The organism is Xanthobacter aminoxidans (genome assembly GCF_043193615.1).
GTDB lineage: Bacteria > Pseudomonadota > Alphaproteobacteria > Rhizobiales > Xanthobacteraceae > Xanthobacter > Xanthobacter aminoxidans.
On the sequence record NZ_JBAFUS010000002.1, the window covers coordinates 951,405 to 1,307,603 of the forward strand.

Annotated in this window: 325 protein-coding genes, 8 tRNA genes, 1 pseudogene and 2 riboswitches (1 of these 336 cut by a window edge); of the genes and pseudogenes, 171 read left to right on the plus strand and 163 right to left on the minus strand. The window is 67.9% G+C overall.

Going from position 1 to position 356,199, the window contains the following annotated elements; translation table 11 throughout:
* Both V5F74_RS13465 and V5F74_RS13470 read right to left on the minus strand, forming a co-directional pair.
* A protein-coding gene (locus tag V5F74_RS13465; RefSeq protein WP_024278738.1) for an alpha-E domain-containing protein crosses the window boundary here: on the minus strand, positions 1-949 show its 5' portion. It extends 2 nt beyond the left edge of the window; the window shows 949 of its 951 coding nt (coding positions 1-949); it begins with the start codon at positions 947-949; only part of the stop codon is in view: it crosses the left edge, with 1 base visible at position 1.
* A gap of 293 nt (positions 950-1,242) precedes the next feature.
* Positions 1,243-2,658 (minus strand): circularly permuted type 2 ATP-grasp protein, encoded by a 1,416-nt coding sequence (locus tag V5F74_RS13470; protein WP_024278739.1) that lies wholly within the window; start codon positions 2,656-2,658, stop codon positions 1,243-1,245.
* Positions 2,659-2,828: 170 nt separating this feature from the next.
* Here V5F74_RS13470 and V5F74_RS13475 point away from each other — a divergent pair, with 170 nt between their 5' ends.
* Positions 2,829-3,581 (plus strand): competence/damage-inducible protein A, encoded by a 753-nt coding sequence (locus V5F74_RS13475; RefSeq protein ID WP_394008538.1) that lies wholly within the window; start codon positions 2,829-2,831, stop codon positions 3,579-3,581.
* A gap of 6 nt (positions 3,582-3,587) precedes the next feature.
* Here V5F74_RS13475 and V5F74_RS13480 read toward each other — a convergent pair whose 3' ends face one another.
* Positions 3,588-4,628 (minus strand): NAD-dependent epimerase, encoded by a 1,041-nt coding sequence (locus V5F74_RS13480; protein WP_394008540.1) that lies wholly within the window; start codon positions 4,626-4,628, stop codon positions 3,588-3,590.
* A gap of 733 nt (positions 4,629-5,361) precedes the next feature.
* Entirely contained in the window at positions 5,362-6,930 is a 1,569-nt protein-coding gene (locus V5F74_RS13485) for an undecaprenyl-phosphate glucose phosphotransferase (protein WP_394008542.1), read from the minus strand.
* Positions 6,931-7,741: 811 nt separating this feature from the next.
* Here V5F74_RS13485 and V5F74_RS13490 point away from each other — a divergent pair.
* The 6 genes from V5F74_RS13490 (at position 7,742) to V5F74_RS13515 (ending at position 14,970) form a co-directional block, all read left to right on the plus strand.
* Complete coding sequence (locus tag V5F74_RS13490) at positions 7,742-8,797, plus strand: DMT family transporter (protein ID WP_394008544.1); 1,056 nt, start codon at positions 7,742-7,744, stop codon at positions 8,795-8,797.
* 125 nt (positions 8,798-8,922) lie between these two features.
* Positions 8,923-9,213 (plus strand): hypothetical protein, encoded by a 291-nt coding sequence (locus V5F74_RS13495; protein WP_029558776.1) that lies wholly within the window; start codon positions 8,923-8,925, stop codon positions 9,211-9,213.
* 219 nt (positions 9,214-9,432) lie between these two features.
* Positions 9,433-11,685 (plus strand): polysaccharide biosynthesis tyrosine autokinase, encoded by a 2,253-nt coding sequence (locus V5F74_RS13500; RefSeq protein ID WP_250165694.1) that lies wholly within the window; start codon positions 9,433-9,435, stop codon positions 11,683-11,685.
* Positions 11,669-12,538 carry a hypothetical protein gene (locus tag V5F74_RS13505; protein WP_029558772.1) on the plus strand — a complete coding sequence of 290 codons (870 nt, stop codon included), beginning with the start codon at positions 11,669-11,671 and terminating at the stop codon, positions 12,536-12,538. The genes V5F74_RS13500 and V5F74_RS13505 overlap by 17 nt, the downstream gene beginning before the upstream one ends.
* Complete coding sequence (locus V5F74_RS13510) at positions 12,529-14,025, plus strand: O-antigen ligase family protein (protein ID WP_029558770.1); 1,497 nt, start codon at positions 12,529-12,531, stop codon at positions 14,023-14,025. Before V5F74_RS13505 ends, V5F74_RS13510 begins: the two co-directional genes overlap by 10 nt.
* A 174-nt stretch (positions 14,026-14,199) precedes the next feature.
* Positions 14,200-14,970 carry an SGNH/GDSL hydrolase family protein gene (locus tag V5F74_RS13515; RefSeq protein WP_029558769.1) on the plus strand — a complete coding sequence of 257 codons (771 nt, stop codon included), beginning with the start codon at positions 14,200-14,202 and terminating at the stop codon, positions 14,968-14,970.
* A gap of 12 nt (positions 14,971-14,982) precedes the next feature.
* On the opposite strand, the gene V5F74_RS13520 is transcribed toward V5F74_RS13515, so the two are convergent.
* The 5 genes from V5F74_RS13520 to rfbC form a co-directional block, all read right to left on the minus strand.
* The gene (locus V5F74_RS13520) at positions 14,983-15,756 is read right to left on the minus strand and encodes a ferredoxin--NADP reductase (RefSeq protein WP_029558767.1); all 774 of its coding nucleotides are present in this window, start codon (positions 15,754-15,756) and stop codon (positions 14,983-14,985) included.
* A gap of 168 nt (positions 15,757-15,924) precedes the next feature.
* Entirely contained in the window at positions 15,925-16,797 is an 873-nt protein-coding gene (gene rfbA, locus V5F74_RS13525; RefSeq protein WP_029558766.1) for a glucose-1-phosphate thymidylyltransferase RfbA, read from the minus strand.
* Positions 16,794-17,756 carry a dTDP-4-dehydrorhamnose reductase gene (gene rfbD / locus V5F74_RS13530; RefSeq protein WP_081837740.1) on the minus strand — a complete coding sequence of 321 codons (963 nt, stop codon included), beginning with the start codon at positions 17,754-17,756 and terminating at the stop codon, positions 16,794-16,796. Before rfbD ends, rfbA begins: the two co-directional genes overlap by 4 nt.
* Positions 17,753-18,838, minus strand: a complete 1,086-nt coding sequence (gene rfbB / locus V5F74_RS13535; RefSeq protein ID WP_029558764.1) for a dTDP-glucose 4,6-dehydratase — start codon at positions 18,836-18,838, stop codon at positions 17,753-17,755. Before rfbB ends, rfbD begins: the two co-directional genes overlap by 4 nt.
* A gap of 4 nt (positions 18,839-18,842) precedes the next feature.
* Complete coding sequence (rfbC, locus tag V5F74_RS13540) at positions 18,843-19,427, minus strand: dTDP-4-dehydrorhamnose 3,5-epimerase (protein WP_029558763.1); 585 nt, start codon at positions 19,425-19,427, stop codon at positions 18,843-18,845.
* Positions 19,428-19,661: 234 nt separating this feature from the next.
* Here rfbC and V5F74_RS13545 point away from each other — a divergent pair, with 234 nt between their 5' ends.
* Entirely contained in the window at positions 19,662-20,807 is a 1,146-nt protein-coding gene (locus tag V5F74_RS13545) for an AGE family epimerase/isomerase (protein ID WP_245279409.1), read from the plus strand.
* Between the two features lie 31 nt (positions 20,808-20,838).
* On the opposite strand, the gene V5F74_RS13550 is transcribed toward V5F74_RS13545, so the two are convergent.
* Positions 20,839-22,296 (minus strand): mannose-1-phosphate guanylyltransferase/mannose-6-phosphate isomerase, encoded by a 1,458-nt coding sequence (locus V5F74_RS13550; protein WP_051679281.1) that lies wholly within the window; start codon positions 22,294-22,296, stop codon positions 20,839-20,841.
* Positions 22,297-22,381: 85 nt separating this feature from the next.
* Positions 22,382-23,701 (minus strand): UDP-glucose dehydrogenase family protein, encoded by a 1,320-nt coding sequence (locus V5F74_RS13555; RefSeq protein ID WP_250165702.1) that lies wholly within the window; start codon positions 23,699-23,701, stop codon positions 22,382-22,384.
* A 926-nt stretch (positions 23,702-24,627) separates the two neighbouring features.
* Here V5F74_RS13555 and gmd point away from each other — a divergent pair.
* From gmd to V5F74_RS13600, 9 genes are all read left to right on the plus strand, one after another.
* The gene (gmd, locus tag V5F74_RS13560; protein WP_029558759.1) at positions 24,628-25,710 is read left to right on the plus strand and encodes a GDP-mannose 4,6-dehydratase; all 1,083 of its coding nucleotides are present in this window, start codon (positions 24,628-24,630) and stop codon (positions 25,708-25,710) included.
* Between the two features lies 1 nt (position 25,711).
* A complete protein-coding gene (gene fcl, locus V5F74_RS13565; protein ID WP_029558758.1) occupies positions 25,712-26,668 on the plus strand; it encodes a GDP-L-fucose synthase in 957 nt (318 codons plus the stop codon).
* 38 nt (positions 26,669-26,706) lie between these two features.
* Positions 26,707-27,975, plus strand: coding sequence for a WcaI family glycosyltransferase (locus tag V5F74_RS13570; RefSeq protein WP_394008550.1), 1,269 nt, complete (start codon positions 26,707-26,709; stop codon positions 27,973-27,975).
* 246 nt (positions 27,976-28,221) lie between these two features.
* Entirely contained in the window at positions 28,222-29,706 is a 1,485-nt protein-coding gene (locus V5F74_RS13575; protein WP_394008552.1) for a hypothetical protein, read from the plus strand.
* A 55-nt stretch (positions 29,707-29,761) separates the two neighbouring features.
* Complete coding sequence (locus V5F74_RS13580; protein WP_394008554.1) at positions 29,762-31,516, plus strand: hypothetical protein; 1,755 nt, start codon at positions 29,762-29,764, stop codon at positions 31,514-31,516.
* A 72-nt stretch (positions 31,517-31,588) separates the two neighbouring features.
* Positions 31,589-33,052: a D-glycero-beta-D-manno-heptose-7-phosphate kinase gene (gene rfaE1 / locus V5F74_RS13585; RefSeq protein ID WP_029558754.1), complete on the plus strand. Its 1,464-nt coding sequence runs from the start codon at positions 31,589-31,591 to the stop codon at positions 33,050-33,052.
* A gap of 133 nt (positions 33,053-33,185) precedes the next feature.
* Positions 33,186-34,178: a glycosyltransferase family 9 protein gene (locus V5F74_RS13590; protein ID WP_394008556.1), complete on the plus strand. Its 993-nt coding sequence runs from the start codon at positions 33,186-33,188 to the stop codon at positions 34,176-34,178.
* Positions 34,179-34,251: 73 nt separating this feature from the next.
* Positions 34,252-35,538 (plus strand): lipopolysaccharide biosynthesis protein, encoded by a 1,287-nt coding sequence (locus V5F74_RS13595; protein ID WP_051679279.1) that lies wholly within the window; start codon positions 34,252-34,254, stop codon positions 35,536-35,538.
* Between the two features lie 115 nt (positions 35,539-35,653).
* The gene (locus V5F74_RS13600; RefSeq protein WP_394008558.1) at positions 35,654-36,853 is read left to right on the plus strand and encodes a glycosyltransferase; all 1,200 of its coding nucleotides are present in this window, start codon (positions 35,654-35,656) and stop codon (positions 36,851-36,853) included.
* A gap of 84 nt (positions 36,854-36,937) precedes the next feature.
* On the opposite strand, the gene V5F74_RS13605 is transcribed toward V5F74_RS13600, so the two are convergent.
* On the minus strand, positions 36,938-37,426 hold the full coding sequence (locus V5F74_RS13605; RefSeq protein ID WP_394008560.1) for a disulfide bond formation protein B: 489 nt from the start codon (positions 37,424-37,426) through the stop codon (positions 36,938-36,940).
* 336 nt (positions 37,427-37,762) lie between these two features.
* Between V5F74_RS13605 and irrA the strand changes: the two genes are divergently transcribed.
* On the plus strand, positions 37,763-38,248 hold the full coding sequence (irrA, locus tag V5F74_RS13610; RefSeq protein WP_197023077.1) for an iron response transcriptional regulator IrrA: 486 nt from the start codon (positions 37,763-37,765) through the stop codon (positions 38,246-38,248).
* 66 nt (positions 38,249-38,314) lie between these two features.
* Here irrA and V5F74_RS13615 read toward each other — a convergent pair whose 3' ends face one another.
* From V5F74_RS13615 to acnA, 3 genes are all read right to left on the minus strand, one after another.
* A complete protein-coding gene (locus V5F74_RS13615) occupies positions 38,315-38,686 on the minus strand; it encodes a DUF2794 domain-containing protein (protein ID WP_024278775.1) in 372 nt (123 codons plus the stop codon).
* Between the two features lie 482 nt (positions 38,687-39,168).
* Positions 39,169-39,900: a DUF1223 domain-containing protein gene (locus V5F74_RS13620; RefSeq protein ID WP_394008562.1), complete on the minus strand. Its 732-nt coding sequence runs from the start codon at positions 39,898-39,900 to the stop codon at positions 39,169-39,171.
* Positions 39,901-40,094: 194 nt separating this feature from the next.
* Positions 40,095-42,791 (minus strand): aconitate hydratase AcnA, encoded by a 2,697-nt coding sequence (gene acnA, locus V5F74_RS13625; RefSeq protein WP_250165714.1) that lies wholly within the window; start codon positions 42,789-42,791, stop codon positions 40,095-40,097.
* 176 nt (positions 42,792-42,967) lie between these two features.
* Between acnA and ccmA the strand changes: the two genes are divergently transcribed.
* Positions 42,968-43,576: a heme ABC exporter ATP-binding protein CcmA gene (gene ccmA / locus V5F74_RS13630; protein ID WP_394008564.1), complete on the plus strand. Its 609-nt coding sequence runs from the start codon at positions 42,968-42,970 to the stop codon at positions 43,574-43,576.
* Positions 43,573-44,244 (plus strand): heme exporter protein CcmB, encoded by a 672-nt coding sequence (gene ccmB / locus V5F74_RS13635; protein ID WP_284145332.1) that lies wholly within the window; start codon positions 43,573-43,575, stop codon positions 44,242-44,244. Before ccmA ends, ccmB begins: the two co-directional genes overlap by 4 nt.
* Before the next feature lie 95 nt (positions 44,245-44,339).
* On the opposite strand, the gene V5F74_RS13640 is transcribed toward ccmB, so the two are convergent.
* On the minus strand, positions 44,340-44,696 hold the full coding sequence (locus V5F74_RS13640; protein ID WP_024278780.1) for a winged helix-turn-helix domain-containing protein: 357 nt from the start codon (positions 44,694-44,696) through the stop codon (positions 44,340-44,342).
* Positions 44,697-44,838: 142 nt separating this feature from the next.
* On the opposite strand from V5F74_RS13640, the gene V5F74_RS13645 reads away from it, so the two are divergent.
* The 3 genes from V5F74_RS13645 to V5F74_RS13655 all read left to right on the plus strand — a co-directional run bounded on the left by V5F74_RS13645 (position 44,839) and on the right by V5F74_RS13655 (position 47,786).
* The gene (locus V5F74_RS13645; RefSeq protein ID WP_394008567.1) at positions 44,839-45,759 is read left to right on the plus strand and encodes a LysR family transcriptional regulator; all 921 of its coding nucleotides are present in this window, start codon (positions 44,839-44,841) and stop codon (positions 45,757-45,759) included.
* Positions 45,760-45,994: 235 nt separating this feature from the next.
* A complete protein-coding gene (locus V5F74_RS13650; protein WP_394008569.1) occupies positions 45,995-47,200 on the plus strand; it encodes an NAD-dependent formate dehydrogenase in 1,206 nt (401 codons plus the stop codon).
* Between the two features lie 79 nt (positions 47,201-47,279).
* On the plus strand, positions 47,280-47,786 hold the full coding sequence (locus tag V5F74_RS13655; protein WP_081837737.1) for an HPP family protein: 507 nt from the start codon (positions 47,280-47,282) through the stop codon (positions 47,784-47,786).
* Between the two features lie 135 nt (positions 47,787-47,921).
* Here V5F74_RS13655 and V5F74_RS13660 read toward each other — a convergent pair whose 3' ends face one another.
* Both V5F74_RS13660 and V5F74_RS13665 read right to left on the minus strand, forming a co-directional pair.
* Positions 47,922-48,344 carry a hypothetical protein gene (locus V5F74_RS13660; protein ID WP_394008571.1) on the minus strand — a complete coding sequence of 141 codons (423 nt, stop codon included), beginning with the start codon at positions 48,342-48,344 and terminating at the stop codon, positions 47,922-47,924.
* Between the two features lie 65 nt (positions 48,345-48,409).
* A complete protein-coding gene (locus V5F74_RS13665; protein WP_394008573.1) occupies positions 48,410-49,027 on the minus strand; it encodes a TetR/AcrR family transcriptional regulator in 618 nt (205 codons plus the stop codon).
* Positions 49,028-49,110: 83 nt separating this feature from the next.
* Between V5F74_RS13665 and V5F74_RS13670 the strand changes: the two genes are divergently transcribed.
* From V5F74_RS13670 to V5F74_RS13680, 3 genes are all read left to right on the plus strand, one after another.
* Complete coding sequence (locus V5F74_RS13670) at positions 49,111-49,806, plus strand: DUF4336 domain-containing protein (protein WP_394008575.1); 696 nt, start codon at positions 49,111-49,113, stop codon at positions 49,804-49,806.
* A 120-nt stretch (positions 49,807-49,926) separates the two neighbouring features.
* Positions 49,927-50,823 carry a glutamate racemase gene (gene murI, locus V5F74_RS13675; RefSeq protein WP_250165722.1) on the plus strand — a complete coding sequence of 299 codons (897 nt, stop codon included), beginning with the start codon at positions 49,927-49,929 and terminating at the stop codon, positions 50,821-50,823.
* 15 nt (positions 50,824-50,838) lie between these two features.
* A complete protein-coding gene (locus tag V5F74_RS13680; protein WP_394008577.1) occupies positions 50,839-52,107 on the plus strand; it encodes a lytic murein transglycosylase in 1,269 nt (422 codons plus the stop codon).
* A 168-nt stretch (positions 52,108-52,275) separates the two neighbouring features.
* Here V5F74_RS13680 and rpmG read toward each other — a convergent pair whose 3' ends face one another.
* The 5 genes from rpmG to rnr all read right to left on the minus strand — a co-directional run bounded on the left by rpmG (position 52,276) and on the right by rnr (position 57,443).
* The gene (gene rpmG, locus V5F74_RS13685) at positions 52,276-52,443 is read right to left on the minus strand and encodes a 50S ribosomal protein L33 (protein ID WP_012115832.1); all 168 of its coding nucleotides are present in this window, start codon (positions 52,441-52,443) and stop codon (positions 52,276-52,278) included.
* 165 nt (positions 52,444-52,608) lie between these two features.
* The gene (locus V5F74_RS13690; protein WP_029558734.1) at positions 52,609-53,784 is read right to left on the minus strand and encodes an MFS transporter; all 1,176 of its coding nucleotides are present in this window, start codon (positions 53,782-53,784) and stop codon (positions 52,609-52,611) included.
* An 11-nt stretch (positions 53,785-53,795) separates the two neighbouring features.
* Positions 53,796-54,530, minus strand: coding sequence for an NUDIX hydrolase (locus V5F74_RS13695; protein WP_394008580.1), 735 nt, complete (start codon positions 54,528-54,530; stop codon positions 53,796-53,798).
* A gap of 5 nt (positions 54,531-54,535) precedes the next feature.
* A complete protein-coding gene (locus V5F74_RS13700; RefSeq protein ID WP_024278789.1) occupies positions 54,536-55,075 on the minus strand; it encodes a DUF983 domain-containing protein in 540 nt (179 codons plus the stop codon).
* Positions 55,076-55,139: 64 nt separating this feature from the next.
* Positions 55,140-57,443 carry a ribonuclease R gene (gene rnr, locus V5F74_RS13705; RefSeq protein ID WP_394008922.1) on the minus strand — a complete coding sequence of 768 codons (2,304 nt, stop codon included), beginning with the start codon at positions 57,441-57,443 and terminating at the stop codon, positions 55,140-55,142.
* A gap of 821 nt (positions 57,444-58,264) precedes the next feature.
* On the opposite strand from rnr, the gene V5F74_RS13710 reads away from it, so the two are divergent.
* Together V5F74_RS13710 and purB are read left to right on the plus strand one after the other, a co-directional pair.
* Positions 58,265-59,233: a Na+-dependent transporter gene (locus V5F74_RS13710; protein ID WP_394008582.1), complete on the plus strand. Its 969-nt coding sequence runs from the start codon at positions 58,265-58,267 to the stop codon at positions 59,231-59,233.
* A 74-nt stretch (positions 59,234-59,307) separates the two neighbouring features.
* Positions 59,308-60,615 (plus strand): adenylosuccinate lyase, encoded by a 1,308-nt coding sequence (purB, locus tag V5F74_RS13715; protein ID WP_394008584.1) that lies wholly within the window; start codon positions 59,308-59,310, stop codon positions 60,613-60,615.
* Between the two features lie 482 nt (positions 60,616-61,097).
* Here the strand turns inward: purB and V5F74_RS13720 are convergent, their stop codons facing one another.
* Entirely contained in the window at positions 61,098-62,366 is a 1,269-nt protein-coding gene (locus V5F74_RS13720) for a threonine ammonia-lyase (protein ID WP_394008586.1), read from the minus strand.
* A 22-nt stretch (positions 62,367-62,388) separates the two neighbouring features.
* Positions 62,389-63,435: a porphobilinogen synthase gene (gene hemB, locus V5F74_RS13725; protein WP_394008588.1), complete on the minus strand. Its 1,047-nt coding sequence runs from the start codon at positions 63,433-63,435 to the stop codon at positions 62,389-62,391.
* 241 nt (positions 63,436-63,676) lie between these two features.
* Between hemB and V5F74_RS13730 the strand changes: the two genes are divergently transcribed.
* From V5F74_RS13730 to V5F74_RS13740, 3 genes are all read left to right on the plus strand, one after another.
* Positions 63,677-64,747: an enoyl-CoA hydratase/isomerase family protein gene (locus tag V5F74_RS13730; protein WP_394008590.1), complete on the plus strand. Its 1,071-nt coding sequence runs from the start codon at positions 63,677-63,679 to the stop codon at positions 64,745-64,747.
* Complete coding sequence (locus V5F74_RS13735) at positions 64,744-65,175, plus strand: DUF6163 family protein (RefSeq protein ID WP_024278796.1); 432 nt, start codon at positions 64,744-64,746, stop codon at positions 65,173-65,175. The genes V5F74_RS13730 and V5F74_RS13735 overlap by 4 nt, the downstream gene beginning before the upstream one ends.
* A gap of 74 nt (positions 65,176-65,249) precedes the next feature.
* Positions 65,250-65,915: an O-methyltransferase gene (locus V5F74_RS13740; protein WP_394008592.1), complete on the plus strand. Its 666-nt coding sequence runs from the start codon at positions 65,250-65,252 to the stop codon at positions 65,913-65,915.
* 322 nt (positions 65,916-66,237) lie between these two features.
* Here the strand turns inward: V5F74_RS13740 and V5F74_RS13745 are convergent, their stop codons facing one another.
* From V5F74_RS13745 to V5F74_RS13755, 3 genes are all read right to left on the minus strand, one after another.
* Entirely contained in the window at positions 66,238-66,525 is a 288-nt protein-coding gene (locus tag V5F74_RS13745) for a helix-turn-helix domain-containing protein (protein WP_051679276.1), read from the minus strand.
* Between the two features lie 87 nt (positions 66,526-66,612).
* Positions 66,613-67,320 carry an SDR family NAD(P)-dependent oxidoreductase gene (locus V5F74_RS13750; protein ID WP_394008594.1) on the minus strand — a complete coding sequence of 236 codons (708 nt, stop codon included), beginning with the start codon at positions 67,318-67,320 and terminating at the stop codon, positions 66,613-66,615.
* An 84-nt stretch (positions 67,321-67,404) separates the two neighbouring features.
* Positions 67,405-67,737, minus strand: a complete 333-nt coding sequence (locus tag V5F74_RS13755; protein ID WP_024278800.1) for a Rieske 2Fe-2S domain-containing protein — start codon at positions 67,735-67,737, stop codon at positions 67,405-67,407.
* 231 nt (positions 67,738-67,968) lie between these two features.
* Here V5F74_RS13755 and V5F74_RS13760 point away from each other — a divergent pair, with 231 nt between their 5' ends.
* The 6 genes from V5F74_RS13760 (at position 67,969) to folD (ending at position 74,540) form a co-directional block, all read left to right on the plus strand.
* Positions 67,969-68,787, plus strand: coding sequence for an indole-3-glycerol phosphate synthase TrpC (locus V5F74_RS13760; RefSeq protein WP_029558723.1), 819 nt, complete (start codon positions 67,969-67,971; stop codon positions 68,785-68,787).
* Between the two features lie 142 nt (positions 68,788-68,929).
* A complete protein-coding gene (locus V5F74_RS13765) occupies positions 68,930-69,187 on the plus strand; it encodes an FmdB family zinc ribbon protein (RefSeq protein WP_394008596.1) in 258 nt (85 codons plus the stop codon).
* Positions 69,188-69,339: 152 nt separating this feature from the next.
* The gene (locus tag V5F74_RS13770) at positions 69,340-70,410 is read left to right on the plus strand and encodes a hypothetical protein (RefSeq protein WP_394008598.1); all 1,071 of its coding nucleotides are present in this window, start codon (positions 69,340-69,342) and stop codon (positions 70,408-70,410) included.
* Positions 70,411-70,552: 142 nt separating this feature from the next.
* Positions 70,553-70,900, plus strand: a complete 348-nt coding sequence (locus V5F74_RS13775) for an STAS domain-containing protein (RefSeq protein ID WP_024278804.1) — start codon at positions 70,553-70,555, stop codon at positions 70,898-70,900.
* Between the two features lie 357 nt (positions 70,901-71,257).
* Positions 71,258-73,465: a putative bifunctional diguanylate cyclase/phosphodiesterase gene (locus tag V5F74_RS13780; RefSeq protein ID WP_394008601.1), complete on the plus strand. Its 2,208-nt coding sequence runs from the start codon at positions 71,258-71,260 to the stop codon at positions 73,463-73,465.
* Between the two features lie 202 nt (positions 73,466-73,667).
* Positions 73,668-74,540 (plus strand): bifunctional methylenetetrahydrofolate dehydrogenase/methenyltetrahydrofolate cyclohydrolase FolD, encoded by an 873-nt coding sequence (folD, locus tag V5F74_RS13785; RefSeq protein ID WP_394008924.1) that lies wholly within the window; start codon positions 73,668-73,670, stop codon positions 74,538-74,540.
* Positions 74,541-74,598: 58 nt separating this feature from the next.
* On the opposite strand, the gene V5F74_RS13790 is transcribed toward folD, so the two are convergent.
* The 8 genes from V5F74_RS13790 to purC all read right to left on the minus strand — a co-directional run bounded on the left by V5F74_RS13790 (position 74,599) and on the right by purC (position 80,225).
* The gene (locus tag V5F74_RS13790; protein WP_394008603.1) at positions 74,599-74,946 is read right to left on the minus strand and encodes a hypothetical protein; all 348 of its coding nucleotides are present in this window, start codon (positions 74,944-74,946) and stop codon (positions 74,599-74,601) included.
* Positions 74,947-74,956: 10 nt separating this feature from the next.
* Positions 74,957-75,295, minus strand: coding sequence for a Grx4 family monothiol glutaredoxin (grxD, locus tag V5F74_RS13795; RefSeq protein ID WP_024278808.1), 339 nt, complete (start codon positions 75,293-75,295; stop codon positions 74,957-74,959).
* A gap of 168 nt (positions 75,296-75,463) precedes the next feature.
* Entirely contained in the window at positions 75,464-75,700 is a 237-nt protein-coding gene (locus V5F74_RS13800; protein ID WP_024278809.1) for a BolA family protein, read from the minus strand.
* A gap of 31 nt (positions 75,701-75,731) precedes the next feature.
* Positions 75,732-77,939, minus strand: coding sequence for a phosphoribosylformylglycinamidine synthase subunit PurL (purL, locus tag V5F74_RS13805; protein ID WP_029558716.1), 2,208 nt, complete (start codon positions 77,937-77,939; stop codon positions 75,732-75,734).
* A 37-nt stretch (positions 77,940-77,976) separates the two neighbouring features.
* Positions 77,977-78,675 (minus strand): phosphoribosylformylglycinamidine synthase subunit PurQ, encoded by a 699-nt coding sequence (gene purQ / locus V5F74_RS13810; protein WP_024278811.1) that lies wholly within the window; start codon positions 78,673-78,675, stop codon positions 77,977-77,979.
* 6 nt (positions 78,676-78,681) lie between these two features.
* Complete coding sequence (locus V5F74_RS13815) at positions 78,682-78,963, minus strand: hypothetical protein (protein WP_394008606.1); 282 nt, start codon at positions 78,961-78,963, stop codon at positions 78,682-78,684.
* A gap of 58 nt (positions 78,964-79,021) precedes the next feature.
* Positions 79,022-79,264 carry a phosphoribosylformylglycinamidine synthase subunit PurS gene (gene purS / locus V5F74_RS13820; protein ID WP_024278813.1) on the minus strand — a complete coding sequence of 81 codons (243 nt, stop codon included), beginning with the start codon at positions 79,262-79,264 and terminating at the stop codon, positions 79,022-79,024.
* Between the two features lie 166 nt (positions 79,265-79,430).
* A complete protein-coding gene (gene purC / locus V5F74_RS13825) occupies positions 79,431-80,225 on the minus strand; it encodes a phosphoribosylaminoimidazolesuccinocarboxamide synthase (RefSeq protein WP_024278814.1) in 795 nt (264 codons plus the stop codon).
* A gap of 384 nt (positions 80,226-80,609) precedes the next feature.
* On the opposite strand from purC, the gene V5F74_RS13830 reads away from it, so the two are divergent.
* Positions 80,610-80,933 (plus strand): DUF1476 domain-containing protein, encoded by a 324-nt coding sequence (locus V5F74_RS13830; RefSeq protein ID WP_394008608.1) that lies wholly within the window; start codon positions 80,610-80,612, stop codon positions 80,931-80,933.
* 97 nt (positions 80,934-81,030) lie between these two features.
* Here V5F74_RS13830 and rpsD read toward each other — a convergent pair whose 3' ends face one another.
* Together rpsD and V5F74_RS13840 are read right to left on the minus strand one after the other, a co-directional pair.
* Entirely contained in the window at positions 81,031-81,648 is a 618-nt protein-coding gene (gene rpsD, locus V5F74_RS13835) for a 30S ribosomal protein S4 (protein ID WP_024278816.1), read from the minus strand.
* A 228-nt stretch (positions 81,649-81,876) separates the two neighbouring features.
* A complete protein-coding gene (locus V5F74_RS13840) occupies positions 81,877-82,434 on the minus strand; it encodes a manganese efflux pump MntP (protein WP_029558713.1) in 558 nt (185 codons plus the stop codon).
* Between the two features lie 377 nt (positions 82,435-82,811).
* Here V5F74_RS13840 and V5F74_RS13845 point away from each other — a divergent pair, with 377 nt between their 5' ends.
* A complete protein-coding gene (locus V5F74_RS13845; RefSeq protein ID WP_394008611.1) occupies positions 82,812-83,519 on the plus strand; it encodes a type 1 glutamine amidotransferase in 708 nt (235 codons plus the stop codon).
* Positions 83,520-83,732: 213 nt separating this feature from the next.
* Here V5F74_RS13845 and rimO read toward each other — a convergent pair whose 3' ends face one another.
* Positions 83,733-85,055 carry a 30S ribosomal protein S12 methylthiotransferase RimO gene (rimO, locus tag V5F74_RS13850; RefSeq protein WP_394008613.1) on the minus strand — a complete coding sequence of 441 codons (1,323 nt, stop codon included), beginning with the start codon at positions 85,053-85,055 and terminating at the stop codon, positions 83,733-83,735.
* 192 nt (positions 85,056-85,247) lie between these two features.
* Positions 85,248-86,555 (minus strand): tyrosine--tRNA ligase, encoded by a 1,308-nt coding sequence (gene tyrS / locus V5F74_RS13855; RefSeq protein ID WP_394008615.1) that lies wholly within the window; start codon positions 86,553-86,555, stop codon positions 85,248-85,250.
* A gap of 102 nt (positions 86,556-86,657) precedes the next feature.
* Here tyrS and V5F74_RS13860 point away from each other — a divergent pair, with 102 nt between their 5' ends.
* Positions 86,658-87,767 (plus strand): anhydro-N-acetylmuramic acid kinase, encoded by a 1,110-nt coding sequence (locus V5F74_RS13860; RefSeq protein WP_394008617.1) that lies wholly within the window; start codon positions 86,658-86,660, stop codon positions 87,765-87,767.
* 211 nt (positions 87,768-87,978) lie between these two features.
* Here V5F74_RS13860 and V5F74_RS13865 read toward each other — a convergent pair whose 3' ends face one another.
* Positions 87,979-88,641 carry an alpha/beta hydrolase gene (locus V5F74_RS13865; RefSeq protein WP_024278822.1) on the minus strand — a complete coding sequence of 221 codons (663 nt, stop codon included), beginning with the start codon at positions 88,639-88,641 and terminating at the stop codon, positions 87,979-87,981.
* 336 nt (positions 88,642-88,977) lie between these two features.
* Between V5F74_RS13865 and V5F74_RS13870 the strand changes: the two genes are divergently transcribed.
* From V5F74_RS13870 to V5F74_RS13920, 11 genes are all read left to right on the plus strand, one after another.
* Positions 88,978-90,201, plus strand: coding sequence for a cysteine desulfurase family protein (locus V5F74_RS13870; RefSeq protein WP_051679483.1), 1,224 nt, complete (start codon positions 88,978-88,980; stop codon positions 90,199-90,201).
* Between the two features lie 107 nt (positions 90,202-90,308).
* Positions 90,309-91,781 carry a Fe-S cluster assembly protein SufB gene (sufB, locus tag V5F74_RS13875; RefSeq protein ID WP_029558703.1) on the plus strand — a complete coding sequence of 491 codons (1,473 nt, stop codon included), beginning with the start codon at positions 90,309-90,311 and terminating at the stop codon, positions 91,779-91,781.
* Positions 91,782-91,873: 92 nt separating this feature from the next.
* Complete coding sequence (gene sufC / locus V5F74_RS13880) at positions 91,874-92,623, plus strand: Fe-S cluster assembly ATPase SufC (protein WP_029558702.1); 750 nt, start codon at positions 91,874-91,876, stop codon at positions 92,621-92,623.
* Between the two features lie 11 nt (positions 92,624-92,634).
* On the plus strand, positions 92,635-93,963 hold the full coding sequence (gene sufD, locus V5F74_RS13885) for a Fe-S cluster assembly protein SufD (protein WP_394008620.1): 1,329 nt from the start codon (positions 92,635-92,637) through the stop codon (positions 93,961-93,963).
* A 204-nt stretch (positions 93,964-94,167) separates the two neighbouring features.
* Entirely contained in the window at positions 94,168-95,415 is a 1,248-nt protein-coding gene (locus V5F74_RS13890) for a cysteine desulfurase (protein ID WP_394008621.1), read from the plus strand.
* On the plus strand, positions 95,412-95,786 hold the full coding sequence (locus V5F74_RS13895) for an SUF system Fe-S cluster assembly protein (RefSeq protein ID WP_024278828.1): 375 nt from the start codon (positions 95,412-95,414) through the stop codon (positions 95,784-95,786). The genes V5F74_RS13890 and V5F74_RS13895 overlap by 4 nt, the downstream gene beginning before the upstream one ends.
* 9 nt (positions 95,787-95,795) lie before the next feature.
* The gene (locus V5F74_RS13900) at positions 95,796-96,239 is read left to right on the plus strand and encodes a VOC family protein (protein WP_394008623.1); all 444 of its coding nucleotides are present in this window, start codon (positions 95,796-95,798) and stop codon (positions 96,237-96,239) included.
* A 575-nt stretch (positions 96,240-96,814) separates the two neighbouring features.
* Positions 96,815-98,137: a proline--tRNA ligase gene (gene proS, locus V5F74_RS13905; RefSeq protein ID WP_029558697.1), complete on the plus strand. Its 1,323-nt coding sequence runs from the start codon at positions 96,815-96,817 to the stop codon at positions 98,135-98,137.
* Positions 98,134-99,435: a lipoprotein-releasing ABC transporter permease subunit gene (locus V5F74_RS13910; RefSeq protein ID WP_051679273.1), complete on the plus strand. Its 1,302-nt coding sequence runs from the start codon at positions 98,134-98,136 to the stop codon at positions 99,433-99,435. Before proS ends, V5F74_RS13910 begins: the two co-directional genes overlap by 4 nt.
* Before the next feature lie 5 nt (positions 99,436-99,440).
* Positions 99,441-100,172, plus strand: a complete 732-nt coding sequence (locus V5F74_RS13915; protein WP_431192961.1) for an ABC transporter ATP-binding protein — start codon at positions 99,441-99,443, stop codon at positions 100,170-100,172.
* 31 nt (positions 100,173-100,203) lie between these two features.
* On the plus strand, positions 100,204-101,004 hold the full coding sequence (locus V5F74_RS13920; protein ID WP_394008626.1) for a YdcF family protein: 801 nt from the start codon (positions 100,204-100,206) through the stop codon (positions 101,002-101,004).
* A gap of 1 nt (position 101,005) precedes the next feature.
* Here V5F74_RS13920 and V5F74_RS13925 read toward each other — a convergent pair whose 3' ends face one another.
* Positions 101,006-101,308: a DUF3253 domain-containing protein gene (locus V5F74_RS13925; RefSeq protein WP_374250403.1), complete on the minus strand. Its 303-nt coding sequence runs from the start codon at positions 101,306-101,308 to the stop codon at positions 101,006-101,008.
* Positions 101,309-101,528: 220 nt separating this feature from the next.
* Between V5F74_RS13925 and V5F74_RS13930 the strand changes: the two genes are divergently transcribed.
* From V5F74_RS13930 to V5F74_RS13945, 4 genes are all read left to right on the plus strand, one after another.
* Positions 101,529-101,666, plus strand: coding sequence for a hypothetical protein (locus V5F74_RS13930; protein ID WP_197023034.1), 138 nt, complete (start codon positions 101,529-101,531; stop codon positions 101,664-101,666).
* 218 nt (positions 101,667-101,884) lie between these two features.
* Positions 101,885-102,898 carry a hypothetical protein gene (locus tag V5F74_RS13935; RefSeq protein ID WP_394008629.1) on the plus strand — a complete coding sequence of 338 codons (1,014 nt, stop codon included), beginning with the start codon at positions 101,885-101,887 and terminating at the stop codon, positions 102,896-102,898.
* Positions 102,899-102,908: 10 nt separating this feature from the next.
* A complete protein-coding gene (locus V5F74_RS13940) occupies positions 102,909-103,343 on the plus strand; it encodes a DUF1489 family protein (RefSeq protein ID WP_394008631.1) in 435 nt (144 codons plus the stop codon).
* A 104-nt stretch (positions 103,344-103,447) separates the two neighbouring features.
* Complete coding sequence (locus V5F74_RS13945; protein ID WP_394008633.1) at positions 103,448-104,605, plus strand: hypothetical protein; 1,158 nt, start codon at positions 103,448-103,450, stop codon at positions 104,603-104,605.
* 34 nt (positions 104,606-104,639) lie between these two features.
* Here V5F74_RS13945 and V5F74_RS13950 read toward each other — a convergent pair whose 3' ends face one another.
* Complete coding sequence (locus V5F74_RS13950) at positions 104,640-105,254, minus strand: helix-turn-helix domain-containing protein (protein ID WP_250165749.1); 615 nt, start codon at positions 105,252-105,254, stop codon at positions 104,640-104,642.
* Between the two features lie 105 nt (positions 105,255-105,359).
* Positions 105,360-106,172, minus strand: coding sequence for a bifunctional hydroxymethylpyrimidine kinase/phosphomethylpyrimidine kinase (gene thiD / locus V5F74_RS13955; RefSeq protein WP_394008635.1), 813 nt, complete (start codon positions 106,170-106,172; stop codon positions 105,360-105,362).
* Between the two features lie 124 nt (positions 106,173-106,296).
* On the opposite strand from thiD, the gene V5F74_RS13960 reads away from it, so the two are divergent.
* The 6 genes from V5F74_RS13960 (at position 106,297) to V5F74_RS13985 (ending at position 110,955) form a co-directional block, all read left to right on the plus strand.
* Positions 106,297-106,533 (plus strand): Lrp/AsnC ligand binding domain-containing protein, encoded by a 237-nt coding sequence (locus V5F74_RS13960; protein ID WP_024278840.1) that lies wholly within the window; start codon positions 106,297-106,299, stop codon positions 106,531-106,533.
* Positions 106,534-106,770: 237 nt separating this feature from the next.
* Positions 106,771-106,995 (plus strand): hemin uptake protein HemP, encoded by a 225-nt coding sequence (gene hemP, locus V5F74_RS13965; RefSeq protein ID WP_394008637.1) that lies wholly within the window; start codon positions 106,771-106,773, stop codon positions 106,993-106,995.
* Between the two features lie 195 nt (positions 106,996-107,190).
* On the plus strand, positions 107,191-108,924 hold the full coding sequence (locus V5F74_RS13970) for an ArnT family glycosyltransferase (protein ID WP_394008639.1): 1,734 nt from the start codon (positions 107,191-107,193) through the stop codon (positions 108,922-108,924).
* Positions 108,921-109,883 carry a phosphatase PAP2 family protein gene (locus V5F74_RS13975; RefSeq protein ID WP_051679270.1) on the plus strand — a complete coding sequence of 321 codons (963 nt, stop codon included), beginning with the start codon at positions 108,921-108,923 and terminating at the stop codon, positions 109,881-109,883. Before V5F74_RS13970 ends, V5F74_RS13975 begins: the two co-directional genes overlap by 4 nt.
* Positions 109,880-110,626 (plus strand): glycosyltransferase, encoded by a 747-nt coding sequence (locus tag V5F74_RS13980; RefSeq protein WP_029558686.1) that lies wholly within the window; start codon positions 109,880-109,882, stop codon positions 110,624-110,626. The genes V5F74_RS13975 and V5F74_RS13980 overlap by 4 nt, the downstream gene beginning before the upstream one ends.
* Complete coding sequence (locus V5F74_RS13985) at positions 110,626-110,955, plus strand: lipid-A-disaccharide synthase N-terminal domain-containing protein (protein ID WP_029558685.1); 330 nt, start codon at positions 110,626-110,628, stop codon at positions 110,953-110,955. The genes V5F74_RS13980 and V5F74_RS13985 overlap by 1 nt, the downstream gene beginning before the upstream one ends.
* Before the next feature lie 106 nt (positions 110,956-111,061).
* Here the strand turns inward: V5F74_RS13985 and V5F74_RS13990 are convergent, their stop codons facing one another.
* The 4 genes from V5F74_RS13990 to V5F74_RS14005 all read right to left on the minus strand — a co-directional run bounded on the left by V5F74_RS13990 (position 111,062) and on the right by V5F74_RS14005 (position 115,698).
* Positions 111,062-111,778: an amino acid ABC transporter ATP-binding protein gene (locus V5F74_RS13990; protein ID WP_155982441.1), complete on the minus strand. Its 717-nt coding sequence runs from the start codon at positions 111,776-111,778 to the stop codon at positions 111,062-111,064.
* A gap of 74 nt (positions 111,779-111,852) precedes the next feature.
* On the minus strand, positions 111,853-113,262 hold the full coding sequence (locus V5F74_RS13995) for an amino acid ABC transporter permease (RefSeq protein WP_029558683.1): 1,410 nt from the start codon (positions 113,260-113,262) through the stop codon (positions 111,853-111,855).
* 1 nt (position 113,263) lies between these two features.
* Positions 113,264-114,559 (minus strand): amino acid ABC transporter permease, encoded by a 1,296-nt coding sequence (locus tag V5F74_RS14000; protein WP_029558682.1) that lies wholly within the window; start codon positions 114,557-114,559, stop codon positions 113,264-113,266.
* 128 nt (positions 114,560-114,687) lie between these two features.
* Positions 114,688-115,698 (minus strand): amino acid ABC transporter substrate-binding protein, encoded by a 1,011-nt coding sequence (locus V5F74_RS14005; protein WP_024278849.1) that lies wholly within the window; start codon positions 115,696-115,698, stop codon positions 114,688-114,690.
* A gap of 178 nt (positions 115,699-115,876) precedes the next feature.
* Between V5F74_RS14005 and metC the strand changes: the two genes are divergently transcribed.
* Positions 115,877-117,091, plus strand: a complete 1,215-nt coding sequence (gene metC / locus V5F74_RS14010) for a cystathionine beta-lyase (protein ID WP_394008643.1) — start codon at positions 115,877-115,879, stop codon at positions 117,089-117,091.
* A gap of 82 nt (positions 117,092-117,173) precedes the next feature.
* Complete coding sequence (locus V5F74_RS14015) at positions 117,174-117,368, plus strand: hypothetical protein (protein WP_029558680.1); 195 nt, start codon at positions 117,174-117,176, stop codon at positions 117,366-117,368.
* Positions 117,369-117,385: 17 nt separating this feature from the next.
* Here the strand turns inward: V5F74_RS14015 and panC are convergent, their stop codons facing one another.
* Positions 117,386-118,231 carry a pantoate--beta-alanine ligase gene (gene panC, locus V5F74_RS14020; protein ID WP_394008645.1) on the minus strand — a complete coding sequence of 282 codons (846 nt, stop codon included), beginning with the start codon at positions 118,229-118,231 and terminating at the stop codon, positions 117,386-117,388.
* Between the two features lie 153 nt (positions 118,232-118,384).
* Between panC and V5F74_RS14025 the strand changes: the two genes are divergently transcribed.
* Both V5F74_RS14025 and V5F74_RS14030 read left to right on the plus strand, forming a co-directional pair.
* Positions 118,385-119,119, plus strand: a complete 735-nt coding sequence (locus V5F74_RS14025) for a hypothetical protein (RefSeq protein WP_051679269.1) — start codon at positions 118,385-118,387, stop codon at positions 119,117-119,119.
* Positions 119,120-119,193: 74 nt separating this feature from the next.
* Positions 119,194-119,913, plus strand: a complete 720-nt coding sequence (locus tag V5F74_RS14030; RefSeq protein WP_245279406.1) for a DnaJ domain-containing protein — start codon at positions 119,194-119,196, stop codon at positions 119,911-119,913.
* Positions 119,914-119,928: 15 nt separating this feature from the next.
* Here the strand turns inward: V5F74_RS14030 and V5F74_RS14035 are convergent, their stop codons facing one another.
* Positions 119,929-121,965 (minus strand): serine hydrolase, encoded by a 2,037-nt coding sequence (locus V5F74_RS14035; protein WP_394008648.1) that lies wholly within the window; start codon positions 121,963-121,965, stop codon positions 119,929-119,931.
* A 294-nt stretch (positions 121,966-122,259) separates the two neighbouring features.
* Between V5F74_RS14035 and V5F74_RS14040 the strand changes: the two genes are divergently transcribed.
* The 3 genes from V5F74_RS14040 to clpA all read left to right on the plus strand — a co-directional run bounded on the left by V5F74_RS14040 (position 122,260) and on the right by clpA (position 126,113).
* Positions 122,260-122,592 carry a phasin family protein gene (locus V5F74_RS14040; protein WP_024278856.1) on the plus strand — a complete coding sequence of 111 codons (333 nt, stop codon included), beginning with the start codon at positions 122,260-122,262 and terminating at the stop codon, positions 122,590-122,592.
* 470 nt (positions 122,593-123,062) lie between these two features.
* Entirely contained in the window at positions 123,063-123,416 is a 354-nt protein-coding gene (gene clpS, locus V5F74_RS14045) for an ATP-dependent Clp protease adapter ClpS (protein WP_394008927.1), read from the plus strand.
* 246 nt (positions 123,417-123,662) lie between these two features.
* Positions 123,663-126,113, plus strand: coding sequence for an ATP-dependent Clp protease ATP-binding subunit ClpA (gene clpA / locus V5F74_RS14050; RefSeq protein WP_250165760.1), 2,451 nt, complete (start codon positions 123,663-123,665; stop codon positions 126,111-126,113).
* Between the two features lie 73 nt (positions 126,114-126,186).
* On the opposite strand, the gene V5F74_RS14055 is transcribed toward clpA, so the two are convergent.
* Positions 126,187-126,693, minus strand: a complete 507-nt coding sequence (locus V5F74_RS14055; RefSeq protein WP_024278859.1) for a sterol desaturase family protein — start codon at positions 126,691-126,693, stop codon at positions 126,187-126,189.
* Positions 126,694-126,842: 149 nt separating this feature from the next.
* On the opposite strand from V5F74_RS14055, the gene V5F74_RS14060 reads away from it, so the two are divergent.
* Both V5F74_RS14060 and V5F74_RS14065 read left to right on the plus strand, forming a co-directional pair.
* Positions 126,843-127,223 (plus strand): 4a-hydroxytetrahydrobiopterin dehydratase, encoded by a 381-nt coding sequence (locus tag V5F74_RS14060; RefSeq protein ID WP_250165761.1) that lies wholly within the window; start codon positions 126,843-126,845, stop codon positions 127,221-127,223.
* A gap of 42 nt (positions 127,224-127,265) precedes the next feature.
* The gene (locus tag V5F74_RS14065; RefSeq protein ID WP_394008651.1) at positions 127,266-128,324 is read left to right on the plus strand and encodes an aminotransferase class III-fold pyridoxal phosphate-dependent enzyme; all 1,059 of its coding nucleotides are present in this window, start codon (positions 127,266-127,268) and stop codon (positions 128,322-128,324) included.
* 6 nt (positions 128,325-128,330) lie between these two features.
* On the opposite strand, the gene V5F74_RS14070 is transcribed toward V5F74_RS14065, so the two are convergent.
* Genes V5F74_RS14070 through V5F74_RS14090 form a run of 5 tightly spaced genes read right to left on the minus strand, consistent with a single transcriptional unit; the run spans position 128,331 to position 132,158 of the window.
* Positions 128,331-129,050, minus strand: coding sequence for a (5-formylfuran-3-yl)methyl phosphate synthase (locus V5F74_RS14070; RefSeq protein WP_394008653.1), 720 nt, complete (start codon positions 129,048-129,050; stop codon positions 128,331-128,333).
* A complete protein-coding gene (locus V5F74_RS14075) occupies positions 129,047-129,616 on the minus strand; it encodes a DUF447 domain-containing protein (RefSeq protein WP_394008655.1) in 570 nt (189 codons plus the stop codon). Before V5F74_RS14075 ends, V5F74_RS14070 begins: the two co-directional genes overlap by 4 nt.
* Positions 129,613-131,031: a DUF6513 domain-containing protein gene (locus tag V5F74_RS14080; protein ID WP_394008657.1), complete on the minus strand. Its 1,419-nt coding sequence runs from the start codon at positions 131,029-131,031 to the stop codon at positions 129,613-129,615. Before V5F74_RS14080 ends, V5F74_RS14075 begins: the two co-directional genes overlap by 4 nt.
* Before the next feature lie 3 nt (positions 131,032-131,034).
* Entirely contained in the window at positions 131,035-131,613 is a 579-nt protein-coding gene (locus V5F74_RS14085; protein WP_024278865.1) for a flavoprotein, read from the minus strand.
* Positions 131,610-132,158, minus strand: a complete 549-nt coding sequence (locus tag V5F74_RS14090) for an aspartate kinase (RefSeq protein WP_394008659.1) — start codon at positions 132,156-132,158, stop codon at positions 131,610-131,612. Before V5F74_RS14090 ends, V5F74_RS14085 begins: the two co-directional genes overlap by 4 nt.
* Before the next feature lie 304 nt (positions 132,159-132,462).
* Between V5F74_RS14090 and V5F74_RS14095 the strand changes: the two genes are divergently transcribed.
* The 6 genes from V5F74_RS14095 (at position 132,463) to V5F74_RS14120 (ending at position 140,062) form a co-directional block, all read left to right on the plus strand.
* Positions 132,463-132,855, plus strand: coding sequence for a c-type cytochrome (locus V5F74_RS14095; protein ID WP_024278867.1), 393 nt, complete (start codon positions 132,463-132,465; stop codon positions 132,853-132,855).
* A 291-nt stretch (positions 132,856-133,146) separates the two neighbouring features.
* Complete coding sequence (locus V5F74_RS14100) at positions 133,147-133,872, plus strand: 16S rRNA (uracil(1498)-N(3))-methyltransferase (protein ID WP_394008661.1); 726 nt, start codon at positions 133,147-133,149, stop codon at positions 133,870-133,872.
* Positions 133,873-134,123: 251 nt separating this feature from the next.
* Positions 134,124-135,245 carry a carboxylate-amine ligase gene (locus V5F74_RS14105; protein ID WP_394008663.1) on the plus strand — a complete coding sequence of 374 codons (1,122 nt, stop codon included), beginning with the start codon at positions 134,124-134,126 and terminating at the stop codon, positions 135,243-135,245.
* 110 nt (positions 135,246-135,355) lie between these two features.
* Positions 135,356-137,971: a magnesium-translocating P-type ATPase gene (gene mgtA, locus V5F74_RS14110; protein ID WP_394008665.1), complete on the plus strand. Its 2,616-nt coding sequence runs from the start codon at positions 135,356-135,358 to the stop codon at positions 137,969-137,971.
* A 23-nt stretch (positions 137,972-137,994) separates the two neighbouring features.
* Entirely contained in the window at positions 137,995-138,408 is a 414-nt protein-coding gene (locus tag V5F74_RS14115) for a thiol-disulfide oxidoreductase DCC family protein (protein WP_394008667.1), read from the plus strand.
* Positions 138,401-140,062 (plus strand): DUF4166 domain-containing protein, encoded by a 1,662-nt coding sequence (locus V5F74_RS14120; protein WP_394008669.1) that lies wholly within the window; start codon positions 138,401-138,403, stop codon positions 140,060-140,062. Before V5F74_RS14115 ends, V5F74_RS14120 begins: the two co-directional genes overlap by 8 nt.
* A 34-nt stretch (positions 140,063-140,096) precedes the next feature.
* Here V5F74_RS14120 and V5F74_RS14125 read toward each other — a convergent pair whose 3' ends face one another.
* Positions 140,097-140,945 (minus strand): fumarylacetoacetate hydrolase family protein, encoded by an 849-nt coding sequence (locus V5F74_RS14125; protein WP_374251816.1) that lies wholly within the window; start codon positions 140,943-140,945, stop codon positions 140,097-140,099.
* A gap of 617 nt (positions 140,946-141,562) precedes the next feature.
* Between V5F74_RS14125 and V5F74_RS14130 the strand changes: the two genes are divergently transcribed.
* The 4 genes from V5F74_RS14130 to V5F74_RS14145 are packed head-to-tail and all read left to right on the plus strand — an operon-like array spanning position 141,563 to position 145,649.
* Positions 141,563-142,375: a UDP-2,3-diacylglucosamine diphosphatase gene (locus tag V5F74_RS14130; protein WP_024278874.1), complete on the plus strand. Its 813-nt coding sequence runs from the start codon at positions 141,563-141,565 to the stop codon at positions 142,373-142,375.
* Positions 142,375-143,442, plus strand: a complete 1,068-nt coding sequence (locus V5F74_RS14135) for a glycosyltransferase family 4 protein (protein ID WP_029558659.1) — start codon at positions 142,375-142,377, stop codon at positions 143,440-143,442. Before V5F74_RS14130 ends, V5F74_RS14135 begins: the two co-directional genes overlap by 1 nt.
* Positions 143,439-144,440, plus strand: coding sequence for a threonine ammonia-lyase (locus V5F74_RS14140; RefSeq protein ID WP_029558658.1), 1,002 nt, complete (start codon positions 143,439-143,441; stop codon positions 144,438-144,440). The genes V5F74_RS14135 and V5F74_RS14140 overlap by 4 nt, the downstream gene beginning before the upstream one ends.
* Before the next feature lie 6 nt (positions 144,441-144,446).
* Entirely contained in the window at positions 144,447-145,649 is a 1,203-nt protein-coding gene (locus V5F74_RS14145) for an MFS transporter (RefSeq protein WP_394008671.1), read from the plus strand.
* Here V5F74_RS14145 and dgcA read toward each other — a convergent pair.
* Positions 145,601-146,581, minus strand: coding sequence for an N-acetyl-D-Glu racemase DgcA (gene dgcA, locus V5F74_RS14150; protein ID WP_394008673.1), 981 nt, complete (start codon positions 146,579-146,581; stop codon positions 145,601-145,603). The genes V5F74_RS14145 and dgcA overlap by 49 nt on opposite strands.
* A 297-nt stretch (positions 146,582-146,878) precedes the next feature.
* Here dgcA and V5F74_RS14155 point away from each other — a divergent pair, with 297 nt between their 5' ends.
* The 4 genes from V5F74_RS14155 (at position 146,879) to V5F74_RS14170 (ending at position 150,481) form a co-directional block, all read left to right on the plus strand.
* A complete protein-coding gene (locus V5F74_RS14155) occupies positions 146,879-148,006 on the plus strand; it encodes an MlaE family lipid ABC transporter permease subunit (protein ID WP_024278879.1) in 1,128 nt (375 codons plus the stop codon).
* A gap of 6 nt (positions 148,007-148,012) precedes the next feature.
* Complete coding sequence (locus V5F74_RS14160; RefSeq protein ID WP_394008675.1) at positions 148,013-148,819, plus strand: ABC transporter ATP-binding protein; 807 nt, start codon at positions 148,013-148,015, stop codon at positions 148,817-148,819.
* A 92-nt stretch (positions 148,820-148,911) separates the two neighbouring features.
* Complete coding sequence (locus V5F74_RS14165) at positions 148,912-149,835, plus strand: MlaD family protein (RefSeq protein ID WP_394008677.1); 924 nt, start codon at positions 148,912-148,914, stop codon at positions 149,833-149,835.
* 7 nt (positions 149,836-149,842) lie between these two features.
* Positions 149,843-150,481, plus strand: coding sequence for an ABC-type transport auxiliary lipoprotein family protein (locus tag V5F74_RS14170; protein WP_024278882.1), 639 nt, complete (start codon positions 149,843-149,845; stop codon positions 150,479-150,481).
* 45 nt (positions 150,482-150,526) lie between these two features.
* Here the strand turns inward: V5F74_RS14170 and V5F74_RS14175 are convergent, their stop codons facing one another.
* Together V5F74_RS14175 and V5F74_RS14180 are read right to left on the minus strand one after the other, a co-directional pair.
* Positions 150,527-151,993 carry a YcjX family GTP-binding protein gene (locus V5F74_RS14175; protein WP_394008679.1) on the minus strand — a complete coding sequence of 489 codons (1,467 nt, stop codon included), beginning with the start codon at positions 151,991-151,993 and terminating at the stop codon, positions 150,527-150,529.
* A 2-nt stretch (positions 151,994-151,995) separates the two neighbouring features.
* The gene (locus tag V5F74_RS14180; protein WP_024278884.1) at positions 151,996-152,517 is read right to left on the minus strand and encodes a SixA phosphatase family protein; all 522 of its coding nucleotides are present in this window, start codon (positions 152,515-152,517) and stop codon (positions 151,996-151,998) included.
* Between the two features lie 189 nt (positions 152,518-152,706).
* On the opposite strand from V5F74_RS14180, the gene V5F74_RS14185 reads away from it, so the two are divergent.
* Entirely contained in the window at positions 152,707-154,227 is a 1,521-nt protein-coding gene (locus tag V5F74_RS14185; protein ID WP_394008681.1) for an FAD-dependent oxidoreductase, read from the plus strand.
* On the opposite strand, the gene V5F74_RS14190 is transcribed toward V5F74_RS14185, so the two are convergent.
* The 3 genes from V5F74_RS14190 to V5F74_RS14200 all read right to left on the minus strand — a co-directional run bounded on the left by V5F74_RS14190 (position 154,215) and on the right by V5F74_RS14200 (position 160,318).
* Entirely contained in the window at positions 154,215-154,739 is a 525-nt protein-coding gene (locus tag V5F74_RS14190; RefSeq protein ID WP_250165774.1) for a hypothetical protein, read from the minus strand. The genes V5F74_RS14185 and V5F74_RS14190 overlap by 13 nt on opposite strands.
* 84 nt (positions 154,740-154,823) lie before the next feature.
* Positions 154,824-155,816, minus strand: coding sequence for a P1 family peptidase (locus V5F74_RS14195; RefSeq protein WP_029558651.1), 993 nt, complete (start codon positions 155,814-155,816; stop codon positions 154,824-154,826).
* A 131-nt stretch (positions 155,817-155,947) separates the two neighbouring features.
* Positions 155,948-160,318, minus strand: a complete 4,371-nt coding sequence (locus tag V5F74_RS14200; RefSeq protein ID WP_029558650.1) for an apolipoprotein A-IV repeat region-like domain-containing protein — start codon at positions 160,316-160,318, stop codon at positions 155,948-155,950.
* Between the two features lie 383 nt (positions 160,319-160,701).
* Between V5F74_RS14200 and V5F74_RS14205 the strand changes: the two genes are divergently transcribed.
* Positions 160,702-161,022, plus strand: coding sequence for a 2Fe-2S iron-sulfur cluster-binding protein (locus V5F74_RS14205; RefSeq protein WP_024278889.1), 321 nt, complete (start codon positions 160,702-160,704; stop codon positions 161,020-161,022).
* Positions 161,023-161,054: 32 nt separating this feature from the next.
* On the opposite strand, the gene V5F74_RS14210 is transcribed toward V5F74_RS14205, so the two are convergent.
* Positions 161,055-161,603, minus strand: a complete 549-nt coding sequence (locus V5F74_RS14210) for an SH3 domain-containing protein (RefSeq protein WP_024278890.1) — start codon at positions 161,601-161,603, stop codon at positions 161,055-161,057.
* Between the two features lie 156 nt (positions 161,604-161,759).
* Here V5F74_RS14210 and V5F74_RS14215 point away from each other — a divergent pair, with 156 nt between their 5' ends.
* Positions 161,760-162,761, plus strand: a complete 1,002-nt coding sequence (locus tag V5F74_RS14215) for a 2-hydroxyacid dehydrogenase (protein WP_024278891.1) — start codon at positions 161,760-161,762, stop codon at positions 162,759-162,761.
* Between the two features lie 12 nt (positions 162,762-162,773).
* On the opposite strand, the gene V5F74_RS14220 is transcribed toward V5F74_RS14215, so the two are convergent.
* From V5F74_RS14220 to V5F74_RS14255, 8 genes are all read right to left on the minus strand, one after another.
* The gene (locus V5F74_RS14220) at positions 162,774-163,721 is read right to left on the minus strand and encodes a glycosyltransferase domain-containing protein (protein ID WP_394008685.1); all 948 of its coding nucleotides are present in this window, start codon (positions 163,719-163,721) and stop codon (positions 162,774-162,776) included.
* A gap of 3 nt (positions 163,722-163,724) precedes the next feature.
* Positions 163,725-164,543 carry a HesA/MoeB/ThiF family protein gene (locus V5F74_RS14225; RefSeq protein WP_394008687.1) on the minus strand — a complete coding sequence of 273 codons (819 nt, stop codon included), beginning with the start codon at positions 164,541-164,543 and terminating at the stop codon, positions 163,725-163,727.
* 35 nt (positions 164,544-164,578) lie between these two features.
* Complete coding sequence (locus V5F74_RS14230; RefSeq protein ID WP_029558647.1) at positions 164,579-165,175, minus strand: DsbE family thiol:disulfide interchange protein; 597 nt, start codon at positions 165,173-165,175, stop codon at positions 164,579-164,581.
* Complete coding sequence (gene ccmD / locus V5F74_RS14235) at positions 165,172-165,342, minus strand: heme exporter protein CcmD (RefSeq protein ID WP_024278895.1); 171 nt, start codon at positions 165,340-165,342, stop codon at positions 165,172-165,174. Before ccmD ends, V5F74_RS14230 begins: the two co-directional genes overlap by 4 nt.
* A 10-nt stretch (positions 165,343-165,352) precedes the next feature.
* Positions 165,353-166,084: a heme ABC transporter permease gene (locus V5F74_RS14240; RefSeq protein WP_394008690.1), complete on the minus strand. Its 732-nt coding sequence runs from the start codon at positions 166,082-166,084 to the stop codon at positions 165,353-165,355.
* A gap of 77 nt (positions 166,085-166,161) precedes the next feature.
* Entirely contained in the window at positions 166,162-167,352 is a 1,191-nt protein-coding gene (locus V5F74_RS14245; protein ID WP_394008692.1) for an ABC transporter permease, read from the minus strand.
* Positions 167,349-168,323, minus strand: coding sequence for an ABC transporter ATP-binding protein (locus V5F74_RS14250; RefSeq protein WP_394008694.1), 975 nt, complete (start codon positions 168,321-168,323; stop codon positions 167,349-167,351). The genes V5F74_RS14245 and V5F74_RS14250 overlap by 4 nt, the downstream gene beginning before the upstream one ends.
* Positions 168,320-169,369 carry a polyprenyl synthetase family protein gene (locus V5F74_RS14255; RefSeq protein WP_394008696.1) on the minus strand — a complete coding sequence of 350 codons (1,050 nt, stop codon included), beginning with the start codon at positions 169,367-169,369 and terminating at the stop codon, positions 168,320-168,322. The genes V5F74_RS14250 and V5F74_RS14255 overlap by 4 nt, the downstream gene beginning before the upstream one ends.
* Positions 169,370-169,594: 225 nt before the next feature.
* Between V5F74_RS14255 and fni the strand changes: the two genes are divergently transcribed.
* A complete protein-coding gene (gene fni, locus V5F74_RS14260) occupies positions 169,595-170,626 on the plus strand; it encodes a type 2 isopentenyl-diphosphate Delta-isomerase (protein WP_394008698.1) in 1,032 nt (343 codons plus the stop codon).
* Between the two features lie 155 nt (positions 170,627-170,781).
* Here the strand turns inward: fni and V5F74_RS14265 are convergent, their stop codons facing one another.
* Both V5F74_RS14265 and ribB read right to left on the minus strand, forming a co-directional pair.
* A complete protein-coding gene (locus V5F74_RS14265; protein ID WP_394008700.1) occupies positions 170,782-171,624 on the minus strand; it encodes a DUF1194 domain-containing protein in 843 nt (280 codons plus the stop codon).
* Positions 171,625-171,836: 212 nt separating this feature from the next.
* Positions 171,837-173,144 carry a 3,4-dihydroxy-2-butanone-4-phosphate synthase gene (gene ribB, locus V5F74_RS14270; RefSeq protein ID WP_394008702.1) on the minus strand — a complete coding sequence of 436 codons (1,308 nt, stop codon included), beginning with the start codon at positions 173,142-173,144 and terminating at the stop codon, positions 171,837-171,839.
* A 167-nt stretch (positions 173,145-173,311) separates the two neighbouring features.
* Between ribB and V5F74_RS14275 the strand changes: the two genes are divergently transcribed.
* On the plus strand, positions 173,312-173,875 hold the full coding sequence (locus V5F74_RS14275; RefSeq protein ID WP_394008704.1) for an HXXEE domain-containing protein: 564 nt from the start codon (positions 173,312-173,314) through the stop codon (positions 173,873-173,875).
* Positions 173,876-173,905: 30 nt separating this feature from the next.
* Here the strand turns inward: V5F74_RS14275 and V5F74_RS14280 are convergent.
* Positions 173,906-173,981: transfer RNA gene (locus V5F74_RS14280), tRNA-Lys, on the minus strand.
* A 152-nt stretch (positions 173,982-174,133) separates the two neighbouring features.
* Here V5F74_RS14280 and V5F74_RS14285 point away from each other — a divergent pair.
* Positions 174,134-175,300: a M20 aminoacylase family protein gene (locus tag V5F74_RS14285; RefSeq protein ID WP_394008706.1), complete on the plus strand. Its 1,167-nt coding sequence runs from the start codon at positions 174,134-174,136 to the stop codon at positions 175,298-175,300.
* Between the two features lie 173 nt (positions 175,301-175,473).
* Here the strand turns inward: V5F74_RS14285 and V5F74_RS14290 are convergent, their stop codons facing one another.
* Both V5F74_RS14290 and gltX read right to left on the minus strand, forming a co-directional pair.
* Positions 175,474-175,713 (minus strand): sulfurtransferase TusA family protein, encoded by a 240-nt coding sequence (locus tag V5F74_RS14290; protein WP_394008708.1) that lies wholly within the window; start codon positions 175,711-175,713, stop codon positions 175,474-175,476.
* Positions 175,710-177,125 carry a glutamate--tRNA ligase gene (gltX, locus tag V5F74_RS14295; protein WP_394008710.1) on the minus strand — a complete coding sequence of 472 codons (1,416 nt, stop codon included), beginning with the start codon at positions 177,123-177,125 and terminating at the stop codon, positions 175,710-175,712. The genes V5F74_RS14290 and gltX overlap by 4 nt, the downstream gene beginning before the upstream one ends.
* 236 nt (positions 177,126-177,361) lie before the next feature.
* Here gltX and V5F74_RS14300 point away from each other — a divergent pair, with 236 nt between their 5' ends.
* Positions 177,362-179,536 carry a ComEC/Rec2 family competence protein gene (locus tag V5F74_RS14300; protein WP_394008712.1) on the plus strand — a complete coding sequence of 725 codons (2,175 nt, stop codon included), beginning with the start codon at positions 177,362-177,364 and terminating at the stop codon, positions 179,534-179,536.
* Positions 179,537-179,656: 120 nt separating this feature from the next.
* Here V5F74_RS14300 and lexA read toward each other — a convergent pair whose 3' ends face one another.
* From lexA to V5F74_RS14345, 9 genes are all read right to left on the minus strand, one after another.
* Positions 179,657-180,367, minus strand: a complete 711-nt coding sequence (lexA, locus tag V5F74_RS14305; RefSeq protein ID WP_024278908.1) for a transcriptional repressor LexA — start codon at positions 180,365-180,367, stop codon at positions 179,657-179,659.
* Between the two features lie 158 nt (positions 180,368-180,525).
* A complete protein-coding gene (locus V5F74_RS14310) occupies positions 180,526-181,740 on the minus strand; it encodes a molybdopterin molybdotransferase MoeA (RefSeq protein ID WP_394008714.1) in 1,215 nt (404 codons plus the stop codon).
* 55 nt (positions 181,741-181,795) lie between these two features.
* Positions 181,796-182,281: a cyclic pyranopterin monophosphate synthase MoaC gene (moaC, locus tag V5F74_RS14315; protein ID WP_250165793.1), complete on the minus strand. Its 486-nt coding sequence runs from the start codon at positions 182,279-182,281 to the stop codon at positions 181,796-181,798.
* 117 nt (positions 182,282-182,398) lie between these two features.
* Complete coding sequence (locus tag V5F74_RS14320; RefSeq protein ID WP_394008717.1) at positions 182,399-182,812, minus strand: DUF2147 domain-containing protein; 414 nt, start codon at positions 182,810-182,812, stop codon at positions 182,399-182,401.
* A gap of 89 nt (positions 182,813-182,901) precedes the next feature.
* Positions 182,902-183,693, minus strand: a complete 792-nt coding sequence (trpC, locus tag V5F74_RS14325) for an indole-3-glycerol phosphate synthase TrpC (protein WP_394008719.1) — start codon at positions 183,691-183,693, stop codon at positions 182,902-182,904.
* Positions 183,690-184,724: an anthranilate phosphoribosyltransferase gene (gene trpD, locus V5F74_RS14330; protein WP_374251792.1), complete on the minus strand. Its 1,035-nt coding sequence runs from the start codon at positions 184,722-184,724 to the stop codon at positions 183,690-183,692. Before trpD ends, trpC begins: the two co-directional genes overlap by 4 nt.
* Positions 184,725-184,744: 20 nt before the next feature.
* Complete coding sequence (locus tag V5F74_RS14335; RefSeq protein ID WP_394008721.1) at positions 184,745-185,377, minus strand: anthranilate synthase component II; 633 nt, start codon at positions 185,375-185,377, stop codon at positions 184,745-184,747.
* A gap of 272 nt (positions 185,378-185,649) precedes the next feature.
* Entirely contained in the window at positions 185,650-187,161 is a 1,512-nt protein-coding gene (gene trpE / locus V5F74_RS14340; RefSeq protein WP_394008723.1) for an anthranilate synthase component I, read from the minus strand.
* Positions 187,162-187,173: 12 nt separating this feature from the next.
* Positions 187,174-189,066: a peptidylprolyl isomerase gene (locus V5F74_RS14345; protein WP_394008725.1), complete on the minus strand. Its 1,893-nt coding sequence runs from the start codon at positions 189,064-189,066 to the stop codon at positions 187,174-187,176.
* A gap of 175 nt (positions 189,067-189,241) precedes the next feature.
* Between V5F74_RS14345 and tpiA the strand changes: the two genes are divergently transcribed.
* The 6 genes from tpiA to V5F74_RS14375 all read left to right on the plus strand — a co-directional run bounded on the left by tpiA (position 189,242) and on the right by V5F74_RS14375 (position 197,895).
* Positions 189,242-189,991 (plus strand): triose-phosphate isomerase, encoded by a 750-nt coding sequence (gene tpiA, locus V5F74_RS14350; RefSeq protein ID WP_029558625.1) that lies wholly within the window; start codon positions 189,242-189,244, stop codon positions 189,989-189,991.
* A gap of 184 nt (positions 189,992-190,175) precedes the next feature.
* On the plus strand, positions 190,176-190,472 hold the full coding sequence (locus tag V5F74_RS14355; protein WP_024278918.1) for an FAD assembly factor SdhE: 297 nt from the start codon (positions 190,176-190,178) through the stop codon (positions 190,470-190,472).
* A gap of 63 nt (positions 190,473-190,535) precedes the next feature.
* On the plus strand, positions 190,536-194,045 hold the full coding sequence (mfd, locus tag V5F74_RS14360) for a transcription-repair coupling factor (RefSeq protein ID WP_394008728.1): 3,510 nt from the start codon (positions 190,536-190,538) through the stop codon (positions 194,043-194,045).
* A 136-nt stretch (positions 194,046-194,181) separates the two neighbouring features.
* Complete coding sequence (locus V5F74_RS14365; protein WP_394008730.1) at positions 194,182-195,687, plus strand: EAL domain-containing protein; 1,506 nt, start codon at positions 194,182-194,184, stop codon at positions 195,685-195,687.
* Positions 195,688-195,745: 58 nt separating this feature from the next.
* Positions 195,746-196,678: an AAA family ATPase gene (locus tag V5F74_RS14370; RefSeq protein WP_394008731.1), complete on the plus strand. Its 933-nt coding sequence runs from the start codon at positions 195,746-195,748 to the stop codon at positions 196,676-196,678.
* Positions 196,679-196,689: 11 nt separating this feature from the next.
* Entirely contained in the window at positions 196,690-197,895 is a 1,206-nt protein-coding gene (locus tag V5F74_RS14375) for a vWA domain-containing protein (protein ID WP_394008733.1), read from the plus strand.
* Here the strand turns inward: V5F74_RS14375 and V5F74_RS14380 are convergent.
* Together V5F74_RS14380 and V5F74_RS14385 are read right to left on the minus strand one after the other, a co-directional pair.
* The gene (locus tag V5F74_RS14380) at positions 197,858-198,724 is read right to left on the minus strand and encodes a PCC domain-containing protein (protein ID WP_394008735.1); all 867 of its coding nucleotides are present in this window, start codon (positions 198,722-198,724) and stop codon (positions 197,858-197,860) included. The two genes, V5F74_RS14375 and V5F74_RS14380, sit on opposite strands and share 38 nt — an antisense overlap.
* Positions 198,717-199,811 carry a lysine-2,3-aminomutase-like protein gene (locus V5F74_RS14385; RefSeq protein WP_394008737.1) on the minus strand — a complete coding sequence of 365 codons (1,095 nt, stop codon included), beginning with the start codon at positions 199,809-199,811 and terminating at the stop codon, positions 198,717-198,719. The genes V5F74_RS14380 and V5F74_RS14385 overlap by 8 nt, the downstream gene beginning before the upstream one ends.
* 62 nt (positions 199,812-199,873) lie before the next feature.
* Here V5F74_RS14385 and V5F74_RS14390 point away from each other — a divergent pair, with 62 nt between their 5' ends.
* The 3 genes from V5F74_RS14390 (at position 199,874) to V5F74_RS14400 (ending at position 202,627) form a co-directional block, all read left to right on the plus strand.
* A complete protein-coding gene (locus tag V5F74_RS14390; protein ID WP_029558617.1) occupies positions 199,874-200,197 on the plus strand; it encodes an XdhC family protein in 324 nt (107 codons plus the stop codon).
* Between the two features lie 82 nt (positions 200,198-200,279).
* Positions 200,280-200,978, plus strand: coding sequence for an XdhC family protein (locus tag V5F74_RS14395; RefSeq protein ID WP_394008740.1), 699 nt, complete (start codon positions 200,280-200,282; stop codon positions 200,976-200,978).
* Complete coding sequence (locus V5F74_RS14400) at positions 200,975-202,627, plus strand: NTP transferase domain-containing protein (protein ID WP_394008742.1); 1,653 nt, start codon at positions 200,975-200,977, stop codon at positions 202,625-202,627. The genes V5F74_RS14395 and V5F74_RS14400 overlap by 4 nt, the downstream gene beginning before the upstream one ends.
* Here V5F74_RS14400 and V5F74_RS14405 read toward each other — a convergent pair.
* Positions 202,599-203,066, minus strand: coding sequence for a DUF488 domain-containing protein (locus V5F74_RS14405; protein ID WP_394008744.1), 468 nt, complete (start codon positions 203,064-203,066; stop codon positions 202,599-202,601). The two genes, V5F74_RS14400 and V5F74_RS14405, sit on opposite strands and share 29 nt — an antisense overlap.
* A gap of 206 nt (positions 203,067-203,272) precedes the next feature.
* On the opposite strand from V5F74_RS14405, the gene V5F74_RS14410 reads away from it, so the two are divergent.
* Entirely contained in the window at positions 203,273-204,445 is a 1,173-nt protein-coding gene (locus tag V5F74_RS14410; protein ID WP_394008746.1) for a zinc-binding metallopeptidase family protein, read from the plus strand.
* Between the two features lie 140 nt (positions 204,446-204,585).
* Positions 204,586-206,085 carry an MDR family MFS transporter gene (locus V5F74_RS14415; RefSeq protein ID WP_394008748.1) on the plus strand — a complete coding sequence of 500 codons (1,500 nt, stop codon included), beginning with the start codon at positions 204,586-204,588 and terminating at the stop codon, positions 206,083-206,085.
* Positions 206,086-206,113: 28 nt separating this feature from the next.
* Here the strand turns inward: V5F74_RS14415 and topA are convergent, their stop codons facing one another.
* Positions 206,114-208,801: a type I DNA topoisomerase gene (gene topA, locus V5F74_RS14420; RefSeq protein WP_394008929.1), complete on the minus strand. Its 2,688-nt coding sequence runs from the start codon at positions 208,799-208,801 to the stop codon at positions 206,114-206,116.
* Positions 208,802-209,129: 328 nt separating this feature from the next.
* Between topA and V5F74_RS14425 the strand changes: the two genes are divergently transcribed.
* A complete protein-coding gene (locus V5F74_RS14425) occupies positions 209,130-209,342 on the plus strand; it encodes a hypothetical protein (protein WP_024278933.1) in 213 nt (70 codons plus the stop codon).
* Positions 209,343-209,354: 12 nt separating this feature from the next.
* Here the strand turns inward: V5F74_RS14425 and dprA are convergent, their stop codons facing one another.
* From dprA to V5F74_RS14445, 4 genes are read right to left on the minus strand one after another with little or no spacing between them, the layout of a single operon-like run.
* The gene (dprA, locus tag V5F74_RS14430) at positions 209,355-210,503 is read right to left on the minus strand and encodes a DNA-processing protein DprA (RefSeq protein WP_051679256.1); all 1,149 of its coding nucleotides are present in this window, start codon (positions 210,501-210,503) and stop codon (positions 209,355-209,357) included.
* Positions 210,504-210,509: 6 nt separating this feature from the next.
* A complete protein-coding gene (gene plsY / locus V5F74_RS14435) occupies positions 210,510-211,115 on the minus strand; it encodes a glycerol-3-phosphate 1-O-acyltransferase PlsY (RefSeq protein WP_029558608.1) in 606 nt (201 codons plus the stop codon).
* A gap of 58 nt (positions 211,116-211,173) precedes the next feature.
* The gene (locus V5F74_RS14440) at positions 211,174-212,490 is read right to left on the minus strand and encodes a dihydroorotase (RefSeq protein ID WP_250165812.1); all 1,317 of its coding nucleotides are present in this window, start codon (positions 212,488-212,490) and stop codon (positions 211,174-211,176) included.
* Positions 212,483-213,430 carry an aspartate carbamoyltransferase catalytic subunit gene (locus V5F74_RS14445; RefSeq protein ID WP_024278937.1) on the minus strand — a complete coding sequence of 316 codons (948 nt, stop codon included), beginning with the start codon at positions 213,428-213,430 and terminating at the stop codon, positions 212,483-212,485. The genes V5F74_RS14440 and V5F74_RS14445 overlap by 8 nt, the downstream gene beginning before the upstream one ends.
* A 245-nt stretch (positions 213,431-213,675) precedes the next feature.
* On the opposite strand from V5F74_RS14445, the gene V5F74_RS14450 reads away from it, so the two are divergent.
* The gene (locus tag V5F74_RS14450) at positions 213,676-214,101 is read left to right on the plus strand and encodes a hypothetical protein (RefSeq protein WP_250165813.1); all 426 of its coding nucleotides are present in this window, start codon (positions 213,676-213,678) and stop codon (positions 214,099-214,101) included.
* Between the two features lie 67 nt (positions 214,102-214,168).
* Here the strand turns inward: V5F74_RS14450 and V5F74_RS14455 are convergent, their stop codons facing one another.
* Positions 214,169-215,104 carry an AEC family transporter gene (locus V5F74_RS14455; protein WP_024278939.1) on the minus strand — a complete coding sequence of 312 codons (936 nt, stop codon included), beginning with the start codon at positions 215,102-215,104 and terminating at the stop codon, positions 214,169-214,171.
* A gap of 178 nt (positions 215,105-215,282) precedes the next feature.
* Complete coding sequence (ruvX, locus tag V5F74_RS14460; protein ID WP_024278940.1) at positions 215,283-215,801, minus strand: Holliday junction resolvase RuvX; 519 nt, start codon at positions 215,799-215,801, stop codon at positions 215,283-215,285.
* A 91-nt stretch (positions 215,802-215,892) separates the two neighbouring features.
* On the opposite strand from ruvX, the gene V5F74_RS14465 reads away from it, so the two are divergent.
* From V5F74_RS14465 to gatA, 4 genes are all read left to right on the plus strand, one after another.
* Positions 215,893-216,135, plus strand: a complete 243-nt coding sequence (locus tag V5F74_RS14465) for a type II toxin-antitoxin system ParD family antitoxin (protein ID WP_029558606.1) — start codon at positions 215,893-215,895, stop codon at positions 216,133-216,135.
* A gap of 6 nt (positions 216,136-216,141) precedes the next feature.
* On the plus strand, positions 216,142-216,441 hold the full coding sequence (locus V5F74_RS14470; protein ID WP_029558605.1) for a type II toxin-antitoxin system RelE/ParE family toxin: 300 nt from the start codon (positions 216,142-216,144) through the stop codon (positions 216,439-216,441).
* Between the two features lie 79 nt (positions 216,442-216,520).
* Complete coding sequence (gene gatC / locus V5F74_RS14475; RefSeq protein WP_029558604.1) at positions 216,521-216,808, plus strand: Asp-tRNA(Asn)/Glu-tRNA(Gln) amidotransferase subunit GatC; 288 nt, start codon at positions 216,521-216,523, stop codon at positions 216,806-216,808.
* The gene (gene gatA / locus V5F74_RS14480; RefSeq protein WP_374251772.1) at positions 216,805-218,289 is read left to right on the plus strand and encodes an Asp-tRNA(Asn)/Glu-tRNA(Gln) amidotransferase subunit GatA; all 1,485 of its coding nucleotides are present in this window, start codon (positions 216,805-216,807) and stop codon (positions 218,287-218,289) included. Before gatC ends, gatA begins: the two co-directional genes overlap by 4 nt.
* A 134-nt stretch (positions 218,290-218,423) precedes the next feature.
* Here gatA and V5F74_RS14485 read toward each other — a convergent pair whose 3' ends face one another.
* A complete protein-coding gene (locus tag V5F74_RS14485) occupies positions 218,424-219,485 on the minus strand; it encodes a glycosyltransferase family 2 protein (protein WP_374251771.1) in 1,062 nt (353 codons plus the stop codon).
* Positions 219,486-219,743: 258 nt separating this feature from the next.
* Here V5F74_RS14485 and gatB point away from each other — a divergent pair, with 258 nt between their 5' ends.
* Positions 219,744-221,234 (plus strand): Asp-tRNA(Asn)/Glu-tRNA(Gln) amidotransferase subunit GatB, encoded by a 1,491-nt coding sequence (gene gatB, locus V5F74_RS14490; RefSeq protein ID WP_029558601.1) that lies wholly within the window; start codon positions 219,744-219,746, stop codon positions 221,232-221,234.
* 189 nt (positions 221,235-221,423) lie between these two features.
* Here the strand turns inward: gatB and lipB are convergent, their stop codons facing one another.
* Positions 221,424-222,152 (minus strand): lipoyl(octanoyl) transferase LipB, encoded by a 729-nt coding sequence (lipB, locus tag V5F74_RS14495; RefSeq protein ID WP_394008755.1) that lies wholly within the window; start codon positions 222,150-222,152, stop codon positions 221,424-221,426.
* A 203-nt stretch (positions 222,153-222,355) separates the two neighbouring features.
* Between lipB and V5F74_RS14500 the strand changes: the two genes are divergently transcribed.
* A tRNA-Leu gene (locus V5F74_RS14500) sits at positions 222,356-222,440 on the plus strand.
* A 75-nt stretch (positions 222,441-222,515) separates the two neighbouring features.
* On the opposite strand, the gene V5F74_RS14505 is transcribed toward V5F74_RS14500, so the two are convergent.
* From V5F74_RS14505 to aroC, 3 genes are all read right to left on the minus strand, one after another.
* Positions 222,516-223,172, minus strand: coding sequence for a LysE family transporter (locus tag V5F74_RS14505; RefSeq protein WP_394008757.1), 657 nt, complete (start codon positions 223,170-223,172; stop codon positions 222,516-222,518).
* 105 nt (positions 223,173-223,277) lie between these two features.
* The gene (locus V5F74_RS14510) at positions 223,278-224,045 is read right to left on the minus strand and encodes a polysaccharide deacetylase family protein (protein ID WP_394008759.1); all 768 of its coding nucleotides are present in this window, start codon (positions 224,043-224,045) and stop codon (positions 223,278-223,280) included.
* 14 nt (positions 224,046-224,059) lie between these two features.
* Positions 224,060-225,175, minus strand: a complete 1,116-nt coding sequence (gene aroC, locus V5F74_RS14515; RefSeq protein WP_394008761.1) for a chorismate synthase — start codon at positions 225,173-225,175, stop codon at positions 224,060-224,062.
* Between the two features lie 163 nt (positions 225,176-225,338).
* Here aroC and V5F74_RS14520 point away from each other — a divergent pair, with 163 nt between their 5' ends.
* The gene (locus V5F74_RS14520) at positions 225,339-226,667 is read left to right on the plus strand and encodes a hemolysin family protein (protein WP_394008763.1); all 1,329 of its coding nucleotides are present in this window, start codon (positions 225,339-225,341) and stop codon (positions 226,665-226,667) included.
* 33 nt (positions 226,668-226,700) lie between these two features.
* Here V5F74_RS14520 and V5F74_RS14525 read toward each other — a convergent pair whose 3' ends face one another.
* From V5F74_RS14525 to fabI, 4 genes are all read right to left on the minus strand, one after another.
* The gene (locus V5F74_RS14525; protein ID WP_024278951.1) at positions 226,701-227,453 is read right to left on the minus strand and encodes a hypothetical protein; all 753 of its coding nucleotides are present in this window, start codon (positions 227,451-227,453) and stop codon (positions 226,701-226,703) included.
* Positions 227,454-227,595: 142 nt separating this feature from the next.
* Positions 227,596-228,183 (minus strand): histidine phosphatase family protein, encoded by a 588-nt coding sequence (locus V5F74_RS14530; RefSeq protein ID WP_394008765.1) that lies wholly within the window; start codon positions 228,181-228,183, stop codon positions 227,596-227,598.
* A 35-nt stretch (positions 228,184-228,218) separates the two neighbouring features.
* Positions 228,219-228,731 (minus strand): hypothetical protein, encoded by a 513-nt coding sequence (locus V5F74_RS14535; RefSeq protein ID WP_250165819.1) that lies wholly within the window; start codon positions 228,729-228,731, stop codon positions 228,219-228,221.
* 31 nt (positions 228,732-228,762) lie between these two features.
* Positions 228,763-229,590 carry an enoyl-ACP reductase FabI gene (fabI, locus tag V5F74_RS14540; RefSeq protein WP_024278954.1) on the minus strand — a complete coding sequence of 276 codons (828 nt, stop codon included), beginning with the start codon at positions 229,588-229,590 and terminating at the stop codon, positions 228,763-228,765.
* A 166-nt stretch (positions 229,591-229,756) separates the two neighbouring features.
* Between fabI and V5F74_RS14545 the strand changes: the two genes are divergently transcribed.
* Both V5F74_RS14545 and V5F74_RS14550 read left to right on the plus strand, forming a co-directional pair.
* Positions 229,757-229,833: transfer RNA gene (locus V5F74_RS14545), tRNA-Pro, on the plus strand.
* 210 nt (positions 229,834-230,043) lie between these two features.
* Positions 230,044-230,706, plus strand: a complete 663-nt coding sequence (locus tag V5F74_RS14550; RefSeq protein ID WP_197023032.1) for a DUF1796 family putative cysteine peptidase — start codon at positions 230,044-230,046, stop codon at positions 230,704-230,706.
* A 12-nt stretch (positions 230,707-230,718) separates the two neighbouring features.
* Here V5F74_RS14550 and V5F74_RS14555 read toward each other — a convergent pair whose 3' ends face one another.
* A complete protein-coding gene (locus V5F74_RS14555; protein WP_394008768.1) occupies positions 230,719-231,891 on the minus strand; it encodes an MFS transporter in 1,173 nt (390 codons plus the stop codon).
* Entirely contained in the window at positions 231,888-233,267 is a 1,380-nt protein-coding gene (locus tag V5F74_RS14560; protein WP_394008770.1) for an HdeD family acid-resistance protein, read from the minus strand. Before V5F74_RS14560 ends, V5F74_RS14555 begins: the two co-directional genes overlap by 4 nt.
* Before the next feature lie 155 nt (positions 233,268-233,422).
* On the opposite strand from V5F74_RS14560, the gene V5F74_RS14565 reads away from it, so the two are divergent.
* Positions 233,423-233,683: a hypothetical protein gene (locus tag V5F74_RS14565; protein ID WP_394008772.1), complete on the plus strand. Its 261-nt coding sequence runs from the start codon at positions 233,423-233,425 to the stop codon at positions 233,681-233,683.
* A gap of 4 nt (positions 233,684-233,687) precedes the next feature.
* Here V5F74_RS14565 and mgtE read toward each other — a convergent pair whose 3' ends face one another.
* Complete coding sequence (gene mgtE, locus V5F74_RS14570; protein ID WP_029558589.1) at positions 233,688-235,028, minus strand: magnesium transporter; 1,341 nt, start codon at positions 235,026-235,028, stop codon at positions 233,688-233,690.
* 202 nt (positions 235,029-235,230) lie between these two features.
* Positions 235,231-235,842, minus strand: coding sequence for a carbonic anhydrase (locus V5F74_RS14575; protein ID WP_374251762.1), 612 nt, complete (start codon positions 235,840-235,842; stop codon positions 235,231-235,233).
* Between the two features lie 645 nt (positions 235,843-236,487).
* Between V5F74_RS14575 and urtA the strand changes: the two genes are divergently transcribed.
* The 13 genes from urtA to ureG all read left to right on the plus strand — a co-directional run bounded on the left by urtA (position 236,488) and on the right by ureG (position 248,519).
* Positions 236,488-237,723: an urea ABC transporter substrate-binding protein gene (gene urtA / locus V5F74_RS14580; protein ID WP_374251838.1), complete on the plus strand. Its 1,236-nt coding sequence runs from the start codon at positions 236,488-236,490 to the stop codon at positions 237,721-237,723.
* Between the two features lie 187 nt (positions 237,724-237,910).
* Positions 237,911-239,569, plus strand: coding sequence for an urea ABC transporter permease subunit UrtB (gene urtB, locus V5F74_RS14585; RefSeq protein ID WP_250165824.1), 1,659 nt, complete (start codon positions 237,911-237,913; stop codon positions 239,567-239,569).
* On the plus strand, positions 239,566-240,699 hold the full coding sequence (gene urtC, locus V5F74_RS14590; protein ID WP_394008775.1) for an urea ABC transporter permease subunit UrtC: 1,134 nt from the start codon (positions 239,566-239,568) through the stop codon (positions 240,697-240,699). Before urtB ends, urtC begins: the two co-directional genes overlap by 4 nt.
* Positions 240,700-240,815: 116 nt before the next feature.
* Positions 240,816-241,562, plus strand: a complete 747-nt coding sequence (urtD, locus tag V5F74_RS14595) for an urea ABC transporter ATP-binding protein UrtD (protein WP_029558585.1) — start codon at positions 240,816-240,818, stop codon at positions 241,560-241,562.
* Positions 241,563-241,566: 4 nt separating this feature from the next.
* On the plus strand, positions 241,567-242,262 hold the full coding sequence (urtE, locus tag V5F74_RS14600) for an urea ABC transporter ATP-binding subunit UrtE (RefSeq protein WP_029558584.1): 696 nt from the start codon (positions 241,567-241,569) through the stop codon (positions 242,260-242,262).
* Positions 242,228-243,085, plus strand: coding sequence for an urease accessory protein UreD (locus V5F74_RS14605; protein ID WP_348550888.1), 858 nt, complete (start codon positions 242,228-242,230; stop codon positions 243,083-243,085). Before urtE ends, V5F74_RS14605 begins: the two co-directional genes overlap by 35 nt.
* 22 nt (positions 243,086-243,107) lie before the next feature.
* The gene (locus tag V5F74_RS14610) at positions 243,108-243,728 is read left to right on the plus strand and encodes an urease subunit gamma (RefSeq protein ID WP_081837726.1); all 621 of its coding nucleotides are present in this window, start codon (positions 243,108-243,110) and stop codon (positions 243,726-243,728) included.
* Position 243,729: 1 nt separating this feature from the next.
* On the plus strand, positions 243,730-244,086 hold the full coding sequence (locus tag V5F74_RS14615; RefSeq protein ID WP_024278968.1) for a GFA family protein: 357 nt from the start codon (positions 243,730-243,732) through the stop codon (positions 244,084-244,086).
* A 38-nt stretch (positions 244,087-244,124) separates the two neighbouring features.
* Entirely contained in the window at positions 244,125-245,837 is a 1,713-nt protein-coding gene (ureC, locus tag V5F74_RS14620) for an urease subunit alpha (RefSeq protein ID WP_250165828.1), read from the plus strand.
* Positions 245,838-245,926: 89 nt separating this feature from the next.
* Complete coding sequence (locus tag V5F74_RS14625) at positions 245,927-246,466, plus strand: Dps family protein (RefSeq protein ID WP_394008778.1); 540 nt, start codon at positions 245,927-245,929, stop codon at positions 246,464-246,466.
* 64 nt (positions 246,467-246,530) lie between these two features.
* Entirely contained in the window at positions 246,531-247,223 is a 693-nt protein-coding gene (locus V5F74_RS14630) for an urease accessory protein UreE (RefSeq protein ID WP_394008780.1), read from the plus strand.
* Positions 247,216-247,899, plus strand: coding sequence for an urease accessory protein UreF (locus V5F74_RS14635; protein ID WP_394008782.1), 684 nt, complete (start codon positions 247,216-247,218; stop codon positions 247,897-247,899). The genes V5F74_RS14630 and V5F74_RS14635 overlap by 8 nt, the downstream gene beginning before the upstream one ends.
* Positions 247,896-248,519: an urease accessory protein UreG gene (gene ureG / locus V5F74_RS14640; protein ID WP_250165831.1), complete on the plus strand. Its 624-nt coding sequence runs from the start codon at positions 247,896-247,898 to the stop codon at positions 248,517-248,519. The genes V5F74_RS14635 and ureG overlap by 4 nt, the downstream gene beginning before the upstream one ends.
* A gap of 37 nt (positions 248,520-248,556) precedes the next feature.
* Here ureG and V5F74_RS14645 read toward each other — a convergent pair whose 3' ends face one another.
* Together V5F74_RS14645 and V5F74_RS14650 are read right to left on the minus strand one after the other, a co-directional pair.
* The gene (locus tag V5F74_RS14645; RefSeq protein ID WP_394008784.1) at positions 248,557-249,045 is read right to left on the minus strand and encodes a hypothetical protein; all 489 of its coding nucleotides are present in this window, start codon (positions 249,043-249,045) and stop codon (positions 248,557-248,559) included.
* A 73-nt stretch (positions 249,046-249,118) separates the two neighbouring features.
* Positions 249,119-249,691 carry a hypothetical protein gene (locus V5F74_RS14650; RefSeq protein WP_156026401.1) on the minus strand — a complete coding sequence of 191 codons (573 nt, stop codon included), beginning with the start codon at positions 249,689-249,691 and terminating at the stop codon, positions 249,119-249,121.
* A 170-nt stretch (positions 249,692-249,861) separates the two neighbouring features.
* On the opposite strand from V5F74_RS14650, the gene V5F74_RS14655 reads away from it, so the two are divergent.
* From V5F74_RS14655 to V5F74_RS14665, 3 genes are all read left to right on the plus strand, one after another.
* Positions 249,862-250,638, plus strand: coding sequence for a TlyA family RNA methyltransferase (locus V5F74_RS14655; RefSeq protein WP_051679252.1), 777 nt, complete (start codon positions 249,862-249,864; stop codon positions 250,636-250,638).
* A 20-nt stretch (positions 250,639-250,658) separates the two neighbouring features.
* Positions 250,659-251,855 (plus strand): class I SAM-dependent RNA methyltransferase, encoded by a 1,197-nt coding sequence (locus V5F74_RS14660; protein ID WP_394008932.1) that lies wholly within the window; start codon positions 250,659-250,661, stop codon positions 251,853-251,855.
* An 86-nt stretch (positions 251,856-251,941) separates the two neighbouring features.
* Positions 251,942-252,715, plus strand: coding sequence for a queuosine precursor transporter (locus V5F74_RS14665; RefSeq protein WP_394008787.1), 774 nt, complete (start codon positions 251,942-251,944; stop codon positions 252,713-252,715).
* A 48-nt stretch (positions 252,716-252,763) separates the two neighbouring features.
* Here the strand turns inward: V5F74_RS14665 and V5F74_RS14670 are convergent, their stop codons facing one another.
* The 4 genes from V5F74_RS14670 to V5F74_RS14685 form a co-directional block, all read right to left on the minus strand.
* The gene (locus tag V5F74_RS14670) at positions 252,764-253,090 is read right to left on the minus strand and encodes a hypothetical protein (RefSeq protein ID WP_029558571.1); all 327 of its coding nucleotides are present in this window, start codon (positions 253,088-253,090) and stop codon (positions 252,764-252,766) included.
* Between the two features lie 23 nt (positions 253,091-253,113).
* A complete protein-coding gene (locus tag V5F74_RS14675) occupies positions 253,114-254,241 on the minus strand; it encodes a trypsin-like serine protease (RefSeq protein WP_394008790.1) in 1,128 nt (375 codons plus the stop codon).
* A 280-nt stretch (positions 254,242-254,521) separates the two neighbouring features.
* Positions 254,522-254,596 (minus strand) — tRNA-Glu (locus V5F74_RS14680).
* Between the two features lie 185 nt (positions 254,597-254,781).
* Positions 254,782-255,204, minus strand: coding sequence for a VOC family protein (locus V5F74_RS14685; protein WP_024278979.1), 423 nt, complete (start codon positions 255,202-255,204; stop codon positions 254,782-254,784).
* Positions 255,205-255,270: 66 nt separating this feature from the next.
* On the opposite strand from V5F74_RS14685, the gene V5F74_RS14690 reads away from it, so the two are divergent.
* The 3 genes from V5F74_RS14690 to V5F74_RS14700 all read left to right on the plus strand — a co-directional run bounded on the left by V5F74_RS14690 (position 255,271) and on the right by V5F74_RS14700 (position 257,237).
* Positions 255,271-256,041, plus strand: a complete 771-nt coding sequence (locus V5F74_RS14690) for an SIR2 family NAD-dependent protein deacylase (RefSeq protein WP_394008791.1) — start codon at positions 255,271-255,273, stop codon at positions 256,039-256,041.
* 99 nt (positions 256,042-256,140) lie between these two features.
* A complete protein-coding gene (locus V5F74_RS14695) occupies positions 256,141-256,716 on the plus strand; it encodes a cold-shock protein (protein WP_024278981.1) in 576 nt (191 codons plus the stop codon).
* Entirely contained in the window at positions 256,716-257,237 is a 522-nt protein-coding gene (locus V5F74_RS14700) for a DUF192 domain-containing protein (RefSeq protein ID WP_394008794.1), read from the plus strand. Before V5F74_RS14695 ends, V5F74_RS14700 begins: the two co-directional genes overlap by 1 nt.
* A gap of 43 nt (positions 257,238-257,280) precedes the next feature.
* Here V5F74_RS14700 and V5F74_RS14705 read toward each other — a convergent pair whose 3' ends face one another.
* The 3 genes from V5F74_RS14705 to V5F74_RS14715 are packed head-to-tail and all read right to left on the minus strand — an operon-like array spanning position 257,281 to position 259,334.
* Positions 257,281-257,829, minus strand: coding sequence for a chromate transporter (locus V5F74_RS14705; RefSeq protein WP_024278983.1), 549 nt, complete (start codon positions 257,827-257,829; stop codon positions 257,281-257,283).
* Positions 257,826-258,443: a chromate transporter gene (locus V5F74_RS14710; RefSeq protein ID WP_394008796.1), complete on the minus strand. Its 618-nt coding sequence runs from the start codon at positions 258,441-258,443 to the stop codon at positions 257,826-257,828. The genes V5F74_RS14705 and V5F74_RS14710 overlap by 4 nt, the downstream gene beginning before the upstream one ends.
* 54 nt (positions 258,444-258,497) lie before the next feature.
* The gene (locus V5F74_RS14715) at positions 258,498-259,334 is read right to left on the minus strand and encodes a hypothetical protein (protein WP_250167479.1); all 837 of its coding nucleotides are present in this window, start codon (positions 259,332-259,334) and stop codon (positions 258,498-258,500) included.
* A gap of 557 nt (positions 259,335-259,891) precedes the next feature.
* Between V5F74_RS14715 and V5F74_RS14720 the strand changes: the two genes are divergently transcribed.
* Positions 259,892-260,746 (plus strand): transporter, encoded by an 855-nt coding sequence (locus V5F74_RS14720; RefSeq protein ID WP_024278986.1) that lies wholly within the window; start codon positions 259,892-259,894, stop codon positions 260,744-260,746.
* Between the two features lie 190 nt (positions 260,747-260,936).
* On the opposite strand, the gene V5F74_RS14725 is transcribed toward V5F74_RS14720, so the two are convergent.
* A complete protein-coding gene (locus V5F74_RS14725) occupies positions 260,937-261,221 on the minus strand; it encodes a hypothetical protein (protein WP_394008799.1) in 285 nt (94 codons plus the stop codon).
* A gap of 211 nt (positions 261,222-261,432) precedes the next feature.
* Between V5F74_RS14725 and V5F74_RS14730 the strand changes: the two genes are divergently transcribed.
* Positions 261,433-261,579: a hypothetical protein gene (locus V5F74_RS14730; RefSeq protein ID WP_197023028.1), complete on the plus strand. Its 147-nt coding sequence runs from the start codon at positions 261,433-261,435 to the stop codon at positions 261,577-261,579.
* 28 nt (positions 261,580-261,607) lie between these two features.
* On the opposite strand, the gene V5F74_RS14735 is transcribed toward V5F74_RS14730, so the two are convergent.
* The 5 genes from V5F74_RS14735 to V5F74_RS14755 form a co-directional block, all read right to left on the minus strand.
* Positions 261,608-261,684, minus strand: a tRNA-Pro gene (locus V5F74_RS14735).
* Positions 261,685-261,925: 241 nt separating this feature from the next.
* Positions 261,926-262,001, minus strand: a tRNA-Asn gene (locus tag V5F74_RS14740).
* Positions 262,002-262,124: 123 nt separating this feature from the next.
* Complete coding sequence (locus V5F74_RS14745; RefSeq protein ID WP_394008801.1) at positions 262,125-263,975, minus strand: ABC transporter ATP-binding protein; 1,851 nt, start codon at positions 263,973-263,975, stop codon at positions 262,125-262,127.
* A gap of 169 nt (positions 263,976-264,144) precedes the next feature.
* A tRNA-Cys gene (locus V5F74_RS14750) sits at positions 264,145-264,218 on the minus strand.
* An 83-nt stretch (positions 264,219-264,301) separates the two neighbouring features.
* Positions 264,302-265,282: a glycosyltransferase family 2 protein gene (locus tag V5F74_RS14755; protein ID WP_081837723.1), complete on the minus strand. Its 981-nt coding sequence runs from the start codon at positions 265,280-265,282 to the stop codon at positions 264,302-264,304.
* 418 nt (positions 265,283-265,700) lie between these two features.
* Between V5F74_RS14755 and V5F74_RS14760 the strand changes: the two genes are divergently transcribed.
* On the plus strand, positions 265,701-267,386 hold the full coding sequence (locus V5F74_RS14760; protein ID WP_081837722.1) for a fibronectin type III domain-containing protein: 1,686 nt from the start codon (positions 265,701-265,703) through the stop codon (positions 267,384-267,386).
* Positions 267,387-267,437: 51 nt separating this feature from the next.
* Here the strand turns inward: V5F74_RS14760 and V5F74_RS14765 are convergent, their stop codons facing one another.
* Positions 267,438-267,893 (minus strand): group III truncated hemoglobin, encoded by a 456-nt coding sequence (locus V5F74_RS14765; protein WP_029558561.1) that lies wholly within the window; start codon positions 267,891-267,893, stop codon positions 267,438-267,440.
* Between the two features lie 243 nt (positions 267,894-268,136).
* On the opposite strand from V5F74_RS14765, the gene V5F74_RS14770 reads away from it, so the two are divergent.
* The 5 genes from V5F74_RS14770 (at position 268,137) to V5F74_RS14790 (ending at position 275,705) form a co-directional block, all read left to right on the plus strand.
* Positions 268,137-268,799 carry a protein-L-isoaspartate O-methyltransferase family protein gene (locus V5F74_RS14770; RefSeq protein WP_029558560.1) on the plus strand — a complete coding sequence of 221 codons (663 nt, stop codon included), beginning with the start codon at positions 268,137-268,139 and terminating at the stop codon, positions 268,797-268,799.
* Positions 268,800-268,956: 157 nt separating this feature from the next.
* Positions 268,957-270,345, plus strand: a complete 1,389-nt coding sequence (locus V5F74_RS14775; protein ID WP_029558559.1) for a TolC family outer membrane protein — start codon at positions 268,957-268,959, stop codon at positions 270,343-270,345.
* A gap of 149 nt (positions 270,346-270,494) precedes the next feature.
* Positions 270,495-271,349, plus strand: coding sequence for a DUF2497 domain-containing protein (locus V5F74_RS14780; protein ID WP_394008805.1), 855 nt, complete (start codon positions 270,495-270,497; stop codon positions 271,347-271,349).
* Between the two features lie 172 nt (positions 271,350-271,521).
* Complete coding sequence (locus V5F74_RS14785; protein WP_394008807.1) at positions 271,522-274,311, plus strand: valine--tRNA ligase; 2,790 nt, start codon at positions 271,522-271,524, stop codon at positions 274,309-274,311.
* 491 nt (positions 274,312-274,802) lie between these two features.
* Positions 274,803-275,705, plus strand: coding sequence for a tetratricopeptide repeat protein (locus V5F74_RS14790; RefSeq protein ID WP_394008809.1), 903 nt, complete (start codon positions 274,803-274,805; stop codon positions 275,703-275,705).
* 3 nt (positions 275,706-275,708) lie between these two features.
* Here the strand turns inward: V5F74_RS14790 and V5F74_RS14795 are convergent, their stop codons facing one another.
* Both V5F74_RS14795 and xth read right to left on the minus strand, forming a co-directional pair.
* Positions 275,709-276,125, minus strand: coding sequence for a GFA family protein (locus V5F74_RS14795; RefSeq protein WP_394008811.1), 417 nt, complete (start codon positions 276,123-276,125; stop codon positions 275,709-275,711).
* A gap of 7 nt (positions 276,126-276,132) precedes the next feature.
* The gene (gene xth / locus V5F74_RS14800) at positions 276,133-276,921 is read right to left on the minus strand and encodes an exodeoxyribonuclease III (protein ID WP_394008813.1); all 789 of its coding nucleotides are present in this window, start codon (positions 276,919-276,921) and stop codon (positions 276,133-276,135) included.
* Between the two features lie 122 nt (positions 276,922-277,043).
* Here xth and V5F74_RS14805 point away from each other — a divergent pair, with 122 nt between their 5' ends.
* Positions 277,044-278,492 (plus strand): MBOAT family O-acyltransferase, encoded by a 1,449-nt coding sequence (locus tag V5F74_RS14805; RefSeq protein ID WP_394008815.1) that lies wholly within the window; start codon positions 277,044-277,046, stop codon positions 278,490-278,492.
* Between the two features lie 10 nt (positions 278,493-278,502).
* Entirely contained in the window at positions 278,503-279,669 is a 1,167-nt protein-coding gene (locus V5F74_RS14810; protein WP_394008817.1) for an alginate O-acetyltransferase AlgX-related protein, read from the plus strand.
* A 43-nt stretch (positions 279,670-279,712) separates the two neighbouring features.
* Here the strand turns inward: V5F74_RS14810 and erpA are convergent, their stop codons facing one another.
* On the minus strand, positions 279,713-280,090 hold the full coding sequence (gene erpA / locus V5F74_RS14815; protein WP_081837719.1) for an iron-sulfur cluster insertion protein ErpA: 378 nt from the start codon (positions 280,088-280,090) through the stop codon (positions 279,713-279,715).
* A 145-nt stretch (positions 280,091-280,235) separates the two neighbouring features.
* Between erpA and V5F74_RS14820 the strand changes: the two genes are divergently transcribed.
* The 3 genes from V5F74_RS14820 (at position 280,236) to V5F74_RS14830 (ending at position 285,232) form a co-directional block, all read left to right on the plus strand.
* Complete coding sequence (locus V5F74_RS14820; RefSeq protein WP_029558550.1) at positions 280,236-281,441, plus strand: deoxyguanosinetriphosphate triphosphohydrolase; 1,206 nt, start codon at positions 280,236-280,238, stop codon at positions 281,439-281,441.
* Between the two features lie 36 nt (positions 281,442-281,477).
* Positions 281,478-283,238, plus strand: a complete 1,761-nt coding sequence (gene argS / locus V5F74_RS14825; protein ID WP_394008819.1) for an arginine--tRNA ligase — start codon at positions 281,478-281,480, stop codon at positions 283,236-283,238.
* Between the two features lie 122 nt (positions 283,239-283,360).
* Positions 283,361-285,232 (plus strand): SPOR domain-containing protein, encoded by a 1,872-nt coding sequence (locus V5F74_RS14830; protein WP_394008821.1) that lies wholly within the window; start codon positions 283,361-283,363, stop codon positions 285,230-285,232.
* A gap of 53 nt (positions 285,233-285,285) precedes the next feature.
* Here V5F74_RS14830 and V5F74_RS14835 read toward each other — a convergent pair whose 3' ends face one another.
* Positions 285,286-285,774 carry a CinA family protein gene (locus V5F74_RS14835; RefSeq protein WP_394008823.1) on the minus strand — a complete coding sequence of 163 codons (489 nt, stop codon included), beginning with the start codon at positions 285,772-285,774 and terminating at the stop codon, positions 285,286-285,288.
* 2 nt (positions 285,775-285,776) lie between these two features.
* Positions 285,777-286,973 (minus strand): bifunctional 2-C-methyl-D-erythritol 4-phosphate cytidylyltransferase/2-C-methyl-D-erythritol 2,4-cyclodiphosphate synthase, encoded by a 1,197-nt coding sequence (locus tag V5F74_RS14840; RefSeq protein ID WP_029558546.1) that lies wholly within the window; start codon positions 286,971-286,973, stop codon positions 285,777-285,779.
* Between the two features lie 169 nt (positions 286,974-287,142).
* Between V5F74_RS14840 and dusB the strand changes: the two genes are divergently transcribed.
* The 11 genes from dusB (at position 287,143) to hflX (ending at position 301,408) form a co-directional block, all read left to right on the plus strand.
* The gene (gene dusB, locus V5F74_RS14845; protein WP_394008826.1) at positions 287,143-288,162 is read left to right on the plus strand and encodes a tRNA dihydrouridine synthase DusB; all 1,020 of its coding nucleotides are present in this window, start codon (positions 287,143-287,145) and stop codon (positions 288,160-288,162) included.
* 182 nt (positions 288,163-288,344) lie between these two features.
* Entirely contained in the window at positions 288,345-289,430 is a 1,086-nt protein-coding gene (locus V5F74_RS14850) for a two-component system sensor histidine kinase NtrB (RefSeq protein WP_394008934.1), read from the plus strand.
* A gap of 7 nt (positions 289,431-289,437) precedes the next feature.
* Positions 289,438-290,880 (plus strand): nitrogen regulation protein NR(I), encoded by a 1,443-nt coding sequence (gene ntrC, locus V5F74_RS14855; RefSeq protein WP_024279009.1) that lies wholly within the window; start codon positions 289,438-289,440, stop codon positions 290,878-290,880.
* A 119-nt stretch (positions 290,881-290,999) separates the two neighbouring features.
* A complete protein-coding gene (locus V5F74_RS14860) occupies positions 291,000-291,815 on the plus strand; it encodes a substrate-binding domain-containing protein (RefSeq protein WP_394008828.1) in 816 nt (271 codons plus the stop codon).
* A 242-nt stretch (positions 291,816-292,057) separates the two neighbouring features.
* Positions 292,058-294,289: a sensor histidine kinase NtrY-like gene (locus V5F74_RS14865; protein ID WP_394008829.1), complete on the plus strand. Its 2,232-nt coding sequence runs from the start codon at positions 292,058-292,060 to the stop codon at positions 294,287-294,289.
* 3 nt (positions 294,290-294,292) lie between these two features.
* Positions 294,293-295,660 carry a nitrogen assimilation response regulator NtrX gene (gene ntrX / locus V5F74_RS14870; RefSeq protein WP_024279012.1) on the plus strand — a complete coding sequence of 456 codons (1,368 nt, stop codon included), beginning with the start codon at positions 294,293-294,295 and terminating at the stop codon, positions 295,658-295,660.
* Positions 295,661-295,768: 108 nt separating this feature from the next.
* Positions 295,769-297,145 (plus strand): Trk system potassium transporter TrkA, encoded by a 1,377-nt coding sequence (gene trkA / locus V5F74_RS14875; protein ID WP_250167541.1) that lies wholly within the window; start codon positions 295,769-295,771, stop codon positions 297,143-297,145.
* 24 nt (positions 297,146-297,169) lie between these two features.
* On the plus strand, positions 297,170-298,582 hold the full coding sequence (locus tag V5F74_RS14880) for a hypothetical protein (RefSeq protein ID WP_374251910.1): 1,413 nt from the start codon (positions 297,170-297,172) through the stop codon (positions 298,580-298,582).
* A 14-nt stretch (positions 298,583-298,596) separates the two neighbouring features.
* Entirely contained in the window at positions 298,597-299,454 is an 858-nt protein-coding gene (locus tag V5F74_RS14885; RefSeq protein ID WP_394008832.1) for a D-amino-acid transaminase, read from the plus strand.
* Between the two features lie 149 nt (positions 299,455-299,603).
* On the plus strand, positions 299,604-299,858 hold the full coding sequence (gene hfq, locus V5F74_RS14890) for an RNA chaperone Hfq (protein WP_024279016.1): 255 nt from the start codon (positions 299,604-299,606) through the stop codon (positions 299,856-299,858).
* Positions 299,859-300,028: 170 nt separating this feature from the next.
* The gene (gene hflX / locus V5F74_RS14895) at positions 300,029-301,408 is read left to right on the plus strand and encodes a GTPase HflX (RefSeq protein WP_029877129.1); all 1,380 of its coding nucleotides are present in this window, start codon (positions 300,029-300,031) and stop codon (positions 301,406-301,408) included.
* Positions 301,409-301,423: 15 nt separating this feature from the next.
* Here the strand turns inward: hflX and mazG are convergent, their stop codons facing one another.
* Positions 301,424-302,272: a nucleoside triphosphate pyrophosphohydrolase gene (gene mazG / locus V5F74_RS14900; protein ID WP_029558536.1), complete on the minus strand. Its 849-nt coding sequence runs from the start codon at positions 302,270-302,272 to the stop codon at positions 301,424-301,426.
* A gap of 126 nt (positions 302,273-302,398) precedes the next feature.
* Here mazG and V5F74_RS14905 point away from each other — a divergent pair, with 126 nt between their 5' ends.
* A complete protein-coding gene (locus tag V5F74_RS14905) occupies positions 302,399-302,863 on the plus strand; it encodes an SAM-dependent methyltransferase (RefSeq protein ID WP_394008835.1) in 465 nt (154 codons plus the stop codon).
* Between the two features lie 187 nt (positions 302,864-303,050).
* On the opposite strand, the gene V5F74_RS14910 is transcribed toward V5F74_RS14905, so the two are convergent.
* The gene (locus V5F74_RS14910; RefSeq protein ID WP_394008837.1) at positions 303,051-303,914 is read right to left on the minus strand and encodes an MBL fold metallo-hydrolase; all 864 of its coding nucleotides are present in this window, start codon (positions 303,912-303,914) and stop codon (positions 303,051-303,053) included.
* 431 nt (positions 303,915-304,345) lie between these two features.
* Positions 304,346-304,423 (minus strand) — tRNA-Pro (locus V5F74_RS14915).
* A 262-nt stretch (positions 304,424-304,685) separates the two neighbouring features.
* On the opposite strand from V5F74_RS14915, the gene V5F74_RS14920 reads away from it, so the two are divergent.
* Positions 304,686-305,045: a septal ring lytic transglycosylase RlpA family protein gene (locus V5F74_RS14920; protein ID WP_024279021.1), complete on the plus strand. Its 360-nt coding sequence runs from the start codon at positions 304,686-304,688 to the stop codon at positions 305,043-305,045.
* A gap of 2,315 nt (positions 305,046-307,360) precedes the next feature.
* On the opposite strand, the pseudogene V5F74_RS14925 reads toward V5F74_RS14920, so the two are convergent.
* The 6 genes and pseudogenes from V5F74_RS14925 to V5F74_RS14950 form a co-directional block, all read right to left on the minus strand.
* Positions 307,361-307,639: pseudogene (locus tag V5F74_RS14925) on the minus strand (MerR family transcriptional regulator); the annotation flags it as partial.
* A 159-nt stretch (positions 307,640-307,798) separates the two neighbouring features.
* Complete coding sequence (locus tag V5F74_RS14930) at positions 307,799-308,116, minus strand: integration host factor subunit alpha (protein WP_024279023.1); 318 nt, start codon at positions 308,114-308,116, stop codon at positions 307,799-307,801.
* 208 nt (positions 308,117-308,324) lie between these two features.
* Positions 308,325-309,299: a beta-ketoacyl-ACP synthase III gene (locus tag V5F74_RS14935; RefSeq protein WP_029558531.1), complete on the minus strand. Its 975-nt coding sequence runs from the start codon at positions 309,297-309,299 to the stop codon at positions 308,325-308,327.
* Positions 309,296-310,366, minus strand: coding sequence for a phosphate acyltransferase PlsX (plsX, locus tag V5F74_RS14940; protein WP_024279025.1), 1,071 nt, complete (start codon positions 310,364-310,366; stop codon positions 309,296-309,298). Before plsX ends, V5F74_RS14935 begins: the two co-directional genes overlap by 4 nt.
* Before the next feature lie 172 nt (positions 310,367-310,538).
* The gene (locus tag V5F74_RS14945) at positions 310,539-311,045 is read right to left on the minus strand and encodes a YceD family protein (protein ID WP_024279026.1); all 507 of its coding nucleotides are present in this window, start codon (positions 311,043-311,045) and stop codon (positions 310,539-310,541) included.
* Positions 311,042-311,605, minus strand: a complete 564-nt coding sequence (locus V5F74_RS14950; protein WP_374251906.1) for a ubiquinol-cytochrome C chaperone family protein — start codon at positions 311,603-311,605, stop codon at positions 311,042-311,044. Before V5F74_RS14950 ends, V5F74_RS14945 begins: the two co-directional genes overlap by 4 nt.
* Positions 311,606-311,841: 236 nt before the next feature.
* Between V5F74_RS14950 and V5F74_RS14955 the strand changes: the two genes are divergently transcribed.
* The 5 genes from V5F74_RS14955 to V5F74_RS14975 all read left to right on the plus strand — a co-directional run bounded on the left by V5F74_RS14955 (position 311,842) and on the right by V5F74_RS14975 (position 315,210).
* Positions 311,842-312,261, plus strand: coding sequence for an outer membrane protein assembly factor BamE (locus V5F74_RS14955; protein ID WP_081837858.1), 420 nt, complete (start codon positions 311,842-311,844; stop codon positions 312,259-312,261).
* 160 nt (positions 312,262-312,421) lie between these two features.
* The gene (cobS, locus tag V5F74_RS14960) at positions 312,422-313,210 is read left to right on the plus strand and encodes an adenosylcobinamide-GDP ribazoletransferase (protein WP_394008840.1); all 789 of its coding nucleotides are present in this window, start codon (positions 312,422-312,424) and stop codon (positions 313,208-313,210) included.
* A gap of 60 nt (positions 313,211-313,270) precedes the next feature.
* A complete protein-coding gene (locus V5F74_RS14965) occupies positions 313,271-313,507 on the plus strand; it encodes a DUF1289 domain-containing protein (RefSeq protein ID WP_284145531.1) in 237 nt (78 codons plus the stop codon).
* 6 nt (positions 313,508-313,513) lie between these two features.
* A complete protein-coding gene (locus tag V5F74_RS14970) occupies positions 313,514-314,230 on the plus strand; it encodes a retropepsin-like aspartic protease family protein (RefSeq protein WP_394008842.1) in 717 nt (238 codons plus the stop codon).
* A gap of 68 nt (positions 314,231-314,298) precedes the next feature.
* On the plus strand, positions 314,299-315,210 hold the full coding sequence (locus V5F74_RS14975; protein WP_394008844.1) for a cation transporter: 912 nt from the start codon (positions 314,299-314,301) through the stop codon (positions 315,208-315,210).
* Positions 315,211-315,259: 49 nt separating this feature from the next.
* Here V5F74_RS14975 and V5F74_RS14980 read toward each other — a convergent pair whose 3' ends face one another.
* Positions 315,260-316,096: an aldo/keto reductase gene (locus V5F74_RS14980; RefSeq protein ID WP_394008846.1), complete on the minus strand. Its 837-nt coding sequence runs from the start codon at positions 316,094-316,096 to the stop codon at positions 315,260-315,262.
* Between the two features lie 147 nt (positions 316,097-316,243).
* Between V5F74_RS14980 and V5F74_RS14985 the strand changes: the two genes are divergently transcribed.
* Positions 316,244-316,621, plus strand: a complete 378-nt coding sequence (locus V5F74_RS14985) for a hypothetical protein (RefSeq protein ID WP_374251903.1) — start codon at positions 316,244-316,246, stop codon at positions 316,619-316,621.
* 77 nt (positions 316,622-316,698) lie between these two features.
* Complete coding sequence (locus V5F74_RS14990; protein WP_394008848.1) at positions 316,699-317,268, plus strand: DUF983 domain-containing protein; 570 nt, start codon at positions 316,699-316,701, stop codon at positions 317,266-317,268.
* A 60-nt stretch (positions 317,269-317,328) separates the two neighbouring features.
* Here the strand turns inward: V5F74_RS14990 and V5F74_RS14995 are convergent, their stop codons facing one another.
* The 11 genes from V5F74_RS14995 to V5F74_RS15045 form a co-directional block, all read right to left on the minus strand.
* A complete protein-coding gene (locus V5F74_RS14995) occupies positions 317,329-318,012 on the minus strand; it encodes an energy-coupling factor ABC transporter permease (RefSeq protein WP_374251901.1) in 684 nt (227 codons plus the stop codon).
* Positions 318,013-318,049: 37 nt separating this feature from the next.
* Positions 318,050-318,291, minus strand: a riboswitch (cobalamin riboswitch).
* Positions 318,292-318,382: 91 nt separating this feature from the next.
* The gene (locus V5F74_RS15000) at positions 318,383-318,874 is read right to left on the minus strand and encodes a copper chaperone PCu(A)C (RefSeq protein WP_394008850.1); all 492 of its coding nucleotides are present in this window, start codon (positions 318,872-318,874) and stop codon (positions 318,383-318,385) included.
* Between the two features lie 150 nt (positions 318,875-319,024).
* Entirely contained in the window at positions 319,025-319,474 is a 450-nt protein-coding gene (locus V5F74_RS15005; RefSeq protein WP_374251899.1) for a hypothetical protein, read from the minus strand.
* A gap of 15 nt (positions 319,475-319,489) precedes the next feature.
* A complete protein-coding gene (locus V5F74_RS15010) occupies positions 319,490-328,537 on the minus strand; it encodes a hypothetical protein (RefSeq protein WP_394008852.1) in 9,048 nt (3,015 codons plus the stop codon).
* Positions 328,538-329,802: 1,265 nt separating this feature from the next.
* A complete protein-coding gene (locus V5F74_RS15015; RefSeq protein ID WP_029558519.1) occupies positions 329,803-330,597 on the minus strand; it encodes a TIGR03084 family metal-binding protein in 795 nt (264 codons plus the stop codon).
* Positions 330,594-331,790: a CaiB/BaiF CoA transferase family protein gene (locus V5F74_RS15020; RefSeq protein WP_029558518.1), complete on the minus strand. Its 1,197-nt coding sequence runs from the start codon at positions 331,788-331,790 to the stop codon at positions 330,594-330,596. Before V5F74_RS15020 ends, V5F74_RS15015 begins: the two co-directional genes overlap by 4 nt.
* 49 nt (positions 331,791-331,839) lie before the next feature.
* The gene (locus tag V5F74_RS15025; protein WP_197023025.1) at positions 331,840-332,820 is read right to left on the minus strand and encodes a Bug family tripartite tricarboxylate transporter substrate binding protein; all 981 of its coding nucleotides are present in this window, start codon (positions 332,818-332,820) and stop codon (positions 331,840-331,842) included.
* A gap of 480 nt (positions 332,821-333,300) precedes the next feature.
* Positions 333,301-334,167: an NADPH-dependent oxidoreductase gene (locus tag V5F74_RS15030; RefSeq protein ID WP_051679243.1), complete on the minus strand. Its 867-nt coding sequence runs from the start codon at positions 334,165-334,167 to the stop codon at positions 333,301-333,303.
* 45 nt (positions 334,168-334,212) lie between these two features.
* Positions 334,213-335,622, minus strand: coding sequence for an LLM class flavin-dependent oxidoreductase (locus V5F74_RS15035; protein ID WP_394008855.1), 1,410 nt, complete (start codon positions 335,620-335,622; stop codon positions 334,213-334,215).
* Positions 335,623-335,633: 11 nt separating this feature from the next.
* Entirely contained in the window at positions 335,634-336,845 is a 1,212-nt protein-coding gene (locus V5F74_RS15040; protein ID WP_394008857.1) for an acyl-CoA dehydrogenase family protein, read from the minus strand.
* Positions 336,846-336,880: 35 nt separating this feature from the next.
* A complete protein-coding gene (locus V5F74_RS15045; protein WP_394008859.1) occupies positions 336,881-337,714 on the minus strand; it encodes a MetQ/NlpA family ABC transporter substrate-binding protein in 834 nt (277 codons plus the stop codon).
* A gap of 226 nt (positions 337,715-337,940) precedes the next feature.
* On the opposite strand from V5F74_RS15045, the gene V5F74_RS15050 reads away from it, so the two are divergent.
* Complete coding sequence (locus V5F74_RS15050; protein WP_394008861.1) at positions 337,941-339,170, plus strand: acyl-CoA dehydrogenase; 1,230 nt, start codon at positions 337,941-337,943, stop codon at positions 339,168-339,170.
* A 64-nt stretch (positions 339,171-339,234) separates the two neighbouring features.
* On the opposite strand, the gene V5F74_RS15055 is transcribed toward V5F74_RS15050, so the two are convergent.
* The 9 genes from V5F74_RS15055 to V5F74_RS15095 all read right to left on the minus strand — a co-directional run bounded on the left by V5F74_RS15055 (position 339,235) and on the right by V5F74_RS15095 (position 349,338).
* Positions 339,235-339,837: a nitroreductase family protein gene (locus V5F74_RS15055; protein ID WP_029558511.1), complete on the minus strand. Its 603-nt coding sequence runs from the start codon at positions 339,835-339,837 to the stop codon at positions 339,235-339,237.
* A gap of 25 nt (positions 339,838-339,862) precedes the next feature.
* Positions 339,863-341,032 (minus strand): LLM class flavin-dependent oxidoreductase, encoded by a 1,170-nt coding sequence (locus tag V5F74_RS15060; protein ID WP_029558510.1) that lies wholly within the window; start codon positions 341,030-341,032, stop codon positions 339,863-339,865.
* 115 nt (positions 341,033-341,147) lie between these two features.
* A complete protein-coding gene (locus V5F74_RS15065) occupies positions 341,148-342,512 on the minus strand; it encodes an LLM class flavin-dependent oxidoreductase (RefSeq protein WP_394008864.1) in 1,365 nt (454 codons plus the stop codon).
* A 54-nt stretch (positions 342,513-342,566) separates the two neighbouring features.
* Positions 342,567-343,703: an aldo/keto reductase gene (locus tag V5F74_RS15070; RefSeq protein ID WP_394008866.1), complete on the minus strand. Its 1,137-nt coding sequence runs from the start codon at positions 343,701-343,703 to the stop codon at positions 342,567-342,569.
* Positions 343,704-343,714: 11 nt separating this feature from the next.
* Positions 343,715-344,665, minus strand: a complete 951-nt coding sequence (locus V5F74_RS15075) for an ABC transporter ATP-binding protein (RefSeq protein WP_394008868.1) — start codon at positions 344,663-344,665, stop codon at positions 343,715-343,717.
* A complete protein-coding gene (locus V5F74_RS15080) occupies positions 344,646-345,662 on the minus strand; it encodes an ABC transporter ATP-binding protein (protein ID WP_394008870.1) in 1,017 nt (338 codons plus the stop codon). Before V5F74_RS15080 ends, V5F74_RS15075 begins: the two co-directional genes overlap by 20 nt.
* Positions 345,663-346,703 carry an ABC transporter permease gene (locus V5F74_RS15085; protein ID WP_394008872.1) on the minus strand — a complete coding sequence of 347 codons (1,041 nt, stop codon included), beginning with the start codon at positions 346,701-346,703 and terminating at the stop codon, positions 345,663-345,665.
* Positions 346,703-347,689 carry an ABC transporter permease gene (locus tag V5F74_RS15090; RefSeq protein WP_394008937.1) on the minus strand — a complete coding sequence of 329 codons (987 nt, stop codon included), beginning with the start codon at positions 347,687-347,689 and terminating at the stop codon, positions 346,703-346,705. Before V5F74_RS15090 ends, V5F74_RS15085 begins: the two co-directional genes overlap by 1 nt.
* 2 nt (positions 347,690-347,691) lie before the next feature.
* Positions 347,692-349,338, minus strand: coding sequence for an ABC transporter substrate-binding protein (locus V5F74_RS15095; protein WP_394008874.1), 1,647 nt, complete (start codon positions 349,336-349,338; stop codon positions 347,692-347,694).
* 203 nt (positions 349,339-349,541) lie between these two features.
* Between V5F74_RS15095 and V5F74_RS15100 the strand changes: the two genes are divergently transcribed.
* From V5F74_RS15100 to V5F74_RS15115, 4 genes are all read left to right on the plus strand, one after another.
* The gene (locus V5F74_RS15100) at positions 349,542-350,516 is read left to right on the plus strand and encodes a TauD/TfdA dioxygenase family protein (RefSeq protein WP_394008876.1); all 975 of its coding nucleotides are present in this window, start codon (positions 349,542-349,544) and stop codon (positions 350,514-350,516) included.
* Between the two features lie 104 nt (positions 350,517-350,620).
* Entirely contained in the window at positions 350,621-350,965 is a 345-nt protein-coding gene (locus V5F74_RS15105) for a DUF3088 domain-containing protein (RefSeq protein WP_029558501.1), read from the plus strand.
* A gap of 60 nt (positions 350,966-351,025) precedes the next feature.
* Complete coding sequence (locus V5F74_RS15110) at positions 351,026-352,081, plus strand: aldo/keto reductase (protein WP_029558500.1); 1,056 nt, start codon at positions 351,026-351,028, stop codon at positions 352,079-352,081.
* Positions 352,082-352,214: 133 nt separating this feature from the next.
* Complete coding sequence (locus tag V5F74_RS15115) at positions 352,215-352,517, plus strand: cysteine-rich CWC family protein (RefSeq protein WP_156026399.1); 303 nt, start codon at positions 352,215-352,217, stop codon at positions 352,515-352,517.
* Positions 352,518-352,732: 215 nt separating this feature from the next.
* On the opposite strand, the gene metE is transcribed toward V5F74_RS15115, so the two are convergent.
* The 3 genes from metE to V5F74_RS15130 form a co-directional block, all read right to left on the minus strand.
* Complete coding sequence (gene metE, locus V5F74_RS15120) at positions 352,733-355,090, minus strand: 5-methyltetrahydropteroyltriglutamate--homocysteine S-methyltransferase (protein ID WP_394008939.1); 2,358 nt, start codon at positions 355,088-355,090, stop codon at positions 352,733-352,735.
* Positions 355,091-355,207: 117 nt separating this feature from the next.
* Positions 355,208-355,405: riboswitch (cobalamin riboswitch) on the minus strand.
* 18 nt (positions 355,406-355,423) lie between these two features.
* Positions 355,424-355,939 (minus strand): hypothetical protein, encoded by a 516-nt coding sequence (locus V5F74_RS15125; protein WP_156026398.1) that lies wholly within the window; start codon positions 355,937-355,939, stop codon positions 355,424-355,426.
* Between the two features lie 152 nt (positions 355,940-356,091).
* Positions 356,092-356,196 carry a short-chain fatty acyl-CoA regulator family protein gene (locus V5F74_RS15130; RefSeq protein WP_245279400.1) on the minus strand — a complete coding sequence of 35 codons (105 nt, stop codon included), beginning with the start codon at positions 356,194-356,196 and terminating at the stop codon, positions 356,092-356,094.
* Positions 356,197-356,199 lie beyond the last annotated feature (3 nt).

Here is a 356,199-nt window from a genome sequence, read left to right on the forward strand (position 1 = left end):
AGGTCAGATACTGCTCGGTGATCTCGGCGCCGAGCTTGTTGTTGTCCGAGATGAACTCGGAAATGAACTCGTGCAGGCCGGTCTGGAAGATGTCGTCGATGGACTTGTTGGTGAGCCGCGCCAGCATGGCACGGGCCTGCCGCTGGGACGGCCCCTGCCGACCATAGACCGAGGCGATGTCGTCCAGATTGCGGGCGAGGCTGTCGTAGCAGGCGGCCAGCGAGCGCGGCATCTGCCGGTTCAGAATGAGCAGGTCCGCCACCAGCCACGGCTTCACGCTGTCGCGATAGACCCAGTGGAAAGCGGTGAGCGCCGAAACCGAGCGCAGGATGGAGGCCCACTGGAAATAGTCGAGCGGGCCGCCGATGTGCTCCTTCTCCGGCAGCAGCACATGGTACTTCACGTCCAGGATGCGGGCGGTGTTGTCGGCGCGTTCCAGCTGGGCGCCGGAGCGGGCGAACCAGTAGCCGTCGTTGCGCAGCATGGTGCGGAAGGTCGCCCCGTCGAAACGCAGCGACGTTTCCTTCACAAAGGCGAGGAAGCGCGAGAGTTCGTCGCGGGTGAGCGCGCGGTTGGGGAAATTGCGCAGCTCGATCCAGGCCGAGTTGATGACATCCCACATCTCCGAGGTCAGCGCCGTGCGCACCGAACGGGCGTTGGTGCGGGCCACCTCGAAGCAGTTGCGGATGGAGGAGGGGTTCTCCGACTCGAAGGCGAGGAACGACACCACGTTCTCCTCCTTCGCCTCCTCCAGCGGGCCATAGCGCGCGACGAACTCGTCGGCGCAGCCTGCGGTGAGCACGGCCGAACTCCACTCGTTGGTGGAGCCGCCGTAGGTCACGGGCGTGTAGGCGAGGCGCTGGGAGACGTCGAGGATGCGGGCCAGGCAGTCGGCGCGTTCGACGTAGCGGGTCAGCCAGTAGAGGTTGTCGGCGGTGCGGGAAAGCATGGGGAGCCCGTTGCGGAAGGAGAGGGTGCGCGGCGCGGTTCATCCGCGCTCAGGCGTCCTGCACCCGGATGGCGTGGTGCCTCCGGGGGCGGTTCAGGCGGCGGAACCGGGCGGGGCCCCGGCTCCGGCAGTGGCACGGGCCGGGATGCCCGTGCGCGGGGAGAAACCTGCATCAACGATAGCGCTCACGCGCCGAAAAGCGAGAGCGCGCGTGCCCGCGCCCATGCGTCCAGCACCCAAAGCACGAGCGTGCCCGCTCATGCGTCCAGCACCCGAAGCATGAGCGCCGCCGCTCATGCGTCCAGCACCCAAGTGTCCTTGGTGCCGCCGCCCTGGCTGGAGTTCACCACGAGGGAGCCCTCCTTCATGGCGACGCGGGTGAGGCCGCCGGGGACGATGCGCACCTTGTCGGAGCCGGAGAGGATGAACGGGCGCAGGTCCACATGGCGCGGGGCGATGCCCTTTTCCACCAGCGTCGGGCAGGTAGAGAGCGCCAGCGTCGGCTGGGCGATGAAGTTCGCCGGGTCCGCCTTGAGCTTGTCGCGGAACTTTTCGATCTGCGCCTTGTCGGAGGCGGGGCCGACCAGCATGCCGTAGCCGCCGGAGCCGTGCACTTCCTTCACCACCAGCTCGGGCAGGTGCTCCAGCACATACTTCAGATGGTCCGCCTCACGGCAGCGCCAGGTCGGCACATTGGGGAGCAGGGGCTCCTCGCCGAGGTAGAACTTGATGATGTCCGGCATGTAGGAATAGACGGCCTTGTCGTCGGCCACGCCCGTTCCCACGGCATTGGTGAGGGTCACATTGCCGGCCTGGTAGGCGCTCATCAGCCCCGGCACGCCGAGCACGCTGTCGCGGCGGAAGGCGAGGGGGTCGAGGAAATCGTCGTCGAGGCGGCGGTAGATCACGTCCACCCGCTTCGGCCCCTCGGTGGTCCGCATGTAGACCACCGCATCTTTCACGAACAGGTCGCGGCCCTCGACGAGGTCGACGCCCAGCTTGTCCGCGAGGAAGGAGTGCTCGTAATAGGCCGAATTGTGGATGCCGGGGGTGAGGATGACCACGTTCGGCTCATGTCCGCCGTGGGGCGAGAGCGAGCGCAGGGTGGCGAGGAGGTCGTCAGCGTAGTTCTCCACCGGCGCGACGCGGTGCATGGAGAACAGCTCCGGGAACAGCCGCAGCATGATCTCCCGGTTCTCCAGCATGTAGGAGACGCCGGACGGGGTGCGCGCGTTGTCCTCGAGCACGTAGAACTTGTCGGGGTCGGTGCGGACGATGTCGATGCCGGCGATGTGGACGTAGAGATCGTGCGGCACGCGCTGCCCGTTCATCTCCGGGCGGAAGGCGGGGTTCTGGTAGACGAGGTTCTCCGGAACGATGCCGGCTTTCAGAATCTCCCGCTTGGAGTACACGTCCTTGATGTACATGTTCAGCGCCTTGACGCGCTGCTCGAGCCCGCGCGAGAGGCGGGTCCACTCGTCCTTGGTGAGGATGCGGGGCACGATGTCGAACGGGATCAGGCGTTCCTGCGCGTTCTGCTCGCCGTAGACCGCGAAGGTGATGCCGATTCTCCGGAAGATGAACTCGGCCTCCTTGCGCCGGTGGTCCAGCACATCCTGGGGCACCTCGGCGAGCCAGCGCTGGAGGGTCTCATAGGCCGGCCGTACCGCACCGTCGGTACTGGACATTTCATCGAACGCATGCGGCATTGGGATCGACACTCCACGCCCCGGGGAAGCTCCCCATGAACTTAACAAACATCGTGCCAAAGAAGTGCTAAACGGGAAAGCGGAGCGAAGGCGCCGCTCACGCTTTAAATATGCCTAGATTTTGGGCGGTTTTACCCCGGCTGACGCCGGCAAGGGCAGGGATCTGAGACATGGGTGAGGCAGGCGACGCGCGATCGGTCACGGCTGCGCTGATCGTGATTGGCGACGAGGTTCTCTCCGGCCGGACCAAGGACAAGAACATCGGCCACATCGCCGAGCGGCTGACCGACGTGGGCATCGACCTGCGGGAGGTCCGGGTGGTGGCGGACGTGGAGGAGGACATCGTGGCGGCGGTCAACGCGCTGCGCGCCCGCTTCGACTATGTCTTCACCACCGGCGGCATCGGCCCGACCCATGACGACATCACCGCCGACGCCATCGCCAAGGCCTTCGGGGTCTCCATCGACGTCGATCCGCGCGCCCGCGCCATGCTGCTCGAATACATCGCCGAGAAGGACCTGAACGAGGCCCGCCTGCGCATGGCGCGGATTCCCGCCGGGGCGAGCTTGGTGGTGAACGAGGTGTCCAAGGCGCCGGGCTTCCGAATCGAGAACGTCATCGTCATGGCCGGCGTGCCGCGCATCATGCAGTCGATGCTGGAGGCGGTGCTGCCGGAGCTGCGCAAGGGCCGGCCCATGCTCTCGCGCACCATCCTCGCCGAGGCGAAGGAGGGCGACATCGCCGCCCCGCTGCGCAAGGTCGCCGAGACCTATCCCGACGCCATCATTGGCTCCTACCCGTTCCGCGACGAGGTGGACGGGCGCTACAAGACCAACCTCGTGGTGCGGGCGCGCGAGCCGGAACTGCTCGCCGCCGCCGGAGACGCGGTCGCCCGGATGGTGGAAGACAACGCGGGCGGCTGACGCCGCCTAGTCGGTCTTCGCGATCTGGCCGAGCCAGACCTCGCGATACCACGTGGCAAAGCGGGCGACGCCCTCCTTCAGGGGAGTGCGCGGCGCGAAGTCCACCGCCTGGGCGAGGCTGGTGACGTCGGCGAAGGTGGCCTGCACGTCGCCGGCCTGCATGGGCTGGAAGTCCAGCTCCGCCTTGCGGCCCAGCGCCGCCTCGATATGGCCGATCAGCGCCATCAGCGGCTCAGGGCTGTGGTTGCCCACGTTGTAGATGCGATACGGCGCATTCGAGGTGGCGGGGTCCGGGTCCGCCCCGGTCCAGGCGGGATCGGGCGTCGCCGGCCTGGGGAGCAGCGCGACCACGGCGTCCACCACATCGTCGATGAAGGTGAAGTCGCGCTGCATGTCGCCGTTGTTGAACACCTTGATGGGCCGGCCGTGCCAGATAGCGTCCGTGAACAGGAACACCGCCATGTCCGGGCGTCCCCACGGGCCGTAGACGGTGAAAAAGCGCAGCCCGCTCACCGGCAACCTGTAGAGGTGGGAATAAGCGTGGGCCATCAGCTCGTTCGCCTTCTTGGTGGCGGCGTAGAGGCTGATGGGGTGGTCCACCGTCTGGTCCACCCGGAAGGGCAGGTCAGTGTTGGCGCCGTAGACCGAGCTCGACGAGGCATAGACGAGATGCGCGACGCCGCCATGGCGGCAGCCTTCCAGCACATTGCCGAAGCCGACGAGGTTGGAGTCGATATAGGTCTCGGGATGCTCGATGGAGTAGCGCACGCCAGCCTGCGCCGCGAGATGGACCACATGGCTGGGCCGGTGGCGGGCGAAGACCTCAGCGGTAGCAGCGCGATCGGCCAGGGTCAAGCGCTCGAAGCTGAAGCCGGGATGGCCGAGGAGCCGGGCGAGGCGGGCCTCCTTGAGGCGCACGTCATAATAGGCGTTGAGGTCGTCGATGCCGACGACGGCCTGTCCCATCGCAAGCAACCGCTCGACGACGGCGGCACCGATGAAGCCGGCCGCGCCGGTAACGAAGATGGGAGCATTGGTGAAGGTCAAGAACGGTCCCCGGACAGAACGCGCCGGACGGCGGAAGCTTCGCCGGGGTCGCCCGCATTCTTAGATCAGCGCTCCCGCGGCATCAACGCGCCCAAAGGGGAGGGGGGCAAGGCTGCCGGCCGTGACAGAGCGAGCTGCCCGTTCACAACGGCGCTGGAAGGGGAACACGACACGACCGGAGCCATCTCCCCCGCGGCCAGCTTTGGCCCGGAGCTGGCACAGGCTGGGAGGGGGCGGGGTGAACTGCGGGCGGGCACTTGGCGCCTCGCGTTCTCACCTCAGCTCACGCGGACCATAAAGATGATGTAGGCCGAGCAGCACAGCATGCCCCACAGGGCCAGGACGGATTCAGCTATCATTTTATCTGCCCCCCAGCAGTCGTTAGCGCGATTGTTGCGCTGCATTTACTCAAATGGTTGGGGAGGGGGCGATGGAAAACAGTCCGACGTCCGCTTTGATCAAACGGTAGGGTTAATCAAATATTGCCGGGGAACCGGGACTATATTGCGTGCTCGGACGGGCGAGCGGCAATGGCGGCCGCTGGATGAGCTTAGGACAAGGCTCGCGACCGCTGGCAGGAGCGCTCTGGCGGTCCTTCAACGATCCATCTGATAGGTGCGGGAAGCAGGAGGCACAGCCGCCGAGCGAACGACGCTCCCTTTCAGTCGCGCATCCGGACGTCTCATATCGAGGCAGGAGAACGGGCCATGCCGCCGGGCTCCCCCACAGGGCCTCAGTAGGCTTCCTTGCGCAGGACCTCGAGGAAGGTCTTCAGGATGATCTTGATATCGATCCAGACCGACCAGTTGTTGATGTACCAGAGGTCCATCTCGATCCGGCGCTCCATCTGCTCAAGCTCCGCCGTCTCGCCGCGGAAGCCCTGCACCTGGGCCCAGCCGGTGATTCCCGGCTTGACGTGGTGGCGGAACGCATAGCCGGAAATCAGCTTCGAATATTCGTCGTCATGGGCGATGGCATGGGGCCGCGGTCCCACGATGGACATCTGCCCGAACAGCACGTTCAGCACCTGCGGCAGCTCGTCGAGGCTCGACGCGCGCAGGAAACGGCCGACGCGCGTGACGCGCTTGTCGTTGCGCTGCGCCTGCACCACCTTCGAACCGTCCTCCATCACCGTCATGGAGCGGAACTTGTAGATGGTGAATTCGCGGCCGCCGAAGCCGTTGCGGCGCTGGCGGAAAATCACCGGGCCGCGGCTGTCGAGCTTGATCGCGGTGGCGATGATGGCGAACAGGGGCAGCAGCAGAAGAACCGCGCAGCTGGCGACCGCGATGTCCAGAAGGCGCTTCTGCGCCAGTTCGAAGCGCGACAGGGGCGCGCGCTGGACCTCGATGGCGATGGACGAGCCGAAATCGACGCGCGGCGCGTCGAGCAGCTCGCTCACAATCTCGTCCGGCAGGAGCTTGACCGGAAGCGGCACCGAGCGCAGCCGGGCGCGCACGGCATCAAGCCGATCCACGTCGCTCCAGGGCATGGCGAGGACGATTTCCTCGACGCGGTGCTGTCGGGCGAACTGCAGCGCCGCCTTCAGCGCATCCTTGTCGGACGCGGAGAGCAGCTCCTTCGTCGAACCGTCAGGCGTGGAAAGGCTGAAGCGCCGCACCTCGTTCAGGCCGAGGCGCACCAGCATGTGGGCAGGTACCACCTTGGCGAGCTCGCCCGCGTCGCCGACCAGAATGGTCGCGCGTCCCTTCACGGCACCGCTCGCGATGGCCCGGCGCAGCCAGACACCCATCGCCCAACGCGACACCGGAAGCGCGACAAAGCCGAGAACGGCAAAAGTCCCGGTCGAGATGCGCGACGTGCTTCCCGCCACCTTCAGGCAAAAGATCACCGTTGCGACGACGAGGATCGCGAAGGTCCAACTGACCATCGTCGCGCGCACCTCCTCGACCACACGCACCATGCGCCACGGCTTGTACAGGCCGCGCGAGATGGTGGTCAGAACGAAGGCAACCGCCGCGAGAATTCCGATGCCAATGGGTTGAGTGACCTCGAACCCGCCGCTTGCTTGCGCCGAGAACAGGAAATCCACGAGGACGCTCAGTCCCAGGATAAGGACGACGTCGGCCACAACGAAGAGCGGCGGCATCGACGCGTAGTCGAGCGTGGGGGTGACCCCCGACCGATGCGCTTCGCTCGCCCGTTCAACCCGCATGTTGTCCGTGGAAAGCGACATTCGTCCCTCAATCGGCAGATGGCTACCGTAAGGAAGATTGAAATTATAGGGGCAACATAGCACTCGGTGCTCGAATCGACAAGCGAGTAAAAAATGTGGCCGCAAGCGTATATTCCAGTGTCACAAGTCTGAAATATTTCAGTTTCACAAGTTAAAGTGGGATTATTTTGGAAACGTGCTCAATCTATGGTGGCGACGGGTGGGCGCGGCGAGTTGATTGCCCAAAAAGCCGAAGATGGCATGCGGTTTTTAGCCTGACGTCATATGGCTTGGATTGGGAAGTTGATTCAGATCAAGTTGGAGGCCTGAGTTTTAGGCATTGCTGCACTGCAAAATAAATTCTAAGTGCATGTGGGGGCGATGAAAGCCCTGCAATTTGGCAGTGTGCTGCTTCTGTTGCCACGCATCGAAGTCGCGTTCAGATCGTTTGTCGAATGCCCCATTTCGCGGGGGAAATCAACCATTTATCCAATCTCGCGCCAAGCCCGATCGGGAGGCCTGTCGCGAGCGTCCCTGAAATAAAATGGTCGCGACATTGCGTCGCGGTGAGCTTGATGGCGCTGTTTCGCCTCTGCTCCGGCGCAAGTCTCCAATTCGGGATAACGCTCTGAGCTGGCAGGCGGAAAGGGGGCAGATCGGACCGATTTGGAGTCGCATTCTGCGAAAATAGTCGCTGCAGTGCACACGTGCCAAGCTCGACACCGTATGGCCTACGCTTAATGTCCCGCGGAATCCGTTTCTCGGCGCCCCAAAAGGGCATCCCGCAGGACGCCATTTGTCAGCAAATCCGGGCGCCTGGCTCGTCCATGGGCGCGGCCCCTCTTCCAGACGCAGGGCTGACGCCCTTCACCTGCGCGCTTTGCATGCCCATCCAGCCGGCAAGGCGCTATAGGGAGCGCTCACCGGACTTTTGCTCATGAATGCCCCAGCAGGCATCGCCCTGCAAATCAGCGCCACGTTCTTCTTTGCCATCATGTCCGCGCTCGTGCGCTTCGTGGCGGACGACGTGCCGAGCGGGCAGGTCGTGTTCGCGCGCAGCGCCTTCGGTCTCGTCCCGCTCGTCATCTGGCTGCTTTGGAGGCGGCGGATGACAAGCGCGCTCGTGACGCGCCAGCCGTTCGGCCATGTTGTTCGCGGGCTGGTGGGCGTGAGCGCCATGTGGCTCAGCTTCGCAGCGCTTGCCTTCATCCCGCTCGCAGAGGCCGTTGCCTTTACCTATGTGACGCCGCTGGTCGCCGTGCTTCTCGCAGCCGTTCTTCTGGGAGAGCGTGTGCCCGCCTATCGCTGGGCGGTGCTCGGTGTCGGCTTTGCCGGTATCCTGCTCATGCTGTGGCCCTCCTTCACCCATGCCTCATTGGGGAGCGGACCGGGGCCGCTGATCGGGGCGGCCATGGCCCTGACCGGGGCCGTGATCGCCGGGCTCGCAGTGACACAGGTCCGGCACCTGACGCGGACGGAGACGAGCGAAGCGATCGTTTTCTACTTCTCCACCGTCGCGTCTCTCGCGGGTCTTGCGACCTTGCCGCTGGGGTGGGTGGTTCCCGACCTGCGCACCAGTCTCGTTCTCATTGCAACGGGCATCGCCGGCGGTCTCGGCCAGATCCTGATGACCTCGGCGACGCGCTACGCGCCTGCGTCCGTCGTGGCACCTCTGAACTATGCGACCTTGATCTGGGCCACCGTGTTCGGGGTGCTCGCTTTCGGCGAATGGCCCGATTCTCTGGTGCTGATCGGGGCGGGAGCGGTCGTTTCAGCAGGTCTTGTGCTGGTGTGGCGAGAGCGCCACGGCCTGACGGTGCCGGCGCCGGGCGTGCGTCAGGCGGTCGGGCCAGCCGGTGACACTGTCAAGTTTGCGGCCATTACATCTCAACGTACTAGGCTGGATGATCCGGTCGTTGCCCGCCCTGAATCTTACGTTGTGGAAGATGAAGGCGAGCAGGAACTTCCGGTTCGTTGCGCGAGTTCTAGGTAGCAAGGTAGGTCGCTCCCGGTGAAGCTCCAGTAGATTTCTCGTCTGGCGTGCATCGGTCTTTCGGCGATTGTTGCGGCGCCACAGAGCTTGTGGTAAACATGGCTCACCTAATCGGAGTGCGGGCGATGGCGAAAGTTTCCAAGATCAAGGCGGCGCTGACGGGCGCTGCTGTTGCGGGTCTGGTCCTCGGGGCGGTCATGCCGTCGCAGGCCGCTGGCCTGTGGGGTGAGCGTTTTGCTGCTCTGCGCAGCAATGCCAACTTCCAGCCGGCGAACCGTTTCGGCGCCCAGGCTGCTTCCAATAGCTTTGGTGGCTGGAAGTGGTCGCTCATCCAGTATCGCGCTTACAAGTACGACCAGCGCATCAGCAAGTTCCTCGGCCGTCCGGTTTCGCCGTTCTGCCGCTTCGGCTGCTGATCTGCCTTACAAGCCCAATCAGGTGGCCCACTTCCTGTGTTCCTTGACCGTCACGATAGCGTTGGTCAGGGGATGCGTGAGGCGGGCCACTTTCGTTTGAAGCGCCCGGTCGCGCGGGTGTACACGGCAGGAATCCTTTCGGGGCGTCAGATTGCCGGGCTTTTGCTTGGGTGGTGCGTGTGCTTCGACTGCATCTGATGTTAGCGGGGCTTTAGCGGCATGCTTCGTATCGACAAGTCTGGGCCGGGGAAGTCTCTGAATATCCAGACCGAGGGCGAACTCGATCTGGTCAATTTGCTTCAGGTGGTCCGTCGTCAGAAGTGGGTCATCGCAGCCGTCGCCGGCGCGGTAGCAAGTCTGGCGGCTCTCTATTGTTTTGTTGCAACGCCGCAATATACGGCAACCGCCGAGTTGCTGATCGACACGCAGCAGGCCCGTGGCTTGGAAGTCATGCCTCAGCTTACGGGCGTGATGGATTCCAGCGGCATCGACAGCCAGGTCCAGATTCTTCAGTCCGAGCGTATCGCCAAGGCGGTCATCAAGGAGCTGAAGCTCGTCGAGGCGAAGAAGAAGGAACTCGAAGAGAGCGCCAATTCGGTGTTTAACACCGTGGCTGGTTTCGTTGTTCCGTTTCTCGTCAGCAGCTCTCCTATGAGCGACTACGAGATCGAGCGCACTCAGATCATCGATTTCGGCAAGCGTCTGCGCGTCAAACGCGTTGGTCTGAGCTACGTTATCAGCATCGAATACAAGGCGATCGACGCCGTCCTCTCGGCAGATGTGGCGAACCAGCTCGCCGAGGCGTACATCGTCGATCAGCTTGAGGCCAAGTACCAGGCGACCCGTCGCGCCAGTGTCTGGCTGCAGGATCGCATCGCCGAGTTGCGCGACCAGGCGCTTGCGGCCGACCGCGCGGTGCAGGACTTCAAAGCCAAGAACAACATCATTGATACGCAGCGTGGCCTCATTTCCGACCAGCAGCTGTCGGAACTGAACACGCAGCTGATCACGGCCAGGACCGCGGTGGCCGAGGCGCAGGCGCGTTATGAGCGCGTCAACAACATCATCAAGCAGGGCGGCGTGACGGGCACGAGCGACGAAGTCGTGTCGGACGTGCTCAACAATCAGGTCATCAGCCTCCTGCGCACCCAGTATCTCGACGCCGTGAAGCGCGAGGCGGACTGGTCCAAGCGCTACGGCCCCGACCATATCGCGGTCGTCAATCTCAATAACGAGATCAAGGGCCTTCAGCGCTCGCTCTTCACCGAGCTGTCGCGCATCGCCGAGACCTACAAATCCGATCTGGAAATCGCCCGCGCCCGCGAGGCAAGCCTTTCATCCAGCCTTGAGCAGCTGATGGTCCAGGCCAAGCTGACGGGGCAGGCGCAGGTTGAATTGCGTGAGCTCGAGAGCAACGCCCAGTCCTATCGCGCCCTTTACGACAACTTCCTGCAGCGCTTCATGCAGGCCACCCAGCAGCAGTCCTTCCCGATCACCGAGGCGCGGCTCATCACTGATGCGTCCACCCCGCTTCGGGCCTCATCCCCGCGGACGACGCTTATCGTCGCCGGCGGCCTCTTTCTCGGACTGTTGATGGGGTTCGGCGTCGGCATGTGGCGCGAGCGCATGAACAGGACCTTCCGGCTGCCGGCGGATGTGGAGCGCTATCTGGGGCTCGACTGCCTCGGTGTGCTTCCGCTCCTGCCGTCTTCCGTCGCGACGCCGGTTCCGGCGGGGCAGAGCGCGTTCGACAGCTCGACCGGCATCATGCGCCAGGTTACCTCCGATCCGTTCTCCCGCTTCTCGGAGACGCTGCGCTCGGTGAAGGTTTCCGCGGACGTATCGATCCACAGCCGCGCGGTGAAGGTCATCGGCATCGTCTCGACCTTGCCGAAGGAGGGCAAGTCGACCGTTTCCGCCAACTTCGCCCAGCTGATCGCCCATAGCGGCCAGCGTTGCGTGCTCATCGATGGCGACCTGCGCAATCCGACGCTGACACGGCGCCTCGCGCCGGGCCGCAGTGCGGGCCTCCTTGAGCTGGTCTTCGGCAAGGCGACGCTTGAGGAAGTGAGCATCGTCGACCGGATGACGGGGCTCCGCTTCATTCCGGCGGTGGTGCCGGGCGATATCGTCCACACCAACGAGATTCTCGCGTCCGAGCAGATGGCGGCGGTGATCGATGCGCTGAAGCGGGATGTCGATTACATCGTCATCGATTTCCCGCCGCTTGCTCCGGTGGTCGACGTCATGGCATCGACGCATATCGTCGATGGCTATGTTTATGTGCTCGACTGGGGCTCATCCAACCGGGATCTCGTCGCCAATACGCTGCAGAACGCACCAACAGTCTACGAGAAGGTGCTTGGCTGCCTGCTGAACAAGGCTGACCTGAAGGCGCTCCGCAGCCTCGAGGATTACGGAAGCAAGTATTATTACCACAAATACTACGCGAGCTATGGCCGAGAGTCCTGATCCGGCCCGGGGCGTCGACGCGGCGTCCGGTGCGCCGGTCGGCTCCGGCAATGATGGTAATGGCGGGGATGGTGGTCGGTCTCCCGGTCCGAGCAAGGCTGCGAAGATCACGGCACGCCTCGCCGGGCTCGCCATCGCAATCGGTGCGGTGATCTGGCTGTCGACCTCTACGGGCATCCGGCGCTTCGATTCAGGGCTGTTCCTGCGCCCTGTCGCCACCCGCATGATGGCCGGAGAGCCTTACGATCCGGATCTGATCGCGGCGATGGATCGTGACATGTCCGTGGTGCTTTCCGATCGTGTCTGCGATTATCAGGCGCTTCAAGACCTTGCGATCGTTCGCTCCGCGCTCGCCGAGACCGCGTTCCAGGCAGATGATGCCGATCTCGCGGATACGCGGCTTACCGCAGCCGAGCAGGCGGCCAAGGCCAGCATTGTCTGCAGCCCGGGCTCGCCACGTGCCTGGACGATTTTGGCGTGGATCGAGCACATCCGGCACGAGGACACACCGCTGCTGCGGACGTATCTGCGACAGTCCTTTCGCTCCGGGCCCTATGAGGGGTGGCCCCTTCTCCGCCGCACGGAGATTCTTCTGGCGCTCTATCCAAAGCTCGATCAGAGCGAATTGGCGGATCTGAAGCAGTCGGTGAATTGGCTGGCCGTCAAGAACCTGTCCGAATACATTGGAGAACAATACGTTGCGGCCAAGCCGGAAGCGCGGCTGGCCCTGCGGGACATCCTCGCCGAGGCGCCGGAAAGGGTCCAGAAGCGGGCGGCGGAGATCATCCGCAACGGCGGCGAGGATATCGACCTCCCGGCGGTCGAACCTCTGGGGAGCCGGCCGTGGAAGTGACCGCAGAGAAGCCGGCCGAAGCCCCGGCGGATACACGGGTTCGTCGGCGCCGCGTGCGAAGCCTCCCGGACCGCATCGGCTTCTGGTTCTTCCTGGCCATGGTGATCCTTGCCCCGGTGCCGGACGGATCGGTCGCGCTCCTTTGGATCCAGGTGTGGACGGGCTTCGCCACCGTCGCGGTGCTCCTCATCAGCTATCGTGATGTATCCCGCGGCGCCGCACTCCTGCTGGGCGGCCTTCTCGTCGTCCTCGCGGCCTACGGTCTTGTGGCGTACCTCCAGTCCATCTCGCCGGGCCCGGCGCCGCTTGCCATGTGGTCGGAGGCTGGCAAGATTCTGGGCATCGAGATTGCACCCCTATCCGGGTCGGTCCGGCACTCGCCGCTCCTCTTCCTCGGCCGGCCCCTGCTCGCGGCGCTGGTCTTGACGGCGGCTATCGTGATCGGCCCCGATCGGCAGCGGGCAGGGCAGGTGCTGCGGGCCATCGTCGGGGCCGCGTGCCTATACGGGTTCATCGGGTTTGTCGGCTTCGTCTCCGATTCCGACAGTCTCAGGCCCTACGACCAGGAAGGCGCGCTGACCACCTTCTTTCTGAACAAGAATACCTCGGCGATCTACCTAGGCTCGGCAGTCCTGATCGTGCTGGCCATGCTGCTCCCAAGCGCTCTTGCCGCGGCGCGGGAGAACAAGCCATTGTCGAGCCTCTTCCGCGGGGAAGGGAGCCGCCGCCGCGTCATTGCAGCCGCCGCCGGTTTGTTCGTGCTCGTCCTTCTCCCGCTGACGCTCTCGCGCGCGGGGCTGATATTGACCGTCCTTGTGGGTCTGGGCGCTGTCGTATCCAAGCTTCGCCTGCGCAAGCGCGCATCCATCTGGAAGGTCGCATTCGCGATCTTCGTTCTGTTCTCCCTCATCTACGGCCTGTCGGGCGGCGCCTGGCGCGAGCGTCAGATACGCATCGGCTTCGATACCTTGGGGCGCCTGGATGCCTATGGGATGATGCTCGGCGCAGTCGCGGAGCGTCCGCTCATCGGATACGGGCTCGGCAGTTTCGCCGAAAGCTTCCCGAAGTTTCGGACTGAGGATCTCGGGACTTCCGCGGTGTTCGACATCGGCCATAGCACGCCCGTCGAGTTGATCTTCGAGGGTGGGTATCCGCTTGCCTTCGTCGTCTTCGCCTATGTGCTGGCCTGCGGCGCCCTGCTGGTGCGGGGCGCGCTGCGCCGGCCCAATGATCCCTTCATCCTCGCCGGACTCCTCGTCGGCATCGCGGGCCTCGTGCACACGAGCTTCGACTTTCCGTTGCAGATTCCGGGCTTTCTCATCATCTACCTTGCCGTTGTCGGCATGGCCCTGGGGCGCTCCTTCCTTCCGGCTGAGGAGCGCAAGGTGGTGAGGAAACGGATGTCGCGGCGTCCCGTCGGATCGGCAACCGCCGAGGCGCCGGTTGCCGGCCCAGCAAGCGGTCCCGAAGCAAGCCCTGCCAAGTGACCTGAATTGCTGGTGATGGGACTTGGGGGCCGCGCCGGCTCAGGGCGCTGGCCCGAATGGATGGGGTTCCGTGCCGGTCGTGCGGCGCTCGCCACGGCCTTAGGCCACGGTGCCAAAGCTCCCGCTGGCGGATGTCCAAACTCTCTCAGGTCCTAGAGCAGGCGGACGACACTGATGAACTGGCCCGCAGCAGGTTTCGGTGTGTTGGGCTTGCTTTGCCTGCTGCTCGCCGGGGCGCTCGCAACGGCCGTCATGGGCGCAAGGTCGTTTTTCCATGACAGATCCGAGCTTCGCCTCCGGCCCATCGATCCCGACCGGTTCGCCGATGAGAACGCAAGCCTGCCGGCGACCGGCCAGCCCCGTATCGTGATATTCGGCGATTCCCGCGCGCACCAGATTGCGGTGAACGGGAAGGCTGCTGCGGACTGGCAGGTCGTCAACCGAGGCGTATCGGGGGAAAGCTCGGTCCAATCGGCCTACCGCTTCAAGAGCGACGTCATCGATCTCAAGCCGGAGGCGGTGATCATCGTCACGGGGATCAACGATGTGGTGGCGGCCGCCAATCTTCCGGCCATGGAGCGGGCCGCAGTGACCAACCTCAAGGCCAACCTGTCTCGGTTCGCCCTGGAGGTTTCTGGGTCCGGCGCGGGCGCCATCATATCCACGATCATCCGTCCCACCACGCCGAGGCTGATCCGCCGGCCGTTCTGGTCGGATCGGGTCTACGGGATCACCGAAGAGGTGAACGCCCACATCCGCGGCCTCGCGTCGCGCGATGTGCTCGTCCTTGATGCAGACGCGATCCTGGTCGGGAACAAGGCAACCCTGCCGGCCCGGTTCGCGACCGACGAGATCCACCTGTCGAAAGAGGCGCACGACATTCTGGCGGTGCACCTCGACGAGATGCTGCGACACCGCCTGTCCGGCGCTGCCGCAGCGCGGTGACGGGACCGGACGTCAGCGCTCCACGAACGCCTTCTCGATGACGTAGTGGCCGGGTGCCGACTGGCTGCCCTCGGTGAAGCCGCGGGATTCCAGAAGCTCCACCACGTCCTTCAGCATTGCCGGGCTTCCGCAGAGCATCAGGCGGTCCTCTTCCGGCGACATGACCGGCATGCCGAGATCGGCGAAGAGCTTTCCGGAGGTGATGAGGTCCGTGATGCGGCCCTGATTGCGGAAAGGTTCGCGGGTCACGGTCGGGTAGTAGACGAGCTTCGCCTTGACTTCCTCGCCGAGGATCTCGTCGTCGGGCAGGGTCTTGGTCAGATACTCGTCATAGGCCAGCTCGGCCACCGTGCGGGTGCCGTGGATGAGGATGACCTTCTCGAACCGGTCATAGGCCTCCGGGTCCTTCACCACCGACAGGAAGGGCGCGAGGCCGGTGCCGGTGGAGAGGAGGTAGAGCCGCTTGCCGGGCAGCAGGCTGTCCTGCACCAGCGTCCCGGTGGGCTTGCGGCCGACGAGGATCTTGTCGCCGACCTTGAGGTGCTGGAGGCGGGAGGTGAGGGGGCCGTTCTGCACCTTGATGGAGAAGAACTGCAGCTCTTCCTCGTAGTTTGCGCTCGCCATGGAATAGGCGCGCAGCAGCGGCTTGCCGTCCACCCGAAGGCCGATCATCGTGAACTGGCCGTTGAGGAAGCGGAGGCCGGGATCGCGGGTGCAGGTGAAGGAGAAGAGGTTGTCGGTCCAGTGGTGGACGCTGGTGACGGTCTCTTCGTTGAAATTGCTCATCTCGAAAGTCCGGTCTCGACAAAGGGCGGCGCGCCGGAACGGCGAGAACCCCGCAAAGCTCAAGGGAAGACAGCCCCCACCCTACAGGATGCGGCCGCGCTTCAAAAGTGCGGCGGGTGTCCGCAGGCCGCGCGGGCCTTCCACCCGTCCCCTCAACCCGTCCCTTGGTCAGGCGGTGCCGGCGGCCACGCGCGCCAGATACTGGCCGTAGCTCGATTTGGCGAGGTCGTGCGCCCGCGCCTCCAGACCGGCCCGGTCGATGAAGCCGGCGCGGTAGGCCACTTCTTCGGGGGAGGAGATACGCAGGCCCTGCCGCTTTTCCAGGATCTGGACGAACTGGGCGGCCTCCACGAGGGAATCCGGCGTACCGGTGTCGAGCCAGGCAAAGCCTCGGCCCATCATGGCCACGCGCAGCTCGCCGAGTTCGAGATAGGCCTTGTTGACGTCGGTGATCTCGATCTCGCCACGCGGGGAGGGGGCGAGGTTCGCGGCGATGTCCACCACGCGGTTGTCGTAGAAATAAAGGCCCGTCACCGCGAGGTTGGATTTCGGAGCCTTCGGCTTCTCCTCCAGCGACAGAACCTTGCCGGAAGCGTCCATCTCGGCCACGCCATAGCGCTCGGGGTCCTGGACCGGATAGCCGAACACGGTGGCCCCCGTCTCCCGCCGCGCCGCGTCGGCCAGAAGCTCGGGCAGGCCATGGCCGAAGAAGAGGTTGTCGCCGAGCACCAGGGCCACGCGGTCGTTGCCCACGAACTCGCGGCCGACGATGAAGGCGTCGGCGAGGCCGCGCGGATGCTCCTGCACCGCATAGGTGAGGTTGATGCCGAACTGGCTGCCGTCCTTCAGCAGTGCCTGGAACAGCGCGGCATCGTGCGGCGTGGTGATGATCAGGATGTCCCGGATGCCCGCCATCATCAGCGTGCAGAGGGGATAATAGATCATCGGCTTGTCGTAGACCGGCAGCAACTGCTTCGAGACGACGAGCGTGATGGGATGAAGCCGGGTGCCGGAACCGCCGGCCAGAATAATACCCTTCACGATGCTTCCTCGGATTGCGGCGCGGGAATTGCGGATGAGGGGGCGGCCGCCTTCTCGGGCTCCGAAGCCTCCGGTTGGGGGGCTTTGGCGAGAAGCGCATCCACCACCTCGCGGGCGCGCTGCTCCCACGGGGCGGCACGCACGCCAAAGGTGCGCTCGAACAGGTCGCTGGCCAGTTCCGAATTCTTCGGGCGGCTGGCGGGCGTGGGATAATCGGCCGTGGTGATGGGGGTCACCTCCGGCCTGCGGCCGGTGTGGGGTTCGGCCGCCGCCACGATGGCGCTGGCGAAGCCGTGCCAGGTGGTCACGCCGCGTCCGGCGAAATGGTAGGTGCCCCAGCGGGCATCGCCCTGGGCGGCCGCAAGCGCCGCGGCGAGCACCGCCTCGGCGAGGTCGCGCGTGGCGGTGGGGCAGCCGCGCTGGTCGGCCACCACCCGTAACTGGTCGCGCTCGCCGGCGAGGCGCAGCATGGTTTTCAGGAAATTGTTGCCGTGAGCGCCGTAGACCCACGAGGTGCGCACGATCACATGGCGTTCGTGCGCGGCGCGCACCGCCGCCTCACCGGCCGCCTTGGTGCGGCCGTAGACACCGAGCGGCGCCACCGGGTCCGCCTCCACATAGGCGCCGCGCTTGGTACCGTCGAACACGTAGTCCGTGGAGATATGGATGAAGGGCGTGCGATAGCGGGCGCACCGCTCGGCGATGAGGCCGGGCGCGAAGGCGTTGATGCGGGCGGCGAGGTCCGGCTCGCTCTCGGCCTTGTCTACGGCGGTGTAGGCCGCCGCATTGACGAGCGCATCCGGCCGCGCGGCCTCGAGCGCACGCGCGACGGCGACCGGATCGGAAATGTCGAGGTCGGCATGGCCGAGGGCGATAAGATCGATCCCCCGCTCACCGGCCAGCGTAGCCGTTTCGCGTCCGAGCTGCCCCCCGGCACCGAACAGAAGAATGCGCGTCAAGATGCGAGCCCCAGTTTCGTGCCGGCCGCCGGTGCCTTGTCTAGCCCCAGCCGCTGGCCCTGATAGCGCTGGCGCAGCGGTTCCCACCACGGACGGTTGGCGAGATACCAGCGGATGGTCTTTTCGAGACCCGTCTCGAACGTCTCCCGCGGCGACCAGCCGAGTTCGGCCTTCAGCTTGGAGAAGTCGATGGCGTAGCGCGCATCATGGCCGGGCCGGTCGGTGACGAAGCGGATCAGCCCCTCACGCTTTCCGATGGCGGCATCCGGCACGATATCGTCGAGGATGGCGCAGATGGTGCGCACCACGTCGATGTTCCGCCGCTCGCAGGCGCCGCCCACATTGTAGCTCTCGCCCGGACGGCCCTTGGTGGCGATGAGGAACAGGGCCTCCGCGTGGTCCTCCACGAACAGCCAGTCCCGCACATTCTCGCCCGTGCCGTAGACGGGCAGCTCCGCGCCTTCCAGCGCGTTCAGCGTGACGAGGGGGATGAGCTTCTCGGGGAAGTGGTACGGCCCGTAATTGTTCGAGCAGTTCGACATCACCGCCGGCAGGCCATAGGTGTGGAACCACGCCCGGACCAGATGGTCGGAGGCCGCCTTGGAGGCGGAGTAGGGGGAGTTGGGCTGGTAGGGGGTGTCCTCCCGGAACAGCCCCTCTGCGCCGAGGCTGCCGAACACCTCGTCGGTGGAGATGTGGTGGAAGCGGAAGGCCTCCTTCTGCGGTCCCGGCAGCGTCCGCCAGTAGCGCAGGGCCTCCTGCAGCATGGTGTAGGTGCCCACCACGTTGGTGGAGATGAAGTCACCCGGCCCGTCGATGGAGCGGTCCACGTGGGACTCCGCGGCGAGGTGCATCACGAGGTCGGGCTTGAAACCTTCCAGCGCGGCACGCACGGCACCGGCATCGCAGATGTCGGCCTGCACGAAGGCGTAGCGCGGATTTTCGGCCACCGGCGCGAGGGAGGCGAGGTTGCCGGCATAGGTCAGCTTGTCGAAGTTCAGGACGTCGTGCCCGAGCCCCACAAGGTGTCGCACCACCGCCGAGCCGATGAAGCCCGCGCCACCCGTCACCAGCACCCGCATGAAGCTACCTTTCGTTCGCCGCCGTCCCCTGATAGGCGAACGGGCTGTCGAAATCCTTGAGGCGGGGCAAGACGCGATCCTTGTCCGAGAGGATCTTCTCGCCGTCACCCAGGGTCCAGTCGATGGCAAGGTCGGGATCGTCCCAGATGATCCCGCATTCGCTCGCCCGGTCGTAGACCGCGTCCACCTTATAGGCGACGCGTGTGTCCGGCGCGAGGGTGCAAAAGCCGTGGGCAAAACCCTGAGGTATGTAGAGCTGCTCGCCACCCTCGGCGGTAAGGCGCGCGCCGGCCCAGCGGCCGTAGGTAAGAGAGCCCTTCCGCACGTCGACCGCCACGTCGTAGATGGCACCGGAGAGCACCCGCACCAGCTTCGCCTGGGCGAAGGGGGGAGCCTGCATGTGCAGTCCACGGATGGTGCCGACCTGCGCCGAAAGGGACTCGTTATCCTGCACGAAATCCGCGCCGATCCCGTTCGCCGCATATAGGGGCTTCACATAGGTCTCGCAGAAATAGCCCCGCGCATCGCCGAAGCGGCGCGGCTGGACGAGGATGACGTCGGGCAGGCCAAGCGGGAGGAATGCCGTCACAAGCGTATCCACCTTTCCAACGACCGGATGGAATCGGGCTCGCCTCGCGACAAGGCCGCATCGGCGCGTGCTCTAGCACAAGGGCCGGGCCGTGAGAACACGAGGCCCCGGCCGGGTTCCGACGCCTGAGGGCAAGAGGAGATACAATTTGTCGCTGCAGTGCGATAAGGGCAGAAATGGCGACGTCCGGATCGGGGCGTCAAGATCAGCCACTGCGGACATTGGGGAATCGCAATGATGCTTGAGGCCGAAGCTCGCTGGGCGCGTGAATGGCTGTTCGATGCCGCACTGCCGCTCTGGTGGCAGGTGGGGGCGGACCCGGCAGGCGGCTTCTTCGAAAAGATCGCGCTTGATGGAAAGCCGGTCATCGCGCCGCGCCGCCTCAGGGTTCAGACCCGACAGACCTACGCCTTCATCGAAGGCGGACGGCTGGGCTGGCAGGGGCCGTGGCGTGAGGCGGCAGAGCATGGCCTCTCCTTCTTCATGAGCTATTACCGGCGCGCGGACGGACTCTTTCGCTGCCTCGTGGCGCCGGATGGTCGTCCTCTGGACGACACGGCCGACCTCTACGATCAGGCATTCGTGCTGTTCGCCCTTGCCCATGCCCGAGGGGCCGGATTGGGTGACGCCGATCTGCTCGCGGCGGCGCGCGCGCTGCAGGGGGAATTGACCGCACAGCGTGCGCATCCCCTGTTGGGTTTCGAGGAAGCAAGCCCCCGCGTCCTGCCGCTGCGCTCCAATCCGCACATGCACCTTCTGGAAGCCCAGCTCGCGTGGGTCGCGGAGGGGATCACCGAGCCCTTCGAAGGTGTCGCGCGTGCGATCGTCGAACTCGGCGCGACCCGCCTCCTGGACCCGCAGACCGGCGCGATCGGCGAATATTACGACGGGGACTGGAAGTTCGCGGAAGGCGCGCCGGGCGCCGTGCGCGAGCCGGGACACCAGTTCGAGTGGGCCTATCTGTTCCGCCACGCCGGCGATCTGCTCGGCGTCGATCACCGTGCCGCTTCGGACCGGCTCTATGCCTTCGGTAGCCGCTTCGGCATCGCCCCGGATCGCCGCGCGGCGATCTTCGCCGTGGATGCGGCGGGAACGCCGACCGATCCGCGCGCCCGCCTGTGGGCACAGACGGAGCGCCTGCGGACCGCGCTGGTGTTTGCGGCGGCGACCTCGGATGCGCAGGCGCGGGAGGCCTTCGTTGCCGATGCCCGCGAGGCGTTCGAGGTTCTGAAGGTCTATCTCGACGTGCCAGTGACCGGGCTGTGGCGCGATCAGTGGCTGGCTGATGGCGCCTTCCTGGAAGAGCCGGCGCCCGCCTCGTCCTTCTACCACATCCTCTCGGCCTTCGTGGTGCTGCTGAAGGCGGGCGGTCTGGCCTAAGCCGGGCCGCCACCGCTCTTGGGACCAGCGCTCAGGCGCGCTGGTAGATGTCCTCGAAGCGGGTGATGTCGTCCTCGCCGAGATAGGAGCCGGTCTGGACCTCGATGAGTTCCAGCGGGATCTTGCCCGGATTCCTGAGGCGATGGACGGTGCCGATGGGCAGGTAGGTGGATTCGTTCTCGTGCACCATGAAGGTGCGGTCCTCCAGCGTGACCTCGGCTGTGCCGTGCACCACGACCCAATGCTCGGACCGGTGGTAGTGCTTCTGCAGCGAGAGCACGCCGCCGGGCTCGACCACGATCTTCTTCACCTGGAAGCGTTCGCCTTCGCACACGCTCTCCAGTGTGCCCCAAGGCCGGTGCACCGTGAGGTGCTCGTCGACCTCCCGGGGATTGCGTGTCTTCAGCAGGTTGACGAGGTGCTTGACGTCCTGGCTGCGGCTGGAGGGCATGACCAGCACGGCGTCATAGGTCGCGATGACGGACAGGCCATCGATCCCGATGGCGGTCACCAACGGGCCGTCGGAACGGACATAGGAATTGGAACTGTCCAGCAACTGGACCGACCCCACGGTGACGTTGCCGCTCTGGTCCTGTGCGCCGATCTCGTACAGTGCGTCCCATGCCCCCACGTCCGACCAGCCGAAGCTGCCGCGCACCACCGCCGCAAGGCGCGTGCGCTCCATCACGGCGAAGTCGATGGACTTGGCGGGGGCCGACTTGAAGGCCACCGGATCAAGCCTCAGGAAGCCGACGAGGTCCATCTTGGCGTTCGCCACGGCCGAGTTGACGGCCGCCGCGATGGCCGGCTCGTAGCGCTCGGCCTCCTCCAGAAGGAGACCGGCGGGGAAGAGGAAATTTCCCGAGTTCCAGAGGTAGCCCGCCTGGACATAAAGCTCAGCGGTGGCGCGATCCGGCTTCTCGACGAACGAATCCACCTCATAGGCGCCGAGCGGGTCCAACTCAGTGCCCAGCCGGATGTAGCCGTAGCTGGTGCGCGGTTCGGAGGGGGAGATGCCGAACGTCACGATGCGGCCGAGGCGCGCGATCCGCGCCCCGAGTTGCACGGCTTCCCGGAAGGCGGCCGTGTCCTGCACCACGTGATCCGAGGCAAGGGCAAGGACCAGCGTCTCGGGCCCATGCGTCTCGGCCACATGACGCGCGGCCGCCAGAAGAGCCGGCGCGCTGTCGCGCCGGGCAGGCTCCAGCATGACGGTGGCATCGATGCCGATCTCGCGCGCCTGACGTTGCGCGAAGAAGCGAAACTCCTCGTTGGCCACCACCACCGGAGGGCCGAAGAGGTCGTCGGGCGCCGACCGCAGCAGGGTATCCTGGTAGAGCGTGTGGTTGGACGCCAGCGGCAGGAACTGCTTCGGCAGGCTGTTGCGCGACAGCGGCCAGAGGCGTGTTCCCGATCCTCCGGCCAGGACGACCGGAATGATCTTCCCGGCGGCTGCGTGGGGGGGCTCGGGTTGGGCTTGGCTTGTCATGGAAGGCGCCTGATGTTGAATCGAGGCAGTTTACCGCAAGGTGGCCGCCCGGTGCACAAAGAGTGCGACCGGGCGCCAATGCTGCTCAGGCGTCCGCGACGGTACGGCGTCCGATGCTGGAATAGCGGAAACCAAGGCTTTCCATCTCGTCCGGGCGATAGATGTTGCGCAGGTCGATCACCACCGGCTGCGCCATCATGCCGTGGATCCGCTTCAGGTCGAGGGCGCGGAAGGCGTCCCACTCGGTGACGATGACCAGGGCGTCGGCGCCCTCGGCAGCATGATAGGGGTTGTCCACGTAGGTGACGTTGTCGAGGACGAGCTTGGCCTGCTCGATGCCCTCGGGATCATGCGCCTTGATGACCGCGCCGCCGTCCTGGAGCGCGGTGATGATGGCGATGGAGGGGGCATCGCGCATGTCGTCGGTGTTGGGCTTGAAGGTGAGGCCCAGCACGCCGACGGTCTTGCCGCGCACCGAGCCGCCCAAAGCCTCGGTGACCTTGCGGGCCATGGCGCGCTTGCGCTGGTCGTTCACCGCAACGACGGTCTCGACGATCCGCACGGGCGCGCCATAGTCCTGCGCCGTCTTCATGAGGGCGAGGGTATCCTTCGGGAAGCAGGAGCCGCCATAGCCCGGGCCCGCATGGAGGAACTTCGAGCCGATGCGGTTGTCGAGGCCGATGCCGCGGGCCACGTCCTGCACATTGCCGCCCACCTGCTCACAGAGATCGGCGATCTCGTTGATGAAGGTGATCTTGGTGGCGAGGAAGGCATTGGCCGCATACTTGGTCAGCTCGGCGGTGCGGCGCGAGGTGAAGAGCAGCGGCGACTGGTTCAGGAAGAGCGGACGGTAGAGCTCGGTCATCACCTGGCGGGCGCGTTCGTCCTCGGTGCCCACCACGATGCGGTCGGGGCGCTTGAAATCGGTGATGGCGGCGCCTTCGCGCAGGAACTCCGGGTTGGAGACGACGGCGAATTCCGCCTCTGCGCGCGTTTCGCGGATGATGCGCTCCACCTCGTCACCGGTGCCCACCGGCACCGTGGATTTGGTCACAACGACCGTATAGCGGCTGATGGCGCCGGCTATGTCGCGCGCGGCCTGATAGACGTAGGAGAGGTCGGCATGACCGTCACCGCGGCGCGAGGGCGTACCGACCGCGATGAAGACGGCATCGGCGTCCGCGACGCCCTCCGCCAGGCTGGTTGTGAAATCGAGCCGCTCAGCCTTCACGTTGCTTGCGACAAGCTCGGCGAGGCCGGGTTCATAGATCGGAATCTCACCCTGTTTCAGGGCCTGGATCTTGCCAGCATGGGTGTCGACGCAGGTGACGGTATGGCCGAAATCCGCAAAACACGCACCCGAGACCAAGCCGACATACCCTGCCCCAATCATCGCAATACGCATGATGAGTCTTCCCGATCAGGATTTCGCTTGCCTAAACAGCGGCGCTTTATGCTGATTACGTTCATTGCAGTGAATTCTCAATGACGTTTTTGCAGCGCGGGATAAGCTCTGGGTTCGGGCGGTCGGTGGAGGCCGCTTCTCCTCGCGCTAGCCGGCGCCTTCAAGTGCTCGGCGATCACGGCATCGCGGCGATCCGCTCCGCGAAGAGCGGGGCGGCGCACATGCTGCGGATATTGTGACGGCAACCTTTTTCCGCATTTTGCGAGAAGAGGTCGACCATGGGTTGCCGGATGGCAGACTGGTATAATTTGCCGGCTACTGACGCATTGCGTGGCAGTTCGGCCGGCCGCGCGAATCGTGACCCGGATCAAATTTTGCGTTGCAATAAGGGGGGATGCTTTGTATTGCATTGCATAGCTAGGACTGTCACGACGCAGGGAGATTTTCCGCTGCCTTAAGTTGTGGGCATCGCCTTTTGTACTCCTGAGATGGGTGTTGCAAGCTTTGGGCGTGTGAAGCTCGCCTACCGCTGGTATTGCAAGGTCGAACTCGGCTGCCGAAGGCGATGGGGGCGATTTTGTCTTGAGTTTTCTTTGTCTCGGATACTCCTCGCGGGATGTCGTTCCCATAGGGCGCTTTTGGCTTCCTCGCAGCCTCCGCTCTCTGCGGCCTCGCCTGCATCGCGCTCGCGTGTTTTCGAGGTCCTGTCGGTATTGGTGGCTTGGTATCGGCCAGGCGAGTTCGGTCGTTGCTGCCGCAAACCGTTAAAGTGATTTGTTGAATGCGGCCCGCAGGCGCAATCGCGCTGCGAGGGGCCGGGACGGGGCTTCATCCTGCGGATTTGGGTGGGGTCTTGTGGTGTGGGGCGGATGGGGTTGAGCGGCTTCGTCCTGCTTCGGGGGTGACGCTAGTTTATGAGGCGATTCATGTCTGTGCAGGTTCCGTCGAACGGAAAAGTTGCTCTTATCACCGGCGTGACGGGTCAGGATGGGGCCTATCTATCGGAATTGCTGCTGTCCCAGGGCTATGTCGTTCACGGCATCAAGCGGCGCTCGTCGTCCTTCAACACCGGCCGCATCGAGCACATCTACCAGGACCCCCACGAGGGCGACGCCCGCTTCATCCTGCACTACGGGGACATGACCGACTCCACCAACCTGATCCGGGTGGTGCAGCAATGTCAGCCGGACGAGATCTACAATCTTGCCGCGCAGAGCCATGTGCAGGTGTCGTTCGAGACGCCGGAATACACCGCGAACGCCGACGCCATCGGCGCGCTGCGCCTGCTGGAGGCGATCCGCATCCTGGGGCTCGAAAAGAAGACTCGCTTCTATCAGGCCTCCACGTCCGAGCTGTATGGACTGGTGCAGGAAGTGCCGCAGTCCGAGACCACACCCTTCTATCCCCGCAGTCCTTATGCGGCGGCCAAGCTCTACGCCTACTGGATCGTGGTAAACTACCGCGAGGCCTATGGCATGCATGCCTCCAACGGCATCCTGTTCAACCATGAGAGCCCGCTGCGCGGCGAGACCTTCGTCACCCGCAAGATCACCCGCGCGGTCGCCGCGATCAGCCACGGGAAGCAGCAGAAGCTCTATCTCGGCAATCTCGACGCCAAGCGCGACTGGGGCCATGCGCGCGAGTATGTCCGCGGCATGTGGCTGATCCTCCAGCAGGAAACCGCGGACGACTATGTGCTTGCCACCGGCGAGACCACGGAGGTCCGCAAGTTCGTGGAATGGGCGTTCGAGGACGTGGGTCTCCATCTGGAATGGCGTGGCAGCGGCGTCGACGAGAAGGGCTACGACAAGGCGTCCGGCCGCTGCCTCGTGGAGGTGGACCCGCGCTACTTCCGCCCGACCGAGGTGGACCTGCTCATCGGCAACCCCAAGAAGGCCCACGAGAAGCTCGGTTGGACCCACGAAACCTCCGTGCGCGATCTGTGCCGCGAGATGGTCCAGGAGGACCTGAAGGTGATGCAGACGGCGACCGTCATGAAGGAAGCCTGACATGGCATCCTACGCGCTCCAGGGGAAAAACGTCTGGGTGGCCGGCCATCGGGGCATGGTGGGGTCGGCGATCGTTCGGCGGCTCGCTTCGGAGGGGTGCAACATCATCACCGCGTCGCGCGCCGACGTGGATCTGAAGGATCAGGCTGCCGTTCGCGCCTTCGTCGAGCGGGTCCGGCCGGACGCCGTATTCCTTGCCGCGGCGAAGGTGGGCGGCATCCTCGCCAACGACACCTATCCGGCCGATTTCCTCTACGACAACCTGATGATCGAGGCGAACATCATCGAGGCGTCCCATCGTTTCGGTGTCGAGAAGCTGCTGTTTCTCGGCTCGTCGTGCATCTACCCGAAGATGGCGCCGCAGCCCATCACCGAGGACTCGCTGCTGACTGGTCCGCTGGAGCCGACCAACGAATGGTATGCGGTCGCCAAGATCGCCGGCATCAAGCTGGCGCAGGCCTATCGTCGCCAGCACGGCAGCGACTTCATCTCGGCCATGCCCACCAATCTCTACGGGCCTGGCGACAATTTCGATCTCAATTCCAGCCATGTGATGCCGGCCCTCATCCGCAAGGCGCACGAGGCGAAGCTGCGCGGCGACAAGGAGATCGTCATGTGGGGCACGGGCACGCCCCGCCGCGAGTTCCTCCACGTGGACGATTGCGCGGACGCCTGCGTGCTGCTGATGAAGACGTATTCGGGCGACACCCACATCAACGTGGGCTCTGGAGAGGACGTGACCATTCTCGAGCTGACCCGCACGGTCTGCGACGTCGTCGGCTTCACCGGAGAGATCGTGCACGACCTGTCGAAGCCTGATGGCACGCCGCGCAAGCTGATGAGCGCGGATAGCCTCCGGGCATTGGGATGGACGCCGTCCATCCCTCTGCGAGAGGGCATCGCGGCGAGCTATCGCTGGTTCCTGGAGAATCAAGGCGAGCTCAGGGCCGCGAGCTGAAGCGGCGGCGAGCGGCGCAGGTCATGGACGGATTTTGAATGGGCAAGCTTCTCGTCTCGGCCATGAACCACGCACCGGAACTCACCGGCTGCGGTAAATACACCGGAGAGCTGGTGGCGCTCATGGTCCGCCGTGGCCATGAGGTTGAGGTGGTGACTGCACCGCCCCATTATCCCGGCTGGACGGTCAAGGCGCCTTATCGCAACCGCTACTCCACCGAAGTGTTGGACGGCGCGCGCCTCTATCGCTGCCCTGTCCTGGTGCGCGCCGCCATGGGCGGCGTGTGGCGGCTGATTGCGCCGATGTCGTTCGCGCTCACTTCGGCTCCCGTGACGCTGTGGCGGGCCCTGAGCCGTCGGCCGGATACCGTTCTGTCTATCGAGCCGACCCTGTTTGCGGCTCCGTTCGTGCTGCTTTCGGCTTGGCTCGCCGGCGCGCGCACCGTGCTCCATGTACAGGATCTCGAGGTGGACGCGGCCTTTGCCGTCGGGCACCTCGGCGGGGCAGGGGGGCTGAAGCGCCTCGCTGCCGCCTTCGAGCGGTTCTGCCTGTCGCGGTTCGACACCATCGTCACGATCTCCCAGCGCATGGCGGAGAAGATCGCCGAGAAGGGCATTCCCGAGGAGCGCATTGCATTGGTGCGCAACTGGGTGGATCTCGGTCACATCCGCCCGTCGCCGACAGATCGTGCCTATCGCGAGGAACTGGGCCTGCCGCGTGATGCCTTCGTGGCGCTCTACTCCGGCAACGTCGGCCCCAAGCAGGGGCTCGACGTGGTGGTCGAGGCGGCGCGGCTGCTGGCGGACAGGAACGACATCGTCTTCGCCATCGCCGGCGAGGGGCCTTCCCTGGAAGGCTTGCGGCGTCAGGCCGCGGACCTCCCAAATGTGCGTTTCCTGCCCTTCCAGCCCTATGCACGCCTGTCGCAATTCCTGAGCGTGTGCGACCTGCATCTTCTGCCTCAGCAGGCGAGCGCGGCGGATCTGGTGCTGCCGTCCAAGCTCGGCGGCATGCTGGCGAGCGGGCGGCCGATCCTGGTCACCGCGGAGCCCGGCACCGAACTGGCAGACTTCCTCGCTGGGGCCGCCACCCTCGTGAGCCCGGGAGACGCCAGGGCGATGGCCGATGCCGTGCGGCGCCATCAGTCGGGCAGCCTGCCCGACACGAGCGTGCGGTGTGGTCAGCTTGCCGCGACATTGTCCGAACAGAGCGCGATGGATAAACTCGAAGACCTGTTGATGCCGGCAGGAACCGGCGATCGTCAACGTGATGCCCGTAGCGAACGGGATAGCCCGCACAGCGCGTGAAGCAGCCGTGCTGCCGCACGTGCAGGCGCCAAGACAGGTTGCGTGATTTCGGCGGTGAACGGCCCTACGGTTGCATTAAGGCGTCGCGCGTTGCCATGCCTCGGTTTGGGACACTTTCGGGGTAGGTGTGTGATAATATTGAACGTTGTATCTCGTTTCGTAAGTGGTGCTTGTCTCGGCTCCATGCCGGGCGTTGCAATCATCTACTGAGTGTTCTGTGCCGACGGTAAGGATGGAAGGAAAATAATGAGCGCCTTTTTGCGGACGTCCTATTGGCTCGTGCTGATAGCCGGCGCGATCGCCCAGGCGTTCCTGGGAGCGGATCCGGTCGTCCTTGGCGTTATGGTGGTCATATGCTGCTTCGAGCCGGCCATCGTTCGCGGCCAGCCGATGCGCTCGTCCGACGTCATGATGCTCGGACTGATCATGTATTCCGGGTACTTTCCCATCCTCATCAAGACTGCGCTTGGACAGGCCGTTGACGAAAATCTCAGCGATCCGGTCAATTCAAGCATCGTGCATTTCCTGGGATTTGCCTCGGTTTTTGTCGGATATCTGCTTTCGTATCGGTTTACTGCGGTTTCCCCCTTCATATCCAACTTGGCGGCCGTGCTGACGGACGACAAGAAGTTGAAGGCGTGTGCGGTCGTCTGTTTCCCGATCGGTGCGGCCGTCACTGTCGCGCATATCATCTTGCGGCCGGCCGCCTCGCAGGTCTCGGTTGATGCGGGCGATTCCGTTGGCTTTCTCGGGAATTTCTCGTTTATCGCGAACTTCGCCCTTATCTGCCAGGCCGCCTACGCCTTCGGTCTGGGCGGAGGCCGGCGTCGAGGCATGGTATTCCTGAGCGTCATGTTGCTCACCTTCATGGTGTTGTCTGTGTTGGGTAACGTGAAATACATCTTTGTTTCTTGTATATTGTCGATTATTTTTATAATTATATTTTCGCGCCATACCGTAAATGTCGCGAAAGAGGCGGTCGTTGGAGCGATTATATTCTTCGTTCTCGCCTTCTATATTTCTCCTATCATCCATCTATCGAGAGATGCGTCTACCACGCAGACGATCAGTGAACGCGTTGAGCTCGCACTGGGCTGGCTGGATCGCGTGGATTACAATCCGTTCGAGCTGCAGGAGAGGGCGGAAGCGAAGCTGGCCGTGTATGGCTCCTTCCGCGATCCGTCACTGAACTATCTGTTTCCGAGCACGGCCAATCTGGATCGCTTCTGCATCATCCAGCCGGTGGATCAGGTCGTCTCCCGCTCCGAGTTTTTCGGCATTCAAGGCTTTGAATCCTTTCAGGGTCTAGCGTCGTCGATCCTGCCCTCCTTCCTCGTGGACAAGCTCGCCGCATCCAGCCCGGATTTCATCGCGTGGTATTACGGAATAAGAACTCCGGGCGTGGTCGGGCGCCCCGTCATCGGACTGACGGCGAGTTCTTTTGCCGTCGGGGGATATCCGGCTGCGATATTCCTGCCCGGGTTGATCATGTTCGGCGCCTTCTACCTGGTCAATCGCTTCTCCGGGCCGTTGAAGGGCAACGTCGTCGGCGTCTTCATGCTGGGTGTGTGCCTGGGCCTCATCGAGAAGGAGGCGGCTGAGATCATCGCCTTTTTTGCCCGTCAGTTTTTGATCGTGCTGGCATTTCTGTTCATCGTCCGGCAAGCGCTGGGCCTTGTGACGGCGCAGTCCGTGTCTGCAATGCCCACCCGAGTCTCCTTGAAACGCTGAGGGCGGTGCGGTGGCCTTTGGATCGGCAAAGCCGGGGATGGCGAGGAACGCTCAGATGTCGCTGATGAACCGGCGCACTGCCTTGGCTCTGTTGGGTGCCGGGGGGGTCCATCTCGGCCTCCGTCCGAGCCCAGCCGCTGCGTCGGATGAAATGGCGGAATGGGGCGGCATCGATCAATGGGGACCGCGCTTCCGCTGGGACGAGACCGCCGGGCTGCTGATCACCAAGGGCGGGGGACCAGGTTACGCCACCCGCACGACCAGCGCGATGATGGTCCATCCGACCCGCGAAAGCGCGACCTATGCCGTCGCGCTCGCGGACTACGGGCATCCGCGCGCGGCGGAGCGGATCAACCGGATCGTGATGCGGCTCGCCGACGAGCAGGATACCAATCCCTTCAGCCTGACGTTCGGCACGTGGCCCTGGTATGTCGAGGAACCGCTCTCGGAAATGCGGCCGCCGGACCTCAACTGGGCCAATTTCATCGGAGCGCGGCTGTGCGAGCTGCTGTGGGACCACGGCGGGCTGCTCACCCCCGAAGCTCGCTCCAAGGCGAATTTCGTCCTGCTCAACGCCTGTGCGTCCATCATGCGGCGGAACGTTGGCCTCGACTATACTAACGTCGCGGTGATGGCGATCCGGGTGACCGGTATGGCAGGGCACCTGCTGAACATGCCGGAACTGACCAGCTATGCCGTCACGCAGATGCAGCGCTTCAGTGCCTATACGCGGCAGCAGGGCGGCCTGACTGAATACAATAGTCCAGTCTACACGGTCCTTGCGCTGACGGAGCTCGAGGCGATCGTCTACTACCTTTCTGACGAGCGGATCCATCGCGACGCGTCGGCCCTTTGGCGCGAGACCTGGGAAACCGTCGCCTTCCATTTCCATCCACCGACCCAGCAGTGGGCCGGGCCGCACAGCCGGGCCTATATGGACCTTCTCGCCACCGAGGGCTGGCCCATGGTGGAGGAGCGGATCGGGCGCGATGTCCCCGCGCGGTTGCGCGCATTGCAGCGCCCCCCCAAATACTCGATCCCCTGCCCGGAGGATTTGAAGGTCTATTTCACCGATGCGGCGCCGCTCCCCCGCACCGTGCGAGAGCGCTACCGTCGCTTCGCCGACAATGGCGACGAGATCTGGGGCACCACATGGCTGGCTCCGGAAGCCTGCCTCGGCAGCGCATCCATCGCCATGTGCTGGGCGCAGGCCCACCCGGTGATCGGATATTGGAAGGGCGGCGCCAAGCCGGTCGTCTTCCGCGCCCGGGTCATGAAGGACAAGTTCGATTTCGCCTCCTTCGGCATGCGCGCGACCCAGAGCGAAGGCCGGGTGCTCGTGGCGGCCTATCCGCTCGTCGACGCTGGCGATCGATTTCCCAACATGTTCCGGTCGAAGGACGGATACGAGGGCTCCGAGCTGCGATTCCGCTTCACCGTGCAGGGGGCAGGGGCCCAGGCGCGGCGGATCGCCGACGACAAGATCGAGCTGAGCGCCGGCGGTTGGAAGGCCGTGGTCTCCACCGGACCTTGTCGCTATGACGGGCGCGATGTCACCGGCCAGTGGACCGCCCGAACCGAGGGAGATATCGCCCTCGCCGAAGTGCCGGTGCCGCTCGCGGGGCGGATCAAGCCCGAAGAGCTTAAGGATACGCTGTTTTCTGCGGGGGTGTCCGTCGTGCCGGTCGCCGAGGTCGCCAATCCGCCGGCCGTTACGGTCGGCGAGGCGCACGACGCGCGGGTGGCTTCCAAATCGCTGAGCTGGGGGGATTTGCGGCTGGTCTCGCCTGCCGTTCCGGTATCGAGATGATCCGTCCCGACCGCCGAATGCAGATCGGGATTGCATCTTCTGAAATGGTTCTAATCGCCGTGAGGAGGCGAGATGTCCGTTATTGATCAATTCGCGGGCGTGCGTGTGCTGTGTCTCGGTGACGTCATGCTTGATCGCTTCGTCATGGGGGCCGCGCGCCGCATTTCGCCGGAAAGCCCGGTGCCGGTGCTGTCGGTGACAGGCAGCACCACCATCGCCGGCGGCTCGGCAAACGTGGCGCGTAACATCGCCTCCCTGGGGGGCCGGTGCACGCTGGTCGGCGTCATCGGGGCCGATTCCTGCGGCGCGGAACTCAAGCGCATCCTCGATGAGACGCCGGGCGTCGCGTCGACCTTCGTGGAGGTGCCGCAACGTCCCACCACCGAGAAGATCCGCTTCGTCGCCCAGGGCCAGCACATGCTGCGCTCGGATAGCGAGGACAATTCGCCCGTTGCGCCGGACGTGGAGGAGGCGATCGTCGCCCGGATCGCTGCGGCGCTGCCGGAGCACGATGTGGTGGTGCTCTCGGACTACGCGAAGGGCGTTCTGACGACGGACGTGATCCGGCGGGTGGTCGAGCTGGCGACACGGCGCGGGGCCCCCGTCATTGTCGATCCCAAGAGTTCGGACCTGGCGCGCTATGACGGGGCGACCCTGGTCACGCCCAATCTGCACGAGACTTACCTTGCGACCGGCATCCAGGGGGACGACGATGCGTCGGCCGTGGCGGCGGCCCGCAAGGTGCTGGCCGGCACCACGATCGGGGCGGTCCTCGTGACCCGCTCGGAAAAGGGCATGACGCTGGTGCAGCGCACCGCCGAGCCAGTGCACATCCCCACGGCCGCCCGCGAGGTGGCCGACGTGGTGGGTGCCGGCGATACAGTCATCGCGGCCCTCTCGCTGGTGGTCGGTGCCGGTGGGGACCTGCAGGAAGCGGCCTATATCGCGAATGCTGCTGCCGGCGTGGTGGTGGGCAAGCGCGGCACTGCCACCGTCTCGCGCGATGAACTCCTCGCCGAGCTGGACCGGCAGAGCTACACGGACGGGAACCCGTCCTCAGCCAAGGTCGTCTCGCGCGCGGAGGCGGCGGCGCAGGTCGCGGCCTGGCAGCGCCACGGGCTTGCGGTTGGCTTCACCAATGGCTGCTTCGACATCGTCCATGTGGGGCATGTGGGCATCATCGAATTCTCCCGGGCCCATTGCGACCGCCTCGTGGTCGCGGTGAATTCGGACGCTTCGGTGAAGCGGCTCAAGGGGCCGAGCCGCCCGGTCAACGGCGAAATGGATCGGGCGCAGGTGATTGCGGCCCTCGGAGCCGTCGACCTGGTGGTGGTGTTCGACGAGGACACGCCCAAGGAGATCATCGAGGAACTCCAGCCGGATGTTCTCGTGAAGGGGGCAGACTATCAGGTCTCGGAGATTGTCGGCGCCGACAGCGTGCTCGCGCGAGGCGGCCGGGTGCTGCGCTTCGAGCTCGTTCCCGGGCGCAGCACCACCAAGGTTATCAGCCGCATGACCGAGGGCGTCAGCGCCTGAACGGCTCATTCCCGCTCGGCCCGCCGGTTCGCCGCGCGGGCCGGCGCCTTCCCCCTTCCGCCCGCGACATCGGCATCTCGCTAGCCGCCCGGCTCAAGTGGCCGCCTCAATTCTCGACAGGGTCACGTCTTCGATGAAGCGCCTGATCATCTACCGGCTCGGAAGTCTCGGCGACACCATCATCGCCTTACCCTTCTTCCGGCGTGTCGCCGAACTCTATCCCGACCACGAGCGCATCGTGCTGACCAATGTGCCGGTCTCGTCCAAGGCGGCCCCGCTGCTGTCGGTTCTGGGGACCGAAATCGTGCATGGCGCGCTGTCCTATCCGGTGGGCACGCGCAGCCCGGCCGCCTTGTGGGACTTGCGCCGTCGGCTGATGGCACTCGGCGCGGATACAATGATCTACATGATGCCTTCACGCGGGGTCGTGAACGTCTACCGAGACCTGCTGTTCTTCAAGCTGTGTGGCTTCCGCAGCATCATCGGGGTTCCCTACACTCGCGACCTCGACACCTGCCGCATCTCCCCGCAGACCGGTGAGGAGGAGCCGGAATGTGAGCGCGTCGGCCGCGCGCTCGCAGCGCTCGGCCCGGTGGATCTGCACGATCCCGCCAATTGGGATCTGGCACTGACGCCCGGCGAGCTCGCCGCGGGCCGCGGGATCGTGGCGCCCATCGCAGGCGTGCCATCCATCGCGATCAATATGGGCGGCAAGGCGGCGCAGAAGGACTGGGGCGTCGACAATTGGCGCAGCCTGCTCGGCGAGATCAGCCAGAAGCATCCAGGACATGGCTTGCTGGTGGTGGGGGCCGCCGAGGACTCGGCGCGCGTGGACGCGATACGCGACGTCTGGCGCGGGCCGCTGATCGACGCCTGCGGTGCTCTCGCTCCCCGTGAATCGGCGGCGGCGATGCAGACCGCGCAGCTTTTCATCGGGCACGATTCAGGGCCGTTGCACCTTGCCTCGGCGGCAGGCGTGCCCTGTATCGGGCTGTTCGGCGATTTCAACCGGCCGCGCAAGTGGCATCCCTATGTGGGCCGGAACCGCACGATCCATGACATGCGGGGGGTGAGGGCGATCACCGTCGATCAGGTGGTTGCGGCGGTGGCGGAGCAAATTGGCTGATGCACCAGACTTCGCACTTCCGGTCCCCAGCGTCTTTCCCGGTGCCGAGCGGCTGCGGGAGGCTCTTTCAGGCATGAGCCGCATTCTGTCGTTCCGGCGGGTCGGGTTGACCTTCTCCGCCCAGATCTACAACCAGATCGTGATACTCGGCGTGCAGCTGGTGCAGGTGCCTTTCCTGCTCGCTGCATGGGGTTCCGAGCGTTACGGCGGCTGGCTCGTGCTTTACGCGGTGCCAAGCTACCTGACACTAACCGACCTCGGTTTCACCTCGGTTGCCAAGAACCAGATGGTGATCCACGCGGCGAAAGCGGACCGAACCGGCGTGCTGCGCGTGTACCACAGCGTGTTCGCCCTTCTGCTGGTGGCGACGGCCGTCATTCTCGGCGCCTGCATTCTGGGCGTGGAATCGGTCTCGCTCACGACGACTTTCGCCCTCGGGCCGCTGAGCGAGAGTGAGGCCAAGCAAACCATCCTGTTCCTCGTCGGGAGTGTGGTCTGCTACCAGTTCCTGCTGCTGTTGGGCTCTGGCGTGCGCGCCAGCGGCAGGCCGGCCGCCGAAGTCATCGCGGCAGCGACGGCGCGCCTGCTCGAGGGCGTTGCGACCGTGGCGGTCGCGCTGGTTACGACGCGTGTGGAACTGGCGGCACTCGCCGTGCTGATCACGCGGATCGGAATGGTCATTGGCGTGTGGACATGGCTCAGGATCGTCGCGCCGGAAATCCGGCTTGGCCTGAAGAACGCACGCCTGGACGAGATCCGGCGCATGGCGAATCCCTCCTTCAGCTACATGCTGCTCGGGCTCGCGCAGGCCATTGCCATCCAGGGACCTATCGTTCTCCTCGGCGCACTGGCGACCACGCAGGAGACCGTGCTCTTTTCCACCTCGCGCACGCTGGCGCGCATGGGCACGTCTGCGGCGAACCTCGTCAACTTTTCCTTCGCGCCGGAGTATTCGCGCATGCACGGCGAGGGCAACCGATCCGCCTTCGCCCGCCTGCGCAAGATTCACGTGCTCATCGGTTTGGTGGGCATCCCCGCCTACGGCATCGGGCTGTGGGCGCTCGGCCCCTTCATCATGGCGCTGTGGACCCACGGCCATGTGGCCGTGGTCTATCCTTTCTTTGCGCTGATGAACGGGGCTGTGGCGGCAGAAATGCTGTGGGGCTGCCTGTTCACGCCCATCGCCGCCATCAACCGCCATGTGCGGCTGTCCTACATCTTTGTCGGCTTGACGATGGTTTGCGCGGTGCTGGCCTACAGCTGGGCCGTGTCGTGGGGCGCGACCGGGGTGGCCGCAGCCTTGTTGCTGCTGCATGTCGCCATGTCGGTGCTCGTGTTGCTGCTGCGGCCGCGGGGATGAATGCGTGCCTCATGACGCGGCCTTTGCACGGGTGCGGCGGCGATGGGGATATCGGGATTGCCGGCAGCCGCGTCGTGCGCGGCGCCGGCTCCAAACACGAGGGGTCGGGGGCTCCATGAAAAAGCGGCTGAGAATCATCGCGGGAGTCAATCCGAGCGAGGGCGGCCCCATCGAGGGCATCCGGCAGCAGGCTCCGTTCCACGCGGCGGCGGGCATCGAGGAGCATGTGGTGTCCCTCGACCCGCCGGATGCGCCATGGGTGCAGAACTTCCCCCTCACCGTGTTTGGCCTCGGCGAGCCCCTTGGTTCGGTGCCGGAATGGAAGCGGCGCCTGCCCTGGCGCCGGTACGGCTATCGCCCCGCACTGTTGCCGTGGCTGAAGGCCCATGTGCGGGACTATGACGTGGTGACGGTCCATGGGCTGTGGAACTACTCCACCATGGCGGCACGGTTGGCGCTCGTCGGCTCGGGCGTGCCCTATCTGGCCCAGACGCACGGCATGCTCGACCCGTGGTTCAAGCACAATTTCCCGGTCAAGGCCGCGGGCAAGCAGGCGTTCTGGCTGTTCAACGAGGGGCCGCTCCTGAACAATGCGGGCTTCGTGCTGTTCACCACCGAGGAGGAGAAGATCCTCGCCCGCGAGTCGTTCGGTCCCTATCGGGTGAACGAGCGCGTGATCGCCTATGGCACGTCCGACCCTGGCCCGTTCAAGCCCGAGCACGCGGAGGCCTTCCGCGCGGCGGCACCGAAGCTGAAGAAGCCCTATCTCCTGTTCCTCAGCCGGGTTCACCCCAAGAAGGGCTGCGACCTGCTCATCGATGCCTTCGCGGATGTCTGCCGCGACCGTGACGACCTGGATCTCGTCATGGCGGGGCCGGCCTCGGACGAGTATCTCGCCGAGTTGAAGGCCCAGGCCGCGCAGAAGGGCATTGGTGACCGGATCCACTGGCCCGGCCTGCTGCGGGGGGATGCCAAGTGGGGTGCGTTCCATCAGGCGGAGGCATTCGTGATGCCCTCCCATCAGGAGAATTTCGGCATCGTCGTCGCCGAGGCGATGGCTTGCTCGAGGCCGGTGCTCATCACCAACAAGGTGAACATCTGGCGCGAAGTCACCGCCAGTGGCGGCGGCCTCGCGGAAAACGACGATCTGGCCGGCACCGCCCGTTGCCTTGCCGCATTTCTTGAGATGCCGCCCGAGGCCCGCGCCCTCATGGGCGCCCGCGCGCGGGAGGCATTCCTGCGGCATTTCCAGGTCAGTCAGTCAGCAAAGGATGTCAACGCGGCGTGCCTCGACGCCATCGCCAGCCGCACCTGAGGTCCCGGAGCTGGCCTACTGCCGCAGAATGCCGACAGCATTCCCCGCCTTCGTGAAACGGGGACTGCTCTTTTCGAGGCCCGGTCAGGCCTTGCGACGGGTCGTCGCGCCGCCAAACCCGACCACCGCCAACCCCAGCGCGATCAGAGCATTCCAACCCGCCATGGACAGCCCGAACATCCGCCACGCCGCTTCGTCGCAGCGGGGCACGCGGGCGCCCTTGAGGGCGGAGAGGACATTGCTCGTCGCCACCGGGGCGCCGGTGCAGGCCGTGGGGCCGGTCCAGAACTGCCACTCGATGCCGGCGTGGTAGACGGCCAAGCCGGCGTTCGCCAGCATGGCCGCACCCAGCAGGGCGAGCAGGACGCGAGCCGGTCCGGACCGGTCGGTTCGGGCGAGGAAGAAGGCAATCAGTCCCAAGGGGATAGCAGCATAATAGGCGATGCGCTGGTCGAGGCAGAGGGGGCAGGGCGCCAGCCCCACGACCAGCTGGAAATACCAGGCAGCGCTGAGGGCCATGACAGAGCCCGCCACCAGCAGCAGGGACGCGGTTTCCTTCGTGGTCGGATACAAGGCAGGCTCCGTTCTCGGTCGGCGGCAAGGTCCCGCGATAGCTTGGGCGAGGCGTCATTGTCCATGCGCTGTGCGTTGATTGACGCTCATGTGACCGGGCCTGACGCAAGGTTCGATGGTGCGCCCCTACCTTGGAAATATTCTTACTCACCCCCTCCCGTATGGCGCTGCTGTGCAGCATGGGGTATAAATTTGCTAGTCGTCTTCGGAGGCATTCGCATTGCGTTTCCCTCGGCGGCGCATATTTTGGTTTTAGCTACGAAGATTGCAGCCGAAATGACCGAGATGCCCCGCGCCCGTACCACCTTCAGCACCTCCTTCTCCCAGGGCGGTGACATGCAGGTTGAACCGATCCTTCCCGTTGCACAGCTTCGGGATGTGAATACGGCGCGTCGCACCGGCTGCCCCTTCCACGACGTCCGCGAGATGCTGAAGGAAGTCGGCTTGCGGCCGACCCGCCAGCGCTTGGCCCTCGGCTGGCTGCTGTTCGCCAAGGGCGACCGGCATGTGACGGCGGAAATCCTGCACGAGGAAGCCATCAAGGCGCGCTTCCCGGTCTCGCTCGCCACCGTCTACAACACCCTGCACCAGTTCACGGAAGTGAGCCTGCTGCGCGAGGTGGCGGTGGACGGCTCGAAGACCTATTTCGACACCAACGCCTCCGACCACCACCATTTCTTCGTCGAGGGCCAGAACGACCTCGTGGATATCCCGGCCGCTGACGTGGCTGTGAACCTGCTGCCCGAGCCGCCGGAAGGTTATGAGGTGGCGCGCGTGGACGTGGTCGTCCGCCTGCGCCGCAAGGGCACGAATCGCGCCTGATTCGCTTCTTTATCGCTGAGGGTTAGGCCGGGCATGTCCCGGCCTTTTTTGCGTCCGGACGCCGGCTCAGATGGTGCGCAGCGGCTTTTCCAGCACCGCCAGCACGCGGGGCAGTTCGTGGCCGCGCTTCAGGATGAGGCCAGTCTGCGAGACCACGCTGTAGATGCCCTGCTTGCGGGCGAGTCGGGGGTCCTTCTCGATGCGGTAGAGAGGGACGTCCATGGCGCGGCGAAAGATGCTGAACACGGCCTTGTCGCGTTGAAAATCAATGGCGTAGTCGCGCCATTCCCCTTGGGCGACCATGCGGCCGTAGAGGTCGAGAATCCGGTCCAGCTCGCGGCGGTCGAAGGTGACGCGGAGGGGAGCGGGGGACGGCGTGGAGGGCTGGACCGGCGAGGCGCCGCGCCGCTGCAGGACTATGGGTTCGATGTCTCCCATCGGGCCTCCTTGTCCTTGTCTGGCATCACTTTCCGGCGGGGCTGCCGGGGTTCGGACGCTTGCATTCCTTCATGATCCCTCCACCGGCGACCCCTTTCAAGGGCAATCCGTAGCCGGCTGCTCCCGATCGCCGGACGGTATCCAGATACCTATCACGCCAACGTCAATGGAATCACAGTGTCGCCGGAATTCGGCCAATCGCGTGCCGCGGCCCGGCGCGATCTTTCTTCGCGTAGCAGGGCCGGTTCGTGAAGCGCTCCGGTCTATCCCAGCCCCCCAGCCCCCCGGGGTGCATCCGAACCGGCCACTGCTACGCACCGACTTCAGACCCCCGATGTAGGCCATCCCCCGCGGATGGCCTTTTTTTTGGCCGACGCGGCGACGCATCTCGCGAGTCGAATCGACACCCGAGTCAGGAGCAGTTCAGGGGGGTAAAAGGGGCCGTTCAGGCCGGTTCGACAGCAGTTCGGTCGAATGCCGGTTCAGTCGAGCGGGAAGAGGGTCGCGCCGACGATCTGTCCGGGGCTGGCCGGGGTGCCGGTCTGCACCATCACCGCCACCGCATCCATGCCATCGCGATGGATGTCCTTCAGCGGCACCCGGAAGGTGCGGGCGTCGCCCTGCCAGCGGGCCACCCGGGTCCAGCCGCGCACCACATTGGCATAGGTGACGTTGCGTCCACCGTTCTCGCCCCGGCCGATGGAGACCGACTGGGTGCGGGCGACGGGGCAGGCCCACAGCTCGGCGCCATCCTCGATGGCGAGGGGCTGGGGCAGGGTGATCTCCAGCGCGTCGCCGTCCCGCTTCACCTCCACCGGGAGGGAGAGGCCGCCGGAGGCGCGGGCGGTCATGACGGCGCGCTGCACGGCGGCGCGGTCGCTGCCCTTGGCGGCGATCTGGCCGTCGATGACCATCTGGGGGGTGTAGATCTTCTTGTCCGGCCGCTGCTCGGCATAGGCCTTCTGGCGCAGGGAATGGCCGTGGAGGGCGAGGGTGTCCTTCCAGCCCACATAGTCCCAGTAGTCCACCGAGAGGGTGAGCGCGAGCACCTGCGGATCCTTGGCGAGATCGTTCAGCAGCGCGTCGGCGGGGGGGCAGGAGGCGCAGCCCTGGCTCGTGAACAGCTCCACCACCACCTTCGGCTGGCTCTGCGCCAGCGCCGGCGAAGCGGCGAGGGCGAGGACAAGCGCGAGGGCGGAGCGGTTCAACATCATGGAGCGCAATGCGTTGTTGGAATGTGTCTCCGGGATAGCGGACGGACGCAGCGCACTCCAGTCACAAAGGGGTGTCGCGACGGTATATTTTAACCCCTCTGCCTACGAAAACGCCGGCCCGACAGGCATCGGGCCGGCGTTCATCACGGTTCCGTCAGCGCCCCGCGGGGCGCCGCAAGATCAGGCCTGAAAGATCAGGCCGCCAGCGAGCGCAGCACGTAGGGCAGGATGCCGCCGTTGCGGAAGTAATCGAGCTCGTCCAGCGTATCGATACGGCAGATCAGCTCGACGTTCTTCACGGTGCCGTCGGCGAACTTGATCTCGGCGGTGAGCGTCTGGCGGGGCTTGAGGTCGCCCTCGATGCCCTTGAGGGTGACCACTTCGTCGCCCTTGATGCCGAGGCTCTGCCAGCTCTCGCCGTCCTTGAACACCAGCGGCACGATGCCCATGCCGACCAGGTTCGAGCGGTGGATGCGCTCGAACGACTGGGCCACCACGGCGCGCACGCCGAGCAGCTTGGTGCCCTTCGCCGCCCAGTCGCGGGAGGAGCCGGTGCCGTATTCCTTGCCGGCGAACACCACCAGCGGCACGCCTTCGGCGCGGTACTTCATGGCCGCGTCGTAGATGGGAAGCTGCGCGCCGTCCGGATAGTGGATGGTCACGCCGCCTTCCACGCCCGGCACCATCTGGTTCTTGATGCGGATGTTGGCGAAGGTGCCGCGCATCATCACTTCATGGTTGCCGCGGCGGGTGCCGTACTGGTTGAAGTCCACCGGGCGCACCTGATGGTCAATCAGGTACTGGCCCGCCGGGGACGCCTGCTTGATGGAGCCGGCCGGCGAGATGTGGTCGGTGGTGATGCTGTCGAGGAACAGGCCCATGATCCGGGCATCGATGATGTCCTTGACCGGCTCCGGCTCCTTCTGCATCCCGACGAAATAGGGCGGGTTCTGCACGTAGGTGGAGGCATCCTGCCAGGCGTAGGTCTGGCCGGTGGGCACCGCGATCTTCTGCCAGTGCTCGTCGCCCTTGAAGACGTCGGAATACTTTTCCTTGAACATCTTCTTGGTGACGTTCTCGCGGATGTACTGGGCCACTTCCTTGTTGGAGGGCCAGATGTCCTTGAGATAGACCGGGTTGCCGTCCTTGTCCGTGCCGAGGGGCTCGGTGGTCAGGTCGATCTGCAGCGAGCCGGCGATCGCATAGGCGACGACCAGGGGCGGGGAGGCGAGGTAGTTCGCCTTCACGTCCGGGTTCACGCGGCCTTCGAAGTTGCGGTTGCCGGAGATGACGGCGCCGGCCACGAGGTCGTTGGTGTTGATGGCCTCGGAGATGGCTTCCGGAAGCGGGCCGGAATTGCCGATGCAGGTGGTGCAGCCGAAGCCGACCAGGTTGAAGCCGAGCTTGTCGAGGTCGTCCTGCAGGTCGGCGGCCTTGAGATAGCCTTCCACCACCTGCGAGCCGGGTGCCAGCGAGGTCTTCACCCACGGCTTGGAGCGCAGGCCCTTCTTCACGGCCGCCTTGGCGAGGAGGCCGGCGGCGATGAGCACCGAGGGGTTGGAGGTGTTGGTGCAGGAGGTGATGGCGGCGATCACCACGTCGCCATGGCCGAGCGTGTAGTCGGCGCCGGAGACGGGAACGCGCTTGGCGGCCTCACCGGGCTTCTTGAACTCGCCTTCCAGCGCGGCCTGGAAGCCGGCCTTGGATTCGGAGAGCAGCACGCGGTCCTGCGGGCGCTTGGGGCCGGCCATGGAGGGCAGGACGGTGTCGAGGTCCAGCTCCAGCGTATCGGTGAACACCGGGTCCGGGGTGTCCTTCTTGCGCCACATGCCCTGGGCCTTGGAGTACTTCTCCACCAGCTCCACGCGGCTGTCCTTGCGGCCGGTCTCGTCGAGATAGTCGATGGTCTCGCGGTCCACCGGGAAGAAGCCGCAGGTGGCGCCGTATTCCGGGGCCATGTTGGCGATGGTGGCGCGGTCGGCGAGGGAGAGGTGCTCGAGGCCGGGGCCGTAGAACTCGACGAACTTGCCCACCACGCCCTTCTTGCGGAGCATCTGGGTGACGGTGAGCACGAGGTCGGTGGCGGTGATGCCTTCCTTCAGCTTGCCGGAGAGCTTGAAGCCGATCACCTCGGGGATGAGCATGGAGATGGGCTGGCCGAGCATGGCCGCCTCGGCCTCGATGCCGCCCACGCCCCAGCCGAGCACGCCCAGGCCGTTGACCATGGTGGTGTGCGAGTCGGTGCCCACCAGCGTGTCGGGATAGGCCACCTCGACCTTCTTGCCGTTGATCTCTTCCTTGCGGGTCCAGACCGTCTGGGCGAGGTATTCGAGGTTCACCTGATGGCAGATGCCGGTGCCGGGCGGGACGACGCGGAAGTTGTCGAACGCGTTCTGGCCCCACTTCAGGAAGCGGTAGCGCTCCTGGTTCTGCTTGTATTCTTCCTCGACGTTCTTGCCGAACGCCTTGTTGTCACCGAAGAAGTTCACGATCACTGAGTGATCGATCACGAGATCCACGGGAACCAGCGGGTTGATGCGCTCGGGATCGCCGCCGAGGGCCACCATGGCGTCACGCATGGCGGCGAGGTCCACCACCGCGGGAACGCCGGTGAAGTCCTGCATCAGCACGCGGGCGGGGCGATAGGCGATTTCCTTTTCCGCCTTGCCGCGGTTGTTCACCCAGTCGGCGACGGAGATCACGTCTTCCTTCGTGACGGAGCGACCATCCTCGAAGCGCAGCAGGTTCTCGAGCAGCACCTTCATGGAGAAGGGGAGCGCGGAAATGCCCGGAAGGCCATTCTTCTCCGCCAGCTCGAGATCGTAATAGACGTACTCTTTGTCGTCTACCGTCAGGGTTGTGCGGCACTTGAAGCTGTCGAGGGAGGTCACGGCTGGAAAACTCCGGTTCGATGATCGACCGAAACAGCACCTCCTTTGACGGTGGAGGTCTTTTCTCCACCACCTTGGACGGCGCGGCTGCGGGCTTTATAGAGCCATTTCAAAGCGCGGTCATGCGATAACAGCGTTGAATGTGCAATGCACCAAAAGGCAGGGGTCGGCAACGCATGACTGTCAAGGCGCTGGTAGGGGATAACCTTTCCTGCCGAAGAGGATTCAAGCTCCTGTTCGAGGGCCTCGCCGTGTCGGCGGCGGCCGGGCGGGCGCTCGTGGTGGTCGGGCCGAACGGGGCCGGCAAGTCCTCGCTGCTGCGCATCCTCGCCGGTCTGCTGGCCCCCACCGCCGGGACGGTACGCCTGGATGGGGGCGGGGAGAGTGTCGGCGAGCATCTGCATTATCTCGGGCATGAGGATGCGGTGAAGGGCGCGCTCACGGTGGCCGCCAACCTCGCCTTCTGGCGCACCGTACTGGGCGGCGGCGGGCTGGAGGTGGAAGAGGCGCTGGAGGAGGTCGGCCTCGGCGGCCTCGGCCGGCTGCGCGCGCAGGTGCTCTCCGCCGGGCAGAAGCGCCGCCTCGCCATCGCCCGCCTTCTGGTGGCGAAGCGCCCGGTCTGGGTGCTGGACGAACCGACCACGGCGCTGGATGTGAAGGCGCAGGCCCGCTTCGCCGCCTTCGGCCGCGCCCACCTCGCCGCCGGCGGCCTCCTCATCGCCGCCACCCACGCACCGCTCGACCTCGGCGAGACGGACGAACTCCGGCTGGGAGGCCGCCCATGATCGCCGCCTTCCTTGCCATCGTGCGCCGGGATCTGGCGCTGTCGCTGGGCGCCGGCGGGGGCGCGGGGCTGGGCGTGGTGTTCTTCCTGTCCGTGGTGACGGTGGTGCCGTTCGCGGTGGGGCCTGACCTCGTGCTCCTGGCGCGCATCGGCCCGGCCATCCTGTGGATCGGCGCGCTGCTGGCGAGCCTGATCGGGCTGGAGCGCCTGTTCGCCTCCGATGCGGAGGACGGGTCCCTCGATGCGCTCACGCTTTCCGCGCTGCCGCTGGAATTGACCGCCGCCGCCAAGGGCCTCGCCCACTGGCTCGCCACCGGCCTGCCGCTGGTGCTCGCCGCCCCCGTGCTGGCGCTGATGCTGAATCTGGAGCCGGCCGCCATCGGCGCGGTGGTGCTGACGCTGCTGGTGGGCACGCCGGCCGTGACCTTCCTCGGCCTCATCGGCGCGGCCTTTGCCGGGGCGTTCCGGCGGGGCGGGCTGTTGATCGCGGTGCTGGTGATTCCCCTCACCATCCCGGTGCTGATCTTCGCCGTCTCGGCGACTCAGGCGGCGGTGGTGGGGCCGGTACCCTTCGGCACGCCGTTCCGCGTGCTGGCGGGGCTCGCCCTGTTCGCGCTGGTGCTGGGGCCGGTGGCGGCTGCGGCGGCGCTGCGGGCGGCTAGGGCCTAGGGCCGGCCGCGCGGAGGTCGCGCGAGTTCCGCTCAGGCGCCGCGCGGAGTTCACGCGGGTTTCGCTCAGGCGCCGCGCGGGCTTGGGGGGAAGGACTATTCTGCGGCGGTGGGCGTGGCGGCGAGTTCCGCCTCCAGCTCCGCCACGGCCGCGCGCGTCGCCGCATCGGCGGCCTTCTCGATGGCGCGATAATTGGCGACGACCGACTGCCCCAGCGCCGTGAGCGCCGTGCCGCCGCCGTGCTTGCCGCCGGAGCGGGCGGAGACGAGCGGGGCGGGGAAGAGCGTGTTCAGCTCCTCCACCAGCTCCCACGCCCGGCGATAGGACATGTCCATCTCGCGCCCCGCCGCGGAGATGGAGCCGAGCGCCTCGATTTTCTCCAGAAGCTCGATCTTGCCGGGGCCGAGCCGGCCTCCGGGAGCAAGGTCGATTCTCACGCTCAGCGACGCCATGGAACCTCACACACGCAATCGCGCATCGGAACGCCCGGCGCTGCGCTGTATCCGCCGCGCGCAGCTTATCAAACCGGACGGTGCCTTGTCGTTATTCCCTTCGATATATAAGATCGACTCGCAGAACAGGAAGGGCACACACATGTTCATGCGCCAGCTCGAATATCTGGTGGCGGTGGCGCGCGAAGGGCATTTCGGGCGGGCGGCGGAGGCCTGCCGTGTGTCGCAGCCGGGCCTGTCCGCCGGCATCCGCAAACTGGAGGAGGAGCTGGGCCTGCCGCTGGTCATCCGCTCCCACCGCTTCCTCGGGCTCACGCTGGAGGGCGAGCGGGTGCTCGCCTGGGCGCAGCGCATGGTGGCCGACTATAACGGCATGCGGCAGGACCTCTCGGATGCCGCCACCGGCCTGTCCGGCACCCTGCGCATCGGCGCCATTCCCGCCGCCATCCCCGCCTTGCCGGCGCTGGTGAACGGCTTCTGCGCCCGCTATCCCAATGTGCGGGTGCAACTGCTCTCGCTCGCCTCCACCGCCATCCAGCGCGGGCTCGACACGCTCGATATCGATGCCGGCGTCACCTATTCCGAGAACGAGCCGCTGACCCGCGTGCGCTCCCTCCCGCTCTATGACGAGACCTACGTCTTCGTCACCGCCGCCGGCGCCTTCGCCGGCCGCAATGCCATCGGCTGGTCGGAGGCCGCGGCGCATCCCCTGTGCCTGCTCACCAGCGACATGCAGAACCGGCGTATCGTCGACCGCATCCTCGCTGAGGCGGGGGTGGCCTCCAATCCCCGCATCGAGGCCAACAGCTTCCTCGGCGTGTGGTCGCTGGTGCGCTCCGGCGCGTGGTCCGGCATCGTGCCCCACACCTATCTCGAAACCTTCGATGCGCCGGACCATCTCGTCGCCGTGCCGCTGGTGGACCCGGTGCACAGCCAGAGCGTCGGCGTCGTGACCTCGGACCGCGATCCGCAATCGCCGCTGGCCGGCGCCTTCATGCGCCACGCGGCGCGCCGGATGGGCGAGAGCGTCGCCCGTCCACCGGCCCTCACCGCCTGCGCCTGAGGGGGCTTATCGCAGGCGGCTATCAATCGTTGCCGCCAAACGATTGGACCGGCCGCCGCCCCCGCTCTTAACTCGCAAAAGCCGGACGCGACCTGCGCCGGCCTCAAGATGGAAGCGCGGCGCGGTGGCCTCAGGCCGCCCCGCGGATCGTCCCACATGCGTCCCGTTCCCACCGGCGCCGGCCTCCCACCCGGCGATCGCGGACGCGCGCCTCCATCGCCTCAAGGAGGAAACCATGGCCAAGGTTCTCTGCGTTCTCTACGACGACCCCATCGGCGGCCTGCCGAAGACCTATGCCCGCGACGACCTGCCGAAGATCGATCATTATCCCGGCGGCCAGACCCTGCCGACGCCCAAGGCCATCGACTTCATCCCCGGCACCATGCTCGGCAGCGTCTCGGGCGAGCTGGGCCTGCGCAAATATCTGGAAGCCAACGGCCACACGCTGGTCGTCACCTCCGACAAGGACGGCCCGGATTCGGTGTTCGAGCGCGAGCTGGTGGATGCGGACATCGTCATCTCCCAGCCGTTCTGGCCGGCCTATCTGACGCCCGAGCGCTTCGCCAAGGCGAAGAACCTCAAGCTCGCGCTCACCGCCGGCATCGGCTCGGACCATGTGGATTTGCAGTCGGCCATCGACCGGGGCGTCACCGTCGCCGAAGTTACCTATTGCAACTCCATCAGCGTCGCCGAGCACGTGGTGATGATGATCCTCGGCCTCGTGCGCAACTATCTCCCCGCGCACGACTGGGCTCGGAAGGGCGGCTGGAACATCGCCGATTGCGTCCAGCACTCCTATGATCTCGAAGCCATGAGCGTCGGCACCGTGGCCGCCGGCCGCATCGGCCTCGCCGTGCTGCGCCGCCTCGCGCCGTTCGACGTGAAGCTGCACTACACCGACCGCCACCGCCTGCCGGAAGCCATCGAGAAGGAGCTGAACCTCACCTTCCACGCCACCCGCGAGGAGATGTACCCCCACTGCGATGTGGTGACGCTGAACTGCCCGCTGCATCCCGAGACCGAGCACATGGTGAACGAGGAGACGCTGAAGCTGTTCAAGCGCGGCGCCTACATCGTCAACACCGCGCGCGGCAAGCTGTGCGACCGCGACGCCATTGCCCGCGCGCTGGAGAGCGGCCGGCTCGCCGGCTATGCCGGCGACGTGTGGTTCCCGCAGCCGGCGCCGGCCGATCACCCCTGGCGCACCATGGCGTGGAACGGCATGACCCCGCACATGTCCGGCACCTCGCTCACCGCCCAGGCCCGCTATGCGGCCGGCACCCGTGAAATCCTCGAATGCTTCTTCGAGGGGCGCCCCATCCGCGACGAATATCTCATTGTTGAGGGCGGCAAACTCGCCGGCGTCGGCGCGCACTCCTATTCCAAGGGCAATGCCACCGGCGGCTCGGAGGAGGCGGCGAAGTTCAAAAAGGCGGGCTGATCCACCGGCGCGGCGGCGGCTCTCCGGGGGCGCCGCCGTGCCATCGCCGTCATCCTCCCGCTTCTCGGGTGCTTGTCCCATGACGTTCCTTTTTTCCGGATCAGGAGCCTCCGGCCAGGGGGCGCCGCTGGCCCGGCGCGCGCTTGACGCCGGCCTTGCCGGGTTCGGGGCCTTTCTGGCGATTCTCCTTCTCGGCCTCGCTCAGGATGGGTCCGGCGTGCTGCTGCTGATCGCGCCCTTCGGCGCAAGCTGCGTCCTCGTCTTCGCGCTCCCCCAAAGCCCGTTGGCGCGGCCGCGCAATGTCGTTGGCGGGCATGTGCTGTCCACGGCCGTTGGCGTTGTCGTGCTGTCCTTTTGCGGCGCGGCGCCGTGGGCGGTGGCCATGGGCGTTGGTGTCGCCATCGCCGTGATGCTGCTGACCGACACCCTGCATCCACCGGCCGGGGCCGATCCCATCGTCGCCATGCTCATGGGGGCGTCCTGGACGTTCGCCCTGATGCCGGTTGCGGTGGGTGCCATGGCCATCGTGCTGCTCGCGACCGGCTTCCACCGATACGTGACGCGGCGTCCCTATCCGATCCGCTGACGCACCAAAAAAATGGCACCGGGGGCCTTTCGGCTCCCGGTGCCTCCGTTGCGAGATGCCACACGAGAGATGGGAAAAAGAGATCGAAAAACAAACGGATCAGGTGGGGTCGGTCGCTCGGCAGGAAAGGGGGGATCAGTTGAAGACGGGGGCCGCCTCGCCCGTGCGGCGGATGCTGGCGTGGGCGGCGGCCAGCGTCTGGAGCTGGCGACCGCCGAGGGCAAACGACACCTCGAAGCCGTCGGGCGTGGCGAGGGTGAGGATCAGGGTGGAGGGCTCGGACGCCTGCTCCACCCGCACCATGTGCGCGGGATAGACGAGGCGCAGGCTGTCGTCCTTGTATTGGGCGCGCAGCACCTCGGCCATCATCTTGGGCAGGGTCATCACCAGCGCGCGCAGGCAGTCCGACGGCAGGTTGAGCGACGCGCTGGAGCCATCCGGCTGGCTGAAGCTCATGCGGAACCGGCTGCCGTCCACCGCGACGTCGAACGACAGGAGATCCTGCCCGATGATGTCGTCCCGCTGGAGGCTCTCGTCCGTCATGGCGTCGGTCTTCATGGCGTCGATCCAGCCCCGCTTGTGCAATAGAGCTATATTCGTTCAGATATAGCGCATGTCAAGCGTCAACGGCGCTGACGTTTCGGCGGGGCGGGGACATCCTGATCCGTTCTGGCGCGCCCGATGCCCTCCACCACGATCCGGATCAGGCGCACAACGTCTTTCGCGTCGAACGGTCCGCCGGCCAACGCCGTCAGCATCGCCTGACCGTAGACGCCCAGCAGCACCAGGCTCATGAAGTTGGCGTCCTCATCCGCGCGGATCATGGCCTGGCGCTGACCGAGCAGCAGCACATCCCGAACCAAGCCTTGAAAGGACGACCGGTCCGCGGGCGGCTCCAGGCGCGGCCGCTCCGCTGGCGCCAGCGCCAGTCGGGCGAGTGAAGGATTGGCGAGGCACCAGCCGGCGCTGTCCAGCAGGATCGTCTCCAGCAGGCCCAGCGCATCCTCGCCTGCCGCCATACGGGCGCGATAGCCCTGATCCTGCGCTTCGGCCCGCGCGATCAGGTGGTGCGCGATCTCCTCCTTGGAGCCGAACAGGTTGTAGACCGTCTTGCGGGTCAGCCCCGCGCGGGAGGCGATCTCCTCCACCGATGCCGCCGCGAAGCCCTTTTCGCGGAACACGCGGTCAGCGGCATCGAGGATAAGGCCGCGCGACCGGTCGGTTCGCTTGACGCTGGGCATAATTATACTCATGTGTAATTTTATACAGGCGTGTATGCCAATCTGCGCGCGCGTACGCGCCCTCGCAATCGAAAGGTCGCCGCATGACGGCTTTGCAGGCTTTCGGACCGAACCTCTGGATCGCCGACGGGCCGGTCGTCACGGCCGGCGGCGGCTTCCACTATCCCACCCGCATGGCGGTGGTCCGGCTGACGGAAGGGTCGCTGTTCATCTGGTCGCCCGTGGCGCTGTCCGATGCGCTGCGGCGGGAGGTCGACGCCCTCGGTCCCGTGCGGTACCTGATCGCTCCGAACACCTTGCATGACCGGTTTCTCGGCGAATGGCAGGCGACCTATCCCGCCGCCCGCATCCATGCCGCCCCAGGGCTTCGCCAACGTCGCCCTGACCTCGATATCGCGGTCGACCTCGGCGAAGAGCCCCCCTCGGACTGGGCTGCCGACATCGACCAGACGCCGATGCATGGCAATCTGATCACCACCGAGGTGCTCTTCTTCCATCGTCCCAGCGCCACGCTCCTCGTCACTGACCTCATCCAGCACTTTGCTCCGACCTGGTTCACCGGCTGGCGCGCCTGGGTCGCCAAGATGGACCTGATGACCGCCCCCGAGCCGCAGGTTCCGAGGAAATTCCGTGTCGCTTTCGTGGACCGCGCCGCCGCCAGAAGGGGGCTTGAACGCATCCTGGAATGGCCGGTCGAGCGCGTGGTGATGGCGCATGCTGATCCCGTCCATGCCGATGGCCGCGCCTTTATCCGGCGCGCTTTCGGTTGGCTTGCTTGAGCGCGGCTTCCCGTCTTCAGGTCGTGCGCGAGCAGCAGGCGTCATCCCAACCGCCTCGTCGCTCACCCTTCCTTTACGATGGCGCGGTCACAATCTCGCCTGCGCTATTGAGGATAAGCCATGGCACACGCTGCCATCGAGAGTTCCGCCGTGACCTCCCTCGCCGCCCCGCTGACCGCGACCGCGTCCCATCCCGGCGTCGCGCCGACCATTCTTGTGTTCGATTCGGGGGTGGGCGGGCTGTCCGTCTTCCGCGAGGTGGCCAAGGCCCGGCCGGATGCGCGGCTCGTCTATGCGGCGGATGATGCGGCCTTTCCCTATGGCGCGCTCACCGACGACGTGATGCTGGAGCGTGTCGGCCATGTGGTGGACCGGCTGATCGCGGACGTTTCGCCCGATCTGGTGGTCATCGCCTGCAACACCATTTCCACGCTGGCGCTGCCGAGCCTGCGCGCGCGCCATGCGCTGCCCTTCATCGGCACGGTCCCAGCCATCAAACCGGCCTGCATCGCCTCCCGCACGAAACGGGTGAGCGTGCTCGCCACCCCCGGCACCGTGCGGCGGGACTATACGGCCGGCCTCGTGCGCGAGTTCGCGCAGGGCTGCGACGTGGCCCTCGTGCCCAGCGACCGGCTCGCCGGCCTCGCCGAGGCAGCCATATCAGGCGATCCGGTGGACGATGAGGACATCGCCGCCGAGATCGCGCCCTGCTTCGTCTCCGCCGGCGGCCGGCGCACCGATACGGTGGTGCTGGCCTGCACCCATTATCCGCTGCTGGTGGACCGCTTCGAGCGCCTCGCGCCGTGGCCGGTCACCTGGATCGATCCCGCGCCCGCCATCGCCCGGCGGGTGACGCAGCTCATCGGCCCGGCCGTGGCGCCACCCGATACGGCGCCGGTGCGCCTCATCTCCACGCTGCGGCCGTTCGAGCCGGAGCGTGTCACCGCCATCGTCGGCCGCACCGTGGCCGATCCCGAGGTGCTGGCCTCCGCCCGGCCGTTCGCCTCCCCCAGCTGATCCCGCCGAGGAACCATGACCGACGACCGATCCCGCCTCCTCATCGGCCGCCGCGCCTTCACCCTCGGTCTCGCGGGGAGCGCATTTCTGGCAGGTGCCGGGCTTTTCGCCCCGCCCGTCTTCGCCCAGCAGGCGGCGCAGCCCTTTCCCAAATGGGTCGAGACCTTCCGCGCCCGGGCGCGTGCCCGCGGCGTGTCGGATGCCACCTACAACAAGGTGTTCGGCGGCCTGAAGCCGGACACCTCGGTCTATGCGCAGGATCGCAACCAGGAAGAGTTCACCGAGCAGTCCTGGCAGTATCTCAACCGCCGCGTCTCCGACTGGCGCATCGCCACCGGCAAGCAGAAGGCGAAGCAATATTCCGGTCTGTTTGATCGAATCGAGCAGGCGTTCGGCGTCGATCGCCGGGTGATGCTCGGCTATTGGGGCATGGAGAGCGCCTATGGCGAGGTGCTCGACAATCCCAAGCACATGAAGCCCATCTTCAATTCGCTGGCGGCCTTGGCGTGGGGGGATGCGCGGCGGCGCAAATACTGGGAGGCGGAGCTTCTCAACGCCCTCGTCATCGTCGAGCGGGGCTGGGGCACGCCGCAGGAGATGACCGGCTCGTGGGCCGGCGCCATGGGCCACACCCAGTGGATGCCCGAGGTGTGGCTCAACATGGGCGTGGATTTCGACGGCGACGGGCGCATCTCGCCCTTCGGCAAGCCGGACGACGCGCTGGCGGGCACCGCCAACTATCTGGTGAAGCGCGGCAAGTACCGGCGCGGCGAGCCGTGGGGCTTCGAGGCGAAGCTGCCCGGCAATTTCAATTCCGACCTCGCCGACAACAAGACGCGCCGCCCGCTCTCCCAGTGGGGGGAACTTGGCCTCACCACCATCGAGGGGCAGTCCCTGTCCGCCTATGACGAGCCGGCGCGGCTCTGGCTGCCCGGCGGTCCCGGCGGGCCGGCGCTGCTGCTGCTCCACAATTTCTTTGCGGTGCGCTCCTACAACCCCTCGTCCAACTACGCGCTGGCGGTGGTGCACCTCGGCGACCGGGTGATGGGGGAGGGGCCGTTCGTCGCCTCCTGGCCCGGCGGCGAGCGGGCGCTGACGCTGGCGGAGATCCAGGAGATCCAGCAGCGCCTCACGGCGGCGGGCTTCAACACCGGCGGCTCCGACGGCCGCGTGGGCGCCGACACCATGCGCGCGGTGCGCGCCTTCCAGCAGAAGGCGGGAATCACGCCGGCGGACGGCTACGCCTCGCTCACCGTCCTCAACGCGCTGCGGCAGGGGCGGTAGGGGAATCAGCCCCGAGCCGCCTGCCCAAAAGAAATGGGCGCCTTGCGGCGCCCCTCTCGCGCAAAAGAAAAGGGCACCCGGTGGGTGCCCTATCCAGTCACGATGAACCACAAATTGTAGGTGGCGCGGTTCCGGTTGTCCAGACCCGCTGCGATCACCCGATCCAGATCACTTGATCTTGGTCTCGCGGAACTCGACGTGCTTGCGCACCACCGGGTCGTACTTCTTGAGCACGATCTTGTCGGTCTTGGTGCGGGAATTCTTCTTGGTGACGTAGAACACGCCCGTGTCCGCCGAGGACAGGAGCTTGATCTTGATGGTTGCAGCCTTGGCCATGTCTTGATCCCTGGGTGCCGCGTGCGGCGTGCGACCGTCTGGTTTTTGCAAACCGTGAGGTGGCGAAAAGAAGAACGGACGCGCTGCCGGTCTCCGGCGGCTCGTGGGCGCGGAAACTCTCTCAATGCGCCCCTAATGTCAAGGGTGGGCGACCCTTCCGCTGGATCACGCCTCCCTCCGACCGCGCATCATCAGCCGCACGGCGACGATGGCCGCATAGACGGCGAGCATGGTGGAGATGACGAAGGCGAAGCCATACGGGTTGTAGAGGTCCATGCCGGCGCCGGCCAGCGGCGGGCCGGCGATGAGGCCCACGGAATAGAGCATCACGAACGCCGCATTGGCGGCTGCGAGGTCCGCGCCATGGAAACGCTCGCCGAGATGGGCGAGGCCGACCGTGTAGAGCGAGCCCACCACGCCCGTGGCGAGGAAGATCATGGCCAGGAACCACGGGCTCGACACCGGCACGAACGGCAGCGTGAAAGCCCCCGCCGCGCCCGCCAGTGAGCAGCAGAGCAGCAGCACCCGCCGGTCCACCTTGTCGCTGATGAGGCCGATGGGGATCTGGAAGGCGACGTTGCCCAATACCGCCGCCGTCAGCAGCAGGGCGGCGCTGGTCTCGGCGAGGCCGAGGCGCAGGCCGTAGAGCGGCAGGAAGGTCATCACTGCCGTCTCGATGGCGCCGAACACCAGCGCCGCCAGCACCGCCGAGGGCGATCGCCGCACGAAGGTGAGCACGCCGTGGTGGCTGTCGTCATGGATGCGGGGGGTGATTCCCCGTGCCAGCAGGATGGGAATGGCGCCGAGTAGCAGCACGACGGCGCCGGCGAGGTAGGGCGCCCAGCCGGAGGCGCCGAGCACGCTGAGCATGGTCGGCCCCAGCGCCGCGCCCAGCGACAGCGCGGTGGCGTAGATGCCCATGATGAGCCCGCGCCGGTTGGGCGGGGCGAGGGCATTGATCCAGAATTCCGAGACCGCGAACAGGATGCACAAGGCCGCGCCGAAGGCGAAGCGCAGCGGGAACCACATGAGGAAGGACGGCGCCGCCTTGAACCCCACGAGGCTCGCCGCGGCGAGCACGATGGCGCCCACCAGCAGCGCGCGCAGCCCGATCTTGCGCACCATGAGCGGCACGAAGGGCGCGGTGAAGATGGTGGCGATGCCGGCCACCGCCGTGTTGATGCCGATCCACTTGCCGGTGACGCCGCGCGATTCCAGCTCCAGCGCCAGCAGGGGAATGGACAGGCTGATGCCGACGCCCACCACCGTGATGGCGGAGATGGCGGCCGCGATGGAGGCCGTCCGGCTCATGTGGCCGAGGGACCCGTGGGGAGCATGCATCGCGTTCGGCTTCAATCCAGGAGGGTGCGGACGAAGCGTCCGCGGACCATGGCGTAGGAGGGCACCGGCAGGCGCGGGCCGAAGCCGGCATCGATGCGGGCGGCCAGTTCCTCAAGCACCACGCGGGTGATGGTGGGAAGCTCCTGCTTCTCCGTCTCCGCGAAGGTCAGCCATGCAAGGTCGATGAGTTCGGACTCCTCGCCCACCAGCCCCTTCACCTCGTCGCAGACGGCCGTGGCGTCGGCGATGAAGAAGCGGGTGTCGAAGCGCCGGGGGCGGCGGGGCGGGGTGATGGCGCGGGCGACGAAGGTGAGGGCGCTCAGATCGGGGAACACCCCGCGCTCCTCGAACGCGCGCCAGTCATCACCGGGGGATTCTGGGGCGCCGCACTCCTTGGTGCCGACGAGCAGGCCGGTCTCCTCGTACATCTCGCGGATGGCGGCGGCGGCGAGGCCGCGCGCGCGGCCGAGGCTCGGGCGCTGCACGTGGGCCATCAGCCGGCGTTCACTGTCCGGATCGAGGCAGCCATAGACCGGCATGGCCTTGTCGGACTTCTCCAGCCTGCCGCCGGGAAACACGTAGACGCCCGGTAGGAACTTGAGCTTGGGATGCCGCCGGCCCATCAGCACGCGGGGCTTCTTGCCCTTGCTGTCGAGCAGGATGAGGGTGGCGGCGTCGCGCGGGCGCACGTTGGGAGAAGCCTGAAGGCGCTCGGCTTCGGTCAGGCGGGTAGCAAAATCGTTCATGATGCTCAGAGTATCGGACGGACGGCACGGATGACGGGGCGGACGGCACCCTCGGGGGGCGCCTCCCGTTCCTCACTGCCGGAATCGAAGCCGTGCATGCGCAGCGCCCATTGCAGGTTCACCAGCATGCCCTTCAGCGGCGGTAGCAGGGCGAGGCAGAGCACCAGCGTCAGCGGCAGCCAGAGGGAGAGGTGCACCCACAGCTCCGGCCGGTACAATTCCTCCACCAGCACCATCAGCGGGACCACGATGTGGCCCACCACGAAGATCACCGCATAGGGCGGCGCGTCGTCGGCGCGGTGGTGGTACAGCTCCTCGCCGCAGGTGGCGCAGAAGGGCGAGACCTTCAGATAGCTGGAAAACATGCGGCCGGCGCCGCAGGCGGGGCACAGGCCGCGCGCACCGCGCATCAGGGCGCCGGGCACCTCGCGGCGGGGCGGGGGAAGCTCGAACGCGCCGCCGGGCGCACCCGCGGCCTCGCCTGCCGCCGCCTCTTCGGGCGTCGCCAGCTTCTGGGTCACGGTCATGCCGGTCGGCGTGGTCACGGTCCTGAACCTCTCGGTCGCCCCTGAGGAGCGCGCTTCTCCAACGTTTTATCGGCCGGACGCCTCAGCGCCGGCCGGGTCCCGGCTTGGCCTTGCCAGGGCCGGCCTTTCCGGAACCTGCCTTGCCCGCCTTCGCACGGCCCGGCGCGGATCTCCCCGGCCGGCCCGCGAACCCGGAGGGCGCGCCGCGGCGCTGGGGGCCACCCCCGCGCGGACCCTTTACATAGGAGCCTTCGCTCAGAAGCTCAAACCGCAGCGCTCCGGCCACCGGCGCGGCCTCCACCAGCTTGACCTCCACCCGGTCGCCGATGCGGTGCATCTCGCCGGTACGGTCTCCCACCAGCGCCTGCCGCACTTCGTCGTACCGGTAATAGTCCTGGCCCAGGGTTGAGGCGGGAATGAAGCCGTCCGCCCCGGTGATGTCGAGCGCGACGAAGAGTCCCGCCTTGGTCGCCCCGGTGATGCGGGCGTTGAAGGTGGCGCCGATCTGGTCCGCCAGATGATGGGCGATGAGCCGGTCCACCGTCTCCCGCTCCGCCGCCATGGCGCGACGTTCCGTAACGGAAATGGCAGCCGCCACCTCGCCGAGGCTCTCGACGGTCGCGTCTTCCGGCAGCCCGTCCTTGCCCACACCCAGCGCCCGCACGAGGCCGCGATGGACGATGAGGTCCGCATAGCGGCGGATGGGCGAGGTGAAATGCGCGTAGCGGCGGAGATTCAGGCCGAAATGGCCGTAATTCTCGGAGGCATATTCCGCCTGGCTCTGGCTGCGCAGGATCACCTGATTCACCAGCGGGGCGGCGTCCGTGTCCTTCACCTCGTCCAGGATGCGGTTGAAGTGGGAGGGGCGCACCTGGTCTGTCTTGGGCAGGCCGATGTCCAGCGTCTTCAGGAAGTCGCGCAGGGCCGAGAGCTTGGCCAGCGTCGGGCCGTCATGGACGCGGTAGATGAGGGGGGTCTTCTTCTCCTCCAGCGTCTCGGCGGCGGCGACGTTGGCGAGGATCATGAATTCCTCGATGAGCCGGTGAGCATCGAGGCGCTCCGGCACCACCACCCGGTCCACCGTGCCGTCGGGCTTGAGGATGATCTTGCGCTCGGGCAAATCGAGATCGAGCGGCTGGCGGGCGTCGCGGGCCTTCTTCACGCAGGCATAGGCCGCATAGAGCGGCTTGAGCACGCCCTCCACCAGCGGATCGGTGATGTCGTCGGTGCGGCCTTCGATGGCGTTCTGCGCCTGCGCATAGGCGAGCTTGCCGGCCGAGCGCATGAGGATACGGTGGAAGCTGTGGCTGCGCTTGCGCCCATCCGCGCCGATGACGAGGCGCACCGCCAGCGCCGGCCGGTCCTCGCTGGGGCGCAGGGAGCACAGGTCGTTGGAGATGCGCTCCGGCAGCATGGGCACGACGCGATCGGGGAAATAGACCGAATTGCCGCGAATGAGCGCCTCGCGGTCCAGCGCCGTGCCGGGACGCACATAGGCCGAGACGTCGGCAATGGCGACGGTGACGATATAGCCGCCATCCTCGTCCGCCGCCGCATGCACGGCGTCGTCATGGTCCTTGGCGTCGGGCGGGTCGATGGTGACGAGGGGCAGGTCGCGCCAGTCCTCGCGGCCGCGCACGGTGATCTGCTTCGCCGCCTCGGCTTCCTTCACCACCACGTCCGGGAAGGCGTTGGGGATGCCGTGGGCGTGGATGGCGATGAGGCTCACCGCCTTCTCGGAGTTCAGCGAGCCGAGCTTTTCCTTCACCCGCGCGGTGGGCAGGCCGAACACGCGCTGGCGCATCAATTCGACGGTGACGAGATCGCCGTCCTGCGCCTCATGCTCGGCGCCGGGGGGCACCTGCAATTCGCGGCCGAGCTGCTTCTTGTCGATGGGGATGATGCGCCCGCCGCCGCCCTGCGGGGCCGCGCGGAAGATGCCCATGGTCTGCTTGCGGGCCTTCTCCAGCACCTTGATGACGCGGCCCACATGGGGGACCGCATGCTCGATGGAGCCTTCCACGATGCGCAGCAGCACCCGGTCCGCCAGTCCCGGCGCGGGGCCGGAGGCGCGGCGCGGCACCTGGACGAGAATGGGCGGCGCCTCGCCCTGGGCCTCGGAGTCCCATTCCACCGGAATGGCCACCAGCTCGCCGTCGCCGTCGCGGGAGACGATGTCGGCCAGCACCACCGCCGGCAGCGCGCCGGGCACATGCAGGCGCCGCCGCTCGCGGCTCACCGTGCCTTCTTCCGAGAGGTCGCGCAGCAGCTGCTTCAGTTCCACCTTCTGCGCCGGCGAGAGGCCGAAGGCGCGGGCAATCTCGCGTTTGCCCACCTCGCCGTTCTGGGAGGCGATGAAGGCCAGCACCTGCGCCTTTGTCGGCATCTCGCCGGTGGCCAGCGGCGCAACGGCAAGCGCCGCCGCCTCATGGGCCGCGGCGGCCTGCTTGCGCGCGGCACGGGATTTCGTCGCGCGCAGCGGCTTTTCCGCGCGCGATGTCTTGTCTGCGCGCGCTATCCTGGCGGCGTGGCCGTCCTTGCTGGAATGGCGGGTGGGCGGCTTGGTGGGGCGCTTCGGCAATGGGTCTTTCCGGTTTCCTGCGGACGCTACCCGGAACACGCCCCGGCCGCCAGTGGTGGGTTTCCGTGGGGCTGCGGCCCCCGGGCCTCAAGCACTCCGTTGCCCGGACAAGCGACGGCGCAGCGGGAGCGCCGATCCGGAGTCCAGCGCAATCATATCCGCTTGTCATCGCCCGGCTGGTCCGGGCGATCCACCGAGCCGCTGGAGCAATGTCCGAAGGATTTTCCGGGCCGAACCGTGGATCGCCCGGACCAGCCGGGCGATGACGGCTACGCGGGAACTCTTGCGCTGGGCCTCGGATCAGCGCTTCGGCTGCGCTTCGTGCGTCCGGAGCGCGAGAGCGGGGCGGGCCGCTCGCCCCCCCTCTCCCCTTGCGGGAGAGGGGTTGGGGGTGAGGGGGCCGGTGCCGCCATCCCGGTGGCTGAGCGGGGGGAGACGCACCCCTCACCCCAGCCCTCTCCCGCAAGGGGAGAGGGGGCTTGGCCGGTTCGTGTGGGAGGCACATGCACTCCATTCGGTGCACCGCACCTTCGCTCAGCGGCCGGGAAGGGTTCCCTTGAGTACCGGCTGGGGCTAGAACGGCTTGTGTCCCGCGCGATGCCGTTTTCCCCCGCAAGAACTGCCCCATGAACCCCGGCCTCCTGCCCGCGGTCGCATGTGCGCGCCTTCTGGCGTGGCTCGGTCGGCGGAGCGCGCCGGCGGTGGCGGTGAGCGTGTTCATCGGGCTGGCCGTGCCGCCGTTCGCGGCGCTGGCGAAGCCGCTGGTGGTGCCCACCATCCTCGCGCTGCTGGTGCTGGCATTCGTGCGCACCTCCATGGCCGGGGCCTTCACCGCACGTCGTGCAGGCATCGCAGTGCTGGCCTGCGCCTGGGTCATGCTGGTGCTGCCGCTGGCGATGGGGCTGGCGACGCGGCTTCTGGGCGAGCCCAACGCCATCGTCCTCGCCCTCATCATGCAGGCCTCGGCCCCGCCCATCATGTCCGCCCCCGCCTTCGCGGCCCTGCTCGGCCTCGATGCCCGGCTGGTGCTCGTGACCATGCTCGGCGGCATGGCGCTGACGCCGCTCACCGCGCCGGGGCTGGTGTTCCACTTCTCCGGCGGCGCGCTGGCGCTCGATCCGCTGGCGCTGGCGCTGCGGATCGCCGCGGTGGTGGGCGGGACGATGGGGGCCGGCCTCCTCATTCGTCGGCTCTTGGGCCTGAAATGGGTGGAAGCCATTTCCGCCCATCTCGACGGGCTCAACGTGGTGCTGCTGGGCCTTCTTGCCGTGGGGCTGATGGACGGCGTGACCCACGCCTTCCTCGACCAGCCCGCCTTCATGGCGGGGCTGGTGGCGCTGGCTTTCTGCGTCTCGCTGCTGGGCTTCGGCGCGACCGCGCTCGTCTTCCGCGCCGTCGATCCGGGCGATGCGATGATGCTCGGCTTCTGCGGCGGCCATCGCAACATGGCGGTGGTGATCGCCGCCACCGGCGCTGTCCTGCCGCACGAGACTTGGCTTTACGTTGCGGCAGCGCAATTCCCCATCTACCTCCTGCCGGTGGTGATGCTGCCGCTGGCGCGGCGTGTGAGCGCCGCCGGCCGCCGCAAGGCGTGACCCGCGCGGCTACCCCCCGCCGCCGTCATCTGCTAGACGAGCCGCCTGCCTGACATTTTGACGAGCACCGCCCCATGATCCCGCGTTACAGCCGGCCGGAAATGGCCTCCATCTGGTCCCCCGAGGCCCGCTTCCGCATCTGGTTCGAGATCGAGGCCCATGCTGCCGACGCCATGGCCGAGCTTGGCATCGTCCCGAAGGAGGCCGCAGCCAAGATCTGGGAGCTGGGCGGCAAGGCCGAGTTCGACGTGGAGCGCATCGACGCCATCGAGCGCGAGGTGAAGCACGATGTCATCGCCTTCCTCACTCACCTCGCCGAGTTCGTGGGGCCGGAAGCGCGCTTCGTCCATCAGGGCATGACCTCGTCCGACGTGCTGGACACCTGCCTCGCCGTGCAGCTCGCCCGGGCCGCCGACCTGCTCATCGCCGACGTGGACAAGCTGCTGGCGGTGCTCGAACGCCGGGCGTTCGAGTTCAAGCTGACGCCCACGGTGGGTCGCTCTCACGGCATCCATGCCGAGCCGACCACCTTCGGCGTGAAGCTCGCCATCGCGGCGGCCGAGTTCCAGCGTTCGCGCGCCCGCCTCGTGGCGGCGCGGGAGGAGATCGCCACCTGCGCCATCTCCGGCGCGGTGGGCACCTTCGCCCATATCGATCCGGCCGTTGAGGCCCATGTGGCGGAAAAGATGGGGCTGAAGGTGGAGACGGTCTCCACCCAGGTCATCCCGCGCGACCGGCACGCCATGTTCTTCGCCGTGCTCGGCGTGGTTGCCTCCTCCGCGGAGCGCCTCGCCACCGAGGTGCGGCATCTCCAGCGCACCGAGGTGCTGGAGGCGGAGGAGTATTTCTCCCCCGAGCAGAAGGGCTCCTCGGCCATGCCGCACAAGCGCAACCCGGTGCTCACCGAGAACCTCACCGGCCTTGCCCGCATGGTGCGCGCCTATGTGACCCCGGCGCTGGAGAATGTGGCCCTGTGGCACGAGCGGGACATCTCCCACTCCTCCGTCGAGCGCATGATCGGCCCCGACTCCACCGTGACGCTGGACTTCGCTTTGTCGCGCCTCACCGGCGTGATGGACAAGCTGGTCGTCCATACCGACAACATGCAGAAGAACATGGACAAGCTGGGTGGTCTCATCCACTCCCAGCGCGTGCTGCTGGCCCTCACCCAGAAGGGCGCCAGCCGCGAAGACAGCTATCGCCTCGTGCAGCGCAACGCCATGCGCGTCTGGCGCGGCGAGGGCGACTTCCGCACCTTCCTTCTGGAAGACGCGGATGTGCGCAAGTACCTGTCCGAGGAGGACATCAACGAGAAGTTCGACCTCGGCTACCACTTCAAGAACGTGGACAACATCTTCAAGCGGGTGTTCGGCCGGGCTTGAGGGAGCGCGCAAAGAGGGCGTGCAGGGCACGCCCCTGAGCCCCGGACAAGCGACGGCGATAGCCGGAGCGCTGATCCGGGGCCCAGCGCAAGGGTCCGCCGAAGGCGCTTCGTGATCTGAGGCTCTCGGGAGTTGACCGCTTCGCGGGCGTGCTTGCGCTGGGTCCCGGCTCTCCTTCCGCTGCCGCTCCAGTCGGCCGGGATGCGAGATTGGCTCCCACGCGAGCACGCGGCGCCGGCACAAGAACCGCCGTCATGGCCGGGCTTGTCCCGGAAGTCGGCTGTTGCCGACTTCCGTCCCCAAGAACGAAACCCGCAAACATGCGGGTTTCGGCCATCCACGTGGTGCGGCCGGGAAAAAGTCTGCGGACGGGAGCGCCATCGGCCCGACGTGGATACCCGGGACAAGCCCGGGCATGACGTTAAGAGCTGAGCGAAAGCGCCGTTGCCCATAAGGGCGGCGGAACGCGCCCGACACGCCCCCTACCAGTCCGCGCCACCCGCCCCCAGCCGCTGCACCGGCAGCCCCTCACCCTCCAGCGCCTTCTGGATCAGCTCCGCGTGCGCCTGGTCGCGCGTTTCCACCGTGAGGTCGAGGCGGGTGCCCTTGGCGGGGACGTCGAGGAAGGTGCGGCGGTGGTGCACCTCAAGGATGTTGGCGCCGAGCTTGCCGAGCAGGGTGGCGATGCGGCCCAGCATGCCCGGCCGGTCGAGGATGGTGAGGCGGAAGGAGACGATGCGCTCTTCCCGCTCCAGCTCGCGCAGCAAGATGCCGGCGATCATGCGCGGGTCGATGTTGCCGCCGGAGACCACGAGGCCCACCGTCTTGCCCTTGAAGCGCTCCGGCTCGGCGATGAGGGCGGCGAGGCCCGCGGCGCCGGCGCCTTCGGCCAGTGTCTTCTGGTGCATGAGGAAGGCGTTCACCGCCCGCTCCAGCGCGGTTTCGTCCACCAGCACCACATGGGGCACGAGGCGCCGCACGATCTGCGCGGTGATCTCCCCCACATTGCGCACGGCGATGCCCTCGGCCAGCGTGGGGCCGCCGCAGGGGCGGGCCTCACCGGTCATGGCGGTCCACATGGCGGGATAGAGCTGGGTCTCGACGCCCACCACCTGCGTGGCGGGCGAGCGGCCGGCGAAGGCCACGGCCATGCCGGCGATGAGCCCGCCGCCGCCGATGGGCACCAGCACAGCGTCGAAGGCCGGCCCGTCCTCGATCATCTCCAGCGCCACCGAGCCCTGGCCGGCGATCACGTCCACATCGTCATAGGGGTGGACGAAGACGCGGCCCTGCGCCTTGGAGATGCGCTCAGCCTCCTCATAGGCGTCGGCCACCGTCTCGCCGAACAGCACCACCTCGGCGCCGAAGGCCTCGGTGGCGGCCACCTTCACCTGCGGCGTCGTCTCCGGCATCACGATGAGGGTGGAGATGCCGAGCCGCGTGCCGTGATAGGCCACCGCCTGCGCGTGGTTGCCGGCCGACATGGCCACGGCGCCGCGCCGCGCCTCCTCCGGCGTGAGGCGCGAGAGCTTCACCAGCGCGCCGCGTTCCTTGAAGGAGGCGGTGGCCTGAAGGTTCTCGTACTTCACATAGACCTCGGCGCCGGTGAAGGCGGAGAGGCGCGGGGCGCGCAAGGTCGGCGTGCGCAGCACCGAGGCGCGCACCAGCGGCCACGCGCCCTCCACGTCCGCCAGCGTGACGGGCAGGTCCTTTTCCCGGTCGATTTCCAGCGCCGTCGCGGGCACGGTCATAAGTCTTCTCCCGCGAGGGGCCTCAGCCCCGTTCGGCCAGAGCCTGCGCCACGCGCGGCGCGAAATAGGTGAGGATGCCGTCGGCGCCGGCGCGCTTGAAGGCGAGCAGGCTCTCCGGAATGATGCGGTCGCCGTCCACCCAGCCGTTGCGGATGGCGCCCTCGATCATCGCGTATTCGCCGGACACCTGATAGGCGAAGGTCGGCAGGCCGAAGGTCTCCTTCAGCCGCCACACGATGTCGAGATAGGGCAGGCCGGGCTTCACCATCAACATGTCTGCGCCTTCCTCCACATCGAGGGCGGCCTCGCGGATGGCTTCCAGCCCGTTGCCGGGGTCCATCTGGTAGGTGCGCTTGTCGCCCGAGAGGGTCTTGGCGGTGCCGATGGCGTCGCGGAACGGGCCGTAGAAGGCGGAGGCGTACTTCGCCGCATAGGACATGATCTGCACGTCCTCGAAGCCGTTGGCGTCGAGACCGGCGCGGATGGCGCCGACGCGGCCGTCCATCATGTCCGAGGGGGCGATGACGTCCGCCCCGGCCTCGGCCTGCACCAGCGCCTGACGCACGAGGAGTTCCACCGTCTCGTCATTGAGGATGCGGCCATCCTCCAGCAGGCCGTCATGGCCGTGGCTGGTGAAGGGGTCGAGCGCCACGTCGGTGATGAGGCCGAGGTTGGGGATCTCGGCCTTGATGGCGCGCAGGGTCTGGCAGACGAGGTTGTTGTCGTTCAGCGCCTCGCTGCCGGTGGGGTCGCGGCGGGAGGGATCGATATAGGGGAAAATGGCGAGGGCCGGGATCTTCAGCTTGGCCGCCATCTCGGCCGCGCGCACCGCTTCGTCCACCGTCAGGCGCTCGACGCCGGGCATGGAGGGAATGGGGGTGCGGGTGGCCTGGCCGTTCATCACGAAGATCGGCCAGATCAAATCGTCGACCGTCAGCGTCGCCTCGCGCACCAGCCGGCGCGCCCAGTCCGTCTTCCGGTTCCGCCGGGGGCGGTGGACGAGGCCGAGCCGGCTGGCGGTGGCCTCGGCTTCGGAAACGGCATGCAGGCGGGGCTGGGAGAGGGGCATGATGCGCTCGTTCTTCGTTCGCCCGCGAACGGGCACCGAGCGGACCTTATAGACCCCCGGCCTGCCGCCCGCGAGTGGCGCGCGGCAGAGGGTCACGGCAAGTTCAGCGTGTGCGCCGCCGCACGGCCCAAGGTGCGCCCGCGCACAACCACGGTGCGCCGGCCCGCGTTGACGCTCCCTCCGGCCGCGTCTAACCCTGCCGGCGGGCGTTCGCCGCTCAGCGGCGGCAAGGGAGGGATGAATGACCACGGAGCCTGAAGTCCTGCTGGAGGTGAAGGGCGAAGCCGGTGTCATCACCCTCAACCGTCCGAAGGCGCTCAATGCGCTGAACCTCTCCATGGTGCGCGAGATTCTGCCGCGCCTGCGGCAATGGGCGCAGGACCCGGCCGTCACCCGCGTGGTCATCAAGGCGGCGGGCGAGAAGGCCTTCTGCGCCGGCGGCGACGTGCGCACGCTCTATGACCTCGGCCGCGCCGGCAACACCGCCGAATCGCTCGCCTTCTGGCGCGAGGAATATGTCCTCAACGACTATATCGGCAGCTTCCCCAAGCCCTATGTGGCGCTCATCGACGGCATCTGCATGGGCGGCGGCTTCGGCCTCTCGGCCCATGGCGCGCATCGCGTGGCGGGCGACAAATATCTGTTCGCCATGCCGGAGGTGAATATCGGCCTGTTTCCGGATGTGGGCGGCACCCATGTGCTGCCGCGCCTGCCCGGCGCGTTCGGCGTGTTCCTGGCGCTGACCGGCACACGCATCCGCGCCGCCGAGGCCTTCGCCTGCGGCCTTGCGACCGACGTGGTGCCGAGCGCCGCCTTCCCGGCGCTGGAAGAGGCGCTGTGCGCGGGCGGCGACGTGGAGCGCATCATCGCCGATCACCGCATCGAGCCCGGCCCCGGCGCCTTCGCCGACCGGGCCGACTTCATCGCCGACGCCTTCGGGCGGGGCCATCTCGCCGGCATCCTCGGCGCGCTGCAGGCGGCGGCGGAGGGCGAGGGACCCCATGCGGCGTTCGCCACCACGCTCCTCACCGACATCGCCGGCAAGTCGCCCACCAGCCTCTCCATCACCATGGAGCAGATGCGGCGCGGGCCGGCCCTCGACCTTGGGGACTGTCTGAAGCTGGAATTCCGGGTGGTGAACCGCGTCGCGGCGGGGCATGATTTCTACGAAGGGGTGCGCGCGGTCCTCGTCGATCGCGACAACGCGCCCCAATGGCGGCCGGCGACCCTCGCGGAGGTGGACCCGGCCGTCATCGCGGCGCATTTCGATCCCATACCCGACGAACTGGAACTTCTGGCCCCCGGCACATGAGTCATTACGATCCCATCGACGCCAGCGCCCGCGCCCAATGGGAAAATCTCTCGCCCTGGCGGCGGCGGCTGTTCCTGTTCCTGCGCGGGGTCGCGGCCTTCCTGCTGCTGGAAGGCATCATCCACTGGGCCGTCATCCTCGGCATCGGCGACGGGCCGGCGAGCCGGTTCGAGGCCATGCCCATGGCCGCGCAGGCGGCGGTGATCTGGGCGGCGATCATCGATCCCATCGCCGGCGTCGGGCTGTGGCTGCGGGCCGGCTGGGCGATCGTGCTGTGGCTCCTGGCGACGCTGACGCAGGTGGTGCTCGGCATCTGGGCGCCGGCCGGCATGACGCGGCTGATGCTGTTCACGCTGGTGGAGCTGGCGCTGGTGGTGGCCTATGCCGTTCTCTCCATCCGCGCCGCGCGGGAGAGCGACCAGGACTGAGCGTCCGGACCTGACGCATTTCCTTCACGCAAACGGTATTCCTTGCGCCGGCAAATGCTGTGACGGAGGCGGGAATGGACGAAGCGCTCTGGAACGAGATGGACGGCTTCATCGTCGAGAAGCTGCTGCCGGCGGACCCGGTGCTCGACGCCGTGCTGGCCGCGTCGGAGGCCGCCGGCCTTCCGGCCATCAGCGTCTCGGCGGCGCAGGGGCAGATGCTCCACATCTTCGCCCGCATGATGGGTGCGCGGCGCATCCTCGAAATCGGCACGCTCGGCGGCTACAGCACGCTCTTCCTCGCCCGCGCGCTGCCTGAGGGCGGCACGGTGGTGACGCTGGAGGCGGACGCCCACCATGCCGAGGTCGCCCGCGCCAATTTCGCCCGCGCGGGACTGTCTGACCACATCGACCTGCGGGTCGGCCCGGCCATCGAGACGCTGCCGGTGCTGGAGGCGGAAGGGGCGGGGCCGTTCGACCTCATCTTCATCGACGCCGACAAGCCGAGCAATCCCGCCTATCTCGACTGGGCGCTGCGCCTGTCGCGGCCGGGCACGCTCATCGTCTGCGACAACGTGGTGCGCGCCGGGCGGGTGCTCGATGCGGCGAGCACGGACGCCTCGGTCATCGGCATCCGCCGCACCTACGAGATCGCGGGCGCAGAGCCCCGCCTCACCGCCACGGCGGTGCAGACCGTCGGCGCCAAGGGCTATGACGGGTTTGCGCTGCTGCTGGTGGAGTGAGGGCGGGAGCCGTTTCTCGTCGCCCTTACGCTCTCGCCTGACCTATCCGGCCGTCATGCCCGGGCTTGTCCCGGGCATCCACGTGGTGAGGCTGGGGATAGTCATCCGACCAATGCGCGGTCGGCCCGACGTGGATGGCCGGGACAAGCCCGGGCATGACGGCGCGACTGGGTGAAGGAGCACCGTGCCCGCCCTTTCGAGCGGATGTCCGGACGAGCGCTTTACGACCAGCTGCCGAGATACGCCAGCGTTGCGATGACGAGGATGATCGCCACGATGATCCAGTGGCGGGCGGCGAATTTGTGCAGGATCATGGGGCTCGTCAGTCGTCGTTGGAGGCGTTGAGGTCCTGGGCGCGGATGCCTTCGTCCCTGGGGACGATCTGCACGCCCATGCTGCCGCCGTTCAGGAAGGCGATGCCTTCGGCCTCCAGCGTGGCGCAGAGGCGGGTGCGTGTGGAGGAGAGGGCTTCCAGCGTGACGGCATCCTGCTCCACCACTTTCACGGTGTCGGCGGTCACGCCGGTGCGCTCGGCCAGATCCTTGCGCGACCAGCCGAGCAGGGCGCGGCCGGCCTTGATCTGGCGGCCGTTGACCATGGAATGCGGCACGAAATCCTCCCGTCGTTGGGACCGGAAGATGGCACGCTGTCCCGCCCGCCACAATGCACGGGCAGCGGCAGGCTTAACGCGGGCGCCTCAGAACTTTTCCACCCAGGGCCGCAGGTCCAGCTCGCAGGTCCAGGCCGAGCGGTGCTGGCGGTGGACGGCAAGATAGCTCTCGGCGATGGCGTCGGGATCGAGCCACTTGTCCGCCGGCCCCGGCTCCCCCGCCGTCGCCCAGGACGAGGCGATGCCGCCGTCGAGGATGAAGTGGGCCACATGGATGCCGCGCGGCCCGAGTTCCCGGGCAAGGCCCTGGGCCAGCGCGCGCAAAGCGAACTTGGCCATGGAGAAGGGCACCGAGTGGGGCATGGCCTTCACGCTGGCGGTGGCGCCGGTGAAGAAGAGCGAGCCCTTGCCCCGCGCCAGCATCCGCCGTGCCGCCGCCTGCGCGGTGAGGAAGCCGGCGAAGGCGCCGACGGAATAGGCGTCCATCACGTCGGCCGGGTCCAGCACTTCCACCGGGCCGCGATAGCGCATGGCGGCGTTGAACACGACGAGGTCGGGCGGGCCGAAGGCCTTTTCCACTTCGGCGAATATGCCCTCGATGGCGGCCGCATCCTGGGCATCGGCCGCCCAGGCGCGGGCGCCGGTCTCGGCGATGAGGGGCGCGAGCTTCTCCACGTCGCGCGCCACGAGGGCGATGCGGAAGCCCTCGCGGGCGAGCCGGCGGGCGAGGGAGGCGGACAGCCCCTTGCCTGCGCCGACGATGATGGCGGTCTGGGCGGCGGTCTCATCTGTCACGGGTCGAACTCCGGCTTCGGCCGCACCCCGGCAATGCACCCGGCGCGGCGCCTCGACTGATTATTGGGGCGGGCTGCGGCGCTCTCAGGGCGCGGCGAACAGGGGCTCTATGCCTTCCGTGTCGATATAGACGACGCCATCTTCCACCTTCACCGGATATTCCGCGAGCGCGCTTTCCTGCGGCTCGACGGGGGCGCCGGAATTCAGGTCCCAGGTCCAGTGATGGAGCGGGCAGGTGAGGACGGTGCCGTCGAACTCGGCCTCGTTGAGCGGCGTGTTCGAATGGGGACAGACGCCCTGGAAGGCACGGATCTCCCCATTGTCGGGCCAGGCGAGGACGATGAGGTGACTGTCGGCGATCACCAGCCGCATGCCGCCTTCGGCAACGGTTTCCGCTTTGCAGACGCGCGTGAACATCTTCAAAAACTCGATCGGCTAAGAATGGGCGGATCATCGCGCGTTGCGGTGCAAGAGGAAAGAGCCAACCGCGCCGCCGCCTCTGCCGCGGTGCGAAAGCGGCATGGCCAAAGCGCGCGAAATCTGTGAAGCTGTAGGTGCTTATTCATCGGGAGCGTTTTGCTCCGTTCGCGTGCCTGTCTCCTTTCGCCTGCCCCTTTGCCTTTCACCTTTGCCTCTGGACGTTCTTTCATGATCCTGCCCGAAAACAGCCGGCTGAAGCCGTTCCTCCTCCAGCGCCGCGACCAGCTCGCCAAGGCTAAGGCCCGCCGCTCGCTGGGCCAGATCCAGGGCAAGGTGGGCGAGATGCCCATGACGCGCGGCTTCCACGGCGCGCTGGCCGCCGCCTTCCGGGCCACCGGCAAGCCCGGCATCATCTGCGAGCTGAAGGGCGGATCACCGTTCGAGCCGGCGCTGAAGACCATGGTGCCGTACAAGGCGCTGGCCGAGGATTTCGAGGCGGTGGGCGCGGCGGCCCTTTCGGTGGCGGTGGAGCGGCAGTCCTTCCGCGGCTCCTATTCGGACCTCGCCACCGTGCGCGGCGCGGTGGACCTCACCATCCTCGCGCAGGACATCATCTACGACGTCTACCAGATCCTGGAGGCGCGCCTCGCCGGGGCGGATGCGGTGGTGCTGTCGGCTGCGCTGCTCGGGCCGGACCTTGCCGCCTATCGCGAGCGCGCATCCTCCATCGCCCTCGACGTGCTGGTTCAGGTGCATACCCCGGCGGACGTGGAAACGGCGCTGGCGGCGGGGGCGGATTTCATCTGCGTCACCAACCGCAACATCCACACCTTCGAGCTTGTGCCCGGCACCTGCGAGGCGCTGATCCCGCTCATCCCGCCAGAGAAGGCGTTCGTGGTGGCGGAAGGCGGCCTCGGCACCGCCGAGGATCGCGCGCGGCTCGGCGCGGCCGGCGCCAAGGCGCTGATGATGGGCACCGCCCTGATGGGGGATGAAGACCCCGCCGGAGTGCTGGAGAAAGTGCTCGGCATCGAGACGGTAGGCTGACGGACGCCTCCCCGCCATCTGGCCCGCTTCCTGCTTGGGAGAGACCGGCGCGTGCTCCGGGCGACGGCGGAAGCGCGGCGCCGCAGCACGTCGGCAGCGGCTTGCGCGTGGTCTTTCAAGGACTTGCGCCGGACGCGCGGACGTGCCCCCGGAACAGGACAGGAGGCTCGGCGTGCCGCTCTACAATTTCCATTGTCCCGATTGCGACAAGGAGTTCGAACTCCTCATCTCGTCGTCCGACACGCCCGTCTGCCCCTCGTGCGGCAGCACCCGCGCCGAGCAGATGGTGTCGCGCATCGCGCCCGACCAGAAGCTGAAGGCGGTGGCCAAGGCGTGGCGCGCCCAGGCGACGAAGGAAGGCCACACCAGCAATTTCGGCAGCGGCGGCCCCAAGCGCTGACGCCGGAGGTCAGAAGGACGGGCGGGCGATCCCGAAGAGGCGGCCGGGGCACGGTAAATGCTTCAGGCTTCTCCATCTGGATCGTTGGCCGAAACCCGCCGGGATCGAGGGCGGCCGGAAGGCGGTCCATGCTCTCGCCCCGGGTGCCCCCTATGACCCAGCAGCCTTCCGCCCAGAAGTTCGCCGCAGCGCCGTTCGCGCTCGCCCTCGATAGCGACGGCGATTACGTCTCGCCGGCCCATCTGCGGACGCCGTTCCGTTCCTTCCTCGTGAGCTGCGATCGCGGCGTCTACTGGCTCCGCATGCCGGGCGGCGCCGGGAAGACCCAGTTCGTGCGCGGCATCATCGCGCGCCGGACGGGCAAGGAAGGCAGCCTGGAGGGGATCGACAGCGCCATCTCCAGCGGTGCCCGCGCCATCGCGGCGGGCCTCACGGCGCAGGCGAGCCCCGCCGCGCTCGTGGAGGCCCTGAAGGCGGCCTTCGAGGCTGAGCACGGCCTGCCCGCGCCCGAGGCTTCGGGCGCATCGGAAAGCCCGGAGGCCTTTGCCGGCTGGCTCGCGGCCCTCGCCGTCGTGGCGGCAGGGCAGGGGGCGAAGCGTCTCGTCGTGTGCATCGACGGGATCGAGGCGGCGGACGACCTCACCCTCTCTCTCCTGCCGGCCGCGGCGGCACTGCCGGGGGGCGTCGTTCTTCTGCTCACGTCCCGCCCCACCGCGGACTGGCCGGCGGAGCCCTTAGCAGCCGCGGCGGAGCGGTTCGCTCCGGGGCCGGGGGTGGTCATCCATGAGATCGGCCTCGCCGATGCCGAATACGTGGGCTGGTTGCGCCGCCTGTTCGTGGAGCGGCTCCGGCCGCTGCTGCGGAGCCGGGCGAATGCGCTGCTGCTGTCGTTGATGGAAACCCGCGCCAGCTACGAGCGCGGCGGCCGCGATGCGCGCCTCACGGCCGATCCCGTGCTGCGCGACGGATTGAAGGACGACTGGAAGAGGCTGACCAACAAGTTCCCGCGCTATTCCGGCCAGCAGCTTCCCGTGGAGCCGCTGGCGCCGGTGCTCGATACGTTCGACAAGCTTTGGGTGGACACGCTCGCCAGGAGCGAAGGCCGCGCCGACCGCTTCTTCCTCATGGTGCGCCATCTCGCGGCGGGTGGCCTCGCCGTGGAAGCGGTGTCGGACCTGCCCGAAGGGGAGGCGCTGGACGCCCGCCTTGCCGCCCTCGGCTGACCGCGCGGCTGACGCCGCCGGGGCGGGAAGCTGGGCCGGGCCGCTGTCACAAAACTGTAAAGACAGGGTGGGAAGAGGAGCCGGATAACCCGGAACCGCATTGGTTCCGGGTGCACGGCCCAGCGAACCACGGCGGACCGCCATGAAACTCGAATCCACTCCGCTCGATTCCGGGCAGATCCTCGTTTCCCTCGCCGGCCGCATGGACATCGCCGGCGCCGCGGAAATCGAGAACACCTTCAGCGCCCTGGTGAGCCACGCCCATGTGGCCCTGGTGGACATGGCGGGCGTGACCTTCCTCGCCTCCATCGGCATCCGGCTGATCCTCGCCAACGCCAAGTCGCTGCACAAGCGCGGCGGCACGCTGGTGCTGTTCAACTGCGATCCGCAGGTGGAGCGTGTGCTGCTCACGACCGGTGTCAACGAACTCACCGAGATCGTCGCCACCCGCGCCGATGCCGACCGCTTCCTGGTGCCCGCGGCCGGCTGAGCGCCGCCGGGGCTTAACCTTGGGGAATACTTCGCCGCCCGGCTGAGACATCATCAGCCGGGCGGCCTTGCTTTGTGCCGCCCGTGCCCGGTGCGTGCAGTGCAAGGTGCTGCACTGCAAGGTGAATGCCTGAGGGGCAAGGCCGTCCCGCCGGCTGGGGGGCGGCAGTATTCGTGGCGCCGCAACGGAATGACGTCCCCCTGGTTGAGCCCTGATGGTTGCTCGCTCGCCGGTCGGCTGCGCAGATTGGAGAAGGTCGAAACGACCTTGCGCAAGGTGCAAATCTATCGGACATAGAGATAAATCCGGCAGACACCGCCGCATTTTCTGCCGAGCGGCGCCATCTGCGGCTCTGCGGTGGAGCAACGTTTCTGGACCGCGTTCCAGGGAGGCATCGCCATTTCTCGCCCGTCCGGCCGTCACGTCCACCGTTCGCTCCTGGCCGGGCTCGGCGCGCTCGCGCTCCTGGTGGCCGGGCTCGTAGGCGTCTTCGTCTATGCCGGCATGAAGCAGGACGAGAAGGCGGGGATGCGCGAGCGGCTGGCGCTGCTCGCCGCGCTCCACGCCCACGAGGAACTCATCCAGCAGGCCATGGCGACCTCGGAGGACGAGCGGCAGGTGCTCGGCCAGCTCGCCAGCGGCGACATCGCGCGCCTGCACGAGCGCTTCGGGCGGCGGCTGAACGACGGGTTCGGGCTGGAGTTCGTCTACATCATCGATGCCAAGGGGAACCTGCTCTATTCGTCCGAGAACGGGAAGACGGGGGAGCAGAAGGCCTTTGCGTGGATCCGCCCGGCCATCACGCGGGCGCTGGCGGAGGGCCGCGCCGGCCGTGCCGGCCTCGTCGCCAGCAAGGACGGCGCGGGCATTCTCGTGGTGCGCCCCTTCTCGGAGCGCGCGGACGACATCAAGGCCCCGCAGCCGCTGGCGGCGGTGACGGTGGACCTGCTGGACGATTCGCTGCTGCAAAGCCTCGCCGCGCCCGCCCACCTGCACGACGTGCAGCTGCGCACCGGCCGTACCGCCACAAACCATCCTGACCGCGTCGGCACTGCGGTCCCCAATCTCTTCGACGGCACCGAAGCGGAACTGGCCTGGCGCGGCGCACAGCCCGGCCGGAGCCTGCTGCGCAATGCCCTGCCGGCGCTCGCGGTGCTCACCACGCTGCTCTCCGTAACCTTCCTCGTCATGATGTTCCGCGCGCTGCGGGTCGCTGCGGCGCTGGCCGCGAGCGAGGCGCAGGCCCGCGAGATGGCCTCCCGCGACTACCTCACCGGCCTCTTCAACCGCGGCTATTTCATCGAGGCGCTGGAATCCGCCCTTGCCGGCCGCGCCCCCGACGCGCGGCTGGTGCTGCTGTTCATCGACCTCGACGACTTCAAGCTCATCAATGACACCGCCGGCCACGGCGCGGGCGACCTGCTGCTGAAGGCGGTGGCGACCCGCGTTGCCCTGACCATCGGCGATCGCGGCGTGGTGGGGCGGTTCGGCGGGGATGAGTTCGTCGCGTTCTTTCCGGCCGCGAACGCGGGCGAGATCGACGTGCTGCTCGATCGCCTTCAGGCGGCGCTGAGGCCTCCGGTGCCGGACGGAGCCGGCGAACTGCGCGTCTCCGCCTCCATCGGCGTCGCCGAGGCGCCGCAGGATGCCGCCACGGCCAGCGATCTCATGCGCCGGGCGGACATCGCCCTCTATCGGGCGAAGGACAGCGGCGGCGATACCCTCTGCCGCTTCGAGACCCAGCTCGAGAGCGAGCGCAACGCCCGCCGCGAGATCGAGACCGCCCTCGGCGGGGCACTGGAGCGGGGCGAGCTGGTCATCACCTACCAGCCGCAGGTGGACGTGGCGAGCGGGCGCGTGGTCGGCTTCGAGACCCTGCTGCGGTGGGACCACCCCAAGCTCGGCCGCCTGCTGCCGGCCCAGTTCATCGCCATGGCCGAGGAGATGCACATCATCGGCGGGCTCGACCTGTATGGCCTGCGCCGCGCCTGCATGGAGGCCGCGGCGCTGCCGGGCATGTCCATCTCGGTCAACATCGCGCCCTCCACTATGCGATCGGCGGATTTCGCCCAGCAGATCGGCGCCATCCTCAAGGAGACGGGCTTCGATCCCGCACGGCTGGAGATCGAGGTGCCGGAAACCATCGTGCTCAACAGCTCGGCGGAGCTGAGCCGCACGTTCGAGGCGCTGCGGGAGCAGGGGGTCGGCGTCGCGCTCGACGATTACGGCACCGGCTATGCCTCCCTGCACCATGTCAGCCGCTTTCCCGTCACCCGCATCAAGATCGACCGCTCCTTCATGCTGAAGGCCTGCAGCGATCCGGACGTCGCAGCGGTGATCGAGCACAAGCTCAAGCTCGCCCAGTCGCTGCGCATCAACGTGACGGCGGAAGGGGTGGAGACGCGGGAGCAGCTGCGCTTCCTGCGCGAGATCGGCATGCCGACCGCGCAAGGCTACCTGTTCGCCCCGCCGCTGCCCATCGCCGCCGCCATCGACATGCTGCGCCGGCAGGATGAGGCGCTGCCGGACGGGATGTTGCGGGCCAAGGCGGGCGGCGCGGGGTAGGTCCAGTCTTTCCGTGAGATAAGACAATTTTCTTTACAAGAAACATATGCGCGCTGTAAGCACCACAGCTGCGGCGTTCCGGCATGCTTTTGCTCTTGCCTCAGCCGCCCCGCCTGCCGACAAGGACGGGGAATTGCCGAACAGCGAGCGGAGCCGCGCCGCCCAGCGCCGGGCTCCCGATGATTTCTGGGGGTGCTTCGTGATCGAGACCAAACCCATCGACGGCAAGGCCTTCGCGGCCGGCCTGCGCGCCCGCATCGCCGAGGAGGTCGCCGGCCTCAAGGCCAGCGCCGGCCTCACCCCCGGCCTCGCCGTGGTTCTGGTGGGCGAGGACCCCGCCAGCCAGGTCTATGTGCGCAACAAGGCGGCCCAGACGGCCGAGGCCGGCATGGCCTCCTTCGAATACAAGCTCGCCGCCGACACCCCGGAGGCGGACGTTCTCGCCCTGGTGGCGAAGCTGAACGCCGATCCTGCCGTGCATGGCATCCTCGTCCAGCTGCCGCTGCCGGCGCAAATCGACGCCAACAAGGTCATCGCCGCCATCGATCCCGCCAAGGATGTGGACGGCTTTCATGTGGTGAATGCCGGTCGCCTCGCGGTGGGCCTCGACGCGCTGGTGCCCTGCACGCCGCTCGGCTGCATCATGCTGCTCAAGCACCACCTCGGCAGCCTGTCCGGGCTCAAGGCGGTGGTGGTCGGCCGCTCGAACATCGTCGGCAAGCCGGCGGCGCAGCTGCTGCTGAAGGAAGACTGCACCGTCACCATCGCCCATTCCCGCACCCGCGACCTGCCGGCCGAATGCCGCACGGCGGACATCCTGGTGGCGGCGGTGGGCCGGCCGGAAATGGTGCGGGGCGACTGGATCAAGCCCGGCGCCACGGTGATCGACGTGGGTATCAACCGGGTGCCGAAGGACGACGGCAAGACCCGCCTCGTGGGCGACGTGGCCTATGCGGAAGCGCAGGGCATCGCCGGCCTCATCACCCCGGTTCCGGGCGGTGTCGGACCCATGACCATCGCCTGCCTGCTGCAGAACACGCTGACGGCGGCCAAGCGGCAGAAGGGCCTCGCCTGAGACTCGCAAGCAAAAACCGGCGGCGTCGTGCCGCCGGTTTTTGGCCGGGCAAGGTGATTTAGAGCAGCCCGAAGGCCAAGGCGGCCAGTGCTGCGAGCGGCGGAAGCCATGCGAGCGCAACGCCCACATCGGGCCGGCCGCGCCGCCAGAACCAGAGACCGAGCGCAGGCGGAATGACGAAGGTCGCCACCGCACCGGCCCATCCCATCACGGCGTGAATCTCGCCGCGCGCACCTTCCGGCCCGCCGAAGACGAAGCCGGAAATGGCGATGAGCAGGATGACGACGCCGGCATCCGCCAGCAGTCCGAAGGCCATGGCGACCTTGAGCCCCCAGCCCGCCGCTGGCGGCGGCGGGAGTGGGGTGGGCGGCAGGGCCGCCTCAGGTGCCGATGGCGGTGCGCTCACGCGGCCAGAATCAGCCGATGGCGCGGTCGCGGATGGCGACGCCCTTCTCTTCCAGCAGGGGGATCAGCTCGCCCGACTGGAACATCTCGCGGACGATGTCGCAGCCGCCCACGAACTCGCCCTTGATGTAGAGCTGGGGAATGGTCGGCCAGTTGGCGTAGTCCTTGATGCCCTGGCGGATCATGTCGTTCTCGAGCACGTTCACGCCCTTGAAGGGGACGCCCACGTGGTCGAGAATCTGCACCACCTGGCCGGAGAAGCCGCACTGCGGGAACTGCGGCGTGCCCTTCATGAACAGCACCACATCGCCGGACTTCACGATGGCGTCGATATCGTCACGAATGCCCATGGTCTCAAATCCAATGTCTGCGGCCAGAACAGCGGCCTTCCGCCCATAAAGATCGGCCCAAGCGGCCCAAAGCGCAAGGGCACCGGGGGCGACACGCTTGCACAGGCGCGTGTTGGGACGCCCCAATGGTGCGGCGCACGCGAGGCGCGGGGAGGGGAGGAGGCCCGCCTATTCGGCGGGCGCGGAGGTCTGCAGGGCGAGCGCGTGCAGCACGCCGCCCATGTTCCCCTTGAGGGCGGCATAGACCATCTGGTGCTGCTGCACCCGGCTCTTGCCGCGGAACGAGGCCGAGACGATGCGGGCGGCGTAGTGGTCGCCATCCCCGGCCAGATCCTCGATCACCACGGTCGCGTCGGGCAGCGCATCCTTGATGAGCTGCTCGATGTCGCGGGCATTCATGGGCATGGTCGAAACGTCCTTGCTGTGCACGAAAGCGTCAGGACGAGGCGCCCATATAGATGGGCAGCCACGTCTCGTGCCGATCCTTCAGCGATTCCACGACTATCGAGCGGTCGTCCGGAACGATCAAGCGGTCGCCGCCGGTCTTGCCGATCTTCATGATCGGCACGCCGGCCATCTCCGCCTTGTGGATCACCTCGGCGCCCTGGCCCGACGCGACCGTGACCACGTAGCGCGCCTGATCCTCGCCGAACCACCACGCATAGGGGTCCATGCCGTCCGGCGCATCTTCCAGCGAGACGCCGATGCCGCTGGCCATGGCCATCTCGGCCAACGCCACCAGCAGGCCGCCGTCGGAGACGTCATGCACGGCGGTGGCGACGCCATCGCGGATGAGGTTGCGCACGAAGTCGCCGTTGCGCTTCTCGGCGATGAGATCGACCGGGGGCGGGGCCCCTTCCTCGCGCTCGCACACGGTGGCGAGGAAGGCGGAGGCGCCCAGCCAGCCCTTGGTCTTGCCGATGAGCAGCACCGGCTCGCCCGCCGCCTTGAAGTTCAAGGTCATGGTCTGGTCGAGATCCTCGATCAGGCCGACGCCGCCGATGGTCGGGGTGGGCAGGATCGCCTTGCCGTTGGTCTCGTTGTAGAGGCTGACGTTGCCGGAGACGACCGGGAAGTCCAGCGCCTCGCAGGCCGCGCCGATGCCTTTCACGCAGGCCACGAACTGGCCCATGATCTCCGGCTTCTCGGGATTGCCGAAGTTCAGGTTGTCCGTCACCGCGATGGGGGTGGCGCCCACGGCGGTGAGATTGCGCCACGCCTCGGCCACCGCCTGCTTGCCGCCCTCGAAAGGGCCGGCCTCGCAATAGCGGGGCGTCACGTCGGTGGTCATGGCGAGGGCCTTGGGGCCGTCATTCACGCGCACCACCGCTGCGTCGCCGCCGGGGCGCTGCACGGTGTTGCCGAGGATGAGGTGGTCGTACTGCTCCCACACCCAGCGCTTGGAGCACAGGTCCGGCGAGGCGATGAGCCGCTCCAGCGCGTCCGCCACCGAGGCGGTGGTGCGCACGTCCGAGGGCAGGATCTCCGGGCGCGGGGCCGGCTCCTCGTAGGGGCGGCGGTATTCCGGCGCCTCGTCGCCCAGCTCCTTGATGGGAAGGTCGGCTTCCACGAGGCCCTTGTGCTTCACCACGAAGCGCAGGGTGTCGGTGGTGTGGCCGACGATGGCGAAGTCGAGGCCCCACTTCTTGAAGATGGCCTCGGCCTCGGCCTCCTTGCCGTCGGCGATCACCATGAGCATGCGCTCCTGGCTCTCCGACAGCATCATCTCGTAGGCTGTCATGCCGGTTTCGCGGCAGGGCACGGCGTCGAGATTCAGCTCCACGCCCAGGTCGCCCTTGGCGCCCATTTCGACGGCGGAGCAGGTGAGGCCGGCGGCGCCCATGTCCTGGATCGCCACCACGCAGCCCGCCTGCATGATCTCGAGGCAGGCTTCCAGCAGCAGCTTCTCGGCGAAGGGGTCGCCGACCTGCACGGTCGGGCGCTTCTCCTCGGCGTCGGCGCCGAACTCGGCCGAGGCCATGGTGGCGCCGTGGATGCCGTCGCGGCCGGTCTTGGAGCCGAGATAGACGATGGCCCGGCCGACGCCGGTGGCCGCCGCGTAGAAGATCTCGTCCGTCTTCGCGAGGCCGACGGCCATGGCGTTGACGAGGATGTTGCCGTTGTAGCGCTTGTGGAAGCCCACCGAGCCGCCCACCGTGGGCACGCCGAAGGAATTGCCATAGCCACCGATGCCGGCCACCACGCCGGCCAGCAGGCGGCGGGTCTTCAGATTGTGGCAGTCGCCGAAGCGCAAGGCGTTGAGCGCCGCGATGGGCCGCGCGCCCATGGTGAACACGTCGCGCAGGATGCCGCCCACGCCCGTTCCCGCGCCCTGATAGGGCTCAATGAAGGAGGGGTGGTTGTGGCTCTCCATCTTGAACACGACGGCGAGGCCATCGCCGATGTCCACCACGCCGGCATTCTCGCCCGGCCCTTGGATGACGCGCTTGCCGGTGGTGGGCAGGGTGCGCAGCCAGACCTTGGAGGACTTGTACGAGCAGTGCTCGTTCCACATGGCGGAGACGATGCCGAGCTCCGTGATGGTCGGCTCACGGCCGATCAGCTTCACGAAGTGATCGTACTCCTCCGGCTTCAGACCGTGCTCGGCGACGAGTTCCGGTGTGATGCGGGGGGTGTTGGGAATGAGGTTCACGGGCGTCGATCCGAATTGAGGCCGCGGCTCACGCCGCCTTGAGGGCGCCGGCGAGGCTCTCGAAGAGGCCGCGTCCGTCGGTGGGGCCGATCTCCGGCTCGATGTAGTTTTCCGGGTGGGGCATCATGCCGAGCACGTTGAACTTCTCGGAATAGATGCCGGCGATCCCGTTGATGGCGCCGTTGGGGCCGTCCGTCTCGTCGATCCGGCTGTCGGGCCGGGCGTAGCGGAAGGCGACGCGGCCTTCGCCCTCGATGCGGGCGATGGTGGCCTCGTCGGCGGTATAATTGCCTTCGCCGTGGGCCACCGGGATGCGGATCAGCTCGCCCTTGCGATAGGCCTTGGTGAAGGGCGTGTCGGCCCGCTCCACGCGCAGCAGCACCTCGCGGCAGACGAAGCGCAGGCGGGCGTTGCGCACCAGCACGCCGGGCAGCAGCCCCGCCTCGCACAGGATCTGGAAGCCGTTGCAGATGCCGAGCACCAGACCGCCGCGAGCGGCATGGGCGCGCACGGCCTCCATGATGTTCGCCCGCGCGGCGATGGCGCCGCAGCGCAGGTAATCGCCATAGGAGAAGCCACCGGGCAGGACCACGAGGTCGGTGCCCTTGGGCAGCTCGTGCTCGGCGTGCCAGACCACCTGGGGCTTGGCGCCGGAGACGAGCCGCAGCGCGCGCACGGCGTCCTGCTCACGATTGGAGCCGGGGAAGAGGATGACGGCTGGTTTCATGATCTCTCAGTGGATGCCGACGAGGCCGAGCCTGCGTTCGATGCGAGCGAGCCGCGCGTCACGGCCCGCGTGCATGCCGTATATGGTGTTCATGTCCTGCCCGAAGGCCTGTCGGGGATCGCGCCGGGCGATCACCTCTTCGCGAGCCTCAAGCCCCTTGCGAGCCTCAGGCCCCTTGCGAGCCTCAGGCCCCTTGCGAGCGCCAAGGGCCCGCGCGCCGAGGGCCGCGCCCTGCGGGATCGACTTCGGAACCTCGATGAGAAGCTCGTTGGTGATCTCGGCCATCATGCCCTCTCGGCAGCCTTGCTCCCTGAAGCGGCCGCCAGACTATAACATTCTTCGCCCGTCACTCGGCGAATTCGACCTTGTAGGTCTCGATCACGGTGTTGGCGAGGAGCTTGTCGCAGGCTTCCTTGAGGGCGCCCTCGGCGGCGGCGCGGTCGTTGCCGGCCAGCTCCACGTCGAACACCTTCCCCTGCCGCACGCTCTGCACGCCGGCCACACCCAGCGACCGCAGCGCGCCTTCGATGGCCTTGCCCTGCGGGTCGAGCACCGCCGACTTGAGGGTGACGATCACTCGGGCCTTCATGGAAACCTCGCCTTCATGGCACGCGCTTGCGCCCGTGCTGTTGCTTGCCCGCCGCCGGGCACCGCCTGGCCCGCACAGGGCCCGGCAACGCAAAACGGGGGCCGATCCGGCCCCCGCCTAGCACTTTTCGGGTATGGGAAACAACGCCCCCGCCCGAATTGACGCGTCACTTCACGAGGACGGGGCCCTTGCCCTGCGTCGGATCGTTCTCCATCAGGATTCCGAGCCGGCGCGCAACCTCGGTGTAGGCCTCCACGAGGCCGCCCATGTCGCGGCGGAAGCGGTCCTTGTCCATCTTGTCGTTGGACTTGATGTCCCAGAGCCGGCACGAATCGGGGCTGATCTCGTCAGCGACCACGATCCGCATCATGTCGTTCTCCCACAGGCGGCCGCATTCCATCTTGAAGTCGATGAGACGGATGCCGGCGCCGAGGAAGAGGCCGGACAGGAAGTCGTTGACGCGGATCGCGAGCGCGATGATGTCGTCGATTTCCTGGGTGGTGGCCCAGCCGAACGCGGTGATGTGCTCTTCCGACACCATCGGGTCGTTGAGCGCGTCGTTCTTGTAATAGAACTCGATGATCGAGCGCGGCAGCTGCGTGCCCTCCTCGATCCCGAGGCGGGTCGAGATGGAGCCGGCGGCGACGTTGCGCACCACGATCTCGAGGGGGATGATCTCCACTTCCCGGATGAGCTGCTCGCGCATGTTCAAGCGGCGGATGAAGTGGGTCGGCACCCCGATGTCGTTCAGCCGGGAGAAGATGTACTCCGAAATCCGGTTGTTCAGCACACCTTTGCCGTCGATGACATCGTGCTTCTTCGCATTGAAGGCCGTGGCATCGTCCTTGAAGTGCTGAATGAGTGTGCCGGGCTCGGGTCCTTCATAGAGGACTTTCGCCTTGCCTTCGTAGATTCGGCGGCGGCGGCTCATGGGAATATACCGCTGATTGAGGAAATCCATGGGTTTGCCAAGGCTCCGTTCGGGTGACGCTCCTCGGCTGGACCGGGGATGTCTGTTTCAAGGACATCCCAAGCCCGATCGGACACTAGCCGATTGGACGGCTGGATACAACGCGCGTCCCGATGCGCCCACCCGTGCCATCTCCTTGAAGAGGCCGGGCGGCCATCAGGTCGCATGGCCGGGAGGGGGCACGGCGCCTCACTGCCGTTGATCTAATATGAGGCGGGGGATATTCAAGGCGCGCGTGCGGAGTGCGCGTGCGGAGCTGCGGCTGCCCTTGCGTGAGCGCAGCGGCAACCCAAATCAGCAGGGTCCGCGCAAACGCAGTCCGCGCAAACAGATCAGGCCGGCCGCCGGCCGCCCATTCGCAGGAAGAGGGGTGCCATGACCACGTTCGACAAGCGCGAGGAAGGTTTCGAAAAGGCTTTCGCGCTCGACGAGGAGACGCGGTTCCGGGCGCTCGCCCGCCGGAACAAGAAGCTCGGCCTGTGGGCCGCCGAGAAGCTCGGTCTCGCCGGCGAGGAGGCTGTTGCCTACGCCAAGTCCGTCGTCGAGGCCGACCTGCAGGAAGCCGGTGACGAGGACGTGTTCCGCAAGCTGCGCGCCGACTTCGACGCCAAGCAGGTGGACGTCTCCGACCACCAGATCCGCCGCAACATGGACGAGTTCCTCGCCGCCGCCGCGGCTGAGGTGAAGTCCGGCAGCTGAGCCCGCACAGGGTCTCCCGCCGCGTCACGGGACGCGGCGGCCCAAACAAAAAGGCCGCCCACCGGGCGGCCTTTTCTTTTTCGGGTCCTGCGCCGGATCAGCGCGAGTAGAACTCGACCACGAGGTTCGGTTCCATCTGAACCGGGTAGGGCACCTCGTTCAGCTCCGGGATGCGGGCGAAGCGCGCGGTGAGCTTGTGGGTGTCGAGCTCGATGTAGTCGGGCACGTCACGCTCGGCGAGCTGCTGCGCCTCGATCACGATGGCGAGCTGGCGGGAGGCTTCCTTCACCTCGATCACGTCATCCACCTTGACGAGGTAGGACGGGATGTTCACGCGCTTGCCGTTCACCTTCACGTGGCCGTGGGAGACGAACTGGCGGGCGGCGAAGATGGTGGGCACGAACTTGGCGCGGTAGACCACCGCGTCCAGGCGGCGCTCCAGCAGGCCGATGAGGTTGGCGCCGGTGTCGCCCTTGAGGCGCGAGGCCTCGACATACACCTTGTGGAACTGCTTCTCGCCGATGGAGCCGTAATAGCCCTTCAGCTTCTGCTTGGCGCGCAGCTGCACGCCGAAGTCGGACAGCTTGCCCTTGCGGCGCTGGCCGTGCTGGCCGGGACCGTACTCACGACGGTTGACCGGGCTCTTGGGGCGGCCCCAGATGTTCTCGCCCATACGGCGATCGATCTTGTGCTTGGCCGCAATGCGCTTGCTCATGTAACGCGAATCCCTGTTGGTTCGTTCGGGTTTGGATCGCGCCCCTCCTCTGCGAAATGGCTTGGGAACCAAGAGGTTCCGGACCGTTTCGCCGACAGGCTCGCCCGGCGCGCTGCCTTGCGAAGCCACGGGTGCGTGAAACGCCAAGCGGGCCACTTCCGGCCCGCGAGGTGGCGGGTTCTTAGTCGCGAAAGCGTGTCGAGTCAACGCCAGCCGCGCTTTTCGCCCTCAGGCGGAGAGGTGCTCGACGAGAATCGTCGCGCCGAGGGCGACCAGGGCGAGGCCTGCGACCACCTCCGCCACCCGCCCGAGACGCTCGCCCACGAGGCGCCCGATCAGCATGCCGCCCGACGACATGATGAAGGTGGTGAGGCCGATGGCGGCGGCGGTGATCCAGATGTTCACATCGAGGAAGGCGAGCGAGACGCCCACCGCCATGGCATCGATGCTGGTGCCGAAGGCCGTGGCCAGCAGCACCGGCAGAGAGCGCCCGCGTGGCGCCGCTTCGTCCCGCGTGGAGAAGGCGGAGGCCAGCATGTGCAGGCCGACGCCGCCGAGCAAAGCGAAGGCGATCCAGTGGTCCACCGCTTCCACATAGCTGCTGGCGGCAAGCCCGGCCGCCCAGCCGATCACCGGTGTGGCGGCCTCGACAAGGCCGAACACCATGCCGGTGCGCAGGGCCTCGGCGAATCGCGGGCGGCCCATGGCGGCGCCGCGGCCGACGCTGACGGCGAAGGCATCGACGGACATGCTCAGGGCGAGCACGAGGATCGTGGCGGGTGACATGGATATTTCCAGCGGAAGGGGAGGCTTGGGAACCCTGGCGCATCCGGCCCGTCCGCGCGCGAACCGGTGCGTCACGGTCTCGCCGGGCCGAAAACTTCGGCTGGTCGCGCCATGCGCGATCTCGCGCAAGCCTGTTGGCACGACCCCGCCCCGGTGCATCTCCCAGGCGGTGGCTACTCCCCGATCGCGCCTCTGATAGCGGCTTCGCAGGAGCGCGGTAAACCCGCGGGCCGAACTCTTTAGCGCAACTAACTCGCAATCGCGATTTGCCTGGGAGGAAAACCTGTTGCCGGGCCGTGGCGCGACTGGTCTTATCGGGGCACCAGCCACCGCACGCGCGATCATCACCACAGCCGCGTCGTCCATGGAGGATGTCCGTGAAAGTCCTGGTCTTCCAGCATGTCGCCTGCGAGCACCCCGGCCGCTTCCGCGACTTCATGCGTGCCGATGGCGTCCAATGGGATGCCGTGGAGCTGGATGAGGGCGAGACCATCCCGGCCTTCGACGACTATGCCGCCCTGATGGTGTTCGGCGGCCCCATGGACGTGTGGCAGGAGGAGGAACTGCCCTGGCTCGTTGCCGAGAAGGCGGCGATCCGCGATTGGATGGCCACCGGAAAGCCCTATCTCGGCGTCTGCCTCGGCCACCAGCTGCTCGCCGATGCGCTCGGCGGCAAGGTCGGCCTCATGCCCCGGCCGGAGGTGGGCGTCACGGACGTGTCGCTGACGGCGGCCGGGCGCGAATCCCCCCTGTTCAAGGGGCTCGCCCCCACCTTCCCGACCCTCCAGTGGCACGGCGCCGCCGTGCTGGCCCTGCCGCCGGGCGGGGTGGTGCTCGCCGAGAACGAGCATTGCGCCATTCAGGCGCTGCAGGTGGGGGAAAGGGCGTTCGGCATCCAGTATCATGTGGAGCTGACCGACGCGACGGTGCCCGAATGGGGCGTGATTCCCGAATACCGCTGCGCGCTGGAGGCCATCACCGGCGCGGACGGGCAGGCGCTGCTGGAGGCCGCAACCAAGGAGCGGATGCCGGTTTTCGCGGCGGCAGCGGAGCGGCTCTACCGGAATTTCAAGGCGACGTGGTGAGGGGCGGCCCTCTCCCTTCTTCCCTCTCCCCCTCGCGGGAGAGGGTGGATCGCGGCCTAATACCGTCATCGCCCGGCTCGTCCGGGCGATCCTCGGTTGGGCCGGGTCGGATCTTCGGGCAGCGCGCAGGCGGATTGGGGATCGCCCGGACGAGCCGGGCGATGACGTGCGGATGGGGGAGGGGCTTGGTCGCTATGCGCGCGCAGGCTGCGCTCAGAACCCCACGGCCGTGCCGGTGAGGTCGTAAGGCCCGGCGGCTTCGATCTTCACCGTGGCGATCTCGCCCACGCGCAGCGGGCGGCGGGAGAAGACCTTCACCGTGCCGTCGATCTCCGGCGCATCGCCCTTGGTGCGGCCGATGGCGCCTTCGGGCGACACGGAGTCGATGATGACCTGCTGGCGGGTGCCGACCTTCTTCTTCAGGCGCCGCGCCGAGACCTTCTGCTGGGTGCGCATGAAGCGGTCGTAGCGGTCCTGCTTCACCTCGTCAGCAACAGGGTCCGGCAGGGCATTGGCATCGGCGCCGCGCACCGGCTCGAACTTGAAGGCGCCGGCGCGGTCGATCTCGGCCTCTTCCATGAAGGCCAGAAGCTCCTCGAACTCCGCCTCCGTTTCGCCGGGGAAGCCGACGATGAAGGTGGAGCGGAGCGTCAGGTCCGGCACCGCCGCCCGCCACGCCTGGATGCGGGCGAGGGTCTTTTCCTGGGAGGCCGGGCGCTTCATGCGCTTCAGCACGCTGGGACTCGCGTGCTGGAAGGGAATGTCGAGATAGGGCAGCACCTTGCCGGCGGCCATCAGCTCCATCACCGCATCCACATGCGGGTAGGGATAGACATAGTGCAGGCGCACCCAGGCGCCAAGGTCACCCAGCGCGGCGGCGAGGTCGAGGAAGCGGGTCGCCACTTCCTTGTCGCCCCACTGGCTCGGCGCATAGCGCAGGTCCACGCCATAGGCGGAGGTATCCTGCGAGATGACGAGCAGTTCCTTCACCCCCGCCTTCACCAGCTTCTCGGCCTCGCGCAGCACGTCGGCGGCCGGGCGGGAGACGAGGTCGCCGCGCAGCTTGGGGATGATGCAGAAGGTGCAGCGGTTGGAGCAGCCTTCGGAGATCTTGAGATAGGCGTAGTGGCGGGGCGTCAGCTTCACGCCCTGCTCGGGCACGAGATCGAGGAAGGGATCGTGCTGCGGCGGTACCGCCTCGTGGACGGCGGCGAGCACGCTCTCGTACTGCTGCGGGCCGGTGATGGCGAGGACGCTGGGGTGCACCTCGCGGATCTGCTCCGGCTCGGCGCCCATGCAGCCGGTGACGACGACCTTGCCGTTTTCCGCCAGCGCCTCGCCGATGGCGGAAAGGCTCTCCGCCTTGGCGCTGTCGAGGAAGCCGCAGGTGTTGACGATGACGAGGTCCGCGCCCTGATGGGTCTTCGTCAGCTCGTAACCCTCGGCGCGCAGGCGCGTGACGATGCGCTCACTGTCCACCAGCGCCTTCGGGCAGCCGAGGGAGACGAAGGAGATGCGCGGCGCGGGCTCGGCCATGGGGAGGCGGGTTCTTTCTGAAGCATTTTCCAGCGAAGGGGGTACCGGTTCGCGTGACGAAAATGCGTTGAAACAGGTGGCTGTGCGAAGGGCGTGCGCTTACGGCAGCGCGACGGGGCCGTCAACGCCGGGTCTTTGGCGGGCCTTTGTGGCCGAAGGAGGGAGGAGGGGGCCGGACGCCGACCCCGCGCCTCACACCGGCTTCAGCAGCACGTGCTTCTTCTTGCCCATGGAGAGCTTCACCACGCCCTCCGGCGTGAGTGCGCCAAGGTCGATCGTTGCCTTCTCGTCGGTCACGGCGGCATCGTTCACCCTGAGCCCCCCGCCCTTGATCTGGCGGCGGGCCTCGCTGGTGGAGGCGACAAGGCCGGCCTCCACGAAGGCATTGGCGACGGGAAGGCCTGCCTCCAGCTTCGCGCGCGGCAGCTCGACGGTGGGCAGGTCCACGGCCAGAGCGCCCTGCTCGAAGGTGGTGCGGGCGGTTTCCTTCGCCTTCTCGGCGGCCTCGCGGCCGTGCAGGAGCGCGGTCGCCTCGGTGGCGAGCACTTCCTTGGCGAGGTTGATCTCCTGGCCTTCCAGCGCGGCGAGGCGGGCGATCTCATCCAGCGGCAGCTCGGTGAAGAGCTTCAGGAAGCGCTCCACGTCCGCATCGCCCGCATTGCGCCAATACTGCCAGTACTCGTAGGGGCTCAGAAGGTCGGCATCGAGCCACACGGCGCCGCCGGCGGTCTTGCCCATCTTGGCGCCGGAAGAGGTGGTGAGCAGTGGCGTCGTCAGCGCGAACAGGTCCGCGCCGTGCATGCGGCGGCCCAGCTCCATGCCGTTGACGATGTTGCCCCACTGGTCGGAGCCGCCCATCTGCAGCATGCAGTCGTGGCGCCGGTTCAGCTCCACGAAGTCATAGGCCTGCAGGATCATGTAGTTGAATTCGAGGAAGGTGAGCGGCTGCTCGCGCTCCAGACGCAGCTTCACCGAATCGAACGTCAGCATCCGGTTGATGGTGAAATGCGGCCCCACCTCGCGCAGGAGGGGGATGTATTTCAGCTCGTCGAGCCAGCCCGCATTGTTCTCCATGATGGCCGCCTGCGGCTCGCCTTTGTGCTGAAAGCGGGCGAAGCCGCTTTTCCGCTCACGAGGATCTGCGTCGAAATCGAGGAAGCGCGCGAAGACCTTGCGGATGGAGGCGATGTTGGCGTTGATCTGCTCATCGGTGAGCATCTGGCGCTGTGTGTCCTTGCCGGACGGGTCGCCGATCTTGGTGGTGCCGCCGCCCATGAGCGCGATGGGCCGGTGGCCGGTGCGCTGGAGGGTGCGCAGCATCATGATGGAGAGCAGGTGCCCCGCATGCAGGCTCGATGCGGTGGCGTCGAAGCCGATATAGGCGGTGATGGGCCCTTCCGCGGCCTTGGCATCGAGGCGCTCGAGGTCCGAGCACTGGTGGATGTAGCCGCGCTCGTGAAGCGTGCGCAGGAAGTCGGAGCGGAAGGAGGGAGAAGTCATCACACAGATCGAGGCTTGAGGCTGGCACTCACGCGCCGGAAAGGAGCGGTGGTGTATCAGGTCCGGCGCAAGAATGCATGTGCGTGAGGCGAGGGGGCGGATATGCGTGTCGTCGGGCTGATGAGCGGCACCTCCATGGACGGCATCGACGCCGCCTTGATCGAGACGGATGGCGAGAGCGTCGCCTGGCTCGGCCCCGCCATCACCCGCCCCATCGACGCCAGAACCCGCGCGCTCCTCGTCACCGCCATGGAAGATGCGCGCGGCGTCAACCATCGCGATGACCGGCCCGGCGCGCTGGCGGAAGCAGAGCGGCGCATCACGGACCTTCATGCCGAGGCGGTGCGGGCGCTGCTGGAGCCGCTGCGGCTCACCCCCGGCGACATCGACCTCGTGGGGTTCCACGGCCAGACGGTGATCCACCGGCCCGATGCGCGCCTCACCGTGCAGATCGGCGAGGGGCAGCGCCTCGCCTCGGCGCTGGGCATCCCGGTGGTGGCGGATTTCCGCGCCGCGGATGTGGCGGCGGGCGGGCAGGGGGCGCCGCTGGTGCCGGTGTTCCATCAGGCGCTGGTGCGGCGGCTGACCCTCCCGCAGCCGGTGGCGGTGCTGAATGTGGGTGGGGTCGCCAATGTCACGGTCATTGATGGGGATGCCCCGCCCATCGCCTGCGACACCGGGCCGGGCAATGCCCTGATCGACGATTTCCTGAAGGAGCGCACCGGCGTCCCCTTCGACGCAGACGGCCGCGCGGCAGCCGCCGGACGGGTGGATGAGGAGCGCGTCGCGGCTGTTCTTGCCGACCCCTTCTTCCAACTGTCGCCGCCCAAGTCGTTGGATCGCAACGCCTTTCGGCGGGCGGTCGGGGAGCGGATGGGGCTGGCGGGCCTGTCTCTGGAGGATGGCGCGGCGACGCTGACGGCGCTCACGGCGGCGACGGTCGCGGCCATCGTGCCGTTCCTGCCCCGACCTCCGGCGGTATGGATCGTCGCGGGGGGCGGCGCGCGCAATCCGACGCTGCTCGCCATGTTGGCGGAGCGCTTGGGGGCGGAGGTGCGCACGGCGGACAAGGTGGGGTGGTCCGGCGATGCACTGGAGGCCCACGCCTTCGGCTATCTCGCCGCGCGCTCGCTGCGGGGCCTGCCGCTGACGTTTCCGACCACCACCGGGGTGGCGGCGCCGATGACGGGTGGGGTGCTGTTCCGGCCGTGAGGGGCCTGTGCCTCCCTCTCCCCTTGCGGGAGAGGGGTTGGGGGTGAGGGGGGCTGGTCGGGGTTCGCCAACCAACAGGCCGGGCAAAAGGCGCGATACCCCTCACCCCAGCCCTCTCCCGCAAGGGGAGAGGGAGCACGGTTGGCTCCAGACCCACCCCCAAACGAAAACGGCGCGCCGAAGCGCGCCGTTCAAGCGGAATGAGCCGAAATCAGGCGGCGCTGTCCTTGCGGGTGCCGGGCAGGCGCTTGTCGAGATAGGTGCCGACCACGCCCATCAGATCCTCGGTCTTGCCGTCGAAGAAGTGGTTGGCGCCGGGCACCACCTGCTGCTCGATGACGATGCCCTTCTGGGTCTTCAGCTTCTCCACCAGCGTCTGCACCGCAGAGGTGGGCACCACCGCATCCTTGTCGCCGTGGACGAACAGGCCGGAGGAGGGGCAGGGGGCGAGGAAGGAGAAGTCGTAGAGGTTCGCCGGCGCGGCGATGGAGATGAAGCCCTCCACCTCCGGACGGCGCATCAGCAGCTGCATGCCGATCCACGCGCCGAAGGAGAAGCCGGCGATCCAGCAGGCGCGGGCGTCCGGATTCACCGACTGCGCCCAGTCGAGCGCGGCGGCGGCGTCCGAAAGCTCGCCCTGGCCGTGGTCGAACGAGCCCTGCGAGCGGCCGACGCCCCGGAAGTTGAAGCGCAGCACCGAGAAGCCGCGGTTCACGAACTGGTAGTACAGATTGTACACGACCGGATTGTTCATCGTCCCGCCGAACTGCGGGTGCGGATGAAGAATGATGGCGATGGGCGCGTTGCGGGTCTTGGCGGGCTGGTAGCGGCCTTCGAGGCGCCCCTTTTCGCCGGGGAAGATCACTTCTGGCATGGAAGTCTGCAACCTCTGGGTAGCAATGACGCGCGGCGCGCCCGTTCCGTCCTATAGGACGACGGGTCCGGCGCGGGAACCCGTCAGCATGACCCCTGTCGACTTGACGCCGGAACGGTAATGCTTGACTAACGGACGCGCGAGACCTATCTATTTAGAATAATTCTAATTTGTTCCCGGCGGCTGCGCGAACCGAGGGGCGCTGCGTTGTGAGAACGGGTGAAGTTTGACCTATGACGGAGATCGCCGGCAATTGCAAGCCTGGCACGGGTCGCGGGTGCGTTTGGCACATGCGGCCGGGAGGCGGAGATGAGCGCGGGCGACGCGTCGCGGCAGATGGGTACCATCGCGGGCACGGTTGAGGCGACCATCGCTTCCCGCCCGTCGGTGCCTCGCCGCGCCTATCTCGATCACAACGCCACGAGCCCCCTTCGGCCCGAGGCCCGCGCCGCGCTGGTCGCCGCGCTGGATGCCGGCGGCAATGCGTCTTCCGTCCACGCCGAAGGCCGCGCCGCGCGCGCCCGCATTGAGGCTGCCCGCGCGGCCGTCGCTGCGCTGGCGGGTGCGCCCGTCCGGGGCGTAGTCTTCACCTCCGGCGCCACCGAGGCGGCGGCGCTGGCGCTGCATCCCGCTGTCGAGATCGCCGGACGGGCCAAGCGCTGCGACGTGCTGCTGGCGAGCGCGGTGGAACATCCGGCCGTGCTCAAGGGCCATCGTTTCCCCTCCGACGCGCTGGAAATCCTGCCGGTGGACGGCGAGGGGCGGCTCGATCTCGCCGCGCTGGACGAGGCGCTCGCCCGCCATCGCGCCGCCGGCCGGCGCGCGATGCTGGCGGTGATGGCGGCGAACAACGAGACCGGCGTGATCCAGCCCGTGGCCGAGGCGGCGCGGCTGGTGCACGAGGCGGACGGCATCGTCTTCTGCGACGCGGTGCAGGCCGCCGGGCGCATCCCGCTGGATATGGCGGCGCTCGGCGCCGACTTCCTGGCCCTCTCCGCCCACAAGATCGGCGGTCCCCCCGGCGTTGGTGCGCTGGTGGCGGCGGGGCCGGACCATCGCACCGCGCCGCTGCTCTCCGGCGGCGGGCAGGAGCGCAACCGGCGCGCGGGCACCGAGAACGGGCCGGCCATCGTCGGCTTCGGTGCGGCTGCAAATGCCGTGAATGCAGTGCTTGCCGCCGAGGCGGAGCGGCTTGCCGTGCTGCGCGACCGTCTGGAACGGGTGGTGCTGGAAGGCGTTCCGGGTACAAGGGTTGTGGGCGCGGGCGCCGATCGCTTGCCTAACACCACTATGGTCACATTTGCCGGACTTCGGGCCGAGACACTGGTGATCGCGCTGGACCTCGCCCACGTAAGCATCAGTGCCGGCTCGGCCTGCTCGTCAGGCAAGGTCGGCGCCTCGCAGGTGCTCCTCGCCATGGGACTGCCCGAGGACGAGGCGGCGGGCGCCATTCGCCTGTCACTCGGCTGGTCGAGCACCATCGAGGATGTGGATGCCGCGGTCGAAGCCTTGAAAAAGGCCGTGCCGCAGCTGAGAAGCCGCGCTTCACGCGCGGCATAGCGGATTAAGCCGCGCTTTGCGCGGTTAGGGGAATTACGCCGCGCATCATGCGCGGCACACGGACTTGACCCGCGGGCCTTGACCCCGCGTGGGAGAGGAGAAGAGAGATGCCTGCGGTTCAGGAGACCGTCGAACGCGTCCGCGCGATCGACGTGGATCAGTACAAGTACGGTTTCGTCACCGACATCGAGAGCGAGAAGGCCCCCAAGGGCCTGTCGGAAGACACCGTTCGCTATATCTCCGCCCGGAAGAACGAACCCGAGTGGATGCTGGAATGGCGGCTCGACGCCTACCGGCGCTGGCTCACCATGGAAGAGCCCACCTGGGCGCGGGTGAGCTACCCGAAGATCGATTTCCAGGACTATTATTATTACTCGGCCCCCAAGGCGGCGCCGAAGTCCATCGACGAGATCGACCCGGAAATCCTCAAGACCTACGAGAAGCTCGGCATCCCCCTGCGCGAGCGCGACGCGCTGCTCGGCATCCAGCGCGAGGGCGGCTCCAAAGTGGCGGTGGACGCGGTGTTCGACAGTGTGTCGGTCGCCACCACCTTCAAGGAGGAGCTAGCCAAGGCGGGCGTGATCTTCATGCCCATCTCGGAGGCCATCCGCGAGCATCCCGAGCTGGTGAAGAAGTATCTCGGCTCGGTGGTCCCCGTGTCCGACAATTTCTACGCCACGCTCAATTCGGCGGTCTTCTCCGACGGCTCCTTCGTCTATGTGCCGAAGGGCGTGCGCTGCCCCATGGAGCTGTCCACCTATTTCCGCATCAACGAGCGCAACACCGGACAGTTCGAGCGCACCCTCATCATCGCCGATGAAGGTGCCTATGTGAGCTATCTGGAAGGCTGCACCGCCCCCCAGCGTGACGAGAACCAGCTGCATGCGGCGGTCGTCGAGCTGGTGGCGCTGAAGGATGCGGAGATCAAGTATTCCACCGTCCAGAACTGGTATCCCGGCGACAAGGACGGCAAGGGCGGCATCTACAATTTCGTCACCAAGCGCGGCGACTGCCGGGGTGACAATTCCAAGATCTCCTGGACGCAGGTGGAGACCGGCTCGGCCATCACCTGGAAGTACCCGAGCTGCATCCTGCGCGGCGACAACTCGCAGGGCGAGTTCTATTCCATCGCCATCTCCAACGGCCACCAGCAGGTGGATTCGGGGACGAAGATGATCCACCTCGGCAAGAACACGTCGAGCCGGATCATCTCCAAGGGCATCGCCGCCGGGCACTCGGACAACACCTATCGCGGACTGGTGTCCGCCCATCGCAAGGCCACCGGCGCGCGCAACTTCACCAACTGCGACTCGCTCCTCATCGGCGATCTCTGCGGGGCGCACACCGTGCCCTACATGGAGGCCAAGAACGCCTCGGCCCAGTTCGAGCACGAGGCGACCACCTCCAAGATCTCCGAGGACCAGCTGTTCTACTGCCTCCAGCGCGGGCTTTCGCAGGAGGAGGCGGTGGCGCTCATCGTCAACGGCTTCGTGCGCGACGTGCTCCAGCAGCTGCCCATGGAGTTCGCGGTCGAGGCGCAGAAGCTGATCGCCGTGAGCCTGGAAGGCTCGGTGGGCTGACGAACCGGCCGGCGCGCCGCCGGCTCCATCCCTTCTCGCGCAGCGCGTTCTTCGGGGCGCAGCCGCGCGGATCGACATTTCAAGGACCGACCATGCTCGAAATCCGCAATCTCCACGCCCGCATCGGCGAGAACGAGATTCTCAAGGGCCTCGACCTCACCATCCCGGATGGCGAGGTGCATGCCATCATGGGGCCAAACGGCTCCGGCAAGTCCACGCTCTCCTACGTCCTCTCCGGCAAGCCCGATTATGAGGTGACGGACGGCAGCGTGAGCTTCGACGGCGCGGACCTGCTCGCGCTCGACGCCAGCGCGCGGGCGGCGGCGGGTGTCTTCCTCGCCTTCCAGTATCCCATCGAAATCCCCGGCGTTGCCAACATGACCTTCCTGCGGGCGGCCATGAACGCCCAGCGCAAGGCGCGCGGCGAGGAGGAAATCTCCACCCCCGACTTCCTGAAGCTGGTGCGCGCCAAGGCGCCGGACCTCGGCATCTCGCAGGACATGCTCCGGCGCGGCGTCAATGTCGGCTTTTCGGGCGGCGAGAAGAAGCGCAACGAAATCCTCCAGATGACCCTGCTGGAGCCCAAGCTCTGCATTCTGGATGAGACCGATTCCGGCCTCGACATCGACGCGCTCAAGGTGGTGTCCCAGGGCGTGAATGCGCTGCGCAGCCCCAAGCGCTCCATGCTGGTCATCACCCATTATCAGCGCCTGCTCGACCATATCGTGCCGGATGTGGTGCACGTGATGCACAAGGGCCGCATCGTCCGCTCCGGCGGGCCGGAGCTGGCGCTGGAGCTGGAAGAGTCGGGCTATGCGGCCTACGCGCAGGACGCGGCGTGAAGGACGGCACCATGACCATCAACGTCCGACCCGCCCGAACGGCGGCGGAAGAGGCCATCGCCGCCGCGCTCGAGGCGTCGATTGCCACCGAGGCGGGGCAGGGGCGTATCGCCGAGCTGCGCCGCGCCGCCCGCGACGCCTTCCTCTCCCACGGCCTGCCCAGCCGCCGTGTGGAGGAGTGGAAGTACACCGATCTGCGTGCCGCCATCCGCGACGTCCCCAATCGCGCCCCCGCGCCGGGCACGGTGGAGGATCTGGAAGCTGCGCCATTCGTGCCGGCGGTGCCCAATGCCGGGCGCATCCTGTTCGTGAACGGCGTGCTCTCCCGCGCCGGGTCGGACTTCGCGGCGCTGTCGGAAGGCGTCACCGCCCTGCCGCTGGACACCGCCATCGCTGCCGGCGATCCGCTCGCCGATCGCATCAATGCCCTGTCGCCGAGCCGCTATGACGGGCCGCTGGCCCTCAACACCGGCTTCCTCGGCGAGGGCGTCGCGCTCCGCGTCGATGCCGGGGTGAAGGCCGCGCGGCCGGTTCACATCGCCCACGCTTTTCCGGGTAGCGAAGCCGTCTCCGGCTTCACCCGCACCGTCGTGGTGGTGGGCGAAGGCGCCGAGGTGACGCTGGTGGAGACCTTCGCCGGGCGCGATGGCGTCGCCTACCAGTCCAACCACGCGGTGGAGCTGGTGGTGGGCGACGGTGCAGTCGTGAACCTCGTGCGCATCCAGGAGGAGGGCGACGCCGCCTTCCATTTCGGCACCCTCATGCTGGAGCTGGGGCGCGAGGCGAAGCTGAACCTGTTCGCCCTCGCCCAGGGCGCGGCGCTGGCGCGCTACAACGTCTATGGCCGCTTCGAGGGCACCAGCGCCCATGCCGGTATCCGCGGCGCGACCCTCGCCCGTGGCCGCCAGCATTCGGACACGACCCTCGTCATCGATCATGCGGTGGCTGGGGGCGAGAGCCGCGAGCTGTTCAAGACCGTCCTCGCCGACGACGCCCATGGCGTGTTCCAGGGCAAGATCGTGGTGCGCCGGGCCGCCCAGAAGACCGACGGGCGGATGATGAGCCAGTCGCTCCTCCTCTCCGATCGCGCCGAGATGGACAACAAGCCGGAGCTGGAAATCTTCGCGGATGATGTCCAGTGCGGCCACGGTGCCACCGCCGGCGCGCTCGATCGCTCCATGCTGTTCTACCTGCGCTCGCGCGGCCTGCCGGAGAAGGAAGCCGAGATGCTCCTCATCCAGGCCTTCCTCGGCGAGGCGGTGGAATATGTGGAGAATGCGGACCTGCGCGACCTGCTGATCGAGCGGATCAGCGGGTGGCTGGAAAAGCGGGCGGCGTAGGCCGTCGCTGCTGAAACCGCCTCTGCGACCCGTCATCCCCCGCCTTGTGCGGGGGATCCACCCCGCCGCCGGGACCAGCGGATGAGTGGACCCTCCGGACAGCCGGAGGGTGACAGCGACAAAAGGTTCGTGCGCCCCAGGCTCCCGTTAGCCCATGAGGGCGACACGCCGTTTCATTGAGAATGTTGCCAGAAGGATTTGGCCATGACCCAGCCCCACCCCGCCGTCGCCAATGGCTCGTTCGACGTGGAGCGGGTGCGCGCAGATTTTCCGGCCCTGTCGCTGGAGGTGAACGGCCATCCGCTCACCTATCTCGACAATGCTGCCTCCGCCCAGAAGCCCCGTCAGGTGATCGACCGCATGGTGACCGCCTATGAGCGGGAATATTCCAACGTCCATCGCGGCCTGCACTATCTCGCGAATGCCGCCACGGAAGCGTTCGAGCATGCCCGCGAGACGGCGCGCGCCTTCCTGAACGCCGGCAGCATCGACGAGATCATCTTCACCCGTTCCGGCACCGGTGCCATCAACACGGTGGCCTCCTCCCTCGGCCAGTCCATCGAGGCGGGCGACGAGATCGTGCTCTCCATCATGGAGCACCATTCCAACATCGTGCCGTGGCACTTCCTGCGCGAGCGCAAGGGTGCCGTCATCAAGTGGGCGCCGGTGCGGGAGGATGGCTCCTTCGACCTCGACGCCTTCAAGGCGCTGCTCGGTCCGCGCACCAAGATCGTCGCCATCACCCACATGTCCAACGTGCTGGGCACGGTGACGCCCATCAAGGAGATCGCGGCGGCGGCCCATGCGGTGGGCGCCAAGGTGGTGGTGGATGGCTGCCAGGCCATCGTCCACATGCCGGTGGACGTGCGCGACCTCGACGTCGATTTCTACGCCGTCACCGGCCACAAGCTCTATGCCCCCACCGGCATCGGCCTGCTCTACGGCAGGAAGGAACTTCTGGAGGCCATGCCGCCTTATGAGGGCGGCGGCGAGATGATCCGCGAGGTGACGGAGGAGACCGTCACATACGGGGTGCCTCCGCACCGTTTTGAGGCTGGAACACCTCCAATCGTTCAGGCCATCGGCCTTGGCGCTGCAATGGAATATGTCCAGTCCATCGGCCGCGAGCGCATCGCCGCGCACGAGCACGATCTCTCGGCCTATGCCCATGAGCGCTTGAGGGCGTTGAATTCCCTGCGGATCATCGGGACAGCGGCGGACAAGGGCGCCATCATTTCCTTCGAGATGAAGGGCGCCCATCCCCACGACGTGGCCACCATCATCGACCGCTACGGTGTCGCGGTACGGGCCGGCACCCATTGCGCACAGCCGCTTTTGGCCCGATATGGTGCGACAGCGACATGCCGCGCATCGTTTGCTCTTTACAACACGCGCGCCGACGTGGACCGTCTCTTTGACGCCCTCGTCAAGGCGCAGGATTTGTTCGCATGACCGATACCAAGTCGATCGAGGCGCCGAACCAGCCGCAGATCCAGTCTCCGATCCCGGAGGCGGAGCTTGCGCGGCTCACCGACGACATCGTGATCGCCCTCAAGACGGTCTACGATCCCGAAATCCCGGTGGACATCTACGAGCTTGGCCTGATCTACAAGGTCGATATCTCGGATGCCCGCACCGTTGCTGTCGAGATGACGCTCACCACGCCGAACTGCCCCGCCGCCGCCGAGCTGCCCGGCATGGTGGAGAGCGCCGTCGCGGCCGTGCCCGGCATCTCGGACGTGAAGGTGGACATCACCTTCGATCCGCCCTGGGACCAGGGCCGCATGTCCGAGGAAGCCCGCGCCACGCTCAACTTGTGGTGAGCCCGCGTCATGCTTGAAGGGCAGGGGACCGCGCGCACCGCGCCGCCCCTCGGCCGGGTGCTGGAAACCGGCCTTTACGTGGACGACCTAACCCGGGCGCGCGGCTTCTACGAAGGCGTGCTCGGCCTCGTGCCCATGTTGGCCGATGCGCGTTTCGCCGCCTATCCGGTCGGCGGCACCGTGCTTCTGCTGTTCCTGCGCGGATCGGCCGACACGGCCATCGAGTTGCCCTTCGGCGGCGCGATTCCCCCGCACGATGGCGCCGGCCGCCTGCACTTCGCCTTTTCCGCCGAAGCCGCCGACATGGACCGCTGGCGCGCGCACCTCACGGGGCACGGCGTCGCCATCGAGGGCGAGGTGCATTGGCCGAAGGGCTCCACGAGCCTCTATTTCCGCGATCCGGACGGAAACCTCGCGGAGATCGCCAGCCCTGGGCTCTGGGAGAATTATTAGCGCACAGATTCGCCGTCATCGCCCGGCTCGTCCGGGCGATCCACCTTGCCGTTCGTCCGGTGCATCATGGAAAGAGTCGCCCCGGCCGAACCGTGGATCCCCCGCACAAGGCGGGGGATGACGATCAGTGATGCGGAGGGGGTCTCGTCGTGCGACCGCCAAGCGGCAAAAGAAAAAGGCGAGGCCCCGAGCGGGCCTCGCCTTTTTTAATCCACGGCTCCAGCGCTGCCTGCAGATCTAAGTCCGCTTTGGGGGCTGCGCGGCCAATCCGTGATGCCGATTCCGTATGCGCCATTAAAGGCGGCCGTCGGTCGGCTTTTTCTTACCTCTCCTCCCGAGACCTGAACCGCATTCACCGCCGTCTGGCCGGCCGGTGACGGTCCCCTTTCTTGTGCGGGGGAAAATAGAACAAGAATCTGTCGTTTGTCATCCTTGCGCCGCAATAAGTCGTTCGCTGCGTCGCAATATGGTTGCATGGCACCGCATTCGCGCCACTGCCCTTGTGTTTTGGCCGCCCTTCCGCTTTCACTCCCGCCAGCCTGATTTCCCTCCGCACGAAAAGTCCGAGCCACCCGATGCGACTGTCCCGCTATTTCCTTCCCATTCTGCGCGAGGTGCCCAAGGAGGCGGAGATCGTCTCGCACCGGCTGATGCTGCGCGCCGGCATGATCCGGCAGGAATCGGCCGGCATCTACGCCTGGCTGCCGTTCGGCCTGCGCGTGCTGAACAAGGTCTGCAACATCATCCGCGAGGAGCAGAATCGCGCCGGCGCCATCGAGATGCTGATGCCGACCATCCAGTCGGCGGACCTCTGGCGCGAGAGCGGCCGCTATGACGACTACGGCAAGGAGATGCTGCGCATCCGCGACCGGCACGACCGCGAGATGCTGTTCGGCCCCACCAACGAGGAGATGATCACCGAGATCGTCCGCGCCTATGTGAAGTCCTACAAGGCGCTGCCCCTCAACCTCTACCACATCCAGTGGAAGTTCCGGGACGAGGTGCGCCCGCGCTTCGGCGTCTACCGCTCGCGCGAGTTCCTGATGAAGGACGCCTATTCCTTCGATCTCGACGCGGCCGGCGCCCGCCATTCCTACAACAAGATGTTCGTCGCTTATCTGCGCACCTTCGCCCGCATGGGCCTGAAAGCGATTCCGATGGTGGCGGACACGGGACCGATCGGCGGCAACCTCTCCCACGAGTTCATCATCCTCGCCTCCACCGGCGAGAGCGAGGTGTTCTGCCATGGCGACTATCTCGACATGGCGCCGCCCCCCGCCGATGTGAACTTCGACGATCCCGCCGGCCTGCAAAGCGTGTTCGACCGCTGGACGCAGCTTTATGCCGCGACCTCCGAGAAGCACGACACGGCCGCCTTCGATGCCATCCCGGAAGACCGCCGCCTCGCCGCGCGCGGCATCGAGGTGGGCCACATCTTCTATTTCGGCACCAAATATTCCGAGCCCTTCGGCGCCAAGGTGCTCGGCCCGGACGGCAAGGAGCACACCATCCACATGGGCTCCTACGGCATCGGCCCCTCGCGCCTCGTGGCGGCCATGATCGAGGCGTCTCACGATGAGAACGGCATCATCTGGCCGGACGCGGTCGCGCCCTTCCAGGTGGGCATCCTGAACCTCAAGGTCGGGGACAGCGCGACCGAGGCGGCCTGCGGCGCCCTTTACGCGGAATTGACCGCTGCCGGCTACGACGTGCTGTACGACGACACCGAGGAGCGCGCCGGCGCCAAGTTTGCCACTGCCGATCTCATCGGCCTGCCGTGGCAGATCCTGGTCGGGCCCAAGAGCCTCGCCGAGGGCAAGGTGGAACTGAAGCGCCGGGTGGACGGCTCGCGCGAGCTGATCGCCCCGAGCGACATTGTGGAGAGGCTGAAGGCATGACGGCAACCCATGCGGCGGCGGCGAGGGCAGGCGGGGACACCACCGGTACGCGCCCCTTCGCGCCGTTCGAGTGGATGCTGTCGTTGCGTTATCTCAGGGCCCGCCGCAAGGAGGGCTTCATCTCCGTCATCGCCGGCTTCTCCTTCCTCGGCATCATGCTGGGGGTGGCGACGCTCATCATCGTCATGGCGGTGATGAACGGCTTCCGGCAGGAGCTGCTGGGCAAGATCCTCGGCCTCAACGGCCACGTGCTGGTGCAGCCGCTGGAATCACCGCTCACCGACTACAAGGCGGTGGCCCAGCGCATTGCCGCACTCAACGGCATCCGCATCGCCGTGCCTCTGGTGGAGGGGCAGGCGCTCGCCTCCTCGCCCTTCGGCGCCTCGGGCGTGCTGGTGCGCGGCATGGCGGAGAAGGACCTGCGCGGCCTGCCGTCCGTCGCCCACAACATCCGCCAGGGCACGCTGGAGAATTTCGACCAGGGGCAGGGCATCGCCATCGGCAAGCGCCTCGCCGACCAATTGTCCCTGCGTGCGGGCGACAACATCACCCTCGTCGCCCCACGCGGCGCGGTGACGCCCATGGGCACCTCTCCCCGCATCAAGGTCTACAAGATCGCCGCGGTGTTCGAGGTGGGCATGTCGGAATACGACAGCGCGTTCGTGTTCATGCCGCTGCCGGAGGCGCAGGCCTATTTCAACCGCAACGGCGACGTGAACGCCATCGAGGTCTATCTCGATAATCCCGACGACGTGGGCGAACTGCGCGCCGCCATCCAGAGCGCGGCGGAGCGGCCGGTCTATCTCGTCGACTGGCGGGTGCGGAACGCTACCTTCTTCGGCGCGCTGCAGGTGGAGCGGAACGTGATGTTCCTCATCCTTACGCTGATCGTGCTGGTAGCGGCGCTCAACATCGTCTCCGGCCTCATCATGCTGGTGAAGGACAAGGGGCACGACATCGCCATCCTGCGCACCATGGGCGCGACGCAGGGCTCCATCATGCGCATCTTCTTCATCACCGGCGCCTCCATCGGCGTGGTGGGGACGCTCTCGGGCCTGCTGCTCGGCGTGATCGTGTGCCTCAACATCGAGAGCATCCGCCAGTTCATCTCCTGGCTCACCGCCACGGAGCTGTTCTCGCCCGAGCTCTATTATTTGTCCCGCCTTCCGGCGCAGATGAATTTCGGCGAAACCTCTTCCGTGGTGCTGATGGCAATGGCGCTCTCGTTCCTGGCCACGCTCTATCCGTCCTGGCGGGCCGCCCGGCTCGATCCGGTGGAAGCCCTGAGGTACGAGTGATGGACATGCCCACCCCGCCCGAAGGTCGCGGCCGCGGCCCCGGCACCGGCTCCCGTCCCCAGTTCGCGCTGGCTTTGGCCGGCGTCGTGCGGCGCTATGCGCAGGGGCAGGGGGCGCTGGAAATCCTGCGCGGCGCCGACCTCGGCATTGCCCAGGGGCAGTCGGTGGCCCTCGTGGCGCCGTCCGGCTCCGGAAAATCCACCCTGCTGCACATCGCCGGGCTGCTGGAGCATTCGGACGCCGGAGAGGTGTTCATCGACGGCGCGCCCACCGCCCGCCTACCGGATGCCGAGCGCACGCGCATCCGCCGGCTCTCCATCGGCTTCGTCTACCAGTTCCATCATCTCCTGCCCGAGTTCACGGCGCTGGAGAACGTGGCCATGCCGCAGATGATCCGCGGCCTCGCCAAGAAGGAATCGGAGACGCGGGCCAAGGAGCTGCTCTCCTATCTCGGCCTCGGCGCCCGCCTCACCCATCGCCCGTCCGAGCTGTCGGGCGGCGAGCAGCAGCGCGTCGCCATCGCCCGCGCGCTCGCCAACGCGCCACGGCTGCTGCTGGCGGACGAGCCCACCGGCAACCTCGATCCCAAGACGTCCGACCACGTGTTCGGCGCCATGTCGGAGCTGGTGCGGGCCACTGGGGTGGCGGCCTTGATCGCCACCCACAATCTCGACCTCGCCGCCCGCATGGACCGGCGTGTCACCCTGCGCGAAGGCAAGGTGGTGGAGCTGGCCTGACCGGCGCCACGGGGCGCTCCCAGAGGGTGGAATGGATTCGTTTTTCGCCGCCTCCAAGATGTTCTGGTTCCTCGTCGCGCCGTCCAACCTGCTGATGCTGCTTGGCGGCTTTGGCCTCTTTCTGGCGCTCGCCAGCGGGCGGCGGTGGGGACTGGGGCTTCTCGCCGTCTCCATCGTGGGCTGGGGGGTGCTGGGCTTCTCGCCGGTGTCCAATTATCTCCTCAACCCGCTGGAGGAGCGCTTTCCCATCTACCGGGGCGATGAGCCGATCACCGGCGTGATCCTCTTGGGCGGGGCGGAGGTGCCGGAGGTGGGGCTGGCGCGCGGCGTCCCCGCCTTCGCCAATGCCGGGGAGCGGGCCATTGCTTTCGGCGCCCTGGCGCGGAAGCACCCGGAGGCGCGCCTGGCGTTTATCGGCGGCAGCGGACAGCTGTTCTCCGACGGCGTCGCCTCGGAGGCGCGGATGATGCAGATGACGCTGCCGGACCTCGGCATCGCCCCGGACCGTGTGGAATACGAGGTGAAATCCCGCAACACCGCGGAAAATGCGGAGTTTGCCAAGGAATTGCTGACGCCCAAGCCGGGCGAGCGCTGGCTGCTGGTGACGAGCGCGTTCCACATGCCGCGTGCGGTCGGCTGCTTCCGCAAGGTGGGCTTCGACGTGATCCCCTATCCCGTCGATTTCCGCACCGCCGGCCCAAACCAGCTCAACGAGACCTTCTCGCGCACGGCGGTCGGGCTCGACATGGCGGATGTGTCGATCAAGGAGTGGGTGGGCCTCGTCGCCTACTATCTCTCGGGCAAGACCAGCGCGCTGTTTCCGGCGCCGTAAGCTATTCGTCCCGCGGCAGGCCGATGCGGTAGACGCCGCGGAAATCGGCCGGGTCCACCGCCTTGCCCTTGCGATAGATCATCAGCCGGCCCTCCAGCGCGAGGCGGACGGCCACGCGGCGCACCACGGGCAGTGCCCGCTGCCATTCGTCCTTCGGCATCAGAGCCAGCGCCGCATCCATGGGGCCGATGCTCTTGCCCGGCCCGGCCTCGCCCGCGAGACGCAGGAGCAGCGCCGCGGCGGCCTCATCGTCGGGCAGAGGGGAAGGGCTGGCGGTCGAATCGGAGGGGCGGCTCTCGGTCATGGGGAAGTCCTACCCCATCCGCGCGGATTTTCGCATGGGCAAACCCGGCGCCGCCCGATCCGGCAGCCTGTGGATTGCGGCAGTCCCGGCTCTCGCATGCGAGCCGTTCGCAGGAAGCATGACGCAGGGCTTGCCGGAACGTTCATAAATTCTTAATGAATGTTGCGTTGCGGGACGCTCGTCGTGCCGCGGGGACTCGTCGAAAGAGCCGCTATCCATCATGGATCTCAGCCAAGGTTATGCCCATCGCCGCTCCTGCTGGGGCGTCGCGCGCACTGCGCTTGCTGTCTTTCTGGTCGCCGTCGCGGTGATCTATCTCTACGGAGGCTTCGACGCCTCCGCGCTTCGGCCCCACTGAACGCGGCCGCCGGGATCACCGGGCGGCTTCGCGGCCGGGGGAACGGGTTTTCCTTTACCATGGGAATTGCGCGCCGGTGCGCCGCGTTGCCTTTGTGCGGCGGACCGGACAATGATCCGCGCCCCGACCGGCAGCCGTAGGCGTATCGTGGGGGCGGGAACCGGAACAGGGACGCAGGCGTTCGCCCGCGTCCCAAGGGCTGCGTCGCGGAGGGCGCCATGCTGGAATGGATGAACCGGACGCTCAGCATTCTGAACAGCAATTTCGATGTGCCGGGCTGGGTCGTGCTCGCGGCCATGGTCATCGGGGCGGTGTTCGTCTTCGTGCTGTTCGTGCGGTCGGAGCCCAATGAAAACCCGCTGACCCTACTCGTGCTCATCGGCATCCTGCTGGGTGGCCTGTCGGTGGGCAGCGCCATGGTCAAGCAGATCATCCAGGCTGCCGCCATCTCGGAAGCGCGCTCGCTGGAATCCCGCGCCGCCGGCCTTGATTCCGCAGCCGCGCAGGCGCCGGCCCTCGGCTGCATCGGGGCGGATCCGTCCCTGACGGGGGTGTGCGAGGCGGTGTTGTTCGAGCGGCCGGACACGGTGGCCGCCGCCCGCGCCATGGTGCGCGCCCGCATGGCGCTGGTCGAGGACGCCTTCGAATTCGTGCGCCGCCGCAAGGCCGACTACCTGACCGAGCGGATCATCGCCTGGCGTCGGCCGCTGGAGCAGGACCCCTACGGCCTCGTCGCTTCCGCGCTGGTGGATTTCTCCGGCTGCACGGTGAGCTATTGTCCGCAGGCCGCGATCTTCGGCGATCCGACGCACATCATCGCCAACATGAACGAGGGGCGCTATGCCAGCCTCGTCAACAAATATACCCCGGTGTGGGAGCGCAACGCACGCAACCGCGGCATGACCGGGGGGCCGCCGCCGCGCACCGGCCCCTTCGGCATGCTGGTGACCCAGCCTGATCCGGCCCACCCGGCCCAGCCCGGTGCCCCGGGCGTTCCCGCTCCGGCCGCGGCGGCGCCAGCTCCGGCGGCGGAAGATCCTGACGTGATCGCGCCGCCTCCCAGCGCGCCGCTGCCGCCCGCCCGCCCGGCGCGCACCCCGGCCGCGCAGGCGACGCCCCCGGCCAATCCGGCCCCGCGTCCCGCCGCGCCCCGACCGCGTCCCCAGCCTGCGGCGCCGGCCGAAGCGGAACCCGCCGCCGAGGGCGCACCCGCCGCCCCGAACGGCCAATAGCGCGGGCGCGATGGCGCTCCACCTCATCAAGCTGTGCGTCGGCGCGACCTCCATCGCCGACCTCGAAGGCTGGATCGCCGACCGTGCCGATACCGCCCGGCGGGCCGGCGTCCCGTTCGAGCAGATCCACGTCACCCGCATGGTGCCGAGCCGCAAGGACGAGCTGATCGACGGCGGCTCGCTCTATTGGGTCATCAAGGGCGAGGTGGCGGCACGCCAGCGCCTGCTCGAGCTGCGGACCGTGGTCGATCCGGACGGGGTACGCCGCTGCGGCCTCGTGCTCGATCCCGCCGTCATCCGCGTGGAGCCGCGCCCCTCGCGTCCCTTCCAGGGCTGGCGCTACCTCACCGACCGGGAGGCGCCCCGCGATCTCGGCACCAGCGCCGGCGCCGCCGATCTGCCCGAAGCCCTCAGCCGCGAGCTGCGCGATCTGGGCCTTCTCTGAACGGAGTTGATGACGTTCGGTCATCTGCCGTTCAGGAAGCCTTCGCCATGGTCCGCCCCGAAACGCCAGGTGCCCCGCGCCCGGTGCCATCGAGGGAGATCCACATGACCATCCGCTTCGCGCCGGCCATATTCGCCTGTGCCGCCGGCCTGTGCGCGGCCAGCCTGACGGCGCCGGGCGCCGCGCTGGCGCAGCAGAGCCAGGCGCTGAAGGAGATTCCCGCCGACAAGGCGAAGCTCACCGGCGCCATGACGGTGGACTACAACTCCCGGTCCATGCGCTCCACCAGCGGCACCGATCTCTACGAGATCAGCGACCTCTCGGTCGCCGACCTGATGATTCTGAAGGGCTCGGTTCAGCGCACGCCGGGCAAGAGCCTCGTCTATTCCGTGAAGTTCGACGTCATCAATCCGTCCAACCCGTCTCAGGTGGCGCGGGAGGTGGCGATCCTGCGCGGCGACCTGCAGATCGACGCCAACGGCCGCTACATCCCCGATGCCGGCCGGCTGCGCATCGACGTGGTGAAGGGCAACCAGACCTCCTCGCCCTTCGGTGGCTCCATCCAGGGTCGCAATGTGACGCGCTGGTGGGAAGTGGCCGAGCAGTTCCGCCGGGCGCAGAAGGAGGCGGACAAGATCTATTCCCGCATGGTCGACGGTAAGGTGGTGTCGATCCAGGTGAAGAACCCCGATCCGCTGCGCTTCGAGCGCACCCAGCTTGCGGCCGGCCCCTTCTCCTTCCTCCCGGACGTACGCGTCTCCGGCAACCTCGACTACGACTACGAGCTGGGCAACTGGCTGACCGACGCCAATGGCGTGACCTTCGCCTACACCGTCGCCGACAAGTCGTTCACCGACCGCGTGTCCGGCTCGATCCGCTATGTGGAGGAGAACGGCAACTTCACCGACAAGGCCGGCAAGAAGAAGCCCTATACCGGTTATTACGAGTACAATCTGCGCTGGAACGAGCAGGCGGTGAACACCGACCAGTCCTTCTTCGACGCCAGCGCAGCGCAGGCGCAGTCCGACGCCTTTTTCTCGTCCGCCGACCAGTCGAAGCCCGGCCTCTACGGCCGCGTCTTTTACAACGACAGCGAGGACGCCTGCAAAAGGGTGAAGGGCGACAACGGCCGGGACAAGTGCGTCGGCCCCACCCGCTCGGAAGTCACCTGGGACCTCAAGGCCGAGAAGCTGACCTACGCGCAGCTCGCCAACTGGGTGAAGCTGGAGATGCTCATCCTCGGCCCGCTGACCGACGAGTGAGCTTGGGTGAAGGGGAGGGGGCGCCCCTCCCCATTCACTCCAGAACCGCGGCCTTGAGCAGGCAGACCATGAAGGCGCGGGCAGGCGCGCCGCTTCGGTTGCGGATGACGTGGCGGCGGTCGCAGCGGTAGCGCACCGTCTCGCCTTCCTTCACCGTCTCCACCTGGCCCGCGACGTCCACTTCCAGCGTGCCGGATATGACCGTGAGGCATTCCACGGACCCGCGCTGGTGCCCGTCCGAATCGAGCTCCCCGCCGGGCGCGGCCTCCATGTCGTAATACTGGAGCCACTCCACCGTCTTGATCCAGCCGATGATGGACAGGCGCACCAGCCCGTCCTCGGAGAGAAGGATCGGCGTGTCGGCGCGGGAGAGCTTCTCCACAAAGGGCGCATCGTCGGAGGAGGCGAGCACCCGCTCCACCGACATGTCGAGGGCCTGCGACAGGCGCCACACGGTGGCCAGCGTCGGATTGGTCTCGTTGCGCTCGATCTGGCTGATGATGGACTTCGCCACGCCGGACTGCTCGGCAAGGTCCGACAAGGAGAGGTTGTAGGCCTTGCGCAGGCGCTGGATGGTCTTGCCCAGCTGCCCGGTAATCACCTGCGCGCCGGTTTCGAGAGAGCTGCCCCCGCGTTCCCTGACGGCCATGCCCCAATATCCTTTCAACCGAACGAGCGTTCGCTTCAGCGGACGTTACCGTCCGGGCGCGCGGGAGGGAAGGGGACATAAGGCAAAGGGGCGTTTTTCCGCGTTCTAGTTGCGCCAGAGCTGGAAGAAGTGATGCACCGGGCCGTGGCCGGCGCCCACGTCGAGGCGGTCGGCGGCAGCGATGGCGCCGGTGATGTAGGTCTTGGCCTTCTCCACCGCATCAGGCAGGCCGAGCCCGGCGGCGAGCCCCGCGGCGATGGCGGACGACAGGGTGCAGCCGGTGCCGTGGGTGTTCCGGGTGGCATGGCGCGGGGCGGTGAAGCGCTGCGTACCGGCTGACGTGACGAGGAGGTCCACGCTCTCCGGCCCCTCGCCGTGTCCGCCCTTCATGAGAACGGCACGGGCGCCGAGCGCCAGCAGGGCCGCGCCCTGGCGCTGCATCTCCTCTTCCGTGTGCGCGGCCTCAAGGCCGAGCAGCGCGCCGGCCTCCGGCAGGTTCGGCGTGATGAGATCGGCGGCGGGAATGAGGATGGTGCGCAGGTCGTTCAGCGAATCGTCGCTCAGGAGCCGCGCCCCGGACGCCGCGACCATGACCGGATCGAGCACCACCGGCCGCGCCTTGTGGCGCTTGAGCCCCTCCGCCACCGTGCGGATGGCGCCCGGGCGCGACAGCATGCCGATCTTCACCGCCTTCACCGCGAGATCGGAAAACACCGCATCCATCTGCGCGGCGATGAAATCGTCCGGCACATCGTGGATGGCGCTGACGCCCGTCGTGTTCTGCGCCGTGAGCGCGGTGATGACGCTGGCGCCGTAGACCCCCAGCGCGGAGAAGGTCTTCAGGTCCGCCTGGATGCCGGCGCCGCCGCTCGAATCCGAGCCGGCGATGGTGAGGGCGATGGGAATGGGCCGGCTCATGGACGCGGTGAGGCTCCGGTGGGGCAGGGATGATCGAGCCGCCACCCTTGCCAGTCCCGGCGGATTTGTCCACCTTGGCGCGGCCCGCGAGGGCCTTCCGATCCCGCCGCCAGCGGAGCACGCCGTGGTTCCCTTCTTCGTCCAGATCAAATGCCAGCTCGGGAAGTCCTACGAGGTGGCTGATGCCCTCGCCAATGCGGAGATCGCCTCCGAGATCTATTCCACGGCCGGTGAGTTCGACCTGCTGGTGAAGTTCTATGTGGAGCCCGGCACCGACATCGGCCACTACGTGAACCAGAAGGTGCAGACCATTCCGGGTATCCAGGACACCCGCACCATCATCACCTTCAAGGCCTTCTGACGCGCCTTCGCGCACCGTTTCCAAGCCATCATTCGGGCCGGCCGGAACGAACGCAGCGGAAGCTGCGGGCGCGAAGCCGCGCGTCCAGTACATCACGCGCTTCGCGGGGATTGATCGCGGAGGCCGCATGCATTACTCAAGGATAAGTCGGTGGTATTCAAGTATTGAATGCTTCTAAAGTGAGCCGCGACCCTCAGCATTGGTTGTGGCCCGCGCCCGGATCTGGAGCGATTCAAAATGAACAGGTACGAACACGGGAGCGCTCATCTCGATAACGACAAGGTCGGTGGCGAGTGGACCTATCGTCCCGCGGATGAAACCTGCCGGACCATCCCCATGGTGGACGCGCAGCTCGACAGCCGGGACCTGTTCGCGGCCGGGCGGCTGGTGACGATCGCCCATGGTGAGCACACGTATCAATTGCGGCTCACGGCGCAGAACAAGCTGATCCTGACCAAATAGCGCAGCCGACGCTTCGATCCCATCCGACGCCGCGGTCCGCCTTGAGCTTGGCCGGTGCCATTCCTTCGCCGCGTTTGCTCTTCATGAGGAGGCGCCCCGGCGGAAGGCGGCTTTCGCGCACGACCGTCCGGTCCTTTTCGGCACGGGCGTTTCTGCTATTGTCCGCGCCCAATTCGAGCGGATCCAGACCGAAGCATGGCCATCTCACAGCCCGCATCCGACGACCGGCGGGCGTTCGATCTTGACCTGCCGCAGCGCCTCGTGGGGATCCTCGACACGGCGTCGGCGCGTCATGGCCGTGCCGTGCTGCTGCTGGTGGTGGTCGCCCTCATCACGTTTCTGCCGGGCTTCTTCAGCCTCCCGCCCGTCGATCGCGACGAGGCGCGCTTCGCCCAGGCGACGAAGCAGATGCTGGAGAGCGGCAATTACGTCGATATCCGCTTCCACACGCAGGTGCGGTACAAGAAGCCGATCGGCATCTACTGGTTGCAAGCCGCGGCGGTGAAAGCCGGCGAGGCGGTGATCGGGCCGTCCGCCCGGACCTCCATCTGGCTCTATCGCCTGCCGTCGTTGGTCGCCGCCATCGGCACCGTGCTGCTCACCTACTGGACGGCCCTCGTCTTCCTCTCCCGACGCGGCGCGCTGTTCGCATCCCTCATGATGGCGGGATGCGTGCTGCTGGGGGTGGAAGCGCGGCTTGCCAAGACCGACGCGGTTTTGCTCTTCACCATTCTCGCCTGCTTCGGGGCGCTGGCGCGGGCCTATGTCCGCCCGCCCGAGGCGCGTCAGGGCGACTGGACCCTCGCCTTGATCTTCTGGACCGCCCTTGCGGCGGGAATCCTCGTGAAGGGGCCGGTGGCTCCGCTGTTCATCGGCCCCGCCATCGCCGCGCTCGCCGTCGCGGACCGCTCCGGCGCCTTCCTGCGGCCGCTGAAGCCCCTTGCGGGCCTGCTGTGGTGCCTGTTGCTGGTGCTGCCGTGGTTTGTCGCCATCTACCTCCTCACCAACGGCGCCTTCTACCAGCTGGCCGTCGGCGTCGACATGATGGGCAAGGTGGCCGAGGGCGCGGAAGGCCACTGGGGCCCGCCGGGCACCTATTTCCTCGCTGCATGGGGCACGTTCTGGCCGTCCATCGTGGTTGCCGCAATGGCGGCGCCCTATGTCTGGCGCCACCGGCGCGGGCGGGCGGAGCGCTTTCTCCTGTGCTGGCTGGTGCCAAGCTGGGTGGTGTTCGAGATCGCCGTCACCAAGCTCCCGCACTATGTGCTGCCAGTCTATCCGGCGCTGGCGATCCTCTCGGCCCTCGTCGTCGAGCGGGGCGGGCTGGTTCAGGCGGGCTCGCGACTGGCCGGGCTGGTGTGGATCTGGCCGGGGCTCGCCATCGTGGTCACGCTTGGGCTGGGCGGAGCCTACCTCTATTTCGGCAGCGGCTTCGGCCTCGCTGCGTGGCCGCTGCTGCTGCTGGGCGCCATGCTTCTGTGGTGGGCGGCGAGGGCGTTCCCGCGGGTCGGCATCGAGGGGGCGTTCCTCACTGCCCTGGCCGGCGCCATGGTGCTCTATCTCGCCGTCTGGCAGACCATGCTGCCGCAGATGCGGGCGCTGTGGATTTCCGAGCGCCTCGCTGCCGTGGTGAAGCAGCAGGGCTGCCCGGCCGCCAAGGTCGCGTCCTTCCCCTATCAGGAGCCGAGCCTCGTCTTCCTGGTGGGGACGCAGATCAACTACGTCCTGCCCAACGAGGCGGCGGCGCTGCTGAAGAAGGGCGGCTGCGCCCTCGCCTTCATGGATGCGCGCTTTACCCCCGCCTTCGAGCGGCACGCGGGCCTGCTCGCCCTGAAGTATCACGCGGTCGCGACCATCTCCGGCTTCACCTACAACGGCGGGCGACCCACCTCCATCACGGTATTCCGCTCCGATGAGGCCGCCCCGTGAGCCCGGAGGCCGGCACCGGCGCGGCTCCGTCCGGTTCGTTCGCCGCAGGCTTGCGGTGGGTGGGAGAAGCCGTGCGCCTGCTCCTCATCTCCATCGGACGCGCGCTCGCCTATCTGCGCGGGCGCCGCATCGGCGTGCCGCGCCCGCACCTCGGCTTTCTCGGGCGCTGGGAGGCGCTGGCGCTCGCGGCGCTGACGGTCGGCGTGGTCGCCGCACTGATGCTGCTGGTTGACCCGCTCACCCTCGGCCTCAGGCTCAAGGCCCCGTCCTGGCTCGTCGTCATGAGCGATCGTGTCACCGACCTCGGCTTTAGCGGGGTGGTGCTGTGGCCGCTCGGCATCGGCCTCGCCTATGCGTTGATGCTCACCCACGCGGGTGACGAGATGACCCGGCGGATCGCCGCCAGCGTCGCCGCGCGCCTCGGCTTCCTGTTCCTCGCCATTGCGCCGGTGGGGCTGCTGGTGGCCATCGTCAAGCACAGCCTCGGCCGGGCCCGCCCGCACGCCGCCATGCACATCAAGGGGCCGAGCCCGGAGATGACGTTCGATGTCATGATCTGGAAATCGAGCTTCGCCTCATTCCCTTCGGGCCATGCCACCACCACCTTCGCGGCCGCGGTAGCGTTCGCCGCATTGTTCCCGCGGGCGCGGACGATCCTCCTCGTGGCGGCCTTTCCCATTGCCGCCACCCGCATCGTGCTCAGCTCCCATTATCCGAGCGACGTGGTGGCCGGCGCGGTGCTGGGGACCGCCGCCGCCTTGTGGACGGTCAAGCTGTTCGCTGCCCGCCGCGTCGTCTTCGCGGTTGACGCGGGCGGGACGATCGTGCCCATGGCGGGGCCGTCCGCGCGACGGCTCGCGCGGCTCCTCGCTCCCGTCAATCCCGCGCGGGCTGGAGCATCCCTCCCGCCGCCGCAAGACATGAGCACAGCCGTTCCAGCCCAAGAGGCGAGACCTTGACTTCCCTTTCTTCCGAAACCCCTTCGGCCCCGCGGCTGTCGGTGGTGATCGCCGTCAAGGACGAGGCGGACAACGTGCTGCCGCTGATCGAAGAGATCGATGCGGCGCTGTCGTTCGAACCGTTCGAGCTGATCTTCGTGGATGACGGCTCCACCGACGCAACCCTCGCCAATCTTCGGCTGGCGCAGCAGACGCGGCCCTATCTGCGAATCGTGGTGCATGCGAAGGCCTGCGGGAAGTCGGCCGGCGTCGAAACCGGCGCGTGGGCGGCCAGGGGCGACCTTCTCCTGCTGCTCGACGGCGACGGCCAGAACGACCCCGCCTATCTGCCCGAGATGGTCCGCGTCATGGACGCGGGCGGGCCAAGCATCGGCATGGTGCAGGGCGAGCGTCAGGGGCGCAAGGACACCGGCTTCAAGCGCTTCCAGTCGCGCCTCGCCAACCGGGTCCGCCGCTCTCTGCTCAACGACGGCTCGCGCGATACCGGCTGCGGCCTCAAGGTGGTGCGACGGGAGGTGCAGCTGCGCCTGCCCATGTTCGACGGCCAGCATCGCTTCATGGCGGCGCTGGTGCGGCGCGACGGCCATGAGATCCTCACCGTGAAGGTGGTGGATCGCGAGCGCTGGCACGGCGTATCGAAGTACGGGTTCTGGAACCGCCTGGGGGTCGGCATCATCGACATGTTCGGCGTGTTCTGGCTGGTCCGCCGTCGCCGCCCGCCGAAAGTGGTGGAGCGCGGCTGATGGTCTATTACCTGTCGCAGATCGGTCGCTACATGACCGAGGTGTTCATCGACCAGTTCGACTGGTGGGTGGCGCTGGGCCTGGTGGCGCAGTTCATGTTCACCATGCGCTTCGTGGTGCAGTGGATCGCCAGCGAGCGCGCGCAGCGCTCGGTTATCCCCTTTGCGTTCTGGACCTTTTCCCTTGGCGGCGGCTCGCTGCTGCTGGTCTATGCCATCTACCGTAAGGACCCGGTGTTCATCGCCGGGCAGGCGCTCTCCACCTTCATCTACATCCGCAATCTGCAGTTCGCCCTGCGCGAGCGGCGGGCGAACCGGGCGGTGACGTAGGCCGCGTCTTTCCAAGCCGCAGCAGGGCCGAAATCGCAACCGACCCAAGCTCCGGCCCTCCGGTGAGGCCGGAGGGCCGCGGCATATCGCGGGAAGTGCCTTCGCCTCAGTGCAGGATCTGGCTGAGGAAGAGCTTGGTGCGCTCGTGCTGCGGGTTGGAGAAGAAGGCGTTGGGCTCGTTCATCTCCACGATCTGCCCGGCATCCATGAAGATCACCCGGTTCGCCACCTGGCGGGCAAAGCCCATCTCATGGGTCACGCACAGCATGGTCATGCCGTCCTGGGCGAGGGAGACCATGGTGTCCAGCACCTCCTTCACCATTTCAGGGTCGAGGGCGGAGGTGGGCTCGTCGAACAGCATGATGCGGGGGCGCATGCAGAGCGCGCGGGCGATGGCCACGCGCTGCTGCTGGCCGCCGGAGAGCTGGCCGGGATATTTGTGGGCCTGGTGCGGGATCTTCACCTTCTCGAGGAAGTGCATCGCCAGATCCTCGGCCTCCTTCTTCGGCATCTTGCGCACCCACATGGGGGCAAGCGTGCAGTTCTCGAGGATGGTGAGGTGCGGGAACAGGTTGAAGTGCTGGAAGCACATGCCCACCTCGCGGCGCACCTCGTCGATGCGCTTGAGGTCGTCGGTCAGCTCGATGCCGTCCACCACGATACGGCCCTTCTGGTGCTCCTCCAGACGGTTGATGCAGCGGATGAGGGTGGACTTGCCCGAGCCGGACGGGCCGCAGATGACGAGGCGCTCGCCCCGCTCCACGGTCAGGTTCACGTCCCTGAGGACGTGGAAGTCGCCGTACCATTTGTTCACGCCGGTCATCTCGACGGCGATCTTGGGGGCGGTGGCCTCGTCGGCGGCGATGATGGGATCTGCGCTCACGTGTGTTGCCCCTCTCAGTGCCGGTGCGCCCGGTCGAGGCGCTTTTCCAGCGCCATCGAGTACCGGGACATGCCGAAGCAGAAGACGAAATAGATGATTCCGGCGAAGCCGAAGCCAGTGAACAGGGTGGTGGGCGAGGCCCAGTTGGGATCGGTGAAGGCCGCCCGCATGGAGCCGAGCAGGTCGAAGATCGAGACGATCAGCACCAGCGTCGTATCCTTGAACAAGCCGATGAAGTTGTTGACGATGCCGGGGATCACCAGCTTCAGCGCCTGCGGCAGCACGACGAGGCGCATCATCAGCCCCGACCTGAGGCCCACCGCCATGGCGCCCTCATACTGGCCCTTGGGAATGGCCTGCAGGCCGCCGCGCACCACCTCCGCCATGTAGGCCGAGGCGAACAAAGCGACACCCACCAGCGCCCGCAGCAGTCCGTCGATGGTGAAGCGGCCGGGCAGGAACAACGGCAGCATGTAGGTGGCGAAGAACAGCACGGTGATGAGCGGCACGCCGCGCCAGAACTCGATAAAGATGATGCACAGCCACTTCACCAGCGGCAGGCGCGAGCGCCGGCCGAGGGCGAGGAGGATGCCGAAGGGCAGGGACACGGTGATGCCGGTGACGGCGATCACCAGCGTCACCAGCAGGCCGCCCCACAAGCGGGTCTCGACCTGCGGCAGGCCGGTGTCGATGTCCACCGCCAGCAGCACCACGGCAAGGACGCCGAGCACGCTGAGCGTCGTTTGCGCCGCCGAGCGTCCGCCCTCCGGCCCCGCAAGGAAGCGGGAGATGCCGTAGGCGATGGCCGTCAGTAGGACGGTGGAGAGGACGTAATCGATCCAGAAGCCGATCCGCAGGCCCTGCGCGCCGCCGATGGTGGAGAAATCGACGCCGAGCCAGCCGAGGACGAAGCGCTGGAGATCGAGGTTGCCGCCGGTGAGCAGCACGAAGGCCACCACCGGATAGACGCCGAAGAAGAGAATCGCGTTGAGCCTCTTGTAGGGCAGGCTCTGGATCAGCAGCGGCAGCAGCAGGATGGCGCCGAGCCAGTAGACCACGTTCACCCGCCAGCGCTCGCTGGCCGGGTAGAAGCCGTAGATGAGCTGGTCGAGCTTGGCCCAGATGAAGGGCCAGCAAGCGCCCACCGGCCGCCCGAGCTTCTCGGCGAGGCAGGCATCTCGGTTCGTGCCGGTCCACACCGCATCGATGAGGAAGAATTTGATGAGCGGCGGCACCGTCACATAGAGCAGCCAGATGCCGAACAGGGTGAGCAGCACCTGCGGCACCGAACCGAACAGATGCTGGCGGGCCCACAGGATGGGGCCGCGGGTCGCGACCGGGGCCGGCTGCGGCTCGTGGAACGCCGTCGAGACGAAGGGCGTCGCGGGGGTGATGGACGGGCGGGGGGCGGAGATGTCCGTCATATCACCGCTCCACCAGCGCGACGCGCTTGTTGTACCAGCCCATGATCGTCGAGGTGACGATGGAGATGGTGAGATAGACCGCCATGATGATGGCGATGATCTCAATGGCCTGGCCGGTCTGGTTCAGCGTGGTGCCGGCGAACACGGCGAACAGGTCAGGATAGCCCACCGCGACGCCCAGCGACGAGTTCTTGGTGAGGTTGAGATACTGGCTGGTCAAAGGCGGCACGATCACCCGCATGGCCTGCGGGATGATGACGAGGCGCAGCGTCGGCCCGTTGCGCAGGCCGAGCGAATGGGCCGCCTCGGTCTGGCCCTTGGACACGGCAAGGATGCCCGAGCGCACGATCTCGGCGATGAAGCCGCCGGTGTAGATGGACAGCGCCAGCAGCAGCGACACGAATTCGGGGATGACGCGCAGCCCGCCGACGAAGTTGAAGCCGCGCAGCTCCGGCTTCTCGACGCCGACCGGGAAGCCCATCGCGGCGGAGGCGAGGAGCGGCAGCACGATGATGAGGCCGAGCGAGGTCCAGAAGACGGGGAAGAAATGCCCGGTCGCCTCCCGCCGCTTCTTTGCCCAGCGGCCGAGCAGGAAGCTCAAGATCAAGGCGGCGATGAGGGCGTAGAGGATGGCCATGGAGCCGTCCTCGAAGATCGGGCGCGGCACCACGAGGCCGCGGTTGTTCACGAACACGCCCGGTGCGGCGAGGGTGGCGGCATAGGTCGAGAGCGGGCCGCCGAGGAAGCCGAGGCCGATGGAGGACAGGCCCGAGCCGATGGCGCCGAGCAGCGGTTGCAGCCCGAAGCCCCAGCTTTGGCGCGGGCCGGGCAGGGTGGCCAGCACGGCGAGGTACCAGAACATGATCTGGAACAGCGGCGGCAGGTTGCGGGTGATCTCCACATAAGCGGAGGCCAGCGCCTTGATGACCACGTTCTTCGACAGCCGGGCCACACCCATCAGGAAGCCGATGAGGGTCGCGAGGATGATGCCGAGGAAGGCCACCAGCAACGTGTTGAGCAGCCCCACCAGGAAGGCGCGGCCGTAGGACATGGATTCGTTGTAGGGGACCAGCGACTGGCTGATGGCGAAGCCGGCGCGATTGTCGAGGAAGCCGAAGCCTGAGGCGATGCCGAGCCTGGAGAGGTTGGACTGGGCGTTGGAATAGAACGACCACAGCAACCAGAGGAGAATGACCGCGACGGTGATCTGGATCACCTGGGACCGCAGCTTGGGATCCGTCCAGGACCAGCGACGGCCCCGTGGCCGCGGCGGCGCGGCAGGGCTGACTTCAGACATGAAACCCCCGAAAGCTCAGGCCTTTGGCCTGTGTTCTTGGTGGCGGAGGGCACGATGCCCGCGTCCTCCGCCCCGTCTTCAAGCCAAGTTCTCAAGCAAGGCGTGGGCCATCAGGCCCCGGGGTGCGCTCAGCGCACCGGCGGGCCGTACTGGATGCCACCCTTGGTCCAGAGGTTGTTGAGGCCGCGCTCGATACCGAGCGGGGTGGCGGGGCCGACATTGCGGTCGTAGATCTCGCCGTAATTGCCGGTCGCCTTGATGATGCGCACCACCCAGTCGGGGGTGAGGCCGATGCCCTCGCCATACTTGCCGTCGGTGCCGAGCAGGCGCTTGATGTCCGGATTCTCGGACTTCACCATCTCGTCGACGTTCTTCTGGGTGATGCCCAGCTCTTCCGAGTTCAGCAGCGCGAAGTAGGTCCACTTCACGAGGTCGAACCACTGGTCGTCGCCGTGGCGCACCAGCGGGCCGAGGGGCTCCTTGGAGATGGTCTCGGGCAGCAGCACGTGGTCGGCCGGGTTGGTGAGCTTAAGGCGCACGGCGGCGAGCTGGGACTTGTCCGAGGTGAACACGTCGCAGCGGCCGGATTCATAGGCCTTCACCGTCTCGTCGAGGGTCGCGAAGGCGATGACCTCGCGGTACTTCATGTTGTTGGCGCGGAAGTAGTCGCCCACATTCAGCTCGTTCGACGTGCCGGTCTGCACGCAGATGGAGGCTTCCTGCAGCTCCTTCGCGGACTTCAGGCCCACCGACTTGCGGATGAGGAAGCCCTGGCCGTCGTAATACATCACGCCGGCGAAGTTGAAGCCGAGGGTGGTGTCGCGCGACATGGTCCAGGTGGTGTTGCGCGACAGCACGTCGATGGCGCCCGAGGTCAACGCCGTGAAGCGGTCCTTGGCGGAGAGGGGGGTGAACTTCACCTTGGTGGGATCGTTGAAGATGCCGGCGGCGATGGCGCGGCAGAAGTCCACGTCGAGCCCGCTCCATTCATTCTTGTCGTTGGGGCTGGAGAAGCCGGGCAGGCCCTGCGTCACGCCGCAGTTGAGGGCGCCTCTCGCCTTCACGTCGTCGAGGGTCGCGGCCTGCACGGCACCGGCCAGCGACAGAAGTCCTGCTGCTGCGAGGAGGATGCGTTTCACGGAAGGTTCCTTTTTTCGCGACGACGAGCCCTGCCGCGGCCGCCTCCCGCCGCGATCCGGCACGAGATGGCTCGACGGACGGATCAAGGCCGTCTATCCCGCCCATCACAACCCCTCACAGCGGAGCGGTCAATAGCGGCCGGCCGGTCGCAAGCTGCCGTGACCACAGGAGATGCGCATGTCGGACGCAAGCAGGGATGACCACGGGCCAGACGGAGCGTCAGGCGAGGGGCGGGGCACGGCCACCAAGATTGTCCATGCCGGCCGCGATCCCCGCCGCTTCGATGGATTCGTGAACACCCCGGTGGTGCGCGGCTCCACCGTGCTCTACCCAAATTACGACGACCTCATTCACCATCGCGCGCGCTACACCTACGGCCGCCACGGCAATCCCACCAGCGAGAGCCTTCAGGTGGCGCTCACCGCGCTGGAGGGCGGCGACGGCGTGGTGCTCACCCCGTCCGGCCTGTCGGCGGTGACGACGGCACTGCTTGCGGTCGCCGGCAGCGGCGATCACGTGCTCGTGGTGGACAGCGTCTACCGGCCCACCCGCAATTTCTGCGACGGGCTCTTCGCCCGCCTCGGCGTCGAGACCACCTATTACGATCCCCTGATCGGTGCGGGCATCGCGGCGCTGATCCGGCCGAACACCAAGGCCATCTTCCTGGAGGCGCCCGGGTCCCAGAGCTTCGAGATGCAGGATGTGCCGGCCATCGTCGCGGTGGCGAAGGCGCGCGGAATCACCACTCTTATCGACAACACCTGGGCGACGCCGGTCTTCTTCAAGCCCCATGCCTTCGGCGTGGATATCTCCATCCAGTCCGGCACCAAATATATCTGCGGCCACGCGGATGTGAGCATCGGCACCATCTCCGCCATCGGCTCCGCCCTCGGCAAGGTGCGCTCCACCTACAGCGCGCTGGGCATGACGGTCGGTCCCGACGACATCGCGCTCGCCGCCCGCGGCCTGCGCACGCTGGCGGTGCGGCTCGCCCACCACCAGAAGGCGGGGCTGGAGATGGCCGAGTGGCTGGCCGCGCGGCCGGAAGTCTCGCGCGTGCTGCATCCCGCCCTGCCGTCCGATCCCGGCCATGCCATCTGGAAGCGCGACTTCTGCGGCGCCAGTGGCCTGTTCAGCCTCATCCTGAAGCCGGTGCCCGAGAAGGCGGTCGCGGCCTTCTTCGATGCGCTGACGCTGTTCGGGATGGGCTATTCCTGGGGCGGCTACGAGAGCCTCGCCATCCCCTTCGACTGCAAGGACTACCGCACCGCGACGCGGTGGGAGGTGGAAGGCCCGGCGGTGCGCGTGCACATCGGGCTCGAGGACACCGCCGACCTCAAGGCCGACCTGGACCAGGCCTTCGCCCGTATGCGCGAGGTGGCCGCAGGCTAGAAGCCTTCGCCGGCGCCACGGGGAAACCCATGGCGCCGGGAAGCGTTCTCCCAACGGAACACAACACCGTCAGGAGAACGCCATGCAAGATCCGAAGGAAGCCCGCGAGGACGTGGAATTCCACCGCACCGATGGCCGCACGGTGGACGGGGCGCCGGTGAAGACGGCTGCCAAGGCTAGGCAGGGCGTCACATCCGGACGCATGCTCATGGTCCTGTCCGTCGGCCTCGCATTGGTCGTGATCGGCTTTGCGGCAAGCTACATGGGCGCGGTCTAGACCGCCGCCCATGGGCGTCACACCGGGATGTTGTCGATCAGCCGGGTCTGGCCGAGCCATGCGGCGGCGAGCAGGCGGATGGGCTCCTTGGCATCCTTGAGCGGCGCCAGGGTCTCGGCGTTGCGGGCCGCCACATAGTCGACCTTGAGGCCGAGCGCGGAGATCATGCCGGAGGCGGTATCCACCGCCGCCTGCGGCTCCGTACCCGCGCGAATCTGCTCGGCGGCGCGTGTGAGCGCGGCGTAGATCACGGGAGCGATCTTGCGTTGCTCCTCGTCGAGATAGGCGTTGCGGGAGGAGAGGGCGAGTCCATCCTCCTCGCGGATGGTCGGCACCGGCACCACCTCGACGCCGAGATCGAGATCCTTCGACAGCCGCGTCACCACCTTGAGCTGCTGGTAGTCCTTCTCGCCGAACATGGCGTAGTCGGGCGCGCACTGGATGAAGAGCTTGCCCACCACGGTCGCCACGCCGCCGAAGAAGTGCGGGCGGAAATCCGTCTCCAGCCCTTCGGAGGGGCCGCCCACGCTGATGCGGGTGGCAAAGCCCGCCGGATACATCTCGGTCGACGTGGGCGCATAGACGAGATCGACGCCGACTTCGGCGAGCTTGGTGAGGTCCGCCTCCAGCGCACGGGGATATTTGTCGAAATCCTCGTTCGGGGCGAACTGGGCCGGATTGACGAAGATTGACACGACGGTGCGGCCGGCGCGTTCCCGCGCCTTCTCGGCGAGCGCCATGTGGCCCACATGGAGCGCGCCCATGGTCGGCACCAGCGCCACCTTGGAGCCCTCGGCCCGGAAGCCGGCCACCGCCGACCTCAGTTCGCGCACCCGGCCCACAACCCTCGGCAAAGTCGCCATCGTCCCATCCCCTCGATACGGCGCCCGGCCGCTGGGGGGTGCAGATAGGCCCTGGGCCGGTCCGCTTCAAGCCATTGCCGCCGTCCGGCCGGTCGGGCGAGGGCCTTGGTGCGCCGTTCGATGCGGCTTATGTGTGGGAACAGAGAGGAACGCATGGCCACGCGCGACGACAGCAAGGGGAAACTGGCGGAAACCAAAGCCGCCGGATCGGTTCCGGTTTCCGGTTCGGCCGAGGTGGAGGCGTTCCTGGCCGCGGCCCGCAGCATGCCGCCGGCCCGACCCGCGGATGGCCGCGGTCGGCTGTCCTTCGCGCTCGATGCCACCGGTTCGCGCCAGCCCACTTGGACGCTCGCGTGCGACATCCAGGCGGACATGTTCGCCTCTGCCGCCGCCCATGGCGGGCTCGACATGCAGATCGTCTATTATCGCGGACAGGATGAGTGCCGCGCCTCCCCCTTCGTGCGCGATGCCGCGACGCTGGGCGGGCTGATGCGGCGCATCTCCTGCATGGGCGGCCTCACCCAGATCAACCGCATCCTGGGCCATCTCGGCAAGGAAGCCGAGCGTTCGGGGCTGCGCGCCGCGGTCTTCGTCGGCGACGCGGTGGAGGAAGACCCGGCGGTGCTGAAGGAGGCCGCGGGGCAGCTCGCCCTGCGCGGCGTGAAGCTGTTCATGTTCCAGGAAGGCCACGATGCGCGCGTGGAAGACGTCTTCCGCGGCCTTGCGCAGGTCACAGGTGGCGCGTGGTGCCGGTTCGACCCCTCGGCCCCCGGCGAGCTTCGCCAATTGCTCGCGGCGGTCGCCGCCTATGCGGCCGGCGGCCAGATGGCGCTAACGTCCCGCCGCGACGACGGCGCCCGGCGCCTCATCGCCGCCATGGGCCGCTGACCGGTGGCGTTTCGCCCGTCTTTCGAAACCATCCCGCCGGCGCAGGGGCGCGGCGACCCGATCCGGAGTTCCGCGTGATTAGCCTTGTCGCCGGTGCGTTGCTGTTGCTGATCGGCCTCTATGGCCTTTCGGTCTGGACCAAAGCCGATCCGAAGGCCCTCATCGCCGCCATGATGCGGACGCTGGCCTATGCCGCCCTTCTCGGCGCCGCAGGCGCTCTGGTGACAGGGCGGATCGGCATCGCGATTCCGCTCGGGGCGGTGGGCATCGCCCTCCTGGGGCGGCTCGATCCGCAGGGGATCGGCGGTTATCTCGGCGGGCTATTCAAACGGCGGGGCGCACCGAAAACCTCGGGCGTGCGCACCGCGATGATCGAGATGGAACTGGACCATTCCACCGGAGACATGCGGGGAACGGTGCTTGCCGGGGTCCATGCCGGGCGGCGTCTGGAGGAGCTGGACATCCCCTCCCTGGTCGCGCTGCGCCCGCAGTGCGATGCGCAGTCGCTCGCCTTACTCGAAGCTTATCTCGACCGCCGGGCGCCCGCCTGGCGTGAGAACGCACAGGGAAACGCGGGTGCGGGGGATATGGGCGGAGGCGGTGGCCTGGACGCTGCGATGCCCGAGGAGGAGGCCTATCAGATCCTTGGCCTTCAGCCGGGCGCGAGCGCGGAAGCTGTCCGCGCGGCGCACCGCTCCCTCATGAAGAAGCTCCACCCCGATCATGGGGGCTCCGATTATCTCGCGGCGAGGATCAACCGAGCGAAGGACGTGATCTTGCGCAAGCATCGCTGATTCTCTGTCAGAACTTCAATTCCTGATAGGCATGCAGTCGAAATCGTTACGCTTGAGTAAACGACAAGCTTCCTTGGCCGACTTCTCATCGAACCCGGCAAAGCGGGCGCGGTAAAGTTCGGTCGAACCCTTGGTCACCTTCTCGGTGTAGGGGTCGGCACCGGCCAGCGCCGACTTCACCCGCGTGCGGGCGGCATCGAGCTTGGTGCGGGCCGCACGCTCGGCATCGAACGCGCCGATCTGGATGCTCCAGCCGGTCTTGGCGGAAGCCGGCACGTGGCTGCGCTGGGAGGGGGCAGCGGCAGGCGCGGGCTGGGGCTCAGCCACCGGGGCGAGGGAGGCCGTGCGCACCGGCTTTGCGGCCTGCTGGACCGCCTGCGGGTTGGCGCGGTTGTCCACCACGCCTTCACGGGCGGCGCGCAGGGCGCGGGCATAGGGATCATCCGGCTCCATGGCGGCGATGCGCGCGGCGCGCATCGCCTGCTCGGCGGCTGCGTCATGCGCGCCGAGCCGTGAATTGTCCTTGCCCGACGGCGGGCTGGCCGGAGAGGGCACATCGGTGCGCGCGGCGACCTGCTGCGGCTTGGCGTGGGCCCGGCCCTCGGCCGCGGCGGTCGCGGCGGCGGCTGCCGGCGACTGGGCAAGGCGGGAGGGGCCGAGATAGCCGAGGACGCCCGAGGGAGCGGAGGTGAACTGGGTGTTGGAGGCCACCTGGACCGGGGCGGGGGCGGCGGCAGGCGCCGCAGCCACGTTAGCGGCGATGGGCTTCTGGATGGCGACGGTCTTCACGGCCACCGGCTTGATGGGCTCGGCCGAGCCGGGCTTCACCTGGGGCAGGGGAGCCGAAGGCGCTGCGGCGGCGACGGTCTGATTGGCCGTGCGCGCGGCGGGCTTGGCGGAGATGGAGGCGGTGGTGGTCGGCTCGGCGTTGGCCTCGACCACGGCCGGCTTCGGCAGCGGCGCCACCGCATGGGGCTGGACGTCGTCGCGGGCGGCGACGATGGGCATGGGCGCGTTGAAGGTGCCGGGCTTGCTGATGGAGAAGGCGTTGTCGGCCACTTCGGTGATCTTCGGCGCGATGCGGCCGCCGGCATAGGCGGTGGGCAGGTTCTGGCTGATGAGGCTGGTCATCCGCGCGTCGCGCGAACCGCCGCTGGAGCCGCCGAGCACGACGCCGACGAGATAGCGTCCATCCCGCTTCACCGAGGTGACGAGATTGTAGCCCGAGGCATTGGTGTAGCCGGTCTTGATGCCGTCCACGCCGTCGATCCGGCCCAGCAGGCGGTTGTGATTGCCGATGGCCTGCCCGCGATAATAGAAGGTGCGGGTGGCGAAGTACTTGTATTGCTTGGGGAAGCGCTCCTGGATGGCGCGGCCGAGGATGGACAGGTCGCGGGCCGTCGTCACCTGGTTCACGTTCGGCAGGCCGGAGGCATTGCGATAGACTGTGCGGCTCATGCCGAGGGCGTGGGCCTTCTCGGTCATCGCCTCGGCGAAGGCGGACTCGGAGCCGGCGAGATTTTCCGCGATCACCACCGCCACGTCGTTGGCCGAGCGGGTGACGATCGCCTTGATGGCGTCTTCCACTTCAATGCTCTGGCCGGGCTTCATGCCGAGCTTGGAGGGCTGCTGCGACGCTGCCTTCGCGGATACCTCCAACTTGCTGTCAAGGCGAAGGTTTCCGGCCTCCAGCTGCTCGAACAGGAGGTAAAGCGTCATGATCTTGGTGACTGAGGCAGGATGTCGCAGGGCGTCCGAATTTTCCTCGTACAGCACCTTGCCGGTATTCCCGTCCACGATGATGGCGGCGGAGCCGTAGCGCCAGCGACCACCGTCCGGGTCCGCAGCGGCAGCGGTCTTGGTATTGGAGGACGGCTTCGACTTGGATGCGGACTTCGACGCGGACTTGGAGGACGACTTCGCGCTGCGCTCCACCTGCGTCTTCTTGCGCGGCTTCGCGTCGGCCACCGTTGCCGTCAGGGAGAAGGCCGCAAGCACCGCAAGGGCAAGGGCTTTCGAGCAATGTGGCAGACCGCCGCGAGCGTAACGCATGTACTTTTGTCCCGTGTCGCTGGTCGCAGACGCCGCCCCTTTTCCGGAAGACCGATGTGACAGGGAAGCCTTGTGAGAGGCTTGTGCGTCGCACCGGAGGTCCAGGGAAGCGACCAGTGCCTGACCCTAAAAACGCGGAGTTACCAAGGCGTAAACCGGGCGCCTCTGCCATATTGTGCGGTGCACCATATCGCTTGACTTTCGTTGTGCAGTGCATAATATCCACAACTGAGCGGAGGCATAATCCACTCGACGCTAGGCCGGCGCGTTTGCTGGCGCGAAAGGGGACATCCAATGGTTCAGGGCGCTGAAGAGCTCCAGAAGCTCAGCAAGGACAATGTCGAAGCCGCGATGAAGAGCTTCGGCACGCTTTCCAAGAGCGCGCAGGCGATCGCGGTGGAAATCGCCGATTACACCAAGGCTTCCTTCGAGCAGGGCACCGCTGCCCTCGAGAAGCTGCTCGGTGCCAAGACCCTCGAGCAGGCCATCGAGATCCAGCAGTCCTACCTCAAGACCGCCTACGAGGGCGCCGTCGCCCAGGCGACCAAGCTCGGCGAGCTCTACACGGAGCTGGCGAAGGAGAGCTACAAGCCCTTCGAGACCTCCTTCGGCAAGTTCGGCCGCTGAGGCAAATTCCTCAGGCTTGCGGCCTGAGGCTCGCCCCGTCCGGCGCGCAGCACTGCGTGCCGGGGGCTGGATGATCCCGCGAGGCCGGCCCGTCAGGGATGGCCTCCCGGTTCCGCGCCGGGGGCTCGTATCGCGTCGCGCCCCGGCGCCCCCATCTGTGACGACCCGGTCGCGCCCGATCCCTGACCGCGCATCAATGCGCCGCATGCGGGATATGCGCACCTGACCTTGCGCTCGTCAGCATTGCTCCCGACATAGAAGCCGACCGAACGTCCATACGGTCGCATGCGCTTGGTGTCCTCCTTGCGCACTGCGGTACTGGCGCGGACGCATCGATTTTTCTATGATTGCCAGCCGTCAGGGGCTGCGCCGAGGCTCCGGCTTGCCGCCGGAGATCGCGACAGGGCGCGAGGATCATGAAGCACGTTTTCCATCCGTCTCATCCGGCTGGCGCCCATTCTGCCCGCGTGATGCCCACGCGCGTGCTGCCGCGCGCCATGGCGGGCGAGCCGCCGCGCAAGGGCGACGGACCGGGTACGGCCGTCATCACCCGCACCAAGCCCCAGACCAAGCGGCCGAGCCTTTATCGCGTGCTGCTGCTCAACGACGACTACACGCCCATGGAGTTCGTGGTGCACGTGCTCGAGCGGTTCTTCAGCAAGAACCGGGACGAGGCGAACCGCATCATGCTCCACGTCCACCACCACGGCGTCGGCGAATGCGGCGTTTTCACCTACGAGGTCGCCGAGACCAAGGTGACTCAGGTGATGGATTTCGCCCGCAAGCATCAGCATCCGCTTCAGTGCGTGATGGAAAAGAAGTGAGCCGCAGCAGGCGGCGTTCAGACTTCCCGCAGAAAAAGTGATCGTGCCCCGACCCGGGCGGAAGTTCGGGCCGGCGGGGCGTTGTGCCGTCGTCAAGCGGAATTCGGCGGCGGGCCCGCGCGCTTTCCTTTCGCCGAGGGACTTGCGCACTGCGGCATCCAGTACGAAGTTTGTGTGAATGGTGCACGTGCTCCGGATCTGGGGGAAGATTCCGAAAGTCCGGTGCGACGCGCGAAAGAGGTGTCGATGCCTACATTCTCACGCAGCCTCGAACAGTCGCTCCATCGCGCTCTGGCCCTCGCGAACGAACGCCACCACGAATACGCGACTCTCGAGCACCTGCTTCTCTCGCTCGTCGATGATCAGGATGCGGCCGCCGTCATGCGCGCCTGCAACGTCGACATGGAGAAGCTTCGTCGCAACCTCATCGAATATGTCGACACCGAGCTGGAAAATCTCGTCCAGTCCGGCTCCGACGATTCAAAGCCCACGGCCGGTTTCCAGCGCGTTATCCAGCGCGCAGTGATCCATGTCCAGTCCTCGGGCCGCGAGGAGGTGACGGGCGCCAACGTGCTCGTCGCCATCTTCGCCGAGCGCGAGAGCCATGCCGCCTATTTCCTGCAGGAGCAGGACATGACGCGGTACGACGCGGTCAACTACATCTCCCACGGCATCGCCAAGCGCTCCGGCATGTCCGAGAGCCGCCCCGTGCGCGGCGCCGAGGAGGAGACCGAGACCAAGTCCGGCGACGACAAGCAGAAGAAGGCCGACGCGCTCGACGCCTACTGCATCAACCTCAACAAGAAGGCGCATGAGGGCAAGATCGATCCCCTCATCGGCCGCGACAGCGAGATCACCCGCACCATCCAGGTGCTCTGCCGCCGGCAGAAGAACAACCCGCTGTTCGTGGGCGATCCGGGCGTCGGCAAGACCGCCATCGCCGAGGGTCTTGCCAAGCGCATCAACGACGGCGAGGTGCCGGAGGTGCTGGCCACCGCCACCGTCTTCGCCCTCGACATGGGCGCGCTGCTCGCCGGCACCCGCTATCGCGGCGACTTCGAGGAGCGCCTCAAGCAGGTGGTGAAGGAGATCGAGGCCTATCCCAACGCGATCATGTTCATCGACGAGATCCACACGGTCATCGGTGCCGGTGCGACCTCGGGCGGCGCCATGGATGCGTCCAACCTGCTGAAGCCGGCGCTCGCCTCGGGCTCGCTCCGCTGCATGGGCTCGACCACCTACAAGGAATACCGCCAGTATTTCGAGAAGGACCGCGCCCTGGTCCGCCGCTTCCAGAAGATCGATGTGGCCGAGCCCACCGTGCCGGACGCCATCGAGATCCTGAAGGGGCTGAAGCCTTACTTCGAGGACTATCACAAGCTGCGCTACACCAACGACGCCATCAAGGCGGCGGTGGAGCTGTCGGCCCGCTACATCCATGACCGCAAGCTGCCGGACAAGGCGATCGACGTGATCGACGAGTCGGGTGCGGCCCAGATGCTGCTGCCCGAGGCCAAGCGCAAGAAGACCATCGGCCTCAAGGAGATCGAGGCGACCATCGCCACCATGGCGCGGATTCCGCCCAAGACCGTCTCCAAGGACGATGCGGAGGTGCTGGCCAACCTGCAGACGACCCTCAAGCGGGTGGTCTATGGGCAGAACAAGGCCATCGAGGCGCTCTCCGCCTCCATCAAGCTGGCCCGTGCCGGCCTGCGCGAGCCGGAGAAGCCCATCGGCTGCTACCTGTTCTCCGGTCCCACCGGCGTCGGCAAGACGGAAGTGGCCAAGCAGCTCGCTTCCATCCTGGGCGTGCAGCTCCTGCGCTTCGACATGTCGGAGTACATGGAGCGCCACACCGTGAGCCGCCTCATCGGCGCGCCTCCCGGCTATGTGGGCTTCGACCAGGGCGGCCTGCTGACGGATGGTGTGGACCAGAACCCGCACTGCGTGCTGCTGCTGGACGAGATCGAGAAGGCCCATCCGGACCTCTTCAACATCCTCCTGCAGGTGATGGACCACGGGAAGCTGACCGACCACAACGGCAAGCAGATCGACTTCCGCAACGTGATCCTGATCATGACCACGAATGCGGGTGCGGCGGATCTGGCCAAGGCCGCCTACGGCTTCACCCGCAGCAAGCGCGAGGGCGACGATTCGGAGGCCATCAACCGGACCTTCGCGCCGGAGTTCCGCAACCGCCTCGACGCGGTGATCCCGTTCGGCCACCTGCCGCCCGAGGTCATCACCCAGGTGGTGGAGAAGTTCGTGCTCCAGCTGGAGGCCCAGCTCGCCGACCGCAACGTCACCATCGAGCTTTCCGACGAGGCGGGCGCGTGGCTGGTGGAGCGCGGCTACGACGAGCAGATGGGGGCGCGGCCCATGGCCCGCGTCATCCAGGAGTTCATCAAGACTCCGCTGGCGGACCTCGTGCTGTTCGGCGCGCTCAAGAATGGCGGCCACGTGCGCGTGGTGGTGGAGGGCGAAGGCAGGGAGTCGAAGCTCGGCTTCGAATTCCCCGAAGGCCCCGTCACCCCCAAGCCGGAAAAGATCGTCCCGGCCCCCGCCAAGCGCCGCAAGCCGGCGGCCAAGTCGAAGGCCAAGCCCACCCCCAAGGGCAAGGGCCCGAAGGGCGGGCCGGCCGGTGGTCCGGGCCGCTCCGGCAGCCCGGTGCCCAAGCTGCCGCTGGTCAAGGCCTGACGGCTTCCCGATCAAAAAGAAAGAGGCGGCTCTCGGGCCGCCTCTTTTCGTTTCAGGATCAGGAATTGCGCGGCTATTCCGCCGCCTCGCCGTTCTTGAGGCTGCCGCCGTGCAGCTTCTTCAGCTTGGCCTTCAGCGCGGCCGGCGGCGGCGCGTAGATGAAGCCGAAGGAGACGCAGCCCTCCTTGCCCTCCACCGCATGATGCAGCCGGTGCGCCTGAACGAGCCGCTTGAGATAGCCGTTGCGCGGCACGTAGCGGAACGGCCAGCGCTGGTGCGTGATGCCGTCGTGGACGAAGAAATACAGGAAGCCGTAGACGGTCATCCCCACGCCCACCCACAGCAGCGGCCCGCCATTGCGATAGAAATAGATGAGCAGGATGGCGATGCCGGCGAACACGACGGCGTAGAGGTCGTTGCGCTCGAACACGCCTTCGCGCGGCTCGTGGTGCGACTTGTGCCAGCCCCAGCCCCAGCCGTGCATCACATATTTATGCGCCGCCCACGCCACGCCTTCCATGGCGGCGACGGTGAGGAGCACGATCGACGTGTTGACGAGGAAGGCGAGCGCGTTCGACATGGTTCTCCATCCGCTGCGGCAGAACGGGATATCCCCCAGGGCTGTCGCGGGCCTCGTCCTTATACAGCATCACCCGGTCCGTGGCGCACTGTGCAAGATCAACTGGCAAGATCAACTGCGCGCGCCCGGGCCCTGCCGCGGAGCCGACCATGACCGTCGATCGCAAGAAGACCTTCACGCCGGAAGAGGTGGCGGCCCACCTGGCCGCCGAGCTGCCCCATTGGCGCTACGAGGACGGCTGGATCAAACGCACCTACAAGACCAACAGCTGGAAGGGCACGCTGATGGTCATCAACACCGTCGGCCATCTGGCGGAGGCGGCGTGGCACCATCCCGACCTCACCGCCTCCTACGCATGGGTGGAAGTGCGGCTCCAGTCCCACGACGCCAAGGGCATCACCGTGCGCGATCTCGCCCTCGCCAAGAAGATCGAGGAGGTGGTGCAGTGGCAGCCCGGTGCCGGCGAGGATGCGCCGCTGGAGGGCACGCCCCAGCACGATCTGCGCTTTTCTTACATCAAGTACGACTGATCCCGGCGCGCTCCTTGCTTCATCCCGGGGATGGAGGAGAGCGTGTCGGTAACCGCCCCAGACGCCGACGGCATTGAAGCGCCGCCCGACGACGCAGCCGCTGTTGCGGCGCCGGTGCTCGATTTCTCGGGCGGCGTCCGCTTCGATCCCGCGCGGATCATGGAAGGGGAGGTGGGCGAAGGGGAGGGCGCTTCCGCCTCCGCCAGATGCGCTGCCCTCCTGACGGACCATTCCTTCGGCGACGTGGCCCGCTTCTTTGCCGATCGCGCGACGGCGTGGCGTGGGGCGGTCGAGACCATCCGTCTCCACCACCGCACGGCGGGGCGGCCCAAGCGGCGGGAGATCGTCGTGGTCTCCGACGACCCGCGGCTTCCCCCGGCGCTCGCGCAGGATGCGGGCGTGCGGCGCATCCCGGAGGACGAAGCGGCCATCGAGGCCGCCATGGGGCCGAACGTGGCGGCGCTGCTGCTCGCGCCCGCCGCCATAGATGCCGGCCTGCGCTTCCTGCCGGGCTTCCTCCTCGCGGCGGCACGGCAGGCGGCGGATGAGTATGGCGTCGTGCTGATGTTCGACGAGACCGACGCCGGCCTCGGGCGCACGGGCATGGCCTTCGCCCACGAATGGCGCGGCGTGGTGCCGGATGTGATGGTCATCGATGGGCTGCCGGGCAAGGCCGAGGAGGGGGAGGGGGCTTCGGCACTGGTGCTCAACGCCCGTCTGGCCCGCAGCCTGCCCTCCGGCCTGCCGCTGCTGGACGAGGATGCAGCTTCCGGTCTGCTGCCGGTCCTCGCGGCCGCTTTTGCGCCCGGCTTCGAGACGCGGGTGCAGGAGATAGGCTGGAAGCTGGAGGACCGTCTCGCCACCCTGCGCTGGCGCCGGCCGGATCTGTTCACCGACACCACGGGCACCGGCCTCGTTCAGGGGCTGGTCTGCGCCGGGCCGGCCGTGCCTCTGGCGGAGGCGTTAGCCGCCCAGGGGCTTCTCGCCCGGCCGCTCGGCAATGTGCTCGCCATGCTGCCGCCGCTGACCGTGACCGAGGCGGAGATTGCAGCGGCGGGCGATATTCTGGATGCGGTGGTGGCAGCAACTTCGACCGCCTGACCTGCCTCAGGCGCGGATGCGCCCCGCCAGCGTATTGCGCACGGCGGACAGACGCGCCGGATCGAGGGCACTGGTCCGCCCCTCGGCGCACAGGGCTCCACGGAAGCCGAGATAATGCGGCCGCAGCGCCGCCAGCGGAGCGATATCCGCCATCTTCAGTGAACCCGCGAGGCCGGTCAGCAGCCCTTCAGCTCGGGCGGCCGCGACGAAGCGGGCGAGGGTTTCCACCGGTAGATGGGCGAGCAGGCCGCCCGCCGCCTTGTCCGCCGTGTCCAGCATCACGCCATGGAAGCCGGCGGCGGCGAACAGCGGCACGGCAGCAAGGTCCGGCGCCTGATCGGCGAAGAGCACGGCGATCAGCCGGGTCTCGCGGGCGAGGGGGCGAAGGGCTTCGAGTACGGGCGGTAGGGCGGCGCCATCGCCGCGGGCAAATCCGATCTTCACGAGGGGCACGCCGGTGGCGGAGGTGCGCTCGGCGGCGGCGCGCAGCGCGTCCGGGTCCAGCGGGTGGTCGCCAACCGTTGCGCTGAGGCTGCCCGGTGCGCCGGCGGCGCGCCACAGGGCCACGGCGTCCAGCAGCGCTTCCGGCGCCCAGGCGCCCAGCGCGCCCTCGGACGGGTTCTTGAGATCCAGGATATCGACGCCCGCCGCCAGCGCCGTGCGCATCTCGTCGAGGGTCGCCACCGATGCAAGGAGGCCCGGCCGGGCCGGAACGTGCGCCGTCATGATGCCGCTCGCGCCCGGTGGTCGGCGATGGTCTCGCACAGCCAGTCCCACGCCTCACGCTCGGCCGGGCCGGCGGTCTTGTCGATGGCGATGGAGAGATAGTTCATCTCCCGGTCCACCCGGTCCGTGTCCATCATGTGCAGGCGCGAGACGAGGATGGCGCCTTCCAGCACAGCTGCGACGGCGCGGTTCAGGCCGAGGAAGGGCGCATGTGTCTCGCGGTGGATGGTGCGGCAGAAGAAGCGGGGGCGGGTGGGGTCGTCCTCCATCCGCACCACTTCCACCTCGTCATGGGCGAGGCAGTCGGCGAGGCGTGCCGCGCCCTTGAGAAGGGTGGCGGGGACGGTGGGCCAGGAGCGATGCCGGCCGGTGATGCAGCCGGCGAAGATGCGGGCATCGTCCGAGAAGTTCACCACGCAGCTCTTTGCCGCCGCCAGATTGTCCAGCGTGCGCGAGGGGCGGAAGGGCTGGAGCAGATAGCCGCCCTCCACCACGCTCGCGCCCATGGGGGCGATATGCGCCTCCCCGGCGGCCGAGACGGTGGTGACGATGGTCTCCCGGATCACGCGCTTTCGCCTTTCTTCTTCGATGAAAGCGTCGAGCCCGCTTCCTTGAATGTCAACCGATGGGCCTCCTCGGCGCTCCCGCCGGTCTCGCCCGCAACGCCCCACTTCAGCGGCTCGTCCTGCGCGTAGCGCTTGCCGAGGTGGTGGGCGATCTCCGCCCGCGCCGTCTCCACGCCGAGATAGAAGGCGTGGGCGCCGTCGTCCTCCACCTTGAGGTGGGGGAAGAGGGCGAAGGGGTCCGCCGCAACATGGTGGCCGTCGCGGTTGTAGACGTGAATGCCCTGCTCCGTCACCTCGATGCGGAAATTGCGGTCGGCCACCGTGGATGCCAGCCGCTCCACCTCTTCGGGGCTGGTGGACCAGGGGCGCCGGTCGCGCAGAGCCATCAGCCCGCCGCCAAAGCCCTGCGGCAGGGCGCCCGCCTCCCGCGCGGCGTAATATTCGCGCCGCGCCCGGTCGAACTCGCGCACCGCCGTACGGCAATGGGGGCTCACCTGCACCGCCAGGACGGCATTGAGGCGCAGTTCGGAGATGATACCCATCAGCAGCGCGTTCATGCCAGTGGTGTCGGCGTCCGTCAGCTCGGTGACATTGCCGATGCCCATCAGGATGGGGATGTCCGGCTTCAGCCGCCGCAGCTCCGCATAGCGCACGAGCGAGGCGGTGAAGCCGAGATGGATGGGATCGAGGATGGGATCGGCAAGGAAGGGCCGCCCCGCCGCCTCGCACGCCTCGACGGCCCGGATAAGGGACGCAAGGTCGCCCGCCTGCGCCGGCACCAGCACCGGCACGGCCGCGCCTTCATCGGCGATAGCGAGGTTGGTCTCGTTGAGGCTGAGCAGATAGTCCGCCCCGGCGCGGGTGCCGCGGCGCAGTTCCTCCGGATCGAAGCTGTCCACACTCACCTTGAAGCCCTCGCCCTTGAGGGCGGCGATGGCTTCTTCCAGATGCGGAAACGGATTGTCGGGCAAGGCGCCGAGGTCGATCACGTCCGCGCCCTCGCCCCTCAGGAAGCGGGCACGGTCCAGCAATTGCGGGATGGTGAGGCGGGTCGCGTCCACGATCTCGGCGAACAGCGTCACATCGTGGCGGTCGAGGGGCACATTGCGGCCCTTGCCGCGGCCGAAATAGCTGGGCAGGTCCGCCGCCTCCTCCGGCCCGCGCTCGAACGGCAGGCCGAAGCGGGCGGCGAGGCGCTCCAAGTCGCCCCGGAAGCGGCCGGGCATCAGCACCTTGTCCGTGCCTTCGGGCAGCTTGAGGCGGCGCTCCACGATCTCCGCCGTCATCAGCGCCGCGACCTTCACGCCGATGTTCACCACCACCGGATCGAGCGTGCCGTCCGCGAGCTCCTCCGCGATGCGGCGGATGCGCGGCTCGGCCAGCGAGCCGGTGACGAGGGCGACGCGCTCGGCCATGGCTCAGGCCGGGACGGGATAGAGGGTGGCAAGCTCGGCCCGGCGACGGGCGACGGCGAGGCGCAGTTCCTCCAGCGTCTCGGCCACCACGGTCGCCTCGAAGGTCTTGAGCTTCGCGGTGTTCTCGAGATCGATGCGGCGCGGATAGACCGGCACCGGGCCTTCCGGCGCCATGGTGATCATCTCCGGCTGGCTGTCGCAGGCGAACACGATGCAGGCCACCCGGCACTTGCCGGCCTGGGCGAAGCAATTGGTGACGAGCGTGTCCGAAATGCCGTGCACCGCCTTCGCCACCGTGTTGGAGGAGGCGGGGGAGACGACAAGGGTGTGATACTCGCCGTGATAGAATCGCCCGACGGAGGCGGAGGACGCCGAATTGTCGCGGAACACCTGGGTCTGGGCCGGCAGGGGTTCCTTGTCCTGCTTGTACATGCGCAGCACTTCGTCCGCCGCGTCGGAGATGAACAGGTCCACGTCCTGAAGCTCGCGGATGATCTCGATGCTCTCGGTGAAATAGTGCCCCGAGCCGGTGAGGGCCCAGGCCCAGCGGGGCGGCTTCTTGCTGGAACGGGTCTCGCTCATGATCGGCGCGGGCCTTCTCTCGTTTCCTCGATGCTCTGCGGTGCAAGCGGTTTGAGCGCCTGCTCCATCAGCGCCCCGTCGTCGGCGGGGACGAGGACAATATCGCCAGAATATCCCCGTGCCATGGTCGCAAAAGCCGCATCCACCAGACCGGCCGCAGTCCAGGCCGCAATATCGCTCGCGCGGTCGCCGGTCTGGGGGATCGTCACGCCCGGCGCCTTCACCAGTACCAGCCGTGGGGCCGGAAGCTGTGCGGCGAGCCACAAGGCGAGGCTGTCGGATGTCACGTCCCAGCCCTGGGGAATGTCCGGCGCGTCGAGGGTCATGGTTGCGGGAAGCCACAGGGCGGCGCCGGTCGCGGCGGCGGACGTCAGCTCGGCCAGCGTCCGCGCGCGGCGCAGGCCCGGGGCCAGGTCGAGGAAGGCGAAGGCCATCTGCTCCATGGCGAGGATCGCCATGCGGTGGGCTGCCCCATCGGAAAGCCCCATCTGCGGCTGAATCACGCGAACCTGATCGGCCAGGGCTCCGCCCCCCGGCACGAGCACCAGTCCCTTCCGGCCCGAGAGGCGTTCGAGCAGAAGCCGGGGCGGGGCACCCCGCGTCAGGCTTCCACCAATTTTGACAACAAGGGTCACGCTCAAGCCGTCGTTCCGGGTGGTCTCAAGGTCGCATCGAAGGCCGGGTTGGAAACATGCTAAGGAACCCGACCCCTCCGCCGGGGGTATATGTCGTGTCCTAGGTGGAGGCGTCTGCCCGGTAAAGCATCCAAGCTGGCTTCCGCGAAACTGCAGGTGCGAACACCACCGCCATGCACAGCCGGGGCCCGGCCGACAGAGAGGATATAGCTCAATGCGTCTTGTTCTGGCTTCTGCCCTTGTCCTCGCCGCCGCCACCGGTTCGGCCTATGCCGACCCCGACGTCGCCAAGGGCGAGACCGTATTCAAGAAGTGCATGGCCTGCCATGCCATCGGCCCCGACGCCAAGGTGAAGGTCGGCCCGCCGCTGAACGGCATCGTCGGCGCCAAGTGGGCGCACTTCGAGGGCTATGCCTATTCCCAGGACATCAAAGACGGCGCCGCCGCCGGCAAGGTGTGGGACGAGGCGACCCTCAACGACTACATCGAGAATCCCAAGCACCTCGTGCCCAAGGGCAAGATGGCCTTCGCCGGCGTCAAGAACGAGGACGAGCGCAAGGACCTCATCGCCTTCCTCGCCCAGTTCAAGCCCGACGGCTCCAAGTAAGCTCTGACAGGGAGGCGTCGATACCGAGCCTTGAGGGGCTCCGGGCGACGCCTTGCCGCGTCTGACACGGTATCTGCGTCCCTCGCATCCTCCATTCGGGGGATGCAACCAAAGGCTGCTCTTGTGGATAATACCTGAGCGCCGGTCAGGGCGTTGTCTCCCGAGGGGCGTTCGGGGGGTGAGACAGGCGGGGCCCTTCGGGTCTCCGCCTGTTTTCGTTTCCGGGGGTCGGAAACCGCAAGCTTGCAACGCGCGCCGATGCGTGGTGTCCCTCCGGCGAGAGGAGCCGCCATGCCCGAGCACGATTTCCACGCCCAACGCCTGCACGTCGCCGCCGATCTGGCGGAGGGCGCCGAGATCGTGCTGGAGCGCGAGGCGGCGCATTACGTGGCCAATGTCATCCGCCTCGGGGTGGGCGAGGACATTCTCCTGTTCAACGGCCGGGACGGCGAATGGCGGGCGACCAGGATCGCCGGCGGCAAGCGCGAGGTGCGCCTCGAAGTTCTGCGCGAGACCCGCGCCCAGCCGCCCGCGCCGACGCTGGAATATGCGTTCGCACCGCTGAAGCATGCGCGGCTCGATTATATGGTTCAGAAGGCGGTGGAGATGGGCGCGGGCATCCTGAGCCCGGTCATAACCCGCTACACCCAGGTCTCCCGCGTCAATGTCGAGCGCATGTCGGCCAATGCCGTCGAGGCTGCCGAACAGTGCGGCATCCTCAGTCTGCCCCATGTGGAGGAGCCGCGCCCGCTCGACAGCTGGCTCGCGTCCCTCGCCGAGGACCGCCTTCTGGTGTTCTGCGATGAGGCCTCGGCCGACGAAGACCCTATTGCCGCACTGAAGCAGGCCCGGCCCGGACCGGTGAGCGTCCTGATCGGCCCGGAAGGGGGATTCAGCCCCGAGGAGCGCACGCGCATCGCCCCGAGAGGCCTCACCCTCAGCCTCGGTTCGCGCATCCTGCGCGCCGATACGGCAGCCGTCGCCGCCCTTGCGCTGGTGAATGCGGCGCGCCGGTGAGGCGGTTTAAACGCCCATTGGGATCTTTTGTTCCGTCGTGGGGCGCAAAATAGTTCTTGCGATTCGTTCGCGAACTACTTTGGATTTTGTCCATCTCGCGTGCATCGCGGGAAGACATTGAACCTTAACGTGCATTCTGGCGCGTGAATCAGTGCCCAAATTTGGACTGATTTCGCGTCAGTCTCCCCGGAACTTCGCAATAGGGCGGGCGTTACTGGCTCGCCGTGACGCCAGGTTCTGTGGAGGGCTCCGTGTCGAACGATTACAGCTTCGGAATAGAAGAGGAGTTCTTCGTCGTCGATGCCCAGACGAAGGCGGTGCAAAGGCGCATGCCGGCAGGCTTTTTCGATGAGCTGAAGGAGCGGCTGGGCGATGCCGTCTCGGTGGAGATGCTCCAGTCGCAGCTGGAGATCGCGACCCGCCCGTCCACCGGCATCGGCAGCGCGCTGGATGAAATCCGCAAACTGCGCCACGCCGTCTCACAGGTCGCGGGCGAGCACGGCCTCGCCGTCATCGCCTCCGGCACCCACCCCACCGCCACCTGGGACGGCGTGCGCGCCACGCGGGCGAACCGCTACGACGGCGTGATGAACGACCTCAAGATGCTGGGCGAGCGCAACATGGTGTGCGGCCTGCACGTGCATGTGGAACTGCCCGACCCGGACGAGCGGGTGGACGTGATGCGCCGCATCGTCCCCTACATCCCGCACTTCATCGCCCTCTCCACCTCCTCGCCCTTCTGGGGCGCCAAGCAGACTGGCCTGATGGGCTACCGGCTTGCCGCCTATGACGAGCTGCCGCGCACCGGCCTGCCGGAGATGTTCGAGAACAGCGCCGCCTATGAGCGCTATGTGGAAGCCATGGTGGCGGCGCGGGCCATCACCGATTCGAGCTATGTGTGGTGGGCCATCCGCCCCTCGCGCCAGCTGCCGACCCTGGAACTGCGCGCGCCGGACAGTTGCACCCGCTCGACCGACACGGTGGCCATCGCCGCCCTCTACCGCTCGCTGGTGCGCTTCCTCGTCCGCAATCCCCACCACAACCGCGATGTGGGGCCGGTGGACCGGGCCATTGCCGACGAGAACAAGTGGCGCGCCCAGCGCTACGGCGTGCACGGCTCGTTCGTGGACCTTGCCCAGCGCCGCGCCGTGGCTGTGCGGGATGCGGTGGATGGGCTCGTCAACCTCGTGGCCTCGGACGCGGAAGCGCTGGGCTGTCTCGACGCCCTCATGCGCGTGCGCACCATTGCCGAGGAAGGCACCAGCGCCGACGTGCAACTCGCCGTCTTCCAGGAGGCCCAGCACCGCACCGGCAACCGCACCGAGGCCCTTGGCGCGGTGAAGAGCTGGCTGGCCACGACCACAATGCAATGAGGTCGCTGCGGAAGGTCGCTTTCCCCGTCGTTTCTTGATCGAAGCCAGTACTGGCGGGCGGTAAATGTGCTCTAGGCTCCCGGCGGCTCGAACAGCGCCGGAGGCCGCCCGTGGAGATCGCCGGACAGGGTTCGCAGGACGAGGCTTCTCCCGTCGGGAGCGCACCTGTCGATGCGGGGACGGCGGCCTTCTGGACAGAGGCGCCGGACGCCCTCTGCCGGCGCCTCACCTGCGGCACCACCGGACTGTCGTCCGCCGAGGCGGCCGAGCGGCTTGATCGCTTCGGCCCCAACCTCGACAAGCCGCCGAGCCGGAGCGGACCGATCCGCGCCCTGCTGCGCCGCCTGCTGGAACCGCTGATCCTCATGCTGCTCGTAGCCGCCGGCGTCTCCGCCGCGACGGGAGATGCGGCGAGCGCGGCCATTATCATCCTCGTCATCGTCGCATCCATCGGTCTCGACACGGTGCAGGAGGCGCGAGCCTCCAAGGCTGCGGCGGCCCTGCGCGAGCAGGTCGCGCTGACGGCCGAGGTGTGCCGCGATGGCGTTTTCTGCACGCTCCCCACGGACCGGATCGTGCCCGGCGACGTGTTCCGCGTGCGCACCGGCGACATCATCCCGGCAGATGCGGTGATCCTCTCCTCCGATGGCTTCGCCGCGAACGAGGCGGCGCTCACGGGCGAGCCCTATGCGGTGGAGAAGCGACCCGGCGCCGTCTCGTCCACGGTGGCGACGAACGCGCTGTTCCGTGGCGCAGTGGCGCAGAGCGGCGAGGCGGTGGCGCTCGCGGTCGCCACCGGCCGCTCGACCCTGTTCGGCGCCGCTGCTGCCCTGCTCGCGGAAGATTCCGCATTGTCGCCTTTCCAGCGCGACCTGCGGGCCCTCGGCTTCGTCATCGCCCGCGCCGCTGGCGTCTTGTCGGTAGCGGTGCTGGCGGTGAACCTCGTGCTGGGGCGGCCGCTGCTGGAATCGCTCATGTTCGCGGTGGCGCTTGCGGTAGGCCTCACGCCCGAGCTGCTGCCCATGATCACCACCGTCACCCTCTCGCGCGGGGCGGTGCGCATGGCGCAGCGCAAGGTGATCGTGAAACGCCTCACCGCCATCCACGACCTCGGCGCCATGACGGTGCTCTGCACGGACAAGACCGGTACGCTCACCTCCGCCGAGATCGTCCTCGCCGGCAGCGAGGACGCAAGCGGGCAGGCGACGCATCGGCCAGCCGAACTCGCAGCACTGTGCGCGGAGCTGGCGGGCGATCGCAGCTGGATGGATACGGCCCTTGCCGCCGCCGCGCCAGATGCGGCGGACGGCTGGTCGGCCCCCTCCCGCCTCGGCTTCGGCTACGAGCGCCGACGTGGTTCGGTGCTGGCGGAGCGGGCAGGGGACGGCGCCGGCGAGCGCCTCCTCGTCTGCAAGGGCGCGCCGGAAGCGGTGATGGACGTGTGCACCAGCCGCCGGATTGGGGACGCAATCGTCGAACTGGACGCTGAGGCCCGTGCCGCCATCGCGACCCAGCTCAAGCGGCACGCGGAGCAGGGTCTGCGCGCGATCGCCATCGCCACGCGCGCCGGCACGCCGGACGGCATGGCCCGCACCGGTAGCCTGGAGCCGGAGGACGAATCCGGTCTCGTGCTGGAAGGCTTCTGCCTGTTCGAGGACCCGCCCAAGCCCACCGCCGCCCATGCGCTGGCCCGGTTGAGGGGGGCAGGGGTCAGGGTGAAGGTGCTGTCGGGGGATGACCCAACGGTGGTCGCCCGCGTCGCCGGGGAACTCGGCATCGATGCAGCGGACATGCTCTCCGGCGCCGAAGTGGCGCACCTGTCCGACGACGCCCTGAGGGTGCGCGTGCGCAGCGTGAACGTCTTTGGCCGCATGACGCCGAACCAGAAGGTGCGGGTGGTGCGGGCCCTGATGGCCGATGGCGAGACCGTCGGCTTCCTCGGCGATGGGGTGAACGATGCTCCGGGCCTGAAGCTCGCAGATGTCGGCCTGTCGGTGGATGGGGCAACGGGCGTGGCCCGTGCCGCCGCCGACATGATCCTCCTCGCGCCCGATCTTGACGTGGTGGCGGACGGGGTGGAGGAGGGGCGGCGGACCTTCGCCAACATCCTGAAATATGTGCGGATGGGCGCCAGCTCCAACTTCGGCAACATGCTGTCCATGGCGGCGGCCAGCCTGTTCCTGCCGTTCCTGCCGCTGCTCGCCACGCAGATCCTGCTCAACAATTTGCTCTACGACCTCTCCGAGGTCGGCATTCCCTTCGATGCCGTGGATGAGGCGGACCTCGCCACGCCGCAGCAGTGGGACATGAAGGGGCTGGTACGGTTCGCGGCGGTGATGGGGCCGCTCTCCTCGCTGTTCGATTTTCTCACCTTCGCCGTGCTGCTGCTGGTGCTCGGCGCCGGTGTGGAGGCATTCCGCACGGCGTGGTTCCTGGAATCCATCGCCACTCAGGTGCTGGTGGTCTTCCTCATCCGCACCCGCCTGCCGCTCGGCGAAACGCCGCCGGACCGGACGCTGATCATCTCCGCGCTGGGCGCGCTCACCGTCGCGTTCGTTGTGCCTCTGAGCGGGATCGGCGGCTGGTTCGGCTTCGTGCCGCTTCCGGCAACCACCCTCGCCGCCGTCGCCGGCATCACCCTCGTCTATCTCGCCTGCGCGCAGAGGGTGAAGCGCTATGCGGTCGGCGTGGCGCCGACCCATGGACGGGCCGGCGGCGTCGGATAGGATGGACGACCCGGAGACAGGCGATGTCCATGGATTCCATTCCGCCCACCCAGAACCTCATCGTCTTCGACGGTGCCTGCGTCTTCTGCTCGGGTTTCGCGCGCTTTATCGCCCGCCATGATCGCAAGCGCCGCTTCCTGTTCGTCACAGCCCAGTCGGCACCCGGGCGGGCACTCTATGCTCAGTACGGCCTCGATGCGGACCTGATGGAGACCAACATCGTCATCGTCTCCGGCCGCCCGTATGTGCGTTTGCAAGCATTCGCGGCAGCGATGGGCGCGCTCGGCTGGCCATGGGCCGTCTTGGCTCCGCTCGGGTGGATTCCCAAAGTGATCGCCGACCCCTTGTATGATTTCGTCGCCCGCAACCGCTATCGCTTCGGCCGGCAGGCCTGCCCGGCCCCTTCGGCGGAGCTGAAGGCGCGTCTCATTGCGTGAGACTGTCCTCGTCCTCGGCGGCTACGGCGTCTTCGGCTCTCGTATCTGCATGGCGCTTGCGCGGGACGAGCGGGTTGACCTCGTCGTTGCCGGACGGGACCGGAACGCCGCATCCGCCTTCTGTGCCATCCATGGCGGCCGGCCCGAGGTCATCGATCGGGAGGATCCGGCGCTGGCGGATCGCGTTGCTCTCCTGTCGCCCTTTCTCGTCATCGATGCCGCAGGTCCGTTCCAGTCCTACGGTGCGCGGCCCTACCGGGTTGCCGAGGCGGCGATCGCGGTTGGGGCGCACTATCTCGATCTGTCCGACGACCCGGCCTTCACGATCGGCATCGCCATGCTGGACGCCGCCGCGCGTCAGGCCGACCTCGCCATTCTGTCCGGCGTTTCGAGCGTCCCGGCTCTGTCCTCTGCCGCCGTGGCTGAGCTCGCGTCGGACATGGCCGATATCCATCTGATCGACACGGTCATCGTGCCGGGCAACCGCGCTCCGCGCGGCCTCTCCGTGGTACGCGCCATCGTCGGACAGGCCGGCCGGCCGACGCGCATGTGGCGGGGCGGCCGCCCCGAGCAGGTGCCGGGATGGAGCGGCCTATCGCGCGTGTCGTTGCGTGTGCCGGGCAAAAGCCCGGTTGCCGGACGCTGGGCGAGCTTCAACGCGGCACCCGATCCCGCGCTTCTGCCAAGCCATTTCAAGGCGCGGTCGGTTCTGTTCCGCGCGGGCCTTGAGCTAAAAATCATGCACGGGGGCCTGCTGCTCCTGTCCCTGCCCGTGCGCTGGGGATTGGTGCGGACCCTCGCGCCCCTCGCGCCTGCACTGAAATGGGTGGCGGAGCGGCTGGAGCCGTTCGGCTCGGACACGGGCGGCATGCGCGTGCGCGTGGCCGGCCTCACGAGCGAGGGGGCCATGGAGGTGCGTGACTGGGTTCTTGTCGCCGGCGCCGGCGATGGCCCCCACGTGCCCGCCATCCCAGCCCGGGTCATGCTCGGCAGACTGCGGGCAGGCGCGGTCTCCGCCGGTGCGCGGCGTTGCGTGGCGGAGTTCAAGCTGGGCGAGGCGGAGCAGGCCATGACGGATTTCAATATCGCTACGGACCGCACGGCCGGCGCCTTTCCGCTCGCATTCGCCGAAGTGCTTGGGCCGGCGTTCGGACTGCTCCCACCCGCCCTGCGCGATCTGCACACGGTCATGGATGTGCGGCGGTGGCGGGGGGAGGCGGATATCGAGACCGGCCACGGCCACATGGCGCGGCTGATCCGGGTGCTGATGGGATTTCCAACAGGAGGAAAGCGTGTCCCCGTAACGGTCCGGATGGAGCGGCACGAGGGGAGCGAGGTCTGGGAGCGCCGCTTCGGCGGCCGTACGCTCCGCTCGCGGCTCTCTCCGGGCGGTGGCGGAGTGATAAGGGAAAGGTTCGGGCCGCTCAGCTTCGACATCGCGCTCAGGGTAGAGGCTGGTCGGCTCACATATCCCGTCGTCGCCGGCCGCTGCTGCGGCCTTCCACTGCCGCGCATGCTTCTGCCGATGAGCCGGACGGCCGAGAGCGTCGATGCCGAGGGCCGCGCGGTGTTCGATGTGGAGGTGTCTCTTCCGGGGCTCGGCCGGGTCGTCCACTACCGGGGATGGCTTGTGCCCGACGATGCGATGGCGTGAAGCGGCGGGACCAATGCCCCGCCGCCATCTCCGTTCAGAGCTTGAACGGAACCACGGTCTGCAACTGCTCGCCGAGGCCCTCGATGCCGACGCGCATCACGTCGCCGGCCTTCAGGAAGCGCGGCGGCTTGAAGCCGAGGCCGACGCCGGGCGGGGTGCCGGTGGTGATGACGTCGCCGGCGTCCAGCACCATGAACTGGCTGATGTAGTGCACCAGGAACGGGATACGGAAGATCATGGTCTTCATGGAGCCGTTCTGGACGCGCTCGCCGTTCACTTCCAGCCACATGGCGAGGGTGGAGGTGTCGGGGATCTCGTCGGTGGTGACGAGCCAGGGGCCGAGCGGGCCGAAGGTCTCGCAGCCCTTGCCCTTCATCCACTGGCCGGAGCGCTCGATCTGGAAATGGCGCTCGGAGACGTCATTGCAGATGCAGTAGCCGGCCACGTAGTCGAGGGCGTCCTTCTCCTCGACATAGCGGGCGCGCTTGCCCATGACGAAGGCGAACTCCACCTCCCAGTCGAGCTTCAGCGAGCCCTTGGGGATCATCACGTCGTCGTTGGGGCCGACGATGCAGTTCGGCGCCTTGTTGAAAAGCACCGGCTCCTCGGGAATGGGATTGTTGGTCTCGGCGGCGTGGTCCGCGAAATTCAGGCCCACCGCGACGAAATTGCCCGGACGGGCGACGCAGGCGCCGAGGCGGGCGCCTTCCGGCGCGAGCGGCAGGGACGCGGGGTCGAGGGCGGCGATCTTCTTCAGGCTCTCGGGCGCGAGCGTCTCGCCGTTGAGATCCGCGATGACGCCGGACAGGTCACGGACCTTGCCGTCTGAATCGATTAGACCCGGCTTCTCTCGTCCAAAATCGCCGAAGCGGACCAGCTTCATCGGGGGAACTCCTGATGGAATTGTATGGCGTTGTTCTGGTGTGGGCGGTGCAGGATCAGCTCCGTCCAAGGCGGGGGCACGCTGGCGCGGTCTTCGGCCAAGGTCAATGGTGGAACGGATAATTTTCGCCGGCAGGCGCCGAGGCGGCGCGCCCTGAGGCGATGCACGCCGCATGCGACGAAAGGAGCGGGGCGAATATGCCGCGCCCCGGGATGCGCCCCTCGACGGTGAGCGCTGGTCGCGCGCGCTCGTCGGCAGAGATGAGATGTTGCGATTTGACAGGTCGCCCGACCGGGCACGGGAGGGAATGACTTGGACGATTCGACCCTCGACTATTAGCCGCCTTCCCGAGGCAGCAATGATCTGCATCTAGTCTGTGCAAGTCGCAGGATTGGGCAGGTGGCCTTCCTTTTCGCGGGCGGACGTCATAAAAGGGATACACGACTCCGGCTAAGTCCGAAGCGTCGAAAGCAAGCGCGCCGGCCCCTCGGGAAGGTCAATGGGCCAGCCTGCCGGCGAACTTGAGCGGGGCGCCTTACCGGTGCCACGATGGCGCCTTAGCCGGGGCTGGCTGTTACGGTCGCACCGGCGGGCCGCGGAAGGTGGAGGTATCGGGCGTGAGCGACAGTCCTGAAACGCGCCGCTATCGCGCCCTCTTCATCTCGGATGTGCATCTGGGCACCAAGGGCTGCCAGGCGGAACTCCTCCTCGATTTCCTCAAGTACAATGAAGCCGATACCGTCTATCTCGTCGGCGACATCGTCGACGGCTGGCGGCTGAAGGCCAACTGGTACTGGCCACAAAAGCACAACGACGTGGTGCAGAAGCTGCTGCGCAAGGGCCGCAAGGGCGCGCGCATGCTCTACCTGCCGGGCAACCACGATGAGTTCCTGCGCGATTATTACGGCACCCACTTCGGCGGGATCGAGGTGGTGGAGACCGCCATCCACGAGGCGGCCGACGGCAAGCGCTATCTGGTGATCCACGGTGACGTGTTCGATCTGGTCGTGCGCCACGCCAAGTGGCTCGCCTTCCTGGGCGACTGGGCCTACACGGCGGCCCTCGGCATCAATACCTACCTCAACAAGATCCGCCGTCGCCTCGGGCTCACCTACTGGTCGCTGAGCCAGTGGGCCAAGCTCAAGGTGAAGAACGCGGTCAACTATATCGGCAAGTTCGAGGAGGCGGTGGCCGAGGAGGCCAAGCGCCATCAGGTCGATGGTGTGATCTGCGGCCACATCCATCACGCCACCATCCACGACCAGTTCGGCGTCCGCTACGTCAATTGCGGCGACTGGGTGGAGAGCTGCACCGCCGTTGCCGAGCATGAGGACGGCCGCCTCGAGATCATTTCCTGGACGCGCAAGCTGGAGAAGAATGCGCCGGCCCAGGAAGGCGAGGTCGTCGAGGGGGCGCGCGCGGCGGCCTGATGCGGGTTCTCGTGGCCACCGATGCGTGGCATCCCCAGATCAATGGCGTGGTGCGATCCCTGGAGCATACCGCCCGCGAGGCCGAGAACCTCGGGGCGGACATGCAGTTCCTGACCCCGCAGGGCTTCCGCACCGTCCCGCTGCCCACCTACAACGAGATCAGGCTCGCCCTCGCCACGCCCCGCATGATCATGCGGCGCATCGAGGCGCTGCAGCCGGACTTCGTGCATATCGCGACCGAAGGGCCTATCGGCATCCTGGTGCGCCGGGCGTGCATCGCCTCGCGCCGCACCTTCACCACCTCCTACCACACGAAATTCCCGGAATACCTCGCCGCCCGCGCGCCGGTGCCGGAGCGGCTGACCTATGCGTGGCTGCGCTCCTTCCATAATGCCGGCGGCGGCGTCATGGTCTCCACCGCCACGCTGGAGCGGGATCTCGAGGCGCGCGGCTTCAAGCGCCTGATGCGCTGGTCGCGCGGCGTGGATGCAGACCTGTTCCGTCCGCGCCCCGAGGCGACGCTGAACCTGCCGCGCCCGGTCTATCTGTTCGTCGGCCGCGTGGCTGTTGAGAAGAACATCGAGGCGTTCCTCAATCTCGATCTGCCCGGCTCCAAGGTGGTGGTGGGCAACGGCCCGGCCCTCGCCAGCCTGAAGGAGCGCTTCCCCGCCGTGCATTTCCTCGGCTCGAAGGAAGGCGAGGACCTGGCGCAGGTCTATTCTGCCTGCGACGTCTTCTGCTTCCCGAGCCGCACTGACACCTTCGGCATCGTGCTCCTGGAAGCGCTGGCGAGCGGCCTTCCCGTCGCGGCCTATCCCGTCACCGGCCCGACCGACGTGCTGGCGGATGCGACGGAGCAGGTGGGCATCCTGGACGAGGATCTGCGCACCGCCTGCCTCAAGGCGCTGGAGCTGTCGCCCGCCGCCGCCCGCCGCTTCGCACTGCGCTATACGTGGCGGGAGAGTGCCCGGCAGTTCCTCGACAACGTGCTGATCGCGCATGACATTGGACCGATCGCGCGGCGCTATCGCCTTCGGCGGCGGCGTCGGGTAGCTTCCGGCGCATGAGCGCCTCCCAGATTCAGCCCGCCCCTCTTCCCACCGCCGAAGATGTCGATGCTGCCGCCGCGCGGCTGCTCGGCTTCGCGGTCCGCACGCCGCTGGTGTTCTCGCCGGTGCTGAGTGAGCGCATGGGCGCCGACGTATTCCTGAAGCCGGAGACGCTGCAGCGCACCGGTTCCTTCAAGTTTCGCGGTGCCTTCAACCGCATGGTGCAGATCCCCGAGGAGGCGCGCGCTGCCGGCGTCGTCGCCTGCTCGTCGGGCAACCATGCCCAGGGCGTTGCCGCGGCGGCGAAGATTCTCGGCATGCCGGCCGTCATCGTCATGCCCCACGACGCGCCGGCCCTGAAGCGCGACCGCACCCGCGCACTGGGCGCGGAAGTGGTGGGCTACGACCGCCGCACCGAAGACCGCGACGCCATCGCCCGCGCCATTGCAGCGGAGCGCGGCGCCATCATGGTGCCGCCCTATGACGATCCCCACATCATCGCCGGGCAGGGCACGGTGGGCCTTGAGATCGTGCAGGACCTCGCCGCCCTCGGCCGCGTGCCCGACCTCGTGGCGGCCAATGCCTCCGGCGGTGGCCTCGTGGCCGGCATCGCGCTCGCCGTGAAGCGGGTTGCGCCGCAGGCGCGGGTGGTCGTGTGCGAGCCGGCGGGCTTCGACGACCACGCCCGTTCCTTCCGCTCCGGCGTGCGCGAGCGCAATGCCCAGCCCGACGGCTCCTTCTGCGACGCGCTGCTGGCGCCCACTCCCGGGGCCATCACCTTCGAAATCACCCGCCGCATCGTCGGCGAGGCGGCGTCCGTGACCGACGCCGAGGTGGCACGGGCGGTTGAATACGCCTTCCGCGAACTCAAGCTCGTGGTGGAGCCGGGCGGCGCCGTGGCGCTGGCGAGCCTGCTGGAGGGGCGGCTCAACGTTTCCGGCGGCACCGCGGTGATCGTGCTCTCAGGCGGCAATGTGGACGCGGAAACCTTCACCCGCTGCCTCGCCGCCGCCTGACGCATCGTGGACGAAGGCGGGGAGAACGGGCAGGGGCATCTGCCGCCGCGCGCGCTCGCGCTGCGGCTCGGGGCGGCTTACGGCACCTTCTTCATCGCGCTCGGCATCTTCCAGCCCTATCTGCCGCTCTGGTTGCAGGCGCGGGGACTGGGGCCGGAGGCCATGGGTCTCGTTCTGGCCGTGCCCATGCTCAGCCGGCTTGCCGCGACACCCCTGCTCGGCCTGCTCTCGGACGGGCTGGGACGGCCGAGGGCGCTGCTCACCCTCTTGGGAATGGCCACGGTCACGGCCATGGTGCTTCTGGCCTTCACCTCCAGCCTCCCGGCGATCCTCCTGATCCTCGGCGCCATGTCGGCGGCGTGGTTCCCCGGCTTCTCGCTGCTGGATTCCTACACCTCGCGCCTCGCCCGGGCGGGACGGGCGGAATATGGCCGCGCGCGGCAATGGGGCTCGGCGAGCTTCCTCGCGGCCAATCTCGCCGGCGGCGTGATCGTCGGCGCGCTAGGCGCGGATTCGGTCGTCCTGCTCATGGTCGCCGGCCACGCGTCCTATGTGCTCGCGACCTTCGCCTTGCCGGAACTGCTGCGGGCCGAACCCATGCCGTCGCCCCTCACGGGCCGGCGGGCGCGGCTCGGCTTTCTCGCCGGCATCGTCGCGGCCGGGCTGGTGCAGGCGAGCCATGCGGTGCTTTACCTCTTCGCCACCGTCCACTGGCGGTCGGAGGGCATCTCGCTCACGGTCATCGGTGTGCTTTGGGCGGTGGGTGTCGCGGCCGAAATGGTGCTGTTCCGCTTCGGTCGGCCACTGCTGGGCCGCTTCGGCGCCTATGGAATGATCGCCATCGGCGGCGCGGCGGCTGTGGTGCGCTTCGCGGTGATGGCGAGCGATCCGCCCCTCGCCGTGCTGCTGCCGCTGCAGTTGCTGCATGCCCTGACCTTCGCGGCGACCTATCTCGCCATGGTCGATCTTGTGACGCGGGGCGTGAGCGAGCATCGCTCCGGCACGGGGCAGACCACCGCCGCCTGGACATCGAGCCTCATGTCGTCTGCTGCGAACGTGGCCGCCGGGCCGCTCTGGGCCGTGTTCGGACCCATGGCCTTTCTGGCGGGCTGCGCGCTGGGTCTGGCGGGGGCGGGCGTGGCCCTCGCCGCCGCGCGGCTTCAGCCCCAGAGCAGGGGCTCGGGCGGGGAGACGACAGCGCCCTCGTAGTGAAGCCCGGGGCTGCGGTCGCGGGCGAGCAGCAGCGGCCCGTCGAGGTCCACCCACTTCGCCCCCTGGGCGACCAGAAGGGCAGGGGCCATGGCCAGCGAAGACGCCAGCATGCACCCCACCATGACTGAGAAGCCGAGCCCGTGCGCCGCCTCCGCCAATGCCAGCGCCTCGGTGAGGCCGCCCGCCTTGTCGAGCTTCACGTTGATGGCGTCGTAGCGCGTGCGCAGATCCGCCAGCCCGGCCCGGTCGTGGACGCTCTCGTCGGCGCAGACCGGCACCGGCCGGTCGATCCGGGCGAGGCGGCGGTCGTCGTCGGCCGGCAGCGGCTGCTCGATGAGTTCGACGCCGACAGCCGCGCAGGCATCGAACAAGGTGGGCAAATCGGCGGCCTTCCAGCCCTCGTTGGCATCGACAATGAGCCGCTTGTCCGGCGCCGCCTCGCGCACGGCGGCAAGGCGCTCGCGGTCGCCGGGGGCGCCGAGCTTCAGCTTGAGCAACGGGCGATCCGTGGCGGCTGCCGCCGCGCGGGCCATGGCCTCGGGCGTATCGAGGCTCAGGGTATAGGCCGTGACCACCGGCCGCAGGGGCGGCAGACCGGCCAGTTCAGCGCAGCCCAGGCCGGAGGATTTCGCCTCCAGATCCCACAGGGCGCAGTCGACGGCATTGCGGGCGGCGCCGGCGGGCAGGTGGTGCTGCAGCATTTCCCGGCTGAGGCCGGTGGCAAGGTCCGCCCTGAGCTGCTCGATGGCCGCGACCACGCCTTCCACGGTCTCGCCGTAGCGGGCATAGGGCACGCACTCACCGCGACCGGTGATGCCGCCTGCGGTGAGGCGCGCCTCCACCACCACGGCCTCCGTCTTGGAGCCACGGGCGATGGTGAAGGTGCCGGCGATGGGAAAGCGCTCGACGCTGAGAGACAGTTCGGCCATGGGTTAAGCTTAATAGCCGATTCCGCGCCGCCCATCGCGGGGCAGGTGACGATGGTGGCGAGGTGTGTCCTGGCTGATCTCGACGCCGCCTCCGCTCATCTGTATGGCTAGATTGCGTTCTTGCCTTGCGGGGCGGGAGCGTGTTCGGCAGGAGCCTGGGCTGCTGCCGGATTCAAGCGGGGCGACGGTTTGACCGCGGCAGGTGTCGTGGTAGGGCTGCGGACGGTAAGGTCCGAAGTCTGTTCTGGGGTTGAGACCATCCGGCGTGTCGCGCCGGTCGCCTTTGGAGACGCCGCGTTGCCGCACGCCTCGTTGATTTCCGTGCACAGCCAGGACGACCGCCTGACCGTGGCCGGCCGCGGTGCGTGGACGTCTGAATATGCTGACGAGCTGGAACAGGCGGTCAACGATACCGCCCATTCCTATGCCAAGCCCAAGGATGTCGAGATCGATCTCGCCTCCGTCGAGCGCATGGATACCTTCGGTGCCCTGCTGCTGGAGCGGCTGCGCCGCTCGTGGGTGGGCGCAGGCATCGAGCCCAAGGTCGTCGGGCTGGCACCGCGCTACAGGGTGCTCCTGGACGAACTCGCCCGCATGGGGCACGAGCCGGTGCCGCCCAAGCGCCGGCACGAAGGCATTCTGGAGCGCTTCGGCCACGAGGTCGTCAATGCCGCCAAGGACGCGCTGTCGCTTCTGAACTTCGTCGGCGCCACCGTGGCCGCCTTGCTGCGGGTGGTAGCGCGCCCGCGCAGCTTCCGCTTCACCTCCATGGTGAACCAGGTCGACCGGGTGGGCTTCCGCGCCGTGCCCATCATCCTGCTCATCACCTTCCTCATCGGCTGCATCCTGGCGCAGCAGGGCATCTTCAATTTCCGCCGGTTCGGCGCCGACATCTATGTCGTGGACATGGTCGGCGTGCTGGTGCTGCGCGAACTGGGCGTGCTCATCGTCTCCATCATGATCGCCGGCCGCTCGGGCAGCGCCTACACGGCGGAACTCGGCTCCATGCGCATGCGCGAGGAGATCGACGCGCTGCGCGTGATGGGATTCGATCCCATCGAGGTGCTGGTGGTGCCGCGCATCCTGGCGCTCGTCATCGCTTTGCCGCTGCTCACTTTCATCGGCTCCATGTCCGCCATTTTCGGCGCCGGACTGGTGTCCTGGGGCTATGGCGGCATCACGCCCGACGTGTTCCTCGATCGGCTGAAGCTTGCCATCGACCTCGATCAGTTCAAGGTCGGCATGTACAAGGCGCCCTTCATGGCCGCGACCATCGGCCTTGTCGCCTGCATGGAAGGCCTGAGGGTGGGCGGCAGCGCCGAATCCCTCGGCGAGCACACCACCGCCTCGGTGGTGAAGGCCATCTTCCTTGTGATCGTCATGGACGGTGTGTTCGCCATGTTCTTCGCCGCGATCGACATGTGAGCGGCCATGGACGCGCAGACCTCCCCCTCCACAGTCCAGACCAGCGGCCGGGAAGCCATCATCCGGGTCCACGATATCGTCGTGGGATTCGGCGACCGAGTGGTGCTGAACCACCTCAATCTCGACGTCTACCGCGGCGAGATCCTCGGTTTCGTCGGCACGTCGGGCGGCGGCAAGTCGGTGCTGACGCGCACCATCCTCGGCCTCGTGCCGAAGACCTCGGGCACGGTGGAGGTATTCGGGCAGAATCTCGACGACCTCTCCGAGCGCGAGCGCTCGGCGCTGGAGCGGCGCTGGGGCGTCTTGTTCCAGCAGGGCGCTCTGTTCTCCTCGCTCACGGTGAAGCAGAATATCCAGTTCCCGCTTCGGGAAAATCTCAAGCTGTCCCAGCGGCTTCTGGACGAGATTGCCTTCACCAAGATCGAGATGGTCGGCCTGAAATGCGATGTGGCCGAAAAGTTACCCTCCGAGCTTTCCGGCGGCATGATAAAACGCGCGGCACTTGCCCGTTCGCTGGCGCTCGACCCTGAAATCCTCTTTCTCGACGAGCCCACATCGGGCCTTGATCCGATCGGCGCGGGCGACTTCGACGAGCTGATCCGGACGCTGCAACAGACTTTGGGGCTTACGGTTTTCATGGTAACGCACGATCTCGACAGCCTGCACACGGTGTGCGACCGGATCGCGGCGCTCGCTGACGGCAAGGTGATCGCGGCGGGGACGATCGAGGACATGATGGCGGAACAGCACCCTTGGCTGCGGGCCTATTTCCACGGCACGCGGGCACGGGCTGTTCAGAGCGCGCGGCGTTAGGCGCGATCGAGGCAATTGCGCGCCTTTGGGTGCGCCAGGACAAGGAGCGGGCCGGTAAAGCGGGGCAGGCTGCAACGGAACCGGGATGAGGCATGGAAACACGGGCCAACTACACCATCATCGGAGCCTTCACGCTCGCCGTCATCGCGGCCGCGTTCGGCTTCGTGTACTGGTTCGCCGGACCGCACGATTCCACGGCCCGCAAGGTCTATGAGATCGTCTTCGACGGCTCGGTCGCCGGCCTGCGCCAGGGCAACTCGGTGCTGTTCAACGGCATTCCGGTCGGCCAGGTGACGAGCCTCGGCCTCGTGCCGGGGCAGCCGGGGCAGGTTCTGGTCCAGATCGGCATCGACAACAAGGTGCCGGTTCTCTCCGATGCGCGAGCGGGCCTGGAATCCCAGGGCCTCACCGGCATCATCGCGGTGTCGATCCGCGGCGGAAAACCGGGCGCCCCCCCGCTGCCGCCGGGCCCGAACGGTTATCCCCGCATCGCGTCCGATGGCGGGGCCGGCATGTCGGGCCTGATCAATACCGCACAGGGCGCCGCGAAGAAGATCGAGGTTCTTCTCGACGCGATCAATCCTGACGAGATCAAGAACATCATCCACAACATCGACACCTTCGCCCAAGCGGTCGCCTCCAAGTCGGACGATGTGACGAGCGTGATCGAGCAGTCGAACGTGCTGGTGAAGCAGCTTAACGGTGTGGCGGAGCGGGTGGACAAGGTGGTTTCCAGTCTCCAGGCTGCCACTGAGGACAAGAACGGCCTGCTCAACCAGGCCACCGAGGCTGCCACGTCCGTGCGCAAGCTGGCGGACAATCTCGATCAGCGGACGGCGCTCCTCACCACCGAGATCAGCCGCTTCACCGGGCCCGGCCTGAAGCAGTTCGAGGCGCTGGCCACCGACGGACGCCGCACCCTCGGCGAGATCGACCGCGTGCTCAAGGGCATCGAGCGCAACCCTCAGCAATTCATCCTGGGCGGCGGCAACTCCATTCCGAAATACGGGCGATGAGCCGATCATGAGCGACGTTCCCGTCTCCCGTACCGCGGTGCTGACCCAGGCCGCTTCTCTGGCGCGCCGCCTGCTTGCCGCGTCCCTGTTCGTCGGTGCCGCGCTCTCTCTCGCCGCCTGTGGTTCGACCCCGACTCCCACCTACAACCTCTCGGCTCCCGGCGGCTTCACGGCCGGCGGCAGCGGCAACGGGCAGCTGGTGGTGGTGGCGCCGACGGCGCTTGCCGTGCTCAACACCGACAAGATCATGGTGGAGCCCGGAGCGGGGCAGGTCGCCTATCTCGCCGATGCCCAGTGGAGCGACAATCTCCCGGCGTTGCTGCACGCCCGCACCATCCAGGCATTCGAGAATGCCAGCAAGCTGCGCCGCGTCGCCCGTCCCGGCGACGGCGTGAATGCCGACTACACGCTGGTGACGGACATCCGCACCTTCGCGCTGCGCATCACCGATCAGGGGCCGGTGGCCGTGGTGGAGATTTCCGCCAAGCTCATCGGAACGCAGAGCGGGCGCATTCTGGCGGCGCAGGTGTTCCGCGCCGCCGTGCCGGCCGCCTCATCGGCCGGTCCCGCCGCCACCGCCGCCCTCGATCAGGCGCAGGAGCAGGTGCTGGTGCAGATGGTGCGCTGGGCTTCGACCAAGTTCTGAACGGAAGGCGTGTCCGAACCGAAGGCGTCTGAACCGGCCGCCGGTTCAGACGAGCCGGTCGGCCAGCAGGAACTGAAGCGCCCGATCGAGCCGGATGTGCGGGATCGGGGCGTCGCCGATGCCCGCAGGCGGGCGGAAGCGCAGGAAGCGGAAATCCACGTCGTCCTGCCCGTCGCCTGCCATGGATGAGGCGAGGCCCCGGAAACCTGCACCGGACGGATCGAAAAGGGCATCCGGGTCCGCCGGCAGCTCGCCCGGAAACACCGCCACCTCCTCCTCGCCATCGAACACGTGGCCGCCCGCCTCCTGACCGGCCTCGGGCGTGCCGACGATGGCATCCAGCTCGTGACCACCCCGCCGCACGCGGGCCTCGCGGGTGGCTCGGATGGCGGCGAGCGCCACCACATCAAGAGTCGCGCCACGGTCCTGCGCCCGCTCGCGCGCCCGCTCCACGAGGCGGCCCAGAACCGCTTCCAGCCGGTCATGGCTCGCCCGATGCAGGTGGTCCGCCTTGGTGGCGGCGAACAGCACCTTTTCGATGCGGGGGCGGAAAAGGGTGCTCACCAGACTGTTCCGCCCGGTGCGGAAGGCGGCGAGGATGCCATCCAGCGCCCGCTCCAGGTCGGCGAGGGCGGCGGGCCCGGCATTCAGCGCCGAGAGCGTATCCACCAGCACGATCTGCCGGTCGAGCCGGGCGAAGTGGTTGCGGAAGAACGGCCGCACCACGGCGTGCTTGTAGGCCTCGAAACGCCGCTCCATCATCCCGCCCAGCGTATCGGCGCGCGAGGGCGCGTCCTCCACCTCCAGCGGGGCGAAGGTGAGGGCCGGCGATCCCTCGAGGTCGCCGGGCATGAGGAAGCGGCCGGGCGGCAGCAGGCTCATAGCCAGCCGCTCGCTGCGACAGGCGGCGAGATATGTGGTGAACCGCGCCGCCACCTCCCGCGCCCGCGCCTCGTCGGCTGGCCCGCTTGTGGGGGCATCGGCCACCGCCGCGAGGAAGGGCGCGGCCACCTCCGCCCGGGCCTGCGCCCGCGCGAGGGCGAGGCTCTGCCGGGCAAAGTCGGCGTAGGACATGTTCATCAGCGGCAGATCCAGCAGCCACTCGCCGGGATAGTCCACGATGTCGAGGGTCAGCGTCTTGAGGCTGCCGCGCCGGGTGGCATAGCGGATGGCGAGGCGAAGCTCGCTGACGCGGGTGGTGGAGGACGGCCAGCGCCGCTCCGCCCCCAGCATCTCCAGATGGCCCTCATAGGCAAAGCGCGGCACCGCGTCGTCCGGCTGGGGCTGAAGCTCCGCCCGGGCGATGCGGCCGGACTGGTACGGCTCGAAGACGGGCATCCGCGCGCCCTTGGTGAGGGCGTGGATGAGGGCCGTGGTGAAGATGGTCTTTCCCGCCCGCGACAGGCCGGTCACACCGAGGCGCAGGGTGGGATGGGCGATGCCCTCCACCCGATCCGCCAGGGCCTGAAGCGCGATGCGCGCATCGTCCACGGCGTCCGTGAAGAACGCCATCGTCAGTCGTTTCCGCCGAGATCGCGGGGGGTGACGAAACGGTCGAGGCGGCCGATGCCGGGCGCTGTCGCGCTCCACTCGTCCACGGGAAGGTCGATGACGGCGAGGCCGCCGGTCGGGAATTTCTCTGCCATGCTGGCAAGATGGGGCGCCGGACCCGAAGCCACAAGCAGCTCGGCCAGGTCTTCGAGGCCGGGATTGTGGCCCACCAGCATCACGCTGTGGGCGTCCTTGGGCTGTTCGCGCAGCACAGTCATGAGGCGGGCGGCGGAAGCGTCGTAGACGCGGGGCTCGCTCGCCACCACTTTCGGCGGCGGCAGGCGGGCGGCCACAAGATCCCACGTCTCACGCGTCCGACGGGCGGGCGACACCAGGATGCGATCAGCCAGCAGGTGTTCCTGCGCGATATAGGCACCGATGCGGGGCGCCGCGTTCCGGCCACGGGCTGCAAGGGGCCGTTCCGGGTCGGCGATGCCGTCCGGCCAGTCCGACTTCGCGTGGCGCAGCAAAATGAGACGGCGCATGGTTACTAACCGATCAACGAATTGCGGCTCCTTATGGCGCACGCGGCCTGTGCAGCGCAATGACCGCTGCCGCGCCGCAGCGTCACGCCCCCCGGCGCAATAGCCGGTCAAATGCCATTAGAGCGCCGCAAATAAACGCTTTCTCAAGCTGGCGGCGTCAGCATTGCCCATCTCTTATTGGACCAATTCATGAGCCAGACGTCTGCGCCCCGGCCCCCCGCGCACGATGCGACGGTGCCCGAGCGCTCCGCCGCGGGCCCCAAGCGGATCATCGACTGCGACGTCTGCGTGGTCGGCGGAGATGTCGCCGGCCTCGTTCTGGCGGCGGATCTCGCCCGGCGCGGGCGCGACGTGGTGTTGCTGGCCATGGCCGGCCCTTCGGCGGCCGTGCCCTCCTGGCCGCTCGACAGCGTCGTGGCTCCCGGCTTTCCGCTCTCGACCCTCGAGCTTTCCAGCCGGGTCGGCCGCGACGATGCGCAGGAACTGCTCATTCTCTCCGCCCAGTCGGCGGAGGCGGGGCTGGCCCTCGCCGAGCGTCTCGGCGTCGAGATCGGCCCGCGCGGGCGGCTCACCGTGGCGCGTGCCCACGCGGCCGAAGACCTTTATCGCGAGCACGAGCTGCGCCAGGAGCTGGCGCCCGACACCACAGTCTTCGTCGGCGCGGACGATCTGGCGGCGCTGCTTGGCACGGAAACCTTTGCCGCCGGCCTCGGCGTCGTGCCGGCCGAACGCGTGCGCACCGCTTCCCTCGTCGCGGCGCTGGAAGACACGGCCCGGGCGGCCGGCGTGCGTTTCGTCAATGTGGAGGGCGCGCTTTCGGTCGATCTGAAGGGCGTCCGCAAGTATCTCGATATGGCGAACCAGCGGGTCCGCGCCTTTCAGGTCGCCGTGTGCGGACCGGCGGCGTTTGCCCGCCTCGGCTCGGGCGTCGCCCGGTTGCCACGGGCGCCGTGGGTTTCGGGCGGCTTCCGGCTGCCGGGCAGCAACGTGCCTTATGCCGGCGTCGTCGAGGAGTTTGGCCTCACCGGGCTCGCATATCATCTGGACGGCGACCGGCTGGCGCTTGCCGCCCAATCGGCCCTGCCGGTGATGACGCGCGTCGGTGCGGCGCGTGTGTTGCGGCGCCACGCGGCCGAGGTCTATCCGGTCGGCAGCGGGCTGGTGGAAGGCGCGCGGGCGCGGAGCCTGCCCGATCCGGGCGGCATGCCGATGCTGTATGAGGGCGAGCGCGGCGTCTGGTACGCGCTTGCACCCGGTGCCGGGTCGCTTGGGCTCGATTTCCTTGCTGCGCGCATGATCGTGGGTGCGATCGCCGAGCGGGACGACAGGATCGCCCTGCTCCAGCCTTTCGCCACGGGTGGCCTTTCGGGATGGACCGGACGGGTGGCGCGTTTTGCGGCCTTCTGGCACGTGCGCCTCGCCGCGCGCCTGCATATGGAGAAGGGCGCGCCAGCCCTCGCACCGGCGCAGGAGCCGGACCTTCCCGCCCCCCTTCCGGCACCGTCGACGGCCGGTGCGCTGGCCCGGCGGAGCGTCGCTTCGGCGGCGTCGGCCTCCCGCCATGCGGCGCGGGCCGCGCTCCATGCCGCCTCGGGCTGGGCATCTGGCCTTGCCACCCGCGCTGCGTCCGAAAACGGCCGCCGGCGCAGGCGGCTGCCGGTGGAGCCGCACGGCGAGCTGGAAGACGAGGCGCCGCCTCAGCGGCGGTAGAAGCTCTGCGGTCGCGTGCCTTCCCTGAAATAGCCGAAGAAGGCTGCGACGCCCGCCGCCTGCGCGAGGAGCCCTGGCATCAGCGCCGCGAACGCGCCGAGATCGGCGCCGTCCGGAGCAATGGCGTCGCGAATGGCGAACTGGCTGTAGCCTGTCGTCGCCAGCCAGAGCACCAGCACCCACGGCAGCACGAGAAGCGCGATGCGCGCGCGGGCCACGGTGAGCACCACCATGGCCACTGCCCAGCAGAACAAGACCACCTGCGGCATCAGCCCCAGCCGCAGCACCTGCTGCGCCACGCCCGCACCCGCGAAGGAATCGAACAAGGCGGAGCGCGCGCCGGTGAGGCCCAGTGCAGAGATCAGCGTGAACAGCCCGGCCAGCGGCAATGCGGCGATGCCGCAGGCGCACCAGAACAGGAAGGCCAGTGCCCCGCCGAGGCGCGGCGCGCCTTCGGGCTTGCCGGGGGTGGGGCTGCGGAGGGGGACTTGGGGCGTGGAGGGTGCGGTCATGGGGATCCTCGGATCCCCGGGCTTATAGCCGATCCCGCGCGCCGTGCATCCGGCTAACGCCGGCCCGACGTCGGACGAACGGCGTCAGCGTCCGAAATGATCGTGCCAGCTCTTCTGGCAGTCCGGGAAGGGCAGGCGGCGCGCCTCATAGACCGCGCGTGCCACCGCGCGCGCCAGCACGATGGAGGCGAGGGCGCCGAGCCGGGCGAGGTCCGGCAGCGGCGCCGCCAGATGCTTGCGGCCGGTCGCCATGGCGAACACCACGTCGCCGTCGAGCGGCGTGTGGACGGGAAAGAGCGAGAGTGCGAGGCCGTTCTGCGCCATGATGGCAAGCCGGCGCGCCTGCACCGTGGTCAAGATTGCATCGGTCGCAACGACGGCGATGGTGGTGGCGAAACGCGAGACGCCGCCCTTGAGCCGGGGATCGCTCGCCTCATCCGGAACATGCGTCGGCGCGCCGAGCCCGCCGAACTCGCCGCCCCGCTCATAGTGGCCAGCCCGGAAATGCGGGCCGTCGCCGAACAGCGGGCTTCCGGCGGCGTTGACCGCGACGATGGCGCCGACCACATGGCCGGTCGCGGTCATGGCCGAGGCCGAACCGAGCCCGCCCTTCACGGTCGCCGTCGTGCAGCCCGTGCCGGCCCCCACCGAGCCGAGGTGGAAATCCACGTCTGCCGCGTCCAGCGCATCGCGGCCGAGCTGCAGGTAGGGCGGATGGCCCTCCCAGCCCTTGTCCCCGCCATTGAGCAGGTCGAACAGGATGGCGCCGGGCACGATGGGCACGCGCGCGGTGCCCACCGCAAAGCCCCGCCCCCGCGCGGCGAGCCCCGCCATGACACCGGAGGCCGCATCAAGGCCGAAGGCCGAGCCGCCGGAAAGGGTGATGGCATCGACGCGCTCCACCGTCGCCGCCGGGTCGAGCAGATCGGTCTCCCGCGTGCCCGGCCCCCCGCCGCGCACGTCCACCGCCGCCACCGCCGGTTCCTCCGCGAGGATGACGGTGGCGCCCGTGCCGATGTGCGGTTCGGTGGCGTTCCCGACCAGGAGGCCGGGCACGTCGGTGATGAGGTTGCGCATCTCGCTCTTCCCTACCGGTTTCCCCGGCCCTGCAAGCAAGCCCCGAAAATGGAAAGACCGCGCCGGGGGCTTTGGCCCGGCGCGGTCCTTGTTGCGTCCGGCCTCGTCGACGAGACCCGATCCGTCCTGCCTCAGTCGAGGCGCCCGGAGGCGTGGGCGAGCATGGTGTAGACCTTGCCCGTGTCGGAGGTGAGGTAGGTGCGCGCCAGCGTGCTGCCGCGATCGTCGCCGGACACCTGATCGATGAGCCGCTCGAATTCGGCGACGTAGCGATCGACGGTCTCGCGGAAGCCTGCATCGGCGCGGTAGCGGCGCTTCAGGGCGTCGAAGGTCTGCTGGCCCTGCAGGGTGTAGAGCCGGCGGGAGAAGACATGGCTCTCGCCGTTATTGTGGCGGTCCCACATCTCCACGGCTGCCTGATGATCCACCATGCGGGCGATGTCGGCGGAGAGGTCGTCGAGGCTCTCCGGGGCCGCCACGGGGGCGGGGGCCGCCGGGCGGGAGCGCGGCGTGTCTTCATTGAGCTCGCCGGAGGCGCGGGCGAGAAGCTCGGTCAGCCAGCTGTCGCGTTCCTCGCCGTTGGTCTCGGTGCGGGCGGCGGGCCGGGAAGCGGGACGCTCGGCCGGTTCAGCGCGGCGGTTGGCGGGGGCACGGCGCAGCTCCGACTGGAGCAGGCTTGCGCCTTCGCTGCGGGCCGGCTCGGAACGGCCGGTCTCGCTGCGGCTGATGTCGGCGCGGGTCAGCTCCTGCCGGCCGATATCTTGCCGGCCGGTATCCTGGCGGCTCGCCTCGGCGCGGGCCGGCTCGGAGCGCTGGAGTTCCGAGCGGGGACTCTCGGCGCGGGGCTCGCGCTCGGGGCGGCTGCGCAGGGCGGAGGGGGCCTCACGCGATGCCTCGCGGGAGGCGCGGGCCGTCTCCTGCTGCGCGGCGCGGGCGGACGCTTCCACCACATCAAGGGCCTGACCCTGCCGGGCGACGATCTCGTTGAGCTCGGCCAGGGCCTTGATCTGCTCGGCGACCGCGCGGCGCATGGTGGCGGCGCTCGCCTCGGTCTCCGCGGGCAGTTCGAGGATGCCGCGCTTCATCTCCTCGCGGGCGAGGGTGATGGCCTGCTGCACATCCTCGGCCACCCGCTTGAGATCGGTGGCGACGGCGGTGAAGCGGTTGCCCGTCTCGCCGAAGAGGGTGTGCACGTCGTTGAGCGCCACCTCGTAGGTTTCGCGCAGGGCTGCGGCGGAACGCTCGCGCTCGGCGTCGGCAGCCGTGCGGACCAGCGCGAGCTGCTGCGCGACCGCCTCCGTGGAGCCGGATGTGGCCGCCGCGATGACGCTGGCGATCTCGCTGGCCTGCTTCTGGGAGGCCGAATAGGTCTCGTCGAGCATGGTGTGGAAGGCGGCAAGGCGGCTCTCCACGTCTCCGACCCGCTGGGCGAGGGAGCGGGCGAGCTGCTCCATCGCTTCGCGACGCGCAGCGAGGGTGCTGTCCACCTGGTCGTGGGTGGAGGCGAGCGTCTGGGTCGCCTCGTCCATGAGACGGCGGTTTTGTTCGAGCCGCTCGGACAGGGAGGACATCTGGGCCAGCGCGGTGGTCGAGACTTCCTTGAGCGAGCCGATCTGGGACTGGAAGCGCTCGGCAGTGGCGTCGGCGCTCAGGGCGATACCGGAGACGGCGCCGCCGAAGCTCTCCACCTGGCGGGCGAAGGTGCCCGCGAATGCGTCGAGGTGGGACACAGCCTGGGTGAGGGCGCCCTGGAAGGTGGAGTTGGCATCATCGAGGCGCTCGATGATGACGCCCACGTCCGTGCGCAGGGCGCTGTTGGTGGCGGTGATCTCCGACACGGCGCGCTGGCTGGTGCGCTCCAGCGCGGACAGGAAGGTGCCGTTCTTGTCGTCGATGAGATGGGCGATCTCGGTCAGGCGGGTGCCGAGGCTATCCGCCACCTTCTCCGAATGCTCGGTGAGGGTACGGCTGACGTTGCTCGATAGCGTGGTGAGCGAGCGCTCCACTTCGCTCGCCTCGGCACGCAGCGAGCCGGAGACGGTTTCGATGCGGCCGACAAGGGCGTCGGCGATGGCGGTGCCCCGCACTTCCAGCGACGTGGCGACGCCATCGAGGCGGCCGAGCACCAGCTCCTCGATGCGATGGACGCGGCCGTCGAGCACGGAGGCGATCTCCTGCGCCCGGACGCCGATATTGCGGTTCACCGCATCGGCACGGTCGGTGAGCACCTCGCCCAGCGCCTTGGAGCGGGTGGCGAAGAAGTTCTCCAGCGTCTCCACCGACTTGTCGAGGGACTCGGTGGCGTTCTTCGTGCCCTCGGCGATGGTGCGCGCGAAGTTGACCGTGCGGGTCGCGAGCGTCTCGGTCAGGCTCTGGGCGCGCTGGTCCAGCGTCTGCTCGATGCGCGAGAAGCGCTGGTCCATGATGGTCGCCACCGTGTCCGTGGTGGCGGACAGGCGCTCGTCCAGCGTCGAGGTGGCGAGACGCAGGTTCTCGTTCACCAGCGCCACCCGGTGGGTGATCTGGTCCACCAGCTCGGGAGCGTGCACCTTCACCGTGGTGTCGAAGTTCTTCACGCCGTCCTGCATGGCGCGGGCAAGGTGGGCGGCATCATGCTGCATGCGGTCGGCGAGCTCGGCGCCGCGCACGGTGATGGTCTCCTCCATCGCCTTGAGGCGGGCGGTGAGCATCTCCTTGATGGCGTCGCTCTTGGTGCCGATGGTCGCCACCAGAATGTCGGCGGTCTCGCGGAACTGTTCGGTCACCTTAGAGCCGCGGGCGCCGATGGCCTGCGTGACCTCGGTGGCGACACGCGACAGGCGCTCGGTCATGTCCTCGCCGGCACCGTTGAGGGACGCGGTGACCTCGTTGCCCTTGTCCACGAGCGCCGTGACCACCTGGTTGCTGGAGCGGTCGAGCGAGGAGGTGATGCGCTCGCCGGTCTCGGACAGGCGCTGCTGCAGATCCTCGCCGCGCACCGCGACGGCCTCGTAGATGCGGTTGCCGGTGGCTTCGATGCGGTCGGCGAGATCGGTGCCGCGCACGGCCAGCGTCTCGGCGACGCGCTCGCCGGTCTCCTCGAGCTTGCGGACGAGTTCGCCGCCGCGGGTGGAGAACTCGACCACCGCGCTCTCGCTGGTGGCGCGGAAGGCGGAGTTCACCTCGGCCACGCGCACGTCGATGTCGTCGGCGAAGCGGCCGACGTTTTCGGCCAGCGTGTCCGTGATGCCCTGCTTGAGGCGGTCGATGTTGTTGTTCACCTCGTCACCCCAGCGCTCGACCAGCTGCGACACGTCGGTGGTGGTGGCGAGCAGGTTGGAGGCGAGGTCGTCGGTGCGCGAGCGCAGGGTTTCCACCAGCAGGTCGCCGGATTCGGACAGATCCTGCCGGATGTCGGAGCCGGTGAGCTGGAGGCGGTCGATCAGCTCGCCGCCCTTGGCGGTGAGGCTGTCGATCATGCTGTCGCCGACGCGGGCGAGGGCGGCGGTGATGTGCTCGCCCTTCTGGCCGAGGATCTCGGTGACCTGCTCGCTCGCTTCCATCATGGTGGTGTGGATGCGCGAGGCGACGTCCTTCACCTCGCTGGAGAGCACCGTCTCGGCGGCGATGATCCCCTCGCGCAGGCGCTCGGTCTCGATCTGGATGTTGTGGCGTTCGGCCTGCAGGTCGTCGATCAGCGTGCGGATGCGCGTCTCGTTCTCCTCATAGGCGCGCTCCAGGGTGGCGACCTCGGCGCGCACCATGGATTCCAGCTCACCGGCGCGGGCGACGGCGCGGTCCATGCCGTCGCCCATGGCGGCGACCTCGCGGCGCACGGCCTGACCGACGGTGACAACGCTCTCCGTGGCAATGGATTCCGGCTGGGCGAGGCGCAGGGCGACCTCGGTCATGGAGCGGGCGATGCCCTGCAATTCCAGGGACCGGCGCACGATGCTGGCCATGCCGAAGAAGGCGAGCGGGGGAATGAGGATGCCGGCGAAGATGCCGAGCAGGGCCGGGGAGTCGCCGAGCGACTGGAGCCCGTTCGAGCTTGCCATCAGGCTATGATGGACGGTGTAGGCGAAGATGATGCCGATGACGATCCACACGAGCGAGGCGCCCGTCGCCCAGTAGAAGGGCACGACCGGCGCCTTCTTCTGCAACTGGCCGAGAAGCTGGCCGATGGGCTGGCGGTCGTCGTTGGCGGCGCGGCGCTCGGCTTCGCTGCGGGGGCGGGGCGCGCCCTCGCGGCGGCCGCCGTCGACGCGAACTTCGCCACCCTCGGGGGGACGCGGCCGGCGGTTGATGGGGCGGCCTTCACGCTGCGGTCCGGGACCGGAGAGAACACGTTCGGGCGCGGGCGGTCGATCCAGCGGGGTCCCGCGATCAGGCGGCAGGGGCGCCTCGCCCCCCTTGGCCGCAGCCGCATTGGCCTCGGCATTGTCGAGCTCGAGAGTCAGAGCCTCCTGGATGGCCGACAGAGCCGCCTCGGTCGGGTCCTGGATCTTCTTCGGGTTCTTCATCTCGCTGTCGCCTCTGCCCGCTTTCGGTGCCCTGGCGTGATGCCGCTCAAGGCTCCGATACCCGTACACGCCCCCGTCATCCGGCCATGCCGGACGAAGATGGTTTACCGTTTCTTATCCTAGACAGGCCGCGGCTCCGTTTGAACCGCCCCGGCCGCATTAATGAAGATATCGTTAATATCGAGCGGCTTGGCTTGGGCTTGGCCATTCGGTTCGCACGGGCGGGACCCGCGACAATCGGCGCCCACGCTGGTGCGGCGCGAGGCAAGCCGCTATAGCCAGTGGCCGGAAAGCGGCCCCGCCGCGGCCATCAGGCCGGGGTGCGCGAGCCGTCCGATCAAGCCACCGCCGCCTGCGCGGCGGAAGCCGGGAAGCGACAATCTATGGTTGCCATTACCTTTATCGAACACACAGGCGCGGTCCACAAGGTGGATGGACCGGAAGGTGCTACCGCCATGGAGACGGCGGTGCGCAATGGCGTTCCCGGCATCGTCGCGGAATGCGGCGGCGCCTGTGCCTGCGCCACCTGCCACGTCTATGTGGATGAAGCCTGGATGGACAAGGTCGGCCAGCCCTCCGAGATGGAGGAGGGGATGCTCGATTTTGCAACCGACCTTCGCCCCACCTCCCGCCTCTCCTGCCAGATCAAGCTGACGGCGGCACTGGACGGGCTGGTGCTGCACACGCCCGAGACCCAGGGCTGAAATCGGGGAGGCGAGGGGAGCGGCGCTCCCCTTTAGTCCACCTTCTCGCCGGGATAGACGCCGAACAGCTGGTTCTGCTGCACATAGCCGTCGAAGCCGTCGCCGGTGATGCGGCAGAACTTGCCGTCGCAGGTCTTCACCACGCCGAGCACGCTCGGCTCGAGCTTGGCCACGACCTTGGCGTCGGCATCGGCCGAGCCGCGCAGGGGCACGGTCTCGCCCTTCAGCCAGGGGGCGACGAGGGCGGTCCGCCGCAGCGACAGCATGGAGTGGTACACCCATCCCTCCGCGCCGTCGGCATCGCGGATGCGGCGCCACGTCTCATATTCGGCGGTCACCTCCACCGGCAGGCCGGCGCGGTTGAACACCCAGGCCACATCCTGATCCCGGTTCGGTCCGTTGCGGACGTTCACCTTGTCGGCCTTGAGCGAGACGAAGCGGGGAACCGGCAGGCCGGAGGTGCCAGGCTCGGCGGCGACTGCACCCGCAGCCGTTCCCACCATCATCGCCGCCGCAAGGGCCAGGGCTTTCACCGACCGGCTGTCGAGGCTTCGCTTCAGATGAGTTCGCTTTGCGGGCATGATGGGATCGTCCTTTCGCATCGCACCTAACCGACCGGAGGGGTGCGCCGACGTGGCGGGCACGTCAAGGCCCTGCGTCCCGGCGCGCCTTGTGTTTCCCCGGCTGTCTGATAGACGGGACCAGAACCGTTAAGAAATGGGGAATGGGGAGTAACGATGGTGCGTCGCAAGCCCCTCGTCGTTGTCACGCGCAAGCTGCCCGACTCGGTCGAGACGCGGATGCGCGAGCTTTTCGATGCCAGACTGAACATCGACGACGTGCCCATGGATCAGGCCGCGCTGGTGGAGGCGGTCAAGACCGCGGACGTGCTCGTGCCGACTCTGACCGACCGCATCGATACGTCGGTGCTCTCGCAGGCTGGGGAAAACCTGCGGCTGATCGCCTCCTTCTCCAACGGCGTCGACCACATCGACGTCGCCAGTGCGCTGAACCGGGGCATCACCGTCACCAACACGCCCGGCGTCCTCACCGAGGACACCGCGGACATGACCATGGCGCTGATCCTCTCCGTGCCGCGGCGCCTCGCCGAAGGCGCTCAGGCGATGATTGCGGACAAGGAAGAGTGGACCGGCTGGTCGCCCACCTGGATGCTCGGCCGGCGGATCTGGGGCAAGCGCCTCGGCATCATCGGCATGGGCCGCATCGGCCAGGCGGTGGCGCGGCGCGCCAAGGCATTTGGCCTGCAGATTCACTACCATAACCGCCGCCGCCTCAATTCCGGCATCGAGGAAATGCTCGACGCCACCTATTGGGACAGCCTCGACCAGATGCTGGCGCGCATGGACATCGTGTCCGTGAACTGCCCGCACACCCCCGCGACCTACCACCTGCTCTCCGCCCGTCGTCTTAAGCTCTTGAAGCCAGACGCTTATGTGGTGAACACGGCGCGCGGCGAGGTGATCGACGAGAACGCCTTGACCCGCCTCTTGGAAGCCGGCGAGATCGCCGGTGCCGGCCTCGACGTGTTCGAGCACGAGCCGGCGGTGAACCCCAAGCTGGTGCGCCTCGCCCGGCAGGGAAAAGTCGTGCTTCTCCCGCACCTTGGCTCGGCGACCCTCGAGGGCCGCGTGGACATGGGCGAGAAGGTCATCGTCAACATCAAGACCTTCATGGACGGCCACCGTCCGCCGGATCGCGTGCTGCCGGCGATGCTCTGAGGCGGAAACGCCTCAGCTCCGGCTGCGGCCGGAAAGACGGCTCAGGAGACGCGCGAGCCGGCTGACAGGCCCCGATGTCGGTGACGTTCGGGGCCCATTCGGTACGGGTATCGGCGGGTTCGGGGCGCATTCAGTCCCGACCTTGGCCGAGGCCTCGGACTGCGCCTGCTCCAGAGCGGCGATCCGCGCCTCCAGCGCCGCACGGTCGCGCCGCCAATCGTCGGCCAGTAGAGCTGCTGGTATCTGACTATGGGTCGGCGAGAAGGGGAAGGCGCCGCGGTCACGCGCCTCTGTCACCGGCCAGCGGTGGAACCATGACCCCAGGTTGTCCACCTCGAATCGCGCCACCTCTAGCCCTGACCGCCCCAGCGCGTAGGTGCCGGAGAGCTGATCCCTGCGGGAGTAGCGCAGCACCTGCGCGAGCCATAGGCGCATGGCGGCGATGACCTCGGGGTCGTGGTGGCGACGCAGGAGGATGGCGGACCAGAAGGGCACGGCTTCCAGCCCTGCCGGGTCTGTCATCACGTAATGGTTGAGCTGCTCCAGCACCCGCCCGCCGTCGTCGAGGCCCATGCGCAGGACCTCCATGAACTCGTCGCGGACGCTGGCGCGGAAGCTGTGCCCCGGCATGGCCGCAGCCACCCCGTCGCTCAGGTAGCGCGCGATCACCTCTTCCGGCGGCGCCGTCAGGATGACGCTGTTGTCCATGTAGAGCGAGACGTCGTAGCCCGGCAGCAGATCGTGCGGGGAGAGCTTGACGATGCGCTGGCTGCGCACCGGGTCGAGCGGGAAGGCCGGGACGTAGCGCACCAGCTTCCACGAGGCGCTGGTGAGGGTCGGATCATCGGTGAAGCAGAGGAAGTCGAGGCCGGAGGCCGCCGCCATGGGCTGCTCGTTCAGCGCCTCGTAGCCGCCGATCAGGCAGGTATAGACGCACGCGCGACCGGAGCCCTCCGCCATGCCTCAGGCCGCCGCGCTGCGCTTGTGCGCGGAGAGGTCGGTGATGCGCGCGCCTTCGCCCGTCAGCGGATTTTCCGGGTCCCAGCCATAGCTCAGCGTCTCGAAGCGCATGGAGCGCGCGTCGATCATCAGCAGGCGCCCCACCAGCGGCTCACCGAAACCGACGATGGCGCGGAGCGCCTCCAGGGCCGCGAGCGATCCGGCGACCCCGGCCAGCGCGCCCAGCACCCCGGCCTCGGTGCAGGCGGGCACGGTGCCGGCCGGCGGCGGCTCGGGGAAGAGGCAGCGATAGGTGGGGTTGGGGGTCCCGTCCGGCCCGCTCTCATGGGCGCGGATGGTGGTGATGGTGGCATCGAACGCGCCCAGTGCCGCCGTCACGAGCGGCTTCTTCGCCAGCACGCAGGCATCGGAGACGAGGTAGCGGGTGGAGAAATTGTCCGAGCCGTCCACCACCAGATCGGCCTGGGAGATGAGGTCCAATGCGTTGCCGGCGTCGATCCGCACCGGATGCGTCACCAGCTCCACATGGGGGTTCAGGGCGGCCACCGCGTCGCGGGCGCTGTCGGTCTTCAGCCGGTCGATGTCCTGCGTGCGGTGGATCACCTGCCGCTGGAGATTGGACAGGGAGACGACATCGTCCTCCACCAGGATCAGCCGACCGACCCCGGCCGCCGCCAGATAGAGCAGCACCGGCGCGCCGAGGCCCCCGGCGCCGATCACCAGCACGGTCGCGGCCTTCAGCTTCTGCTGGCCCGGTCCGCCCACGTCGTGCAGCACGATGTGGCGGGCGTAGCGCTCGATCTCTTCGGGGGAGAAGGCCATCTCTAATCCTCGGGCGACGCCTCGGGGGCTGGGCTTCAGCCGCCGGAGAGGCGCGCCATCATCGGCAGGAGCGTGTTGCTCACCGCCTCGGGGGTCAGCGGCCCCACGAACTTGTGGACGATGGTGCCGTCCTTCGACACCACGAAGGTCTCCGGCACGCCGTAGACGCCCCATTCTATGGCCGCGCGCCCCTTGGGGTCGACCCCCACCGCCTTGTAGGGCAGGCCGAACTGGCCGAGGAAGCGGCGGGCATTGTCCGGCGCGTCCTTGTAGTTGATGCCCACGAGGCTGAAGCGCGGGTCCTTGCCGAGCTGCATCAGGATGGGATGCTCCTCGCGGCAGGGGCCGCACCAGGAGGCCCACACGTTCACCAGCGCCGGCTTGCCGCCCAGCGCGGCAAGGTCGATGCCGGGCAGCGGCGCGCCGTCCGGCCCTTTCAGGCCTTCCAGCGGCGGCAGGGAGACGACGGGCGCCTTCTTGCCCACCAGCGCGGAGGGAATGCGCGAGGGATCGCCGCCGGTCTCCAGCCGCGAAAAGAACAGCCCGGCCAGCGCCAGGAACACCACCAGCGGCAGCGCCACCAACCACAGGCGGCGGCGCGGGCGGGCGGGGGTGATGACGGGATCGCTCATTCCGCCTCTCCCGATCGATTGGCCCTGCGGCGGCCGACGCCCCGCGCTTCCAGCTCCGACAGGGTGCGCCGCTGGCTGCGATAGTCCAGCACCAGCCAGAGGGCGAGCAGCCCGAGGCCGAGGAGGGAGACGCCGTAGGATGCGGCGATGAAGACGGTATGGGTCATGCGCGGGGGCTCAGGCCATGGCTTCCGCGGCCGCGCGGGCCTCCAGCGCCTGCACGCGGCGGCGGAGGATTTCCGTGCGCATGCCGAGCATGTGCAAAGCGATGAACACCAGGGTGAAGCCGATGGCGCAGATGAGCAGCGGCCACAGCAGGCTGGAATCGATGGTCGAGCCGCCCATGCGGAACACCGAGGCCGGCTGGTGGAGCGTGTTCCACCAGTCCACGGAGAACTTCACGATGGGCACGTTGATGAAGCCCACCAGCGTGAGCACGGCTGCCGCACGGCCGGCGCGGTTGGGGTCGTCGATGGCCGCGCGCAGCGCCATCAGGCCGAGATAGAGCAGCAGCAGCACCAGCATGGAGGTGAGGCGGGCATCCCACACCCAATAGGTGCCCCACATGGGCCGGCCCCACAGGGCGCCGGTGATGAGGCACAGAGCGGTGAAGGTGGCCCCCACTGGCCCGGCGGCCTTGTGCGCCACATCGGCCAAAGGGTGGCGCCAGACGAGGATGCCGATGGAGGAGGCGGCCATCATGGAATAGCCGAACAGGCCCAGCCACGCGAAGGGCACGTGGATGTACATGATCCGCACCGTCTCGCCCTGCTGGTAGTCGGGCGGCGCCTGGAAGGCGAGAGTGAAGCCGATTGCAAGCGTCACCACCGCCGCGGCGGCGATCCAGGGCAGGATGCGCGCGGACAGGCTGAGGAAGCGGACCGGATTGGCAAGGTCGAGGATCGCCATGAAGGCGTTCTAGTGTGCGCGGGCGCCGGATGGAAGCGCAGACGGTGTTCAGGATTTCGTGTCGCAGGGGCGAGACTTCAGGCCAGCCGGACCTGACGGCGGATGAACCAGAGGGTAACGGCGGCGCCGGCAGCGGCCCAGCCGAGCAGGATCAGGAGGGAGGGCGCCAGCGTCGCCATGCCCTCGCCGCGCCAGAGCGCCCCCTGAAACGCCTCGATGCCCCAGGCCGTGGGGGTGAGAATCCCCGCATGCTGGAGCCATTCGGGCATGAGGAAGCGCGGCACCATGCTGCCGCCCACGGCCGAGAGCAGCAGGACCGCGAAGGTGGAGAGCGTCTGCGCCTGCTGGCGCGTGCGGGAGACCGCCGCGAGCGGCAAGGCGACGCCGGCGGCCGCGGCCGAGGCGGCGACGGCCACGGCCGCGAAGGTCCAGAAATTCACGAACACGTTCACGCCATAGACGATCTGCGCCACCGTGAAGAGCACCGCCGAAAGCGCAAGCCCCTGGAGAATCAGGAAGGCGAGCTTGCCCCCCACCAGCGCCAGCACACCGCCGCGGCTCATGACGATGCGGTCGAACACGCCGGAGCGGCGTTCATCCACCAGGCTGCCCGCGCCCTGCACCGCCGAGAACAGCAGGAACAGCATGGCGATGGCCCCGGCGTAATAGCTCACGCCCGGCTCGGAGCGGCGGCGGGTGAGCGGTTGGCGCTCCATCAGCTCGGCGCCGCCGCCTGCCACCAGCTCCGGTGCGCGGGCGATGGATTGCTCCAGCCGGGATGTCTGGTCCTCGGAGAAGGCACCCACCAGCACCTGGATCTGCGCCGCCACGCGGCGGATGGCGAGGCCGGGGAGAGCGTCCGTGAACACCCGCTGGATGCGCGCCGAGAGCAGCGCCGCGGCCACATTGCGGGCGGGATCGGTGATGACGAGCAGCGGCGGCTTGTCGGTGGCGGCGGCCACGTCGCCCCGCACCACCAGCCCCACGTCGGCGCGCCCGTCCGCCACCCGGGCGCGGACCTCCTCGGGCGTGACGAGCACGAGATCGTTGTCGCCGGCGTGGCCGAGCGCGGTCAGGAAGGCCGTGGCCGATGGCGCGTCGGTGGCGCGCGCCGCTGCGATCTTGATGACCGAGGTTTCGCCTCCCGTGCCGGCGAACACCGCCGCGAACAGGATGAACAGCACCGGCGGCAGCACGAACGTCATCATCAGCGCGCCGCGGTCGCGCATCAGGGTCAGCGCCATGGCCCGGACGATGGCGCCGATCATGGATGGCCACTCCCGGTCACGTCGGCATAGAGGGCATCGAGCCCTGCCGCCTCGAAGGCGATGGTGCGCGGCACGAGGCCGGCCACCTTGAGCGCGGCGATCAGCCCGCCCGCACCTTCCGGCGTATCGGAGACGACGCCGCTGAAGGAGGTACCGCCTTCATCGCCGATGAGCCCGCGCAGGGCGAGCACCTGCCGCCCGTTCGGCGAGGGCGGCGTGGCGAAGGTGACGGCGGCGCGCCGCTGGTTGGGGAATCGCGCGGCGATCAGGGCGGCGAGCCGCCCTTCCAGCGCGATCCGCCCCTCGGAGAGGATGGCGACACGCTCGGCCACCTCTTCGGCGAAGGCGAAATCGTGGGTGATGACGAGAACGCCGAGCCCGTCCGCCGCCAGCCGCTGCACCAGCGCGGCAAGGTCGGCGCGGGCGGGGGCGTCGACGCCCACGGTCGGCTCGTCCAGCACCAGCAGGCGCGGATTGCCGACGAGGGCGGCCGCCACATTGGCGCGGCGCTGCCAGCCGCCGGAGAGCCGATCGATGCGCTCGTTGGCGCGCTCCTCGATGCCGGTGCGCGCCATCACACCAGCGACACAGGCGGCAACGTCCGTGCGGCGGACGCCGGCGAGGCGGGCGAAGACGGCGAGATTTTCGGCGATGGTCAGCGCGCGGTAGAGGGCGATGTCCTGCGGGGCGAGGCCGATGCGGGCGCGGGCCTCACCCTCGGCGGCGGGGATCCCGCAGATGCGGATCACGCCCGTGCGCGGCGGGATGCGCCCGCAAATGGCCCGCACCAGCGTACTCTTGCCGGCGCCGTTGGGGCCGACGAGGGCCGTGACCGTTCCTGCGCGCAGCACGAGGTCCACGCCAGCCAGCACCGTGCGCGCGCCATAGCCTGCGGTGAGGCCGAGAATGGCGAGGGGAGGTGCCGGGCTTTCGTCTTTCGGGTCGTCGTAATGGTGGGCGGCGGCGCTCACGGCGCCAGCGGCCCCATCAGTTCACCGAAGGCAGCGGTCATGAAGTCTCGCAGGGGCTGCTGGCCCTCCTTGTTGGGCCCCAGTTCTTTAGAGGCTGCGAGCGCCCCCGCCAAGTGCTCCGACAACAGCTTGCGCGCGCGTGGCGCGCCGAGGGAGGCGATGACCGTCGCCTTGTTGGCGTCCTTGCCCACATCCTTGCCCAGCGTCGCGGCCGAGCCCGCGTTGTCGAGGATGTCGTCGAGGATCTGGTAGGCGCTGCCCACATGGCCGGCGAGCGCCCGGAGGTGGCCGGCCTGTGCCTCGTCCGCCGCTGCGGCGCGGCCGGCGATTTCCACCGCGGCGGAGAACAGGACGCCGGTCTTGCGGCGGTTCACGTCCTCGGTGGCGGCGAGGGAGCGGCCGGGGCTGGGGCGCAGATCGTCATACTGGCCGCCGCACAGGCCAAGGGAGCCCACCGCCTTGGAGAGGATGCACACGGCGTCGAGCCGCACGTGATCGCTCGTCCCCGCCGCCGCGCCGGCCACGCCGAGGGCGCGGGACAGGAGCGCCACCGCCGCCAGCACGGCGACGTCCTCGCCATACTGGACATGGGTGGTCGGCTGGGCCCGGCGCACCATGGCGTCGTCCATGCACGGCAGGTCGTCGATGATGAGGGACGACGCGTGGATCATCTCCAGCGCGCAGCCGAAATCCAGCACCGCGTGCTCGGAGGCGTCGAGCTGCATGGCCGCCGCCATGGTGAGCAGCGGACGCAGCCGCTTGCCCGGCGCCAGCAGGATGTGCCGCATGGCGGCGTGCAGCACGGCCGGATGGGACGCGGCCGGCGGCACCAGAAGCCCGAGCCGGCGGTCCACCACGGCGCGCAGATAGGAGAGGTCGCGGGAGCGGGGCGGGAAGTCTGGCAGAGCGGTATCGAGGGCGTGCGCGGCCTCCATGTCCGGCGCCGCCGCGGCGAGCACGACACTGCCGGCAGCCGCCGACAGCGCTTCCCGCGAGGCCGTCGCCGAAGCATCGGTCCGCCGGTCTCGTCCGCCCTTCTGCCCCATACGCCCCCTCACTCTGTTCTTGGCCGCGCTCTTGGCCACCTTGGGCGACCATCCCCCTGCAACAGGCACATACGTTGCCTTGAATGACTTTAGATCACCGCTTACACAATGATGCCAGTGCGTGCGTTCCGCCGCGTCGCACATTTTGCCGGCGTGTGGCGCCAGCGCCGCGGCGCGGAATGCGCGACGCCAGAAGGCACGGATCCAGGGAACGCCGGGAGAGGCATGGACGAGAACGCAGCCGGTCGCCGCAAGGAAGACCATATCGACATCGTTCTCTCCGGCGATCGCGTGGCCTCCCGCGTGGATGCGGGATTCGACCGCTGGCGCTTCGTCCACTGCGCGCTGCCGGAGCTGAGCCTCGATGCGGTGGACCTCTCCACCAGCCTGCTCGGCCTCCGGCTGAAAGCGCCGCTCCTCATCTCCGCCATGACCGGCGGGCCGGCGCGCTCCGAGGCCATCAACGCGCATCTGGCCGAGGCGGCGCAGGCGCTGGGCATCGCCCTCGGCGTCGGGTCGCAGCGCATCGCGGTGGAGACCGGCGCGGCCGCAGGACTCGGCGGCGAACTGCGCAAGCGGGCGCCGGATGTGCTGCTGCTCGCCAATCTCGGCGCCGCGCAACTCCTCGCCGCCGATGGCCGCGACCATGCCCGCCGCGCGGTGGACATGATCGGCGCGGATGCGCTCGTCATCCATCTCAATCCCTTGCAGGAAGCCATTCAGGAAGGTGGCGACCGCGACTGGCGCGGCGTGCTCCATGCCATCGCCGGCCTCTGCACCTATCTCCATGTGCCGGTCGTGGTGAAGGAGGTGGGCTTCGGCCTGTCCGCCGCCGTCGCGCGCCGGCTGGTGAAGTGCGGGGTGGCCGCGCTGGATGTCGCGGGGGCCGGCGGCACCAATTGGGCGCTGGTGGAAGGCGCCCGTGGCACGGGCCGCACGCAGGCTCTGGCGTCCGCCTTCGCCGGCTGGGGCATTCCCACCGCCGATGCGGTGGTCGAGGTGCGCGCGGCGCTGCCGGATGTGCCGATCATCGCGTCCGGCGGCATCCGCGACGGCGTGGACGCCGCCAAGGCCATCCGCCTCGGCGCCGATCTCGTCGGACAGGCGGCGGCGACGCTGAAGGCGGCCGTCACGTCCACCGAGGCGGTCATCGCCCATTTCGAGCTGCTCGCGGAGCAGCTGCGCATCGCCGCTTTCGCGGCTGGCGCTGGCAGCCTCGCGGACCTGCGGGCGGTGCCGCTGGTCGAGGCGCGCTGAAGCGACCGTTCTGCGTCGTCCTCCGGCTCGACCGGAGGACCCATGGCGCCGTTTGCCCGGCCGCCGAAGGCTTGCCCCTGCGGAGGAATGGGCCCTCCGGTCGAGCCGGAGGGCGACGGCGGTGCCTAGACGGGCGCCTATCCCGCGCCCATGCCTCAATTGGCCCAGTGATCCATCCAGATCTTCTCGCCGATGGTGCAGGAGATGCGGGGCTGTTGGGCTGAGGCGTGCTGGATCAGGCCCGGTCCAGGCTTTGGCACCACGCCGGCCACCTCCAGCACCAATTTGGTGCGGATGGCGCGGGCGAACTCGGCCATCGTCTCGACCGGGATGACGAAGGCGCCGGGGCCGCCGATGACGCAATCCTCGTAATAGACATCGAGTTCGGGGATATCGAGCGCGGACGAAGCGGAGCGCTTCATCAGCAGCGGCAGGCCGTTTACCGTGATGCCCCGGCGGACCACCGAATCCCGCGCCAGCGCCACGGGCGGTCCCTGATTGTTCACGCCGTCGCCCGACACGTCGATGACCTTGCGCAGGCCCCGGAAGCCGTTGAGGTCAAACTGGTCGGCCGCGAACAGCAGGGCGCCGGAGATGGAGGTGCGGTAGATGCGCCGGATGGGCGCGGACCGCACCGCATCGGAAAACGCCTTCGCGCTGTCCGGCCCGTCGATGATGCGCCACTCCACCACGATCTTCTGCTCGTTCTCGCCGGCCCACTCCACATATTCCACCGCGATCCGGCCATTGGGGCCGAGTCTCAGCGCATCGAGGAATTCGGGGGAGGTGATGGCGGAGGCATAGCCCTCGCGTTGCAGGGCCAACTCGTCGGCATCCATGGAGTAGGAGACATCGACCGCGAGCACCAGTTCCACATCCACGGCGAGCTTGCCGGAGCCGCCGGCTTCGGCAAGCGCGGGGGGGAAAAGGCCGAGGGCGAGGAGAGACGCGGCCAGCAGGCCGGAAGCACGAGACCAGAGGCGGCGGCGCGAGGACATGGACGGCTTCCTCCCGGGGAAGGAACGGTGCGGCATCACGTCCGTGAAATGCTGACACCGTTCCCCGGCCGGGAGAAGAGATTTGCCGCCTCAGGGCCTGTCACGTTTTGCGGCGGAACCGTTGCAATGGCGTGCGTTGCGGGCGTCACGCCATTGTCTTTGAACCCTCACAAGGGGTTAGAGGCGGCGGCAATGCCGCGGCCGTGCCGAACTCAATCGAGCGTTTCGGTACCGAGGATCTCGATGCCGAAGCCCGCGAGGCCCACATAGGTTCGGGTCTTGGAGGACAGAAGGCGGATCGACTGGATGCCGAGATCGCGCAGGATCTGCGCGCCCAGCCCCACCTCGCGCCAGTGCCGATCGCGCTCCAGCTCGCTGGTGCTCTTCTCGGAATTCTGGCCCATGGCCACCGCCGGCACGCCGCTGGTGCCGTCGCGCAGATAGACCAGCACGCCACGGCCCTCGGCCTCGATGCGTTCCAGGCTCTTCTGCAGCACCTTGCCGCCGCTGAAGGCGTCGGCGATGGCATCCGCCCGGTGCAGGCGCACCAGCACCTTTTCGCCGTCACCGATGCGGCCCTTCACGAGGGCGAGGTGGTTCACCGGATCGAAGGGCGTCACGTAGGAATAGCCCTGCAATTCGCCGACGATGGTCGGCACCGGGAATTCCGCCGCCCGCGTCACCAGCTTCTCGCGCGCCTGGCGATAGGCGATGAGGTCCGCCACCGAGATGCGGGTGAGGTTGTGTTTCTCGGAGAAGGCCGTCACCTGCGGTCCGCGCTGCACCGTGCCGTCGTCGTTCACCAGCTCGGCGATGACGCCGATGGGCGGCAGGCCGGCGAGGCGGCAGAGATCCACCGCCGCTTCCGTGTGACCGGAGCGGATGAGCACGCCGCCCTCGCGGGCGATCAGCGGGAAGACATGGCCCGGCCGCACGAAATCACCGGCGCCCATGTTGGGGTTGGCAAGGGCGCGCACGGTGTTGGTGCGCTCCTCGGCCGAGATGCCGGTGGTGGTGCCGTGGCGCACGTCGATGGAGACGGTGAAGGCCGTGCCCATGGGCGCGTCGTTGTTCGACACCATGGGATCGAGCCGCAGCCGCTTCGCCTCGGACGGGGGCAAAGGCGTGCAGACGATGCCGGAGGTGTTGCGGATGACGAAGGCCATCTTCTCCGGCGTCGCCAGCGAGGCGGCGAGGATGAGGTCGCCTTCGTTCTCGCGGTCGTCGTCGTCGGTGACGACGATGATCTCTCCCCGTGCGATGGCTTCGATGGCGGACTGGACGCGGGCCTGGGTGGTATCGGTCACGGGCAAACCTCGGATGTGCGGGACGAGGCCGAGGAAATCGTTGGGCGTCACCTGCTGCCCGGTCGCCTCGGCGATCTTTTCGGCCGTCTCGCGGGAGATCCAGGCGCGCTCGTCATTGCACAGGGCCGTCACGCTGGCCGGGGACATGCCCACCTGCCGCGCGAACGCGCTGCGCTTCGTACCGGTCGTCGAGAGCCATTCCGCGAGCTTCATGGGGCGAGCATAGCAAAGCGAATTTCAGTGACAATGAAAAAGTGCGGAAGGGTCTTCGCTGGCCGTGTTCGCTCCTGCTGAATTGACCAGACCTGCTACCCGGAGGCTTGGCGCAAGACACGCGGTGCAGGATGATCGCGGCGGCTGCGGACTGCGGGAATCAATCGATGAAGGCTTGGCTCTCGCGCAATTGGGTGGCCGGGGCGGGCTTCATGGCCTTCGCGCTGCTGCTGGCCGCGCCGCTGGTGTCCGGCGCCGGGCGGAGCGTGCTCCTGATCTTCCTCGCCTCGCCGATCTACATGCTGCACCAGATCGAGGAGCACACGGGCGACCGGTTCCGCACCTACGTCAACCGCGTGGTCTTCGGCGGGGTGGAGGCGCTGACCGTCTCGGACGTGCTGTTGATCAATCTCCCCGGCGTGTGGGGGATCAATCTCGTCGCCGTCTATGTGGCCTGGCTCGCCGGCGCGGGATGGGGGCTGGCCGCGGCCTATCTGATCCTGGTCAACGGCATCGCCCATCTCGGCATGGCCGCGCGCTTCCGCAGCTACAATCCGGGCCTTGGCACGGGCGCGCTGCTGTTCATCCCCTTCGGCGCCATCGCCGCCGCGCTGGTGCCCGCCACCGCCGCCCAGCACGCACTGGCTTTCGCCATCGCCGTGGCGGTCCACGCCGCCATCATCGTGCGGGTGAGGTTCCACCTCGCACAGGCGCGGGCGCACGCCCGTTGAGCGTCGGTTGTCGGGCTTGAGGAGGTGAGGTGGTGAGCCCGTCGGGATTCGAACCCGAGACCCCATGATTAAAAGTCACGTGCTCTACCGGCTGAGCTACGGGCTCACTTGACGCGTTGGTTAGGGTGCGAAGGCGGCGGGGTCAAGGCCGGGCGGGCGGGATGTCCCGGCATTTCGGCAGGGGGCAGCGCGGGCGCGGGCATTGACCGGGCAGGATGGGTTCCGCACCATGGCCGCTCAATTGCTTCTGGAATTGCCATGCCGGTCAACAACCACATCGCTGCCCGCGCCGACGAGATCGCGGCCTGGCGGCAGGATTTCCACCGTAACCCCGAGCTCATGTACGACCTCGAGCGCACCAGCGCCGCGGTGGCGGAGAAGCTGCGCGCCTTCGGCTGCGACGAGGTCATCACCGGCATCGGTCGCACCGGCGTGGTGGGAATCGTGCGTGGGAAGGGCGACGGCCCGCTCATCGGCCTGCGCGCCGACATGGACGCGCTGCCCATTCTGGAAAAGACCGGCGCGGCCTATGCCTCGCAGACGCCCGGCAAGATGCACGCCTGCGGCCATGACGGCCACACCGCCATGCTGCTGGGCGCCGCGCGCCACCTCGCCGAGACCCGCGCCTTCTCCGGCACCGCCGTGCTCATCTTCCAGCCGGCGGAAGAGGGCGGGGCCGGCGCCAAGGCGATGATCGACGACGGGCTGTTCGCCCGCTTCCCCGTCCGCGAGGTCTACGGCATGCACAATCTGCCGGGGCTGGAGGTGGGCCGCTTCGCCATGCGGCCGGGCGGCATCATGGCCTCGGCCGACCATATCGAGATCGTGGTGGACGGGCGCGGCGCCCATGCGGCGCGGCCCAACCAGGGCGTGGACGTGGTGCTCACCGGCGCCGCCATCGTCATGGCCCTGCAGCAGATCGTCTCGCGCAACGTGGATCCGCTGGAGGCGGCGGTGGTCTCCATCGCCATGTTCCATGCGGGCGAGGCGGACAATGTGCTGCCGCCCTCGGCCACCCTCGTCGGCACCGCCCGCACGCTGGACCAGGGGGTGCGCGTCCAATTGCGCGAGCGCATCCGGCAGGTGGCGGAAGGCGTCGCGGCGGCTTACGGCGCCACCGCCACGGTGAGCTTCAAGGAAGGCTATCCGGTCACCAGCAACCACGCCGATCAGGTGGCCTTCGCTGCCGAGGTGGCGAGCGAGGTGGCCGGCGCCTCGGAGGTGGACGCCGCCGCGCCGCCGCTGATGGCGGCCGAGGATTTCGCCTACATGCTGGAAGAGAAGCCCGGCGCCTACATCTTCATCGGCAACGGCCCGTCCGCCGGACTGCATCATCCGCAGTACGACTTCGCCGATGCCGCCATTCCCTACGGCGCGTCCTATTGGGTGCGGCTGGTGGAGCGGGCGCTGCCGCTGACGGCGTGAGTTCAAGCCCGCGCGGCGCTTGAGCGTGACGCGCTAAAAGCCCGCGCGGCGCTTGAGCGAGACGCACCAAAAGCCCGCGCGGCGCTTGAGCGAGACGCACCAAAAGCCCGCGCGGCGCTTGAGCGTAACGCACGAAAATCCCGCGACGCGCTTCCGCGCGGCGCAAAGCTCTCTTACGCCGGCTTCAGCAGCACGAAGGTCAGGAGGCCGGTCTCGACCTCCTGCTTTTCCAGCACCGCGCCCGTCTCGTGCGCGAGGTGGGGAATGTCGATCACCGCCATGGGGTCCGTGCAGGTGACGACAAGCCGGGTGCCCGCCGCCGCCTGCGTCAGCGCCTTGCGGGTGCGCAGGGCGGGCAGGGGGCATTTCAGCCCCTTCAGGTCCAGTGCGACGGTGACGGCGGCCGGCTTCAAATCGCCTGATCCCGGAGCCGGCCGAGGCTCTCCTCGCGGCCGAGCACTGCGAGCACGTCGAACACCGGCGGGGAGGTGGACTTGCCGGTGAGCGCGGCGCGCAGCGGCTGGGCCACGGCACCGAGCTTCACGCTTTGCGCCTCGGCATAGCGGCGCACCACCTCCTCGGTGGCGGCGGCGCTCCAGTCCACGGCTTCCAGCAGCGGCACGAGGCGGCCGAGATGGGCGCGGGCCTCGGGCGAGAGCAGCGTGGTCGCCTTCTCATCCAGCGGGATGGGCCGCTCGACGAAGATGAACTCGGCATTGTCCAGCAGCTCTACCAGCGTCTTCGCCCGCTCCTTGAGCCCCGGCATGGCGGCGGCGAGCTGGGCGCGGCGGGTGTCCGTCATGCGCGGCAGGCGGTGCTCCGCGTCCGGCAGATAGGGCACCAGCGCGTCGATGGCGGCCAAAAGCTCGGCATCGCTGGAGGCGCGCATATAGTGGCCGTTGAGGCTTTCCAGCTTGGCAAAGTCGAAGCGCGCGGCCGAGCGGCCCACCTTGTCGAGGTCGAAGAATTCGACCATCTCGTCGGTGGAGAACACCTCCTGGTCGCCGTGGCTCCAGCCGAGGCGCACGAGATAGTTGCGCAGTGCCGCCGGCAGATAGCCCATGTCGCGATAGGCATCGACGCCCAGCGCCCCGTGGCGCTTGGAGAGCTTGGCGCCATCCGGCCCGTGGATGAGCGGGATGTGGGCCATGCGCGGCACGTCCCAGCCGAGCGCGCGGTAGATCTGCGTCTGGCGGGCGGCGTTGGTGAGGTGGTCGTCGCCGCGGATGATGTGGGTGACGCCCATGTCGTGGTCGTCCACCACCACCGCTAGCATGTAGGTGGGCGTGCCGTCGGACCGCAGCAGCACGAGGTCGTCGAGGTCCTTGTTGGGGAAGGTCACGGTGCCCTGCACCATGTCGTCGATCACCGTTTCGCCCTCCTGCGGGGCGCGCAGGCGAATGACGGGCGCGCGATCGGCCGGCGCCTCGGAGGGGTCGCGGTCGCGCCAGCGGCCGTCATAGCGCGGCGGGCGGCCCTCCTTGCGGGCCAGCTCGCGCATCTCGTCCAGCTCCTGGGGCGTGGCGTAGCAGCGATAGGCGTTGCCCTTCGCCAGCATCTCCGCCACCGCGGCCTGATGCCGCTCGGCGCGGGCGAACTGGTAGATGGGCTCGCCCTCCCAATCGATGCCGAGCCAGGAGAGCCCCTCGATGATGGCGTCGATGGCCTCCTTGGTGGAGCGCTGGCGGTCCGTGTCCTCGATGCGCAGCAGCATCTTGCCGCCGGTGTGGCGGGCATAGAGCCAGTTGAACAGCGCCGTGCGCGCCCCGCCGATATGCAGGAAGCCGGTGGGCGAGGGGGCGAAGCGGGTGACGATCTGCGACATCGGGCGGGGCTCGGCGGGATTGGGTCCGCTTGGACGGGAGACGCGCGGGCGGCCCTGCGGAACGCAAACCGAACCACATGGCGCGCGGGAGGCGCCCGTGTAGCATAGAGGCGGGGCACAAGGAACATGGGGCGGGGATGGGCGCGACCCGGCCCGGCCCCCGGCGGGCGGGGATGGACGAGCGGGCTTCAGGCGGCGCGCGGGCAGGGGGACGGGGAGCTGCGGGCGCGCTCCCGGTGCTTTCCACGCGTGGGCTTTCACGCCTCGCCGACGCGCTGAAGGCCCGCATCGCCCATGACGTGGCGGCCGAGGCGGCGTCCGGCCGGCTGATCCTGTGGCTGCCGGCCGCCTTCACCGCCGGCATCCTGCTCTATTTCGGCGCCTCCACCGAACCTTCGCTCACCGCGAGCCTCGTCCTTGTGGCCCTGTTCGCGGCGGCGGCCTGGGGGGCGCGGGCGCGGCCGGTGATGTTCGGGGCCGCCGCGGTGCTCCTCGCCACCATGGCCGGCTTCGCGGCCGGCGGGGTGCGCACCGCGTTCATCGCCCACGAGATGGTGGTGCCGCCCAAGACCCCGGTGCGCCTCTCCGGCTTCATCGAGCGGGTGGAGCGGCGGACCACCGGCGACCGCATCCTGCTGCGGCTCAATGGCGACGCCGTGCGCGGGCTGAAAAACGCGCCGGCGCTGGTGCGCCTTTCGCTCCGCAAGGGATGGGCGCCGCCGGTGGGGAGCCATGTAACCCAGCTGGCGCAATTGCTGCCGCCCTCCGGCCCGGCCATGCCGGGCGCCCATGATTTCGGCCGCACGCCGTGGTTTCAGGGCATCGGCGCCATCGGCTACGGGCTCGGCCGACCCAAGGCGGCGGCGCCGCGCGATCCGCCTTTGTCCGTGCGGCTCGCCATGGCGCTGGACGGTGTGCGCCAGAGCCTGTCGGACCGCATCCGCGCCTCGCTTTCCGGCGTGCCGGCAGAGGTCGCGGTGGCGCTGGTGGCCGGCGACCGCTCCGGCATTCCGCGCGCGGTGGAGGAGAGCATGCGGGTGTCCGGCCTCTCGCACATCCTCTCCATCTCCGGCCTGCACATGGCGCTGGTGGCCGGCACCCTGTTCGCGCTGGCGCGGGGCCTGCTGGCGCTGGTGCCGGGGCTGGCTTTGTCGTGGCCCATCAAGTCATTCGCGGCGCTGATCGCGCTGTCGGGCAGCGCCTTCTATCTCGTGCTGTCGGGCAACGACGTGCCGGCACAGCGTTCCTTCGTGATGACGGGGCTGGTGCTGGCCGGCGTGCTGGTGGGGCGACCGTCCCTGTCGCTGCGCTCGGTGGGTGTCGCGGCGGTGGTGGTGCTGGCGCTGACGCCGGAGGCGGCGCTGGACCCGGGCACGCAGATGTCCTTCGCCGCCACCCTCGCCCTCGTTGCCGCCTATGAAAGGCTTCAGCCTTTGCGGGCGATACCCCGGCCGGACGGCATCGCCGGAGCCGTAGTCTCCTGGGTGGCGGTGCTGGTGGCCGGCACGGCGCTGACTTCGCTGGTGGCGGGGTTGGCGACGGCGCCGTATGGCATCTTCCACTTCCAGCGGGTGGCGCCCTATGGGCTTCTCGCCAATCTCGCGGCGATGCCGGCCGTGTCCTTCCTTGTCATGCCGGCGGGCCTCGCGGGCGTGCTGCTGATGCCGTTCGGCTGGGACCATCTGGCCTGGCCGGTGATGGGCCGGGGCATCGAGATCATGACGGCGGTGTCCGACTGGGTGGGGACCCTGCCGGGGGCCGATATCCGCGCCGCCTTCGTCGGTGCCGGAACGCTGCTCTGGCTCTCCCTCGCGCTGCTGGCCCTCTGCCTGCTGCGGGGCGTTCTGACCCTCGCGGCGCTGGTGCCCCTCGGCCTCGCCGCGCTGGTGGCGGGAACGCCGCTGAAGCCGGACCTCCTCATCGCGCCCGATGCGCAGACGGTGGCGGTGCGGATGCCGGATGGACGGCTTTCCGTGCTCGGCGCCTCGGGCCAGAAGCTGGTGGTGGAGCAATGGCTGACGCGGGAGGGCGACCGCCGGACGGCCGGCACCAAGGACCTCGCCTCCGCCTTCCTGTGCGACCCGCTCGGCTGCACCGCGCCGCTGCCCGGCGGCGGCACCATCGCCGTCTCCCGGCGCGCGGAGAGCCTGGAGGCGGACTGCCTGAATGCCCGCATGGTCGTCACCCGCGATGCCCCGCCTCGCGCCTGCCCGGCCGAGGTGCTGACACCGGAAAAACTCGCGCGGACCGGAACGCTCGCCTTCACCCTGCGCGATGGTGCCCTCGTGGCCGAGCGAAGCCGCAGCCCCTCGGTGTCCCGGCCGTGGATGGCACCGCTGCCGCCGGACCTCGCATCCGAGCGGGGGGCGGTCGATGCGGGCGATCCGCAGGCCGACGCCACCGCTCCCTGACACGACAATTGCCAGGCGTCGGGGTGAGGGGCAACGCCTTCAAAAAAGCGCAGGCGCCCGTTGAGCGTGGACCACCGCGCCCCTCACCCCGTTCCGGATCTCCCGCGGGAGAAATAAGGATCAGTAGCGGCGCATGAGGCCGATCAGACGGCCCTGGATGCGCACGCGGTCGGGACCGAAAATGCGGGTCTCGTAGGCCGGATTGGCGGCCTCCAGCGCGATGGAGGCGCCCTTCTTGCGCAGGCGCTTGAGGGTGGCTTCCTCGTCGTCCACCAGCGCGACGATAATGTCGCCGGTGTCGGCGGAATCGCACTTGCGGATCAGCACCGTGTCGCCATCGAGGATGCCGGCCTCGATCATGCTGTCGCCGCGCACCTCAAGGGCGAAATGCTCGCCGGAGCCGAGCATCTCGGGCGGGATGTTCAGCGTATGGCTGCGGCTCTGAATGGCGGAGATGGGCGAGCCGGCGGCGATGCGGCCCATGACCGGCACCGAGACCACCTGTCCCGCCTCGTCATCCTCCGCCACGGGGCGGACCTTGCCGAGGCTGCCCTCGATGACCGAGGGCGAGAAACCCCGCCCTGCGGACCGGGCGGAGGCGAGGCCCGGCGCCACGCTGTCGGGCAGGCGGACCACCTCCAGCGCGCGGGCGCGATTGGGCAGGCGGCGGATGAAGCCGCGCTCTTCCAGAGCGGTGATGAGGCGGTGGATACCGGACTTGGAGCGCAAGTCCAGCGCTTCCTTCATCTCGTCGAAGGAGGGGGGAACACCGGTCTCCTTCAGCCGCTCATGGATGAAGCGCAGAAGGTCATATTGCTTCCGAGTGAGCATTCCCTGGCCCCGTTCCTTGCACGCACCGCCGCGGAACAGGCGCTCTCGGCCGGTCCCGATTCAAGGCGCATCCCGCCCGGTGCGCCGCGAAACAAATCATGAACAGTCTTTATCTGTTCCTTTTGTGTTCCGCAAGTGGTGAAGGCTCCGTTAAGGGCTCAATCCGCGAAGGGAATAATCTCGCAGGGGTCTCCGACGCGGCCCGCCGGGGCGAAAGGCGGGCGCACCAGAAGGCAGTCGGCGGCGGAAAGAATGCTCAGCATGGCGCTGTCCTGCGAGGTGCAGGGGATGGCGTGGATCGAGCCATCCGCCCGGCGCTCGAGGGTCGCGCGCATGAAATCGCGCCGCACGTCATTGGGCGGCAGGTCCGCCGCGAGGCGCGCCGGCACCGTCTCGGGGCCGGGGCGGGAATCGCCCTGCAGGGCGCGGATGAGGGGGACGAGGTAGACCATCCCGCAGACGTGGGACGACACCGGGTTGCCTGGCAGCCCCAGCACCCGCACGGTGCCGCGATGGCCGAACATCAGCGGCTTGCCGGGCCTGAGCGCGATCTTGTGGACCGAGAGATCGACCCCTTCCGCCTTCAGCGCCGGGGCCATGAGGTCATGATCGCCCACCGAAGCGCCACCGGAGGAGACGACGAGATCGAACTCGCCGGAGAGCGCCCGCGCCACCACGGCGCGGATGGCGGCGAGGTCGTCCTTGATGAGGCCGAGGTCGGTCACATCGGCGCCGGCGCGGCGGGCCAGTTCCGCGAGGCCGAAGGCGTTGGAGACGACGATTTCGCTGTCGTTGCCGGTGCCCTGGCCCGGCAGCACCAGCTCGTCGCCGGTCTGAAGCAGCGCGACGCGCGGGCGGCGGGCGACCGGCACCGTCGCATGGTCCATGGCGGCGGCCAGCATGATGTCGCGGCCGGTCAGCCGCCGGCCCGCGAAGAGGCCGGGCGCGTCGGCGGAAAAATCACAACCGCGCTTGCGCACGTTGCGGAGCGCGGCGGTCGGGGCCGTGGTGGTGATGGTGTCGCCCTCGCGGGAGACGTTCTCCTGAATCACCACCGTGTCGGCACCTTCCGGCACCACCGCGCCGGTGAAGATGCGCACGGCCTGCCCGGCGCCCACCGTGCCCGCGAAGGGGCGTCCGGCGGCGGATTCGCCGATGACCGCGAGGCGGGCGGGCGTCTGCGCGATATCGGCACCGCGCACGGCGTAGCCGTCCATGGCCGACATGTCGGCGGGGGGCTGGGTGCGGCGGGCCGCCAGATCGCGCGCCAGCACACGGCCGGCCGCGGCCTGCACCGGCACATCCTCCACACCGAGCGCAGACACGCCGGACGTGATGAGCGCAGTGGCCTCCTCGACGGTCATGAGCGCCATGGCGCGGCTCCCTCACTCTGCCTGAACGCAGGTCTTGTCATGGTGGCGGACCGGCTCAGGCCGCGTCGGTGGCGCGGAAGTGGCCGCTGCGGCCGCCGGATTTCTCCAGCAGGCGAATGCCTTCAATGCGCATGCCACGGTCGGCGGCCTTGGCCATGTCGTAGATGGTGAGACAGGCCACGGAGACGGCGGTGAGCGCCTCCATCTCCACGCCGGTCTGGCCCGTCACCTTGGCGCGGGCCGTGACGTGGAGGCCGGGCAATGCGGGATCGGGGGAAACCTCCACCTCCACCTTGGTCAGCATCAGCGGATGGCAGAGGGGAATCAGCTCATGGGTGCGCTTGGCCGCCATGATGCCGGCGATGCGCGCCACGCCCAGCACGTCGCCCTTCTTGGCGTTGCCGGAGAGGATGAGATCCAGCGTCTCGCGCGCCATCACCACCTGCCCCTCGGCCAGCGCCTCGCGGGTGGTCGCGTCCTTGTCGGACACGTCCACCATGCGGGCGGCGCCCTGTTCGTCGAGATGGGTGAGGCTGGCCATGGCCGTCGCGGTCTTCCCGGATTCGATGTCGGGGGGAAGATGGCGTCCGCGGCGGCGCCTGTCCACCGCCGCAGGAGCAATGCGGCGGAAAGGCAGTGTTGCCGGGTTGGGTTCAGGTCAGCGCAGGCGGGTCCACACCTGCGTCTTGCACAGCGGGACGACCACGCAGCCGCGCAGCTTCAGGGTGTTGTCGCCATCCATGGTGATGGTGCCGGAATAGGTCTTGCCGTCCTCGGCATTGTAGATGCTGCCGCCGCTCCATTCCTGCGGGCCGCCGGAGAAGCCGGTGAGGATGGTGAGGCCCTTCAGCGCCCGTCCGCGCAGCGAGGCGTTGGAATTGTTCACGTCTTTCAGCGCCGGATCGGCCTTCAGACCCTCGGAGGAAACGAGGCGGCCGCACAGGCCCGCGCCGCACTTGGAGATTTCCACCTGCCCGCTGCGGGTGGGAGTCAGCCACAGGCCGGTCGGGTCCGCGGCGAAAACAGGTGTGGCGAGAAGGGCGGCGAGGCCGGCAATCGCAAACGTCTTCATGAAGCTCCTCCCTTGCGTGCGGCCTCTTGCGGGCCGCCTCACGTATTAAAGAGTAACTTCACGTATACGGCAAGACGAGGTGGCGAGGCCTATGTGGCCAACAGCTGGCAGGTCGCGGACGCGACATCCTCCTGCCGCATCAGGCTCTCGCCCACGAGGATGGTGCCGATGGCCACCTGCGCCAGCCGGGCCACATCCTGCGGGGTGAAGATGCCGCTCTCGCCGATGACGATGCGGTCCTTCGGCACGCGCGGAGCGAGGCGCTCGCAGGTCTCCAGAGTGGTCTCGAAGGTGCGCAGGTTGCGGTTGTTGATGCCGATGAGCCGGCAGGGCAGCGCCAGCGCGCGGTCCAGCTCGGCGTCGTCATGCACCTCGACGATGGCATCCATGCCGTGCGCCGCCGCCGCGTCCGCGAGGTCGCGGGCGAGGGCGTCGTCCACACCGGCCATGATGATGAGGATGCAGTCCGCCCCCCAGGCGCGGGCTTCCGCCACCTGATAGGTGTCGTACATGAAATCCTTGCGCAGCACGGGCAGGCTCACCGCCGTGCGGGCGGCCTTCAGATAGTCCGGCGCGCCCTGGAAGGAGGGGGTGTCCGTGAGCACCGAGAGGCAGGTGGCGCCGCCGCGCTGGTAGGCGCGGGCGAGGGAGGGCGGGTCGAAATCCGCGCGGATCAGGCCCTTGGAGGGGCTCGCTTTCTTGATTTCGGCGATGAGCGCGGTGCGGCCTTCGGACAGGCTCTGCTCGATGGCCCCGGCGAAGGGCCGCACGCGGGGCGCGCAGCGGGCGGCGGCCTCGATTTCGTTGAGCGGCCGGGCCTTCTTGGCGGCGGCGATTTCCTCGCGCTTGTAGGCCTCGATCTTGGTGAGAATGTCGCTCATTGCGCGGCCTCCGGGGCGAGTGAGGCGGAAAGGGTGACGAGCCGTTCCAGCCGCGCGCGGGCGGAGCCGGTGTCGAGGCTGGTCTGCGCCATGCCGACGCCGGCGGTCAGGTCCTTGGCGCGGCCGGCCACCACGAGGGCGGCCGCGGCGTTCAGCACCGCCACGTCGCGATAGGCGCCGGGGGCACCGTCCAGCACGGCGCGCAGGGCTTCGGCATTGTGGGCGGCATCGCCCCCCTTCAGCGCCTCGGCCGGGGCGCGGGCGAGGCCCACATCCTCCGGGTTGAGGGTGAAGGTGTGGATGCGGCCGTCTTCCAGCACGGCGATGTCGGTGCCGCCGGAGATGGTGATCTCGTCCAGCCCGTCCGAGCCGTGGACCACGAACGCCTTCTCCGAGCCGAGCGCCTTGAGCACCTCGGCCAGCGGCACGATCCAGGATTTCGCGAACACGCCCACCATCTGCCGCTTCACGCCGGCCGGATTGGAGAGCGGGCCGAGCAGGTTGAAGATGGTGCGCGTGCCCATTTCCACCCGTGTCGGCCCCACATGCTTCATGGCCGGATGGTGGGAGGGGGCGAACATGAAGCCGATGCCGGCCTCGCCGATGCATCGGGAGATGCCGGCCGGATCAAGATCGAGCCGCACGCCGAGCGCCGCGAGCACGTCCGCCGCGCCGGACTTGGAGGAAAGCGCCCGGTTGCCGTGCTTCGCCACCGGCACGCCCGCGCCGGCGACGATGAAGCTGGCGCAGGTGGAGATGTTGTAGGAGCCGGAGGCATCGCCGCCGGTGCCCACCACGTCCACCGCTTCGTCGGGGGCGTCCACCGTGAGCATCTTGGCGCGCATGACGGAGACCGCGCCGGCGATCTCCTCCACCGTCTCGCCGCGCACGCGCAGGCCCATGAGCAGCGCGCCCATCTGGGAGGGCGTCGCTTCGCCGGACATCATGCGGTCGAACACGAAGGCGGCTTCGTCGCGGCTGAGGCTCGCGCCGGTGGCCACCTTGCCGAGCAGGGGTTTGAACTGGTCCATGGTGTGTCCTCGCCCCCGTCTCAGCCCTTGGCCTTCTCAGCGTTGAAGGCGGCGGCGATCTCGAGAAAATTGCGGATCAGCGCGTGCCCGTTCTCCGAGGCGATGCTCTCGGGATGGAACTGCACGCCGTGGATGGGCAGGCTCTTGTGGGCGAGGCCCATGATGAGGCCGTCTTCGGTGTGGGCCGTCACCTCCAGCGCGTCCGGCAGGGTGTCCCGCTCGACGATCAGGGAATGATAGCGCGTCGCCTGGAAGGAATGGTTGAGGCCGCGGAAGACGCTTTTGCCCTCGTGCAGGATCTCGCTCATCTTGCCGTGCATGGGGGAGGGCGCGCGCACCACGTCGCCGCCGAACACCTGCCCGATGGCCTGATGGCCAAGGCAGACGCCGAACATCGGCACCTTGTCCCCCGCGTTGGCGATGAGATCGAGGCAGATGCCCGCCTCGTTGGGCGTGCAGGGGCCGGGGGACAGCACGATAGCGTCCGGCTTCTCGGCCAGCACCTCCTCCACGCTCACGGTGTCGTTGCGGTGGACGGTGACGGTGGCGCCGAGCTCGCCGAGATAATGGACGAGGTTGTAGGTGAAGCTGTCGTAATTATCGATCAGCGTGACCTTCGGGGAGGGATTGGCCGAAACCTGTGTGGCGGACATCTGGAACTCCGGCCCCGCGCCGCGCTGTGCGGGAATGGCGGGTGTTAAGGCGAGGAATGACGGGCGGTCAATGGTGATGGGCAGGTAACTCGCGTAGCTCCCCTCTCCCCTTGCGGGAGAGGGGTTGGGGGTGAGGGGGCGGCTCAGCCGTCCCGGCCCTCGTGCAAGCGGCGCGAACCCCTCACCCCGGCCCTCTCCCGCAAGGGGAGAGGGAGTCAGGGCTGCTCCCGCTTCACCATCGCTCGCGACGTGTCATCCCCATCTCCATCCCCTCACTGCCCCTTGCCGGCGCGGGCGGCGAAGCGGACGGCTTCCTCGCCGGCGCGGAACAGGGCCTTGGCCTTGTTCACGCACTCCTGGTGCTCGCTTTCGGGCACCGAGTCGTAGACGATGCCGGCGCCGGCCTGGACGAACATGCGCCCGTCCTTCACCACCGCCGTGCGCAGGACGATGCAGGTGTCCATCTCGCCGTTGGCGCCGAAATAGCCGATGGCGCCGGCATAGATGCCGCGCTTGTCCTTCTCCAGCTCGTCGATGATCTCCATGGCCCGCACCTTGGGCGCGCCGGAGACCGTGCCGGCGGGAAAGCCGGCCGCCAGAGCGTCCACCGCATCGAAGCGCCGATCGATGGCGCCTTCCACGTTGGAGACGATGTGCATGACCTGGCTGTAGCGCTCGATGAAGAACGAGTCCGTCACCTTCACCGTGCCGACGCGCGAGACGCGGCCGGCATCATTGCGGCCGAGGTCCAGCAGCATCAGATGCTCGGCGCGCTCCTTGGGATCGGCGAGCAGCTCCTGCGCCAGCGCCTCGTCCTCGGCATGGGTGGCGCCGCGCTTGCGGGTGCCGGCGATGGGGCGGATCGTGACTTTCCCGTCGCGCACCCGCACGAGGATTTCCGGCGAGGAGCACACCACCGAGAAGCCGTCGAAGTTGAGATAGACGAGGAACGGCGCCGGGTTCACCCGCCGGAGCGCCCGGTAGAGGGCGAAGGGCGGCAGGGTGAACGCGCTCTCGAAGCGCTGGGACAGCACCACCTGGAAGATGTCGCCGGCGCGGATGTAGTCCTTCGCCTTCTCCACCATGGCGCAGAATTCCGCAGCGCTGGTGTTGGAGGCCTGCGAGACTTCGCCGTGGAACGGATCCGGCGCCGGGTGGGCGATGGCGCGGTCGAGGTCCGCCACCACCTGGTCGAGGCGCTCGATCGCCGCTTCCCACGCTGCGCGGGGGGAGACACCCTCCTTCGCCCGCACGGGGGTGACGGCGGTCAGCTCGTCCTTCACCGCATCGAACACCACCATGATGGTGGGCCGGATGAGCAGCGCCTCGGGCACGCCGATGGGATCGGGCTTGGCCGAGCCAAGCTTCTCCATCTGCCGCACCATGTCGTAGCCGAGATAGCCGAACACGCCCGCCGCCATGGGCGGGGCGCCCTCCGGCAGCTCGATGGCGGATTCGGCCAGAAGGGTGCGCAGGGCCTTCAGCGGCGGCTCGGCGCAGGGCACGAAGGCGGTCTTGTCGGCATCCGGCGTCCGGTTGATCTCGGCGACGTCGCCGGAGGCGCGGAAGATGAGATCGGGCTTCATCCCGATCATGGAATAGCGCCCGCGCGCCTGCCCGCCCTCGACGGATTCGAGCAGGAAGGCGTTGGGCTGGTCGCCGGCGAGCTTGAGGAAGGCCGAGACCGGAGTTTCCAGATCGGCGACGAGGGTGGTCGAGACCACCTGCGCCTCGCCCCTGAGGTAGCGCGAGGCGAAGAGGTCGAAGTCGGTGGGTGCGTTCACGGGCGCCGGCCTTCAGTTCGCCGGGTTGGTGCCGACCGCCTGGGCGAACAGGCGCTCGTTGATCTTCACGCCCAGCTCCTTCTGGATGGCGGCGAGGTATTGCACCAGCACGTCATTCTCCAGCTGGCGCGACAGCTCCTGGCTGACGCGGCTGGTGTCGGGCATCTGCTGCGGCACCTCCACCTTCGTCACCTGGAACACGATGCGGTCCGGCTCGGGCGCGCCGAGGGCGATGCCGAAGCCGCCCTCCTTCACGTCGAACACGGAGGTGACGCTCTCGGCGCTGAACGGGCCTTCCGCGCGGCCGCGGTGCAGGCCCTCGGCGATCTGGAGCGGAATGTCCGCCTCGGCGGAGACCTGGGCGAGGGGCGTTCCGGCCTTCGCCTTGTCCATCAGCTCCTTGGCCTTGGCTTCCACCGCCTTTTCCGTCTCCGCCTCGGTGTAGCGGGCAGTCACGGCGTCCTTGGCCTCCTCGAAGGTGCGGTCGCGGGCGGGGGTGATGGCGGCGGTCTCGTACCACACGAAGCCGCCGCCCTGGGGCAGCTGCACCGTGTCGGTCTCGACGCCCGGCTGGGCGGCGAAGGCGCCGGAGATCACGTCCGCTCCGCCGGGCACGTCCACCGAAGCGCCCGCCGTGTCGTGGCCGGAACGGTCCACGTCGAAGCTCTGGACCTTGAGGCCCAGCTTCTGCGCGGCTTCCTGGAGGGTGGCGCCGGAGGCGCGCTCGTCCTCCACCTTGTCGTGCATGTCGAGGATGATGCGCTTGGCCTTGTCCAGCTGCAGCTCGGAGACGATCTGCGGCTTCACCAGCTCGAACGGCTGGTAGGCGCCCGGCACGATCTTGGTGACATGCACCAGCGCCGTGCCGAAGCGCCCTTCCACCGGGCCGCTCACCGCGCCGTCCGCGAGGGAGAAGGCGGCATCGGCGATCTTCGGATCGAGGATGGCGGACTTGGCGACGAGGCCGAGGTCGGTGTCCTTCGGCGTCAGACCGCGCGCCGTGGCGATGTCGGCGAAGGTCGCGCCGGCCTTGATCTTCTCTTCCGCGGCCGCCGCATCGGCGGCGCTGGTGAAGACGATCTGCTGTACTTCGCGCGTCTCCGGCTTGCCGAAGCGGGCGATGGTGCGGTCGTAGTCGGCCTTGGCGTCCGCGTCGGTCACGGTGATGGCGGCGGAAAGGGTCGCGGGCGTCAGCGCGAGCACGCTGATCTTGCGGTATTCGGGGGCGCGGAACGCCAGCTTGTGCGCATCGAAATAGGCGCGCAGCGCCTCCTCGGTGGGCGCGGGCAGGGTGCCGGCGGCGGCCGGGGTCACGCGGATATAGGAGGCGGTGCGGGTCTCACCCTCGAAGCGGTTGACCGCCTCCAGCAGCACCTGCGGCACCGAGACGCCGGCGCCGAGCGCCTGCAGGAGCTGGTCACGCACCTGGCGCTGCTTCTCGCTGGCGACGAAGCGCTGCTCCGTCAGGCCATTCGAGCGCAGAATCTGCTGGAAATAGCCGGGGTCGAACGCCTTGGCGCCGGGGGCGCGGAAGTTCGGGTTTTCCGCGATCTCGCGGGCGATCTGCGCGTCGGACACGGCGAGCGAGAGGCGGGCGGCCTCGGCGTCCAGCGTCGCGTCGGCGATCATCTGGTTCAGCACCTGCCGGTCGAGCCCGAAAGCGCGCGCCTGCTCGGGCGTGATGGCACGGCCGGCCTGCCGGCTGATCCGCTGGAGCTGGTCGAGATACTGCTGGCGGAACACCTGCGCCGAAATCTCGGTGCCGCCGACGCTCGCGACAGATGACGCGCCCATGCCGCGGAACACGTCGGCGATGCCCCAGACCACGAAGCTGAGGGTGAGCACGACGAGGAAAATCTTGGCGATCCAGCCGGAGGCGCCCTTGCGGAGTGTCTGAAGGACCATCGTTCATTCGTTCGAAGAGCGCCGGGGGCCCCGGCGCGGAAGCGGCGCATCATAGGGAGGGGGAGGGGGCCTCGCAACGGCGCATGGTCGCACCCCTTTCCAGCGGGCGCGCCGCTCTGGTACGTGAGGCCCCTACGTGAGCCTTGCTGCTGCTGCAAAACCCGGAGGAACCGCTATGACGGCCGAACGCCGCCCCCTGATCGCAGGCAACTGGAAGATGAACGGCCTGCGGGCGGCCAAGTCCGAGTTGCGGACCGTGGCGGCCGGCCTCGCCGGCCTTTCGGCGGAAACCATGATCTGCCCGCCCTTCACCCTCATCGGCGCCTTCGCCGCCGACGTCGCGGGCACCCAGCTGATGATCGGCGGGCAGGACTGCCACCCGGCCGAGAGCGGCGCCCATACCGGCGACATCTCCGCCGAGATGCTGCGCGACGCGGGCGCGGTGGCGGTGATTCTCGGCCATTCCGAGCGCCGCATCGACCACCAGGAGGGCGACGCCATCGTCAAGGCCAAGGTGAAGGCGGCGTGGCGGGCCGGGCTGCTCCCGGTGGTCTGCGTGGGCGAGACGCTGGTGGAGCGTGATGCCGGGGAAGCCGCTGCCGTGGTGACGCGGCAGGTGCGCCAGTCGGTACCGGATGGCGCGACGGCGGCGAACCTTGTTGTCGCGTACGAGCCCATCTGGGCCATCGGCACCGGCCGCACCCCCACCACCGACGACGTGGCCGAGGTGCATGGCGCCATCCGCCACATTCTCGGCGAGCGCTTCGGCGCCGAGGCGAACGGCATCCGCATCCTCTATGGCGGCTCGGTGAAGCCGGACAACGCGGCCGCCCTGCTCGCCACCGCTGATGTGGACGGCGCGCTGGTGGGCGGCGCCAGCCTCAAGGCGGCCGATTTCCTCGCTATCGCCCGGGCGGTGGGCTGAGGGCTCTTCTCCCTCTTCCAACCCACTCCCGCGACGGGAGCGCGCGTTCGGCCGGTGCTGGCCAAACGGCCGCGACCAGCCGCCATCCCCCGTGCCCACTGGCCAAGACGGGGGACAAGCCCCTATATGCCGGTGTCGGACGGGCCGCAGGGCCCGGCCGTCGCCTTGCTTTGGAGGTCCCCTCATGTCCGGCATCATCAGGTCCAGCGACGGCCTCGACGAGCGGCGCCGCCGCGTCCTGTTCCGGGCCCGCCATCGCGGGATGCGCGAGATGGACCTCATTCTCGGCGGCTTCGCCGATGCCGAGATCACCGCGCTGTCGGACGCGGAACTCGCTGATTTCGAGGAGCTGCTGGAGCCCGAGGACCAGAAGGTCTTCGCCTGGGTGAGCGGCACCGAACCGATCCCGCCGGAATTCGACACCGAGCTGTTCCGCAAGATCTGCGCCTTCCATTTCTCGGGCCGCGGGCTGCCGGGCTGATCTTGCTGGGCTGATCTTGCCGGGCTGATCTTCCGCCCCCGCCGTCCTTCCGGAGTTCCTGTCTTGAAGCGTCCCCTGCCCATCGCCGACGTGCTGGCCGAAGGCCGGCCGCTGACCCTCTCGCGCGTCGCCGACGGCATGGAGGGCATGGTGGTCGCGGACCTCGCGCGCTCCATCGCGGCGGGCAAGAACGCCCCCTGGCCGAGCCTGACGGTGGTCTGCCGCGACGGCCAGCGCATGGCGGCGCTGGAGCGGGGCCTCGCTTTCTTCGCTCCCGAGCTGGAGGTGATCTCCTTCCCCTCGTGGGATTGCCTGCCCTATGACCGGGCCTCGCCCAACGCCTCCATCGTGGCGCGGCGCATGGCGGCGCTGGCGAAGCTCGCCCGCATCAAGGGCGGGGCGGCGAGCGTGCTGCTGACCACCGTCAACGCCACGGTGCAGCGCGTGCCGGCCAAGGGGCTGGTGGCGTCGCAGTCGCTGGTGGCGGCGCCGGGCAATGCCATCGCGCTGGATGGCATCACCGAGTGGGCCGAGCAGAACGGCTTCCTGCGCACCCCCACCGTGCGCGACACCGGCGAATATGCGGTGCGCGGCGGCCTCATCGACCTGTTCCCGCCCGGCCTCGACGCGCCCATCCGGCTCGATTTCTTCGGCGACACGCTGGAGAGCATCCGCGCCTTCGATCCCGAGACCCAGCGCACCACCTCCCAGCTTCGCGCGCTTGAGCTGGTGCCCATGGCCGAGTTCCAGCTCACCACCGACACCATGCGCCGCTTCCGCATGGCCTACATCGCCCAGTTCGGCGCCGCCCAGAAGGGCGACACCCTCTATGAGGCCGTGAGCGAGGGCCGCCGCCACGCCGGCATGGAGCATTGGCTGCCGCTATTCCACGAGCGCATGGACACGCTGTTCGACTATCTCGAAGGCGGAACCCTGCTCCTCGATCCGCTCGCCGAGGAAGCCGGCGGCGAGCGCATCGCCCAGATCGCCGACTATTACGACGCCCGCCGGCAGGCGCAGGACCTCAGCGGCGGACCGATCTACAATCCGCTGCCGCCGGACCGGCTCTATCTTCAGGGGCCGGAATGGTCGAAGGCCCTCGCCGGCATGCGTCTCGCCCGGCTCTCGCCGTTCGCCGTGCCGGAAGGCGGGGCGGGGAAGATCATCGACCTCGGCGGCGTTCAGGGCCGCTCCTTCGCGGCCGAGCGGGCGGACCAGGACGCAAACGTCTTCGACGCGGCCATTGCCCATGTCAGGGATTTGCAGAAGTCCAAGAAGGTCATCCTCGCCGGCTGGTCAGAGGGCTCGCGTGAGCGGCTGGGCACCGTGCTCGCCGACCATGGCCTGAAGGGCTGCGCGGCCATCTCGCGCTTCGACAGCCTCGCGGCCCTGCCGAAGAACCAGGCGGCGCTCGCCGTGTTCGGCGTGGAAGCTGGCTTCGAGACGCCGGACTTCGCCGTCATCGGCGAGCAGGACATCCTCGGCGACCGCCTCGTGCGCCCCAAGCGCAAGGCGCGCCGCCCGCAGGATGTGCTCACGGAACTGACCGCGCTCACCGCCGGCGACCTCGTGGTGCATGTGGACCACGGCATCGGCCGCTTCATCGGCCTGAAGACCGTCGAGGCCATGGGCGCGCCCCATGATTGTCTGGAGCTGCATTATGCCGGCGGCGACAAGCTGTTCCTGCCGGTGGAGAATCTCGAACTCCTGAGCCGCTACGGCTCGGAGGAGACGGAAGCGCAGCTGGACAAGCTGGGCGGCGGCGCCTGGCAGCAGCGCAAGGCGCGGATGAAGAAGCGCATCCGTGAGATGGCGTCCGAACTCATCAAGATCGCCGCCCAGCGCCAGCTCGGCGAGGCGCCCAAGCTGGTGCCGGCCATGGGCCTCTATGACGAGTTCCGCGCCCGCTTCCCCTATGAGGAAACGGACGACCAGGAAGCCGCCATCGACTCGGTGCTGGACGACCTCGCCTCCGGCCACCCCATGGACCGGCTGATCTGCGGCGACGTGGGCTTCGGCAAGACGGAAGTGGCCCTGCGCGCCGCCTTCGCGGTGGCGCTTTCCGGCAAGCAGGTGGCGGTGGTGGTGCCCACCACGCTCCTCGCCCGCCAGCATTTCAAGACCTTCTCCGACCGCTTCAAGGGCCTGCCGGTGCAGGTGGGGCAGGCTTCCCGCATGGTGACGGGCAAGGACCTCACCGCGGTCAAGAAGGGCATTTCGGACGGCACGCTCGACATCGTGGTCGGCACCCACGCTCTGCTGGGCAAGGGCATCGCCTTCAAGGATCTCGGCCTCGTCATCGTCGACGAGGAGCAGCATTTCGGCGTCGCCCACAAGGAGCGGCTGAAGCAGCTGCGCGCCGAGGTGCATGTGCTGACGCTGACCGCCACGCCCATTCCCCGCACGCTGCAACTGGCCATGACCGGGGTGCGCGAACTCTCCATCATCGCCACCCCGCCGGTGGACCGCCTCGCGGTGCGCACCTTCATCACACCGTTCGATCCGCTGGTGGTGCGCGAGGCGCTGCTGCGCGAGCGCTATCGCGGCGGCCAGAGCTTCTATGTGGTGCCGCGCATCGAGGACCTCGCCGAGGTGCGGGAGTTTCTGGCCGCCTCGGTGCCCGAGGTGAAGGTGGCGGTAGCCCACGGCCAGCTCGCCGCCGGCGCGCTCGAAGACATCATGACCGCCTTCTACGATGGGCAGTATGACGTGCTGCTCTCCACCACCATCGTGGAGAGTGGCCTCGACGTCCCGAACGCCAACACGCTCATCGTCCACCGGGCGGACATGTTCGGCCTCGCCCAGCTCTACCAGCTGCGCGGCCGCGTCGGCCGGGCCAAGGCGCGCGCCTATGCCATCTTCACCGTGCCGGCCACCAAGCCGGTGACGGTGCAGGCGGAACGCCGGCTGAAGGTGCTGCAATCCCTGGAGACGCTGGGCGCCGGCTTCCAGCTGGCGAGCCACGACCTCGACATCCGCGGCGCCGGCAACCTCTTGGGCGACGAGCAGTCCGGCCACATCAAGGAAGTGGGCTACGAGCTGTACCAGGAGATGCTCCAGGAGGCGATCGCCCACATCAAGGCCGGCATCACCGACTATGTGGACGACAAGTGGTCGCCCAACATCACCATCGGCATGCCGGTGCTGATCCCCGAGGATTATGTGGCCGACCTCCACGTCCGCCTCGCCCTCTACCGCCGCCTCGCCGACATCCAGGACGATGCCGAGATCGACTCCTTCGGCGCCGAACTGGTGGATCGCTTCGGCCCCACGCCGGAGGAGGTGGGCCAGCTTCTGAAGCTCACCCAGATCAAGGCGCTGGCCCGCAAGGCCAATGTGGAGAAGGTGGACGCCGGCCCCAAGGGCGTGGTGCTCACCTTCCGTGGCAACGAGTTCTCGGACCCCTCGGGCCTCGTGAAGCTCATCGCCAACGAGGGCTCGCAGGCCAAGGTGCGCCCCGACTTCAAGGTCGTGTTCCTGCGCGACTGGCCGAACGCCGAGCACCGGCTGAAGGGCACCCTCACCGTGTTGAAGAAGCTCGCAGATCTTTCCGCACGGAAAGGATTAGCGTAGTTTCAGGTGTTCTGGTACATCCCGGATCAATTACAACGTGGCCTTGGTTTGGAGAAACAAGTTCCACTAGGGGTGGTGATGCGGGATGGGGGACGTGCAGTCTTGGCGCCGGCGCCTCTGGCCGAAACATCTCGAGATGATGGTGCCTGTCGTGTTCGTCGCGACTGTCTGCCTCGTCGCGGCCGTCTATCTCATGCTCGACTTCCAGAGGATGAGATCGGGGGTCGTCCAGCGCTACCACACGCAGGCTCTCAACCTCGCCCAATGGACCGACCGCAACCTCGACCGCCTTGCGGGTCTGGTGCGTGATGCCGCCGGCCACTCCAAAGATCTGTGCAGCCCGGAAGGTGTTCGCGGCCTAAGGCAGCAATTGGGCACGGCGCCCCTGCTGAATGTTGAGTTCCAGGGGCGGCAGGGCGACGCCTGTACGGTGCGGTCGGCGGTTTCCCTGGACGAGTTGTGCGCCGGAATGTCGGATCGGGACCCGGTGCAGATACCTCTGGATCTCGGTGACGGTCGCAGGCTGCTGCTCGATCTCAACGGGGCCTGCCTCCTTGAAGCGGTGGTCCCGCCGGAGGCGGACGAGGGCGTCCGCCATCGCCTGCTCTCCGTCCAGTTGGGCCGGTCCATGCCAGCGACGCCGCAGGACACGGGCGACGCGACCGTTGCCGGTGTCCTGTCCATGTTCGTCTCGCCCGTGGAGCTCAAGGCTCAATCACACAAGTGGCCGGTGGTGGTTGTCATCAACGTGCCGGAATCCAGCCTGGTCCACCAGTGGCTGGCCACCGTGCCGCTACAGCTCAGCCTGATCTCGGGGTTGGGGATCGCACTGTGGTTCGGACCCATGTCGCTGGTGCGGCGGCGTCTTTCGGTGGAGGGGCAGGTGCGCAATGCCCTGCGGCGCGGGGACTTCTTCCTCGCCTACCTGCCTTTGGTGGATGTGGCGTCGCGCAACTGGGTGGGAGCTGAAGCGCTGTTGCGCTGGCGGCATGCCCGCCACGGCGTGCTGATGCCGAACTCTTTCATCCCCTGGATCGAGACCAGCCCCCTCATCCATGACACCACGCGGTGGGTGTTGCTGCAGGCGGCGCGGGATCTCTCCCATATGTCGCAGAAGGTTCCCGATTTCTCGCTCGCCGTGAACGTGCCGCCCGTCCAGTTCAGCGACACGCGCCTCGTGCAGATGGCAGACGAGGCCTTCGGCACGCGCCCGCTGGCGCTCTGCCAGGTGGTGTTCGAGCTGACCGAGCGCCAGGCGCTCGATTATGATGCTCCGGCCCTCGGCGAGGTGCTGCGCAGCCTGCGCCATCGCGGCGCGCAGATCGCGGTCGATGATTTCGGCGTCGGCTTCTCCAATCTCGCTTTGCTCGGCATGATCGAGGTCGATTTCGTCAAGATCGATCGCTCCTTCCTGCGCGAGGAGGCGTGGACCGAGCCGCACATGCTGGAGGCCATGGTGCCGCTGCTGCGCGACCTCGGCGTCCTCATCATCGCCGAAGGCATCGAGACCGAGCGGCAGCTTGAACGCATCCGCAGTTGCGGCATCCGCTTCGCGCAGGGCTTCCTGTTCTCCCGCCCGATCGAGCTTGAGGCGCTGCTGGACGGGCTGCCGGCGCTGCCGGCGCCAGCCCGTCCGGCCTGACCGACGGCGGGGCTTACCCCCGCTTGGCCGGTTTCCCGCCCCATGCTCTACTCTCCCCATGACCGCAGACGCGACACGGGGCGCCTTGCCCGGCTCCATCGACGACACCGGCCGGCTGCTGGCCGGGCAGGGCTATGTGGCCGACCGGGCGCTCTCCACCGTCGTCTTCCTCGCGCTGCGCATGGGCCGCCCGCTGCTGCTGGAGGGCGAGGCCGGCGTCGGCAAGACCGAGGTGGCGAAGGCGCTGGCCGCGGCCCTCGGGCGCCGGCTGATCCGTCTGCAATGCTATGAAGGGCTGGACCTTTCGGCCGCCGTCTACGAGTGGAACCACGCCGCCCAGATGATCGCCATCCGCCTCGCGGAAGCGGCCGGGGAGAGCGACAAGGGCGCCATCGCCGCCGACATCTTCTCCGACCGCTACCTGCTGCGCCGTCCCCTTCTGGAGGCGCTGGAGCCGCACACGGAAGGCCCGCCCGTTCTGCTGGTGGATGAGCTGGACCGCACGGATGAAGCCTTCGAGGCCTTCCTGCTGGAAGTGCTCTCCGACCATCAGGTGACGATCCCGGAGCTGGGTACCATCAAGGCCGCCGCCCCGCCCATCGTGCTCCTCACCTCCAACCGCACGCGGGAAATCCACGACGCCCTCAAGCGGCGCTGCCTCTATCACTGGGTGGATTATCCCGACGCCGCCCGCGAGATGGAGATCTTGCGCGCCCGCCTGCCCAATGCCCCAGCGCGGCTCTCGGCCGAGGTGGTGGCCTTCGTGCAGGCGCTGCGCAAGGAAGACCTGTTCAAGGTGCCCGGCGTCGCCGAGACGCTGGACTGGGCCTCGGCGCTGGTGGAGCTGAATGCAGTTTCGCTCGATCCGGGCCTCGTGGGCGACACGCTGGGCGTGCTGCTCAAATATCAGGACGACATCGCCCGCACCGACGCGCCCCGCATCGAGCGCCTCATCGAGGAGGCGCGGCAAGCCTCGCGCGCGGCGGAGTGAACGGCACGTATGTGACCGCTGCGACCGCCGCTGAAGACGGGCGGCTCGCTGAAAACATCGCCTGGTTCGGCCGCGCTTTGCGCGCCGCCGGCCTGAAGGTGGGGCCGGGCCGCATCCTCGACGCGGTGGCGGCGGTGGAGATGGCGGGCGTCGGCGCCCGCGAGGATTTCTACTGGACCCTCCACGCCCTCTTCGTGTCGCGCCACGAGGATAGCGTGGTGTTCGATCAGGCCTTCCGCCTGTTCTGGCGCCGCCGGGCGCATCAGGAACGGCTCATCGCCATGCTCTCGCCGGTGGCCGTGCCGCAGCGCGAGCAGAAGCGCGAGAGCGTGCTCCGGCGGGTGGAGGAGGCGCTGTTCGCCGGGGTCGGGACCGAGCGGCAGGTGGAAAAGCCCCGCGTGGAGGTGGAGGCGCGCCTCTCCGCCTCCGTCGAGGACGTGCTGCGCACCAAGGATTTCGCGCAGATGTCGGCCGCCGAACTCGCCGAGGCGCGCCGCCGCATCGCGCAATTGCGGATGCCGGACGACTATGCCCGCACCCGACGCCTCGTCGCCGATCCCAAGGGCCGCCGGCTCGATCTGCGCGCCTTCCTGCGCGCCGCCGTGGCGACGGGCGGCGACCTCGTGCTGCTGAAGCATCGCGGCCCGAAGGAGAAGCCGCCGCCGGTGGTGGCGCTGGTGGATATCTCGGGTTCCATGGCGGATTATTCCCGGCCCATCCTCTCCTTTCTCCATGCGCTCGGGGCGCGGCGGAAGGTGTCCGTCTTCCTGTTCGGCACCCGCCTCACCAACGTCACGCGGCAACTTGCGCGGCGCGATCCCGATGCGGCGCTGGCCGCCGTCTCCGCCTCGGCACAGGACTGGGCGGGGGGCACCCGCATCGCCGCCTCGCTGCGCGCCTTCAATGTGGAGTGGTCGCGGCGGGTGACGGCGCAGAACCCTGTCGTTCTGCTGTTCACCGATGGTCTGGAGCGGGAGGTGGACGACACGTTGTCGGGCGAGATGGCCCGCCTCAAGCGCTCCTGCCGCCGGCTCGTCTGGCTCAACCCGCTTTTGCGCTACGAAGGGTTCGAGCCGAAGGCGCAGGGCGTCGCCGCCATGCTGCCGCAGGTGGACGAGATGCGCCCCGTCCACGATCTCAAAAGCCTGGAAAGCCTTGTGACGGCCCTGTCCGGCCCGCTCAGCCGGCGGTCTCTTCCACTGCCAGCTCGAAGGTGATGAGAACAGGGTTCTCCCCCCGCACCAGCCGCCCCTCGGCGAGCACGCCGGAGAGGCCGACGAGGGAGAGGGAGATGTCGGCGACGAGCATGCCCGTCGCATCGGGGGCGATCACGCCGTTGGTCACGAAGACCTCGGTGGCATAGTCCTCAACCTCCGGCGCATCATGGAAGCGCGCACCGATGATGCTGCCCACCCCGCCGCGCAGCCGCCCGCCCTTGAAGCCATGGCGGCGGCAGATGTCCTCCACCGCCCCGAACAGCTCGGTGTTGGGCCGCACCCGCGCGAAGGCGATGCGGGGGCCATCGGCCGGCGCATTCACCGCGTGGGGGGTGAAGAGGGGGAAGTTGGTCTCGGGGTCGTAATCGGCTGACGTCTCCACCTCGGCCGCACCATAGGCGCGGGCGCGGATGGGCTCGGCCACCACCGCCTCGTGGGGCATGACATGGCCGCCGTGGCGGGTGCCGTCGGGCTCGATCCAGAAGGCATGGCAATGGATGAAGGGCGCGCCCTCCTTCCGCCCGAAGGTGACGTTGCCGCGCTCCAGCTTTGTCTTGCCCTCGGGCGAGAAGGCGCGGCTGTACCATGCGGCGTGGGTGTCGTCTGGCGAGGCGGCGGGCATCACATAGGTGAAGGGGCCGAAGGCACCGCCGGAAATCTCCACCTGCGCCGCGCCCATGCCGGCTTCCAGCAGCGGGCCGCAGATGGCGGCATTGATGGTGAGGCCGGGCTGGAGGGTGAAGTCCAGCACCTTCAGCGCGCCCACCGCGCTCTCGATGCGCTGGGGGGCGACCGGCCCGGGCTGGGTGATGCGGCGAAGCTCAGCCATTCGTTCCCTCATCGGCATAGGCGTGCAGGCCGCCGCAATTGTCGCTCACCCGATAGCCGCCCTCGATCGCGGCCAGATGGCCCGGCGTGAGCGGCACTTTCCCGGCCCCGCCGGGGATATCGAGCACGTAGGTCGGTTGCGCGATGCCGGAAAGGCGCCCGCGCAGCGCCCGCACCAGTGCCTGCCCCTCGGCGATGGGCAGGCGGAAATGGCCTGTGCCGGGGGCGAGGTCGGGATGGTGCAGGTAATAGGGCTTCACCCGGCATTCCACGAGGGCACGGAAGAGCTCGGCCAGCGTCCCGGCCTCGTCGTTCACCCCCCGCAGCAGCACCGTCTGCGAGAGCAGGGGAATGCCGGCATCGGCGAGCCGCGCCAGCGCCGCGCGGGCGGCGGGCGTCAGTTCCCGTGCGTGGTTCACATGCACCGCCACATAGGGCGTGATGCCCGGCGCCTTGAGTGCGGCAACGAAGGCCGGCGTCACCCGCTCCGGCGCCGCGATGGGCACGCGGGTATGGTGGCGCACGATCTTCACATGGGGGATGGCGGCAAGCCGCCCCACCACCTCGCCCATGCGCCGGGCCGACAGCATGAAGGGATCGCCGCCCGTGAGGATGACCTCCCAGATGTCCGGATGCGCGGCGAAATAGGCGAACGCCTGTTCCAGCGCATCGTCCGACAGAAGCGAGGCCGCGCCCGGCCCCACCATCTCGCGGCGGAAGCAGAAGCGGCAATAGACGGCGCAGACGCCCACGATCTTCAGGAGCGCCCGGTCGGGATAGCGATGCACCACGCCCGGCACGGGGCTATGGGCGTCGTCGCCGATGGGGTCGGCCAGCTCTTCCGGGCGCACCTTCAGCTCGGCGGCATCGGGCACGAACTGGCGGGCGATCGGGTCGGAGGCGTTTGTCGTATCGATGGCGGCGGCCAGCGTGGGCGTCACCGCCACGGCATAGCGGGCGGCCACCTCTTCCAGCCCGGCGCGCGCCTCCGGCGCGGCGAGGCCGGCGCCGATCAGGTCGTCGGCGGTGCGCAACGTCCCTTGATCACGGGCGGCCAAGGACACAAGTTTGTTGAGAGGGTTCGGCATCGGCTCGGCGGACAGCTATATGGGAAGCCTGCCGGGATGCCAAATCGATACGGGAGCCGCCCATGGACGTGACCGACAGCGATGTTCTCGCCGCCGCCGAGCGCTGGCGCCGCGAGGGCCGGGGGGTGGCCATCGCCACCGTGCTGGAAACCTGGGGCTCGGCACCGCGCCCGGTGGGCAGCCGCCTCGTCATCGATGCGGAGGGCAATTTCCTCGGCTCGGTCTCCGGCGGCTGCGTGGAAGGCGCGGTGGTGAGCGAGGCGGCGGAGGTGATCGCGGCAGGTAGGCCCCGCACGCTGGAATTCGGCGTCGCCGACGAGACCGCCTGGAAGGTGGGCCTCTCCTGTGGCGGCAAGATCGCCGTCTATGTGGAGCCGGTGGACTGAGTACGCCGGGCGGTGACGCAGGCCGCCAAGCGTTATATTCAGTGGGGAAGATGATCCGGATGCTCCCTGAGGGAGGACCACCATGCGTCTCGACCTGCTCGCGGCCCTGAATGCGGAACGCGCCGCCCGCCGCGCGGCGGTTGTCGTGACCGAGCTTGCCACCGGCGCCCAGCGCCTCGCCACCGCCGCGACCCTCGCCTCCGATCCGCTGGCGCCGGAGATCGCGGCGGCGCTCGCCGCGCGTCGCAGCGGGAAGGCCGGGGAGGGCAGCGTCTTCCTCGCGGTGGATGTGCCGCCGCCGCGCATGCTGGTGATCGGCGCCGTCCACATCTCGCAGGCGCTGGCGCCCATGGCGCGGCTCGCCGGCTTCGACCTCACCATCCTCGATCCGCGCACCGCCTTCGCCACCCCCGAGCGCTTCCCGGACGTGCCGGTGATCGCCGAATGGCCGGAGGAGGCGCTGCCGGCCTACGGGCTCGATCCCTTCACCGCGCTGGTGGCGCTCACCCACGATCCGAAGATCGACGAGCCGGCCATCGCGGCAGCCCTTCGGGCCGAGTGCTTCTATGTGGGCGCGCTCGGTTCGCGGCGTACCCATGCCAAAAGGGTGGAGCGGCTCGCGGCGGCGGGTCTGTCCCAGCAGGCCATCAGCCGCATCCACGCGCCCATCGGCATGGACATCGGCGCCTCCAGTCCGGCGGAGATTGCGGTCGCGGTGCTGGCGGAGGTGATCCGCGCCCTGCGCACCGGCGCCAGCGTCACGGCGGGAGCGGCGGCGTGAGATTTGGCCCCCTGCCGCTCGCCGAGGCCGAAGGCGCCGTCGCCGCCCATTCCGTGCGGTTGGAGGGCGGCACCATCAAGAAGGGCACCCGCCTGACGGCGGCCGACATCGCCCGTCTCGCGGCGGCCGGTATCGCCGAGGTGGTCGCGGCCCGCATGGAGCCGGGGGATGTGGCCGAGGATGCCGCCGCGCGTCGCCTCGCCGATGCGGTGGCAGGCGCCAATGTGCGGCCCGACACGGCCTTCACCGGCCGCGCCAATCTCTACGCCGCCACCTCCGGCGTCCTGCGGATTTCGGATGCCGCGCTGGACGCCTTCAACGCGGTGGACGAGGCCATCACCCTCGCCACCCTGCGCGATTTCAGCGCGGTGGCGGCCGGCAACATGGTGGGGACGGTGAAGATCATCCCCTATGCCGTCCCGGGTGCGCTCGTGGAGGCAGCCGCCGCGGCGGCGCAGGGCGTGATCGCCATCGCGCCGTTCCGGCTGAAGCGCGTGGCGGTGCTTTCCACCCTGCTGCCGGGCCTCGCCGATAAGGTGGTGGCGAAGACGCTCGCCGTCACCCGCGCCCGCCTCGCGATCGCCGGGGCCGAGGTGATCGCCCACCGCACCCTACCGCACGCCGCCGCGCCGCTCGCCGTCGCGCTCACGGACGCGGTCGCGGCCGGTGCGGAGCTGGTCATCGTCTTCGGCGCCTCCGCCATCGCCGACCGCAACGACGTGATCCCCACCGGGCTCGTGGCGGCGGGTGGAGAGGTCCAGCGGCTCGGTATGCCGGTGGACCCCGGCAACCTCCTGATGCTGGGGCGGCTCGGCGCCGTGCCGGTGCTGGGCGCGCCGGGTTGCGCGCGCAGCCCGAAGGAGAACGGCTTCGACTTCATCCTCCATCGCCTCCTCGCCGGGCTGGCAGTGAGCGCGCGCGACATCGCCCGGCTCGGCGCCGGCGGGCTGCTCCAGGACATCGCCGCCCGCCCCCATCCCCGCGCCGAGAGCGACGAGGCGGAGGACGGGTTCGCCGCCGTCATCCTCGCCGCCGGCCGCTCCTCGCGCATGGGGGAGGGGATCAACAAGCTGCTCGCGGAGGTGGGCGGCCGGCCGGTGATCCGCCGCGTGGCGGAAGCGGCGCTGGCGTCTCGCGCGCGGCCGGTGATCGTCGTGACCGGACACGAGCGCGGTCGCGTGGAGGCGGCGCTGGCGGGGCTCGACGTGATCTTCGTCCACAATCCCGATCACGCGACAGGCATGGCCTCCTCGCTGCGCGCCGGCATCGCCGCGGTCCCGGAGACGGTGGCCGGCGCGCTGGTGGTGCTCGGCGACATGCCGCTGCTCGCACCCGGTCTGCTCGATCGCCTCATGGCGGCCTATGCGCCTGTGTCCGGCCGGCTCATCGCGGCGCCGGTGGAAGGCGGGCAGCGGGGGCATCCGGTGCTGTGGTCGCGCCGCTTCTTCGCCGAACTGGCGGCGCTGGAGGGGGATGTGGGCGCCCGCGCCATTCTCGCCGCCAATGCCGAGCTGGTGGCGGAAGTGCCTGTCGCGGCGGAGGAGGGCGCCTTCCTCGACGTGGACACGCCGCGCCTCCTCGCCGAGGCGCGCGAGGCCGCCGCCAAAGGCGAGCGGCAGCTCAGAACGGCGCCGGCTGAAGGTGCGTGACGCCGATATCGAGGCGCTCGCACAGGAATTGCGCGAGCCGCAGCCGGTGGCAGCCCTCCACATGGCGCTCGAAGCACATGAGGCAGATGCGCCGGCCCCGCGCCAGCTCGGCCAATTCCTCCAGCGCCGCCTTGGCGGGATCGGTGGCGAGGTGGGCGTCATAGATTCGCATCAGCGCGTCATGGTCGCCGCTGCGCGCCGCGAGCCGCCCCTCCTTGGGCGTGCCCAGCGTCCTGAGGTGGACATAGGCGACGCCGTGTTCGGCAATGCCCGCCGCCAGCGCCGTCTTGGAGAAACCCGGCCGGCGTGACGCCGCGACGGCGCGCACGTCCACCAGCAGGCCCACCTTCGCCTCATCCAGCGCCGACTGGAAGGCGGAGGGAGTCGATTGCTCGTAGCCGATGGTGAAGAGGGCGGTGGGGTCTTTGCGGCTGCTCATGGATCGGATCATGCCGCGCGGCGGACGACCCGTCATCCCCGCCCGGAGCGCGTTTCGCAGGCGCGAAATGGACTTGAGCCGGTGAAAGGCTCACTTTCTTGCCTGAGCCAGCGGTGAACGGGGAACCGCGCGGCGCTTCCCGGGTTCAAGAGCCACCCGGGCGGGCGTCGTACAAGGACGGCCGCTGGCTTGGGGGGAGACCCATCATGCGCCTGTTTCGCTGTGCCGCCTGCGATCAGCTCCTGTATTTCGAAAACCGCCGCTGCGAGAAGTGCGGCCACGATCTCGGCTACATCCCGCAAGCCAACGCCCTCGTGCCGCTGGAGCGCGAGGGGGATGCCGAGAGCAGCGTGTGGCGCGCCATCGGTCGCGGCGGCGAGCAGCGCTACCGCTTCTGCGCCAATGCGGCGTTCGATGCCTGCAACTGGCTGATGCCGGCGGAGGAGGAAGGCGAATTCTGCCTGGCCTGCCGTCACAACCGCACGGTGCCCGACCTCACGGTGCTGGAAAACCTGCGCAAGTGGCGCAAGGTGGAGGTGGCAAAGCACCGGCTCATCTATTCCCTCCTGCGCCTCAACCTGCCGCTGGAGAACAACGAGGACCGCGAGGGCGGCCTCTGCTTCGACTTCCTCGCCGACGATCCGGACGGCTCGGCCCCGAAGATCATGACCGGCCATGACGAGGGCCTCATCACCATCGCCCTCGCGGAGGCGGACGACGCCGAGCGCGAGCATCGCAAGGGGGAGCTTGGCGAGCTTTACCGTACCCTGCTCGGCCATTTCCGCCACGAGACGGGGCATTATTACTGGAACCGGCTGGTCCGTGACGCGGGTCGCCTCCAGGCCTTCCGCGCCCTCTTCGGCGACGAGACGGTGGATTATGGCGAGGCCCTGCAGGCCTATTACGCCAATGGCCCCAAGCCCGACTGGCAGATGAACTATGTCTCGGCCTACGCCACGGCCCATCCGTGGGAGGACTTCGCCGAGACGTTCAAGCACTACATCCACATCGTGGATACGCTGGAGATGGCGGGCGCCTTCGGCATGCGCGTGCAGCCGCGGCTCGACCGCACGGGCGAGCTGGGGGCGGAGGTGGATTTCAACCCCTACCGCGCCTGCGCCATCCAGCAGATGGTGGATTCCTGGCTGCCCATCTCGTTCGCGCTCAACAATCTCAACCGCTGCCTCGGCATGTCCGATGCCTATCCGTTCATCCTCGGGCCGGGCGTGATCGAGAAGGTCGGCTTCATCCACAGCCTGGTCCACCGGCAGGTGGAAGCTGATCCGGTGCCGGAGACCGTCACCGAGGAGGTGCCGCCGGGCCGTGGCGAGAATGCCGCCGATGCGCCGGAGGGCAGCCCGATCGCCGCAGTCGCGTAAGGCGTCGGCGGGGTGCGCCTTCACGCACTCGTGAAGCTGGGCGGGCGCGGATGGGGGTGCCCCTTCCGTCCCGTCGGCCTTGCAATCGGATGGCAACGGGCGACCCATGGTCGTCCCTCCGCCGTCGTTCGATTCCCCCGATGAACCAGATCGATCCCCAGTCGCCCCACGCTTCGTCAGGGGCGAAGACCCCACCCAGCCACGCCGAGATCCGCCGCATCATCTTCGGGCTGATGCTGGCCATGCTGCTGGGCGCGCTGGACCAGACCATCGTGGCCACGGCCCTGCCGACCATCGGCGATGCGTTCGGCGACTTCGCCAACCTCTCCTGGGTGGTCACGGCCTATCTCCTGACCGCGACGGTGGCGACCCCGCTTTACGGCAAGCTGAGCGACATCCACGGGCGGCGGGTGATGCTGCTGACGGCCGTCGCCGTGTTCTCGGCGGCCTCCGTGGCCTGCGCGCTGGCACCGAACCTGCTCGCCCTCATCATCGCGCGGGCGGTGCAGGGGCTGGGCGGCGGGGGCCTTATCTCCTTGTCCCAGACCATCATCGCCGATCTGGTCTCGCCGCGGGAGCGCGGGCGCTATCAGGCGCAGATCGCCGGCGTGTTCGCCGCCTCCAGCATTGCCGGTCCGGTGCTGGGCGGCCTGTTTGCGCAATATCTCAGCTGGACCCTCATCTTCTGGGTCAACCTGCCCATTGGCCTTGTGGCGCTGCTCATCACCGAGCGGCGGCTGCGCGATCTGCCGCGCCACGAGCGCCGCCATGCCATGGACTATCTGGGCGCGGCGCTGATGGCGGTGGCGAGCCTGATGCTGCTCCTCGCCCTCGGCTGGGGCGGTGTGCGCCTGCCCTGGGGCTCGCCGCCCATCCTCGGCCTGTTCGCCGGCGCGGCGGTTTTCGTGGCCCTGTTCATCTGGCGGATGCGGCGGGCGCAGGAACCGTTCCTGCCCCTCGGCCTCCTCGCCGACAAGGTGGTGGGATGGGGCATGATCGCCTCATTCCTCGCATTCGGGGGAATGGTCGGCCTGTCCATCTTCGTGCCGCTCTATTTCGAGACGGCGCGCGGCCTCTCCGCCACCCAGTCGGGCCTAGGGCTCATTCCCTTCATGGGCGGCGTGGTGATGGGGGCCGTGCTCTCCGGGCGCTCCATGGCGCGCCTTGCCCATTACAAGCGTCCGGCCCTCGCCGGGCTGACGCTCGCGTCCGCCGGGCTCCTCGCGATCGGTCTGGTTCCGGCCATGCCGCTGGCGCTGGCCCTGGCGCTGTTCGTCGTCATCGGTCTGGGTCTGGGCACGGCGCTGCCGGTCTGCACGGTGTCCATCCAGAATGCGGTGCAGCCGCATCTGATGGGCACGACGACGGGCGTCATGACCTTCTTCCGCCAGCTCGGCGGCGCGCTGGCCGTGGCCGTGCTTGGCGCCGTGCTTCTCGCCGCGCTGGCCACGGGCGGGGCGGCGGATATCGAGACCCTGGCGCGCAGCGCGGAACCGGCGCGCCTCGCAGGCGCGTTCAGCCGGGTGTTCCTCACCATGACGGTGGTGGCGGCGCTGGCGGCCGTGGCGCTGGCGTTCCTGCCGGAGCGGCCGCTGCGCACGTCGGTCCACGCCAGCGAGGGCGAGGGCAGCATCGTGTGATGCTGCCCCGGCCGGGACGGCGCGGCGCCTATTCGGCCGCGTCGGGCTTGCTTGCGGCTGCCTTCTTGGCAGCGGGCTTCTTGGTCGCCGCGGCTTTCGTCGCCGGCTTTTTGGCCGCCGGCTTCTTCGCGGCGGCCTTCTTCGGCGCGGCCTTCTCGCCATCCGCCGAAGCTGCCTTGCGGGCACCGCCACGCGCGGGCTTGGCCGGCGAAGACGCCGCCTTGGCGTCGATGAGCTGCACCGCCTGTTCCAGCGTCAGCGTTTCGGGATCGGTGGACTTGGGCAGGGTCGCATTGACCTTGCCGTGGTTCACGTAAGGCCCGAAACGGCCCGGACGCACAGTGATCGGCCCGCCCAGCGTCGGATGGTCGCCGACGACCCGCCCGGCCGGCGTGCCGCCGCGCCCGCCACGACCCTTGGACTGCTTCTCCGCGATCAGCGCCACCGCCCGGTTGAGGCCGATGGCGAGGATGTCGTCGCCGTCCTCGATGTTGGCGTAGGTGCGCCCGTGCTGGACATAGGGTCCATAGCGCCCGATGCCGGCGAGGATCGGCTCGCGATCCTCCGGATGGAGGCCGATTTCGCGCGGGAGGGCCAGCAGCTTCAGCGCGGTTTCAAGGTCAACGTCCGCCGGGGCGAGACCCTTGGGCAGCGACGAGCGCTTGGGCTTCTCGCCTTCCTTGCCCTCTCCGAGCTGGAGATAGGTGCCGAAGCGGCCGGAGCGGATGGTGACTTCCTCGCCCGAATCCGGGTCGAGGCCGAGCACGCGGGTGCCGTCGCCTTCCTGCGCATTGTCGCCGGTGAGCGGACGGGTGTGGCGGCACTCGGGATAGTTGGAGCAGCCGATGAAGGCGCCGAACTTGCCCATCTTCAGCGAGAGCCGGCCGGTGCCGCAGGTGGGGCACAGGCGCGGGTCTGTCCCGTCCTCGGTGGGCGGGAAGATGTGGGCGGTCAGCATCTCGTCGAGGGCGTCCAGCACCTGCGACACGCGCAGATCCTTGGTGGCCTCGATGGCGGCGTGGAAATCCTGCCAGAAGGCGCGCAGCACCTCCTTCCAGTCGAGTTCGGCCGCGGAAACCTCGTCGAGCTTCTCTTCCAGGTCGGCGGTGAAATCGTATTCCACGTAACGCTTGAAGAAGCTTTCGAGGAAGGCCGTGACGAGCCGGCCCTTGTCCTCCGGCACCAGCTTCTTCTTGTCGAGCTTTACATATTCGCGGTCGCGCAGCACGGCGAGCACGGCGGCATAGGTGGAGGGGCGGCCGATGCCCAGCTCCTCCATGCGCTTCACCAGCGAGGCTTCCGAATAGCGCGGCGGCGGCTCGGTGAAGTGCTGGGTGGTGTTGATGTCGCGCTTGGCCAGGGCCTCGTTGGCGCTCATGGCCGGAAGGCGGCGGCCTTCTTCGTCGTCGTCCTCGTCGTCCTTGCCCTCGCGGTAGAGGGTGAGGAAGCCGTCGAACTTCACCACGGTGCCGGTGGCGGTGAGGTCCAGCGTGCGGGCGCCGGCTTTCGCCTCGATGTCCGCCGTGGTGCGCTCCAGCTCGGCCGATTCCATCTGGCTCGCGACCGTGCGGATCCAGATCAGCTCATAGAGCTTGGCCTGCTCGCCATCGAGATAGCGGGCCACATCGCGCGGATGACGCGAGGGGTCGGTGGGGCGGATGGCCTCGTGGGCTTCCTGCGCGTTCTTGGCCTTGGTGGTGTACTTGCGCGGCACGCCGGGCAGGTACTTCTGGCCGAACTGCTTGCCGATGGCATCGCGGGTGGCGGCAACGGCCTCGGGGGCCATGTCCACGCCGTCGGTTCGCATATAGGTGATGAGACCCACCGTCTCGCCGCCCACGTCCACGCCCTCATAGAGGCGCTGGGCGATCTGCATGGTGCGGGCGGGCGCGAGGCCGAGCTTGCGGCTCGCCTCCTGCTGCAGGGTGGAGGTGGTGAAGGGCGGCTGGGGATGCCGCTTCATGGGCTTGGCTTCGACCGAGCGCACCCGGAACGCCGCGCTGTCCAGCGCTTCGCGGAAGGCCTTCGCCTCCTCCGCCGTGCCCACCGAGAGGCGGGTGATCTTCTTGCCGTCGGCGCCGGAAAGGCGGGCCTCGAACTCCTCGTTCCGCGGCGTCGCGAGCCGGGCGAGGATGGACCAGTATTCCTTGCGGACGAAGGTCTCGATCTCCCGCTCGCGGTCGCAGACGAGGCGCAGCGCCACCGACTGCACGCGGCCGGCGGAGCGCGCGCCGGGCAGCTTGCGCCACAGCACGGGGGAGAGGGTGAAGCCCACGAGATAATCGAGGGCGCGGCGGGCGAGATAAGCGTCCACCAGGGCCACGTCGATATCGCGCGGCGCCTTCATGGCCTCCAGCACCGCCTGCTTGGTGATGGCGTTGAAGACCACGCGCTCGACCTTCTGGCCCTTGAGCGCCTTCTTCTGCCGCAGCACCTCCAGCACGTGCCAGGAGATGGCCTCGCCTTCGCGATCCGGGTCGGTGGCGAGGATCAGGCCATCGGCCCCCTTCACGGCGGCGGCGATCTCGTTGAGCCGCTTCTGCGCCTTGGGGTCCACGTCCCACAGCATGCGGAAGTCGGCGTCCGGATCCACCGACCCGTCCTTCGACGGGAGGTCGCGAACGTGGCCGTAGGAGGCGATGACCTCGTAGCCGGGACCGAGATATTTGTTGATCGTCTTCGCCTTGGCCGGCGATTCGACGATGACGACCTGCATGACGAACCGTGTCTCAATCAAGGGCCGCCGCCCCATTGCGCGGCCTTGGAAAGGGGAGGGAGCATCCCGCGATACCGTTTGGTATCCCGGGAGCGAAGCGTGAAGCTCCGGCTCCGATGCCCGGCGTCTGATCGCGATCGCTCACCCCAGCAAGAGGATCGCGACGCCGAGAGCGCCGCAACATGGGGAGCCAAGGGGCGCCTGTCAAATGGTGCCCCCCTTCAGGCTCAGCCGCCGGGTTTGATGAAAGTACAACCCAGAGTATGTTTCAATATCGAACTCAATCTTTAAGACCAGTCTCAGATACCAACCGGGGCTTGGAACCGACATGACCGAACGGTCTCCCGTCGACATCGCCGACGATGCGGCCGCGACGGCTGCCTATGTCGCCGCCATTACCGCCGAATTGTCACGTCTCGCCCGCAACCACGGGTTCAGTACCCTCGCCTATGTGCTCGATATGGCGCGTCAGGAGGCGCGCGCGTTGGCCGACAACGTATCGTCGCGCGGACCGGGGAGCACCGACGCCGAGCGGCGGTGAGCCGCTCCGCCCCTATTTGAGCGCAACCCGCCCGGTGCCCGGGCGGTCGAGGCGTCCGGCAAGCTCAAGCTCCAGCAGCACGATCTGGACTTCCGCGACCGTGCAACCGGACAGGCGGACCAGATCGTCGGTCGGCGTCGGCACCGGGCCGAGCAGCGAGATCACGCGGGCACGCGCATCGTCCCCCGGCGTGACCGGCCCCGCCGGCACGAACGGCGCCTCCGCCTCCACCACCGGATCCTCGCGCCGCCCGGCGATGGGGGTGAGCACTTCGATCACATCTGCGGCCTCGGTGACGAGGGTCGCGCCGCGCTTCAGCAGGCGATTGGTGCCGCCCGCGCGGGGATCGAGCGGCGAGCCGGGCACGGCGAACACCTCGCGCCCCTGCTCGGCGGCAAGGCGCGCGGTGATGAGCGAGCCGGAGCGCTCCGCCGCCTCCACCACCACCACGCCGAGGCTCATGCCCGAAACCAGACGGTTGCGGCGGGGAAAGTCGCGGGCGCGGGGCTCCCAGCCGATGGGCATCTCGGAGACAAGCGCGCCGGTCGCGGCCACCTTCTCCATCAGACCGAGGTTTTCGGGCGGGTAGGGCTTGGCCAGTCCGCCAGCGAACACGCCCACCGTTCCGCCGTCGAGGCTCGCCTCGTGGGCGGCCGCATCGATGCCGCGGGCAAGGCCGGACACCACAACCCATCCGCCCGCCGCGAGATCCCGCGCGAGCCGCGCCGCGAAGGTGCGGCCTGCGGCAGAGGCGTTGCGGGCGCCGACGATGCCGACCATGGGCCGGCGCAAGACCTCGGCCTCGCCGCGCACGGAGATCAGCGGCGGCGCATCGTCGAGGGCGGCGAGGGCAGGGGGATAGTCGCGCTCGCCGAGCGCGACCAGCCGGGCACCCATGCGGGCGTGCGCCTCCATCTCGGCGTCCGCCTCGGCGATGGTGGGCGTGTGCGGCGGCATCAGCCGTCCGCCGCGCCGGGCGAGGGAGGGTAGGGCCTCAAGCGCCGCACCGGCGCCGCCGAACTGGTTGATGAGGGCGCGGAAGGTGCGCGGGCCGACATTCTCGGTGCGGATCAGCCGCAGCCAGTCGCGGCGCTGCTCCGGCCCGAGCAATTCGCCCTTCGACGGCCCGCTGGCGGGACCCTGTGCCCTGCCCCGCGCCATGTCGCCTCAGCCCTTCGCGCCGATCTTGCCCTCGGTGCCTTCCAGCAGCCGGCGGATGTTCTCGTGGTGCTTCAGCCACAGCAGGATGGCGAGCACGGCGAGCAGCACGGCGAGGTTGTTGTGCCCGAGGCCCATGGCCGCGATGACCGTGGCAACCGACGCCATGAGCGCGGACAAAGAGGAGTAACGCGTGAAATAGGCCGCCCCCAGCCACACCACCGCGAAGGCGATGGCAGCGGGCCAGAACAGCCCGATGGTGACGCCCAGGAAGGTCGCAACGCCCTTGCCGCCCTTGAAGCGCAGCCAGACCGGCGCGATGTGGCCGAGAAAGGCGCCGACAGCCGCCGCCATGGCGGCCGTCTCTCCCGCGAAATGGCGGGCGAGGAGAACGGCCGCGGTGCCTTTCAGCGCGTCCAGCAGAAGGGTTGCGGCGGCAAGATCCTTGCGCCCGGTGCGCAGCACGTTGGTGGCGCCGATGTTGCCGGAGCCGATGGTGCGCAGGTCCTTGGTACCGGCAAATCGCGTGAGGAGGAGCCCGAACGGGACCGAGCCGAGCAGGTAGCCGAACGCGAGCGCGATCAGCAGCACGAGCGCGGGCGGGGTATCAGGCATGCGCACCTCGAACGATCTCGCCGCGCCGCCGCGGCGGGACGGCACAGGTCACGGTGGGTCAAACGTATTCGTAGACGGTGCGCCCGGCAACGACGGTCCGCAGCACCCGCCCGTCGAGGCGGGCCTCGTCGAACGGCGTGTTCCGGCAACGCGACTTCAGGGAGCGGGGATCGAGCACATAGGGCATGCCGGGATCGAACACGATCACGTCCCCCGCTGCACCGGGCCGAAGCGTGCCGGCATCCAGACCCAGAATCTGCGCCGGCCGGGTGGAGAGGGCGGCGAGCAGGTTCACGAGGTCCACCTGATCGGAATGGACAAGGCGCAGCGCGGCGGAGAGCAGCGTCTCCAGCCCGATGGCGCCGGGCTCAGCCTCCGAGAAGGGCAGGCGCTTGCCCTCCACGTCCTGCGGCAGATGGTCGGAGACCACCACGTCCAGCAGGCCGGAGGCCAGCGCGCGGATCAGCGCCTGCCGGTCTTCCTCCCCGCGCAGGGGCGGGGCGAGGCGGAAATAGGTGCGGTAGGCGCCGATATCCAGCTCGTTGAACGAAAGGTGGTTGATGCTGACCGAGGCCGTCACCGGCAGGCCGGCGGCCTTGGCCCGCTCCAGCACCTCCAGCGATTCGGCGCAGGTGAGCGCCGCCGCGTGGTAGCGCGAGCGCGCCGCGCCCACGAGCCGCACGTCCCGTTCGAGGATGATGGTCTCGGCTGCCTTCGGATTGCCGGAGAGGCCGAGGCGAGAGGCGAAGGCCCCCTCGTTCATCGCCCCCTGCGACATGGAGGCATCCTCGGTGTGGTGCACCAGGAGGGCGTCGAAATCGCGGGCATAGGTGAGCGCGCGGCGCAGCACCTGGGCGTTCATGATGGACTTGTGGCCATCGGTGAAGGCGACGGCACCGGCAGCCTGCAGCAGGCCGATCTCGGTCATCTCGTGGCCTTCGAGGCCCTTGGTGATGGCGGCCATCGGATGCACCCGCACTACCGCCGTGTCCCGCGCCCGGCGCAGGATGAAGTCCACGATGGCCGGATCGTCCACCGCCGGGTCCGTATCCGGCTGGCAGATGATGGTGGTGACACCGCCCGCCGCCGCCGCGTGGCTCGCCGAGGCGAGGGTCTCACGATGCTCGGCGCCGGGCTCGCCCACGAAGGCGCGCATGTCCACGAGGCCGGGCGCGACCACCGCGCCGGCGCAATCCACCACCTCGGCTCCATCCGGGATGCCGGCGGCGGCGATGCCGAAGCCGGCGTCCTTCACTACGCCGTCGGCGAGGAAGACGTCGCCGTGGAAGTCCGCGCCGCGCGAGGGGTCGATGACCCGCGCATTGGCGAGCAGCAGCGGCCGGGAATCGTTGGAATGGGAGCGGCCGTTACGCATTGGGAAGCTTCCGCGCGAGGGAATCGAGCACCGCCATGCGCACGGCGACGCCCATCTCCACCTGCTCACGAATGAGGGACTGCGCCCCGTCCGCGATGGCGGAATCGATCTCCACACCGCGGTTCATGGGGCCGGGGTGCATCACCAGCGCGTCGGGCGCGGCGTAGCGCAGCTTGGCCTCGTCGAGGCCGAAATAGTGGAAATACTCCTTCACCGAGGGGATGAAGGAGCCGGCCATGCGCTCGCGCTGGAGGCGCAGCATCATCACGATGTCCGCCCCTTCCAGCCCCGCCTCCATGGTGCGGAACACCTCGACGCCGAGGCTCTCCACGCCCGAGGGCAAGAGGGTGGAGGGCGCGACCACGCGCACCTTGGCGCCCATGGTGTTGAGGAGCGCGATGTTGGAGCGCGCCACGCGCGAATGCAGCACATCCCCGCAGATGGCGACCGTGAGGCCCTGGATGCGCCCCTTGTTGCGCCGGATGGTGAGGGCGTCGAGCAGCGCCTGGGTGGGGTGCTCGTGGGCGCCGTCGCCGGCATTCACCACGCAGCAATCCACCTTGCGCGCCAGAAGCGCCACCGCGCCCGAGGCGTGATGCCGGACGACAAGGATGTCCGGGTGCATGGCATTCAGCGTGATGGCGGTGTCTATGAGCGTCTCGCCCTTCTTCACCGAAGAGGAGGCGACCGACATGTTCATCACGTCGGCGCCGAGCCGCTTGCCCGCGATCTCGAACGAGGACTGGGTGCGGGTGGAGGCCTCGAAGAACAGGTTGATCTGGGTGCGTCCGCGCAGCGTCGTGCGCTTCTTCTCGATCTGCCGGTTGAGTTCGACGAACTCCTCGGCGAGGTCGAGCAGACCCGTGATCTCGCCGGCGGAAAGCCCTTCGATGCCGATGAGGTCTCGGCCGGAGAGCGTGAAGGCGGAAGGATCTTGCATGGCAGGCGGGAGGCATAGCGGCCAAGCGCGGCCCCGGCAAGGGAAGCCTGTGAATGAAGCTTGGCGCGGCAAGGCATCGATCGCCGTGATTTACCGGCCGTTCACCATCCGTGAAGGGCGGTCCCGGTGATTCCCCGGCGTCGCCACACTTTGGAACGAAGTCTCATCGAGCCTTTTCGCTGCCGGATCGGACGGGCTGTTGCGAGCCGCCAGACCGTCGCCCCGGAGGTTGGGAGTTACTCGTCATGTCCATTCTGATGCGGACGAACCTCATGGCGCTCGGCGTCGCCGTGGTGCTCACCGGCAGTGCCGGAACGGGCAACGCCGCCGCCATCGGCACCGGCGCGTTGGCCATGGCGCCGGCCAAGGCCGCGAGCGTCACCGATGTCGGCTACTGGTATCGCGGCCGCTATTATCGCGGCGGCTGCTGGAACTGCGGCAATGGCGCAGCGCTCGGCGCTGGCGTCGCCATCGGCGTGCTGGGTGCGGCCGCCATCGCCGGCGCTGTGGCTGCGCCCCCGCCGCCCCCGGTCGTCTATTACGAGCAGCCGCCGGTTGTTTATTACCAGCCCGCGCCGCGCGTCTATCTGGAGCCGGTGCCCCCGCCGCGCCCGCGCAGCTGCTGGGTGACGACCGGCCCCGGCGGGCAGGGCTATTTCTCGCCCTGCTGAGTCGCGGGGAGACGAGGTTCGTCAGGGCGGCCTCGGCCGCCCTTTCGTTTGGGTCAGGCCAGCATCGTCAGGCCAGCATTTTGGCGATGGTCACCACCAGCGGCAGCGTGATGGCGGCGCCGATGATCTGGATGGTCAGGATCTCCGCAAGGAGCGGCGCGTCTCCGCCCATCTGCCGCGCCAGCACATAGCCATTGGGCGCGGACGGCACGGCGGCGGTGATCGCCACCACCACAAGCTCCGTGCCGCTCAACCCGAATGCCAGCGCCAGGGCGATCGCGATGGCCGGCTTCACCAGCAGCTTCAGTGCGAGGCTGGCGAACACGATGGCGCGCGGCCGCTTCAGCCGGTCCAGGATCAGGCCGCCGCCGACCACCAGAAGCCCCAGCGCCAGCGAGGCCTTGCCGAGGATGTCGCCGAACTCCACCAGGACGGGCGGCACCGGGACGTGCGTGACGTTGAGCAGGGCACCCGCCGAGCAGGCCCAGATGTAGGGATTGCGCGCCAACTGCTCGGCCACATAGGCGAAGGTGGGCGGGTGGCGGCCGGAGAAGGAGGCGAGCACCAGCACGGCGATGATGTTCACCACCGGGATCATCGCCACCAGCGCCAGCGCGGCGATGGTGATTCCCGCCGCGCCGTAGAGGCCGCCTGCTACTGCCAGCACGATGTAGGTGTTCCATCGCACCGCCCCCTGGAACAGGGAGGTGAAGCCCGGGCCGTCCGCCGCCAGCGCCGCGATCAGCGGCTTGTGCAGGAGAACGATCAGGCCGGAGAGGATCACAACGGTCCCGATAAGCGCGCCGGCAACCGCCACGACGTTCACCGTGCTCAGGTCCGCCTTCACCGCGGAGACCACCAGAAGCGCCGGGAACAGCACGAAATAGGTCAGCTTCTCCAGCGCCGCCCAATGGGCCGCATCCTTCAGGAGGATGCGTCGCAGCACGGCGCCGAGGGCGATGACGAGGAAGACCGGCACGAGGGCCGTGAAGATGAGGCTCATGGGGCAGACGCTTACCGTGCCGGCCGTTCGGCGGCAGGCAATTACTCCTACACGGCTGTGTGAATTCGCCGCGCGCCCGCTTTAGGCCCGGAGCCGGGATAAGAAAAGCGCCATTGTCCCGAAATGGGGCAGGGCCGGCGGCTCGCGAAGAACCTGCCGGGAACGGGAGAGGACCGAATCAGTCTTCGAAGTCGGTTCCCGCCTCGTTCTGCGCGAGGCGGTCGAGGAAGCCGAGTGCCCCGTCGAGGATGAAGGCCGCTGCGTGCTGATCCACCACCTCGGCCCGTCGCGACCGGCTCATGTCCGCCGAGATCAGCGCTCGCTCGACCGCGACGGTGGACAGTCGTTCGTCCCACAGGGCGATCGGCCGCCCCGCCAGCCGGGCGAAATTGCGGGCAAACGCCCGGCTCGCCTGCGCGCGGGGACCTTCGGTGCCGTCCATATTGAGCGGCAGTCCCAGCACGAAGGCCACCGCCCGCCGCTCGTCGGCGAGGGCCACCAGACGCAGGGCCTCGGCGGTGAACTTGGTGCGCTTCACCGTCTCGATCACGGTCGCGATGCGGCGGTCCGGGTCGGAGCCGGCGACGCCGATGGTCTTGGTGCCGAGATCAAGCCCGATCAGCGCCCCGCGCGGCGGCAGAAGGGCGGCGATGTCCGCGAGCGGACCGACGGGGGCGGGGAGGGGCGCGTCTACCATGCGTGAGGGGTAGAGGATTTGTGGAGCGGAGCAAGGGGGTAGCCTACCAACCTGTACCAATCCTTGGTATTCTTCGGGGAGGAGCTAACCCATGTCGCGCAACACGTCCGTTTCCCTCGGCGACCATTTCGCCAGTTTCGTCGATCGCCAAGTGGAGGCGGGACGCTATAGTTCGGCCAGCGATGTGGTGCGCGCCGGCCTGCGGTTGCTGGAGGAGCATGAGGCGCGACTCGATGCGCTCCGGTCGGCTCTGGCCGAGGGCGAGGCGAGCGGGCCGGGTGAGCCCTTCGATGTCGAATCTTTCCTCGCCGAGAAGCGGTCCGGCGCGGCCTGACCGCATATGGCGCGCCTTCTCCTGATCCTTACTCCCAAGGCGCGGCAGGATCTCGATTCCATCTGGACGTTCTCGCAAGACCGCTGGGGCACGGCGCAGGCCGAAACCTACGTGAGGCTGATCGCCGGCGCGCTGGATTGCCTCGCCCGAGGAACCGTCGTCGGCCGTGATGCAAGCGCGGCGAAGGCCGGCTATCTGCGCCACGCCGTTGGATCGCACGTGGTCTTTTTCCGGCTCGCAGGCAAAGAAACGCTGGAGGTCGTCCGAATTCTGCACCAACGGATGGACCTGCCACGCCACCTCTGACGGGCCGCCCCCGCGCCCAAACCCTTCCACCGCGGCATACCCCTTGCTATAGCGGCAGGCAGCTTTTGGGAGCCTACTCATGTCCGTCGATCAGGCGACAGTCCGCCGGGTGGCCCATCTCGCACGCATCGCCGTGCGGGAGGAGGAACTCGGCCATCTTCAGAACGAGCTCAACGCCATTCTCGATTTCGTCGAGCAACTGGCGGATCTCGATGTCTCCGGGGTCGAGCCGCTGACCAGCGTTGTCCCCATGGAGCTGCCCATGCGGGAAGACGCCGTGACCGATGGGAACTGCCCGGAGAAGGTGCTCGCCAATGCCCCCGATGCCGAGGGTGGCTTCTTTACCGTGCCGAAGGTGGTGGAATGACCAAGCTCACCAAGCTCACCCTCACCCAGGCGCGCGAGGGGCTTGCCCAGGGCGAGTTCACCTCCGTCGAGCTCACCGAGGCCTATCTGAAGGCCATGGAAGAGGCGCGCCCGCTCAATGCCTATGTGCTTGAGACGCCGGAGATCGCCCTTGAGATGGCGAAGGAGAGCGACAAGCGCATCGCCTCCGGCGACACCGGGCATCTGGAGGGCATCCCCCTCGGCATCAAGGACATGTTCGCCACCGAGGGCGTGCGCACCACGGCCTGCTCGAAGATCCTCGAGAATTTCGTGCCGCAGTACGAATCCACCGTCACCTCCCACCTGTGGCGGGACGGGGCGGTGATGCTCGGCAAGCTGAACAACGACGAGTTCGCCATGGGCTCGTCCAACGAGACCTCGGCCTTCGGCCCCGTGGTGTCGCCCTGGCAGCGCGACGGCGACACGACCCCCATCGTGCCCGGCGGCTCGTCCGGTGGCTCGGCGGCGGCGGTGGCGGCCTTCCTGTGCGCGGGCGCGACGGGCACGGATACCGGCGGCTCCATCCGCCAGCCGGCGGCCTTCACCGGCACGGTCGGCATCAAGCCCACCTATGGCCGCTGCTCGCGCTGGGGCATCGTCGCCTTCGCCTCGTCCCTCGACCAGGCCGGCCCCTTCGCCCGCACGGTGAACGATGCGGCCATCCTGCTGCGCTCCATGGCCGGCTACGACCCGAAGGATTCCACCTGCGTCAACCGGCCGGTGCCGGACTATGAGGAGGCGGTCGGCGCCTCCATCAAGGGCAAGAAGATCGGCATTCCGCGCGAATACCGCATGGACGGCATGGCCGACGAGATCGACACCCTCTGGCGCGAGGGCGCCAAGTGGCTGGAAGAGGCCGGCGCGGAGATCGTCGACATCTCCCTGCCCCATACCCAGTACGCCTTGCCGGCCTATTACATCGTGGCGCCTGCGGAAGCCTCGTCCAACCTCGCCCGCTATGACGGCGTGCGCTACGGCGCCCGCGTGCCGGGCAAGGACGTGGTGGAGATGTATGAGAACACCCGCGCCGCCGGCTTCGGCCCGGAAGTGCGCCGGCGCATCATGATCGGCACCTATGTGCTCTCCGCCGGCTATTACGATGCCTATTACCTGCGCGCCCAGAAGGTCCGCAGCCTCATCAAGCGGGACTTCGACCTCGCCTTCGCGCAGGGCGTTGACGCCGTGCTGACCCCGGCGACCCCGTCGCCCGCCTTCGGTATCGGCGAGAAGCTGAAGGCCGATCCGGTGGAGATGTATCTCAACGACGTCTTCACGGTGACGGTGAACATGGCCGGCCTGCCGGGCATCTCCGTCCCCGCCGGCCTTTCGGCCGATGGCCTGCCGCTGGGCCTCCAGCTCATCGGCCGCCCGTTCGAGGAAGAGACGCTGTTCTCTCTCGCCGAGGTGATCGAGGAAGCGGCGGGCCGCTTCCCGGTCGAAGATTTGTGGTGGAAGGCTTGAGAGACACCCTCCGGCGCTGCGAAACCCCGGGCTTGCCCGGGTTTCGCGGTCCGAACGGGTTCCAGGCCGGCAAGCCGGCGCCATTGGGGGGCATCCATCCAGCTCTGAGGCCAAGCCCCCCGTCAATCGCGCCCTCAATAGTACCCGAGCGGCGCCTTCGGCACGTCCTGGGCATGACGCAGGGCGGTGAGCCGCTTGAGCAGCGACTTCTGGCGTCGGGAAAACAGCGCGATCAGGCGTGACCGGAAGGTGGCGCCCACCTGCCGCAGCTCGCGGTTCTCGTCCAGGGCCGCCTTGAAGGCGTGGACGAGATCGTCTGTCGCCGACAGCACGCGACGATAGGGAAAGATGCGGGCCAGCTCGGGATAGCGCACTTCGCCCCGTCGCTCGACGAACGGCTGGAGCCGCGCATGACGTCCGCCGCGATCCGGGCCGAGAACCTCCGCCAGCCGATCCAGCGCGCGCACCCGGATGTCCGATTCCTCCTTGAGGATGCCCACCCCTGCCAGGATCCGGTCCGGAGCGCCTTCCGAGAAGTCGGTCCGGGCGGTCCAGCGCAGATAGCCGGCGATTCCCTTGCTCACCAGTTGCGCCTCCGACCGGGCCGGGAAATGGGCGAGCTGGACGTTGGGCAGCATCATGGACGGCAGCGTGACGTCCCACTTGGTTGCCCGGTGGTTGCCGTCGATGATGGCAAAGCCCCGCTCGCAGGCGAGGGGGCCGGGCACTACCACCTTGAAGATGTAGGGGTCGTGCACCGCCACGTGGCGCAGCCGGGTCAGGGGGCAGGGCTCGTCCGGGTCGTCCTCTTCGGTCATGAGATAATGACGCGGGTTCAGCCCGCCGAGGCGATATCCGCCGATGGCGGCGAGATCCGTCTCCAGGGCCGCGCGATCCTCCGCGACGATGAATTCATCGCCATCCAGAGGAAAGATGAAATCCCACGATGAAGCGTTCATGGCGTGCGTGATCAGGGCCGTAGTGCGCTCGCCCTGATGATAAGCCGCCAGTGATTTCTCAGAAGTCACCGATATGGGAAGACCTTCCTCGACGAGAATTTCGAGGATGCGAGTTGTCTGGTCGGTACTGCCATCATCTACAATGTAAAGATGATCTAAGAAAAATAGATTATGGCGTACCCACGCTTCGATTATGTCCGCTTCATCGCGGACGATGGAGACCCCCGCCAGCCTCATCAGCCCTACTCCTACTAGCCCCCGGTGCACAATCTAAAGGCGGGCTGAGCAGAATTTGGGTACGGCGGTAGCGGGACCGCGGCGGTTTTGCGGGCGAAATGAGGCGCAGATAACTTGGTGTAACAAAGTGTTTCGAGACGTTGCGGCATCGCATGGCCGTTGCCTGCAATGTCGCCTAGGGGTACGACACGGCCAGATGGCGGCGCTGCCGCAAGGACCAGACAGTGCGGACCATCCGCGCACGACGATAGGACGACCATGACCCTTCACACCCGGCCCGCGGAGGCCAAGAAGCTGATTTCCGGCGCCACCGGTGATTGGGAGGTGGTGATCGGCATGGAGGTGCACGCCCAGGTCGCTTCCAATGCCAAGCTGTTCTCCGGCGCCTCCACCGCCTTCGGCGGCGAGCCCAACGACCACGTGTCGCTGGTGGATGCCGCCATGCCGGGCATGCTGCCCGTCATCAACAAGGAGTGCGTCGCGCAGGCGGTGCGCACCGGGCTCGGCCTGAAGGCGGAGATCAACCTGCATTCGGTGTTCGACCGGAAGAACTATTTCTACCCGGACCTGCCGCAGGGCTACCAGATCAGCCAGTTCAAGCAGCCCGTGGTGGGCGAGGGCGAGGTGATCGTCGATCTGCTGGACGGCGAGAGCTTCACCGTGGGCATCGAGCGCCTGCATCTGGAGCAGGACGCCGGCAAGTCCATCCATGACCTGTCGCCGACCCTCTCCTTCGTGGACCTCAACCGCTCCGGCGTGGCGCTGATGGAGATCGTCTCCCGCCCCGACCTGCGCTCGGCGGATGAGGCGAAGGCCTATGTGACCAAGCTGCGCACCATCCTGCGCTATCTCGGCACCTGCGACGGCGACATGGAGAAGGGAAACCTGCGCGCCGACGTGAACGTCTCCGTGCGCCGGCCCGGTGAGCCGCTCGGCACGCGCTGCGAGATCAAGAACGTCAATTCCATCCGCTTCATCGGCCAGGCCATCGAGGTGGAGGCGCGGCGCCAGATCGAGATCCTCGAGGACGGCGGCAAGATCGATCAGGAAACGCGCCTGTTCGATCCGAACAAGGGCGAAACGCGGTCCATGCGCTCCAAGGAAGAGGCGCACGACTACCGCTATTTCCCCGACCCGGACCTCCTGCCCCTCGATATCAAGCCCGAGTGGGTGGAGGAGCTGAAAGAGAATCTTCCCGAGCTGCCGGACGAGAAGAAGGCCCGCTTCATCGCCGAATACGGCCTCTCGCCCTACGACGCGGGCGTGCTGGTGGCCGAGCGCGAGACCGCCGACTATTTCGAGCAGGTGGTGGAAGGCGGCGGCGCCAAGCGCGACGGCAAGGCGGCGGCCAACTTCGTCATCAACGAGCTGTTCGGCCGGCTGAACAAGGAGGGGAAGGACATCACCTCCTCGCCCGTCACGCCCCAGCAGATCGGCGCCATCCTCGACCTGATCGGGGAGGGCACCATCTCCTCCAAGATCGCCAAGGACCTGTTCGAGATCATCTTCACCGAGGGCGGCGACCCGCGCGTGGTGGTCGAGGCGCGCGGCATGAAGCAGGTGACGGACACCGGCGCCATCGAGAAGGTGGTGGACGAGATCATCGCCGCCAATCCGGACAAGGTGGCCCAGGTGCAGGCCAAGCCCACCATGCTCGGCTGGTTCGTCGGCCAGGCCATGAAGGCCTCCGGCGGCAAGGCCAACCCGCAGGCGCTGAACGATATTCTGAAGGCGAAGCTCGGGATCTGAGGGCGTGCTTTCTCTGAGGGGTGCGCGGTAGTTGCCGCCGCGCCGCTCGCACTCCCTCTCCCCTTGCGGGAGAGGGTTGGGGTGAGGGGTGTCTCGCCCTTTCCCCCAGCAGCTGGAAGGCGGCACCCCCTCACCCCCTCACCCCCAGCCCCTCTCCCGCAAGGGGAGAGGGGAGCCGTCAGCTCCCCCTCAGACGAGCGGCTTGCCCGGCACCGTCGGCCCGAATACCTCCTCGAACGCCACCCGCATCACCGCATCCACCTCGGCCATCGTCACCGGCAGGCCGAGGTCGGCGAGGCTGGTCACGCCGTGCTCGCGCACGCCGCAGGGGACGATGCCGCCGAAGTGGCTGAGGTCCGGCTCCACGTTCAGCGAAATGCCGTGGAACGTCACCCAGCGACGCACGCGGATGCCGATGGCGGCGATCTTGTCCTCTCCGCCGCCCTTCCGCCGCACCCAGACGCCCACCCGGTCCTCCCGCCGCTCGCCGGTGACGTTGAAGGCGGAAAGGGTGCCGATGATCCAGGCTTCCAGCGCGCTCACGTAACGTCGCACGTCCGCCGAGCGGCGCTTGAGGTCGAGCATCACATAGGCCACCCGCTGGCCGGGGCCGTGATAGGTGAACTGGCCGCCCCGGCCCGTCTCGTAGACCGGGAATCGCGCGTCCACGAGGTCTTCCGGCCGCGCGCTGGTGCCGGCGGTATAGAGCGGGGGATGCTCCAGCAGCCAAACGCATTCCGCCGCCGTGCCCTCGGCGATGGCAGCCGCGCGTGCCTCCATCGCCGCGAGGGCCTCCGGATAGGGCACGAGAGCGTCGCTCACCACCCACTCCACCGGGGGAGCGGAAGAATCGAGCGGGCGGAAGTCGGTTTCCAGGCTGGCGCGGGTAACGGCGGGGGTGGGGGCGCTGGCGTTCATGCGAACTGCTTTAATCCATCCGCACGGTGGGTCCAGCCCCCGCCGTCTCAGGGTTCGCGGAACCGTCATCCACAGGCCGCAGCACGAGCGGCGCGTTACCTTTGCCGGGCACTTGTGGCGGCACATTCGATCTGTTAGACGATGGCCCCCGGCCGGAAGCGGTCCTCTCCCGAGGAACCTTGAGGCCGGTGCCATCCCTGACTGCGGTCGTGGCGGAATTGGTAGACGCGCTAGCTTGAGGTGCTAGTGGGGAGACCCGTGGAGGTTCGAGTCCTCTCGTCCGCACCAGGTTGATCTGGCTTTTGAAAAAGGCCCTTGCCGGATTTCGGCGAGGGCCTTTTTCGTTTTCGGGCCTGTCGCCGGTCAGAGCCGGGAGACCACCCGCAGCAGCACGAGGCCGCTCGCGCCGATGAGGAGCGCGCCGATGCACGTGTCGGCGGCAGATCGCATCTTCAGATAGAGGCGGCGGGCGGGCGGGGCGGAAAAGAGGAAGGCGAGCAGGCCGAACCATCCGGCGGCCACAGAAAACACCAGCACCGGACTGGCGAACATCGCGCCCCGGCCGGCCGCGGCGGCGAGCAGCCCGCCCGAGGCCAGGAAGAACGACAGCGATACGGGGTTGGTGACCGCTGTGAGGAAGCCGAGGCGAAAGGCCTCGCGTCCGGTCCGGTGGACCGTGGCCTGGGGCGTTTGGCCCGAACGGCCGCGTAGCGTCCACACCTCAAGCAGGCAGCTGATTCCGGCGCGCAGCAGAAGGACCGCGTAGAGCAGGCAGAACACCAGCTGCAGCCGGCCGAGATCGCCCGAAGGGTCAATCCCGCTCAACAGGCCGAGACAGATGACCACGGTGGTGACGTTGACCGTTGCACCAGCGGAGACACCGAGCGCGGCGGCCAGTCCAACGGGCCGGCCGGCGAGGCTGGCGCGGCTGACCACCAGGAAGTTCGCACCCGGGACCAGAACCATGGCCGCGTAGGTGCCTGCGAAGACCAGAAGGGCAGAGGGAATTTCGTCGGACATGCCGTCGTCTCCGCAGTTCGTGCGGAGGCATATGCACACCCCGGTGCCACAAGCGCTTCCCTCAAACGCTGGATGCGGCTGCGATGGGCAGAACGCGCGTTACCCTCAGCCCTTCGGCACCATGTGCACGATGCTGTAGCCGTTCTGCTTCAAGGCCTTGAGGAAGGCGGGAATCATCGCTGCGGTATAGGGCTTGGTGTCGTGGAACAGCACGATCCCCCCGCCGGCCGCATCGAGCCGCTTCATCACCAGATCCAGCTCGGCCTCCGGGGTCATCACGTTCCAGTCGCTGGCCCACAAGTCCGCGCCGAATACGGCGATGCCCTTTCGCTCGAGATATTCGAGGAGCTGCGGCGTCGAGGCGAATCCCGGGAATCGGAAGAAGGGCACGCGGGGCGCCGCCCCGGCGGCGCCGTAGGCAGCGGTGTCGTCGGCGGCGATGCCGCGCTCGATCTCCTTCACCGCCGCGTCGAAGGGGATCTTCGCCAGGGTCGCAGCGGGATGGGTCATGGTGTGGTGGGCGACCGTGTGGCCCTCCGCCATTTCCCGCTTCACCAGCTGCGGCCGGGCGCGGGCATTCTCGCCGATGAGGAAGAAGGTGGCGCGCACGCATTCCGCCTTCAGCGCGTCGAGCACGGCGGCTGTGGTGGTCGGCCATGGCCCGTCGTCGAAGGTGAGCACGACCTCCTTCGACGCCAGCGGCAGCGTATCCGGGAAGGACTTCTTGCCGACGCGCAGGCCCTTGGGGTCGATCTCCATCACCCGCGCCGTCCCCAGCGCCTCCGGCCCGCAGGCGAGGGCAGGGCCGGGCGCGCAGAGGAGAAGGGCAGCGGCCGCCAGAAGAAGGCGCCGTGCGCGGGCTGGACGCTTCATCCCCGCCACGGCCGTCAGCCTTGGGGGAACGGCCAGGCCGGGCTCTGGCCCACCTGCCCGCGATGGCGGAGGAGGTGGTCGGCCAGCACGCACCACACCATGGCCTCGCCCACCGGCACGGCGCGGATGCCGACACACGGGTCGTGCCGGCCCTTGGTGAAGATCTCGGTCTCGTGTCCGCTGCGGTCCACGGTCTGGCGCGGCGTGAGGATGGAGGAGGTGGGCTTCACCGCGAAGCGCGCGACGATGGGGGCGCCGGTGGAGATGCCGCCAAGGATGCCGCCCGCATGGTTGGCGAGGAAGTGCGGTCGCCCCTCGTTGCCGAGGCGCATCTCGTCCGCATTCTGCTCGCCGGTGAGGCGGGCGGCGTTGAAGCCCTCACCGATTTCTACGCCTTTGGCGGCATTGATCCCCATGAGGGCGGCGGCAAGGTCTCCGTCCAGCTTGGCATAGAGCGGCGCGCCGAGGCCGGGGGGAACGCCCTCCGCCACCAGCTCCACCACCGCGCCCACCGAGGAGCCGGCTTTGCGGATGCCGTCGAGGTATTCCTCGAACAGCGGCACGGTGCCGGGGTCCGGGCAGAAGAACGGATTGTTGCCCACCTCGTCCCAGTCCCAGCGGGACCGGTCGATCTCGATCTTGCCGATGCGCACCACGGCGCCGCGCACGGTGACACCGGGCAGCACCTTGGCGGCGATGGCGCCGGCCGCCACCCGCGTCGCCGTCTCCCGCGCAGAGGACCGTCCGCCGCCGCGATGGTCGCGGATGCCGTATTTGATGTCGTAGGTGAAGTCCGCATGGCCGGGGCGGTAGGCGCCGGCGATATCGGCATAGTCCTTGGACCTCTGGTCCACGTTCTCGATCAGCAGCGCGATGGGCGTGCCGGTGGTGACGAGCCCGCCCTCGGGGTGGGGCAGGGTGCCGGACAGCACCTTCACCTCGTCCGGCTCGCGGCGCTGGGTGGTGAAGCGGGACTGGCCGGGCCGCCGCCGGTCGAGGGCCGCCTGCACCTCCTCGATGGTGAAGCGCAAATTGGGCGGGCAGCCATCCACCACGCAGCCGATGGCGACCCCGTGGCTTTCGCCGAAGGTGGTCACGCGGAACATGTGGCCGAAGGTGTTGAACGACATGGCGCCTTTAGTCCTCGTACTGCTCCGGGCTCAATAAACGAGGACGGCCGGCAAGGGAACGAGGAAGGGTCGGCGCCGCCCACCGCGCATTTGTGGCTCCGGCGTCACACAGGAAGGGCATCCTGTGCTATGACGTGCGCCGACGGAGCACCACACCCCCGCCATGCCTCTACTCGAAATCCTGATCGTCCTCGTCCTCGTTCTCATCAACGCCGTTCTCGCAGCAGCGGAATTGTCGATCGTCTCGTCTCGCCCCGCGCGGCTGAAGACGCTGGCTGATCGCGGGAACAAGGGGGCCAAGGCGGCCATGCGGCTGGCGGAAGACCCCGGCCGCTTCCTCTCCACCGTCCAGATCGGAATCACCCTCATCGGCATCCTGGCCGGCGCCTTCTCCGGCGCCAGCCTCGGCGATCTTCTGGGCGAGACGCTGCGGGAGGCCGGACTGCCCACCGGTGTCGCGCACCCGCTGGGCTATACGGCGGTGGTGGTGGCCATCACCTATGTGTCGCTGGTGATCGGCGAACTCATCCCCAAACGGCTCGCGCTTCAGAATGCGGAGCCTCTGGCGTGCATTCTCGCGCCCCTCATGATCGGGCTCTCCAAGGTGTCGGCGCCCATGGTGTGGCTGCTCGATGCCTCGACCCGCGCAGTTCTCACACTGCTCGGCCGGGGCGGCAGCCGCTCCAGCTCGGTCACCGACGAGGAAATCCGCGCCATCATCACCGAGGCCGAGACGGCGGGCGTCATCGACCCCGCCGAACGGCGCATGATTTCCGGCGTGATGCGCCTCGCCGACCGCCCGGTGACGGCCATCATGACGCCCCGGCCGGACGTGGAGTGGGTGGACATCTCCAAGGATGCGGAGGAGGTGCGCCACGTTCTCCTCACCACGCCCCACTCGCGCCTGCCGGCCTGCGACGGATCGCCCGAGGAGACCATCGGTGTCATCCAGGCCAAGCGCGTGCTCGACGCCTATCTGAAGGGCGAGCGGCCCGACCCGCGGCAATATGTGCAGACGGTGCCGTTCATCGTGGAAAACGTGGGCGCCTTGGAGGCCATGCGCGTGCTGCGCGGCGCCGAGGTGCCCATGGCCATCGTGGTGGACGAGTACGGCGACATGGCCGGCGTGGTGACAGGCTACGATCTGCTGCTCGCCATCACCGGATCGGTTGAGGCCAGCCATGAGCCGGGCGATGCGCATGTGGAGCGCAACGTGGTCGAGCGCCACGACGGCAGCTATCTGGTGGCCGGCGACACGCCGGTGGACGAACTGCGCGACCTGCTGGACGTCGCCCTCCCGATCGACGAGGGCTTCCACACGGTCGCCGGCTTCGCCCTCTCCCACCTCAAGGAGCTCCCCGAGGAGGGCGAGGTCTTCACGGCGCTGGGATGGCGGTTCGAGATCGTCGACATGGACGGCCGCCGCATCGACAAGCTGCTGGTGTCGCGGCCCCATGTGCTGCACCGGCAGGAAGTGGCTGGGCAGGGCTGAGGCCCCGCCCGCGCCGGACCTTCGGCCTCTCGATTAATCCCGCCGGGCGAGGGAGCGCAGGAAGCCCTCGTATTCCTCGGTCAGCTCCATATCCACGCCGAACGCGTTCTTTAGCAGGATGTTGGCGATGAAGGGCTGATCGTTGCGCTTCTCTTCGAGCGTTTCGCGCAGGACCGGCACCGTATCCTCGATGTGCTTGAGGAAGGCGATGCCTTTCTCCAGCGTCTCGGTCCATTTGGCGCGGTGCCACAGGGCCAGCGGGTACATGATCTCGTGGACGAAGTTGGACTTGCGGGCCTTCTCGAAGAAGCGCAGGCCCGCGCTCCAGTTCTCCTTGGAACGCAGCGGCGGGGGCGGGATGTCGCCCAGCAGCATCTTCTTGCCGGCCTGCCCCACGAAATCCTCGAGCGTGATGGGCGTCTCGATGTTGGTGCGGAAGTGCCAGAGGGCGAAGTTGCCCGGATATTCCTTGCCCCAGGCGTCGATGAAGGCGGCCTCCACCTTGTCGACCGCCGCCTTGTCGCCTTTCAGCGCGGCCGTCATGCAGAAGGCGAACATGGCGTCGTTGGCGACATTGTGCACGCCGCCGTTGGCAAGGTCGGCCGGGCTGAGGGTGGGGGTCTTGCCATCAGCCGGAACCGTCGCATCGCCGGCGCGCAGGGCGGTGATGAATTTGGTGATTTCCAGCCAGCCCATGTAGTGGGCGATGAAGGCGTCCGGATCCACATGGACGATGGCGAGGTTGAGCGGCATCTTCCGCTTCTGCAGTTCGGCCATGTCGGTCATGAAAAGTCCCCCCGGGGCTCGGGTGAAAAGGCGTCAACAAACGACCCTGCCCGTCGCGTTCGCGACACGGGTGCCGGGCCTACCGGTTTGACGCAGCAAGAAAAATGCCAAGGGGAAATGTGTGGACGGACAGCGCGGAAGCTCAGTCCGCGACCTCGAAGCCGCCGCGGGCGACCACGTAGACCGCCCCCTGCCGCACGGGCAGATTGGAGGCCTCGGCTTCCGGCATCCCGGCCTTCACGTGCAGCAGTGCGCGGATGACGCCGCCGTGGGTAACGATGACGGCGTCATCCTCGATCTCGGCGCAGGCCGCGCCGACGCGCTCGCACAGGGTGCGATAGCTTTCGCCGCCGGGGGGCGCGAAGTTCCAGGGATCGAGATCGCGCCGGCGCACGGCGTCATGGTCGCGGCGGCGCAGCTCGGGCCAGGTCTGGCCCTCCCATATGCCGAAGGAGATTTCAGCGAAGCGGATGTCGGTCTTGAAATCGCTGACAGGCAGATCGAGGCCGGTGCGCAGGATGCGCATGGTCTCTACGGCCCGCGACAGGGGGCTGGAGACATAGGCCAAGGCACGCGTATCTCCCGCCAGCTGAGCGAGCACGCGTCCGACCTGGCCCGCCTGGATGCGGCCGAGCGTGTTCAGCGGCACGTCGCGGCGCCCCTGGAGCCGGCCCACCACATTCCAGTCGGTCTCGCCATGGCGGACGAGGAAAAAGCGTCGCGTCGTCATCTCTCTCCGGCCCGCCCCGTCGGGCGCGGCGTCGCTCACCGCGGCGGAATCGTGATTACGTGGTCGTACCACTCGCCGCGCGGCGGGTAGGTCACACGCAGCTTGATGGTCGAGCCCGGCGCCGCCTTGCCCTTGTAGCTCACGATGAGCCCCTTGGCCGGCTGGCCGATGCACTTGGTGGTGCGCCCGCCATCGATTCCCGTGGCGACGAAACGGCCATACTGGATGCCGACCTTGCCGCCGGGCGGGGCGGAGAGGACCTGGATGGTCGGAATCTGCGTCTGCTGGCAATTGTAGTCGGAGGTGCCGGCGGCGAAGAGCGCGCTGCGGCTGCCGCCGCCCCCGATCATGAAGCTGACGCCGCTCTCGTAGGGCGTCACATAGTCCGGGAAGATCGCGCCGCCCGGGCCGAACACGCGGTCGCGGAACGGATACTGCTCGAAGGTCGGCGGGCTCTGCGCCAGAGCCGCACCGGCAGACACGAGCAGTCCCGCGGAGACGGCAACGGCGAGGGCGAAACGGGAGGCCCGGGAATCAAGCGCCGTCATGGTTGGTCTCCTTTGTGGGCGCGCGCCGTGTTCAATCGCGGACGAGGGCGAGGTCCGGCGCGTCAGGATGCTTCATGCCCACAATATGGTACCCAGCATCCACATGATGCACCTCGCCGGTCACACCCCGCGACAAATCGGAGAGGAGATAGACGCCCGCATCGCCAACCTCGTCGGTGGTGACGGTGCGGCGCAGCGGCGAGTTCAGCTCGTTCCACTTCAGGATGTAGCGGAAGTCCCCGATGCCCGAGGCGGCCAGCGTCTTGATGGGGCCGGCGGAGATGGCGTTCACGCGGATCGCCTTGGGGCCGAGGTCAGCGGCCAGATACCGCACGCTGGCCTCCAGCGCCGCCTTGGCCACGCCCATGACGTTGTAGTGGGGCATCCACTTTTCCGCACCGTAATAGGTCAGCGTGATGAGGGAGCCGCCATTGGTCATCAGCTTCTCCGCCCGCTGCGCGACGGCGGTGAAGGAGTAGCAGGAGATGAGCATGGTCTTGGTGAAATTGTCCGCCGTGGTTTCCACATAGCGGCCGTCCAGCTCGTCCTTGTTGGAGAAGGCGATGCAATGGATGACGAAATCGAGGGTGCCGAACAGGCGCTCGGTCTCGGCGAAGACGGCATCCAGCGTCTCGGGCTCGGTGACGTCGCAGTGGCCGACCAGATGACCGCCCAGTTCCGCCGCCAGCGGCTCCACCCGCTTCCTCAGCGCCTCGCCCTGATAGGTGAGGGCGAGCTCGGCGCCATGGGCCCGCGCGGACTTGGCGATTCCATAGGCGATGGATCGGTTGTTGGCGACACCGAGAATCAGCCCGCGCTTGCCCTTCAGAAGACCGCTCGCGAAACCGTCCGTCGCCATAGACCCCACTCCACATGCTCAAGCTATTGAAACCCATGATGCCGGCCAGTGGACGCACCATGGGCGCGCTTCCTATGGCATGGGGCCATCCACCGTTCAAGCGAAGCTGGCGCGTCGCCCCCCTTGCATCGCCCGAGAGCGGATGCTAGATGCGGCGCCTCTGGATCGGAGTGTAGCGCAGTCTGGTAGCGCACCACGTTCGGGACGTGGGGGTCGCAGGTTCAAATCCTGCCACTCCGACCAGATGAAAATCCGGCCAGGCCGGAGACCCTGTCCCCCCATCATCTCGATGATTGTTCGCCGCCCCCGGGCGCGCCGAAGCACGCGTCACGTCTCGTGGATTCTTTCTGCTGCGTGAGGTTGCGTAGGGCATCTTTTACCGTCTCATGGTAGACGGGTGCCATGTTGTCCCGCCTTCTCCGCCGCACTCCCGCGCTCGCTCCGGACCGAATCGTGAGTCTCGGCGCGCTTTGCGAAGTGGCCTATCAGGTGCGCCGCCTCTCGCGGTCCGAGCGGGCCTATCCGTTCGATTGGTGGGTGACGCCGCTCGGCAGCGTGATGAAGGTGCTCGACGCCGGAGCGCCGGCTGTGTTCGAGGCAGCGCAGCTCATGAAGGTGCCGGATTACGGTGGCCACCCCGCGCTGTATTCCCACCTCTCGGGCACCATCCACCTCCACGAATTCCCCGCGGGAGAGGATTTTCTCGCCCTCGAAGAGGCGGAGATGGCGCGGCGCCTGATCCCGAAATACCAGGCCCTTCAGGCGCGGTTCCTGGGGGATTGCGCGCAGGGAATCACTCTGTTCGTCCGGCAGTGCCTCCCGGAGCACGATCCCAGGGAAGAGGCGCTGGAGGTGGCGATCGATAGCCTCCACGCGAAGCTGTGCACCATGGCCGCCGATCCCCGGCTGCTGCTGCTCGACTATGCGCCGGTGCGCCCCCGCCCGTGGCTGCTGACCGCAACCGTTCCTCGCCTGAAGGACTGCACCGATGTCGGCTCTCCCCGCGGGTGGGATCGCACATTTCGGTCCATGCGCATTTCCTGTCGGGGAGGCGATGCGTTCCGATTCGACGATCTGAAGGAGACGCTGGTGCCGCCTGGAGAGCCCGCTCCCTGATTCGCTTGCCCGTCACGCGCTCCCGCGCAGTCGCCAGGCGGCGAGGGCAAAGAGGGTGCAGGAGAGGGCGGCGAACAGGGCCAGGCCATGCGGGTGGATCTGCATGGCGAATCCCGCTCCCAGAGGGCCGACGAGCGCGCCGAGGCCCCAGAACAGGCCGGAGACCGCGTAGATGCCCACGAGATCGCCGCCCTTGAACCGGCTGCCCACCAGCGTGATCATGATGGTGTAGATGCCGACGAAGGCGCCGCCCCAGACGAACAGCAGGGCACAGGTCGCCACCACGTTGCCGAGCGCCAGCGGCCAGATCGCCGCTCCGACCGCCGAGATGACCGCGAGCAGGATCACCAGCCTGCGGCGGTCCATGATGTCGCCGAGCCAGCCGATAGGCAGTTGCAGCAGGATGGCGCCGATCATCATCACCGACATCAGCCGTGTCGCATGCTCCTCCGCCCAGCCGAGCCCCACCGCATAAAGCGCAAGGAAGGAGAGGCCGGCAGTCTCGATGGTGGCATTCAGCATGGTCGCCGACAGGGCCAGCGGCGCGAGTCGCACGAAGCGCAGCGGATTGCTGATGGTCGGCTCGTCGAAATGCGGCGCGATCACCCTGGGCGACGCCACGAACAGCGCCGCGACCAAGGCCACGCCGGCACCCAGCAGATAGGGCAAGGCCCCCTCGGTGCCGACCAGGGAGAGAATCATCGGTCCGAGGGCGAGGCCGACCGACATGGCGGCGGTGTAGGCCGCCATGGAGCGGGCGCGGGTGTTCTCGGTCGAGAGCGCGTTGATCCAGGTCTCGGAGGTGACGAACAGCGCCTCCGCCGCCATGCCGAGGAACAGGCGGAGCACGAACCAGAGCCAGATGGCGGGCATGATCGGGAAGGCGGCGAGCGCCAGCGCCGAGACAGCGATGGCGAGGAGAATCAGCCGGCGGGGGCCGAGCAGGGCCACCATCCGCGGCAGGATGACCGCCGTCGCCAGCACCCCGACGGCGTGCATGGCGGCATTGGCACCGATCACGGTTTCACTGAGGCCGCGGGCGGCCAGATCGAACGCGATGAGCGGGGCGGTCAGGGAATAGGTGAGGCCGAAGACCATGGCCGTCGCGATCACCGCGCCACGGGCCACGAGGGTCGAGGCCTCGGGGAGGGCGGCGATCGCCGGCTCGATGCTGTCGTGGCTCACGGATGCACAGGCTCCGCCGGCTCAGAGGCGTCCTTGGTGCTTTGGCGAACGGGACGGGTGGAGCCGGTGCGCGCCCCAGTAACGCGGCGTAGGAAGTCCTTAAGCCGGTCGGCGAAGGGCGGCGGCGCCGGCTCGACGATGCGCTTCATGGTGAGGGCATAGTCGAGCACCAGGCCAGGCGTCCAACTCATGGCCTCTGCCCGCGAGCGGATGTAGGCGGCGGCCCAGACGTCCGGATTGAACATGAGGGTCGCCACCCGCAGCCAGGGCATCCGTGTGGCAAGGCTTCCCTCCAGCGCCGAATCGAGTGCTGCGGCCACCACGACCGAGCAATTGCGATCGGTGAGATTGTAGGTGTCCACCTGTCGGTAGCCGGCCCAGAAGGCCATGAGGCGCCGCGCATCGAAGCGGGTGAATTCCACCTTCTGGTCGGCCTCGCACCAGTTGGCGCATTCGTAGGCGTAGGAGGGCTGGAAGCGGCCCTTCACGTCATTCTCCGACGTTGCGCGCAGAAGGCGGGCAAACTCCGCCGGCGGGTGCTCAATCTCTTCCGCTGGATAGTGGCTGATGTAGAGATCGGGCTTGAGCTCAAGGGAGGCGTGGCCGGTTGATATGGCACCGCTGCGATCGACAGCCGCGATGTAGCGATCGATCACTGGATGATGGTTCCTCACGTCCGCCGAGCCTGTGGGCGTCCAGACGTGAACGATCATCGGCCCCTCCCAAGGGGGTAGCGGTGCGGTGTCGTCCGCGATCACCGGCGCGTTGTCGTACCAGTCCCGGCCGCCATAGATGGGCAGGCTCAGTATGGCCACTTCGGCGAGGAGCGCACGCAGCATCAGGCTCGCCCTGAGCATGATCCAGCCGGACATCAGCAGGAGCACGGCCACCGCGAGCGGCACCTTGAGTTCGTGCGCCAGGGGCCAGTGGCTGCCGATGAACAGCGCCAGGAGCAGTTCGACCACCCCCACCGCTACGGTCGCACGCCAGAGGCGGAAGCGCACAACCGCCGCAGTGGCGATGCGGGCCGCTCCGTCCACGAGAAAGGCGGTGCCGAACAGAAGGGACAACGCCATTCCGTTATGGGAGGGGTAATCGAGGATGAAGGTCCCCAGGAACACAAGCGCGGCCGCGCGGCCGAGCGCCAGCAGCCGGCTGCGCGTGCCCGAGAAGGCGAAGGCCGTCAGGAGTCCCAGCAGGCCCTCGAACACGAAGACGCCCCCGAACACCTGAGTCGCGACCGACATGGTGCCGTCCATGGCGTCGATCAGGATCAGGGAGGCGATAAGGAACAGCGCGGCCGCGACCAAGGTGAGCACCCACCAGCGGTCGCGCAATGCACGGGCTCCCACAAGCAGGAAGGCAAGCTTAACCATGGCGAGGCGGGGATCACTCAGCGGAAACCGCCGCAGGATGACGGTAAAGGGATCAAGAACGCAAGTCGTCCGCGCCGGTCGCGGGAAGGCTTTCGGAACTTCGCGGTGGGTCTCGTGTTCCGCTTAAGGACGCAAAACCATCGAGAGGTATTTCAATGACGAACGCCGACATGGATCGACTGAAGTCCGATGCGTCGGGCAACACGGGCCTCAGCGCCGTCCTCGCCGAGGCGGTGGAGGGCTTCTCCTCCACCGACGATGCGGTGCGCTTCCTCGCCTCTCGCGGGTTCGAGGTGACGGCATCGGACCTCGCCGCCGCCGCCAGCGACGCTGAGACGCCGGCGGAAGCGGAGGAATCGGAAGAAGCGGAAGAGGACGGCTACGTCGCGCTGATGCGTTTCGTCCGGCAGTCCTGAGGCATCACAGGATGGTGCCGTGGAGGAACAGCCAAGCCACGGAGAAATAGATCACGATGCCGGTCACATCGACCAGCGTCGCGATGAAGGGCGCGGAAGCGGAGGCGGGGTCGAAGCCGAGGCGCTTCAGCAGGAACGGCATCAGCGATCCCGCCAGCGAGCCGAAGGTGACGATGCCGATCAGCGCGGCGCCGATGGTGACGGCCAGGAGCTTCCAGTACTCGCCGTAGTCGAACAGCCCGGTCTGCTGCCAAACGACGATGCGGATGATGCCGATCACACCGAGGATGGTGCCGAGCGTGATGCCCGTCGGCAGTTCGCGCAGGGCGACGCGCCACCAGTCGCGCAGCCGCACCTGATGCAGGGCAAGGGCACGGATGATGAGGGAGGTGGCCTGCGAGCCCGAATTGCCGCCCGAGCTCATCACCAGCGGGATGAACAGGGCCAGCACGATGGCCTTCTCCAGTTCATCGGAGAAGAACTGCATCGCGCTCGCCGTGAACATCTCGGAGATGAACAGGATGCACAGCCAGCCCGCGCGCTTCTTGATCATCTCCTTGAAGGAGATTTCGAGATAGGGCTCGTCGATGGCCTCCATGCCGCCCATGCGCTGGACGTCCTCGGTCTGCTCCTCGATCATGGCGTCGATCACGTCGTCGACGGTCACGATGCCGAGGACATGGCCGGTCGTGTCCACCACGGGCACGGCGAGGAAGTCGTACTTGGAGATGGTGCGCGCCACCTCCTCCTGCGGCAGGTTCGGCGGCACGGTGATCGGGGTGTAGGGGTTTGCGACCGACAGGATCGAATCGCCGGGATTGCCCGAGATCAGCCGACGCAGCGACACCGTGTTCACCAGCCGCCGGGTGCCGGGGGAGAGCACGTAGATGGCGTAGACGGTCTCGCGGCTGCGCTCCACCTCGCGGATATGGTCGAGGGTCTGCTGCACGGTCCAGTTGGACGGCACCGAGACGAACTCTGTGGTCATCAGCGCGCCGGCCGTGCCCTCGGGATAGGTGAGCAGGTGGTCGATGGCCACCTGCGCCTCGGGGCTGAGTGCGTCCCGAAGGCGCCCCTTGGCCGGCTCCTCGATCCAGCGCAGCACATCGGCGGCGCGGTCAGCGGACATCCCTTCGAGAATGCCGACTGCCTTCTCCTGCGGCAGCGCCTCGATGACCTCGCAGGCATCGTGAAACTGCGGCTGGTCCAGCACCTCCACCGCCCATTTTAGCGGCATATGCGAAACCACGCCGGTCGCTTCCTCGGCGGTCTTGCCATTCAGGAATTCGACGATGTCAGCGACGTGCTCGTGCCCGAGCCGCGATGCGATAGCCGCGTCGGTCATATGGGTGTGTCCCGGTTCGAGGGGATGTGCAAGCTGGATCGGCACTGTCAGAAGCAAGGTGCCGGTCGAGCCGACCCATATCGGATAATCGCCATTTGATACAAGGGGATGAAACGCGGCCGGGACAACCGGCCACGTTGCCCTTTCGGCACGCCTTTACGTCACCTGCTAAGACACTTGCCTCGCCGGCGCGAAGGCCGCCTCAAGTGGGGGCGAAGGTGCCGTCGTCGCCGAGAAGCTCGAGGCGCCCCGTCGCCACGCCGAAATAGGCGCCATGCAGCTTGAGGTCGCCTTCCGCAACCCGCTCGGCGACCCAGGGGAAGCCGGCGAGGTTGGCGAGGGAGAGCTTGACGCAGCATTGCTCGCAGAAGCGCTGGCGCTCGTCCGGCGGAAGCCTGGCGTCTTCGGCCATGAGCCGTGCCGGCTCGGCGATCTTCATCCAGTCGGCGACGAAATCCTCTGCGCCGGGAGGGGCGCCGTCGAGCAGGGCGTGGATGCCGCCGCACTGGGCGTGGCCGAGCACCACCACCTGCTTCACCTTCAGCACCCGCACCGCGAACTCGATGGCCGCCGAAGTACCATGATAATTGGCGTCGGGCATGAACGGCGGGACGAGGTTGGCGACGTTGCGCACGACGAACATCTCGCCCGGGCCGGCGTCGAATATCATCTGCGGATCGACGCGGCTGTCCGAGCAGGCGATGACAAGCGTTTCCGGCTTCTGGCCGCGCGCCGCCAGCCGCTCGAACAGCTGCTTGCGCTCGGGCCATGCCGTTTCGCGAAACCGTTGGTAGCCGGAGATCAGTTCGTCCACGCGATCGCTCCCTTCAGTTACGCGGCCACGGAAGTCTGAGCGCGCCTGACAAGTCAAGAGCATGCCGCGCGGAACCGGAGTTCGCCTTGCCACGTTCTCATCGCGACGCCTTGAAAACGTGTGGAGCCAAGGACATGCGCGGAATTCTACTTTGGATCATGGGTGTTCCGATCTCGGTTATCGTCCTCCTGTACCTCTTCAACTTCCTCTGAGGCTGGAGCTGGGCGTGGCGATTGTTGCGCCCAGCCCGCTGATTAATCGCTGCGCAGATGGCTTCCGAAGGGAGTCTCGTTGCGGCCGGGCGCGGGGGCGCGTACTGAAGTACCAAATTACCCTTTCGAGCCCTTGCATGCATCGCGTGCCGTTGCTGATGCAAATTTAGCCATTTGCAATTCGCTCTCCTGCCCAATCGATGGGCATTCACTCCAGCCGCGCTCTCGTGGGCAGAGGCCGGACTGGAGCGAGGTATTGCGTGGCGCCTGCCTGTCTGGCGCCGCCTGCCTTGGCACGCGCCTTGCTCACTCTCCACTGGTCGGCCCGCTCGGGCCGTCGGAATAGGGGAGAGAGCGCATGCTCGGTTTGCTGGGACGGACGACCAGGAGGGGATTCGGAGCGCTTGCCGCAGCCGCCGTCGTCGCGGGCACGATGGGTGTGGGCGCGGCACGGGCCGAGGACACCATCAAGGTCGGCATCCTGCATTCACTGTCGGGCACCATGGCCATCAGCGAGACCACGCTGAAGGACGTGATGCTCATGCTCATCGAAGAGCAGAACAAGAAGGGCGGCCTCCTCGGCAAGAAGCTCGAGGCGGTGGTGGTGGACCCGGCCTCCAACTGGCCGCTGTTCGCCGAGAAGGCCCGCGAGCTGATCACCAAGGACAAGGTCGCGGCCGTGTTTGGCTGCTGGACCTCGGTGTCCCGCAAGTCCGTGCTCCCGGTGTTCAAGGAGCTGAACAACATCCTCTTCTACCCCGTCCAGTACGAGGGTGAGGAGAGCGAGCGCAACGTGTTCTACACCGGCGCCGCGCCGAACCAGCAGGCCATCCCGGCGGTGGACTACCTCGCCAACGAGGAGAAGGTGGAGCGCTGGGTGCTCGCGGGCACCGACTATGTCTATCCCCGCACCACCAACAAGATCCTCGAAGCCTATCTGAAGTCCCGCGGCGTGAAGGCCGAGGACATCATGATCAACTACACGCCGTTCGGACATTCCGACTGGCAGACCATCGTCTCCGACATCAAGAAGTTCGGCTCTGCGGGCAAGAAGACCGCCGTGGTGTCCACCATCAATGGTGACGCCAACGTGCCCTTCTACAAGGAACTGGCCAACCAGGGCATCAAGGCGACCGACATCCCGGTCGTGGCCTTCTCGGTGGGCGAGGAAGAGCTCGCCGGCATCGACACCAAGCCGCTCCTCGGCCACCTCGCGGCCTGGAACTACTTCATGTCCATCGACACGCCCGAGAACAAGGCGTTCATCGAGAAGTGGCACGCCTTCACCAAGAACCCGAAGCGCGTCACCAACGACCCGATGGAAGCCCACTACATCGGCTTCAACATGTGGGTGAAGGCGGTGGAGAAGGCCGGCACGACCGATCCGGACAAGGTGATCGCGGCGCTGCCCGGCATCAAGCAGGCCAACCTCACGGGCGGTACCTCCGAGATGCTGCCGAACCACCACATCACCAAGCCGGTCTTCATCGGCGAGATCAAGGACAACGGCCAGTTCGACGTGGTGTGGAAGACCAAGGACCTGATCCCCGGCGAAGCCTGGTCCAAGTATCTGGACGGCTCGAAGAACCTCGTCGCCGACTGGGTCAAGTACAATTGCGGCAACTACGACACCACCACGAACAAGTGCCTGGGCGCCGCAGCGAAGTAAGCGGCTGCCATTGCGCGGGGATCATCGATCCCCGCGGCCTTCCCAAGGCTCTTCACGGTTTTCATCTCGACCTCTCGTACCGTCCCTCGGGGCGCCTCTCCCTCTCCCCGCAAGGGGAGGGGGAGCCCTGCTGCACTCCCGATAAGGGCCGCCGGCTTGTCCGGCCGTGCCGGAGCGGATGACCTGAATGATGCGGCTGCCCCCTTCCGTACCGCAGGCGAAAACCTCGCCCAGCACGCTGCGGACCCTGCTTCTTTCCCTTCTTGCCGTGCTGCTGGCCGGGCTTGTGGCTTCGATCCCCGCCCGCGCGCAGAGCCAGCCGGACATTTCCGGCATCATCGCCAAGTTCGGCAACGACAGCTATTCCGACACCTCTGATGCGATCGCCGCGCTCGCCACCTCGGGCAGCCCGCAGGCGGCCGCCGTGGTCGAGGCGCTGGCCGCCGGCAACCTGCTTTATGATCCGGCGAGCAAGGCCGTCTTCATCCGCACCCCCAGCGGCATGGTCGATCCGGCCTCGGGCGCCATCGTCGGCAGCGCGCCGGCCACTCTCTCGCCGGTGCGGGCCAACAACCGCGTCCGCCGCGCGCTCGATGCCGCGGCCGGGGCGCTCACGCTGCTCAATGCTGATCCGGCGAAACGGCTCGATGCCGCCGCCGCCGTGTTCAAGTCCCGCGATGCTGCGGCGCTGCCCACGGTCGAGGCGGCCATCGCCAAGGAAACCGTGCCGGCGGTGAAGGCCGCGCTGGCGCAGGCCCGCGCCGCCATCCTCATCGGCAAGGCCGACGCGCCGGAGCCGGATCGCCGCGCCGCCATCCAGCTTATCGCGGCGCGTGGCGATCAGGACTCCATCAGCCTGCTGCGCAGCCTGCCGGCGAATTCGTCTCCGGCCCTCAAGGCAGCCGCCGAGGCCGGCATCACCAAGGCCGAGGAAAGCCTCAAGTTCTGGGCCGTGGTGCAGAATGTCTGGTACGGCCTCTCGCTCGGCTCGGTGCTGCTGCTGGCGGCCATCGGCCTCGCCATCACCTTCGGCGTCATGGGTGTCATCAACATGGCCCATGGCGAGATGGTAATGCTCGGCGCTTACACCACCTTCGTGGTGCAGGAGCTGATCCGCCAGAAGGCGCCCTATCTGTTCGACTGGTCGCTCACCATCGCCCTGCCGCTGGCCTTCCTGTTCACCGCTCTGGTGGGCATCCTGATCGAGCGCACGGTGATCCGCTTCCTCTATGGCCGGCCGCTTGAAACCCTGCTCGCCACCTGGGGTGTCTCGCTCATCCTGCAGCAGGCGGTGCGGTCCGTGTTCGGCCCGACCAACCAGGAGGTGGGCGCGCCTTCGTGGATGTCCGGCGCGTTCCAGATCGGGCAATTGTCCATCACCTACAACCGGCTCTGGATCATCTGCTTCGCGCTGATCGTGTTCTTCACCCTGCTGCTGGTGCTGCGGCGAACGCCGCTCGGCCTTTACGTTCGGGCAGTGACGCAGAACCGGCGCATGGCCGCCGCCATGGGCATCCGCACCGGCCGCATCGATGCGCTGACCTTCGGCCTCGGCTCGGGCATCGCCGGCATCGCGGGTGTGGCGCTCTCGCAGATCGACAATGTGAGCCCCAACCTCGGCCAGGGCTACATCATCGACAGCTTCATGGTGGTGGTGTTCGGCGGGGTCGGGAACCTCTGGGGCACTCTGGTGGGTGCCTTCACGCTGGGCGTCGCCAACAAGCTGCTGGAGCCGTTCGCCGGCGCGGTGCTGGGCAAGATCCTGCTGCTCGTCTTCATCATCCTGTTCATCCAGAAGCGCCCGCGCGGCCTCTTCGCGCTCAAGGGCCGGGCGGTGGAATCATGAACCGCACCCGCATCATCGACCGCACCGGCGGCATCTTCCTCATCGTGGTGCTGGCGGCGGGCGTGCTCATCCCCGCCTCCAACCTGCTGCTCCCCGCCGGCAATCCCCTGCACGTGCCGGACTACATGATCCCGCTGCTCGGCAAGTATCTGTGCTACGCGCTGCTCGCCGTGGCGGTGGATCTGGTGTGGGGCTATTGCGGCGTGCTCTCGCTCGGCCACGGCGCCTTCTTCGCCCTCGGCGGCTATGCCATGGGCATGTATCTGATGCGCCAGATCGGATCGCGCGGCGTCTACGGCAATCCGGTGCTGCCCGATTTCATGGTGTTCCTGAACTACAAGGAGCTGCCCTGGTTCTGGGAAGGCTTCAACATCTTTCCGTTCGCCATGCTGATGGTGCTTGTGGTGCCGGGGGCGCTGGCCTTCGTGTTCGGCTGGTTCGCCTTCCGCTCGCGCGTCACCGGCGTCTATCTCTCCATCATCACGCAGGCGATGACCTTCGCGCTGATGCTCGCCTTCTTCCGCAACGACATGGGCTTCGGCGGCAACAACGGCCTCACCGATTTCAAGGACATCCTGGGCTTCCCCATCTCCGCGCCCTCGACGCGCCTGACGCTGTTCTTCCTCTCCGCCGTGGCGCTGGCGGCGGGCTATCTGCTCTGCCGGGCGCTCGTCACCTCCAAGTACGGCAAGGTGCTGGTGGCGGTGCGCGACGCGGAGAGCCGCACAAGGTTCCTCGGCTACCGGGTGGAGAACTACAAGCTCGTCGCCTGGGTGCTCTCGGCCATGCTGGCCGGTGTCGCCGGGGCGCTCTACGTGCCGCAGGTGGGCATCATCAATCCGTCCGAATTCGCCCCCGCCCAGTCCATCGAGATGGTGATCTGGGTGGCGGTGGGCGGGCGCGGCACGCTGGTCGGTGCCGCGCTCGGCGCACTCATCGTCAATGCGGGCAAGACCTGGTTCACCGGCGTGCTGCCCGAAGCCTGGCTGTTCGCGCTCGGCGCGCTGTTCGTGCTGGTGACGCTTTTCCTGCCCAAGGGCGTGCTTGGCCTCGCGGCCAGCCTCTCCGAGAAGTGGAAGGCCCGCCGGCCGTCCTCGGCCCCCACCCCCAGCGCGACCCCGGCGGAGTGAGCCCCATGAGCATGCTGACTCCCTCTGCCGACCCCTATGCCGTCAAGTCGCAGGGCGCGCTCTCGCTGGAGGCCGAACTCGGCTTCCTGAAGGAGGAGCAGCCCGCCCCGGACCGAATGGCCCTGACCTCGGCGCTGCTCTATCTCGACAACATCACCGTCTCCTTCGACGGCTTTCGGGCGCTGAACGCGCTCTCCCTCGTCATCGGCGAGGCGGAGATGCGGGCCATCATCGGCCCCAACGGCGCCGGCAAGACGACGATGATGGATGTGATTACCGGCAAGACCCGCCCCAATCAGGGCGTCGCCCTGTTCGCCGGCACCAACGACCTCACCAGCCTGGACGAGGCCGCCATCGCCCAGCTCGGCATCGGCCGCAAGTTCCAGACGCCGACTGTGTTCGACATGCATTCAGTGGAGGACAACATCCTCCTCGCGGTGAAGGCCGACCGTCGCCCCTTCTCCAATATGGAGTGGAACCCGAGCCGCCACGAGCGCGAGCGGGTGGAGGAACTGCTGGAGCGCGTGCGCCTGAAAGACAGCCGCTATCGCCGGGCCGGTGACCTCTCCCACGGGCAGAAGCAGTGGCTGGAAATCGGCATGCTGCTGGCGCAGGAGCCGCGCCTGCTGCTGGTGGATGAGCCCGCAGCCGGCATGACCGACCAAGAGACGGCGGACACCGCCGTGCTGCTGAAGGAAATCGCCAAGACCCGCTCGGTGGTGGTGGTGGAGCACGACATGCAGTTCGTGCGCGACCTCGACGTGAAGGTCACGGTGCTGCACGAGGGCTCGGTGCTGGCCGAGGGACCGCTCGACCAGGTTAGCGCCGACGAGCGCGTCATCGAAGTGTATCTGGGGAGGTGAGGCCATGCTGAAGGTGGAAAACCTCGACCTCTATTACGGCGCCGCCCACACCCTGAAGAAGGTGTCGGTCTCCGCCGAAGCGGGCAAGGTGACATGCGTGCTCGGCCGCAACGGCGTGGGCAAGACCTCGCTCCTGCGTGCCATCGTCGGCCAGCGGCCCATTGCCGGCGGCTCCATCACGCTGGACGGCAAAGAGATTTCGAAGCTCTCGACGCCCGACCGCGCGGCGATGGGCATCGGCTTCGTTCCGCAGGGACGGGAGGTGTTCCCGCTGCTCTCGGTGAAGGAAAATCTGGAGACGGGATACGCCCGCCTGTCCAGCAAGGAGAAGTATGTGCCGCAGGAGGTGTTCGACCTCTTCCCGGTGCTGAAATCCATGCTGCGCCGCCGCGGCGGCGACCTCTCCGGCGGGCAGCAGCAGCAGCTCGCCATTGGCCGCGCCCTCGTCACCCGCCCGCGCCTGCTGGTGCTGGACGAGCCGACGGAGGGCATCCAGCCCTCCATCATCAAGGACATCGGCCGCGCGATCTCCTACCTCAGGGACAAGGGCGACATGGCCATCGTGCTGGTGGAGCAGTATTTCGAGTTCGCCCGCGACCTCGCCGACAGCTTCATCCTGATGGACCGGGGCGAGGTGGTGGCAAGCGGTGACAGGAGTGGGCTGGATGGCGACGATGTTCGCCGCCTCATGGCGATCTGACGCCACGTCGGCTCCCCTCCCGCCCCAGCGCCAGCGCAGCGAAGGCCGTGTCCGCATCGCCGGTGCGCGGTTCGGCGCGGTGACGCGCGTCGCCGACCTTGCGGAGGGCGGGGCCATGCGCGTGCGGGTCCCGCGCGGCGGGCCGGGGCTGGAAGCCGTCCTCGTCAACACCGCCGGCGGGGTCTGCTGCGGCGACCGTTTCACGATCGAAGCCTCGGCCGGGCCGGGCGCGCACCTCACCGTTGCGACCCCGGCCGCCGAGAAGGTCTATCGTTCCGATGGGCCTTTGGCGGAGATTTCCGTGTCGCTGGCAGCGCAGCAGGGCGCGCGGCTGGAATGGTTGCCTCAGGAAACCATCCTGTTCGACCGCGCCCGCCTCAAGCGCCGCTACGCGGTGGACCTCGCGCCGGACGCCACCTTCCTCTCCTTCGAGGCGCTCATGCTGGGCCGCCTCGCCCATGGCGACGTGATGGGGGAGGGGCATCTTGAGGACCACTGGCGCATCCGACGCGGCGGCGCCCTGGTGTTCGCCGATGCCTTCCGCCTGTCCGGCCCCATCGGCGCGCTGCTGGAGCGGCCGGCCGTCGCGGGCGGCGCCCGTGCACTGGCGACGCTCCTCTTCATCGCGCCCGACGCCGAGGCGCGGCTGGAGGAGGCGCGCGCCCTCATGGAGAACGTGCCCTGCGAGGCCGGGGCCAGCGCCTGGAACGGCATTCTCGCCGTGCGCTGGCTCGCCCCCGACATCGGGACGTTGCGCCGCGCCGCAACCTCGTTTCTGATGGCTTTCCGAAAGGCCCCGCTCCCCCGCGTGTGGGCCACCTGATGCTCGTTCGAGGAGAGATGCCGTGCTGCTGACGCCGCGCGAGAAGGACAAGCTCCTGGTCGCCATGGCCGCCGAGGTGGCGCGCAAGCGCCTCGCCCGCGGCGTGAAGCTGAATCACCCGGAGGCGGTCGCGCTCATCACCGACTTCGTGGTGGAGGGCGCGCGCGACGGGCGCACCGTCGCCGAGCTGATGGAGGCCGGCGCCAAGGTGCTCACCTCGGATCAGGTGATGGAAGGCATCGCGGAGATGATCCACGACATCCAGGTGGAGGCGACCTTTCCGGACGGCACCAAGCTCGTCACGGTCCACCACCCCATCCGCGGCACCCCCTCCGAGACGGTCCCCGGCGAATTGCTGCCGCAGGAAGGCGACATCCACTTCAACGAGGGCGCCGAGCGGGTCCACCTCACCGTCGCCAACACCGGCGACCGGCCGATCCAGGTGGGCAGCCACTACCATTTCTTCGAGACCAACCCGGCGCTCGACTTCGACCGGGACAAGGCGCGCGGCATGCGCCTCGACATCGCCCCCGGCACCGCCGTGCGCTTCGAGCCCGGCGCGACGCGGGACGTGACGCTGGTGCCGTTCGGCGGCAAGCGCGAGGTCTACGGCTTCCGCGCGGCGGTTCAGGGAGGACTCTGACATGGCGGTTCAGCACTATTCCGGCGGCTGCCAGTGCGGCGCTGTCCACTATGAAGTGGATGTCGATCTCGATCGCACGGTGACCTGCAACTGCTCCCGCTGCCGGCGCGTCGGCGGCATCCTCGCTTTCGCTCCGGCGAGCGCCTTCACCCTCACGTCGGGGGAGGGCAAGACCACCGAATACCTCTTCAACACCGGCAAGATCCATCACCTGTTCTGCACCACCTGCGGCATCGAATCCTTCGCCCGCGGCACGGCGCCGGACGGCACCGAGACGGTGGCGGTGAACGCGCGTTGCCTCGACGGCGTGGATGTGAAGAGCCTTCACCCCATCGAATACGACGGCGCCAGCAAGTAATCCCCGGCCCGCATGCGCGAGATTTCAGGAGCGAGACCATGACCACCGGCCGCATGCCCCGTGCCGCCTACGCCCACATGTTCGGCCCCACCACGGGCGACCGGGTGCGGCTCGCCGACACTTCGCTGGTGATCGAGATCGAGAAGGATTTCACCGTCTACGGCGAGGAGGTGAAGTTCGGCGGCGGCAAGGTGATCCGCGACGGCATGGGCCAGTCGCAGGTCACGAATGCCGACGGGGCGATGGATACGGTCATCACCAACGCCGTGATCCTCGACCACTGGGGTGTGGTGAAGGCGGACGTGGGCCTGAAGAACGGGCGCATCGCCCGCATCGGCAAGGCCGGCAACCCGGACGTGCAGGCCGGCGTGGACATCATCATCGGCCCCGGCACCGAGATCATCGCGGGGGAGGGGAAGATCCTCACCGCCGGCGGGTTCGACAGCCACATCCATTTCATCTGCCCGCAGCAGATCGAGGAGGCGCTGGCCTCCGGCGTCACCACCATGCTCGGCGGCGGTACTGGGCCGGCCACCGGCACCTTCGCCACCACCTGCACGCCGGGGCCGTGGCACATCGCCCGCATGATCGAGGCGGCGGATGCCTTCCCCATGAACCTCGCCTTCGCCGGCAAGGGCAACGCCTCCCTTCCCGGCGCGCTGGAGGAGATGGTGCTGGCCGGCGCTGCAGCGCTCAAGCTGCACGAGGACTGGGGCACCACGCCGGCCGCCATCGACTGCTGCCTCACCGTGGCGGACGCGCTGGACGTTCAGGTGATGATCCACTCCGACACGCTGAACGAGTCGGGCTTTGTCGAGGACACCATCGCCGCCTTCAAGGGCCGCACCATCCATGCTTTCCACACGGAAGGGGCGGGCGGGGGCCACGCGCCTGACATCATCAAGGTGGCGGGCCTGCCGAACGTGCTGCCCTCCTCCACCAACCCGACGCGGCCCTACACGCGCAACACCATCGACGAGCATCTCGACATGCTCATGGTGTGCCACCACCTCGACCCCGATATCGCGGAGGATCTCGCCTTCGCGGAAAGCCGCATCCGCAAGGAGACCATCGCCGCCGAGGACATCCTCCACGACATCGGCGCGCTCTCCATGATGAGCTCGGATAGCCAGGCCATGGGCCGGGTGGGCGAGGTCATCATCCGCACGTGGCAGACCGCGGACAAGATGAAGCGCCAGCGCGGTTCGCTGCCCGGCGAGACCGACAGCGACAATATCCGCGCCCGCCGCTACATCGCGAAATACACCATCAACCCGGCCATCGCCCACGGCATGTCGCGGCACATCGGGTCGGTTGAAGCGGGCAAGCTGGCCGACCTCGTGCTGTGGACGCCGGCCTTCTTCGGCGTGAAGCCCGATCTCGTCATCAAGGGCGGCGCCATTGCCATGGCGCAGATGGGCGATCCCAACGCCTCCATCCCCACGCCCCAGCCGGTGCACTACCGCCCCATGTTCGGCGCCTTTGGGCGGGCGCGGACCCACACCTCGCTCACCTTCGTCTCGAAGGTGGCCATCGAGGATGGCCTTGCCGGGCGCCTGGGCATCGCCAAGGAGCTGGTGGCGGTGGAGAATACCCGCTCCGGCATCTCCAAGAAGAGCATGATCAACAACGACGCCACGCCCCACATCGAGGTCGATCCCGAGACCTACGACGTGCGCGCGGACGGCGAACTGCTGGTGTGCGAGCCGGCCGAAGTCCTGCCCATGGCGCAGCGTTACTTCCTGTTCTGAGCGAATATCGCCACGGCGCGGCGGAACCTTCGCCGTGGCTCCTCGTTGCAGCGGGTGTTGCAACCCGCTTCGTTTGAGGAGCCACACCCATGGCCGTCGTTCGTTCATTGACTAAGAAGCCGGCGAAGACCGCCGCCCTCGCTACCCCCACCGATCTCGACAGCGCCAAGGCACAGAAGGTGGCGGATGCCATCAATCGCGTTCTGGCCGACAGCTTCGTGCTGTACCTCAAGACCAAGAACTTCCACTGGCACGTCAGCGGCAAGCATTTCCGCGACTACCACCTGCTGCTGGACGAGCAGGCCGCGACCATCGAGGCCACCATCGACCCGCTGGCCGAGCGCGTGCGCAAGATCGGCTGCCGGACGGTGCATTCCTACGGCGAAATCCTGAAGCTCACCGGCCTCAAGGAGAACAACGAGCCCTACGCCTCGCCCGAGGCCATGTTCGCGGAGCTGATCGCCGACAACAAGGCGGCCATCAAGACCATGCGCGAGGCCCACGAGATCTGCGACGAGGCGGAGGACATTGCCACCGCCAGCCTGCTGGAAGAATATGTGGACGAGGCCGAGAAGCGCCTGTGGTTCCTGTTCGAGACCAACCAGAATCGGCAGGACAGCGCCACCTGAGCGCAGCCGGAACCCGCGAAGGCGGTGGGGCAGGGCGCTCGGGTGGCTGTACCGGAGTAACCCGATGATCCGCGCCACCACCGTCGTCCGCCGTCCCGCCGTCCGCCCGGAAAAGGTGGTGGACGAGATCACCCTCGATCACCACGCGCGCCACCGCCGCCGCTTCGCCTTCACGGCGGACGGCGGCCTCTCCTTTCTGCTCGACCTCGACAAGGCGACGGTTCTGGATGACGGCGACGCGGTGAAGCTGGAGGACGGGCGCCTCGTCCGTATCAAGGCGGCCGCCGAGGACCTGGTGGAGGTCACCACCGCCAATCCGCTGCGGCTGATGAAGGTGGCTTGGCACCTCGGGAACCGGCATGTGCCGGCGGAGATCACCGAAACCGCCGTCTATTTCGTGGACGACCATGTGCTGACCGAGATGGTGCGTGGCCTGGGCGCCGGCGTCGCCAAGGTGACGCGCCCGTTCCGCCCGGAGAAGGGCGCCTACGAGGCGGCGGAAGCCCATGGCGGGCACGAGCACCATGGACATGAACACCATGGTCACGAGCATCATGGTCACGAGCATCATGACCATGACCACGCTCACGGCGACGCGTGCGGGTGCGGCCACGATCATGCGCACCACGATCATTCCCATCATGACCATGCCCATCACGACCATAAGCACGAGCACGGCCACGAGCGCGGCCATGACCATGCCGCCGAAGGTCATGTCCACGGCCCGGGCTGCGGACACGACCACAAGCATGGCTGACCAGCCCGACCTGCTGCCCCTCTTCGCGTGGCTCTCGCCGTCGTTTCCGGTGGGGGCCTATGCCTACTCTCACGCCCTGGAATGGGCGGTGGAGGCCGGCGAGGTGAAGGACGAGGCAAGTCTTGCGGCGCAGGTGTCGGACCTGATGCGCCTCGGATTCGGCCGTTCAGACGGCATCCTCCTGGCCCACGCCTGGCGGGCGGCGACGGCGGGAGACGGGGCAGCGCTCGGCGAGGTGAACGCGCTCGCCGTCTGCCTCGCACCATCCGCCGAACTCAGGCTGGAAACCTGCCAGCAGGGCCGGTCCTTCCTCGATGCCGTTCGCGCGGCGTGGCCGTCCCCTGCGCTCGAGACCGCGGCGGGCGCTCTCTCCGGCGAGGTCGCCTATCCCGTCGCGGTGGGGCTGGCCGCGGCGGCGCACCGCATTCCGCTCGGGCCGACGCTCGAAGGCTTTCTTCTGGCACTGGTGCAGGCGCTGGTGTCGTCGGGCATCCGCCTCGCCCCGGTGGGGCAGACGGCGGGCACCCGTGTCGTCGCCGGCCTTGCACCGGCCGTGCGGGCGCTTGCGGCGGACATTCCCGCTCTGACGCTGGACGATCTCGGCACGGCCACCTTCCGCGCCGATCTCGGCAGCTTTCGCCACGAAACCCAATATACGAGGCTGTTCCGCTCATGAGTTCCGGCAAGAATCCCCTGCGCGTCGGTGTCGGCGGCCCCGTCGGCTCGGGCAAGACGGCGCTGATGGAGGCGCTGTGCAAGGCCTTCCGCGAGCGCTACGACCTCTGCGCCATCACCAACGACATTTACACCAAGGAAGATGCGCGGCTTCTCACCGTGGCCGGAGCGCTGCCACCCGAGCGCATCCTCGGTGTCGAGACGGGCGGCTGCCCGCACACGGCGATCCGTGAGGACGCCTCCATCAACCTGCGCGCGGTGGCGGACATGAACGCCCGCTTCCCCAACCTCGATCTGGTGCTTATCGAATCGGGCGGCGACAATCTCGCCGCGACCTTCTCGCCCGAGCTGGCGGACATCACCATCTACGTCATCGACGTGGCGGGGGGAGAGAAGATCCCGCGCAAGGGCGGGCCGGGCATCACGCGTTCTGACCTGCTAGTGGTAAACAAGACCGACCTCGCGCCCATGGTCGGCGCTGATCTCAAGGTGATGGAAGCGGACACCATCCGGATGCGGGCGGGCCGGCCCTACGTCTTCTCCTCCATCCGCAATGGCGTGGGCGTGGAGGTGGTGGCGGCCTTCATCGAGAAGGCCGGGGGCCTCGCCGGGGCGGCCTGAGCCGGCGGCTTCAGGCCGCCAGCTTCCTGATGGCTTCTCAGCTCTTGGGCTTGCAGGCGGTCTCGAACTTGGTGACGGCCGGGCCGATGCCGGAGAGCGGGATGGCCTGCTTGGCGCCCTTCACTTCGATGGTGAGGGTGCCGGAGGCCTTGGTGAGCGCCTTGACGTCCGTCATCTGGGTCGGCGCCTCCACGTTCACCGCGTCGCCTTCCTCCATGGCCACCGCCTTGCCGGGGAAGCTCTTCTTCACGCTGCCGGCGCTCAGCACGATGGCGGTCTGGGCGCCGCGCGTCAGATCCTTCGAGCCGATCATGGACTGGACGGTGATCGCAGACCCGTCCTTCTGGCAGAGGAAGAAGATCGCGGCCTTGTCGCTGTCGGGCACGCCGTACACCAGAGCGGCGGTGTCCTCGCTGTCCTGGATGTGCCAGATCATCTTCTCCGCCGGCTTCTCCTGCGCGGGAGCGGCGATGGCGGGGGCCGAGATGGCAACCAGAGCGGCGGCGGCGAGCACGGAACGAAGCATGTCAGGGTCCCTTTTGCGGCGGCGGATCATACCGGCTCGATCCAAAAGGGAAAGATGCCAGCCTGCCGTAAAGTTACCTGCGATCGGCCGGCGCGGGCATGGCGGTGAGGCAGGCGCGGCGGAAGTCCGGCAGCTTGGGCTTGGCCCCGGCAAGCGGATAGGTCTCGGTAGCACCGGGCAGGCGCACGACGAGATTGTCCGCGTCCGAGAAGAGGTCGAGAACGCGGCCGTCCAGCGCGACCGCCGCCTCCACCACCACCTTGCCTTCGGCTGAACCCCGGAAGGCGGAGGCCGCCAGCTCCAGATGTCGCTTGCCAGCGGCGAGGGAGAGGGCGACGCCGTCGCCCGCCTTCACCTTGCCAGACGCCACTTCCGCGGTGAACTGGATCAGCTGCGCGCCCGGCTGGCAGGAGACGGCGAACACCGGGTCGGCGGTGCGGGGCAGGCCGAAGCGCAGCACATAGGTCTCATCGACCTTGACGACCAGCCAGATCCGGGGGTCCGCCTTGGCCTCAGCCTTTTTGGAATCGGATTTTCCGCCGGTCTTGCCGGTGGATTTGGGGGCAGCCTCGCCCGAGACCGGCGCGAGCACACACGCTGCGGCTATCGCCAGGATCGCGCACCGGCCGTAGAACCATCCACCCATCACCACCGGGTCCTCGCCCCTCGCCGCACGATCGACAGGCTTGGTGACCGGCGGACGGACCTCCGATCTCCGAATCACAACTGTCGACTGGTGTTTGCTTCCCCCGCAGCCATCGCATATCACGGCCTCCGGCCGCCCGCGACATCGGGCAGGGAGCCCTGCGGCAAAAAATGTTGAAACCCCATTCCCATATGGCGCGTGACGGCGAACAGGACGCTGGCCGCCGCATGCGGCTCGACCGCCTGCTGGTGGAGCGCGGCCTGTTCGACAGCCGCGCCCGCGCCCAGGCGGCGCTGGCCGCCGGGCTGGTGAAGGTGGATGGGCTCGTGGTGGCCAAGGCCTCGGCGGAGGTCAGCGTCGGTGCGCGCATCGAGGCGGAAGACGTCCACGACTACGTGTCGCGCGGCGCGCTCAAGCTCGCGGCGGGCCTCGACGCCTTCGCCATCGATCCCGCCGGGGCCGAGGCGCTGGATGTCGGCTCCTCCACCGGCGGCTTCACCGAGGTGCTGCTGCGACGCGGCGCGCGACGGGTGCACGCGGTGGATGTGGGGCGCGACCAGTTCCATGCGCGGCTGAGGGACGATCCGCGCGTCCGCCTGTTCGAGGAAACGGACATCCGCACCTTCGATCCCGCCTTGGTGCCGGGCGGCTTCGACCTCATCGTCATCGACGTCAGCTTCATTCCGCTCGCGCTGGTATTGCCGGCCGCGCTCGCGCTCGCCGCGCCCGCCTCCCGGCTGGTCGCACTGGTGAAGCCGCAGTTCGAGGCGGGGCGCGCCTTCGTCCGCAAGGGCGTGGTGCGCGACGCGGCGGTGCGGGACGAGGTCTGCGCCAGGGTGGAGCAGGAGATCGCGGCGCTGGGCTGGCGCCTTCTCGGCCGCATCCCGTCGCCCATCGCGGGCGGCGACGGCAATCAGGAATATCTCGTGGGGGCGATCCGACCGTGACCGAGTTCCGCATCGAGCGCATGGGCGCGCAGGGCGATGGCATCGTCCGCGGCCCTTCCGGCCCCCTGTTCGCGCCCCTCACCCTCGCCGGGGAGCTGGTGCGCGGGGAGGCGGAGGGCGAGCGCATCCTCCTCGATGCCATCGTCGAGCCCAGCCCCGAGCGGGTGGAGCCCCCGTGTCCGCATTTCGGCCGCTGCGGCGGCTGCCTGCTCCAGCATTGGGAGCGCGCGCCCTATCTCGCCTGGAAGCGGCAGATGGTGGTGGATGCCCTCGCCCGCGAGGGGATCGAGGCGGACGTGGCCCCCGCCATCGATGCCCATGGGGCAGGGCGGCGGCGGGTGATCTTCCACGCCCGCCAGTATGGGGCGCGCACCGTGGTCGGCTTTGCCGAGCGGAAGTCCCACGCCATGGTGGCCATCGACGCCTGCCCCGTCCTGGCGCCGGGCCTCGACCAGGCGCTGCCCGCCGCCCGCGCAGTGGCCGAGGCGCTGGCGCCGCTGAAAAAGCCGCTCGATCTCCAGATCATCGCCACCGATACCGGGCTGGACATGGATGTGCGCGGCTCCGGCCCGCTGCCGCCCGCGCTCCTCACCGACCTCGCGGTCATCGCCGACCGCTTCCGCCTTGCGCGGCTGACGCGGCACGGCGAACTCGTCATCCAGCGTGAGCCGCCGCGCCTCGCCATGGGCCGGGCGCGGGTGGACCTGCCGCCGGCGGCCTTCCTCCAGGCGACGGCGGAGGGCGAGCGCGTGCTGGCGGAACGGGTGACGGCAGGCATGGCTGGCGCCCGCAAGGTGGCGGACCTGTTCGCAGGCGTGGGCACCTTCGCCCTGCGCCTTGCCGAGACCGCCCGCGTGTTCGCCGCCGAAAGCCATGCGGGTGCGCTCGCCGCTCTGCTCAAGGCCGGCCACACGCCGGGCCTGAAGGGCGTGGACGGCGAGACCCGCGACCTGTTCCGACGCCCGCTGATGGCGGCCGAGCTTGCCGCGTTCGATGCTGTGGTCATCGATCCGCCCCGGCAGGGCGCGGAGGCGCAGGCGCGCGAACTAGCGGCCTCGCGGCTCCCTCGCCTCGTCTATGTCTCCTGCAACGCTGCCACCTTCGCCCGGGATGCGGCGCTGCTCGTCGCGGGCGGGATGCGGCTGGAGGGCGTGGTGCCAGTGGACCAGTTCCGCTATTCCGCCCATGTGGAGCTGGTGGCGACCTTCTCGCGCTGAGCCGTCCCGGCGGGCCTTCCCGAGCGCGAGCTGGGCTTGCGCGGCGCTTTACGGTTTAATGCGGTGCAGCATCGAGGCTGCCCCACATGCTTTCCGACAACACCCCCTTCGGCGTCGATGGCGTCGAGACCCGCGCCGGCATCATGCCGGTGGAGGCGCGCGCCCTCGAAGGCAAGCGCCTGCGCTATTACGACTATTGCATGGTCGCCTTCGCGGTCATCCTGATCTGCTCGAACCTCGTCGGCGCCGCCAAGGTGTCGGTGGTGGAACTGCCGCTCATCGGGCCGTTCGTGTTCGGCTCGGCGGTGCTGTTCTTTCCCCTGTCCTATGTGCTCGGCGACGTGCTCACCGAAGTCTATGGCTATGCCCGCGCCCGCCGCATCGTGTGGGTGGGCTTCGCCGCGTCCGTCTATGCGGCGCTGATGACGGCCATCGTCGTCGCCATCCCGCCCGCGCCGGGCTGGACGGGGCAGGACGCCGTCACCAGCGTGTTCGGCCAGACACCCCGGATCTTCTTCGCCTCCATTCTTGCCTTCTGGTGCGGCGAGTTCGCCAACGCCTTCGTGCTGGCCTGGATGAAGGTGCTCACCGGCGGCCGGATGCTCTGGACCCGCACCATCGGCTCCACCATCGTCGGGCAGGCCGTCGACAGCCTCATCTTCTACCCGCTCGCCTTCCTCGGCGTGTGGGACACCCACCTCGTGCTGACGGTGATGGTCTCCAACTACCTGCTCAAGGTGGGCTGGGAAGCGGTGCTCACCCCCGTCACCTACAAGATCGTCGGCTTCATGAAGCGGCGCGAGGGGGTGGACGTCTATGACGTGGGTACAGACTTCACGCCGTTTCGGGTGAAGGTGTGAGGGAAGGCCGGAGGGACACTCCGGCCTGAAGCATCTCGCGATCCGAGGTCAGCGCGAGACCTCGCCGTGGCTGAGGATGTTCCGGTCACCGGCGCAGCCTTCGATGAAACCGGTGAAGGTCTTGCCCGCGGTGAAGGCCGTCAGCATCACCGCCGTCACTTCCTTGAAATTGGCCTTGGTGCGTTGGATGTGGAAATACTTCGAGCCGCAACGGCCGGCTTTGTCCATTTCCACGACGAAATCGGATGGGTCCGCGAAGACATTGAGAACCGTTCCTGCCGTCACGGTCAGTTGTTGAGCGCCGGCGGGCTGGCCGAGGCCGAAGCTGCAGGCGAGCACGATTGCGCAGCGCCAGACGTTTGCATGGGTCGTCATCTCGGTTTCTCCCTGGTTCAGGATTACTCGTCGCTGGTGAGATAATGGGTGATGGTGGTCAGGCTCGCGGTGGCGGCCGGCGCGGCATCGGCGAGGACGTAGTCGAGGATGAGTGGCAAGGTCGTGGACGCGCATTCCGCGTCTGTCTTGCAGACAGGTGCACGCACCACGGCCTCGCCAATTTCGCGCACCAGCGGCTCCACCGAGACGTATTGGCAGCCGGAGATGCCCGTCGCCCATTCCCAGCCCGGATTGGACGCGCCCGCCGGGAGTGGTGCGTGCGGCACGTGGCCCGTCGCGCTGCAGGTGGACTGCACGCCAGCCACCGCAAGCCCGCGACCGTCGCGCCGCCCGACCAGGGTGGGGCCGCCGCTGTCACCGCCCTGTCCGACCTGAGCAGCCGAGTTCAAGGTCAGCGTGTATCCGGTCGTGCTGATGTCGGAGGGGGTGAACTGGCCGCTGCGGTATGTTCCAAGGCCGGTCGCCTGCTGCGGCGGATTGCGCGGGTCCGCTTGCCCATTGGCGAGAAAGGCGCCGCTCGCAAATGTGCCGAAGCCTTGGCCATTCTGGATGATTTGGTCCGTTGTCTGAAGCCGCACGCCCGTCCAGCGATCCGGCGCCGTGCCCTCCGGCTCCGCGATGTAGGGCAGTATTCCCGCCACCGGGCCGAGATCGCCCAGGCCGAGATAGACCATCACGATGTCGCGGGCGGGCAGGGCGCCGGCGGCCAGGTTCCGGTTGACGGCGAACTCATAATAGTCGGACGCCTGCGCACTGAGCGTCGGATCCCAGGCGGCCGTGATCGTGACCTGATTGGCGGGAAACGCCGGCGAGCCGATATCGACGCCAGCGGTCGCACCGGCTGGCTCGTTTGTAATGCAGTGGCGGGCGGTGAGAACCCAGTAGCGGTTCAGTAGAATGCCGCTGCATCCGCCGTTGACGATGACGAGCCCCCGCGCCTTGCGGGTCGCCTCATCGAGCGGGTCGCCGTTCACGAGGGGCTGGGTGATCTCGCAGACGCGACCGTCCGATGTGTTCCAGCAGTTTTCGCCCCCCTGCGCATCAGCCCTGGGACACCCGATGAGGAGGATTAGAAGTATCGAGGCCGCTGTCGCCGTGATCTGGATCGATTTGGACAACATGGATCCCATCCTTCGCTGCCGTCTCGGGCGCGAATCCGGAGCGTTGCTTGCAAAATAGAGCAGAGAGTCAGGCCGCTTTTGCCCAAAAGACATTTTTGAACAAACGATGGCGCTCTGATCTGTCTTGACTGTCACCCCGCGCGGGATCATCCGCATACCGCAAATAGGGGACACCTTGCGTCATGTCAGAAACGCTAGGCGCGAAGATGCGACCGGAGGGAGATGCTTAGGATCAAAGATGGGTCGTGGGATCGCGACTGAGGGATAGCGTTCGCCGGCCGTGCGAAGCTGGCGCGCCCTAGGGGAGTCGAACCCCTCTCTCCACCGTGAAAGGGTGGCGTCCTAACCGATAGACGAAGGGCGCGCGGCCGTTCCGGGGTTTTGGCCACCGGAGAGGGCGTCCTTATAGGGGGCGGGCGGCTTGGCTGCAAGCCTGTGGGGAAATTATCCAAAGCCGCGCGCTGCTGCCCTGTGGGCAGAGGGCGCGGCCCGGGATCAGGTGGCCGCCGGCGGGAGGTTGCGGCGGCTCAAAAGCGGCGTGTCAGGCGCTCACCATTTGCCGGTGTTGGGCATGGAGGCCCACGGCTCGGCCGGGGGCTTGGGGCCGCCCTTCTGCAGCAGCTCGACGGAGACGTTGTCCGGGGAGCGCACGAAAGCCATGTAGCCGTCGCGGGGCGGGCGATTGATGGTGACGCCGGAGGCCATCAGGCGCTCGCACAGGCCGTAGATGTCCTCGACCTCGAAGGCGAGGTGGCCGAAGTTGCGGCCCTCGCCATAGGGCTCCTTGTCCCAATTGTAGGTCAGCTCGATCTCGGCCACGTTCTCCTGGCCGGGAGGGGCGAGGAAGACGAGGGTGTAGCGACCCTGCGGCACCTCCTTGCGGCGCACCTCCTTGAGCCCCAGCTTGTTGCAGTAGAAGTCCAGCGACTGGTCGATGTCGGTCACGCGGACCATGGTGTGCAGGAAGCGCATCGGGGGTCTCGTCCGTATGAGGGGCGCAAGCCGGCGGGCCGGCCGGAGTGAAGTAGCAGGTGACGTATGATCTATGAAGGCGATCTCAAGGGGGCGCAGCAGCGCCTCCGCGAACTTCTGGACGGGTCGGCGCGCGCGGTCGCCTTTACCGGAGCGGGCATCTCCACCGAATGCGGCATTCCGGATTTCCGCTCCCCCGGCGGATTGTGGACGCAGAACAAGCCTATTCCCTTCGACGTGTTCGTCGCCCACAAGGCCGCGCGCAACGAGGCGTGGCGGCGCAAGTTCGCCATGGAGGAGGCGTTCTCCGGGGCGCGGCCCGGCCGGGGTCACAGGGCACTCGCCCGGCTGCTGGGGCGCGGAAGGATCGCCGGCGTCATCACCCAGAACATCGACGGCCTGCACCAGGCCTCCGGGGTGCCGGATGACGCGCTGGTGGAACTGCACGGCAACGGCACCTATGCCACCTGCCTCGATTGCGGCGCGCGCTACGAGCTCGGCTGGGTGAAGGAGCGGTTCGATGCCGCCGGGGGCATCGCGCCCGATTGCCCGGAATGCGGCGGGCCGGTGAAGGCGGCCACCATCTCCTTCGGCCAGGCCATGCCCGAGCGCGAGATGGCGCGGGCGGATGCGCTGGCGAAGGTGAGCGACCTTTTCATCGTGATCGGCTCGTCGCTGGTGGTGTTCCCGGCGGCGGGTTTGCCGCTCAAGGCGCGGCAGAAGGGGGCCCGGCTGATTATCCTCAACCGCGAGCCCACGGAATTCGACGACATGGCCGAACTGGTGGTCCGCGACGAGATCGGCGACGTGCTCGCGCCCTTTGCCGGTGACGGGTGACAATGGCGCGCGAAGAGGGTGGGCGTTGCGCCATTCAGTTGCTATCCTACCTTCTCCGCGGCAACGGGTGCGCCGCCGCGCGTTAGTTTCGGGGTGGTCATGGGGTCTGACGCACTGGGGCTGGGGCCACGGACCGCCGGCTCGGAGGAGGGGACCGAGGAGCCCGCCGGGCTCGTCGAAGTCACCGGCTCCATCAAATGGTTCGACGCGTCGAAAGGCTACGGATTCATCGTGCCGGACGACGGAGGTCCCGACGTCCTCGTTCATGTGACATGCCTGCGCCGCGACGGCTTCCAGACCGCCATGGAAGGCGCCCGCGTGGTATGCGAGGCCATCGAGCGCACCAAGGGGCGGCAGGCCTTCCGCGTGCTCTCCCTCGATCTGTCGACCGCGGTCCACACCGCGCCGGCCTTGCCCCGGACCCGCGCCGTGGTGGAGCCCACCAGCGGCTTCGAGCGGGCCACGGTGAAGTGGTTCAACCGGCTGCGCGGCTTCGGCTTCCTCACCCAGGGCGACGGCACGCCCGACATCTTCGTCCATATGGAAACCCTGCGCCGTCACGGCCTGACCGAGCTGCGCCCCGGCCAGAGCGTGCTGGTGCGCTACGGCGACGGGTCCAAGGGCCTGATGGCTGCGGAAGTGAAGGCCGACGGCGGCCCCAGCGGGAACAATTGATGAGCCAGATTCCGTCGCGGGCTGCCCTGGCGGCCAAATTCGCGCTTGCGTTCACCCTCGCGTTTCCGCTTGCAGGGCTGCCGGGCCTCGCCCGCGCGGCCGAGGCCGAGTGCGCCCAGATCAAGATCAATCCCAACCCGGTGCTGGACCCGCTGGAGATCGTCACCGCCAAGGGCGTGCTGGCCTTCCAGGTGGAGGTCGCGCGCACCAACGAGCAGCGCACCCAGGGCCTCATGTGCCGCAAGACGCTGCCCGAGCGGGGCGGCATGCTGTTCGACTTCAAGGTGGACCAGCCGGTCTACATGTGGATGAAGAACACCCTCATCCCGCTGGACATGGTGTTCATCCGTGCCGACGGCTCCATCGCCCGGATCGCTGCCATGACGCCCCCGCTCTCCACCGAGACAATCTCCTCCGGAGAGCCGGTGCGCGCGGTGCTGGAGATCGGCGGGGGCGAGGCGCGCAGGCAGGGCTTGAAGGCCGGCGACAAGATTGCCCACCCCATGTTCCCTGCCAAATAGATTTCCGGCCAAACAGGTTCACGGCGAAATAGGGGGAGCTCCCCTATTTCAGCGTCAGGTAGCCCAGCAGCCCTCCGGCGAAGATGTAGAGGGCCGGATTGACCTTTTTCCCGATCATCTTCGGCCCGAAATAGACGAGGACGAACACCGCCACGGCGATCAGCGTCGTCTCGGTGCCGGTGATGGCGGTGCGCGCCACCGCGACCGTGCCGGCAGCCATCAGCCCGACGACGATGGGCGCCAGCGCCATCTGCAAAGCGAGCCGCCAGGGCGAGCCGTCGAAATGATTCCACAGGCGGGAGGAGCCGAGCGCCAGAACGGACGCCGGCAGGAAGAAGCCGGTGAAGGCGAGGAACGCCCCCAGCGTGCCGGCGACGTGATAGCCGATGACGATCACCATCAGCATGTTCGGCCCCGGGGCCACCTGCCCGAGGCTGTAGATGTCGCGGAACTGGCTGTCGGTCAGCCAGTGGTGGGCATCGATGGTCAGCGCCTTCATCTCCGGCAGCACCGCCGTGCCGCCGCCGATGGCGAGAAGCGACAGGAGCGAGAAGACGCCGAGGACGCTGAGGTCGGTGTGCGGATTGTTCATGGCTCGTCGACCTCTCCGCGGCCGGGACGGTAGATGAAGAGGGCCAGGGGCAGCACGGTGAGCAGCACCAGCACCAGCGAGACGTGGAGGAAGCTCACCAGCACCACGGTGATGAGGATGAGCAGGATCTCGCGCAGGTGCTCCAGCTGCTTGTGCCCGATCTGCACCGTCACCGCCGCGAGCAGACCCACGGCGGCGGCACCGATGCCGGCGAGGATGGCGTGCATGGCCGGATTGCCGTGGTTCGACACGTAGAAGATGCCGAGCGCGAACACGAGCAGGCCGCCCGGCAGCGTCATGCCGAGGAAGCCGGCGATCGCGCCCACCGGACCACGCAGCCGGTCACCGACGATGACACTCATATTGGTCGCGTTGAGGCCGGGGAGGGCCTGGGAAATTTCCAGCGCCGTGAGGAACTCCTCCTCGTCCAGCCAGCCCTTTTCCACCACCAGCGCGTTGCGCAGATAGGCGACCACGCCGCCGCCAAAGCTGATGCCGCCGATGATGAGAAAGGTGATGAAGATTTCCAGGATGGAAACCTGCGCTGCGGCCGCGCCTTGCGGGGCGCCGGGCTCGGGAGGTGGGGCTGGGATCGGCGGCTCTTTGACGCTCATGGATTTTCGCCGGGAGGGTGAAGGTGAGCGGGCCGGTTCGGCCCGCCATGATCCCTATTCGGAGTGCGCGACTTCCTTGGCACCGATGCCATAGACCATGGCGGTCTTGGTGGTGCCGAGCTGCACCCATTCGGGCGCCATGTTCTGAACGTCGCGGAAGAAGTCCTCGGAGAGGCGCTTCGCCTTGTCGTTGACCTCGCTGTAGTGATCGAACTTCGCCTGGAAGGCGAATTCCCCCACCAGCGACTGCTCGGACGCGCGATTGCGCCAGATGGCGATGGTCGCCTTCGCCTCGTAGCCGTGGCCGAAATCGAAGTGGCCGGGGTCCACCTGGATTTCTTCCACAGCCATGCTGTTCACGAGGTCGATCTGGGAATCCCCGTCCGCATCCACCGCCGACATGGAGGGGAATATGGACATGATGTTCTTCAATGCCGGGCTCAGCACGGCACCGAGCGACGTAATGATGCAATTGTGCGAATAGAGCGAGCGGATGCCGCCCAACTCTTCCTTGAGGGGAAGAATTTCTTCCTTGAACTTCACCTGGACGGCGCCGGTGATGCGGGGGGCCATCTCCACCGCCGTCGCCTTCTCGCGATCCGGGCTGCGGTACTTCAGGGCAAGTTCATGCTCCGGGCGCGGCCAGCCGTCGTCGTAGAAGGTGCGCTTCCGCAGGATGAAGGAGTTGCGGTAGAGGTCGAAGTCCGGGGTATCATAGAACAGCACTTCGCGGACCTGCCGGTGAAAGGCGTCCTTGTTGGTGACCACGCCCACCCCGTGCTTCTTGGCGACCGCCTTCACTTCATTCCAGTAATCCTCGAAACGCTTGGGCGAGTAGAATTGCTGCGGCCGGAGCAGAATCTTGTATTCACGATAGTGGATGTCGAGCATGGCGTCGTGCTCACTTTGCGGAACGTCGGATTCGTTGGGACCCCAGAATCCGATAAGGCGCACACCTTCCGTCGCCTGCGACCGGATGTCTACTGCCTCGCCATGTCCTGCCCGCAACCGGGCACCGGCGACGTTCCGAAACTGTTGCGCGAACGTCACATCGCACGCGTTTGCGTCCGATTTGGGCGGATGAACCGCTCGAATAGTATTGCGTGCCCTTAAATTGGGCTAACGTTGACGCCGCTTCGGCTTCAAGGACCCGGACAAGGGATACCGGTCATCCTCGAAGGTCCCGAGCGGCGCCTGGTATTGATCCCCGCACCGCTAAGGTCGTGACACGCTGCCGTTAGCATTCCCCAGTTGATGCCTCTGCACTCCGGGCCGTTGTCCGAAGTGTCCACGATGTTCGCGCCCGTTCGCGGGCCGTGCAGTGATCTCGTCCAGGGCCTCGACGCCTTGGACCGAAAAGAGAGCGGCGCATTAGCGCCTGAGGAAGCGCCAGCGATGAGCCCCGCCGTTGGGACGGCGGTCGTGGGCTCCGCCTTTCGGAGGAAAAAATGACGACATTCGCAAGAATGGCGGCCGTAGCCGCTTTGTCTGCGGCAGCCTTGCTGCCCGAATCCCTGCCCGCACACGCCGGTTCCGTGACCCAGCCGGGTGAAACGGTTGGTCTGGCTGCCGGCGCGCCGCTGCCGGAAGGCGTATATGCCGTGAATACGGCTGACTATGGCTGCCGCAATACATCCCCCGACAGCACCTGCGTCGGCGTGGATATTCCCGTTCTGGCCTGGGCCACTCCGGTATTCCTGTTCGGCGGGCGGCTACAGCTTCTGACTGCCGTGCCGGTTGTCGGCGTCGGCGTGCAGAACGGAGACTATACTTCCGGGTTCTATAACCCGTTCTTCGCCGCTCAGGTCGCCTGGGATCTGGGGAACGGCTTCGGCTTCAGCTACATGGCCGGCTTCTATCTCGGCGTGAATACGGGGGTGGCCTTCGATTCAACCTCGTTCAACCAGCGTTTTGCCCTCAGCTACACGGCGGATGGCTGGAATCTGACGGCAAACGCCATCTGGGGCATCCAGGCAAATGGTGTGAGCAATACGATCAACCCGAACTTCCTGAACGTCGATCTGACCGCCACCAAGAAGTTCGGCAAGTTCGAGATCGGCCCGGTGGCCTATTACTCCACCGACCTGAACAATCCCATCCCATTTTACCAGAAGCAGAGCCAGTTCGCGATCGGTGGCCTTGTCGGCTACGATTTTGGTCCTGTGATCCTGCAAGCTTATCTCACCACCGACGTCTATGAGCAGAACTACGGTGGCAACGATACACGCCTGTGGGGCCGCATCATCGTTCCGCTCTGGAACCCGCCTGCGTCGACCCAGCAGACCGCGCTGCTGCACAAGTAGAGCTCGTGAAGCGGCCAGACCTCCTCACGAGGGAGGTCTGGCCATGAGCGAGGCCGGGCCTCCATCCAGGGGCGGCGCGGCCGATCCGCCTCCGTGACCCGAGACGCTGACCCCCTTCGTCGCAGAACGGTCGGCGAGCCCTCGCGCGCGGGGGCGAGGTCGTGCCTGTGCCCCACCTGGTCCCGGCGACCTATTTGGGCTCCAGCGTCTTGCCGATGGAGGTGAAGAACGTCTCCGCGTACCAGCGCATCTCGGCTTCGATGTCCGGCTTGCCCGCAAGCTCGCACTTATCGACGAGACCGCTCACGCGCTCGAACATGTCGGCGATGAAGCCGTCCGGGCGGTCCTGCTGCCCGGCGAGCTGGGTGACGATGTCGCGCAGGATGTAATGCTGCACCATGGTGTGGGCCTGCGTGGTGCCCACCGCCTTGAGCATCGAGCCGAGCCACTCGGCAAGCTCCGTATCCGAAGCCATTGCAATCGTCCTTTCCCAAAATCCCGCCCGGCGGCGCAATCCTGCCGCCTGAGCCTGGTGCCGCGAGACCATCCCGGAGCCGGGTGAGTCGCATCCACCCGGTGCCGTCACACCGCCCGGGAAGATTAGCCCTCACCCGGCTTTAGCGGAACAATCGGGGAAGCGGGGGCGTTGCAGCTCTAGTCAGCGAAGCAGCAACAGGAGCACACAGATGCCGCGCAATGTCCTCTACGGCGTGATCGCGATTCTCGTCGTGGTTGGTGGGGTGTTCGCCTATCAGGCCTATGAGCGCGACCGGAACACCATGCAGATCGAGATCGGCCCCAACGGGGTGAAGGTCGATCCGCCCGGCCGCTGAGCCTGCGGCGGGGAAGGGCGGCGGAGGGTGGTCGGAGCAGCAGGATTTGAACCTGCGACCCTCTGCTCCCAAAGCAGATGCGCTACCAGGCTGCGCTATGCTCCGACATTCCGCCGAACGGCTTCGTTGCTACATTTTCAGGACGGGGGGCGCAAGGGGCGGGGGACACGTTACGAGAACGCATGGTGGACGAACGGGGCGGTTCGTGACGCAAAGTCCCGAAGACGTCCCGGAGGTCATTCTGGCCCGGATCCAGCAGCGCCACGGAGCGTCCGAAGATCACGCTCCGCGTGCAATGCCTGTTAAGGCTTCGTGGGCGATGGGCTTTTCGGGGCGGAGGTAGAAGTGGCTCCCTGAGCAGGACTCGAACCTGCGACCATTCGATTAACAGTCGAACGCTCTACCAACTGAGCTATCAGGGACCGTGGGTCTCGCGACCGAGGCCGGCGATATAGCAACCACATCGCCGCTTGTGAAGCCGTAACACGCGCTTTTCCGGGGGAAGTTGCCGCACTGGCGCGCAAAGTGGCGCCGGTGCTGGATTTTCAAGCGCGCAGCAAATCGCCTTCCGGACCGGACTCTGCCGTGCCGCTCACGCTGGAGCCGGCATTTTCGCTCTCGTGGGCGAACTGGGCGAAATAGAATCCGTAGTAGCGACCGCGACGGGCGATCAGCTCGTCATGGGTGCCGCTCTCCACCACGCGGCCGCCCTCGATCACGCAGATGCGGTCGGCACGCACCACGGTCTGGAGGCGGTGGGCGATGACGATGGTGGTGCGCTCGTGGGCGAGTTCCGCCAGCGCCTTCTGCACCTCGGCCTCCGATTCGGAATCGAGGGCGGCGGTGGCCTCGTCGAGGAGCAGGATGGGCGCGTTCTTCAGGAAGGCGCGGGCGATGGCGATGCGCTGGCGCTGCCCGCCGGAGAGCTGCGCCCCGTGCTCGCCCACGAACGTGTCGTAGCCGTGCTCGAAGCCCATGATGAAGGGATGGGCGTGGGCCGCCTTGGCCGCCGCGACGATCTCGTCCTCCGATGCGCCGGGTCGGCCGAAGCCGATGTTCTCCCGGACGGTGCCCGAGAACAGGTAGACGTCCTGGCTCACCAGGGCCACCGAGGCTCGCACGGAGGTGCGGGAGACGGTGCGGGTGTCGACGCCGTCGATCAGCACGGCGCCGGACTGGGGATCGTAGAAGCGCTCGATCAGATTGATGATGGTGGTCTTGCCGCCGCCGGACTGGCCGACCAGCGCCGTCGTCCGGCCGGGCTCCGCCACCAGATCGAGGCTGCGCAGCACGTTCTCGCCGGGGCGATAGGCGAACACCACGTCCTTGAACTCCACCCGGCCGCGGGGGCGGGGCAGGGCACCGACACCGGGGGAGTCAGCGTCGGGCGCGGGCGCATCGAGCAGATCGAACAGCATGCGCGCGCCCATCACGTGGCTGACAAGCTCCACATGCAGGCGCGACAGCCGCTTGGCGGGCTCATAGGCCAGCAGCAGGGCGGTGAGCACCGAGAAGAACTGGCCCGGCGAACGGCCGAGCTCGATCACATTGTATCCCGCGTAGAGAATCACGCCGCCGATGGCGAGGCCGCCCAGCGTCTCCATCAGGGGGCTGGACTTGGCCTGGGTGCGCACGAGGCGGTTGGCGTTGATCTCCACGTCGTCGATGAACTTGTGGGTGCGCTCCCGCATCACCGGCTCAAGCGTATAGGCCTTCACCGTCCGGATGCCCTGGAACACCTCCATGACGATGGAGGACAGCTTCACGCCCGAGGTGAAGCCGGTGGTGAAGATGGTCTTGGCCTTCTTGATGAGCTTGCGCGTGCCCAGCACCGCCGCCGGCATCACCACGAGGGCGATGATGGCCAGGAAGGGATCCTGCACGAAGGCGACGCCGGCCAGCATCACCAGCGAGAGGAAGTCGCGGCCGATGCTGGTGACGATCAGGTCCAGCGCGCCGCGCGCGCCCGCGGCGCCGGCGGTGAAGCGGGTGGTGATTTCCGCCGTGTGGCGATGGCCGAAATAGGCGGCGTCCTGAAGCATCAGCCGGTCGAAGGCGCGCTTCTGGTTGTCCGCCACCACCCGGTTGCCGATGCGGGCCATGGTGATGCTCTGCCCGTAGGCCGAGGCGCCCTTGATGATGGAAAGCACCATCACGATACCGGACACTGCCCACACCGCCGCAGGGGTGGGATGCACGAAGATGGCGTTGACGGCATCGTTCATCAGATAGGCGAGGCCGGCCGTGCAGGCGGCCATGGTGCCCATGAAGACGAAGGCCAGCACATAGCCCTTCCAGTGCTTGCGGCCATCGGACAGGAGGAGGCGCCGCAGGACGGCATTGGTCTCGTCCGAAGAGGGCGGAGGCCCGTGGCGCTGGGCGGCTTTCGCGTTCATGTACATCTCCGGCGGCGTCCGGATGCGGGACCGCTTCGGTGTCCCCATGAACTGCCAGCAAGAGGCTAAGTCAACTTTCCGGCCCGAGAGCATGCTGCAGCGCAGCGCCGCATATGGGGCAGAAGCTCGGTCATTCCAGGAGCTTCCATTCCGGGAGCTTCGCGGGAACTGGAGGCCACGGAGGGAATCGAACCCCCGTACACGGATTTGCAGTCCGCTGCGTAACCACTCCGCCACGTGGCCTCACGAGCGCGTGTTCTTAAGGCGTTCGCCCAGACCGCGCAAGCACCGGTTCGGATTGTCCCCGTCTTCGCAAACGCGGTGGGTCAGCGCAGGGCGTGCCGCAGGAGCCGGCGGGCGACACTGGTCAACGGCCCGGCGAGCGTCGCCTCGATCAGCGGTCCCACAAGCCTGATCCGCATCTGCACACTTTTCTTCATGTGGGGCGCTACCGTTTTCAGGTCGTCCCAGGCGCGCAGGGCGCGGGCGAAGTCGGCGGCCTTCGAGGCCTGCAGAAACTCGCTGCGCAGGATGCTGGTGAAGCGGGGAGCAATCACATCCCGGCCCCAGAAGAGCCCGAGGCGGGGTTCGTCCGGATGAGCCTCAATGAGCTTGTGGAAATAGATCATCCGCGAGCGCCCCATGCGGGCGCTGAAGGACGTCGATTCCGGATAGATGCGCCACATGGTGACGGACTTGTCGAGATAGCAGCTCTTCACGCCCATGGAGTACAGGCGGACGAACAGGTCGTCGTCCTCGTAGCCGGACAGGCGCTCGTCGAACAGGCCGGCGTCAAGCATGGCCTGCCGGTCCACCAGCGAAGCGCCCGGCAGGATGAACATGTCGTGTTGCAGGCACTGCATCAGGGACCGCTTGGGATGCGGCGTGGGGACCTGATCCAGGCAATGCTCTGTAATGAGACGGCCGTTCCGGTCGATCTGGTCGAGGTTGCCGTAAACCAGACCGAGTCGACGAATCTCGGCGTCGGCGAACGGCTGGTGAAGCGCCGCCAGATGATCCTCGTACCAGATGTCGTCCTGATCCAGCAGCGCGATGTGGGAACACGTGGTCGAGCGAATGGCCAGATTGCGCGCGGACGACTGCCCGCCATTCGGCTTGTGCAGCAGGCGCACGGGATGATGACGCGCGATCTCCTCGACGATGGCGGGGCCCTCGTCGGTGGAGCCGTCGTTGACGACGATCACTTCATCAGCCGGTCGGGTCTGGCCCAGTACGCTGTGGAGCGCCGCTTCAATGAACGGCGCGCCATTATAGAGTGGAATGACCGCAGCAATCCTAATCGACAATCGGCGGCTTCCTCGTCAGCGCTCGCATCGGCGAACCATTGGCCCACCGCCCCTTTTACCCAAGGGAAGAATGTGCGTCGAGGGGGGCAGGTGGTTCCGAGTACCGCATCGGCCGGTTTCGTCGGGTTCAAAGTGCTTTCCAGCACGTCCCGGAAAAGGGGCGCGCCGTCACAAAATGGAATCACCACCGCTGCGGTTGCGGCGAGGCTCCGCACATGACGCAACTTCCAATTGAGCATATAGATCGCAGCGTCCGAAGGTATCGAAAGTGGTAAATGGCGGCCAAAGCACATAAATCTGAGGCGAAATCTCTCCAGCGCGCCGGGCGTTACTAAGTCGCAACATTTTCAGCTATCGACACAAGCGTGGAGTGCCCTATACCGGTACCGCCCAAAGGGCTGTCAAATCGGGGGCTGCCATGAGGATTCTTCACGCCACGTCCATCGCACTGGTGTCCGCCTTCACCCCATGGCTAGCAGGATCGGCATGGGCCCAGTCCTGCCCCGCAGCCTGGAACTCGTCATCGGTCTACACGGCGGGCGCGCAGGCCAGCGAAAACGGCATCATCTACCGCGCCAATTGGTGGACCCAGAATCAGGACCCCGCCACCAACAATGGGGGATCAGGCACCGGGCAGCCGTGGACCCAGTCCGGATCGTGCTCCAGTTGCACCGCTGTGCCGCCGGTCCCCAAGGGCCTTGCCGCGTCCGGCACCACCGGCAACGCGACGACGCTGACATGGACCCCGGTGACGGTCGCGAACTGCACCATATCGGGCTACCAGATCTATATGAATGGCACCCTGACGACGACCTCGTCCGGCGCCAGCGTGACGGTGTCGGGCCTGACGCCGCTCACCTCCTACAGCTTTGCCATTGCAGCGGTGGATTCGGTCGGTGCGTCGGCCAAATCGGCGCCGGTCACCGTCACCACCCTCAGCGGCCCGCCGCCCAGCACGGCCAGCACAGGGACGATCAATTTCCATCTGCTGCTGGGTGTCGGGACCGCCCAGGACTCGCTCACCCTCACGGGTGGGAATTACGACGACCTGATCATGTCGAATATCGTCGCCGGCGTGCTGCTGGGCCACCTCATCGATGAAGGCTTTCCCGGCATCCAGTACAACAAGGATTATCTCTACGGATCGATCTTCGCCCAGCTGCTTCAGGAAAATATCGCGACCCAATACTATAAGTCGAGCAGCGACCTCATTGATCCGAATGCAAACCAGCAGGCGGTCATGGGCGTCGGCCAGGGCGGCCCGTACCAGATCAACAACTATGCCGCCGACATGGTCTCCGGCAGCTACCAGCCCAAGGGCCATTCGCTCATAAATTATGTGGCGATCCAGAAGAACATCGGCTTCACCATGGCCAATGCGGCCACACAATACACCAAGGCGACGCCGGCCTCCTTCAACAACAAATACTATGGCCCGGCCCTGGTGGCGTACTTCCACTACAACGACCTGGTTGCCCTGAACGTCACCGGAAAGGGCGCGGGAGGGTGGACCACCCCGTGGGAGCCGGCCTTCGATACGGCGCTGAAGAACTTCACGACGCTGCCGAACAGCTTCCTCGATGTGATCCTGAACGTCGCCTACAATCAGGGCTTCTACGGACCGCTCGTGTCCCGCTACAGCAATCTCGGCGCCACGGCGACGGCCGCGACCGTGACATCGGTGAACAGCTATAGTTCGGCCTGGGGAAGCTCGGATACCTACGTTCAGTATCCGTATCAGGTTCATTATTACCTGGACCAGCTCTACAACAACCCGGTCCCGACCACGAGTCCGACCCTGAAGACAACGCCCACCAACAGCGTCGTCTTCAACATCAGCGCGCTGGCCAACGTTTTCTCGAGGGTTGCCCAGACCCTGTCCTATTCCAACGGCACCAACCCCGCGCAGTTCTACACCGCAGCGCAGGCGAACGCGGCGTTCTCGTCGGCACTGACCAAGCTCAAGGTCGCAAGCTCGGCCAAGCTTGACCTGAGCAAGGCAACCGCCCGGGCGACCATCTTCTCGGTCATCGACGCGGCGCTTGCCAACCTCGAAGCCGCGAGCGGCATGAAGTTCATCAGCACCACTGACAAGCAACTCTGATGCACGCCGGGAAGGCGGGGGGCGGGTTCTCCCGCAGGCTCCGCCTTCCGCTCAGCTGTTGCCGTAGGGGATGATGCGCGTGGTGTCCTCGCCCTTGTGGAAGGCGATGGCGAGGCGGAAGCTGTGCGCCATCCGCTCGGCATGGGCGATGGCCTGCTGGGCCGCATCGGGTGGCAGCACCTCAAGGGCGGTCGGGCGGAACAGGGCGAGCCAGCGCGCGAATTGCGGTTCGCCCGCATCGCTGCCGAGCGCCAGGTGCGGCGGCAGGGGGCGGCCTTCGTAGCGGCCGGACTTCAGCAGCACCGAGGACCAGAAGTCGCACATCTTGGCGAGATGGACCGGCCAGGCCTCGTCGGCGATGCGACCGCCGAAGATCGGGCCGAGCAGGGCGTCCTTTTGCACGCGCGCATAGAAGGTATGGACCAGACGACGGACCGCTGCTTCGTCGAGCCCCTCGGGCTGCGGTTCCTGCGATGCAGGCGGGGAGGGGGTGTTGGTTGCCGTCATGCGTCGCGCCTCCTCGGCTGCGGCCGGTGCGCGGGTCGATCCGCGCGTTCGTCAGGGTTGAGGACACTCCCGCCGCTGCCGGCCGGGAACCATGCGACTTGCGGCCACATGAGCCCGTCCGCGCAGCCGCCGTTCCCGAGGGGCGCCTTGCAAAAGGGGCGGCAATATGGCTCTTGAGCCCGACGGCACGGGACACGCCTCCGCTGAGCGCCCCGGGCCAAGGGGATGGCCGGAGACGGGAAAATGATCGATTACGTCGAGCTGCGCCGCGGCATGGTGGATAGCCAGGTGCGCACCAACAACGTCACCGACCCGGGCATCGTCGGTGCGATGCTGGAAATCCCCCGCGAGCTTTTCGTTCCGGCTCAGCTCAAGTCGCTCGCTTATATCGACGACGACCTCGCTCTGACCTCCGGCAGCCCGACCCGCTACCTCGTCGAGCCCATGATCCTCGCGCGCCTCATCCAGGAGGCGGACGTGCAGGAGCATGACCATGTGCTCGATATCGGCGGCGGCACCGGCTATTCGGCCGCCGTTCTCTCCCGGCTCGCCCAGCAGGTGGTGGCCGTGGAAGAAGATGCCGGCCTCGCGGCCACAGCCACAGCCACGCTCGCCGAGATCGGCGTCGCCAACGTCGCGGTGATGCAGGGCCCGCTGAACGCGGGATGGAAGGCGGAAGCCCCCTACGACCTCATCCTCCTCAACGGCTCGGTGGACGAGGTGCCGGTCGCCCTGTTCGATCAGGTCAAGGAAGGCGGACGCCTTGTCGCCGTCGTTGGTCACGGCGGGGCGGGCAAGGCCTGCGTGTTTACCAAGGTGGCGGGTTCCGTGAGCGAGCGGGTCGCCTTCAACGCCGCCGTTCCCGCGCTTCCCGGCTTCAAGGCCGCGCCCCGCTTCACTTTCTGACCACTGTGGCGCGTTTGCCGCGGTAGGCCGAAAACGCCGCTTCCATCGAACCGATCGGTTTCGGATCGGGAGCGGGACCGATATCTTACCGAAAAGTTACCGCGCGGCAGAGTCGGTGCGGCGAGTCTGCATGGCCGTGTCGGATCGGGAGATTGGGATGTCGGTTGCAAAGCGCATTCGCCGAAGCGGTGTTGCATGTTTGGCGGGCGTCAGTGTCTTTGCTTTGGCTATGGGTGTCGCGTCTGCCCAGTCGCTGGATCAGGCGCTGGCCATGGCCTACACAAACAACCCCACGCTGAACGCCCAGCGCGCAGGAACCCGCGCCACGGACGAAACCGTGCCGCAGGCTCTGTCCGGCTATCGCCCGACCCTGAACGCCACTGCGCAGGCCGGGCCGGAATTTGCCAAGCAGCAGGCTTCCGGCGTCAAGACGAGCGGGTGGCTCTGGCCGCGCGCGTTCGCGCTCAATGCGGCCTACACGCTGTTCAACGGCTTCGTCACCGCCAACCAGACCCGCAACGCCGAGTCGCAGGTGCGCGGATCGCGCGAGACGCTGCGCAACACCGAGCAGACGGTGATGCTGAATGGCGTCACGGCCTACATGAACGTCATTCAGGCCATCGCCCTTCTGGAACTGCAAAAGCAGAGTCTGGCCGCGTTCCAGCAGGAATTGCGCGCGACGCGCGACCGCTTCAACGTCGGCGAGGTGACCCGTACCGACGTGGCCCAGGCCGAAGCCCGGGTGGCGGATGCGCAGTATCAGGTGAGCCAGGCGGTCGCGAACCTTTCCACAGCCCGCGCGAACTATCGGCAGGTGATCGGCGTCGAGCCGGGCAAGCTCACCACGCCGCGCTCGATTGAGGCCACGCTGCCGGGATCCGTGGACAAGGTGATCTCCACCGGACTCAGCAACCACCCGGCCGTCAAGGCGTCCGAATTCGCCGTGGACGCGGCGATGTTCCAGGTGAAAGTCGCGGAGGGCGGCTTGGCGCCGAACCTTTCGCTTCAGGGCCAGCTCTCCCAGTCCTACGACCAGAACTTCTCGGTCGACTCCCAGTCCGGCGCTGCGGTGACGCTCAATCTCTCGGTGCCGATCTACCAGGGCGGCGTCGAGTACGCGAACATCCGTCAGGCCAAGGAATTGCTGACGCAGGCGCGCATCGAGGTGGACGTGAACCGCGACACCATCCGCGCCCAGGCCGTGCAGTACTGGGGTGCGCTTGAGGCCGCGAAGGCACAGATCCAGGCGGCTCAGGCGTCGGTCGCCGCCAACACGCTCGCCCTTGAGGGCGTCCGTGAGGAATGGCGGGTCGGCCAGCGCACCACCACCGACGTGTTGAACGCCCAGCGCGACCTCACCAACTCGCAGTCGTCCCTGGTCGTCGCCCAGCGCGACCGGGTGGTGGCCGCTTATGCGCTGATCTCCACCATCGGCCGGCTGGATGCCCTGTCGCTGGGTCTGAAGGTGAATTATTACGACCCTCGCGTGCATTACAATCAGGTGCGCGACAGCTGGGCCGGTGTTCGCACGCCTGACGGCAAATAATCCCCAAGACGCCCCTGCAACAGTTGTTGCTGCCAACTGAGGCGGTGCCATACTCCCTCTACAACTGGCGATTCTCTCCGTCGGCTTCCGGGTGCGGATAGTTTCCGCATCCGGAAGTCCGCCGGTTCGTCTTCGGCCGAGGTCGGGACATGGCTGCGAGCCCCAAGGTGCAGGAACCGTCGATGGAAGAAATCCTGGCCTCCATTCGCCGCATCATGGCGGATGACGAGCAGCCGGCGGCGCACGCCGAGGCTGCTCCCCGCCGCGGCGAAAATCCGCCGTCCGGTGATGGGCGCCCCCGTCGTCCGCCGGAGCCCCGCGTGGTGGCGCAGCGGCAGGCGCCGCCCGAGCCGCCGCCCATTCCCCGCCGTCCCGCTCCGCGTGATGCAACGCCGGTTGCCGGTGCCTATGCGGCGGCGCCGCGCCCCGCGTCACGTCCGGCAGCGCCTGTGCGTCCCGCCGGCGAGCGTCCTGCCGCAGATGCGCCCGCAAGGCAGCAACGTCCGTGGCTGGATGAACAGGATGAAGCGGTCTTCGCCGAGGCCGCCGCTGCCCTGCGTCAAGCCCGCCACGAGCCTCCTCCCGTGTCACAGCGCGCAGAACCGCGCCCGGTGCAGCAGCCGACCTATCCCGACCGTCCGGTGGAGGAAATGGAAGATCGCCAAGAGCCTGCCGCGGCCCAGCCCCAGCCGCGGCCCCTGCGCCCGCAGCCGGCGTCTTCCGCTTTCGAGGACCATCGTCCGGCGCAGCCTGCCGGCGATGGCCACCCCGCGGAGAGCGTGCGGCGTCGCGACCTGCTCTCTGCCAATGCGGATGCTGCGGTGATGGCCGCCTTCCGCAATCTCGGCGACGTTCTGCTGCCGCAGAAGGAGCGCACGGTGGAAGATCTCGTGAAAGAGATTCTCCGCCCCATGCTCAAGGACTGGCTGGACGCCAACCTGCCGACCATCGTCGAGGATCTGGTGCGGGCCGAGATCGAGCGCGTCGCCCGCCGCCAGCGTTAGGCCCGCGGGCCTCGCCACACACCTCTCTTTCCATTCCAGTGCGGCCGGCGTGTTGACGCCGGACCGCGCGTCCGGCTTAAACGCCGGCTGACCCGTTCCGACCACAGCGGACGCGGAGCCGGCCCGGCGCGCTGCGCCGGCGACGGCCGAGCGGCGCCGCGGAGTCCCGTTCATGCTGGAAAAAGTCTTCGATCCCGCCGCCGTTGAAGATCGCATAGCCGATCGCTGGGAAAATGCCGGCGCGTTCCGCTGCGGCCGTCCCGAGCGCAAGGACGCGGAAGGCTTCTCCATCGTCATCCCGCCGCCGAACGTCACCGGCTCCCTGCACATGGGCCACGCGCTCAACAACACGTTGCAGGACGTGCTGGCGCGGTTCGAACGCATGCGCGGCAAGGACGTGCTCTGGCAGCCGGGCACCGACCACGCCGGCATCGCCACCCAGATGGTGGTGGAACGCCAGCTTGCCGCCCAGAAGCTGCCCGGCCGCCGCGACCTCGGCCGCGAGGCCTTCATCGAGAAGGTGTGGGCGTGGAAGGCCGAATCGGGCGGCACCATCGTCAACCAGCTGAAGAAGCTCGGCGCCTCCTGCGACTGGTCGCGCGAGCGCTTCACCATGGATGAGGGGCTCTCCCGCGCCGTCCTCAAGGTGTTCGTGCAGCTCTATCGCGAGGGGCTGATCTACAAGGACAAGCGCCTCGTCAACTGGGACCCCAAGCTGATCACCGCCATCTCGGACCTTGAGGTGCTGCAGGTGGAGGTGAAGGGCAATCTCTGGCACCTGCGCTATCCCATCGAGGGCGAGAAGGACCGCTTCATCGTCGTCGCCACCACGCGTCCCGAGACCATGCTCGGCGATACGGCGGTGGCGGTGCACCCGGACGACGAGCGCTATCGCGACCTCATCGGCAAGCACGTCATCCTCCCGCTGATGGGTAGGCGCATCCCCATCGTCGCGGATGAGTATTCCGATCCCGAGAAGGGCTCCGGCGCGGTGAAGATCACCCCGGCGCACGATTTCAACGACTTCGACGTGGGGCGCCGGCACGATTTGCCGATGATCAACGTGCTCGATGCCGAGGCGCGGATCGACCCGCAGGGTATCCAGGACGATTACGCCGAGCGGCCCGAGGCCTATGTGGACCTGCCGGACGCAGCGGGCGTGCTCAGCCATCTGGCGGGCATGGACCGTTTCGCCGCGCGCAAGCACATCGTCGAGCTGCTCACCTCGCTGGAGCTGCTGGAGACCATCGAGCCGCACACCCACATGGTGCCCCACGGCGACCGCTCCAACGTGGTCATCGAGCCGTGGCTGACCGACCAGTGGTACGTGGACGCCAAGACCCTCGCCCAGCCGGCGCTGGCGGCGGTGCGCGAGGGGCGCACCACCTTTGTGCCGAAGAACTGGGAAAAGACCTATTTCGAGTGGCTGGAGAACATCCAGCCCTGGTGCATCTCGCGCCAACTCTGGTGGGGCCACCAGATCCCGGCCTGGTACGACCCCTTCGGCAACGTCTTCGTCGCCGAGGACGAGGATCAGGCTTTCGAGGAGGCGCTGGCCCACAATGTCGGCAATGAGAGCCTGTCGCCCGAGGAGGCGCAGGCGCTGATCGACGATGCGGACAAGCGGGCAGGGTTCCTCACCCGCGACGAGGACGTGCTGGACACGTGGTTCTCGTCCGCCCTGTGGCCCTTCTCCACCATGGGCTGGCCCGACGAGACGGCCGAGCTGAAGAAGTTCTATCCCACCAGCGTGCTGGTGACGGGCTTTGACATCATCTTCTTCTGGGTCGCCCGGATGATGATGATGGGCCTGCACTTCATGGACGGCGAAGTGCCGTTCAAGGACGTCTACATCCACGCCCTCGTCCGCGACGAGAAGGGGGCGAAGATGTCGAAGTCCAAGGGCAACGTCATCGACCCGCTCGACCTGGTGGAGAAGTACGGCGCGGACGCCCTGCGCTTCACACTTGCCGCCATGGCGGCGCAGGGGCGCGACATCAAGCTCGCCACCTCCCGCGTCGAGGGCTACCGCAACTTCGCGACCAAGCTCTGGAACGCGGTGCGGTTCGCCCAGATGAACGGCTGCGTGCGCGCGGACGGCTTCGATCCGGCGAAGGTGGAGGGTACCCTCAACCGCTGGATCATCGGCGAGGCCGCCCGTGCATCATCAGAGGTGAGCGAGGCGATCCTCGCCTACCGTTTCAACGAGGCGGCGGGCGCGGTCTACCGCTTCATCTGGAACGTAGTGTGCGACTGGCACCTGGAACTGGCGAAGCCGGTCCTCTCCGGTCCCGACGGCGCCGCCAAGGACGAGACCCGCGCCGCCACCGCCTATGTGCTCGACGTGGCCATGGGCCTGCTGCACCCGTTCATGCCCTTCCTCACCGAGGAATTGTGGTCGGAGACCGGCAAGGAGGGGCCGGCGCGCACCAGCCTGCTTGCGCTGGCGCCGTGGCCGGACCTGACGGGTCTAGAGGCGCCTGACGCCGAGGCTGAGGTCGGCTGGGTGGTGGACCTCATCACCGAGATCCGCTCCGTGCGGGCGGAGATGAACGTGCCGGCCGGCGCGCAGGTGCCCCTCGTGCTGGTGCAGCCCGGCGCGGAGACAACCGCGCGCGTGGCCGCCTGGGACGACGCCATCCGCCGCCTCGCCCGCCTGTCCGACGTCTCGGTGTCCGATCAGGTGCCCGCCAGCTCGGTGCAGATGGTGGTCCGGGGCGAAGTGGTGGCTCTGCCGCTCGCCGGCGTGGTCGACCTCGGCGCGGAGCTGGCCCGCCTGCGCAAGGAAGAGGGCAAGCTCGACCAGGAGGTCGCCCGCATCGACGCCAAGCTCGGCAACGAGAGCTTCGTCGCCCGTGCGCCGGAAGAGGTGGTGGAAGCCGAGCGCGAGAAGCGCGAGGAATACATCCTGCGCAAGGAGAAGGTCCGCGCCGCCATCAGCCAGCTCTCCGCTGGTGCCTGAGGGCGCGGCTTTCCGAAACGTCAATGGCGAGTGGCCGAGGCGCGGGGGCAAGTGTTGCCGCCGCGCCTCAGTTTTTGCCGACCGTCTTGATCATGGTTAAGACTTGAACTTTTCGGCCGCCTTCTTGCAGGGTCTTGGCGCCTCTTATTGTGACAGAGAAGACACACTCCCGATCCTTTGAACGTGCTGGGTTCCCGTAGGGGCCTTACGCCGCGAACTCGCCACAAAACGACATGAAATCGAACCTCAACGCGCTGCGGTGAGCGTAACCCGGAATGTGTTTCCGGCCGCCGCGCCTGAGGTGAGTCCTAATGGACGGTCGTTGCACATGGCGAGAGGATGCCCCGGCGGGCGGCGCCGGGCTTCGCCCGAAAGGTCGCCTCAGAGGCGCCGCTGCTCGGCCTTTCCTCGGCCCCGATATTGCCGCCGCGTCAGTTCACCTTCCGTCCATCATGAATTCGGTTGCGACACACGGGACATTTCGGGGCGCGGTGAACGGGACGGCGAGCGCGTCGCGCCGCCCGCGCCGGGTGCGCGTGCCCGCCGCGATCGCCGGCGTGCTCTTCCTTGCCGTGGCCGGTCTTGCGGCCGGACGCGCCCATGCCTTCGACGGCACCGCGCAGACCCTCCAGCCTTACGAGATGCAGCCGCTGACGCCGCCGGCCAACGTGCCGCTGGCGCCGCAGGTTCGCCCCGTGGACGAAGCCTTCCGCACCGGGGCGCAGGCGCTCCGCGCCGGCCAGACCGCCAAGGGCATCGACGCCCTCGGCTATGCTGCCGCGCAGGGCCACGCCATGGCCCAGTGGAAGCTCGGCCGCATCTATATGGACGGCGACGGCGTCAAGCGCGACGACGCCAAGGCGTTCGAATATTTCCAGAAGATCGCCAGCAGCCACGCCGAGGACTATCCCGGCACCGCTCAGTCGCGCTTCGTGGCCAATGCCTTCGTGGCGCTGGGCTCCTATTATCTCGTGGGCATCCCCTCCGCCGGAGTGAAGCGCGATCCCTCCCGGGCGCGGGACATGTTCTCGTACGCCGCCTCCTATTTCGGCGACGCGGACGGGCAGTACCAGCTCGGCAAGCTCTATCTCGAAGGCGTCGGCGGCCCCCGCGACGCGCGCAACGCCGGCCGCTGGCTGACGCTCGCTTCTCAGAAGGGCCAGTACGAGGCCCAGGCCACCCTCGGCGTGCTGCTCTTCCGCGGTGACGAGGGCGTGCCCCGCCAGCGGGCCCGTGGCCTGATGTGGCTGACCCTGGCCCGCGATTCCGCCGTTCGTCCTGAGGACAAGTGGGTGGTGAACGCCCACGAGCAGGCTTTCGCCGAGGCGACGCCGGACGAGCGCGAGAAGGCGCTCGGCTATCTGGAAGTGTGGCTGAAGACGGCGAAGCGCTGAGGTCTACGGATCGGAGGGGCGTTCGCCGTCGTAGCGCGGCAATCCTTCTCCGAGATCACGCGCCATGTGCAGCGCCGAGCTGACCCAGATGTGATGGGTCGGCGATACGCGGTCGGGATCGTCCAGCGTACCGATGGTCACGTCCACATCAGCTTCCCGCGCCATGTCGAACACGATGGGGCTGCCGCAATGGCCGCAGAAGCGCCGGGTGACGCCGGGGCTTGATTCGAAGATGGCAGGCTCACCCGAGATGAAGGCGACATCCTCCCGCGCCATGGAAACCCACGGCAGGGCCGCGGAGCCGGAGGCGCGGCGGCACATGGTGCAGTGGCACCAATAGGCGCTTTTCACCCGCTCCAGCCGGTAGCGCAGGCGGCCACACAGGCACCCGCCTTCGAGCGTCGTCGTGTCCCCCGCCATTTTGTCCTCACGCCGCGATGGAAAAGTCGGCCCACACCGGCACGTGGTCGGACGGCTTCTCCCAGGCGCGGACATGCTTGTCGACGCCCGTGGCAATCAGCCGGTCGGCCGCCTGCGGCGACAGCAGAAGGTGGTCGATGCGGATGCCGTTGTCCCGCTGCCAGGCGCCGGCCTGGTAATCCCAGAAGGTGAACAGCCGGCCGGCATCGGAGGTGGCGCGCAGGGCGTCCGTGAAGCCGAGATTGAGCAGGGAACGGAACGCCTGCCGGGTGCGCGGCAGGAACAGGGCGTCGCCGGTCCAGGCCGCGGGGTCGGCGGCGTCGCGCGGCTCGGGAATCACATTGAAGTCGCCGGCGAGCACCAGCGGCTCCTCCAGTTTCAGCCGGTCGGCCGCGAAGGCGGACAGGCGCTCCATGAAACCGAGCTTGTAGGGGTATTTCTCCGTCTCCGGCGGGTTGCCGTTGGGCAGATAGATGCAGGCCACCCGCACCACGCCGCCCTTCACCGACACCACCGCCTCGATGAAGCGCGCCTGCTCGTCGCCGTCATCGCCGGCGAGGCCGTGGGTCACGTCCTCCAGCGGCAGGCGGGAGAGGAGGGCGACGCCATTGAACCCCTTCTGCCCATGCACGCTCACGTTATAGCCCAGCGCCTCGAAAGCCTCCTTCGGGAAGGCATCGGTCTGGCACTTGATCTCCTGGATGCAGACCACGTCCGGCCGGGTCTCGCCCAGCCAGCGGACCGCGTGGTCGAGACGCTGGCGGATGGAATTCACGTTCCAGGTGGCGATGCGCATGGGATGGCGGCTCCTTCGCGGCGGAGGATACGCCGGCCCGGCAGGGAGGCAATGGGGCGGAGCGCCTTACCTATCGCCACACCTCTCACGACCCGCCAAAGGGTTGCGGCAGCGAGCAAAGAGTGGCAGGAACGCCGGATGACAATCTCTGGCGGCCCGGCGGCATGACCTTCGCGTCCATCGAATTCCTGTTCTATTTTTTCCCGCTCTTTCTGGTCGCCTATTTCTCCGCGAAGACCATTACCACGCGGAACTATATCTTTCTGGCTTTCTCGCTCGTCTTCTATTCGGCGGGCTATACGCCGCATATCCTCATCCTGCTTGCTTCGGTTGCGGCCAACTTCTTCCTCGCCAAGGCCATCGAGGTGCGCGAAGGCGCGGCGCGCAAGCGCGTGCTGGCGCTGGGCGTGACGCTGAACCTCCTCCTGCTCGGGGTATTCAAATACACCGGCTTCCTGGCGGAGAACCTCAACGCCCTCATCGAGCCGGCCGGGCTGTTGCTGCCGGTGCCGCAGATCTCGCTGCCGCTGGGCATCTCCTTCTATTCGTTCCACGCCATTTCCTACCTCGCGGACATCTACAAGAAGAAGGTCCACGCCAACCGCGATCCGGCGCAGTTCGCCCTCTACATGTGCATGTTCCCGCAGCTGGTCGCCGGCCCCATCGTGCGCTACGCCACCGTGGCGCGGCAGCTCTCGCAGCGGCGGGTGACGCTGGGGCGGTTCTCGGCGGGCGCACGGCTGTTCGTGATCGGTCTCGCCTGGAAGGTGCTGATCGCCGACGAGGTGGCGCGTCTGGTGGATGGGGTGTTCGACACCACCACCCACCCGACCTTCGTGGAGGCCTGGCTCGGCCTCTATGCCTATACGGTGCAGATCTATTTCGACTTCGCCGGCTATTCCACCATGGCGGTGGGCCTCGGCATCATGGTGGGCTTCGTGCTGCCGCGGAACTTCCGGCTGCCCTACACCGCCCATTCGATCACCGATTTCTGGCGGCGCTGGCACATGAGCCTGTCCGCCTTCCTGCGCGATTACCTCTACATCCCGCTGGGCGGAAACCGGCGCGGAGAGATGCGCACCTACATCAATCTCTCCGTCGTCTTCCTGCTGTGCGGACTGTGGCACGGGGCAAGCTGGACCTTCGTGATCTGGGGTGCGCACCACGGCGCCTTCCTCATCATTGAGCGCGCCTTCCTCGGCCGCTGGCTGAAGCGGATGCCCGGCGTCGTCAGCCACCTCTACACGGTGCTGGTGGTGATGATCGGCTGGGTGTGGTTCCGCGCCGACAGCCTGCCCGGCGCCATCGACATGTTCCACGGCCTCGCGGGGCTCAACGGCTTCAGCCGTGCCTCCATGGCGCTGGGCTTCGGCCTGACGCCGCTTGCCATCATGGCCCTCGTCGTGGGCGGGTTGATCGGCTTCTTCCGCTGGCCGCGCTGGAAAATCCTGTCGGGGGAGGGCGCCATGGCGCGGGTGGCGGATTTCGCGCTGATCGCGGTGCTGATGCTGGCGAGCGTCGCCTGGGTGGGCGGCACCAACGGCACGCCCTTCCTCTATTACCGGTTCTGAGGAGCGCCCGATGACACTGCTCTCCCGGCATCGCCGCTATCTGGGCGTCCTCGTCGCCGGCCTGTTCGGCTTCCTGCTGCTGTCGAACCTCATTCCCGACCCGCTGGCGAGCATGCAGTGGCGCGTGAAGGTGGCGCCCGAATGGGAGTTCAGCCGCAAGCTGGACCTGTGGTTCCGCAACATCGGCATCTTCATCCAGGACAATTTCGGCTTCCGCGCCACCCTGCCGGTTCTGCGCCGGGAGCTTCGGGCGGAGCTGGACTCCCCCGACAGCAAGCCCTTCTACGCCGGCCGTGACGGCCAGCTGTTCTGGGGCAGGGAGCAGACGCCCGCGCAATCCGCCGGTGCGCTGGTGCGGACGGCCAACGTGGAGCGCTTCGTCGACATGCTCGGCGAGATGCAGCGCATCCTTGCGCCCCTCGGCACGAAGATCGTCGTCGCCCTCCCGCCCAACGCCCAGTCGGTGGAAACTGAGGCGCTGCCGCTGTGGAACGATGCGCTCACCTACCCCACGACGGAATACGACCTCGCGCTGGCGGGGCTGAAAGCGCGGGGCGTCACCACCGTGGACCTGCGCCCGGTGCTGAAGGCGAGCCCGGCGCCGCGCTATCTCCTCACCGACACCCATTGGAATGCCCGCTCGAGCATTCTCGCCTTCAATGCGGTGATGGTCGCCGCTGGTCATCCCGACTGGCAGGTGGACCCGGCGCAGGTGGTGGGCCAGCTGGAGCCGGCCGCGCGGGGCGACCTGCTGCGCGCCATGCGCATGCCGCCGGAGGTGAAGGAGGAGGATTTTCGCCTCAACCTGCCCGCCAAGGCGTCAAAGCCGCGCTTCGACCCCGTGCTGCGCAGCCTCAACGAGCACATCGCCTTCAAGTCGGTGGTGCGGGACTACGCGCCGGAGGGGCTCAAGGTCCTGATCATGGGCGATTCCTTCACCGCCCTGGCGTGGCCGCGCCTGTTCGCCAATGCACCGGTGAAGGAGGTGGCCTGGATGCACGCCTCCGCCCGGGTGACGGGCAATTGCGACTTCAGCTTCGACGACGTGAAGCGCTACGCGCCGGACCTCATCATCTATGCCCGCACGGAGCGCTTCTTCCCCTGCTATGGCGACGACTGGCCAAAGGGCTTGCCGCGCCTGTGGCGCAGCGCCGTGCCGCGCAACGTGGCGCCTTAGCGGGCGTGCGGCGTTCCAGCCGCGAAGCTGGAACGCGAGCGGATCAGACCGCGAAGCTGGACCCGCAGCCGCACTTGGCGGTGGCCATGGGGTTCGAGATCTTGAAGGCGGAGCCCATCAGGTCGGCCTTGTAGTCGAGCTGGGAGCCCTTGAAATAGTCGAGCGACATGCGATCGACCACGATCTTGGCGCCTTCCTTCTCGATGACGAGGTCGTCGTCCGACTGTTCCTGCGTCACATCATACTTGTAGGAAAAGCCGGAACAGCCGCCGCCTTCCACGCTGATGCGCAGGAACGTGCCGGCAGGCTCGGGAGAAAGAATCTGGCAGATGCGGCGCGCGGCCGCGTCGGTCACCGTAAAATCCACTTCCGTCACCGGAGCATCGGCGGGAGCGGTCGTCGGGGCGAGGGAGGTTTCCATGGTATCGACTTTACGAATTGAAGCTGGCAATGGCTTCTAAGGTAAGTCCATCCGCCCCCGATTTAAAGGGCGGGCGGTGCAAAAGGGTTTTGTGCGTCGCCGCAGGTTCTTGTGCCGCGCCGGCCGGAACGGGGGAGGGGCGGTCATGGCGGTGAGCGGCGCAACGCCCCGCGTGGCCTGGGCCTGCGAAGCCGAACGGTCCCGCGGCCGGTTGGTCCCGGAACCCGAGATGCCGCCGCGCAGCCCGTTCCGGCGCGATTGCGACCGCATCATCCATTCCACGGCCTTCCGCCGCCTGAAGCAGAAGACGCAGGTCTTTGTCTTCAACGAGGGCGACCATTACCGCACGCGCCTCACCCACACGCTGGAGGTGGTACAGGTGGCCCGCTCCATCGCCCGTGCGCTGGGGCTGGATGAGGACCTCGCCGAGGCGCTGGCGCTGGCGCACGATCTCGGCCACCCGCCCTTCGCCCATGCCGGCGAGCGGGCGCTGGACGCCTGCATGGCGGGGCAGGGGGGCTTCGACCACAACGCTCAGTCCCTGCGCGTCGTCACCCGCATCGAGGGCCGCTATGCCGCCTTCGACGGCCTCAACCTGACGTGGGAGACGCTGGAGGGCATCGCCAAGCACAATGGTCCGCTGACCGACCGCGAGGGCAACGGCATCGGCCGCTATCGCGACGGGCTGCCCCACGCCATCCGCGTGCATTCGGCCCAGCAGGATCTCGAATTGTGGAGCCACGCCTCTGCGGAGGCGCAGGTCGCCGCCATCTCCGACGACATCGCCTACGACGTGCACGACCTCGATGACGGTCTGCGCGCCCGCATGTTCACGCTGGACGACATCGCCGGCCTGCCGCTGGTGGGCGAGGCGCTGGCCAGCGTGCGCGGGCGCTATCCCGGCCTGGACGTGCCGCGCACGGTGAACGAGGTGCTGAGGCTGGTCATCACCCTGCTCATCGAGGACGTGGTGGCGGAAAGCACCCGCCGCGCACTGGCCGCCGGCGTGGCCTCGGCGGAGGATGTCCGGGCGCTCGGCGCGCCCATCGTCGCCTTCTCGGATGCCATGCGGCAGAAGGAGAAGGCGCTGAAGGGCTTTCTCTTTCCGCGCATGTACCGGCACGAGCGGGTCAACCGCATCATGGCCGAGGCGCAGGGGGTCATCCGCGATCTGTTCGCCTATTTCATCAACCGCCCGAAGGACCTGCCGCCCTCCTGGCAGGACGGTATCGAGACGCTGGAAGGCGAGCGCCTCGCCCGCCGCGTCTGCGACTACATTGCGGGCATGACCGACCGCTACGCCCTCGACCAGCACGCCCGCTTCTTTGACTCGACACCGGACTTGCGTTAGGCGCGCCGGCAACCGAACCCGATTGGACCCCATTCCATGAACGTCTACGCGATCTTCGCCGATCACGTCCGCGAAGCCGTCGCCGCCCTTTCCGCCGAGGGCCTCGTCAAATCCGGTCTCGACCTCGCCCGCGTGGTGGTGGAGCCGCCCCGCGATGCGACCCATGGCGACCTCGCCACCAATGCGGCCATGGTATTGTCCAAGGACGCCGGCCTGAAGCCGCGCGACCTGGCCGAGAAGATCGCGGGCAAGCTCAAGGCGGTGCCAGGCGTGGCGCGGGTGGACGTGGCCGGTCCCGGCTTCATCAACATCGCCCTCGATGCCGCCTTCTGGCCCAAGGTGCTCGCCGCCGCGCTCACAAAGGGCCTCGATTTCGGCCGCTCAAGGCTCGGCGCGGGCGAGAAGGTGAATGTGGAGTACGTCTCCGCCAACCCCACCGGCCCCATGCATGTGGGCCATTGTCGGGGCGCGGTGTTCGGCGACGCCATGGCGCGCCTGCTGGCCTTCGCCGGCTTCGCCGTGACCAAGGAATATTACATCAACGACGCCGGCGCCCAGGTGGACGTGCTCGGCCGCTCCGTCTTCCTGCGCTATCGCGAGGCGGTGACGGGCGAGAAGGCGGACATTCCGGACGGACTCTATCCCGGTGACTATCTCGTCGCCGTCGGCCAGCAGCTCGCCGAGATGCACGGCGGGGAATACATGGCCGCGCCGGAGAGCGAGTGGCTGCCGGTGTTCCGTTCCTTCGCCATCGGCTGCATGATGGAGATGATCCGCGACGACCTCACGGCCCTCGGCATCGAGTTCGACGTGTTCTTCTCCGAGCGTTCGCTGGCCTTCGGCGCGGTGGACAAGGTGGGCGCCACCATCGAGGCTCTGCGGGCCTCCGGCGAGGTCTATGAGGGGCGCCTGCCGCCGCCCAAGGGCGCGCCCATCGAAGATTGGGAGGATCGCGAGCAGACCCTGTTCCGCTCCACCGACTTCGGCGACGACGTGGACCGGCCGCTGAAGAAGTCGGACGGCAGCTACACCTATTTCGCCGGCGACATCGCCTACCACAAGGACAAGGTAGAGCGCGGCTTCCTCAAGATGATCGACGTCTGGGGCGCCGACCATGGTGGCTACGTGAAGCGCATGCAGGCGGCGGTGAAGGCCGTGTCGGGCGGCAAGGGCAGCCTCGATGTGGAGCTGATCCAGCTGGTGCGCCTGTTCCGCAATGGCGAGCCGGTGCGCATGTCGAAGCGCGCAGGCTCGTTCGTCACCCTGCGCGAGGTGGTAGACGAGGTGGGCCGCGATGCGGTGCGCTTCATGATGCTGTTCCGAAAGAATGATGCGCCGCTCGACTTCGACCTCGGCAAGGTGATCGAGCAATCACGCGAAAATCCCGTCTTCTACGTGCAGTATGCCCACGCCCGGGCCAAATCGATCCTGCGCAATGCAAGCGAGCAGTTCTCCGATCTGCCCGCCGAACCTGCCGCCTTCGCCGGGGCCGCGTTGTCGCGACTCGACGACGAAGGCGAGCTGACGCTGCTGCGGCGCATCGCCTCCTGGCCGCGCCTCGTCGAGCAGGCGGCAACGGCGCGCGAGCCGCACCGCATTTCGTTCTTCCTGCATGATCTGGCGAGCGAGTTCCACGCCCAGTGGAACCGGGGAAAAGACTTGCCACATTTACGCTTCATTATCGAGAATGATCGAGATTTGACCTCGGCTCGCCTCGCATTGGTGCATGGCGTTGCCACGGTACTCGCTTCCGGTCTCAAGGTGCTCGGGGTGGAGGCCGTTGACGAGATGAAATAATCGCTCGTCCGGTTGCGGTCCGGCGTATGCTGGCCGAGTGCGGGCGGGGCTTTGTGGCCGGTTCGCGAAGATCCATTTCGCGAGGATCCGGCCGGGTGGGCGGCGCAACACATCGAGGCGACATGGGCGACGAAAGCAGGTACCGCTACCGGCGTGACGATGCTGCCACGGGAAGCGGCCCCGGCTCCCGGCCGGCGCAGGCCGCCAGTGGCGATCGCGCGGGTGGACGTGATCCCCTCGCCGAGCTTGCTCGGCTCATGGATCACGATCCCTTCGACGATTTCGACGGGCTCCAGCCCGAACAGCAGTCCCGTTCGGGCGCGCCCCAGCAGAGCGCGCCCCAGCAGGCGGCTCCTCGCCCAGCCCCCGCGCAGCGCTATGCGCCACCGGCAGCTCCCGCACCGGCGCAGCGTCTGGTGCCGCCCCAGCCGACGCGCGCCGCGCTTCAGCCGCCGCCTCGCCCGGCCGCTGTCGAACACGATTATGATGAGGACGACGACGCCGAGGCGTGGAACACCGCACCCGCCCGCCAGCCCGCCGTTCCGGCACGCGCCGCGCCCTCTTATGCGCCGGAGCCCCAGTCCCGCGCCCCGCAGGGCTATGGCCAGTCCGGCTATGCCCAGCCTGCGCCGTCCTACGCCCCGGCGCCCCGCCCGGCGGACCCGCGCGCGGCTGACGTTCGCCTGGGTTACGGCTCGCTCGCCCGCGATGCCGCCGCTGCCCGCGCCGTGCCGCCGCAGCAGCCGCCGCCTCAGGATTATGACGATTACGACGACGACTATGACGACGGCGTAGACGATCCGCGCCAGCCCGATCCTCGCCAGCCCCATCCCAGCAACGCCGATCCGCGCGCGCGGGCGGCTGGCTACGGGCAGGGTCAGGCCCCGCAGGAGCAGCAGGCTTACGGCCGGGCGGATGCCCAGGGATATCGCCAGGACGCCCGCTCTCAAGATGCCCGGTATCAGGACGCGCGGTACCCGGACGACCGTCGTCCCGCCTCCGGCCAGCCGGCCCACCAGTCGGCGCGCTACGACGACGAGACGGACGAGGCAGGCTACGCCTATTCCGCTGCGCGCCGTGACGAAGACTACGATTACGACGACTACGACGACCGCTACGATCCCGAATATGCCGATGACGGCTACATGCCGCCCCACGGCGATGAGATGTACGAGCCCGAGCCGCGCCGCCGCCGTGGTCGCACGGCGCTTCTGCTCGGCGTCTCGCTGGTGGGTCTCCTGGTCGCGGGTGTTGCCGGCGTGTTCGCCTACAACATGGCGGTGGGCCGCTCCGGCCTGATGTCATCGTCCAGCGCGCCGCCGGTCATCAAGGCCGATTCCGCCCCGGCCAAGACCACGACGCCGGCCACGGCAGACGCCCAGAAATCGATCTATGACCGCGTGGGCGGCCCCGTGACCGCCGGAAACGAGAAGATGGTGCCCCGCGAGGAGCAGCCGGTGGACGTGACGTCTGCCGCCCGCGCCCCGGCGGACAGCGCCCCGGCTGCGCCCCAGCAGCCCATGCAGGCGACACAGAACCTCACCGAGCCCAAGCGCGTGCGCACCATGACCGTGCGCGCCGACGGCAGCGTGACACCCGGCGTGCCCTCCAGCGCCGTCTCGGCCTATGCGCCGAGCCAGAACCCGATCCCGGTGGGGCTGCCGCAGCCCAATCCCGTCACCACCGTGCCTGCCTCCGCCCCTGCGGATGCGACGGCAAGCACGTCTCCCGCGCCCACGGCGGCCGGCACCTACGTGGTGCAGGTGGCTTCCCAGCGGTCCGAGAGCGATGCGCTCGGCTCGTGGAAGGCGCTGCAGGCCAAGTATCCAAACCTGCTCGGCAGCTACAAGGCGACGGTCAAGAAGGCGGACCTCGGCGACAAGGGCATCTATTACCGCGCCCAGGTCGGTCCCTTCGCCGGCCGCGACCAGGCCAACGAACTCTGTCAGTCCCTGCGCGCGCAGGGGGGCGATTGCGTCGTGACCAAGAACTGACGGGCGATCGCCTTTCAGGACAGAAAAGCCGCCTTCGGGCGGCTTTTTCGTTTTCAGGACGCTGCGCTGCGCAGCAGGTCGAGGGCTTCGAGAACCGACAGCCGGCGGACCTCGGCGCGGCCGATCTCGCCGAATCGCTTCTCTCGGTGGACGACCTTGCCGTCGCGACGGGCACAGGCGAAGTGGACGAGGCCCACGGGCTTGGCCGCCGAGCCTCCGCCCGGCCCGGCCACGCCGGTGATGGCCACCGCGGCATCCACGCCGGCCGCCTTCAGTGCACCCTCGGCCATGGCGCGGGCGGTCTCCTCGCTCACGGCGCCGTGGGCGGCAAGGGTCGCTTCGGGCACGCCGATCATCGCCATCTTGGCGGCGTTGGAATAGGTGACGAAGCCGCGGTCCACCACATCCGACGATCCCGGCACCTCGGTGAGGGCCCCGGCCACGAGCCCGCCGGTGCAGGATTCTGCCGTTGCCAGCGTCCAGCCGCGGGCGCGGAAGGCGTCCAGGACGGCGACGGCGCGGGCGTAGGTTTCCTCGTCCATCGTCAGATCTCCTCTCCCGCCGGCAGGCGGATGGTGGCGCTGGCCATGGCGGCGATGCCCTCGCGCCGGCCGGTGAAGCCGAGCTTCTCCGTGGTGGTGGCCTTCACCGAGATGCGGGCGACCGGAACGCCGGTGATGCGCGCGATCTCGGCACGGATGGCATCACGATGGGGCCCGACCTTCGGCGCCTCGCAGATGAGGGTGAGATCGAGATGGGCGATACGCCCGCCGCGCGCCTTCACCTTTTCCACCGCATGGGTGAGGAAGCGGTCGGAGGACGCGCCCTTCCACTGCGGGTCCGAGGGCGGGAAATGCGCACCGATGTCGCCGTCGCAGAGCGCGCCCAGCAGGGCGTCGGTGAGGGCGTGGAGGCCCACGTCGGCATCCGAATGGCCAACCAGCCCGAAACCGTGGGGCACCGCGACACCGCCGAGCATCACGTGGTCGCCGGGACCGAAGGCATGGACGTCGAAGCCGGTGCCGGTGCGCACGTCCGGGAGTTCGGCGAAGGTCGCGGCGGCGCGGGACATGTCTTCGGCTGTGGTCAATTTGATGTTCCCTGTCTCTCCGGCAAAGGTCGCGACCCTGTACCCGGCCCATTCCATCACCGAGGCGTCGTCGGTCAGCGTCGTGACGCCACTGTCCGCCGCCGCCCGATGGGCGGCGACAAGCGGGGCATAGCGAAAGGCCTGGGGCGTCTGCACCGCCCGCAGCACCGCGCGATCCAGCGTCTCCGCCACGACGCCGGTCGCATCGACGCGCTTCACCGTATCGGTCACCGCAAGCACCGGGATCGCGGCATCGCCGTCCCCTGCCGCTGCGATGGCCCGGCTGATGAGATCGGGCGTCGCATAGGGGCGGGCGGCGTCATGCACCAACACGACCGCCGGCGCCTCGACGCCGGCCAGCGCCTCGAGCCCCGCGCGCACCGAGTCCTGACGCGTCGCGCCACCGGAAACCGGTGCCAGAATCTTGGGCAGGCCTTCCGCGGCGTCCGCAAAGAGGCCTGAATCATCGCTATGGATGACCGCAAGCACGGCCGTGACGGCCGGATGCTCGCAAAAAAGGCGCAGCGTGCGGCGCAGCACCGGCTCGCCGCCCATTTGCTGGTACTGCTTCGGCAAAGGCCCGCCCGCGCGGCTTCCGCGCCCGGCAGCCACCACGATCGCCACGCAGTTCGTGGCCGACGTTCCGGTCACGGCCGACCCTCCTTTTTGGGCGAAGGCGGCAGGTCAGGCTGGCAGCGCGAGTAGGGACCGGACATGCTGCGGTGCAGCGGTGCGCACACTGCCCTTGCGTGCCGCGCACATTTGTCTAAGATGTAGGCAGAACACAGCTGGCCTAAATTCTGTGCAAGAGACTGTCCCATTGTCCATTCCGGCGTTGCGCCTCGGCGCCGTGACCCTGCCCAATCCGGTCATCCTCGCCCCCATGGCGGGAATCACCGATGCGCCGGTGCGGCGGATGGCTGTCCGCCATGGCGCGGGGCTCGTCATATCAGAAATGCTGGCCAGCGAGGCGCTTCTCGAGGGCCATCCCGAGATGCTGCTGCGCGCAGAAGGGGAGGGCGTGTCGTTTCATGCCGTCCAGATCGCCGGCAACGATCCGCGACTCATGGGCGAGGCCGCGCGCGTGGCCGAGGCCGCCGGTGCCGGCCTCATCGACATCAACATGGGCTGCCCCGCCAAGCGCGTGACCACCGGCGCCGCCGGCGCGGCCCTGCTGCGCGATCTGCCTCTGGCGCGCGCCATCTTCGAGGAGGTGCGCGGGGCGGTCAGCGTTCCGGTCACGGTGAAGACCCGCCTCGGCTGGGACGAGGGCTCGCCCACCGCCGTCGCCCTCGCCGAAATGGCCGAGGCATGCGGGCTTTCCATGGTGACGATCCACGGCCGCACCCGCTGCCAGTTCTACACCGGCCGGGCGGACTGGAGCGCCATCCGTGCGGTGAAGGATGCCGTATCGATCCCGGTGATCGCCAACGGCGACGTGGTGAGTCTCGCGGATGGCCCCGCCATTCTCGCGGCATCCGGTGCCGATGGGCTCATGATCGGCCGGGGCGCGCAGGGCCGGCCCTGGTTTCCGGGCCGGGTGGCGCAGGTGCTCGCCGGCCGCATGGTCGAGGAGGATCCGCCGCTCGATCTGCAGCGGGACATCCTGCTGGAACTCTACGAGGGTTGGCTCTCGCTCTATGGCACCACCCTCGGCGTCCGGCAGGCGCGTAAGCATATCGGCTGGGCGCTCGATGCCGCGGCAACAGGGCAGGGGAATGCACGCGCCGCCTTCGTGGAGCGCTGGCGCAAGGCGCTGCTGGTGCTCGACGAGCCCGGCCGCGTGAAGGCCGGGATCACGGCGGCCTACGACGAACTCATGTGGAGGGCCGCGGCATGACGGCCGAAGCCAGAAAGCAAGACACACGGAAGATGGAAAAAAAGGCCAAGGGCAGTTCGAAGGCCGCGACCAAGGCTGCGGGCAAGGAGGTCGCCAACGAGGCGGCGAAGATGGAGGCGGCGCAGGAAGCCGTCAGCCCGCCCGTTCACCCTGTCGCCAAGGCCGGCAACGCCGAGCCCGGCATGACGCGCGCCATTCTCGATGCCGTGCCGCATCCGCTGTTCACCATCGCCGGCAACGGCCATGTGGTGGAGGCCAATGTGGCGGCTGAAGCCTTCTTCGAGGTCAGCGCCCCGCTGCTGCGCCGGCGTCCCCTGACCGAGTTCGTGCCGTTCGGCACGCCGCTCCTCGGCCTCATCGATCAGGTGCGCCAGCGCGGCGCGCCGGTGAACGAATATCGCGTGGACCTCGGCACGCCCCGCAACGGCGGCGAGCGCATCGTGGACATCCACGTGGCGCCGGTGAACGAGCAGCCGGAGCATGTGGTGGTAATGCTCCAGGAGCGCACCATCGCCGACAAGATGGACCGCCAGCTCACCCACCGCGGCGCCGCCCGCTCCGTGAGCGCGCTCGCCTCCATGCTGGCCCACGAGATCAAGAACCCGCTCTCCGGCATCCGCGGCGCGGCACAGCTTCTGGAACAGTCCGCCGACGACGAGGACCGGGCGCTGACCCGCCTGATTTGCGACGAGGCCGACCGCATCGTGAAGCTGGTGGACCGGATGGAGGTGTTCTCCGACGAGCGCCCGGTGGAGCGCGAGCCGGTGAATATCCATGCGGTTCTGGAGCATGTGCGCACGCTCGCGGCCTCGGGCTTTGCCCGCCATATCCGCTTCGTGGAGGAGTACGACCCCTCCTTGCCGCCGGTGCTCGCCAATCGCGACCAGCTTATCCAGGTGTTCCTGAACCTGGTGAAGAATGCGGCGGAAGCCATCGACAGCGACCAGGATGGCGAGATTCTGCTCTCCACCGCTTTCCGCCCCGGCGTGCGGCTGATGGTGCCGGGCGCCTCCACGCGCGTCAGCCTGCCGCTTGAGTTCTGCGTGCGGGACAACGGCAAGGGCGTGCCGGACGACCTCGTGCCCCACCTGTTCGACCCGTTCGTGACCACCAAGCCCACCGGCTCTGGCCTCGGTCTTGCTTTGGTGGCGAAGATCATCGGCGACCACGGCGGCATCGTCGAATGCGACAGCCAGCCCCGCCGCACCACGTTCCGCGTGCTCCTGCCCATGTATCGCGGCAAGAGCCCTGTTCGAGAGGACAATTGAGGTGTCGATGCCATCCGGAAGCATCCTGGTCGCCGACGACGATGCCGCGATCCGCACCGTGCTCAACCAGGCGCTCTCGCGCGCGGGATATGAGGTGCGTTCCTGCGGCAACGCCGCCACGCTGTGGCGCTGGGTGAGCCAGGGCGATGGCGATCTCGTCATCACCGACGTGGTGATGCCCGACGAGAACGCCTTCGACCTCCTGCCGCGCATCAAGAAGGCGCGGCCGGACCTGCCGGTCATCGTCATGAGCGCGCAGAACACCTTCATGACCGCCATCCGCGCCTCCGAGCGTGGGGCCTATGAATATCTGCCCAAGCCCTTCGACCTGAAGGAGCTGATCTCCATCGTCGGGCGCGCCTTGTCGGAGCCCAAGAAGGGGGACGGTCACCACCACGCCCCCGAGGAGCAGGACAACATCCCGCTGGTGGGCCGCTCGCCCGCCATGCAGGAGATCTACCGCCTCCTCGCCCGCCTGATGCAGACCGACCTCACCGTGATGATCGCGGGCGAGAGCGGCACCGGCAAGGAACTGGTGGCCCGCGCGCTGCACGACTACGGCAAGCGCCGCACCGGGCCGTTCGTCGCCATCAACATGGCGGCGATCCCGCGTGACCTTATCGAGTCCGAGCTGTTCGGCCACGAGAAGGGTTCGTTCACCGGCGCCACCACCCGTAATCCCGGCCGCTTCGAGCAGGCGGAGGGCGGCACGCTGTTCCTCGACGAGATCGGCGACATGCCGATGGAGGCGCAGACCCGCCTGCTGCGCGTGCTCCAGCAGGGCGAATACACGACGGTCGGCGGGCGCACGCCCATCAAGACCGACGTGCGCATCATCGCCGCCACCAACAAGGATCTGCGCACGCTGATCCAGCAGGGCCTGTTCCGCGAAGACCTGTTCTTCCGCCTGAACGTGGTGCCCCTGCGCCTGCCGCCGCTGCGCGAGCGCTCGGAGGACGTGCCGGACCTTGTCCGCCACTTCTTCCTGCAGGCGGAGCGGGAAGGCCTGCCGGCCAAGCAGATCGACACCGCCGCCCTCGACCGGCTGAAGCGCTATCGCTGGCCCGGCAACGTACGCGAGCTGGAAAACCTCGTCCGCCGCCTCGCCGCGCTCTATCCGCAGGAGGTCATCACCCCCGCCATCATCGAGGCGGAGCTCTCCGAGCCCATGCCGAACATGCTGTCGGAAGAAGGCCCGGTGGATGCGACGCTCGCCGCTTCGGTCGAGCGCCACCTCAACACCTATTTCTCCGGCTTCGGCGAGAACCTGCCCCCGCCTGGCCTCTATCACCGCATCTTGAAGGACGTGGAATATCCGCTGCTCTCCGCTGCGCTCGCTGCCACCCGCGGCAACCAGATCAAGGCGGCGGAACTGCTTGGGCTCAACCGCAACACGTTGCGCAAGAAGATTCGCGATCTCGATATCCAGGTGATCCGCACGTCGCGGTGACCCCCACGTCTTGAGACGACGCACATGCCCCGCGGGTGTCCCATCCGCGGGGTTTATTGACGGCCACGATATATCCGAATGAATATAGCTTATTCGCGTGTTCATTTCGGAGCCTTGCCATGCGCGCCCGCATTTGCGCCGTTGTTTTTCTTTGCCTTTCCGCCGCAACGTCCCGCGCCGAGGATATCCGCCTCGTCGCGGCGGGCAGCCTCACCGGCGCCTTCAACGCGATGATCTCGGACTATGGGCGGACCCACCCGAGGGATCACGTCTCCACCAAATGGGGCCCGTCCGGCGTGCTCAGGACCGAGCTGGAAAACGGCGGCGCCTTCGACATCTTCGCGTCCGCCGCTCTGCCCCACGCGCAGGCGCTGACGGACAAGGGCCTTGCCAGCGACAGCGTCCTGTTCGCCCGCAACGCTTTGTGCGCCATCGCTCTGGCCGATGGCCCGGCGCTGGCCTCCGACACGCTGGTGGAGACCCTGCTGAAGCCGGACATCCGCCTCGCCACCTCGACGCCCAAGGCCGATCCGGGCGGTGACTATACGTGGGAGCTGTTCGCGCTGATCGACAAGCAGCACCCGGGCGCGTTCGCCACGTTGAGCGGAAAGGCGCAGCAGGTCTTCGGCGGCGCGGCCACGACCGGACCGCTCAACGGCCGCCACCGGCTGGCCGTGGCCCTCGGCGACAAGAGCGCGGACGTGGCGATCTACTACTGCTCGGGCACACAGGAGATGAGCAAGGCGGAGCCCGGCAAGTACAAGGTGGTGGCGTTGCCGCGCGACCTCGCGGTCGGGCCGGAATATGGGCTGACGCTCGCCAACACGGCATCCCTGCCGGCCGCCGACTTCGCGATGTACATCCTCTCCCCCTCCGGCCAGAAGACCCTGTCGGATTTTGGCTTCATTCCGGTCACGTTGCCCGCCGCGCGCTGATTCGATCGCGGCCGGGCGCCGCCCTCCCGCAGGGGACGGACTCTTGCGGGGCCTCATCTTTCGGATGGACAGAAAAGGCCGGGTCGTTCGTTGACCCGGCTACCTGCGTTTTGCTCCCTCATCGCAAATACGGTGGAAGGGGGATGCGTCTGTCACATTTTTGCACCAGTGTCGTTCCACTGCATCACTCTGGACTGCGCGAGTCGTCGCGCGGCCGGTAGCGTTGGGACGGTCAGGCACACATGAGCGATGAGCCGGTCAGGTACGCCGCAAGAGACGTGAGGCCGCGGCGCAGTCTGTTCGCACGCCTGTTCGCGCCCGTCGTGGTGGTGCTGTCGCTGGCTCTGGCGGTGGCGACCTTCGCCATCATCATGGGCCTCACCTCCATCGTGCCGACGCCGACGGTGACGCTCGAGGCCTTGGCGGCATCTGCAATCGCCGCAGTCGCGCTGCTCGCCATCATCGGCCGGGAAGTCTGGCGCATCTGGCAGGCGCGGGCGCGCGGCCGAGCCGCCTCGCGGCTCCATGTGCGCATCATCGGCCTGTTCGCCATTGTCGCCGTGGTGCCGGCGGTCGTGGTGGCGCTGGTGGCGAGCTTCACCCTGGATCGGACCCTCGACCGCTATTTCTCCGAGCGCACGCAGGAGATTGTCGGCTCGGCCTCCTCGGTGGCGCAGACCTATGTGCGCGAGCACGCGCTCTCCATCCGCGGCGACGCGCTGGCCATGGCCAACGACCTGTCGCAGCAGAAGACCCTCTACGACACGGACATCGAAAAATTCCGCCAGGTGCTGACCGCCCAGGCGGCCCTGCGCAATGTGCCGGGCGCCCAGATCATCCACCGCGACCTCTCCGTGGTGGAGCGGGCGAACCTGCGCACCGGCCGGGAATACCTCGTCCCCGCCAACATCGCCATCAACGAGGCCACGGCCGAGCAGCCCATCATCTATGTGGATGCCGACTATGTGGGCGCCGTGGTGCCGCTCACCGGCTTCGACGATCTCTTCCTCTACGTGGCCCGCCCCATCGATCCGCGCGTGCTGGGCTACCTGAAGGTGACGAGCGACACGCTCGCGGACTACCGTGCGCTGGAGCAGAGGCGGTTCAGCGTCCAGCTCGCCTTTGCCGCCATGTATTCGATCGTCACGCTGATCGTGCTCCTGTCGGCGGTGTGGCTGGGCGTGACCTTCTCCAAATGGCTGGTCGCGCCCATCCGCCGGCTGATGTGGGCGGCGGATCGCGTGGCCAAGGGCAATCTCGACATCCAGGTGCCGGTGAACCGTGCGGAAGGCGACCTCGCCACCCTCGGCGAGACCTTCAACAAGATGACCGGCGAGCTGAAGACCCAGCGCAACGCCCTGGTCAGCGCCCGCGACCAGATGGACAGCCGCCGCCGCTTCACCGAGGCCGTGCTGTCAGGCGTCGGCGCGGGCGTGATCGGCCTTGATGCTGAGGCGCGCGTCACCATCCTCAACCTCTCCGCCGAACGCCTTCTCGGTGTCACCGAGGCCGAGGGCCTCGGCCGCCCGCTCGCCGAGGTGGTGCCGGAGACGGCCTCACTGCTGGAGGAGGCGCGGGGCGCCGGGCAGCGGGCGGTGCAGGGCAACATCACGGTCCAGCGCGACGGTCGCGAGCGCATCTTCGCCATGCGCGTCACCACCGAGCAGTCGGGAGCCGAGGCGCACGGCTGGGTGGTGACGCTCGACGACATCACCGCCCTCATCACCGCCCAGCGCACCTCGGCATGGGCGGACGTGGCGCGGCGCATCGCCCACGAGATCAAGAACCCGCTCACGCCCATCCAGCTGTCCGCCGAGCGGCTGAAGCGCAAGTACGGCCGCCACATCACCCAGGATCGCGATGTGTTCGACCAGTGCACCGACACCATCATCCGGCAGGTGGGCGACATCGGCCGCATGGTGGATGAGTTCTCCTCCTTCGCCCGCATGCCCAAGCCCGTGGTGGATGCGCAGGATCTCGCCGAGACGGTCCGGCAGGCGGTGTTCCTCATGCGCGTCGGACACCCCGACGTCACCTTCGAGGCCGAGCTGCCGGCCGCACAGCCGGCCCGTTTCGATCGCCGGCTCATCAGCCAGGCACTCACCAACATTCTCAAGAACGCCGCGGAAGCCATCGAGGCTGTCCCGGACGCCGATCGCGGCAAGGGCCGCATCCGCGTCCGCGTCTCCGCGGCGGGGGAGGATCTCCTGATCGACGTCATCGACAACGGCGCGGGCCTACCGCGCGAAAAACGCAGCCGCCTGCTGGAGCCTTATGTGACCACGCGCGAGAAGGGGACGGGGCTCGGCCTCGCCATCGTCGGCAAGATCATGGAAGAGCACGGCGGCGGCATTGAACTCAACGATTCGCCCGAGGGTCGCGGCGCCTGGATCAGGCTCCGGATGCGGGCGGATGGTCTACCACCGGCCGGCGCGGGCGGGGCGCAACCGGTCCCTCAAGCAGGGAGGGCCTGATCCATGGCCATGGACATCCTCATCGTCGACGACGAGGCCGACATCGGCGAGCTGGTTGCCGGCATTCTGGAGGACGAGGGCTATTCCGCCCGCACCGCCCGGGATGCGGACGGCGCGCTCGGTGCCATCGCATCGCGGCGGCCGAATCTCGTGTTCCTCGACATCTGGCTGCAGGGCAGCCGCCTCGATGGCCTGGAACTGCTCAACGAGATCAAGTCGCAGCACCCGGACCTGCCGGTGGTGATGATCTCCGGTCACGGCAACATCGAGACCGCGGTCGCCGCCATCAAGCGCGGGGCCTACGACTTCATCGAGAAGCCGTTCAATGCCGACCGGCTGGTGATGGTCACCGAGCGGGCGCTGGAAACGCTGCGTCTCAAGCGCGAGCTGAAGGAGCTGAAGCAGCTCACGCCGCACGGGCGCATCCTCGTCGGCCGCTCCAGCGCGATCCAGCAGCTCAAGGGCACCATCGAACGGGTCGGCCCCACCAACAGCCGTATCCTCATCGTCGGCCCCTCCGGTTCGGGCAAGGAACTCACCGCGCGGCTCGTGCACAGCGTCTCCGGGCGCGCGCAGGGGCCGTTCGTGGTGCTGAATTCCGCGGCCATGACGCCGGAGCGGCTGGAGTTCGAGCTGTTCGGCGTCGCGGACGGGGAGGGCAGGGAGCAGAAGCGCGGGGCGCTGGAAGAGGCGCACGGCGGCACGCTCTTCCTCGACGAGATCGCCGACATGCCGCGGGAGACGCAGAACCGCGTGCTGCGGGTGCTCGTGGAGCAGACCTTCACCCGCGTCGGCTCCAACGACAAGGTGACGGTGGACGTGCGCATCATCTCCTCGACCGGGCGCAACCTGGAGGAGGAGATTGCCAAGGGCCGCTTCCGCGAGGATCTCTACCACCGCCTCTCGGTGGTGCCGATCCGCGTGCCGCCGCTCGCCGAGCGGCGCGAGGACATTCCCGATCTCGTGGACTTCTTCCTCGACAGCATCTCCCAGACCACCGGCCTGCCGCGCCGGCCCATCGGCGAGGACGCCATGGCGGTGCTGCAATCCCACGACTGGCCGGGCAACGTGCGCCAGCTGCGCAACAATGTGGAGCGCCTGCTCATTCTCGCCGGCGGCGACCCGGAGGCGACCATCACCGCCGCCATGCTGCCGCCGGACGTGGGCGCGCTGGTGCCGACCCTGCCCAACGGCAATGGCGGCGAGCATCTGATGGGCCTGCCGCTGCGTGAGGCGCGCGAGGTGTTCGAGCGCGAATATCTCGCTGCCCAGATCAACCGCTTCGGCGGCAACATCTCGCGCACCGCCGAATTCGTCGGCATGGAGCGCTCGGCCCTTCATCGAAAGCTTAAGGCTCTCGGCGTAGGGTGAAGGTCCCCGGACGTGACCGGGGCGGGTTGACGGGGTGCCCGAAAAGGGGGCTGCATCGGTGCGTTCTGTCCGCTGACCTGCGGGGGCCGAACGCCGGGGGGAGGGTTCATGAAGGTCGTGATCTGCGGCGCGGGCCAGGTGGGGTTCGGCATCGCCGAGCGCCTCGCCGGTGAGCAGAACGACGTGTCCATCATCGACACGTCCCCGCGCCGCATCCAGATGGTGACGGAACAGCTCGACGTGCGCGGCGTGGTGGGGCAGGGGTCCCATCCGGACGTGCTCGCCCGCGCGGGCATCGAGCAGGCGGACATGCTCATCGCCGTGACCCTCCACGACGAGGTGAACATGGTGGCCTGCCAGGTGGGCCACGCCCTGTTCAACGTGCCGACCAAGCTTGCCCGCATCCGCGCCCAGACCTATCTCGCCCCCGAATGGCGCGACCTGTTCTCCCGCGACCAGCTGCCCATCGACGTCATCATCTCCCCCGAGGTGGAGGTGGGCGAGATGGTGCTGCGCCGCCTCTCTTTGCCCGGCGCCTCCGACACGGTGAGTTTCGCGGACGGCGCGGTGGTGATCGTCGGCGTCTCCTGCACCGAGGACTGCCCGGTGGTGGACACACCGCTGAAGCAGCTGACCGAGCTTTTCCCGGACATCCAGGCGACCATCGTCGCGGTGAGCCGGGCCGGGCGCACTTTCGTGCCCCGCTCCAACGACCAGATTCTCACCGGCGATCTCGTCTATTTCGTCGCGCAGGCCGACCACGTGCAGCGCACGCTCTCCCTGTTCGGGCATGACGAGGTGCCGGCCCAGCGCATCGTCATCGCAGGCGGTGGCAACATCGGCTACTACGTCGCGACCGAGCTGGAGAAGCGCAACGCCGCCGCCCGCGTGAAGCTGATCGAGGCCTCCCGCGAGCGCTCGCAGACCATCGCCGAGGAACTGCGCCGCACCGTCGTGCTCAACGGCGACGCACTGGAACGCGCCATTCTCGACGAGGCGGGGGTGGGGGAGGCGGACACCATGATCGCCCTCACCAACGACGACCGGATCAACATCCTCTCCTGCCTTCTTTCCAAGCAGGTGGGGGCGAAGCGCATTCTCGCGCTGCTGAACGAGCAGGGCTACGCCACCTTCGCCCGCGGCCTCGGCATTGACGCCCATGTGAACCCGCGCCAGATCACGGTTTCCAAGGTGCTCCAGCATGTGCGGCGCGGCCGCATCCGCGGCGTCCATGCGCTGCTCGACGGCTCGGGCGAGATGATCGAGGCGGAAGCGCTGGAAACCTCGCCGCTGGTGGGCAAGCCGCTGCGCGATCTCAGCCTGCTGGACGGGCTGCGCATCGGCGCCGTGGTGCGCAACGGGCAGGTGCTGCTGCCGCGCGGCGATTTCGTCGTGCGCGCCCACGACCGGGTGGTGCTGTTCGCCCTCGCCGATCGCATCAAGCGCGTGGAGCAGCTGTTCCGCGTGGCCCTCGAATTCTTCTGACCCGATCCCGGGACGCGAAATCCTATGGCCAACGCCGCCCGCCCGCTTGCCGCCGGCATCGCCGCCATCGGGGCGCTCGCGCTCCTGCCGATGGCGGTCGCCGCGCGCTCCGGCACGGGCCCAGTGGCGGTCTGGCTCGCCACGTCCGGCTTCTGCCTGTTCCTCGCCGGCCTGCTGCGCTTCACCACCCATGGGCTCGAGACCCGGCTGACGCGGACGGGTGCCGTGGCGCTGGTGGCCTGCATGTGGCTGGTGCTGCCGCTGATGGCGACGCCGGCGGTCGCCATCGTCTCCGGCCTGTCGCCGCTTCAGGCCTGGTTCGAGGCGCTTTCCGCCTTCACCGCGACCGGTCTCACCGCGCTCCACCAGGGACCGGCGAGCCTCTATGTCTTCCTCGGCCTGCTGCAATGGGCCGGCGGACTCTTGACCGTGGTCACGGCGGTCGCCGTGCTGGCGCCGGCGGGCCTCGGCGGATTGCCGGACCGCACGCCGCGCGGTGGCACCGCGCTCGACGTGGTGGATCTGGTGAAGGTCCTGCGCGAGATCAGCCCCGCCTATCTGGCGGCGACCGCGCTGGCGATGATCGTGCTGCTCGCGTCCGGCGAGACCCTCTATGTGGCCTTCACGCTGGCCACCGCCGTCGTCTCCGCCGGCGCCCATCTGCCGCCGGAGGCACAACTGGCGCTCGCGCTGGACGAGACACCCAAGTGGCTGCTGCTGCCCTTTCTCATCTTCAGCGCCACCAGCGTGCGCTGGCACCGGGCGCTGATTACCCGCCGCATCAATGCCGCACCGGAGCAGGTGGAAAGCCTCGTCATCATCGGCTGGTGGGCGGTGCTCGGCATCATCCTCGGCGCCCTGCTGTTCCGCACCGACGAGATGTCGTCGCTCGACGCAGTGCGTGACGGCCTGTTCACCGCCGCCTCGTTGATCTCGACCAGCGGCATCGGCCCGCATGAAGGCACCTATGCCAACCTGCCGCTCGGCCTCGTCATCCTCGTGGTGCTGCTGGGCGGCGGCGCGCTCTCGGTGGCGGGCGGGCTGAAGATGCTGCGGCTGCGCGCCATCCTGCTGCGCACGCGGGGCGATCTTCTGCGCCTCGTCTATCCCCACATCGTCCTGCCCTCGGCGCTGGAGGGCGGCGTCGGTTCCGCCATGCGGGGCGTCTGGGCGGGGGCGGCGAGCCTCGCTTTCCTGTACGGCCTGTGCGTGATCGCGCTCAGCCCCGGCCTGCCCTCGCTTGATGCGGCACTGGCGGCTGCGGCGGCGGTCGTCACCAATACCGGCCCGGTCTACGACGCCGCGGGCGGCGGCTGGCCGGCCATCTCCTCCCTGCCGTGGGGCTCGGTGCTGGTCGCCGGCATCGGCATGGTCGCGGGGCGGCTGGAGATCATCGGGCTTTTCGTCTTCATCCATCTCGCCATCTGGCGCACCTGAGGGCCGACGCAGTCATGTCGCGCATCGCCTACGTCAACGGACGCTATCTCCCCCATCGCGACGCCAGCGTGCATGTGGAGGATCGCGGCTATCAGTTCGCCGACGGCGTCTATGAAGTCTGCGAGGTGCTCGGCGGCCGGCTGGTGGACGAACGCCGCCATCTCGACCGGCTCGATCGCTCCCTGCACGAGCTGTTCATTGCAGCGCCCATGTCACGGGCGGCGCTGTCCGCAGTGCTCAGGGAAGTGGTGCGCCGCAACCACGTGCGCAACGGCATGGTCTACCTGCAGGTGTCCCGGGGCGTCGCGCGTCGCGACCACGCCTTCCCCGCACCCGACACCGCCCCCTCCATTGTCGTGACCGCGCGCCGCACGGACAGGGAGGCGCAGGAGGCGCTGGCGCGCAAGGGCGTCGCCGTCATCACCGTGCCGGAGAATCGCTGGCCGCGCGTCGACATCAAGAGCGTCTCCCTGCTGCCCAACGTGCTGGCCAAGCAGTTGGCGAAGGAGGCCGGTGCGCGCGAGGCGTGGTTCGTCGATGCCGACGGCTATGTGACCGAAGGCGCCTCCACCAACGCCTGGATCGTGACCGCCGGCCGCACCATCGTCACGCGCCCCGCAGACAGCGGTATCCTCAGAGGAATCACCCGCACTGTGGCATTCGAGGTGGCGGCGGACCTCGGCTATACCGTTGAGGAACGGCCATTCACGGTTGCGGAGGCCCACGCAGCGGACGAGGCGTTCATCTCGGCCGCGACCACGGTCATCATGCCGGTCGTGATGATCGATGGCACCCCGGTGGGATCAGGTGTCCCCGGCCCTGTCGCCAAGGCTTTGCGATTGAAATTCCACGATTTTTCGGAAGTCGCCTGAGTTTGTCCCAGACCGGATCATGTTGCGGAGCAAAATAATATTGCGCCGCCATCGGGCTGTGCCATTCTAGCAGCCCAACTCTCACGGGGGTGTACACTCCAGACGTGCGCTTGCCCGTGGGCCTCAACGCCGAAACAATGGATACGAAAATGGCGGCGGAACGGACACAAAATCTCCAAGACACTTTTCTCAATCACGTCCGCAAGAACAAGACTCCCCTCACGATTTTCCTGGTGAACGGGGTGAAATTGCAGGGCGTCGTTACCTGGTTCGATAATTTCTGCGTGCTCCTGCGCCGGGACGGGCATTCCCAGCTGGTTTACAAGCACGCCATTTCCACCATCATGCCGGGTCACCCGGTTCAGTTGTTCGATCCCACGGACGATGGGGGAGAAAAGGCTTAAGCGTGCAGCATCAAAGCGGGAAGAAGGCGGGCGGACGTTCAAAGTCCAAGGCAGATACCTCGAAGACGGCAACGTCCAAGCTCGCAGGCCGCAAGGTTGAAGGTGCAATTGACGTCGGGGAGGATATTCCGGTCCCCGGCGAGCATGAGGCGCTGCTGCCCGAATCCGGGATGGATTCCGAAAGCCCCACCCACGACACGACGCACGAGCCCACGCGCGGCGGTATCGACCGTCGCGCGCCGGCCGTGCGCTGTGCTGTCGTCACGCCCGTCGTCAGCCGGCGGGGCAGGGGAGGCGCGCCGGAACGGCGCAGCCCCGAGGCGCGGCTCGACGAGGCTGTGGGCCTTGCAGCCGCCATCGAGCTGAACGTCGTCTTCTCCGGCCTCGTGTCGCTGTCCGAGATCCGCCCCGCAACCTATCTCGGTACCGGCAAGGTGGAAGAGCTGGCGGCGATCGTGGAGGCCGAGCATGTGGATCTCGTCTTCTTCGACGCCGCTCTGTCTCCCGTGCAGCAGCGCAATCTGGAGAAGGCCTGGTCCACCAAGGTGGTGGACCGCACCGCGTTGATTCTCGAAATCTTCGGCATGCGCGCCCGGACCAAGGAAGGCGCGTTGCAGGTGGAACTGGCCCACCTCAATTACCAGCGTTCCCGGCTGGTGCGTTCCTGGACCCATCTGGAACGCCAGCGCGGCGGCTTCGGCTTCCTCGGCGGCCCCGGCGAGACGCAGATCGAGGCCGACCGCCGTCTCATCGGCGATCGTATCATCCGCATCGAGAAGGAACTGGAGCAGGTGAAGCGCACGCGCGGCCTGCACCGGGCGAGCCGCAAGCGCGTGCCGTATCCCATCGTTGCGCTGGTGGGCTACACCAATGCCGGCAAATCCACGCTGTTCAACCGGCTGACCCGCGCCGAGGTGATGGCCAAGGACCTGCTGTTCGCCACCCTCGACCCGACCCTTCGGGCGGTGGACCTGCCGCACGGCACCCGCATCATCCTCTCCGACACGGTGGGCTTCATCTCCGAACTGCCGACCCAGCTCGTCGCCGCCTTCCGGGCCACGCTGGAAGAGGTGCTGGAGGCGGACCTCATCCTCCATGTCCGCGACATCTCCCACCCCGATACCGAGGCGCAGGCGGCGGATGTGGCCGACGTGCTCGAAGACCTCGGCGTGGAGGTGAAGGACGGCGGCCGCGTCATCGAGGTTTGGAACAAGATCGACCGGCTTTCTCCCGAGGCCCGCGAGCAGGTGCAGAACCAGACCTTGCGTGCGGGGGCCGAGGCGCCCGTTGCCGTCTCGGCCCTGACCGGGGAGGGGACGGACGATCTGCTGGGCGTCATCGAGCGTCGCATCACCTCCGGGCGCGTGACGCTTTCGGTCATCCTTGCGGCGGAGGACGGCGAGGGGCTCGGCTGGCTGTATCGCCATGGCGAGGTACTGGAGCGCACCACCGGCGAGGACGGTGTGCTGCAGGTGGCCCTGCGCATCCCGCCGGAGCGCGCCGGCCTTGTCGCCCGCCGCTTCGGGGCGCGACGGGTCCACACCATGTAGGCGGCGTGCGGGCGGCTATTCGGCCGCGCGCTCGCTCTGCTTCTCCAGCCGCTTGGCGTCCTGCCAGAGGGCTTCCATCTCGTCGAGGCTGGCATCGTTGGGCCGGCGGCCATCCGCCGCGAGCTGCGTCTCCACGTGGTCGAAGCGCCGGGTGAACTTCTCGTTGGTGCCGCGCAGCGCCGTCTCGGGATCGACGTCCGCATGGCGGGCGAGGTTCACCACGGCAAACAGCAGGTCGCCGATCTCGTCGCGGATGGCCTCCGTGCCGCCGGCGTCGAGGGCCTGCGAGACTTCCTCGGTCTCCTCGCGGATCTTGGCCAGCACCTGCCGCGCATCATTCCAGTCGAAGCCCACGCGGCTGGCTTTCTCCTGAAGCTTCAGGGCGCGGGTGAGGGCAGGGAGGGGCAGGGCGACGCCCGAGAGGGTGCCCTTTCCGCCCTCCTCCGGCGCCAGCCCGGCAGCGGCGCGGGCGGCGGCGCGCTCGGCCTTCTCCTGTGCCTTGATCTCGGCCCACATCCCCTTCACCGCTTCCGGCGACAGATCGCGCGCGTCGCCGAACACATGGGGGTGCCGCCGCACCAGCTTGGTGGTGATGGCCTCCACCACATCAGGGAAGGCGAAGGCGCCTTCCTCCTCCGCCAGGCGGGCGTGGAACACCACCTGCAGCAGCAGGTCGCCCAGCTCTTCCTTCAGGTCCGGCAAGTCGGCGCGGGCGATGGCATCCGCCACCTCATAGGCCTCTTCCAGCGTGTACGGCGCGATGGTCGCGAAGGTCTGCTCCAGATCCCACGGGCAACCGGTGCCCGGCGTGCGCAGGGCCGCCATGATCTCGATGAGGCGCGCAATATCGCGGGAGGGCTGCATGGGGGGCTCCGGAGGGATGGGACACCATCCTAATGCGCGGGCACGCCGCGCGCGACTGCGCCCGATGCCGCCTTTGAGCCCAGGGCTGCGACGCCTATGCTGTCGGCGTCCAACGGATTCCCGCCCATGATCGAAATCGCGCCCGCCGGCCCCATCGACGACGACATCCGGCCCGGCGAGACGAGCGTCGCGCTGCCGGAGCGCTTCGACGCGGGGCTCTATTTCATCGGCCGCATCCGCACGCCGTGGACGGTGCGCGGGACCTGTCCGCGCCGCGGCGATCCGGAGGAGGGGCCGGTCTGCACGCTGGAGATCGATCCGCGCTGGGCGGACGCGCTGACGGGCGTCGCCGACTGCCCGCGCCTTCAGGTGCTCTACTGGATGGACCGGGCGCGGCGCGACCTCGTTCTCCAGACCCCGCGAGACGGCAGCACCCGCGGCACCTTCGCGCTGCGCTCGCCGGTGCGGCCGAACCCCATCGCGTCCTCGGTGGTCACGCTCATGGGTGTGGAGGGGCTCAAGGTGATGGTGCGCGGCCTGGACTGCCTCGACGGCACGCCGCTGATCGATCTGAAGGTACAGCACGCGTGAGGCGGGGCGATCGCGTCTCCCCTGAAAACAATAATCGCAGAAGAGATATTATGGAATTTAAAGAGTGAGGGGCAACCTTCGCTGCGCCGGGCACCACGGTTCGGTGTCGCCGAAATTCACAATTTTATCCATTTATGACAGCGACTTACGTGAGGATTCAAAAGTAACGCCCGAGTCGTGCGGGCGGCTAGCCTGCCGCCCCAGTCCGTTCGTGGACGACCGCGCCGCTTCGGATGCCTGACGTGAACTGCATGCCGTCATAGGCAGGAATCACCCCCTCCGGCAGGCGCGCCGCCAGGGTGGAATAATCGAGGTCCGTGTGCAGGTTGGTCAGGATCGCGAGATCGGGCTTGAGCAGCGCCACATGATCCAGCGCTTCCTGAAGTGTGAAATGCGAGGGGTGCGGCGCCTCCCGCAGGGCGTCGATGATCCAGACGTCGAGATTGTGCAGATGCATCAGGCTGTTTTCGGGAAACCCGTTCACGTCGCTTGAATAGGCCACGCCGCCGAACCGGAAGCCGAAGGCGTCGATGTCGCCGTGCCGCTGGCGGAACGGCAGCGCCGCGATCGGGCCGCCCGCGCCATCGATGACGATCTCGCGGCCTTCCCGATACCGATGGTCGTTCAGGATCGGCGGATAGGCGCTGCCCGGGGGCGTAGCGAAGCAATAGCCGAAGCGCTGATGCAGGATGCGGGCGGTATCTTCGTCCGCATAGATGTCGACCCGCTTGCGGTTGTGAATGGCCAGTGGCCGCAGATCATCGATCCCGTGGGTGTGGTCCGCGTGCTCGTGGGTGAACAGCACGGCGTCCAGATGGGTCACGTTCACGCCGAGCAATTGCTCCCGCAGGTCCGGCGAAGCATCGACGAGAACGCTGGTTTTGCCGCCCGGCCCGACGCGCTCCACCAGCATGGAGCAACGGCGGCGGCGATTGCGCGGATTGGTGGGATCGCAGGCGCCCCACCCCTGCCCCACCCGCGGCACGCCGCCCGAGGAGCCGCAGCCGAGGATGGTGAAGGTCAGGGTCGCGGCGTCGCTGGAGGGGGGCATCACGTCTCTCCCGGCGGCCGGGATCGCCCGGCGCAGAATCTGCCGCAGGGTGCTCCAAATCGCGCCCGGAGTCACACCGCACCACCTTGTAGGGCGGCGTTTTCATCGTGACTGAAGCGGTCCTTGGCCCCGAAGGCCCGCGGGCCTGCCGCCGCACCGACCCTGCAGGGTTGAATGAGGTTCCGGCAAAAAATCTTACGTCAGCAAAGAGATGCGAATCGCGATTCGCCTGAAGCATCAGGTGAACAATGGGCGGCGCCCGGTGCAGGCGCGCAGCCGGCAGCCGCCGCCGCGCGCGTCAACAGCTCCCCCATTCGGGGGCTCAGCAATTGCGACAGGAGGGAGAAAAAAGGCCGAGCTAGAAGGCGGCTCAAGCCCAAGCATCACACAGATCGCAAATGGGATGGGATACTGCGAATGCCGGGATGGAATGGTCGGAGCGAGAGGATTTGAACCTCCGACCCCTAGTCCCCCAGACTAGTGCGCTAACCGGGCTGCGCTACGCTCCGACGTGGAGGGGAGGCTTAGACCATCACCGGGGCCCCGACAAGCCCCTCCCGAACCGAATGTGCAAAGCGCGCGCCGCTCTCCCCAGGGATCATTCAAACGGGATAAAGATACCACCGTAGGCTGCGCTATTCGATGTCACATCGCGGCGAGATTGTGGCAGAGGAGAACGAATCGCCACTCTTTCGCCGGCGAACCGTGTCAATGTGGCCTGATTGCGCGGTCATTCGGCGATCTTCCTCAACAACACGGAAGATTGAACGGATGAAGATACGTGTGGTCCTGTCCTGCGCCGCCCTGTCCCTGCCGGCCTCCATGGCCGTTCCGAACATGGCGAACGCGGACACCTCCACCGGCATCGCCTCCTACTATTGGCAAGGCCGCAGCACCGCGAGTGGTGAACGTTTCAACCCGACGGCCTACACGGCCGCCCATCGTTCCCTGCCCTTCGGCACCAAGGTGCGTGTCACCAATCTTCGCAATGGAAAAGCCGTCGTGGTCCGCATCAACGATCGCGGGCCGTTCGTCCGTGGCCGGGTGATCGACGTGTCCAAGGCGGCCGCGTCGGAGCTCGGCTTTACCGGCTCTGGCGTCACCCGCGTTTCCCTCTCCGTCGTCGAGTGACCGGACGGATTTGAAGGCAAGGCCGGGCGTGCCTGGGGATCGCCTCGCGCCCGTCCTTGCCCGACCCCGATGATGGCTGGTCAGTCGGCCGCTCTGGCCTCGCCCCGCCGTCCGGTCAGCCCTTCCATCAGCCGACGGCATTCCCCCAGCTCATAGAGTGCCGACTGCATCCGGTGCACGTCGTCGCGGGAGAGCACCGGGGCCGCCATGGGCGGCTGGCCCACCACGCGCGGCTCCGACCGAAGATGCGGCGGCAGATACTGTTCCGGCGGGCCGGGGCGCAAAGGCTCACGGGGGAGCCTCTGGCTCGGCTCCGCCTGCGGGCTGACGACAACCTCCTCGGCCGCCGGCCGCGTCGGTTGAACCGACGCCGCTTGGGCCTGCGCGGGTGCGGCAGGCTGAGGTGCTAAGCCCCGGCTGGCCATGCGCTCGGCCAGAAGCCGTTGTTCGGACTCCGGCATGGGAAACCCGCCCTCGCCTTCTTCGCTGATGGGGCCGATGAGCGGCCCGACGCGCGTGGCGCGGGGAAGGGCCTGCGGGGCGCCCTCGCCCCATTCCTCGTCGATCGCGCGGCGCATGGCCTCGCCCTGCCAACTGCCCGGCGACCGGGGCAGGCGGGCCGACACCTCTCCCGGACCGTACGATTCCGTTGGGTAGGGTTCACGCCTCATGGGGTGTTCCGCGCCTGCGCGTGGCGCAGGGGCGGGTGCGACGCCTAGCGACGGCTCGCGCCGCGCCTCACTGGCGCGCGGGTCCGGCCGGCGTGGGCGGTCCATGGGCCGCTCGAAGGCACGCCGGTCCGACGGCCGATCGGCGTAACGATCCTCGGACCGATCATGGGGCCGATCCTGGTCGTTCATGGAATACTCCGGCTCGGCGGCTCTCGGGTTCGGTCGGTAAGGGGCGGGCGCCTCGGCAGGCAATGGCGCGGCCTGGGGCCATTCGTCATCGGCCGGACGGGCGGAGGGGGCATGGAATGCGCGGGGCGGTTCGGAAGGTGCGTCAGCCGCCCAGCGGCCGTCGTCCCGCCACGCCTCGTCCCCCCGATCCTCGTCCTGACGGTCCCTGGCCTGCCAGTCGATGCCCCGATCGGCGTCCGAGGCTGTCGGTTCAACGGTCGCGCTTTCCACCCAATCGGTCTGGCGCCAATCGCCGTCACGCAGCAGCCGGCCCTCGCGCGTATCGCGGTCACGCGGAGGGGGCGGCTCCGCCTCGAGCCAGTCGCGATTCTCGGCCGCCGGCCGCCGGGCGTGGCGGGGGATGAAATCCTCGGGCGGGCCCGGATATTCCTCCAGCTCACGGGACAAGGGCGCGGAGCGATCGGGGCGGTTTGGTTCCAGCGCGCGCGGGGCCTCGTCGCGGGCTTCGGGCCGAGCGTCGTAGCGAGCGTCGTACTCGGGGATTTCATGCGGGCGCGGCGGACGTCGATCCTGCGCTTTGAGGCGGCGGATGCGGTCCTCGATGGGCTCGGACACCTGCGGTGCAGGCGGAAAATCATCCAGGAACGGCAGCAGCGGGTCGTCGAGCTCGGGCGAATGGGGCGCCTGATCGTCGGCCGGCATGGCGAGACGCGACGCCGGCCCGCGGCTCGGCCGCTGCATGGGGCGCAGCTGAGGCTCGAGCCGTTCGCCCGGATGCCCCTCCGGCGCGGCCCGGCGGGGCGGAGGCGGCTCCGCGCGTCGGCTCGCCATCTGGTCCGCCTCAATGTCCGCGTGGGAACGATCGCGACGCATATGACGCTCGGCGCCCGGTTCCAGCCGCGGTTCCAATCCCGGATCACTCCGACGCATCGGAGCGGCGTCGCGATCCATATCCGCATCGTGCCGCGGGACCGAGCGCCGGGCGGGAAAGTCGTCCGCCTCGTTCCGGGCCGCCTCGAACGAGGGCTCGCGGCGGTCGTCCTCTGCGGGGCGACGGCGGTCCGGGGGAGCCTTGTCGCGATCAGGCGCGCGGCTCGATCCGTCGAATTCGGGTTTGTCGCGAAGCGGCTGATTGCGCAGGGGCATTTCCCGCTGCGGGGCATCGAATGCGGGATCGAGCCGCTCCGAGCGGCCGCCACGGGCGCTGCCTTCACGCAGGGGCCTCGGGGGGGCGGCTGGCTCGGAGGCCAGATCCCGGTCGGCCTCGGCATCGGGGAAGGGGAGCGGCAGCTCGGCGCTTTCGGGCAGCTCGGGAAGGACATCCTCCTCCCCTCCCCGCCCCTTGCCGCGCCGGCGTGGCAGCAGACCGAGCAGGCCGCCAAACGTCACGCCCTCCCCGCCTGCGGCGCGGGCCGGACGCGCGGAGCGCATGGAGGCCACCTCGCGCTCGATGCCGAGATCCTGGACGTAACGCACGCCCTGGTCCTTCAGCACGCGCTGGGCGCCCTTGATGGTGAAACCGTCGGTGTAGAGCAGGTGGCGGATGCCGCGCAGGAGGTCCACGTCCTCCGGCCGGTAGAATCGCCGGCCGCCGGCGCGCTTCACCGGCTTGATCTGGGTGAAGCGGCTTTCCCAGAAGCGCAGGACGTGCTGCGGGAGCTCAAGCTCGTCCGCGACCTCGCTGATGGTCCGGAAGGCGTCCGGAGCTTTCTCCGTCTCGCGCGCGTCGCCCACCTTGTCTCCCGCTTCGTTCGACCGAATCGCCCAGAGCCCGTGCGGGAATCATAGGTGCGATTGGCGCATGCGGAAAGGCGGACAAGCCACGGCAAGGGCTTGTCCCCGGTTGTTCGCGCGATCGGTTACGAAATCCTGTCCACGGGCAGGCGACGGGGATCAGTCCTCGTCGGCGCCGTCCGGCTCGGTGCCGTTGATGCGGTGCTTCAGAATGCTCGAGGGCTTGAACACCATGACCCGGCGGGGCTCGATGGGCACTTCCTGGCCGGTCTTGGGATTGCGCCCGATGCGCTCGCCCTTGTCGCGCACGACAAAGGAACCGAACGAAGACAGCTTGACCGTCTCGCCGCGGGCGAGGCAGTCCGCAATCTCCTTCAGAACCATCTCGACGAGCTGGGCAGACTCGGTGCGAGAAAGTCCAACCTGCTGATAGACGGCCTCACACAGATCCGCCCGCGTTACGGTCCGACCAGCCATATGTCTCCCCGACCCCTGAAAGCGCGCTCGGACCGGCCGCCAACGCCCTGCGACCGCCCAGCCTTGCAAACGCAGCAATTCTTAACAGTTGAGGCTGCACGAATGTGACGGATACGACGCCGCACCTCCCACAGACCCCAGCGCCTGCGGGCAACGGCGTCCGGCAAACTAGCCGCGCCAGCCGAGCAAGGTCAACGCATTATGTGGTCTACCAGCGGATCAGTGCCGACCCCCAGGTGAATCCGCCGCCCATTGCCTCGAGCAACACCAGATCACCTTTGGTAATCCGCCCATCCCGCACTGCGACATCAAGTGCCAGGGGGATGGAGGCCGCGGAGGTGTTTCCGTGGAGATCCACGGTCGTCACCACCTTTTCCGGTGCAATGCCCAGCTTCAGCGCGCTGGCGTCGATGATGCGGCGGTTCGCCTGATGGGGCACGAACCAGTCGATGCTGGCGGCGCTCTCGCCGGTGGCGGCGAAGGCGTCCTCGATCACGTCGGTGATCATGCCCACCGCGTGCTTGAACACTTCCTTGCCTTCCATGCGCAGATGGCCGGCCGTGCCCGTGGTAGACGGCCCGCCGTCCACATAGAGCTTGGCGCGATGGCGGCCATCCGAGCGCAGATGGGACGTCAGGAGACCGGAATCGCCGGCTGTCGCCGCGTCCACGCCTTCGAGCACGAGCGCGCCGGCGCCGTCGCCGAACAGGACGCAGGTGCCGCGATCCTCCCAATCGAGGATGCGCGAGAAGGTCTCGGCGCCGATCACCAGCGCCCGCTTGAAGGCGCCGGTCTTCAGATAGGCGTCGGCTGTGGCGAGGGCGAAGACGAAGCCGGAGCACACCGCCTGGACATCGAAGGCGGCGCCACGGGTGATGCCAAGCTCGGCCTGTACCGTCACCGAGGTGGCCGGAAAGGTCAGATCTGGCGTCGCGGTGCCGAGGATGATCAGGTCGATGTCGGCGGCGGTGAGGCCGGACGCATCCAGCGCGCGCTGGGCCGCCTTGATGGCGAGGTGGGAGGTGAATTCACCTTCCGCAGCGATGTGCCGCTGGCGGATGCCGGTGCGCTGGACGATCCACTCGTCGGACGTGTCCATGCGCGACGCGAGCTCGGCGTTGCTGAGAACCCGCTCGGGAAGATAGGACCCGGTGCCCCGGGCGACGGACCTGATACCGCTCACGATTGTCCTTCCGCCCCTGCGGCCTCCGGCCGGCGCTCGGAAATCTCCGGAGGCCTGCGGCTGGTGAGGCTCTGTTCGATGTGCGCCAGCAATTGGTGGCGCACCATGTCATAGGCGAGGTCGACGGCGGCGGCGAAGCCCTCCGCGTCGGTGCCGCCGTGGCTCTTGATGACGACGCCGTTGAGGCCGAGGAACACGCCGCCATTGGCCCGGCGCGGGTCCATCTTCTCCTTCAGCACGCGGAAGGCGTCGCGCGCGAAGAGATAGCCGATCCTCGCCCGCAGCGTCCGGCTCATGGCCGAGCGCAGGTAGGAGGCGAGCTGCTTGGCCGTGCCCTCGGCGGTCTTCAAGGCGATGTTGCCGGAAAAGCCCTCGGTCACGACCACGTCCACCGTGCCGGCGCCGATGTCGTTGCCCTCGACGAAGCCGTGATAGTTCACCGACACCCCCTCCTCCCGGAGGATGCGAGCGGCTTCCTTCACTTCCTCGACGCCCTTGATCTCCTCGACGCCCACGTTGAGGAGGCCGACGGTCGGCTTCTCGATGTCGAACAGCACCCGCGCCATGGCCGAGCCCATAATCGCCATCTCGACGAGGCTCTTGGCGGTGGCGCCGATGGAGGCGCCCACGTCGAGCACCACCGTCTCGCCGCGCAACGTCGGCCAGATGGCGGCGATGGCGGGGCGGCTGATGCCCGGCATGGTGCGCAGGTTGAAATTGGCCATGGCCATCAGCGCGCCGGTGTTGCCGGCGGACACGGCAACGTCGGCCTCGTGGACCTTCACCGCGTCGATGGCCTTCCACATGGACGACTTGTAGCGGCCCCGGCGCAGCGCCTGGCTCGGCTTGTCGTCCATGCCGACCACAACGTCGGTGTGGATGATGCGGGACGCGGCAGCGAGCTTGGGGTGGCTCTTCAGAACCTCGCGGACCCGCGCCTCATCGCCATAGAGGAGGAAGCTTGTGTCGGGATGGCGCCCCAGCGAGATTTCCGCCCCGGCAAGGACCGTCTCGGGTCCATGGTCGCCGCCCATGGCGTCGACGGCGATGCGGACGGGTACGGTCATCTCCGGCGTAAATCCCTGCTTCGATCGAATGGCGGCGGGCTCTGCCCTGGCGGAAAAGGTGAGGGATCAGGAATCCCGGCAAGCATGTCCCGTCGTTACCGTCGCCGTTGCGGCGGGCGGACAATAGCGTGTCGCGGCGCCATCGCAACTGCTCCGGGGCGGCGAGGTGCGCTCACTCCTTGTCCTTCAGGCGCGAGAGTGCGGAGAAGGGCGAAATGGCGGGATCCTCCGCCGGCGGCTCGAACACCGCCCCGGGCTTGCGCGGGTAGGGATCGACGCCGAGGGCCAGGAACTCGCACACCAGCGCGCCCACATCGATCCGCCCGTCCACGATCTCGTCAGGCGGGTCGATCTCGTTCTCCTCGTCCTCTTCGGAGGGCTTGTAGGTGCCGGCGGGCGCGAAGTGGACGTCGATTTCCTCCTCGAGCGGCGCGTCGAACGCCTCCAGCGTCACCCCGCACGTCTGGCGGACAGTCGCCGTGAGTCGGCCCGAGACGCGCACGCCCTCCCTGCCTTCCGGAACCAGGTGAAGCGTCGCCAGGATCCCTTCGGCGTGGAGCACGCCCGCATAGCGCGCAAGCGCCGCCGTGGCGGCGGCATCGGGCGCGAGCTTCAGGTGAAGGCCGAGCGGCGGGAGGTCGGCGACGGAGATCATGTGGGAATAAGGAAGATCGCTCATTGTCCCGCCTCCGGAGCAGGCCTGAGTTGGGGCGCCGGCAGCACCAGCACGCCGCGGGCGAAGGTTTCAAAGGGCGTTGCCGCAAGGCTGTCCGCAGCGGCACGAACGTAGGCCGCGAAGGGGGCTGCTGTGGGCACCGTCTCTTCCGTACCGAGAACATTGCGGGCGAGAGCTTGCGCCAAAAGCGCGTTGCCGCGGTCGGCCAGTGCGGTATCATATGCCGCAACACGGCCGTAGAAGGCCTCGCCGATCTTCTTCATCTTCTTCGGCACGGTGAGGTCGCCGACGCCCAGCTCACGCATGGTGCTGTCCATGTCGGCGGCGAAGGCGTCGAAAATCTCCTGCGACATAGCGCGCGCGGTATCGTCGCCGTCCTTCAGGCGGTGGCAGACGAGCACGGTGTGGAGCACCACCATCTCGAAGCGTCCCTCCAGCGTATCGGGAACGCCGAAGTCGGTGTAGAACTCCGCCCGCCGCGACTGTGCCACGATCACGCCATACAGGCGCTCGATGGTCTCGCGGGACTTGGCACGCTTTGACGAGCGGAACAGGTTGAGCATTTCGGCTTCCGGGCCAAGGTCCGGCGAGGAGTTGAACGGGCAAGCGGCGTAACGCGCCCTCGCCCGCATGGCAAGGGGCGGTAGCCGAGGCGGCGCGCCGGGGCGCCGTTCACTGGACAAAAATGGGGATGCGTGTGGCGTCACGAGACAAGAGGCATGAACGCACGGGGAACGCGCCGACCACCAGGAACCGGAGGCTCGGCCTTGCGGGGACCGCCGCCCTTTTGCTCGCCGGGATGGCGCTCGCGGGCTGCGACCAGGTGATCGTGAACGGCACGGGCGGCCAGCTCTCCGGCGTCGTTCGCACCTATCAGCGCGGCTACGTGCTGGCCGATGGCGCGCTGGATCAGATCCCGGTCGGATCGAGCCAGGAACAGGTGCTGCTGGTGCTCGGCACGCCGTCCACCGTCGCAACGCTGAACGGCGACGCCTTCTTCTACATCTCCCAGACCCAGCAGCGCGTCGCCTTCCTGAAGCCGGAGATCACCGAGCAGAAGGTGCTCGCGGTCTATTTCGACAAGAACAAGCGCGTGACGCGCATCGCCCAGTACGGACTGAAGGACGGCAAGGTGTTCGACTTCGTGTCGCAGACCACGCCCACCAGCGGCGAGGAACTGAGCCTCATCCGCCAGATGATCGGCCTCATCACCTTCTGATCGGGGATTTGGGCAGGCCCGCCGTGCGCATCGCGTGCGCCGGGCCGTGACCTACGCGGGTCTTGACCTGCGCGGTACTTGACCTGCGCCGCAATTGGCGCTCCCAAAGGCGGCGGGGCCCCCGCCCCTTCGCAACGCCCGGAGCGACGAGCCCCAACCGATGGCCAGAACACTCGGACAGGACCTCGCCGCCGCGCTGCGCTTCTATTCCCGCCTGCCGCTGCCGGCGCGGGATGACACCGCCTTCGCGCCGCCCGACATCGACCGCATCGCTTATGCGATCCCCATCGCCGGTGCGGTGCTCGGCCTGATCGGGGCGCTGATCCTGATCCTCGCCATGGCCGTGAAGCTGCCGGCGTTCCTTGCCGCCGTGCTCGCGGTGACGGCGCTGGCGCTGGCCACCGGATGCTTCCACGAGGACGGGCTGGCCGACACCGCGGATGGGCTGGGCGGCGGCCGTGACCGTGCGCACAAGCTCGCCATCATGCGCGACAGCCGCATCGGCACCTATGGCGGGACCGCGCTCCTGCTGGGGCTGCTGCTGCGGATCGGCGCGCTGGAGGCGCTCGCCATGTCGGTCGGCCCGCTGCGCGCCGGCCTTGCCCTCATCGCCGGCGAAGCCGCCTCGCGCGCCGCCGGGGTGCTGCTCATCGCCGCTTTGCCCCCGGCCCGCACCGACGGCGCGGGCGCGTCCGTCGGCCGGCCCTCGGAAGCGGCGGCGCTGTCCTGTGCCCTGGTCGCCGCCCTCATCGTCTGCGTGCTGATGGTGGCGGCGTTCGGCATCGGCGCGGCCTTTGCCGGCCTGATCGGGCCGGTGCTGGCGCTGCTGGTGATGATGCGCCTGTCGAGCCGCCTCATCGGCGGGCAGACCGGCGACGTGGCGGGCGCCACCCAGCAGGTGGCGGTGATTGTGTTCCTCCTCGGCGTGCTTATCTTCGGCGGACGGTAGGCGAGCGGCGATTCCCGCCCCGCCTCAGCCGGAAGGAGCCGAGGGCCCGCCCGCGCAGCCATGACCGAGCCGTCAGAAACCCGGACCGTTTCCCGCACCGGCACCATCGTCACGCCCTGCATCAAGGTGTGTGCGGTGGAGCCCTTGAGCGGGCTGTGCATCGGCTGCGGGCGGACGCTGCGCGAGATCGGCGGCTGGGCCTCCTTCTCCCCGGATGCGCGCGACCGGATCATGGCCGTCCTCCCCGACCGTCTGGCGCGTCTCCGGCAGACGGCGCCGGACGCCTTCATGGAATAGGCCGCCATGCGCAGCGACCGTCTCCTCTGGCTCCTCCTGATCGGCCTGTTCGCCGGCGGCGTCATCCTCGCGGTGAACCACGAGCAGGGCGAAGTGGCGGGCATCGACATCAACAAGTTTGGCGCGCTGGTGGGGCAGCTTTCCATCGCCGTGTTCGTGGGCGCGGCGGCGTGGTCCATCATTCGCGGCCGGATCGCCGAATCGCTCATGGCCGCCGCCTTCTGGCTGGTGCTCGCGGTGCTGCTGGCCCTCGGCTACACCTATCGTGACCCCCTCGCCCAGGTCGGCCGCAAGGTGCTGGCCGAGGTCGCGCCGGGCTATGCGGTCAATCTCGCGCAGACCGGCACGAGCATTGTGGAGGTGACGCGCGGCGCGGGTGGCGACTTCGCGGTGCGCGCCGGCATCAACGGCTCCGGGGTGAGCATGCTGGTCGACACCGGAGCCTCCTCCGTCGTGCTGACCCACGAGGCGGCGCAGGCGGTGGGCCTGCCGGTGGATTTCCTGAAGTACGACGTACCCGTCGACACCGCCGCCGGCCGGACGCGCGCCGCCGCCGTGGTGCTGGACACCATGACCGTCGGCAGCATCGTCGAACGGCACGTGCCCGCCCTCGTCTCTCCCGCCGGCGCATTGCGCACCAGCCTCCTCGGCATGAGCTTCCTGTCGCGGCTGGACGCCTTCGAGTTCCGCGGCGACAAGCTCGTCATGCGTGGCGGAAAATGATTGTATTTCCGCCTCCTGCTCGTCTCGGTTAGGGTCGCGCGTTCCTCATGCCTGAACGGCGAAGCTTGATGCGCGTGCCCACAGCGACCGATCTCCAGAAGGAACGGGCGATCCTGTTCGCCATCCTTCTCGATTTCAGCGTTTTCGTGCCCTACCTCATCACCGTGTCGCGGATCGGTTCGCTGGCCATGCTGGCGGAACTCCTGCGCGGCGGCCTGCTGCTTCTGGTGGAAGGCCTCGCGCTGGTGACGCTGCGCGCCGCCCATCGCGGCCGCATGTATTTCTACGATTTCGGCATCGGCAAGCTCGAGCGCATGTTCGCGGCCGCCATCGGCGTGCTGCTGCTGCTCGCGGCGGTGTTCATCCTCATCAAGGTGATGGACTCGACCGAATCCGAGCCGCTGCCGCCATTCTGGGTGGCCGCCGCCCTGGGGCTTGTCGTCTACAACCTGTTCACGAATCTGGCGCCGCTGGTTCCGCTGTGGCGGGCGACGCGCGCGGGCACCTCTATCATCGTGCTCAGCCAGTTCCGCGCCCGCATCGCCAAGGCAGTCGCCTCGGTGACGGTCGTGGTGTGCGTCGCCCTCGACGTGCTGCTGCCGCATACCGAGGTGGGGCTGGCCGCCGACGATATCGGCGGGCTTATCGGCGCCGCCTTCATGCTGGCCATCGGCGGCGCCATGATCTCGGAAGCCCTGCCGGACCTTCTCGACCGGGCGCTGGCCGAGCCGCTCCAGATGAAGGTCAACGCCGCACTCGCCGCCTACTTCGATCGCTACGAGCAGCTCATCGGCGTTCGGACCCGCAAGTCCGGCAATGTCGCCCATGTGGAGATCACGGTGGGCTTTGCGCCCGGGCGCACCATCGCCGACGTCAGCTCGGTGACGCAGGGCCTGCGCCAGACACTGACCGCCGCCATACCCGACGCCGACGTGGTGGTCATCGCCGCGCCCTACGATCCGGACGCGCGAACGGCCTAGAGCATCTGCATTTTCACGCGAACCGGCATCCACTTCGCTTGAAAGTGCTTCAGAGCATCTCCAGCCCCACCTTGCGGCGCGGCGGGGGAAAGGCCTTGTCGATGGCGGCGAGGTCTTCGGCGTCCAGCACCAGATCGCGCGCGGCGGCATTCATCTCCACATGCTCGACGCGGCTCGCCTTGGGGATGGCGATGACGTCCCCGCTGCGCATCACCCAGGCGAGCGCCACCTGGAACGGGTCCACGCCGTGCTTCTTCGCCACGGCGCCCAGCGCCCCGCCACGCGGCAGGCGGGCCTGCTCGATGGGGCTGTAGGCCATGACCGGGATGCGCGCGGCCCGCATTTCCGGGAACAGGTCGAATTCCGGCCCGCGGCGGCCCGGGTTGTAGAGCACCTGGTTGGCAGCGCAGGCAGTGCCACCCTTGGTCGCGAGCAGTTCCTCCATGTCGTCCGTGTCGAGGTTGCTCACGCCCCAGAGGCGGATCTTGCCGGCTTTCTGGAGCGCCTCGAAGCCGGCGATGGTCTCGGACAGGGGATGGTTGCCGCGCCAGTGGAGGAGATAAAGGTCGATCACGTCGGTCTTCATCCGCTTCAGGCTGCGCTCGCAGGCGGCGGCGACGCCGGTCCGGCTGGCGTTGTGGGGATAGACCTTGCTGACGAGGAACACCTCGTCCCGACGCCCGGCAATGGCCTCCCCCACCACCTCCTCGGCACCGCCGTCGGCATACATCTCCGCCGTATCGATCAGGGTGAGGCCGAGGTCGATGCCGCGCTGCAAGGCCTTCGCCTCGGCGGAGCGGGCGGTGGAACGCTCGCCCATGTACCAGGTGCCCTGGCCGAGGGCGGGCACGGTCTCGCCATTGGGAAGGGTCACGGTCTTGGTCATGGGCGGTTCCTCGGGCTTCGTTCCGCTGGCTGGTCGCGGGCGACCATAACGGCTGCTTCAGGCAGGTCCAGAGCCGGCCTGCGGCAGGGAGACGCTGCGTAGATTCACGCGCTTGACCCCTTCTGCCGCGTTGCACACAAGCGGAGCATGGGCATCGGTTTGGGATTCAAGGGCTTGCGGGTGGCGGCTGCAGCACTTTTCGTGCTGGCGCAGCTGACGCTCGGGTTTGCCCATCAGCCTGTCGCCCTGCCCTCCTCCGAAGCACCGGTCGATCTTGCGGCCTATGCGCTGCCGGACGGCACGCTGCCGGACCTCTGCCTCAATGGCGCAGACACCGGAACGGTTCTCAAGGCCCATCCCTGCGACGCCTGTGTTCTGACCTCGGCGCCCGGCCTTGCCGTGGAGCCGCAACCCGCGCTCGCGGCGCCCGATGGCCGGCGCATCGCGCACCTCCCCGCGCGCTGCGAACGCCGGCCGGCCGAGCAAGCCCGCGGCGCCCAGGCGCGTGGCCCTCCCGTGACGTGACCCAAAGCTGAACCGGCGCGGGAGCCTCCCGACGCCTCCGGTCCCTGCCGCCCATGCGGCCCTTCGGGTTTTCGTTCATGTCAGACACGCAATCTCACGCGTCTTCGGAGGCGCTCGCGCGCGCCCGCGCCGCCATGTCGGCGGAATTCGGCACCGTCACCCGCACCGCGTTCGATCCGGCGCGCGGCGCGCCGCGGCGGCTCTATCACACCAACGGCTTCAACCCACCCCGCCCCATCGAGGCGGCGGCGCGGCGTGGCTGGTCCGGGCGTTGCCCGGCCTGCGGCGAAGGTGCCCTGTTCGGGCGCTGGATGCAGGTTTCGGACTCCTGCGCGCACTGCGGCGAGGCGCTGGGCCATGCCCGCGTGACCAATGCCGTGCCGGTCCTGGCAATCCCGCTGGCACTGCTGGCCGGATCACTGGTGGGCGGCATTCTGGAGCTTATCAGCGAGCTCCCGCTGGCGCTCGAGCTTGCGGCCAGCGAACTGGTGGCGGTGGCGGCCGCCTTCCATGTGCTGCCCCACGCCAAGGGCCTCGCCGTTGGCCTTGCCTGGGCGAACCATGTGGGCGGCTTCGATCCGCTCCGCCATCTGGTGCCGGACCCGGAAGCCCCAGCCGCCCTGCCCCCACAGGTCGAAGCCCCCTGAAACGCAGAACGCCGGCGGGAGCACCGCCGGCGTTCTGTTATCCGAGGGTTGCGGGCGCGATCAGGCCGCGTCGTAGAGCCGGCGCTCCAGCAGCGGGTTGCCGCCCTTGAAGGCGCCATGCAGCGCCTTCGCGGCCGCAAGCACCGCAAGGTCCACCAGCGGCTCGACGATGATGACGAGCATGTAGGCGCCACCAAAGGTCGCCACCGAGGCGATGTTCTCGGATGCGAAGCCCTGGCCATAGACGGCCCAGAACGCCACCCAGCCGACGATGCCGGCCTGATAGGTGGTGGAGAGCGCGAGCGCCTGCCCGTACTTCAGTTCCACATAGGGCGTGCCCGGCGCCACGATGCGGCGCGCGACGGCGGCGACGCCGAACAGCGGCACCAGCAGGGTCGTCACGTTCATCCCGTACTGGGGCAGGTCGAACGGCGCGAAGAACAGGCCCTGGACGAGCAGGCCGAAGGCGAGGCCAAGCGCCGCCGGAGCCGCGCCGAACATCAGGAACAGGGTCGAGCCGAGAATGAGGTGCACTTCCGAGACGCCCACCGGATAGTGCGGCAGCACCTCGAAGAAGCTGAACACCAGCGCGGTGGTGGCGAGGGTGCGGCCGGCCAGCGAGAGGACGCCGCGCTCGCGCGCCGCCTCATAGGCAAGCTTCAGGGCATAGCCGCCGGCGGCGGCCGCCGTGACATAGCTGAGGCCGATCTTGGCCCCGTCCACGAGTCCGGGTTCGATATGCATGCTGGTCTCCGTTGCCGTCTCACCCGACGGCCCGAGGGTTATCATCATGCGATCGGCCGGTCTCCTGACTCGCGGGTCTACGCTCACCCCCGCCTTCCCGGCCGGCCCTAGGGGCTGTGGCCAGTGGCATACTGGAAGATCGCTCGCCGCTCACAGTCGCGGGGGCGGTTGGGGCTTCGGGCCACCCCGGCGGATTTACGCGCAGGTTCAGGCCCTACCCCATTCCCGTTTCACTCCGGATGCCGTGGCAACCGGAGCACCGTTCGCACGTGCAGCAGGCACCGAACACCTCCGCGCTGTCAAGCGATCCCGGAGGCGAAACGCGCCGGTACCTTCCGGACCGGCGCATCGTGCGCGTGTGTTTCCCGCCTCAGTGGCCGGGATGGGCGCTGCCGGAGGCGCCGAGGCCCTCCACCGTGAACTTCACGGGCACGCTGCCGGCCTTCTCGAAGGTCAGCGTGCCGTCCACAGAGGTGCCCTCCTTGAGCGGGGACTTCAGGTCCATGAACATGATGTGGTAGCCGCCCGGCTTCAGCTCGACGCTGCCGCCGGCCGGGATGGTGAGACCGTCCGGGATGGGCCGCATCACCATGACGCCGTCCTTCATGGCCATCTCGTGGATCTCGACCCGGCCGGCGAACGGCACGGTGGCGGAGATGAGGCGGTCGGGCGCAGCGCCGGTGTTCTTCACCACCAGATAGCCGGCGGCGACGCTGGCGCCGCCCGGCGTCGCACGCGACCAGGGATGGTCGATCTGCAGCGAGCCGGCCTTGTAGTCGTGCGCCACGGCAGCGCCCGTCAGGGCGACGGTGGCGACGGCAGCGGCCATCACGGCACGGCGGGCGAGATGGAAAATGGACATGGGTGCTCCTTGGTTGCGCCAATGGGGCTTCTGCCCCATGGCGGGATGAACCTGCTGGTTGGACTTGATGAGCCGCCCGCCACCCGAGCCGGACACGCAATGGCGTGGCCGCGCAGGCGGGGCAGATTCGGCCTTCGAAGGCGTCAGGGGTCAGGCGCCGAGGGGAGGACCCTGCGAGGACCGCGGCTCGCGGCGGTCGCGACCACTTCCCTCTGCGACGGCAACGGCTGCCCGCTCGGAAATCGCGGGGGTCGCGACAGGACGTCCGGCGTCGGCGGCAACCGGGAGGATCGGCGCCAGAGAATGGAAGGCGCAGAGGGCGCAGCAGACGGAATGGTCTGCCTGCGGCGACTCCGGGGTGTTGTCCGGAACTCCGGTGCTGCGGGCGCACAGGGCACTGCCGCCGGGCGCGCTGGCCATGGCCGTGCCGGCGGAGCGCTCGAGCGCGATGCCCGCGACGAACAACTGCAGCACGAAGGCATAGGCAAGCCAGACGCAAAACGCGCCGCGCCCCCACCCTGCCTCACGCCACCTCGCCACCCGCTGCTCCCGGACCTCGATCACCGGCCGGCATGTTAACCGCCCGGCGGAGAAAGTCATCCGGTGCCGCCGCCCTCAGAAGTGGACGGCGAAGCGCGCCATGCCGCGCTGGGACAGGAAATCCTGGCCGACATTAAGGCCGTACTCCACCTTGATCTCCAGATTGTCGCGGGTAACGGCCTGCAATCCGAGGTCGAGATTGCCCAGCACGTCGGGCAGCGGCGTGGAGGTGACAAAGTTGCCGGCAGACAGCGGCGCCCACAGGAAGCGCGCCGTCGTCTGCCAGGCATCGTTGGAGGCGAAGGACGCGCCGAGGGTCATGTAGGGCCGCAGCACCACCCCATCCGGCAGGTCCATCCGGCCGCCGAACTCCACCGCCGGGGTGGCGACGAAGGTGGTGAGGCTCGATCCCTGCAACGCCAGCTCGGCTCCCGTGCGGCCGAGTTCGCTGAAGCCCGGCATCTCCACGTGAATGAGGTCGAGGTCCACCCTCGGCCGCACATAGTAGTTGGCGAACGAGAATTCGTAGGACGCCCGCAGCCGACCGGTGACGTTGTAGACATCGGAATTGCTGGTGGCCTGGCCTCCGGCGATGCCGATGGTCCGGGTGTTGTCGTAGGAGACCCAGCCGGCATCCACGGCCGCGGAGAACAGCCAGGGGCCCCACTGCCGCTTCAGGGCGACGCCGATATCGCCGCCGTTGCCGCTCGCCGAGAACCAGCCGCTGGGGCTGGACACCGACGACTGCTGGTAGGCGCCCGACAAGGCGAGGAACCAGTCCGTGGCCAGCTCGTGCTGGACTCCCGCCTGGAAGATCAGGCTGTCCGAGGCATAGCCCTGCATCTGCGAGGTGGTCGTCTGGCCGGTGTGGTCGTAGATGATCCGCGCCCAGGCGCAATTGTCCTCCCGCAGTTGGGTGCTCGATGCCACGAACACGGGGCAGCTCAAGGTGCGGTCGAGGAAGGCCTGACTCTCGCCGATGCGCAGCCCCGCCGGGGCCTGGAGCAGTTGCGGGGAGAGCTGGCCCAGCGCGCTCTGGTAGGCCAGTGCCGAATTGATATCGATGAGGCCGTTGAACACCTTGGACATGCCGCCGACATCGCCAGTGTCCCACACCCGCTGCAGGCTTCCGCCGACGGATGCCTCATTGCCCGACAGCCACACGCCCTTAGGCAGGAAGTGGGCGATGGGGCTGATGGTCAGCGAGGTATCGTCGGCATGCACCGCCCAGCTGTAGGCAAGGCCGCTGTCCTTCGCCACCGCCGTGCTGGTCAGCTGATCCGCGACGAAGATGGTGTAGGAATCCTTGGGTGCGATGCTGGTCGCGCGCGGGTCGATGGTGCCGCTGAGGGTGGCCCCGCCGACGACGCGGATCTGGTCGTTGCGCGCAGAGGCCGAATCCACATCCACCTGCAGAACGCCGTCAGAGCCGAGACCCCCGGCGATGCTGGTGGTGGCGATCACGCCCAGCCCGCCGGGATTGACCGTACCGTGGTTGATGAAGCCCGGAGCGCCCGGCCCCGCACCGAAGGTGGCGGTGAAGGTGGAGGTGTCCCCCGCGGTCTTGACGACTGTGCCGGAATTGAACGTCGCGCCCGCCTCGTTGACGAGCCCGTTGGTGCCCCCGCCGAGATCGACGCTGCCGTTCAGCGTGCCCCTGTTGATGACGCTGTCGTCGCCGACGCCGGCCGCGATGGCCATGCCGCTGAGCCCGGAGACCGTCGCGCCTTGCGCGATGGTGACGGTGTTCTCGGTGCCGCCCGAAAGGACGATGGCAGCGGTGCCCGTGCCGCCCCGCACCACGCCGCCATCGGCGATGAGGATCTGAATCTGGCCGTTTCCGCTCGCCCCGAGGCTCTGCGCGAAGATGGCCGGCGAATTGTCGCCGGTGGCGATGGCACTGCCGGAGACCAGCACGGTGACAGGTCCACCGGTCCCCGCGCCGCCGGCCGTGCCGAGGCCAACGCCTCCGGCAGTCGCCGCAAGGCCGCCACCGCCGCCGATGGACTGGGCCACGATCACCGGCGCGTTGTCGCCCCGTGTCGTGGCCGTGCCGGTGAGGGAGACGTAGATGGCGCCGCCGTTGCCCGAGCCGCCGCCGCTGCCCTGGATGCCGTCCTGGTTCGAGAACACGGCGCTGGCCGCCGAGCCGCCGATGCCGCCGCCGCCACCCACCGACTGGGCGAAGATGGCCGATGCACCGGTGCCGGAGGTGACGATGGTTCCCGCAGCGAGGGCGTAGATGTTGCCCCCGTTGCCGCCCTGCCCGGCCGATCCGCCGAACGCGACGGCGCCGGTGGCATCGGCCGAAGACGTGCCGCCGATGCCGCCGCCGCCGCCGATGGACTGCGCGAGCACCCCGAACGCGTTGTCACCGGAGGTGCGGATCACCGAGCCGGCGGCGAGATCCAAGGTGACGGTGCCGCCCTCACTGCTGCTGCCGCCATCGCCGCCCAGGGTCAGGGCGAGCGAGTGGCTGCCCGATGTCTTGGTGGAGCTGGTGGCGGCGATGCCGCCGCCACCGCCGATGGATTGCGCCAGAACGCCGATGGAAGCATCGCCCGACGTCTGGATGGTGCCGTACACGTTGCCATAGACCTTGCCGCCGGCGCCGCCCGCACCGCCCGAGGCTCCGAGGCCCACGGTCGCGGAGAAAATGCCGTTGCCGGAATCGGTGGCCACGGTCGAGGCCCGCCCGCCACCGCCGCCGATGGACTGAAGCACCATGCCGTTGGCGAGGTCGCCGCTGGTGACGATGGTGCCCTGCTGCGTGACGTTGACGGTATCGCCCTTGCCCGCCACGCCACCGGCACCACCGAGGGAAAATGTGGCGGCGATGGTGTTCTGCCCGCCGTTGGCGACGCTGTTGGCGACGGAGGCATTGCCGCCGCCGCCGCCGATGGACTGCGCCAGAACGCCGTCCGAGCCGTCACCCAGCGTCTGGATTACGCCGTTGATGCCGATGGTGACGTTGCCGCCATTGCCACCGCCGCCGCCCGAGCCGCCCAGGCTGGCGGTCACGCTCGCTTTGCCGCCGGTGTCGCCGCCGGAGGACGAGGCGACAGAGGCCTTGCCGCCGCCACCGCCGATGGACTGGGCGAGGATGCCCGCGGAATCGTGCCCCTTCGTAACGAGGTGGGAGGTCTCACCGCTGCCGAACAGGACCTCGACTTTGCCGCCATATCCGCCGCTGCCGCCGCTGCCGCCCACGGTCGTGGACAGGTCGAAGCTGTTGCCGCCCTTGCCGTCCGCGGTGGATTTGCCGGCGCCGCCCACGCCGCCCGAGCCGCCGATGGACTGGGCGACGATGGCGTCGGCCGCATCGCCCGTCGTGACGATGGTCACGGTCCCCGTTGCGGTCACGGAGACCTGGCCGCCATGACCGCCCGCCCCGCCCGTGCCGCCGACGATGGTCCCCACCGCGATCTTGCCGCTGGTGGCATTCTGGGCGCTGCCGGCCGCGCCGCCGCCGCCGCCGATGGACTGCGCGAGGATGGCGCTCGCCCCGGTGCCGGCGGTGAAGATGTCGCCCGTATTGGAGACCGACACCGTGTTGCCGTATCCGCCCTGGCCACCGCTGCCACTCAGGGACAGGGTGACGGCCGCCGTGCCGCCGGTGCCGCTGTTTCCCGTCACCGCGGCCGAGCCGCCGCCGCCACCGATGGACTGCGCCAGGATGCCGTGGCCGAAATCGCCGCTTGTGACGAGCGTGCCGGAATTGTTCACGGTGGTGAGGCCGCCGTTGCCCCCGCCCTTGCCGCTACCGCCGAGGCTGGCACCGAGATTGAGCTGCGCGCTCTGGCCCGATGCGGTCGAGACGGTTGACACCGCATTGCCGCCGCCGCCGCCGATGGACTGCGCGACGATGGCGCTGGCGTGGTCGCCGGAGGTCTGTACCCGTCCGGCGTTAACCACGGTGGCCGCGCCGCCGTTACCGCCGGTCGCGCCGCTCCCGCCGAGCGTGGCAGAAACATTGGCCGCGTCCGCACCCGAGGTGGTGGAGGAGGCCGCGCCGCCCTTGCCGCCGCCGCCGCCGATGGACTGCGCGACCAGGCCGTTGGAGCCGGTGCCCACGGTCACGATGGCGAAGGCGGTGGCGCTTGGGTCGGCCCCGGTGCCGTTGGTGATGATGGCGGAATAGCCGTTTCCGGCGCTGCCGCCCCCGCCGCCGATGTCCACCGACAAGCCGAGACCGTTGCCGCCCTTGCCGTCGGCCTTGCCCGTACCCGAGCCGGCCGAACCGCCGCCGCCACCGATGGACTGCACGAGAACGGCATCCGCCGCGTCGCCGGTGGTGATGATCCTGCCGCCGCCGCCGGTCGCGGACAGGGTCGCAGTGGCTTGCCCGCCATTGCCGCCCCCGCCGCCGGAACCGCCGAGCACGGCGCCGATGCTGATCTTGCCGGAAGCGGCATTGTCGGCGCTGCCGGCTGCGCCGCCGCCACCGCCGATGGATTGCACGAGGATGCCGGTGGCGCCCTGCCCGGTCGTGTAGACGCTGCCGGAGGTGGAGACCGAGGCCAGCTCGCCGTCGCCGCCACTGCCGCCCGACCCCGCCAGGGTCAGGTTGACACCTGCCGTGCCGCCATTGGCGGCTCCAGCCGAAGTGCCCGACTTGCCGCCGCCGCCACCGATGGACTGCGCCAGGATGCCGTAGCTGAAATTGCCGAGGGTGAGGATGGTTGCGCCGTTCTCGACGGTGGCGGTGCCGCCCGTGTTGCCGGAGCCGCCACTTCCGCCCAGCGTCGCAGTCACGGTCGCGTCGGCCTTGGTGCCGTCCGCCGCAGTATGGGAGGCGAGCGCGATGCCGCCGCCGCCGCCGATGGACTGCGCCACGATGCCGGAGGCATGGTCGCCGCCGGTCACGATGGTGCCGCCGACGGTGGTCACATAGGCGCCGCCGCCAGAATTCCCGGAACCGCCGTTGCCGCCAATCCCGACCGTCAGGCCGACGGTGGACGAGGAACCTTTCGCGGCGCTTGACGACGTTGTGGCGCCACCCTTGCCGCCGCCGCCGCCGATGGACTGCGCGACGAGACCGTTGGAGCCGGTGCCGAGCGTGGTGATGGCGACGCCCTGGGTGGTCGCGCTGCCGTTGTTCACGTTCACCGTTTCACCGTGGCCGCCAGAGCCGCCGCCGCCACCCACCGTGACGTCGAGGCTGGCGCTGTTGCCGCCGGCCCCGTCCGCCTTGCCCGAGCCGGCCCCGCCGTTGCCGCCACTGCCGCCGATGGACTGGGCCAGCACGCCGTCCGAACCGTTGCCGGTGGTGACGAGGCTGCCGAGCTTGGCATTGTAGAGGTTGACGGTCACGGCTCCGCCGTTGCCTCCGCCGCCGCCGGTTCCGCCGATCGCCGAGCCGATGGCGAACTTGCCGGTGGCCGCATTGGTGGAACTGCCCGCATTGCCGCCGCCACCACCGATGGACTGCGCCAGGATGCCGACGCCGTCCTGCCCCTCGGTGCGGATATCGCCGGTGCTCGTGACCGTCACCGCTCCGCCGTAGGCCCCCGTCCCGCCCGTGCCGGCGAGGGCGAAGGAGAGGCTCGCGGTCTTGGCCGCGCTGGCTGCGGCGCTCGCGCCCGCCGTGCCGCCGCCGCCACCCACCGACTGGGCGAGGATGGCATTGGAATGGTCGCCGGTGACGAGGATGGTTCCCGAATTCGTCACGCTCACCTTGCCGCCCTCGGAGCCGGCGCCGCCCGCGCCACCGAGAGTTGCGGTGATGGAATAGCTGCCGCCGGAGCCCTTGGCGGTGGATGAGCCGCCCTTGCCGCCACCGCCGCCTACCGATTGGGCGAGGATGCCGTTGGCCATGTCACCGCTCGTCCTGATGGCGGCGGAATTGGTCACATAGACATTGCCGCCGTTGGAGCCGGTCCCCCCCGCTCCGCCGAGGGTCAGCGTCGCCGAGACGGACTGGCTGCCGGAGGCATGGGAATCCGCCCCCACCGATCCGCCCACGCCGCCGCCGCCGCCCACCGACTGGGCCAGGATGGCATCCGAGAGCTTACCGGATGTGGTGACCTGACCCGCGGTGGTCACTGTGACGGTGCCGCCGGCATAACCCAGGCCGCCCCCTCCCGCGAGGGATGCGCCGAGCGAGATCTTCGACGAGGCGGCCGCGTTGGAGTTGCCGCCGATGCCGCCGCCGCCGCCCACCGACTGGGCCAGGATGGCGACGGAATCCTCGCCCTTGGTCTCGATGATGGCGTCGGTATTCACCGTGACGTTGCCGCCCGTGCCGCCACTTCCGCCTGTCGCGCCGAGGGTGAGGGTGAGGCCAGCCTGCCCGCCGCTCGCGGAGCCCGCCGCCGCGCCGCCCTTGCCACCGCCGCCACCGATGGATTGCGCCACGATGGCCGAGGCGTGATCGCCGGAGGTCTGGATGTGGATCGGCTGGGCTGCGCTGGGCGCGAGGGCCGTGACCGTGACGTTTCCGCCGTTGCCGCCCTTGCCGCCCTTGCCGCCGAGGTCTGCGGAGAGGGTGAAGGACGTGTTGGAACCCCCTGAAAGATCAGAGGCTTTGGTGCTGCTCTTGCCCGAGGCCGAGCCGCCGGTGCCGCCACCGCCGCCCACCGACTGGGCGAGAATGGCATCCGCATCGGCACCGGTCGTCACGATCTGCCCGGTGTCGGTCACGGTGACGTCGCCGCCCTTGCCGCCGCCACCGCCCTTGCCGCCCAGCCCGACGCTCAGGTCAACGGAGCCGCCTGCGGCATCGGCCGTGCCGCCGCCCGCGGTGCCGCCGCCGCCGCCCACCGATTGCGCAAGGATGCCCCGCGCGCTGGTGCCGGACGTGGTGATGGTGCCGGACTGGATCACCGTCACCGCATAGGCGTTGCCCGCGACATTGCCGCTTCCCCCGGCGCCGAGCCCGAGCGACACGGAGGTCTTGCCGGAAAGCGATGCGGCATTGGACGAGGTGGAACCCACCCCGCCATTGCCACCGCCGCCGCCGACGGCCTGGGCGATGATGCCGTCGGCGAAATCGCCGGACGTGGCGATGGAGCCGGAATTGTTCACCGTCACCGTGCCGGAATTCTGGCCCGCTCCGCCCTGCCCACCCAGCGTCGCCGACACCGTCAGGGCGACGCCGCTGGACACGCTGACGCCGAGCGCGCTCGCATCTCCGCCGGTTCCGCCGCCCCCGCCGATGGACTGCGCCAGGATGCCGGTCGAGCCGGCGCCGGAGGTCTTGATGGAGCCGGTATTGGTGGCGCTGGCGGCCATGCCGATGCCGCCGTCCCCGCCCGAGCCGCCCACGCTCGCGTTTACAGTGACCGACCCTTCGACGCCTGCGGAAATGGCGTTGGCGGCGGAAGAACCGCCATTGCCGCCGCCGCCGCCGATGGACTGCACCACCATGCCCATGGAATCGAGGCCGCTGGTGACGATCTGCCCTGAATTGGTGACGGTGACGTTGCCGCCGTTGCCACCGCTGCCGCCCGATCCGCCCACCGCCGCCGCAACCGCGACATACAGGCCGCCGCTCTGCGACAGCCCGCTGCCACCCGAACCGCCACCGCCACCCACCGACTGGGCGAGAATGGCGGACGCGCGGTCGCCCGTGGTGACGATGCCCGCTGAGTTCGTGACGGTGACCGTGCCGCCGGAGCCACCGGACCCGCCGGAGCCGCCGATGGTCAGGGCCGCGCCTTCGAGGGTGTCGGCCACCGCCTTCCCGCCCGCGCCGCCGCCGCCGCCGATGGACTGGGCCAGCAGGGCCGTGGAATATCTGCCAGACGTGACGATGGTGACGGTGCCCGGCGCCGCGCCGGAATTCGTCACATAGACGTTTCCGCCATTGCCGCCGCTGCCCCCGCCCCCGCCGATGGCTGCGGACAATCCGACGCCGACGCTCATGGTGCCGCCGCCGCGCCCGCCCCCGCCGCCCACGGACTGCGCGACCACACCGAGCGAATTGTCGCCGCTGGTGACGATCGTTCCCGAATTGTAGAGCGTGGTCTTCCCGCCGTCTCCGCCCGACGCGCCCTGTCCGCCGAGGGATGCGACACCGCCCGCGCCCCCGCCGTTTCCGCCGCCGCCGCCGATGGACTGGGCCAGAACGCCGTCCGAGAAGTTGCCGCTGGTGGTGATGACGCCGTAATTCTTGGCGGTCGCTTCCGCGCCGCCGCCGGTGCCGGACGAGCCTGAATTGCCGACGGAGCCGCCGACGGCGACACACCCCGCGGCGCTGTTTGAACATCCGCCCACGATGAGGTTGCCGCCACCTCCGCCCACCGACTGCACGAGCATGCCGTGGGCGTAATTCCCGGTGGTGGTGACCGTGCCGGTGTTGATGCCCGTGGCGTTCGCGCCCGCGCCGCTGACGGCGCCGTTCCCGCCCATGGAGACGAACACCGCATCCGCCGAGCCGCCGTTGCCGCCACCGCCCGCGACGGACTGCACCACGATGCCGACCGAGCCGTTGCCGCCGGTTGAGACCGCGCCGCCGGAGTTCAGATAGACGTTGCCCGCGGCGCCACCCGGGCCGGCCACGCCGCCCGAGCTGCTGATGAACCCGCCCACGGACGCGCCGTTCGCGCCGGTGCCGCCGAGGCTCTGCGCGACGATGGCGTTCGAGGCGTAGCCCGAGGTCTGAACCTTCGCGCCGCTCGCGACGATCACGTTGACGGCGGTGCCGCTGGCGGCGCTGCCACCGGTGCCGCCAGCGCCGCCGGTCTCTTTGAGCGATTTGTCCGCGGGCGCGCCATTGCCGCCCGCCCCGCCATTGGCGGCCACGATGATGCCGTGGGCCGTATCGCCGCTGGTGGTGATGGTGACGCCACCCTGGACCGTGAGGGAGGCCGTGCCGCCGGTGCCGCCCGTTCCGCCATTGCCACCGTAAGCATGGGTAATGGAAGACGCGCTTCCTCCAAAACCGCCTGCCCCGCCATTGGCATAGACGGCAACGGCCGGGGCGGACGATCCTGTGGTGGTGATCGCGGATTTTGACCCGACGGTGAGGGAGATGTTTCCGCCGTTTCCGCCGTTTCCGCCGTTTCCGCCGTATCCATCTGAGACACCGCCGTCAGCCCCTCCGCCCTTTCCTCCTTCGCCGCCATCGGCTTTGGCCAGGATGGCCACCTGGGAAGAGGTTATGGTTCCGGAGACCTGCATATTGACGGTCCCAGCGTCGCCGCCAGTACCTCCGTTCGCTCCGGTCGCGTTGACAACAGCTGAGTCGCCATTCGCACCCGCGCCACCCTTCCCTCCGCGCGATGCGGCGTAGACTGCACCGCCGTTTGCACTGGATACGGTCACGCCCGACAAAATCACCGTGACCGCGCCGCCCGCGCCCCCCGTTCCGCCGATCCCGCCATCACCGGGGTGCTCGTTGGCGTGCCCATAGCCGCCCTTGCCACCTGTTCCGCCCGTTGAGATGAGGCTGATGGCAGGTCCGGAGGCGCTTGAGATAGCCGACGACGTCGCGGAAATGGAGACCGCCCCACCGGCTCCTCCGGTACCGCCCGCGCCCCCCGTCGACGTTTCCCAGCCACCGCTTCCCTCGCCGCCGCGGCCGCCATCACCGCCGCGGGAGGTGATGACGATCCCGCTGGCGGCAGATGACAGGTTGGAGCCAGAGATCACTAGGGAGAGAACCCCTCCCGCTCCCCCCATTCCCCCGGCGCCGCCAACTCCGCTTCCATGGTCGCTATAGCCCTCTCCGCCCTTGCCGCCTGATCCGCCAACCGAGCGAAGGGAGAGCAGCCGGTCGCCGGACTGAGCGACGGTCACATCGGAAATGGTTGCGGTGAAATCCCCTCCCGAACCGCCAGTGCCCCCATTTCCGCCCCAGCCGTGACCCGTGCCGTGTTCGACCTTTGCGTTTCCACCTTTGCCGCCGTCTCCGCCGACGGTGGTGCTGTCGATGACGAATGTGTTGCTTGTTCCGCCCGAAATGATGATCGAGGTCGCGGCGATCGAGCCACCTTCTTGGCCGTCGCCGGCGTTGGCGTGCTCGAACCAATGGGTCTTGTTGGCCCCGTGGGCTCCCTCTGTCCCCTGGGGCGGATTGTAGGAGAAGGGGATCGTCACCACGGTCTGCGCCGCTGCCGACCGGACCGCGACGGGCGCGGCGACCAATGCGAGGCTGCATAGGGTTGTCGTGAGCGCGGTGGACAGAAGCATCCGCGCCGTGGAGGCGCCATACACGTTCGATGCCGTCGCCCGCGGACCACGGTTCAGCGCAATCCCATCCCCAGGCATTCCCGCCCCCAGCAAAGCCTACGGTAGGATATTGTTGTCCCGGGGTTGAAAGCGCAACCATTGGAGATGGCTCGCCCACCGAAAAGCCGCCGCCAGAGGTTGCGCGGCTAAAGGACCGAAAGGGACGGCTAAGGGACTATTACGACCACGCAGGCGCCGTTCTCTGTGCGGTGCGCTCATATCCGAAACCTGGTTCCGGGCGGGGGAGAATCCTGCGGCGCGCCCGCGAAGCACTGGGCTTTCTCCATCCACGTCTGCGCCACGTCCCCCACCACGTTGAGGCGAACATCCCTGATGTTGCGCACCTGCGTGACAACTTGGCAGAACGCCTCCGCGGAGCCGGATATGATTTCCGAATGAGACTGAGGTCCCCACCGCCAGATCTCACCGGACGGGCTTGTCAGGGCAACATGAGGAACGATGGCCGGAACCTCCATCTTGCGAACGCGGAAACTCCAGCCGAACGTGCTGACCCCAAGCGCCGCAATGCCCTTGATCCTGTCCCGGCTTATTCTGTCCACGCCCAATATGTCGTACACGGCCTGCGCATGTGCCCAGGTTTCCATCAGGCGGGACGTTATCAGGGAGCGGACGCTCATTTCCCGCCCCGCCCAGACCGCTCTGATGGACGGATCGAGATCCGACCAGCGCGCGCTGATCGCGGTCGCTCTCGCCAGCCACTCGGCCCGCAACCGATCGCCCGTGAGGTGGCTGAGACGAACGTCCGTCGCACGGACGAGCGAGCTGCCGCCAGCGCGTAATGCGTTTAGGGCGCCGTACTCCGTCTCGAAGGCAGCCCTGTCGAAAATCGCGTGATCTGCCAAGGCATTGAAATAATGGATATGTTGAACAACGTCGTTTATTGACCACGATTTGAACTGCGTGATCATGCCGAAATGTTCTTCATTCTTCTCGAGCAATTTGTTGAAGCACTCGCTTTCCGCACGGAGCGCATCGGCCTCCGGTATCATGAGGCGGCCCCAGGTTCAGCTCGCGGTCGCTGAACAGCCGATCCATCGGAGAGTGCCTTGTCGATTTGCTCAGGGGAAAAACCCCAGCCAAGCAACAGCTCCTTCGTGTGTTCTCCAAGATGGGGCGCGTCCATGGCCTGAAGATGCCCAGGGTCAACACCCGGTGGCAGCGAGTATGGGATCGGATGATCCATGCCACCTTGCTGAACCCGCGCGATGTATCCGCTGTGCATGATGTCTTCGTCTTTCAGGACGTCGTCGTAGTCCCAGACCGGAGCATGCAATATTTCGTGCGCAACGAATATGTCGATCCATTCACGCGTTGTCTTTTCTTTCAACATGCGCGCGCAGGACGCATTGATCTCGTCCTTGTATTCTCGTCTCCCGTCTTTCGTTGCGTATAACGGCTCATCTTGCAGCTCAGGAAGATTCACGGCTTTTGAAAACCGCTCAAAGGCATCGTCTTCATTGACCGAAAGCGTCATGTAGCCGTCGGCGGTTTCATACACGCCGAGAGGGGCGTAAAGGGACTGCCCGCCACCGTCCAGCTCGTGTTCCGCGAGCTTGCACGCCTGGAGGGCAAGGGCCGATTGGAGCAGGCTGCAATCGATGTAATGGCCGGACGTATTCCCGGAATACCGATGTATGACCGACGTCAGGATGGATTGGTAAGCGTATAGACCGGTGACGATATCCATGATGACCATGTCGACCTTCACAGGCCGGCCGTTTGCGTCTTTGCTCAGGCTTATGAAGCCGGAGTAGCCCTGGGCCACGGAATCAACGCCCGGAAGCCTGCTTCGACGGCCATTCTGACCAAACCCGCTGATCGAAACATATATGGCTTTCGGGTTGAGCGCGCGGACGGAGGCATAGTCCAAGCCGAGCTTCGCCATCACTCCGGGCCGGAACGACTCCACGACAACGTCCGCATTGGCTGCCGCGGACAATGCGATCTTGCGGCCTTCTTCCGTTTTCAGATCAATGACGATCGATTTCTTGCCGCGATTGTAGATGGCAAAATATGTGCTTGCATCGCCATGTCGACGCCCGAGGCTTCTGGCCCAGTCGCCGTGGCGCGGCTCGATTTTGGTTACGTTCGCACCATGCTGTGCGCAGAGCGCTGTCGCGTAAGGCCCGGCGACGCCCATCGAAAAATCGACAATGTTCAACCCACTCAAAGCCAACGACATGGAGCCGTCTCCCCCTGGCGACACCCGTTATTTTTGGAGTTTCAGATGTTCATTCGGGTTGGAAATTCGTACTCTTGACGAGCTTTTCCCACGCAACTTCATCTTGTTGAATGAATGCGCGAAAATCTGCGCCGAAGAGTGTCCCAGGGCGATATCCTGCGGCTTCAATCTTGGGTCGAGCAGGCCCCTGCAGCACAGACCGGGCGAGCTCGATGATCTCATTCTGGATATCGACAGGTGTTTTGCTTGGAGCGAACAAGCCGTTCCATCCCACGCGCTCTTCAATCGGCAGGCCCAATTCCCTGAGAGACGGAATGTCGGGCGCCTGCGGCAGCCTTTCGCGCGTGCTGACTGCGATGGCACGCACCGCGCCGGAGCGAATGGAAGACGTCCAAGTCGGAAGCACATCCAGGGCGAAATCGACGCGTCCGGCCAGAATGTCAGGCGCAGCAGCTGTGGAGCCTCGATAATATATGGGGGAAGCCTGCAGGCCAGACAGGTTGACCACACGTTCGGTGAAGAACTGAACGGCGCTGCCGACTCCGGGCGATGCGTAGTTCATACGATCCCCCTTCTCCTTGCCGGCCTTCAGAAAGTCCTGCCACGTAGATACAGGCGAGCTCGCGGGGACGATGAGCACCATCGGGTAGTCGAGAATCATCGCCAGTGGCGCAAAATCCGAAAGTGCATATGGCGGCGCGCGGCGAATGCTCTTGAGCATCGTCGTCTCGTTGCTGGTCCCCACGAACAATGTATAGCCGTCGGGATTTGAACGCAGCGTCGCACCCGCAGCCAAGGTGCCGGCAGCCCCGGCACGGTTCTCAACGACGAAAGGGACGGATGTGAAGGCCCGCGCCCCGTCGGAGAATATGCGCGCGCCGAAATCCGTCGCTCCGCCAGATGGATAGCCAACCTGCAACGTCACCGCCCGAGTGGGCCACTTGGCCTGCGCAAAAACGCGGTGCGGCGCACCGGCGATTGCCGCGGTCAATGTAGCAAGGACGGTTCTGCGTGTGACATGCATGCCCATGTTGCTCTCTTGGAAACGATCTGTGTCGATGGAGTTTCGTGCGCGCCGGCTGCTCAAGCGCCGTTGCATTTCCGGTCCTGATCGGCGCGGAGGTTTCCTGCCCTGCGCGATTTTGCCCCCGCGGGCACCACAGGGCGTTCCCGTCGTCCGGGCGCGCTCGCAGGCGTGATGTGAGGTCGCGCGCTGCTCCCGAGCCCTTCCGAAACGCGACGGCCGGAGCCAATGGCGCGCTGGATAAATGAATGGATTATCAAATTTGCTCCACCCATCCCATTAAGCCATAAGAATGGTGCATGCCCTGCTCGCCGAGGTCTGAAGCCAAGCTACACGAAAAAAGTCGAATGAGGAGTCATTTTTTATTTGTCGTTCTGTGACGGGAAGGGGCAGCTGGCTCTCCCCGCCGGAGGAAGCGACGAGGGTCCACGCCGCGCGGGCGCGCCGCCCTGGACGGTCGCCCACGCCTGCAGGTGGCCTTTGCCCTCAGCGCAGGCCGAAACCGAGCGCAGTCAGCGCATCGCGGATGCGGTCGCGGCCGGCGAGGGACGAGGCGCCGCGTACGCGCGGAAGGGCGGCGGCGATCCAGCCGATCTCGGGGATGTTCTGGCCCTTCTGGAACGCCTTCAGCGCCGCCTCGTAATGGTCCAGCGCCTCCTGCGGCAGGCTCGCGTCATAGCGCTCGCGGTGGAGCACGAGGCGCTGGGAGATGCGCGGCTTCACGTCCGCCGGGCGGGCGGGGTCGGGATGGCCGATGGCGAGGCCGAACACGCCCACCACGTTGGGCGGCAGGCCGAGGAGTTCGGCGAGTTCCACCGGCCGGTTGCGCAGCGCGCCGAGATAGACGCCGCCGAGGCCCAAGGATTCCAGCGCCACCAGCGCGTTCTGCGCCGCGAGTGCGGCGTCGATAAAGCCGACGAACAGGGTTTCCAGAAAGCCCAGCGCATCGGTGGGATGGTTGTTGCGACGGCCGATCTCCTCCAGCCGCGCGAGGTCGGCGAGCCACACCAGCACCAGCGGCGCCTCGATGACGTGCTTCTGCCCGCCGGCGATCTCGGCAAGGCGCGCCTTGGTTGCCGGGTTCTCCACCGCGACCACGCTAAAGGTCTGGAGGTTGGAGGAGGACGGAGCCGATTGCGCCGCCGCCACCAGCGTCTCGATCAGCCCTTCGGGTAGAGGCTCCTTGGTGAAGGCGCGCACGGTGCGGTAGTTCAGCAGGCCGGCGATGGTGTCGTTGAGAAGGATTGAGGCCGGCGCCTCGGCCGCGCCGTAGCGGGCCTCCAGCAAAGCGCGGGCGGCGGCGGCTTCATCGGGCGCCAGGGTGGCGCCGGAGGTGTCGGCAGTCTCGGTCATCGGCGGGCAAACTCCATGGGACGGCGCGCGAACGCCCTCGAGCAATCAGGCCGTGGCGCGCGGCTTCTCGGCGACGGCCCCCGCATTCCGGCGGAAGCCGGCGGCGGGGTGGGTGTCGGGCAGGAGGGGACCGCGGCGGAACAGCTTCTCGCGCAGGGTACCCTCATCGTAGGACGTCTTGTAGACGCCGCGATCCTGAAGCTCCGGCACCACGAGATCCACGAACGACGCCAGCGTCTCATGAGAGACGAGGCGGTTGAGGTTGAAGCCGTCCACGTCCGTGTCGCGTACCCAGGAGATGATCTCGTCCGCCACCTCGCCGGGTGCGCCGACGATGAAGGGCGCGCGGGCGCCCGTGGCGGAGAGGGTGGCGAGGTCCTTCACCTTCAGCGGCTCGGCGCTGCGCAGGGTGAGATTTTCCAGCGTGGACTGGATGGCATTGCTCTTCACGTAGGAGATGGCCTCCTCCGGATCGAGGGTGGAGAGGTCCACGCCGGTCCAGCCGGAAAGCAGTGCCAGTTGCCCGGCCGTGTTCACATACTGGGCATATTCGGCCAGCCGGTCGAAGGCCTCGGCGCGGGTGGGGGCGACGATCACCGTCGCGCCGGGGAACATGCGGATGTCATAGGGGTCGCGGCCGAAGCTCGCGGCCGCCGTGCGCACCGCGCGCACCGCCTCGGCGAGGATGGGGCGGGTCTGGCCATTGAGGAAGATGGCCTCCGAATGCTTCGCCGCGAACAGCCGCCCGCGCCCCGAGGTGCCGGCCTGATAGAGCACCGGCGTGCGCTGGGGCGAGGGCTCGGCGAGCTGGATGCCGTCCACCTGGTAGTAGGGGCCGTTGTGGCGGATGCGGTGGACCTTGGCGGGATCGGTGAAGACGCGGGCGGCGCGATCGCGGCGCACGGCCCCCTCCTCCCAGCTGCCTTCCCACAGCTTGTAGACGGCGGCGAGGAAATCCTCCGCCGCCTCGTAGCGCGCATCATGGTCGCGGTTGGCCTTGTCGCCCATGCCGCGTGCGCCGCTGTCGAGATAGCCGGTGACGATGTTCCAGCCCACCCGGCCCTGGGTGAGATGGTCCAGCGTCGCGAAGCGGCGGGCGAACTGGTAGGGGTGCTCGTAGGTGAGATTGGCGGTGACGCCGAAGCCGATGTGCTTGGTCGCATGCGCCATGCTCGGCACCACGAGGGCGGGGTCGATATCCGGCGTTTGCGCGGCGGAGATCAGGGCCGCATCCGGGCTGTTGCCATAGACGTCATAGACGCCGAACACGTCGGCGATGAACACGCCGTCGAACAGTCCGCGCTCGGCGGTCACCGCAAGGTCGATCCAGTAATCGAGGCTGTTGTAGTCGAAGGCGCGGTCGCGCGGATGCGACCACAGGCCCGCCCAGGTGTGGCCGGGCGAGGCCATGTTGAAGGCGTTGAAGCGGATGTCGCGGTTAAGGGGTTTCGTCATGTCAGCCTCGCTCAGCTGTAGAGCGGGGTCGGCGTAATGACGCCGTTGAGGGCGTAACTGCCCACCTCGCGGGATTTGTAGACCACCGGATCGTGCAGGGTGTGGGTACGGATGTTGCGCCAGAAGCGGTCGTAGCCGTAGTGGCCGGCGGTGGCGCGGGCGCCCATCAGCTCGAAGATGCGGGAGGTGATCTCCAGCGCCGTGCGGCTGGAATGCACCTTGGCCGCGTAGATAGCCGCGGCGGCGACGTTGCGATCGTCGGGGGTGATGGCATTGCCCAGCGCGGTCGCCGCCTCGAAGCGCAGGCCGGCCACGTCCGCCAGGGCGGTGGAGGCGCGCAGCTCCACGTCGAGATTGCCGTAATGCTCGAGAATGTAGGGATCGAGCCGCGCCTTCTCCACGCCGGAGGCCTGCCACGGGCGGGAGACTTCGCGGATATAGCGGTTCGCCTCGGCGAGGGCGCCCTTGGCGATGCCGATGTAGAAATTGACGATGAGCAGCTGGTGGAACGGCACCACGAGGCTGGTGCGCGGCGGCGGCGGGGCGGCGGGATCGCCGAGGATTTCGTCCGCCTCCACCTTCACGTCGGCGAAGGTGATGGTGCCGCTCTCCGACAGGCGCTGGCCGAAGGCGTCCCAGTCGTTGCCGTGGGTCACGCCTTCCCGGTCGCCGGGCACGACGAGCACGGCGAAGCCGTCGCCCAGCTGCGCGCGCAGGGTGATGCGATCGGCGAGCGCGGCATTGGAGGCGAAGGTCTTGCGCCCGGTGAGGCGATAGAAATCCTCCACCGGCACGAGGCGCGATTCCGGATCGCGCGGGTTGGAGGCGCCGCCCCAGAACCAGCGCCCGGCCACCGAAGCCCGCGCCAGCGCCGCCGCCTGCTCGGGGCGCGCCCGCCACAAGGCGTTGGTGAGGTGGAGATAGTGATAGGCGAGCAATTGGGCGATGGAGGCATCCGCCCGGCCGATCACCCGCACGGCGAGGAGCGCGTCGGTGAATGATCCTCCACCCCCGCCGTGCTCGGCGGAAAAGAGCAGTTCGAGCAGCCCCGCCTCGCGCAGCAGCGCGAGCTCGCGCCGGGGCGAGGCGCCGGTGCGGTCGCGCTCGGCGGCGTCTGGGGTGAGCGCATCGGCGACGCTCTGGGCGCGGGCGATCCAGTCGGGCCGCGCGGGCGTAGCCGGGGCGAGGGACAAATGGGACGGACGGGCGGCAGGCGGGTTCATGGGTCACACTCCTCGATGGGGTTCGGCAGGGGCGCTCACCAGGTGGGGATGAGGCTGCCGTTGAACTTGGCGAGGGTGAAGTCCTTCACCGGCTGCGAGCGGTAGACCGCGATGAACTTGGCGATGCGCGGGTCATCCTTGCGGTCCTCGCGGGCGGCGAAGACGAGGGTGAAATAGGGCTTGGCCTCCTCCAGTGTGGTCTCGGCCAGAAGCGCGCTCTTCAGCTGGAGGCCGGCGAGATAGGCGTAGTTGGAGGAGACGAACGCGGCGGCCACGTCGTCCAGCGAGCGCGGCAGCTGGGCAGCGTCGATCTCCACGATCTTCAGGTTCTTCGGGTTCTCCGCCACGTCGAGCACGCTGGCATAGAGACCCGAGCCCGGCTTCAGCTTGATGAGGCCGGCCTTCTGGAACAGCAGAAGCGCGCGCCCGCCATTGGTGGGATCGTTGGGAATGGCGATCTTGGAGCCGGCCGGGATGTCGGCGAAGCTCGTGTACTTCTTGGAATAGAGGCCTGCCGGCACGAGGATGGATTCATCCAGCGCGACGATATTGTAGCCGCGCGTCTTCACCTGATTGGCGAGATAGGGCCGGTTCTGGAAATTGTTGAGGTCGATGTCGCCGGCCTGCAGCGCCGCATTGGGCTGGTTCCAGTCGGTGAACTCGATGATCTCCGCCTTCACCCCCTGCTCGGCTGAAAGCTTCGCCGCCTCGCGCAGGATGTCGCCATAGGGGCCGGCCGAAACGCCGATCTTCAGGGGCTTGTCGGAGGCGACGGCCGGGGCCTGCGCGTTCGCGCCCGTTCCGAGCGTGAACAGGGCGAGGCTGGAGACGACGAGGGCCGCGAAGGGGGAGCGGAAGCGGGAGGTCATGGATCTGTCCTCGGTCAGGATCTGGCGGAAGGGCGCACGAACCCCCGCGTCCCCGCGCAGGCGGAGCCGCTGTGAAGATGTCGTCGGGTCTGCGCGCCGGTGAGGATCGGACCTGCCTGGAAGCCGGCCCGACCTTTATTCTATAAAATTAATAGAATTAGTTTGCACACGGGAGCCGCAGTGTCTATCCCTTTTCGTCATGCCCCTTTCGACGCCGGGAACCGCCATGAACAAACCCGTCATCCCCCTCCCCCCTGTCGCGCCCTCCAGCCGCCGCTCGGCCGATCCCGCCGACTGGCGCGACCTTTTCGCGGAGATCGGCGCCGGCTCCAGCGTGCGCGAGCGCGACCGGGTGCTGCCGTTCGAGGCGGTGGATCTTCTGAAGCAGGCCGGCTTCGGCGCGCTCAGGCTCGCCGAGGCGGATGGCGGTGCGGGCGCGACCTTCCGCCAGACCTACAAACTGGCGCTGGACCTCGCGGCGGCCGACGCCAACGTGGCGCACATCTTCCGCAACCACTTCACCGTGGCCGAGCAATTCGCCCGCCGGCCCTATGATGCGAAGAGCAAGGCCTGGCAGGCGGAGGTGGCGGCCGGGACCCTCTTCGGCCTCGCCTCCACCGAAGCGGGCTCGAACCCGGCCGGCGGCTTCGCGCCCGACACGCGGCTCGATCCCGATGGCGACGGCTTCCGCCTCAACGGCGTCAAATATTACAGCACGGGCACGCTCTTCGCCGATTCCATGCTCATCCGCGCGGCGACGGCGGACGGGCGGCTGGCGGCGGTCATCATTCCCACGCGGCGCGAGGGCATCGAGATCGTCGATGACTGGGACGGCGCCGGCCAGCGCCTCACCGCATCCGGCACCACGCGCTTCCACAATGTGCGGGTGGAGGCGGACGAGGCGGTGTTCGACACGCCCAGCCGGGGCTACGGCCTCGCCTATTCAAACACGCAGGCGCAGCTCTTCCTCACCACCGTTGTGGCCGGCATTACGCGCGGCGCGCTGGAGGATGCCATCGCGCTGGTGAAGCGGCGCAAGCGCAGCTTCTATTATGCGCCGGTACCCACCCCCGCCGACGACCCCTTCCTGCAACAGGCGGTGGGCCAGCTCGCGGCCCATGCGTTCGCGGCCGAGGCGGTGATACTCGCGGCAGCCGAAGCGCTGGACCGCGTGAGCGATGCCCGCGACCGGGACGAGAGCGCCGAGGTCCTCGCCGCCGAGGCCGCGAAGGCGGCGGCGCAGGCGAAGCTGGTGGTGGATGATCTCGCGCTGAAGTCCGGCGCGCTGCTGTTCGAGACCGGCGGCGCCTCGGCCACCGAACGGGCCGTCAACCTCGACCGCCACTGGCGCAACGCCCGCACCATCGCCTCGCACAATCCGGCGAGCTACAAGGCTAAGGCCATCGGCGAACTGCTGGTGAAGGGCACGCCGCTGCCAGCCAAAGGCTTCTTCTGATCCGGCGTCTTGTGCTGCCAGACGATGGCCCCGCCGCACCGGCGGGGCCATTGTTTTTTACGGGTCACGCCGTCGGGAAGGCGCCCTCGAACACCGTCTCGGCGAGCGGGCGGCGGCCGCTTGGCGTTTCGCCCTTGTGGAAGCTCTCCGGCAGCAGGGACTTGTCGCCGCGACGGCCCAGCGCGACGGCGATCTCCACCTCGTAGTCCTCAGGCACCTTCAGCTCCGTGCGGGCCTTCTCCACATCGAAGCCGCCCATGCCGTGGGCGCGCCAGCCGAGCTTCGTCGCCTGCAAGGCGAGGTTCGCCCAGGCCGCGCCGGTATCGAAGGAATGGCTGCGCGCCGGCACCGGCTCGCTCGTCCCGGGCCGCACGAAGCTGCGGGCCGAAACGACGAAGACGAGCACCGCCGCATTCTGCGCCCACTGCTGGTTGAACGGCACGAGCAGGCTGAGGAAGGTGTCGAACGCGGGCGTGCCCCGGCGGGCATAGAGGAAGCGCCAGGGCTGCGAATTGAAGCTGGAAGGCGCCCAGCGCGCCGCTTCGAAGATGGAGTTGAGTTCGGCCTGCGGAATCTCCTCGCTGGTGAAGGCGCGGGGCGACCAGCGCTCCAGGAACAGCGGCTCGACGGGATGCTCGCTCTGGCGCGGCGGGACGGCAACGGTCATGGCAAATCCTCTGGTGCGGAAAGGGTCACAGCCTTAGGCCGGCCTGCTTCAGCAACGGCAGGATGGCCGTGGCGAAATGGTCGAGGTCGGCGGCGAAGTCATAGAAGTTGAGCTGCACGCCGTCGATGCCGGTGCGCTTCAGTGCGGCGAGCTGGTCTACGACTTCTTCCGGCGAGCCGATGATCTCGATATTGCCACCGAGATTGAGCCCCTGCTTGTGCGTCGCATCGCGCCGGCCGAGCCAGGCCACCGCATCGCTGTCATAGCCGCGATGGCCGAAGGACGTGTGGGTCGGCGCCGGCACCCCGGCGGCGATGGCGCGGGCATAGTCGTGTGCTTCCGCCGAGGTGGGGCGGCTCACGATGATGGGGTTGATGATGGCCTTCACCTCCCGCCCCTTTGCCCGCGCCCGCGCCTTGATGGCGGCGACGTGGGCCGGCAGCGTCTCCAGCGCGCTGTCGATGTGCGCGCCGCCCGGCGAGGTGATGAACAGCAGGTCCGAATGGCCAGCCGCGAAGTCGATGCCGGCGTCCGAGCCCGTCGCCGTGACGAGGATGGGCCGGCCATAGAGCGGCTTCGGCGTGATGTAGCCGTTGACGATCTTCCACGGGTTCAGCCGGCCTTCGACGGAATAGTTCTCGCTGTCGCTCCACAGGCGGTGGAGCACGTCGAACAGCTCGCCCGTCATGTCGTAGCGGCGGTCATGCTCGATGCGGTTCCAGCCGAACATCTCATGCTCGATGGCGCGATGCCCGGTGACGATGTTGATGCCCCAGCGCCCCTTGGAGATGTGATCGAAGGTGGCGCCGATCTTGGCGATGTGCAGCGGGTGCCACGGGCCGTAGAGCACATGGAGCGTGGAGATGAGCAGGATGTTCTTCGTGGTCGCGGCCATGGCGCCGAGGGCCACGAAGCTGTCCAGCGAGGCTTCCCCGTCATAGCCGCCCTTGGGCAGCCACTGGGTGCGGGAGAAGGCGATGTCGAAGCCCAGCGCGTCGGCCTTCTCCACGAGGGCGGAATTGTAGTCGTAGGTCCAGCTGTTGCTGGTGGGATGGTCGGAGAAGTGGATGTCCTGAAGGTTCAGGAACAGCCCCAGCATCAAGGGCTGGCGGGCCGAGCGGGAGAGCGGGCTGTCGGGAAAGTCGAGCGGGCCGCGCAGGAGGGGAGCGGCGGCAACGGACGGAAGTGCGGACATGACGGACCTCGCGGGAGAACGGAAATAGCCCCGGCCCCTTCCCCGAGCGACCGGGAAAGGGGCCGGATCCGTGTCGTCGCCAGGGGAGCGCCGGCACGAAGGGATCGGGAATGCCTCAGGCGGTGGCGCGCGCCGCCTCGGCGAACTGGCTCTGCGGCCGCGGCAGGCCGTAATGCTCGCGCAGCGTCCGGCCGGTGTATTCCGCGCGGAACAGGCCACGCTTGCGCAGGATGGGCACCACCTGCGAGGCGAAGAGATCGAAGCCGGCGGCGTACCAGGGCGGCATCACGTTGAAGCCATCCGCCGCACCGCTCTCGAACCAATGCTGGATCTCGTCGGCGATCTTCTCCGGCGTGCCCACCACCACATAATGGCCGCGCGCGCCGGCGAGGCGATCGATGAGCTGGCGCAACGTCGGCTTCTCCCGCCGCACGATGTCCACCACCAATTGGAAGCGGCTGGCCACGAGCTTGGCCGGGCCGGCATCCTTGAAGGCGTCCAGCTCCACCACCGCACCGAGGGGATGGCCGGAGAAGTCCACGCCGGTGATCTGCTTCAGCTGGGAGATGGAATATTCCGGCTGGATGAGGTCGCTGAACGCCTCGTGCAGCTGGCGCGCTTCCGCCTCGGTGGAGCCGATATAGGGGCTGATGCCGGGCAGGATCTTCACATGGTCCGGATTGCGCCCCAGGCCCGCCGCCTGCTTCTTGATGTCGGCATAGAAGGCCTTGGCGCTCTCCACCGTCTGGTGCGCGGTGAAGATGGCTTCCGCATAGCGCGCGGCAAACGAGCGCCCGTCGTCGGAGGAGCCTGCCTGCACATAGACCGGACGGCCCTGCGGCGGGCGCGGCGTGTTGAGCGCGCCCTTCACCCGATAGTGCCGGCCCACATGCTCGATGGGGTGGATCTTGGTGTCATCCGCGAACAGGCCGGAAACGGGATCGGCCACGAGGGCGTCGTCCTCCCAGCTGTCCCAGAGCTTGGTCACCACGTCCACGAACTCGGCCGCGCGGGCATAGCGCTCGGCATGGCTCGGGGTCTCGGCGAGGCCGAAATTGGCGGACGCCTGGGGGACGGCGGTGGTGACGATGTTCCAGCCCGCGCGCCCGCCGGAGAGATGGTCCAGCGAGGCATAGAGCCGGGCGAGGTTGTAGGGCTCGTAATAGGTGGTGGAGGCCGTGCCGATGAGGCCGATATGGGTGGTGGCGGCGGCGATGGCCGAGAGCCAGGTCAAGGGTTCCAGCCGGAAGCGCGAGGCGTAGCGGATGTTGTCCACCTGCGCCGGCCCGTCGGCGAAGAACACCGCATCGAGCTTCGCCGCCTCGGCCGAGCGGGCGAGGTCTTGGTAGAAGGTGATGTCCAGCAGCCGCTCCGGCCGCGCGCCGGGATAGCGCCAGCCCGCCTCGTGATGGCCGCCGGGATAGATGAACAGGTTGAGGACGAGCTGCCGCCGCGTGGCGTGGGACGATGGGACTGCCATTGGGATCTCTCCTTTGATCGCTCAAGGCGTGAAGGGGCAGAACATTCGGTTGGTTCAGCCGACGCGGGCGGCGACGCGCGAAGCCACGCGTTCTTGCGCGCGCTCCTGCACCCGCGCCGCCGCATCGCCGCCGCCGGTGCGGGGCACGCGGCCTTCCACGGGGTGGCTGGGGTCGGTGTAGAATTTCGTGGAGACGTGACCGTCCGGCACGAGGGAGGCCACCAGCGCCTCGTCGGCGGCGGTGAAGCCGTAGTCGAGGGCGGCGACGTAATCGTCCCACTGGGCTTCCGTGCGCGGCCCGGCAATGGCCGAGGTGACGAGGCTGTTGTTCAGCACCCAGGACAGCGCAAAGGTCGCCGCCGGAATGCCGGCCTCGGCCGCATGGCGGGCGATGGCCTCTGCGATGTCGATGGATTCCGCCCGCCACTCGGTCTCCAGAATGCGCCGGTCGCCCCGCCCTGCCCGACTATCCGCCGCCGGAGCCGCGCCGGGCGCGTATTTGCCGGTGAGCACGCCGCGCGCCAGCGGCGAATAGGTGACGACGCCGAGGCCGTAATGGTGGGCGGCAGGAAGCTGCTCCACCTCCGCCGTTCGGTCCACGATGTTGTAGAGGGGCTGGCTGGCGACGGGCCGGTCGATACCGAACTGGTCGGCGAGATGGGCCACCTCGGCGATGCGCCAGCCGCGGAAATTGGAGACGCCGAAATAGCGCACCTTCCCCGCCTTCACGAGGTCAGCCACCGCCCGCACCGCCTCGCCGAGCGGCGCGTCGAAGATGGCGCGGTGGAAATAGAGGATGTCGATGTAGTCGGTGCCGAGCCGTCTCAGGCTCGCCTCCGCCGCCTCGATGATCCACTTGCGCGAGATGCCCTGCCGGTTCGGCCCCGTGCCGCCGGGATTGGCGAACTTGGTGGCGAGCACATAGGCATCCCGATCGCCCTTCACCGCGCGGCCGACGATCTCCTCGGTGTGGCCGTTCTGATAGGCATCCGCCGTATCGAGGAAGAAGAAGCCCTGCTCCTTCGCCTTGTGGATGATGCGGTGGGACGTGGCTTCGTCGGTGGGTCCGCCGAACATCATGGTGCCCAGCGCCAGCTTCGGCACCTTCAGGCCGCTCTTGCCGAGATAGCGATACTCCGGCGGCGTCACGGGGGCTTTCGGAAAGGCGTGCGCGGTCACATGGGCGGTCATGGGCGAAATCCTCAGTGAAGCGCGTCTTCAGGCGCGTGATGGCAGGCGACGGCGCGGCCGGCCCCGAGGGGGCGCAGCGCGGGGTCGGATTGGGTGCAGAGGGGCGTCGCCAGCGGGCAGCGCGGATGGAAGCGGCAGCCGGTGGGCACATTGCGCGCGCTCGGCAAATCGCCGGAGAGCGGGGCGGCATGGCGCCGCCGTCCGGGCGTCGGCACGGCCTCGATCAGCGCGCGGGTGTAGGGGTGGAGCGGGCGGGCGAAGATGGACTGCCAGGAGCCCGTCTCCACGATGCGGCCGAGATACATCACCAGCACCCGGTCGGCGAAATAGCGCACCACTGAGAGATCATGGGAGATGAAGAGATAGGAGAGCCCCAGCTCCGCCTTCAGCCGCGCCAAGAGGTTCAGGATCTGCGCCTGGATGGAGAGATCGAGGGCCGACACCGGCTCGTCGCAGATGACGAGGCGCGGGGAAAGGATGAGCGCACGGGCGATGCCGAGGCGCTGACGCTGGCCGCCGGAGAATTCGTGCGGATAGCGCGACAACGCCTCGCGCGGGAGGCCCACCCGCTCCAGCGCATCCCCCGCCGCAGCCAGCCGCTCGCGGCGCGGCACGAGGCCGTGCACCGCCAGCGGCGCGGTGAGGATGTCGGCGATGGACTGGCGCGGATTGAGTGAGGCGAACGGGTCCTGAAACACGATCTGCGCCTGCCGGCGATAGGCCTTCAGCGGCGCGCCTTCGAGGCCGCCCACGTCCACCCCGTCGAACACCACCCGCCCCGAGGCGGGGGACACGAGGCGCATGATGACCTTGGCGAGGGAGGACTTGCCGCAGCCGCTCTCGCCCACGAGGCCCACCGTCTCCCCCGGCGCCACGGCGAAGGACACGCCATCCACCGCGCGTAGCAGGCGGCCGCCGGACTCATAGCCGGCGTGCAGGTTTTCAACCGACAGCAAGGGCATGGCGCGCCTCCCTTTGCGCTTCCGCCGTGGTGACGGGGCAGGCGACGAGATGGCCGGGCGCGACCGCATCGAGGGCCGGCTCGGCGGCGCGGCACAGTGCCCGCGCGTTCGGGCAGCGCGGGGCGAAGGCGCAGCCCTCCTCCCCCGCCGCCGAAGCGATGGAGCCGGCGATCTCCGCGAGCGCGCCGGCCGAATAGTGCTGGCCGGCATCAAGCCGGGGCGAGGCGGCGAGCAGGCCGCGCGTGTAGGGGTGGAGCGGCGCGCCGAACAGGGTCTCGAACGGCGCGTCCTCCACCTTGCGGCCGGCATACATCACCGCCACCCGGTCGGCCCATTCGGCCACCACGCCGAGGTCGTGGGTGATGAGCAGGAGGCCCATGGAGAGGTCGCGGCGCAGGGCGTCGAGCAGGTCCAGCACCTGCGCCTGAATGGTCACGTCCAGCGCCGTGGTGGGCTCGTCGGCAATCAGCAGGCGCGGGGCGCAGGCGACCGCGATGGCGATCATCACCCTCTGGCGCATGCCGCCGGAGAGTTCGTGGGGATAGTCCCCCGCGCGCCGTGCGGGCTCAGGGATGCGCACGAGGTCGAGCAGTTCCACCGCGCGGGCAAAGGCGGCGCGGCGGGAGAGCCCTTCGTGCAGGCGCACCACCTCGGCTACCTGCTGGCCCACAGAGAGCACCGGGTTCAGCGAGGTCATGGGCTCCTGAAACACCATGGCGATGTCCCGCCCGCGCACCCGGCGCAGGGCGCGATCGTCCAGCCGGGCGAGGTCGGTCACGGCGCCCTCGCGGCCCCGGAACAGGATTTCGCCGGAGGCGATGCGCGCCGCGTCCGGCAGCAGACGCATCAAGGCGAGTGCGGTGAGCGACTTGCCCGATCCGCTCTCCCCCACCAGCGCGACGGTCTCCCCTGCCGCGACCTTGAGGGAGAGACCGCGCACCGGGGTGGCGCGCGGGAAGGCGATGGAGAGGTCGCGCACGTCAATGAGCGGCGCCATTCACCCCTCCCCGCCGCGGCGCGGATTGAGCGCCTCGTTGAGGCCGTCGCCGATCAGGTTCAGCGACAGCACGGTGAGCACGATGGCGACGCCGGGGATGGCGCTGAGGAACCAGGCGGTGAGCAGGAGATCGCGGCCGGTGCCGATCATGGAGCCCCAGCTCACCACGTTGGGATCGCCCAGCCCCATGAAGGAGAGCGCGCTCTCCATGAGGATGGCGGTGGCGACGGTGACCGAGGCGAGCACGATGACCGGCGGCAGCGCGTTGGGCAGGATCTCGCGGAAGATGATGCGCCCATGCCCGAAGCCCAGCGCCCGCGCGGCGGCGACGAAATCCTTCTCCTTGATGGCGCGGAACTGCGCCCGCACGAGGCGCGCCACCTGCGGCCACGACACCGCCGCGATGGCGAGCGCGATGGCCGGCACCGAGGGTTGCGCGATGGCCACCAGCACGATGAGCAGGATGAAGCCCGGCACCGTCTGGAAAATCTCGATGAGCTTGGAGAGCACATCGTCCACCACGCCGCCGAAATAGCCCGCCGTGGCGCCCACCAGAATGCCGGCGAGGAGCCCCGCCAGTGTCGCCGAGGCGCCCACCAGCAGGCTCACGCGGGCGCCGTGGACGAGCCCGGCCAGCACGTCGCGTCCCAGCGCGTCGGTGCCCAGCGGAAAGCGCGGGTTCTGGCCCGGCCACTGCAAGGGCCGCCCCGCCATCTCCAGCGGATCGTCGGGGAAGAGCACGGGGGCAGCCAGCGCCGCCCCCACCACGACGGCGAGGATGAGGAGACCCGCCACCGCCGTGGGATTGGAGAGGAAGACGAGGAGCGCATGGCGCCGGCCCACGGGCGCCAGCCGCGCCACGTCCGCCGTCACGGTGCGCGCGGCATCCGGCGCATGGACGTTGGGCCAGAAATCCGGCTCAGGCTGCGCGGCTTGAGCGCGCTCGGCGCCCAGCGCCGCGGCCGCCGCACGGTCCTCGGCGTCGGATGCGCGGGGGTTTGCGGCGAGGCCGCCGCTGGGGAGGGTGCCGGTGCCGTGCATCAGCGCACCTCGATGCGCGGATCGAGCCACGCCTGCAGGATGTCGATGGCCGCGTTCACCGCCACCACCAGCAGCGACGACAGGAGCAGGATGCCGAGCAGGACATGGAAGTCCCGCCCCATCACCGCCTCGTAGGCGAGGCGGCCGAGGCCGGGCCAGCTGAACACCGTTTCCACCACCACCGCCCCGCCCATAAGCCCGGCGAGGTGGATGCCGGCCATGGTGGTGACAGGAATGAGCGCGTTGCGCAGCACGTGGTCGCGGGTGACGGCGAAGGGGGAAAGGCCCTTGGCACGGGCGGTGCGCACATGGTCCTGCGTGCGCACCTCGATCATGTCGTCGCGGGTGAGGCGGGCGTAGATGGCCACGTAGAAGAGGGCGAGGGAGAGCGCCGGCAGGATCTGGTAGCGCGCCCGGTCCAGCACCGCCTCCCAGCCGGTGAAGTTCGCGCCGATGGTCTCGGCCCCGCCGGTGGGCAGCCAGCCGAGCTTCACCGAGAACAGGACGATGAGCATCAGCCCGATCCAGAAGCTCGGGATGGAATAGAACAGCAGCGCGAGGACGCTCAGCACCCGGTCCGTGGGCCGCCCGGCGAACGTCGCCATGAGCGCCCCGAGCGTGATGCCGATGAGGAGCGCGAACACGAGGGCGAGGCCCATCAGGCTCAGTGTGTTGGGCAGCCGCGCGCCGATCAGCTCCGCCACCGGCTGGTTGTAGCGCGGCGAGACGCCGAGGCTGAAATGGGCGAGGTTCCAGAGATACCCGCCGAGCTGTTTCGCCACCGGCAGATCCAGCCCGAACTTGGATTTCAGCGCGGCGAGTGTTTCCACCGTCGCCGCGCCCGCTTCGCCGGCCAATGCGTCGGCCGCATCGCCCGGCGTCAGCCGCAACAGGAAGAAGTTGAGGATGAGGATGCCGATGACGGTCGGCACCGCCTGCAGCGCGGTGCGCCGCACGGCTTTCAGGATGCGGGGCAAACGGCGCATGGTCATTTCTCGATCCACACGTCGGCGAAGGAGGCATCGACGCCGGTGACGCCGATGGTGTGGTTCTTCACCTTTCGGTTGAAGATGGTAACGCCATCGACGGCGATGAGGCCGAGGGCGGCGACGTCCGCGTAAACCACCTTCTGGAAATCGAGCCACAACTGGCGGCGCTTCGCCGGGTCCGGCTCGACGGCCGCCGCCTCCAGCAGCCGGTCCACTTCCGGGTTGGCGTAGTGGGAGGCGTTGGAGAAGGGCAGGCCCACGCGGAAATTCTTCGACCACAGGGTGCGCTGCACGCCGAGGGTGGGGTCGAACAGGTTCTGCAAGGATTCGAGCGTGAGATCGAAGTCTCGGCCGGTATACGCCTTCTGGACGTAGGTGGAAAAATCGAAGAACTGGAAGTCTACGGCGATGCCGACCTTCGCCAGCGCCTGCTTCACGAAATCGCCCGCCGCCTGAGTGTTGAAGGGGTTGGCATAGAGCTTCAGCGCGAAGCGTGTGCCGTCCGTCTTGCGGGGATAGCCGGCCTCGTCCAGCAGGCGGTTCGCAGCCTTGAGATCAAAGCCGTAGGGTTCGAGCGCGGGGTCGTAGAAGGCCTTCAGCTTGGGGCTGATGACCGAGGGCGCCACCGCGCCATAGCCGTAATAGACCACATCCAGCAACTTCTGCTGATCGATGGCGTGGGCTATGGCGAGGCGTACCCGCTTGTCCTGAAGGATGGGCCGCTCGAAGTTGAAATAGAGCTGGGTCATCCGCCCGGCATATTCATAGCCGCGCGTCTCGGCGCCGAGCCCCGGCAGGGCCGAGACGCGGGCGAGGTCCGCATAGGGCACGGGCGGGCCGCCGGCGAGATCGAGCTCACCCGCCTCGAATGCCGCCGAGCGCGCGCTCTGGTCGGCGATGAAGCGCACCACGATGCGGTCCAGATACGGCTTGCCCTTGTCCCAGTAATCTGGATTGCGCTCCAGGATGATGTGGCTGCCGCGCACCCATTCCTTGAAGATGAACGGGCCCGTGCCGATGGGCGCCGCGCCGTTCTTGTTGGTGAGCGGATCGGTCCCCTCGTAGATGTGCTTCGCCACGATGGGCGATTCGTTGGCATCAAGCGCGGTGAGGAGATAAGGCGCCGGCTTCGACAGGCGGATGATGGCGGTGTGGGGATCAGGCGTCTCCACCGCCGTCACCGAGGCGAAGGTGGCGCGGCCGCGCGGATGGCCTTCCTTCAGGACCTGGATGGAATAGGCGACGTCATCGGCGGTGAAGTCCCGCCCGTCGTGCCACTTCACGCCCTCGCGCAGCTTGAAAATGTAGGTCAGCCCGTCCGGGCTCACGCTCCACTCCGTCGCCAGCGCGGGCTTGGGGTTGAAGTCGAGATCGTAGGTGAGGAGGCCCTCCGTCACCTTGGGCGAGACGCGCTGGGTGGGCCCGGCGGTGTGGGCGATGGTCACCAGCGTCGAGGGTTCGTGCTCCACCAGAAAGCGCAGCACGCCGCCGCGCACCGGCTGGGGCGCGGCCTCCGTCTCCGCAGCGAATGACGGCGTCCCGGCCGACGCCGCGATCACGCACGCCGCCGCCAGAAGCCCCTTCAGAACCGCCCGACGCGGAGGCGGGGCGAGGAACGGGAATGCGTCTGCGGGCGGCGGGGCCATGCCGGGTCTCCTTGGCTGCGGGAAGCGCGATGGGGGCATCGCGAGACCCAACGATATGGCCCGGCTCCGGGGCGTCAATTATTTTTTGATAAAATCGATGAAAAAGATAGATTATGGTCGAGCCGCCCGCGTCGGGGACCATCCGGCGCGCCGGTGCGTATGGCCACCGCCCGCGTCAAACGCCTGTCAGGAAAGGAAAATCGATGCCGAGCGCCGCGCCCATCTCCTCCAGCGAAGGCGGTTTCGTCGACCTGCCGCCGCGCCACATCGCCGTGCATCCGCTCACCGGCCACATCGGCGCGGAGATCGAGGCGCCGGACCTGTCCCGCCCGCTGTCGCCGGAGGTGGTGGACGAAATCCGCGCCGCGCTGCTGAAGTGGAAGGTGGTGTTCTTCCGCGACCAGCCGCTGAGCCATGCCGAGCATGTGGCGCTGGCCTCGGCCTTCGGCGCGCCCACCATCGGCCATCCCGTGTTCGGCTTCGTAGAAGGCTATCCGCAGGTCTATTCCGTCGGCCGCGACCGTTTCGCGACGCGCCACACCGGCGAGCCACTGATCCGCCCGTGGACCGGCTGGCATACGGACGTGACCGCCGCGGTGAACCCGCCCGCCGCCTCCATCCTGCGCGGCGTCACCATCCCGCCCTATGGCGGCGACACCTTCTGGACCAACCTCGCCGTCGCCTATGAGGCGCTGTCGCCCACTTTGCGCGGCTTCGTCGATACCCTGCGCGGCATCCACGCCTTCGCCCCGCCCGAGGGGCAGGCCGGCACCGCCGACTTCAAGGAGAAGAACCGCCGCCGTCCGCTGGTGAGCGAGCACCCGCTGGTGCGCGTCATCCCCGAGACCGGCGAGCGGGTGCTGTTCGTCAGCCCCTCCTTCCTCAAGAGCGTCACCGGCCTCACCCCGCGCGAGAGCCAGCAGTTGCTGGACCTGCTGTTCGAGCACATCACCCGACCGGAATTCACCGTGCGCTTCCGCTGGCGGCCGGGCTCCATCGCCTTCTGGGACAACCGCGCCACCGCGCACCTCGCCCCGCGCGACATCTATACGCTCGACTTCGACCGCCAGCTCTACCGCATCACGCTCAAGGGCGACGTGCCGGTGGGCGTGGATGGGCGCCCCTCCGCCATCATAGACGGCGAGCCGCTGGAGGCCTTCACCGCCGGCACCGCCTGACGCCCTTTTTCCCTTCCTCCCCGCCTTCCGGGCCTGCGCCTCACCCGCGTGGGCCCGCCTTTTTCATCAGCCCAGGTTTTCCCTGCCACCGGACGCCCCACCCCATGAGCCGCGACTTCCTCATCCTCCTCGCCCCCGGCTTCACTGATCCGCAGAAGCCCGGCCGGCGCTACTTTTGCCCCGACTGCAACCAGATCGAGGGGGTGCTTGCGAGCAATCCGGGCCTCGCCAGCCGCATCACCGTGAAGCGCGTCTCCTTCCTGCGGCCGCGGGCCGAGGTGGTGGCGCTGCTCGGGCCGGACAATCAGGGCCTGCCCGTCCTCATCCTCGGCGACGCGGCGCCCCTCCCGGCGGATGCGCAGGCCTATGGCACCTACCGTTTCGTCACCGACATCCGCCGCATCCTGGAGCTGATCGCCGAGCGCCACGGCGTCCCGTTCCCGCATTGACGTGGCCAGCCCGCGCAGCCACCCTCCGCGCCGTTCCCTCCTGTGGATTTCCATTTCCCCATGCTTGATTATCGCCCCCTCGGGCGCACCGGCATCACGGTGTCGTCCATCGCGCTCGGCACCATGACGTTCGGCGAGCAGAACACCGAGGCCGAGGGCCACGCCCAGCTCGACATCGCCCGCGACCGCGGCATCAATCTCATCGACGCCGCCGAGCTTTATCCCATCCCGCCCAAGGCCGAGACACAGGGCGCCACCGAGCGCATCATCGGCTCCTGGCTGAATGCGCGCGGCGGCCGCGACAAGGTGGTGATCGCCACCAAGGTGGTGGGCCGCTCGGACGCCACCTATTTCCGCGCCGATGGCAGCACCACGCGGCTCGATGCGAAGAACATCAACGAAGCCATCGAGGGCTCGCTGAAGCGCCTCGGCACCGATTACATCGACCTCTACCAGCTCCACTGGCCCGACCGCGCCGTGCCCCTGTTCGGCCAGCGCGCCACCACCCGCGCGCGCGGCGGCGGCGACGGACCGGAGGTGGCGGTGGAGGAGACGCTGGCCGCCCTCGATGCCTTGGTGAAGGCCGGGAAGGTGCGCCATATCGGCCTCTCCAACGAGACCGCCTGGGGCCTATCCGCCTTCCTCGCCGCAGCGGAAAAGGGCATCGGCCCGCGCGTCGCCTCGGTGCAGAACGCCTACAACCTCGTGAACCGCACCTATGAGACCGGCCTTGCCGAATTCCACCAGCGCGAGGACGTGGGCCTGCTCGCCTATTCGCCGCTGGCGCAGGGCTTTCTGACCGGCAAATATCTCGACGGCGCCTTGCCCGCCGGTGCCCGCAAAACGCTGTTCAACCGCACCCAGCGTTACGAGAAGCCCGGCACGGAAGAGGCGGTGCGCGCCTACGTGGCCCTCGCCCGCGAGCTGGGCCTGACGCCCGCCCAGCTCGCCCTCGCCTTCGTCACCAGCCGGCCGTTCGTGACCTCCAACATCATCGGCGCCACCACCCTCGCGCAGCTGGAGGAAGATCTCGGCGCGCTCGACGTGACCCTGACGCCGGAGATCGAAGACCGCATCGACGCCCTGCACCAACTGCACGGAAACCCCGCACCCTGAACGGTTTCGTACCGCCGTCCGCAGCTGGGCGGCGGTGCATCCGGGGCGTTCAGGCAGAAGCCGCACAGCGCCCGGCCCATCGGCCTGACCACGTTCAGAGATAGAGCTTCCATCTTCCAGAATGGGAAGCAATATGATCGTCTGCGGGTTACACCGGTCCCAGTTTCAAGAGGCTGTCAGCGCTGGGACGCCGATCCGCGATCAAGCGCGAGGCGATGCCGTGCCTGTTGTCGTTCCGATCCGTCGGCTGCTCTGCGAAAGATGCGGCGCTGAATTCACGTGCGGATCGGCGTCCTCGGTTTCCGATTCATGGTGCTGGTGCCAGGATCTGCCAAAACTGGAGGTCAGGCAGGCCGAAGGGGATTGCCTTTGCCCTGAGTGTCTGCAACGCGAGATCAGGCAGCAGCAGCCCGGACGAAACCCCTGCAAATCCTGACTACCCTTTCGAACGCTCACCTGCTGCAGAGCACGGACCCTTTAGGTATGCTCCGCCGCCCGGCTGGCGGATTTGAACGATGCGGGCTGTGAAAATCCGTGGAGCGCGCCCACGAGAGACAGCGAGCCGGTGACGCCACGCGCGCTCCAACCCGTGGGCAGGCCGGCGCCTTCATGGCGGGCGCAGGCTGTCCGCCCGCGCCTGCCTGCTTCGGATCAGTTCGTGGCTGACCTGATAGCCCGCGCGGCGGCGACCATGTTGACGAGCGCTGGCTTCACCTCCTCCCACTTGCGTGTCTTCAGGCCGCAATCGGGATTGATCCAGATCTGGCTGTCATCCAGCCGCTGGCGGGCACGGGACAGCAGATCCGTCATTTCGGAGACGGCGGGCACGCGGGGGGAATGGATGTCGTAGACGCCGGGCCCGATCTCGTTCGGGTACTTGTAGCTGCGGAAAGCATCGAGCAGCTCCATCTTCGAGCGCGAGGTCTCGATGGAGATGACGTCCGCGTCCATGGCACCGATAGCATCGATAATGTCGTTGAACTCGGAATAGCACATGTGGGTGTGGATCTGCGTCTGGTCGCCGACGCCGGACGAGCACAGACGGAAGCACTCCACCGCCCACCGGAGATATTCACCCCACTGGCTCCGGCGCAGCGGCAGTCCCTCGCGCAGGGCCGCCTCGTCGATCTGGATCATGGCGGCGCCCGCCTGCTCCAGATCTTCCACCTCGTCGCGGATGGCGAGGGCGATCTGCCGGCATGCAGCGCTGCGCGGAAGGTCATCGCGCACAAACGACCAGTTGAGGATGGTGACCGGCCCGGTGAGCATCCCCTTGAGCGGCTTCTGCGTCAGCGACTGGGCGTAGCGCCACCACTCCACGGTCATGGGCGCCGGGCGGGCGACGTCGCCGAACAGGATGGGCGGCCGTACATAGCGCGAGCCGTAGCTCTGGACCCAGCCGTGCTTGGTGAAGGCGAAACCGGAGAGCTGCTCGCCGAAATACTGAACCATGTCGTTACGTTCGAACTCGCCGTGGACCAGCACGTCGAGGCCGATGTCCTCCTGCCAGCGCACCGCACGCGCGGTCTCCTCGCGCAGGAATTGGGTGTAAGCGTCATCGCTGAGCGCACCCTTGGCATGAGCTGAACGGGCCTGGCGCACTTCGGCAGTCTGCGGAAATGAGCCGATGGTCGTGGTGGGAAAGGCGGGAAGGCCGAAGCGCTTGTGCTGGAGTTCGGCACGCGTGCTGAACGGGCTCGTGCGGCGGGCCATGGCGGCCGTGACCGCGCCGGTTCGCGCCGCGACTGCCGCGTTGTGCACCTTGGGCGACGTCCGACGCGCTTCAGCTGCCGCAGCGGAGGCATCCAGCGCGTCCTTCACCCGCGCGCTGTCGCCCGAAAGCGCGGCCGAGAGCACGGCAAGCTCGTCCATTTTCTGCAGCGAGAAGGCGAGCCAGGACTTCAGGTCCGGATCGAGATCGGTCTCCTGATCGAGATCCACCGGTACGTGGAGAAGCGAGCATGAGGGAGCAAGCTGCACATGATCGGTGCCGCGCCGGGCGACCACTGCCTTCAGACGCTCCGCGAGCGCGGACAGGTTGGCACGCCAGATGTTGCGACCATCGATCGCCCCAAGCGACAGCACGAGGCCCGGACGGGCTTTCTCCACCACCGCCTCAAGCTGTTCCGGCGCACGAACCAGGTCCACATGGAGTCCGGCGACCGGAAGGGACAGGGTCGCATCGAGATTGTCGCCGAGCGCGCCGAAATAGGTGGCGAGCATGATCTTGAGTTTGGGCAGAGCGTGCGCGATGGAGGCATAGGCACGCCGCAGGGCGTCACGCGCAGCATTGTCGAGATCGAGCACGAGACAGGGCTCGTCGATCTGCACCCACTCGGCGCCGTTGGCGGACAGGCGGCGGAGCACATCCACATAGACCGGCAGGATGTTGCCGAGGAGGCTCAGGGGATCGAAGCCCGCCTCCTTGCTCTTGCCGAGCTTCAGGAAGGTGACAGGCCCGAGCAGCACCGGCCGGGTTTCATAGCCGAGGGCTTTGGCCTCGCGATACTCGTCCACCGCCTTCAGGCTGGCGAGCTGAAAGGTCTGGTTCGGAGCGAATTCCGGCACCATGTAATGATAATTGGTGTCGAACCACTTCGTCATTTCCTGCGCCGGCGCCCCCTGCCCTGCACTTCCGTCCCCGTGATGGGAATGGCCACAGGAGGCCTCGGACGCCGCGCCATCAGCGCCCCGGGCCATGGCGAAATGGACCGAGAGCGGGACTTTTCCACCGCGCCAGCCATAGACTTCCGGAATGGCGCCGACCATCACGCTGGTGTCCAACACCTGATCGTAGAGGGAGAAGTCGTTGGACGGGATCACGGTCACGCCGCGCGCCTTCTGGCGGGCCCAGTTCGCGGCCCGCAGGGCAGCGGAGATGTCCAGCAGCTCCGCGTCGCCGGTCTTCCCGGCCCAATAGCTTTCAAGCGCAGCCTTCAGCTCCCGGCGTGGACCGATGCGGGGAGTCCCGAGCGTGGCCACGGGAATGGCGGGGGGTGGTGTGGTGATCGTCGTCACGGCTCTTCAACCCTTCCGTTGAATGGGCGAAGGCCATGGCAGCCGCGACAGGGCGCGGTGGGCGCGAGCCAACCGAGACCCAAGCGCACCACCAGGACACCCCGCCCGAGTACGTATGTTGTCGGGGCAGGTCTCCTGGCTCACGGGTCTCGGCCGGTCGTCCGTCTTCCCAGGATTGCTCCCAGTGACATGAATGGACGTCAGCTCGCCGCTTACAGTTGCGGGGGCAGCGCCGGCATTAAACCGGCTTCCCTCTTAGCTCCGGTGCCACAAACGGCCCAGAGAACCACGACGCCGTCTACGTACGCGCCAAACGCCAGTGCGTCAACGGCATATAAGGACATCTTTATATCGGAAAATGGTGATCGAATGCTGTGTGGACATCGGTCTCGGCTGGGGGTTCGCCTGGATGCTGGCGATATTTGCAAATGGAAACATAGGGAACTGAATTGTGCGGTCGCCATGGTCGGTTTTTTCCCGGCCGCAGGTGGGAAGGCGCCCATCCTTGTACCAACGAATGCGCTCTCTGGGAGTGATGCCAAGAGCCCTGTCAACGGCTTTCGGGGTAAGCGGGGCGAACAGTATCTCGCCGATACGAGTCTCCATCCGCTTGGTAAACGCCTCAAGCCGGCGCTCTCCGGGATCGGGAACCCTGAACGACATCCATCCTTCGCCAACCGCATAATCACCGCCGTCGAGCTTTCGCGCCATAAGCCTCGCGAGGCCTTCCGATGCCCTGATGCGGCGGTCTCGATCGATGGGTGGGAGATCATTCCATGTGAGGCGAACCAACACATGTGCACCCTCATTTTCCGTCGTCATTCTGCCGGGCTGACCCATGTAAAACCTCGACAAAAGCTTGCACGAGACAACAACTTCGCTGTTACGAAAGAAATTTGAGCCTTGGGGGGCTCCATGCCCGTGGAACGCGGCAGATTTGGGCGATTTAGATTGCTGTCACGCTTAAATCCTAGACCACGTGCGATCATATCCTAGCCAGCGGCATAGGGCGTGAACACGCTCAGAGTCTCGTCCACGGCAATAGGTCTGCCGATCATCGGGAAAGCACGCTGCGGGCACGCCGGGCGATCACACACCTT

Coding starts and splice junctions, on each gene's coding strand:
- V5F74_RS13470 (WP_024278739.1), bottom strand. CDS start 2,658: ATGCCGCATGCGTTCGATGAAATGTCCAGTACCGACGGTGCGGTACGG.
- V5F74_RS13475 (WP_394008538.1), top strand. CDS start 2,829: ATGGGTGAGGCAGGCGACGCGCGATCGGTCACGGCTGCGCTGATCGTG.
- V5F74_RS13490 (WP_394008544.1), top strand. CDS start 7,742: ATGAATGCCCCAGCAGGCATCGCCCTGCAAATCAGCGCCACGTTCTTC.
- V5F74_RS13495 (WP_029558776.1), top strand. CDS start 8,923: ATGGCGAAAGTTTCCAAGATCAAGGCGGCGCTGACGGGCGCTGCTGTT.
- V5F74_RS13500 (WP_250165694.1), top strand. CDS start 9,433: ATGCTTCGTATCGACAAGTCTGGGCCGGGGAAGTCTCTGAATATCCAG.
- V5F74_RS13505 (WP_029558772.1), top strand. CDS start 11,669: ATGGCCGAGAGTCCTGATCCGGCCCGGGGCGTCGACGCGGCGTCCGGT.
- V5F74_RS13515 (WP_029558769.1), top strand. CDS start 14,200: ATGAACTGGCCCGCAGCAGGTTTCGGTGTGTTGGGCTTGCTTTGCCTG.
- V5F74_RS13520 (WP_029558767.1), bottom strand. CDS start 15,756: ATGAGCAATTTCAACGAAGAGACCGTCACCAGCGTCCACCACTGGACC.
- rfbB (WP_029558764.1), bottom strand. CDS start 18,838: ATGCGGGTGCTGGTGACGGGTGGCGCGGGCTTCATCGGCTCGGCGGTG.
- V5F74_RS13545 (WP_245279409.1), top strand. CDS start 19,662: ATGATGCTTGAGGCCGAAGCTCGCTGGGCGCGTGAATGGCTGTTCGAT.
- V5F74_RS13550 (WP_051679281.1), bottom strand. CDS start 22,296: ATGACAAGCCAAGCCCAACCCGAGCCCCCCCACGCAGCCGCCGGGAAG.
- V5F74_RS13555 (WP_250165702.1), bottom strand. CDS start 23,701: ATGCGTATTGCGATGATTGGGGCAGGGTATGTCGGCTTGGTCTCGGGT.
- gmd (WP_029558759.1), top strand. CDS start 24,628: ATGTCTGTGCAGGTTCCGTCGAACGGAAAAGTTGCTCTTATCACCGGC.
- fcl (WP_029558758.1), top strand. CDS start 25,712: ATGGCATCCTACGCGCTCCAGGGGAAAAACGTCTGGGTGGCCGGCCAT.
- V5F74_RS13570 (WP_394008550.1), top strand. CDS start 26,707: ATGGGCAAGCTTCTCGTCTCGGCCATGAACCACGCACCGGAACTCACC.
- V5F74_RS13575 (WP_394008552.1), top strand. CDS start 28,222: ATGAGCGCCTTTTTGCGGACGTCCTATTGGCTCGTGCTGATAGCCGGC.
- V5F74_RS13580 (WP_394008554.1), top strand. CDS start 29,762: ATGTCGCTGATGAACCGGCGCACTGCCTTGGCTCTGTTGGGTGCCGGG.
- rfaE1 (WP_029558754.1), top strand. CDS start 31,589: ATGTCCGTTATTGATCAATTCGCGGGCGTGCGTGTGCTGTGTCTCGGT.
- V5F74_RS13590 (WP_394008556.1), top strand. CDS start 33,186: ATGAAGCGCCTGATCATCTACCGGCTCGGAAGTCTCGGCGACACCATC.
- V5F74_RS13595 (WP_051679279.1), top strand. CDS start 34,252: ATGAGCCGCATTCTGTCGTTCCGGCGGGTCGGGTTGACCTTCTCCGCC.
- V5F74_RS13600 (WP_394008558.1), top strand. CDS start 35,654: ATGAAAAAGCGGCTGAGAATCATCGCGGGAGTCAATCCGAGCGAGGGC.
- irrA (WP_197023077.1), top strand. CDS start 37,763: ATGCAGGTTGAACCGATCCTTCCCGTTGCACAGCTTCGGGATGTGAAT.
- V5F74_RS13615 (WP_024278775.1), bottom strand. CDS start 38,686: ATGGGAGACATCGAACCCATAGTCCTGCAGCGGCGCGGCGCCTCGCCG.
- V5F74_RS13620 (WP_394008562.1), bottom strand. CDS start 39,900: ATGATGTTGAACCGCTCCGCCCTCGCGCTTGTCCTCGCCCTCGCCGCT.
- ccmA (WP_394008564.1), top strand. CDS start 42,968: ATGACTGTCAAGGCGCTGGTAGGGGATAACCTTTCCTGCCGAAGAGGA.
- ccmB (WP_284145332.1), top strand. CDS start 43,573: ATGATCGCCGCCTTCCTTGCCATCGTGCGCCGGGATCTGGCGCTGTCG.
- V5F74_RS13640 (WP_024278780.1), bottom strand. CDS start 44,696: ATGGCGTCGCTGAGCGTGAGAATCGACCTTGCTCCCGGAGGCCGGCTC.
- V5F74_RS13645 (WP_394008567.1), top strand. CDS start 44,839: ATGTTCATGCGCCAGCTCGAATATCTGGTGGCGGTGGCGCGCGAAGGG.
- V5F74_RS13650 (WP_394008569.1), top strand. CDS start 45,995: ATGGCCAAGGTTCTCTGCGTTCTCTACGACGACCCCATCGGCGGCCTG.
- V5F74_RS13655 (WP_081837737.1), top strand. CDS start 47,280: ATGACGTTCCTTTTTTCCGGATCAGGAGCCTCCGGCCAGGGGGCGCCG.
- V5F74_RS13660 (WP_394008571.1), bottom strand. CDS start 48,344: ATGAAGACCGACGCCATGACGGACGAGAGCCTCCAGCGGGACGACATC.
- V5F74_RS13665 (WP_394008573.1), bottom strand. CDS start 49,027: ATGCCCAGCGTCAAGCGAACCGACCGGTCGCGCGGCCTTATCCTCGAT.
- V5F74_RS13670 (WP_394008575.1), top strand. CDS start 49,111: ATGACGGCTTTGCAGGCTTTCGGACCGAACCTCTGGATCGCCGACGGG.
- murI (WP_250165722.1), top strand. CDS start 49,927: ATGGCACACGCTGCCATCGAGAGTTCCGCCGTGACCTCCCTCGCCGCC.
- V5F74_RS13680 (WP_394008577.1), top strand. CDS start 50,839: ATGACCGACGACCGATCCCGCCTCCTCATCGGCCGCCGCGCCTTCACC.
- rpmG (WP_012115832.1), bottom strand. CDS start 52,443: ATGGCCAAGGCTGCAACCATCAAGATCAAGCTCCTGTCCTCGGCGGAC.
- V5F74_RS13690 (WP_029558734.1), bottom strand. CDS start 53,784: ATGCATGCTCCCCACGGGTCCCTCGGCCACATGAGCCGGACGGCCTCC.
- V5F74_RS13695 (WP_394008580.1), bottom strand. CDS start 54,530: ATGAACGATTTTGCTACCCGCCTGACCGAAGCCGAGCGCCTTCAGGCT.
- rnr (WP_394008922.1), bottom strand. CDS start 57,443: ATGCCGACAAAGGCGCAGGTGCTGGCCTTCATCGCCTCCCAGAACGGC.
- V5F74_RS13710 (WP_394008582.1), top strand. CDS start 58,265: ATGAACCCCGGCCTCCTGCCCGCGGTCGCATGTGCGCGCCTTCTGGCG.
- purB (WP_394008584.1), top strand. CDS start 59,308: ATGATCCCGCGTTACAGCCGGCCGGAAATGGCCTCCATCTGGTCCCCC.
- V5F74_RS13720 (WP_394008586.1), bottom strand. CDS start 62,366: ATGACCGTGCCCGCGACGGCGCTGGAAATCGACCGGGAAAAGGACCTG.
- hemB (WP_394008588.1), bottom strand. CDS start 63,435: ATGCCCCTCTCCCAGCCCCGCCTGCATGCCGTTTCCGAAGCCGAGGCC.
- V5F74_RS13730 (WP_394008590.1), top strand. CDS start 63,677: ATGACCACGGAGCCTGAAGTCCTGCTGGAGGTGAAGGGCGAAGCCGGT.
- V5F74_RS13735 (WP_024278796.1), top strand. CDS start 64,744: ATGAGTCATTACGATCCCATCGACGCCAGCGCCCGCGCCCAATGGGAA.
- V5F74_RS13740 (WP_394008592.1), top strand. CDS start 65,250: ATGGACGAAGCGCTCTGGAACGAGATGGACGGCTTCATCGTCGAGAAG.
- V5F74_RS13755 (WP_024278800.1), bottom strand. CDS start 67,737: ATGTTCACGCGCGTCTGCAAAGCGGAAACCGTTGCCGAAGGCGGCATG.
- V5F74_RS13760 (WP_029558723.1), top strand. CDS start 67,969: ATGATCCTGCCCGAAAACAGCCGGCTGAAGCCGTTCCTCCTCCAGCGC.
- V5F74_RS13770 (WP_394008598.1), top strand. CDS start 69,340: ATGACCCAGCAGCCTTCCGCCCAGAAGTTCGCCGCAGCGCCGTTCGCG.
- V5F74_RS13775 (WP_024278804.1), top strand. CDS start 70,553: ATGAAACTCGAATCCACTCCGCTCGATTCCGGGCAGATCCTCGTTTCC.
- grxD (WP_024278808.1), bottom strand. CDS start 75,295: ATGGGCATTCGTGACGATATCGACGCCATCGTGAAGTCCGGCGATGTG.
- V5F74_RS13800 (WP_024278809.1), bottom strand. CDS start 75,700: ATGCCCATGAATGCCCGCGACATCGAGCAGCTCATCAAGGATGCGCTG.
- purQ (WP_024278811.1), bottom strand. CDS start 78,675: ATGAAACCAGCCGTCATCCTCTTCCCCGGCTCCAATCGTGAGCAGGAC.
- V5F74_RS13815 (WP_394008606.1), bottom strand. CDS start 78,963: ATGATGGCCGAGATCACCAACGAGCTTCTCATCGAGGTTCCGAAGTCG.
- purS (WP_024278813.1), bottom strand. CDS start 79,264: ATGAAGGCCCGAGTGATCGTCACCCTCAAGTCGGCGGTGCTCGACCCG.
- purC (WP_024278814.1), bottom strand. CDS start 80,225: ATGGATTTCCTCAATCAGCGGTATATTCCCATGAGCCGCCGCCGCCGA.
- V5F74_RS13830 (WP_394008608.1), top strand. CDS start 80,610: ATGACCACGTTCGACAAGCGCGAGGAAGGTTTCGAAAAGGCTTTCGCG.
- rpsD (WP_024278816.1), bottom strand. CDS start 81,648: ATGAGCAAGCGCATTGCGGCCAAGCACAAGATCGATCGCCGTATGGGC.
- V5F74_RS13840 (WP_029558713.1), bottom strand. CDS start 82,434: ATGTCACCCGCCACGATCCTCGTGCTCGCCCTGAGCATGTCCGTCGAT.
- rimO (WP_394008613.1), bottom strand. CDS start 85,055: ATGGCCGAGCCCGCGCCGCGCATCTCCTTCGTCTCCCTCGGCTGCCCG.
- tyrS (WP_394008615.1), bottom strand. CDS start 86,555: ATGACTTCTCCCTCCTTCCGCTCCGACTTCCTGCGCACGCTTCACGAG.
- V5F74_RS13860 (WP_394008617.1), top strand. CDS start 86,658: ATGCGTGTCGTCGGGCTGATGAGCGGCACCTCCATGGACGGCATCGAC.
- V5F74_RS13865 (WP_024278822.1), bottom strand. CDS start 88,641: ATGCCAGAAGTGATCTTCCCCGGCGAAAAGGGGCGCCTCGAAGGCCGC.
- V5F74_RS13870 (WP_051679483.1), top strand. CDS start 88,978: ATGGGTACCATCGCGGGCACGGTTGAGGCGACCATCGCTTCCCGCCCG.
- sufB (WP_029558703.1), top strand. CDS start 90,309: ATGCCTGCGGTTCAGGAGACCGTCGAACGCGTCCGCGCGATCGACGTG.
- sufC (WP_029558702.1), top strand. CDS start 91,874: ATGCTCGAAATCCGCAATCTCCACGCCCGCATCGGCGAGAACGAGATT.
- sufD (WP_394008620.1), top strand. CDS start 92,635: ATGACCATCAACGTCCGACCCGCCCGAACGGCGGCGGAAGAGGCCATC.
- V5F74_RS13890 (WP_394008621.1), top strand. CDS start 94,168: ATGACCCAGCCCCACCCCGCCGTCGCCAATGGCTCGTTCGACGTGGAG.
- V5F74_RS13895 (WP_024278828.1), top strand. CDS start 95,412: ATGACCGATACCAAGTCGATCGAGGCGCCGAACCAGCCGCAGATCCAG.
- V5F74_RS13900 (WP_394008623.1), top strand. CDS start 95,796: ATGCTTGAAGGGCAGGGGACCGCGCGCACCGCGCCGCCCCTCGGCCGG.
- proS (WP_029558697.1), top strand. CDS start 96,815: ATGCGACTGTCCCGCTATTTCCTTCCCATTCTGCGCGAGGTGCCCAAG.
- V5F74_RS13910 (WP_051679273.1), top strand. CDS start 98,134: ATGACGGCAACCCATGCGGCGGCGGCGAGGGCAGGCGGGGACACCACC.
- V5F74_RS13915 (WP_431192961.1), top strand. CDS start 99,441: ATGCCCACCCCGCCCGAAGGTCGCGGCCGCGGCCCCGGCACCGGCTCC.
- V5F74_RS13920 (WP_394008626.1), top strand. CDS start 100,204: ATGGATTCGTTTTTCGCCGCCTCCAAGATGTTCTGGTTCCTCGTCGCG.
- V5F74_RS13925 (WP_374250403.1), bottom strand. CDS start 101,308: ATGACCGAGAGCCGCCCCTCCGATTCGACCGCCAGCCCTTCCCCTCTG.
- V5F74_RS13930 (WP_197023034.1), top strand. CDS start 101,529: ATGGATCTCAGCCAAGGTTATGCCCATCGCCGCTCCTGCTGGGGCGTC.
- V5F74_RS13935 (WP_394008629.1), top strand. CDS start 101,885: ATGCTGGAATGGATGAACCGGACGCTCAGCATTCTGAACAGCAATTTC.
- V5F74_RS13940 (WP_394008631.1), top strand. CDS start 102,909: ATGGCGCTCCACCTCATCAAGCTGTGCGTCGGCGCGACCTCCATCGCC.
- V5F74_RS13945 (WP_394008633.1), top strand. CDS start 103,448: ATGACCATCCGCTTCGCGCCGGCCATATTCGCCTGTGCCGCCGGCCTG.
- V5F74_RS13950 (WP_250165749.1), bottom strand. CDS start 105,254: ATGGCCGTCAGGGAACGCGGGGGCAGCTCTCTCGAAACCGGCGCGCAG.
- thiD (WP_394008635.1), bottom strand. CDS start 106,172: ATGAGCCGGCCCATTCCCATCGCCCTCACCATCGCCGGCTCGGATTCG.
- hemP (WP_394008637.1), top strand. CDS start 106,771: ATGAACAGGTACGAACACGGGAGCGCTCATCTCGATAACGACAAGGTC.
- V5F74_RS13970 (WP_394008639.1), top strand. CDS start 107,191: ATGGCCATCTCACAGCCCGCATCCGACGACCGGCGGGCGTTCGATCTT.
- V5F74_RS13985 (WP_029558685.1), top strand. CDS start 110,626: ATGGTCTATTACCTGTCGCAGATCGGTCGCTACATGACCGAGGTGTTC.
- V5F74_RS13990 (WP_155982441.1), bottom strand. CDS start 111,778: ATGACCGGCGTGAACAAATGGTACGGCGACTTCCACGTCCTCAGGGAC.
- V5F74_RS13995 (WP_029558683.1), bottom strand. CDS start 113,262: ATGACGGACATCTCCGCCCCCCGCCCGTCCATCACCCCCGCGACGCCC.
- V5F74_RS14000 (WP_029558682.1), bottom strand. CDS start 114,559: ATGTCTGAAGTCAGCCCTGCCGCGCCGCCGCGGCCACGGGGCCGTCGC.
- metC (WP_394008643.1), top strand. CDS start 115,877: ATGTCGGACGCAAGCAGGGATGACCACGGGCCAGACGGAGCGTCAGGC.
- V5F74_RS14015 (WP_029558680.1), top strand. CDS start 117,174: ATGCAAGATCCGAAGGAAGCCCGCGAGGACGTGGAATTCCACCGCACC.
- panC (WP_394008645.1), bottom strand. CDS start 118,231: ATGGCGACTTTGCCGAGGGTTGTGGGCCGGGTGCGCGAACTGAGGTCG.
- V5F74_RS14025 (WP_051679269.1), top strand. CDS start 118,385: ATGGCCACGCGCGACGACAGCAAGGGGAAACTGGCGGAAACCAAAGCC.
- V5F74_RS14035 (WP_394008648.1), bottom strand. CDS start 121,965: ATGCGTTACGCTCGCGGCGGTCTGCCACATTGCTCGAAAGCCCTTGCC.
- V5F74_RS14040 (WP_024278856.1), top strand. CDS start 122,260: ATGGTTCAGGGCGCTGAAGAGCTCCAGAAGCTCAGCAAGGACAATGTC.
- clpS (WP_394008927.1), top strand. CDS start 123,063: ATGCCCACGCGCGTGCTGCCGCGCGCCATGGCGGGCGAGCCGCCGCGC.
- clpA (WP_250165760.1), top strand. CDS start 123,663: ATGCCTACATTCTCACGCAGCCTCGAACAGTCGCTCCATCGCGCTCTG.
- V5F74_RS14055 (WP_024278859.1), bottom strand. CDS start 126,693: ATGTCGAACGCGCTCGCCTTCCTCGTCAACACGTCGATCGTGCTCCTC.
- V5F74_RS14060 (WP_250165761.1), top strand. CDS start 126,843: ATGACCGTCGATCGCAAGAAGACCTTCACGCCGGAAGAGGTGGCGGCC.
- V5F74_RS14070 (WP_394008653.1), bottom strand. CDS start 129,050: ATGACGGCGCACGTTCCGGCCCGGCCGGGCCTCCTTGCATCGGTGGCG.
- V5F74_RS14080 (WP_394008657.1), bottom strand. CDS start 131,031: ATGGCCGAGCGCGTCGCCCTCGTCACCGGCTCGCTGGCCGAGCCGCGC.
- V5F74_RS14085 (WP_024278865.1), bottom strand. CDS start 131,613: ATGAGCGAGACCCGTTCCAGCAAGAAGCCGCCCCGCTGGGCCTGGGCC.
- V5F74_RS14095 (WP_024278867.1), top strand. CDS start 132,463: ATGCGTCTTGTTCTGGCTTCTGCCCTTGTCCTCGCCGCCGCCACCGGT.
- V5F74_RS14100 (WP_394008661.1), top strand. CDS start 133,147: ATGCCCGAGCACGATTTCCACGCCCAACGCCTGCACGTCGCCGCCGAT.
- V5F74_RS14115 (WP_394008667.1), top strand. CDS start 137,995: ATGTCCATGGATTCCATTCCGCCCACCCAGAACCTCATCGTCTTCGAC.
- V5F74_RS14125 (WP_374251816.1), bottom strand. CDS start 140,945: ATGAAGCTGGTCCGCTTCGGCGATTTTGGACGAGAGAAGCCGGGTCTA.
- V5F74_RS14135 (WP_029558659.1), top strand. CDS start 142,375: ATGCGGGTTCTCGTGGCCACCGATGCGTGGCATCCCCAGATCAATGGC.
- V5F74_RS14140 (WP_029558658.1), top strand. CDS start 143,439: ATGAGCGCCTCCCAGATTCAGCCCGCCCCTCTTCCCACCGCCGAAGAT.
- dgcA (WP_394008673.1), bottom strand. CDS start 146,581: ATGGCCGAACTGTCTCTCAGCGTCGAGCGCTTTCCCATCGCCGGCACC.
- V5F74_RS14160 (WP_394008675.1), top strand. CDS start 148,013: ATGGACGCGCAGACCTCCCCCTCCACAGTCCAGACCAGCGGCCGGGAA.
- V5F74_RS14165 (WP_394008677.1), top strand. CDS start 148,912: ATGGAAACACGGGCCAACTACACCATCATCGGAGCCTTCACGCTCGCC.
- V5F74_RS14170 (WP_024278882.1), top strand. CDS start 149,843: ATGAGCGACGTTCCCGTCTCCCGTACCGCGGTGCTGACCCAGGCCGCT.
- V5F74_RS14175 (WP_394008679.1), bottom strand. CDS start 151,993: ATGGCGTTCTTCACGGACGCCGTGGACGATGCGCGCATCGCGCTTCAG.
- V5F74_RS14180 (WP_024278884.1), bottom strand. CDS start 152,517: ATGCGCCGTCTCATTTTGCTGCGCCACGCGAAGTCGGACTGGCCGGAC.
- V5F74_RS14185 (WP_394008681.1), top strand. CDS start 152,707: ATGAGCCAGACGTCTGCGCCCCGGCCCCCCGCGCACGATGCGACGGTG.
- V5F74_RS14190 (WP_250165774.1), bottom strand. CDS start 154,739: ATGACCGCACCCTCCACGCCCCAAGTCCCCCTCCGCAGCCCCACCCCC.
- V5F74_RS14195 (WP_029558651.1), bottom strand. CDS start 155,816: ATGCGCAACCTCATCACCGACGTGCCCGGCCTCCTGGTCGGGAACGCC.
- V5F74_RS14200 (WP_029558650.1), bottom strand. CDS start 160,318: ATGAAGAACCCGAAGAAGATCCAGGACCCGACCGAGGCGGCTCTGTCG.
- V5F74_RS14205 (WP_024278889.1), top strand. CDS start 160,702: ATGGTTGCCATTACCTTTATCGAACACACAGGCGCGGTCCACAAGGTG.
- V5F74_RS14210 (WP_024278890.1), bottom strand. CDS start 161,603: ATGCCCGCAAAGCGAACTCATCTGAAGCGAAGCCTCGACAGCCGGTCG.
- V5F74_RS14215 (WP_024278891.1), top strand. CDS start 161,760: ATGGTGCGTCGCAAGCCCCTCGTCGTTGTCACGCGCAAGCTGCCCGAC.
- V5F74_RS14220 (WP_394008685.1), bottom strand. CDS start 163,721: ATGGCGGAGGGCTCCGGTCGCGCGTGCGTCTATACCTGCCTGATCGGC.
- V5F74_RS14225 (WP_394008687.1), bottom strand. CDS start 164,543: ATGGCCTTCTCCCCCGAAGAGATCGAGCGCTACGCCCGCCACATCGTG.
- V5F74_RS14230 (WP_029558647.1), bottom strand. CDS start 165,175: ATGAGCGATCCCGTCATCACCCCCGCCCGCCCGCGCCGCCGCCTGTGG.
- ccmD (WP_024278895.1), bottom strand. CDS start 165,342: ATGACCCATACCGTCTTCATCGCCGCATCCTACGGCGTCTCCCTCCTC.
- V5F74_RS14240 (WP_394008690.1), bottom strand. CDS start 166,084: ATGGCGATCCTCGACCTTGCCAATCCGGTCCGCTTCCTCAGCCTGTCC.
- V5F74_RS14245 (WP_394008692.1), bottom strand. CDS start 167,352: ATGATCGGCGCCATCGTCCGGGCCATGGCGCTGACCCTGATGCGCGAC.
- V5F74_RS14255 (WP_394008696.1), bottom strand. CDS start 169,369: ATGGGGCAGAAGGGCGGACGAGACCGGCGGACCGATGCTTCGGCGACG.
- fni (WP_394008698.1), top strand. CDS start 169,595: ATGGACGAGAACGCAGCCGGTCGCCGCAAGGAAGACCATATCGACATC.
- V5F74_RS14265 (WP_394008700.1), bottom strand. CDS start 171,624: ATGTCCTCGCGCCGCCGCCTCTGGTCTCGTGCTTCCGGCCTGCTGGCC.
- ribB (WP_394008702.1), bottom strand. CDS start 173,144: ATGAAGCTCGCGGAATGGCTCTCGACGACCGGTACGAAGCGCAGCGCG.
- V5F74_RS14275 (WP_394008704.1), top strand. CDS start 173,312: ATGAAGGCTTGGCTCTCGCGCAATTGGGTGGCCGGGGCGGGCTTCATG.
- V5F74_RS14285 (WP_394008706.1), top strand. CDS start 174,134: ATGCCGGTCAACAACCACATCGCTGCCCGCGCCGACGAGATCGCGGCC.
- gltX (WP_394008710.1), bottom strand. CDS start 177,125: ATGTCGCAGATCGTCACCCGCTTCGCCCCCTCGCCCACCGGCTTCCTG.
- lexA (WP_024278908.1), bottom strand. CDS start 180,367: ATGCTCACTCGGAAGCAATATGACCTTCTGCGCTTCATCCATGAGCGG.
- V5F74_RS14310 (WP_394008714.1), bottom strand. CDS start 181,740: ATGGCGCTCATGACCGTCGAGGAGGCCACTGCGCTCATCACGTCCGGC.
- moaC (WP_250165793.1), bottom strand. CDS start 182,281: ATGGCCAGCCTCACCCATCTCGACGAACAGGGCGCCGCCCGCATGGTG.
- V5F74_RS14320 (WP_394008717.1), bottom strand. CDS start 182,812: ATGAAGACGTTTGCGATTGCCGGCCTCGCCGCCCTTCTCGCCACACCT.
- trpC (WP_394008719.1), bottom strand. CDS start 183,693: ATGAGCGACATTCTCACCAAGATCGAGGCCTACAAGCGCGAGGAAATC.
- trpD (WP_374251792.1), bottom strand. CDS start 184,724: ATGGACCAGTTCAAACCCCTGCTCGGCAAGGTGGCCACCGGCGCGAGC.
- V5F74_RS14335 (WP_394008721.1), bottom strand. CDS start 185,377: ATGTCCGCCACACAGGTTTCGGCCAATCCCTCCCCGAAGGTCACGCTG.
- V5F74_RS14345 (WP_394008725.1), bottom strand. CDS start 189,066: ATGGTCCTTCAGACACTCCGCAAGGGCGCCTCCGGCTGGATCGCCAAG.
- tpiA (WP_029558625.1), top strand. CDS start 189,242: ATGACGGCCGAACGCCGCCCCCTGATCGCAGGCAACTGGAAGATGAAC.
- V5F74_RS14355 (WP_024278918.1), top strand. CDS start 190,176: ATGTCCGGCATCATCAGGTCCAGCGACGGCCTCGACGAGCGGCGCCGC.
- V5F74_RS14365 (WP_394008730.1), top strand. CDS start 194,182: ATGATGGTGCCTGTCGTGTTCGTCGCGACTGTCTGCCTCGTCGCGGCC.
- V5F74_RS14370 (WP_394008731.1), top strand. CDS start 195,746: ATGACCGCAGACGCGACACGGGGCGCCTTGCCCGGCTCCATCGACGAC.
- V5F74_RS14380 (WP_394008735.1), bottom strand. CDS start 198,724: ATGGCTGAGCTTCGCCGCATCACCCAGCCCGGGCCGGTCGCCCCCCAG.
- V5F74_RS14385 (WP_394008737.1), bottom strand. CDS start 199,811: ATGCCGAACCCTCTCAACAAACTTGTGTCCTTGGCCGCCCGTGATCAA.
- V5F74_RS14390 (WP_029558617.1), top strand. CDS start 199,874: ATGGACGTGACCGACAGCGATGTTCTCGCCGCCGCCGAGCGCTGGCGC.
- V5F74_RS14395 (WP_394008740.1), top strand. CDS start 200,280: ATGCGTCTCGACCTGCTCGCGGCCCTGAATGCGGAACGCGCCGCCCGC.
- V5F74_RS14405 (WP_394008744.1), bottom strand. CDS start 203,066: ATGAGCAGCCGCAAAGACCCCACCGCCCTCTTCACCATCGGCTACGAG.
- V5F74_RS14410 (WP_394008746.1), top strand. CDS start 203,273: ATGCGCCTGTTTCGCTGTGCCGCCTGCGATCAGCTCCTGTATTTCGAA.
- V5F74_RS14415 (WP_394008748.1), top strand. CDS start 204,586: ATGAACCAGATCGATCCCCAGTCGCCCCACGCTTCGTCAGGGGCGAAG.
- topA (WP_394008929.1), bottom strand. CDS start 208,801: ATGCAGGTCGTCATCGTCGAATCGCCGGCCAAGGCGAAGACGATCAAC.
- V5F74_RS14425 (WP_024278933.1), top strand. CDS start 209,130: ATGACCGAACGGTCTCCCGTCGACATCGCCGACGATGCGGCCGCGACG.
- dprA (WP_051679256.1), bottom strand. CDS start 210,503: ATGGCGCGGGGCAGGGCACAGGGTCCCGCCAGCGGGCCGTCGAAGGGC.
- plsY (WP_029558608.1), bottom strand. CDS start 211,115: ATGCCTGATACCCCGCCCGCGCTCGTGCTGCTGATCGCGCTCGCGTTC.
- V5F74_RS14440 (WP_250165812.1), bottom strand. CDS start 212,490: ATGCGTAACGGCCGCTCCCATTCCAACGATTCCCGGCCGCTGCTGCTC.
- V5F74_RS14445 (WP_024278937.1), bottom strand. CDS start 213,430: ATGCAAGATCCTTCCGCCTTCACGCTCTCCGGCCGAGACCTCATCGGC.
- V5F74_RS14450 (WP_250165813.1), top strand. CDS start 213,676: ATGTCCATTCTGATGCGGACGAACCTCATGGCGCTCGGCGTCGCCGTG.
- V5F74_RS14455 (WP_024278939.1), bottom strand. CDS start 215,104: ATGAGCCTCATCTTCACGGCCCTCGTGCCGGTCTTCCTCGTCATCGCC.
- ruvX (WP_024278940.1), bottom strand. CDS start 215,801: ATGGTAGACGCGCCCCTCCCCGCCCCCGTCGGTCCGCTCGCGGACATC.
- V5F74_RS14465 (WP_029558606.1), top strand. CDS start 215,893: ATGTCGCGCAACACGTCCGTTTCCCTCGGCGACCATTTCGCCAGTTTC.
- V5F74_RS14470 (WP_029558605.1), top strand. CDS start 216,142: ATGGCGCGCCTTCTCCTGATCCTTACTCCCAAGGCGCGGCAGGATCTC.
- gatC (WP_029558604.1), top strand. CDS start 216,521: ATGTCCGTCGATCAGGCGACAGTCCGCCGGGTGGCCCATCTCGCACGC.
- gatA (WP_374251772.1), top strand. CDS start 216,805: ATGACCAAGCTCACCAAGCTCACCCTCACCCAGGCGCGCGAGGGGCTT.
- V5F74_RS14485 (WP_374251771.1), bottom strand. CDS start 219,485: ATGAGGCTGGCGGGGGTCTCCATCGTCCGCGATGAAGCGGACATAATC.
- gatB (WP_029558601.1), top strand. CDS start 219,744: ATGACCCTTCACACCCGGCCCGCGGAGGCCAAGAAGCTGATTTCCGGC.
- lipB (WP_394008755.1), bottom strand. CDS start 222,152: ATGAACGCCAGCGCCCCCACCCCCGCCGTTACCCGCGCCAGCCTGGAA.
- V5F74_RS14505 (WP_394008757.1), bottom strand. CDS start 223,172: ATGTCCGACGAAATTCCCTCTGCCCTTCTGGTCTTCGCAGGCACCTAC.
- V5F74_RS14510 (WP_394008759.1), bottom strand. CDS start 224,045: ATGAAGCGTCCAGCCCGCGCACGGCGCCTTCTTCTGGCGGCCGCTGCC.
- aroC (WP_394008761.1), bottom strand. CDS start 225,175: ATGTCGTTCAACACCTTCGGCCACATGTTCCGCGTGACCACCTTCGGC.
- V5F74_RS14520 (WP_394008763.1), top strand. CDS start 225,339: ATGCCTCTACTCGAAATCCTGATCGTCCTCGTCCTCGTTCTCATCAAC.
- V5F74_RS14525 (WP_024278951.1), bottom strand. CDS start 227,453: ATGACCGACATGGCCGAACTGCAGAAGCGGAAGATGCCGCTCAACCTC.
- V5F74_RS14530 (WP_394008765.1), bottom strand. CDS start 228,183: ATGACGACGCGACGCTTTTTCCTCGTCCGCCATGGCGAGACCGACTGG.
- V5F74_RS14535 (WP_250165819.1), bottom strand. CDS start 228,731: ATGACGGCGCTTGATTCCCGGGCCTCCCGTTTCGCCCTCGCCGTTGCC.
- fabI (WP_024278954.1), bottom strand. CDS start 229,590: ATGGCGACGGACGGTTTCGCGAGCGGTCTTCTGAAGGGCAAGCGCGGG.
- V5F74_RS14560 (WP_394008770.1), bottom strand. CDS start 233,267: ATGGTTAAGCTTGCCTTCCTGCTTGTGGGAGCCCGTGCATTGCGCGAC.
- V5F74_RS14565 (WP_394008772.1), top strand. CDS start 233,423: ATGACGAACGCCGACATGGATCGACTGAAGTCCGATGCGTCGGGCAAC.
- mgtE (WP_029558589.1), bottom strand. CDS start 235,028: ATGACCGACGCGGCTATCGCATCGCGGCTCGGGCACGAGCACGTCGCT.
- urtA (WP_374251838.1), top strand. CDS start 236,488: ATGGGTGTGGGCGCGGCACGGGCCGAGGACACCATCAAGGTCGGCATC.
- urtB (WP_250165824.1), top strand. CDS start 237,911: ATGATGCGGCTGCCCCCTTCCGTACCGCAGGCGAAAACCTCGCCCAGC.
- urtC (WP_394008775.1), top strand. CDS start 239,566: ATGAACCGCACCCGCATCATCGACCGCACCGGCGGCATCTTCCTCATC.
- urtD (WP_029558585.1), top strand. CDS start 240,816: ATGGCCCTGACCTCGGCGCTGCTCTATCTCGACAACATCACCGTCTCC.
- urtE (WP_029558584.1), top strand. CDS start 241,567: ATGCTGAAGGTGGAAAACCTCGACCTCTATTACGGCGCCGCCCACACC.
- V5F74_RS14605 (WP_348550888.1), top strand. CDS start 242,228: ATGGCGACGATGTTCGCCGCCTCATGGCGATCTGACGCCACGTCGGCT.
- V5F74_RS14615 (WP_024278968.1), top strand. CDS start 243,730: ATGGCGGTTCAGCACTATTCCGGCGGCTGCCAGTGCGGCGCTGTCCAC.
- ureC (WP_250165828.1), top strand. CDS start 244,125: ATGACCACCGGCCGCATGCCCCGTGCCGCCTACGCCCACATGTTCGGC.
- V5F74_RS14625 (WP_394008778.1), top strand. CDS start 245,927: ATGGCCGTCGTTCGTTCATTGACTAAGAAGCCGGCGAAGACCGCCGCC.
- V5F74_RS14630 (WP_394008780.1), top strand. CDS start 246,531: ATGATCCGCGCCACCACCGTCGTCCGCCGTCCCGCCGTCCGCCCGGAA.
- V5F74_RS14635 (WP_394008782.1), top strand. CDS start 247,216: ATGGCTGACCAGCCCGACCTGCTGCCCCTCTTCGCGTGGCTCTCGCCG.
- ureG (WP_250165831.1), top strand. CDS start 247,896: ATGAGTTCCGGCAAGAATCCCCTGCGCGTCGGTGTCGGCGGCCCCGTC.
- V5F74_RS14645 (WP_394008784.1), bottom strand. CDS start 249,045: ATGCTTCGTTCCGTGCTCGCCGCCGCCGCTCTGGTTGCCATCTCGGCC.
- V5F74_RS14650 (WP_156026401.1), bottom strand. CDS start 249,691: ATGGGTGGATGGTTCTACGGCCGGTGCGCGATCCTGGCGATAGCCGCA.
- V5F74_RS14655 (WP_051679252.1), top strand. CDS start 249,862: ATGTTGAAACCCCATTCCCATATGGCGCGTGACGGCGAACAGGACGCT.
- V5F74_RS14660 (WP_394008932.1), top strand. CDS start 250,659: ATGGGCGCGCAGGGCGATGGCATCGTCCGCGGCCCTTCCGGCCCCCTG.
- V5F74_RS14665 (WP_394008787.1), top strand. CDS start 251,942: ATGCTTTCCGACAACACCCCCTTCGGCGTCGATGGCGTCGAGACCCGC.
- V5F74_RS14670 (WP_029558571.1), bottom strand. CDS start 253,090: ATGACGACCCATGCAAACGTCTGGCGCTGCGCAATCGTGCTCGCCTGC.
- V5F74_RS14675 (WP_394008790.1), bottom strand. CDS start 254,241: ATGGGATCCATGTTGTCCAAATCGATCCAGATCACGGCGACAGCGGCC.
- V5F74_RS14685 (WP_024278979.1), bottom strand. CDS start 255,204: ATGCGCTTCCTGCACACCATGGTCCGCGTGACCGACATCGACCAGTCG.
- V5F74_RS14690 (WP_394008791.1), top strand. CDS start 255,271: ATGATCTATGAAGGCGATCTCAAGGGGGCGCAGCAGCGCCTCCGCGAA.
- V5F74_RS14695 (WP_024278981.1), top strand. CDS start 256,141: ATGGGGTCTGACGCACTGGGGCTGGGGCCACGGACCGCCGGCTCGGAG.
- V5F74_RS14700 (WP_394008794.1), top strand. CDS start 256,716: ATGAGCCAGATTCCGTCGCGGGCTGCCCTGGCGGCCAAATTCGCGCTT.
- V5F74_RS14705 (WP_024278983.1), bottom strand. CDS start 257,829: ATGAACAATCCGCACACCGACCTCAGCGTCCTCGGCGTCTTCTCGCTC.
- V5F74_RS14710 (WP_394008796.1), bottom strand. CDS start 258,443: ATGAGCGTCAAAGAGCCGCCGATCCCAGCCCCACCTCCCGAGCCCGGC.
- V5F74_RS14715 (WP_250167479.1), bottom strand. CDS start 259,334: ATGCTCGACATCCACTATCGTGAATACAAGATTCTGCTCCGGCCGCAG.
- V5F74_RS14720 (WP_024278986.1), top strand. CDS start 259,892: ATGACGACATTCGCAAGAATGGCGGCCGTAGCCGCTTTGTCTGCGGCA.
- V5F74_RS14725 (WP_394008799.1), bottom strand. CDS start 261,221: ATGGCTTCGGATACGGAGCTTGCCGAGTGGCTCGGCTCGATGCTCAAG.
- V5F74_RS14730 (WP_197023028.1), top strand. CDS start 261,433: ATGCCGCGCAATGTCCTCTACGGCGTGATCGCGATTCTCGTCGTGGTT.
- V5F74_RS14745 (WP_394008801.1), bottom strand. CDS start 263,975: ATGAACGCGAAAGCCGCCCAGCGCCACGGGCCTCCGCCCTCTTCGGAC.
- V5F74_RS14760 (WP_081837722.1), top strand. CDS start 265,701: ATGAGGATTCTTCACGCCACGTCCATCGCACTGGTGTCCGCCTTCACC.
- V5F74_RS14765 (WP_029558561.1), bottom strand. CDS start 267,893: ATGACGGCAACCAACACCCCCTCCCCGCCTGCATCGCAGGAACCGCAG.
- V5F74_RS14770 (WP_029558560.1), top strand. CDS start 268,137: ATGATCGATTACGTCGAGCTGCGCCGCGGCATGGTGGATAGCCAGGTG.
- V5F74_RS14775 (WP_029558559.1), top strand. CDS start 268,957: ATGTCGGTTGCAAAGCGCATTCGCCGAAGCGGTGTTGCATGTTTGGCG.
- V5F74_RS14780 (WP_394008805.1), top strand. CDS start 270,495: ATGGCTGCGAGCCCCAAGGTGCAGGAACCGTCGATGGAAGAAATCCTG.
- V5F74_RS14785 (WP_394008807.1), top strand. CDS start 271,522: ATGCTGGAAAAAGTCTTCGATCCCGCCGCCGTTGAAGATCGCATAGCC.
- V5F74_RS14795 (WP_394008811.1), bottom strand. CDS start 276,125: ATGGCGGGGGACACGACGACGCTCGAAGGCGGGTGCCTGTGTGGCCGC.
- xth (WP_394008813.1), bottom strand. CDS start 276,921: ATGCGCATCGCCACCTGGAACGTGAATTCCATCCGCCAGCGTCTCGAC.
- V5F74_RS14810 (WP_394008817.1), top strand. CDS start 278,503: ATGACACTGCTCTCCCGGCATCGCCGCTATCTGGGCGTCCTCGTCGCC.
- erpA (WP_081837719.1), bottom strand. CDS start 280,090: ATGGAAACCTCCCTCGCCCCGACGACCGCTCCCGCCGATGCTCCGGTG.
- V5F74_RS14820 (WP_029558550.1), top strand. CDS start 280,236: ATGGCGGTGAGCGGCGCAACGCCCCGCGTGGCCTGGGCCTGCGAAGCC.
- argS (WP_394008819.1), top strand. CDS start 281,478: ATGAACGTCTACGCGATCTTCGCCGATCACGTCCGCGAAGCCGTCGCC.
- V5F74_RS14830 (WP_394008821.1), top strand. CDS start 283,361: ATGGGCGACGAAAGCAGGTACCGCTACCGGCGTGACGATGCTGCCACG.
- V5F74_RS14835 (WP_394008823.1), bottom strand. CDS start 285,774: ATGGACGAGGAAACCTACGCCCGCGCCGTCGCCGTCCTGGACGCCTTC.
- V5F74_RS14850 (WP_394008934.1), top strand. CDS start 288,345: ATGACGCGCGCCATTCTCGATGCCGTGCCGCATCCGCTGTTCACCATC.
- ntrC (WP_024279009.1), top strand. CDS start 289,438: ATGCCATCCGGAAGCATCCTGGTCGCCGACGACGATGCCGCGATCCGC.
- V5F74_RS14860 (WP_394008828.1), top strand. CDS start 291,000: ATGCGCGCCCGCATTTGCGCCGTTGTTTTTCTTTGCCTTTCCGCCGCA.
- V5F74_RS14865 (WP_394008829.1), top strand. CDS start 292,058: ATGAGCGATGAGCCGGTCAGGTACGCCGCAAGAGACGTGAGGCCGCGG.
- ntrX (WP_024279012.1), top strand. CDS start 294,293: ATGGCCATGGACATCCTCATCGTCGACGACGAGGCCGACATCGGCGAG.
- trkA (WP_250167541.1), top strand. CDS start 295,769: ATGAAGGTCGTGATCTGCGGCGCGGGCCAGGTGGGGTTCGGCATCGCC.
- V5F74_RS14880 (WP_374251910.1), top strand. CDS start 297,170: ATGGCCAACGCCGCCCGCCCGCTTGCCGCCGGCATCGCCGCCATCGGG.
- V5F74_RS14885 (WP_394008832.1), top strand. CDS start 298,597: ATGTCGCGCATCGCCTACGTCAACGGACGCTATCTCCCCCATCGCGAC.
- hfq (WP_024279016.1), top strand. CDS start 299,604: ATGGCGGCGGAACGGACACAAAATCTCCAAGACACTTTTCTCAATCAC.
- hflX (WP_029877129.1), top strand. CDS start 300,029: ATGGATTCCGAAAGCCCCACCCACGACACGACGCACGAGCCCACGCGC.
- mazG (WP_029558536.1), bottom strand. CDS start 302,272: ATGCAGCCCTCCCGCGATATTGCGCGCCTCATCGAGATCATGGCGGCC.
- V5F74_RS14905 (WP_394008835.1), top strand. CDS start 302,399: ATGATCGAAATCGCGCCCGCCGGCCCCATCGACGACGACATCCGGCCC.
- V5F74_RS14910 (WP_394008837.1), bottom strand. CDS start 303,914: ATGCCCCCCTCCAGCGACGCCGCGACCCTGACCTTCACCATCCTCGGC.
- V5F74_RS14920 (WP_024279021.1), top strand. CDS start 304,686: ATGAAGATACGTGTGGTCCTGTCCTGCGCCGCCCTGTCCCTGCCGGCC.
- V5F74_RS14930 (WP_024279023.1), bottom strand. CDS start 308,116: ATGGCTGGTCGGACCGTAACGCGGGCGGATCTGTGTGAGGCCGTCTAT.
- plsX (WP_024279025.1), bottom strand. CDS start 310,366: ATGACCGTACCCGTCCGCATCGCCGTCGACGCCATGGGCGGCGACCAT.
- V5F74_RS14945 (WP_024279026.1), bottom strand. CDS start 311,045: ATGAGCGATCTTCCTTATTCCCACATGATCTCCGTCGCCGACCTCCCG.
- V5F74_RS14950 (WP_374251906.1), bottom strand. CDS start 311,605: ATGCTCAACCTGTTCCGCTCGTCAAAGCGTGCCAAGTCCCGCGAGACC.
- V5F74_RS14955 (WP_081837858.1), top strand. CDS start 311,842: ATGGCGCTCGCGGGCTGCGACCAGGTGATCGTGAACGGCACGGGCGGC.
- cobS (WP_394008840.1), top strand. CDS start 312,422: ATGGCCAGAACACTCGGACAGGACCTCGCCGCCGCGCTGCGCTTCTAT.
- V5F74_RS14965 (WP_284145531.1), top strand. CDS start 313,271: ATGACCGAGCCGTCAGAAACCCGGACCGTTTCCCGCACCGGCACCATC.
- V5F74_RS14970 (WP_394008842.1), top strand. CDS start 313,514: ATGCGCAGCGACCGTCTCCTCTGGCTCCTCCTGATCGGCCTGTTCGCC.
- V5F74_RS14975 (WP_394008844.1), top strand. CDS start 314,299: ATGCGCGTGCCCACAGCGACCGATCTCCAGAAGGAACGGGCGATCCTG.
- V5F74_RS14980 (WP_394008846.1), bottom strand. CDS start 316,096: ATGACCAAGACCGTGACCCTTCCCAATGGCGAGACCGTGCCCGCCCTC.
- V5F74_RS14985 (WP_374251903.1), top strand. CDS start 316,244: ATGGGCATCGGTTTGGGATTCAAGGGCTTGCGGGTGGCGGCTGCAGCA.
- V5F74_RS14990 (WP_394008848.1), top strand. CDS start 316,699: ATGTCAGACACGCAATCTCACGCGTCTTCGGAGGCGCTCGCGCGCGCC.
- V5F74_RS14995 (WP_374251901.1), bottom strand. CDS start 318,012: ATGCATATCGAACCCGGACTCGTGGACGGGGCCAAGATCGGCCTCAGC.
- V5F74_RS15000 (WP_394008850.1), bottom strand. CDS start 318,874: ATGTCCATTTTCCATCTCGCCCGCCGTGCCGTGATGGCCGCTGCCGTC.
- V5F74_RS15005 (WP_374251899.1), bottom strand. CDS start 319,474: ATGACTTTCTCCGCCGGGCGGTTAACATGCCGGCCGGTGATCGAGGTC.
- V5F74_RS15010 (WP_394008852.1), bottom strand. CDS start 328,537: ATGCAGGTCTCCGGAACCATAACCTCTTCCCAGGTGGCCATCCTGGCC.
- V5F74_RS15015 (WP_029558519.1), bottom strand. CDS start 330,597: ATGATACCGGAGGCCGATGCGCTCCGTGCGGAAAGCGAGTGCTTCAAC.
- V5F74_RS15020 (WP_029558518.1), bottom strand. CDS start 331,790: ATGTCGTTGGCTTTGAGTGGGTTGAACATTGTCGATTTTTCGATGGGC.
- V5F74_RS15025 (WP_197023025.1), bottom strand. CDS start 332,820: ATGGGCATGCATGTCACACGCAGAACCGTCCTTGCTACATTGACCGCG.
- V5F74_RS15030 (WP_051679243.1), bottom strand. CDS start 334,167: ATGACCGAGACTGCCGACACCTCCGGCGCCACCCTGGCGCCCGATGAA.
- V5F74_RS15035 (WP_394008855.1), bottom strand. CDS start 335,622: ATGACGAAACCCCTTAACCGCGACATCCGCTTCAACGCCTTCAACATG.
- V5F74_RS15040 (WP_394008857.1), bottom strand. CDS start 336,845: ATGAACCCGCCTGCCGCCCGTCCGTCCCATTTGTCCCTCGCCCCGGCT.
- V5F74_RS15045 (WP_394008859.1), bottom strand. CDS start 337,714: ATGACCTCCCGCTTCCGCTCCCCCTTCGCGGCCCTCGTCGTCTCCAGC.
- V5F74_RS15050 (WP_394008861.1), top strand. CDS start 337,941: ATGAACAAACCCGTCATCCCCCTCCCCCCTGTCGCGCCCTCCAGCCGC.
- V5F74_RS15055 (WP_029558511.1), bottom strand. CDS start 339,837: ATGACCGTTGCCGTCCCGCCGCGCCAGAGCGAGCATCCCGTCGAGCCG.
- V5F74_RS15060 (WP_029558510.1), bottom strand. CDS start 341,032: ATGTCCGCACTTCCGTCCGTTGCCGCCGCTCCCCTCCTGCGCGGCCCG.
- V5F74_RS15065 (WP_394008864.1), bottom strand. CDS start 342,512: ATGGCAGTCCCATCGTCCCACGCCACGCGGCGGCAGCTCGTCCTCAAC.
- V5F74_RS15070 (WP_394008866.1), bottom strand. CDS start 343,703: ATGACCGCCCATGTGACCGCGCACGCCTTTCCGAAAGCCCCCGTGACG.
- V5F74_RS15075 (WP_394008868.1), bottom strand. CDS start 344,665: ATGCCCTTGCTGTCGGTTGAAAACCTGCACGCCGGCTATGAGTCCGGC.
- V5F74_RS15080 (WP_394008870.1), bottom strand. CDS start 345,662: ATGGCGCCGCTCATTGACGTGCGCGACCTCTCCATCGCCTTCCCGCGC.
- V5F74_RS15085 (WP_394008872.1), bottom strand. CDS start 346,703: ATGCACGGCACCGGCACCCTCCCCAGCGGCGGCCTCGCCGCAAACCCC.
- V5F74_RS15090 (WP_394008937.1), bottom strand. CDS start 347,689: ATGCGCCGTTTGCCCCGCATCCTGAAAGCCGTGCGGCGCACCGCGCTG.
- V5F74_RS15095 (WP_394008874.1), bottom strand. CDS start 349,338: ATGGCCCCGCCGCCCGCAGACGCATTCCCGTTCCTCGCCCCGCCTCCG.
- V5F74_RS15100 (WP_394008876.1), top strand. CDS start 349,542: ATGCCGAGCGCCGCGCCCATCTCCTCCAGCGAAGGCGGTTTCGTCGAC.
- V5F74_RS15105 (WP_029558501.1), top strand. CDS start 350,621: ATGAGCCGCGACTTCCTCATCCTCCTCGCCCCCGGCTTCACTGATCCG.
- V5F74_RS15110 (WP_029558500.1), top strand. CDS start 351,026: ATGCTTGATTATCGCCCCCTCGGGCGCACCGGCATCACGGTGTCGTCC.
- V5F74_RS15115 (WP_156026399.1), top strand. CDS start 352,215: ATGATCGTCTGCGGGTTACACCGGTCCCAGTTTCAAGAGGCTGTCAGC.
- V5F74_RS15125 (WP_156026398.1), bottom strand. CDS start 355,939: ATGGGTCAGCCCGGCAGAATGACGACGGAAAATGAGGGTGCACATGTG.